This is a genomic window from Actinopolyspora xinjiangensis (genome assembly GCF_900104475.1).
Classification (GTDB): Bacteria; Actinomycetota; Actinomycetes; order Mycobacteriales; family Pseudonocardiaceae; genus Actinopolyspora; species Actinopolyspora xinjiangensis.
In genome coordinates, this window is sequence record NZ_FNJR01000002.1 from 113,055 (window position 1) to 492,447 (window position 379,393).

A 379,393-nucleotide genomic window follows, 5' to 3' on the forward strand; every position below is an offset into this window, starting at 1 on the left:
GGCCGCCGGTGCGGCGGCGCCTCGCGGGAGTCCGCGGCGGGGCCGCACCGGTCGTCCCGACGGTCGAAGTGACGACCACCAGACCGGGGCTCGGCCGGGAGGCCGCGTCCCGGGGTGCCCCCCGCCTCGGTGCCGGGCTTAACTGGCGGGGGGCGCCCCTTCCAAACGTTCGTGGCTTGCTGCCAGCCGAAGATGCGGAGCGTGTTGTGACTGGTCATGTTCTCGTCGCGCCGGACAAGTTCAAGGGCTCGCTCTCGGCGGCCGAGGTCGCCGACGCGGTCGCCGTCGGGTTGCGTGGCAGGATTCCCTCGCTCGATGTTCGTCGGGTTCCGGTCGCCGACGGTGGCGACGGCACCGTGCGCGCGGCACTGGCCACCGGCCGGTTCGAGCGGCTGCCGGTACGGGTGACCGGCCCCACCGGCAGGAGGGTGGAGGCGGAGATCGCGGTGAATCGCACCACGGCGGTGGTCGAGCTCGCCTCGGCGTCCGGACTCGCGCTGCTCGCCCCGGGGGAGTTCGATCCGCTGCGGGCCTCCAGCCACGGAACGGGTGAACTGCTCACCGCGGCCCTGGACGCCGGGGTGCGCGAGATCGTGCTGGGCGTCGGCGGCAGTGCCTGCACCGACGGTGGGGCCGGCATGTTGGCCGCACTGGGTGCCCGGCTCACCGATTCCGGTGGCCGGTCCCTGTCGCCCGGTGGTGGGGAGCTCGAACGACTGGCCGGGATCGACCTGTCGGAGCTGGATCCACGACTGGCCGATGTGGACCTGGTGTTGGCTTCCGACGTGGACAATCCGCTGACCGGCCCGTCCGGGGCCGCGCACGTCTACGGTCCCCAGAAGGGGGCGGGGCCGGAGGAGGTGCGGCGGCTCGACGCGGCGCTGTGCAACTTCGCGGAAGTCCTCGGCCGGGCCACCGGGGAGTCCGCCGCCGACCGGCCGGGAGCGGGCGCGGCGGGCGGAGTGGGCTACGGCGCCCTGACCGCGCTGTCCGCGAGATTCCGCTCCGGCAGCGACGTGGTGCTCGAACTCGTCGGTTTCGACCGCGACCTCGCGGGTGCGGCGCTGGTGGTCACCGGGGAGGGCGCGCTGGACGAGCAGACGCTGCGGGGCAAGGTCCCGGCCACCGTGGCCGCGCGGGCCGCCAAGGTCGGTGTGCCGACCGTGGCCGTGGCGGGCAAGTGCTCGCTGTCCGAACACCGGCTGCGGGGTGGTGGTTTCTCGGCCGTGTACGCGCTGGCGCACCTGCAACCCGATCCGGGGCGCTCGATCCGGGGGGCGGCCTCCCTCCTCCATCGAGTGGGCGAGCACATCGCCGACGACTTTCTGTGATTCCCCGGATCAGGCAGGGTGGTCGCGTAGCCGGCACGTGAGTCGGCGCCTTGTCGCGTTGGGCCGCTCTTGAGTGGTGACCTGCGCGGCGAGCGGCCCGGCCTCGCGATGCATCCGACTCACGCCCCTGAGGTCCCTGCGCTGCGATCCGCACGGTCGCTTCCCGGCGGCGATCTCGGGGCGCCGCGATTTCGCGAGGAATCGACGTCCCGCGCGGCGGTGTGCCCCGGCTGGTGTCGATTTCCCGGGTGGGTACTGGGAACGGGTGCGAGGGCGGTGGGACGGTACGGTGCCGAGCTCCCACCACCCTCTCACCCCGGCACTGCCGCGGGTTCTCGCGTGCGGCTCTCGCGAGGACGGTCACGACGTTGTGTAGGTCGCTTACCCGATGTCGGGGCACCCGCGCCGGGAGCCCCGTGGGAGGTTCCGCCGCGCGACCAGCTACGCCAGCCGAGTGAGTGTGGTTGGGCCGAAGGGGTTGACCGTTCGGCGGAGAGGGTTCAACATTTTGTTGAAAATCGAGTTGGGAGGTAGTCGCGGTGGTCGAACCCGCCAACTCCTCCGCCCCGGAATTCGACGTCGTGTTCCGCGCGCGGAGGCTGATCGGTCCCAGCGGGGAGGTATCCGGCAGTGTAGGCGTCAGGGAGGGACGCATCGCGGCCGTCGAGGCCCTCGACGCCCCGATGCGGGGCGCTCGCACCGTGGAGCTCGCCGAGGACGAGGTGCTGCTTCCCGGGATGGTGGACAGCCACGTGCACGTCAACGATCCCGGCCGCTCCGAGTGGGAGGGATTCCCCACCGCGACCCGCGCGGCCGCGGAGGGCGGCATCACCACGATCGTCGACATGCCGCTGAACTGCCTGCCGCCGACCATCGACTCGGAGTCGCTGGAGGTCAAGCGCAAGGTCGCCGAGAACAACGTGCACGTCGACGTCGGCTTCTGGGGCGGTGCCGTGCACGGCAACCTCGACGAACTGCGCGGGCTGCACGAGAGCGGTGTCTACGGTTTCAAGTGCTTCCTGCTGCACTCCGGCGTCGACGAGTTCCCGCCGCTGGACTCCGCCGAGCTGGAGCGGGCGCTGCGCATCGTCGCGGAACTGGACGCGACCATGATCGTGCACGCCGAGGACTCCGAGGCCATCGAACACGCTCCCAGCGCGCACGGTGAGAACTACCGCGACTTCCTGGCCTCCAGGCCGCGTGGTGCCGAGAACATGGCCATCGCCCAGGTGCTCGAACTCGCCCGCCGCACCGGCGCGCGGGTGCACATCCTGCACCTGTCCTCCTCGGACGCGCTGCCGATGATCGCCTCGGCGCGTGCCGACGGGGTGCGGGTGACCGTGGAGACCTGCCCGCACTACCTCTCCTTCGTGTCGGAGGAGATCCCGGACGGCGCTACCCAGTTCAAGTGCTGCCCGCCCGTGCGGGAGGCGGCCAACCGCGAGCTGCTGTGGCGCGGACTGGCCGACGGCACCATCGACTGCGTGGTCAGCGACCACTCGCCGTGCACTCCGGAGCTCAAGCGGCTGGACATCGGGGACTTCGGCGTCGCATGGGGCGGTGTCTCCAGCCTGCAGCTCGGGTTGTCCGCCGTGTGGAGCCAGGCCAGGCTCCGCGGCTTCGAGCTGTCCGACGTCGTCTCCTGGATGTCCTCCGGGCCGGCCAGGGTCTCCGGGCTGCGTGACAAGGGGGCGCTGGCGGTTGGTTCCGACGCGGACCTGTGCGTGTTCGCTCCGGACGACGCCTACGTCGTCGACGCGGACAAGCTCCACCACCGCAACGCGGTGAGCGCCTACCACGGGCGAGCGCTGGCCGGGACGGTGAGGTCCACCTGGTTGCGCGGCAGGCAGATCGCCGGGCCGGAGGCCGACACCACCCCAGCGGGCGAGTTGCTCAACCGAGGAGAAGCATGAGCCGGAACCAGGAGCACGCCAACGACGACCCGTACCGCTCGTCGCTGCCAGACCTCGCCTCCCGGATATACGGAGGTTCGGCCGCGTACGCCAACGACGAGTTGTTCGCCGAGCGTGAGAACCTCCTCAAGCCCGAGGAACCCACCTACCAGCCATACAGCTTCGGCCACAAGGGACAGATCTACGACGGGTGGGAGACCCGCAGGCGCCGCGAACCCGGCCACGACCACGCGATCATCCGGCTCGGTCTTCCCGGCCTGATCCGCAGGCTCGTCGTCGACACCTCGTTCTTCAAGGGCAACTACCCGCCGGAGGTGTCGGTGCAGGGCTGTGCTGTCGAGGGGTACCCGGACCCGGCCGAGCTCGAACAGGCGGATTGGGAGGAGATCCTGCCGCCCAGCCCGGTCGAGGGGCACACCCGCAACGTCTTCGACGTGGACCCGCCGCACCGCTACACCCACGTGCGGCTGTGCATGCACCCCGACGGCGGCATCGCCCGCCTCCGGGTGCACGGTGAGCCGGTCGCCGATCCGCGCTGGATCTCCGACCGGTTCGACCTGGCGGCGCTGGAGAACGGCGGACGGGTCACCGGTTGCAGCAACATGTTCTTCTCCTCGCCGTCGAACCTGTTCGCGCCGGGACTGGCCCGCGTGATGGGCGAGGGCTGGGAGACGGCGCGCCGCAGGGACGACGGCAACGACTGGGTCTCGGTTCGGCTCGCCGCCGCCGGAACCGTGGAGCGCGCCGAGGTGGACACCAGCCACTTCAAGGGCAACGCGCCCGGCTGGGCCTCGCTGTCCGGTTGCGACGCCCGCGAGGCCGACCCGGACGATCCGGCTTCCTGGCGCGAGCTGCTGCCGCGCACCAGGTTGCAGCCGGACACCTGCCACCGGTTCCGGCTGCCGGTGCGTACCGAGGTCACCCACGTGCGGCTGGACGTGTTCCCGGACGGAGGGATGGCCCGGCTGCGGTTGCACGGGCGGGCGAGCGAGGACGGGTCGCGTCATCTCGTGACGCGGTGGTTCAACCGACTGCCGCCGAGCCAGGCGCGAGCGGTGTTGACCGGTGAGGCGGGACTGGACGCGGCGGCGGCAGCGGCGTTGTCGGCGCGGCGGCCGCTCTCGGAGGAGGAGGCGTTGCCCACCGAGCTCACGGCTCTGCTCTGATCTCCGCGAGCGGGGCTTTCCGAAACCACGGGCGCCGGGGACGGACGACAATTTCTCGCGAAATCGCTGTGCTTCCGGTGTCCGTATCCCGCCGGTACTGCCCTGTTCGGGCGGTATCGGCGGGATGAAGCTTGACCTGGTCCGGCGAATCGGACAAGATCCCTCAGCAACAACACAGTGACAAACACGAAAAAACAAGATTACACACTGTGTTGTTGCTGAGGGAGGTGCTCATGAGCGCGAGACGTGGCTTACGTCCCGCGGGCTGGTTGGCCTCGACAACGGCGCTGGCCGTCATGGCCGTGCTCGCGCCCGCCACAGCGCAGGCGCGGCAACCGGACGGTCCCACCGATCCCGCCACGGTCGAGTCCTACCTGGAGGACCCGAGCCGGGTCGGGGAGAACCAGCTGCCACACCACGCTTATCTACGCCCCTACGACAACGCGGAGCAGGCGCTGCGCTCCGCGCGGCAGGACACGGCGGCCGAACAGGACCGCCCCACCCGCTGGACCAAGTCGCTGGACGGCCAGTGGCGGTTCCGCTACGCCGACCACTACCGCGAGCTCCCCGAGGGCTGGCAGCGGGGAAGACGCACCGCGCGGTGGGACGACATCTCCGTACCGGGGGTCTGGCAGCAGCAGGGCTACGGCCACCCCATCTACCGCAACGTCTCCTCCGAGATCTCGCCGTACGATCCGCCGAAGGTGCCGGACGACGTGAACCCGACCGGTGCCTATGTGCGGGAGTTCCACCTGCCCAAGAACTGGGACGGCAGGCGCCAGCTGCTGCGCTTCGAGGGCGCCACCAGCGGGAACTTCGTGTGGATCAACGGCGACTACGTCGGCTACGACCAGGGTGGCTACACCCCGGCCGAGTACGACATCAGCCGGTACCTGCACCCGGGCAAGAACACCATCGCCGTGCGGGTGCACCGCTGGAGCGCGGGCAGCTACCTGGAGAACATGGACTTCTGGCACTTCTCCGGGATCTTCCGCAGTGTGCGCCTCTACAGCGTACCGCGCACCCACATGTCCGACGTCACTATCCGCACCGACCTCGACGACTCCTACACCGACGCCACCCTGAGCCTCGGTGTGGACCTGAGTTCGCTCCGGGGCGGCACTGTCGGACAGCACCGCGTGCGCGCCGCCCTCCACGGTCCCGAGGGCGACCGGGTGGCCGGGCTCGAAGGGGCCACGGAGGTCGACGGTGGCGGTGCCCGGATCGACCTCAGCCGTGAGATCGAGGACCCCGAGTTGTGGAGCGACGAGAATCCCGCGCTCTACACCGCGGTCCTGGAGCTGCTCGGGCCCGACGGCGAAGTGCTGCAGACCACCCAGCAGCCGGTGGGCTTCCGCGAGGTCACCACGAAGGACAGGCAGATCCTGCTCAACGGCGAGCCCGTGAACCTGCGCGGCGTGAACCGGCACGAGCACGACCCCGAGACCGGGCGCACTGTCAGCCGTGAGCGGCAGCGCCAGGACGTCGCCCTGATGCGACGCAACAACATCAACGCGGTACGGACCTCGCACTACCCGAACGACCCGTACTGGTACCGGTTGGCCGACCGCAACGGGCTGCTGCTGGCCGACGAGGTCGACACCGAGACCCACTACCGTGAGAACTGCTCGGCCGCGCCCGAGCGGGACTGCCTCGCCGACCGGCCGGAGTGGCAGGCGGCCTTCGCCGACCGGTTCGACGCGATGATGGAGCGCGACAAGAACCACCCGAGCGTGATCATCTGGGACACCGGTAACGAGGCCGGTCTCGGCGAGGCGCACTACGACATGGCCGAGCACGCCAGGGCCGTCGACCCGACCAGGCTGCTCTACCACCAGGCCAACAACCACGGCGGCGACGCGCCCTACGCGGATGTGGCCGGGCCGCGCTACCCCTCACCGGGGGCGTTGAAGGAGATCGCCCGCACCGAGACCAAGCCGGTCGTGATGGGCGAGTGGCTGCACGCCATGGGTAACAGCCTCGGCCACTACGAGGACATGTGGAACACGATCCGCAGCGAGCCCGCCCTGCAGGGTGGATTCGTGTGGGACTGGGTCGATCAGGGTCTGTCGCGGAAGCTGCGGATGCTGCCCGACTCCTCCGGCAACGACATCCCGGTGCACGTCAACGGCAACCCCTCACTGGTGGAGGGGGTCGAGGGCAAGGCGCTGAAGCTGTCCGGGATGGACGACTGGGCGCAGGCCTACCGCGATCCGAAGCTCGGCATAACGGGTGAGGAGGTCTCGCTCGACATCCGCGTCAAACCGCTGTCCTGGGACGGTTCCAACACCTTCCTGGCCAAGGGCGACAAGCAGTGGGCGTTGCAGATGCCCGACCGGAACCACGTCGAGTTCTTCGTCTACGGCGAGGGCGGCTGGCACACCGCCAGGGTGGAGGTCCCCGACGACTGGTGGGGCGACTGGCACCGCCTGACCGGCACCTACGACGGTTCGAAGGTACGGCTCTTCCTGGACGGTGAGCAGGTGGCGGCCGAGTCCTACGACGGGAAGATCGCGCACAACACCATGTACACCGTCACCGTCGGCCGGAACCAGGAGAAGCACCGGGACAGCTTCGCCGGCCGAACCGCGCACGCGGTGGTGGACAACGCCCGGATCTACGACAGGGCCCTGCCGCCTGAGGACATCGCCTCCGGCGCCGATCCCGCACAGCGGGCCGTGCTCGCGCTGAACTTCGACGAGCAGCGGGACGCGGGGAAGTACGAGACCTACGGCGCCTCGCAGTTCGTGGTCAACGGCCTGATCAACGCCGATCGCACTCCACAGCCGGAGCTGAAACAGCTGGCCTACAGCCACGCCCCGATCCGGTTCGACACGGTCGAGGGGGCCGACGACGCCGCCGACGGGCGGTTCGTGGTCCGCAACCTCAACCACACGCTGAGCACCGACGCCTACGAACTGCGGTGGAAGCTGGTATCCAACGGCGAGAAGATCGCCGACGGGCCGGTGGACGTGACCGTGGGGCCGGGCGAGAGCGAGCGCGTCGACCTGGACCTGCCGAGCGCGGGCGAGACGGAGCGCTTCCTGGTGCTCACCGCCCAGCTGCGGGAGGCCTCCCGTAGCATTCCCGCGGGGCACACCATCGCCTCCGAACAGCTCGCGGCAGGCGGGAAGCGGGCCCCGGCGGCGCCGGGCGGCGACCGCGAGCGCGCTCGGGACGCGGCGGCGCCGTCGGTGCGGCGGACCTCCGAGGACGTCCGGGTACGGGGCTCCGGGTTCCAGTACTCCCTCGACCGCTCCGAGGGCACGCTGAGCTCGTTGTCCGCGGACGGCACCGAACGGCTGCTGGCCGGCCCCGAACTCGACGTGTTCCGCCCGCCGACCGGCAACGAGTGGAGCAACTGGAGCGGAGTGAACCCCGAGGCGCGGTTCCGCGAACTGGGCCTGGACCGGCTGGAGACCGAGGTTCGTTCGGTGCGGGTGAGCCGTTCCGACTCCGGGGAGGCGAAGCTGGTCGTCAATACCCGTTCCTCCGCCCCCGACGTTTCCGGTGAGGGTTTCGACAGCCGGTGGACCTACCGGATCGACGCCTCGGGAGCCGTCGAGCTCCAGCACCGGGTCGAGGCCTACGGCGAGCGGATGCGCTCGTTGCCGTGGCTGCCTCGCGTCGGGATGTCGCTGCGGGTGCCCGAATCGTTCGGGAACATGACCTGGTACGGCCGTGGCCCCGGCGAGTCCTATCCCGATCGCAAGGACGCGCAGCACATCGGCCGCTGGTCCTCGACGGTGGACGAGCAGTGGTTCGACTTCCTCCCGCCGCAGGACAACGGTGTCAAGGTGGACACCGAGTGGGTGGAGCTCTCCGACGGGAACGCGGGGCTGTCGATCTCCGGGGACTCGTTGGCGGTATCCGCCGACCGGTACTCCAACGCCGAGCGGACCGACTTCGCCCACCAGCTGCGCGAGGACCGGTTCATCACGCTGCACGTCTCCGACGCCGTCACCGGTCTCGGTGACACGCCGAACCCGGTACGGGACGAGTACCGGGTGCGGGCCGACCGCCCGCACACCTACTCGGTGGTGCTGCGCCCCACCGGCAGGTGAGTGATGACCAGGGGCCGCTGGAGCGAAGCACCGCTCCGGCGGCCCCGTCGCGCGTTCGGGGTGTGCCCGCCCCGCCCCGATGAGGGCGATGACCTGGGGCTGAAGTATTCTGAGGAACTGTGCTCGTCATCGCGTTGGATACCTCGACCCCCGCGGTAACCGCGGGACTGGTCGAGCTCGCGGATTCCCGACCGCACTCCCTGGCCGAGCGCGTGACGGTGAATCCGCGCGCCCACGGTGAACTGCTCACCCCGCAGTTGCTCGACGTCCTCGCGGAAGGCGGCCATCAGCTGGGTGAGGTGGACGCGATCGTCGTCGGCGCGGGTCCGGGGCCGTTCACCGGACTGCGGGTCGGCATGGTCACGGCCGCCGCGCTCGGACACGCCTCAGGGACTCGGGTCTACCCCGTCAGCAGCCTGGACGCCATAGCCGCGCGAACCGATGGTGACTCGCCGCTGCTGGTGCTGACCGATGCCCGACGCAGTGAGGTCTACTGGGCGACCTACGGGGGCAGGAAGGCCCACGGTGCGCGTGAACGGCTGACCGCTCCGGCCGTGGACCGGCCCGAGGAGCTTCCCGCGCGCCTGGAGGGGATGCGTCTCGAGGTGGCCGCGGGCGAACTGGCCTCCCGGCACGCCGCCGACCTGGGACTCCGGGCCGTCGAACCGGCCTATCCCACCCCGGAGGGCATCGTGGCGGTGGCGGGCGACGAGGTGCGTTCCGAGGCCGACCCCGCGCCGCTGGTGCCGATGTACCTGCGCAGGCCGGATGCCGCCACGCCGGGACCACCGAAGACGGTGACGGCCGAGCGGGGGAGGACGTGACCCGGAACCAGGACCCCGACGCCCGGGGCGGTACGACGGCGGGGCCGACCGAGCCCTTCGTCGCGAAACTCCGCAGGCGCGATCTCCCCCGGTGCGCCGAGCTGGAGCGGCTGCTGTTCCCCGACGACGACCCGTGGCCGGAGCGCGCGTTCGCGGCCGCTCTGGACGGCGGGGACTACTACGTGGGTGCCTACGACTCCTCGGACCGGCTGATCGGGTACGCCGGGTTGGCCCTCGTGGCCCGTCCGCCGCATGCCGAGGCCGAGGTGCACACCATCGCTGTGGACCCGGATTACCAGCGCAACGGGGTTGGCAGGACACTGCTGCGCAAGCTGTTGGCCCGTGCCGACGAGCAGCGGGCGCAGGTGTTCCTGGAAGTGCGTACCGACAACGATTCCGCGATCGCGCTTTACCAGGAGCACGAGTTCGAGGTGGTCGGCAAGCGCGAGCGCTACTACCGGCCGTCCGGTGCCGACGCCTACACCATGTGGCGACCGGCGCGTTCGGCCGAGCAGGAAGGTGGAGCGGTATGAGTACGGATGGTGGCCCCGGCCGGCTCGTGCTCGGTATCGAGACCTCGTGTGACGAGACCGGAGTCGGGCTGGTCCGGCTCGCCCCGGACGGGTCGGTGCGGTTGCTGGCCGACGCCGTGGCCAGCAGCGTGGAGCAGCACGCGCGGTTCGGCGGAGTGGTACCCGAGATCGCCAGCAGGGCTCACCTGGAGGCGATGGAACCCACGGTGCGGCGGGCGCTGGACGAGGCGGGCATCAAATTGTCCGAAGTGGATGCTATAGCGGTGACCGCCGGGCCGGGGCTGGCCGGTGCGCTGATGGTGGGGGTGTCGGCGGCGAAGGCCTACGCCGCCGCGCTGGGAGTGCCGCTCTACGGCGTGAACCATCTGCTCGGTCACGTCGCGGTCGACACCCTGGAACACGGCCCGCTGCCCCCACGCTGCCTGGCCATGCTCGTCTCGGGTGGGCACACTCAGCTGCTGTCGGTGGCCGGTATCGCCGACGAGGTGACCGAGATCGGTTCCACCATCGACGACGCGGCGGGTGAGGCCTACGACAAGGTGGCGCGCATCCTGGAGTTGCCGTACCCCGGTGGGCCGCCGATCGACAGGATGGCTCGCGAGGGCGACCCCAACGCCATCGCCTTCCCGCGCGGACTGACCGGTCCCCGGGACGCGAAGTTCGACTTCTCGTTCTCCGGGCTGAAAACCGCCGTCGCCCGATGGGTGGAGCAGGCGCGCGCCACGGGCAAGCAGCTGCCGATCGCCGACATCGCCGCTTCGTTCCAGGAGGCGGTGGCCGACGTCCTCACCGAGAAGGCCGTGCGGGCCGCCGTGGAGCTGGGGATGGACACGATGGTGCTCTCCGGCGGGGTGGCGGCGAACTCGCGGCTGTCCGGGTTGGCGAGAGAACGCTGCGCCGAGGCGGGTATCACCCTGCGGGTGCCGCGTCCTCGATTGTGCACCGACAACGGCGCGATGATCGCCGCGGTGGGCGCGCACGCGCTGGCCAACGGAACCGAGCCGTCCCCGCTGGGGCTGTCGGCCAATCCCGGAATGCCGGTGGACACCGTGGTGCTGCGCTGAGGACTTCGGTTGTCCGGCGGGTTCGGTCCGGGTGGTCGCGACCGTGATCGTCCGCCGGAGTCGTCCGGCCTCGAATGCGCTCCGCGCGGCCGCGAACACCTCCGGAGCCGAGAGATCACTCCGGACAACGGGAGATCCGGTTCCGGTTTCGGACCACCACGTTGTCCACATCGACGCACTCGAGCACTTTGGCGGTGGGAGACACGCGTGGCCAGCGGCCCGTCCCGTTGTTCCACGTAGCGGTGAGCTGTCGCCATATCTCCTGCGAAGACCGGCCGAACCGGAAGTGAGCCGCCGGTGGGGCTGCGGTGGGCGTTTCCGTCGGATGGCGGACTCCGCCGCCTCGAAGTCGCCTCCGTGCTTCGGAAAGCGTGGGCCGGGGCGTGGTCAAGGCGTGACCGCCCCCGGCCGCACCGTCACCGCGTCAGCACTGGCCGAGTTTCCGCCAGTCGTCGACGTAGAGCTTGTCGGCGCTCGCGTATCCCACCGAAGTGTGGGCTGTCCGTATCTTTATCCACATGTCCACGCTCAGCTCGTGATAACAGAAAGCAGTGATCGGTTCGTGTCTGACGCAGAGTCCGATCGGAGGAGATCTCCGGGTGGGGCGTTCCCAGATCAGCGTGTCCTCGAGACAGTAGCCGGTGGTGCTCTCAGCCGGAGTCGTCGTGTTCTCCACGGGCTGTGCGGCGGCGGCCGCCGGGAAGAGGGTGGCCGAGGCCGTCAGCATCGCGAACAGCATCGCGGTCTTTCGCATTCGTCGTGTTCCTTTCCGTGTTGTATGTTCCTCTTTGGTTTCACCCGGAGGAACCAGGGTCACCGGGTGCGTCTTTTTTCTGAGACGAGTGCCGAGTCGTCGTGAACTCTGCTTCGTCCCGCCCCGGAGCGCCGTGTTCCCCGTAGATCCGGCGGAAGAATTGTAGGCGCGGAGTGGTGTCTCCGTGTCGGGATGTGATGTCGGCACGATTCCGAATTCGAGCGGTGGTGTCGTTGGGATGGGACGAATTATTTTTCATGTTTTCGGTGGCTCGGGGCTGGTTCTGTTCGATATTGTTGCGGTGTTGCTCAGGGGAGCAGTGTTCCGTGGATTCCGGCAAGGGGTTTTTCTCGCTGCCACTCGGGCAGGTGAGGCGAGTCGCCCGCGCGGACTTGTGAGATTCTTTTTGTCGGAGGGGAATCCGGATGGTCCGGGATTCGTTCGCCTGTTGGTTGTTTTGTTTCATCCGGCAGGGCAAGGACTCTGCCCTGATTGGTGGAACACGTTGTTACGTGAAGTGGCCCGGTTTCCCGCTGGGACGAATTTCTCGACCCGATCGAGTTCCGACGGTCGCGTGATGACCGTTCGGGAGCGCTGGAACCGAGCGGTTCGAGGTCAGAGACGAAGGGCCCCGGACGGGAGTCGACTCTCGCGGCTGTCGCTGGTATCGGATTTCCCGAGGCAGGGGTGCGCTCGGCCGTGCCGTTTCCGGGACCGGATGTGCCGGACAGGGGCGGGCGGGACGCGGTTCCCGTGGCGGGCGCCCCGCCCGCCGTGCTCAGCGGTGCGGGCTCTTCGACGCCGGCCGCTGGTCAAGCGGTCGCGGCAGCGGGCTCACCTACGCCGGTGCAACTTCGGCTCCCCGTCGTTGACCACGAAGGTGGCCTCGGTCCGCGCGGGGGCGCCCCGTTCGGTGACGTAGTCCAGCGTGCGGTAGTCGACGCGCAACTCGTCCGCGCTGAACCTGGTGCGGACGTAGCCGCGCCGGTCCTTGTAGAACTTCACGTGCGGGTTGTCGTCCAGCACGCCCTGCTGGGTGTCCTCGCTGCCGTCACCGCCGCTGGTGATCGACGTGGTGACGAACTCGGTCCCGGCGGGAGGCGAGTCCGGGTGGTCGTGCGAGTCCCGGATCTCGGCGGCCCAGTGCCGGTGCACGTCTCCGGTGAACACCACCCCGTTGCGCACGTTGCTGTCGGCCATTCCGTGCGCGATCCGGTCGCGGTTGGCGACGTAGCCGTCCCACGCGTCCATGTTGTATCCCTCGCCGGGCCCGGAATCGAGGTCCAGCTTGGAGAAGAACACCTGCTGCCCCAGCACGTCCCAGCGCGCCCTGGTGCTGCGGAAACCGTCGAGGATCCAGCGCTCCTGCCGCTCACCGGTGATGGTCCGGTTGGGGTCGAAGCGATCCGAGCATGCCACGCCGTATCCGTCGCCGCAGGCCTGGTCGTCGCGGTACTGCCGGGTGTCGAGCATGTGGAAGTTGGCGAGCCCGCCCCACCGGATACGGCGGTAGAGCCGCATGTCGATCCCCCGCGGCCGGGAGCTCCGCCGCAGCGGCATGTTCTCGTAGTAGGCCTGGAACGCCGCCGCGCGCCGGTCGAGGAAGTCCGGGTCGGGCTGCTCCGGCACCTCGTCGGCCCAGTTGTTCTCGGTCTCGTGGTCGTCCCAGACCACCAGCCAGGGCGCCACCGAGTGGGCCAGTTGCAGGTCCTCGTCGGTCTTGTACTGCGCGTGCCGCTGCCGGTAGTTGGCCAGCGTCCTGGTCTCCGGGCCGAGCACTTTTCGCACGTCGCCGTCCGAGGCCGGGTATTCGTACTGGTAGTCGCCCAGGTGCAGGATCAGTCCAGGTTCGTCCTCGGCCATCCTGCGGTAGGCGGTGAAGTAGCCGTCACCGAAGTGTGAGCAGGAGGCGAAACACAGCGTCAGGTCGCCGAGGTGCCCGGGAGGCGGCGCGGTGCGGGTGCGCCCGGTCGGCGAGACGTCGTTGCCCACCCGGAAGCGGTAGAAGTACTCGGCACCGGGGCGCAGCCCGTCCACCTCCACGTGGACGCTGTGCGCCTCTTCCGGACTGGCCCACGCCCAGCCGCGCTGTACCGGTCGGGCGAACCGCTCGTCCTCGGATACCTCCCACTGAACGGGGTAGGGACGGTTCGGCATGCCGCCCATGCCGTCCGAGGCGGTCGGCTCCGGTGCCAGCCGGGTCCACAGCACGACGCCGGTCGGCAGTGGATCACCGGAGGCCACTCCGAGGGTGAACGGTTCCCGCAGCCTGCCGATACCGGCTCCGGGCAGGCCGCGACCGTCGGCGTAGGCGGCTCCGGCGACCGTGCCCGCCAGTGCGGCACCACCGACCGCGGCCGCCCCGCCCAGCAGTACCGAACGGCGGCCGACCGAGTTGTTCGGGCCGGACGTAGTGGAGTCGGACATCCCGCTCCTCCAGACGGTTGTTCGAGGACTATCCGGGAGACCACCTTCACCCGTGCTCGTTGTTCGAACCACCCGTGTGCGGTTGGGATCGGGTGAACTCTCGGCTACAAGATCCCTACTTTTCGGTTTTTTCGCACCTCATCGAGGTTTTCGTCGAGTGGTGGTGCTATGTCCTGTCATCGGCTGGATCGAGAATCGCGGGCGGTCGGGAGCGGCTCCCGCCGCCCGGGACGGCGGGAACCGGGCGGGCAGACCCGGCCCCGGAGTCCGCTGTGGAGCGTGGAAATCTTTCGAGGAAGCTTTTTCGGGGAACTCTTCGCCCGAGTTCTTCGGGGGAATCGAATCGTCGGCGTGTGCGTCCCGTGCGTGGGACCGCCGAGAGATCGCTTCAGGCTCGTCGGTTCGTGGGGCGTCGTGGCGGGCCGAGTGGGCCGGGGGGCCGGGACGGGCGGGGGCGACGTTTCCAGGGCTGGTTCGTCGGCCTGCTCGGTGCTGGCATACCCGGCAACCTAGAGCACACAGTCGATCACGGTGTACGCACCCACCCCTTCGATGGCCTCTCTCTCATGTCGATCTGGTTGACCACGATCCACTTCGTACCGCGCAACCGCCGGGCGGGTGATGGGATGCCTACGATGTGTACAGACGATCGAGCGGCGTCCGGGTGACACACCCGGTGGTGCTTCGGTCGCTTGCTCGAACGGGCGATTTCCACGGAGTGGACGTTCGTCCGACTCGCTCCCGGCCGGTTCGTTCCCACCGGTTCCGGTGTGGTTCCCCGGAGCGAGCGCGGGGACCGGGTTCCGAACGAGCGATCGAGTCCGGTTCAGCTCGGCGCGACCTCCCGCAGTCCAGCCACTCCGTCGTCGACCTCGAAGGACGCCTTGGTCGACGCCTCGGCGCCACGTCGCGAGACGTAGGGCAGCACGCGGAAGTCCGCCCGCAGTCGCTCGGCGTCGATCCTGGTGCGCAGGTAACCGCGCATCCCGCTGTGGAACCGGATGTGCGGGTTGTCGGGGTCACCGGTGAACTCCCCCTCCTCGGCGTCACCTCCCGAGGTGACGGAGGTGGTGACGAGTTCCGTGCCGACCACCGGGGAGTCCGGATCGGCGTAGTCGCGCTTGAGGTCGGCCGCGTAGTGCTCGTGGATGTCGCCGGTCAGCACCACCGGGTTGCGTACCCCCGCGTTCAGCCAGCCGTCGGTGATTCGGCGACGCGAGGTGGTGTAGCCGTCCCAGGTGTCCATGTTGGTCATGGTCAGCGGTCCGTCCAGTGTGTCGTGGTGGGCGAACATCACCTGCTGGCCCAGGAAGTCCCATCTGGCATGGGAGCCGCGCAGCCCGTCGAGCAGCCACTTCTCCTGCCGTTCGCCGGTGATGGAGCGTTCCGGGGCGGACTCCGCGCCGCAGGGGCCCACCAGCCCGCCGCAGGCCTGGTCGTCGCGGTACTGCCGGGTGTCGAGCATGTGGAAGTTGGCGAGCCCGCCCCACCGGATACGGCGGTAGAGCCGCATGTCCCCACCGCGGGGCCGGTTGCCGGCGCGCAACGGCATGTTCTCGTAGTACGCCCGGAACGAGTCGGCGCGGCGCCGGTCGAACTCCGGCTGGGGCAGTTCCGGGTGCTGCCCGGCCCAGTTGTTGTCGAGCTCGTGGTCGTCCCAGATCACCACCCACGGCGCGGTTCGGTGGGCCAGTCGCAGGTCGGGGTCGGTCTTGTACTCGGCATAGCGCCTGCGGTACTCGGCGAGGGTGCGCGCCTGCCAGCCGGTGACCGAGCGTGCGATTCCGGACAGCAGCGGGTACTGCAGGTGCCCCAGTTCGTAGATGTAGTCACCGAGGTGCAGCACCAGGTCGGGCTCCTCCTCGGCGATCCGCCGGTAGGCGGTGTAGAAGCCGTGCTCCCACGCGGCGCAGGAGGCGGTGCACACGGTCAACGGCTGGCGTACCGTCCCCGCGGCCGGTGCGGTGCGGGTGCGGCCGGTGGGAGTCAGGTGCCCGCAGCCGCGGAACCGGTAGAAGTACTCGCGCCCCGGGCGCAGGCCGGCGAGCTCGACGTGTACCGAGTGGCCCCACTCCGGCAGGGCACGCGCGGTCCCGCGTCGCACGATGCGGTGAAATCGTTCGTCCTCGGCGACTTCCCATTCCACGTCGATCGCCCGGTCCGGCATTCCGCCCCGGCCGTCCTCGGCGAGGGGTTCGTGGGCGAGGCGCGTCCACAGCACGAAGCCCTCCGAGTCGGGATCCCCGGAGGCGATGCCGAGGGTGAAGGGGTCGCCGCGCCCCACGGAACGGTGAGTGCGGGCGGTGGCCGCGCCGCTGCCGAGCCCCAGCGCAGTGGCGGTGGTGGCCGATGCGAGCAGTAGTTTCCGGCGATTCCAGTTGTCCGATCCGCCTGGCTGGTTCATCCGGTTCCCTCCGTCGAACGGTTCGGCTGGAGAGCGTGCCGCACAAAAGTGAGTTTTATTCGTATATCGCGCCAGCACAGCCTGAACGGAGTGTGAGCCGATGTCGACCGGCATCCGGGTGAGAGAGTTGCTCCGGGCCTGGGGAACGGGTTTTCGGCAGGGTCGTGTTGAAGGTTGGCACTCGCCCCGGTAGAGTGCTAGACGAACGGCGCCGGAGCGCCCCGGCACCCGCGACGGCGGGGAGCCACGGAGCCGTCAGGAATCCAGCCAACGCTTCGAAGACCCCAGAAGGTGGAGGTCACACCGTGGCGAGCATCAAGCCGCTTGAGGACAAGATCGTTGTCCAGGCAAGTGAGGCCGAGACGACGACGGCGTCCGGCATCGTGATCCCGGACACGGCCAAGGAAAAGCCGCAGGAGGGCAAGGTCCTGGCTGTCGGCCCCGGTCGTGTGGACGACAAGGGCAACCGCATCCCCCTCGACGTCAACGAAGGTGACGTCGTCATCTACTCCAAGTACGGCGGGACCGAGGTCAAGTACAACGGCGAGGAGTACCTGGTGCTCTCCGCCCGCGACGTGCTGGCCGTCGTCAACTGACGAGTGGTTCGTCAGACCGGCGAGTGATTCTCGCCGACCGACGGAGGACGTGAACGTCCTCGTGGGCAGTTGCCGCCCCGGCGGTCTGCGGACGCGGACTTCCGGGGCGGTTCGCCTGCGAGCGCTGTCTCGCCGGACGCAGGCAGGCGGCCGAGGGAACGGCCGCGCGCTCTCGCACGACTGCGCGCCCGTTCGGCGAACGAGACATCCCGGCACGCACGCTGAAGGGCTGTTGAATCATGGCTAAGCAAATCAGCTTCGACGAGGAGGCGCGCCGCTCCCTGGAGCGCGGCGTCAACCAGCTCGCCGACTCCGTGAAGGTCACCCTGGGGCCGCGCGGTAGGCACGTCGTACTGGACAAGCAGTTCGGCGGGCCGCAGATCACCAACGACGGTGTGACGATCGCCCGCGAGGTCGATCTGGAGGACCCGTACGAGAACCTGGGTGCCCAGCTCGTCAAGAACGTCGCGACCAAGACCAACGACGTCGCCGGTGACGGCACCACCACCGCCACCGTGCTGGCACAGGCGCTGGTCAGCGGCGGGTTGCGCAACCTCGCCGCGGGCGCCAACCCCTCCTCGCTGGGGAGTGGCATCCAGCAGGGGACCGACGCGGTGATCGAGTCCCTCAAGGAGCAGTCCACCCCGGTCAAGGGGCGCGACAACATCGCTCAGATCGCCACCGTCTCCTCGCGCGACGAGAACATCGGCTCGCTGGTCGGCGAGGCGATGGAGCGGGTCGGCGACGACGGCGTCATCACCGTCGAGGAGTCCTCGACGCTGGCCACCGAACTGGAGATCACCGAGGGTGTCCAGTTCGACAAGGGCTACGTCTCGCCGTACTTCGTCACCGACTCCGAGCGGCAGGAAGCCGTGTTGGAGGACGCCCAGGTGCTGCTGCACCAGGACAAGATCTCCAACATGCAGGAGCTGCTGCCCCTGCTGGAGCGCGTGGCCAACGACGGCAAGCCGCTGCTGATCATCGCCGAGGACGTCGAGGGCGAGGCGCTGTCCACGCTGGTGGTCAACGCCGTGCGCAAGACCTTCAAGGTCGTCGCCGTCAAGGCTCCCTACTTCGGTGACCGCAGGAAGGCCTTCCTGCAGGACCTGGCCGCCGTCACGGGCGCGCAGCTGATCTCGCCGGACGTGGGTCTCAAGCTCTCCGAGGTCGGCCCCGAGGTGCTGGGCACCGTTCGCCGCGTGACCGTCACCAAGGACAACACCACGATCGTCGACGGTGGCGGCAGCAAGGACGACGTGCAGGCCCGGGTCAAGCAGATCCGCAACGAGATCGAGGCCAGCGACTCGGACTGGGACCGCGAGAAGCTGCAGGAGCGGCTCGCCAAGCTCGCCGGTGGCGTCGCCGTGCTCAAGGTCGGTGCGGCCACCGAGACCGAGATGAAGGAACGCAAGTCCCGCATCGAGGACGCCGTGGCCGCCGCGAAGGCCGCCGCCGAGGAGGGCAGCATCCCGGGCGGTGGTTCCAGCCTGGTGCACGCGTCCAAGACGCTGGAGAACAATCTCGGCCTCTCGGGTGACGAGGCCACCGGTGTCCAGCTGGTGCGCAGTGCTCTCGAGGCCCCGCTGTTCTGGATCGCCAACAACGCGGGCGAGGAAGGCGCCGTCGTGGTCTCCAAGGTCCGCGACATGAAGTGGGGCGAGGGCTTCAACGCCGCCGACCTCACCTTCGGCGACCTCAGTGGCCCCGGTGTGGTGGACCCGCTCAAGGTGACCCGTTCCGCGGTCTCCAACGCGGCCTCCATCGCCCGCATGGTCCTGACGACCGAGAGCGCCGTGGTCGACAAGCCCGAGGAGGAGGAAGACTCCTCCGGTGGGCACAGCCACTGACGTTCACCGACCCGGACCCGCGGACCCGGTCCGACGGGGGCACCGGCACAGGAATCGGGGCGGCACCGGACGGTGCCGCCCCGATTTGTGTCGCGGTCCCGTGAACCGTCGACGTGCTCCCCCCGTTGACTCCGACACGTCGGCGGGATTCCCGCTCACCGCGACACGGCCTGGCGGGCATCGGGCGTGCCGATGCCGGTTCGGCCCCCGGCCTCCGCTCGTGGGAACCGCTGTTCGCCCCGAGGGGCTTCGGTCCGATGGGAGGTCGAGCGGTGAGTTCGCCTCACGGTGGGTACGGCCGACCTCGGCGGACTCCCGGACCTCGGGTGTCGGGCACCCCGGTCCTCGGAGCCGATGGTCCGGCCCTGCTCGTGGCATCCCCTGGGACCGCTCCCGCTCGTGGGAACGGGGGCGTTCGAATCCCCGCGTGACCTCCTCCCGGGGTTCCCCGCCGGTCGTACCGCATCCGAGCGGTGCCGCCGTGTCCTCGTGACCGGCGGGCGGACGCTCCCGTGTCGGTGTCCTCCGCTCGGCGAGTGCGTCGGACCCGCCGCCGTGGAAGGTCGGTCGTGAGCGCGTCCGTCGGAGCGTCCGGTCACACCGGCAGCGCTGCGTCCGTCTTGCGACTGTTCTTGATCATTACCTCGCGTTCCGACTCCGAGAGTCCGCCCCAGATGCCGTAGGGCTCCTGCACGGTGAGTGCGTGCCTGCGGCACTGCTCCAGGACCGGACAGCGATGGCACACTTCCTTCGCCTTGGCCTCGCGCCTGGCTCTGGCGGGTCCTCGCTCCCCGTCCGGGTGAAAGAAGTAAGCGCTGTCCATTCCCCGGCACAGACCCTGTATCTGCCAGTCCCAGATATCGGCGTTCGGCCCGGGAAGACGTCGTGTGTCCGCCATTGCGACGACCACCTCCAATTCGGTGGGTCCCCTCCCTGCCACGGTGTGTTACCGCGACCTCGCACGGATCACAGTAAAACCGAGTCAAAGCTTGTTCAACCCTTTTGGCTGGTAAAGGTGGTTCACGTTGGAGTGACATTGCGATGACCATGCCGGGTTGCCTCGACGCGTGCGCTACCACGAACATGTCCGTTGATGATGTGGTCGAGGTGACGAGGTGGTCGGCTGTGGACGCCGAATCGTCCGCGTGCGGAGCTGTGTCCGCCACCGCGAACGACTCCGGAGACGGCGGGTGCGAGCCCGACGAGCGGGTGACGGCCGAGAGCCCCGTCGCCCCGAAGCTGTCGGTCGCGGCCGTCGCGCGCAGGTTGGGGGTCGCTCCCGCTACGTTGCGTACCTGGGACCGTCGGTACGGGCTCGGGCCCACCGAGCATTCCTCCGGGCGGCACCGCCGCTACGGTCCGGAGGACGTCGCCCGGTTGGAGCTGATGCAGCACGCCCTGCTGCGCGGGGCCTCTCCCGCGGAGGCGGCTCGCTACGCGCACGCGACCGCCGTGCGACACGGCGGGGCGACGGCCGCGATGAGAGCGGGCCGGTCGGAGGAGAATCCTTCCGCCGAAGTCTCTCCGTGCGAGCCGTCCGGAGGCGATTCGGGCCAGAGCTCGGCCGCGCGCTCCGTGGTCGACGTGGGCGAGGACGGTGCGGTGCTGCTGAGCGGCGTGCTCGGTGAGGACGACGCCGCCCCCGCCGAACGGGTCGACACGGCCAACACCGGTGGCCGTGGGCTGCGGCTCGGTGGGGCGAATCCACTCGCTCGGGGGCTCGGTCGTGCCGTGCTGGCGCTGGACACGTTCTCCACGCAGCGCATCCTGCGCAGGAGCGTCGAGCGGGACGGGGTGCGGGTGACGCGCAGCGACGTGCTCCGTCCCGTGTTCCGGGCGCTGTCCGAGCTGCGGGAGCGCACCGGGGGCGGTTCCGAGCTGCCCCGGTTGCTGGAGGACTCCGCTGCCACGGCGCTGCGTTCGGTGATGGCCGATGCCCCCAGGCCGAGTACCCCGCGCCCGGTGCTGCTCGCCTCCGCCACGGGTGAGCAGCAGTCCACGGATCTGCTGGCGCTCGCCGCCGCGCTGGCACACGACGGTGTCGGTCATCGGCTGTTCGCCCCCGCGCTGCCCCGGGAAGGGCTCGAGGCGGCCATCAGGCGTACCGCCCCCCTGGCGGTGCTCGTGTGGTCCGAGCACTCGGCCTTCGCCGACCCGAGGCTGGTCACCGAACTTCCCCGGCCGCGCCAGCGGGTACGGGTGTTCGCGGCGGGTGGTGGCTGGTCACCCGAGGCGTTGCCCGAGCAGGTGGAGCACCTCGATTCCTGGGAGGGGGCACTGGATCGGATCGAGGAGTTGGTGCGGGACACCGCGGAAAGTCAATGGTGATATAGATCACAAACAGATCGTTCGCAGGTGTCTCGCGAGGGGTGATTGTCCGAAAAGGACTTTCTGTGGGGTTCGTTCGGGTGAACATCGCAGGTAGTGGGCGTGCCGTGGAATATACCCCGGAACGGGTGAAATTCTTACGGGTCGAATACTCCGTTCCGGTGAGGCCTGCTCGGCGTGTTTATCACTCGAAAGTGGCCAGTTGGCGCGACACGCGGGTCAAGCTCCGTCCGGTTGTGTCCGATGGGGGAGGTGGAACGTTCACTCGCCTGTAGGAAGGGAGTTCCCGTGACGACGGTCTTGATTTGTGATGACCGGCGGAGCGTCCGGGAGGGGCTCACCCGTGTGATGTCGGCTGTACCGGGCGTGAGCCGAATCGACTGTGTGGCACACGGTGACGAGCTGCTCTCCCGATTCGCCCGGCAGGCGGTCGACGTCGTTCTGGTGGGTACCCAGCGCGCGGTGCCCAACGGAGTGGAGGCCACCCGTAGGCTCGTTTCCGCCCACCCGCAGGCCAACGTGATCGTCTTCGGGGCTCCGGACGACGCCGGAAGCATCGCGGCCGCGATCGCGGGAGGAGCGCGCGGATATCTGCGCTGGGACGCCTCCAGGCCCGAACTCGTGGCCGCGCTGGCCCACACCCTGGCGAGTACCTCGGTTCCAGCTCCCCGGCAACCCTCCGATCCCGGAGTGCAGCTCACCGACCGCGAGCTCCAAGTGCTGCGGGGCATGGCTCAGGGCAAGAGCAACGGTCAGATCGGCCGCGAGCTGTACCTGTCCGAGGACACGGTCAAGACCCATGCGCGGAGGTTGTTCCGCAAGCTCGGTGTTCGTGACCGGGCCCAGGCGGTCGCCCACGGCTTTCGTCGTGGTCTCGTGGCCTGATCGGGTCCCCGACCCGGCCGTCGAGGGGTCGAGGTGGCGCGATCCCTCCGCCGCTTCTCGTCGTGGGTCTCTTCGGTGACGAGCGGTGAAGCCGCACCACCTCCTCGGTCTCCCGTCGAAGCGCGATCCGACGAGCCCGGTGGTACTCCTCTCACGGTGGGGTGTTTCGCCGCCCCGGCGCCGAAGGCACCCCTGACCGTCTCGGTCGGTCCCGGTCCTGGCGGACCCGTCGCCCTTTCGTGCTCCCGGCGGAGCTGGAGGGCGACCGGCGGGTGGCTCCCGCGTTCCCGCCGGAGGAGCTCAACGGTGTCGGTTGGGCCGGTTCACCGTTCGTCCGGCCCGTCTCCGGAAACGGGGTCGGTCACCTACAACCGCTCCGCGTCGGCGATAGTGGGTGACGTCACGGGCGCTCCTCGCGGGGCCGGAGGCTCCGTCCTGTCTCTCGTCCGGTGCGGCACCCGCGCTCGGGCAGTGGCGCCCACTCTCGTGCTCTGCGGCTCGTTTCAGCCGGAGGTAGCTCGTTGACCGGCGAAAAAGCGGTTCGGTGTGCTCGCTTGGCCGTCCGCCGTTCGTGGTGGCGGTCTCGTTCGTCCCGTTCGTTCGTCCGTCGCGGACCGCTGCCCACCCGGTCCAGTCGGTGTACGGAGCGCTGCACCGAAACGGTAGTGTGACCACGGGATCAGCGTGCCGAGCACGTATCCGGGCAACTTCGATCGAGTCAACGCGTAACACCGAGGCTGGCGTCTGCGATGAGCAACGTGGGGGACGGGCTGGACGCTCTTGTCAGCGCCTCCATCGACGGCGATCGCCAGTCGATCGAGCGCTTACTGGCGGAAATCCGTCCTTTGGTGGTGCGGTACTGCCGCGCCAGGGTTGGTCGAAACGAACGCACGTTCGCTTCGGCGGACGATGTCGCCCAGGAGGTGTGCCTCGCCGTGTTGACGGCGTTGCCGACCTACCGGGATCAAGGACGGCCGTTCCTGGCGTTCGTGTACGGCATCGCCGCGCACAAGGTGGCCGATGCGCACCGTGCATCGGCTCGCAACCGGTCCGAACCGGTCGCGGATCCTCCGGAGACCCCGGAGGATCAGGCCGGACCGGAGCAGCGAGCGATACAGGGTGAGCTTTCGGGCAGGATGGCACAGCTGTTGCGCGTTCTGCCCGCCAAGCAGCGGGAGATCCTGCTGCTTCGGGTGGTCGTCGGGTTGTCCGCGGAGGAAACCGCCGAAGCGGTCGGTTCGACGCCGGGAGCGGTGCGTGTGGCACAACACCGTGCGCTCGCCCGGCTGCGAAAGACGCTGTCCGCGGAGGAGGTGGTCTGATTGGCGGAACGAAGAGGCTCCGGAGCCGACGACGGGCGTGACTCCGTCGAGCCTGGCCAGCAGGACGACCGGTTCGACGTCGAAGAAGGCGAGGCCGGATCCGGCGTGCCCGGGGACGATGCCGTGACGAACGAGGGGACCCACCCGGAGGGACCGACATCGGTGGAGCACGACTCCGAGTGCGCGAACGAACCGGAACGCCCGCCGGAGACCGAGGCCGCGGCGGCCGATGTGGTCGAGTTCCCGCGCGGGCGGTCCACCGCGAACTTCGGCACGGACGGCGGGGAGCTCCCGTGGTCCGAAGAGTCCCCGCTCCCTGACGCGGACGCGACGTTGGCCGGAGGGATCGCCGAAGCGGACTCCTCCGAGGATGAGCTCGCGGAGTCGGTCGATCTGGCCCAGTTGCGGGCGGACGACGAGCTGTTGGACATGCTCGGCAGTGCGGGTGGCCACAGCGGTTCCACCGGTGCGGGGACGGATGTCGAGGAGCTGCTGCTCGCCTGGCGTCGGGACGTCGACGCGACACCGATAGACGAGCTCGTCGACGTGGACAGCGCCGCCGCTGCCGTGGAGGCGGGCAAACCCAAGCGGCGCCGCGCCGGACTGCGCCACCTGGTGCCCGTGGCCAGCGCCGCGGCCGTGTTGATGATCGCTTTCACCGGAGTCGGGCTCGCGGCGCGTGACGCCGCGCCGGGAGATGCGCTGTGGGGCGTCACACAGGTGCTCTACAGTGATCGCGCGTCTTCGGCCGCCGCGGCATCCAAGGCCCAGAGCCAACTGGAGATGGCCAGCCAGGCCTGGCAGGAAGGCCGGGAGAAGGCCGCCGAGACGGCTCTGCACCGGGCGGAGGAGCAGCTCCGCACCGTCGATCCGGGGGAGCGGCGTTCCGACCTACGGGCCGCGCACGCTTCGCTGAGCGCGAAGTTCGAGCGCCCACCGGAGCCACCCGGCAGTTCCTCCTCCGAGTCGGAGACCTCCTCCGAGCAGGGAAGCTCGGTCCAGGAGACCCCCGGGACCTCGGCGGACGATCCGCCGCCCTCTTCGGAAGGCACGACCACTCCGACGAGCCCGAGCGAGCCGAGTCCCACCTCGGACAGCGAACGGCCGCCGTCGTCCACCGGGACCACTCCGAGCGAGACCGGCTCGCCGAGCACCACGCGCGAGTCGGACTCGGGTTCGGGGAGCGACGGGACGTCCAGTTCCCGGTCCGACTGATCGGCTTCGCCGGGCGGATGCCGTCCCGAGCTGTTCGAGGCCGTGACAACCGGATACCGCTGACCGAGAACCGCGGATCAAGACGAGGCGCCGCTGCCACCGGGCAGCGGCGCCTCGTTGTCGTTGTCGTCGGGGCGGCTCCTCGCCGCTCGGAGGAGGACTCCGCGGGTGGCGGCTCCGGACGCGCTCGGATCACGGAAGAACTCGCTACGTGTCCGACGAGGGAGCGCTGTGGCCGCCGCTTCGCCCGCCGGGGCGCGCATCCGCCGGCGGGAGGCGGAGGTCTCAGCGGCTGCGCTGGTCCTCGGTCTCGATCACACCGTCGGCGAACCCCCGGCAGTACTCCCAGCTCACGTAGTGGCCGGGGTTCGGTTCGTACGCTGGTTCGTGCGGGCGCATCCGTCCGTCGTTGAGCAGCTGTTCCAGGCTGGACCGCAACAGCTCCCAGTCGTGGTAGTGCGGTTCGCCGCAGTCCGCGCAGTCCACGACGATCCCGCGGATACCGCGCGGCTCCAGCAGCGCCTGGTACACGGCCAGGTCGGCCAGGTCGGACAGCAGTTCGGCGCGTTCCTCGTCACCGAGCTGCTGGTCCTGCTCGAATTCCTGGTCGCCGAGGGCCATGCTCGGGTCTTCCGGATCGCCCGCGAACGGGTCTGGTGGCAATGGGTCATGCGGCACGACCCGCACGGTACCGGTAGTGTCCAACCCTGCCGAGCCGTGGCCGGGGAGTTCCTGGTGGGCGCCACTAGATACCATGTGGGGACACCGCCCGTGAGTCGTGTCGAGGCGTTTTCGGTGGTGGGTACTCGTACCTCCGCCCAGCCGGAACGGCTCGCCGGGTCCGCTCCCCCGCGAGGAGTGTCTCGTGGGCCCATCACCACCCGAGCGAGACAACCGCTCCCGGACGGGGAACCACACGACGCACTTCAAACAGACACCAGGAAGGCACTCCTTCGCGCTATGACCAGCGAGCTGACCGCCCCGGGGTTCCCGACCAAGTTCGCGACGCTCGGGCTGACCTTCGACGACGTGCTGTTGCTGCCCGGCGAGTCCGACATCGTTCCCAGCGCAGTGGACACCAGCACCCGGTTCTCCCGCAACATCCAGCTGCGCGCGCCGCTGAGCTCGGCGGCCATGGACACAGTCACCGAGGCGAGGATGGCCATCGCCATGGCCCGGCTCGGCGGCGTGGGAATCCTGCAGCGCAACCTCCCGGCCGATGAGCAGGCCGCCCAGGTCGAGGTGGTGAAGCGTTCCGAGGCGGGGATGGTCACCGATCCGGTGACCTGCTCGCCCGAGGACTCGTTGTCGGACGTGGACGCGCTGTGTGCCCGCTACCGCATATCCGGAGTGCCGGTGACCGACCCGGACGGCACGCTGGTGGGCATCATCACCAACCGCGACATGCGGTTCGAGACCGACCACACCAAGCGGGTGCGCGAGATCATGACCGCCGCCCCGCTGATCACGGCGCAGGTCGGGGTCACCGCCGATGCCGCGCTCGGCCTGCTGCGCAGGAACAAGGTCGAAAAGCTCCCGATCGTGGACAACGCGGGCAAGCTGCGCGGGCTGATCACGGTCAAGGACTTCGTCAAGACCGAGCAGTACCCGGACGCCACCAAGGACGCCGACGGCAGGCTGCTGTGCGGCGCCGCCGTCGGTGTCGGTGCCGACTCGCACGAGCGCGCCATGGCGCTGGTGGACGCCGGGGTGGACGTGCTGGTGGTCGACACCGCGCACGGCCACTCCAAGGCCGTGGCCGAGACCGTGGCCACGCTCAAGAGCGAGCTGGGGGACTCCGTCGACGTGGTCGGCGGCAACGTGGCGACCAAGAACGGCGCGCAGTCCCTCGTCGACGCGGGCGCCGACGGGGTAAAGGTGGGGGTCGGACCGGGGTCCATCTGCACGACCCGGGTGGTCGCGGGAGTGGGCGTGCCGCAGATCACCGCGATCTACGAGGCGGACCAGGCATGCCGACCGGCCGGGGTTCCGCTGGTGGCCGACGGCGGGATCCAGTACTCCGGTGACATCGCCAAGGCGATCGCCAGCGGTGCCAGCAGCGTGATGCTCGGCAGTTTGTTCGCGGGCACGGCGGAAGCTCCCGGCGAGCTGGTGCTGGTCAACGGCAAGCAGTTCAAGGTCTACCGGGGCATGGGATCGCTGGGAGCGATGTCCTCGCGCGAGAACGGCAAGTCCTACTCCAAGGACCGCTACTTCCAGGACGACGTGCTCTCCGAGGACAAGCTGGTGCCGGAGGGCATCGAGGGGCGGGTGCCCTACCGCGGCCCGCTCGGACAGGTGGTGCACCAGCTCATCGGAGGGCTGCGTTCGGGCATGGGCTTCACCGGCTCCGGGACCGTGCCGGAGCTCCAGCAGGCCCATCTGGTGCGCGTGACGGCCGCCGGGTTGAAGGAGAGCCACCCGCACGACATCACCATGACCGCCGAGGCGCCCAACTACACCACGCGGTAGCCTCCCCGGCCGGGTGACCCCGGTGGGAACTCCACACCCCTTCGACAGCACAGCGGCACCGCGGGAAGGAAACCAGTGCGGGATCTTGTGGAAATCGGGATGGGCCGGACGGCCATGCGCGGCTACGACCTGGACGACGTCGAGATCGTCCCGTCGCGCCGTACGCGCTCCTCCAAGGACGTCTCCCTCGCCTGGCAGATCGACGCCTACCGACTCGACATTCCGCTGGTGACGCACCCCACCGACGCGGTGGTGTCACCGGCCACGGCGATCCGGATCGGTGAGCTCGGCGGGCTGGGTGTGCTCAACGCCGAGGGGCTCTGGGCCCGGCACGAGAACGTCGAGGGAGAGCTCGCCCAGGTCGTGCGCACCGCAGAGGAGGGCGACGGGCCGGACGCCGCGATCGCGATGCTGCAGCAGCTGCACGCCGCCCCCGTCCGCACCGACCTGCTGACCGAGGCGGTCAGGCAGATCAAGGACTCCGGTGTCACGGTGGCCGCGCGCGTGAGCCCGCAGCACGCGGAGGAACTGACCCCCACGCTGCTGGCCGCGGGTGTCGAGGTGCTCATGGTGCAGGGCACCATCGTCTCCGCCGAGCACGTCTCCCGCGAGGGTGAGCCGCTGAACCTCAAGCGGTTCATCGGTGAGCTCGACGTTCCGGTGATCGCGGGTGGTGTCGGCGACTACCGCACCGCGATGCACCTGATGCGCACCGGGGCGGCCGGGGTGATCGTCGGTTTCGGGCAGTCCCGCTCCGCGACCACCACGCAGACGCTGGGCATCGGGGTGCCGATGGCCACGGCGGTGGCCGACGCGGCGGCCGCACGGCGGGACTACCTGGACGAGACCGGTGGGCGCTACGTGCACGTCATCGCCGACGGCGGGCTGTTCTACTCCGGTGACATCGCCAAGGCGATCGCCTGCGGTGCCGACGCGGTGATGCTGGGCGAGGCGCTCACCGAGACCTCGGAGGCACCGGGGCAGGGCTACTACTGGACGGCCGCGGCGGCGCATCCCAACCTGCCGCGCAGCGAGGTCGTCGGCTTCAACAGCGCCGGAGTGGATCTGGAGACGCTGCTGTTCGGGCCGAGCAGCGACCCCTACGGGACGTTGAACCTGTTCGGTGCGCTGCGCCGTTCGATGGCCAAGACCGGTTACTCGGAGCTGAAGGAGTTCCAGAAGGTCGGCCTGATGCTCTGTCGCTGAAGTGGGCGCTCTGCCTGTTCGGCCGGGTAGCCGGTGGCTGAATCGGATGCATCGCGAAGCCGGGCCGCTCGCCGCGTGGGTCGCTGCTCACCAGCCGGCCCAACGCGGCAAGACGCCGACCCGGCCACCGGGCGGCGTTTCGCGTCTGACCGGCGCCTTGCTCCGGATTCTCCCGAGACGCCGAAGGCGTAGGGTTTCGCACCGCCCGGACGGTCATCCCGCTTCCCGGGAACCACTTCGGGGACACCGCCGTCCCCGTCCGAGACTCCGTCGTGTGCGGCAGTCCACGGAGACAGAAACCATTCGAGGGGTGTCTTCCACCGTTCGGGATCGAATCCGCCCGCTCCGGGCGCCCGGTGTTCTTGACCGGTTGAGCGGTGGGGTGGTGCGCACCCGGGTGCGTGCCGTTGCCCTGCCGCGTTGTCGGGTGGGCCCGGATTCGGCCGAAAAATGTGCTCCCGAGAGGAGCTCAGCTATGGCTACTGACGAGTAATCTGTTCTACTCTCACGTTCATGAGTGATCGGGGACACCTTCGGGGGAAGACTTCAGGCGGCGACTACGACGTGGTAGTGATCGGCTCCGGCTTCGGCGGCAGCGTGGCCGCGCTGCGACTCACCGAGAAGGGCTACCGCGTGGCGGTCCTGGAAGCGGGCAGGAGATTCGCCGACGAGGAGTTTCCCAAGACGTCCTGGGACCTGCGCCGCTTCCTGTGGGCCCCGAAGCTCGGCTGCTACGGCATCCAACGCATCCACATGCTGCAGAACGTGCTGATCCTCGCGGGCGCCGGGGTCGGTGGGGGCTCCCTGGTCTACGCCAACACGCTCTACCGGCCGATGAAGCCCTTCTTCGAGGACTCCCAGTGGGCCCACATCACGGACTGGGAGGACGAGCTCGCCCCGCACTACGACCAGGCCAGCCGGATGCTCGGCGTGGTCACCAACCCCAGCGAGACCCCCTCCGACCGGGTGATCCGGCGGGTGGCCGACCGCATGGGCGTGGGCGAGAGCTATCACCCCACCCCGGTCGGGGTGTACTTCGGCAAGCCGGGGGAGAACGCGTCCGACCCCTACTTCGGCGGAGCCGGTCCGGAACGCACCGGCTGCACCGAGTGCGGCGCCTGCATGACCGGCTGCCGGGTCGGTGCCAAGAACACCTTGATGAAGAACTACCTCTACCTGGCCGAGGCGAAGGGGGCGGAGGTGTGGCCGCTGACCACGGTCAGCGGAATGCACAAGGGTTCGGACGGCCGCTGGCGGGTCCGGACCGAACGCACCGGGGCCGTGTCGCGCGGGCAGCGCGGCACCTTCACCGCCGACCAGGTCGTGGTCGCGGCGGGCACGTGGGGGACGCAGAACCTGCTGCACCGCTGCGAGCAGCGCGGCGAGCTGCCCCGGCTCTCCCGCAGGCTGGGCGAACTGACCAGGACCAACTCCGAGGCCATCATCGGTGCGCAGCGGCGCTCGGTGGACCCGGAGCGGGACTTCTCCACCGGAACGGCGATCACCTCCTCGTTCCACCCGGACGACCACACCCACATCGAGCCCGTGCGCTACGGCAGGGGCAGCAACGCCATGGGCCTGCTGCAGACCCTTCCCACCACGGGGGGAGTGGACAAGCCCCGTTGGCGGCAGTGGCTGCGTACGGCGCTGACGCGGCCACTGACGACGCTGCGGCTGCTCTCGGTGCGGCGCTGGAGCGAGCGCACGGTGATCCTGCTGGTGATGCAGAGTCTGGACAACTCGCTGCGGACCAGGCTGGGCAAGGGGCTGTTCGGCCGCCGCAAGCTCGTCTCGCGGCAGGGGCACGGTGCCCCGAACCCCACCTGGATTCCCGCGGGGGAACGCGCCAACGAGCTGGCCGCCGAGGAGATCGACGGCATCGCGGGCGGGACCTGGAGCGAGCTGTTCGACATCCCGATGACCGCGCACTTCATCGGCGGTTGCCCGATCGGCTCGGATCCCGAGCACGGCGTGATCGATCCGTACCACCGCGCGTGGGGCTATCCGGACCTGTCCGTCGTGGACGGTTCGGCGATAACCGCCAACCTCGGGGTCAATCCCTCCCTGACGATCACCGCGCAGGCCGAACGGGCCTTCTCGATGTGGCCGAACAAGGGCGAACCGGACCAGCGCCCCTCCCAGTCGGAGGAGTACCGGCGAGTGGCGCCCGTGCCGCCCAAGAATCCGGCGGTGCCCTCGCACGCACCGGCCGCCCTGCGGCGGTGAGCCGCGCCGCTCTCCTCGTCGGGGTGTTCGCGGGCGCCCTCTCCCGCTCCGCGACGCCCCGGCGGGGACCGGCCGGGGCGGGGCTCGGGCGCGACGCCCTCGTCGAGCGGCGGGAGGGGAACGATACGCTGACCGGCGTAGTGTTCTCACCTGGAGGTTCGACGTCGTGTCCGACACCGCAGGCGGTTTCGACCCCGCCGGGCAGGCTTCTGAGCAAGGACGGTCCGGCAGCGGCCCCGTCCTGGTGGTCGACTTCGGTGCGCAGTACGCGCAGCTGATCGCCCGCCGGGTGCGCGAGGCGCAGGTCTATTCCGAGGTCGTGCCGCACGACACACCCGTCGAGGAGATGCTGCGCCGCGATCCCGCCGCCATCGTGCTTTCCGGCGGGCCCGCCAGCGTCTATGCCGAGGACGCCCCGCAGGTGGACGCGGAGCTGTTCCGCGCCGGAGTGCCGGTGCTGGGGATCTGCTACGGCTTCCAGGCGATGACCAAGGCACTCGGCGGTACCGTCGAGCACACCGGCACCAGGGAGTTCGGGCGGACCGAGCTGGCGGTCTGCTCCGGTGGCGGCACGCTGCACCAGGAGCTGCCCGGTAACCACCCCGTCTGGATGAGCCACGGTGACTCGGTGAGCAAGGCTCCCGAGGGGTTCCGGGTGATCGCCGAGACCGATGACACCCCCGTCGCCGCCTTCGAGAAACCGGAGAGCGGCCTGGCCGGGGTGCAGTACCACCCCGAGGTGGCGCACTCGCCGCACGGCCAGGAGGTGCTGCGCCGCTTCCTGCACGAGATCGCCGGTATCCGCCCGAACTGGACCACCACCTCGATCGTTGACGAGACCGTCGCTGCCCTCCGCGAGCGGATCGGCGACGCCCGCGCCATCTGCGGACTCTCCGGCGGCGTGGACTCGGCCGTGGCGGGCGCTCTGGTCAACAAGGCGATCGGTGACCGGCTCACCTGCGTTTTCGTCGACCACGGGCTGCTGCGCTCCGGGGAGCGCACCCAGGTCGAACGGGACTTCGTGGCGGCCACCGGAGCTCGGCTGGTCGTGATCGACGCGGTGCGGCAGTTCACCGACGCGCTGGCGGGGGTCACCGATCCCGAGGAGAAGCGCAAGATCATCGGTCGCGAGTTCATCCGGACCTTCGAGCGCGCCGCGCGGGAACTGAAGGAGGAGGCCGGACAGGCCGGGGAGCAGGTCGAGTACCTGGTTCAGGGCACGCTCTACCCGGACGTCGTCGAGTCCGGCGGCGGCAGCGGCACGGCCAACATCAAGAGCCACCACAACGTGGGCGGGCTTCCCGATGACCTGCGGTTCGACCTGGTCGAGCCGTTGCGCTCGCTGTTCAAGGACGAGGTGCGCAGGGTCGGTCTGGAGCTGGGGCTGCCCGAGACCATCGTGCACCGCCAGCCGTTCCCCGGGCCGGGGCTGGCCATCCGCATCATCGGCGAGGTCACCCCGAGCCGCCTGGAGACGCTGCGGGCGGCCGACGCCATCGCCCGCGAGGAGCTGACGGCCTCCGGCCTCGACCGCGACATCTGGCAGTGCCCGGTCGTGCTGCTGGCCGACGTGCAGTCGGTCGGGGTGCAGGGCGACGGGCGCACCTACGGTCACCCGGTGGTGCTGCGCCCGGTGTCCAGCGAGGACGCCATGACGGCGGACTGGACGCGGTTGCCCTACGAGGTGCTGGAACGGATCTCCACCCGCATCACCAACGAGGTCGCCGACGTCAACCGGGTGACGGTGGACGTGACCTCCAAGCCGCCGGGCACGATCGAGTGGGAGTGAGGCCGGGGCGGCCCCTGCGGTGAGCCCCGACGGACGGGGCTCCGGCCCCCGGTGGGCGCGTCCCCTTCGGGGGAGCCCGAGCGGTGCCGGTCAGTTTCTGCGCAGCGCCGCGACCAGCATGATCACGCCGACGGCCGCCGCGGCGAAGGCCAGCACCCGCTGGGTGGACCAGCCCCCGCCGCTCAGGAAGTAGATCGACGCCGCCACCGTCATGATCCCCGCCGTGAGGGCGACCGGGTCCGGGACGAACCGGCGGGTCCGACCTTCCACTCCGGCGGGGTCCGGCTCGGTCCGGTGTTGTTCAGTAGCCACGGATGACCTCCACGGTTCCGGTCTTCGCCATCAGGTTCAGCCGAACGGCGCCGCCGCCCGGTCCGTCGGAGCCCAGGTCGTTCTCCGTGACCCGCACGTCCCGGCCCGAGCGCTCGCGGCCGAGGCAGTCCACCGCTCCCAGCTCGCTGGCGCAGGTGATCCGAGCGTCGGTCTCCGGTGGCAGGTAGACCCGTACGGTTCCCATGCCCAGCGTGACGTCGGTTTCCGCTTCCTCGTCCCGGGAGAACCGCGTGCTCTCCAGGTCCAGGACGACGCTGCCCACCGAACCGGAGTACTCCGGGGCCAGTTCCGCCGCGTGCTCCGGGGTCGCGACCACGTCGGTGTAGTCCCGCCAGGGGCGTTCGGGAATTACCGTGGCCAGCAGGGTCGCCAGCACAACCGGTATCGCGAAGAGGATGAGCCAGCGTCCCCGGTGCAGGAAGGACCCCACCAGCAGCCCACAGCCGATCACTCCGAGCATCAGGGCCCATACCTTCACGGCGGCCAGCCCGAAGGTGATCCCGAAACCACCCGCCAGCAGCGCTACCCCCAGCGTCGCCAGCGTGACCGAGTAGCGCGGTCGGCGGCGCCCGCCGGGAACCCCGCCCTGGGGCGGTGGTCCGGCCACCGGGGGTTCCCAGCCGGTCGGCGGTGGCTGGTGGGGCGGTTGCCCGAATCGATCGTCGGGGTGCCTGGGCGGTTCGGGAGCGGGTGGCACGTACGAGGTGGTCTCGGCGGTGGCGTCGGAACGCTCCGCCACGGGCCGCTCCGCCGTGGCCCCCGAAGCCGCGGCGGTTTCCACGGTCGCCGCCTCCGAGGGTTGCTCGGGTGCCCGCTCCCCGTGGCCCACCGGCCAGTAACCGTCCGTCCCGGAGGTCTCCGCTTCCCCCGGGGCCCGTTCCCCGGGGACGGCCGGACCGGCCTCCCCGGCCGGGTACGGTCCCTCCTCGGGACGCGTGCCCGGCTGTGCGGCGACGTTGGTCGTCGTGCCCGTCGCGCCGTACGGCAGCCGTGCCGGAACGCGGTCACCGAAGTGCCGGTGCAGCAGGTACAGCGCCAGCACCCCCAGTGCCAGCCCGAACATCCCGGACATGTCGAACGCCGCGAGCGCGGCGGGGACGAACAACACCGTTATCAGCACCAGCACCGCCAGCCGGATCGGCGTGTTCCTGTCGGTGTGGCCCTCTCGCGGCAGCGTCGCCCAGCCGAGCAGGTAGAACAGCAGACCGGCGCCGCCGTAGAAGGTTCCCACCACGAACACGACCCGAAGCAGCACCGGGTCCACTCCGTAGCGGTTGCCGAGCGCGGCGGCCACCCCGGCGATCTTGCGCCCCTCCGAGGGGCGCGCCGGACGCGTGTCCCAGAAGTCGTGGACGGTTCCCCTGATCTCCGCCCACGTTCCCCGCTCGCCGGTGTGGCCACCGGGCCGAGCGGTACCCCCCGAACCGGTACCGCTCGGACCCGCTCCCCCGGCGCCGGGGTGGTGCCCACCCCGGTAGTGCTGTCCGCCGTCGGTCGTTCCGCTGTTCATATCGCTCACTCTGCCGGGGTTCCTGGCTCCCGTCGTCAGGGTGGCCCCCTGAGGAGTCCCGGACAATCCGGCCGCCGCTCCCCGATGCGGGCGGTTCCCCGCGCGTGTGACTATCGAGGTCGTGCAGGTCCGTTCCAGACACTCGCCCAAGCAGCCCGTGACCGGGAAGGAAACCGGTGGAACGGCCGAACGACGGACCCGGCCGCTGTACGTCACCGGCACCGGCATCCCCCGGTTGTACCGGCGCCGTTCCGGACGGGTGGTGGCCGGTGTGGCCACCGGCATCTCGGACCATCTCGGGTTCCCCGTGGTGTGGGTCCGGGCCGTGTTCGCGATGCTGGCCGCCCTCGGCGGCGCGGGCATCGTGGGCTACGGGCTGTTGTGGATCTTCGTGCGGCAGCGTTCCGACATCCCCGGTACCGAGTCGGCACGGGAGCACCGACAGGGGGTGGCCCTGCTGCTGCTGGGGGTGGGGCTGGCCGTGGTCGTGGCCTCGGTCAGCGCCGTGCCGCCGTGGCTGGTCGGCGCGTTGGGGGCCACGATGGTCGGCGGGGCCGTCATCTGGCGGGAGGCCGACGAGTCGCAGCGCGGGCAGTGGCGCGAGGGCGCCAGGTCCAGCTTGCTGGGACTGCTCGGCGGCGGGGGACGCGCCGGGGTGCTGCGGCTGCTCGTCGGTGCCGTCCTGGTGTTCCTCGGGCTCTACGCCTTCGTGCTCGCCACGACGATGGGCAGCGAGGTCCCTGTGGTGTTCGCCGCCGTGGTCGCGACGCTGATCGGGGTGGCGCTGCTGACCGTGCCGTGGTGGATGCGTCTCAGCGGGGACCTCGACGCGGAGCGCGCCACCAGAATCCGTTCGCAGGAGCGCGCCGAGCTCGCGGCCCACCTGCACGACTCGGTGCTGCAGACCCTGGCGCTGATCCAGAAGCAGGCCGGTGCCGAACGCGAGGTGCGCAGGTTGGCCAGGAGCCAGGAGCGGGAGCTGCGCCGCTGGTTGTACGGCCCCGACGGTTACAGTGGCTCCTCGCGGCCCATGACCCACGCCCCCACCGCCTCCCCCTCGGCCTCTGCCGAGGAGGCGGGTACCGGTGAGCACGAGCGGGTGTCCGAGGAGACGCTGTCGGCGGAGCTGGCACGGATCTGTGGGGAGGCCGAGGACGCGTTCGCCGTCACGGTCCAGCACGTGGTCGTGGGTGACGGTCCGCTGGACGAACCGCTGCGGGCGGTGCTGGCGGCGGCCAGGGAGGCGATCGTCAACGCGGCCAAGCACGCGGGGGTGGAGGAGGTCAGCGTCTACGCCGAGCTGCAGCCGGATCGGGCGGAGCTGTTCGTCCGGGACAGGGGAGTCGGTTTCGACCCGGACGCGGTGGACCCCGACAGGCACGGGCTGTCCGAGTCGATCCGGGGCAGGATGGAACGCAACGGTGGAAGGGTGCGGTTGCGCACCTCGCCCGGTTCGGGGACGGAGATACACCTCGACCTGCCGCGAGCGGCGGAGTGAACATCGGTTAGGAGCCCGGGATGGACGAACGAGACGACGAGCCGAGGAATCCGGCCGCCGGTGGCGAGGCGGAGGACAAGGACGTGGACGCCCCGGTTGGCGTCTACATCGTCGACGATCACGCGCTCTTCCGCACGGGGGTCCGCGCCGAGCTGGCCTCGTTCGAGGAGCGGGTTCGGGTGCTTGGGGAGGCGGGCTCCGTGGCCGAGGCCGTGGCCGGTATCGAGCACCTGCGACCCGCCGTGGTGCTGCTCGACGTGCACATGCCCGACGGTGGGGGCGCGGAGGTGCTGCGACGGGTGCGCGAGCGGGGGGTCGCCGCCGTCTTCCTCGCGCTCTCGGTCTCCGACGCGGCCGAGGACGTCATCACGGTGATCCGAGGTGGTGCGAGGGGCTACGTCACCAAGACGATCTCCGGGCGCGAGCTCGCCGACGCGATCCGCAGGGTCGCGGCCGGGGACGCGGTGTTCTCCCCCCGGCTGGCCGGGTTCGTGCTGGACGCCTTCTCGCAGGGGCCGGACTCGGCGCGGGTCAGCGATCCGGAGCTGGATCAGCTCACCCGCAGGGAGCGCGACGTGCTGCGGCTGCTGGCGCGGGGCTATTCCTATCGCGAGATCGGCTCCGAGCTGTTCATCTCGGTCAAGACGGTGGAGACCCACGTCTCCAGTGTGCTGCGCAAGACCCAACTGTCCAACCGCTACGAACTGTCCAAGTGGGCCTCCGACCGACGGTTGGTGTGATCCGGGGCGAACAGCGGATTCCACGGGCTTTGGCGGTTCGCCTCGGCGGCACCTCTTCTCGTGAACGGGGCGCGCCCTCGCGCACGCCCGGCGGGCGGTCGGGCCGGAGCTCAGTCGCGCGCGTGTTCCGGGCTCTTCGTCTCGGTCTCGTCCCGGTGCTCGCGCCCGCTTCGCACGTTCGTTCGGCTCAGCGCGACTCCCAGCAGCACGATCAGCATTCCGGCGAGTACGCGCGGCCCGAGGCTCTCACCCAGCACGAGCCAGCCGAGCAGCACCGAGACCGCGGGCATCAGGTAGGTGACCGTGGACGCCGTGGTGGCTCCCTCGTCGGAGACGATCCGCAGGTGCAGCGCGAAAGCGAAGCCGGTTCCGAACACGCCGAGCACCCCGACGGCCAGCAGCGGAATCGGGGAGAGCTCGACCGGAGCCAGTCCGCCCAGCGGCAGGAGGAGCACGGAGAGGACGGCGGCGGCCGACATCTGCATCGCCCCCACGGTCAGCGGTGAGATCCTCCTGCCATCCGCGCCCGAGCCGTCCAGGCCGCGTCCCATGTAGACGAAACCGACGCCGTAGCTCATGGCGGCGCCGAGGCAGGCGAGCACGCCCCACCCCAGCAGGCCGCTCGAACCGTGCCAGGGAGCCAGGATCACCACCACTCCGGAGAACCCGACCAGTAGCCCCAGCAGCTGTAACGGCCGCACCGAGCGCTCCGTGCCGAAAGCAAGTCCGAAAAGGACTGTCCACAGCGGCGTCGTGGCGTTGAGAACCCCCGCGATTCCGGAGTCCACGGTGCGTTCGCCGATCCCGAACAGCGTCCAGGGCAGCACGTTGCCGAACACCGCGGCGCCCGCGATGACGCCCCACAGCCTCCGCTCCTCGGGTGAACCGAATCCACCGGGGCGCAGCCCGCGCAACAGGCACAGCCCCACCAGGACGACCGCGCCGAGCGCGATCCGGGAGAACGTCACCTGGGTGGGAGACATCGCCTCCAGCCCGAGCTTGATGAACAGGAAGCTCGCTCCCCACAGCAGCGCGAGCGTTACGAGCCGCACGTAGTTGGCGCGGTTGTACAAGACGTTCCTCCACAGCGGCCGACCATCGCGGTGAACCAGTTACGACCAACACGATGCGGGCCCGCTCGTATAAGTACAAGTGGTTTTTACTACACATACCTTTCAGTTCTGCTGTACTATCAGCGCCATGTTGGATGTCCGGCGCATGCAGGTGCTGCGGGCCGTGGTCAACAGTGGCTCGGTGAGCGCGGCCGCGAACAACCTCGGCTACACCCCCTCTGCCATCAGCCAGCAGCTCAGTACGCTGGAACGCGAGGCCGGGGTGTCGTTGCTGGAGAAGGTGGGCAGGGGAGTGCGGCCGACCTCGGCCGGGATGATGCTGGCCGAACGGGCCGGGGACCTCTCCGAACTGCTTTCCCGCACGGAGACCGAACTGGCGAAACTGCGCGCCGGCAACTCCGGGGTGCTGCGGCTGCGCTTCTTCCAGAGCGCCAGCGTGGCGCTGATCCCGCCCGCCGTCGCGACCTTCCGCGCCAGGTATCCGCAGGTCCGGCTGGATCTGGGGATGCAGGAGGACGGCATGCTGGAGCGACTCGCCGAAGGGGAAGCGGACCTGGCGGTGATCGTGGTCGGCAGGGAGGCCCGCAGCGTCCCCGGTGTCAGGCTGCTGCACCTGGTCGACGAGCCCTACCGGGTGGTGCTTCCGGTGGGACACCCGCTCTGTGAGGAGGACCAGATCGATCTCGCCCGGCTCTCCGAGGAATCCTGGATCCAGGAGTCCATGTCCTCGGGCCCCTGCGCGGAGTCGCTCTACGACGCCTTCGCCGCGGCGGGATTCACCCCGCACGTGGCGCTCGAATCGGACAGCGCCCAGTCTTCCCAGGGGTTCGTCGCGGCCGGGATGGGGATATCGCTGATTCCGCGTCTGGGACTGGATCCCGTCCACCCCGGGGTGGAGGTGCGACCGTTGCGCAACCCCGAACCCGTTCGCAGGATCCACGTGGCGGTGCGGGAATCGCTGGTGAATGCCCCCAACACGGTGGGGTTGCTGCAGGCGCTGCGGGAGGCCGCGCGGACCTAGCGCCCAGCGGGATGCGATGGGAAACCGGCTCCGAGCCGGGCCGGGGCGGTTCGTCCCGGACTCAGGTGGCGCCGCTGTCGGTGTTGACCAGTGCCCGCCCGTCCTCGATGATCATGCCGAAGACGTGCCGCTCGGTACTGCTGCCGCCGTCCTCCTTCCGATAGCGCAGCACGGCCTCGACCTGGTTGTCGCCGATCACGCGCGGTCCGCTGACTATCCGCACGTCCTCGATCGAGTCCCAGAAGTCCTCGTAGCTCTCCTGCCCCACCGACCTCAGTTCGGGCCCCAGCATCTCCCACGCCTCGTCGGTGTCCTCGGTCACCGTGGCGAAGTAGTCCCGAACGGTGGCGACCAGCTCCTCGTCGCCGACGGGCTCCGGGCCGGATTCGCTCTCCGGGGGTTCGGTGGAGGTCCGGGGCGCTGTGGCCGTCGAGCTCTCCGGCGTGGTGGGCCCGTCGGAAGGCGAGGAGCCGCCCCGTCCTTCGGTGGCTCCGTCCAGCGCGGTGGCGGAGGCGGCCGCGAGCGCGCCCGAGGAGGTGCTGGAGCCACCGCCGCTGCCGTTGACGGCGTTGGCGGCCAGTATCCCCAGCAGGATCGCGACCAGTACCGCCACGGTCCAACCGGCCACCCGCTTGACGGTGCCGCTCCTGACCGTCCCCGCGCTCGTACCCACCCTGGTGGGTGGATTGGCGGTCGCCTGCGGTGTCCCCACCCGGGTCGGGTTCGACGGGTGGCCTCCCGCCCGCGACGACGGTGCGGGCGCCCCACCCGGCGGCACTCCCGGGGCCGGACTCATGACGGGCGCGCCCGGACCGGCCGGAGCGCTCGGACCGGCAGGGGGTGCCGGCGCGACCTGTCCCGGTTGCCCGGCCGGGCCCGGTGCCTGTTGCTTGGCCGGTGTACTCGGTAGGGGCTTGCTGTCGCGCACCGCCTGCAGGAGGTCCCTGGCCTGCGCCATGGTCGGTCGTTCCACCGGATCGGCGCGCAACAGCTCCAGCAACGCGGGAGCCATCGGCCCGGCGTTGCGGGGCGGTTCGACCTGTCCGCGCGAGACCCGGTGCAACAGGCTGATCGCGTTGTCGTCCACCCCGAACGGTGGATGCCCCTCGATGGCGGCGTAGAGCGTCGAACCCAGTGAGAACACGTCCGAGGCGGGAGCGGGGTCCCTGCCGAGGGCCACCTCCGGGGAGAGGTAGGCCGGCGTGCCGGCGAGGATGCCGCTCTTGGTGACCGCCACGTCGCCCACGGCCCGGGAAATGCCGAAGTCAGTGATCTTGGCGGTGCCGTCCGCGCCGAGCAGGATGTTGCCCGGTTTGAGGTCGCGGTGCACGATCCCGGCGAGATGGGCGGCGGCCAGCGCCGCGGCGACCTGCGCCCCGATGCCCGCCGCTTCCAGCGGGGGCAGCAGCCCCCGTTCGGAGATCCGCGAGGCCAGGCTCTCGGAGGGGAGGTATTCCATCACCAGTACCGGCTGGCCGTCCTCCTCCGCCACGTCGAACACGGCTATGGCGTTCTGGTGCTGCAGCCGGGCCGCGATGCGCCCCTCCCGCATCGAGCGCTCGCGGGCTTCCCTGGTCTCCGCCTCGGTGTGCCCCTGCTGCAGCAGCAACTGCTTGACGGCCACGGTGCGCTGCAGGCGCTCGTCGACGGCGCGCCAAACGACTCCCATCGCACCGCTGCCGATGCTCTCGTGCAGCCGGTAGCGTCCCGCGATCAGGCGACCTTCGGCGCTCACAGTTCTCCCAGATCCTGGCGATGTCGGTGACCGGACGTGCCGACCGAACCCTGTCGGGTCAGCGCCACGCGACGGGCACAACAGTACTGCGTCCCGGGCACGAGGCTTCGGGCGGTCGGCACTCAGCGAGCGTGACCGGCCGTGCGATCAGCTCCCGTCGCCGGAAGAGCTCCCCTGGCCGCCGTTGGCACCACCGTCCTCGCCGTTTGGATCGCCACCGGCCGTTCCGTCGTTACCCGATTCACCGTCACCGGATTCGCTGCCGCCGGAGCCATCGTCCCCGGAGCCCTCCTCGTTACCGCCGCCGCTTTCGGTGCCGTCGCCCTGGTCGTCCTCCGGAGCCGAGGACTCGGTCGCCGGGGCGGAACTCCGTTCGGCGGAGCTCTCCGGTGCCGACGTGATGATCGGAGGTTCGGTCGTCTCCGTGGTCGTGCGGTTCCAGTCCGGAGCCGGGTCCTGGTACCCGTCGTCCTCGGGGTAGTCCGGCACGGTGTTCTCGGTGATGTTCGTCTCGCTGGCAGGCGGCACCAGCGGTCGCGAGGTCTCGCCACCACCCGCCGGGTTCTCCCGCTGGGCGTCGTCGCTCAACAGCGAGGTGGCCACGAGTATCCCGGCGACGGCGGCCACCACGAGCAGTACTCCGGACACCACGAGTGGTGTCCTGCCGCGCGGTTTGCCGCCCGTCGGCTCGGCGCGCGGGGCGGAGTCCGGGTAGGAGGCGGCCTCGGCGCGTCCGGTTCCGCCGTAGCGCTCGTCCTCCTCCGGCCGGGTACCCGCGACCGCGGTACCGCCGTCGCGCGGATTCGAAGGGGGATCAGTGGCCGCCGCCGTGCCCGGATGCATCGCGGGTGGGATGGGGGCGGCCTTGGTCGGTACCGAGCTGACCGCCTGGCCTTCGGCGACCGCCTGCAACATCTCGTGGACCTGCGCCATGTCCGGCCGCTCCTCCGCGTCGGGCCGGAGCATGGCCAGCAGCGGTTCGGTCATCGGCCCCGCGTTCCGCGGTGGCTCCACCTTGCCCGCCGCCACGGAGTGCAGTAGCGCCAGTGTGTTCTCGTTCTGCCCGAACGGCGGTCTGCCCTCGATGGCCGCGTAGAGCGTCGCCCCCAGCGAGAAGACGTCCGAGGCGGGGCTGGGTTCCTTGCCGCAGGCCACGTCCGGTGACAGATAGGCGGGGGTACCCGCCAGCATCCCGGTCTTGGTGACGGCGACATCGCCCTGCGCCCGGGAGATCCCGAAGTCGGTGATCTTCACCGTGCCTTCGTCACCGAGCAGCACGTTGCCCGGTTTGATGTCGCGGTGCACCACTCCGGCGGAGTGCGCGGCCCCGAGGGCCGCCGCCACCTGCGCACCTATCCGGGCCACCTCGCGGGGCGGCAGGGGACCGTGTTCGGACATCATCGAAGCGAGACTGGTGGAGGGCAGGTACTCCATCACCAGCACCGGTTCGCCGTTCTCCTCGGCCACGTCGTAGACGGAGACAGCGTGCGGATGCTGCAGTCGTGCCGCGATGCGTCCCTCACGCATCGCCCGTTGTCGCGCCTCCTCGGCCTCGGCCGGATCCAGGCCGGGCTGGGTCAGCAATTGTTTGACCGCGACCGTGCGGTGCAGGCGCTCGTCGACACACTCCCACACCACGCCCATGGCGCCGCTTCCGATGCGCCGCTGCACTCGGTAGCGTCCGGCGACCAGGCGACCTTCGTCGCTCACCGACGTCTCCCCGTACTGCTCTCGATACCGACCGACCGCGCCGCCGGTGACACCGGTTCGCCCGGTCGTCGGAATCGGTGGATGTTGCGGGCCTCGTCCGGCCCTCCGACATGTACACGTTCACGCTGCGGCCGCGCCCGGTCACGGGAACCGATCGACCGCGATACGGCAGCTTAGCCCACGAAAAGAACCGGTCAGGGGCGAAGTCTTCGACGGGTCCGGGCGCGTGTGACCGGCGCTGCGCTCGTGTCGGGGACGGAGTGGTTCGTCACGAACCACCTCGCGGTGCCCGGCGACTTGGCAGTTCGTTGCCGCATCGTTGTGAGAATACCGGCCGAGGCGGAGCAGCGGGTCGGCCGTCCCGTGGTCGCGACCGACAGAAAGTGAATTCAGTTCTTATCTATTTCCGGGGCAGGTGGAACCGAGCCGCGTCCAACCGGACGCTCAGAATGAGGGGATTCACCTCGTCGGCGACCCGGAACGAGTAGCTGAGCACGATCCGTGAGCCCGCCGCGTCGCGCGCCGCCACCGTCGACACCACTCGACCCTCCGAGGTGAGACCCACCTCCCGTGAACGTATCGACCGCAGCCCGCGCCAGCTCCGAACCACGTCCGCCCGCTGCACGTCTGTCATGCTCAGCGAGAGCAACCGCATGGCCCGTGCCGGCTCACTGCCCAGCAGTCGGCAGAAGTCGCGCACCACGCCGACCGAGGGCTCCTCGCCGTCCGGGGACGAGCGAGCGCGCAGCCCACCGGTAACCGCGCTCCTGGCGGCGGGGGAGTCCGGGACGCTCCCGGAAGCGAGGTCCGACCGCCCGGTGCCACCGTCCGGGCTCCGCCCGGAAGAGTCGGCGCGTTCCAGCAGCAGGTCCACCCGCAACGCCGCCGAGCCCGATATCGCCGCACCCGAACGGTGAGGTGTCCCCGCCGTCCCCGGTGCCCACGGGGTCGAGTCGGCCAGCACCACGCCGAAGATCGTGGTGGCGCCCAACGCGAGCAGTGTGCCCAGCGCACCGGCCGTCAACAGCACCGGACGGCCGGAGACGTCCACCTCCTGACGCGGTTGTTCGGTTCCCGTTTCGCGGGAGTCGGCCCGTGAGGGCCCCGGGGCCTGTTCGATGCGGTCCACCTCGGGCATCTCGTCGGGCCGGTACCTGCCACCTGTCGATTCCGGCATCTCGTCCCTTCCGAGAGGTCAGCGGTTTCCGGGCAGCTCTTCCACTGCTTCGTCGGCGATCACTCTTCCTCCCGGCCCGCCGAACTCCAATCGCCGGTAGCGCGTGCTCGAACGGCCGTCGGCCTCGGAGACGCGCAGCTCGCTCACGGTGCTGTCACCTCGCACAGCGCTGCTGACGAGCTCGACCGACCAGAGGTGTCCGTAGCGCCGTTCCAACCCCGCCGGGCCGGTGCCGCGCAGCACTCCGCCCGTCATGCCGTACGCCTCGTGCAGTTCGCCGGCCCCGACGGCGGCGAAGTAGTCCTCCGTGACCTCGCGCATACCGGCGAGCGGGACCGTCGTCCCGTGGGGCGTTGACGGTTCCGCCGTGGTCGATGGTGCCGCCGTGGTCTGCGGGGTCGCTTCCCAGGCGGTGACGCTCGGCGTTGCCTCGTCGGAGGGCGCGCCGCTCGGTGGTGTGTCGCTCTGGAGTGTGCCGTTCGAGGGGGGGGTGTTCGGCGGTGTGCTACCGGGATCCGCGCCGTGCGTGGACGACGTCCCACGTGTCGGTTCCGCTGGAGCGGGGGTCGTCCGCTCCACCGAGACGGGGGCCCGCTTCCCGGACGCGGCGACGACTCCGGTGTCCCGCCGCACCGATCCTCGCCGCGCCGTCCCGGTGAAGGGGGGTTTCGATGAGCCCTCCCCCGCGTCCGCGTTCTCGCTCGTGCTCCCGAGCCCCGGGGCGGGGGCGGAGGTGTGCCGGTCGGACAGCGGTGGGTACTCCCAACCACGGGGTATCTCCGGTGGTTCGGCCACGAACCGTTCCGGTGCCCGGCTCATCACGACCGCGGTGCCCAGCACGATCCCGCTCAGTGCGACCACGGCCGACAGCACCACGAACCACGCCGCTCGACGCCAGGTGCGCGGCGGTGTGATGGAGGCGGGAACCATGCCGAGGTCGAACTCGCACAGTCCGCTCATCGGTTCCGTCGGCCGTTTCCCCACCGTGGTCGCATCCGTGGCGTTCGAAGCGGCGGCGCGGTTCGGTCCCGTGACGCTGCGGCGTTCCCGACCACCTCGGGCAGCCGGTTCGTCCGCGGTCCCCCGGAACTCGTCCGACCAGCCGTTCGGGTTGCCACCGTCCATCGCGACCAGCCCTCCTGCCGTGGCCCGCCGGGATCTCCCCTCGGCGGCTCACTCGGTGTCGACCACCTGGAAAACTTCGGCCATCCGTCCTTTCGCCAAGCCGTGCCGCAGCGCGTTGCCGCGTAAGTGCTCACGCATCGCCTCCGACGACTCCGCCGAGTCCGCCCCTTGCGAGGCGTGTTCCGACAGGGCCGCCAGCTTGTCCGCGATCCGCTCGGTGACGTCCACCGCGTGGTTGACGCGTTCGGCGGCCTCGGTGATCCAGAGCTGTCGCACCGTCCACGGGTGAAGTCCCTCCCGGTCGAGCAGCTCCGGGTGCGCGAAGGGGTTCCGCGCGTCCGGGTACACCGCCGCCAGGGTGGCCTCCCCCACCGCGCGGTGGTCCGGGTGCGCCAACGCTATGCGGGACCAGTTGATCTCGGGGGAGTGCGTTGCCACGATCTCCGGGCGGACAGAGCGGATCACCCTCGTGATCTGCCGCCGCAGGGCCAGGTCCGCCGACACCCGACCGTCCTCGTGGTTCAGGAAACGCACGTCGTCCACACCGACCCGGGCCGCGGCACGGCGCTGTTCCGCGGCACGCAGTCGCCGCACCCGTTCGCGGGGGGCGTCCTCCGGAGCTCCCGCCTCGCCCGAGGTGCAGACGCAGTAGGTGACCGACGTTCCGGCGGCGGTCCAGTGCGCGACGGTTCCGGCCATGCCGAAATCGACGTCGTCGGGATGCGCCGTCACCACGAGAGCGCGTTCCGGCGCGGTGCCGGGCGAGTTCGGTGAATCGATCACGGTCACAGCCTAGGCAGCGCCACGAGGAGAACGGAACCGGGTCGCGACGACACGTTGGGTGTTCATCGCTGGGTACGGCTACGCACCACCGGGGGATGTCCCGTCCGGGAGGCCGTTGTCACCACTGAAGCACACCACCGAGCACGTGGTGCTCGACCGGAGGAGTCGGCGCCGAGGTCCGGCCGCCGCCGCTCGTGCGGACCTCGCGGCACGAACCCCCGCACGCCACTGACGTTCGTCCGGCACGAGTGAGACGGCGGCGTTTCTCAGTACCGGCCGCCGCGGAAGTCGGATCGCGTGCTCCCCAGCGCCTTCAGCGAGCCCAGTCCCACACCGCCGCCGAGCAGGATCGCGAACACGTCTGTACCCACGCCTCCCAGCGACAGCAGCATCGCCAGCAGGCCCAGACCGAGCGCGGTTCCCGCCACGGGAGCCCGGCGGCGGGCGAACCGGGCCGCGGGCTCGCCACCGGGGCGTTTGCGCGCCGCCGACGACAACAGCGCCAGATACCCCGCGTGCCCAACCGCGGCCAGCAGCGCCACCAGGGTGACCACGAACGCGATCACATCGATAACCGTGCCCATGCGCCCAGTCTCCTCCGAACCGGCCCGCCGGGGCCACACCGAATCGGCACGCCGACGGTCGGAAACTCCCACGACCATCGGATGCCGCAGCGAATTGCCCCTGTGCGGACGTTGGATAGCGACCGAAATCACCTTTAGGTTGCAGGTATGGGTGACAGTTCGGCTACCGGGGCTCGGCCGTCCGCCGAAGTCACGGTGGACCTTGTGGGCAAGCGGGCGCTCGTGACCGGAGCGGGCAGCGGTATCGGGGCGGCCGTGGCGCGGAAGCTCGCGGCGACCGGGGCCGAGATGCTGCTCGTCGACCGGGTCGCCAAGTCCGTGGAGCAGGTCGCCGAGGAGACGGGGGCGTGCCACACCGTGGCCGATCTGTCCGAACCGGACACCGTCGCCGAACTGGGCGAGAACACCGACATCGTGATCAACAACGCGGGGCTGCAGTATGTGGCGCCGGTGCACCAGTACCCGCCGGAGATGTTCCAACTGCTGCTGACGGTCATGGTCCAGGCACCCTTCCGGATCATCCGAGCGGCGCTGCCCGGGATGTACCGCAACGGGTGGGGCCGGATCGTCAACATCTCCTCGGTCCACGGTGTCCGGGCCGCACCGCTGAAGAGCGCCTACGTCACCGCCAAGCACGGCCTGGAAGGGTTGTCCAAGACCGTCGCCCTGGAGGGAGCGGGGCACGGGGTGACCTCGAACTGCGTCTGTCCGGGCTACGTGCGGACCCCGCTCGTCGAGCGCCAGGTCAGCGAGCACGCGGTGCGCCACCGGGTTCCCAGGGAGCAGGTGGTGGAGGACGTGCTGCTGTCCCGCACCCCGATCAAGCGGTTGGTGGAGCCGGAGGAGGTGGCCGAGCTCACCGCGTGGCTGTGCGGTCCCTCCGCCGTGTCGATCACCGGTTCCTCGTTCGAGCTGGACGGTGGCTGGTCGGCGCAGTGAGGGCGATGAGAGGGAGGTGGCGCGCTGTCCGACACGCGCTCCTCACCGGTCGCGGGCCACGCCCGTGTTACGGCGTCCTGGGGTCGGCACGGCCGCTCGGCCGGCCGCTCGTCGAGCCGGGAGCCCCGGCGGGAGGCCGCGTTCGACGAGCGCGGCCGGATCCGAGGACGTACCGAGGGAGGTCGGAGAATTCCGGTCAGTGCCCCAACCTGCCGCGACCGAGCCGCAGCAGGATCATCGCCAGTTCCCGCCCCTCGGCCCCCAGTTCGCGGTAGCGCGCCAGCACGTCCATCTCCCTGTTGTAGACGATGCGCGGACCACCCTCGGCCATCCGCACCGCACCCACCTGGCGGGAGACCTCGGCTCGCCGCTTGATCAGCCGCAGGATCTCTTCGTCGAGGTAGTCGATCTCGTCCCTGAGTTCCTCGACCGAAACGCCGTCGGCGGGCCACTCGGAGTCGGGGGTTTCGGCACCGGTTCGATCGCTGTCCACGGTCGCGCTCACTTCGTCCTCCGGGTCGTCGGTCCCGGAATCCGACCCGGATGCGCAACTGCCCCGGGTTCGGAACTCCGGGGCATCGTTCTTGGAGCTTACGCAGCTACGGACGCCGGAGTCCCGCGCCCGTAGAAAAACTGACAGCTTCGCGTAAGCACACGGCCAGTCTGCCACATCCGGGATGAGCGCACCACCGCGCCAGGCATGGTTCGAAGGAGTGATGTCAGCGATGTCACGGCGAGGTGCGGAGGTCGGCTGCCCGTGGTGGCCCGGTTCCGAAACGGTACTCTGAACTACCGATGAGCACCCTGTTCGACACCGCAGCCGACGGCCCCGTCCACCCCGGCGGAGCTTCCTCCTCCGGCAACGGAAGCGGCCCGACCGGGACTTCGCCCGCGGGGGAACAGCTGGTGGCGGAGCTGAACCCGCAACAGCGCCGGGCCGTGCTGCACAGCGGATCGCCGTTGCTGGTGGTGGCGGGCGCGGGGTCGGGCAAAACCAAGGTGCTCACCCATCGCATCGCCCATCTGCTGGACCAGCGCGGGGCGCACCCGGGTCAGATCATGGCGATCACGTTCACCAACAAGGCCGCCGTCGAGATGAAGGAACGGGTGTCCGAGCTCGTGGGGCGGCGGGCGAACGCGATGTGGGTTTCCACGTTCCACTCGATGTGCGTGCGCGTGCTTCGCCGTGAGGCCAGGACGCTGGGGCTGTCCACCAACTTCTCGATCTACGACGCCGACGACTCGCGGCGGCTGATCACCCTGGTGGGCCGGGACCTCGAACTGGACTCCAAGCGGTACCCGGTGCGCACACTGGCCGCCCAGATCTCGAACCTGAAGAACGAGCTCGTCGATCCGGAGACCGCGGCCGAACGCGCGGGCAACGACATGGAGCGCAAGGTCGCCGAGGTCTACGCCGCCTACCAGCGGCGGCTGGCCGACTCCAACGCGATGGACTTCGACGACCTGATCATGCGCACCGTCGAGCTGCTGCGCGACCACCCGGCGGTGGCCGAGCACTACCGTCGCCGGTTCCGGCACATCCTGGTCGACGAGTACCAGGACACCAACCACGCCCAGTACGCCCTGGTGCGCGAGCTGGTCGGCACCGAGTCCGACGAGAGCGAGGTCCCGCCCGCCGAGCTGTGCGTGGTCGGCGACGCCGACCAGTCGATCTACGCCTTCCGGGGCGCCACGATCCGCAACATCGAGGAGTTCGAGCGGGACTACCCCGAGGCGGCCACGATCGTGCTGGAGCAGAACTACCGCTCCACCCAGACGATCCTCTCGGCGGCCAACTCCGTGATCCGCTCCAACACCGGCCGCAGGGAGAAGCGGCTCTGGAGCGAGGCGGGCGAGGGGGAACCGTTGGTCGGCTACGTGGCCGACAACGAGCACGACGAGGCCGCGTTCGTGGCCGCTGAGATCGACCGGCTCGTGGACTCCGGCGAGGCCACCTTCAACGACATCGCGGTCTTCTACCGCACCAACAACCAGTCACGGGTGTTCGAGGAGGTGTTCATCCGGCTGGGACTGCCGTACCGCGTCATCGGCGGGGTGCGCTTCTACGAGCGTCGTGAGGTGCGGGACGCGCTGGCCTACCTGCGGGTGCTGGACAACCCGGACGACACCGTGAGCCTGCGCCGGATCCTCAACGTCCCCAAGCGGGGGATCGGTCAGCGTGCCGAGACCGTGCTGGCCGAGTACGCCGAGCAGGAGCGCATCTCGTTCGGTGCCGCGCTCCGGCACGCGGCGCGAGGCGGGATCGAGCGGCTCAACTCCCGCTCCGCCCGCGCCGTCGCCGGTTTCATCGAGCTGTTGGACGAGTTGCGCGAGGTGGCGGCCGACAACGACGTGGCCGAGGTGCTGCGCACCCTGCTGGAACGCACGGGTTACCGGGGCGAACTGGAAAGCAGCGAGGACCCGCAGGATGCATCCAGAGTGGACAATCTGGACGAGCTGATCAGCGTGGCCCGGGAGTTCGGTGACACGCGCGCCGCCGCCCAGGAGAACTCGGAGTACACAGCGGACGGTTCCGGCGGAGGTGCGGGCGAGGCCGAGAACCCGTTGCCGGACGACTCGATCGGGGCCTTCCTGGAGCGAGTCTCGCTGGTCGCCGACGCCGACGCGCTGCCGGAGAACGGCGACGGTCTGGTCACGCTCATGACGCTGCACACGGCGAAGGGGCTGGAGTTCCCGGTCGTGTTCGCCACCGGATGGGAGGACGGAGTCTTCCCGCACACGCGTGCGCTGGGCGACTCGCAGGAGCTGTCCGAGGAACGCCGACTGGCCTACGTCGGTATCACCCGCGCCCGGCGGAGGCTGTACCTCTCCCGCGCGCTGATGCGTTCGGCCTGGGGACAGCCCGTCACCAACCCGGCTTCGCGGTTCATCACCGAGATACCGCAGCACCTCGTGGAGTGGCGCAAGCTGGAGCCGGAACGCTCCGCACCGCGCGAGCTCGGCGGCTGGGGTGCTCGCGGCGGCTCGGACTCCGGGTCGGGAGGTCCGGCCGGTTCGGGCGAGCGCGGCTCGCGCGGCGGTGGCAGCACGTCGAACTGGAAGAACGCCGTGCCGATCAAGCTGGAGGCGGGCGACCGGGTCAACCACGACAAGTACGGGCTGGGCACGGTGATCTCCACCGAGGGCGAGGGAGCACGGGCCACGGCCAACATCGACTTCGGCGACTCGGGAACCATCCGGCTCATGCTCATCGGCAGCGTGCCGCTGGTGAAGCTGTAGTCCCCGGCGGCGGGCGCGGGGACCGTCGCTCCGGCGCGGGAGCCCGGCGTGGCCCCGGGCCCCGCTGCCGCGAGATCCCGGGGCGCGGGGTTTCAGACCACGTCGCGCCGCCGGTACGCGGCGATCCCGACCGCCGCCAGCGACACCGCCGTCGCGGTCAGCGTGAGCAGCGGTGCCGAGGCGAACTCCTCGGTGGGCAGGGTCGGTACGTGCGCGAAGGGCGAGATGTCCGAGGCCCAGTCCGGCAGCCGCAGCAGCGGTCCGAACATCCCGACGAACACGATCCCCGCCAGCGCCAGCCAGCTCAGGCCGCTGAGGGCGGGCAACACCCCGAACAGCAGGGTGGCCAGTCCCGCGAGCACCCACACCGCCGGCAGGTAGGCCAGCGCCGCGCCCAGCACCCGTGGCGCGTCGTCCGGGTCCCCGCTGATGCCCGCGTGGACCAGCCCCGCTCCGAGGCCGGCACCGCCCATCACCAGCACGCTGCCGAGCAGCGTGGCCGCCAGACTCGACAGCGCCCACCGGGAACGGCTCAGTGGTGTGCCGCCGAGCAGGGGTTCCACGCGCCCCGCCGACTCCTCGGCGCGCAGCAGCCCGGCCGACTGCAGCGCGAACCCACCGGCCACCATTCCCATCAGCGAGAGGTACGTGGCGATCATCGTCTCCGCGGAGTCCCCGGCCGCGCCCGCCTGTGAGAAGTAGCGCCGGGCCATCTCGTTCTCCGCGACGAACTCCGCCGCCTGCTCGCCTATCGCTCCCACGAACGCGCCGAACAGCACATACCCGACCGTCCAACCCGTCAGCACGCCGCGCTGGAGTCGCAGCGCCAGCGCGAACGGGCCGGAGAGCAGGGGAGAAGCGGCGACTCGTCCGCTCCGCCCCCGCATCAGTCCCGCGCCCTCGTCGCGCTTGGTTCGCAGCAGGAAGGCACCGGCGATCAGCACGGCGGTCAGCGCCACGCCGAGCGACAGCGGCCACCAGGTGTCGTCGACGTAGGCGCGGGTCCGCTGCGCCCAGCCGACCGGGGAGAACCAGGAGAGCGTGCCGTCACCCAGGTCGCCCGCACCGCGCAGCGCGTAGCTCACCGCCAGCAGACCGGCCGCCACCCCGCTCGCGGCGCGGCCGTGTTCCACGAGCTGCGCGGTCACCGCCGCCACGGCGGTGAAGACCGTGCCCACCATGGTCAGCCCCGCCGCGAACAGCAGGGATCCGGCGGTGCTCACCCGAGGTAGCACGACGGGTAGCGCGGAACCGATCACCGCCCCGAGCGCCAGGTTCACACCGAGAACGGTGACCAGCGCCGCGGTCAGCGGCGCGTGCCTGCCGACCACTCCCGCCCGCAGCAGCTCGGCCCTGCCGCTCTCCTCTTCGTGACGGCTGTGCCGGACCAGCAGCAGGATGCTCATCAGCGCGATGAGCACCGCCGTCATGCCGCCCATCTCGTTGGCCAGCATCGCCCCGTAGGTGTAGTCCTGTCGCCCGAAGCCGGGACCGGTCAACACCACTGTGGCGGGGTTGTCCATGAGGGAGGCACGGGCCTGCCTGTCGGCGGCGGAGTCGTATGCCACCGGGAAGGTGGACGCGCTGCCCAGCAGGAACACCGCCACCCCTACGATCCAGACGGGGATGCGCACCCGGTCCCTGCGCAGGATCAGCCGTACGAGCGTCCCCGTGCCGCGCAACGTGCTCATCGGGAGGCTCCTTCCCGCGTGGTGGTCTCGGGCCGCTGTTCGTAGTGCCGCAGGAACAGCTCCTCCAACGTGGGGGGCTGGCTCGTCAGGCCGCGCACTCCTCCGGTGGTGAGTCTGCGCAGCACCTCGTCCAGGGCCGGGTTGTCCACTTCGCACCGGACGTGGGTGCCGTTGATCTCCAGCTTGTGCACGCCGGGCAGCTCGGCCAGCCCCTCCGGGACGGTAGTGAGCTCCGCGCTGACCGAGGTCCGGGTCAGGTGCCGCAGTTCGGCCAGGGTCCCGGACTCCACGGCGCTGCCTTCGCGGACGATGGTCACCCGGTCGCACAGCGCCTCGACCTCGGACAGGATGTGGCTGGACAGCAGGATGGTGCGTCCCTCGCGCCGTTGCTGCCGGACGCATTCCCGGAAGGTCTCCTCCATCAGCGGGTCCAATCCCGAGGTGGGTTCGTCCAGCACGAGCAGTTCGGGTTCGGCGGCCAGCGCGGCCACCAGCCCGACCTTCTGCCGATTCCCCTTGGAGTAGGTGCGTGCCTTCTTGCGCGGATCCAGGTCGAAGCGCCGCAGCAGGTCGTCCTTGCGCCGCTGGTCGAGGCCGCCGCGCAACCGCCCCAGCAGGTCGATGACCTCGCCGCCGGAGAGGTTCGGCCACAGGGTGACGTCACCGGGTACGTAGGCGACCCTGTGGTGCAGTTCGGTGGCGTCGCGCCACGGGTCACCGCCGAGCAGGTGTGCCTCGCCGGAGTCCGCACGCAGCAGGCCGAGCAGGATTCTGATCGTGGTGGTCTTGCCCGCGCCGTTCGGGCCGAGGAAGCCGTGCACTTCACCGGTGCGCACGTTCAGGTCCAGCCCGTCCAGCGCGCGGTTCGGGCCGAAGTCCTTGGTCAGGCCGGAGGTGGTCACGGCCGAGGGCTCGGAGTTCATCCTGACTCCTTCGGATCGGAGTGGGGGGAGGTGCGTCGGTGCCGGTCACCGCCGCGGCGGATCGGAGTCCGCCGTCCGCTCTCCCGCCAGGGAGGAGTACAGCCGTTTCACACGGCGGTCCGCCCTGTCGGATCCAGTGCTGGCGATCGTGCGTACCACGTTTTATACGGTACACAACTTTCACAAATCTGTGAACAGAGTGAAGTACTCAGGGGTGACGCCGTGGCTCGCCGCGCGGTCCGCCCTCCGGCGAAGCGACCCGCTTCGAAGCGGTCGGTGGTGGGCTTCCCGGCGCGCCGAAGCGTTGCGTTAGACTGTCTTCACAAAGCTGTGAAATTTAGTAAATATATGAATCAGTCGTTCGACTGATGCGCCGAGCGAGTGCGGGAGGTTCCGGATGTCCGAGACCACACCGAGTCCCGCACCCGAACCGGGGAATCCTGGGTCCGGGAGTGCCGCGGGGCGCGACGAGCGGGAGGTGGCCCGCTTCGTCGAGCGGTTCGCGTTGAACCTGACCGAATCGGGGTTCCCCCGCATGGCGGCCCGCGTGTTCGCGCGGGTGCTCGTGGCGGACGAGGGATCGTGCACCGCTGCCGAACTCGCTCATTCGTTGCAGGTCAGCGCGGCCGCGGTTTCCGGAGCGGTGCGTTATCTGATCCGGGTCGGGCTGCTGTCACGGGAGAGGGAACCGGGCAGGCGCCGTGACCACTACCGGGTCAGCGACGACATGTGGTACGAGGCTTTCGCGCAGCGCGACAGTCAGTTCCTGCAGTGGGAGGCCACCCTCCGCGAGGGCGTGGCGACGCTGGGGCCGGACACCAGCGCCGGTGCGCGTCTCGACGAGACCCGCAGGTTCTTCGAGTTCCTCCGCGCGGAGCTGCCCCGGCTCATGGAGAAGTGGCGGGCGCACCACCGCGATGCTCCCGGGAGCGGTGCCGGGGGGTCGTGACGGCGCTCGCTCACGCGGTCGTCGCGGGGGGTTGATCGGTCGAAGGGGCGGCGATCCCGTTCGCGAGGAGCCTCCGGTGCTCCCCGCGAACGGGCCCGTGGTCCGTCCACAATGCAACGAGGTTGTCAGCTGACGTAGACCCCGCGCTCGTTGAGCCAGGGCAGCGGATTGATCTTCGTGCCGCTGGGATCCCAGATCTCGAAGTGCAGATGGGTTCCCGTGGAGAAACCGCGGTTGCCCATCGTGGCGATCTGCTCGCCGGCCTCCACGTGCTCGCCCACGTTCGCGGTGATGCTGTTGACGTGACCGTAAACGCTGATCGTGCCGTCCGAGTGCTGCACGCGCACCCACAGGCCGAAACCACTGGCCGGGCCGGCTTCGATCACGGTTCCCTCGGCCACGGACACGATCTTGGTGCCCTTGCTGTTGGCGATGTCTATTCCGTAGTGGGTGGTGCCCCAGCGGCCTCCGAAGCCGGAGGTGAACGTGCCCACGGTGGGAGCGACGTAGTCGGGCTGGCGCGCCTCGCGCAGCGCCTCCTCGCGGGCCTGCTCGACCCGCTGGCTCTTGGCGAGCTTGCGCACCTCGTCGTTGGTGTCGGTGGTGCGTGCCACCGGCAGGATCTCGGGGGCCGGTACGGCACCGCCGACGCCGGCACCGTCGGAACCCCTGGTCGTTCCGCCGACCTCGGTCGTTCCGGGCTTGGTGCCGTCGGAGACCGAACCCAGCGACGCCGCCGCGTTCTGTCCGGAGGCCAGCGGCGTGTGATCCTCCTGCGGACCCTCGGGCTTGTCCTGCTCGGAGGCCATGGCCTGGCCGGCCGCGGCGAACGCGCCTGCGGCGACGGCGGCGACCACGATCCTGCCCCGCATTACCGACGGCGGAGTCGGGGTGCGTTGTCGGCGCGGTTTATCCGATGTGGACTCTTCTTCCGAGGCGGTCTGTTGGGCGGGGGTGTTTCGTTGACCGCCGGGGGAGCGGTGTCGAGTCAATGCTTGACCTTCCGTCTCGGGGAGCCGGATCACTGGGCCGGGCGGGGGACCCGGACCGGTCGGGGTTAACCGGTAGATGTCCCTGTTCGTGATCTGACTGTGACAACGGACGTCGGGACATTAACCAAGGAACGCCCCGAGGGGCAAATCCCGATCTTCGTATCGATTCCGTTGCGCTTTCCGGGTGCCGGGAGGTGTCCTCCCGCACGTGTCGGCTCGTTCGGCTTCGTCGAGCGGGGTGCGTATCGTCGCTGCCTGCGTTTTCGGCGTGGACGCCAACGCTCCTCCCGGGCTTCGCCTTTGGGCACAGTGGATTCTCAAGGGTTGCCTCGGAAAGACGCTCGGTGTCATAAGTCACATCGAAACATGTCCGTGATCGGTGGTTGGAACCAGGTCGTTCGAGTGACGAGATCACGGGATGGACACTGTCGGTGCTCCAAAAACCACCACTCGTCCTCGCAGCGTCGCGATGCTTCCGTGGCAACATCCCTCGTTCGGAGGTTTCCGTGTTCACAGCGTCGTTCGGGGCGAGACCGGCGAGCGGGGCGCGAATTGCTAGCGTCGTCACGTGAACGCCCGTTTCGGCAGTGAGACCGGAGACGATTCCGCCACCACCACCGAGTCCGAACGCGCGGACGGAGCGATCCCGCGGGCCACATCGGACGGTTCCGGCGCGAACCAACCGTCCGGATCGCGACTCGCCTGCCTGCTGGCGCTGGTGGGAGCGGTGGTTTCCGGTGCCGCTCCCTTCCTCGGCGTCGTCACTCCCTCGACCCCGTCCGCCTACCCCTCCGGGGTGTTGCTGGTGGTGCTCGGTTCGCTGCCCGCCGCTTCGGCGGCGCTGCTCCTGCGAGCCGACCGACCGTCCGCCGCGCGTGCGGTGTTGTTGGCCACGGCCGCCGTGTTCGCCGCCGACCTCCTGGGGGCGCTGCAGCTGCTGGTCGAACCCGGGCTGTCCTCCCGCCCCGAACTGCTGATGCGAGAGGGGCTGCGGCCGTTGCGTCCGGCCGCGGGCAGCTGGCTGCTGCTGTCCGGGCACGCGGCGGTGGTGCTCGCGGGAGTGCTCGCCCTGCTCACCCCAACCGGAGAACCCTCGCACGGCGAGCGCGGAGCGAGCGGTGACAGGCAGCCGCTCTTCGTGCTCGTGCTGTGTTTCGCCGCGGCGGGAGCGTGCAGCGCGCTGCTGCCCGCGTTCCGCTCGCTGGATCCGTTCGTCGTCTCCCACGGGCTGTGGACCGCCCCGCCGCCGGTGTTCCTCGGGAAGCTGCTGCTGGCCGTCGTGATCCCGGTGGCAGCCGGTATCGCTGTAAGCTCGGCCGATCCCGAGGTCGGACGCGGCGGTCTCCTCGGGCTGGCCACGAGCCTGGCCGCCACCACCGTGCCGGTGCTGCCCGCCGTGCTGCTCGACCCCGAGCTGCTGATCGGCTGGGGACTCGGTTTCGGGCTCGTGGCGCTCCTCGGGCTGGCCGTGCTGTCCGTCCCGGTGGGCCGGACAGCGGGACCGGCCGAGTCCGCTCGGGCCGAGGTCTCGTTGCCCGCCCACACCGGGCTGTCGGTTCTCACCGGGGCGCTCGCCGCGCTCGGCGGCGTACTCGCGGTCGTCGCCTGCCTGGTGCCGCAGTTACGCACCCCCGAACGCGTGATCGGATTCGGGGCCAACCACGATCTGCTGCCACTGCTGCTGGCCGGACTCGTCCAGCTCGTGCTCGGCCTGCCGCTGCTGCGCCCCGGCGTGCTGGCCCCCAGAGCGGTGCTCGGCACCGCCTGGGTCGTCGTCCCGCTGGCCGCCGCGGCCGACCTGGACACCGTGCTGCGTTTCGCCGGGGGGAGTCGGCTGGAACTGGCTCCGACGGGCGTCTGGCTCACCGTCGCCGCCGTGGTGCTCACCTGCTGCGCGGCGGTGTGCGACGCGGTGGCGGGCGCGACCGAGCGCGACGAGGTGGACCTCAGCGAGATCTCCCCCGACCGCTCGTTGCTGCCGCCCACCGTGCTGACCGGTCTGCTGGTCGTGGCGGCCTTCGGGTTTCCCGTCTTCCGGACCGCGGACTACGACGCGCCGGGGCTGTTCACCGGCTTCGGCATCGCTTCCTGGGGGCTGCTCACCGCGTTGCTGGTGGTTCTGGGAGCTCTGGCGCTGGTTCCGGTCTCCCGAGGCGCACGGGCCGTCGCGATGCTCCTCGGGTGTGCGCTGGTGCTGGCTTTCCGGGCCTCGCTGGCGTCGTTCGCCGCGCCGGCCGGGAGCGAGGGATTCGTCCCCGGGCTCGGGTTGTGGAGCGCGTTGGGAGCCGTGGTGGCCGCCGTGGCGACGGCGGTACTGGTCGCTCGCCGCGACGGATGATGTGAGTTTGACCGCTTCCCCCCGCCGCCCCACCGGAGGGCCGGGCGGAAATCGCCAGGTTGGGGGCCGTTGCGGGTGAGCGAGTTCACCGGATGCGCTGCCCCGATCGTTCTCGCAGGTCGATATGGTTACCGGAGTCCGACACCGACGTCGCAGGAGAGTCGCGTGGACCTGTACGAGTACCAGGCGAAGGAGATCTTCGCCGCCCACGGAATACCGACACTGCCCGGTTCCGTGGCCACCGATCCCAACGGGGCCAAGGCAGTGGCGGAAGAGCTCGGCGGACCTGTGGTCGTCAAGGCGCAGGTCAAGGCCGGCGGTCGGGGCAAAGCGGGTGGCGTCAAGCTGGCCGAGAACCCCGACGAGGCCCGAACCAAGGCGGAAGCGATTCTCGGGCTCGACATCAAGGGCCACACCACCCGCCGAGTGCTGGTCACCGAGGCCTCCGACATCGCCGACGAGTACTACATGTCGTTCCTGCTGGACCGTGCCAATCGCAGCTTCCTCGCGATGGCCTCGGTCGAGGGCGGCATGGAGATCGAGGAAGTAGCGGCGACCAAGCCGGAAGCGCTGGCCAGGATCCCCATCGACCCGATCCGGGGTGTGGACGAGGCCAAGGCTCGCGAGATCGTCGAGGCCGCGAAGTTCCCGGCCGAGATCGCCGACCAGGTCACCGACATCGTGGTGCAGCTCTGGGAGGCCTTCGTCGCCGAGGACGCCACGCTGTTCGAGATCAACCCGCTGGTCAAGGACCCGCAGGGCAAGGTCATCGCGCTCGACGGCAAGGTCTCGCTCGACGACAACGCCTCGTTCCGGCAGGCCAAGCAGGCCGAATACGTCGACGAGGGCGCCGAGGACCCGCTGGAGGCCAAGGCCAAGGCCAAGGACCTCAACTACGTCAAGCTCGACGGTGAGGTCGGCATCATCGGAAACGGTGCCGGTCTCGTGATGTCCACCTTGGACGTGGTGGCCTACGCGGGCGCCGATCACGACAACGTCAAGCCCGCCAACTTCCTCGACATCGGCGGCGGCGCTTCCGCCGAGGTCATGGCGGCCGGGCTGGACGTCATCCTGGGAGACCCGGACGTGAAGTCCGTCTTCGTCAACGTCTTCGGCGGTATCACCGCGTGTGACGCCGTCGCCAACGGGATCGTCCAGGCGCTGAAGATGCTCGGCGACGAGGCCGGCAAGCCGCTGGTGGTTCGCCTCGACGGCAACAACGTCGAAGAGGGCAGGCGAATCCTGGCCGAGGCCGACCACCCGCTGGTCACGTTGGTCGACACCATGGACGGCGCGGCCGACAAGGCCGCCGAGCTGGCTGCGGGCAAATAAGGGGCGATCCGCTGTGTCAATTTTCCTCAACGAGAACAGTAAGGTCATCGTCCAGGGCATCACCGGTTCGGAAGGCACCAAGCACACCGCTCGGATGCTGCGTTCCGGGACGAACATCGTCGGCGGCGTCAACGCCCGCAAGGCGGGACAGTCCGTCGAGATCGAGGGCCACCAGCTGCCGGTGTTCGGAAGCGTCGAAGAGGCGATGAAGGAGACCGGCGCCGACGTGTCGGTCGTGTTCGTCCCGCCCAAGTTCGCCAAGGACGCCGTGGTCGAGGCCATCGACGCCGAGATCGGGCTCGCCGTGGTGATCACCGAGGGAATCCCGGTGCACGACTCGGCCTACTTCTGGGCGCACGCCAACGCCACCGGGAACCGGACCCGCATCGTCGGGCCGAACTGCCCGGGTGTGATCTCTCCCGGCAAGTCCAACTCGGGGATCATCCCGGCGGACATCACCGCCGGTGGCAAGATCGGGCTCGTGTCCAAGTCCGGCACGCTGACCTACCAGATGATGTACGAGCTGCGTGACATCGGCTTCTCCACCTGCGTGGGCATCGGCGGTGACCCGGTCATCGGCACCACCCACATCGACGCGCTGCGCGCGTTCGAGGACGACCCCGAGACCGAGGCCGTGGTGATGATCGGCGAGATCGGCGGTGACGCCGAGGAGCGCGCGGCCGAGTACATCAAGTCGAACATCAGCAAGCCGGTCGTCGGCTACGTCGCGGGCTTCACCGCTCCCGAGGGCAAGACGATGGGCCACGCCGGTGCGATCGTCTCCGGTTCCTCCGGGACCGCGCAGGCCAAGAAGGAGGCCCTCGAGGCCGCCGGGGTCAAGGTCGGCAAGACGCCGAGCGAGACCGCCAAGCTCATGCGCTCGATCATCAACGGCTGAGCGCCGGAGCACCCACAACGGCCACTCGCGCCCGGCTCCCGAGCGGAGCCGGGCGCGAGTGCGCTCCAGGCCGTTTCGGCGGGGCACGTGGTGCTCGTGACGGCCTGGTCGCGGTTCGGTAACGTCGGCCTTCGAGGCTCCGCCGCCACCCCTTTCGGTGAGCGACTCGGATGTGGAGCCGTCTCGCACGATCCCCGGTCAGGATGGAGTTCCCATGTCCGCGCCCTATCCGCCGCCCCAGCAACCGGCTCCGCCCGGCACGGCGAAGTCCCAGCTGGACACGAAGTCGATCCTCGCCCTGGTGGCGGCGGGCATCGGAGCGCTCGGCTGGCTGTTCGGTTTCTTCGCTCCCGCGATCAACTCGATACTCGGCGGGCTTCCCGGCCTCGGTTTCATGCTCGTCGCGTTGCTGGCGGCCATGCGGTTCCTGCCCAAGGGTCCGGACACGCTGTTCGTCGCGGCCCCGCTGGCGGTGTACACGGCGCTGTCGATGCTGCAGAACGTCATCGTCGCCGGACTGTCGGGTTCGGGCGGTTCCATCGCGGGCTGGGCCATCGTGCTCATGCTGCTGGCCCTGTTACAGGCGGCGGCGGTGATCGCGTTGCTGCTGCTGGAACAGGAGATCGTCACCGCCCCCGCGCTGGGCGACGGAGCGGCCCGAGCGGTTACCCAGCAGGTGCGGCCGCAGCCGGGACAGCAGACGGGCCCCTACGCGCAGCCTTACCCCGGCCAGCCGCAGCCGGGTGGCTGGAACCCGCAGAGCGGACCGCAGCAGGGGTACCCGCCCCAGCAGCCCGGCCAGCCGCAGCAGGGGCAGCCCCAGCCCGGTCAGCCCCAACCCGGTTGGACTCAGCAGTCGGGCGGGTTCGCTCCGGGACAGCCGCAGCCACCCCACCAGGCGGGGCATCCCCAGCCTCAGCCAGGGCAGGCACCGGGCAACCCTTACGAGCAGCCACCCGCGCAACCCGGACAGGGTGCTGCCGGGCAGCCCCAGCAGGAACAGCGCGCGGATCCCAGCGGTGGTCCGCAGGGGACGCAGCAGATGCCGTCCCCCAATCAGAATCCGCCCTCCTGAGGACGAGCCGGTTCCCGGGCCGACGAGGAGCTCGGGGACCGGGCCGTATCTCGAGAGAGCCGGGAGATCGGGCCGTGCGAACGTGGTTTCCCCGGCTGTGTGCCGGTTCGAGGCGCCGGAACTCCTCGCTTCACCCGTCAGAGTGAGTCGGCGGCGCGTCGTGCGTTCGATCCGTCGGGGTCGCTGTCACATTCGGCCACGTGACGGCACTCGATTCCTCCACGGTCGAGAATTCCGAGCCACCCGCTCGGCAGCGGCGCCGCGCGATCCGAGGGTCACTGCTCTCGGCGGTACTGGTGATACTCGCCTGCTACCTCCTAGTCGTCGCGCTGCTGGCGTTCGTGGTCTCCACCGCCACCGCCGCCGAGTTCGTCCCCTCGGGGGTGCTGCTGGCGGCGGTTCCCGGCTGGCTGGCCGCCTTCCAGGTGCCGCTGACGGTCACCGGCTCACCCCTCAGCGCGTTACCGCTGTTACCGACGCTGCTCTGCGTGCTGCTCGTCGCCAGGTCCTCCCGGCGAGTGGCCAGGCGCCACCGGCTGCGCAAACCGGCGCAGGCGCTTCCGGTAGTGCTGGTGATGGGAATGAGCCACGCCGTGTTCGGCACCGTGCTGGCCGTGGCCCTCGAAGAGCTGCGGGCCCCGGTGCGGGTGGTCCCCTGGCAGGCGTTCTCCTGCTGTGGCCTGCTCGCCGCCTGTGCCGCGACGGCGGGACTCGCCGACCGCTGCGGGCTGCTCTACCAGCTGTGGCAGCACGTTCCCGGGGACGCGTGGTACGCCGTGCGAAAGGGGCTGCTCGGCAGCGCCGCCGTGATCGGTACCGGCGCCGCCGTGTTCGGCGTGGCCGTCTGCCTGGCGCTGCCCAGGATGCACGAGCGATCGGTGGAGCTGGGTGGACTCGGCGACGCGGCGGGGGCCGCGCTGCTCGCGCTGTTGTACCTGCCCAACGCGGTACTGGGGGCCTGGGCGTTCGTCACGGGCGGCGGTGTCTCCTTCGGAGGCTCGGCCGTCACCCCGCTGAGTACGGCACCGGACGCGTTACCGTCGGAACTGCCGTTGTTGGCAGTGTTTCCTCCCGAACCACCCGCGAACTGGACAGCCGCGCTGTTCGCCGTGCCGGTCCCGCTGGGCGTGCTGCTCGGCTGGAGCTGCCGGAACCTGTCCGAGCGGAGCCGGGACAGGCAGCACCTGGTGCTGTTGGCTGTGTTGTTGGTGACGCTGTCCGTCTCGATACCTGCCGTGCTCTCCGGGGGGCGATTGGGCGGGGAGTACGGCCCGTTCTCGCTCCGTCCGCTGCCGCTGGCCGCCACGACCTTCGCCTGGTTGGCGCTCCCGGCGCTGCTGACGTCCCGGCTGGCCGGGCGGCGTGACGCGGACGTCGTCGAACCGGTGGACGTCGCCGCCGTGTCGGACACCGGTGTGTCCGACGTCGATCCGGTCGCGGCGGTCGTCGAAGCGACGGACGGGGAATCCGGCGGTGACGCGGCCGTCGAGCACGCCGGGCCCGCGACTGACACCGAGACTGCGATGGGCCCCGGTGAAACCCCTGATCAGGGGGAAGTTGAATCGTCCGAATCAGACGAATTCCGGGAGGGGGACCCGGCCGCGGAGTCCGAAGCGGTGGAGCCGGAAGAACCCGGTTCGGAGGCCGAACCCGTGTTCCCGCCGGAGTTCCCCGAGGACTCCGCCGGAGAGGACGAGCCGCTCGCGGAGGGGGCAGACGACGAGCACTCCGGCTCGGTTCCGGAGCTTTCCGCGACCTCCTCCCAGAACTCGGGATAGCCGAACCCGTCGAATTCTCCCGGTCCGCCGGCCCGCACGGCACCTGCCGTGGGGCGGACCGGGGAGCGGGACGGCGATCGAGGTGGGAGTTCGCCGTCCTCGCGGGGCCGTGCACCACGTGCCCGCGCCTGAGTGCTGGACCACTCGGGCGGGACCTGCTGGCGAAGATCGCGAGCGGGGCGCCTAGTCTGCGTGTGGCATTTCGTCAGCGCGACACCCACCAGGCCGTCATCAGGAGTGCACACTGAACTCCCCCCTCCCAGCCGCCGCGGAAACCGACAGTCCGAGGGAATCGGATCCGGAGGTCAGAAGGTTCCGGCCCTCCCGGCCAGTGCGCGTGGTCGTTCTGGTGTCCGGCTCCGGCAGCCTGCTGCAGGCGGTGCTGGACGCCGCCACCGACCCGAACTACCCGGTCCGGATCGTGGCCGTGGGGGCGGACCGCTCCGGTACGACGGGACTGGAGCGTGCCGACAGTGCCGGGATACCCACCTTCACCTGCCGGGTGTCGGACCACCCGAACCGGGAGGAGTGGGACCGCGCCCTGGCCGAGGAATGCGCCGCCCACCAGCCCGATCTCGTGGTCTCCGCCGGGTTCATGAAACTCGTGGGTCCCGACTTCCTGGCACGGTTCGGTGGCCGTTATCTCAACAGCCATCCGGCCCTGCTGCCGTCCTTCCCGGGGATGCACGGTGTGCGGGACGCGCTGGAGTACGGGGTCCGGGTCACCGGCTGTACCCTCTTCGTCGTCGACGAGGGGGTGGACACCGGCCCGATCCTGGCGCAGCAGGCGGTCGAGGTGCTGCCCGGTGACGACGAGGAGAGCCTGCACGAGCGGATCAAGGCCGTGGAGCGGCGAACGCTGGTGCGAACGCTGGAACGGCTGGCAACGCACGGTTGGACCGTGCGGGGACGAAAGGTGAGTATCGGGGTGACCGCGAACTCGCAGCAACAACGGCGACCCGTACATCGCGCGTTGATCGGCGTCTCGGACAAGGCCGGCTTGCTGGAGCTGGCCACGGGGCTGCACGCGGCCGGTGTGGAGATAGTCTCCACCGGCGGTACGGCACGCACCATCTCGGCCGCCGGAGTTCCGGTAACGCCGGTCGAGGAGCTCACGGGTTTTCCGGAGGCTCTGGACGGCCGGGTGAAGACGCTGCACCCCCGGGTGCACGCCGGGCTGCTGGCCGACCAGCGCAAGCCGGAGCACGTCGAACAGCTCGCCGAGCTCGACATCTCCCCGTTCGACCTGCTTGTGGTCAATCTCTACCCGTTCAACCGGGCGGTCGCCTCCGGTGCCGCGCCGGAGGAAGTGGTGGACAACATCGACATCGGTGGTCCCGCCATGGTGCGGGCGGCCGCCAAGAACCACGCGAACACGGCCGTGGTCGTCGATCCGAACAACTACGAGTGGGTGGTCGAGCGGGTTCGCGCGGGCGGCTTCAGCGAGGCCGAGCGCGCGGAACTCGCGGCCGCCGCGTTCCGGCACACCGCCTCCTACGACGTCGCGGTCGCCGGCTGGATGACCGGCCGAACCGCCGCCGAGGAGGAGACGTTCCCGGGATGGTCGGGTGAGACCTGGGAGCGCCGCAGCGCGCTCCGCTACGGTGAGAACCCCCACCAGCCCGCCGCGCTGTACGTCTCCGGCGGCGAAGCGGTGGGGCTGGCCGCCGCGGCGCAGCTGCACGGCAAGGAGATGTCCTACAACAACTACGTGGACGCCGACGCGGCCTGGCGCGCCGCCCACGATCACCGGCGGACCTGTGTGGCCGTGGTCAAGCACGCGAATCCGTGCGGGATCGCGGTCTCCGATGCCGACGACGTCGCCGAGGCGCACCGCAAGGCCCACCAGTGTGATCCGGTCAGCGCTTTCGGCGGGGTGATCGCGACCAACCGCGAGGTCTCGGTCGCCATGGCCGAGCAGATCGCCGAAGTGTTCACCGAGGTGGTGGTCGCTCCCGGCTACGCCGAGGGCGCGCTCGAGGTGCTGCAGCGCAAGAAGAACGTGCGGATCCTGACCGCGCAGCCGCCGCAGTCCGGGCGCGTCGAGATGCGGGCCATCTCGGGTGGCCTGCTGATGCAGGGGGCCGACGAGATCGACGCCGACGGCGACGACCCGTCGAACTGGACGCTCGCCTGCGGGGACCCCGTGGACGAGGCCACCCTGCGGGATCTGGAGTTCGCCTGGCGCACGTGCCGGGCGGTGAAGTCGAACGCCATCCTGCTGGCCGACGACGAGGCCACGGTCGGTGTCGGGATGGGACAGGTCAACCGGGTGGACTCGGCCCGGCTGGCGGTCTCCCGCGCCGGGGAGCGCGCCGCCGGTTCGGTGGCGGCCTCGGACGCGTTCTTCCCCTTCCCCGACGGCCTGCGGGTGCTGCTGGACGCGGGGGTGCGCGCGGTCGTGCAGCCCGGTGGTTCGGTGCGCGACGAGGAGGTCACCGAGGCCGCCCGCGCCGCCGGTGTTCCGCTGTACCTGACCGGGACCAGGCACTTCGCGCACTGATCGGAGGTCTTCGTCTCCGGCAGGGCCCTGTCGGTATCCGGTCGGACCGTTCCCGGCGGTGCCGAGAACGAAGGAGCCCGGAGCTCGTAGCCGATCCGCCCCCCGGCGGTGGTTCGGTGTGCGACCGCCACCGGGGCGGCCGGGGTGACCGTTTCCCACGGGTCCTGCCGGATTCCCACGGGTCCCGCCGAAGTCACCTCGGCGCTGGCTCGTTCCTCGACGGGAAAGTAACTGAGCCGGGTCGCCGAGCGGCGGTTCCCGGCCATCGCCCGGCCGGGCGAACAGCGGGTGTTCCTCCCGGTTCCGCCGGACACGACCGGCCGGGTCGGCCACCCGGCCGGTCGTCGGAAGGGTGGCCGACCCTCGTACTCGACGCTCTCCCGGTTCGGCCGGTCGCTCGGCGTCAGCTGCCCGAACTCGTGCACCGGTTCCGGAGCCAGGGAGGTCGAGGTCCTCGGAGCCGGGACCGCGAGAGCGCTGCCTCCGTGTGGTCTGCCGCGTCCCCTTCCGGCCAGGCCGTTCCCGGTGGCAGCGGCGCGTCACCGCCGAAGCGGGGGAGCGTCGGTGGCCGTCCCGTCCGATTCCGGAGTTCACCGCGACCCCGGTGTCCGCGTGAAACTCGTTGTCCGCTCGGCCAGCGAGGTGTCCACAGGCTCGGTCAAGTTCCTGAGCACGCGTTCGCGTCGCCGTTCCGACTCGATCATGACTCCAATCTCGCACTCACCCCCGACAGAACCGGGTTCGTCGAGCTCGTGATCCGGTAGCTCTTCGTCGGGCGGTGCGTCGCCGGTCTCTCACCGTGGCTTCGGGACAGATCCGGTTCTCGTGACCCGCCCCGTGGCCGTGAGGGCCACATGTGAGACCGCGAGTCCGTGGGAAGCGGTGGCGTCCAATCCGACAGAGCTCCGGATGCCGTAGCGGCCGGTCAGCGGAGGCTCTTTCCGAATCGGACTCCGCTGTCGCGAGCGCTGTTCCGTTCCGACGGATTCGAACGCGCTGTTCGATCACCTGTTCGAATGATCGTATTGACGTGCCCGCCGTGACGCGGTTTACTGGAGTAGTTCGAACAGGGGTTCGACCGCGGTCGGTTCGAACACGGTGACGGGGTGGCCGGCGTCGGGGGTCGGCCACCGCGACGACGCGGTGTCGCGTTTCGGCGGATGCCGTGGCGGCGTGGGGCGAGTGGTGCACCTCCGTCGCGTGCTCACCGCATCGGGCAGCGGGAGTCCGGTGCGCGCACGCGGCCACTCCTCCGCGTCGCGGTGTCACCGTTCCGGTGGACGGATCGCCACGGCTTCCGGGGTGTCCGTGGCGATCCGTCAGTCCACTATGGATCATGTCGTGGCCGTTCCGAGGGCTGTCCGAGGGACGGTGGAGGGGAGTGGACTCGAACAGGGTTCTTCCGTCGCGCGACGGTCGAGCTGTGTTCCGCTGCGAGAATGCCGCGTTCCCACACGAGGGTCGCCACACGAGGTCCGGGGCGGCGCGCGTGTTCGGGCCCTAGTGCCCGGCTGTTACGGGCAGGGCGGAACTTCGGGAGTTGATACCACGCTCACCGAGGTCAGTGGGCTCCTCTCGTTTCACCGGCGTCGTTTCCCGTGGAGACTCGCTTTTCCCCGTTTCACCGGTCACGATGGGGATACGTACTGGAGCGGTCGTAACGGGTAGCGACAGTTTTCCGGGGTGCTCCGACAGCCCCGGCGGGGAGAACTCATGACCACGCGGACACGCACCACCTGGCTGGTCACCGGGGTGGCCGTCGTCGGAGTCACGCTGATCGCGGCACTTTTCGCGGTTCCGAAACTCGTCGGCTCGGTCACGGAGAAGCGGAAAACGATCGCGCGTGGCACTCAGCCGCAGCTCACCCGGAGCCACGTTGTCCAACCGTCGCGGCACACCGACGAGTACTGGACCGAAAAGCGCATGCGCGAGGCGGAACCAGCGGGTCCGGTCGCGATCAGTCCGGTCCCGTACGGCGAACTGGCCGCCAGCGCCGGGATTCTCGTCCTCGCGGGTGGGACGATCGTGTGGCTGCTGTGGCGGCAGCGGCAGGGTTGAGATTCGGCCCGTCGATTGTGGAACCGCTGGTAGCGGCAGGACATCACCTGCCGTGGGCTCCGCTCGTCCTCGGGCGGTGGTGACTCGGTGACGAGTTCCCGGAGCGGAAAGCTGGCTGACTTCGCCCGACAGTCGCCCCTTCCTCCGCGGCAGCGAGACTTCCCCTCGAGCCACCGCGCGCAACCACGGCGTCCCGCTCCAGCGGTAGCCCGCAGTGCCCGTAGCCGTGGAGCGGTGAGCGTGCACACCCGGCTGTCGCACCGGATGCGGGACTCTCGCGGTGGACGAGGTCGTGTCTCGGCCACGCTGAGCGACTTTCCTCCTCGCGCGGGGCGCGGCCGTCCGGTGCTCAGCGGAGGAGACGGTTCGAGTGCTGACCGGAACCCCTTTTCCGGCTTTCCGGGAGAGTAGTGCGGAAGTCGACTCCGGCACCTCGGGGCGCACTTCGCTCGACCCACCGGCTCCCTACGGGTGACCCACGAGCGTGCCGGCGCCGTCGCACCGATTCGGGTGTGTTTTTCCCCACTTCGAGCGGTTCGGGAGGTCCAGCTGAGATTTCCCATCCGGTTCTCCGGCCCGGAGATCCCAGTGTTCGGGAGGAATCCTCGGCGATCCGTCACCCTCGAAGCGCCGTCGCTCCGGGGGCCGCGAAGCGCGCGGAGGTATCGTGGTGGTGGTCCCTTATGGATGAGGCAGCCGCCTGAGCTGGGAATCACGGCCGAGTCCGGCGAGCTCACCGAGGGTGCGGTGCCGTTCGGTCTCCTGCCCTCCCGGCCGCCGGGGAGGCGTCATAGCCGCGGCCGCACCCGCCGCGCGCGTGCGCGGCACCGGCCCGAACCGGACACGTCAGGCAATTACCATCCAAGCGTGGCCGAAGGCGACTCCAATGATCAGCCGGAACCGAGTTTCGAGATCGGTAAGGACGGGCTGGGCGGCATAGTCGTGGGACTCGACGGCAGCCCGGCGAGTTTTCACGCCGCCGCGTGGGCGGCCGGACTGGCACGGCGGGAGCGGGCTCGCCTGGTGCTCGTCTATGTCGAGGCCGTCGGTGGAGTCGCCTACTGGTCCCCGATGGGGGTGGCGGTGGCCAGCGAAGCCGCCGAGGGGCTCGTGGAGGATCTCAAGCAGGAGATCGTCAACCATCTGAAGTGGGTGGACATCGACTGGGACTTCGTGCACCACCGCGGTGATCCGGCGGTCGGTCTGGAACAGGTCGCCGAGCAGTACCGGGCCGATCTGATCGTGGTGGGACGCTCCCGCAGGCGTGGGGGCCTGCTCGGCACCGTGCCCGCCACGCTCGTGGTCGAAGCGGTTCGGCCCGTGGTCGTCGTTCCCTGAGCGGTTCGCCGCCGCCGATCTCCGGGGAGGGTTCGCCGAAGCTTCCCCGGCCGGGTGCCCTGCCACGGCGACCGTGGGCGGGCACCCGACCGCGACCTCGACGGCGGACCGCGTCGCGTCAGCCCTCCATCGGAGGGCGGGGCGCCTCGTCCCCGGGGAGGGCGACCAGCGTGCCGTCCCCGAGCAGTTCGTTCACCGAGGCTGGCAGTACGTAGGCCGTTCCGCCACCGGGCTGTTCGAACCACGGCACGGCCGTGCCGGACAGCACCTGCACGGGGCGCTGTACCCGGTAGGCGAAGTAGTTGCGCCCGGCCCACTGCGGTGGCAGCGAACGCTGGTTGTAGGGCGTGCGGATCGCGTACATGACGTTGCCGTCCGGATCACCGAACCGGTCCAGCTCGGCTCCCGGCTGCAGCACCGTGTTCTGCCTGTTGCGGTACAGCGTCAGCGGTGGCTCACCGCGCAACGGCTGAATGGGCTGGTCCGCACCGGTGGGACCGGCTTGGGGCTGTCCACCCGGGATCTGGCCGTTCGGAGGGGCCTGCGGTTGCCCGCCTGCCGGTTGCCCTCCCGGCGCGTACCCGCCGGGTACCTGGCCGGGCTGTTGTCCGGGCCCGGGCTGCCCCGGTGCGGGTTGGCCCATCGGTCCACCCGGGACACCCGGCTGCTGTGGTCTCGCCTGCGGGTTCGGCGCTGCGGGCGGTGGAGGAGCCCCTCCCGGAGGTACCGGGCCGGGATGCTGTCCCTCCTGACCCGGTGCGGTCTGCGGAGGCTGCGCACCGGCCGCCGGTTGCGTTCCCGGCGGTGGTCCCGTCGGTTGCTGCGGCTGTTCGGGTTGCGCGGCCGGTCCCTGTCCCGAGGTGTCCGGCTGTGGTGCCGGACCGGGCTGCTCGGGCTGGTCGGAGCTCCCGGGGCGTTTCGGCAGCGGTGGGGGCATCTGTCCGGGCGGGGGAGTGGCGCCGGGGGTGTCCTCGACGACGGGGGTCTCCCCCGTCCGGAGTGGGGAGTCCTCCGGTGCGGGTTGCGGCGGTGCCGCATCGGCCGGCCCCGGAACGGACTCGGGGGTGGGATTCTCCTCGGAAGGCGTCGAGCCGGGCTCGTCGTGCTCCGGACGTGCCTCGGTGGCGGTGAACAGGAAGTTGCCGTCCTGGCTCGGGGAACTCCCGCCCTCGGCACCCGGAGTGCGTCGAGGAAGGTCCCCGAGCGGGGACGCGTCCGCCCGCTGTGGCTCGGGCTCCGGGGCCGTGCTCGGCTCGGACGGGGCCTCCTCGGTGGGAAGCAGCTCCTCGGAGTCGGACGGAGAATCCGTGAGCCGCTGCTCCTCGCGCGGGTCCGGAGCGGTCGGCTCCGGTGTGGACCGGAGATCCGGTTGCGACGACGCGGCGACCCGCTGCTCACCGGGCTCGTTGAGCAGCAGGCTTCCCAACAGGTACGCGCAGGCCTGCTCCGGACGTGCGAAACGTATCGGCTCGCCGTCCCCGGCGGGCGGCGCCACCACCCAGTCGGCCGCCTCGTCGAACAGCGACCACACCGACTCGGAACGCTCGCCCAGCCGATAGTCGTTCGTGTCGAGTCCGAGCTCGTCGAGCCGTTGCCGGAACTGGCCGAAGATTATCGCCGGGTCCTCTTCGAGCTCGTCGCCGAGGTCGTGCCGGGTAGCGGTGACCACCTCGTCGGGGGAGCTCGTCTCCCAGCGCTGCTCCTCGTCGTCGGGTCCGGCCTCGTCGTTCCTCGGTTCCGGGGAGTCCTCGGAGTCGAGCGGCGTTCCCTCGGCGGGAGGCTCCGGCACCGGGGCGACGCTCGCCCCGTTGGTCCGCTCCTCCAGGACCGGGTGGTCGTACGGTCCCGCGCCTTCGCCGTGCACCGGCTGTCCGTCGAAGTGCGCCCCCGGCGGAACGGGATCGCTCGCGGGAGCGGCGGTCACGACCTCGGTGGTGGTGGTGGGATGGTCGTCGGCCCCCTCCCACCACTGTGCCTGTTGATCCGGTCGTTGCTCGTCGTTGTCGAGCTCCCGCTCCTCTTCGGCCTCTTCGGCGTCGCGCGCGGCTTCCTCGGCCGCTTCCCTGACGGCGGGGTCCAGATCCGCCACGTTGAAACCGTTGGAGCGGACGTGCTGGAGCAGTTCCGGTTGCGGGGGGACCCCGTACTGCGAGAGGTAGTAGGGGACGGCGGTGGGCCACACCCAGGAACCGTCGCTGTGCCAGCTGTCCGGGATCGCTTCCGAGCGGTTCGGGTCCAGCCGGTCGGGGGTGTGGTGCTCGGCGGCCAGCACGACCGGGGCGTTCTCCAGGTAGCGCCGCAGCGGCTCGGCCTCCTGCGGCGCCAGCGGCGGCCTGCCGTGCACCAGGGGACGTCCCTGTTCGTCCTCGTCGTCGAACACGCGGGCGACGATCAAGCCGGGCCGCTCGCCCGACTCCTCGCCGGGGTCCGCGGCGCTGACGGTGGGCGATGGTGGGGCGGGGTGCTCGGCGGTGTTCGGCGGTACCTGCCGCTCGTCCGGAGCGGCGCCGGTTTCCGGTGTACGGCCCAGCCGTGCGCTCATCCACTCCGGGATGTTGTCCTCGGAGCGCGGGTAGCGATTCAGCTCCTCGACGTAGGCCTCGGCGGGCAGCGGCTGCGACCACTGCGGTTCCTCGTCGAAGTTGATGTCGATGCGGTAACTCGACGGTCGCTCCACTGTGTACAGCGCGCTTAGCCAGGTGCCGACGTCGGGCCGGTACATGCCCTCGCGGAGATGTCCGAAGATCCCGTTCAGCTCCTCCGGCGGCTCCCAGGGGCGGCTGGTGCCGTCCTGCGAGGTCACTTCCGCGAGCAGGTCGTGGTACTCACCCGTGGCGCGGTACTCCACGGTTATCTGCTGCCAGTCCTCGGGGGCCTCCTGTAGCAGCAGGACCCCGATCCTGCGTGCTATCTGTTCCTGCTCTTCCGGGCTGATCGCTGTCGGGCGCGACATGGGTGTCATCCTCCCCCTCTCAACCGGGCCCTCCGACTCCACCCCACCTCGACGTTACTCGATCGTCCCCCGCCGACGTCCCCCGGTTCCGGGGTTTCGCCTGGTCGGATCGAACGGGGTGTCTTCCGGTGACCGTCGGATTTCCGCCTCCCGTGTCCGTTGTCGCGCAACGCATCCGGTGCCCCGGGGCCGCCGACGTCCCCCTTGGCCGATCCGTGAGCCCGGTGGGCGAAGAAGCGTGCGCGCACAGTCGTCGTTGGACATTCTTCCTCGGCGTGGCTCGCGGCGCGATCGTTTCGGCCGAAAACCCTCGGCCGGTGCGCGCCGGATCGGTCACAACGCCGGGTTCGGCGGCTCCACGGCCGATACGGTCACCCCCGTGAGTATCGAGACAGCCACCGTTTCCGCCGATCCCGATCGCCGGGTGCTGCCCCGCCTGCTCGGTTCGCTCGGCGCCGCGGCGGTGGGGTTTCTGCTCGCCTCGCAGTCCCGGATCAACGGAGTGCTGGGTGCCGGGCTCGACGACGCCCTGGCCGCCTCGGTGGTCTCGTTCGGCGGTGGGCTGGTGGTGTTGCTGGTGGTTACGTCGGTCAATACCAACGCGCGCCGTGGAGTGGGAAGGCTGGTCCGGACGGTGCGCTCGGACGGCGGCCTGCGCCCGTGGCAGTGCCTCGGCGGTGTGTGCGGGGCCTTCCTGGTGTTCAGTCAGAGCGTGGCCGCGAACCTGCTCGGCGTGGCGTTGTTCACCGTGGGGGCGGTGGGAGGGCAGATCGCCAGCGGCCTGGTCGTGGACCGGCTTGGGCTGGGGGCCGGTGTGGTGCGTCACTTCACGGCGCACCGGGTGGTGGGTGCCCTGCTCGCGCTGGGCGCCGTGGTCGTGGCCGTCTCGGCCCGCCTCGGAGGTGCCGACGCCGGCTGGCTGGTGCTGCTGCCCGCCGTAGCCGGTGTGGGGGTGGCGTGGCAGCAGGCGATGAACGGCCTGGTCAAGCGGACGGCAGGTTCGGCGGTCTCCGCCGCCACGCTGAACTTCGGCACCGGCACCACCGTGCTGCTCGCCGCCTTCGCGGTCGACAGCGTGCTGCACGGGCTGCCGACGGAGTGGCCCGCCGCCCCCTGGCTGTACCTCGGCGGCCCGATCGGGATCTTCGTGGTCGCGGGTTCGGCGGTGCTGGTGCACTACACCGGCGTGTTGCTACTGAGCATGGGAATCGTGTTCGGCCAGTTGTCCGGAGCGCTGCTGCTGGACCTGGTGCTGCCGGTGGCGGGTTCCCGGGTCGACCTCGCCACCGGGCTGGGCGTCTGCCTGGCACTGCTCGCCGTCGCCGTCGCCTCCATGGGCAGGGGTGGAGTACCCGCCCGCGCGCGGTCTGCGACGATAGCGAACCGTGAGCGCCACGATTCTCGACGGTAAAGCCACCAAGGACGCCATCTACGAGGAGCTGCGGCCCCGAGTGGCCGCCCTCGCGGAACAGGGTCGTACACCGGGTCTGGCCACGGTCCTGGTCGGCGACGATCCGGCTTCGCACTCCTACGTGCGCGGCAAGCACAACGACTGCGCCCGCGTCGGGATCAATTCCATCCGCAAGGAGCTGCCCGCCGACATCGGGCAGGCGGAGCTGGAGGGAGTCGTCGACGAGCTCAACGCCGATCCGGCCTGCACCGGTTACATCGTCCAGTTGCCGATCCCGAAGCACCTGGACACCGGATCACTGCTGCAACGGGTCGATGTACGCAAGGACGCCGACGGGCTCAACCCGGTCAGTCTCGGCCGACTGGTGCTCGGTGAGCCCGCGCCCCTGCCTTGCACCCCCAGGGGCATCGTCGAACTGCTGCGTCGCTACGGGGTCGAGCTCGACGGGGCCCATGTGGCCGTTCTCGGCCGGGGGATCACGGTAGGCAGGCCGCTCGGGCTGTTGCTGACCCGCCGCAGCGAGAACGCCACCGTGACGCTGTGCCACACCGGAACCAAGGACATCGCCGCGGAACTGTCCAGGGCCGATGTCGTGGTCGCCGCGGCGGGCAAGCCGGGGCTGGTCACGCCGGACATGATCAAGCCCGGTGCGGCCGTGCTCGATGTCGGAGTCACACGCGGCGACTCCGGACCGCTGGGGGACGTGCACCCCGACGTCGCCGAGGTCGCCGGTTTCCTGTCGCCGAACCCCGGCGGTGTCGGACCGATGACGCGCGCCATGCTGCTCACGAACGTCGTCGAGGCCGCAGAGAGCGCCGCGAACTGAAGTGTCGAAGGTCATGATCGATCGGTTCGGCGGCAAGTGGGGTTCCGCGCGGCTGTGCTTCGCGCTCGTACTCCTGGTCGTCCTGATCGGGGTGCTGCGGGTGGCGATGTCGCACTGGCGCGACGGGGCGACGCTGCTCGGCGGGGCGTTGCTGCTCGCCGCGACGCTGCGCGGGGCGCTCCGCACCGAACGGGTCGGTCTGCTGGCCATCCGGGGCCGGGTCGTGGACGTGCTGCTCTACGGCGGGTTGGGGCTGATGATCGTGTTCGTGGCGATAACGATCGAAGGTGGCCCCCTCGCCGGGTGAGAGCCTCGACCACCGGCGCGGCGACTCAGCGGGGGTATCGCCGTCGCCCGGCGCCGAGCGGCGGGGCTTCCCGCCGATCTCCGCTTCCGGAGAGGGAGGCGGCTGGTCAGTCCCACCAGAACGACCACTGCCGCCTGCCCCGGATCTCCTCGGCGTAGGAGGCGATGCTGCCGCTGTCCTGCATCACCCGATCGGGGGCGAAGGTCCAGTGCTCGGCCGCGACCGCCGCCGCGTGGTCCTGGCGCGCCGGTGGTGCCGCGACGCTGAGGTCCAGCCTGTCGGGCCCCAGCCGAAGCACCCGGGCGCCGAAGCGCTCCTCCCAGCTGCGCAGCATCGCCGAGAGTCCGGCGCAGCGTGAGACGTGGTTCGCGGCTCCGGACCAACCGAGCACGGTGAGGACGTCAGCCCCGCGCGGTACCGGTACCAGGCCTAGGCGGGTGTGCTCGTCGAGCAGTCGCTGGGTGAGCTGGTTGGCGAGGACGGTCGCGTCCGCCAGCAGGTCACCGGCGGGGGCGGTCCCCGGACAGGTGTGGTCGAACGGTGCCAGGCTCTCCAGGTCGTAGGCCGGGCCGAGGTCGGAGTCGACCTGGCACAACCCGTCCCAGATCCGCGTCATGACCTGGTCGACCTGCCACTTGTCGATGTGCTCGCGCGGTTCCGGCGCGACCACCCCGACGGTGCAGCGGTCGCCGTAGGTCTCGGTGTCGTCGACCAGCAGCAGCGGCCAGAGGCCGTTGTCCCGGCTCTCCGCGCGCAGCACCGCCAGCAGCTGCGCCGACGGGGGCTCCTTGCTCATCCAGCACAGCGGGCCGGGCTCCTGCTTGTCGGCGATCCTGGTCGACTGCTCGGTCAGCAGCTCGCCCGCGGGCAGTTCCCTGTTACCCGCGAACCCGATCCGAAGCATCGCCAGCGGGTCGGCAGCGGTCTCACCCTGCCGTTCTTCCCATAGCACCGCATCGCCTCCTCACCAAGCGGTCCCGCGCCGCGAGCGGCGAATCGGGATTGTCGCTGTGGCGATCAGTGTGCCATTCCGGGAAGTCCGGCGGCTCGCACACTTGGGGCGGTGCCTTCCGCTCACCCCGAATTCCGGGGAAGTCCCCCCGGGGCGTCTCACGCGCCCGCGGGGTGCCCCTCCACCTCGCAGTCCGTTCCGGGGTAGACGAGCCGCTCGTGTCCGTCGTCGAACCGCACGAGGTACGGCGGGGCACCGTTCTCCCCACGCACTTCCAGGATCACTCCGGCCCGATCCGCCTGTTCGACCGTCCTGCTGTGCACGTACAGTCGTTCTCCCGTGCTCGCCTTCATCGTCGTCACCTCCTGTGGAACGCGATGCCAGGATAGGTGATGCACGACACGACGCGCAGCGATCCGGGCCGGTGACCACCGGATATTCGCGGTGGGAGGTGGCGGGACACGGCGGGGGAGTTCCCGGGGGTCCGGGCGGAGAGCTCCGGTCAGTTGCCGGTAATGCCGGAGCAGATCTTGAGCACGCGTTCGGTCTGCTCCAGCTGGTGCTGGGTCCACTCGGCACTGTTCTCGATGGTGACCTCGCCGGACGAGACCCGTCGCATCGACTGCTGCACGTCCCGCAGCGCGTCGCTCAGCGCCTGGTCCGAGGTCTGCTCGGCCAGCTGCCCGATCTCTTCCGCCTTGGAGCGGGCCTGCTCCCGGACCTGCTGCTGGTCGGAGAAGTCCGGCACGAAGTTGACGGCCCCGGTGGCCTTCGCGCAGTTCTGGGCGGCTTCGAGCCCCTGCTGGGCGTTTTCGACGCCCTGCTGCGCGTCCTCCACGCCCTGCTGGGCCTGCTGCAGCTCGCCGCACGCCGCCACACCGGCGAACAAGGGGAGCGCGACCGCCAGTACGGCGAGTTTGCCGCGAATACGCATGTTTCCTCCGTCGTCGGCGCGGACTGTCGAGCGGTCCGCCACACACGCAGCCTACCGGCGAGAGGGCGGGTTCCGGGGGAATCGGAGCGCCGGATTCGTCCCGGTTCGCTCAGCGGGGGGTTATCCAGGCCATCACGCTGGGGGGCAGGCCGAGCTGTTCGAGCCACGGGACGGCGCCCACCCGGTAGAGCACCACCGTGGACAGCAGCACGGCCGCGATGGTCAGCCCGGGGCCGACCAACGCCAACTCCACCTTGCCGCCGGTCCGCATCCGCAGTGCTTTCGGCGGGGCGACCGGGTACCAGGTCCGGCCGCCCAGCGGGATCGGCCACAGCATCGGGCAGCCCTGCTCGGTGACGGCGTCACCGATGAAGTGCGCCACGCACCCGATCATCACGGCGGTGCCGAAGGCGGCGGCGTCGTGCGGCTGGTCGCCCGTCCAGGCCCAGCACACGATCGTCAGCGCCAGTGAGACGGCGGCGATCAGCAGCGCGTCGCTCTGTGGTGACCAGTTGTTCATCAGGCCTCGCACCGTCAGGCCCGCGAAGACGAACATCAGGATGCCCAGGGCAGTGCCGTTGCTGCTCTGCACGATCGCCGTGGTGACCAGGCCGGCCAGGATCGCGAAGACCACGGTGTGCGTGAAGCCGCGGTGAGTGCCCGACCGGTCGCTGTCATGCTGGGTGCGGGTGAGCCTGTACAGGAACCCGCTCAGCCCGCTCAGGGCGGAGGAGACGCCACGGGACATCCCGCCGAAGGTGCGCGCGACGGTGGAGGACGGGTGGTCGATGTCGGGCAGGAGCGCGGAGCCGGTGGCCAGTGTCGCCCCCACCACCCAGGTCTTGGGGGAGAGCTGGCCGATGGTGTGCGCGCCCGCCAGGGCGGTCACCGCGGCCCAGGCCGCGAGTCCGCTCATCGCGTGGGTGGGTCCGGTCGCCAAGAGGTCCCTCCAAGGTCACGGCTGAGGCGAGCTTAGCCCGTGTGATCGCCGGGATGTGCGGGACTCGCGCCGTCCCGGCCCGATGGGCGCGGTAACGCCGGTTCGGGTGTGTCGTTGCTCACTCTTTCGAGGGGTGTGCCGCCCGTCCGGGGGAGTAGCGCTGCGACGCACGCCTGTGGGGTTCGGTGCCGTGGAACCCCTCCGTGACGGGTGGGGCTCACAACCGGCCGGTTTAGCAGTACGCTTGTACCGTTTGCGTTTCTCGTGCGAGAGGAGCACCCCGCCACCATGAGCAAGATCAAAGTACAGGGGACGGTCGCCGAGCTCGACGGCGACGAGATGACCAGGATCATCTGGTCCTTCATCAAGGACAAGCTGATCCACCCCTACCTCGACATCAACCTCGACTACTACGACCTCGGGGTCGAGCACCGGGACGCCACCGACGACCAGGTGACCGTCGACGCCGCCAACGCGATCTCCAAGCACGGCGTGGGCGTCAAGTGCGCCACCATCACTCCCGACGAGGCGCGTGTCGAGGAGTTCGGGCTCAAGAAGATGTGGCGCAGCCCCAACGGCACCATCCGCAACATCCTCGGCGGCGTGATCTTCCGCGAGCCGATCGTCATCTCCAACATCCCGCGCTACGTGCCCACCTGGACCAAGCCGATCGTCATCGGCAGGCACGCGCACGCCGACCAGTACAAGGCCACCGACTTCAAGGTTCCCGGCGCGGGCACCGTGACCGTCACCTACACCCCGGCCGACGGCTCCGAGCCGATGGAGCTCGAGGTCGCGAACTTCCCGGAGCAGGGCGGCGTGGCGATGGCCATGTACAACTACCGCCGCTCCATCGAGGAGTTCGCGCGGGCGTCCTTCCGCTACGGGCTGGAGCGGGGCTACCCGGTCTACATGTCCACCAAGAACACGATCCTGAAGGCCTACGACGGCGTGTTCAAGGACGTGTTCGAGGAGGTCTACGAGAACGAGTTCAAGGCCGACTTCGAGGCCAACGGGCTCACCTACGAGCACCGGCTGATCGACGACATGGTCGCCACCGCCCTGAAGTGGGAGGGCGGCTACGTCTGGGCCTGCAAGAACTACGACGGTGACGTGCAGTCCGACACGGTCGCGCAGGGCTTCGGCTCGCTCGGTCTGATGACCTCGGTGCTGATGACCGAGAACGGCACGGTCGAGGCCGAGGCCGCCCACGGCACGGTCACCCGGCACTACCGCAGGCACCAGCAGGGCCAGGAGACCTCCACCAACCCGATCGCCTCCATCTTCGCCTGGACGCGCGGGCTGCAGCAGCGCGGCAGGCTGGACTCGACCCCCGAGGTCGTCGAGTTCGCCAGGACGCTGGAGCAGGTCGTCATCGAGACCGTCGAGAGCGGCAAGATGACCAAGGATCTCGCGCTGCTGGTCGGCGGCGACCAGCCGCACCAGAACACACAGGAGTTCCTGAACACGCTGGACGAGAACCTGCAGAAGAAGATGGCCCAGCGCTGAGGCTCACCCTCGGGTGCGATCGGGCACGCGGCGGTTTCACGAGGAATCGGCGCCGTCCGGCCGTGCCGTAGCGCCGGAGGACGGAAGTTCACGGGGTGCCGTGCCGCCGTGCGGATGACCGCGCGGTGGGGCGGCGCCCTTTTTCATGGCTCGGCCTCGCCAGGTGCGCGGTTACGGTCACGGCTCCACGGCACACCGTCCTCGGCAACCCCGACGCCGCGCGCGACCCGGTGGGAATCGGACATCCGTGTGGCGCCGAGTCCGCCCGCCACGCCGGGCGATTCCCCTGCTTCCGGGGTGCGAACCGGTCCTCGCGGAGGCTTCCGTCACGCCGATCGGCTCTGCTCCGCCCCACCGTCCGGTGGTGCGAGCAGATTCACAGACCGATCCGGTCGCTTTACCGACCGAACCGGTCGGTAACTCCGGTAGTGTCGACCACGTGACACGACCGTTCCGGGAACAAGTGGACGAGGAGATCCTCGACCGCGCCGCCGAACTGTTCGCGCAGCACGGATTCGCGCAGACGTCTCTCAAGGCGCTGGCCGAGGCGGTCGGCCTGTCCAAGGCCGGCCTGCTGCACCACTATCCGAGCAAGGAAGCGATCCACGAGGCAGCGCTCGACATGGGGCGCGCGCAGGCCCGTCGGGTGCTCGACGACGTCTCGCGACTGCCCGCCGGGCCGGGGCGGGACATGCGCGCGCTGGAGCTGCTGACCGACGTCGCGCTCGAACGGGCGGGCCTGGTGAGCCTGGCACTGCGGCCCATCACCGTCCCGGGCGAGATCGAGGAGGCGCTCGACGTCGATGACGTGCTCATCCACGAGATATTCGCCCTCGACCCGGCCGACCAGGACTCGGAACGGCTCATCCGGGTCATCGGCGCGCTGAGCACACTGGCCGTGCTCAGCCTCACGGCCAATCACCACGGCGACAAGACCACGTGGCGTCCTCGGATCATCGCGACCTGCTTCGACGCCCTCGGCCACTCCCGTACCGGCACGTCTTCGCCCGGTTCCGACCAGCTGGAGGACTGACTGCTACATGGCACGCCTGTTATACCGACTGGGGCTCGGTGCCCAACGGCACCGACTGCTCGTCGTCGTGATCTGGTTGATAGCGCTCGCGGGTGGTGGCGTGGGCGCGGCGACGCTTTCCGGGCCCACCTCGGACAGCTTCTCCATCCCCGGGCAGGAGTCCACCATCGCCCAGGACAAGCTCCAGGAGGAGTTCGACACCGGCGGTGGCGCCACCGCCCGCGTGGTGATGCGGGCCCCGGACGGTCAGCAGCTGACCGCTCCCGCCAACGCCGCCGAGGTCAAGGGCCTCGTCGCCGAACTGTCCGAACAGCCCGGGGTGGTCTCGGCCAGTAACCCGCTGAACCCGAACTCCCCCACGGTCAGTCCCGACCGGACCACGGCCTACAGCACGGTCACCTACGACGGCGGCATCGGTGAGATCACCGAGAAGCAGCGTGACGCGATGCTCGACACCGTCGAGCAGGCCGACCAGGGACCCTTCACCGTCGAGGTGAGCGGCCAGGCCGTCACCGCGACCCCCTCCGTGGGAGGCCCCGGTGAGGCGATCGGCGTCATCGCCGCGCTGGTGGTCCTGAGCCTCACCTACGGCTCGCTGGTCGCCGCCGGGATGAACCTGATCACCGCCGGTGTCGGCGTGGGGATCGGCGCGCTGGGCGTCAGCATCGCCACCGGCTTCATGGAGCTGCAGTCCACCACCTCCATCCTGGCGACGATGCTGGGACTGGCGGTCGGCATCGACTACGCCCTGTTCATCATCAACCGCCACCGACAGGAACTGCGCCAGGGCAGCGACATCAGGACCTCCATAGCCACCGCCGTGGGCACGGCGGGGTCGGCGGTGGTCACGGCCGGGCTCACCGTGTTCATCGCCCTGGTCGGGCTCTCGGTGGTCGGCATCCCCTTCCTCACCCAGATGGGTGTGGCGGCGGCGGCGACCATCGTGGTGGCCGTCCTCGTGGCCATCACCCTGGTGCCCGCCGTGCTCAGCTACCTGGGACGGCTCGTGCTGCCGCGCAAGCAGCGCAGCGCACCGGCCGATACCGACGCCAAGACCGAACGGGCCGTCTACCCCGGCTGGATCCGCGCGGTCACCCACGGTCGGATCCCGGCACTGCTGATCTCGCTGGTCGCCCTCGGCGTCGTGGCCGTCCCGGCCGCGTCCATGCAGACCACGCTGGTGCAGACCCCCTCCGAGGGGACCACGCAGGCCCGGGCGCAGCAGATGCTGGCCGACAGCTTCGGGGAGGGCGTCAACGGCCCGCTCGTTGCCTACTTCGAGGGCGGCGACGCGCCGCGGACCGCGCAGCAAGCCACCAAGGCGATCGCCGGGCTCGACGACGTCGCCACCGTCACACCGCCCACACCCAACGCCGACGGCGACGCCGCGATGGTCACCGTCATCCCGAAGTCCGGTCCCGCCAGCGCGGAGACGGAACAACTGGTCGGTGAGCTGCGTGAGGAGCTGGACGGCATCAACGGGGCCGAGAGCTACGTGACCGGCACCACCGCCGTCAGTGTCGATGTCGCGCACTCGCTGGACCAGGCCCTGCCGATCTACCTCGTGCTGGTCGTTGGGCTCGCCCTGATTCTGCTGGTGCTGGTGTTCCGCTCGATCCTGGTGCCGCTGGTCGGCGTGCTCGGCTTCCTGCTGACCCTGGGAGCCGCGCTCGGCGCGACCGTGGCGGTGTTCCAGTGGGGTTGGCTCAGCGACGTGGTCAACCTCGACGACACCGGACCGCTGATCAGCCTCACCCCGATCCTGATGATCGGCATCCTGTTCGGGCTGGCGATGGACTACCAGATCTTCCTGGTGTCCCGGATGCACGAGGCCTACCACAAGGGACACGCGCCCCGCGACGCGATAGTGAGCGGCTTCCGACAGGCCGCCCCGGTCGTGGTGGCCGCGGCGCTGATCATGTTCTCGGTGTTCGCCGGGTTCGTCCCGGCGGGCAACGCCACCATCAAGTCCATCGCCTTCGCACTGGCGGTCGGCATCCTGGTGGACGCCTTCGTGGTCCGCATGGTCCTCATGCCAGCGGCGCTGGCGCTGCTGGGCAGGGCCGCGTGGTGGCTGCCCCGCTGGCTGGGGTGGCTGCCCGCCCTCGACGTCGAGGGCAACGCGATCACCGAACAGAGCGAGACCGACGACGGGAGCGGCTCCGACGAGAAGCAGCGGGCCGGAATCGGTTCGTGAGCCGGAGACCGGCCGTGTCGTTCGGCCGGTGAGGCCGAGTCCGGCTGGTGAGTGATCGGGTGGCCCGGCGCCGTGGGATTCGGCGCCGGGCCACCTTCTTCTTGCCGGGAGTCGGAGAACGTGGGGTTTTCCCCGGTCGCCCGTCGACTTCTCGCGGGGCCTGCCGCCCGGGTGTGGTGGGTTGCGGTGTCGCTGCGGGTGCAGTGGTCCGTAGTGGTGCCGCCGTGCCCGTGCCGCCGTGGTGCCGGAAGCCCCGCGAGAGGGTCGGCCGGAAGAGCACTCCGCGAAAGCGGACAGGGGTTCGGTGAGTAGTTTCGCTCTGTCCTGGCCACTCCGTGCTCTGTTCCGGTGACGGTCATGAGTACCGACGCCGCCGCCGACTTCGCGAGACCGGGGAGCGCCCCACCGGGCCCGGTGATCACCGCCGCGTTGCTGGGTGCCTTCCTCGTGATGCTCGCCCGCTCGCTGCAACTGCTCTGGCAGCAGGACACGTTGCTCGACGTGACCACCACGTCCTCGCAGCCCGGGGTGAGTGGCGTGCTGCTCCGGGGGTTCATCTACTGCTTCATCGCGGCGGTGGTGGCGGGATACCTGTGGTTCACGACCCGTGCGATGTGGCTGTGCGGGCTCGCCCGGCCGGTCGCCACCGTGCTGGTGAGCCTCGGCGTGGCCGCGCTGCTCGTGCTGCCGGCGGCGGTGCTGCTGCGGTACGCGCTGGATTCGAACGCGGGCTGGTTGACGGAGCTCCTGTTGCTTCCGCTGCTGAGCGCGCTCGGCTACGCCTCGGTGGTGCGCTTCGAACTCGGCCTTCACGGTCGTTCCAGGGCGCCTCGACCCACTTCCAGGACAGCGACCTTCGGGGCGGAGGTGCTGGGGATCTGCTTCGTGCTGGTCTTCTGGTGGGTGTGGAGGCACTACTGGGGCGCCTGGCTCGGAATCGGCATGTCTGTACAGCAGGAACCCGCGAGCCTCATCGTCGCCATCCACTGCGTGCTCGCCGTGCTCCTGCTGGTGCAGGGGTGGTTCCTGGTCCGCATGATGCGGGTGATCTACCCGGTCGGACCGGTTTCGGTGCTGTTGCCGGCTCTCAGTGCCTCGGTGGTGCTGGCCGTGCTCGTCGGTCTGGCGTAGTGGGGGGCTGTGGGAACTGTGGCGAGCGCGTTCCGGTTACGAGGTCCACATCCCGTTGTTCGCGCTGCTGGCCGCCGCGAGCTTCGGTCTGGTGGTGCGCCGGGCGCACCGAAGGAGGACGGTGCCGGGACCGAGGACGTGAGAGCGGGGCTTCCCGAAGCCGCTCCTCGCCCTCGTGAGGGGGCGCACTCGGCGGAACCTCCCGTGCGGTTCCCGCCTCGGGAGCTCCGCCGTCGGATGGGTGGACCGACGGTCCCGATCCGTCGATTTCCCGCGAGATCGCCGCCTCGCGGGGGAGCGGCGGCGTGAATTTCGCGAGAAATCGACGATCACGGCAGGCGCGGGTCGGGAGGTTCGGCCCGGCGTCAGCCGAGTCGGTCCCGGCGGAGGTGGTGCAGGAAGTTGGTCCACTGGGTGTGGGTGAAGTGGTGGGTGGGGCCGGTGGGGTTCTTGGAGTCGCGCAGTCGCCAGCCAGTCGCGTCGTAGGCGACCTCGACGCAGTTCTCCGCTCCGCCGCTGAAGCTGCTCTTGACCCAGTGAAGCGTTTCCAACGCCATCCTGTCGTACATGCGTCGCCCTTCTAAGTCAGTTCCCCGATACGTCGTTCGATGGCTTCGAGCGTCTTCTGCGGACTCAGTGCTACGGCGCGCAGGTTGTCATAGGCGAGGTTGTAGACCCGGACGTGCTCGCGCCCGAGGTAGTCACTGCCAGTCAGGCCCTCGGTGTAAACGATACTCGGCTTGCCCTCAAGCAGCGTGATGATCGTGAAGGCCGTGCCGTGACATGCGTGTGCGCCGCCGTCGAACGGGATGATCTGCACGGTGGTGTCGGGTGTCTCAGCGAGACTTCTCATTTGTTCGAGTTGACCGCGCAACACGGCCTTTCCACCGATCTCGCGGTGCAGAGCTTCTTCACCGATTACCAGCCAGAGCCGCGTCGTCTCGCTGTTCATCAGACGTTCCGCGCGCTTGGAACGTTCTTCGGCCATGCGATCCACGTCGGCCGGGGCGACTATGACCGCGCTGCGCAGTATGGCGCGGGCGTAATCGAACGTCTGCACGGTTCCCGGGAACGAGTCGGGGAAGAACAGCTTGAGTTCGGTCGCGGCGGCGACCAGGTTGACGTACTTGGTCGCCCACTCGGGGACACGTGCGGGCGGCAGCCTGCGGCGCGCTTCCGCGGCGAGTTCCTTGAGGGCGTCCGCGCGCTCTGGCGCGATGCCGAAGACATCGATCGCCTTCGCCAGTTCCCTGTCGGTGACGCTCTTGTCGCCCTGCTCGACCTTCGAGAGTTTGCCCGCGTACCAACCGAGCCGCTTGGTGGAATCCGATGTGGACAACCCGCTGCTCTCACGGGCCTCCCGCAGCTCGGCGCCCAGCAGGATGATCCGTTGCACGATACGTGATCAAAGGGATGCGCAGCATGACCGGGACGTTCATTGGCCGGGAGTTCGACGGGCCGTCGACGGAGGATCCGTCGCACGCGGGGCGAAACGGGAGAAACGGGTCACTCGCGCATCCACTGGACGCCCACGTGGTCGATCCGACGGACATGCCGCCGCTGTGCGGCGAGAGCGAGTTCGCGGAGTTGATGAGCGGCATGGTCACCGATACCGCGCCCAGGGTGTTCGCGGTGGTGCGCGAGTACGGCGAGCGGGTGGACGCCCACGTGGCCGCCTGGGGCATGGTCTTCGAGGACCACGCCGAGGTCGTCTCGGTGGACGGGACAGTGCGGATGCGGGTCTCGGAGCCGGAGCGGGCCGCGCGCAGGTTCGGCTTCGGCAGCCACATCCGCGCTCGTGTGGTGTGGCCGAGGGCGGGCGGTGCGCCCGAGCCCTGTTGAACGCGGCTTCCGGTCACCGCCACGACGAGCGGGCGATCACAGCGAGCGCAGCGCGGCCCGGATCTCCTCGGGCACCGGAAGGGTGGTGTGGGTCTCGCGGTCCACGTAGACGTGCACGAACCGCCCCAGCGAGGCGGGTCGCTCGCTGCCGTTGCCGAACACCGCCAGCCCGTAGGTGACGCTGGAGTTGCCCAAGCGCCGCAGTCCGATGCCCACCTCGACGTCGTCGGGGAAGCTCAGCTCGGAGAGGTAGCGGCAGCCGGTCTCGGCGACCATGCCGATGGCGGGCAGCGCGCGGATGTCGGTTCCGGTGGCCCGCATCAGCCAGCCGTTCACGGCGGTGTCGAACCAGGAGTAGTGCGCCACGTTGTTCACGTGGCCGTAGGAGTCGTTGTCACTCCACCGCGTGGTGATCGGCCACAGCACGTTGAAGTCGGCGCGCTTCGGTGGTGGATCGGGAAAGTCGGACACGGCGGGCAGCCTAACCGGTCGGGGAAGGGTGGCCCCCGTGTCAAGGACGATCGTCACGACCGGTAAGATGTTTCGTGTCCGGCCACGAGGTGGCAAGGCTCCGAACGGAGCATCCACCGGCCGGGTGCGTTGGCGCGATTAGCTCAGCGGGAGAGCGCTACCTTGACACGGTAGAGGTCACTGGTTCGATCCCAGTATCGCGCACCAGCTCCGATCCGGAGTGCTTCTCCGGTCGTCCCGCCGGAACGGCACGGTTCGTTCGATTCCGTTCTCCCGCGCGCCGTCGAGGTGCGCCCCCTGCTGTTGTCGTCAGGGGATTCACCGTCCGGTTGAGATTTTCCCGCTGATTTCCTCCGCTGGTTGCCCGTGTCCCGGCCGGCGGGGACGCTCGGCCGGTCGAAGCGGGTTACGAACCGGAGTTCGTGCGTGGCGGTTCGGAGAGCCGGGATCGGTCCTGATCTCGTCGGAGATTGGTTCCCCGGCTTTCGTGGTTTTCCCCGCGGGGATCGCATCGATGGGACGTACTGCGCGCTGGAACCCTTCCGCACGGCGGCATCGGCGACCCCACCGGCCTCCCCGAGGTGGAATGCTCGCCCGTTCGGTCGCCCCCGGCCGCTGTGGACCTCTCAGGCGGAGAACGGCCGCTGCGCTGCTCCGCCCTCGTGAGAGCCCGACAGGGGCGGCTTCGCGCGAGCGCCACCGAGCGAGCTCGCCCGGTGCTACGACGCGTCACTCCCGGGCGGGGTGCGAGGGGGCGAATCGTGGGGTGCCGCCGGACGGTGGCTCAGCCCGGCTCGCTCTCCGCGCGCTCGGGACCGCTCGGCGCCCGGGAAGCGGTCGTGGGCTCCCGCCCGGGGCTCGCGCGAAATCGTCCCCGCGTCACCGCCAGCAGCGCTCCGACCAGCATGACCAGTGCTCCCACGAGCTGTGGTGTCGTGAAGGTCTCGTCCAGGAAGAGTAGCGAGCAGGTCGTGCCGAACACCGGAACGGTGAACATCATGATCGTCGAGGTCGAGGCGCTCACCGTTCGCAGCGCGCGGTAGTAGCAGAGATAGGCCACGGCCGTCGGCCCCAGTGCGAGGTAACCGATGTTCACCCAGGTGCTCGCGGAAACCTCGGCCCACGCCACCTCGGGCATCGCGGGCAGGGCGAACACCAGCAGCCCCAGCGATCCCACCAGCATCCCGCTGGTTGTGGCGCGCAGTGGTTCCATGCCGACCAAGACCCTCTTGGAGACGATGCTGTAACCGGCCCAGCAGGCGGCTCCCAACAGGAACACCAGGTCCCCACGCGGTCTGGTCCCCTCCAGCGGGGAGGCATCGCCTCCGGCGCCCAGGAGGAAGACCCCCGCCCCGCCCATGCCGAGCGCGAGTCCCGCGATCCGGGCGGCCGAGGCCGACTCTCTCCTGAACGAGAGCAGCACCAGTGTCGTGAGCACCGGACTCAGCACGGGCACGATGACGCTGCCGTCGATCGACGGGGCCAGCGACAATCCCCGGAAGAAGAGGACGTTGTAGGCGAACACCCCCAGCATTCCCACCGCACCGGCCCGTAGAAACCGTCCCCGCGACATCGCGGGTGCGGGCTCGGCCCTCCCACGTGCCACGCCCAGCAGGACCAGCAGCACCAACGTCCCGCCCCCGAACCGCAGCACCGCGGCCACTTCGTGCGGGAGCTCGCTCACCACCACCTTCGAGCTGGTGAACGCGCTGCCGAAGAAAACCATCGTGACCAGCAGGTAGAGGTGTGCTTCCACGGATTCGTGCCGTTGTCGGGTCCGCCGCGCCATGTATCGCTCCCGTCCGGACGTGTGCACTTCGGTTCACCGGTCACCTCGGAAACCCGCTTCCGGTGTGCCGCCCGCCGGGAACGCGGTGATCTTCGGCTGCCACCGGGCCGCCAGACCCAGCGCGGCGGCACTGTGCCCTCGTGTCGTGCCCGGCGCGGGCGAGGAGCCGCTGTCACGGGGAGATCATGACTCCCGGCCCACGGCCGGGTCTTGTACATTCTTCGCATGATCACCAGCTCGGGAGTGGCTGCGTGGCGTCCTCCCGTGCCCGGGATCGTGGAGGCCTACCACGCCCACCTCGTCGAGCACTCCTATCCGATGCACGCCCACGACTCGTGGACACTGCTGGTGGTGGACGAGGGGACGGTGCGCTACGACCTGCACCGCCACGAGCACGGCGCGCTGGGGAGCCTGGTCACCCTGCTGCCGCCGCACGTCCCGCACAACGGAACACCGGTCACCCCGCGAGGACTCAAGAAGCGGGTGCTCTACCTGGATCCGAGCCGGTTCGGTGACGACCTGGTGGGGCTCGCGGTGGGCGCGCCCACCATCGACGACCCGCCGCTGCGCCACCACGTTCATCAGTTGCACGAGTCCCTGATGGTTCCGGGCGAGGATCTGGAGGCGGAGAGCCGCCTCGCGCTCATCGTCGAACGGCTGCGGCGGCACTTGACCGGGCGGGCCGAAGCCGCCCGGCACGCCGGGTACTCCGAACTCGCCGTGCGGCTGCGCGAGCTGTTGGAGGAGCATCTGGTCGAGGGGATCACGCTCCGGCGGGCGGCGAAGTTGCTGTACGCACACCCGGCCCACCTCGTGCGGGTTTTCAGCGGGGAGTTCGGCACTCCCCCGCACCGGTACCTGATCGGGCGCAGGGTCGATCTCGCCCGCCGGTTGCTGCTCGACGGGATGGCGCCCCGGTTCGTGGCCACGTCGGTGGGGTTCTACGACCAGGCGCATCTGGCCAGGCACTTCAGGCGGGTGATCGGTACGAGTCCGGGGCGGTTCGGCCGTTCCCGGTGGTAGGGCCGTGGTGAGGCCGTGGTGGGGTCAGCCGCCGAAGGATTCTGGCCCGAATCGGCCCCACGCCACGAAGGCGGCCAGGGCCAGGTAGACCAGGTTCGCCACGACGGCCGTCCGCTCGTCACGCCGAAGGTGGGTGAGCATGGCCCCGATCATCAACGCCATCCAGCAGACGGCGGTCACCGGCACCATGACCGGCGCGATGTCGACGACGGCTGGAAGCGTGATGCCGAACGCGGCGAGAATCTCGACGGCTCCGAGGGTCTTGACGAAGCCGACGCCGAAGTCGGCGGTCCACCCTCCGTTGGAGGTCGCGGCCAGCTTGTCCTTCGGCACGAACAGCTTCGTGACACCGCCGACCAGCATGACGACGGCCAGCAGTCCGGCGACGATCCACAACGCCAGATTCATGGTGCTTCGCTCCGTGCGGGAGTGGGGGCACGCCTCGTTCGGGGACAACCTGTCACATCGTGCCCGCGCGGTACGAGTCGTTTTCCGGATTCGTCCCGGTTCGGGAGGAGTCCGCGGCGAATGGTCCGGTTGGGACAGTCGCCGCTCCGGCCACGGCCGCGCGAGTCGGCGAGCCGCGGCACCGGGCGGGCCGCGAGCGACGTGTCAGCGACCGCCGCTCCGACTCCCGGCCCCGTCCGGTCCTCACCGCGCTCCGACCTCCTCGCCCCGCCTGTCCCCCGAGTCGCCGGGTACGCGCCTGCCGAGCAACCGCAGTCCGACCAGCAGCACCGAGACAGAAACCAGGAAGGAAGCCCACCACGGAAAGCCGAAGCCGATCGGCAGCAGTCCGAGGACCACCGCGACGGCCCCCGCGTACATGGCGTAGGGGATCTGGGTACGCACGTGGTCGACCACGTCGCACTGCGAGGCCAGCGAGGAGATCACCGTGGTGTCCGAGATCGGTGAACAGTGATCGCCCCACACCGCTCCGGCCAGCACGGTGGCCACGCTGGCGTAGATGATCGGGTGCCCACCGGCGGTTTCGGCTTCCTGCACCCGCAGCAGTGACCAGGCCAGCGGCACGGCGAGCGGGGTCAGGATTCCCATGGTCCCCCAGCTCGTCCCGGTCGCGAACGCCACGGCGGCGGCGAGCACGAACAGGATCACCGGCAGCAGCGAGGCAGGCAGCGCCTCGCTGAGCGCCCCAGCCAGGAACTCGGCGGTCTTGAGCTTCTCGGTCAGCGAGGACAACGCCCAGGCGGCCGAGAGGATGATGACCACGTAAAGCACCGACTTGATCCCGGCGAACCACGCGTCCACGAACTGCCCCAGGGACAGAATCCGCTGTCCGAAGCTGAGCACCGCCGCGACGAGCAGCGCCACGAGCGAACCCCACACCAGCGCGGCGAACGGATCGCCGTTGCCCATGATCTCGAAGACGGTGCTGCCGCTGCCGGTTGCCAGCAGTCCCACGAAGGTGGTCACGACCAGGGCCAGGATCGGCAGCAACGCGTTCAGGAATCGGCGCGGGGTGCGCTCCTCGGGGCGCAGCTCGGCCTCGGTGTCCTCACCGGATCCCAGGTTCGATCCCGGACGCAGTACGGTTCCCGACTCCCGGGCACGCTGCTCGGCACGCGCCATCGGGCCGAAATCGCGTCGGCTCGCGGCGACCGCGAACACCAGCACCACGGCCAGCACCGGGTAGAAGGCGTAGCGCAGCGAGCTGACGAACACGGCGAAGCCGCTCTGGTCGAGTCCGATCTTGCCGACCGCGTCGTCGACCAGCCCGACCTGATAGCCGATCCAGGTGGTGAAGAGCCCGCACGCGGCCACCGGGGCCGCGGTGGAGTCCACGATGTAGGCGAGCTTCTCCCGTGAGATCCGCAGCCGGTCGGTGATGGGGCGCATCGTGTTGCCCACCACGAGACTGTTGGCGTAGTCGTCGAAGAAGATCGCCAGTCCCAGTCCGCCGGTGGCGAGCTGCCCCCGGCGGGGTGTGGCGGCCCAGCGCGTCACCAGTTTCACGATGCCGTCGGTGCCCCCGTTGCGCCGGATCACCCCCACCAGGCCGCCGATCATCAGCGTGGCCACGACGATCATCACGTGGTCCCGGTCGGCGAGCGCGTCGACGATGTGCACTCCCACCGTGTCCAGCAGCGAGGTGCCCAGGCCCGTGAGGGTGGCGCCTTCCAGCAGCCAGGCTCCCAGCCAGACTCCGGCCAGCAGCGCGGGGATGACCTGCCGGGTCAACAGCGCGAGTGCGATCGCGAGCAGCGGAGGCAGGATCGACAGCCACGTCGCGGTCATCGAGTTCCTTTCGGGCGGTGATGATTGGACCTCCGCTGCGGGAGGTCGTTGCCGGAAGGCATCGCGGAGTGGTGAGCACTTCCCGGTGCACGGTGCATGATTTATGTCACCCGGTGTGGGTTGTGGCACACAGTAGCTTTGTTTGGTCGAACATCAAATAGTCATTCGTTGCTTCAACCCACGGGGTAATCGTACTTTGTTGCGCATGGTGTGCTGATAGTTGCGTGCCGGTGACCAGCGGAAGTGTCCGATCGGGCGGAGTGTCCCCGGGGTGGTGATCTCCCGGGGTGGCTCCCTCGTAGGGGTGGTCATCCCCGCTTCGGGAGACCTCGCGTGGTTACCCCGGGTTCTCCAGGAGGGAATGGCGTGGCGGGATCCAGGGTGTGGAATATTTTTCAGTCACTTGATTGACTGGTTTCGATCAACTGATTAAATTGGTTGACTGAAAAGGTTGCCGGGGTCCTGCGGCTCACCAGGCCGGAACGGAGCGTGTGACATCGGTGAGGACTACGACGAGGAGGACCGCTCGGATCGACCGAGCCGCGGCCACCCGAGGGGCGATCCCGGGCTCCACGGGATCGTCACCGAAGACTCGATGCGCTCCGAATCGCTGCTGCTGTCCCTGAAGGGGATGGACCGGTGCCTGCCCGAGCTGCCGGACCACGTGCGAACCGAACGCTGGAACATGGCGCTGTACCTGACCAGGTACGTGTGCGTCGAACGGAACGCGCCCTCGCCGAGGTGCTCACCACCGCGCACTCCGACTGGGAGGAACTCGTCACCAGCCTGACCGAAGCGCTCACGGGCTCTGGTCGGCCCCGGTGACACGTCAGCCGTGACCGAACCCCGACCCGAGACTTCGAACCGAGCGGACGTCGATGACGACGACCGCCGGAACCGGTGCCGCGCTCCGGCGGAGAACGAGACGGGCCGGGTCCGGCCAGGCGCGCCACTCGAAGACCGGCGGGTCGGGAGGTCCTCGGCGGGAACCGAAACAGCGACTTCCGAACTACAAGGACCGGACACATGACGAACGACGAGCGGACGCTCGAAGCGGAGCTGCTGGACCCCGACAGGCTCGGCTTCGACCCGGAGGAGCTGCGCGCTCGCTACCGCATCGAGCGGGACCGGCGGCTCCGCCCGGACGGGGCCTCCCAGTACATCGCACCGACGGGTGACTTCGGCTACTACGTGGCGGACCCTTACGCCGAGTCCGAACCGGACCGCGAACCGCTCACAGACGAGGTCGAGGTGCTGATCGTCGGCGCGGGATTCGGCGGGTTGCTCGCGGGGGCGCGGCTCCGCCAGGCCGGTTTCGACTCGATCCGCCTGCTGGAGAAGGGCGGCGACGTGGGGGGAACCTGGTACTGGAACCGCTACCCCGGTGTGCGCTGCGACATCGAGTCCTACATCTATCTGCCGCTGCTGGAGGAACTCGGTTACGTACCGAGCGAGAAGTACGCGCGGGGCGAGGAGATCCGCCAGCACACCGTCAACATCGCCCGGCGGTTCGACCTCTACCGCGACGCCTGCTTCCAGACCGAGGTGACCAGTGCGAGCTGGGACGAGTCCAAGCGGCGTTGGAACGTTACCACCGACCGCGGCGACAACATGGCGGCGCGGTAGGTGATCTTCTCCAGCGGGCCGTTCAGCAGGCCGAAGCTGCCGGGTATCCCCGGCATCGACGAGTTCCGGGGCCACACCTTCCACACCAGCCGGTGGGACTACTCCTACACCGGCGGGGACCAGACGGGCGGGATGCACAAGCTCGCGGACAAGCGCGTCGCGGTCATCGGTACCGGCGCCACCGGAATCCAGTGCGTGCCCGATCTGGCCGAGGACGCGGGCCACCTATACGTCTTCCAGCGCACCCCGTCCGTGGTGGACGAGCGCGGCAACCGCCCCACCGACCCGGAGTGGGCCCGGAACCTGCCCCCGGGCTGGCACGACCGCAGGCGAAACGACTTCCTCGCGGTGCTGGGCGGCGACCGGACGGCCGAGGACTTGGTGGGCGACAGGTGGAGCGACCTCGCGCACCTCTACAACGCGGTGGCGGACGAGGCCGGAAAGGAGGAGCTCACCGCCGAGGAGCACGAGCTGGTCCGCGAGATCGCGGACTTCCACAAGATGAACCAGGTGCGGGAACGGGTGAACTCCCTCGTCGAGGACGAGGAGACCGCGCGGGCGCTGCGACCCTGGTACCGCTACGAGTGCAAGCGCCCCACCTTCAACGACGAGTACTACCCCGCCTTCAACCGCCCGAACGTGACCCTTGTGGACACCGAGGGTCGCGGTGTGGAACGCATCACCGAGACCGGGCTGGTCAGCCAGGGCGTTGAGTACGAAGTGGACTGCATCGTCCTCGCCACCGGCTTCCAGGTCGGCGGCTCGCACCCGGCCGCGTCCGGTCTACCCCTCCACGGCCGGGACGGTGTGACGCTGCCCCAGCACTTCCGGAACGGCATGCGCACCTTGCACGGGTTCACCAGCCACGGTTTCCCCAACCTGTTCTGCATGGGACCGTCGCAGAACGGTGTGGCGCCCAACTTCACCCACGTGCTCGACGACCAGGCCACCCACATCGCGGCGGTGATCACCGAGTCCGCCAAGCGCGGGGCGGCCTACGTGGAGCCCACCCGGGAGGCCGAGCAGGCCTGGGTCGACGAGATGAGCGCCAAGGCCGGGGTCGACAGGGCGTTGGACGAGTGCACCCCGGGCTACTACAACAACGAGGGGCACTCCTCGGTCGTGCGTAGCTTCTACCGGCCGGATGAGCTCGAGTTCGCCGACACACTGCGCGAGTGGCGCGAGAACGACGGATTCACCGAGCTGCTCGTCCAACCGGGGGAGAACGATGGCGACGAACCGAACTGACGGTGGGGGGCCGAACCCGGGGGCCGAGCGCCCGAAACCGGTGCGGCTGAACGAACCGAGCCCGCTGCGGGGAGCCAACGGCATCGCCTTCGGGCCCGACGGGACGCTCCACGTGGCGCAGTTCCTCACCGGCCGGATCAGCGCGGTGGACACCACCTCCGGCGAGGTCGGGGTGGTGGTCCCACCGGGGAGCCCGGTGCTCACACCGGACGACATCGCGTTCACCCCCGACGGGACGATGTACGTCGCCGACGTGGCCCCGGGGCGGGTTTGGCGGCGCTCCCCGGACGAGGAGATCCACCTGGTCACCGATGCCCTGGTGGCGCCCAACGGCATCACGTGCCTCGGTGACCGCATCTTCGTCAACGAGATGCGCGACGGCGGCGGGCTGTTCGAGCTGTTCCCGGGCGGCGGGGAGCCGGTGCCGCTCACCGAGGGGCTGGCCCACGGCAACGCGATGCAGTTCGGCCCCGACGGGCTGCTGTACTACCCGCACATGATGACCAGCGAGGTCCGGCGGATCCCACCGGAGGGAGGGGAACCCGAGCTCGTCGCGAGCGGAATGCCCGTGCCGGTCGCCGTGCGCTTCGACCTGGCCGGGAAACTGTTCGTCCTCTCCTGCGACCCGGCCGGGACCATCACGCGGGTGGACCGGGTGACGGGGCGCACGTCGAGCTTCGCCACCGGGGTACCGGGCCTGGACAACGCCGCGTTCGACGCGGACAACCGCATGTTCGTCTCCAGCTTCGTGCGAGGGAGCATCACCGAGCTCGGCGAGCGGGGCAGCGCTCGCACGGTCGTCCCGGCCGGGCTGAACGGGCCGTTCGGAACGACGGTCGACCCCACCGGCAGGGTCTACGTGGCCGATCACTTCGGTCTGTCGGGCCTGTCTGAGTCGGGAGGGCTCGACCAGGTGGACGTGGTGGGCGGGACGCTGCCCTCCCTGCCCCGGAACGTGGTCGCGACCGGCGAGGTCCTTCAGCTCGCCACCGCCGGCGGTGAGCTCCACGCCTACGACCCGGTGCGGGGGACTTCCCGCAGGCGTGTCGCCGGGCTCGGCGAACTCGTCGGGATGGCCGTGGATCCGGGCGGACGGGTCGTGCTCGCGGCACCGGGGAGCGGGCGAGTGCTGTCGGTGGACGAAACGGACGCGGTCCGGGTGCTGGCCGAGGGGCTGGAGCACCCGGTCGGGGTGGCGCTCGACGAGGACGGGCGCTGCTACGTCAGCGACGACCGGCTCGGGCGGGTGCTGCGCCTGGACGCCGAACCGGTGGTCGTGCTCGACGGGCTCGACGCGCCGCAGGGGATCGCCGTCAGCGGCGGTGAACTGTTCGTGGTCGAGGCCGGACACCGCCGGTTGCGACGGTTCGACCCCGAAACCGGGTGGAGCTCGACCGAGGTCGCGGACCTGGCCGTGGAGACGCTTCCCGGGGTGGACGGGACCGGACCGGACGGCAGCGGTCGTCCGAGCCCGTTCGCCGATCTGGTGGTGAGCGGGGACGGCTCGCTGCTGCTGGCTGCCAACGGTGAGGGAAGCGTGCTGTCGCTGCGGATCCGAGCGGAAGGGACGGGGTGACCCGTGAGCGGGGAAGTGCTGGTGGTCATCGGCAGCGGCGGGATGGGACGAGCCATCGCGCGCCGCGTGGGAAGCGGCAGGCGTGTGCTGCTCGCCGACCTCGACGAGAACACGCTGGAATCTGCGGCAGCGGTGCTGCGCTCGGACGGCCACGACGTGGTCACCCGACGAGCGGACGTCTCCTCGCGCGAGTCCGTGGCCGAACTGGCCCGCGCCGCCGCCGAACTGGGTCCGGTGACCGGGCTGGCCCACACGGCGGGACTCTCGCCGGCCCGGTCATCGGCGGCGGTGATCCTGCGGGTGAACCTGCTCGGGGCGGCACTGGTCCTGGAGGAGTTCGAGCCCGTGGTGGCCGAGGGAGGATCGGCCGTCGTGATCTCCAGCATGGCCGGGCACATGGGCGCGACGCTCGACCGGCAGCAGGAGGAAGAGCTGGCCACCGCCCCGGCCGGTGAACTGCTCGAGCTGCCGTTCACCGCACCGGAGGAGGTGACGGATCCCGGTCACGCCTACTCGCTCACCAAACGGGCCAACCAGCTCCGGGTGCAGCGGGCCAGTGTCACCTGGGGCGAGCGGGGCAGCCGGGTCAATTCGATCAGCCCCGGCGTCATCTCGACCCCCATGGTGCGGGAGGAGCTGGATTCGCGGCACCTCGGTGCGGTGCGCACGATGGTCGAGGCGTCCGCCGCCGGGCGGCTCGGCACGTCCGAGGACATCGCCGCGGCGGCGGCTTTCCTGCTCGGGCCGGAGGCCACCTTCGTCAGCGGCACCGACCTCCTCGTGGACGGCGGCGTGGTGGCAGCGGTCCGGGCCGGACGGCTGGGGACCTCGGGGCGGGGGTGATCCGAGTTCTCCGGTCGGGTTGAGGCGGTGGTGGCTCGGCGGAACCTCTCGCGGGCTCCCCGCTCCGGCGGGCCCGACATCGAGCGGGGTGCCGCACGACGTCGGGCCCGCCCCGCGAGGGCGGCGCGGGAGCCCCCGAGGCGGTGCCGTCCGCGTGGGTGGTTGTCGGCGCTGCCGCACCGAGGAGTACCGACGACCATGTCCGGCAGGGATGTTCGGTCTCGGCGAAAGTACCGTCGGTTTCGGGGGTGGCGATGCGGCTGGTCACGGTGGGGCACGGCACGAGTACCCGCGTCGAGTTCGGCCCGCTGCTGCGCGCGGCCGGGATCGAGGTCGTGCTGGACGTGCGCAGCGCCCCGGGCAGCAGGCACAACCCGGACTTCAACCGCTCCGAACTCAGGGAGTGGTTGCCCGAAGCGGGGGTGGAGTACCGCTGGGAGGAGCGGCTCGGCGGGTTCCGGAGGACCCCCGCCGGGTCGCCGGACACCGCCTGCCGGAACGAGGGGTTCCGCGCCTACGCCGCGCACATGCGTACCGAACGGTTCCGCGCGGCCGTGGCGGAGCTGCTCGACGAGGCCACGCACCGCGAGACGGCCGTGATGTGTTCCGAGAGCGTGTGGTGGCGCTGCCACCGTCGCATGATCGCGGACTACGTGACGCTGGTTCGCGGTGTGGAGGCCGTGCACCTGATGCACGACGGTCGGCTGCGCGAGCACCACGCGATGGATGGTGTGCGGCTGCGGCAGGACGGGTTGCTGGTCTACGACGGTGGGCAACTGCGGCTGTGAGGCCGCCGGGGCCGCTCGACGGTGGCGGGAGCGCGCCCGGGGAGCGCCCGCGTCCGCCCCGAGGGCCGTCCGCCTCCTGCCCGGGAAACCTCCGGTCACGGGCGGGTCGTTCGCACGGCCCCGCTCAACGCCGCTCGATCGTCTCGCGCGCACGTCCGGTCGCGTCGATCGTGGCCAGGAGGAACCGCCGGATCGTCTCCCGCTGCTCGTCGCTGAACTCGTGCCAGGCGTCGCCGAGTTCCCGCATCAGCGGCCGGTAGAAGTCACCGCCGACCCGCCGGGCGGAGTCGTGGACGTCCAGCTCCGTCCTGCGCCGGTCGGTCCTGCTGCGTTCGCGGGTGATGTGACCGAGCGACTCCAGCCGTTCCAGCAGGGCCGTGGTGGCCGAAAGGCTCAGGTCGAGCTCGGCCGCCAGCCTGCTCGGCGTCATCGGCTCCCCTCCGCCGGCCGCGTCGAGAATCGCGACGAGCGCGTTGAGGTCGGTGTGGTGCAGACCGTGGGCGTCCCCGAACAGGACGTTGAACCGGTCGAGCTCGACGTTGAGGCGTCGCAGCAGCTTGCCCAGCGCCACATCCCCCTCGGAAGCGGGGGAACCGGCTTCCTGGGGCCCTTCCGGGGATTCGCCGCCCTGGTCGTAGCTCGTGCTCATCGCTCCTCCTCCACGTCGTGCGGCACCTGCCGAGGAAGTAATTCGATAATCGAATTACTCTGGGATGGCAGCGCCAGCAGGGACGCCACCCCGACCCCTCGACCACGACGAGGAACCATCCCATGAACTCCACCGGTCATCCTCCCGACACGGACCAGCATCCCCCGAGGGCGCGTCGCCCGCGATGGCTGATCCCCGCCTCGCTGGTGATCGCCTGGCTGGTCCTGGGCGGCATCGGCGGGCCGTTCACGGGAAAGCTCGCCGAGGTCGCCGAGAACGACAGCTCCACCTTCCTGCCCGCGTCGGCGGAGGCCACCAAGGTCGAGGAACTGCGGCGGCGGTTCTCCGGAGGACAGCGGGTACCCGCGTTCGTCGTGGCCGAACGCGCCGAGGGAATCACCGACTCAGACCGTCGGTACCTGACCCGTGCCTCGGAGCGGATCGCCTCCGTCGAAGGTGTCGAGCGGGTCTCACCCCCGATCCCCTCGCCCGGGGACGACCAGGCGCTGCGGGTGGTCGTCTCGATCGACTCCGGGGCCGAACCGGCCGATTCCGTCTCGGCGATGCGCACCGTTCTGGAACGGCCGCCGCCGGGGCTCACCACGCTGGTCAGCGGCCCCGCCGCGCAAGCCGCCGACCTGTCCGAAGCCTTCAGCGGAGTCGACGGACTGCTGCTGCTCGTGGCGGGCGGCGTGGTGCTGCTGATCCTGGTGCTCGTCTACCGCAGCCCGCTGCTGCCGGTCCTGGTGCTGCTCAGCGCGGTGTTCGCCCTCGGGGCAGCCAGTCTCGCCGTGTACTTCCTGGCGGTGGGTGACGTTCTCGCCCTCAACGGCCAGAGTCAGGGCATCCTGTTCATCCTGGTGGTCGGCGCCGCCACGGACTACGCGCTGCTGCTCGTGTCCCGGTTCCGGGAGGAACTGCGTGCGGCCCCCGACAAGTACCGGGCACTCGCGCGCTCCTGGCGAGCCACGCTGGAACCGATCCTGGCCTCGGCGGGCACGGTCATCCTGGGGCTGCTGTGCCTGCTGTTCAGCGACCTGAACTCCAACAGGAGCCTCGGGCCGGTGGCCGCCATCGGCATCGCCGCCGCGCTGCTGGCCTCGACCACCTTCCTGCCCGCCGTGCTCGCGCTGTTCGGCCGCGCCGCCTTCTGGCCCTTCCCGCCGGTCTCCGCCGCGCGGGGATCGACACGGCGGGGCGGCGGCGAACCGCGAACTTCGGACAACCGCCGCACCGGTGCCTGGGAGTGTGTCGCCACGTGGGTCGGCAGAGCACCCCGGGCGATCTGGATCGGAAGCACCGTGCTTCTGCTCCTCGGCACGCTCGGGCTGCCCCAGCTACGGGCCGACGGCACCGCGCGGTCCGAGGTGTTTTTGACCCCGGTGGAATCGGTCGCCGGGCAGGAACTCCTCTCCGAACATTTCCCGGGCGGGGCGGGGGCACCCACCGTGATCATCGCCGAGGCGGACAGCGCCGAGAGGGTGACGCGGGCAGCCGAGGTGGCCGGGGTGGCCGACGTCGCCGTCACCCGGACTGAGACGGGCGAACCCAGAGTGGTCGACGGACTCGTCCGCGTCGAGGCCGTGCTCACCGACCCCGCCGACTCGGAGGCGGCCCTCACGACGGTGCGGCGGATCCGCGAGTCGGTGCACGCCGTCGAGGGTGCCGACGCACTGGTGGGCGGGACGAGCGCGATCCAGCTGGACACCCGGCTGACCGCGGAGCGCGACCGCTCGGTGATCATCCCGATCGTCCTGCTGGTCATCCTCGCTGTACTGGCACTGCTGCTGCGCGCCCTCGTCGCCCCGCTGGTGCTGCTCGCCACCGTGGTGCTGTCCTTCGCCGCGACGATGGGGGTCTCCGCGCTGGTGTTCAACCACGTGCTCGACATGCCGGGAGCCGATCCGGTCGTCCCGCTCTACGGCTTCGTGTTCCTCGTGGCGCTGGGCATCGACTACAACATCTTCCTGATGACCCGAGCCCGTGAGGAGGTCCGCCGCTCGGAGCACCGGACCGGTGTGCTGCGCGGACTGTCGGTCACCGGCGGGGTGATCACCTCCGCCGGAGTGGTGCTCGCCGCCACCTTCGCCGCGCTGGCCGTGCTGCCGATCCTGTTCCTCGCCCAACTGGCGTTCATCGTGGCGTTCGGAGTGTTGCTGGACACGCTGATCGTGCGTTCGCTGTTGGTTCCGGCGCTGTCGCTGGACATCGGCAGGGTCACGTGGTGGCCCGCGCGGTTGGGACGCCGGAAGGGGTAGCGCCCAGGTGCCGGGAACCGGTGGTTCGTCCACAGCGGACGCACCACCGGTTCCCGGCCCTCACCGCCGGAACGGTCCGGGCCTCAGAGCTTGGCCGCGTAGTAGGTCTCGAACGCGTGGAACGCCGCCTCCTGGCGCCACTGCAGCTTCGCCTTCGGACTACCCGACAACAGCTCGGCGCACGCCGCCGTGTCCGCCTTGCCGAAGCCGGGAGTGTCCGAGGCGCACACCGGTTTCATCCGTCGGGAGCCGGGCTTCGCCCAGAGGCTCTCCCCCTGGATGAAGGCGTGCTCCAGCGAGGTGCGTGCGCTCGCCTTGAGCTGCGAGTAGCTGAGACCGAATTCGGTGGCCGCACGACTGTACTGGGCCGTGATGTCACTGCGCGAAACGCCGGGGTCGTCGGTGGCCAGCGCGTAGGGAACGTCGTGGGCCATGTAGTCGGGCAGCGGGTGCTCCTCCGATCCGCAGACCCGCAGAATCTGGCAGTTGCTGGTCAGCGGTACTTCGACGGGGATGTCGCGTTCGGCCATGTGGTCGGCCAGCGCCCGCCAGTCGTCCTCGTGTCGCAGGTCGATCCCGTGACCGATCCGGTCGGCTCCGGCGATCCGTACCGCCTGGTCGATGTGGTGGGTCAGCTCCTCGGGCTTGACCAGGCCGGGAACGAGCTCGCCCGCGTGCAGGCTGACCGACACCCCGGGGTACTGCTCACTCAGGTAGTCGATCATCCGCATGTGCAGCGTGTAGTCCCGGAGCGAGACCTCGTGGTCCTCGGGTTGGACCATGTTGAGTCCCACGAAGCGGGGATCACTCTGCGCGAGCTCGAAGCCGAGCAGCAGCTGGGTGAACACGCTGGCGGGGGAGTTGGCCCGCGCCACCTGGTAGTCCAGCCGGATCTCGACGCCGCAGCCCGGGCGGGCGCTCGGCGTGCCGCAGTTCAGCAGTTCCCGGTAGCGGGCGAAGTCGCGGTCGGTCTGGCGTCGTGCCGCGCGTTCGACGTCCCGCAGGCCCTCGCGCAGCAGCACCTCCCGCAGCCGCCGGAACTCCCGTTCGGAACTCGGGTCGAAGCCGACGCGCTCCACGAGTTCGCTGCGGGCCTCGTACTGCCTGGACAGCAGCGTCTCGAGGTAGAACTGGTTCTGCTCGGCGAGGTCGCCGGCGACCTCGGCCAGCATGTCACCGTCACGTCCCTCGGTGGCGGCCCAGAACTTGCCGAAGGTCGCGAAGAAGTGGTCGTGGCCCGACTCCTCGCCGCCCGGCTCGAAGCCGGCCATCGACCACGCCCCGATCACGCGCTCGCGGAACTCCGGATCGCTCACCGCGTCCGAGGCCGGACGCTGACCTTCGGTGCACGGCGCGAGGGAGGACTGCATGGTTTCGGCGTCGATGCAGCGTCCGTCCTCGGCGGCGTAGCGGATCAACGACTCGGTGGAAACCGCACCGGAAAGGTGATTGTGCAGATCACCTCCCTTCGGCATGGTTCGCAGGAACTCGTCGAGCTTTTCCGGCCGGTCGCGTATCCGGTCCAGGTAGCGGTTCACCCGGCACTCCCGGTCCCACGGGGCGCACGCCGGAGCCCGCTCGCCCGGTGTGGTCTCCGCTTGGGCGGGCCGTGGCTGTGCGACCAGCACCGGAAGCGAAGCGGCGGTCAGCAGTGCCGCCAGCGCGATGCCGCCCGTTCCGGTAGCTCGTCGGCGTCTTCCGGCCGTTCGGGCTCGCGCGTTCCCGCCGAGCAGGTTCATGAAGCTTCTCCCTGGGGAAGTCGACTGTAGTGGCCGTGTTCGACACGCACGGCACGCTGACGATCCCCGATCATGATCACGACAACCAGGCTGGGTGACGGATTTTCACCCTTTCGGCGTAGGGATGAGCCCCCGAAAAGACGCCCATCCCGGCATCGACCGTTCGGTTCGACGGTAGCCTCGGGAAGGCTGCCGGAAGTGGTGCCCGCCAAGGCGGTGGTTATCCTCGGCGACGTGCTGACTGTCTCGACGGTGAATGTGAACGGCCTGCGTGCCGCCGCCAAGAAGGGGTTCGTCGAGTGGCTGGCCGCCACCGACGCCGACGTGGTCTGCATGCAGGAGACCAGGGCGGAGTACGAGCAGCTTCCGGAGGCCGCGCGTGCGCCACAGGGCTGGCACACGCTGCTGGCGCCGAGTTCGGACAAGGGGCGCAGCGGGGTCGCCATCTACAGTCGCACCGAACCCGAGGCCACCAGGATCGGCTTCGGCTCCGAGGAGTTCGACGACAGTGGCCGCTACGCCGAGGCGGAGCTCGACGGCCTCGTGGTCGGCAGTCTCTACCTGCCCAGCGGGGAGGCCGGTACGCCCAAGCAGGACGAGAAGGAACGCTTCATGGACGAGTTCCTGCCGTACCTGCACCGGCTGCGTGACCGGGCGCGGCAGCAGGGCAAGGAGGTGTTGGTCTGCGGTGACTGGAACATCGCGCATCAGGAGATCGACCTGAAGAACTGGAAGAACAACCGCAAGTCGGCCGGGTTCCTGCCGGAGGAGCGTTCCTGGCTGAGCAGGGTGTTCGACGAGGCCGAGTACGTGGACGTGGTGCGTCGCCTGTTCCCGGAGGGGCCCGGCCCGTACTCCTGGTGGTCGTACCGGGGCAAGGCCTTCGACAACGACTCGGGATGGCGGATCGATTACCACGTGGCCACCGAGCGGCTCGCCGAGCACGCCTCGGAGACGAGGGTCGAGAGGGCGCCGAGCTACGACAAGCGCTGGAGCGACCATGCCCCGGTGACTGTCTCCTTCGACTGGCCGAAGCCGTAGCCGTCTATGCGAGAACATGAATAGATCTTGTCTAGGTCGACCAGGTGCCCGAAGCTGTGAGCATGAAGCTACTTAAAGTGTCCGGTTGCGATGACAAGACCTGTCCGGCCGTCTACGTGTCGGACCGGGGCACAGCGGTGGTCCAGGGCGAGCACGTGCTCAACGCTGACGGGCTGGAGCTTGGCCAAGGCGAAACGGCTGTCGAGCTACCCGCTGAGACCGTCCTAAACGCTGTTTCTGCGCTGGTGGAGTCCGGAACTAGTCCGGAAACCGTGCAGCGGCTCAGGGGGCTTTGAAGTGATTCTGACCCGGGACCAGTTCAGCAAGCAGTTTGACGACTGCCAACGTTCCGCGTGGCGCTTCGAGTGCCAACCGACCTACACCATGCAGCGTGAACAAGACAGCATCGATCGCTGGCGTAAGGGTGAACCGAAGCCCAAAGATCACAACTCTGGTTGGCATGAAACGGTCCGGGAGATCGTGGAGTCCGGCCGCAGCATCGGCCGAGTCCGGACCGTCCGCCGTCCGCTGACCGAGTACCAGCGGTACCAACTCGACTGGGGTATCCCCGGCAACGTCAAAGCTGGGGAAGACATCCGGATCTTGGATCTGACGGATCTTGCCCTTGATTTGCCAGCGCATGACTTCTGGCTCTTCGATGACTCGGTGGTCGTTGATCTGAACTTCTCCCCTGACGGGACGCTGTTTAACATCGACCAGCGAGAGAACCCAGACCTTTCGCAGTACCGCAAGTGGCGAGATACTGCTCTAGCTCACGCTGTCTCGCTGAATGAGTGGGATGCTCGAACCTGATTCCGATCAGCAGCACCGCAAGAACCTTGCTGACACGCTCAAGCAGCTACGGAAAGCGGCTGGACTCTCGGGCGAGAGACTAGCCGCTCGTACTGCCATGTCCCAGCCAAAGATCAGCCGCATCGAGTCCGGCAAGGCGCTGCCCAGCGTTACCGACGTGGAAAGGATCTTGAAAGCACTAGACGTGGGCTCGGAGGTACGGGAGGAACTTCTCTCGCTCACTCGGTCGGCCAACGTCGAGTACACTTCGCTTCGCTCCGCTGCCCGGATGGGAATCTGGCGAAGCCAGGCTGAGATCAAGGCTCTAGCGGAATCATCCTCGGTGGTTCGTCAGTTCTTGCCTGCTATCCCGTCCGGGCTCATCCAGACGCGCGACTACGCGCGAGCCGTTCTGACGCCAGGGGTCGAAGGCCGACCAGCGCGGGACATCGACCGTGCCGTACAGGCTCGGTTGGAAAGCCAAGACGTCTTAAACGATGAGTCCCGCCGGTTCCACTTCCTGCTAACCGAGCAAGCCATCCGGCTAAAGCGCGCAACGGATAGCGTCATGGTTGGCCAGCTGGAGCACATGGCCGCGGTCTCGGATCGGCCGAACGTTGACCTCGCGATCCTTCCAAACTCTGAGCTGGTGAAATCCTCCCCGCTTAACGTGTTCGTCGTCTATGACGACCGACTCGTACTGGTTGAGATTTTCTCCGGAGAAGTAGTCTTGCGTGACTACCGCGATATTTCGTATCACCTGAATGTGTTCGAGCATTTTCGAGAAAGGGCCGTATCTGGTGACAATATCCGGACACTGCTGGCCTCGGTAGCCGATGAGTTTATGCGAGCACGTGACTAAAACTCGAAATGGGAGGGTCATCCGTTCTAACGTCGCTGTATGCCGACGTTGACCGGGAGGCTCGAGAAGCCCGGAGAGATCTTCTCACTCGAATTGAAAGATCTTCTGAACGAGCTTCGTAGGCGTCACTGGACACTCATTCGTTGGGGTCCGGAAGACGAGCCTTGTCTTATGGCGGCCATGTTCAAATGGCAGGCGTGCGCGGATGTGCTTATCCTGCGCGATGAACACCAAGCTACGGGCTACCGAGTGCCGACGATGGATGACAGCGGCGTATTCAACCCCGCTCGGGTCTCGTATCAGTACCACGCTTCACCGTTGTGGACGCTGCGAGCGATCCTGGGACTTCCCGAACCGGGCCAGCCCGGTTCACCTATGGCGCTCGAAACTCCGGCTTCGGCGTGCTTCGTGTCGGAAGACCTTCCGAAACCGGTACTTGTCCGCCCATTGGGAGGATAAGACAGGAGAGCTCACAAAAACCACTCTGTAACGCTCTCAGAGCCGTTTGGGGGGATGAGATCCTGCCCCTGCCGTGCCCCGATAGCGGCAGGGGCTTGCTCATCCTGCGAGTTAGCAGAGCTAGCGCTCCTCGCACGTTCGTCAGGGGGCGCTCGGTGCTCACAGAGCCATGAAACCCAAGAGATCCGGAGTTTCCGGAACTGGTACTGGATAAGGTTCCGGCGCGTTCGGATCGAACAGCTTCCAGAATTTTCCGTTCTCATCCGTCAAGCCGATCGCCTTTGCCGGATCGTTTTCTGTCGAATCCCCTTGGCTCGCATAACCCCAACGAATCCTCTTAGAACTCCTGGAAAAAATGTTGGACGCGTCGGTATTGGATGAGACAGGTGGCCAGCTGGAGCAGACTGTCGTGGATGTCGGCGCGGCGTTGTCAGCGGGTGCGGAGTCGTCGGGGCCAGTGCAACCATCCGAGGCTGCGCTCGATGACCCAGCGGCGGGTGCCGAGTCCGGCCCCGTGGGCCTGGCCTCGGTGGGCGATCACGGGAGTGATGCGGCGTTGTCGCAGCATCGCGCGCACCCGCTTTCTCACGAGCGAGCCAGGAATCCTTCCGTCAGCGCGACCAGCGCCAGTGGGACCTCCTCGGGAGCGTAGTGCCCTGCGTCGGCGAACACCTCGAGCTCGGCGTTCGGGTACCAGCGCAGCCAGGTGTCCCGCATGACCTCGGGAGGGAGTGCCTTGTCGTGCGCCCCGCCACACACCAGCACCGGTGTCTCGTTGCCCGCGATGTGCTCGTGGATGTCGGTACCCGCCCACGAGTCGAGATAACGGCGGAAGGCGTTCCGATCGCTGCATTCCACCGAACGACGCACGGTGGCCTCCAACCAGGGGCCGGGGAGCCTGTGCCCGGAGGTCATGTCGATGATGGCCCTGCGGTTCTCCGGGGTCCAGGCGGCTCCGGCGAACAGTTCCCAGCTCTCCTCGTCCAGGGGCACCCCCGAAGCGGGCACGGGTGAGATCCCGACCAGGCAACGCACCCTGTTCGGGGCCTTGAGCAGCACGTGCTGGGCGATCATCCCTCCCATCGAGTGTCCGACCACGGAGAACTCGGGCAGCTCGAGCGCGTCGGCGGTGGCCAGTAGGTCCTCGGCGGCCTCGGAGACGGTGTACTCCCCCGCGTGGCCGACGGCCTCCCCGTAGCCACGGAGGTCCACGAACACGTAGGAGAAGGTGGTGGTGTCCATCCAGGGTTGCAGCCCGGCGAAGGTGCTGCGGTCACCGAACCAGTTGTGCACCACCAGCACCGCGTGCCCGCCGCTCCCCAACCGGTCGTGGGGCAGTGCGTGCGCCATCTCGCCTCCCGGACGCGTGGGAGAGTCCCTCATTCCGAGAATGATCTCCCGGACCGGGAAGGTCAATTCCGCGTGCGAGTGATGCTGTTGGGAACGAACCGGATCGGCATGTGTTTGATGCCGTTGACGAAGTTCGACACCAGCCGCCGCGTCGGCCCGGCGAGTTCGAGCTCGGGCATCCGCCACAACGCCTCGGCGTAGAAGGCACGCAGCTGCATCCGGGCGAAGTGCGCCCCCAGGCACACGTGGGGCCCGTCTCCGAAGGCCAGGTGCCCGTTGGGGGAACGTCGAACGTCGAACTCGTACGGTCGGGGGAACGCACGCCGGTCGAAATGAGCCGAACAGTGGAAGACCACCACCTTCTCCCCGGCCCGCACGGCCCTGCCCGCCAGGTTCAGATCGGTGGTGGCGGTGCGACGGAAACTCAGCACCGGCGGGTGGTAGCGCAGGGTCTCCTCCACCGCCGAGTCGAGCAGCTCGGGCTTCGCCCACAGGGCCCGGTGTTGTTCGGGGTGCTCGGCGAAGGCACGCATGCCACCGGGTAGTGCGCTACGTACCGTGTCGTTTCCCGCCACCGACAGCAAGAAGAAGAACATCCCCAGTTCGGCCTCGGACAGCCCCCGGCCGTTCACCTCGGCGGTGGCCAGCACGCTCATCAGGTCGTCGGCCGGGTGGCGACGTTTGTGCTCGGCCAGTTCACGCGCGTAGGAGAACATGTCGCCCAGTTGCTCGGGTGAGCGAGGATCGACCGGTCGGCCGGTGGCGTCCACGGCCGTCCCGGCGTGATCCGGATCCTGGTATCCGATGACACGGTTGGTCCACTCCAGCAGCCTGCCGCGGTCGCTTTCGGGGACTCCGAGCAGATCGGCCAGGTTGAGTAGGGGGAAGTCGTCGGTGACCTCGGCGGGCAAGTCGCACTCGCCGCGCTCGGCCACCGCGTCGACGAGTTCACGGGCCCGACGCGCCACCGCTCGTCGCATCAGTGTGACCCGGCGGGGTGTGAAGGCGCGGCTGACGATCCGGCGTAGCTTGTTGTGCTCCGGGGGATCCATGTTGAGCATCATGCGGCGGAGGAAATCCAGGTCCTCCGGTGCGGGATCGCGGATCTGAGTGGCGCCCGACCACGAGGAGAACTCGGTCGGGGACCTCAGCACCCGCACCACGTCCTCGTGGCGGGTGACGGCCCAGAACCCCGGACCGCCGGGCCAGTCACCCACCGGGTGCTCGTGCTGCCAACTGACCGGATCGTGCTCACGCAGCCACGCGAAGGACTCGTGCGGAATACCGTCGACGTAGCGACGCGGGTCGAAGACATCGGGAGGGGAGGGTGCGCTGTCGGTCATCGGACCTCCGGGGGAGGCGTCACTGTCACCGAGGAACACCCTGCCACCGATCCGTGAGCACGGCACTGCTCCACGAGTGCCCAGCTGGACCGGGTGTTCTCCGGAATCGCCGCTCCATCCGTCGAGACACCGGCTCAGGCGCACTGATCACCGCCGTCCCGGTTCGCTGGCGTGTTCACGCCACGAAGATCACAGCCGGGGAAGACGTGTGATGATCGGGACATGCGAAAAAGGGTGAAGAGGTTCGTGGCCGTTCTGGGGCTTTCACGACGGCCGGGGCCATGAGCGTCACCGTCGCTCCGCCGTGGATGTAGACCGTCCCCGCTGTCGTACTCCGGACACAGCCGCAACGGATTCTCGGGGTGGGCGGTGGCGGCGGTGAAGTCCGTCCCGTAGTCCCGTGCGGTGGGTCCACTCGTCGATCCGCTGCCGGGTACGTTCCCGCTCGAGTGTCCACACCACGGATCCTTTGAAGGAGATGAGGATGCCGGGTCGGGCCGGTGACGGTTGGCGTCCACCCCGTGGGTGATGGAGCCGTGGGTGATGGAGTGACCGGAGGCGACCACCGAGCCATCACCTCCCGCTACGACAAAACCGCCTCGTCCTACCGAGGCATGATCGATCTCGCCGCGCTTCTCATCCGGTTTCGAGGATGGTCTCAGCGGCCGGGGAGTGGAAGCTCCCCGGCCGCCGGTCTCGACGATGATGTGATGTCGAGACCTTCCCCCAGGGGCAGGTTCTCGCGGCACCTGTGGCCCGGTGGCTCCGTCGGCCGGGCGGTTCGAGTGCCCCGGACGGGGCGCCCTTCGTCGTGGTCGGAGGTTCTGTCCGGTGTCGTGTTCGTCCGACACGTTGGATTCTGGGAGGTGGCGAACCGGGCGGGCAACTGTGACCGCCGGGGATATCCCTGGCGGTGATATCCTTGTCAGGAACACCGGCCACGCTGGGTGTTCGTTCCACCGTGTGGGTGAAGCGTCGGGCCTCGTGGAGGTCGGTCGACCCGTCCAGGACCGTTCCCGCGCCGTACGGACTCCGTTTTGGACACTCTTGGTAGTCAACCTGTTACCGTGAACGGAGTGTCTCGACATAGAATCGTGACGTGATCATCGAACCGCCGAGTTTCGGTAGCTATTTACGCCACCTGAGATCAGGTGCTCCCCCGGCCGCGTTCGCGCCCGACCCGGCTTACCGGACGCCGCGCCCGGCGATGAACCGGGCGGAGCTGGCGACGGCGGCGCGCACCAGCGTGGGTTACGTCCAGAAGCTGGAGCAGGGGCATGCGGACAATCCTTCCCCGACGGTGGTGGATCGACTGGCCGATGCTCTCGGGAGTGTCTCGGTGGAGCGGCAGCACCTCCACGACCTGGCCGGTGCCCAGCGGGGTGACCAAGCGGAACCGGGGCGGCGACAGGAAGTGACCTCGGTGCAGCGCGAGGCGGCCGACGGACTGCACCCGAGTTTGGCCGCCTACGTCGACGAGGGGTGGAACGTGCTGTACTCCAACGCGGAGTACCGTCGGGTGTTTCGGCGTATCACCGAGGTCGGCAATGTGTTGACCTGGTTCTTCTACATGCCGGAATCCAAGGCTGTCATGGTCGAGTGGGAGTACGAGGCGCGGTTGACGGTGGCCTGGTTACGTGCCCTCATGGCGCGCAGGCCCGGTAATCCGATGTTCGCCGAGGTCCTGGACATGCTCTCGCGATCGACGGAGTTCGTGCGGATGTGGGAGCTGCAGGAGGTGATCCTGGGGCGCCACAAGCCGCATTTCCTGGTCCACGACCTCGATCGTGGGCGGGAGGTCGAGTTGTTGGCGCAGGTCTACCCGAGCCCGGATCCGAGCCAGGAGATGCAGCTCTACCTGGGAATCCCGGCGAGGTAGGGCGTTACCAGTGATCCAGGGAGTCCAGGAAGGACAGCAGCAGCGAGGTGCTTTCCTCGGGATGCGTCACGGGGGGCGCGTGAGCCGCCCCGTCCACCTCCTGCAACGGGCTCGCTTGTGGGATGGCCGTGGCCAGGAACTCCATGCGTTCCCGGGGGATGGAAGCGTCCTTCGAACCGCGTATCAGCAGCGTGGGACACGTGATCTCACCGACACGAGTGGTGATGTCGTCGCGTTCGAACAGGCACCGTGCGGGAGAACCGAGGGGAAGAGGGCGAGTTTTCCAGCGTTGCCGCCAGTGGGCCGCTTGCGGGTGGTCTCCGATGATTTGCTGTGACAGCGGAACGAGCAGTTCGTCCACGGAACCCTGTTCGGCCAGCTCGCCGAACAGCGCGGTGTAGCCGCGGCGATCCTCGTCGGAGAGCGGGTGTGCCTCGGTGTCCAGGAGCAGGAGCCCGGTGACCCGGTTCGGTGCGATCAGCGCCGTGCGTAGCGCGGTGAACCCGCCCTGGGACAGGCCGCCGACGACCGCACGCTGAATGCCGAGGTGGTCCATCAGGCCGATCAGGTCGTTGGCCATGTCCCAGTAGGTGAACGGCGAGTCCCCCGCCGGGCTGTCGCCGTGCCCACGTGCGTCCCAGGTCACCACGCGGTAGCCGCGGGCCGAAAGGGCTTCGGCCTGTGCGGTGAACATGGTGTGGTCCAGGAAAAAGCCGTGTCCCAGCAGTACGGCGGGACGATCGTCACCCCCGGTGTCCGCGAAGTACATGTCGTGTCCGTTGACATGGGACAGTGGCATTCTCGTTCCTCCCGCGAAGTGAGTCCGCTCCGACCAGCGTCTGGGACCAGCCTGATTTTGCGATACTACGAAGTTCTGTCGGTGTGTCCGCAAGCCCGGTTGCTACGGGTGAGCGCTCGTGATCGACGAGTCACCGGACGGCCCGTGACGAACGCGGTGGCTTATCGTCGTGGTCGTGACGACACACATGCAGCCTATCTCCGAACTGTTCGATCCGGCCGTGTGGCAGCCTGTGGAGGGTTTCGAGTTCACCGACATCACCTATCACCGGTGTGTCGAGGACGGCCCGGGCAAGGGAACCGTCCGCATCGCGTTCGACCGCCCCGAGTCCCGGAACGCGTTCCGTCCGCACACCGTGGACGAGCTCTACCGAGCGCTCGACCACGCACGCATGACCAGCGACGTCGGCTGCGTGTTGCTCACGGGCAACGGCCCGTCCCCCAAGGACGGTGGTTGGGCCTTCTGCTCGGGCGGTGACCAGCGCATCAGGGGCCGTTCGGGTTATCGCTACGCCGAGGGCGAGACCGCCGAGACCGTCGATCCGGCCCGGGCCGGAAGGCTGCACATCCTGGAGGTGCAGCGGCTGATCCGGTTCATGCCCAAGGTCGTCATCGCGGTTGTTCCCGGTTGGGCGGCCGGGGGTGGGCACAGCCTGCACGTGGTCTGCGACCTCACGCTGGCCAGTGCCGAGCACGCGCGGTTCAAGCAGACCGACGCCGATGTCGGTAGCTTCGACGGCGGGTTCGGTTCCGCCTACCTGGCGCGGCAGGTGGGGCAGAAGTTCGCCCGCGAGATCTTCTTCCTGGGCCGTCCCTACGACGCCGAACAGGCCCACCGGATGGGGATGGTCAACGAGGTGGTGCCCCACGGTGAGCTGGAGGGGACGGCGTTGCAGTGGTCCCGTGAGATCAACGGCAAGTCCCCCACCGCGCAGCGCATGCTCAAGTACGCCTTCAACGCCATCGACGACGGCTTGGTCGGCCAGCAGGTCTTCGCCGGAGAGACGACCAGGCTGGCCTACATGACCGACGAGGCGGCCGAGGGGCGTGACTCGTTCCTGGAGAAACGAGCCCCGGACTGGTCGGAGTTCCCCTGGTACTACTGACCGCTTTGCCGGGTTGCCGGTGGGGCGGCACTTTCGGCGCTCGTGATGCCGCGAGTGCCGCCCGAGCGACTCGTGAAGTCGTGGGCTCGGTGTTCAGCGCCCGGCCGAACACCTCTCCGCCGGTCGTTGTCCCTCCGGCACCGTCGTGTTTCCCTCCCACCGGCTCAACGCCGCGTCGCCTGGGGCGTTCGTGAACGTAGGCGGCGGTCGCACGTCGGTTGGGCCGGGCCTGATCGACGGTCTCGCGGGAGGTCACCCGTAACGGCGGGGAGGAGGTGTATCGGGCGCGGCAGGCCGCGTGGGACCGGGCACGCCACCCCAAGTCCAGCAAGCTCACCGGGTGTCCCCGGCTGGCCGGAGTGGTTGAAGACTGGTCGTGTCTGTGGCGGCGCTCCCTTCACGGATCGCGGCCCGGCCGCGGTGGGCTTACCCGAGTGATCCGAAAGACGCGGGCCTCGCACGACACGATCCACCGCAGTCCGTATCCGCGAACCCCTCAACTGGAACAACCCCACCGAGCAACTCACTCCTCCGGCCTCGCCCGAGAAATCGTCGCCGGGCCGAAGCGTCGGCGATTCATTGCGTTTCGCTGAGGACAAGGCTCAGCCCGCCGCAGAAGGCGAGCACCAGTCCGGACACGTAGGCGATGTAGATCGGACGATCGGTCGTGCGCAGCCTGGCCCGAATCAGCGCTGCCGTGCCCAGCGAGCCGTGCGTGTAAATGGCGGCGAAAAACCCGACCTGAGTCCAGGTGATCGCTGCTCCGCCGAGCAGGTATCCGCACAGCTGACCCGCCAGCGCCGCCCCCAGGGTCGTTAACATCCCTTCGAAGTGGTCTTCGTGACCGAACAGCTGATCCACGAACCGGTTCCCTTTTCCGGTGGTCGAGGTGGTCGTTTTTCTCGCGACTGTGACCCACCAGTTCCGGACACGTGAGAAGAGCAGGAAAAACATCACCAGGACCGACCAGGCGAGGGTCACGGCGAAGGTGGTCGTGAACAATATTTAACCTCGAAAAATTATGTGGAACACCAGGCCGGACAACAGGATACACGTCCACGAGCAGTGGACGTGTATCCTGGCATGCCGCTAGTCAGCAGTTATCCTTAATATAGTTGACTCCGACCAATTCTGTTGCTAGGTGCCCGATGCCACTCCGCGATTCTTTCCAGAGGGTTTGCCAATCTTTTCTGGTGAAGGCTCGAAGTAGCTTGGTCGTCTCTTTCGCTCCCCCGAGGCCTCGGATTGCCCGTATTCCTTGTAGGGCTTTCGCGCTGGGAATGCCAAAGCTGCCCGCTATCATCCCAACTCCGATCAAACAATTCCAGGGGATATTCTTCAATAAGCTGCCGATGCTGCTACCGACGTCCTTGAAGAAGTCGCCAACATCGCTGAAGAAGCTTCCAACACCGTCCAGCCAAGAACCCTCGCTCTGCGAGGCGGTCGCGTATGTGGCGAGCTGAATTTCGGCTTCAGTCGGTTCCGGCCTGTTGTTGATTTTGGCATCGTACTCGGGTTGGTTTTTGGCGATCGCATCCCGCAGAGCTTGGTGTGCCGCTTCCGCCGCTTTGCGGGCGGCCTCGGCCGAGTCGGCGTCTTCGGCAGCCTCCAATGAGGCCTTACGGGCGTCGGCGGCGGCCGAATAGGCGAGATCGGCGAAGCTCCGGGCATCCGACACCGAGCGATACGCTTGGACCGCGTACCGGCTCGCTTCGTCGGCGGACTGTCGTGCCGATGCCGCGGCATCACGGGCGACATCGGCTGAGTTCGCTGCTTGCTCGGCCGAAGCCTGCGCGTTGTCCGCCGCGGTCTGCGCCTGCGCGGCGTAGTCAGCGGCTTGACTCGCTGAGTCGGCCGCCTGCTGCGCGTATCCATTGGCCTCAGCCGCCGCACCGCGGGCCTTCGCCGAGGATTCGGCCGCCCGGTATGCCTGCCGCTGTGCCTCGGCGGCTGCCTGCAAACCTCGGTGCACGAGGCGCTCCATCTCGGCGTGGTGCACCGCCGCCCGCAGATCAGCGGCCGCCGCGATGTGCTGGTCGTACTGCAGGAACCTACGGGGCCACGAAGCCGGACCACTCAGTGCGACCTCGGCGGCCCCCGCGGCACGTGGACCGCCTGAACTCAGGACTCGCGTGGCGTTGATACGGTTGTCGGTGGCTCTGGCGGCATACTGGCCTTCTTCCAGAAACTGACGAATGTCCTCGGGAGTACCGTCCAGTGCCTCTTGCGCGGCCTGCTCGAGGGTCGGCCCGGTCGCGTTGCTCAGCACTTGGACCGCGCGGAGCCGGTCATCGGTCTCGCGCCCCTCGTAATCCTGGTTCTTCAGGAATTCCCGCATCTCCGCGGGCGGGGCGTCCAGCGCGGCCATCGCCGCCTTCCGCAACCCGGTTCGTTCGGTCAGCTCGGCGAGCCACGCTACCCGAGCGCGGTCGTCCTGTACCGCTGCGGCTTCACGACCGGTGGCGAGCCACTCGCGTACGTCGGCCTCCGTACCCGACAACGCGTGCAGGGCCGCCTGTCGGCTCCACTGTCCGCCCGTTCGCAGTACGTTGACGGCGGCTTTCCGTCCCTTGCTCAGCACGGTTTCCGGTTCGGCATCGGGAGCGGTGGCAGCCGCGAGCAACGCCTCGGTTTCCGCGTCGATGCGGGCCTGCTCGGCCGCGTCCCACCGCAGCTCCTCCTCTTGTTCCTGTTTCGCCTGCTTGGCCTGCTTAGCGGCTTGGAGAGCCAGATATTGGTTCTCCGCTATGCGGGTGTCCTCCGCCTCGCGCGCCAGGTCGACGACCTCGCGTGCCTGCATGGCCGCTTCGGTCGAGGCGTTCGCCGCTTCGATGGCCGCGTTCGCGTGCGTGGTCGCGGCCTTGGCGGCGTCTTCGGATTCGCCCGCATGTGCGGCCGCGTCCTCCGCCGCCGCGGCGGCGTTGCGGGCGTGTTGCGCGGATGAGTTCGCTGCCGCCGCCGCGTCGTCGGCCGCCTGCGCGGATCGGTTCGCCAATTCGGTGGCCGCGTTCGCGGCCTTGGTGGCCCGCTGCGCATGAGTCCGGGCCGCTTCTCCGGCAGCGGCGGCATTGGCGGCCGCGTTCTCGGCAACGCCTGTCAACCGACCGGCCTCGCTGGCGGCCGTGCCCGCCGCTGCCGCGTTGCGTGCCGCGCTGGCCGCCTCCTGGGCCGCGGTCGAAGAGGCCCGAGCCGCGTTTCCTGCCTGCTGAGCAGCGGTTGCCGCATGCTCCGCGCCTGTGGCCGCGTTCCGCGCGGCTTGGGCCGCCTGACGGGCCGCGTCCGCCTGACTGGCGTCCATCGCGGCCGCCGAGGCCGCGGAATAAGCCCGTGAAGCCGCCTGACCGGCGGAGCTCGCCGCGCTCGCCGCACGCGATGCGGCATTGGCAGCGGAGCGGGCAGCCCGGTCCGCTGCGGCGGAAGCGGTGGTCGCCACCTGTGCTGCCTGTGCCGCCTGACGAGCGGTGTCCGCGGCGATCCTAGCGGCGGCGGTCGCCCGCTCCGTATCACCCTCTGCGGCCTCGGTTTCCCGTCGCGCTCGTTCCGCGGCTTCCCTGGCTTCGGCGGCAGCCTTCACCGCACGCTCGGTGGCCGCTTCCGCCGCTGCCGTCTGCCGTCGGGCTTCCGCACCGGCCTTTTCGGCACGTTCGACGAGCTCGGTAACGGTGGCCTTCTCCGTGTCCCGCGCCTGCGCGACTTCCAGTTCGCGGTTCAGGAACCGATTGAAGGCGGCTTCGGTGTCGGCCTGCAGCGCCCGTTCAGCGGCTTGCTTCACGTGCGGGCCGCCGTTGGCCTTGGCGCGCACCACCCGTATCCGCAAATCGTGGTACCGGGCCTCTTTCCAACCCGTTTTCAGGAACTTCTCATAGGCTTCGGTGGTGTCGGTTTGCAAGACCTCTTCGGCCGCACTCCGCATTCTGGCGCCACCGTTGGCCTTCAGCCGCACAACCGTCAACCGCAGATCGCGGTAGTGAGGATCCTTCCAGCCGGTGTCCACGAAATTCTGTAATGCTTCGAGAGTTCCTTCGTTCAATGTCGCGTTGACCGCCTGCTTCATGGCAGGACCACCGCTGGACATCAGTCGTGTAATACTGATACGCAGGTCATGGAGCTTTGCCCGCTCCTTGCCGTTGCGCAGGAACTCGCGCAGCGCATCGTCGCCTCCGGCGAGCGCCTTGGATGCGGCGTCCCGCGTCGCGGGGCCGCCTACCCGCCACAATCGCGCTACCTCGGCGCGGTCGGCGGGCGTTACTCTGGCCTCCTCTGCCAATGCGGCCTGCGCCGGGCCCGTGAGTGTTACGGTCAGAACGGTGGCCAGGCCGGCCGATACCAAACTTCGGCGAAGTGCTCGCCCGATTTTCGGCTGTCTGAATTTTCTTCGAAATAGCATGAATGTGATCCCCAGTTCGTTTTGGTTCGAACGCGCTAAAACATTGCCGTCCGACCGAGATCGCGCACTCGTTCGAGGTGGGACACCAGAGAAGAGGAGTGTTATCGGTCGAGCGGTTTCCCGCGCCCGTACGAATGCCTTTTAGGCTCGTGCTTGCCCCTACGCTGGGGCGGCAGTGGGGTTTCCCGAATTCGTGTTATCAGGTGCTTCCTTCTGCCACGACCACGAAAGGTCGTCATAGCTCCGGGGGCGAACCCGTTCATCGTCTCCGAAATGCACTCACCGCTCACATTTCTGATGCTCCGGACGACAAGTCAGACTGTCTTGTGTGTTGTCGGGAAACGACAAATTCTCGCACCGCGAAGCGCGCCCCAGGGTTCAGCTCTGGATGATACGGCAGAAATGAAGAAACTGATAACATCAGGAAATAAGTTTCGTTGTGTTACTTTGGAACGCGTAGTTCGACCAATGCGGCTGGATCCTCGTCGGCTCCGTTTCCGATTCCTATGGCTGTGGTCTTCCCGGAAGGAATCACGACTTGTTCCGATTGGCCGTTGGAAGTCACAGTTGCGTTGACGGTGTGATCGTCCCCTCGGATGGAATAGACGTTGGGTATCTCCATGGTCAACCAGCCGTGCGCGTCGATGACTTCATAGCACGACCTGTCGATGCTGGTGTTCGCGCTGTCCACGCGGATTAGTGGAGTATCCTTGTCACAGCCCACCTTGATGATGTTTCCATCGCCCTCGATGAGTTTGACCCCGGTCTCATCCTCGATCTGCGCGGCTCCGGGATAGCTGTAGTCCTCCACGATCGGTGGAGGTTTCTCAGTGTCCTGCTGTGCTGTCGCGACTTGAGTGGCTATGAATCCGCTGGATGTCAGAGCGGCAACTATGGCTCCCAATCCGGCGAGCCGAGTTCTGTGTGGCATTTCACCCTCGATTGTCTGATGCATAAATAATTGAGCGGAAAGATCGTACTTCATTCGTGGACGGGGTGCAATAAGTGATCTTCGGGGATCTTCCGTGGTCGCGCGCTGCGCGAAATTCTCTTGTGGTGCTGTGCGCAGCAAGGAAGATCATCGGTTCGTGTTGTCGACCGGCAATCGGAGTACAGTCTCTCGGTCATCCGGTGGTACCCGCGTGGGCGGTGATTATTGTCACTGATCTTGCTGTTTCCTTCGGAAGTGTCGAGCGGGTTCCGAGCTACGACAAGCGTTGGAGTGATCACGCGGCCGTGGGCGCGACCACGTCGCTCCGCCTCCACCGGTGCGTGCAACAAGTGGCTCGACCTGGGACGAGGGCATGGGCATGCAGGTCTGCCGCCCATCGGGCAGTCATGACCTGCCCGGCAAAAAGTCCGATCAGCGCCCTCACGAGGACGCCTGGTCAAGCCTTTTCCGGCTGGTGCATGCGCCCCTTGAGGTCGCTCGCGAAATCGCCGCGGCGCTCTCCGAGGTGGAACGGGTTTTTCGGCGAGAATCCCGCGTGCGCCGAGGCCCCGATAGTGGAGCCACGCCCCGCCGGTGCAACCAGCGCCGGGTCGCCCGCGTCCCAGTGGAGCAGCGAGCCGTTCCGTCATCCGGAGCACCGTGGTCGACGCCGTTCGCGAGCCGTGGCCGAAGCCCGTGGGGAGGCCGGACGGCGAACGGTACTCGTGGATGTCGAGCGGCTTGGAACACGAGCAGCGCAGTGAGGAGAGATCGGTATGCCGCAGCACCGAACGCCCCCCAGGTGCCCCGTCTGCGGGATGCACTTCTGCATCTGTCCGGACAAGAGCGTCCGAACCGGCTGTTTCCTCGTCCGAACGGGTGGTGGGGCGCCGCGACGAACTCACCGCTGAGGCCGGTCGCCCGGAGAACGCCGCGAGCTCCTCCGGGGGAGAGGCCGGCCCGGAAGTCACCCGGGCAGGAACGCGAACGGGGTCTTCCCGGAACCGGTCCGAGAAGACCCCGCGTCGTTGTTTCCCGCGTGAACTCCGCCCGTCAGCGCACCGCGTTCAGCGCGTCGACGATGCCCGCACCGTAGAAGCCGGCGCCGGTCCTGCCGCCACGGCACTTCGCGTCGTCCTCGCCGTCACCGTCGGTGTCATAGCTCTTGGGGCACGGCACGGTGTCGGCCTGCCAGCGCAGCGCCGCGTTCACCATCCGCGCGTTCCAGTGCGGGTGCTCCGCCCTGATCAGCGCGGCCACCCCGGCGACGTGCGGGGAGGCCATCGAGGTGCCCTGGTAGAAGCCGTACTCGCCGTCGGGCAGCGTGGACAGCACGGCGCCGTTGCCGGAGGGGGTGTCGGCGGTCTGCCTGCTGTCGCCACCCGGTGCGGCCACGTCCACCGAACCGATGCCGTAGTTCGAGTAGAACGACTTGCCCGATTCCGGACCCACGGCCGAGACGGTCACCGTGCCGGGCAGCTCACCGGGGAGCACCTGGCACCCGTTGCCCGTCCAGCGGTCCTCGGTGGGGCCGCCGTTGTTGGGGCTGTTGGTGTCGTGGATCCGCTTCGACAGGTTCCAGTTGCTGTTGCCCGCCGCGACGACGTTGAGCACGTCGTTGCCCCTGGCATAGGCCACCGCACGACGGACCGCCTCGGCGACGGCCGCCTGGTCGGGATCGCGCTGGCACCACAGGTACCAGGGGTCGATGAAGTAGGAGCTGTTGGTCACGTCCACGCCGTGCTCGGCGGCCCACATGAACCCGCAGATCGCCGAACCGGGGTAGATGAAGCCCTCGTCGTTGACGACCTTGATCGACACGAGTGTGGCGTTCGGGGCGACGCCGGAGATTCCCACCCCGTTGTTCGCGGCGGCGACCGTGCCCGCCACGTGCGTACCGTGTCCGCTGTTCGTCGGAGCCCAGGCCTGCCGCGAGGGGTCGGGTGTGCCGTTCTCGGTGCAGCCCACCGAACGGCCGGCGTCCAGGTTGGCCGCCAGGTCGGGGTGGTCGGGGTCGATGCCCGAGTCGAGCACGCCCACGGTCACGCCCTCACCGCTGTCGGAGTTCTCGTGGGCCTCGTCGGCGTTGATCATCCGCATGTCCCACTGCTCGGCGGCGAGCGGCTCCTCACCGTCCTCGCTGGAGCGGGTCGCGGAGTCGGCTGCCAGGGTGCCCCGACGCTTCTCCAACGTCTCTGAGCCGGATTCACCGTTGTTCTCGGGGAGCTGTTCGGCGAGGTTGCGGCTCGCTCCGGCGGCCCGCACGCCGGGATCGCCGCGCACCTCCGAGGCGAACTCGGAGTCGCGCGAGGTGGCGAGCAGCACACCGATCTCGGGCCAGCTCTGCACGACCTCACCGTTCGCGGCCCGCACCGAGGCGGCGGTGCGTTCCAGCCCGCCGTGCTCGGGGCCCACGACGACGAAGTGCGCCGGATCGCCGGTCCCGGCGGAGTTCAGCGGTCCCGCGGCGGCCACGGCCGGGGCCAGCATGGTCAGGGCCAGCGCGGAACCGATTGTCCGCAGTGGTTTGAGTCTCAGGGGTTTGGGTGACACCGAGCCTCCCGAACGAGCAAAAAGGATCACTGAGTGTGGGAGTTTGCGCCCCGAACCGGCTAGCGGATAGGTCTTAATGGAGTAATCAACCGTTCTGCCGTGTGGTTGCTGTGACTCATCGCGCGTTCGCTTCGCTGTGTCGGTGCTCGCCGCGGGGTTACGGTTGTTGGCGTGTCGGTCGATCTCGAAGTACCGCCGCCCGAACCAGCTCCCAACGCCTCCGCCATGCGTCGTGCGCTGCGCAGGGCCACCGAAGGGGTGGCGCTGGACAGCACGGAGGCGGAAGTGTTGCTGCACGCTCGCGGTGAGGACCTGCGAACGCTGCTGGAAGCAGCGGGGAAAGTCCGCGACGCGCACCTGCGAGCGGAGGGACGGCTCGGCGTCGTCAGCTACAGCCGCAAGGTTTTCGTCCCGCTGACCCGACTGTGCCGGGACCGGTGCCACTACTGCACCTTCGCCACCGTCCCGCACCGGGTCTCCGCGCCCTTCCTGGAGCAGGAGGAAGTGCTCGACATCGCCAGGCGGGGAGCGGCCGAGGGGTGTAAGGAGGCGCTGTTCACCCTCGGCGACCGGCCGGAGGAGCGCTGGTCGGCCGCTGCCGAGTGGCTGCACGAGCGCGGCTACTCCTCCACGGTGGACTACCTGCGTTCCTGCGCGATCGCGGTACTGGAGGAAACCGGCCTGCTGCCGCACCTCAACCCCGGCGTGCTCAGCTGGTCGGAACTGACCAGGTTGAAACCGGTGGCCCCCAGCATGGGCATGATGCTGGAGACCACCTCGGAGCGGTTGTGGAGCCGGCCCGGCAATCCGCACTACGCCAGTCCGGACAAGGAGCCCTCGGTGCGGCTCCGCGTGCTGGCCGACTCCGGGCGGGTGGGGGTTCCCTTCACCAGCGGCATTCTCATCGGCATCGGGGAGACCAAGGCGGAACGGGCCGACTCGCTGCTGGAGCTGCGCGCCAGCGCCAGGCAGTACGGCCACCTGCAGGAGATCATCGTGCAGAACTTCCGCGCCAAGCCGGACACGGCCATGCGCGGCATGCCGGACGCGGATCTGAACGAGCTCGCGGCCACCGTGGCCGTGGCGCGGCTGCTCATGCCCTCCGGAGTCAGCGTGCAGGCACCGCCGAACCTGGTGGGCGACGAGCACGCGCTGCTGCTGCGGGCCGGTATCGACGACTGGGGCGGGGTCTCACCCGTGACCCCGGACCACGTGAACCCGGAGCGCCCCTGGCCGAAGGTGGACGAACTGGCCGAGCAGACCGCTGCCGCCGGTTTCGAGCTGCGCCAGCGGTTGACCGCCTACCCGAAGTACGTGCGCGCCGGACTGGCGGGCGACAGCAGTGCCTGGCTCGATCCCAGGATCGCCGCCCACGTCGCGGCGCTGGCCGACTCCGAGGGTATGGCGGATCCGGACGCGTGGCCGGAGGGCCGGGAGTGGCAGGAGCCGGACGGCGGGCTCGAATCGGTCGGGCGCACCGACCTCAACAGCAGTATCGACACCGAGGGGCGCAACACCGAGCGCCGCGGTGACTTCGACAGCGTCTACGGCGACTGGGAGGAGCTGCGGGACCGGCTGCCCGCCACGGGGGCGCCGGAACGCCTGGACTCGGACGTGGCGGCGGGGCTGCGGCTGGCCGAGCAGGACCCGGCCGCCCTGCTCGATCCGGCCAACGGCGAGGCGGCGATGGCGCTGCTGACCTGTGACGGTGCGGCGCTGGACGAGATGGCGCGCCTCGCGGACGCGGTGCGGGCCGATGTGGTCGGTCAGGACGTCACCTACGTGGTCAACCGCAACATCAACTTCTCCAACGTCTGCTACGTGGGTTGCAGGTTCTGCGCCTTCGCGCAGCGGGAGCGCGACGCCGACGCCTTCCGGCTCTCGCCGGAGGACGTCGCCGATCGGGCCGAGGAGGCCCGGCGCGCCGGTGCGACCGAGGTCTGCATGCAGGGCGGCATCGACCCCCGGCTGCCGGTCGGCGCGTACGCGGACCTGGTGCGTGCGGTCAAGAATCGGGTGCCCGACATGCACGTGCACGCGTTCAGTCCGATGGAGATAGTCAGCGCCGCCGCCAAGGCGGGGGTGAGCGTCGAGGAGTGGCTGACCGAGCTGCGCGACGCCGGGCTGGACACGATCCCCGGCACGGCGGCCGAGATCCTCGACGACGACGTCCGGTGGGTGCTGACCAAGGGCAAGCTCCCCGCGTCCGAGTGGATCGACGTGATCAGCACGGCGCACCGGCTGGGCATCCGCTCCTCCTCGACCATGATGTACGGGCACGTCGACACGCCCGAGCACTGGCTGGGCCACCTGCGCACGCTGGCCGGTGTGCAGGACACCGCGCGGGAGAACGGTGCCCTCGGGTTCACCGAGTTCGTCGCGCTGCCCTTCGTGCACCGCAACGCGCCCATCTACCTCGCGGGGCTGGCCCGTCCCGGTCCGACCCGCAGGGACAACCGGGCCGTGCACGCGATGGCGCGGTTGGCGCTGCACGGCCGGGTGGACAACGTGCAGTGCTCCTGGGTCAAGCTCGGGGACGAGGGCACCGTCGAGGTGCTGCGCGGTGGTGCCAACGACCTGGGCGGCACCCTGATGGAGGAGACCATCAGCAGGATGGCCGGCTCCGAGCACGGTTCGCAGCGGACCATCGAACAGCTGCACGAGGTTTCCCGGCATGCCGGGAGGCGGGCACGGCAGCGTGGCACCGATTACGGCCCCGTCCCCGTGATGTCGCTGGGGGTCTCGGCCCACGGCTGACTCGCTCGGACCGGTTCGATCAGCTGAGGAAGTGAGCCCGGCGGAACCTCACACGGGGCGTCCGGCGAGGACCGCTCCGGTGTGGCGGGTGCCATTCGGGGTGCTGCCCTCGCGGGGTGACCCGTGAGTGGTGGTTTTCGGCACCGGGTTCACTCGCTCAGGTCGTAGACGGTGGTGCCGTTTACGGTCCGCGCCGGGTGGTTCCGCTCGACCCACTGGCCGATCCGGTCCGCCGTCCCGGTGGTGCCGCCGTCATCGCCCGTGGTCATGCCGCCCGCACCGCCCAGGATCGAGGTCTCGACGTAGTAGTGGATTCGTCCGGAGTCGACCAGTTCCCGAAACCTCGTGAGGGTGGGGTAAGGATCGGTCCCGTTGAAACCGCCGATCGCCATCACCGGTTCTCGGGTGGCCAGTTGGTATCCGGCGGCGTTGCTGGAGCCGGTGGTCGCGGCCACCCAAGTGTAGGAGTCCGCGTCCTCCAGCAGCAGTTCGCGCAGCCGCTCGCCCGGCGTGCTGATGCCGAACGCACCCCCACCGGGACCGCCACCCCCGCCGAAGCCACCGTCGCCGCCCGTCCGTCCCGGTCCGGCGGCGTTGTCACCTCCGCCGGAGCCCGGGCCGCCGGGTGCCGGGTTGTTGGCCGCGCCGTTGCCGAACGGTGCGCCGCCCCCACCGGGGGCGCCTCCGCCCCCGAAGCCGCCGGAACCACCGAGACCCGCCGCGGGCAGCACCCCGGTGTGCGGGGTGGCCGCGGTGGCCACCGAGTAGGAGGTGGGCAGCGTCAGACACGCCACCAGCGCGGCGGCCGCCGCCGACAGCGTCACGGCACGCGAGGTCCGGCTGGTCACCAGCAACAGGCAGGCGGCCGCGAACCCGAGGAGGAGCACCGCCGGGACCAGCCACTGGTGCTGGGCCGTGTTCTCCCGCAGCAACAGCACCCCGCTGATCACCGTGACGAGCACGGTTCCGGCCATGGTGACCCGCGCCCTCGGGTCCGTGCGGGCCCGCCAGAGCACGGTGCCGCCGATTCCGACGAGTGCGGCGACGGCCGGGGAGAGCGCCACGGTGTAGTAGGAGTGGATGATGCCGCTGGCGTAGCTGAAGATCGCTCCGGTCAGCACCAGCCAGCCGCCCCACAGCAGCAGGTTCACGCGGATCGCGTCGGTGCGCGGCGCACGGCGGGTCATCCGGAGTCCGGCGACCAGCAGGATCAGCGCCGCCGGGAGCAGCCAGCCGATCTGATCGCCCATCTCGGGGCCCAGCAGCCGGTTCCAGCCCATGTCCGAGTCGGTGTTGCCCAGGCCACCGGTCTCCTCCCCGGTCAGTCTTCCGAGGCCGTTGTAGCCGATGGTCAGTTCCCACAGGCTGTCGTGCCGCGAGCCCCCGACGTAGGGGCGGTTCGAGCTGGGCCAGAACTCGACGAGCGCCACGTACCAACCGGCCGAGGCCAGCACGCTCAGCCCCGCCGTCGCCAGGTGCGAGAGGCGCTTGGACCACTGGGCGGGGGCCGCGAGGAAGTACACGGCCGCGAAGACCGGCAGCACCACGAACGCCTGCAACATCTTGGTCAGGAAACCGAGACCCACGGCGACACCCGCCAGCGAGAGCCAGCGCGGACTCGCACGTTCGGTGGCGCGCACCACGCAGTAGGCGGCCGCCACCAGCAGCAGCACCAGCAGGGCGTCCGGGTTGTTGAAGCGGAACATCAGCACCACCACCGGCGTCAGCAGCTGCACCGCGCCGGCCAGCAGCCCAGCGAGCGGGCCCGCGCAGCGGCGCACGGTGGCGTGGAGCAGCCCCACCGTCAGCACTCCGGCCAGCGCCTGCGGCAACAGGACGCTCCACGGACTCAGCCCGAAGATCCTGGCCGAGAGCACCATCACCCACAGGGCGGCGGGTGGTTTGTCCACGGTGATCGCGTTGGCCGCGTCGCTGGACCCGAACAGCCACGCCTGCCAGCTCCGGGTGCCTGCCTGCACGGCGGCCGAGTAGAAGCCGTTGGCCCAGTCCGAGGCACCCAGACCGAGTGAGTAGAGCAGGGCCGCCGCCAACAGCAGGAGCAGCAGCGTCGGGCGTGCCCACACCGGGTCCGAGGATCGGCCGCGCAGCGCTCGCCGCAGCGGTGATCGCCGGGGTGTCTCGGTCCGGTGCGGAACGGGGGATCGTCCTGCCACGAGTGCGTCCATCGCGATCGAGCCTGGCACCGCGACCTTACGAGAGTGCGAGTGTTTCCTTGGTGTTCGCCGAGTATCGCCCCCCGCCTTCCCCGGTTCCCGGTGAACTCTCACTCGGCTCACGGCAGTTGCCCAGTCCCGCACGGCAGGGTGGGACCCACGGTTGCCTGACCAGTCGTCGTGAGTTGGAGCAGCGGATGACCGAGAGCGCCGAGACGGACGGACGAGATCGGGACGCGGTCCCGGAACCCCCGCGTCGTACCGAGGGGCCCGTGCGGTGGGGGCCGCGTCGCACGCTTGCCGTGGTCGCGATCGCTCTCGCGGTCGGGGTGGCGGGCAGTGTTTCGGTCACCGCGATCACTTCCGGGGCCGGTTCCGAGCGGACTGGCGGTCCCGGTGGTGGTGCTCCCGGGGTCGGCGGCGGTGGTGGGTTCGGGGGAATGGGGCAACCGGGTGGGGCGGGGAGCACCTCGGTGCTGTCCGACGCGCTGCACGGTGAGTTCACCGTCGAGACCGAGCAGGGCACCTACCGCACGAAGCGGCTGCAACGCGGCACGCTCACCGCCGTCGGGGACACGAGCGTCACGGTGCGAAGCGGTGACGACTACCGGCGTGAGTACGCCGTGAACTCCGAAACGGTCGTGGACGGTGGCCGGAGCACGCTCGACGAGCTGGATCGGGGGCTGACCGTCACGGTCGTCGCGACGTTGTTGGGCGGCGACGTGACGGCCACCACGATCAGTGCTCAGCAGTCCGGGAGCGGTTCGGGGGACAGCACCGGAAGTGACGGCTTTCCCGTTCGGGGCGGGAACAGCGGTCGGAATGGTGATTCCGGCGCTTCCGGAACCGGCAGCGGTGGCTCGGCCGACAACTGACGGTTTTCGGGGACGCTTCGTGCGAAGCGCGATTTCCGCCCATCCCGTTCCTCGGGGTGGGCGGATTTTTCGTCGATCTTCCGGCGGAGTGGTGCACTCACTCGGTAGGGTGATCAATCGACTGTCGCCGATGGGAGGTGAGTATGGGGTTGTTCGACGGGTTCACCGGTACCAAGCGGCCCGAGAAGGGGGTTCAGCCGCTTTCCTCGCAGGAGGTCTACCAGGCGCTCATGGCGGTCAACCGGCCCGAAGCCTCCTTCGTGGTGCGGGACGGGCGGCCCGATGGGGTCGATCTGGTGTGCGAGTGGCGGGTCATGAACCCGTACTGGTACGAGCACTTCAGGATATTCAGCGAGCGGGAATTCTACAGCATCCTGATGCGATTCGATCCGGAGAGGAAAGAAATGCGCTCCACCGATCACAAGTGGACGATCGACTGGGTTCGTGGGGTGCCACAGGTCGTGCACGGCGCCGAGTTCGAGCGGGGCCAGGCCAAAAACGTAAAATCCGTGTGGGCACTGAGGAAAGATGAGGACGGAAAGCGGCGATGGGAACGTCAGGCTACCTTTTCGACCTCGGAGATGAAGAATCCTCTCCGAAAAGCTGTCACCGGCTGTGGCTGGACCTGGCGCGGTGTGAGCTTCGGTAAGGTTTGAGCCGTCGTCCTCCCCGGCCTGTGGAGCCGGGGCCCGTGGCACGCAACCCCTTCGGTGCCCGGCGCGTCTCCCGAGGCGAGCCGAGGACTCGGACCGGAGCGGTGCTCAGCTTCGCGTTCGGTTTCCGTGCGGCCCCGTTGTCGCCGTCCGTGTGACACCCAATACGCTCTTCGCCGTCACCGCACGACCGGTCGAGCGTTGTCGGTACCGGACGCGGCCCGGCGGGGAAGCCGGAGGCTCGCTCCGTCGTGTGACGGCGCGGAACGTGCGGTGGTCACGTGGCGACCAGGATCGAAGTCCAACCAGAAAGGCACGACTCGTGCGTAGACGTATGGGGCGCGCAGGTGCGTGGCTGTCGATGCTCGCGATGATGCTGTTGACGACCGGGGTCCAGGCCCAGGCGGCCACCGGGGCGGCGCAGCTACGGGCGCAGGCCACGCCGCTGGACGCGTTCAGCACTCCCGTGGGAGTGGGAGCGATCGTGTTCGGGGTGCTCGGGATGATCGCCGGAACACTGCGGCGCAAGAAGGCCCCGGTGCAGCCGGAGAACCAGCGGCGGAGCTGAACGGGCTCGCCGCGACCCGCTGGGCCGGGTCCGCTCGCGGATCGCCACCCTCACCCCACCGGCCCCTCACTCCACCGGCCCCGGCGCGGCTCTGCCAGAATCGTTGGCGTGCACACCGAGAGTTCCGTTACCACTGAGTCCGGCGGGGCCGCCGCGCGCCCCCGCGTGTTCTCCGGCATTCAACCCACGGCCGGTTCCTTCCAGCTCGGTAACTACCTCGGAGCGCTGCGCAACTGGATATCGCTGCAGGAGACCCACGACGCCTTCTACTGCGTGGTGGACCTGCACTCGATCACCATCGCCAAGGACCCCGAGGAGCTGCGCGCCAACACCCGCAACGCGGCCGCCCAGCTGCTCGCGCTCGGCATCGACCCCGAGCGCAGCACGCTGTTCGTGCAGAGCCACGTCGCCGAGCACGCCCAGCTGAGCTGGGTGCTGGAGTGCCTCACCGGCTTCGGTGAGGCCTCCCGGATGACGCAGTTCAAGGACAAGTCCTCCCGGCAGGACGACGAGCACGTCAGCGTCGGGCTGTTCACCTACCCCGCGCTGATGGCCGCCGACATCCTGCTCTACGGCACCGACGTGGTCCCGGTCGGTGAGGACCAGCGCCAGCACCTGGAGCTCAGCCGCACGCTCGCGCAGCGGTTCAACTCCCGGTTCGGCTCGACCTTCGTCGTGCCGGAAGCGCACATCCCCCAGGACACCGCGCGCATCTTCGACCTGCAGGACCCGACCTCCAAGATGAGCAAGTCGATCCCCTCCGGGGTCGTGGAGTTCATGGAGGATCCCAAGCGCACCGCCAAGAAAGTGCGCTCGGCGGTCACGGACAACGAACGCGACATCCGCTACGACCCGGAGAACAAACCGGGCGTGAGCAACCTGCTGGTGATCTACTCGGGCATGACCGGCAGGTCCGTCGCCGAGCTGGAGACCGCCTACGAGGGCAGCGGCTACGGCGATCTCAAGAAGGACCTCGGCGCGGTGCTCGTCGACTTCCTGACGCCCTTCCAGCAGCGGGTGGCTGAGTACCTGGACGATCCCGCCGAGCTCGACAAGATCCTGCGACGGGGGGCCGAGCGTGCCCGGGCCGTCGCCTCGCGGACACTGCGCGAGGCCTACGACCGGGTCGGGTTCCTACCGCCGGCGGGCTGAACTGATCCTTTCGGGGTAGCCTGCTGCCACTGACGAGCGAGCGGCGGAGGTGTGAGCAGGTGGCCGACCGCAGTCAACCGGCACGCACCGCGCGCGAGCGGCCGAGCCCCGGCAGGTTCGAGCTGCTCCGGGCGCGTTATCCCCGGTTGGACCGGCTGGTTCGCGCGGCGGGGCGCTACCAGAGCAACTACGGCGACTACTACGCCGCGGCCATCACCTACTTCAGCGTGCTCGCGCTCGTGCCGCTGCTGATGATCCTGTTCGCCGCGGCCGGGTTCGTGCTCGCCAGCAACCCCGACCTGCTGCAGCGGCTCCAGTCCGCCATCGCCGAGGCCGTGCCCAGCCCGCAGCTGAGCGAGCTGATCAACGGCGTCGTGGACGAGGCCATCGAACAGGCCGGGACCGTCGGGATCATCGGGCTGTTGGCGGCGCTCTACTCCGGCCTGGGGTGGATGACCAACCTGCGCGAGGCGCTCACCGCCCAGTGGGGCCAGGGGCCGACCACGCTGTCCTTCGTCCGACGCACCTTCGCGGACCTGCTCGCGCTGGTCGGGCTCGGACTGGCGATGGCGGTCTCGTTCGGTATCAGCGCGCTCGGCGGCGGTGTCGGCAGGATGCTGTTCCGGCTGGCCGGTTTCGGCGACAACGCCGGGGCCGACGTCGCGCTGTGGCTGTTGAGCCTGCTGCTGTCGCTGGCGGCGAGCTGGCTCGTTTTCCTGTGGGTGCTGGCCCGGCTGCCCAGGCGGCCCGTGACGCCGCGCAGCGCGGTGTGGGGCGCGCTGTTCGCGGCGGTGGGGTTCGAGGTCCTCAAGCAGGTCGGTGTGGTGTACCTGAACAGTCTGAGCTCCTCACCGGCCGCGGCGGCTTTCGGGCCCATCCTGGGGTTGCTCGTCTTCGCCTACCTGACCTCCAGGTTCCTGCTGTTCGTCACCGCCTGGACGGCTTCGGCCAGCGAGAACCAGCCCGTCGCGGAGGTGGAGCCACCGCCGCCCGCCGTGATCCGCCCCGTGGTGCCCGCCCGGCGCGGGGCGGGCGCGGTGCTCGGCGTGTTCGGTCTCGGCACGCTGCTCGGGTGGTTGGTGCGCGGACGGCGCTGAGACGGGTACGCGGCGTGGGAGGGCGCGGTTCCGTCAGCCGTGCTCGCCCGGATCGTCGCGCCGACCCCCGACGGAGCCGCCGATCCTCCTGCGAGCGTGGTGCGTTCGCAGTGCGGCCAGGATCGTGACGACGGCCAACACCAGCAGCACCAGGAAACCGACGCCGAACCGCCCGAAGCGGCCGCCGTCCTCCTCGGAGCTCCGCTGTGCGGCCTCGACCGGAACACTGGTGGGAGTGGTGCTCGGTTCCGGGGCGCGCCGTGCCACCAGCTTCCCGACAGCCTGTCGTCCGTCCAGCCGGAAACCGTAGTCGAGCAGCGCGGCAGCCTGCTCGGACATGTCCACCGGGCGGTGTTCACCGCGCAGCAGGACGGCGACCAGCTCGCGCCCGTTCCGCTCCGCCGCCACCACCCTGGTGTGCCGGGCGTCGTCGGTGAAACCGGTCTTGCCGAAGACAGCCCCCGGGTAGCCGCGCATCACGTCGCTGTCGCTGGCGATGCGCAGCGGTGGTTGGCCGGGCGGGGCGGGGAGTTGGGTGCGCTTCGCGCTCGCGGGCCGTGCGAACTCCGGGTGGTCCAGCGCGGCACGCAGGATCAGAGCCATGTCGTAGGCGGAGGTGCTCATACCGGGGCCGTCCAGTCCGGACGTGGTGGCGGCCCTGGTGTCCTCGGCGCGGAGCCGTCCGGCCAGCCGGTTCATGCGCCGCACGGTCTCCTCGGCGCCCCCGAGCTCGCGCGCCAGCGCGTGAGCCGCGTCGTTGCCGGACTGCAGGATCAGTCCCGCCAACACCTGGCGGACGGTGTAGGTGACGCCGGGTTCGAGCCCCACCGAGCTGCCCTCGACCTCGGCGTCGGCGCGGGTGGCCGTGATCGTCTCGCTCGGGTCGAGCTCACGTACGGCCACGAGCGCCGTCAGGATCTTGATCACCGAGGCGGGGCGGTACCTGCCGTGGGGGTTCTTGGCGGCCAGCACCCTTCCGCTGCCCAGCTCCGCGACGATCCAGGCGGCCGAGCTGAGCTGTCCCGGAGGCGCGGGTGCCCCTGGCGGAACCACGGGGCCGCAGCTTCCCATGCCGGGGCCGCCGATCGGTTCCTCCGGCACGGGCAGCGGTTCCGGCGAGGGTTCTCCGGGGGCGGGCTCCTCCGAACTGTCCACCGGTGGGGGTGGCAGCGTCGCGTTCGGGCAGTTCGGTCGTGTCCGGCTCGTCGCCGAGCCCGTGGGCACGAACAGTGCCATGGACAGGATCGCCGCGAGGACCACCGCGGCGATGCGGGCCGGGGCGCGGTTGGCTGCTGTGGACACGCGGACCAGCCTAGGTCACGGCGGAGTGACGCGAATCCGCCGACCGTGCCCCGTGGGGCTGTGGCGGCGGGCACAGTAGATACTGGGCCCGTGCGAATTACCCGTGGTATGGCGTTGTTCCTGCTGGCCTTCGGGGTTTGGTCCTGGTTGCTGTGGCCCACCTTCCTCCGCAACATCCTCGGCGACGAGCAGTCGTGGTCGAACGGGTCGCCGACGGCGTTCCTGTGGGTGCACGTGGTGATCGCGGTGGTTTCGCTCGTGCTGGGGACCGTCATCGGCGTGCTCGGTTGGCGGGCCCACCGCGCGAACCGGAGAAGCTGACCGAGGGGGTTCCCCGGGCGGGTCCGTCCGCGACCGGACTCACCCGCTCGGGGGAGTTAAGTTTGTGACATGGGCCCGGTTGAGCGGTTCGGGCGAGACGTCGGCCACGAATCCGGATATCGTGATCCCGCGGAGCCACGAACATCACCGGGCCGGTGGCTTCCGCGTTTCCGTGCGCCGAGGCAGCCGAGGTGGTCACCCGCTGCCGAGCAGGGCCCGGGAGTGTGCGCCGTCGTCCTCCCACTCGTCGCGGCGCATACGTCCTCACGACCCCGTACAACGAGGTACGGGGTCAACCCTGTGGCGAAAGTACGGCTCGTTCCCCGCGCGCGTCACGATCCGGCCGACCGCCGATTTCGCGCGAACCGGCGGTCGGCCGGACCGTGGGGCGCCGAAACATCAGCGCCTGCGGAACATCAGCGCCCGCTTGACCTCCTGGATCGCCTTGGTCACCTGGATACCGCGCGGGCAGGCGTCGGTGCAGTTGAACGTGGTGCGGCAGCGCCACACCCCGTCGATGTCGTTGAGGATGTCCAACCGCTCCTCGGCGGCCTCGTCCCGGCTGTCGAAGATGAACCGGTGCGCGTTGACGATCGCGGCGGGCCCGAAGTAGGAGCCCTCCGACCAGTAGACCGGGCACGAGGTGGTGCAGGCGGCGCACAGGATGCACTTGGTCGTGTCGTCGAACCGCTCCCGCTCGGCCACCGACTGGATGCGCTCCCGTGTCGGGTCGTTGCCGGTGGCGACCAGGTAGGGCTTGATCGCCTTGTAGGCCTCGAAGAAGGGCTCCATGTTGACCAGCAGGTCCTTCTCGACCGGAAGTCCCTTGATCGGCTCCACCGTGATGGTGGTTTCGCCCTTCTTGGCGAACATGTCCTTCATCAGGACCTTGCACGCCAGCCGGTTCACACCGTTGATCCGCATGGCGTCCGAACCGCACACGCCGTGCGCGCAGGAACGCCGGAAGGTCAGCGTGCCGTCGATGTACCACTTGATGTAGTGCAGCAGGTTCAGCACGCGATCGCTGGGCAACGCCGGGATGCGGTACGACTCCCAGTGCAGGTCGTCGTCGACCTCCGGGTTGTAGCGCTCGATCTTGACCGTGACCATCGTCGAGCCCTCGGGGATCGGGGGCGCGTCCGAGGGCAGGTCGGCCGTCTCGGTGCTCGCGTTGGTGGTGGGGGCGGTCATCAGTACTTACGCTCCATCGGCTGGTACCGGGTTACGGTGACGGGCTTGTAGTCCAAGCGGATGTCCGAGAGGAAACCGGTCAGGCCCAGCGGCGCGTTCGGGTCCTGTTCATCGGGCAGCTGCTTGTACTGCATGCTGTGCCGCATGAAGTTGGTGTCGTCGCGGGTCGTGTAGTCCTCGCGTGCGTGTCCGCCACGTGATTCCTTGCGAGCCAACGCGGAGTTGACCAGTGCCTCGGCCAGGTCGAGCAGGAAGCCCAGCTCGACGGCCTCCAGCAGATCGTGGTTGTAGCGCTTGCCCTTGTCCTGCACCGCGACGCGCCCGTAGCGCTCCTTGAGCAGCTGCACGTCCGACAGTGCCTGCTTGAGGGTCTCCTCGGTGCGGTACACCGAGGCGTTGGCGTCCATCGTCTCCTGCAACGCGGTGCGGATGTTGGCCACCCGTTCGCCGCCTTCGGCGGTACGCAGGTGGTTGACCATTCCCTCGACCAGTCCGGCGGGGTTCTCCGGTAGTTCGAGGAAGTCGTGCCGCTGGGCGTACTCCGCGGCCGCGATGCCCGCACGACGGCCGAAGACGTTGATGTCCAGCAGCGAGTTGGTGCCGAGCCGGTTGGACCCGTGCACCGAGACGCAGGCGACCTCACCGGCCGCGTAGAGGCCGGGAACCACGTTCTCGTTGTCGGCGAGCACCTCGGCGTCGATGTTGGTGGGAACCCCGCCCATGGCGTAGTGCGCGGTCGGGTAGACCGGGACCGGTTCGTGCAGCGGTTCCACGCCCAGGTAGGTGCGGGAGAACTCCGTGATGTCCGGGAGCTTGCTCTCCAGCACGTCCTCGCCGAGGTGGGTGACGTCCAGCAGTACGTGGTCCTTGTTCGGCCCGGCGCCCCGGCCCTCCAGCACCTCCATCGCCATGGACCGCGCCACGATGTCGCGGGGCGCGAGGTCCTTGATGGTGGGGGCGTAGCGCTCCATGAAGCGTTCCCCGTCGGCGTTGCGGAGGATGCCGCCCTCGCCGCGCACCGCCTCGGAGATGAGGATGCCCAGCCCCGCGAGGCCGGTGGGGTGGAACTGGTAGAACTCCATGTCCTCCAGCGGCAGCCCCTTGCGGTAGACGATGCCCATGCCGTCGCCGGTGAGGGTGTGCGCGTTCGAGGTCGTCTTGAAGACCTTGCCGAACCCGCCGGTCGCGAAGATCACCGACTTGGCCTGGAAGACGTGGATCTCGCCGGTCGCGAGCTCGTAGGCCACCGCCCCGGTGCAGCGTTGTGTGCCGTCGGCGTCGGTGGTCATGTTGACGTCGAGCACGTAGAACTCGTTGAAGAACTCCACGCCGTGCTTGATGCACGTCTGGTAGAGCGTCTGCAGGATCATGTGCCCGGTGCGGTCGGCCGCGTAGCAGGAGCGCCGCACGGGGGCCTTGCCGTGGTCCCTGGTGTGCCCGCCGAAGCGGCGCTGGTCGATGCGCCCCTCCGGGGTGCGGTTGAACGGCAGCCCCATCTTCTCCAGGTCGAGTACCGCGTCGATGGCCTCCTTGGCCATCACCTCGGCCGCGTCCTGGTCGACCAGGTAGTCACCGCCCTTGATGGTGTCGAAGGTGTGCCACTCCCAGTTGTCCTCCTCGACGTTGGCCAGGGCGGCACACATCCCGCCCTGCGCCGCACCGGTGTGCGAGCGGGTCGGGTAGAGCTTGGTGAGTACGGCGGTGCGGGCGCGCTGGCCTGACTCGATGGCGGCGCGCATCCCCGCGCCACCCGCGCCGACGACGACCACGTCGTACTTGTGGAATTGCATGGGGTCTCCTTGGCTCGTCGCCTGCTGGGCCGCGCGTCAGCTGATGTTCGGGTCGAAGGTGAACAGCACGTACGTTCCCAGAACCACGGTCAGCACGATCGAGCAGTACAGCAGCATCTTCAGCCAGAAACGGGTACGGTCGGAACGCGAGTAGTCGTTGATGACCGTGCGCAGCCCGTTGCCGCCGTGCAGCCCCGCCAGCCACAGCATCGTCAGATCCCAGAACTGCCAGAACGGGGACGCCCAGCGGCCCGCCACGAAGGCGAAGTTGATCCGGTGCACCCCGCCGTCCAGGAAAAGCATGATCAGCAGGTGCCCCAGGACGAGGAACAGCAGCACGACGCCGGACAGCCGCATGAAGATCCAGCTGTAGAGCTCGAAGTTGCTGCGCCTGGCCGCGGGGCGAGCGGGGGAGCGCGGCTTGTCGACGGACAGTGGTGCTTCGGTAGTGGTCATGGTCGGTACTAACCCCCGAACAGTTCCGTGGCGGCACGGGCGATCATGCTGATGGCGGCCGGGATGATCAGTACCAGCCACAGCACCAGGACGGTCCACAGCATCGGCCGCTGCAGCCTCGGTCCCCTGGACCAGAAGTCGACGAGCATCACGCGGATTCCGTTGAACGCGTGGAAGAGCACCGCCGCGAGCAGGCCGAGCTCGAACACGATCATCAGCGGATGCTTGTAGGTGTTGATCACCGTGTCGTACGCGTTGGGCGAGACACGCACCAGCGCGGTGTCCAGGACGTGTACGAACAGGAAGAAGAAGGTGAGCACGCCCGTGATGCGGTGGGCGACCCACGACCACATGCCCAGGTCGCCGCGATAGAGGGTGCCCTTGGCGCGAGGGGCTTCCTCGCGGGGGCGTCCCTCCGCCGCGGTGGCGGTTGTGCTGGCCATGACGGAAGGCCTCCAACGTCGCTGGTGGACTCTGGGCCCGCTTCGGCTGCTGTGCGGAGAACGGCCCGTAACCGCAGCACCCTGCGCCCGCGCCGATTACCCGAACGGACCCTTGACCCATCGGATGCTAGACCCGTGCCCCTCGCCTGTCCTACTCGCATGTGCCCGCTGTGATCGAGCAGACAACCACCGGGGGTGGGTTGATCGATGTAGATCCGTTCCGGGCCGGTTCGGCGCGGCTCCACGCGGTGGGCGTCAACCGGCTGGTCCGAGATTAGTGTCACTCTTATCGTATTAACGCACGTACCGTCAGGTGTGTGCAGGTCCGCCATTGTTCCTCGTTGACATATTTCACTTTTGGGCAGTGAGCGGCGCCTCCGGGACCGGAATGAAGGGTGATTACGTTGAGTAGTGCCCGAACGAGTGAGCGCGGGTGGTGATCGGGGAACTTGGTCGAACCCAACTCCGTCGACTGGCCGGCGTTGCGTGCCGCCGCCACCTTCGCTGCCGAACACGCCTACTGCCCCTACTCCGGGCTCGCCGTGGGGGCGGCGGCCCGCTGCACCGACGGGCGGGTGGTCGTGGGGTGCAACGTCGAGAACGCCTCCTACGGGGTGACCCTGTGTGCCGAGTGCACGCTCGTGGGAGAGCTCCAGATGAGCGGGGGAGGTGCCCTGGTCGCCGTTTCCTGTCGGGACGGTCAGGGCAACCTGCTCATGCCCTGCGGACGGTGCAGGCAGCTGCTCCACGAGATGGGCGGACCGGAGTGTCTGGTGGACACCCAGGAGGGCATCCTCCCGATGCGGCAGCTGCTCCCGAGTCCCTTCTCCCCGCCGCCCTGACCGCGCCGCGTTCCCCGGACCCCTCACCCGAATCACCGACGAACCGGAGCTCGACGTGTCGCACAGTGCCGTGGAGGTAATCCGCGTCAAACGGGACGGCGGCAGGCTCTCCACCGAACAGATCCACTGGGTCGTGGACGCCTATGCCCGGGGCGAGGTGGCCGAGGAGCAGATGTCCGCCCTGGCCATGGCCATCCTGCTGCGCGGTATGGACGACTCCGAGACGGCCCGCTGGACCACCGCCATGGTGGAGTCGGGAGAAGCGCTCGATCTCGGTGGGCTGGACCGGCCGACGGTGGACAAACACTCCACCGGCGGGGTCGGTGACAAGATCACCCTGGTGCTGACACCGCTGGTGGCCGCCTGTGGGGCCGCCGTCCCCCAGCTGTCGGGACGCGGTCTCGGCCACACCGGCGGGACTCTGGACAAGCTGGAGTCCATCCCGGGGTGGCGTGCCCGGCTGAGCACCTCCGAGCTGCGCCGCAACCTCGACGAGGTGGGGGCGGTGATCTGCGCTCCCACGGAAGGGATCGCGCCAGCCGACCGGAGGATGTACGCGCTGCGGGACGTCACCGGCACCGTGGAGTCGGTGCCGTTGATCGCCGCTTCGATCATGAGCAAGAAGATCGCCGAGGGAACCGATTCGCTGGTGCTGGACGTCAAGTGCGGCTCCGGGGCGTTCATGACGGAGCCGGAGCGGGCACGACGGCTGGCCCGAACACTGATCGCCATCGGCACCGACAACGGGGTGCGCACCAGCGCGCTGCTGACCCCGATGTCCACGCCATTGGGCGCGACGGTCGGCAATGCCCTGGAGGTCGAGGAGGCGGTTCGGGTACTGCGCGGACGGGGCCCCTCGGACGTCACCGAACTCACGCTCGCGCTGGCCCGTGAGATGCTGGCGGCCTGCGGCCTGTCCGACGTGGATCCGGCGCGGGTGTTGGAGTCCGGGGCGGCCTACCGGCAGTGGCGTGCCCTCGTCGCCGCTCAGGGGGGAGATCCGGACGCGGAACTCCCCGAGGCCGCGCACGTGCACACCCTGTGCGCCACCAGGGGTGGGACGCTGGGCGAGCTGGACGCCCGCGCGATCGGCGAAGCCGCCTGGCTGCTGGGCGCAGGCCGTGCTCGCAAGGAGGACGAGGTGCGGCACGCGGCAGGTATACGTTGCCTGGTCAAGCCGGGTGACCGGGTTTCGGAGGGTGATCCGCTGCTGGAACTGCACACCGATGAGCCGAGCACGATCGAGGACGCGCTGCGGCGCCTGCACGGTGCCCACGAGATCACCGAGGGTGAGGTCCGGCGGCAACCGACGGTGCTGGAGCGAGTGGGTGGAGCCGACGCGGAGGTGTGACGCCCACCGGTCCTCGAACTGGTGGGCGTCACACCGGGTGGTCCCCGTTCATCCCCTTCGCGGTATGCCCTCCCGGTGGGAGACGGCGCACCGTCTCGGTTCCACCGGTGGCCCCGGCCGGTCCCGGTGAGCGGGGGGTGAGCCGTCCGGCGCTGCCGCGCCGAGCCGTCCCCCCGCTCGGAGGGGCCAACCGGAGGCGTTCACTCAGGCGCTGTCGGCCGTGTAGTCGTCGTCGAGTTCGTCCGAACCGTTCGACTTGTCCGCGTCCCGTTTGGCGCTCTTGGAGCGTCCGCGACGCTGCTGCTGTTGCCGGGGCAGCGTCGTCGGCGGGGAGACGGCGGAGTTGTTCGAGGGGGCGCCGCCGCCGAGGATCAGCTCGGCGAAGGTCGCCATGGCCTCGTCCAGCTGTCCGGCGTGCTTGCGCTCGCTCTCCTCGTTGGCATTGCGCACCAGCGAGTCCAGGGCCTCCGAGTCCGGCCGCTCCGAGAGCGTTCCGCGCAACTGCGAGAGGTCCTCGCCGAGGGTGCTGCCGACGTCGCCGATCCGCTCGGTGACACCGCTCTCGACGGAGTCCAGGCGACTGTTGACGTTCTCCTCGACCGAGTCGATCCGGCCGGACACCTGGTCCAGGCGCCCCGCCAGTGCCTCCAGCCGGTCGGCGAGCTGCTGCAGCCGCTCGGTCGGGTCCACCGCCGGGCGCTCCGCGAGCGCGTCGAGCTTGCCGTTGACCTTCTCGGCGTTCTCGGAAAGGGTCTCGCCGATGCCGTTGCGGACCTCCTGGGCCGCGTCGGTCACCGAACGCTGCAACGATTCCCTGGTGCCGTCGAGGTGCTCGTGAACGCCTTCGTCGATCTCGGCGAACCGCCCGCGCAGGCTGGTCTCCATCTGGTCGAGACGCTCCCGGAGCGGCTCCTGGACGGAGCCGGGAACCTCCTCCAGGCGGGAGTCCTGTTTGTCCAGGTGCTGACCCAGTTCCTCGAGTCGTTTGTGGACGTGGGAGAGCTTGTCCTCCAGGCCGTCCACGCGGCCGTTCACGCCGTCGAACCGCCCTGCCATGCTGTCCAGCCTGCCGTCCAGTTGGGCGAACGGTTTGGACAGTTTCTCGGCGAGGCCCTCGACCTGGCTGTTCAGGCCGGAGATCGCGTTCTCTTGGGCTTCCAGTTTGGACAGTGCCTCGTCGAGTCGTTCGGCGAGCACGCTGACTTCGGTGCGATCCGGCAGCTCGGACAGCCGTTTGCGTACGGAGCCGAGTGACTCCAGCGGCGACATCCGGGCGTTGATCTCGTCGAGAGCGTCGAAGATCTGCTGCTGTTCGCTTTCGCGGATCTCCGCTGCCCGCGTCAGCATGTTCCGCATACGGTCGAACGACACCGTGTCTTGGCTGTTCTCGTTCACGGCAAAGGTCGTCCTTCTTCGAGGGGGAGGGAGAGGACTATTGGAGCGTAGCGAGTGGGCGGTCGGTTGGGCATACGCCCCCCGGGATTTTCCACGAATACGGTGGCCGTTGTTCCCTCGAACGGAGTAATGTTTCGGAGATCATCGCAGGTGGTCGCGTTGATCACGAGCTCCTTCGTCGTGGTTCCCCGGGGTGTTCGGCGAGCCGCGGTGAGTGATCCCCCGCGAGCTGTGGTCGCGTAGAGTGATCGATTCTCGCACGAAAGTGGTCGTTGGTTCAACGGCAAGATTGAAGTTAACTGTGGTGTGCGCTGCCGCTGACCGGAGTTCCTGCCTCGAAAGTATGGCGCGAAGTCATCCGTGTGGTTGGTCGTGCGGCCGGACGGGAACCCAGTGGGAACAGCGGAGCGGACCGCCGCGACGCGAGGCCGTCGGAGTGCGCCCCGCGTCGCGCGCTCGTTCCGCTCGGTGTGCTTCGGGCCGGACGGCGAACGGGTCCACCGGTGCGGAGTCAGTGCACCCGCAGCCGCGCCTCGAAGTTCTCCACCAGCTCGCGCCACGCCGCGACCTCGTCGTCGAACGGCGGGGTCGGGGGCAGCCGGTTGGGGTCGGGTCGGAGCACGAACGACAGCATCCACCCCAGACGTTCGGAGGGAGCCAGCGCGTTCTCCACGCTCTCGTCGCCCGCCCAGGCCGCCGCGTCGGTGAGCAGCTCCTCGGCGAGATCCAGCTGGGTCGGGTCGACCGCCGACGGGCCCTCGTCCAGATCGGCGTCCAGCCCGCTCAGCACGTAGGTGTTGTCCTGTTCGACCTCGATCTCCAGTTCACCGCCCGTGGCCTTGTTCTTGACCGTGGGCCACGTCGCCACGCGCGCCAGGTCCGAACCGTCCACCTTGTCCTCGGCCAGGTACCGGGCCAGCGCCCGGGGCGAGGTGCAGACGTCGATGCTGCCCTCGGAACCGAGGAAGACCGGGTCGTCGTCGAGGTAGCAGCGCAGCGAGTAGTACTCCCGGCCACCGGTCACGATCTTGATCGGATCGATGCCGATCTCGCGCCAGAAACCCTGCTCCTCCTCGGGCTCGCCGAGCTCCTCGTACTCGGAGTCCTCCGCCGCTGCCGGAGCGGTCTCGTCGTCCTCGCCGGGCAGAGCCTCGGCGAGCTCGCTCTCCGCAGTGGCCACGGCGGCGGCGTCCACCTCCGGCGTGGCCACCACGCCGTCGATGGCGTCGAGCAGTTCGTCCCACCGCTCGGCGACCACCCGGCAGAGCCGGTTCCAGCGACGCTGACCCTCCTTGCCGCTGAACGGCAGCGTTCCCTCGCCGAGCAGGTCGAATCCCTCGGCGTCCTGCAGCACCTCGGTGACCGTGTCGAGTTCGCAGACCTCCGCCAGCGAACGCGCCATCTCCACGATCTCCGAGAGCTCGTTGATGGTCCAGGTGTCCGGCGGCTCGGCGACGAGCTCCGGAACACCGACCAGGTCGTACTGGTGGTCCTCGTCCGGGCTGAGGTCAACAGCCGACAGCGCGGGGACGACGTGCCACGCCGGGTGGTCGTCCAGGTCGTTGACCGCGCCGGACCGGACGAAAGCGGCCAGGTGGGCCGGGTCGGGGAAGGCGTACAGATTCTCTTCGTGGCCGAGGAAGGCTTCCCATTCTTCGCCGTCCTCGCGCCAGCGGGGAGCCCAGAGGGTGACCAGATCGCCCTGCGGCAGCCCGAGCTCGATCGGGACGATGTCCTGCGCCATCTTGCTACCTCCGGTCGCCGAAGCGGACGCTGCCGAAGCCTACGGGATGGGGATTCGATTGCCGATACGGTGTCGCACCGTGCGTGGCCGACTCGCACCAGGGGCCCTGCCCAATGGCTCACCCGGCGGTCGACCGCACGCTCGGCGCGCTGAGCGGCCGAGTCGCGAGGCTCATCGAAGCAAGGAACTCCAAGCTACCTCAGCGCGAGGCGGCACGACCAAGACACCGGCCGCGTCCCGTATTCCCCGGACGAGGTGGTGCGACCGCCCGGGGGAGTCGTCGTTGCCGCTCGCGCTCCTCGGAAATCCCTCCGTGCGTGGGCCGGAAAGAACCCTCATCCCCTCACGGTTGGCGGTATCGTTTCCCCGGCGCCGGGCCGATCCTGAGGTGAATGGACGTCACGCTGCTGTGGACCAAAATCACGCTTTGGCTCGCCGAGCACGCGCCGACCACCGCTTCCGAGCTCCGGCAGGCTCAGCCCCCTCCGGACATGGCCGAGTTCGAGTCCGGCTTCGAGCTGGCACTTCCCCACCAGCTCAAGGAGTGGTGGTCCTGTTGCGGCGGGACCGAGACCGGTGCGTTGACCGATGTGCTGCCGCCGTTCTACACGCCCTACGGCGCACCGGGCGCGTGGCGGGTCTGGTGCGAGCTCCGGGAGATCTGGGCGGACAAGTGGCACCGACCCGCCTGCGACTACTACGCGGGCTCGGCGGGGAGCAGCTTCCACCCGGCCTGGATTCCGATCGCGGGTGACGGTTTCGCCGACGAACTGGTGGTGGACCTGCGCCCCGGCCCGCTGCGCGGCTGCGTGCTGGAGTGGGAGCAGGAGATGAGCCGTGTCGGTCCGCCGCTGTGGGCCGATCTGGCCTCGATGTTGGCCGATGTGCACCATGCGTTGGTCGAAGGGGGCTCCGCCGGGTACAGCAGGCCTACCGTGACCGAGGACGGCAGACTGGACTGGCAGATCCGTTGAACCGCTGGGTCGTCCCCGCCGCGCGGCGGTCTTCCGGGAAGTCGCCGCGCGGGGCGGGCGGAGCGGACCCGGTTCAGCGGAACCGTCTCCCCTCGTCACGGCGGAAGGTGAACACCGCCAGTGTTCCGAGAGCCACCGTCCACCCCACGGCGATCGACAACGCGGTCAGCGGTGGTCCGCCTCCGGTCAGCGCGCCGAGCACGAGCTCGCGGGCGGCCCTGGTCGGAAGCACGTTCGAAGTCGCGTCCAGCCAGTCGGGGAACAGGCTCGGCGGCAGGAACAGGCCTCCCGCGAACGCCAGAGGGAAAAGTATCAGCTGGACAGTGGGGATGGCGGCCTTGAGCGGCATGGAGTACCCCACCGTGAGTCCGAGGAAGGCGAACGGTACTCCCGCGAGGATCAGCGCGAACAGCGTCGTGCCCAACTCGATCACCGAAGCCTCGGCTTCGGTGAGCAGCATCGCCGCCAGTCCCACCGGCACCAGCGACAGCAGCGCGAAGCACAGCGCGTTGCACACCCTGCCACCGAGCTGTGCCATCGGGCCCGCGGGCAGCGTCCGCAGGTACGCGTGCCAGGTCTTGGCGCGGTCCTCGGCCACTCCGGCTCCGAGGTTGAACACGAAAGCGCTGATCACGGCGAACAGCGACATCTGCCCCGCGGCTTCGGTGGCAGCGGCGGTGTTGCCGGAGACCGACCGGTTGGAGACGACGAAAAGCAGCATGAACAGCGTGGGGAACGCGAGCGTGCCCAGCGCGGCCATGGGGATTCGTATCGTTTCGCGGAACTGATAGCGCGTGTACAGCGGTATGGTGCTCATGCTCTTCTCCCGGCGGTTTCGTCGGTCCGGTTCCCCGTCGAGGTCAGGGCGGTGAACGCCTCCTCCAGGGAGGTTCCCGTCACGGTCAGGTCCTCGAAATCGACTCCGCTGCGCACCAGGTCCCGAACGAGTCGGTCGGAGTCGTGGGTGAGCAGCCGGTGAGCTCCGTCCCGGAGTTCGGAACGCACCACCCCCGGCAGTTCCGGCAGCTCTCCCCGCACGGTCACGGTGCTGGTGCGCACTCGTGACTTGATCTCCCGCTGTGGTCCGTCGGCCAGCACCCTGCCGCGGTCCATCACCACGATCCGTTCCGCCAGGGCCTCCACCTCGGCCAGGTAGTGGCTGGTCAGCAGCACAGTCGTCCCGCGTCGATTGTGGTGGCGCAGCGCCTCCCAGAGCGAGTCCCGCGCGGCCACGTCCAGCCCGGTGGTGGGTTCGTCGAGCACTACCAGTCCGGGGTCGCCCGCGAAGGCCAGCGCCGCGCTCAACCGTCGTTGCTGCCCACCGGACAGCGAACCGGCCTGTTCGCGCGCGAGCTCGCTGAGCCCGAACCGCTCCAGCAGTTCATCGACCGGCAGCGGCTTCGGGTAGTGCTTGGCGACGAACTCCACGATCTCGGCCACCCGCAGTGTGTCAGGCAGACCGGTTTCCTGCGGGGTGGTTCCCAGTCGTTGGCGGTTGCGCGGTTGTCGGGGATCGCCGCCGAACAGCTCGACGCGGCCCGAGTCGGGAGCGCGGAGGCCGGTCAGCAGGTTCAGGAGGGTGGTCTTGCCCGCCCCGTTGGGGCCCAGCAGCCCCAGGATCTCTCCGGCGGAGATGTCGAGGTCGATGCCGTCCAGCGCGTTCAGCGAACCGAACCGGCGTGACGCGCCGATGGCGCGTGCTTGATATCGCGTCATGAGTCCCCCTCGTCGGTGACCGGCTCCAACAGGGCCCGCAACTGCCGCATGTACTGGTCGAAGGCCGTGCGCCCGGCACTGGTGAGGCACACGTAGGTGGTTCCGCGACCGGGGCCCGTCTTGGTGCTGTCGGTGTAACCCGCCTCTTCGAGCTTGCGCAGATGAGTGATCAGGTTTCCAGGTGTCATGTCCAGCAGTTCCCGTAGCCGGCCGAAAGCGATCCGGTCCTCGGTTGGCAGCGCCGCCAGGGTGGTCATCACCCGCAGCCTCGCCTGGGCGTGGATGATCGGATCGAGTCGACCGTCGGCAGGGGTCATTCCGGTTCTCCGGGGAGGCGTTCGTGACTGGGGGAGGGCCTCGCACCCGCTCGGTCGCGCAGCGTCAGCACCGTTCCCGCCACCAGAAAACCACCGCCGCCCGCCAGCGACATGACCAGGTAGTGGTTCGGGATGCCGGTGAAGGCTCCGGCCGCGTTGATCGCCAGAATCCACAGGCCCACGCCGTACTGCGTCCAGCTGCCGGTCAGCGCGCCACCGCTGAGGTAGAGCACTCCCACCAGCAGGCCGGACCCGCTCGTCCAGAGCATGGCGTAGACGTCCTCGGGGATGCCCAGCCGTGATGTGGCGGCGATCATCGCACCCAGCGCGACGAACCCCAGCATCCAGGACCAGCCGTGCATCGCCCCCGACTTCTGCGAGGGGCCGCGCAGACCGCGCAGGCTGCTCGCCAGATGCCAGACCGTGATGACGCCCGCCACGCCCAGGCAGCCGAAGAAGATCCCCAGGGCGTACCAGAGGGAGACGGCCAACACCGGATCGTCCCCGATGGTCAGGTACAGCTCACCGAACCCCAGGCACCAGGCCGCCCCCCACACGCCGAACAGCAGCCCCGGGCTGACATCGAGGGCTCGTTCGGCGCGTTGTTGCTGCTGCTCGGTGATGGCCAGCATCTCCGCCGGTGACGGTGTCGAGTTCTCGGAGGTTTGTTCTTCGGTCATTCCGTGCCTCCCGCAGCTGAACTTTGTGACGCAAAGTCTCACTTACTTTGTGACGCAAAGTCAAGGCCGTGCGTCGTTCGCTTCGATTTACTATTTGGCGAGACAAACTAGTATGTTGTATTTTCTAGTCGTGACGGAGAAGAAGTCGGTGGAGCGGCAGACACAGTGGCTGCGCGGCGTGCTGGATCTCGCCGTGCTCGCGCTGCTGGCGGAGAGCGGGGAGGACTACGGCTACACGCTGGTCCGGCGCCTCGACGAGGCAGGGCTTCCCGGCATGAGACCGGGAACGCTGTACCCGCTGCTGAACCGCCTCGATTCGGAGGGGCTGGTGCGCAGCGAGTGGCGTGCCGGTTCCGGTGGGCCGGGCAGGAAGTTCTTCCAGCTCACCGGGCAGGGCCGTGCGGTGTTGGCCGAGCAGGGGCCGCTGTGGACCGAGTTCGCCGAGAACGCCACCGCAGTACTGGAACGGGGGATGAACTCATGACCGCGGAGTCGGCGGAGAAGTACCGCGACGAGTTGACGTTCGCGCTGCGGATGCGCGATGTGCCGGCGGACCGGATCGGCGACGTGTTGGCCGAAGTGGACACGCACGTCGCCGAAACAGGTGAGGGCCCGGTGGAAGCGTTCGGCACACCGGGGGAGTACGCGGCGCGTGTGGTCGAGGAACTCGGAACGGCCGTCGGCCACCCCCGGCGAGCCGTGCTGCGGCCGGGTGTGCTGCTGGTCGGCGCCCTTGCGTTGTGTGGAGCGAAGCTGGCGACTTCCGCCGTGACCACGAACGAGGTCGTGCTGACGACCGGCGGTCTCGTCGGGATCGTCGCCCTGCTGGCGCTGCTGGTCGTGCCGCTGCTGCTGGCGATGCGCGCGGCGACCGAACTCCACAGCACCGCCCGGCGACTGTGGTTCGGGCTGGGAGCGCTGGGGACGCTGGTGCTCACGCCGTTCGTGGCGAACCGGATCGAGCGAGTGGTCGGCGCGGAGCCGGTGCTGGTCACGATGCCGCGCTGGGCCGCCTCCGTGCTGGCGGCGGTGTTCCTGCTCGGCACGGTCGTCCTGCTGGCACGGATCATCCGTGGCAACCGGATCGTGGACCCCAGGCCTGGTGGCCTCGGGAGCTCCTGAGCGTGCCGGGCGGGCCTACCGAGCGATCGCCCGGTTCGGCCGCTCGGTCCGGGCCCCGCCGGAGCGGGAGCCCGCGGGTGGTGCCACCGGCCGAGCGCGGCGGAGAACCGAACCGACGGAACCCCGCTAGAGGGGTCACTCCCCGAGGGGGTGCCACACCGTCTTCAGGTCCGTGAAGGCCCGCAACCGCTTCGGGGTGGGGGGCTCGCTCCAGTCCTGTTCCGGGAGCGGGACGTCGAGCATCCGCTTGACGGTCGCGGCGGCCGCCTCCTCCAGCTCGCCCCGGAGGGACTCCTCGGCCCCGCTCGGGTCCAGCGCGTCCACATCGGAGTGCGAGGCGAGTCGTGGAGCCAGTTCGGTCGGTTCCCCGGTGAGCACGTTGACCACGCCACCCGGCACGTCCGAGGTCGCCAGCGCCTCGCACAGACTCACGGCGGGCACCGCCGCCTCCGGACCGACGAGCACCACCGCGCAGTTGCCCGTCGCCATCACCGGTGCGAGCACGCTGACCAGGCCCAACAGTGAGGAGCTGCGGGGCGCGACCACCCCGACCACTCCGACGGGCTCGGGGCCGCCGTGGGAAGTGTAGGGGCCCGCCACCTGGTTGACACCGCCGAGCAGCACGCCGAGCTTGTCGGTCCAGCCCGCGTACCAGAACATTCGGTCCACGGCGGTGTCCACGACCGCTTCGGCCTCGGGGAGGGGGAGCCCCTCGACGTCGGCGACCTCCCCCGCGAAGCGATCCCGGGTGCCCTCCAGCATCTCGGCGACACGGAACATCACCTGGCCCCGGTTGTGGGCGCTCGCCCCCGCCCAGCCGTCGAAGGCCTTGCGGGCCGCCGCGACCGCGTCGCGCAGGTCCTTGCGGGATGCCTGTGCCGCGTTGGCCCGGAAGTCTCCGTCCGATCCGGTGACAGGAAAGACCCGACCCGACTCGGAGCGCGCGAAGGAGCCGCCCACGTAGAGTTTGTAGGTCTTGGGCACCGCCACCCTCTTCCGCGTGTTCGCCAACGACTCCCCGTCAGACATCGAGATAGGCCTCCAGACCCGCTGCACCGCCCACGCGGCCGTCCCCGGACTCACCGCGCCCCCCGAAGGGCGCCGTCGGATCGAACCGGTGGAACGCGTTGGCCCAGACCACGCCGGTGCGCAGCCGGCGTGCCGTCCACAACGCCCGTGAACCCTTCTCGCTCCAGACCCCGGCCGCGAGCCCGTGAGGGGTGTTGTTGGCCTTGGTCACGGCCTCCTCCGGAGTACGGAAGGTCAGTACCGAGAGTACGGGCCCGAATACCTCCGCGCGTGCGACGCTCATGGACTGCTGCACGTCCGTCAGCAACGTCGGGGGCAGGAAACCGCCGTCGTGCGGTGGTGCCGCCGGGCTGGTCCAGCGAGTCGCCCCTTCCGCGACCCCGCGTTCGAGGAGTTCGGACAACCGTGCCACCTCCGCCGAACCGAGCGCCCCCACATCGGTGTTGCGATCCAGCGGATCGCCCACCCGCAGCGATTCCGTGCGTGCCCGCAGCCGCGCCACGAACTCCTCGGCCACGGATTCCTCCACCAGCAGTCGCGACCCGGCGCAGCGGACCCGTCCCTGGTTGAAGAACGCGCCCTCGACCACGCCCCGCACCGCCTCCTCCGGGGCGGCGTCGGCGAAGACGATGTTCACCCCGCTGCCGCCCAGGTCGGACGTGAGTCGCTTGCCCCTGCCCGCGAGGTCCCGCCGAACCCGTTTGCCGGTCTCGGTGGAACCGGCGAACACCGCTTTGCGCACCCCCGGGTGCGCCAGCAGCTTCGCGCCGACGCCCGGGCCGCCGGGCAGCACGTTGACCACTCCGGCCGGAAGTCCCGCCTGTTCGCAGATCTCGCCGAACACCAGGGCGGTCAACGGTGTCCGCTCGGCCGGTTTGACCACCACGGTGGCGCCGCACGCCAGGGCCGGGGCGACCCGTTGCGCCAGCAGCAGCAACGGGAGGTTCGACGGCAGCACCTGCCCGACCACGCCCTGCGGAGCGGGGGAGGGACCGAACCCCGCGTAGTCCAGCTTGTCCGCCCATCCCGCGTAGTGCAGGAACTGCGCCGCCGCGTTGGGCAGGTCGAACTCCGTGGTCTTGCGGACGGGTTCGCCGGTTTCCAGGCTCGCCAGCACGGCGAGCTCGCGGGCCCTTTCCTGCAGCAGCCTGGCGATCCGGAACAGGTACTTGGCTCGTTCGGTGCCGCCGATCGGCGTCCAGCGTTGTCGGAACGCCTCCTCGGCCGCACTCACCGCGCGGTCCACATCGGACGCATCGCTGCCGGAGACCTCGGCCAGCGGCTCGGCGGTGGCCGGATTCACGCTGGAGAACGGTTCACCGGTCCCACCGGTGAACTCCCCGTCGACGAACGGTCGGTAGTGCTCCCGAAGCCGGGCGAGCGCCGCGGACTCGAGAGCGGGCGCGTAAGCCAAGGGCCGCGGTTTCGGCTCCGTCAAAGATCCACCGCCACCTGATCGGGGCCACTGTAGTGGCCGTCGAGTTGCGTTTCACGCTGCATCAGCAGGTCGTTGAGCAGTCCGGACGCTCCGAACCGGAACGACTCCGGGGTCAGCCACTCCGGTCCGGCCACCTCCAGCACCGCGACGAGGTAACGCACCGCGTCCTTCGTGGTGCGGATTCCACCCGCCGGTTTGACACCGCGCGGTTGCCCGGTCCGGTCGCGCCACTCGCGCACCGCGCGCAACAGTACGTGGGTCACCGGGAGGGTGGCGGCGGGGGAGACCTTGCCCGTGGAGGTCTTGATGAAATCCGCTCCGGCCAGCAGGGCGAGCCAGCTGGCCCGCCACACGTTGTCGTAACCGCCCAGCTCACCCGTCTCCAGGATGACCTTCAGGTGGGCCGGAGCGCAGGCGGCCCGCACCTGTTCGATCTCGTCGAACACCCGGCCGTACTCGCCCGCCAGGAAAGCACCCCGGTCGATGACCATGTCCACCTCGTCGGCACCGGACTCCACCGCCAGTTCCACCTCGGCGAGCTTGGCGCGGATCGTGGAGCGTCCCGAGGGGAACGCGGTGGCCACCGAGGCCACCCCCACCCCGGAGCCACGCAGGGCCGCCACCGCGTCGGAGACCAGGTCCGGGTACACGCACAGCGCGGCGACCCGCGGCACGTCGGGGAACCGCGAGTCCGGCCGGCGGGCCTTCGCGGCCAGCGCCCGCACCTTGCTCGCGTTGTCGGCTCCCTCCAGGGTGGTCAGGTCCACCATGCCTATCGCGGTGTCGATGGCGCGCAGCTTGGCGTCCCCCTTGACCGCACGTCCGGCCAGGGACGCGGCCCGCTGTTCGAGGCCCACCGCGTCGATGCCGGGCAGGCCGCGCAGGAAGCGCGTCAGCGCCGCTTCGTCACGGGTGGCCTCGGCCAGGTCACCCGGCAGCCCCGCTTTCGGTGGGTTGGAGGGCGGCGAATCGACCATGCGGGCAGTCTACGGCGCTGATCCGGGGTGGCACACGTTCACCGCGCCGTCCGTCCGGTCGGTGTCGAGCCACCGGTGGGTTCTCGCGGCGCACGGCGCGGATGTCGCACTGGTGGGTGGCGTATGCCCTGCGGCGACTCCGCACCGTGTCGGGTCGGGGGCGGGCCAAACCCGCTCGATCGGGCCGAGGGGGTTTACGTAGGCTGTGAACCATGAGTACCCCCGTGCTTACCGCAGTGGCCTGGCCCTACACCAACGGGCCGCGACACATCGGTCACGTCTCCGGAATCGGTGTCCCCTCGGACGTCTTCTCGCGGTACCACCGAATGGCCGGGAACAAGGTGCTCATGGTCTCCGGCAGCGACGAGCACGGGACCCCCATCCAGGTGCAGGCCGAGAAGGAGGGCATCACCCCGCGCGAGCTGGTGGACAAGTACCACCGGGTGATCGCCGAGGACATGGGATCGCTGGGGGTCAGCTACGACCTCTACACCCGGACCACCACGGGCAACCACTACCAGGTGGTGCAGCAGATCTTCCTCGCGCTGTACCGCAACGGCTACATCGTCCCCCGGACCACCACCGGGGCGGTCAGCCCCTCCACGGGTCGGACCCTGCCCGATCGTTACATCGAGGGCACCTGCCCGATCTGCGGCCAGGACGGGGCACGTGGCGACCAGTGCGACAACTGCGGCAACCAGCTCGACGCCGCCGAACTGCGCAACCCGGTCTCCCGGATCAACGGGGAAGTACCGCGCTTCGTCGAGACCGAGCACCTCTTCCTGGACCTGCCCGCCTTCACCGAGTCGCTCGGCAAGTGGTTGGCCACGCGTACCGACTGGCGCTCCAACGTCCTGAACTTCACCCGCAACCTGGTCGAGGACATGCGTCCCAGGCCGATCACCCGCGACCTCGACTGGGGCGTGCCCGTGCCGCTCGACGGCTGGGACGAGCAGTCGATGAAGCGGCTGTACGTGTGGTTCGACGCCGTGATCGGCTATTTCTCCGCCAGCGTCGAGTGGGCCAGGCGTTCCGGGGACCCGGAGGCATGGCGTGCCTGGTGGAACGACCCGGAGGCACTGCGGGTGTACTTCATGGGCAAGGACAACATCACCTTCCACGCCCAGATCTGGCCCGCCCTGCTGATGGGGCACAACGGAGCGGGGGACCGCGGTGGAACCGCCGGTCCCTACGGGGAGCTGAACCTGCCCACGGAGATCGCCTCCAGCGAGTTCCTCACCATGACCGGATCCAAGTTCTCCACCTCCCGGGGAACCGTGATCTACGTGCGTGACTTCGTGCGCGAGTTCGGCCCGGACGCGCTGCGCTACTTCATCTCGGCGGCGGGGCCCGAGACGCAGGACGTGGACTTCACCTGGGACGAGTTCGTCCGCAGGATCAACTTCGAGCTCGCCAACGAGTGGGGGAACCTGGTCAACCGCGCGGTGTCGCTGGCGGCCAAGAACGTCGGGGCCGTGCCCGAGCCCAAGGCCCCGGAGGCGGCCGACGAGGAGCTCAGGACCATGGCCCGGCAGGCATTCGACGTGGTCGGTGGTCACCTGCGGCGTTCCCGGTTCCGGGCGGCCACCCAGGAGGCGATGCGGGTGGTCTCGGCGGCCAACAAGTACCTGTCCGAGCAGGAACCCTGGAAGCGCAAGGACGATCCGGAGCGGCGCGACACCATCCTGCACACCGCGTTGCAGCTGGTGTCGGACGCCAACACGCTGCTCACGCCCTTCCTGCCGCATTCGGCGCAGAAGGTGCACGAGCTGCTGGGCGGCACCGGCACGTGGGCGGCGCAGCCGCGACTGGAGGAGGTCGACGACCTGGACGTGTCCGACCGCTCCTACCCGGTCCTGACCGGTGATTACGCCGCCGAGCAGGCCAGCTGGCAGTCCCGCCCGATCGAGGTCGGCACACCGCTGAGCAAGCCGACGCCGCTGTTCGGCAAGCTCGACCCGGAGCTGGCCGAGACCGGTCCGGCGTGGGCTCCGATCAAGGACTGAGCCGGGGCTCGCCGCCCGGGGCGGAACTCGGGGTTGGCGGCGCGACCGCGCTCGGGGGCCGGGCACTCGTCCCGCGTGCCGAGGTCCGGCCGCGAGGCCCCGGCCCGGTCGTTCCCTCGGGAGCGACCGGGCCCTCGGTTCAGTGTGCTCCGGCGGAGTGCCGGGGGATGGAATGTGACGGCCGTCTCAACGGGAGAATGGTGGCGTGAGCAAGGGCGACAGACGAACTCCCCCGCCGGAGCCGGAAGCGTTGCCCGCCCCGGTGGTGGACGCGCACACCCATCTCGACGCCTGCGGTGCGGTGGAGGCGGCGGACGTCCGCCGCATGGTGGACCGGGCCGAGGCCGCCGGGGTCGGCCGGGTGGTGACGGTGGCCGACGACATCGAGTCGGCGAAGTGGACCGTCGCCGCGGCCGGGTGGGACGAACGGGTCTACGCGGCCGTCGCGTTGCACCCCACCAGGGCGAAGGACTTCGGTGACGCCGAGCGGGAGACGCTGGCCGAGCTGGTCGGTGATCCCAGGGTGGTGGCGGTCGGGGAGACCGGTCTGGACTACTACTGGGACTTCTCCCCGCCGGAGCCGCAGCGGGAGGCCTTCCGCTGGCACATCGATCTCGCCAAGCGGGTCGGCAAACCACTCATGATCCACGACCGCGACGCGCACGAGGACATCCTGCGCATCCTGGAGGAGGAGGGCGCGCCCGAGACGGTGATCTTCCACTGCTTCTCCGGGGACGCCGACTTCGCCCGCCGTTGCGTGACGGCGGGTTACGTTCTCTCGTTCGCGGGAACCGCCACGTTCCGCAACGCCAACGCGCGCGGTCTCCGGGAGGCGGCGGCGCTCGTGCCGGTGGAGCAGATGCTGGTCGAGACCGACGCGCCGTTCCTGACGCCCCACCCCTTCCGGGGGCGGCCCAACGAGCCGTACTGCGTAAACTACACCGTTCGTGACCTTGCCGAACTGCGCGAGACCAGCGTCGAGGAACTGGCCGTGGCCCTGACAGCCACAACCGAGCGAGTTTTTCAACTCGATCGTGTGGCCGCTTCCTGAAGTCCGGTAACTCTGCGGTTGCTCTCCCGATCAGTCGCCAGCTTGTCGGCTTGCGGCGTCCGGGCATCCTCCTACCGTCCGAAGTGGAAGCCGGGACGGGAGTCGCGCGGTGCTCACGGGTTCGCTCGACGCCGTCGCCGCTCCGCTTCGGCGGGGCGACTCCGCTGCCCGGAACCACGGCGGAGAGGTGGTCATGACAGCTCGGCACGTTCCGCGCGGCGCGATCCTGCTGACGGCGGCACTGACCGCGACCCTCGGGGTCGGTTCCCCGGCCGTGGCCGCCGAACACCCGCGGGCGGCCGACCGGGGAGTGTGGGACCGGTTGGCCGAGTGCGAGTCCGGCGGCGACTGGCACATCGACACCGGCAACGGCTACTACGGCGGACTGTAGTTCCTGCGCAGCACCTGGGCGTCCTACGGCGGTGAGCGCTACGCGCGTTACCCGCACCACGCCGCGCGCACCGAGCAGATCGAGGTCGCCGACAGGCTCCGGGAAGCCCGCGGGGGCTACGGGGCGTGGCCCGGCTGCGCCCGAAGGCTGGGGCTACCGCTCTGACGGGGGCATCCGCTGGGCTCCCGCCGAACCGACCGGGACTTTCCGTTCGTGCGAGATGGACGCCGCGTCATTGGCACGAAGGTGCCAGAAAACCGGTGCGATTGATCACGCGCGGTGTCGAGATCCGCGCGTTATGGCACGCGACGGCGAACGGTCGATCGTATTTCAGCTCGATCGTGTGAATTTCATGGATGCCTTGTGCGCTGGGAAAGTATATTTTGTGGCGGTAACTCAGATCACAGCGAAATCGTGATCCTTGGCAGCACACGGATCATCACGCTAGAGTCTCGAACTCGTAAACCGATGACCACGGTCACGGGTTACGCCCGCAGTCTTCGCCGGTGTACGTCGGGGTAGCCTGCCATCGCGCTCGGGAGCACGGGCGCGGGGGTCGGCTGGCGGCGCTGGCTACGGGAGTCGGATACGGAAACGAAGCACGAAGGTAACGTGCTCGCGCGTGCCGGACCGGAAGCCGAAGAGGCGGTTTCCCCGGCAGAGCGGGTGCGTCTTTCCGCCTTCGGGAGGTAACGGCCCTGTGAACGAACGCGGCTATTTCGGTGAGCAATTCTCGGCCGACGACCACCACGCGCCCTGGGGTGACTCGCTCGGCGGAACGAGCCGGTTCACCCCCGTCTCCGAGGAGTCGCACACCGCAGTCGGTGTGCTGGAACGCCCCGAGGAAGGGACCAGGACCGAGCGGCCCTACCCGGCGCAGGATCACCCGAGCTTCCCGCCCGGCGCCCTGAGCATCACCCCGCAGGACCTCTACGAGATCCTCGGCCCCGACGTCGAGGACCTGATGGCCGACACCGATCTCGACGTCGAGGGGCTGATCGGCCTGCTCAACGCCGAGACGACGGTGATGCCGCCGCTGCCGCTGTCCGACTCGGTCACCCGAGAGGAGCTCGAGCGGCCCTCCCCGGAGCTGTCCGAGGCGATCAGCACCTGGAAACGCCGTTTCCTGAAGAGCGCGGTGGCGGCCCTGATCCTGTCCATCACCGGTGCGGGCGGCGCCGCCGCCGCGATGGACAAGTCGGTCACCGTCGAGGTGGACGGCAAGGAACGCGAGGTAAGCACCTACGAGTCCACCGTGGGCGAGGTCCTCGAGGACGAGGGCATCGAGGTCGACAAGCACGACGCCCTCAGCCCCTCCCTGGGGTCCAAGATCGAGCACGGCGAGACCATCACGCTCGACCGGGGCAGGAAGATCGAGCTCACCGTCGACGGCAGGACCCGCGAGGAGTGGGTCCGTTCGGTGACGGTGGGGCAGGCGCTGCGCCAGCTCGGCGTCCCCACCGACGGCGCCTCGATCTCGGCCAAGCGCACCATGCCCGTCCCGGAAGAGGGCATGAGCCTGGAGGTCAAGACCGCCAAGTCGATCACGCTCGTCGACGGCGGGAACAAGCCCAGGCAGCTGACCACCACCGCCGTCACGATCGACGAGCTGCTCCGCAAGCAGGGGCTTCAGGTCGACGAGAACGACAAGGTCACTCCCGGTTCCGACCAGCGGATCAGTGACGGCGCCGAGGTGCGCATCGATCGCACCGGCATTTCGACCATCAACGTCCGGGAGGAGATCGATCCCCCGGTCAAGGAGATCGTGGACGACTCGATGCTCGTGGGCGAACGCAAGGTCGAGCAGCGGGGCGAACCCGGAGAGAAGATCGTCTTCACCCGGGTGACCACTCACAACGGTGAAGAGGTCAAGCGGGAGACCGTCGGAGAGAAGGTCGTCACCGAGGCGGAGCCCAAGGTCGTGCGGGTCGGCGGCAAGCAGCCGCCGAACAGCGGGGTCTGGGACAAGCTCGCCGAGTGCGAGTCCGGCGGCAACTGGCACATCAACACCGGCAACGGCTACTACGGTGGCGTCCAGTTCAACAAGTCGACCTGGGACGCCTACGGCGGTGATCAGTACGCCGCCTACCCGCATCAGGCCAGCAGGGAGCAGCAGATCGCCATCGCCACCAAGGTGCGCGACGCGCGAGGGGGGTACGGGGCCTGGCCCTCCTGCTCCGCCCAGCTCGGCCTTTCCTGAGTTTTCCGCAACAGAGGTACGCGTACGTTGGCCCGGTAGCCGGCACGTGAGGCGGTGCCTTGCGATGCATCCGCCTCACGCGCCGGGGACACCCGCGCTGCTCACGCCGCATGACGGATGATGCTGATTTCGTGGTGCGGTTGAGTGGGGGTACTCGCCGGAATCTCCGGCGGCGCCTCGCTCCGGGAGGCCCGACATCGGGTAGGTACTACACAACGTCGGGCCTTCCTCGCGAGGCACTCGCCGGAGAACTCGCGGCGGTGCCGAGGGCTGGGGTGGTCGGAGTTCGGCCTGCGTGAGTGGTGGCAGTTCGGCACTGCGGCGAACGGAGGCGGCTCGCATGCGATGTTCGCCTCACACACTTGGGACCTTCGTTCGCCGTGTCGGGCACGGGCGATTTCGCGGGAGCTCGACGCCGCCCGGCCTCCGGATGGGAGGAACGCGTCCCCACGCGGGGAGGGGAATTCGGCCTGCTAGTTTCGGTGACGTGGAGCAACAGCCGTCGGCAGTCCGTCTGCTCGGTCCGGCCGAGGTTCGTGGACTGGCAGAGCGGCTCGAACTACGTCCCACCAAGAAACTCGGCCAGAATTTCGTGCACGATCCCAACACCGTCCGGCGCATCGTCGAGACCGCCGGCGTCGGTTCCGACGACGTGGTGCTCGAGATCGGCCCCGGTATCGGGTCACTGACCCTGGCCCTGCTCGCCTCGGCCGGGGCGGTCACCGCCGTGGAGATCGATTCGGTGCTCGCCGAGCGGTTGTCGGCCACCGTCGCCGAGCACGCCCCGAAGCTCGCCGACAACCTGCGGGTGGTCAACGGTGACGCCCTCCGGATGAGCGCGGCCGAGTTCGGTGGTCCGGACCGCGCGCCGACCGCGCTGGTGGCGAACCTCCCCTACAACGTGGCCGTTCCGGTGGTGCTGCGGCTGCTGGCCGAACTGCCCTCGCTGCGGCACGGCCTGGTGATGGTGCAGGCGGAGGTCGCCGAGCGGATGGCCGCCGAGCCGGGCAGTCGCCGTTACGGCGCGCCCAGCGCGAAGTCGGCCTGGTTCGCCGACGTGCGACGTGCCGGTGCGGTCTCCCGCAACGTGTTCTGGCCGGTGCCGAACGTGGATTCCGGTCTGGTGGCCTTTACCCGGCACGAACCGCCCGCCGAGCTCGACCGCGAGCGGGTGTTCGCCGTGGTGGACGCGGCGTTCGCGCAGCGCCGCAAGACACTGCGCTCGGCGCTGGCGGGCTGGGCCGGTTCGGCGGGACGCGCGGAGCGCGTGCTGCGCCGAGCCGGGATCGACCCGGCGGCCCGAGGGGAACAGCTCGACATCGCCGAGTTCGCCGCGGTGGCGCGAGCCGCCGACACCGAACCCTGACCGGGAATCCGCCGCGATTTCGCTTCGAGCCGCTGGGCCCGCGTGATTCCCACGACTGTTTTCCGTATTCGGGCGCTCACCGAAAGTGGTCGCCCTGCTTTTCTTTTCGGCCGAAAGGGCTAGTGGCGAATACGACAACCAGTGGAAAGTGACTCATATCAACTTGCGTCCGGCGGAATCGGTCATGTTTACTCTTCCGCGGAGTCCATCCCGAGCGGCCGAGAGATCTGGCTCGACGACGCCGCAGCAACCACCCGGCTCGGGCAGGTGCTACAGCCAGGAACGATGGAGTTGATTTGTCTCTGAGTTCCACCGCAAGCGCAAAGACGCTTCCCGTGGCTATCCGCCTCGGCCTGACGGAGCGTCGTGTCGTCGATCTCGGGCGGCGTACCACGACCGCCTGTCGGCGCCACGTCTGATCCCGTACTGGCCCCTGGTCGTTTCCCATCCGGCCTTTTCGTGCGCCCTCGCACGTCCTGTGGCCGAGGCGAGCTGAAGCGGAGTTCGATCGTGATCACTGTCGAGAACCTGACCAAGACCTTCACCCAGAGCAACACCTCCGTGGCGGCGTTGGACGACGTGAGCCTGGAGGTGCCGGACGGTTCCGTCTGCGGCGTCGTCGGAACCAGCGGTGCGGGCAAGTCCACCCTGGCACGTTGCATCGCCCTGCTGGAGAAGCCCGACACCGGGGCCATCCGGGTGGACGGGACCGATCTCGTCTCGCTGGAGGGCAGCAAGCTCCGGGCGGCGCGCCGTCGGATCGGTGTGGTGCCCCAGGGTGACTCGCTGCTGCGGCAGCGCACCGCGGCCGGCAACGTCGCGCTGCCGCTGGAGTCGGCGAAGGTGCCCGCCGCGCAGCGCCGGAGCAGGGTGGCCGAACTGCTCGACCTCGTGGGGCTGTCCGACAAGGCCTCGGTCTACCCGGACCACCTCTCCGGGGGGCAGCGGCAGCGGGTGGCGGTCGCGCGTGCGCTGGCCGCCAAGCCCTCGGTGCTGCTGGCGGACGAGCCGACCTCGGCGCTGGACCCCGCCACCACCGACTCGGTGCTGACCGTGCTGGAGCGTGCTCGTTCCGAGCTCGGAGTGACGGTGCTGGTCGTCACGCACGACATGGCGGTGGTGCGGCGCATCGCCGACGACGTGGCCGTTCTCGAACAGGGCAGGGTGGTCGAGCACGGCAAGGTGCTGGACCTGGTCTCCGAGCCGGGCAGTCGGATCGGTTCGACGCTGCTGCCCGAGACCGACCAGGCGAGCGTGCTGCGGCCCGACTCCGGCCAGCAGCACGACGTGGTCGCCGAGGTGGTGCTGGTCGGCTTCGCGGCGGTGGGGGCGTTGCTGCCCGAGGCGTCGAGCAGGTTCGGGGTGGAACTGTCCATTCTCGGCGGTGGACTGACGCGGCTCGGGGACACGCCCGTCGCCAAATTCCGCGTCGGGTTGTCCGGTGAACGTTCCGAGTCCGCGCTGAAGTGGATGATCGAGCGCGATGCGCATGTGCGCCGCGCTCCCGTGAGCGTTGATGGAGTTGCTGCGTGAGTGACGTGACCCCCTGGTCGGAGGTCCTCGAACTGGTACGTCCCGCGACGGTCGAGACCATCTACATGGTCCTGATGTCGACCCTGGTGGGAGTGGTGGGTGGCCTGCCGCTGGGCGTCTGGCTGCACATGACCTCCCCCGTGGGACTCACCCCCAAACCGCTGTTGCACCGGGTGCTCGGCGCGATCGTGGACGTGACGCGGTCGATCCCGTTCGTGGTGCTGCTGGTGGTGGTCGGCTCGCTGACCCGGCTGCTGATGGGGCAGGCGTTCGGCAGCAGCGCGGCGATCGTGCCGCTGGCCATCGCCGCAGTGCCGTTCTTCGCGCGGTTGACCTCCAACGCCCTGCGCGAAGTGGACTCCGCGATCGTGGAGGCCGCGGTGACCACCGGGGCGAGCAAGTTCCGGATCGTGTGGACAGTGCTGCTCAGCGAGGCTCGGGCGGCTCTGGTCGGTGCGGTCGGGGTGACCATGCTCGCGCTGATCGGCTACGCCGCGATGGCGGGTGCCATCGCGGGTGGCGGGCTGGGAGCCACCGCGATCCTGGACGGCTACAACGCCTACGACGACCGAGTGCTCTACGTCTCGGTGGTGCTGCTCGGAGTGCTCGCCTGGGGGATGCAGCTGCTCACCGACTGGGTGACCAAGCTGGTCGACCGCAGGCGCGCCGTCACCAACGTCTGAGCCGCTGACCTCCGACCGTGAATCACGGCGGTCCCGCTCTCCCGGACGAGTCCCGACGGCTCGACGCGTCGAGCCGAGGGGCCGGGCGAGCACCGCCGCAGTGAACCGAGGTGGGTGGCTGCCGCCGCCCACCGAGATCCGAAAGGACCTTCGATGCGTACCAGAATCCTGGCCTCACTGCTGACCGTCAGCGCTCTCGCGTTAGCCGGGTGCGGCGGTGGTTCGGCGGCGCAGGACGACCCGGACGCGGCGATCAAGGTCGGTGCCACCGCCCAGCCGCACGGCGAGATCCTGGAGTACGTCAAGGAGAACCTCGCCCCCGAGCGGAACCTGAAGATCGAGATCGAGACCTTCAGCGACTACAATCGGCCCAACGCCGCCACCGCCAACGGCTCGCTGGACGCCAACTACTACCAGCACAAGCCGTTCCTCGAGGAGTACAAGGAGGAACGCGGCGGTGATCTGCACTGGGTCGCCCCGGTGCACCTGGAGCCACTGGGCATCTACTCCAAGAAGATCGGCTCGTTGGACGAGGTCTCCGACGGCGACACCGTGACGATCCCCAACGACCCCTCCAACCGGGGCCGGGCCCTCAAACTGCTCCAGGACAAGGGGCTGATCGAGCTCAAGGAGGGCTCGGCGGAGGAGACCAACGTCCGCGACATCGTGAGCAACCCGAAGAATCTCCAGATCGAGGAGATGAAGGCGGCCCAGATCCCGCGCACGCTGCAGGACGTGCGGTTCGCGGTCGTCAACGGCAACTACGCCCTCAAGGCCAACCTGGATGATCCGCTGGCCCTGGAATCGACCGAGAACAACCCCTACGTCAACGGGGTGGTCACCAACTCCGAGATGCGGGACGACCCGCGCGTCGACAAGCTCGTCGACCTCCTGCAGTCCCAGGAGGTCAAGGACTTCATCAACGAGGAGTACGGCGGTAAGTCCGTCATTCCGGCCAGCTGACACCAGCGCCGTCGCCCGGGACCCGAGTCACGCGTGAACGTGCGCGGTACGGACACGTACCCTGGGGGTGTGCTGTCCGTGGTACCGACCCCGATCACCGTCCGGGTCCCGGCGAAGGTGAACCTGCACCTCTCGGTCGGTGACAGTCGCCAGGACGGTTATCACGAGCTGGTGACCGTATTCCAGGCGCTGTCGCTGACCGACGAGGTCACGGTACGCAGTTCCGACGAGCCGGGCATCGAGGTGCGCGGCGAGGGTTCGGACGACGTTCCGTTGGATTCCGACAATCTGGCGTGGCGGGCGGTGACCGAACTCGCCCGCGCCAGCGGCAGAGATCCGGACGACACCGGTGTGCACGTCTCGATCAACAAGGGCATACCGGTGGCGGGCGGCATGGCCGGTGGCAGCGCCGACGCCGCCGCGACGCTGTTCGCGCTGAACGCGCTGTGGAAGCTGGAGCTCGGTCGTGACGAGCTCGCCGACATAGCGGGCCGGCTCGGCAGCGACGTGCCGTTCGCCCTGCAGGGGGGAACCGCGCTCGGCACCGGCCGGGGAGAGCGGTTGGTGCCGGTGCTGGCCCGGCACACCTATCACTGGGTGATCGCGCTGCACGGGGAGGGACTGGGAACCCCGGAGGTCTACGGCGAGCTGGACCGGTTGCGGCGCAACTCGGACAACCGGGTCGGCGAGGTGGAGCCGGTGCTGGAGGCGCTGGCTTCCGGCGATCCGCGTGAACTCGCCCTGCTGCTGGGCAACGATCTGCAGGCCGCGGCGGTCTCGCTGCGCCCGGTGCTGCGGCGCACGCTGCGAGCCGGGGTGGACGCCGGGGCGCTGGCCGGGATCGTGTCCGGATCCGGACCGACCTGCGCGTTCCTGTGCACCGACGGGGAGGACGCGGTGCGGATCGCGGCCGAGCTCTCCGGAGCCGGGGTGTGCCGGACGGTGCGGGTGGCGCAGGGCCCCGTCGCCGGTGCGCGACTCGTCGAGGAGCACTCCGACCGCCCCACCCCTCCTCAGGTGCACGCATGAGAACCGGGCGCGTGTGAATCCCGGCCGCGCAATGAAACCGACGGCTCGGCCCCGGGCCGTCCACAGCCCGTTCCGGGCATGTTCGAAGTCGACGGAGTGACCAACGCTCGATGGCCAACCTGATCAATCTGGAGTCGGTCGAGAAAAGCCACGGGGTTCGGCCCCTGCTGGACGGGGTCTCGCTCGGCGTGACCGAAACCGACCGCATCGGGGTCGTCGGCCTCAACGGTGGTGGCAAGACGACCCTGCTGGAGATACTGACCGGTATCGAAGAGCCCGACGCCGGACGGGTCAACCACACCCGTGACCTGCGCAGCGCGGTCGTCACCCAGCGGACCGAGCTTCCCCCCGACGCCACAGTGCGCAACGCGGTGCTCGACCCGCAGGGGTTCACCGCCGAGCACGAGTGGGCCGCCGACCCCAAGGTGCGTTCCGTGCTCAACGGGCTCGGCATGACCGGGCTCGGCCTGGAGACCAGGGTCGCCGAGCTGTCCGGCGGTGAACGCCGCCGCGTGGCGCTGGCCGCCGCGCTGGTGCGCGAACTCGACCTGCTGGTGCTGGACGAGCCGACCAACCACCTCGACGTCGAGGGGGTGCGTTGGTTGGCGGACCACCTGCTTTCGCGGCGCTGCGCGCTGGTGATCGTCACCCACGACCGGTGGTTCCTCGACGAGGTGTGCAACCGCACCTGGGAGGTCGTGGACGGCCGGGTGGAGCAGTACGAGGGCGGCTACGCCGACTGGGTCTACGCCAGGGCCGAGCGGGCCAGGATCGCGCAGCAGACCGAGGAGAAGCGCCGCAACCTGGCGCGCAAGGAGCTCGCCTGGCTGCAGCGGGGCGCCAAGGCCCGCACTTCCAAGCCCAAGTTCCGGGTGGAGGCGGCCGAGGCCCTGATCTCCGACGTGCCGGAGCCCAGGGACACCGTGGAGCTGGTCTCCTTCGCCAAGCGGCGGCTGGGCAACACAGTGATCGAGCTGGAGGATGTCGAGCTCCGACTGGCCGATCGCAAGCTGCTGGACAACGTGACCTGGCGGCTGGGACCGGGTGACCGGATAGGTGTGGTCGGGGTGAACGGTTCCGGCAAGACGACGCTGCTGCGGCTGCTGGCCGGGGAGCGCGAGCCCGACGGCGGCAAACGGATCGAGGGCAAGACGGTCCGGCTGGCGCACCTCACCCAGGAACTGCACGACCTGCCCGGCGAGTGGCGTGTACTGGAGGCGATCGAGGACGTCGCCAAGCAGGTCACGCTCGGCAAGTACGAGCTGACCGCCTCCCAGCTGGGCGAGCGGTTCGGCTTCGGCAAGGGCAGGCAGTGGACCAGGGTCGAGGACCTCTCCGGCGGTGAGCGGCGCAGGTTGCAGCTGGCCAGGCTGCTGATGGACGAGCCCAACGTGCTCGTGCTGGACGAGCCCACCAACGACCTCGACATCGACACCCTGCAGCAGCTGGAGGACCTGCTGGACGGCTGGCCCGGCACCCTGGTGGTCGTCTCCCACGACCGCTATCTGGTGGAGCGGGTCTGCGACAACGTGGTCGCCCTGTTCGGCGACGGCAACATCACCCACCTGCCGGGCGGGATCGACGAGTACCTGAACCGGCGCCGCTCGCTGCTGGAGGGCGGGGACCAGTCCCTCGGCAGGCAGCAGGAGAGCGGTGGAGCCGCGGCGAGCGGGAAGGCGAAGTCCGGCGGCCTGTCCGGTGCGCAGGACCGAGCCGCTCGCAAGGAGCTCTCCCGGCTGGAACGCCAGCTGGACAAGCTCGCCGATCGGGAGCGGGAGCTGCACGACCAGCTCGCCGAGGCCGCCACCGAACCGGAGCGGCTGCAGGAGTTGAACTCCCAGCTGCGGGAGCTGCACGAGCAGAAGGACGACATCGAGTCCCGCTGGATGGAGCTGGCCGACAGCCTCGATTGATCCCGTGGAGGGCGACGCGTGATCTCGGCAGGTCACCGCGCCCGCCACGACGGTGGCGAGTCCCCTCTCGCCACGAAGTAGCCTGGGAATGTGAGCCGTTTCACGGAGATGGTGGCCGCGGCGGCGGCTTCGGACCAAGGTCCGGGGACCCGTGGCCTGGTCACCGGTGAGCCCGACGCGCCCCGCTGTCGCGGTTGGGGGCAGGTGCGCGAGTGCGCGCTGCGGATCTCGGCCGCGCTGCGCTCCTCCCGAGGAGGACCGCCCGTGCGGCGGGGAGACGCGGTGGCGGTCCTCGCCGCGCGCCCGGACTCCGTGGTTCCCGCCGTGCAGGCGGTGTGGCTGGCCGGTGCCTCGGTGACGATGCTGCACCAGCCCACGCCACGCACCGATCTCGGGACCTGGGCGGAGGACACGCTGCGCGTCACCCGCATGATCGGGGCCGGGCTGGTGCTGCTCGGGGAGCCGTTCCACGAGTTCGCTCCGGTGCTGGCCGAGCACGGCATCCGGTTCCGCGACCTGGACGAGCTCTCGCGGGCGGAAACCGGCCCCGCCGAGGAGGTCCCCACCGATGAGGACGACCTCGCGCTGCTGCAGCTGACCAGTGGTTCCTCGGCGGAGCCCAAGGCGGTGCGGATCACGCACGGCAACCTCTACCACAACACCCGGGCGATCACGGCCGCCGCGCGGTTGTCCCCGGAGCGCGACGTCGCGGTCTCGTGGCTACCGCTGTTCCACGACATGGGCATGGTCGGTTGCCTGGCTGTGCCGATGGCACTGGGGATGCGACTGGTCAAGGTCACCCCGGCCGACTTCCTGGCGCGGCCCTCGCTGTGGCCGGAACTGATCGGGCGCTACGGCGGGACCGTCACCGCCGCGCCGAACTTCGCCTACGCCATCACCGCGCGGGGAATGGAACGGGCCGAGGCCGGGGCGTTCGACCTGTCCACGCTGCGGTTCGCCCTCAACGGGGCCGAGCCGGTCGATCCCGACACGGTGGGGCGGTTCCTCGCGGCCGGAGCCGGTTTCGGGTTGCGCCCGGAGTGCGTGGTGTGTGCCTTCGGCATGGCCGAGGCCACCCTGGCCGTCTCGTTCGCGCCCACGCACGGCGGCATGGAAGTGGACACGGTGGACTCCGAGGCACTGTGGAGTTCCCGGCGGGCCGTCCCCGCGCGGCCGGGGAATTCGGGTGCGCGCGGGTTCGCGCTGCTGGGGCCACCTCTGCCCGGCATGGAGATCGTGGTGGTCGACGAGTCCGGCGCGTCGTTGCCGGAGCGCGGCGTGGGCGGACTGCTGATCCGGGGCGCGGCCGTCACCCCCGGCTATCTGACGGTGCACGGGCCGCTGGCCGCCACCGACGGGAACGGCTGGCTGGACACCGGTGACGAGGGATACCTGGTGGACGGGCAGCTGGTGGTGTGCGGGCGCCGCAAGGACGTGATCGTGCTCGGCGGTCGCAACGTGCACCCCACCGACATCGAGCGGGCGGCCTGCACCGTGTCCGGGGTGCGGCCGGGAAACGCGGCGGCCGTGCGCGAGGACGCCGGTAGGCGGCGCGAGCACTTCGCGGTGATCGTGGAGTCCCGCTCGGCCGGGGACGAGACCGAGGAACGGCGGCTGCGCAAGGAGGTGGCCGCGAAGGTCTTCGGCGAGGTGGGCGCGCGTCCCTCCACCGTGCTGGTGGTCGAGCCGGGCTCGTTGCCCAAGACGCCATCGGGCAAGCTCCGGCGCGGTGCCGCTGCCGAACTGCTGTCCTGACGTGGTCGGGGTGTCGGTCGGTAGTCGGGCCGTCCTCTCCCGGCCGGGGGCGGTGCGTGAGACGGGGAGGAGCCCGGTGCCTACCGTCCGGCGGGCCGCGGTGCGCGTCGGTGGCGGTGGGCGCGGACGGCGGCGTGCACGGCGACGGCTACCGCCGCCGTGAGGAGAACCGCGGTGGTGATGTTGAGTTCCCAGGGCACCAGGGTTTTCGTGTCTCCGTCGGGCCACACGCAGCGCGTCACGACCGGGTAGTCGAACAAGGAACTGCTGTCGATGTACAGACCTGGGGTCGGTTCCCACGCGCTCGGTTCGCACACGTCTTCCGGTTGGTTGGCGATGCCCGACCACAGCGCGGCGGTGTGGGAGTCCAGCGTGACAAGCAGCAGCCAGGCCACGAGCTCACCCTTCACCCCTCGTGAGCCGCGTGGTGCGAGTGAGCTCCTTCCCGTCGCGAGCCAGTGCAGGAGCTTGCCGAGGACCAGCCAGGGAGTGCCGACCAGCAGCAGCGTGGCGAACTCGCCGGCGAGGTCTTCCACGGTTGACGGTCACTCCTCGATCGACATGTCGGTTCGCCGGTGTTTCCGTCCCGAGGCGGGAGTCGGGCCTCGCCGCGCTGCCCGGTCGCGCGTCACGGAGCGCGGGACCCGCCGTGTCGGACCCGAGTCGGACCCGAGGAGGTCTCGACACGCATGTCGGCCCGACCTCCACGGTACGCGAGGAGATCGGGCCGAGATGTGATACGAGGCTCAGCGGGAACTGATATCCCCGAGGAGACCGCGAAGTGCACCGCCTTCCACGTCTTCGTTCTGCGCCGGGACCAGGTCAACCGGTTTCCGCTGTTCGTATGTCGCGCCCTGTGGCGGGAAACTCTTGGGGTTGCCGACCAGTTCGACCGGTTCATCCGTCAGGAGGATGAGCGGTTCCTGCCGTGCTGTCCGGGGAGCCAGCTGCTCCAGCAGTCGCTGGGGCGGATTCTCGATCGAGATCCTCAGGTCGAGGGACGCGGTGTGCTCGAACCTCGGTGGGAACCGCTGGGTCATGGTCAGCGAGCTGCTCACGTCGGCGTTCTGCTCGACGCGGACCTGGCCGAGGTCCTGCTGGGCCGGGGTGCTCTGCCGGGGGGACGCGTCACCGGGGGAAACCGAGTGCGCCTTCAGGTCTCTGACATCGATGGAAGTGGTCTGGTCCGGTGTCACCGGCGGCTCCCCTTCCATGATCACCGATCCCGTCAGCGGAATCATGAAGTCCTGCTCAGCCAGTTCGAGCTCCATCTCGGACGAAGTGAGAACCAGTTCCTCGACGTCCTTCGTCTGGGAGGCCGGTTTCTCTTCCTGCTGGGCAGCCGGAGCCGTGGCCGGTGCGGCCGGTACGGCAGGTACGACGATCATGGCGAGCACCCCGGTCACGCCGACGACGGCCTGGCGAAACACACGGAGATTCCGCGACACGATTTCTCCTCCCTCACGGGTCAGCCCGCTGCTTGCGGCAGTTGAGACCGTGACGGGGACGTGGTGCTCCCACAACCAGTGGTCCACCATCGAGAACCACCATCACCCGTTCCAGCCAACAGCGATTACCCGTTGGAACAGGCACCCACCATCCGAATGACATCGCCCTCACCGAAGCGAGGTTCGTGGCGCCCGGCCGCGAGGACAGGCTGCTCGCGCGGACGGTTACGGCGGAGCCGACGAGGAGCGGGGCCCGAAGTGGTGGACGGCCTCCGGTGACAGAACAGCACCGGACGCGAAGCTCCACGGAACGACAGCGTCGTCCCACCGGCGCGAAACCCCGTCAGTGGAACTCGTTCTGCGCGGCCTCCAGGCCCTTGCCCACCAGCGCCGAGACGGCGTCCGCGCAGCGGTCGACGAAGAATCCCAGTTCGGAGCGCTCGGCGCGCGAGAAGTCGCGCAGCACGTAGTCGGCCGGATCCATCCTTCCCGGCGGGCGGTCCACCCCGAACCGCACCCGCAGGTAGTCGCGCGTGCCGAGCGACTTGCTGATCGAGCGCAGCCCGTTGTGGCCGTTCTCGCCACCGCCCCGCTTGAGCCGCACGGCACCGTAGGACAGATCCAGCTCGTCGTGGATCACGATCACCGACTCGGGGGCGACCTTGTAGAACCGGACGGCCCCAGCCACGGGGCCGCCGGAGAGGTTCATCAGCGAGCGGGACTTCGCCAGCGCGACCCGGTTGCCGTCGAGCCTGCCCTCGGCGATGTCGGCTCCGGACTTGTGCCGTTTGAACTTCCCGCCGACGCGGTCCGCCAGCTCGTCGGCGACCAGGAACCCCACGTTGTGCCGGTTGCCCGCGTAGCGCGGTCCCGGATTGCCCAGCCCGACGACCAGCGTGGGGCCGTCCGCGTCCTTGTTGCCCGGTGTTGTCACGACATCCTCGGATTCGTCTTGCCCCGAAGTGGGGTCGCGCTCACTCATCCCGTGTGGTGGCGCCCGCTGCCGAAGAGGCGCTTGCCAGTTCCTGTTCCGCCCGCTCGGGCACAGGTGATCGCTGTTTTCGGCGCGCCGGCGCCGAAACAACCACTATCGCGGCTCGCACCGCCGCGGGTTCTCCCGTACGGCTCTCGCGAGGAAGGCCCGACGTTGTGTTGACCACCCGATGTCGGGCCTGGCCGCGACGAGAGCCGTACGAGAGGTTCCGCCACGGAACCGGCTGTGGGAACCGAGCCGACGAAGCGTCACCAATAGGTGATCACTCGTTCGAGATCTGCTCCTCGGAGGCCTCCTCGACGACCCCGGCGCCGCTGGTGTCGATCTCGGACTCCATCTCGGCCTCGGTCGGGGCCTCGGAGACGTTGACGACCAGGACGTCCTCGCCGCTCTGCAGCGTGGCGCCGCGCGGCAGGGTCACGTCCGGGGCGTGGAACTGGGTGCCCGCCTCGGCTCCCTGGATCGACAGCTCCAGCTGCTCCGGGATGTGCGTGGCCTCGACCTCGAGCTGGATCTCGTTGGCGTCCTGGGCGACCAGGGTGCCGGGAGCGGCATCACCGGTGACCACGACCGGCACGTTGACGGTGACCTTCTCGCCGCGCTTGACCAGCAGCAGGTCCACGTGCTCGATGTAGTTCTTGGTCGGGTGTGTGGTGATCTCCTTGCACAGCGCGAGCTCGTTCTTGTCGCCTGTCACCTCGAGCGTCAGCACGGCGTTGCGGCCGTTCTCACGGACCAGGCGGGCGAACTCGACCGTGGGCAGCGAGAGGTGCTTCGGGTCGGAACCGTGGCCGTAGAGCACCGCGGGAATCTTGCCCGCCCGGCGGATCCTGCGGGCGGCTCCTTTGCCGAACTCGTGGCGCTGTTCCGCTGCGAGACGTAGATCGGACACGGTGACGTACTCCTTGGCGTAGGGCTGGTGTCATCAGTCGCTGTCCTGCGGCGGAGTGACGCGCGACTGGTCTGGCTGACGGGGCGCCTAACGCTCTGCCGAGTCCCTGGGAACCGGGCCGGTACACCGGCGGCTCACCGGTGACCACCAGCCGCCACGCCGATAACGCCGGGCTCGGGCGCCCGACCTCGCCGAGGCAACCATGCCATTGTATGGGGTGCCTGTTCGGCCTGGCCGACCGGCCGGGGAAATGACGGCGTGATGGGAGGCGTTGTCAATATCTTTCCTCCCCGTCCTCGGAATATTACGTTGACTCGCATGACTGCCGAGACCACCGCGAGTGAGCCCACGAGCACGGATTGGCGCAGCAGACTCCGCCGGGTGGGGCCGGGAATCATGGCCGCCGCTACCGGGGTCGGCGCGGGAGACCTGGTGGCGACCCTGGTGGCGGGGTCGCGGTTCGGCTACACCTTGTTCTGGGCGATCCTGCTCGGTGCCGTGTTCAAGATGGGCATCGGCGAGGCGGTGGGGCGCTGGCACCTCGGTTCCGGCAGCACGATCCTGGCCGGCTGGCGCTCGCTGGGGCGTTGGGCCATCGCCTTCTTCGGCGTCTACATCGTGATCTGGGGATTCGTCTACGGCGCCACCGCCATGTCGGCGACCGGGTTGCCGCTGAACGCGCTGCTGCCGTGGTTATCCGTGCGTTCCTGGGGGATGATCTGCGGGGTTCTCGGCCTGGTGCTGGTGTGGTTCGGGCGCTACCGGCTGCTGGAGCGACTGATGACGGTCCTGGTCGGCGTCATGTTCGTGGCGGTGGTGGGCACCGCTGTGCTGGTCGGACCGAACCTCGCCGAGCTGGGGGGCGGGCTCGTTCCCCGGCTGCCGCAGGGGTCGTTGGCCTACGTGCTCGGCCTGATGGGCGGAGTCGGTGGCACGATCACGATGGCCGCCTACGGGTACTGGACGCTGGCCAAGGGGTGGCGCACCCCCGCGTGGATCCCGTTCATGCGCACCGACAACGCGGTCGGCTACGTCACCACCGGCGTATTCGTGGTGGCGATGCTGATCGTCGGGGCCGAGCTGCTGCTGGGGCAGGGCATCACCGACGGCGACCGGGGCCTGCTGGAGCTCGGGCAGCGGTTGGCAGCCGACTACGGCCAGTGGGCGCGGCTGCCGTTCCTGATCGGGTTCCTCGCGGTGACGTTCACCTCGTTGCTGGGGGTGTGGAACGGTGTGAGCCTGCTGTTCGCCGACTGGTGGCGCACCTGGCGAGCGAGCGGGACCACGCCTGCCGTCACGGGTGGGCACGAGACGGGTGGGCACGAGGACGCCGCCGGGATGCGCGGTTGGCCGTTCCGCGGCTACGTGCTCTGGCTCACGGTGCCGCCGATGTCGTTGTTGTTCCTGGACAAACCCTTCCAGCTCACCATCGCCTACGGCGTGCTGGGCTCGCTGTTCATGCCGTTCCTGGCGGGGACGCTGCTGGTGCTGCTGAACTCGGGGCGGATGCCCGCCGCGCACCGCTCGCGTTGGCTGTCCAATGTCGTGCTCACGCTGTGCCTGGTGCTGTTCGCCGTGCTGGCCGTGAACAAGCTGGTCGGCTATGTCTCCTAGCGGGGGCCTGCCCGTTCGGTTCTCCGTCGCGCTCGGCCCGCGGAACCGCTCGCGGCCTCGTTCGTGCAGGCCGTACGACCTTCGCCGTGTTCGGGGCGCGGTGACTTCGCGCGAAATCGCCGCGCCCCGGCCGGGTGGGGCTCGGTGGCTCAGGCCTGGCCGTTGAACAGTCCCGTCACCGAGCCGTCCTCGAACACCTGGTGCACCGCCTTGGCGATCAGCGGGGCGATCGAGAGCACCGTGAGCTTGTCGAACCGCTTCTCGTCGGGGATCGGCAGCGTGTTGGTCAGCACCACCTGCTTGGCGCCGCTGTTGGAGAGTCGTTCCACGGCCGGGCCGGAGAGCACGCCGTGCGTGGCGGCGATGATCACGTCCTTGGCGCCCGCCTCCAGCAGCTGCTCGGTGGCCTTCACGATCGTGCCGCCGGTGTCGATCATGTCGTCGACCAGCACGCACAGCCGGTTCTCCACGTCGCCCACGACGCGGTTGGCCACCACCTCGTTGGGCTTGCTGGGATCCCGGGTCTTGTGGATGAAGGCCAGCGGGGTGCCGCCGAGGTTGTCCGCCCACTTCTCGGCCACGCGCACCCGGCCGGAGTCCGGGGAGACGACCGTGATCCGCTCCTCGGAGTAGGCGTCCCTGATGTAGTCCGAGAGCACGGTCTGCGCGAGCAGGTGGTCCACCGGCCCGTCGAAGAAGCCCTGGATCTGGTCCGTGTGCAGGTCCACCGTGAGGATGCGGTCGGCGCCCGCCGTCTTGAACAGATCGGCCATCAGCCGTGCCGAGATGGGTTCACGGCCCTTGTGCTTCTTGTCCTGCCTGGCGTAACCGTAGAACGGCATGACCACGGTGATGCGCTTGGCGCTACCGCGTTTGAGCGCGTCCACCATGATCAACTGCTCCATCACGGCCTCGTTGATCGGGCTGCTGTGCGACTGGATCACGAACGCGTCGCAACCGCGGACCGACTCGTCGTAGCGGACGAATATCTCACCGTTGGCGAACTCGTAGGCAGCCTGCGGCGTGACCGTAACGTCCAGGTGCTTGGCGACCTCCTCGGCCAGTTCCGGATGACTGCGGCCGGAGAAAAGTTTGAGGCTCTTCTTCGGTGTCGCAGACATGGCACTCACGGTCATCGTCCCCTCCCGTTGACGGCTGGAAAGCTTGGGTGTCACTCGTCGGTTTCGGTGGAGTTCTCACGGTCGGCCAACGCACGCCGGGCGGCCTCGTCGGCGGCTGTGCCGGGACGTCGTTCGGCGACCCAGCCATCGATGTTGCGCTGCCTCCCTCGGGCGATCGCCATCGCGCCGGGGGGGACGTCATCGGTGATCACCGAGCCCGCTGCGGTGTAGGCTCCGTCCGCGACTCGAACCGGTGCGACGAACATGTTGTCGGCACCGGTGCGCGCGTGGGATCCGATCACCGTGTGGTGTTTGGCCACGCCGTCGTAGTTGACGAAAACCGTGGCGGCCCCGATGTTACTGTGCGTGCCAACCGTGGCGTCCCCGACGTAACTCAGATGCGGGACCTTACTCCCCGCACCGATGTCGGCGTTCTTCACCTCGACAAAGGTACCCACCTTGCCCTCGGGGCCGAGGCGGGTGCCCGATCGGAGGTAGGCGAACGGTCCCACCGACGCGCCCGCGGCGACCTCGGCGCGATCACCGTGCGTCGACACGACCTCGGCCCCTGCCCCGATCGAGCAGTCGGTCAGCGTCGTGTCCGGGCCGACGCTCGCGCCGTCCTCGACGCTCGTTCCGCCCCGCAGCCGCACGTTCGGTTCGAGTACCACATCCCTGCCGAGCCGCACGTCGCAGTCCAGCCACACGCTGCTCGTGTCGGTGATCGTGACGCCCTCGCGCATCCAGTGCAGCAGCAGCCTGCGGTTGAGCTCGGCGCCGACCGAGGCGAGCTGGACCCGGTCGTTGACCCCCTCCACCAGCCAGTTGTCCGCGCACACCAGCGCACCGACGCCGTGCCCTTCCGCGCGGGCGATGGCTACCACGTCCGTGAGGTAGAGCTCGCCCTGTGAGTTGTCCGTGGACAACCGCTCCAGCGCGGTGTCGAGGAACCGCGCGTCGAAGGCGTACACGCCGGAGTTGATCTCGTTGATCGCGGCCTGCTCGGTGGTGGCGTCCTTCTGCTCCACGATGGAGGTGACCTCGCCCGAGGAGCCCCGCACGATCCGGCCGTAACCGAACGGATCGTCCACCACCGCGGTCAGCAGGGTCACCGCGTTGCCCGAGTCACGGTGCTCGCGCAGCAGCGCGAGCAGCGTCGCTGAGTCCAGCAGCGGAATGTCACCGTAAGTGACCAGCACGGTTCCGGCGGATGCCCGTTGCTCCCGTCCGCACCGCACCGCGTGTCCGGTCCCCAGCTGCTCCTGTTGCACCACCGTTCCGATACGGCGGTCGAGTTCGTTTTCCAGGATCGTGAGATGTTCGCCGACGGCCTGCCTGCCGTGCCCGATGACCACGCTCAACTCGTCCGGTTCCGCGCCCGCCGCGGCACGGACGGAGTGCTCGAGCAGCGATCTGCCCGCGATCCGGTGCAGTACTTTCGGTGTCGCGGATCTCATGCGAGTGCCTTCGCCCGCGGCCAGCACGAGCACACTCACGGGGTCGGAGGACATGCCGTCCGAAGGCGGCTGGGCCGAAACGCCCTCGAGCATCGATGCTCTCCCTCGGAGTCCAGCGGTTTCGACGCCGACTCACCGTGTCACCCGTGGTTACTGCCGGACTCCGCGGAACCGAGCCCGCGACAGCCTCGGGAAAGACGGTGCCTGTACGTCCAATCGGGTGAAGGGTAACTGTCTGGACGCTGTATCGGGCCGCTGCCCCGGCAGGTACGTGGGTGATGGTGTGCCGGTGGGGGAGATGTTACCGCGCGTGTCCGTTCCGTGCGCGGTTCTCACGCGGTTCCACGTGCGTTCACGTGGCTTCTACTTCGGCGGAGTCGTCGGCGCGCTCCGGGGAACGGAAACACGGCTCCGCCACGCGGCAGGGCACCGAACGGCGGGGCACGAGGGTCGGGGAAGTTCGGAGCCGGGCGGTCCCCGCGCGTTCCGGAGGACAGCGGTTCCGGGCTGCTGGTCCCGTCAGTCCGAGTCGGGCGGAATCCAGGCGGGGGGTTCGGTGGGGTCGGTGTGGTGCGCGTCGCCGGAGAGCGCCGCGACCTGGTTCCCACCCCGCCGCTTGGACTGGTACATCGCGGTGTCGGAGCGTGCCAGCACTTCGCTGCCGCTCTCGCGGGGAAGCATCGACACCACCCCGATGGACAGGGTGACGCCTCGGGACAGCGAGGCGGGAAGCCGAGCCACCGCGTTGACGGTGCGGTTCAGGGCGCTCTCGGCGGCTTCCAGCTCCACGCCGGGAAGCAGGACCACGAACTCGTCCCCGCCGTAGCGCGATACGAGGTCGTCGGCACGAAGCGTGTCGCTGAGGGTGCGTGCGATGACTCGCAGCACCTCGTCGCCCTCCGCGTGCGACAGCTGGTCGTTGACCTCCTTGAAGCCGTCCAGGTCGACCAGGGCCACCGACAGCGGCTGCGCGTCGGGCTCGCGCAGCACGCTCTCCAGCTTCGCGTCCAGCGCTCTCCGGTTGGGCAGGCCGGTGAGCGGGTCGTGCATCGCCTGCCTGGTGATCGCGTGGTGTTGACGGTTCAACCGCTGCCGGTCCAGCCGGGCCATCAGGGTGGCGCTGCGCGAGGCGCGCATGGTCCACAGCTCCGTCTCGAGCTCCTGCGCGTACTCCTCGACGGCGGTGGCGGAGTCCCGCGAATCGGGCCTGGGGCGCCGGGCGTACTCGCGTACCAGCGATATCCGCAGGCTGGGCTCGGATATGTCCTCGGCGACCCGCTGCCGGGTCTCCGAGAGCACCCTCGTGGCCTCCTCGGGTCGGCCCGCGCTGTCGTAACAGCGCGCCAGCGCGATGGCTATGATGATCGTTTCCTGGACGGGCAGTTCCAGGCCGGGGTCCGAGACCTCCTCCAGCTTGTCGATGTGCTCCCCGGACGGTTCCGCCAGCGCGCACGCCGCGGCCAGCACCGGCATCTGTTCCGCGGCCTTCCGCCCCGGAACGCGGGGGAACAACGACTCCTGCCACGGCCCGTCCACCGCGATCGCTATCTGGGCCGCCGTGCTGAACCTGCCGTCCGCGTCGTCCCGCTTGCCGACCCGTTCCAGCCGCAGCCCCCAGCCGAGCAGCATCCGGCACCGGTTGATCAGGTGGGTGGCTATCTCGTGGGGCCCGCCGCTCTCGCGAATCCGGTGGTGCGCTCGCGCCATCACCTCGTCGGCGATGTCGAACACCCCGAGCTGAGTGAGGACGAGACCGATGTCGATCAGGGAGGTGGCCAGCAGCCGTTCCCAGGAGCGCCGTCCCAGCGCGGCGTCGGGCACCAGGTCGTCCTCCAGGAGCACAAGTGCTTCCGCGGCCTGGTTGAGCGCGTTGTCCTCGTTGCCGTCCAGCAACGCCAGCCTGCCTCGCAGGGCGTGCGCGTCGGCACGCAGCACGTCGAGCCGGTGTCGTCGTGCGTGCGTGAGGAGCTCGTCCAGCAGCGGGACGGCCTGCTCGGCCATGCCGGGCGTGCACAGCCGCAGTGTCGCGCAGCAGCACAGCAGCTGTCCGAGGACTCTCGGATGCCCCCGCCTGCGGGCCTCGGTGAGCAGGTGGTCCGCTTCCTCGCGGGTGGTGTCCCGGGTCCGTGGATCGCTGTGCTGGCCGACGACCTGCAGTTCGCGCGCACGTCCGACCAACCACGCGTCGGACAGTTCACCGAGCGAGGTTGCCGCTCCCTCCCGCGCGTCAACCACGTCGTCGCGCAGCGGCACACACCCCCTGCCAAATCCGACCGGACCGGGCCGGTGCGAGTTGTCAACCGGGGTGCCGGTCGCTCCGCCGCCAGGATTCGAACCTGGACTATCGGAACCAAAATCCGAGGTGCTGCCTTTACACTACGGCGGACCGCACGACACAGCTGTCCGGTGACGTTCTGGTTCCGTCACCGATGTCGGCACCGCAGCCTACCGACTACGCGTCGCGTTGACGACGTCCGACTCGTCGCTGTCGTGTCCGACGCACATGATGTCATGTCCGGTTCCGCTTCACGTAGCCGGATGGAAGTTGTGGTCCCTCCCGGAGTGCGCTCATCCTGTCCACGGGACCGTTCACCCGCCCCGGGAAGTGCCGCGTGCGCTGCTCGGGTGGCTGCTGCGCGCCGCCGGTGTGAAGCTGGAGGCCGGAAGGGAACCGGGAACCTACGGCACCGTAGGTTACGGTGTCGTAGGCTGAACGGTACATTCCGGTCGTGCCCGTGCTCGCGCGGATCTGGCCGACGGAGTGCCTACGCGGCAGCGGGCCGCTCCGAACAACCGGTACAACCTCTGTTTCCCAACTCCAGTCGAGGTAGCGACATGACAGCACCCACCGAGAGCGTGGCCGCCGAGCAGCGGCCCCGGCGCGAGGCGCCGAAGCCGCTGACGGCGGGAACCCGCCCGTACATTGCCCAGGCCTTGGTCTACCTGTTCGTCATCGTTCCGCTGCTCGCCCTGATAGCGGCGGTCCCCTTCGCCTGGGGCTGGGGGCTCGGGGTGGTGGACATCTCGCTGGCCTTCGTCTTCTACGTGCTCAGCGGTCTGGGGGTCACCGTCGGTTTCCACCGGCTGTTCACTCACAGGTCGTTCAAGACGAACCGGACGGTCCAGGTGCTGCTGGCCATCTCGGGGATGGGCGCGGTGCAGGGGCCGGTGATCAACTGGGTCGCCGACCACCGCAGGCACCACGCCTACTCCGACCGGGAGGGCGACCCGCACTCGCCCTGGCGGTTCGGCAGTTCGGCCGCCGCCCTGGCCAAGGGGTTCTGGCACGCCCACATGGGCTGGCTTTTCGAACGCGACGTCACCAACGCCGAGCGGTTCGCCCCCGACCTGCTCAAGGACAGGGTGCTCGCCCGGATCAACAAGCTCTTCCCGGTGTGGACCCTGGCCAGCTTCGTGCTGCCCGCCGTGCTCGGCGGTCTGATCACCTGGTCCTGGTGGGGGGCTCTCACCGCGTTCTTCTGGGCCGGCTTGGTCCGCGTGTCGGTGCTGCACCACATCACCTGGTCGGTGAACTCCATCTGCCACATGATCGGTGAACGCCCGTTCAAGAGCCGCGACAAGGCGGCCAACTTCTGGCCGCTGGCGCTGGTCTCGTTCGGTGAGTCCTGGCACAACTCGCACCACGCCGATCCGACCTGCGCGCGCCACGGGGTGCTCAAGGGGCAGCTGGACATCTCCGCGCGACTGATCTGGATGCTGGAGAAGGCCGGCTGGGCCTGGAAGGTGCGCTGGCCCAACGAGCAGCGGCTCGCCCGGATCTCCGTCACCGAACAGCAGGGCTGACCATCCCGGCGCCGCCCGTGCCGCGTCCCACCGGTACCCGGTCGGTTCACCCGCCCGGCCGGGTACCGGTGGAGTTCGCCGAGCTCCGGCACCGAGTCATCCGAGAACCGGCTCCGGTGCGGCACCGAAGGCTCCGTCACGTGTCGAGGTGCGGTACGTAGGGTGAGCTGTCATGGCGGTACGTCGACGAGGACACGGCCGATCCGAGAGGTCCTCCGGGAACAGCGGTGCGTCCGGCGGCACCAGGGTGCGGATGACCGGTAAGGAACGCCGTCAGCAATTGCTGGACGTCGCCAGGGCGCTGTTCGCGGAGAAGGGGTTCGACGGTGCCTCCATCGAGGAGATGGCCCATCGCGCGGAGGTCTCCAAGCCGGTGGTCTACGAGCACTTCGGCGGCAAGGAGGGCATCTACGCCGTGGTCGTGGACCGCGAGATGCAGAGCCTGCTCGACCTGGTCGTCTCCGCGCTGTCGGCCGGTCACCCGCGAGAGCTGCTCGAACAGGCGGCCTGCGCGCTGCTGGACTACATCGACAACTCCACTGACGGTTTCCGCATCCTCGTCCGCGACTCACCGGTGGCCAGCGCGACCGGCACCTTCTCCGGGCTGCTCAACGACATAGCCAGCCAGGTCGAGCACATCTTCGGACTGCAGTTCAGCGCTCGCGGCTACGATCCCGAGCTCGCGCCGCTGTACAGCCAGGCGCTGGTGGGAATGGTCGCCCTGACCGGGCAGTGGTGGCTGGAGGTTCACCGCCCCGGACGTGACGAGGTCGCCGCCCACCTGGTCAATCTCGCCTGGAACGGTCTCTCGCACCTGGAACACGAACCCCGGCTGCGCAGCCGTGACCACAGCAGTGCGTGACATCCGACCGGCGCTTGATCTCCGACCGGCACCGGGAATCGCCGGGCTAGGCGTGACCGTTCCGGCGCACTGAACAGACGTGGATCCCACGCCGTCACGTTCGGCCCGAACGGCACGCTCCCGCTTGCGGCGAACACCGACGCGCTCCCGCTGTTGTGAACATCCGGGCGGGACGACTCCTACCGTGGTGTTCCGGGTGGAGGGGTATGCGGGTGCCGAGCCGTGGCATCCCGGTGGGATCGGCTGCCCGGCTCCGGAACCGGGCGGAGGTTCGGGCGGTCTTTCGCCGTGACTGGTCTTCGAAGCGCTGCTCTTCTGATATTGTGAAGGTGGTCGAGTCCTTGACTCGGCAGGATCAACCACGCGACAGCCTGATCGAAGTGTTCGCCTCGGTTCCCTTTCGGGATCATTGTCCCGCCGCACGTGACACACGGGGCAGGGATGTCGTCAACGAGATCGCCGATTCCCTTCGCCTGCTGCCTCGCCTTCGAGGAGGCAGTCATGACTGCTACCGACCTCTTTCCCCTCGCCGACGATTCGCACGTCCCCTTCGCCGCCGAGCCCTCCACCGTCGAGCGAGGCGTGATCCCGGGAGGTGACCGCGCTCGCCTGGAGCTGCGGATGTGGCGCCCGACCAGTACTTCGGTCGGAGTGCACATCGCGGGTGAGCTCGACATGAGTACCGCCCCGCGACTGCGTGAACTCCTCGCCTCCCGATTGTCCTCCACGGTCGAGACCATGGTTCTCGATCTGTCCGAGCTGAGCTTCCTGGGGGTGGCGGGGCTGGAGCTGCTTTCCCAGACCCACCAGCGGGCTGCCGAGAGTGCCGTGTCGGTTCGTCTCGTCGACGGGCCGGTCGGCGTCGCGCGGGCGCTGCACGCCGCGGGCATGAGCGCGATGTTTCCCACCTACCCCACCATCGTGGCGGCGAGTGCCGACCTCACCGGTTCCCCTCGGGAGAACCGGTGAGCGACGCACGCGGCGGGCTCGGTGTGGCACATGCGGTCACGTCGCGTCCCGACCGGCGGGTGGTGGGGCGGGGGCGCCTCGGAGACCGGCTCCTTCGCCGGGCGCCGGTACCGGAGAGCAGCCGTGGATTCCGTGCAGTGCCACGCCGTGCCGGGCACGGTGGTTGAACCGATGCGACCCCGGCCGAGGTGAACGGGCGGGGTGGTCGCGGCGACGGTCGCGGACCATCGCCGCGCTCCTCGGCGAGAGGTGACTACCGGTTCCCGTTCGGGGAGCGCAGCTCCTGTTCCAGCGCCGCGCTGTGCTCGTAACCGGCCTTGCTCCACTGCGCCACCCACTCCGGCAGCTCCGGCCGTTCCACCGGGCCGGGCAGCAGATTCACCACCTGCTCGGGGGTGACCCGTTCCCCGGAGCGGGAGAGGAACCTGATCTGGATCACCGCCGTGGTGGTGAGCTCGCCGCCGCTGACGATCCGGTGCTCGATGAACAGGTGCCGTTCGTCCCAGCCGATGATCCGGGTGCGCAGGGTGAACGCCCGGAAGGGCCGCAGCGGGCGGCGGAACGATCCCGTCTCGTTCGTCACCACGGCGTACCACCCTTTCGGGCGCAGTCGCCGGAGCAGGCCGGAGCGCTTCATCAGGTCGATGCGGCCCAGATCGAACACCGAGAAGTAGACCCCGTTGTTCATGTGTCCCAGCAGGTCCAGGTCGGTCGGGGACACCCGCAGGTTCGTGTGGCAGGGGCCCAGCGGGTGCACCCCGCGACCGAACACGGTCTTGGCCATGAGCACGACCAGGCGCAGCAGCATGTTCATCGGGACTGTTCCTTCCGTGACGCGCCCGGAACGCGGCGGGACTCACAACAGAAGTTACTGACGAGTAATCAACACTAGTTCCGGACGACCGCGCCCCACAACCGCCCGTGAACACCGACACACCGCACCCCCGTGAGTGTCCACCGAGACGCCCGTCACCGAGCGGAGCGGAGCGTCCGCGTCCATCGGAAGCGGCCTCCCACTCTGCGGCGAGCGCGGTCGGCGGCCCGCCGCCGAACCCGGCCCGGCGGCCCCGGCTCAGGCCGGTGCCACGCGCAGCAGTCGGTCCCCGGAACCGTTCGAAGTGGTCAGGTACAGTGCGTCGTCCGGGCCGAGCGTGGCGGCCCGCAACCTGCCGTGGGTACCGTCCAGCTCCTCCGGTGCCCACATCCTCCGCACGCTCCGTCCGTCGGCGGCCAACCGGAACAGCAGCAGCTTGCTGCCCTTCAACGTCGTCACAGCGAGCACGCCCTCCAGCGACCCCCAGCGCGAACCGCGCAGGAAGGCCGCGTCGCAGACGGCCACGGTCTCGTCCCCCGAGGTCCACACCGCCGGTACCGCGCCTGGAAACCGCTGCCGGTCGGTCATCGGTACCGACTCGTCGTAGTACGAGCTTCGCCCGCCGCGCGAGGGATCCCAGCCGTAGTTCCCGCCCGGGACCAGCCGGTTCAGCTCGTCGTCCACGTCGGGGCCGTGCTCGGCTGTGAAAACCTCACCGTCCTCGCGCACCGCCACGCCCTGCGGGTTGCGGTGCCCGAAGGTGAGGACCAGCCGGGTGGCGGGCTCGGGGGAGTCGATCATCGGGTTGTCGGGCACGGGCTCCGCCGTGTCCGGGCGGAGCCGCAGCACTTTCCCGCCCAGGGAGCCCAGGTCCTGCGCCACGCCGGGGCGGGCGGTGTCGCCGGTGGTGACCAGCAGGTTCCCGTCCGGGGCCCAGGCGGGTCTGCACCCCGAGTGCCTGCCGCTGGGATTCAGCGGCAGCCCGGTCAGCAGGGTGCCGGTGCGCTCGGCCGCCCGGCCGTCGGCGGACAGCCGCCAGTCGACCAGCCGGACGTCGGTCGCCTCGCCGGCGCGCCGGTGGGTCTGGCAGGTGACAAAGCGCCGGTTGCTGCCGAAGTCGGGATCGACCAGCAAGCCCATGAGCCCACCCTCGCCGCGGACCAGCACGTCGTCGAAGTTCGCCCGGACGGTGCGGGTTCCGGAACCGTCGACCACGGCGAGCCGACCGGGTCGCTGCGTGACCAGCGCCGAACCGTCCGGCAGGAACCCCACGTCCCAGCCGTGCTCCAACCGCTCGGACAGCACCTCCACCCGCAGCCGGGCATCGGGGGCCGGCCCGGTGGTGCGGGCGTCGTCGGTGCCGCCACCACCGCAACCGGACAGCAGCAACGTGCCCGCCACTCCGGAGAGCACTCGGCGACGGTCGATCAGCGGCGGTTCCGGACGGGGCTGGTCCGGACGGGGCTGACGCTCGGATGTGACCATGCCCACATGCTCGCACTCCCGGTCGCCCCGGTGTCCGGTTCGAGCCGCCCACTCCCGGCGGGAAGCCGCCGCCGCGACGGTTGTTCGGGCTCAACCACCGCCGGGCCGATCGGCCTCATCGGGGGATGGCGGGGATTCGGCCGGGACGGGCCGCCCGGAGATGCCCGCCCGGAAGTCGTACGCTGGTCCGGGTGCCCGTAGGCCCGGGGGTTCGGGCCCGGCTCGGGCGGATCGCCGCCTTCGCGGCGCGCCCGTTGTCCACGGGATCGAGTGTCGGCGTTTCCCTTCGTCGCGGTGCGAGGTTGTTCCATGGCCCAGGCTGGTCCCCTGTCGGGACTGTTCCAGACGCTCTCCGGCGATCCGGCCTTGCGGCGGGTCGCGGCCGCCGCCGACTCGGCACGGCTGTCGCTGGAAGGGCCCGCGGCGGCCCGGCCCCTGGTCGCCACCGCGCTGGCGGCGGGCGGCGAACTCGGTGGCAGTGACCGTCCGGTGCTGCTGGTCACCGCCACCGGTCGGGAGGCCGACGAGCTCGCGGCGGCGGTCTCCTCGTTGCTGGGGCCCGAGGGCGTCGAGGTCATGCCCTCCTGGGAGACCCTGCCGCACGAGCGGCTCTCACCCCGCGCCGACACCGTCGGGCGACGGCTCGCGGTGCTGCGCAGGCTCGCGCACCCCGAGGAGCACCCCCACGGCGCGCTGCGGGTGCTGATCACCACCGTGCGCAGCCTGATCCAGCCGGTGGCCCCCGGGCTGGGAGAACTGCCCCCGGTGCTGCTCGGCGTCGGGGAGGAGTACGAGTTCGAGGAACTGGCCACCCGGCTCACCGAGCTCGCCTACAACCGCGTGGACATGGTGGAGAAGCGCGGCGAGTTCGCCGTGCGCGGCGGGATCGTCGACGTCTTCCCGCCCACCGAGGAGCACCCGTTGCGGCTGGAGTTCTTCGGCGACGAGGTCACCGCCATCCGGCCGTTCTCCGTGGCGGACCAGCGTTCGCTCGCCGACGGCGCCGATCCGGCGGAGCGGCCCCGGCTGCACGCCCCGCCGTGCCGCGAGCTGCTGCTCACCGAGGAGGTGCGCGAGCGCGCCCGCGAGCTGTCCGAACAGCACTCGGGGGACGCCCAGCTGGGCGAGATGCTCAACAGCATCGCCGAGGGCATCTCCGTGGAGGGCATGGAGGCGTTGATACCGGCGCTGTGCGCGGGCAGGATGCAGCTGCTGAGCGACCTGTTGCCGGAGGACACCCACGTGGTGCTGGCTGATCCGGAGAAGGTGCGGGCGCGGGCCGCCGATCTGGTGCGCACCGGCGAGGAGTTCCTGGAGGCCTCCTGGATGGTCGCGGCCGACGGCGGGAAGGCCCCGGTGGATCTGGGGGCCTCCGCCTACCGCGATCTCGCCGAGGTGGGCGAGCACACCCGCGAGCTGGGGCTGCCGTGGTGGACCCTGAGCCAGTTCAGCAGCGTCGAAGAGGGGGACGAGGACGCGCTGCGGCTCGGGCTCAGACAGGTCGAGCAGTACCGGGGGGATGTGCAGCGGGCCTTCACCGACCTGCGCGCCCACACCGCCGGGGGCGGCGCGACGCTGCTGGTGGTGCCCGGCACCGGTACGGCGCAGCGAGCCGTCCAGCAGCTGGGCGAGGTGGACCTGCCCGCCAGGCACGCCGAGAACGGCCTGAGCGAGGCGCCGGAACCCGGCGTGGTCACGGTGGTGCGCGCCGATCTGGAGGACGGGTTCGCCGCGCCCGACGTGGGGCTGATCGTGCTCACCGAGACGGATCTGACCGGCGGTCGCGGGGGAACCTCCACGAAGGACATGCGCCGGATGCCCTCGCGGCGGCGCAACGCGGTGGATCCGCTCGCGCTCAAACCGGGTGACCACGTGGTGCACGAGCAGCACGGCATCGGCAAGTACGTCGAGATGGTCCAGCGCACCATCGGGGGAGCCACCCGCGAGTACCTGGTGCTGGAGTACGCCTCCAGCAAGCGCGGCCAGTCCGGCGACAGGCTGTTCGTGCCCACCGACCAGCTCGACGAGGTCTCGCGCTACGTCGGCGGCGAGGTCCCCACGCTGAACAAGCTCGGCGGCTCCGACTGGAAGAACACCAAGGCCAAGGCCCGCAAGGCGGTCAAGGAGATCGCCTCGGAGCTGGTCCAGCTCTACGCGGCCAGGCAGTCGGCCCCCGGGCACGCCTTCGGTCCCGACTCGCCGTGGCAGCGCGAGCTGGAGGACGCCTTCCCCTACACCGAGACCGGCGATCAGCTGGCCGCGATCGAGGAGGTCAAGGCCGACATGCGGAGCTCGGTCCCGATGGACCGGGTCATCTGCGGCGACGTCGGATACGGCAAGACCGAGATCGCGGTGCGCGCCGCGTTCAAGGCGGTGCAGGACGGCAAGCAGGTGGCCGTGCTGGTGCCGACCACCCTGCTGGCGCAGCAGCACCTGAACACCTTCACCGAGCGGATGCACTCCTTCCCGATCAACATCAGGGGGCTTTCGCGGTTCACCGATCCCCACGAGGCCGAGCAGACCGTCAACGGGCTGCTCACCGGCGAGGTGGACATCGTCATCGGCACCCACCGGCTGTTGCAGACCGGGGTGCGCTACAAGGACCTGGGCATGGTCATCGTCGACGAGGAGCAGCGCTTCGGTGTGGAGCACAAGGAGCACATCAAGCAGCTGCGTACCCACGTGGACGTGCTGACCATGTCGGCGACGCCCATCCCGCGCACCCTGGAGATGAGCATGGCGGGCATCCGCGAGATGTCCAACATCCTCACACCGCCGGAGGAGCGCCACCCGGTGCTGACCTACGTCGGTGTCTACGACGAGAAGCAGGTCGCCGCGGCGGTGCGCCGGGAGCTGCTGCGGGACGGGCAGGTGTTCTTCGTGCACAACCGGGTGCACGACATCGAGAAGACCGCGCGCCACCTGCGCGAGCTCGTGCCCGAGGCGCGGGTGGTCACCGCGCACGGGCAGATGAACGAGGACCGGCTGGAACGCATCATCCAGGGCTTCTGGGAGCGCGAGTACGACGTGCTGGTGTGCACCACGATCGTGGAGACCGGGCTGGACATCTCGAACGCCAACACGCTCATCGTGGACCGTTCGGACGCGCTCGGGCTGGCGCAGCTGCACCAGCTGCGCGGCAGGGTCGGCCGGGCCAGGGAGCGCGGTTACGCGTACTTCCTCTACCCGCCGGAGAAGCCGCTGACCGACACCGCGCACGACAGGCTGGCCACCATCGCGCAGAACTCGGAGCTGGGGGCGGGCATGGCCGTGGCCATGAAGGACCTGGAGATCCGGGGCGCGGGCAACATCCTCGGTTCCGAGCAGTCCGGACACATCGCCGGAGTGGGGTTCGACCTGTACATGAGGCTGGTCGGCGAGGCGGTGCAGGCCTACCGCGAGGACGCCGGGGCCGAACCGGAGGAGCAGGAGGAGCTCACCGACGTGCGGGTGGACCTGCCGGTCGACGCCCACATCCCGCACGACTACGTGCCGGGGGAGCGGTTGCGGCTGGAGGCCTACCGCAAGATCGCGGCCTCCGCCGGGCAGTCCGACCTGGACGCGGTGCGCAACGAGCTCACCGACCGGTACGGCACTCCGCCCGAGCCGGTGGAGCGGCTGCTCAGGGTCACCGCCTTCCGCCAGATCTGCAGGCAGTACGGCGTGACCGAGGTGACGCTGCAGGGGACCTCGGTGCGGTTCGCGCCGCTGGAGCTCTCGGACTCGGCGCAGGTGCGGATGAAGCGGCTCTACCCGAAGGCGGTGTACAAGGCGGCGGTGCGCACCGTCTCGGTCCCCCGGCCGACGGAGGGAGCCGCGGGAGGTCGCATCGGTGCGCCGCAGCTGCGCGACGAGGCGCTGCTGGAGTGGTGCGGCAAGCTGGTGGAGTCGCTGGCCGCCGCACCCGCGGTCGCGGGGTGATTCGGCGGCGGTGGTGGTGCTCCCGTGGCGTCACCACCGCGTCCGGTTTGGCACTTCCTCGTTCGTGAATCTCGTGCTGTCCAGTGGTGTGGTGCCTCCTGGGCGCTCATCTCATCCCAGCGCCTCCTCCGCCGCCGGCAGCGCGGCCTCGCGGTCGCGGGCCACCACGCCGAGGCGGGTTCTGCGGTCGAGCAGGTCGCCGGTGTCGAGCGCGCCCTCGTGCCGCACGGCGAACCGCAGTTCGGCGGGGGTGGTCGAGGTGTCGCCGGTGACCGGTTCGAGCGCCGCCGGGTCGCCGCCGGCCTGTTCGAGCACGGCGGGGGCCTCGGTGCCGTACCGCGCCACGAGCCGGCGCGGCGCGCGCACCCGAGCCAGGCGCGCCCGGTCGGCCGCGCCCACCAGCGGCAGCCTTCCGGTGCGGCACGGACCCGCGTGCAGTCCGGACCGCCGGATCGCCTCGTCCACCGCGTCCTCGGCCATGCGGCGGTAGGTGGTCAGCTTGCCGCCCACCACGCTGACCACGCCGTCGCCACCGGTGAGCACCGCGTGGCTCCGGGACAGGTCGGCGCTGCCCGACTCCGCGCCGCCGTCCAGCAGCGGACGCAGCCCCGAGTAGGTGTCGAGCACGTCCTCCGGGCGCAGCGGCTCGGTGAGCACGGTGTTGATCCTCTCCAGCAGGAAGTCCACCTCGTGCGCGGCCGCCTCCGGGACGTCCGGCACGGGGCCGGGGGCCTCCTCGTCGGTGAGTCCGATGTGGATTCTTCCGTCGTCCGCGGGCAGCGCGAAGACGAACCGATTGGTGGTCCCGGGGATCGGCACCGTCAGCCCCGCGTCCAGCCCCGGCAGCGAGTCGGCCGGAACCACCAGGTGCGTCCCCCTGCTGGGGCGCAGCGTGAGCTCCGGCGCGATCTCGCCCGCCCACACCCCGGCCGCGTTGACGACCGCTCTGGCCCGCACGGACACCGCTTCCCCGCCGAGCCGGTCGCGCAGCACGGCGCCCCGCCCGGTCACCTCCTCGGCGGCGCAGCGGGTCAGCACCCTGGCCCCGTGCCCGGCGGCGGTGCGCGCGATCGCGGTCACCAGCCTGGCGTCGTCGGTGAGCTGGCCGTCCCAGGCCAGCAGACCGCCGCGCAGTCCCTCGTGCCGGACCGGCGGCGCCATGCGCAGCGTCTCGGCCGCGCCGATCCGCCGCGAACCGGGCAGCGAGCTCGAACCGGTCCGTGCCGCCACGCGGAGCGCGTCCCCGGCGAGGAACCCCGCCCGCACCAGCGCGGCCTGCCGCGCGCCCGTCGTCGGCAGCAGCGGAACCAGCTGCGGCAGCGGACGTGTCAGGTGCGGCGCGGTGTGGCGCAGCAGGATTCCGCGCTCCACGGCGCTCTCGTGCGCGATGCCGACGTGACCGGAGGCCAGGTAGCGCAGCCCGCCGTGCACGAGCTTGGAGCTCCAGCGGCTGGTGCCGAACGCCAGGTCGTGCTTCTCGGCCAGCACAACCGACAACCCCCGGGAGGCCGCGTCGAGCGCCACCCCGGCGCCGGTGACCCCACCTCCGATCACCAGCAGGTCCACTCGGCCGGTTTCGGCCAGTTCGGACAGTTCCCGGCTCCTGCGGGCCGCGTTCAGCGAGGTGTCGCGCATGGGGCCTCTCCTCGTCGGTTCGCTGATCTCTGCTGAGGGGACGTTCGGAAGCGGAACTCCTCGTCCGGTTCATGGTTCGGGAGAACGTTTTCTACCGGTGTCGAGTCTTGACGCATCCGCTTCCGGTGGTCGTCTGTCCGGTCTCCTTCGGCGCGGCAGCGCCGAAACGGCCACGTGCGTCGGCCGACCACCCGCGGGTTCCCCCGGGTGCGCTCTCGCGAGTACGGCCCGGCGTGGTGTAGCTACTGCTCGGTGTCGGGCCGCGCGGGGCGAGAGCCCGCGAGAGGTTCCGCCACCCGAGCACTTGCGGGAGTCGACCAACCCCTACTCCGGGGGTTCGGGGCGCAGGTAGTTCTCCAGCATCGCGCGCAACTGCTCGTCGAGGCGTTCGGCGGGCAGCCGCTCCGCCACGACACGAGCCGAGAGCACGGCGGACTGCGTGACCAGCAGCAGCATCGCCGCCAGCTCCTCGGGATCTCCCCCGGTGATCGAACCGTCCCGCTGGCCGTCCCGGATCGCGGCGGCGAAGACCTCCAGGATCTCGCGCTGGCTGGTGCCGAGCCGGTCGAAGGTGTAGGTGACCAGCAGTTCCGGGTCGGTCTCCAGGATCTTGCGCAGCAGCGGGTGCTCGCGCACGGCCGCGACGGTGCTGACGATCCGGTCGACGCCGCGCACGCGCGCGTTCCCTTCGGTGGCGTCGTCCCCCGGCAGCAGCGAGCGCAGCTCCCTGGTCAGCAGGTCGGCCGCCAGCGAGCGCATGTCCGGCCAGTGGCGGTAGACGGTCGGCCTGCTCACCCCGGCGCGACGGGCCACTTCGGTCAGCGTCGTACGGCGCATCCCCACGGCGAGCACGCACTCGCGGGCGGCGTCCAGGATGCCGTCTTCGTTACGACTTGACGTCATGTGTAAAACTGTAGCGCATGACCGAACCGCAGCACCGCACCCCGGAACCGACGTGGAACGCCTGGGGAACGGCGGAGGACGCGGAACCGCTGCCGGAACACCTGCGTGAGCTGCTGACGGAGGGCCTCGGCGTGCCGCGCCGCGACACCCCTTCGGTGCCCCGCGAGCTGGTGCGCGTCCGCGAGTCCGAGCTGACCGAGGTGGCCCGGTCCTCGTTGGAGGACGTCGTCGGTGCCGGCAACCTCCACACCGACGAGCACACGCGGCTGCTGCACACCGGGGGCAAGAGCACTCCGGACCTGCTTCGCCGCCGCGCGGGCGACGCGGAGGGGGCGCCCGACGCGGTCGTGCGGCCCGGCGACCACGAGGAGGTGGAGCTGGTGCTGCGGGCCTGCGCCCGGCACCGGATCGCGGTGGTCGCCTTCGGTGGCGGCACCAGCGTGGTCGGTGGGGTGAGCCCGGACCGCTCGGCGCTGCCCGTCGTGGTGGCGCTGGACCTCGCGCGGCTGGACCGGCTGCTCGAACTGGACACCGAGTCGGGCACCGCCACGTTGCAGGCCGGACTGCGGGGACCGGAGGCCGAGCGCCTGCTGCGGGAGCGGGGTTTCTCGCTGGGGCACTTCCCGCAGAGCTTCGAGTACGCCACCATCGGCGGTTTCGCCGCCACCAGGTCCTCCGGGCAGGCCTCGGCGGGCTACGGCCGGTTCGACGACATGGTGCTGGGGCTGCGGGTGGCGACCCCGCGCGGCACGATCAGCCCCGGACGCGCGCCCGCCTCGGCGGCCGGTCCGGACCTTCGGCAGCTCTTCCTCGGCTCCGAGGGGGCGTTCGGAGTGGTCACCGAGGTGACCGTGCGGGTGCGTCCGGCGCCGACCGAGACGCGTCACGAGGCGTGGTCCTTCCCCGACTTCGCGACCGGGACGGCCGCGCTGCGGAAGCTGACGCGGACCGGTTCGTCGCCGACCGTGGCGCGGCTGTCCGACGAGACCGAGACCTGGCTGAACCTGGCTACCTCCGAGCTCGGCGAGAGCGCGCCGTCCGGGGGCTGCCTGGCCGTGACCGTCTACGAGGGCACGTCCGAGCACGTCGAGGCCCGCCACTCCGAGGTGGCCGAGCTGCTGCGCGCGGCGGGCGGGACGTCGCTGGGGCCCGAGCCCGCCGCCGCCTGGGATCGCGGGCGGTTCCACGCGCCGTACCTGCGCGACGCCCTGCTGGACGTCAACACGCTGGCCGAGACGCTGGAGACCGCCACCACGTGGTCCAACCTGGACCGGACCTACCGCGCGGTGCACGAGGCGCTGTCCGGCTCGCTGGAGCGGCAGGGAACCCCGCCGCTGGTCATGTGCCACGTCTCGCACGTCTACCCGACCGGCGCTTCGCTGTACTTCACCGTGGCGTGCGCTCGCGGTGAGGACCCCGTGGCGCAGTGGCGGCAGGCCAAGCGCGCGGCGTCCGAGGCGATCACCTCGGTGGGGGCCACCATCACGCACCACCACGCGGTGGGCTCCGACCACCGGGAGTGGATGCTCGAGGAGGTCGGCGAGCTCGGGCTCGACGTGCTGCGCGCCGTGAAGGAGGCGGTGGACCCCGAAGGGGTGCTCAACCCCGGGAAACTGATCCCGCCGGAGTGAGTTCCACCGGAAGCGGAGGTCTCGACGCCCGGCGACCCCAGGGGAATCACCGGGTCCGGTGGCCGGTGCGCCAGCCGGCCTCGGAGTTGTCGTTCGGACGCGGCCGAGGACCGGACAGCGGGAAACCAGGGTGCGCGGCCGGACGTCCGGGCGGCGCCACAGTGAAGCAGGGAGCGGCCGTGCGCGACATCGCCCTACTCGTCAATCCGACCTCCGGCAGGGGGAGGGCCCGCGAGGCGGCCCGCCGCGCGGCCCGGCGGCTGCGCCGCGACGGAGCGTCGGTCACCGAACTGGTGGGTACCGACGGGGCGCACGCCCTGCGGCTGGCCGAGCACGCCGTGGCGGCGGGCACGGACGCGCTGGTGGCCTGCGGCGGCGACGGCATCATGAACACCGCGCTGCGGGCGGCCGTCGGCACCACCACGCCGATCGGGCTGGTCCCGGCGGGCACCGGCAACGACTACGCGCGGATGCTGGGGCTGCACGGCAGCGAACCGGAGTCCGCCGCCAGGGTGGTGCTGGCCGGGCGGACCGGGGCGATCGACGCGGGGCGCTGCGGCGAGGACTGGTTCGGCACCGTGCTGGCGTGCGGGTTCGACGCCAAGGTCAACGAACGCACCAACCGCATGTCCTGGCCGCGCGGCAAGTGGCGCTACAACCTGGCCGTGCTCGCCGAGCTCGCCAGGCTGCGGCCGCTGGACTACACCCTCGAACTCGACGGCGAGCCGTGGCGGACCAGCGCGGTGCTGGTGGCGATCGGCAACGGTCCGAGTTACGGCGGCGGGATGCGGATCTGCCCCGGCTCGTCCCTCGTGGACGGTTGGTTCGACGTCACCGTGATCGGGCCGGTGGCGGCGCGGCGGCTGGTGCGGGTGCTGCCCACCGTCTACAGCGGCGGGCACGTGGCGTATCCGCAGGTGACCACGGTTCGGGCGCGCCGGGTGTCGGTCTCCACACCGGAGGTCACCGCCTATGGTGACGGCGAACCGCTGGCGCGGCTGCCGCTGACCGTCGAGTGCGTCCCCCGCGCGGTCAACGTGCTGGTGCCGGAGGAGCCGCGCTGAGCCCGGGGCTCGTCGGGCGTGACGGGCTCCCGAAGCCGACTCGGGTCAGTGTGGACGGGGCCGGACCGACCGCTGTTCGGGCGTGACGCACCGGGTGGGCGAGCGCGCCCGCTCAGCCGCGGCCGAACAGCACGTACGCCTCCGGGCGTCCCTTGAAGTCCTGCGCCACCGAGAAGAACTCGCAGCACCAGCCGATCCGCTCGATCGCCTCGATCTGCTTCGACCAGTCCGGGATCTCGCCGGACAGGCCGTGGTGCGTCATCGGGAAGTTGAGCCGCGCCGCGAAGCGGGCCTGGCCCTCGTCGTAAGCCCGTTGCGCCTCGGTTCCGATCTCGCTCTCTTTCGCCCTCGACAGGAAGCCCATGCGGAGGATGGTGTCACGGGGAGGCGTTCGGACGAGGGGTTTCGGTCTCACCGATCGTCGCTAACGGGGTGTTCGGTCGCGCGGGTGCGGCGGTTCTCAGCGGTGGTGGTCCGCGCGAGGGTGGGCGGTTTTCCGGCGAAGTGCGGCATCGGGGCGAGTTCTGCCGGGGCGGGATCTGCCTGGACGGGCGCCGCCGGTCAGCCCGGTGGCGCCCCCGTTATCGGTGGATCGACGTCCGCCGGGCGGGAGGCGCGAGACGCGGTTCGGGCCGTCACGATTCCTTGATCGGCTCGTTCGCGGCGGACTACGTTTTTCGAGTGGGGAAAAGACACGCTCTTCATCTCGTGATCGCTCTCGCGGGGATGGCGGCCTTCGTGCTGCTTCTGCTGGCAGATCATTTCGTCCTGTGGAAGTACTTCCCGTCCGGTTCGGCGCTGGGGCTCGTTCAAGTGGTCGTGTTCGCTTGTCTCGCGCTGATCGTCCGGAAACAGTGGAAGGAGAAGGAAAAGGAGTAGCGCCGCGGCAATGCCGTCCTGGTCGCTCGGTGCGGCAGTTCGTCGAGCTGGATGATGGGTTTCGTGCGGTGCCGCTGTGCGCGCTCCTGGGGGTGCGCCACTGGGACCGCACCACCAACGGGCGCCGCATCACCAGCGGTCGGCGGTGGGTGGTTTCCACAACGTGCTGGGGAGCTGCCGTTTCGTCCGAACCGGACGGATGAGGTGGCGCCTCCGGAGCGATCCGGAGGCGCTTTCGCCGTCTCAGTCTCCGTGTGTGCGGGGCCTACAGATCGCAAGGAATGGAATCCTTGCCTCTGCCCGGTCCATCCCCGCGTGCGCGGGGCCTACGCCTCCGACCGTGTCTCGGTCTACGACGTGGCGGGTCCATCCCCGCGTGCGCGGGGCCTACTTCGGTGCAAGCGATACCGCTAGCGCGTAGACGGGTCCATCCCCGCGTGCGCGGGGCCTACCAGCGCCCCGCCGGACTTCTCTCCCACCCAGCGGGTCCATCCCCGCATGAGCGGGGCCTACCACAACAGCAACGGCTCCACCGATCGCGGGTTGGGTCCATCCCCGCATGCGCGGGGCCTACCGGATCAACATATTCAAAAAAACAAGGGAAGTAGGTCCATCCCCGCATGAGCGGGGCCTACCTTGTTGGCCTGCGATCTTAACAGTGCTTTCCCGCTGTGGGAATCACTTTTGTTCCGGGTAGGAGGGTGGTCAGTACCACTGGCCGGGTTGCCATTCGACGCGGGTGGGGCGTTGTCCGGTCCGGCAGTACTCGGTGATGGCTTCGCGGACTTGCTCGAGGGGCAGTGCGGCCGAGTTGGGGAAGTCCGCTCCGTCCGGGTCGAGGGGCAGGATCGGCGCATTCGCTTCGGCATCGGGGTTGTAAGAATCGACCACACGTCCGTGTGGAGTGTGGGGATCTACGTAGTTCAGCGCGCCCCAACCGGTGTTCGGGGAGCTGGACACGAGCAGCCGAGCGTCCGGGAATTCCGGTTCACCGTCGAGGACGAACCGGCACGGTCGGTCCCACACGAACACTTCACAGACCGGGCGGGGTGGATTCTCGGTGATCTCGCGGACCAGCGCGTCGAGTTCGTCGTCGGTGTGGGCGTGTCGCAGGTCGCGGCGGTAGAGCACCGACACCACGGTGCCTGTTTCAACGGTGGTCACGGTCTGGCCTTTCCTCGCAGCGTGATCGTTTCGGGCGTTCCTGGGTGCCACACTTTCAGGGTGGAGCCTTTCGGCAGGATCTCCGGTACGGCCTTTTCGCACCCTCGGCAGAGTTCGTTGTTGAGTACCACGACGCCATAAGTCTGCCCTGCTTGCCGCATCATGAGCGCGTATTTCACCTCAACGTGCATCGTCACGGTCGGTTCGCCACGATCGTCGGTGGGAAACCGTTCGGAATTGTGCAGGATCAGCCGTGCTTGCTCGGACAGTTTTGGGTCTCGCCCGCTGTTGACCTGAAGTTCGGTGCCGTCTTGGTCGTAGGTGAGTCCGGTGGTTTGTCCGCCGGTGTGTTCGGGCAGTCGTTGGCGCACCTGTTCGATCCAGGAGTGGTCGTGGGAGGTGTGGGTGGGTATTCGGGGATGGGTGGAGGGGTGGGGCAGGCTCGGTGGGGGTTGGTCGTCGGTCATGCCGAGGGTGGCGAGGTAGCTCACCAGGTGTTCTCGGGTGGTCTCGCTCAGGGCGAGGACGTCGTCGGTGAGTTCGCGGGTTTGTTCGAGCAGTGTGACGGCTTCGGTCAGGTCGGGCGAGGTGCTGCCCTGGCCGATCTCGGCGAGGGTGGGTAGGGCGTATTCCTCGACCCAGGCCCGTACTCGGTGCAGTTGTTCGGGGGGTAGTCGTGTGAGCATTCCGGCGAGGGTGTTTCCCATGTCTTCCACGTGGGACATGCCGGATCCTCCTTCACAGCACGGCGGAGAACGAGCGGACGTGCTCGAGGGCATACATGAGCGCCTGGACGGCCTCGCCGGTCTTGTCGTGGGCGAGGCCGAACAGCCGGGACGCCTGGTGCACGTCGTCGTTGGTGCTGGTTCCGGCCATCTGGTGCAGCAGTGCGCGTAGCTCGTCCAGCGTGGTCCGTATGGCTTGTAACTCGCCTGCGGGCGCGGTGTCGGTGATCTGTTGGAGCTGTCCACGGATCTCGTCGAGCATCACGGGTTCTCCTACCAGGAGGGGACGACAGTCCCGGCGCAGTGAGACGGCTACCAGTGCCGGGAGTTGGAGCGCGCCCAGGCCCGCAGCCGCCCCCGTGGGGACCGTCGTGTCCGGAGGACATCACACCCGAGATGCCCTCGGCATCCACGTGCCGCCCAGGGGTCGCAGTTCAGAGTTCGATGAACGCCGGGTCTTCTCGGTGGTTGGGTGCCGCCCGGCCGGACGGGGGAGGGGAGCGGCCGGCCGGGCGGTGGACGGTCCGGCACCGGAGGTCGGGGGTTCGACGGTGCCGGGCCGTGGTTCACAAGCGGTGCAGCCCGTCGAGCACGCGGCGCAGCAGGGCCAGCTCGGAAGGCTCCGGTGCCGATGCTGATTCAGGGGAGGAAGCTGAAGCAGCGGTAGCGGTATTCATGGCGATCGGGCCGGTGGGAGTCGGCACGACCGGTGGCGACTCCGGTCTCGATACCAGTGAGGGCGCCACCGGGGCGAGTGGGGCCGGCCCGAACAGGTGCGGCTGCTCGTCCGGATCACACAACGGCCAGCCGATCAACTCGACGGTCGGGGACTCGCCCCGGGCGTAGTGCTCCAACCTGAGCGCGGCCAACCGTCTGGCGGCCGGACCACTACCCCCCGCGTGACGCGGCCGATAACCGGCCCGATAGCCCCACCCGCCCAGCACGAGCACGGCCCCCGTCAGCACCACGGCCGTGGCCAGCAGCACCGGCGGCGCACTCATCGCTGGTCCTCCCCTCCGGGTGGCTCGTCGGGATCGATCGACCCCGACCCCGGCGGCCGCCCGCCGCCGAAGGCGAGCCCGGCCGCGTAGTCCCGCAACTCATCCGACAGCCGCTGCAACACCCCGGCCAGTTCCGCACACTGCCTGGGCGTGGCCCGCCGCGCCGGAATGTCGTAGGAGGCCTGCTCCAGCTTCCACTGCTCATGGGCCAACCACATCCCCAACCTGCCCGCATAACTGGTCACCGAGCATCACCCCCAGCACACCGCACCGCCGCATCCAACACATCCCGCAACACACGAGCCTGCCCCACCGTCCACACCGTCCGGTTGAACACCGTCGGCGTCTCGATCCGAATCACCTCGGGCGTCCACTGCGACCGCCACACCACCAGCGACGACGACCCCGACTCATCCCGACACCACACCCGCACACCCGGATACGACACGTCGTATCTCTGTGGCATTCAATACACTTCCTATCGACGAACAGTACGTGTCTGACTGACTCTGCTATGTCTAATAGGACAGTATTTTGTTCCATGAGACAAACTCAATACTTCGATCGAGTGATCTCCTGGAACAGAGCCAGATTCGGAGATTAGGGTTTGTCTCATGGCACGCACCGCTAAGCATTCGCCACGGGTTCGAGCACTCGGCGCTGAACTGCGTGAAGCCCGCGAAGCAGCGGGAATGACCATGCGAGAAGTGGCGCAAAGACTCGGATGGCACCACTCGAAGTACGCGAGGTTCGAGTCCGGCGACCAACCACCCACCCCGGAACAGTCATCCGCGATCCTGGCGACCTTCGGCGCGTCGGAGGCCGAACGTGAACGACTCACGGACATGGCAGCCGACATCGCCAACGGCGACGCGAACTGGCTGAAAGCCGGAACCGGTCACGACGACCTGACTACACTGCTTGAGTTCGAGCGCACCGCGACCAACATCGTGGATGTTTCGCCGTTGCTCATCCCAGGACTGCTACAAACCTCGGACTACGCCCGAACGATCATGGCCAATGAGACCCCTGGCGACATCGAACGTCTGGTGGCCATGAGGATCGGACGCCGCGATGTACTCACACGCCCGAAACCGGTGGAGCTGACCGCGATCATCCTCGAAACCGCACTTCGGCGGCCAATGGGTGGACGCGAGGTAATGGCCGACCAACTGCGCTACATCGCCAAAATCGCATCCGACCACAACAACGTCACCGTGCACGTCCTCCCGGATACCGGTAAGTGGACTCCGGCGCACATCGGACCGTTTATCCTGTTCGACTTCGCGAAAGCAGCACCGATCGTGCACTTCGAGCACTTGAGCAGTTCCGCGTTCTTGTCCAATACCGGGGACATCAAAGTTCACCGGGAAGCGGCGGTTAACCTCCGTGAGGCAGCGATGAACCCGACCGAGTCCATCGAGTTCATCGCTCAGTGCGCTGCTGAAATGGAGGACAACCACGAATGACAGCACCCCCCGAGGGCTGGCGCAAGTCGAGCCGCTCCTCGAAAACTAGTTGCGTCGAGGTCGGCCGCATCAACGACGGCGCGGCGGTGCGCGACACCAAGGACCGCTCGGCCGGATACTTCACCACCACCGGCCAGCAGTGGGCCGCGTTCATCGATGCGGTGAAGAGCAACCGGTTCGACTGAACTCCAGCGAACAGATAAAGCGTCCCCGGAGCGATCCGGGGACGCTTTTTGTGTGCCTCCCCGCCTGCACGGGGCCTACTGCGGTGGCGCTGGCCCACACCGACGACGAGGGGGTCCATCCCCGCACGCGCGGGGCCTACGACATGGAACGTGCCCGCCGCGCGGTCGCCACGGGTCCATCCCCGCACGCGCGGGGCCTACACTCACTGCGCTGGGATTCTAGCGGCGCGAACGCGCGCTGGGAACCACTTCGTCACACCCCGTCGGACACCCCGCGTGCCAACCCGCCGGAGTCTCGACTCCCACCGCCGTCCACCGCACCGGCATCGAGTTCACCACCGACACCCAAGCATCGCTACCCCCACATCCCAGCACCCCCAACCTCCCAACACCGCCAACCCCGCGTCCACCGCCCGGGACGTCCTCGCGGCCCCACCGAACTCTCCCGAGGACGCTGTCCCGGTTCGGAGTACCGGACCGCCGATGCGCCCGGAGAGCGGTGCGCGGCCCCGGCGGGAATCCACGGCACCCCACCTCGACCTGTGGTCCGAACCTCCCTCGGACAACCGCCCCGGATGCCATACTCGTGGTGTGGGGGCGGGATCGAGAGGCCGAGAGGTGAGTGTGTCCAGTCCCCGCTTCGACCGCGTCATCACCGAACCGGTGGTGCTCAGCTACGCCGCCTACGACGTGCTGCACCACGGCGAGTTCGGCGAGCGCGCCGCCAAACCGGCCGGGTTGGAGGGCGTTTCCCCTGGCGCCACGCACCGCGAACGCGAGGCGATCGTGACGACGGCCCTGGATGGGCTGCGCGAAGCGGGGCTGGCGACGGGCGACGCCCCGAACGCCGCGCTGCGCGACACGCTCCACCTGCTGCACCACCCCCAGCGCCGCGTCTACGGCTGGTACTCGATGCGGGCGGAGGCCGGGGTGGTGCGCGGTGGCTTCCACGTGGCCGAGGCCGACGACCACGCCGTGCTGGCCGCAGTGGAGCACGACCGCGTGCTGCTCGAACCCGTCGAACCCGACGCGCTGCCATCCACAGTGGCCGGTTTACTGCCCGACGCCGAGCCGGTGGACGAACCGCCGACCACCATGCCGCCCCCACCCGCTCGCCACGCCGCGCCGGACCGCGCCCGCGACTCCCCGGCCGGACCGGACGAGCCGGAACCCCCGAAGCACCCCGACTCGCCGGGGCACCGCCTGCTGGACCGGCTGACCGCCCCGCCGCTGGACTTCGCGCTGCGCGCCGTGCGCTCCCAGTATGTCTCCAGGGAGACCGAGCGGGAGTGCGAGTTCCCGCTGAACTACTACGCGGGGCCGCTGGGTGCCCTGCTGACCGTGGTCAAACGCGACCCCGACGAGGGGGAGCCCCTGTTGCACCTCCTCCCGGCCACCGCCGAGGTCTTCCGCCGGGAACTGCGCGAGCTGGGCCGATCCCGCTGACCACCCGGCTCCGGTACCTGCCACGAACCGTGCGGAGTGTGATCGGTCATGATCACAGCGGGCTTACGGACAGCGCCGGGGGGCTCGTGAGAAAGTGATCGTGTGAGATCAGTCATCGTTCGCCCACGGTTGATCGTCGCGCTACTCGCCGCCTGCCTGCTGGCGGGGTGTGGTTCCCAGCCGTCACGGGTCGGCTCGGCCGCGCTCGTCGGCGACCAGGCCATCCCGGTGAGCACGGTGGAACAGCGGTTCGAGGCGGTGGTGCGTGACAGGCCGCGCCTGCGTGAACAGCTCGAACAGCAGGGACGCGAGGACGAGCTGGCGCGCCAGATAGCCGCGTTCACGGTCCGGCAGAAGCTCGCCGACGTGGCCGCCGGCCGGCAGAACCTGCACGTCAGCGAGCAGGAGGTAACCGAGTGGGTCCAACAGCAGGGCGGTCCGGAGGCCGCCACGGAGGGGACCATCTTTACCCCGGCTGAGGTCCGCTCGGTGGCGCGTTCGCTGTTGCTGATGCGCGAGCTCGGCAGCAAGCACCTGTCGAACACCTCGGTGGTCTTCGACTACACCAGCGCCACGAGCCGCGCCGAGGCCAAGCGCAAGGCGCAGCGCATGGCACGCGGTCCCGAACAGGCCGCCGAACTGATCCGGGAGGACAAGGCGGCCGGAGGTTCGGCCGGTTCGGGGCGTGAGCTCAGCGCCGCGAACTCCCCGAGCTTCGCCGCGCGGACCCCGCTGTTCGCGGCCGAACCGGGCACGGTGCTGGCCTTCCCCGGGCCGGGGCAGCGCAGCGCGGGGCAGTGGCTCGTCGCGCGGATCACCGAGCGTCACACCGGAAACGGTGAAGGGCAGTCCGACACCCCGTCGCTGGGGCGCCAGGGGGCGCAGCTCACCCAGGCCTTCGGGGCGCGGCTGCTCGGCCTGACCGCGCAGCGGGTGGGCGTCGAGCTCAGCCCGCGCTACGGGGTCTGGGACCCGCTCGAACTCACCGCCGCCCCCGAGAAGGGGCAGACCACCGGTTTCCGCATCCCCGAGGGATCGAGCCTGAGCTGACAACTCTCCGGAAGGGCCACGGCACCGGATCGAGCGCGACCGCGCGGATTCCGCTCGGTCCGGACCGGTCGAGCCCACGCCATGATCGGCTATGGGCTGGAACAATCGGGGCATGGACGCCCCCGGTGAATCACGATCCCTCGTCAACGGTTGCGCGGTGGTGCTGGTGGACGACCGTCTCGGCGACGTCGTCCCGGCCGAGGCGGTCCCGTGGTTGCGCGGTGCCGTGACGGTCTACGCGGACGCCGGGCTCGCCGAGTCCACCCGTGACTCGCTGGGAGCCACGACGCCGCCCGAGTGCTCGGAGACGCTGCGCCGCGCCCGGAGCGAGCCGGTGGTGCTGGTCGCCGCCGACGACCACTCGCGGACGGCACGCGAGCTGCTGGCGGCCGGGGCCGCCGAGGTGCGCGCGAGCCCACCGGCCGGTGTCGAGCTGCTGGACGCGGTGACGGTGATGGACCGGCTGCGCTCTCCGGGCGGCTGCCCGTGGGACGCGGGGCAGACGCACGAGTCGCTGCGCACCTACCTGGTCGAGGAGACCTACGAGCTGCTGGAGGCGCTGGAGCACTCCGACCGCGGTGCCATGCGGGAGGAACTCGGCGACGTGCTGCTGCAGGTGCTGTTCCACGCCCGCGTGGCGGCCGAGCACGAGACCGACCCGTTCGACGTGGACGCGGTCGCGGCCGAGCTGGTGAGCAAGCTCGTCTCGCGCCATCCGCACGTGTTCGCCACCGACGACTCCGTGCACGACGCCGAGTCGCAGCACGCGCGCTGGGAGGAGCTCAAGCAGCGTGAGAAGCAGCGCGAGTCCGTTGTGGACGGCGTGGCGCACGGCCAACCGGCCGCCGCGCTCGCGGCCAAGCTCGTGCAACGGGCCGAACGGGCCGGAGTCCCGGGGGAGCTGATCGGCGACGACTCCCAGCCGGGGGCCGAGCTGTTCGAGGCGGTGGCGCGCGCGAGGCGACGTGGGCTGGACCCGGAGGACTCGCTGCGCGCGGCGTCGCTGGCCTTCGACGGGAACGTTCGCGCCGCCGAGCGACGCGCACGCGCGGCCGGTGCGGACGCTGCCCGGCTGTCCGAATCCGACTGGCGGAAGTACTGGCCGGAACCCGGGGAAACCGGTGGAATCGACCGGCAGGGGTGAGAGCTCTTCGGCGGGGTGAACCCCCGCCGTGGGGGGACCGGTGCTCGCCGAAGGGCACCGCTGGCCGGAGAACAGTTCAGCGACCGAGGGAGGTCCGCGACCGTGCCGCGACGACGGAAGGCTTCCGATTCGCCGATCGTGTTGTTGAGCGGACTGGCGATGCTCGCAGTGCTCGTGCTGTTGGCCGGGCTGCTGGACGGCGGCGGACGTCACGAGAGCTCCCGGCTGCCCACCGCCACGGCACCACCCCGCGCCGGGGCGCAGCCGCCCGACGTGCGCCCGTTACCCGGTGCGGCCGACTTCGCGAGTACCTCCCGGCCGCAACGGCAGCTCGCGGACTGGGCCGGCAACCTCTCCGAGGAGCTCAACATCCCGCTGGCAGCCCTGGAGGCCTACGGCTACGCCGAACTCGCGCTGGAGCGGACCAGACCGGACTGCGGGCTGAGCTGGTCCGTGCTCGCCGGGATCGGCGCCGTCGAGTCCGGCCACGGCCGCTACGGCGGAGCGGACCTCGACAGCACCGCGCGCCCGGAACCGCCCATCAGGGGGGTCCCGCTGGACGGCAGCGAGGGGGTGCGGCTGATCCGTGACACCGACGGGGGGAAGTTGGACGGCGACTCGACCTACGACCGCGCGGTGGGGCCGTTGCAGTTCATCCCGAGCACCTGGCGGACCTGGGGGCGCGACGGCGACGCCGACGGCGAGGCCGATCCGGACGATCTGGACGACGCCGCGCTGGCGGCGGGCTACTACCTCTGCGACTCCGGCAACGACCTGCGGCGCGCCGAGCAGTTCCGCGACTCGGTGCTGCGCTACAACGCCAGCGGCGAGTACGTGCAGCAGGTGCTGGACCACGCCGACGACTACGGCAAGCGCAGCCGCGAGCTGCTGCGGAAGAGGTGAGCCGGACAGGGGGCCGCCGGCCGGGGCTCCGCCGCCGGAACCTCTCACGCGGCCTTCGGCCGGGAGACCGGCACCGCGTGGCGGCGAGCGACATGGCCAGGGCGCGAGCGACACAGCGAGGGCGGTCGCGGTGACCGCCGCGTCCCGTCACGAACCGCCGCCCACGGCGGAGAGGGCGATTCCCAACAGGGTTCCGGCGGTGCGGCGGCCGGTGCGGCTGGACAAGTCGCCTAACCTGTCCGAGTGACCGAATCCGCTTCCTCGAAGCGCGTACGTCTTCGTGCGGTGCTGGCCGTCCTCGGGCGCGGGGCGCTGGCGCTCGCGACCGTGGCGACCGCCCTGTGCGGTGTGGGCGCGGTGGCCGTGCTGGGCGAACCGGCCGCGGCGCCGCGGGCGTCCCCGCTGGAACGGGGAAGCGTCGAACCGGCCCCGGTGGAACCGGGTTCGAGCGCGCCGGGGCGGCGCGCGGCCGACTCCGAACCGGACACCGGAGACAGCGGCGACCCGGTGCGCGACTGGGCCGACGAGGTGGCCGCCGTCGTCGACGTTCCCGCACGCGCCTTGGTGTCCTATGTGAACGCCGATCTGGCGATGCGACGGCGGAACCCGGAGTGCGGACTGGACTGGGCGACGCTGGCGGGAATAGGGCGTGTCGAGTCCGACCACGGCCGCTACGGGGGACGCAGGTTGGGCGCGGACGCGGTTCCCTCCAGTCCCATCATCGGGGTGCCGCTGGACGGCGGCGAGGACGTCCGCGCCATCACCGACACCGACGGCGGCGCGCTCGACGGCGACGCCACGTACGACCGCGCCGTCGGCCCCATGCAGTTCATTCCCTCCACCTGGGCGAAGTGGAGCACCGACGGCAGCGGCGACGGGGTGGGCGACCCGCACAACCTGGACGACGCGGCGATGGCGGCGGCGCGCTACCTCTGCGCGGGCGGGCGCGACATGCGCAGCGGCCAGGGGTGGTGGGCCGGTGTGATGTCCTACAACAACTCGGTTTCCTACGCCAGGAAGGTCTTCAGCCTGGCGGAGCGATACGCCCAGGCGGGTAGCCGCGACGAATGACGTCGTGTCGGGAGTGCGGCTCGGTCTGCTTGGCGGTGCGGGTGGCGGAACCTCTCGCGGGCTCTCGCTGTGGGTGCCCCGACATCGGGTAGCGACCTACACAACGTCGGGGCCGTCCTCGCGAGAGCACCACGAGAGACCCCGCGGCGGTGCCGATTGCGTAAGTGGTTGGGGTTCGGCTCGGACGCGTTCGAGAAGGCCCCACGTTCGACGGACACAGCGGGATTCCTGGAGCACTGCTCGATGCGGTGTGGAGCGCTACTCGACGCGGGACTGTCGTGTTCGCGGTGGGAATCCTCACTCGGAAGCGTTGACCCGCGCGATGTGCGCCCTGATCTCTCCCAGCACTTCCTGGTAGGCGGGATCGGGGTACATGGTGGTGGCCAGCCGAACCTGGGTGTGCGCCTCGCTCAGCCTGCCCTGCCGTTGCAGGGTCCTGCCGAGCACGAGCCGGGCATAGTGGTCGGACGGGTCCAGCTCGATGACTCGCAGGAACGCCAGCTCGGCACGCTGGAACTGCGCCGAGAACAGATACGCGCGTCCCGCCAGCAACTGCACGCTCGGCTTGTCCGGTGCCTCGTCGAGCACCGGACCGAGCGCGCGCAGCGCCTCCAGCGGGCGTCGCTGCGCCACAAGGGATTCCGCTTTGCGGAACGCTTCTACGGTACCTTCAGCCCTCATTACCACACCCACGGTACGACTGGATCGACGGTTCCGCCATGGTGCTCGCGAGGACTCTGCCAGCTCGGTTCCCCAGGGCGCCAGCCCAGTGGTGCCTCCGACGTTCCCGCCGCGCGAGCGGCGACACGAGCGGTTCCCGCTTCCGGGGGTGGGGGTTGGCCCGTCCGTCGGACCGGCGTGTCCGTCGCACGTGCCGGGATCGTGACCGCGAGCCTGCGGCGGATGATCAGAGCGCCCGGTTAGGCTCGGAGGCAGTCGTCGGGCGTCCGGCCGTCCACCCCGGGCGGGGACCGCCGGTGGAAGTTACGGCGGGCCGTGACGTCTCGGATACACAAAGCTTGTTAGGAGCACACGTGGCGATCATCGAGCAGGTCGGCGCTCGCGAGATCCTGGACTCGCGGGGCAATCCCACCGTCGAGGTCGAGGTGGCCCTGGATGACGGCACGCTGACCCGCGCTGCCGTTCCCTCGGGAGCCTCGACCGGTGAGCACGAGGCCGTCGAGCTGCGCGACGGTGCGGCCGACCGCTACGGCGGCAAGGGCGTGGAGAAGGCCGTGGCGGGCGTACTGGACGAGATCGGTCCGGAACTGGTCGGCGTGGAGGCCATCGAGCAGCGGGTCGTCGACCAGAAGCTCGTCGACCTGGACGGCACCCCGACCAAGTCCCGGCTGGGGGCCAACGCGATGCTCGGCACCTCCCTCGCCGTCGCCAAGGCGGCGGCCGAGGCGACCGGGCTCGAACTGTACCGCTACGTGGGCGGGCCCAACGCCCACGTGCTCCCGGTGCCGATGATGAACATCCTCAACGGCGGGGCGCACGCCGACACCGGTGTGGACATGCAGGAGTTCATGATCGCCCCCATCGGCGCCGACTCCTTCTCGGAGGCGCTGCGCTGGGGCGCGGAGATCTACCAGACGCTGAAGTCGGTGCTCAAGAGCAAGGGCATGGGCACCGGCCTCGGCGACGAGGGGGGCTTCGCGCCGGACCTGCCGAACAACCGCGAGGCACTCGACCTGATCGCCACCGCCGTGGAGAAGGCGGGCTACAAGCTCGGCAGGGACATCGCGCTGGCGCTCGACGCCGCCGCGACCGAGTTCTTCTCCGACGGCGTGTACCAGTTCGAGGGCTCCAAGCGCAGTGCCGAGCAGATGATCGGCTACTACACCGAGCTGCTGAACTCCTACCCGCTGGTCTCGGTGGAGGACCCGCTCTCCGAGGACGACTGGGACGGCTGGTCGCGGATGACCTCGGAGATCGGTGAGAAGGTCCAGCTCGTCGGTGACGACCTCTTCGTGACCAACCCCGAGCGGCTGGAGGAGGGCATCAACCGGCGTGCCGCCAACGCGCTGCTGGTCAAGGTCAACCAGATCGGCACGCTGTCCGAGACCCTCGACGCGGTGAACCTGGCCAACTCCTGCGGCTACCGCAGCATGATGAGCCACCGCTCCGGCGAGACCGAGGACACCACCATCGCCGACCTCGCGGTGGCCACCGGATGCGGCCAGATCAAGACGGGCGCGCCCGCCCGCAGCGAGCGGGTGGCCAAGTACAACCAGCTGCTGCGCATCGAGGAGAACCTCGGCGACGCGGCGCGCTACGCCGGTGAGCTGGCCTTCCCCAGGTTTAGCGCGGAGGTGTGAGTCATGCCGACCGGGCGACCGGCTCAGCGCGACCGGAAGAACGGGGCGGACGCGGCGCGCCGCACCCGGGAACCGGCGCCTGCGCGGCGCCCGCGCGGTGACTCGGACGCCGGGTCCACGCGGCGCCGGAGGCCGGGTTCCGCCCGAACCCGGTCTCCGGCGGGCACGGGAGGCGCGTTCAAGCTCTCCTCCACGAGGCGGGCCGCCGTGCTGGCCATCCTCGTGTGCGCCATGGCGCTGAGCGTCTCGGTTCCGCTGCGCACCTACATCGGCCAGCGTGACGAGTTGGCCGAACTGGAGCGGCGGGAGCACCAGCTGAGCCAGGAGGTCCAGCGACTGGAGGAGCGCAAGGCGGAGCTGTCGGATCCGCAGCGGTTGGAGGCCGAGGCCCGCAGACGGCTCGGCTACGTCCGACCGGGTGAGACGCCCTACATCGTCGAGCTGCCCTCCCAGCAGGAGAAGGAGTCGGCGGAGAAGGCCGAGGCTTCGGAGACGAAGCCGTGGTACCAGCGGCTGTGGAACACGTTCACGGGAGAGGGGAAGTGACAGTGTCGGGCGTGGACCCGAGCGGTGAGCCCACCGCTACCGAGACCGACCGGCTGGTCGTGCGGCGCCAACTGGGGCGTCCACCCAGGGGGATGCGGGACGTGGTCACCCGCGATTCCGCCGGGGAACCCACCGTGGTGCGCACCAACCCGCGACTGCCGGACGGGACGCCGTTTCCGACGCTGTACTACCTCACCTCCCCGCGACTGGTCACTCTGGTGTCCACCCTGGAGTCGGAGGGGCTGATGCGGGAGATGACCGACCGGTTGTCCACCGACACCGAGCTCGCCGAGCGGTACCGCCGTGCGCACCACGACTACCTCGCCGAACGCGACGCCCTGGAACCGCTCGGCACCGAGGTCAGCGCGGGCGGGATGCCCGGCAGGGTCAAGTGCCTGCACGTGCACGTGGCCCACGCGTTGGCCAAGGGACGTGGGGTGAATCCGTTCGGGGACGAGACGATCGACGTGATCGCCCAGCGCTGGCCCGAGGAAGCACCGGAGCTCTTTCCCGAGTTTCGGTGAGCTCCGGCGCGGTTCGCCGGGGTGGTTGCGTGGCGGAACCTCCCGTGCGGCTCTCGCTGCGGCCAGGCCCCGACATCGGGTAGCGACCTACACAACGTCGGGCCTTGCTCGCGAGAGCCGCACGGGAGAACCCGCGGCGGCGCCGACTGCGAGGGTGGTGGGAGTTCGGCATGAGTCCGCAGCCTGGAAGCGTTCGTGTTCTCGGTGCCGACCGGTTGCGGAAACCGACGTGACCGAGAACGTCCCGGTACTGCGGTCGTTCACCGCTGTGAGTTCCCGACCGGGTGTTTCGGAACGCGGTTTCAGTCCTTCCGGGGCGTCACCCGGTCCAGCAGGACGTCGGAGCGGGTGCCGGTGGCGCCGAGGGTGTGCCCCTCACCGTCCAGCCTGGTCGTCAGGAAGGTCTCGGCCACCTCGGCCGGAGCGGTCCGCAGCAGCAGGCTCGCCTGCAGCGTGAGCACGAGCCGCTCCGACAGCGCGCGAGCTCGCTCCGGGCGTGGTTCGGTGAGTTCATCCCGCAGTCGCCGCAGCTGGTGGTCGTAGCGCTCGTCCTGTCCGGCCGCGCGGTCCAGCTCGGCCAGCAGTGGTTCGACGGTGTCGGGTCGCTTGTGCAGCGCGCGCAGGGTGTCCAGCGCGGTCACGTTGCCCGAGCCCTCCCAGATGGACAGCAGCGGTGCCTCCCGGTACAGCCGGGGCAACCCCGACTCCTCCACGTAGCCGTTTCCGCCCAGGCACTCCAGTGCCTCGGCGATCACGGTGGGGGCCCGTTTGCAGACGTAGTACTTCGTGGCGGGCAGTGCGAGTCGCAGCAGGTCCAGTTCGGCCCGGTTACCGCGTTGTCCCCGGTCGATCGCGGCGGCCAGCCGCATGGCCAGGCCGACGGCGGCCTCGGACTCCACGGCCAGGTCCGAGATCACCGCGCGCATCAGCGGGGTCCGGTTCAGGGTGTCGCCGAAGGCGGCCCGGTGCGCCACGTGGTGCGCCGCCTCGGACAGCGCGGCGCGCATGTTGGCGGCGGAGCCGAGCACGCAGTCCATCCTGGTCATCGACACCATGTCGATGATGCTGCGCACCCCGCGCCCCTCCTCGCCGACGAGCCAGCCGATCGCCCCGGTGTACTCGAGTTCGGCCGAGGCGTTGGACTTGTTGCCCAGCTTGTCCTTGAGCCGTTGCAGCCGTACCGCGTTGCGCGTGCCGTCCGGCAGCACGCGGGGGACCAGCAGGCAGCTCAACCCGCCCGGGGTGTTCGCCAGGGTGAGGAACAGGTCGTTCATCGGGGCGGAGGTGAACCACTTGTGGCCGACGATCCGGTAGCTGCCGTCCGCCAGCGGTTCGGCCGTGGTGGTGTTGGCGCGGACGTCCGAGCCGCCCTGCTTCTCGGTCATCGACATGCCCGCCAGCAGACCGCTCTTCTCACCGGGCGGCCGGAGCCCGAAGTCGTAGTCCGTGGCGCGGAGACCGGGTTCGTATGCCTCGGCGAGGTCCGGGCTGTGCCGCAGGGCCGGTACGGCGGCGAACGTCATCGAGATCGGGCAGCCGTGACCGGCCTCGGCCTGCGACCACAGGTAGAACCCGGCGGCGCGGCGCAGGTGCGCGCCCTCCGGCGCGTCCGGAGCCCACGGCGCCGCGTGCAGCCCCTCGGAGACGGCCCGGTCCATCAGCCAGTGCCAGGAGGGGTGGAACTCCACCTCGTCGATGCGGTGCCCGTAGCGGTCGTGGCTGTGCAGCACCGGCGGGTGTTCGTTGGCGAGCCTGCCGTGCTCCCGCGCCGTGGCCGAGCCCGCCTGCCGCGCCAGCGGGCGCAGCAGCTCGGTCGCCTCCGACTGCCCGTGCTCGGCCAGCGCCTCCCGCAGCGCGGGGTCGCAGTCCAGCGGATCGAAGTCGTCCAGCGGTGGCGACTGGTTGCTGACCTCGTGGGTCACCGGGCTCACGACGTCGGACTCTCCGGGCAGCGTCATGGACGCAGCGTAGGACATGAGGATTACCGAACAGTAGTGGTTGTCGCTCCCGATCGAGCGGCGCGACCGCGCGCGAGGGGAACCGGGCCGGGGCCGTCAATTTCTCGCGTTCTCGCGAAATCGCCGGGTCGCTACGACACAGTGCCGAACCCCACCACTCCAGCAGGCCGCGCTCCGACCAGCCTCGCAGCTCGCACCGCCGCGGGTTCTCCCGTATGGCTATCGCGAGGACGGTCCCGACGTGGCGTAGGTGGCTACTCGATGTCGGGGCACCCGCAGCGAGAGCCGTGCGGGAGGTTCCGCCAAGCGACGACCCCACAAGGCCGAGCCGTCGACCCTGCCTCCCTCATCGGGCGATCTGTGCGCCGATGGTGTGCAATCCGGGTGACGGCGATGCCGCGAGGAACCCCCGGGGAGGACGATCGTGCCGCGTCGGAGCAGACCCTCGCCATGGCGGCGACAGGCCCAACCGTCGTGGTGGCCGATCCCTCCATCACCCGAAGTGGATTCGCAACCAAGCGCGCGTCGTCGCGGTCCGCGCAGGTCTCCGGTCGGTTCGCTGCTGCTGCTGTTGGCGCTGCTGCTCCCCTTCGTGCTGGTCGGCGGGGCCAACGCGCTGACCTCGGCGCTGTTCGCCCCTTCGGGGGAAGGAGAGCGGGAGCGGCCGACTCCGAGAGGTCTGGGGGTCACCGGGCAGCTGCCCGAGCGGCGGGAACCCAGCGTGCGGCTGCTCCGGGACAGTCGCGCGCTGGGAAATCCCTCCGAACCGGACACCGGTGCCGGAGATGCGATCCGGGTGCCCAGTGGCCCGACCGGAATTCCGGAGCCGGTGCTGCGGGCCTACCGGGACGCGGCCGGGCGGATCTCCGGGACGGATCCGTCCTGCGGCCTGCACTGGTCGGTGCTGGCCGCGATCGGACGGGCCGAGTCCGGGCACGCGCGATCCGGCCGGGTGGACGAGTCCGGCACCACCGTGACCGCGATCCTCGGACCGAGGCTGACCGGGGGATCCGGGTTCGCGGCCGTTCCCGACACCGACTCCGGGGAGCTGGACGGTGATCCGGTCTGGGACCGCGCGGTGGGACCGATGCAGTTCCTGCCCGCCACCTGGAGCCGTTACGGCGCCGACGGCGACGACGACGGGGCGGCGAGCCCGCACAACGTGCGCGACGCGGCGCTGGCAGCCGGGAGGTACCTGTGCGAGGCGGGCGGTGACCTGGGACGCCACGATGAGCTGGCACGGGCGGTGTTCGCCTACAACCACTCGGAGCGCTACGTACGCGACGTGCTCGGCTGGGCCACCGCCTACCGCACCGGCGCTCACCCCACGCCCGCTCCGGAGATTCCCGAACTGGAAACGGCCGAGCCCGAACGATCCGGTGAGGCGGCGCACCCGCCGGCTCCCACCGACGTTCCGGAACCGAGTGGACGGCGGGAACCCGTCGAGTTCCCGCCGTTGTCACCGGCGCCCTCGGAGCCCGGCTCCTCTTTCGAACCGATCGTGCCCGACACGCGGCAACGCCCGGCGGGGCGCCCCTCCAGCGCCGGGAACGGGCCGGGGGAAACCACCGCCCCGTCGAGCGGTGTCCGGGGAGCTAAGCACTCGGAGCGGGGCGACGCGGGACGGGAACCGGAGCCGAACAACGCCCAGCGGCCCGGATCGTCGCCCGGTGGCGGGGCCGCCCCGAACGCGGAGCCCGGCGAGCCGCCGCGCCGCGGCGGCTGACGGGGGACCGCCGACCGCCGCTTACCGCGCCCGGAGCGCTCCGCGCGGGTGCGACGCGGTCAGTTCGACTCCATCTGCCTGCTCATCTCCTGCTCGAACTCGTTCTGGAACTCGGGCGACTGGAAGACCGAGAGCGTGAAGACGACCCACAGCACGCAGATGACCAGACCGACGCCGGACAGCACGGTCCCCACGATCGCGGACTTCTTGTTGGTTGCCCTGCCCTGCGAGACCTTCCGGATGCCGAGGATGCCGAGGATGATGCCGACGATGACCACCGGCCAGGCGATGATCCCGATGCCGGGGATCAGCGACAGCAGGACCCCGACGATGCCGAGCACGAGCGCGGCGGTTCCGAGTCCGTTGCTCGGCCGCTGTTCGGGGTACTGCTGGTAGTCCTGATAGGACACTGTGGATCCTTCCGTGACGTGTTCGGTGGGCTCTCCGCTGGTTGCCGGGACACCACGACCGCGGCAGTGGCCGCCGCCGTGGTCGTCACGAACCGAGCGCCGAGCGCGAAACCTTATAACGGGACAGTCCGTTCTCGAACGGTTTTGCCCGATCTGTTTCGCCTGTTCACCATTTCGTTGTAGGGGACATGATTTTCCGCACCAGGGCTTGCCGGAACGGGTGCCCCCCGTCCCGCGACAGCCGTGTCGTGACCGGTGCGGGGTGGCACCGGGAATCTCCGGACAGTCCCGGGTCGCCCGGACCGTGCGCACTGCGCTGCAATAGCGTGGGGCCGGCGGGGCGGCCGGAGATCGCCGTCCGGGGCCTCCGGCACCCGCTCACGATCCAGCGAGGGGCTCCGCGGGGCGAGCACCCCGCCGATTCGACCGAAGACCTCGATACCAGGAGGGAATCATGTCACGGGTGGCCGCGATCGACTGCGGGACGAACTCGATCCGCCTGTTGATCGCCGAAGTGACCGTACACGAGGACGGCACGCGCGAGCTGCGCGACCTGCACCGCGAGATGCGGATCGTGCGGCTGGGGCAGGGGGTGGACGCCACCGGTCGGTTGTCGGAGGAGGCGCTCGACCGGACCCGGCGGGCGCTGCACGACTACGACGAGCGCATCCGCGAGGAGTCGGTCGAGCGCATCAGGATGGTGGCCACCTCGGCGACCAGGGACGCGGCCAACCGCGAGGACTTCTTCGGCATGGTCCGCGAGACCCTCGGCGTGGACGCGGAGATCATCACCGGTGAGGAGGAGGCCAGACTCTCGTTCGTCGGTGCGGTGGGGGACCTCGATCCCGCGGACGGCCCGTTCCTGGTGGCCGACGTCGGCGGCGGTTCCACCGAGCTGGTGCTGGGGCACTGGGACGGCAAGGAGGCGGAGATCCTCGGATCCCACTCAGCGGACATCGGATGCGTGCGTCTCACGGAGCGTTGCCTGCACACCGATCCCGCTACCGCCGATGAGGTGAAAAGTGCCGGCGAACTGACCAGGGAGATCCTGGACGAGGCGTTCGCGGCGGTCGACGTCTCGACGGCGCGCCGCTGGGTGGGGGTCGCGGGCACCGTCACCACGTTGTCGGCGATCGCCCACGGGTTGTCCGAGTACGACCCCGCCGCGATCCACCTGTCCCGCGTGTCCCGGGCCGGTGTCGACGAGACCGCCCGCGAGCTGCTGGCGATGGACCACGACCGGCGCGCCGCGCTGGGGCCCATGCACCCGGGGCGGGTGGACGTCATCGGGGGCGGCGCGTTGGTCGTCAGCGTGCTCGCCGCCGAGCTGGCCGAGCGCGCCGGGATCACCGACATCACTGTCAGTGAGCATGACATCCTGGACGGTATCGCCCTTTCGATCGGTTGATTCCCAAAATGTGGGACGAATCATTCCGCCAATTGGGTGAAAATCTAGCTGAATCGAGAAAGAAAGTGACGGCTTTGTGACAGCTCATTGTCGTGAACTGTGTCTCGCTTATGTTTACGCTCGCACTCATCCGACGACCCGAGGTCGTCGGCGTGGCGACCCTCGTCCTCCCCGGCGAGGAGTCACGTAGACAGCGGGAGGAATTTGATGCGCAAGCGACGCATGGTCGCGCCGGTCGCGGCATCGCTGTCGGCGGCCCTGCTGGCAGCGGGCTGCGGCGGCGGTGGCGGCAGCGCCGTCACCGAGGCAACCGGCACCCTGGAAGACCCGATCACGGTGGACTGGACCGAGCCGGAGAACCCGCTGGTTCCCGGCAACACCACGGAGGTCGGCGGCGGAAATGTCGTCGACGCCATGTTCACCGGCCTCGTCGAGTACGACCCGAAGACCTTCGAGCCGTACAACGCCATGGCGAAGTCGATCGAGGCCTCCGACGACAAGAAGACCTACACGGTCAAGCTGAAGCAGGGCTGGAAGTTCCACAACGGTGAGGAAGTCACCGCCGACAACTTCGTGCGGGCCTGGAACTACACCGCCTACGCGCCCAACGGTCAGAAGACCGCCAGCTTCTTCGACAACATCAAGGGCTTCGACGAGGTCAACCCGCCGGACCCGGACGGGGAAACCGGCCCGAAGGAAGCCCCCGACCCGAGCGCGGAGAAGATGTCCGGGCTCAAGGTCGTCGACGACCACACCTTCGAGGTCACCCTCAAGCAGCCCTTCACCATCTTCCCGACGACCCTGGGGTACTCGGCCTTCTCCCCGCTGCCGGAGAAGTTCTTCAACGACAAGGAAGCCTTCGAGAGCGAGCCGATCGGCAACGGCCCGTACAAGTTCGAGAAGCGCACCCCCAACCGCAGCCTCACCATGACTCGCTACGAGGACTACAAGGGCGAGCACAAGGGTGAGGTCGAGGCCTTCAAGTTCAAGGTCTACCAGAAGCTCTCGACGGCCTACCGCGACCTGAAGTCGGGCAACCTCGACTTCATGCGGCAGGTGCCCACTTCCGCGCTGGTCGACAACCGCTGGAAGGAGGAGCTCGGCGACAACGCGCTCACCCGTGAGGGAGCGCTGGTCACCCCGCTGAGCTTCCCGCTCTACGACGAGAAGTTCCAGGATCCGAACCTGCGCAAGGCCATCTCGATGGCCATCGACCGCGAGAGCATCGTCAAGAACGTCTTCTCCGGGACGCGTGAGGCGCTCCGAGGATGGTCCGCCCCCGGTACCCCCGGCCGTGACGGCGAGGCCTGCGGCCAGTGGTGCGAGTACGATCCAGCCAAGGCCAAGGAGTACCTGAAGAAGGCGGGCGGCTTCGACGGCACGCTGACGATCTCCAGCAACGCCGACGGCGGCCACGAGGAGTGGATCAAGGCCGTGGCGGGCAGCATCCGCGACACCCTGGGCATCGAGGTCTCCTACAACCCGGTTCCCACGTTCAGCGAGTTCCGCTCCTCGATCGCCGCGAACCAGATGACCGGGATGTTCCGCAGCGGATGGGTCGCCGACTACCCGAGCATCCAGAACTACCTGGCCCCCATCTACACCAGGGGCGGTTCCTCCAACGACAGCGGTTACTACAACCCCGAGTTCGAGAAACTGATGAGCCGGGCGGACCAGGCCCCCACGGTCGACAAAGCCAACGAGCTCTACGCTCAGGCGGAGAAGCTGCTGGCCGAGGAGATGCCGACCGTGCCGATCTACTCCCAGAACGTGCAGTCGGGCAAGTCGGATCGCCTCGCCGAGGCACAGGTGACCAAGCGCCGTTCGTTGTCGCTGACATCGGTGAAGATCGCCCAGCCGAAGTGAGTGTGAGTCAGTAGGGCAGTCGCCCGGTTCGTCACCGCCAAAAGCGGCGGCGGGCCGGGCCTGTCCGTGTCGAAGGAGGTTCGGTGGGCCGATACATACTGCGGCGCCTGCTGCAGTTGATTCCGGTTTTCATCGGAACGACGTTCATCATCTATTCCCTCGTGTGGGCCCTGCCAGGGGATCCCTTCGCGGGCAAGTGCGGATCCCGAGCTTGCCCGGAGGCCTACGTCCAGATGATGACCGAGAAGTACAATCTCGACGAACCGTTGCCGGTGCAGTACGTGCTGTACCTGGGGCAGCTGTTCCAGGGCAACTTCGGAGAGACCTTCTCGGGACTCGAGGTCAGTACGCTGATCCAGAACGCGTACCCGGTCACCATCAAGCTCGCGGCGATCGCGCTGGTCTTCGAGGCCGTGATCGGTATCGCGGCGGGAATCCTGACCGCGCTGCGCGGCAACGGCTTCGTGGACAACCTCGTGCTGGCCGCGACCCTGTTCCTGATCGCCGTGCCGGTCTTCGTCAGCGGTTTCGTGGTGCAGATCGTCTTCGGCGTCCAGCTGGGCTGGATGAACCCCTCGGTCAGTACCGATCCGACCATCGGCGAGCTGGTGGTTCCCGGGCTGATTCTCGGCAGTCTGTCCATGGCCTACATCGCCAGGCTCACCCGCACGGCGATGTTCGAGAACAAGCGCGCGGACTACATCCGCACCGCCAACGCCAAGGGGCTCAAGCCGCGCCGGGTCGTCTCGGTGCACATGCTGCGCAACTCGCTGATCCCGGTGATCACCTTCATCGGCACCGACTTCGGTGCGCTGATGGGCGGGGCCATCGTGACCGAGGGCATCTTCAACATCCCCGGCATCGGCAACCTCGTCTTCCAGGCGATCGGCGGCCAGGAAGGAACAACCGTTACGGGCGTCGTCACCCTGCTAGTGATCGTCTACCTGCTGATGAACCTGCTGGTGGACATTCTCTACGCGGCTTTGGACCCGAGGATCCGATATGACTGAATCAATCCGAGAGCAGGCGGATTCGACGGACACCGCGAACACCGGCGACCAGGATGTCTCGCGTTCCGGCGAGCAGAAGCCCAAGCTCGAAAAGCAAGTGGGACTCTGGGGCGACGCCTGGCGCGACCTGCGCAAGCGCCCGTTGTTCATCGTGGCCAGCATCATCATCCTGCTGCTGGTGGTGATGTCGGCGTTCCCGTGGTTGTTCACCTCCGTCGATCCCAACGAACAGCTGCTCAGCAAGGCGAGGCAGGGGCCCTCGCCCGAAGCGTGGTTCGGCTACGATCACCTCGGCAGGGACGTCTACGCCCGGGTGATCTACGGCACCAGGTCCTCGATCCTCGTCGGAGTGCTCGCGACTTCCCTGACCGTGGTACTCGGTTCGATCTTCGGACTGATCTCCGGTTACTTCGGCAGGAAGACGGACGTACTGGTCTCCAGGTTCGCCGAGATATTCCTGGGGCTGCCGTTCGTGCTCGGCGCGATCGTCATCCTGTCGGTGTTCAACGCGGGGATCACCAGCCCCAGCGGAGTCCGGGTCATGAGCCAGGTGGTCCTGACCATCGGCGTGCTGGCCTGGCCTATCTCGATGCGCATCATGCGTTCGGCGGCCATCGCGGCCAAGCAGCAGGACTACGTCAACGCCGCCAAGGCGCTGGGTGCCAGCCACAGCAGGATCATCTTCAAGCACGTGCTGCCGAACTGCATCGCTCCGGTGATGGTCTACGCCACCATCGCGCTGGGCCAGATGATCGGGCTGGAGGCGACGCTGTCCTACCTGGGGCTCGGGCTCAAGGCGCCGGTCGTCTCCTGGGGAATGATGATCTCGGTCTCGCAGCAGTACATCATCAGCACGCCGCACATGCTGCTGTTCCCCGCGGGCTTCCTGGTGATCACGGTTCTGGCGTTCGTGATGCTCGGTGACGCGGTGCGCGACGCGCTGGACCCGAAACAACGGTAGTAAGGAGGGCCGCTGTGTCGGCTACCGACGAGAGCACGGGCGGCTCGACGAAGCCGCGGCTGCTCGAAGTGGAAGACCTGCACGTCGAGTTCCGCACCCGCGAGGCCACGGCCAACGTGCTCAACGGAGTGGGGTATCACGTCGACGCGGGGGAGACCCTCGCCGTGCTCGGCGAGTCCGGCTCCGGCAAGAGCGTCACGGCGCAGAGCGTGATGGGCATCCTGGACACTCCGCCGGGCTTCGTGACCAAGGGCGCCATCCGTTATCGCGGTGAGGAGCTCCTCGCCGCGACGGAGGACCGTCGCCGTGAGTTGCGGGGCGAGAACATGGCGATGATCTTCCAGGACGCGCTCTCCGCGCTCAACCCGGTTTACACCGTGGGATTCCAGATCGCCGAGCAGTTCCGATTCCGGCGGGGGATGTCGCGCAAGGACGCGATGGCCAAGGCCGCCGAGATGCTGGACATGGTCAAGATCCCCAACGCCAAGCAGCGCGTGAAGGAGTTCCCGCACCAGTTCTCCGGCGGTATGCGGCAGCGCGCCATGATCGCCATGTCGTTGGCGCTGGACCCGGACCTGCTCATCGCCGACGAGCCGACCACCGCGCTGGACGTGACGGTGCAGGCCCAGATCATGGATCTGCTCGACGAGCTGCGCCGCGAACGCGGCATGGGAATGATCCTGATCACCCACGACCTCGGTGTGGTCGCCGAGGTCGCCGACCGCATCGCGGTGATGTACGCCGGTCGGGTGGTGGAGGAATCCGACGCGGAGTCGCTGTACGAGCGCCCCGCGCACCCCTACACCGAGGGGCTGATGGAGTCCATTCCCCGGCTGGACCAGAAGGGCGAGCAGCTGGCCAGCATCAAGGGGCTCCCGCCCAACCTCGCGAACATCCCGGAGGGGTGCCCGTTCCACCCGCGCTGCCACCGCGCCACGGACGAGTGCCGCCGGAAGGTTCCGGAATTGCTCGAACTCCGCCCCGGGCGCTACAGCGCCTGCCACTTCGCCGAGGAGTTGATCAGCAGTGAGTGAGCCGATCCTGCAAGTTCGCGACCTGGTCAAGCACTTCCCGGTGCAGCAGGGGATCGTGTTCAAAAAGACCATCGGCCACGTGCGGGCGGTGGACGGGGTCTCCTTCGACCTCAACCGGGGTGAGACGCTGGGCATCGTCGGCGAGTCCGGCTGTGGCAAGTCCACACTGGCCCAGGTGCTGATGCGGCTGGAGCAGCCCACCAGCGGCAGCGCGCTGTTCGAGGGCGTGGACATGTTCGGCAAGAAGAGCGCCTCCCAGCTTCGTCAGCTGCGCAGGGACATGCAGATCGTGCTGCAGGACCCCTACACCTCGCTGAACCCCCGCAAGACGGTGGGCGACATCGTGGGGGAGCCGTTCGAGATCCATCCCGAGGTGGCGCCGAAGGGCGACCGGCAGCGGCGGGTGCAGGAGCTGCTCGACACCGTCGGGCTCAACCCGGAGCACGTGCGGCGCTATCCGCACCAGTTCTCCGGTGGGCAGCGGCAGCGGATCGGCATCGCCCGCGCGCTGGCGCTCAAGCCCAAAGTGATCGTCTGCGACGAACCGGTGTCCGCGCTGGACGTCTCCATCCAGGCACAGGTGATGAACCTGCTGGGGGACCTGCAGTCCGAGTTCGGCCTGTCCTACATCTTCATCGCCCACGACCTCGGAGTGGTGCGCCACCTCTCCGACCGGGTGGGTGTGATGTACCTGGGCAAGATGGTCGAGAACGGCACCGAGGAGCAGATCTACGAGCACCCGCAGCATCCCTACACCCAGGCGCTGCTGTCCTCGGTTCCCGTCCCCGACCCTTCGGTGCGCGACCGCAGAGAGGCCATCCGGCTCACCGGCGACGTGCCCAGTCCGGCGAACCCGCCATCCGGCTGCCGGTTCCGCACCAGGTGCTGGAAGGCGCAGGACATCTGCGCCGAGCAGGAGCCCGAGCTGGCCGTGCGGCGCGACGGCGGCCGCATCGACCTCGAACTGGCCGACGGTCACCCCAGTGCCTGCCACTTCGCCGAACGGCACGAGCACGTCGTCTCCTGAGGTGGGCGCTGCCTCCTCGAAGGTCACCTCTTCGTGGTGGTGGGGCGTCGATTTCGCGAGAAATCGACGCCCCAGTACGGCGGTACTCACCCCCTGACCCCGCCCACGAAATCGCGGCGCCGCTGTGGTTGGAACGTTGCTGAGCTCCGACCACCCTCGCAGGCCGAACCCCGACCACTCACGCGGCTCGCGCCGCCGCGGGTTCTCCGGGGAGTGCCTCGCGAGGACGCCGGAGACGTGGCGTAGTGCCTACTCGATGTCTCCGGACCCGCGGCGAGGCGCCCCGGAGGTTCCGCCGAGCGACCACTCAAGGCAGACCGGGCGGACGAACCGTTTCACCGAGAGACGAACTCCGCGAGATCGGCGGACTGCTTGATCCGCGAGGGTTCGTGCACGTACATCATGTGTCCGGCGGGGTAGTAGCGGACCTCGATGTTGTCGCGCAGTTCCCTCGGGATCTCCAGCTGGGCCAGGGTGTGCTCGGCCGCGAAGTACGGCGTGGCGCCGTCGGTGTGACCGCATCCCACGTGCACCCGCAGGTGCGGATTGGTGCGCATCGCCTTGGCCAGCTTGTCCGTGGCGGTCACCGACATCCCCTCGAAGTCCTCGTAGGACCACGGGTGGACCCGTGCCGAGAGCACCTCGTAGGGCAGGTCGCTGGCGTAGTCCAGTTCCTGCCGCAGGTAGTGGTTGATCCCCGCCGAGTAGGCCCCCATGACTCCCGAGACGCTGGGGTCGTCGGAGAGGTGCTCGCCGCCCGCGTCGGGTTCCCAGCCGGTGAAGCGGCCGTCCATCCGGCCGACGGTCAGGCGCTGGTCCCGCAGCAGCTCGGTGAAGAACCGCAGGTGCTCGATCCGCAGGTTCACCCGGTCCACGTAGTCGTGGCTCAGCCCGGTCAGCTCGGCGGTGCGCCGGACCATCTCGGCGCGGTCCTCGTCCGACAGCCGGGCACCCTTCCGCAGCGCCCAGGGGTAGTCCCGCGAGGCGAACTCCTCGGCCTCGTCCAGCACCTCGCGCAGCGGCCGTTCCCCGTGCTTGCCGTGGTGGTGCGCGATCGCCGCGTAGGTAGGCAGGTACAGGCTGTAGGGCAGATCGTTGCCCTCGGTGAAGCGTATGGTCCCCATGTCCAGCACCGCCGAGATCAGCAGCAGCCCGTTCGGGTAGAGCCCGTGCTTGCTCTGCAGGTGCTCGGCCAGCGAAGCCGCCCGCAGCGTGCCGTAGGATTCCCCGGCCAGGTACTTGGGGGACAGCCAACGGCCGTTGCGCGTGGTCCACAGCCTGATCAGCTCCGCCACCGACTCGATGTCGCGCCGGTAGCCGTGGAAGTCGCCCGGCTTGCCGCCCCGTACCGCTCGGGAGAACCCGGTGGAGACCGGGTCGATGAACACCAGGTCGCTGTGGGCCAGCAGCGTCTCCGGATTGTCCGCCAGGCCGTACGGGGGCGCGGCGAGCTGGCCGGCGTCCCCGGAGACCACCCTGCGCGGTCCGAGGAGCCCCAGGTGCAGGAAGGTGCTGGCCGCTCCCGGACCACCGTTGAACGCGAACGTGACCGGTCGGTCCCCCGAGCCGGGGGAGTCGGCGACGTAGGAGGTCACGAACATCTCCGCGCCCGCGACGTGCCCGTCGAACTTGCCGTCGGTGTAGCTCTCCTCCCGCAGCACGTACCGGCCCGCCGTGGCGGTGTAGGAGAGCTGCTTGCCGTTGGCCGTGATCGTGTGGTGCGTGCTCACGAGCTCGTCGGTCGGCTCGGCGGTGGTCGTGCTCGATTGCCGGCTCGCTTCGCCGGTGTTGTCGGTTTCCTCACTGGCTGTCATAGGGCGCAGCCTAGTAGTGCGATGTTTCGTCCCGCTGCGCTCGGCCGCACGACGTTCCCTGCCGCCTCTTTGTGCTCTCGGTTCCGGCACGCGTACTCGACAGTTGGTACTTCGCTCGCTCCAACGGAGCATCAAATCCGAAAGGGCGTTCCGAAGGGACTCCGTGAGGTTCGTCGGCGTGAGGTTCGTCGGCGCGGGGCCGAGAACCACGGCATGATGTGCGCTCTCGAGCAGGTATGCACCGACGGGGATCGAAGATCATCGAATGTGGGCTACGACCGTGGGGGTCAGGCTGCCGATCAGGAAAGTTCATCCGTCGGTGACGAAGAGGCGTCGCTACCGCCCGTTTCTGCCCAGGGGGTTCGTGTCCGTCGTGTCTGTTCTCCCGTGCCGTTGATGAATCGGACTTCGGGGTAGCACCGCGCGTTTCGTGCTGGTGCCGTGTCAACGCTGCGTAAGAGCCGTGTCAGTGAAGTGCGTCATGGTCGTTGTGACTTGCCTCGGCATGCGAAATGAGGGGGCACGGTGTTCGGACAGGTGGGTGGCGGAAGCGATATTGCTGACTACCTCCCGCGAGCTGTGAACACAGTCGCAGTACGTGCGATCGGAACAGCGATCGCACGGTCGCTGAAAACCCGATGATTACCAGGATGGATCAAGCTGACTTCGTGTGAGAGATGGACTGAAATATGGCCACGGATATGTCGGCACTCGCTTTTTTGGGAACGAACAAGGTAGGAGTGGTCAACAAGGAAATCCCCTCTGCGGGGCCGTGCGACGTCGTGGTGCGTACCACCACGTCGATGATCTGTCCCACGGACGTGCACACGGTCAGTGGTGTGTTCGCGATTCCTGAGGGGCGCACTCTCGGTCATGAGAGCGTAGGGGTGGTGCACGAGATCGGTGATCAGGTTACCGGATTCCGCGAGGGGGACAGGGTGGCGGTGTGCGCGATAACCCCTTGTGGAAAATGCGATTATTGCCAGCGAGGTCATTCGGCTCAGTGCAACGGAATGTTGGGCGGGTACAAATTTACTGCTCAAAAAGAGGGGGCGTTGGCCGAATATTTTCACGTGAGCGACGCCGACTTCAATCTCGTTCATGTTCCGGACGCGCTCTCCGATGAGCAGGCATTGTACGCCAGCGATGTTCTGACGACCGGGTTGGCCGGTGCGGAAGCCGCACAGGTCCCGCCCGGCGGCACCTTGGTCATCGTCGGCCAAGGTGCGGTGGGGCTGTGCGCGACGCTTTCCGCACGGCTCTTGGGGGCGGGGCTCGTCATCACCGTTGCCACGAAAGCCGACCGGGCGAGAATGTCCGAGAAGTTCGGTGCCGATGTTGTGCTGGATCCACGACACGGTGATCCGGTCGATCAGGTCAAGGACATCGTGGGACGGGACGGAGTCGATGCGGCGATCGAGGCGGTAGGATCGCGCTCCACTTTTGAAACATGTGTCCGGGTGACGAACGCGATGGGTACGATCGTGAATCTCGGATACCACGGGGAGGGAACCACCGCGCCGTTGACCGTCCCGGTCATTCCGTTCGGGCTCGGTATGAGCGACAAAACTATACGAGCGGTTCTCTGCCCCGGCGGGCGCGAGCGTATGCTGCGCCTTTTTCGGTTGTTGCGGAACGGTCGGGTCGACCCGACTCCCATGACTACGCATCGTTTTGGTTTCGATGATGTCGAGCGCGCCTACAAAATGATGTCGAACAAGAGTGACGGAATAATTAAGCCGCTTGTCACGTACGCCTGGTGATCAGGTCGAAGCTCTGTTGAATCGAGGAAATGCTTGATGGTTGATTATTTCGGTCGAGCTGGTGTGATAGGTTGTGGATACGATGTTCCGCGCCACGTTCGGCGCAACGACGATCCGGCCTACGATCAACTCAACAGATCCAGGAACAGGCACGGGTTGTTCGAGTCCGACATGTTCTACGGGCTGGACAGGAGACGTTTCCTCGAGGCGGATGAAACCGTTGAGGATTTGATGGAGAACGCATGTCTGAGAGCGCTCGACAGGGCGGGGGTGTCACCTGATTCCATCGACCGGCTGTACGGGTACGGAAGTGTGCCCGCCTACTACATGCCGAACGGGTTGTTCGCCGTTCACCAGCGGGTGGGGATTTCTGAGAATGCGATGGTGGTTCCGATCAACTCGGAGTACGCCAATTTTCTGCTTGGAATGATACACGCCGCTGAATTCGTTAACTCGGGAAGTGGTAGATACGCTCTCGTCGTATGCGGCTGCAACTGGACCGGGTACATGGACTATACGAGAGGCCACGCGTTCAGCATCGGTGACGGGGCCGGAGCCGCGGTCGTGGGGCCGTCCGATGATTTCGCTGTCGTCGACCATGAGGTGCGGACTTTCAGCGACCACTACCACGCGTTGACGATGGGGATGCGTACGACGAAGGTGACGGGGCGTACCCAGTTACCGGTGGATCCCCGCACCAACCTTCCGGTACCCACCTACGACATGACCGATTCCGGAGTCGAGATACTGGGAACGGTGATGCGGGACGGGATTCCGGATCTGGTTCACAGTGTGCTCGGGCGTCACGATATCGATCCGGGGAAAGTCGCGTTGATCACGCACCAGGGATCCAAGCTGCTGATGGAGCACTGGGGAGAGCGTATCCAGCCCGGAGAATACTTGGAAACGCTCGCCGAGTACGGGAACATGACGCTGGCTACCTACCCCGTCAATCTGGCGCACTTCTTCGACGAAATCAATTCGGATTACCTGGTGATCGCTGCTGTGGGGGCGGGAGTGTATCTTTCCGTTTTGCTTCTTTCCAGGAACAGCACGAAGAAGGAAGAGTAAAAATGTCCGAGCGTCGGAGTAAGTCGGACCGAGATACGGAGAACAGTTTGATTTCCGGTGCTTCCGCGCTCGTTCGGGCTCTTGAAGAGGAAGGTGTTGAGGAGATCTTCGGGATACCGGGAGGAGCGATTCTGCCCTTCTACGACGCGCTTTTCCGGTCGAGGAGAATTCGTCATGTTCTGACGCGTCACGAACAAGCGGCGGGATATGCCGCTACCGGGTATGCCGCGGTGAGTGGGCGCGTCGGGGTTTGTGTCGCCACGTCCGGGCCCGGCGCGACCAACCTGATCACGCCGATCGCCGACGCCTTCATGGATTCGGTTCCCGTGGTAGCCATAACCGGCCAAGTCCCCACCGATGCCATCGGAACCCAAGCATTCCAGGAGACGGACGTCATCGGCATAACGAAGCCGATTACGAAGTGGAATCACCAGCCGCGAACGGTGCGCGAGATACCCGAGGTCGTGCGAGACGCCTTCGACACGGCCAGGTCCGGACGTCCGGGCCCGGTGCTCATCGACATCCCCAAGGATGTCCTCCAGAAAGAGGACCGAATCGAGGGTGCTCTTCGAGCGCCCCCCGAGCCTCGTTCCTCGACGGAACCTCCGAGCACGCAAGGAATCAACCACGCGGCTGAGCTGCTACTGCGAGCGCGCAGACCTGTCCTCTACGTGGGCGGTGGTGTGGTCCGAGCCAGCGCTCAGAAGGAGCTGGAGCGCTTGGCCGAGCTGACGAACGCACCGGTGACGACCACTTTGACGGCGCGTGGGGCGTTTCCGGACTCGCAGCCACGATGCCTTGGTATGCCAGGTATGCACGGCTCGGTTGCCGCTGTGTACGCGTTGCAACGAAGCGATCTGCTGGTCGCGTTGGGAACCAGGTTCGACGACCGCGTCACGGGCGAACTCTCGAGTTTCGCTCCGAAGGCGAGAGTCGTTCATGCGGATATCGATCCCGATGAGATCGGTAGAAAGCGAGCCCCCGACGTAGGTCTGCTCGGTGATGTCGCGAACACCCTGAGGGAGCTGCTGGATGCCCTCCGGAAGTTGTGTAACCAAGGGGATGCATTTTACCTGGACTCGTGGTGGGAAGAGCTCGACGGCGTTCGTTCCCGTTTTCCGCTGGGCTGGGAAGAGCCCCTTGATGGAAAGCTCTCTCCGCAGCATGTGATCAAGCGGCTGGGCGAGCTCGCCCGGCAGGACACGATATTTACGTTGGGCGTTGGTCAGCACCAGATGTGGGCGGCACAGCTTCTGTCGCTCGACGAGCGGCGTCGTTTGATCACCTCCGGTGGCCTCGGGGCCATGGGTTATGCGATTCCGGCGGGTATAGGGGCGAAGCTCGCGAGCCCGCACAGGACAGTATGGGTTATAGACGGTGACGGGTGCCTGCAGATGACCGGTATGGAACTCATTACATGCGTGCTCGAGAAGATTCCGGTCAAGGTTGCCGTCATAGACAACGACAGCCTGGGTATGGTGCGTCAGTGGCAAAATCTTTTCTATGGAGAGCGCTACAGCGATACCGACCTGTACACGCACCAAGGTCAGGGGTTGCGCATCGCCGAGTTGGCCGAAGCCGTGGGATGCGTAGGGATCAAGTGTGAGACGCCGGCGGAAATCGACTCGGTGATAACGCGGGCCGAGGAGATCGTTGACAGGCCGGTGGTGATCGATTTTGTGGTAAGCAAGCAGGAGATGGTGTGGCCCATGGTGGAGCCCGGAAAGCCGAACGACGAAATCATGGTTTCCCGGGAATTCCGCCCGCGGTTCGACGCGGAAGAATAATTCCGTTTCCGTGTGTCGCTCAGGTGTACGGCGGTTCGCCGGGCGAGCCGGTGAATGATCCGTACCTCGCGGGTGGGGAAATCGTTGAACTTTCGTGACAGCAACGATCATCGGGGCAACCGGCCCGGCGGCCCGCGTGAGCCCGCCCGGGACTCGGCCCGCACGGATGTGCCACCGTGAACGCGGTGAACGAGACGTATTCCCGGCCGCTCGTCCCGGCGGAGGTCGAGCCGGTCGGTTCGGCGGCCGGGGCCGCGACGTTGGCCGAGCTGGACGAGGCGGTCACCCACTGCTCCGCCTGTCCGAGGCTGGTGAACTGGCGCGAGCGGGTGGCCACGGAGAAACGCGCCGCCTTCCGGGAGCAGTCGTACTGGGTCAGGCCCGTGCCGGGATTCGGACCCGCGGACGCCTCGCTGGCACTCGTGGGGTTGGCCCCGGCCGCCCACGGCGCCAACCGCACGGGGCGCATGTTCACCGGGGACCGCTCCGGAGAGGTGCTCTACCGCGCGTTGTTCGACGTGGGCCTGGCCTCGGCACCGAACTCCGAGTCGGCCGACGACGGTCTTCGACTGTACGGTACGCGGATCACCGCCCCGGTGCGGTGCGCCCCTCCGGCGAACAAGCCGACCCCAGCCGAGCGCGACACCTGTTCTCCGTGGCTGGCGCGGGAGCTGGAGCTGCTGCGTCCGACCCTGCGGGTCGTGGTGGTGCTGGGCGGTTACGGCTGGCAGGCCCTGCTCCCGGTCCTGGCTGCGGCCGGGTGGGAAGTGCCCCGCCCGAAACCGAGGTTCGGGCACGGCGCGCGGGTCAAGCTGGGCGGTGCCGGAGGTGGTGCGCTGTTGCTGCTGGGCTGCTACCACGTCAGCCAGCAGAACACCTTCACCGGCAGGCTCACCCCGGAGATGCTGCGTGCGGTGCTCACCGAGGCGAGAGACGCGGCTGGACTGGGCCCGGGCGGCTGAGAAACATCCGGTTCGGCGTCGATTCCTCGCGAAACCGCAGGGCCCGAGGCTGGTGAACCGCGCCCGGCTACAGGTGTTCGAGTCCCCCGTGGTTCGCCGATGCGGTGTGACGGGAACCTCGTTATCCGTGTGACGGGCCTCTCCGCGCCGGAGATCCGGTATGGTGGGCGGGGATGATTCGAGATCGACTTCACCCGGCGTCCGCCCGCGCGGCGGCAGACCGCTAGCCACGCCGATCGTGCCCGTGCCCTCCCGGGGTCCCGGTCGTCTTTCGAGGGCGCGCGTGCCGCACGAACGGATCTCACGGCGGATGCGTACCGTGATCGCCACGGGCGCACCGCTCACACCCGTGCACGGGCTGTTCCTGTGATCAGGAACACCCGCGAGCGGTGTCACATTTGAGGGGGCCGCCGAGGCGACGGGTCGCGTATTGGTGTGACCATAGAGGTATGGCTGGTAAATCCGATCCCACCCGGATTCTCATCCTCGGCGGCGGCTACGTCGGTATGTACACCGCGTTGCGCCTGCAGTCCAAGCTCGGCCGCCGTGAGGCTTCGGTGACGGTCGTCGACCCTCAGCCGCATATGACCTACCAGCCCTTCCTTCCGGAAGCGGCGGCGGGCAACGTTGAGCCCCGTCACGTGGTAGCGCCGTTGCGACGAGTGTTGAAGCGGTGTCACGTTCTCACCGCGCGTGTCACGGAGGTCAACCACGAGAAGCGATCGGTCACGGTGGAGGATGCCGAGGGCATCTCCAGTGACCTGGGCTATGACGTGCTCGTTGTCGCACTCGGGTCCGTCTCTCGTCTGCTGCCGATTCCGGGTCTGGCCGAACAAGGCATAGGTCTCAAGACCGTGGGCGAAGCGATCTATCTGCGCAACCACGTGTTGGCGAAGATGGACGCCGCCGCGAACACCACCGATCCCGAGTTGCGCAAGCGCCTGCTGAACTTCACCTTCGTCGGTGGTGGTTACGCGGGTACCGAGGCGCTGGCCGAGCTGGAGGACATGGCCAGGTACGCCACCCGCTACTACGAGTCCATCTCCCGCGAGGACATGAGCTGGTCGTTGATCGAGGCGGCCGGGCGGATCATGCCCGAGGTCAGCGAGAAGATGGGCGTCTACACCGTCAAAGCCCTCGAGGAGCGGGGGATCAAGGTCTACCTCAACACCTTCCTGAAGTCGGTGGAGAACGGCCACGCCGTGCTCTCGGACGGCACCGAGTTCGACACCGACACCCTGGTCTGGAACGCCGGTGTGAAGGCCAACCCCGTGCTCAAGAACAGCGATCTTCCGTTGGACGAGCGCGGCAGGGTCAAGGCGACCTCGCACCTGAGGGTCGAGGGACACCCCGAGGTCTGGGCCGCGGGTGACTGCTCGGCGGTGCCGGATCTCTCCAAGGCCGAGGAGGACCCCAACGCCACCTGCGCCCCATCGGCTCAGCACGCCGTCCGGCAGGCGAACCAGTTGGCGAAGAACCTCATCGCCGCGCTGCGTGGGCGCAAGACCGAGGCCTACCACCACCGCTACGCTGGATCGGTGGCCGGTCTGGGGCTGTACAAGGGTGTCGCCGACGTCTACGGCTTCAAGGCCAAGGGCTTCCTGGCGTGGTTCATGCACCGCACCTATCACGTGAGCAAGATGCCGACCTTCAACCGCAAGGCACGCATCGTCATCGACTGGACGCTGGCGTTCCTGTTCCGTCGGGAGGTCGTCTCGATGGGGCAGATCCAGAACCCGCGCGCCGACTTCAAGCGCGCCGCTTCCAGCTGAGCGCCCAACCGAGCCGCTCGATCGGCGATCACGTGATCGGTAACGGGCCGTGCGTCGGGAGACCGGCGCACGGCCCGCTGTGTGTGATCTTCCGTTTGTGTTGACTTTCTGTGACTTCTTCACGAGTATTACGAGAACGATCTCACCCAAAAGGGTGGCTCTGACAGTGCGTATGGCGCGTCAGTGTTGCTGTTTTTTACGCGCTGTGATCGGGTTTGCTCCAGATGGCGGTTTCGTTTCTTCTGGAACCAACGGCAGCATTGGCACGTCCTATCAAGGGGCCCAGCGTGGGTGGGCCACCGCAAGGCGGGTCGATGACCTGTCCGAAGGTGCGCCCCCGTAGCCCAATCGGCAGAGGCGGACGACTTAAAATCGTCGTAGTGTCGGTTCGAGTCCGACCGGGGGCACTGCTACTCACCTGGCGAAACTGACGGCGCGAGGGTTCACCGTCCCCCTCGTCCAACCGGTCCCCGTCAGGGTTTCGCGGCCGGTTCGAAGGTGTGCCGACGTCTCGGCGCCGCACCGAACCGCCCCACCGACTCCGCCGAGTCCACCGCGCCGCCGTCGAAGCCTCGTCATCGCGACCGGTCCCCACCGGCCGGAGCGTGCCTGACGAAGGCCGAAGCCCGTGTCGACGGAACCGGTGACCGTGGATTCGGCGAGGATTCCGCCACGCTGGTCGTGATGACGGCTCTGATGATTTCGGCGGAGGAGTCTCCCGCAGCGAGAGCGATCACAGCCTGAGCGCGGTACGAGATCGGCCCTTTACCTTCGCCGCACCGTGGCGAGCGCTCCGGGGCCGAACACGCTGATCGGTCCTGGTGGCCGAATCTGCTCGCGAGTACGTGACCGATCCCTACGGCAAAACGGACCCCCTCAGTGGGTTCGAGGGGCCACAACCGCCTGCGGCGGAGGGATCGGTTTCCCGGTTCCGGCTCATCCTCGCAACCCCTGAGGGGCTCCGGTTCGTTGTCTCACTCGCCGACGAGGTTGGCTAATCCATTATGTCTCGCGGTGCGCCGGAGTGAACCCTCCCGGGCTCCGGCGGGTGAGCCGCACCTGGTCGAGGGAGCCGATGGCCTCTCCGGCGCTGCTCGGATCGATTAGCGCTCACCCGCGGTGGCCACACGCGCCTGACTCCGAGGATCCGTGCATGACCGGAGTACCGACGAGAGCGGCAGCGGGGACGCCGGAAGCCCGGTGCTCGGCCACCGCCCAGCGGCCACGGCGACACCCGGTCCACCGGGCCCGCGACCGCCGGATCGGCCGCGAGCGGACCCGCTGTCGCTCGATCGTGTTCGGCCGATGACGTTGCGCTGCCCACACCGAGCGGAGTCGTTTCCGCCGGGATTGTTAGGTTCTCCTCCGCCAGTCGACCCGCCCCGGCAGCGCGCCGGGCGGTACAGGGAATCCGGTGCGAATCCGGAGCTGACGCGCAGCGGTGAGAGGGACGCGCGGAGCATCGGCCACTGAGACCAGCTCTCGGGAAGGCGCTCCACGCGGATGATCTCGAGCCCGAAGACCTGCTGGCAGCGGCGTCGCCCCAGGCGACGCGCGGAAACCGCCCGCACGGCTCTCGCGTACGGAGCCCCGACGGAGAAGGACTCATGAAGAGATCGTCCCGTGTCTTATCCCTGACCTGCCTGATTCCGCTCGGTGTCGGACTGCTGACCGCGTGCGGTGGCGGTTCTGAGACCTCCGCCGGTCAGGACAACGCCGCCGGATACCCCAGGACCGTCGAGAACTGCGGCAGGGAGATCACGATCGAAGCCCCGCCGGAGCGCGCGGTCTCGCTGAACCAGGGCTCGACCGAGATCCTGCTCTCTCTCGGTCTCGCCGACCGCATGGTAGGCACCGCCACCTGGACCGACCCGGTTCTGAAGGAGCTGGAGGAAGCCAATTCGAAGGTTCCCAGGCTCGCGGACAACGCCCCCTCCTACGAGCGGGTGCTGGCCGAGGAACCGGACTTCGTCTCCGCGTCCTTCGAGAGCACCTTCCAGGAGGTCTCCTCGCGCGACGACTTCGCCGAGCTGGGCGTGCCCACCTATCTTTCCCCGGCCGACTGCGTCAAGAACAACGAGGGCGACGGGGACGGTTCCCGCGACCAGCCGTTGGAGATGAGCACCGTCTACCGGGAGATCGAGGAGCTCGCGCGGGTCTTCGACGTCCCCGAACGGGGTGAGGAGCTCGTCGAGGAGCTGCGCGGCAGGCTGGATAAGGCATCCGCCGACATCGACGCCTCCGGCGTGAGCATGCTCTACTGGTTCGCCAACAAGGAGTCGCCCTACATGGCCGGCTGCTGCGGCGCCCCCGGCATCATCACCGAGGAGATCGGCGCGAAGAACGTCTTCGACGACACGAAGAAGGAATGGCCCCAGATCAACTGGGAGACCGTGGCCCAGCGCGATCCCGACGTGCTGGTCATCGGTGACCTGACCCGCGAGAGCCAGACCGCGGAGGAAGCCGCCCAGAAGATCGAGTTCCTGGAGAACAACCCGGTCACCAAGCACATGGACGCCGTGCGCGACGACCGCTACATCCGGCTCAGCGGTGCCGCCATGAACCCGTCGATCCGCACCGTAGACGGGGTGGAACGGGTCGCGGCCAAACTGCGTGAGTTCGGGCTCGCCGAGTGAGCGCTCCGCTGGTCCGGTCGCGCGGAGGTGCCGCCGCCGCTCTCTGGCTGGCCGGTCTGGTGCTGCTCGGGCTCTCCATCGCCCTCACCATCACGATCGGCCCGGCCGACATCGCCGTGACCGACGTGTGGGCGGTGGTGGGTGAGCGCCTCGGTTTCGGTGACGCCGGGCTCTCGTTGATCCGCGAAGGGATCATCTGGGACCTGCGGCTGCCTCGCACCGTGCTGGCGGCGGTGTGCGGGGCCGGGCTCGGGCTGTGCGGCGTGGTCATGCAGTCCCTGCTTCGCAACCCGCTGGCCGACCCCTACGTGCTGGGGATCTCCTCGGGGGCCTCCACCGGAGCGGTGCTGGTCGTGGTGCTGGGCATCGGCAGCGGGGTGCTCTCGTTGTCGCTCGGCGCGTTCCTCGGTTCGCTGGTCTCGTTCACGCTGGTGATGCTGCTGAGCCACTTCGTGGGCGGTACCGCCGATCGCGTGATCCTCGCCGGTGTCGCGGCCATGCAGCTGTTCTCGGCGCTGACCTCGTTCATCGTGATGTCGGTCGCCGACTCCCGGCAGACGCGCAGCGTGCTGTTCTGGCTACTCGGCTCGTTGAGCGGTACCGGCTGGTTCGAGGTGTGGTTGTGCCTGGGCGCGCTGTTGGCGGTGCTGGTGGTGTGCACCGCCAAGGCGAGTTCGCTGGACGCGTTCACCTTCGGCCAGGACGCGGCCGCCTCGCTCGGTGTCGCGGTGGCGCGCACCAGGATGCTGCTACTGGTGGTGACGGCACTGCTGACGGCCACGCTGGTCAGCTCCTCCGGGGCCATCGGTTTCGTGGGACTGGTGCTGCCGCACGCGGCCCGCGCCATCGTCGGCCCCGGACACCGCGGATTGCTGCCCACCACCGCGCTGGCGGGGGCGATCTTTCTGGTGTGGATCGACACGATCGCGCGGACGGCACTCGACCCACAGGAGATCCCGGTGGGCGTCATGACCTCGTTGGTGGGGGTGCCCGCGTTCGTGGTCATCCTCTACCGCAGCCGCAAGGTGCACTAGCTGGAATCCGTCGGCTCGGTTTCCGCGGCCGGTCGCGTGGCGGAACCTCTCGCGGGCTCTCGCTCCGGGAGGCCCGACATCGAGTAGGTACTACACGACGGGGCCTTCCTCGCGAGCGCACCACGAGAGGACCCGCGGCGGTGCCGATGGGAAGTGTGGTGGTTCGGTGCCGGGAGCGCCGAAGCAGCCGGGGAACAGGCCGACTCCACGCGCTCCGTGACTGGAGAACGACCACACAGCCGGTGTCTCTACCGGAGAAGGCAAGTTTCGTTACGAATGGCGGGGAGCGACGCTCATGAGTTTGTCGGCGGAGGAGGTCTCCTGGCGCACCGGTGGGAAGCTGATAGTCGACGGTGTCAGTATCGCCCCGGGTGAGGGGGAGACCGTCGGCCTGCTGGGCCCCAACGGGTCGGGCAAGTCGAGCCTGCTGCGACTGCTGTCGGGAGTGCGTCCGGTATCGGACGGTGTGGTCCGGCTCGACGGTTCCCCGATCGAGCGGTTCGGTCGGGGGAACGTGGCTCGCAGGGTGGCCGTGGTCGAACAGCACGCGGGAACCGAGGTGGACATGAGCGTGCTGGACGTGGTCCGCCTCGGCCGCATCCCGCACCGGCGCGCGTGGTCGGCCGCGACGGCCGAGGACGAGGCGGCGGTGCGCTCGGCCGTGGAGTACACCAGGTTGGCGGACAAGGTCGACCGGTCCTGGCACACCCTCTCCGGCGGGGAGCGCCAGCGGGTCCAGATCGCGCGGGCACTCGCCCAGCAGCCGAAGGAGCTGCTGCTGGACGAACCCACGAACCACCTGGACATCCAGCACCAGCTGGAACTGCTGGGGCTGGTGGTCCGGATTCCGGTGACCAGCGTCATCGCGCTGCACGACCTCAACCTCGCAGCCATGTTCTGCGATCACCTGATGGTGCTCGCGCGGGGGCGTGCCGTGGCGGCGGGCTCCCCGGAAGAGGTGCTCACCGAGGAACTCATAGCCGAGGTCTACAACGTTCGTGCCCGCGTGGCCCCGGAGGGGCCGGGAGGACGTCCCGCCATCCGGTTCTTCCCGGACTGAGCACGGTTCCTCCGCCTCTCCCGGCGGAGGCACCGGCTCGGTGAGGGCGCACCCCGGAGCTGGGGGTCGGGGTGCGCCCTCCGCTCAGCGCTTGTAGGGGCGCTTCTCCTTCGCCTCCTTGAGGGCCTTGGCCCACCAGGACAGGTCGTCGAGCATCATCTTGGCCGCCGCGCTGCTGCCGGCCCTGTCCTTGGGCAGCCCCTCCTCGTCGAAGGCCTGCGCGGCCCACTGGAAACTCACGGTGTCCCGGACGGTCATGGCTCGGACCTCGGCGAAGACCTGTCTGAGGTTCTCCACCGCGTGCAGTCCGCCCGCGATGCCGCCGTAGGAGACCAGCCCGACCGGTTTCGCGTACCACTCGGACTTGTGGTGGTCGATCGCGTTCTTCAGCGCGGCGGGGAAACTGCGGTTGTACTCGGCGGTGACCACCACGAACGCGTCGGCGGCTTCGAGCCGCTCGTGCACCGGGCGTTTCGACGTCGCCGTGGCGGCGCCGGTCGCGGCCGGTGCTCGGCCCATGTCGATCGGAAGTTCCACCTCGGCCAGGTCCACCAGGTCCACCTCGAAGTCCCCGTGGCGCTCGGCCTCGGCGGCCACCCACTCGCCCACGGTGGGGCCGAAGCGTCCCTCCCGGACGCTGCCGATGATCACTGCCACGCGTAGCTTCTCGTCGGTCATCTCGTTCCCTTCGGGCCTCGGAACGGGGAAGCCCCGTTCCGCCTGTCGTCGTCGAGATCGAAACTAAGAGTTCGAGATGACTCGAAGTCAACTCCCGATTTCGTGGAGTCGTGGTGATCCGCTCGGCACGGCCGGGGCGATCTCCCGTTCGGAAGCGCGAACGGGTCGGGGCGCTCCGACGGGCGGCCGGAAGGCTCCGTCGTGGCCGCCCGTTTCGCGTACAATCCGGACCTGTCATACGACACGGTTCCGTCCGTGGCTGAACGTGTTCGCCGAGTGGGTGTGTGGCGCGAGTGATCGAGTAACCGAGCGGTGGTCGATCAGCGGTCGGTCAGCGATCCCGGCTTCGACTCGCCCCGGACTCGGCTCTCGTGCCGGTCGGCTGGTTACCGGCTGTCCCGCCCTCCGTGATCGAATGCGCTCGTGGCACCCTGGCGGGGTTGAGCCCTGCGGTTCGTGTCGGGGTGCGGCTGTGCAGGTAGAGCCCGGGTAAGCGCGCCGGGCGACGACCAGGAGTGAACGCGTGGAGCAATTCTTCGGCTTTATCCTCTACCCGGTCTCCGGGCTCCTCTGGGTCTGGCACCAGATCTTCGGTGCCGTGTTCGGCCCGGACCACGGCATCAGTTGGGTGCTTTCGGTCTTCTTCCTGGTGTTCACGCTGCGCGTGCTGCTGCTCAAGCCCGCGTTGAGCCAGATCCGGGCGGGGCGCAAGATGCAGAAGTTCGCCCCGCAGATGCAGAAGATCCGGGAGAAGTACAAAAACGACCGCCAGAAGATGGCGCAGGAGATGCAGCGGATGCAGTCCGAGCAGGGGGTCAACCCGCTCGGTGGCTGCCTTCCGGCGCTCGTGCAGATCCCGGTCTTCCTGAGCCTGTTCCACGTGCTGCGCGGGTTCGACCCCACCGAGGAGAGCGAGGGCAACTTCGTCTTCGGCCCGGAGGGTGTCCGGTCCTTCGTCAACGCCGACATCTTCGGCGCCAAGCTCTCCAACTGGATCACTCAGCCCGAGCAGCGGCTGGAGCAGTTCGGCACCACCCGTCCCGATATGATCGCGGTGGGCATCCCGCTGATGATCGTCGCCTCGGTGGCCACCTACTTCACGATGCGGATGTCGATGAAGCGGCAGTCCGACGCCGCGATGGCCAATCCGCAGAGCGCGATGATGGGCAAGGTCATGATGTACCTCGCTCCGATCGGTGCCCTGGTCTCCGGCTGGTTCCTGCCGCTGGCCGTGTTGTTCTACTGGCTCGCCAACAACGTCTGGACTCTGGGCCAGCAGCACTTCCTCACCAACAAGGTCGACCGGGAGGAAGAGCGCAGGAAGGAACAGGAGATCGCGGCCAAGAAGGAGGCCCCGCGCCCCAAGCCCGGTCAGAAGCCCAAGCGCGATCGGCAGGGATCCGGAGGCACGGCGACGGACGAGACCGTCGAGGCCGAGGCGGGAACCGGCGACCCGGAGGAGGAAGGCGGTTCCGTCGGGACGAAGAGCGGGTCTTCTTCGAAGAACGGGTCCACCGGCAAGAAGACCGCCCAGGGGGCCAACGGCTCCAAGACCGGCTCCGGTGGCTCGAAGTCGGCGGCGGGCGCCAAGTCCGGCGGTGGTTCGGGCGGCGCGGCCAAGGGCGGCGCCAAGTCCTCGGGTTCGGGCGGCGGCTCCGGGAACAAGAAGGGGCAGCAGTCCAAGAACCGTTCGGGCAAGCAGACGCCCGCACAACGCAGCCAGAAGAAGCGACGCTGAAACCGTGATGTTCCCGAAAGCGTGAGGCGCTGGGGAACGCACCGCGATTACGGGTAAAGTGCGTTTTACGTGACGCGGGAACCGATCAAGGTGCCCGATCGTTGTCACGGGTGACGGCGCACGCACGCCCGGGAGGATGACTTGCGCACAAGCAGCAACCCTGCGTTCAAGAACCTGCCCAAGGGTGGGGGGTACGCGAACTTCAACTACGGCCAGCCCGCCGGTGCCTTCGGCACCCAGGGGCAGGCCCCCACCGCTCCGCAGCAGACCGGACGGCCGCTGTCGATCGACGACATCGTGACCAAGACGGCGATCACGCTGGCGATCACGATCGGCACCGCCGCGGCCACCTACATCATCGGCGGTGCCGCTTCCTGGGGTCTCGTATTCCCGGCGGCGATCGTCGGGTTCGTGCTGGCGATGGTCAACATCTTCAAGAAGAAGGTGAGTCCGGCACTGGTCATCGCCTACGCCGCCGTCGAGGGCGTGTTTCTCGGGGGAGTTAGCCACCTGTTCGCCACCATGGTGAACCCCGGGATCATCATGCAGGCCATCGTGGGAACGATGGGCGTGTTCGCGGCCATGCTGGTGGTCTACAAGACCGGGGCGATCCGGGTGACCCCGAAGCTGACCAAGTGGGTCATCGGCGCCGCGGCCGGTGCCTTCACCCTCATGCTGGTCAACCTCATCGCCGGCTTCTTCGTCGAGGGCGGGATCGGAATCCGCAGCAGCGACGGAGGTCTGCTGGCCATCGGCTTCAGCCTGCTGTGCATCGGCATCGCCGCCTTCGTGTTCCTGTTGGACTTCGACGAGGCCGATCGGGCCATCAAGAGCGGCGTGGACGCCAGGTTCTCCTGGTACATCGCGTTCAGCCTGATGGTCACGCTGGTGTGGCTGTACCTGGAGATCCTGCGACTGCTGTCCTACCTGCAGAACGACTAGTGGCAGCACGCCCGCGGTTCGCGGGAGTCCCGGAACGGGGCCTCCCGGCCGCTCGCACTCCGGTGTGAGCGGCCGAACCGGGTGACGCGGACCAATCGAAGCGGCGCCCGCCCTCCACGACGGAGAGCGGGCGCCGCTTCTGCTGCTCCGGGGGCGCCGCGTGGCGGTGCCCGGCGATCACGACCCGCCCCGCGGCGAGCCGTGACCGGCTCCGGAATTCAGCTGAGTCGCTCCAGCACCATGGCCATTCCCTGGCCACCACCGACGCACATCGTCTCCAGGCCGAACTGCTTGTCGTGGGTCCGCAGCGAGTTCAGCAGCGTGTTCGTGATCCGCGCACCGGTCATGCCGAACGGGTGACCGACCGCGATGGCGCCGCCGTTGACGTTGAGCTTCTCCAGCGGGATGCCCAGTTCCCGGTAGGAGGGGATCACCTGGGCGGCGAAGGCCTCGTTGATCTCCACCAGGTCCATGTCGCCGATGCTCATCCCGGCGCGGTCGAGCGCCTGCCGTGATGCCTCCACCGGGCCGAGCCCCATGATCTCCGGCGAGAGGGCCGTCACCCCGGTGGAGACGATCCGTGCCAGCGGGGTGAGTCCCAGCTGCTCGGCCTTGCGGTCGCTCATGATGACCAGCGCTGCCGCGCCGTCGTTGAGCGGGCACGCGTTGCCCGCTGTCACCCGCCCGTCGGGGCGGAACACCGGCTTGAGGCCGGAGACCGCCTCCTTGGTGACCCCGGCGCGGGGGCTGTCGTCGGTATCCACGACCGTGCCGGACGGGGTGGTGACCGGGGTGATCTCCCTGGCCCAGAACCCGTTCGCCGCCGCCTTCTCGGCGAGGTTCTGGGAGCGCACCCCGAACTCGTCCATCTCCTCCCTGCCGATGCCCTTGGCCAGCGCCAGGTTCTCGGCCGTCTGGCCCATCGGGATGTAGACGTCGGGGATCGCCCCTGACGCGCGCGGATCGATCCACTCGTCCGCCCCGTTCTCGGCGGCGTGCTGGGTGCGTCGTTGCGCCTCGTCGAACACCGGGTTCGCGGTGTCCGGCAGCGAGTCGGAGTTCCCCTTGGCGAAGCGGGAGACCGTCTCGACACCGGCGCTGATGAACACGTCGCCCTCGCCCGCCTTGATGGCGTGCATGGCCATGCGGGTGGTCTGCAGGCTGGAGGAGCAGTAGCGGGTGATCGTCGTGCCGGGGAGGTGGTCGTGACCGAGCAGCGTGGCGACCACGCGCCCCATGTTGTAGCCCTGCTCACCCCCGGGCAGTCCGCACCCGAGCATCAGGTCGTCGATCTCACGGGGGTCGAGCTCGGGCACCTTGTCCAGCGCGGCCCGCACGATCTGCGCGGAGAGATCGTCCGGTCGCATGTCCACCAGCGATCCCTTGCCCGCGCGTCCGATGGGGGAACGGGCGGTCGCGACGATGACTGCTTCGGTCATGTCGGGAACTCCTTCGCGGTTGCTGCGTGTTCTCGGGTGAATTCCCGCGGTCCCCCGCCGGGGGCACACACGGTGGAATGTGCTCACCCTAGGCGTCGAGCCGCTGTTGTCGCGGTGATCGTGCTCACGATAACGTCATACCGACTGGATGGTACGCCTGCACATTCCCTGAAAACAGGGAGATGAGGTTGTGTCGGTGCGGTTTGCCGGGGTGGTGCTGTGGCGGAACCTCCGGGGGCGCCTCGCCGCGGGATCCTCGACATCGAGTAGTTACTACGCCACGTCGAGGCTGTCCTCGCGAGACGACCCGTGAGAACCCGCGGCGGTGCCGACTGCGTGAGTGGTCGGGGTTCGGCCCGCGTCGATGTCCCGGTGATGTCGCGAGGAATCGACGGAGCCGGGCCCGACCGTCTCACCGACCAGCATGCCGCTCCACAGCCGAGGACACCCGCCACACCTCCACCAAAAACATTCCAGGAGTGTTGCAGCCACCCCTGAAACCACCCGAGAAATCGCCGCCGCTCGGACGGGAACAGGCCCACACCTCCGGATCCGCCGCGCGAGCCGCCTCGGAGAAGGCTTTCCGGGGGTGAGGCTCGCGAGCCGGTGAGCATCGCTCTCAGTCGTCCGCGCGGTGGCCCCATCGCAGGTTCAGTCTGGCGACGAGTCGCCGCGTCGGCCTGCGCGCCTCGACCGTCTCCGAGCGCACCGGAGCACTGGGGACCGGCGCGCCCGTCCAGGCGCCGATCGCGTCGCACAGCGTCGGCAGCAGCAGGTCCGCGGCCATCTCGTACCCCGCGGCCGAGGGGTGGAAGCGATCCGGCCCGAACAGCTCCACCGGGCGTGTCAGGAACTCGGGGGAGAGCAGGTCGGCCACCGGCACGGCGTGCCCACCGGCACGTTCCACAGCCCGGCGCTGTTCGCGCGCCAGAGTGAGACTCCGTCTGCGGGCGATCGAGCGCAACGGCTGGGGGATGGGCCGAATCACCCCGAGATCAGGGCAGGTCCCCACGACCACCGCCACTCCCGCGTCGGTCATCCGCGCCACGCCCCGTTCCAGCAGTCGTGTGCTGGTGCTCACCGGTAGCCGGGTGGTCACGTCGTTGGCACCGATCAGCACCAGTGCCAGCCTCGGGGGATCGCGAAGCACCACGTCGATCTGCGCGTCCAGCCGCCTGGTGGTCGATCCCACGACGGCGTGGGTGCTCAGCCGCACCGGACGTTCCAACTCGTCGGCCAGGCCGGTGGCCAGTCGTACCCCCGGCAGCTCCGAGGCCACCTCCACCCCGAGCCCGGCCGCGGAGGAGTCCCCCAGCACGGCGAAGTCCAGCGGGGAGTCCGTGCCGGACTCACCGCCGGTGGGCGAGTACGTGCCGTCCGCGTGCAGCGGCCCGTCGTCGGGTGCGCCGATGACGCGCCTGGCGTACCTGGACTGCTCGTTGAGCAGGCCGTAGGCCGCGCCGGAGAGTCCACCGAGCGAAGCGGTGCCGATGGCGGCCAACCGCAGCAGCCGTGCAGCGATCATCGTTGCCTCCCCGAGTCTCGCGGACGCCTCGGACACCGCTACGACGAATGGTCACGCCCCACGGGCGAAGTCGCATGTGCGGCGAGTCCCAACCGCGTTCGGTCGGACGTCCTGAACCGGTCGAAGGTCTCGTACCCGAATATCGTTTACCCGGCTCGCGTGGTTAACGGGTGTAGCGCGGGCGAACGGGTGAAAAACGCCGCTGAACAGTCGGTTCGTTTCGCTCGACAACACTCCACCCCGCCGGGAGTGTCGCGACGTCGATGGGGAGACTGCTTGGTGGGCAGTGTTTGCCCGGAGGAGTTCGTGCGGATCCGTGGCGGCCGCACGGCACACGGCCGAGACGAGGAGAGGACCCGCCGTGGACTACGTGGAGCACGTGGCCGATCTTGTCGGTGACACACCGCTGGTGAAGCTGAACGAGTTGACGCAGGGGTTGAGCCCCTCGGTGCTGGCCAAGGTCGAGTACTTCAACCCCGGCGGCAGTGTGAAGGACCGGATCGCCGAGCGCATGATCGAGGCCGCCGAGGCCTCGGGTGAACTGCCTCCCGGAGGCACCATCGTGGAGCCGACCTCGGGCAACACCGGAGTCGGACTGGCGATGATCGCCCAGCGCAAGGGTTACCGTTGCGTGTTCGTCTGCCCGGACAAGGTCAGCGAGGACAAGCGCAACGTCCTGGAGGCATACGGGGCCGAGGTCGTCGTGTGCCCCACCGCGGTCCCTCCCGAGCACGAGGACTCCTACTACAGTGTCTCCGACAGGCTGGCCGCCAAGGAGGGGCACTGGAAGCCCAACCAGTACAACAACTTCGCCAATCCGGAATCGCACTACCACTCGACCGGACCGGAGATCTGGGAGCAGACCGAGGGGCGTGTGACCCACTTCGTGGCGGGAATCGGCACCGGCGGCACGATCTCCGGCGTCGGGCGCTACCTCAAGGAGGTCTCGAACGGCCGGGTCCGCATCGTCGGCGCCGATCCGGAGGGCTCGGTCTACTCCGGTGGGCACGGGCGTCCCTACCTGGTCGAGGGTGTCGGGGAGGACTTCTGGCCGACCACCTACGACCGCGAGATCTGCGACGAGATCATCTCCGTCTCGGACGCGGACTCCTTCCGGATGACCAGGGAACTGGCGAGGCAGGAGGCACTGCTGGTCGGTGGCTCCTGCGGGATGGCCGTGGTCGCGGCGCTGCGGCTGGCAGAACGAGTCGATCCCGACGACGTGATCGTGGTGCTGCTGCCCGACAGCGGGCGCGGATACCTCACCAAGGTCTTCAACGACTCGTGGATGGCCTCGTACGGCTTCCTCTCCCCGGACCACGGCGGTGGCACGATCGGCGACGTGCTCCGTCGCAAGGACGGCACGATGCCCGAGCTGGTGCACGTCCACCCGAGCGAGACGGTCGCCGAGGCCGTGGCGATCCTGCGTGAGTTCAGCGTTTCCCAGATGCCGGTCGTCAACGCCGAGCCCCCGGTCATGGCGGCTGAGGTCGCGGGCGCGATCAACGAGCGCGATCTGCTGGACGAGCTGTTCGCGGGGAGGGCCAACTTGGCCGATCGGGTCGAGACCCACATGTCGCCGCGCCTGCCCACGATCGGTGCCGGGGAGGACATCACCTCCGCCATGCGGGCGCTCAAGAACGATGACGGGGCGCTGGTGCTGGTGGACGGCAAACCCGCCGGAGTCGTCACCCGCCAGGACGTGCTCGCCTTCATCGCGGGCCGTTGAGCGGAATCGACCGCCCCACCGCTCGGTGCCCCGTTGTACAGGGACTCCCGAGGAGCTGTTACAGGCTGGCCCCAGCGGTGGGTGTCGTCGGATACCGTAGGCCGCGTACACGCCCAGGTTCACGCCCAAGGGGGTAGGAAAACCCGATGAGCTCTCCGCAATCACCCGAAGGTGGTAACCAGGAGCAGCAGCCGGACTCGTCCGCCGAACAGTGGTCCGGCACCGCTGAGTCCGACGCGTCCACCCCGGACTCGACGCAGACGATCTCCTCGCGGATGAATCCGCCGGAGTCGGAGCAGCCGGAGAGCGGGCAGCAGGGCGATCGGAGTTCCGGCGCGGATTCGACACAGGTCGTCAACCCCGCGCAGGCCATGCGACAGATGGAGCAGTCCACACCGCAGCAGCCTCCGCAGGAGGGCGGGACCACGCAGGTCGTTCCGCCGTCGATGCAGCAGCCGCAGCCGATGTACGAACAGCCCGGGCTGAGCGGGCAGCAGTCGGGCGGTTTCGCCGCCCAACCGCCCGGAACCCCGCCGCCCCAGATGCCCGGCCAGCCGCAGCAGCCCGGCATGCAGGGACCGGGCATGCAGGGACCGGGTATGCAGGGACCGGGTATGCAGGGACCGGGTATGCAGGGCCAGCCGCCCCAGATGCCGGGACAGCCCTACGGTCAGCCCGGTACTCCCAGCGGTGGGTTCCCGGTGCAGCAACCGCCTCCGGGCCAGCCCGGCCCGTTCGGTGCGCCGCAGCAGCCGCCGCAGCAGCCGCCGCAGCAGGGCGGCCAGCAGTCCGGAGCGGTCGCCCCGGCCGGACCCCCGGTGGAGTGGGGCGCTCGCGCGAAAAGCTTTCTCATCGACGGCATCGCTCCCGGCGTGGTTTACGGCATCATCTACATGATCGCCATGGCTCTGCTGTTCGGTGGTGCCGCCAGCAGCGTTTCCAGTGGCGGGACGAGTGGCGGTGGTGCCGCCCTGTTCGGCGGGATACTGATGTTTCTGGCCGTGGTCGCCCTGATCGGCTTCCTGGTCTGGAACTACGGCTACAAGCAGGGAACCACCGGCCAGTCCCTCGGTCGCGGCTTCGCCAAGACCATGCTGATCAGCGAGACCACCGGCAGGCCGGTCGGGTTCGGCTACGCCTTCCTGCGCCACCTCTGCCACATCCTCGACGCCCTTCCGGTCTGCGTCGGCTTCCTGGCGCCGCTGTGGGACCCCAAGAAGCAGACGTGGGCCGACAAGATCATGGGAACCGTCGTCGTCCCGGCGGTCCCCGCCGGTCCCGGTGGTGGACCGGGCGGACAGCCTGGAATGCCCGGCCCTCCCGGGATGCCCGGTCAGCAGGGCCAGCCCGGCATGGCTCCGGGCCAGCAGTACGCCCAGCCCTACGGCCAGCCCCATCCCGGGCAGCCGATGCCGGGGCAACCCATGCCCGGACAGCCCATGCCCGGACAGCCCATGCCCGGGCAACCGCCCCAGATGCCGGGTCAGCCCCCGCAGGGGCCGCCGCAGCAGGGCCAGCCGGGAATGCCGGGACAGCCCTATGGTCAGCAGTCCGGGGGATACCCGCCCCAGCAGCCCGGTCAGCCACCGCAGTGGTGACCGCCACGACCGCGTCCGCGGCAGGGACGTTCCCCGGTATCCCGTGAGGCTCGCGGGCGGGCTCACTTCCAGTGAGCGAGCCCGCCCGCGAACTTCGTCCGCGTCCCGGTTTCCCGAAGGGCGAAGCCAGCACGTGTCCGGGTGGTCTTTCCGTCCGAGCTCGTTCCGAGCCCCGACCGGGGGACGAGTAGGGTTTCCGACATGACCGACGGTTTCGCCACCCGCGCCATCCACGCGGGTCAGCACCCCGACAGTTCGACCGGCTCGGTGATTCCGCCGATCCACGCGACATCGACCTACGTCCAGGACGGCGTCGGAAACCAGCGAGCCGGATACGAGTACTCCCGCACCGGCAACCCCACCCGCACCACACTCGAGGAGTGCCTGGCCGCGCTGGAGTCGGGGCACTACGGGCGGGCGTTCGCCTCGGGCATGGCCGCGACCGACGCCGTGCTGCGCAGTGTCCTTCGTCCGGGCGATCACCTGGTCATTCCCGACGACGCCTACGGCGGCACGTTCCGGCTCATCGACAAGGTGCTGACCGGCTGGGGCGTGGAGTACACCCCGGCCCGTGTCTCCGATGTGGACGAGGTGCGCGCGGCGATCCGCCACAACACCAAGGTGCTGTGGGTCGAGTCGCCCACCAACCCGCTGCTCAACATCGCCGACCTGGCGGCCCTGGCCGAGCTGGCCGCCGAGACCTCCACCCGGCTCGTGGTGGACAACACCTTCGCCTCCCCCTACCTGCAGCAACCGTTGGAGCTGGGTGCCGACGTGGTCGTGCACTCCACCACGAAGTACCTCGGTGGCCACTCCGACGTGGTCGGCGGGGCGGTGGTCACCTCCGATGAGGAGATCGCCTCCGGGGTCGCCTTCCTGCAGAACACCGCCGGTGCCGTCCCCGGCCCGTTCGACGCGTGGCTGACCCTGCGCGGCGTCAAGACCCTCGCCGCGCGGATGGAGCAGCACAGCTCCAACGCGGCCAGGATCGCCGAGGCGTTGCGGGAGCATCCCAAGGTCACGAGGGTGTTCTATCCGGGACTGCCGGAACACCCCGGGCACGAGGTGGCCGCGCGGCAGATGCGCCGGTTCGGCGGCATGGTCTCGTTCACCCATGCCGACGGGGAGCGGGCCGCCGTGGACGTCTGCGCCCGCACCCGGTTGTTCACCCTGGCCGAGTCGCTGGGTGGGGTCGAGTCGCTGATCGAGCACCCCGGCAGGATGACCCACGCGAGCACGGCGGGATCGCTGTTGCAGGTGCCGGCCGAGCTGGTCCGGGTCTCCGCCGGTATCGAGGACGTCGACGACCTGCTGGATGACCTGCTCGCGGCCCTGGAGTGACCTCTCGGGCTCCGGCCGCGGTTTCCCGAGCCACCGGGTGGTGGCCCGACGCGGTCTTCGGGTTCGCCGTGGCCGCCGGCGACTCCGCGAGAGATCACCGCGCCGGTGAACGGGGCTCGCGGCGGCTGCCGCGATGGCATGGGAAATTCGCCGCGCACCGGGTGTCCGAGACCGTCCGGACGGTTTCCGAGCTCGGTGCTCAGGGGCGCAGTCCGGGAGGGCTACCGGCTCCCTCCACCTTCCAGGAAGGGGCCGGTGCTTCGCGAGCGGGACGTTCCGCCGGGTCCACGGGCAGGTCCTCGCGGCTCACGCAGCCGCCCACCAGCCGCACCACGTCCCCTTCCGCCTCGTAGCTGCCGGGGTCCTCGCAGCCGGAGCGGACCACGGTGAACACGGCGACAGCGCACAGCACGGCCGCTGTGGCGATACCCGCGACCAGGGGAAAGGCTCCCTGGACGGTGCTAAGCCGTGGCATGGGGCCTCCAGGCGCGGTGACGGTGGGGCGGTCGACGATCCGGTTCGACGGGACGCGTCACCGAGCTTACCGAAACCGTTTTCCGCTCACGCGGTGTCGGTAACAGAACACGAAATGTCTTCTGGTGTCTGGCGCGCGGTGGGGGCTCCCACCATCCGCGGGCGGAAACCGAGTGGTGGCGTCCCGCGGGACACCACCACCTCGTGCTTCGCGGGCACCGACGGGATCACGGCTGGTTCGGGGCGTAGCTCGTTCGTCGGTAGCGCGAATCGACCTTCAGAGAGGTTCCCCGCCGGCAGGCCGGTCCAACTGACCGCTGGTCGACCGGCACGCGAAGTTACGCGGACCTCGGGGAGAGCGGAGGATGAGCCGGTCCGGGAGCGACTGTCCGGTTCGGCCCCGGACCGGCCGTCCCGTTCGGACTCGGACCGGGGCGGTCCCGGAATCACCGATGCCCGCCCCCGACTCGCCGTCGAGGACGGGCGGTTTCGGTCATCACCCGACCTGAACCGATGCTACCCACCGGTCCCCGCGCTACCGGCAGTGTCGATCTCGAAGCACTCGGTCGAGTGGAAACTTCGGCACTTCCGAGTGAAGTCGCTCGACTCGTCGTGTTCTGTTTCGAATTCCTCCGAAACGGCACCGCAGCAAGCGCGCCCGGAACGCGGCCGCGTCCCGGGCACCTCGGGTGTTCCGTGACGCGGCGGGGCACCGGATCGGCCCGAACTCCACGGACGCCCGAGGTTCCGGTGCGTTCTCCGGTCAGAGGTTCCCGCGCAGCTGCTGCTCCCGCTCGATCGCCTGGAACAGGGCCTTGAAGTTGCCGATACCGAAGCCGAGAGAGCCGTGACGCTCGATGAGCTCGAAGAACATCGTGGGGCGGTCCCCGATCGGTTTGGTGAAGATCTGCAGCAGGTAGCCGTCCTCGTCCCGGTCGACGAGAATCCCGTGCTCCTTGAGGGTCTCGATGGGTAGACGCACCTCGCCGATCCTGGCCCGCAGCTCGGGGTCGTCGTAGTAGGAGTCGGGAACGCCGAGGAACTCCACCCCCGACGCGCGCATCGCCGACACGCTGGAGATGATGTCATTGGTGGCAAGTGCGATGTGCTGGCACCCCGAGCCGCCGTAGAACTCCAGGAACTCGTCTATCTGCGACTTCTTCTTGCCGACGGCGGGCTCGTTGAGCGGGAACTTGACCCGGTGGTTGCCATTGGCCACGACCTTGCTCATCAGCGCCGAGTACTCGGTCGCGATGTCGTCGCCGACGAACTCGGTCATATTCACGAAGCCCATGACCCGGTTGTAGAAGGCGACCCACTGGTCCATCTCCCCCATCGGCACGTTGCCGACGCAGTGGTCGATCGCCTGGAAGATCCGCTTCGGAGCCCCCGCCGGCTTGCGGTACCCGCTGTCCTTGGCGACGTAGCCGGGGAAATAGGGGCCGGAGTAGTCCGAGCGGTCGATGAGGCTGTGCCGGGTCTGCCCGTAGGTCGCTATCGAGGCGAAGCGCACCGTGCCGTGCTCGTCGGAGACGTCCCTCGGCTCCTCCAGCACCGTGGCTCCCTGCGCACGGGCGTGCTCCACGCACTTGTCGACGTCGGCGACCTCCAGCGACAGATCACCGACGCCGTCCCCGTGCTCGCGGTGGTGGTCGGCCAGCGAGCTGCTCGGATCGACCGCGCCCTTGAGCACGAACCGCGCCGAACCGGACTTGAGCACGTAAGCCCGGTGGTCCCGGAAACCGGTCTCCGGGCCCCGGTAGGCGATCAGCTCCATCCCCAGCGCGCTCTGGTAGAACACCGCGCTCTGGGTCGCGTTGCCGCAGACGAACACCACCGCGTCCATGGCCTTGACCGGGAACGGGTCTCTGCTCGGGTCGTGGGGGACGAGGCCGACGAGTTGCTTCATCTGGTCGAACGTGACGTCGTCTCGCTCCGCTGTCGTGCTGCCGTGGTTGGCGGTCTCGGTCACGATGTCCTCCGGCTGGATGGGAACTCGATGCACCGCAAGCCTGCGAGCACCGCACATCCTGCGCAACAGGTGGATTCACCGCTGTACAACCTGCTCGGTTCGTGGTCGATTGGGGCGGGCACGGTTGCCCATCCTGTATCGCCCCGAAACGTTTGGAGCGTGTCTTGAACACTACAAGGGGTGACGATCCCCTCGACGAGTTGGACGCGCGGCTGCTGCTGTTGCTCTCCGACGAACCTCGCCTGCCCGTGCTGGAGTGCTCCCGCAGGCTCGGAGTGGCGCGCGGCACCGTGCAGGCACGCATGGACCGGATGATCCGCCACGGCATACTGCGCGGTTTTCCCCCGGAGCTCGACCTCGCCGCCGTGGGATACGGGCTGACCGCCTTCGCGGTGCTGGAGATCGCCCAGGGGCAGCGGGGCGTCGTGGCCGATCAGCTCGCCGCGATAGACGAAGTTTGCGAGGTGCACGCCACCACCGGTCAGGGCGATCTGTTCGTGCGGATGGTCGCGCGCTCCAACGATGACCTGCAGCGCGTCATCGACCGAGTGGTGGCGGTCCCCGGCGTGCGGCGCACTTCCACTTCCATCGCACTGTCCACACCGGTGCCTCCCCGGGTACGTCCACTGCTGGAGCGGCTGGCCGCCGAATGAGGTTCCGAACTCCGTAAGGTGGGAAGCGGGCCGGGGCTTCGCGGCGGGCCCCGGCGAACCGCTCCGGGGGTCTCGGGCCGCTCACGAGCTCGAACGGTGTCGGAGCCGTACGGCCGCGGACGCGCTGATTCCGGTGGGAAACGCGTGAGCCGGGAGAACTCCCTCGGGCCGGAGCCGGACGACTCCGGGTGACCGGATCGGGAGGGCGGTCCCGACGGGAAACACCGGCGGTGTGGGACGCACCGCCGGGCTGGGGCCTCAGCCTTGGAACGGCTCCGCTTTGAGCAGGGTCACCTGCATCTTGCCGCCGTTCGGGAGGTCGTACTCGCACACGTCGCCCTCGGCGGCGTCCAGCAGGGCCTTGCCGAGCGGCGAGCTGGGGGAGTAGACCTCCAGGTCGCCGTGGGCGCCTTCCTCGCGGTTGGCGAGCAGGAACTTCTCCTCCTCGTCCTCACCCTCGAACCGGACGGTGAGCACCGAGCCGGGGCGCGCCACTCCGGACTCCGTGGGAACGTCACCGACCTTGGCGTTGCGCAGCAACTCCTGCAGTTGGCGGATTCGCCCCTCCAACTGGCCCTGCTCCTCGCGCGCGGCGTGGTATCCGCCGTTCTCCTTGAGATCGCCCTCTTCACGAGCTTCGTTGATCTTCGCAGCGATCACCGGGCGCTCGGCCACGAGCTCGTCCAGCTCACCCTTGAGCCGGTCGTAAGCGTCTTGGGTCAGCCAGGTCGCCTGGGTATCGCTCACGGTCACCACTCCTCGTCGACTGCGGTTCCGCGCTCCGCGGACCGATAGCTTTCGCACTCCGAAGAGCTCGGAATGGAAAAACACGGCCCGTGCGGGGCCGTGCTGGTAACGACAATAACACGAGTAAAGGGGTGCTGTGGGGGATTTGATCGGTACCACCGGAGTGCTGTGGCGAGTTCACCCGGATGGCCGTGTTCGATCACGGAGATAATTCGGCACATCGTAGGAACAGCCGAAAACCTCACCGGTTACCGGAGACTCGGAAGTGGTCAGTACCGTTTCGCGGTAGGTGGTCGTCTCGCCCGGTGGGATGTAGACCTCCTTGCGGCCGGCCTCCTTGCCGGAGACCCCGCGCGAGCGGACCACGCACTCGGCGGGCCTGGCGGGCTCGTCGCGTCGGACCTCCAGGGTGATGTGCACGGAGTTCTCGCCGCGGATGTCGAACCGGGAGGCCTTGCCCTCGATGGGAGCGCTGCCGAAGTTGCGGTAGGCGAGGACCGAGAGCGCGACTCCGAGCACGATCACCAGCGCGATGGCCGGCCACGCCGGCCACCGTCCGCCGCGTCCGGAACCGCGCGCGCCGTACCTGCCTTCGGGGATTCCGGATCCCCTTCCGGGGGAACCTCCCTCGGGTGAACTCGTCAAGGTCTCCGCCTCCCGACACCTCCGGTGGCTCGTTCCACCCACATCGGGGGCTGCCGCCGGTCGGCATCGACGTTCGGGAACAATGGAAAGCGACCTGCGGTTGAGTATCCCTGGGGTGTGCCGCCCGGAGTCGGCGGGGGCGGTACAGGTGTCGACAGCCAGACGGGAAGGATTACCGGACATGGCGGAGAAACTTCGCCTGATGACTGTGCACGCTCATCCGGACGACGAGTCCAGCAAAGGAGCGGCCAGCACGGCTCGTTATGTGGCGGAAGGCCACGACGTGATGGTCGTCACCTGCACCGGAGGTGAGGCGGGCAGTATCCTGAACCCGGCCATGGACCGGCCGGGAGTGGTCGAGAACATGCCGGAGATCAGGCGGCGGGAGATGGCCGAGGCGGCGGAGATCCTCGGCGTGCGTCACCGGTGGATGGGATTCGTCGACTCCGGGCTCCCCGAGGGAGACCCGCCACCGCCGTTGCCCGAGGGGTGCTTCGCCAAGCAACCTCTCGAGGTGCCCACCGAGGAGCTGGTGCGGATCGTGCGCGAGTTCCGGCCGCACGTACTGGTGACCTACGACGAGAACGGCGGTTATCCGCATCCGGACCACGTGAAGTGCCACGAGGTCTCTATGGCGGCCTTCGACGCGGCCGGGGATCCGGACAGATTCCCCGGGGCGGGTGAACCCTGGCAGCCGCTCAAGCTGTACTACGGCCACGGGTTCTCCCGGAAGCGGATGCAGCTGTTCCACGACGCGCTGCTGGAACGTGGCATGGAGTCGCCCTACGGCGAGTGGCTGCGCAAGTGGGACAGCTCACGGCCGGACCCCTACGAACGGGTGACCACCCAGGTCGAGTGCGCCGACTACTTCGAGGTGCGCGACGACGCGCTGCGGGCCCACGCCACGCAGATCGACCCGAACAGCCGGTGGTTCGCCGTTCCGCTGGAGATCCAGCGTGCGATCTGGCCCACCGAGGAGTACGAACTGGTGCGATCGTTGGTGGACACGACGCTTCCGGAAGACGACCTGTTCACCGGGGTGCAGGAGCGGGTGCACGCATGACAGTGCTCGGTTGCGCGGGGGTGCTCGCGGCGGAGTCACACCCGTTGACCACGGTGGTCGCGCAGGATTCGGGACCGGGGGTGCAGGACGAGGGGTTCGGCAAGTCCACCCCGCTGGCGCTGTTCCTGATCCTGGTGCTGCTGATCGCGGTGGTCCTGCTGGCCCGCTCCATGAGCAGGCACCTCGGCAAGGTCACCAGCCGGTTCGACGAGGAACGGGCCGCTGCCGCCGCGCCGAAGCGCGTCAAACGCGCCGAGGCCGCCCGGCGGCGGGCCGAGGCCGACTCCGCCGGAGCCGACACCTCCGCCGAGCGCGCCGGCGCTTCCGAGGACCCGCCCGGGGCCGATGAGGCCGCCGAGCCCACCGGCACCGGCGATTCCGGTGCCGAGGGAGCGGAGAGCACTCCCGGCGGGGAGGACGAGTCGCGGGAACGCGAGGAGCGGCCCCGCCGAGAGTGAGTACGCCGCACCTCCGGACGCTCTCCACGACGGGACCGACGCGGGGCTCGGACGGTCGTTCCGGCGCTGCCCTCGGGCCTCGTGGTCGAGGGCGCTCGTCCCCCTCTTCCCGGAAGAGGACTCCCGGGAAGAGGGTGGGGAGCCGGTCTCACAGTCGGGGATCGACCGGGTCCGACTCCAGCGCCAGCACGGCCGAGACGCATTCGTGCAGCCGCCACAGCGGCTCCCCCTCGGCGAGCCGGTCGAGCGCTTCCAGGCCGAGGCCGTGCTCCCGCAGCGCGAGCGACCGCTTCCGCCCCAGCGAGCGCTTCCGAAGCCGTTCGAGGTTGTCCGGCTCGGTGTACTCGGGTCCGTAGACCAGCCGCAGGTACTCCCGTCCCCGCACCTTGACACCGGGCTGGACCAGGCCGTCGCGGCCGCGCGAGGCCGCCGTGCGCGGTTTGACGACCATACCCTCGCCACCTTCGGCGGTCAGCTCTTCCCACCACCGGGTGGCCGCCGCCACTGATTCGGCGTCATCGAGGTCGACCGAGCGGCGACGGGTCACCCGGAAGAGGGTCGGATCGGCCTCGGCGAGCCGGTCGGCCGTGGTCAGGTGCCACTCGTGGTCGGTGCCGTGATACGTCCTCCCTTCACTGGCCAGGAGCTGGAACGGCGCGAACCGCATCCCCTCGGTGCCGCTGATGGGGTGGCAGTGCTCGCGGTAGGCCGAGCGGAAGCGTTCGACATCGGTGTGCTTGGCGCCGAAGCGATTCTCCAGCTCGGCGACGTCGAGGCCGCGCCGTCCCGCCTCCCGCAGGCTGTGCAGCGCTCCGGCCAGCGAGCTCTCGGCGGCCGTGGCGGTGGCTGCGTAGTGATCCCCGATCAGTCCGGCGGCCTTGGCGTTCCAGGGCAGCAACTCGGTGTCCAGCAGCAGCCAGTCGGTGTCGAGCTCGTCCCACAGCCCGATCCGCTCCACCGCCCCACGCAGCCCGGTCAGCAGGGTGTTCGAGGTCGCGGCGTCGAAGAACGCGCGACCGGTGCGCGTGTACACGGTGCCGGGCGTTCCCACCGGATCGGTGGCCGTGCCGAATCGCTCCCGAGCGGTGCGGGCGTCCCGGCAGAGCAGCACCACGGCGCGCGAGCCCATGTGTTTCTCCTGGCACACCAATTCCCGCACGCCCTGGCGCCGGTAGTCGGCGAACGCCCGCTCGGGGTGCTCCAGCAGCTGCCCCTCGGGCACCGTGCCGCAGGGAGCCATCGTCGGCGGCAGGTAGGGCAGCACGCGCGGGTCCACCGCGAACCTGCTGAGTACTTCGAGGGCGGCGGCGGACTGCTCGGCTCCGATCGTCACCCGGCCGTGGTGTCTGGTGCGCACCACCCGGCGGCCGGTCACGTCGCCCAGGTCGAGGGTGCCGGGCTCGCGCCGCGGCGTCCGCTCGGGTGAGTTCTCCCGAGCCTCCCCGCCCCGCTCGTCCTGAGGGGCCGGGCGCAGCGGGTGGGCGGGTTCGCTGTACGTCCGTTCCGCCGGTACGGACACCGTCTCGCGCTCCGGATAGCGCAACGCCGTGAGTTCACCGCCGAACACGCATCCGGTGTCCAGGCACATGGTGTTGTTGACCCACTCCGCCTCGGGGACGGGTGTGTGCCCGTACAGCACCATCGCCCTGCCCCGGTAGTCCTTCGCCCAGGGGTAGCGCACCGGCAGCCCCCGCTCGTCGGTCTCGCCGGTGGTGTCGCCGTACATCGCGAAGGCGCGCACCCGGCCGGACGCCCTGCCGTGGTAGCGCTCCGGCAGCCCGGCGTGCGCCACCACGAGGTCGCCCCCGTCGAGCACGTAGTGGGCCGTCAACCCGTCGCAGAAGTCACGGGCGCGCCGCCGGAACCCCTCGCCCTGCTCGGCGAGCTGGTCCAGCGTCTCCCGCAGTTCCTCCGAGACCCGTACCTTGCGGCCGTTCAGCGCCCTGACGAGCTTGTGCTCGTGGTTGCCGATCACCGCCAGCGCGTTGCCCGACTCCGCCATACCCATCGCCAGCCGGAGCACGCCCGCGCTGTCCGGTCCTCGGTCCACCAGGTCCCCGAGCAGGATCGCGCGTCTGCCCGCCGGGTGCTCGGCGTCGACCGCGCGCCCGGCCTCGTCGCGGCGCAGCCGGTAACCGAGCTTGTCCAGCAGCGCCTCCAGCTCGGCGCGGCAACCGTGCACGTCCCCGATCACGTCGAACGGGCCGGTGTCGGCGCGGCGGTTGTTGAACAACCGGGTCCACCGCGGCGTCGCGGAATCCACTTCGGACTCCTGTCGCAGCACGTGCACCCGGCGGAAGCCCTCCTTGCGTAGTCCTTTCAGCGACCTGCGCAGTTCCCGGTGCTGGCTCCGCACCACACCGGGATCGGGGGCCCCGACACGTTCGGCGTTGCGCCGCAGGCAAACCCCTTCGGGCAGGTCGAGCACCACCGCCACCGGCAGCACGTCGTGCTCGCGGGCGAGCCGGATCAGCGACTGCCTGGCATGCGCGCGCACGTTCGTGGCGTCCACCACCGTCACCCGTCCCGCGGCCAGTCGCTTGCCCGCGATGTAGTGCAGCACGTCGAAGGCGTCGGCGGTAGCGTCCTGGTCGCCCGGATCGTCTGCCACCATCGCCCGGCACCGGTCGCTCGACAGCACCTGGGTCGGCGAGAAGTGCCTGGCAGCGAAAGTGGACTTGCCGGAGCCGGAGGCGCCGATGAGCACGACCAGCGCCAGCTCCGGCAGGTCCAGTTCGACCCCGCCCGTGTCGGTGGTCCCGTCCTCGGTCTCGGTCATCACGCTGTGTCCTTGTCGGTGAGGGTGTTGGGGAGTCCTCGGAGCGCGGCTCCGACCCGGTGGCCGGTCCGCCGCTCGGCGGTGTCAGGGCTCCGCGGTGGGGCTCGGGGCGTCGGAACGGGTGAACACCGCCAGCTGGGTGGGCTGGCCGAGGCGCCGGTCGTGCTCGCCGATACCGCTCGACGTCACGGTGTAGCCGTGCTCTTCAGCGACCCGGCTGATCCATTCCTCGAACCCGGCGCGGTCGAACTCGAACCGGTGATCGGGGTGGCGCACCGTTCCCGCGAGGTCCGGGTAGCGCTCGTTGTACTCCGAGTTCGGTGTGGTGAGCACGACCTGGGCGGGGCGGGCGTGCCCGAACACCGCGTGTTCCAGCGCGGGAAGCCGCTCCCGGTCGAGGTGCTCGACCACCTCCATGAGCACGACCGCCTCGTAGCCGAGCAGGCCGGAGTCGGTGTAGGTCAGCGCGGACTGCCGCAACCGGATCCGTTGCCGCTCCCGTTCCGAACGCCGCTCCAGTCCCAGGGTGCGCTCGGCCGCGCGCAGCGCTCGGCTGGAGACGTCGACCCCCAGCACGTCGGTGAACTCCGGGTCGTCCAGCAGGTCCCGCAGCAACCTGCCGTCGCCGCAGCCCAGATCGGCCACCGTCCGAACTCCCCGGGAGCGCAGCACTTCCAGCACGGTGGCCCGGCGTTGCGCCGCCAACGGCCGCGTTCCGCCGGTTCGCTCCTCGGGTTCGGCCCCGTCACCGGTCAGTCGACGCAGCGCCTCGTCCACCAGCGGCCGCGCGTGCACCAGGTAGCGCCCGCTGATCAGCTCCCGCTCGGGGTGACCGGCCAGCCAGGCGCCGCCCGCCCGCAGCAGCTTGTCGATCTCCTCCTGGCCGACCCAGTAGTGTTTGGCGTCGTCGAGCACGGGAAGCAGCACGTAGAGCTGGTTCAGTGTCTCGGAGACGGTGTGCTCGCCGCGCAGGAGCAAGCGTCCGTGGCGGGTCCCGCCCCAGTCGGGGTCGCGCAGCACCTCGTACTCGACCTCCCAGCCCAGCGGCTCGAACAGGCGGCGCGGCAGTTCCGGCTCACCGCCGTGCGGCACGGCGGGCAGCTCGATGCGCAGCGGCACCGCTCGAGTGACCAGGTCGGGGCGTGCCTCGCAGCGTGCGGCCAGCGCGGTTCGGAACACCCTGCCCAGCGCCACCGCCAGCAGTGAGGAGGCCACGTAGGGGCGGTCGTTGACGTAGGGCCCCAGCGCCCACGAACCTCCTTGGCGGGCCTGCCGCGCCAGTTCGATCGGGTCGGTCTCCAGCAGCAACGCCACGGTGCACTCGTGCTCGTCGGCGCGCGGGTAGAACACGTGCGCCTCACCGGCGGTCACGCCGAACGACCGCACCCGGTCCGGGTGCTTGTGCAGCAGGAACCCCAGGTCGCTGGCCGGTCGCTCCCCCATGGTGGTGCTCAACGTCAACAACACGGGTACCAGCATGCCTCGCGGCGCGTGTCGCACGCAGCCGATTTCCGACGCGAACCGGCCGTTGTCCCCGGCCGGCAAGGGGCCGCCGGAAGCCGGAGCGAAGAGGCCCGATCCGCCGGAACTCGGTGCCGGTCCCGAGCTCCGGGTTTTACTGTGGGGCCGTTGAAGATCGAACACCTCTCCGGTCCCGGTGACAGGCTCGGTATGTGGGGGCGACGGCTGCGAACGGCGCTCTACCTGTGCGGGGTCGCCGGGGTGGCTTCGGTGCTGTGGGCGGGCAGCCTCGGGATCGACCTGTTAACCCCGTGGGCGCAGCTGTCGGCGTTGCGGCCGCAGTTGAACGTGCTGGTCCTGCTGTTCGCCGTGGTGCCGTTGTGGCGGCGACGCTTCGTGATCTCGGCGCTGACGCTGGTCACCGCGCTGATTTCCACGATCGGGATGCTGCCCCCGACCTGGGGGACGAGCGGTTCGGTTTCCTCCGGTTCCGGCTCGGTCGGGATAGCCGTCTTCAACGTTTCCGCCGACGGTGCCGACCCGGCCGAGATCGCCCGGGAGATCCGGCGCGCCGATCCGGAGGTGGTCTCACTGCCCGAGGCCTCCAGGGACTATGCGGGAAAGCTGGTCCTACTGCTCGCCCGCACCGGGGACGAGTACGTATACGAGACACACGCTCCCCTGGTTGGCGACGTCGAGCACCCGACGCGCAGGCGGACCGGTCCTTACCCCACCTCGTTGCTGGTGAAACCGGAGCTGCGGCCGGAGTTCGGCACCGAAAAAGTCACGGGCTTGCTGGGCACCATCGACGCGAAGATCAGGGGTTCGGCGGTGACCTGGCACGTGGCCGCCGTGCACCCCCCCCGCCGCCGCTTCCGGGAGGAACGTCGGGATGGCGGGTCGGTCACGATCTGCTCGAGGAGTACTGTGATTTCGAGCGGCCGTTCGTGCTCGCCGGGGACTTCAACTCCACGCTGAACCAGGGGCCGATGCGGCGACTGACCTCCAACGGATGCACGGACGTCGGCCGCACCGCGGGTACCGGGTTGAGCACGACCTGGCCGTCCTCCCTGCCCGAGTTCCTCGGGATCACGATCGACCACGTGCTCGTCGGCGGCAGCGAGGTCGGCGCCGCCGACTACCGGACGGTCGACATCAGCGGAACCGACCACAGGGGACTGATCACCGAGGTGGAACTGCCCGGAGTGGACTGATCCGGTTCCGGTGACCGCCTTCGGCCGTTCCGAGGGGAGAGCGACGTCACGTCGCAGCCGCTCAGGAGCGCTCCGGCTACCCGGCGTCGCCCCGGCCGCTCACGAGCTCGTGAGAGGTTCCGCCACCCGCACGACCCTGCGGATCGAGCCGATGAAGTCCCAGTGACTACGGGGCTTCTCGGCGCCGGGACCGTCGGCGTGGGACGCTGCGGGTATGGCACAGCGGCTAGCCCAGGCGACGAGTCCGTACCTGCTCCAGCACGCCGACAATCCGGTGGACTGGTGGCCCTGGTGCGCCGAGGCGTTCGAGGAGGCACGGCGGCGCGACGTGCCGGTGCTGTTGTCGATCGGCTACGCCGCCTGCCACTGGTGCCACGTGATGGCGCACGAGTCGTTCGAGGACCCCGAAACGGCGGGGGCCATGAACGAGAACTTCGTCAACATCAAGGTGGACCGGGAGGAACGCCCGGACATCGACGCCGTCTACATCCAGGCCACCCAGGCGATGACCGGCCAGGCGGGCTGGCCGCTGACCTGCTTTCTGACCCCGGACGGTGAGCCGTTCCACTGCGGCACCTACTACCCGGCCGCGCCGATGCACGGCATGCCCTCCTTCCGGCAACTGCTCGACGCGGTGACCAGCGCCTGGCAGGAACGCACCCAGGAGGTGCGGCAGAGCGCGAGCAAGATCGTCGAGCAGCTGGCGAGCCAGCGTGCCGCGTTGCCGGAGTCCGCCGTGGACGACGAGGCGCTGACCGCCGCGGTGAGCGGGCTGGTCGAGGAGTTCGACGCCGACAACGGCGGGTTCGGCGACGCGCCCAAGTTCCCGCCGTCGATGGTGCTGGAATTCCTGCTGCGCCACCACGAGCGCGAGGGCGACACCGGAACCGGTGCGCGTGCGTGGCAGCTGGCCGAGAGCGTGGCCGTGTCCATGGCGCGCGGCGGTATCAACGACCAGCTGGCGGGCGGCTTCGCCCGCTACAGCGTGGACGCGTCCTGGATCGTGCCGCACTTCGAGAAGATGCTCTACGACAACGCGCTGCTGTTGCGGGCCTACACCCACCTGGCGCGGCGTCACGCCGCGGGTGTGCCCGGTACCGAAGCCGAGCTGCTGCGCCGGGTCGCGGGGGAGACCGCGGAGTTCGTGGTGCGTGACCTCGGCACCCCGGAGGGCGGCTTCGCGGCCTCGCTGGACGCCGACACCGAGCAGGGCGAGGGGGTCACCTACGTGTGGAGCCCGGAGCAGCTGCGCGAGGTGCTCGGCGAGGACGACGGTGCCTGGGCGGCCGGGGTGTTCGGTGTGACCCCGGAGGGCACTTTCGAGCACGGCACCTCCACGTTGCGCCTGCCGCACGATCCCGACGACCCCGAGCGGTGGCGGGACGTGCGTGAGCGGCTGCTGCGCGCCCGAGCCGAGCGTCCGCAACCGGCCCGGGACGACAAGGTCGTGACCGCCTGGAACGGACTCGCGATCACCGCGCTGACCGAGGCCGCCACCGCGCTGGACCGCCCCGACTGGCTGCGGGCCGCGGAGACGGCCGCGCGGCTGCTGCTGGACACCCAGCTGCGGGACGGTAGGTTGCTGCGCACCTCCCGCTCCGGGGCTCCGGGCACGGCAGCGGGGGTGCTGGAGGACTACGGCTGTCTGGCGGAGGGACTGCTGAGCCTGCACCAGGCCACCGGGGCCGCCGAGTGGCTGGACACGGCGTGCGAACTGCTGGACACCGCCCTGGAACTGTTCGCCGACACCGAGAACCCGGGGGCGTTCCACGACACCGCCTCCGACGCCGAGCCCCTGGTCAACCGACCCTCGGACCCCACGGACAACGCGAGCCCGTGCGGTGCCTCCTCGCTCACCTCGGCGCTGGTGACGGCCGGAGCGCTGGCGGGCTCGGAGCGTTCCACCCGTTACCGGGAGGCCGCCGAACAGTCCCTGAACCGAGCGGGACTGCTCGCCCGGCGCGCGCCCAGGTTCGCGGGGCACTGGCTGGCCGCCGCCGAGGCGAGGCGGCACGGGCCGCTGCAGATCGCCGTGGTCGGCCCGGACGACAACGGCCGGGCGGAGCTGATCGGGACCGCCCGACGCCACGCCCCGGGCGGTGCGGTCGCCGTGGCCGGTGAGCCGGAGAGCGCGGAGATTCCGCTGCTGGCCGACCGGGGTGTGCTGGAGGGTTCGGCCGCGGCCTACGTCTGTCGTGGCTACGTGTGCGACCGGCCGGTCACCACGGTGGACGAGTTGCTGGCGACGCTGCGCGGCTGAGCGCGCCCGGCCGACGTGGGGTTTCTCCCGAGGTGAGGGCTCCGGGAGGCGATTCCGGTGGACTCGCCTCCCGTGGTCCGCGGGCTCGGCAGGCCCTTCGGAAGTACCGGGCTCCTCAGGAGTACAGCGCCAGCCAGATGGCGATGTGGTGGCAGATCGCCGCCGCCGAGACCGCCGCGTGGAAGAACTCGTGGTAACCGAACACCTTCGGCCACGGGTCGGGACGGCGCAGCGCGTAGCAGATCGCACCGCCGGTATAGAGCACGCCGCCGACCAGCAGCAGTACCAGCGCCGCGACGCCCGCGTTGCTCAGCAGGTCGGGCAGCACGAAGACCGCGACCCAGCCGAGGGCGATGTAGACGGGCACCCCCACCCAGCGCGGGGCGTGCGGCCAGGCCAGTTTGAGCACCACACCACCCAGCGCGCCGCCCCACACCACCGCCAGCACCACGGTGGCGGTGGTGGGACGCATCGCCAGCATCGCCAGCGGCGTGTAGGTACCGGCGATGAACAGGAAGATCATCGAGTGGTCGAGGCGGCGCATCGTGGTTCGCGCGCCGTCGGTTCGCCAGGTCCTGCGGTGGTAGAGCGCGCTGACCCCGAACAGCCCGAGCACCGTCACGACGTAGACGGAGGTCCCCAGCGCGGCCCGCGCGGACACGGTGGCGCCCGCCAGCGCTATCAGGGCCGCTCCCGAGGCCAGGGCGCCGAGCGCGGACCACAGGTGGATCCAGCCGCGCAGCTTGGGTTTGGTCTGGGCCGAGGGCTCTCGTTTGGTGAGGCTCGCTGGTGGCACGGTTCGAGCGTACTGGAAGGAGGTTTCGCGCTCGGTCCGAGAGGTCTTCGTCCTCACCTCGGTCGGGGCGGTTCGTGCCGGGCCGGACGAGCACGGGAGTCGGGTCGGATGGATGCTGTGGTCGCTTGTCGGCGTTGTCGAGCCTCCGCGTAGTCTCGTGGAACGTGGCGTTGAGACTTCGGCTGCGGGAACTCGTCTACGATCTCTACGAGCGGCGGTTGCGTCGTCAGCTGGCGGGGGCGCAGCGCCCCAGACATGTCGGCGTGATCCTGGACGGCAATCGTCGGTGGGCGAGAGAGGCCGGTTTCGACGCCGATTACGGTCACCGCGCCGGAGCGCGCAAGATCTCGGACTTCCTCGGTTGGTGCAGGGAGAGCGAGGTGGAGGTGGTCACGCTGTGGCTGCTGTCCACCGACAACCTCCGGCGTGCCAGCAAGGAGGTCGACTCGCTGCTGGAGATCATCGCCGGTGTGGTGGAGGAGATCACCCAGCCCGGCACGCCGTGGCGAGTGCGCATCGTGGGGGCGATGGAGCTGTTGCCGACCGAGATCGCCGCCAGGATCTCGGCGGCCGCGCTGCGGACCGAGAACCGGGGCGGGATGCAGGTCAATGTGGCGGTCGGTTACGGCGGCAGGCAGGAGATCGCCGACGCGGTGCGCAAGATGCTGCAACGGCACGCCGAGGCGGGAACCACCATCGAGGAGTTGGCCGAGGTGCTCGATGTCGACCACATCGCCGAACACCTCTACACTTCCGGCCAGCCCGATCCGGAGCTGTTGATCCGCACCTCGGGCGAGCAGCGGTTGTCCGGTTTCATGCTCTGGCAGTCGGCCCACTCGGAGTTCTGGTTCTGCGAGACCTACTGGCCCGCTTTCCGGCGGGTGGACTTCCTCCGCGCCTTGCGGAACTTCGCGGCTCGGCACCGCCGGTTCGGTAACTGACGCGTTGGTCTCCGGGCGAGTGCGCCGGGCTTCGACTCGCGTTGTGTCGATGTCCGAGCACCTAAGGCGATCCCGCCGAACGCGAAGAGCGGGGCCGGACCGCGGTGTCCGACCCCGCTCCTGTCATCCCGTGACTTCGGGACCAACCGGGTTCACCCGAGTTCAGCTGTGGTGACCGGCCTTGGGGTGGTCCACGACCGGGGCGTTGACGCACTGGGAGGGCTGCGCGTGCAGCAGGTTGACGACCGCGCCCAGCACGGCGACGTTGTTGCCGCACAGCTGGACCGGCAGCACGCTCAGGTTGTTGTCGTTGAGCACGTTGATGCCGTCGTTGTCCTTGGAGTCGGCACTGGCGACGGGGGCCATGGCCATCATTCCGGCGGCGGCGATGCCAGTGGCCGCGACGGTCTTCTTCAGCATGGGAGGTTCTCCTTCGATTCGCACGTCGTTTTCCGACGATTCCCACCGGATCGGGCGGCGAGCGCCTCTACCGTAGGGGAGTGTTTCGTTGTGGCGTGAACCGGAACGAATCCGCCGATTCGTTCGTCGGATTCGCCTTCGCGTCCACGTGAAAGAAACGCAACCGGTACTACCCGGAATGTTTGCGTTCGGGTCGCCGCCGAATCCGCAATGGACGGCTTCCCGTCCGGGGCCGTCCATTCCGGATCATCCGCTTCGCGACTGAGAGGTGATCAGCTGCCCGCCTTGGGGTGGTCCACGACCGGGGCGTTGACGCACTGGGAGGGCTGTGCGGCCAGGATGTTGGCGACCACGCCGAGCACGGCGATGTTGTTGCCGCACGCCTGGATCGGAACGGCGCTGATGTTGTTGTCGTTCAGGAGGTTGATGCCGTCGTTGTCCTTGGAGTCGGCACTGGCGACGGGGGCCATGGCCATCATTCCGGCGGCGGCGATGCCGGTGGCCGCGACGGTCTTCTTCAGCACTTTACTCGCTCCTTGTCGGTACGGGTGATTCGTGGAACGCGATCCACGCGACGGAACCCCAGCAAATTCCGCCGTGGGCGCGCACACGAGAGAAACCTATCGAGTGCATGATCGCGAGGAAAGCTCCGTAACACCATCGTGTAAATATCTAATCGGGGGTATAAAGGTATCTTTCGGGTGATACAAGAAAAGGGAACCCGTTGCCGAGCATTGTTCGTCCAGCCGCTTCCTCGGCGACACCGCCGTTCGAAGGACACACCGCCGGAGTCTCCCGCTCCACGGGGCGCGCCGCGCGGAAGTCCGCCCCCGGAGCCGTTGTGTCCGCTATCCTGCGACTGTGGTCGGGGAAGCCTTGATCGCCGAGTACCTCAGGATCGGCCTGCGCTTCGGGCGGGTGTCCCCGGGCCTCGTGCAGAGTTACACCGGTGACCCGAGGCTGCGCGACCAGGTCAACCGGGAACCCCCACCGGCTCCCGAGGAGCTGGCGTCGCAGGCCCGCCGGCTGCGCCGCGCCGTGCGGCACGCCGAACTGGACAATGACCGGGGAGAGTTCCTGCTCGGGCAGCTCACCGCGCTGGACTGCGTCGCCCGGCGGCTCGCGGGATCGCCGATGCCCTTCGCCGAGCGGCTGCGTCGCTGCTTCCAGGTCGAGGTGGAACGGGGCCACCCCGAGGTGTACGCCGCCGCGCACGCCGAACTGGCCCACTGGTTGCCCAACGGCGGGACGCTGGCCGAACGGATGGCGGAGTTCCGGCGGTGGGAGCTGGTGCCGGTGGAATCACTGCCCGGCCGCGTCCACGCGCTCTCCGAGGCCCTGCGGCGGCGGACCCGCGAGACCTTCCGGCTTCCCTCCCACGAGGGAGTCACCTACCGCTTCGACGATGATCCCTCCTTCGGAGGACTGCAGCACTTCCTCGGCGTCGGCCGCTCCCGCGTGACCATCAGTACCGCCACCCCGCACCGGCTCAGTGAGCTCCCCCGGCTGCTGGCACACGAGACCTACCCCGGCCACCACACCCAGCACTGCCGCAGCACCCTTCCCGAGCACGACATCGCGCTGGCCGAGACCCCGCAGTGCGTGGTCTCGGAAGGGATGGCCGAGCGGGCGCTGGACGTGCTGGTCGGTCCGGGTTGGGGAGAGTGGACGCTGGGGGTGTTGGGCGGGCCGCCGTCCGTCCCGGAGGGAGCGGAACTGGAGCTGATGGACGCGGCACGGCGCGTGCTGACCGGGGTCCGGCGCGACGCGGCCCTGATGCTGCACGAGCACGGCACCGACCCCCGGCAGGTGCGGCAGTACCTGCGGCGCTGGTTGCTGCTGGACGACTCGCGCGCCGGGGTGCTGCTCGACCTGCTCTCCGATCCCTCGGCGGCCGCTCACGCCGCCGTCCATCCCGCCGGGTACGAGCTGCTGGGGGGCTGGGTGGGCTGCCGGGGCGCGGTGGAGAGCTCCCGCCGCTACGGGCTGCTGCTGGACCGGCCGCTGCCGCCGCGAACTCTGCGGTCCGAGCTCTCCGGCAGAATCGCCGCATGAGCGGACGCGCCGTGCTGTGTGCCGGAATGGCCACCCTCGACCTGCTGCAGCGGGTGGCCGAGTTCCCCGGGCCGAACGAGAAGGTGACCGCCGAGCGGGCCGAGCTCGACGCGGGTGGGCCCGCCACCGGCGCCGCCGTCACCGCCGCCGCGCTCGGTTCCACGACCAGCCTGTTGACGGCCCTGGGAGCCCACCCGATGGCGGGGCTCGTCGCGGCCGAGCTGTCGCGGTGCGGTGTCGAACTGCTCGACGTCACCCCGGACGATCCCACCCCGCCGGTCGTCTCCGCCGTGACGATCCACAGCGCTACCGGCAGCCGCAGCGTGGTTTCGCGGGCGGCGGCGGGTGACGACCCCGATCCGGGTGAGTTGCCGCGTGGTGATCACGACGCGGTGCTCGTGGACGGTCACCGTCCCGCGCTGGCCCGGGCGGCGGTGGCGCACGCCGAACGGATCGGCGCGCCCGTGGTACTCGATGGCGGCAGCTGGAAACCCGTGCTCAGCGAGATCCTGTCCAGGGTGGACCTCGCGGTCTGCTCCGCCGACTTCCGGGTGCCGGGCACCGCCGGGGCCGACGAGCAGCCAGCGGCGCTGTTCGAGCGCGGAGTAGGGGCGGTGGCCGTCACCCGGGGGCCCGAGGACGTGCTCTGGTGGCTCCCGGACGGGCAGTGGGGCAGCGTCGCGGTCCCGGAGGTCGAGGCGGTCGACACGCTCGGCGCGGGCGACGTGTTCCACGGCGCGGTGCTGCACGCCGTGGCCGGTGGCTACGAGCCGTCCGAACTGTCGGGGACGCTGGCGTTCGCGGCCGAGGTCGCCGCCGACCGGGTGCGCCATCCCGGCCGTTCCGTCTGGCTGCGGGAGTCGCGGCGCCGCTGAACCCGCCCCGGAGCCGTCCTCCGAACGGGGTCACCGAGTGTGCACGTTCTGGCTTTCGGGTGACGATTCGTTTAATCACCTGTGTGGCTGCCTGCCAACGGCCGATCACACGGGTAGCGTCCGCGGTGACGGGCCGTGTAATTGCGGTCCGTCCGGGGAGGCCCCTCACCCGCGGCGAAGGTCGGATCGGGCTCCACCGGGTGGCGCCCACGGCCTTGCCTCGGTGCGGGGCGGCCCGGCCCGCCGACGAACGGGTGCGAGGCATCGTGCCCGTTAGGGAGTAGCCGTGATGACACGACGTTCCCAGCAAGCGGAGCCCCTGTCCGGTTCCGAAAGCGTGAATCCCTCGGATCCTGCGCGGCGTCTCGCGGACGCGTCCGAAGGAAGGGGAGTGCGTAGCTACGTCCTGGACACTTCTGTGCTGCTGTCGGACCCCTGGGCGTTCACCAGGTTCGCCGAGCACAGCGTCGTCCTGCCGCTGGTCGTGATCAGCGAGTTGGAAGGCAAGCGCCACCACCCCGAGCTGGGCTGGTTCGCGCGGGAGGCCTTGCGCGGGCTCGACGACCTGCGGCTGCGGCACGGCAAGCTGGACGAGCCGGTACCGGTCGGCGACTCGGGTGGGCAGCTGCACGTCGAGCTGAACCACTCCGACCCGCAGGTGCTGCCTCCGGGTTTCCGCACCGAGTCCAACGACGCCCGCATCCTGGCGTGCGCGTTGAACCTCGCGGCCGAGGGCAACCGCGTGACGTTGATCAGCAAGGACATGCCGCTGCGGGTGAAGGCGGCGGCGGTCGCGCTGGACGCCGACGAGTACCGGGCGCAGGACGTGATCTCCACCGGATGGTCCGGCATGGCGGATCTGGACGTGCCGCCGGGTGAGGTGGACACGCTGTTCAAGACCGGTTCTGTGGAGCTGGACGGGGCCGCCGAGCTGCCGGTCAACACCGGGTTGCGGCTGCTCGCGGGAACGAAGAACGCGCTGGGTCGGGTCACCCCGGACAAGACGGTGCGCCTGGTGCGCGGCGAGCGCGAGGCCTTCGGCCTGCACGGTCGCTCCGCGGAGCAACGGATCGCGCTGGACCTGCTGATGGACCCCGAGGTCGGCATCGTCTCGTTGGGTGGTCGCGCCGGGACCGGCAAGTCGGCGCTGGCGCTGTGCGCCGGGCTGGAGTCGGTGATGGAGCAGCACAGGCACCGCAAGGTGATGGTGTTCCGCCCGCTGTACGCGGTGGGCGGTCAGCAGCTCGGCTACCTGCCCGGCAGCGAGGACGACAAGATGCAGCCCTGGGGCCAGGCGGTCTACGACACGCTGGGTGCGCTCGCGGGGCAGAACGTCATCGACGAGGTCATCGACCGGGAGATGCTGGAGGTGCTGCCGCTGACCCACATCAGGGGGCGTTCGCTGCACGACTCCTTCGTGATCGTCGACGAGGCGCAGTCGTTGGAGCGCAACGTGCTGCTGACGGTGCTGTCGCGGTTGGGCACCAATTCGCGGGTGGTGCTGACCCACGACGTGGCGCAGCGGGACAACCTGCGGGTCGGCAGGCACGACGGCGTGGCGGCCGTGATCGAGAAGCTCAAGGGGCATCCACTGTTCGCGCACGTCACGCTGACCCGGTCCGAGCGTTCCCCGGTGGCCGCCCTGGTCACCGAGATGCTGGAGGGTGAGTTCATGAGCTGACGCCTCCGGCACCCGCCCGCGTGCGCCGTGGCGGGCGCGCCGGGAAGATGCCGCCGGTCGTGCCCTCCGGCGTGGTCGGAGGGCACGACCGGGTCGGAAACGGTGTCGAGGAGACTTCAGTAGTAGACGCAGGTGCCGTACAGCGGCTCGGTCGGTGCCGGTGAGGGGTGTTGCTCCGGCGCGCCGCAACCGGTCCGCACGAACTCGCCCTCGAACTCCAGGTAGGTCTCCCAGTATTGGGGAGCGTCCGCGTAGTTCGGGTCGAAGGTGCTCTGCCGGATCGCCACGTCAGGACGACCGTTGCCGTCCAACCGGCGCAGCGTCGCCCCCGGGGCCGCGCCCACCACGTCGTCGGTCCGCTCGATGCCCCGGTCGGCGGTTAGCAGCACCGACAGTGCTCCGCTGCTGTGCGCCCCGGTGTAGTAGGTCACCGCGCACCGCTGGGCGTCGCCCTCCCAACCGCAACCGGCGTCCAGCACGCCCCTGTCGGACAGTTCGGTGCTGTCGTGCAGCTCGTCGCCGATGTAGTAGGCGAGTACGCTGCGGCCACCGGGAACCGAGTCGTCCCGCCAGCCGGTGAAGCGGACGTCGTAGGGCAACGACAGGTCGAAGACCCGCTCACACCCCGTCCCGCAGCCGGGCGGTTGTTGTCGAGCCGGTTCCGCCGTTGCCGTGGCGGGCAGCATCGCTCCGGAAACCGCCGCGGCCAGCGCCGCCGCGCCGATCCCGGCCGCCGCCGTGCGGGTTCGCCGAAAACGCAATGTGGACCTCCTCGAAGCCGTGGTTCCCTCCGTTCCCGCGGTCTCGCGGGAACGCGTCCGGGAGAGCGAGGCGATCACTCTCCGCGCTCGGTTGTACTACAACCGGCAACGAAGGGTCGGCCTCGGTGTGTGGGAGGCGGGTTCACTCGAACCGATCGTGTCACTTCGTCCGCTTCGACGGTGTTAACGCTTTCCGGCGGTGCTCAGTGCTCGTCGGTGGTGAGGGTGTGGCGGAAGGCGCGCCAGGCGTGGTGGGTGAAGGTGTGGACGGGGCCGTGGGGGTTCTTGGAGTCGCGGACTCCCACGGTGGTGTCGGTGATGCGCACCTCCACGCAGTTGTCGCTACCTCCCGAACTGCGAGCGCTCTTGATCCAGCCGGTGTCGTACATCAGACCTCCTTGAGGGTTCGTTCCAGGAAAGCCCGAGATTCGTCGGAAGTGAGCGTCAGCTCGCGCACCCGGTCGAAAATTCTGGTGAGCACTCCCACGTCTTCCGTGTCGTCGAGGTAGACGGACGGGCCATGTACAACCGAGGAGAAAGCTATCGGTGAACCTCGGTCACCGAAACCGAATATCGTGAATCCGCCGCCACAAGCGGGATTCGACACCGATCCCACCGGGAGCACTCGAACCGTCAGGTTTTCACACTGGTCCAGCAAGGACAGTACGTGTTCGAGTTGGTCTCGTAGCAGGGAGCCGGTGCTTTTCATGTCCAGGATCGCGTGTTCCGCGAGCACGATGTCGAGTTCCTTGGAGCGCTCGCCGTGCAGTGTTCTGGACTGGCGATTCATCCGGTAGTCGATGCGCTGTTCGATCTCCGCCGGTGCCGAGTTCGTGAAGATGCCTTCCCAGGAGCTTATGACGGAGCGTAGGTAGGAAGGCGATTGCAGCAGCCCTGGAACGATGCTCGGTTCGAACGCCCTGATCTCGCTCGCGTTGCTCTCCAGGTCGGCGAACCGCTGGTAGGCGTCGGGCAGCGTGTCCACGTAAGCCCTGCGCTTCTGGCGTTTCCGGGCCGAGTTGGCGAGCGCTCGGACTGTTTCCCGCTCCGGGGCGTCCACCTCGTAGAGGTCGAGCAGCAGTTCGAGGCTCTCGGGTGGCAGCGTTCCCTCGCCGTCCTCGATCTGGACCACGCGCGAGCGCGCCTTGTCGATCGCCGCAGCGGCGGCGTGCTGTGACCTGCCCGCTTGTTCCCGGAGCCGACGCAGGGTGAGCCCCAACTGCCGTCGCTCGAATGTCTGGCGGGCTCGGCCCATGCGCTTCCCCTCGTAACTCACCCGATCAGATGGCTGTCAAAGACTGACAGTCAGTCTTATTTTGGTTCTGGTGGCCACCATCCCTGTCAACTCGGACAACCATCGTATCGACCAGCGAGGAGCGTGGATCATGAGTCTTTGCGGGCACACCGGGGTTTCGGTCGAGTCCTACGTGGAGATGGGCAGCGGGGTGGCGGTGCGCTGTGAGGTGGACCGGCTCAACGAGCAGGCCAGTCTGGCCTTCGGTTCCTCGGAGACCTTCGTGCTGAGCCTGGACCGGCAGGCGCTGGAGCGGGTGGTCTCGCTGGGCAGTCGTGCCATCGCCGAACTCGACGTCGAGGGCGAGCCGCTGACGGTGATGTGAGCGCGGTAGCAGCCGCGATCGGTCGGGCGTGGATTCCTCGCGGGATCCATGCCCGACCGATGATGTCGCCTCCCGACGGTGCTCAGTGCTCGTCGGTGACGATCGGTGGACCCACCGCACGGCGAGCGCACCGCCTCCCGACCCCGGCGCCCGTGAACCGGACGAACGAGCGGTGTGGAAACGTCACCAGCCGCTGGGCAGCGGCCTGCCCTCGGCGAAGCCCGCCGCCGACTGGATGCCCACCACGGCCCGGTCGTGGAACTCCGAGAGCGTCCTGGCGCCCGCGTAGGTGCAGGAGGAGCGCAGCCCCGAGCTGATCTCGTCGAGCAGGTCCTCCACGCCGGGGGCGTTGGGGTCCAGCCGCATCCGGGAGCTGGAGATCCCCTCCTCGAACAGCGCCTTGCGGGCCTGGTCGAAACCGCTGTCCGAACGGGTGCGCGCGGTCACGGCGCGCTTGGAGGCCATCCCGAAGGACTCCTTGTAGGCGTTGCCGTGCTCGTCACGCTGCAGGTCACCGGGAGACTCGTAAGTGCCCGCGAACCAGGAACCGACCATCACCGAGGCGGCTCCCGCCGCCAGCGCCAGCGCCACGTCCCTGGGGTGGCGGATGCCGCCGTCGGCCCAGATTCGCTTGCCCAGCTCGGCGGCGGCCTCGGCGCACTCGGCCACGGCCGAGAACTGCGGCCTGCCCACTCCGGTCATCATCCTGGTGGTGCACATCGCGCCGGGCCCCACACCGACCTTGACCACGTCGGCGCCCGCCTCGACCAGGTCGCGCACCCCTTCGGCGGTGACCACGTTGCCCGCGACCACCGGCACCTCCGGGGAAACCGAGCGGATCGCGCGCAGCGCGGCGATCATCTTCTCCTGGTGGCCGTGCGCGGTGTCGGCGACCAGCATGTCCACCCCGGCCTCCAGCAGCGCCGAGGTCTTGCCCGCCACGTCGCCGCTGACCCCCACGGCGGCCGCCACCCGCAGCCTGCCCGAGGAGTCCACGGCCGGAGTGTAGATCTCGGAGCGCAGCGCACCGCGCCGCGTCATGATGCCGCTGAGCTCGCCGGAACCGTTCACGGCCAGCGCCACGTCACTGCCCCGCTGGTGCAGCGTCTCGAACACCTCGCGCGGCTTGGTCTCCAGCGGCAGCACCACCGGGTCGCGGTCGGCGACCTCGCCGAGCCGGGCGAACCGGTCCACGCCGGTGCAGCAGCGTTCGTCGACCACCCCCAGCGGACGTTCCCGGTCGTCGACGATCACCACCGCGCCGTGGGCCCGCTTCGGCAGCAGGTTGAGCGCGTCGGCGACCGCGTCCCCCTCGTGCAGCACGAGCGGGGTGTCCCACACGACGTGCCGGGACTTCACCCAGGAGACGATCTCCGCCACGGCTTCCGGAGCCACGTCCTGCGGCAGCACCACGAGACCACCCCGCCGGGCGACCGTCTCGGCCATCCGCCGTCCCGCGACGGCGGTCATGTTGGCGACCACGATCGGCAGCGTCGTGCCGGAGCCGTCGCTGGTCGACAGATCCACGTCGAACCGCGATTCCACCCCCGAACGCACCGGGGCGAGGAACACGTCGTCGTAGGTAAGGTCCGTGGTGGGCCGTTGTTCGTTCAAGAACCGCACAACCCGGCAGGATACCCCTTCGGCGGTACCCGCTCACCGCTCCGGTGACCGAGCTCGCCCGCGTTGTGCGCGACCGCCAACCGCGTGAACGCACCGCCGGTCGCCGTTCGTGCGAAGACACCACCCACGGCCCCCGCCTCGCGCCGCCGCGCTCGTCGCGGAACGGCCCCCGCGGTCAGGGCTCCTCGCCCTCCAGGGTCGGCTCGAAGGAGCGGTAACGCGCGTAGTCGCGGAAGAACCTGCTGTAGAGCTCGGAACCGTCGTCGAAGGTCGCGTCCTCGACCTGCTTGACCTCCACGACGTGCTTGAGCCGCCAGGTGACCAGCTGCTGGTGCTCGTTGTGATAGCTGATCTCCTGCTGCTTGCCGTACTCGCGCGCCTTCTCGAGGGCTTCCTCCTCCGAGTGGGCCGTCAGCAGCACGAACGACTCCTCGTACAGCGGCTGGAAGTCGGGAGAATCCGAGGTCGATTCCGTCACCAGTACCGCGACGTAGGCGTCCGGCTCCTCCGAGGCGAAAGCGGACGCTCGGCCCCCCGGCGTCGGATCGCCGCCGATGTTGATCGAACGGTCGGCCCCCTCCACCAGCTCGTCGGGAAGCTCCACCGGGGGTGGCATCTCACGAGGCTGTTCGGGCTCCGGCTCGCTGCCGCGATTGCTCATGACTCCACTTTCTCACTGGCGGTGCCCGCGCCGTTCGCCGGTACGCGCTCCCGAACCGGGGCGTGGCCCGCGTGTCGGGGGCGAGCACGCCCGACCCGCCGCGGCGCGATCCCGCGGCGCGGGGCGGATCGCGACTCAGCCACGGGTGCTTCCCGCCAGCCTCTTCCGGCTCAGCATGGCGCGGTCGGCCGACTCGAGGGTGCCGGGCAGGCCGAGCGGGTCCGTCAGATCGGCCCAGCCGATCGTGACCGAGACCGGGGTCCCCGCCACCAGCGCGTCCCAGTCCCCGTCGGCGACCGCGCTCGCTATCCGGGACCCGATGCGGTGGGCGTCCGGGATTTCGGTCCGGGGCAGCACCGCGACGAACTCGTCACCGCCGTAACGCGCGACGAAATCACCCTGCCGCAGTGTTCTGGCGAGAATGGCCGCCACCCGCTGCAGCACCAGGTCGCCCGAGAGGTGGCCGTAGACGGTGTTGACGGTCTTGAAACCGTCCAGGTCGATGACCCCTATCGCGGCATCGACGCCGTCCTCGGCCAGTCGTGCCACGTAGCGGTCGAAGTGCCTGCGGTTGGGCAGCCCGGTGAGCGGGTCCGTGAGCGCTTCCGAGGCGTACTGCTCCACGGTGCGACGCAGCGCCTCGTGGTCGAGTTGGGTCCTGGTGCCGTCGACCAGCCGGTCGTGCAACCGGCCGGTGTCGCTGGTGGCCGCCCGCGTGGCCTCCCGGTCCGCCTCGCGGGCGGAGCGGTGGTCACCGGCGGCCGCATGCGCCAGGGCGCGCACGCGGTGCGGTTCGGCCGTTCCCAGCGTGTAGGGGTGGGTGGGGCGGTCGAGCAGGCGCAGCGCCCCGGTGGGATCGCCCGCCGCGATCGACTCGCAGGCCCCGGCCAGCATCCGCAGGTCGCTCATCTCCCAGCCTTGCTCCTCTACGCTGAACAGGCCCGGGTCCACCTCGGCGGGCTCACCGAGCGCCCGCAGCCGCATCGCGGCGTAGCCGTAGTAGTACTGCTCGGCGGGCCAGAGCCGACGCGGATCGGTGCGCTCGCCCCAGGTCTCCAGCACCCAGCGCAGCATGTCGGCGCAGCCCTCGGCGTCGCCCAGGTGATCCAGCGAAACCGCCCAGCGCACCGCGACCTCGGGCAGCGCGTGGTCCCCGCTGGGCAGCCCGAGCGCCTGGCCCGCGCGGTAGCAGCGTTCGGCCAACGGCGCCGCCTGGGCGTGGAAGCCCAGGTAGGAGTAGGTCACCGCCAGGTCGTGCCGGGCCACGACGGTGTCCTCCGTCGGCCCCCGTTCGTTGTCCAGCTCGCGTTCCGCCTGCACGAGGTGCCGCACGCAGCGCTCCAGCGAGTCGGCGGCGGCGATGATTCCGGCCAGCGCGTGCAGATGGCCCCGCAGGGCGGGAGCCCGGCGGTCCGCCAACACCTCGAAGGCCCGGTCCAGCACCGCCGGGCACTGCTGCGTGCGCCCCAGGTTGAACAGCCTGCCGAGCTTGAGCACCAGCGCTCGGCAGATCACGAGCGGATCAGTCGCGGTGGCGGCTATCCGGTCGGCCACCTCGATGGCGCCCGCGTTGTCACCGTCGCGAGCCAGCGACCGGATTCTGTCGAAGTGCTCCGCGAAGTCCTCGACGGGCCCGACCTCCGTCTCCGGAATATGCATACCCCTGTCCCCGCAGCGTCCGACCAGCGGCACCCGGGTGCCGCTACGCGTCACGATAGTGCCACGGCCCTGTGAACGGAGTCACGAGCCGATGCCGTGCGAATTCACCGCCGCGCTGGTCGTCGGTGCCGGAGTGGTACCGGATGTGGGAGGGCGGCCCGGAGCGCCTTCGCGGGGGCGTGGCGCCCCGGGCACGGGGTCTCCGCGCGGTGCGGAGGGAGGACCCGGCCGATTCCAGGGGCACCGGCCGGGGCCGCGAGCCGGTCGCTCAGCGATCCGCTCGCGCCATGCTCAGCACGTCCAGGGCCTCGTCGAGCTGTTGCCGGGTGAGCTTGCCCTCCTCGACGTAACCGCGTTCCAGCACGACCTCACGGATGGTCTTGCGTTCCTTCAGCGCCTGCTTGGCTACGGCGGCCGCCTCCTCGTAACCGATGTAGCGGTTGAGCGGGGTGACGATGGAGGGGGAGCCCTCGGCGTACTCGCGGGCGCGTTCGGCGTCGGCCTCGACACCGGCGAACACTTTGTCGGCCAGCAGCCTGGACACCGCCGCCAGCAGCCGCGCCGATTCGAGCACGTTCCGCGCGATCACCGGCAGGTTGACGTTCAGCTGGAAGTTGCCCTGCGAACCGGCGAACGAGACCGTCGCGTCGTTGCCGACCACCTGGGCGACCACCTGCATCGTGGCCTCGGGGATCACCGGGTTGACCTTGCCCGGCATGATCGACGAGCCCGGCTGCAGGTCCGGCAGCGCCAGTTCGGCCAGCCCGGTGCGTGGGCCGGAGCCGAGCCAGCGCAGGTCGTTGGCGATCTTGTTCAGGCTCACGGCGACGGTGCGCAGGTTGCCCGAGGTCTCCACCACACCGTCCTGTGTGGCCTGTGCCTCGAAGTGGTCGCGGGCCTCGGTCAACGGAAGACCGGTCACCCGGGCCAGTTCGGACGAGACAGCAGCCCCGAACCCCTCGGGGGCGTTGAGCCCGGACCCCACGGCCGTACCACCGATGGGCAGCTCGCCGAGTCGGTCCAGCCCGGCACGCAGCCGCTCCACGCCGTAGCGGGCCTGGGCGGCCCAGGCGCCCGCCTCCTGCCCGAGCGTGATCGGCACCGCGTCCATCAGGTGGGTGCGACCGGACTTGACCACCTCGCTCCACTGCGCGGCCCGGTCCTCGATGACGGCGGCGAGCCGTTCCAGCGCGGGGATCGTGTCGGTCAGCACCGCTTCGGTGGCCGCGACGTGGATCGTGGTGGGGAAGGTGTCGTTGGAGGACTGCGAGGCGTTGACGTGGTCGTTCGGGTGGACGTCACGTCCGAGCGAGCGGGTGGCGAGGGTGGCGATCACCTCGTTGGCGTTCATGTTCGAGGAGGTGCCCGACCCCGTCTGGAACACGTCGATGGGGAAGTGGTCGTCGTGCCTGCCCTCGGCCACCTCGTCGGCCGCGGCCGCGATCGCCTCGGCCATGTCCGCCTCCAGCACGCCCAACCTGCCGTTGACCCGTGCGGTCGCGGCCTTGAGCAGTCCCAGCGCGCGGATCTGCGCCCGTTCCAGGCCCTGTCCGGAGACGGGGAAGTTGTCCACGGCACGCTGCGTCTGCGCCCGGTACAGCGCCTCGGCTGGCACCTGTACCTCGCCCATGGTGTCGTGCTCGGTGCGGTATCGCTGTTCGCTCATGCGAAAAGTGTGAACCGTGCCCGCGGCGCGGGTCAGTATGGGTTCGCCCACTCGACCTTCGGCGCACCGGTGGGAAGAATTCCGATCGCGTTCGTCCCCCACTCACGGGCGTCGGGACGATAGCCTGGAACCGGGTGCTGCCGTCGCCGCGCGAGGTGGACATGGGTCGCGACACGCTATCGCGGGATACGGTCTCCGCCGAGGTCGACGTGCTGATCGTCGGGGCGGGACCGACCGGACTCTACGCCGCCTACTACGCCGGGTTCCGCGGGCTGTCGGCCGCGCTGGTGGACTCGCTGCCCGAACCGGGCGGACAGGTGACTGCCATGTACCCGGAGAAGCGGATCTTCGACGTGGCTGGGTTCCCCGAGATCCGAGGGCGGGATCTGATCAGCGGACTGGTCGAGCAGGCGGACCGCTACGAACCCACCTACCTGCTGGGCCGCTACGCCACCGAACTCTCCGTCGGTTCGGAGGGGCTGCTGGTGGGAACAGGGGACGGCGCCACCGTCCGCGCCGGGGCGATGCTGATCACGGCCGGTATCGGCGAGTTCACCCCCAGGCCCTTACCCGCCGGAGACGGTTGGCTGGACCGGGGTGTGGTCCACTTCGTTCCCGAGATCGCCGAGCACCACGGTCGCGACGTCGTCGTTGTGGGCGGTGGGGACTCGGCGTTCGACTGGGCGCTGGCGCTGCATCCCGTCGCCAACAGCGTCACGCTGGTGCACCGCAGGGCCAGGTTCCGCGCGCAGGCCGGACTCGTCCATGAGGCGGAACGGCTCGGAGTGCCGCTGATCACCAGCGCCGAGGTGGCCGAGATCAGAGGTGACGAGCACCGCGTCCGGGAGGTCGAACTCGAACTGTCCGAAGGCGACACCCAGGTGCTGAGCGCCCAGACCGTGGTCGCGGCGCTGGGGTTCACCGCTGCGCTGGGGCCGATCGAGGAATGGGGGCTCGACCTGGACAAGCGTTCCATCAAAGTTGACACCACGATGCGGACCAATCGCGAGCGGATCTACGCGGCCGGGGACGTGGCCTCCTACCCGGGCAAGGTCAAACTCATCGCCACCGGGTTCGGGGAGGCGGCCACGGCCGTGAACAACATCGCGGTGGAGCTCGACCCGTCGGCGCGGCTCTTCCCCGGACACTCCACCAACGCCGACTGAATGCGAAAGCGTGGCACGGCTCGTTCCTCGTGGCGGTGCGGGTGGCGGAACCTCCGGCGGCGCCTCGCTCCGGGGAGGCCCGACATCGGGTAGGTACTACACAACGTCGGGCCTTCCTCGCGAGGCACTCGCCGGAGAACCCGCGGCGGTGCCTGTCGTGAGGGTGGCCGGAGCTCGACCCGCCAGGGTGGTCGGAGTTCGGCTCCGCGTCACAGCGGCGCGGCGATTTCGCGAGAAATCGCCGCCGCACTGCTCGTCAAAGCGTCACCACACTGCCTCGTGTGCCGGTTACCCGGCACCCGCGCCGGCCCCTCGGGCTCGGCCGTGCCCTCAGGGTAGGAGGCCGTAGCGGGCGGTGGGCTCGCCGTGCTTGAAGTCGAGTTCGGAGTACTCGTTTAGCTTGCTCAGCTTGTGCGAGCCCTCGATCAGCCGAACCGTGCCCGACTTGGAACGCATCATCAACGACTGGGTGGTGCAGCGCTGCGCCCGGTAGTGCACCCCGCGCAGCAGCGCCCCGTCGGTGATGCCGGTGGCGCAGAAGAACACGTTGTCACCGCGCACCAGGTCCGATGTGGTCAGAATCCGCTCCGTGTCGTGCCCGGCGGCGCGCACCTGCTCCCGCTCGGTGTCGTCCTTCGGCCAGAGGCGGGCCTGCAGCTCGCCCTCCATGCACTTCAACGCGCACGCGGTGATGATGCCCTCGGGGGTGCCGCCGATGCCCATGAGCATGTCCACCCCGCTGTCGGGACGTGCGGCGGCGATCGCGCCCGCCACGTCGCCGTCCGAGATGAACTGGATCCTGGCACCCGCCTCGCGCACCTCGGAGACCAGCTGGTCGTGCCGTGACCGGTCCAGAACGCACACGGTGACGTCGGAGACCTCGATCTGCTTGGCCTTGGCCACCCGTCGGATGTTCTCGGCGACGGGGGCGCTGATGTCGACCACGTCCGCGGCCTCGGGGCCCACGGCCAGCTTCTCCATGTAGAACACGGCGGAGGGGTCGAACATCGCGTTGCGCTCGGCGACGGCCAGCACCGCGAGCGCGTTCGGCATCCCCTTGCTCAGCAGGGTGGTCCCGTCGATCGGGTCGACGGCCACGTCGCACTCGGGCCCGTGGTGGTTGCCCACCTCCTCGCCGTTGAACAGCATCGGGGCCTCGTCCTTCTCGCCCTCGCCGATCACGACGACTCCCCGCATCGCCACGGTGCTGATCAGCTTGCGCATGGCCTCCACGGCCGCCCCGTCACCGGAGTTCTTGTCACCTCGCCCCACCCAGCGGCCCGCCGACATGGCGGCGGCCTCGGTGACCCGCACCAGATCCATCGCCAGGTTGCGGTCGGGGGCTTCGGGACGGCGAGTGGCCTCGTGCGAATCGGTGCTGGAAGTGTTCATGGCGCCTCCCGCTGGCGAGTTGAACTCGCTGCCTCGGTTGATGTCCGCTGCCTTGCTCGTCCTCGGTCGGCCGGGGTCCCCACCGGCTCCCCGGCGGGGCGGATCGTCCACCGCCCGTGATCGTGTGGTTGGGCGAATCCTCGCAGATCCGGCCCACGGTCGTTCCGGTGAAGTGGCGCAGGCCACGCGGCCGCTCGCCCCCGTGGGCTCTTCGGCGCGCGCGACCGGGTAGGTGAGAGCATGCGAGGCGTGGCTGAACGGCGCAACCAGGGTTCGGAGGACAATCGATCCAGCACTCCGGCGGGCGCACCCCGGGGCCCCCGGGCCATGCTGTTCGCGCTGCTGCCGCTGATCCTCGTGGTACTGGGAGTGGCCGGGCTCATGGGGCGCTGCTCGTTCAGTCCGCTGGGGCCCTCGGTGGACCCCGAAACCGCTCCTACGGTGGAAGTCGGCCGGGAACTCGACTCGGCCGCCCGCCGGGTGGACTTCCCGGTGCTGCGTCCTCGCCTGCCCGAGGGGTGGCGGGCGAACTCGACCGACGTGCGACGGGTCGCGCCGGACCACGAGGTCGTACAGGTCGGTTGGTTGACCGGCCGTACCCACTACCTGCGGCTGTCGCAGTCACCGGCCTCCGAGGCCGAGTTGGTGTCCTTCGAGACCGAACAGCGCCCCAGGGCGCTGGGCACCGTCGAGGCGGCGGGCCACAAGTGGGTGGTCTACCGCAGCATCCGATCGGAACGGGCGTGGGTGAGCGAACGCGATGGTGTGCGGCTGCTGATCACCGGAAACGGGGACGAGCGCGAGTTCCGCACGATGGCCCGCGCCGTGTCCCGCGCCTCCGTCGTGCGGCCGGGACCGTGATGTCGGTCTCGCCATCGGACGGCACGGCGAGTTCTCTTGGGCAGACCCCGGGTGTGGGGGCGTGTCCGAAGGGACACGGGGGGATGTGGCTCCCGCGCGTCAGAATTCGTCCCGGAGCTTTCTGAGGTAACGAACGAGGATCCCGAGATCTGACGCGCGAGAGAATCACATTATGCCCGGTTCCGGGAGTGGTTACCTCTCTTCGAACACCTCCGCTTCGTCCGTTTCGAGCAGGAGACCGCTGGCCTGTCGGCTGTCACAACCCACCGTTGCCTCGCGCGGCAAGTCTCGGGGGAGTCGTGATGATGAACAGGTGTACGACGGCGGCGTCCCGTTCGACGTGTACGGAGTTCGGGGTGTGATCATGCTTGTTTTCCGTAGTAGGCGGTACGCATCAGGTTCTCGATTTCGGTGAACATGGGAAGTCTTGGATTGGCGGGAGCACACTGGTCGTTGTAGGCGTTGATCGCCTGTTGTGGCAGTGCGTTCAGGAATTCGGTTGGACTGATCCCCATGGCCTGGAAAGAGGGTTCGATACCGGAGCGGTCGCGGAGGTCCTCGACGGCGAGGGCGAGTTGTTCGACGGCGACGTCGGGGGTGTTCGCGGGCAGACCGAGGAATCGGGCGATCTCTTGGAACCGTTCCGGTGCCGTGTAGCGGTCGTACTTGGGCCAGCCGGTGAACTTTCCCGGGGTGGTGCCGTTGTAGCGGATCACGTGGGGGAGGAGGACGGCATTGGTGCGTCCGTGGGCGATGTGGAACGTCGCCCCGAGTGTGTGCGCCATGGCGTGCACGACCCCGAGGAACGCGTTTCCGAAGGACATTCCCGCGATGGTGCCCGCGTTGTGCATGGCTTCGCGTGCGGCCGGGTCGTGAGCTCCGTTGGTGACGGCGCGTTCCAGGTGGTCGAAGATGAGTCGTATCGCTTTGAGGCACAGTCCGTCGGTGAAGTCGTTCGCGTAGACCGACACGTACGCCTCGATGGCGTGGGTGAGGGCATCGAAGCCGGTGTCCGCGGTTACAGACGGAGGCAGATCGGTGGTGAAGGTCGGGTCGCAAATCGCGACGCTGGGGGTCAGCGCGTAGTCGGTGAGCGGGTATTTGCGGCCGGTTTCGGGGTCAGTGATCACCGAAAACGGCGAAACTTCGGCGCCGGTTCCCGCCGTGGTGGGCACGCATACGAGTTTGGCGCGTTTTCCCGGTTCAGGAAACCTGAAGACACGTTTGCGGATGTCGAAGAATTTTTCGCGCATATCGCCGAAATCGACGTCGGGATGTTCGTAGAGCAGCCAGATCACCTTGGCGGCGTCGATCGGTGAGCCACCGCCCAAGGCTATTATGGTGTCGGGTTCGAAGGTGCGCATGCGCTGTGCGTGCCTCCGGACGGTGTCGATGCTCGGATTGGGTTCGATGTCGTCGATGATGTCGATGTCGACCGGTTCCGAGCGCTTCGCCAAGGCGTCGCGAACGCGTTTGACATGTCCCGCTCGTCGCACATTCGGACCGGTTATGATCGCTACTCTCTTCAGCCCGGCCATTTCCGAAAGGTATCGGATGCTGTAGGGTTCGAAATAGATTTTGGGTGGAACCTTGAACCACTGCATGTTGGTGTTTCGGCGTCCGATGCGCTTGATGTCCACCAGGTGGATCGCATGAACGTTTCCTGATACTGAATTACCGCCGGACGCTCCCGCGCCGAGTGTCAGGGAGGGGAGAAAGGCGTTGTAGATGTCGCCGATACCACCGTGGGAGCTGGGCGAGTTCCATACGATGCGGGCGGCCTTGACCCGATGGCCGAATCGTTCGGCCAGGTGCGAGTCATCGGTGTGGATCACGGCTGTGTGACCGTTGCCGCCGTTGGCGAGGATCTGCTCGGCGCGTCGAAGCCCGTGCTCACTGTCGGAGACGCGGATCACGCTGAGCACCGGGCACAACTTCTCTTGAGCCAGGGGCTCGGACGGGCCGGTCTCGGACACCTCAGCGAGGATGACCGAAGTGTCGGCTGGCACCTCGAAACCCGCTCGTTTCGCGATGTGCCGGGCCGACTGCCCCGCCGCCTCCGCGTTGAAGGTTCCCCGTGCCGTACACGATCCATTTTGGTCGCCTCCGCTGAACAGGTACCGTTCGAGCAGGAGTTTTTCCGACGGGGTCGCGACATACGCGTGCAGCTTGCGAAGTTCCTCCAACGCCGAATCGGCGATCTCCTCGTCAAGGATGAGCGTTTGTTCGGAAGAGCAAATCAAACCGTTGTCGAAGCTTTTCGACAGGACGAGGTCGTGCGTCGCGCGCGCCAGGTCCGCGCCGGCGTTCACATATACCGGGACATTCGCCGCCCCTACTCCCAGTGCGGGCTTTCCCGAAGAGTACGCCGCCCGGACGAGCCCGTGGCTTCCGGTGGTAAGATTGATCGCGATTCCGTCGTGGCGCATCAGGTGCGTCGTCGCGGCACGCGACGGTGTCTCGATCCACGAGATGCAGTTCTCCGGGGCTCCCGCGGCGACGGCGGCATCGCGTACCGACCGCGCGGCTTCCGTGCAGCACTCCTGCGCTCGTCTGTTGAAGGCGAACACGATCGGATTGCGTGTTTTCAACGCGATGAGCGACTTGAAGATCACAGTGGAAGTCGGATTCGTCACCGGTGTGACAGCGGCGATTACACCGACAGGGTCCGCGATCTCCACCACGCCATCCATCTCGTCACGCCGAATGACGCCCGCCGTCTTCAACCCGGCCATGCGGTGGGTGACATGTTCACAGGCGTACATGTTCTTTATGGCTTTGTCCTCGGCGATACCGCGGCCGGTCTCCGAAACCGCCAACCGTGCCAACTCCGTGTGCCTACGCAGTGCTCCGAGAGAAGCCTTCTTTACGATGTGGTCTACTTCTTCCTGCTCGTAACGCGCGAATTCTGATTGCGCCTCCATCGCTTTTGAAACCAGCTCATCCACTACTTTTTCCGGTTCGGTTCCCGTGGAGCTCCGGTCGATTACCGAGTTGAACTTTTCGACTGTTTGTGTCTTCATTTCTGATGCTTTCGGAGTGGTGTGGGAGTGTTGTTGAATACTTTGCGATGATTGTGCCGCGGCATCGGTCACTGGTGTTTTTTCGCGGCTACCGGTCTTGCTCGTTCAATTTTTCTCGGGGTGTTCAACCGTGTTGGGTCGGCATTGTTTTTACTCCTTCGGAACTCGGTGGTGGTGGAGTTTTTCGTTGTACTGCGGAAACGTTTGTAATTCTCGGAGTCGATGCTGCTGAGAATCACTGTCAGCGTAGGAAGGCGCGCTGACACGGCGCTGACACGGCGCTGACGCTGATGCCGCGCCGATGATGATTCGACTGGTTCGGTGCCTGCCGTGGTGAGGATGAGATTCGTGTGAAAACAGCGGGAATCACCGTTGCGAACGGAGCAGGATTCGGTGGGGATTTTCGTCCCGTTCTCTCCGGTGCCGATCAGGCACGTTCCGCGGATCTTGTGAGAAGTGTTCGGTGATGGTGGTCGATGTGGTGAGGTGATCGATGGTGCGTTGTCATGGCGAGCCTTCGTTGCCGTGGCCGTAGGGGCGAGACGACTGGAGGTGTAGTCATCCACCGCTGATCGACGTGGTCCTGTGGCGGTAAGGTACCGGCGCTTCGTAGCGCGGCCCGGCGAAACCGCATGGGCGTGGAAGCCGGCCCGTCAGCGAGGTCGGGTACTGAGCAAGGATTCCAGTGCCGTGCGCGCGCACCAGGATGCCGCCGGAAGTCCGGACGAAGGAGCAGGCACGGCGATCCGGTATCGAAGAACCGGTATCGAAGAAACAGCGGTGACAGCGACTTCTCGGGTGATCGCGAGGGGGAGCGACGAGCGAAGATCCGAGCGGCTGTCGATCAGGAGAAATTTCCGCTACGTGGTCGTGCTCTCCCCAGGTCAGGGTCAGTCCACGATTGCTCACACCGCCTTACGGGCAGGCAGCGGCGGTACTGATCACGGCGGTCTTCGAGCCGCTGTTCACCGACGAGGTGTATCAGTCTTCGGCGTCAGACAAGCACCGCGAACGCGCCGCACCCGCCACATCCCCCCGAACGATCCGACCGGAACGCGGGGTACGGAAACCTCACGACGGACGCCCCGGATCTCGGACGTCGAGTACCACGAGCATCGCGATGTCGCCGAACGCTGCTTCGGCAGGCCGACGTGACTCCGCGGCCCGGCCACCCGATACACCGGACACACCGTTCACCACCGCGCTGTCCCGTACTCGCCAGCGCCGTCCTCTGACGCCGATCACGAGAAAGGAGTCCGGCCGAGATCGGTGGATCTCACTGCCCCGTTCCGTCCGGGGACTCCGGTTCCTCCCGCTGCTCGACGCTGGCCAGGGCCCGGTCCACCCGTTGGCGGGCGCCCGCCAGATGCCGTTCGCACACGGCGACCAGCGCCTCGCCGCGTTCCCACAGCGCCAGGGAGTCCTCCAACGAGAGCCCGCCCGCTTCCAGCCGCTTCACCACTTCGGCCAGCTCGTCGCGGGCCCGCTCGTACCCGAACCCGGCGACGTCCGGGTGGTCGGTCTCGGGATCGATTCCGTGCTCGTCGGGGGCCGCGCCCGCACGTTCCTCGGGCCGTTCCGGTTCACTGCTGGTCACTGACTGGCTCTTTCCAAGTTCTGCTGTACCGACACCACGGCGGCGGCGATGGCCTGGTCGTAACCGACGAAGGCCTCGGCGAACTCCTCCCCGTCGCCCTCGCGCACCGCGTCGTTGATGCGCAGTTGCGCCGAGGCGACCCTACGCCGGTATCCGACTCCTCGCTCGGACCACCACCGGTCGCCCACATAGCGCGAGGTCGCCTCGGCCAGCGCGCTCAGCTGCGTCGGCAACGCGCGTCGTTCCGGAGGGTTGCAGCCGCCGAGCAACGCCGCCCAGCACCCCGTCGCCACCGTGTCCGCTTCCTCCGCCCGACTCCGGACCACGCGGGCGTCGCCCACGGCGCGGGTTCCGGGAGCCGTGGCCGCCGAGGTGGTCACGGCGATGGTGAGCGGGAGGAACGTGGGTTCTCGCCCGTGATTCAGCACCACAGCCTCCATGTGCGCTTCAACTGCCGGGAAACGCCGTCGTAGCCGGCCGCGCCGCACGGCCGACCGCACACGTGTCGTCCCGGCACGGGGACCGCCGGATTCGGCTCGCGAGCTATTCGTCCTCGGTCACGACGGCGTGAACGGAGCCGTCCTCCAGACGGATCCGCAGGGGCGTTCCGGGACGAACCTGCTCCGCCGAGCGCAGGACGGACGAATCCGTGGCGTCGGCGCGTTGCACGATCGCGTAGCCGCGAGCAAGCGTGGCTGCCGGACCCAGCGCCGTCAAGCGAGACCTCGTGGCGGCGAGCTCCTGCCGCTCTCCGGTGAGCACGGTCAGCACCGCGCGCCGGGAGCGCTGCCGCAACGCCTCCACCTCTTCGGCGCGACGCCGCAGCGGGCCGACCGGGTCCGCCAGCGAGGGCCTGCTGCGCAGCGAGTTCAGCAGACCCTGCTCCCGTTCCACCCAACCGCGAAGCGCCCGCCGCGCGCGGTCGGTGAGCTGTTCGATCCGCCGGATCTCCTCGGAGACGTCCGGCACCACCCGCTTGCCCGCACCGGTCGGTGTGGAGCTGCGCACATCCGCGACGTGGTCCAGCAGTGGTGAGTCCGGCTCGTGGCCTATCGCGCTCACCACGGGGGTGGTGCACGCGGCCACCGCGCGGCAGAGCGTCTCGTCCGAGAACGGCAGCAGGTCCTCCACGCTGCCACCGCCCCGGGCCAGGACGATCACCTCCACCTCGGGGTCCCGGTCCAGCTCGGAGAGCGCCTCCAGGATCTGGGGGACCGCGGTGGAGCCCTGCACGGCCACGTTGCGCACCTCGAAGTCCACGGCGGGCCAGCGCAGCCTGGCGTTGCTGATCACGTCGTGCTCGGCGGCCGAGCCGCGCCCGGTGATCAGCCCGACCCGCCCCGGAAGCAGCGGTGGGGAGCGCTTCAGGGCCGGATCGAACAGTCCTTCCGCCGCCAGCAGCTTGCGCAGCCGCTCGATGCGCGCCAGCAGTTCACCGACGCCCACCGAGCGGATCTCGTCAACCCGCAGGCTCAGGGTCCCCCTGCCCACGTAGAACGACGGCCTGCCGTGCACCACCACCCGACTGCCGTCGGTCAGCGGCGGGTCCATGCTCCGCAGCAGCGTGGTCGGGCAGGTCAGCGTCAGCGACACGTCGGCGGAGGGGTCGCGCAGCGTCAGGAACGCGGTGTTGGCCTTGGGGCGGGCCGAGATCTGGGTGAGTTGTCCCTCGACCCAGATGGTGCCCAACCGGTTGATCCACTCCGCTATCTTGCGGGAGACGGTGCGTACCGGCCAGGGATCCTCGGCGCTGGTGGCGGGGCTCAGCGGAATCTCTCCTCAATGCGGTCGGCCCGCGGAGAACGGTGTTCTCACCCGTCCGGGCTGGGCCGCTCGGGTGAGCGTCCTGGGACGGGTGCCGCTCCGGGGGCGGGGTGATTCGGGGGTCACGGCGGGCGGAGCCGCCGTGACCTCGGGGGCCCGTTCGTGAACGCTCACTCGTCCCGTTCGGCGGCGCGCACGTTGTTGAGCCGATTGAACAGCATCTGCAGGAAGTCCGGGCGTCGCGCGTGGGCGCGTTCGTGCTCCAGCAGCCGTACCAGATCGGACTCGGAGAGCCTCCGCAACTTCCCCCGCAGCTGCGGCAGCGTCATCTCCTCGTAGCCGGGGAGCAGGTCCGAGACGTCCTCGGGGGCCTCCTCGCCCGACCACTCCCGCCTGGCGGGTGGGTGAGCCACGAAGTGATCCCCTCCGCCGCGGTTCGTCCGTTCCCCGGCGGTGGCGCCGGCCTGCTCGTCCTCGTCGAATCTCGCCCACTCGGGGTGCTGCTCGGGCTGCTGGAAACCGGCGAGCAGGTCGTCGCCCTTGATCGCCAGTTCCGTGATGTGTTGTTGCACTCGCATGCTCAGCTGCAGCGCCTGACTGGTAACCGTGACAGGGAGGCCGATCAGGTGGTCGGGCAGCCTGCGGGTCTGCTCGACCGCCGTACCCGCCAGGCCCGCCGCAACCCGAATCGGCAAGGGGAACGATCGCATACCGTCAAGCTTGCCCCACCGATGTACCCGCCGTCACCACGTCCGGCGGTGGCGGCGGACACCGGTGCCGGAGCGCGCCCGTTCGGGTGCACCCCCGCGCGGCGGTCGCGGTGTTCGGATCACCGGGTTGCCCGGATCGGCTGATTGTCGTCAGCGGTGCTGGTTACTGACCGTTCCGCGCGGTATCCGTACCCTGTGCGGTATGAGCACCTCTCCGCAGGCTTCCGAGTCCGGACAGCGTACGACAGCCGCCGACTCCAACTCCTCGAACAAACGGGTTCTGCTGGCCAAACCGCGTGGTTACTGCGCGGGCGTCGATCGTGCCGTGGACACCGTGGAACGCGTGCTGGACAAGTACGGCGCACCTGTCTACGTGCGTAAGGAGATCGTGCACAACCAGCACGTGGTGCGGAACCTGCGCGAGCGGGGCGTCGTGTTCGTCGAGGACACCGAGGAGGTCCCCGAGGGGGCGCTGCTGGTGTTCTCCGCGCACGGTGTCTCCCCCGCCGTGCGCGAGGCCGCCGCGCGGCGCAACCTGCGCACCATAGACGCCACCTGTCCGCTGGTGACGAAGGTCCACAAGGAGGTCAACCGGTTCGCCAGGCAGGACTACGACATCCTGCTGATCGGCCACGAGGGCCACGAGGAGGTCGAGGGGACCTCGGGCGAGGCCCCGGAGAACGTTCAGCTGGTGGACAAGCCGGAGGATGTCGACAAGGTCGAGGTGCGCGACCCGTCGAGGGTGGTCTGGCTGTCCCAGACCACGCTGAGCGTGGACGAGACCATGGAGCGGGTGAACCAGCTGCAGGAGAAGTACCCCGAGATGCAGGCCCCGCCGAGCGACGACATCTGCTACGCCACCTCGAACCGCCAGGTCGCGGTCAAGGCGATGGCCGAGGAGTGCGACCTCGTGCTGGTGGTCGGTTCGCGGAACTCATCGAACTCCAAGCGGCTGGTCGAGGTGGCGCTGCAGGCGGGAGCGACCTCCTCCCACCTGATCGACTACGCCAGTGACATCGACGAGTCCTGGCTGGAGGGCGTCGAGACCGTCGGCGTCACCAGTGGCGCCTCGGTGCCCGACGTGCTGGTCTTCCAGGTACTGGACTACCTGAGCGAGCGCGGGTGGGGTGACGTCGAGGAGGTCACCACCGCCAACGAGAAGGTCTCGTTCGCGCTGCCGAGGGAGCTGCGCAAGGACCTCGACGAGAATCCCGACAGCCCGCAGGGCGTGCGCTGAGGCCCTACCGGTGAGCGATCCCCGCGTGCCGTCGTGGAAGCGGCTGGACCGTCGGGTGGAGTCGCGGTGGCCGGGCGGGAGCTCCGAGCTGTCGCCGACGGGCGAGTGGCAGGTGCGGGAACGACCGCTTCAGCTCTCGTCGCGGCGGGGGCGGCGCGGACGGCCCGGAGGCTCGGTGCGCCCGCGCCGCTGCCCGGACCTGTCCGGGGACTCGCCCTGCCGAGGTGAGCGTTTCGCGTTCCCCCGTCCCGGCGGACCCGGACTCCTGCCCTGGCTCGGGGAGGGGCGCTCCGCCGGGCTCTCCCCGGCGGAACCGCGACCCGGCGACCGCTCGTCCCGAGCGTCCGAGGAGCTACTGGAGCGCCCGCCGCGGCCCCGCTCCTCGGCGCTGCCGGGGCGTTCCCGAGAGACTTCGGACCGTGTTCTCGGTCCGGAGCCACGCTCGGCCGCTGCCCCGCGCCGCGCGGGCGGTTCCGACGAGCTTTCCGAGTGTCCGGTGCGCCCTCCGGGGCGTCGTTGCCGCGGCCGGTCCGGACGGTCGTCCGCCGTGGAGTCCGTGGCGGGCCGGCTTCCCCGGCGGGGGGAGGAGTCGGAGGCGCGTATCGAACCGCCGGTCTCGCGCTCGCTGCGTTCCTCCTGGGGAGTTGCCGCTTCCGCCGCCTCCCCGCGCCGTTTGAGGGGCTGCAGCACGAACGCCCGCAGCAGTCCCCCCGCCAGCACCAGCGCGGTGGCCGAGGCCATGGCCGGAAAACTGTTGATCAGTGGCGTGGCCAGGGAAAGCATGATCTGCCGTTGGTTGTCCCCCGCGTCGAAACCGATCCCCATGGCCAGCACGAGGCAGGGAACGACTATCGCCACGATCAGCGGCGGCTGCACCATCGGTCCGAACAGGCTGCCGCGCCGGACCAGCATGACCGCGAGCAGGGTGCTCACGAGGTAGCCCGACGTGAACACGACACCGGGTCCCGACCAGACCAGGATGTCGATCACGGCACACACGGTGGCCACCACCAGTGGAAGCAGGAAGGCCCCCCACCACGGGATGCCGCGGGTGGTCCCGAAAGCCGACCGTTGGGACAGGTGTCCGGAACGGCTTCCGGAGCTGTGGATGCTGCGCTCGGATGTCGCGGTCACGGTTGTCACCGTAACGGTCTAGTGCGGTCGGAACGACACGTCCACTGTTACCGGGCCCACGTCGTTCGGAGTGAAGCGTCCTCCGCCGTCGGCGGGAGCAACGCCGTGACCTGTCCGTTATCACCACCGATTCGTGTGAGAGCGACGGGTGAAGCGCGCGGAACCCGGTCACATCGTGTGATGCTTGACACAATACGGGGGAGCGTGCGGGGTAGAGCGATCGTTTGCCTCCTCGCGATCCACATGAGGGGGGACGTCATGGACGCCGCGCCACCGCTGGTGGAGCTACGGGGGATCACGAAACGGTTCGGTGGCGTGTTGGCCTGTTCGGACGTGAACCTGACCGTGCGGGCCGGTGAGGTGCACGCGCTGCTGGGGGAGAACGGCGCGGGCAAATCGACCCTCATGCGGGTGCTGTCCGGCGACGTCACCGACCACTCGGGTGAGATCCGCGTCCGCGGGGAACCGGTCGCGTTCCGCAAACCGCTGGACGCCCAGCGTGCCGGGATCGCCATGATCCAGCAGGAGCTGGATCTGGTCCCGGCCCTGTCGGTAGCCGAGAACCTCCACCTCGGACGCGAACCACGCACCGCGCGCGGCACTGTGGACCGGCGCCGGATGAACGCCCGGACCCGCGAGCTGCTCCGACACATCGGGGTGGACCTCGATCCGCGCCGTCAGGTGGGGCTGCTCCGCATCGGGGAGCAGCAGCTCGTGACCGTGGCCCGCGCCCTCGCGCTGCGGGCCAGGGTGCTGATCATGGACGAGCCGACCTCGGCGCTGTCCGGGACCGAGGTCGACAGGCTGTTCTCCGTGATCTCCGAACTGCGCGGCGCCGGGACCGGAGTCGTCTACATATCGCACCGGATGGACGAGATCGGCGAGGTGGCCGACCGCGCCACCGTGCTGCGCAACGGCGGTGTGGCCGCCGAGTTCGACGCCCGCAGCGTCACCGCCGAACAGGCGGCCGCCGCCATGGTCGGCGAGGAGGTCGATACGACGAGCGCGCGGCGGCACCGGCCCCCTGGTGAGGAACTGCTCTCGGTCTCCGGTCTGGGGCTGCGATCGGGGGGATGTGACGACGGCAGACGGGAGCCCGCCGGGATCGATCTGTCCGTGCGCGGGGGAGAGGTGGTGGGGCTGTGCGGCCTGCTGGGCTCGGGGCGCACCGAGCTGCTCGAAGCGCTGTTCGGCAGCGGGCCGAGCGCCCGGTGGTACGGACAGGTGCGGTTGAACGGTCGTGCGTACTGCCCGCGAAGCCCCGGGGAGGCGCTTCGCGCGGGGGTCGCGTTCGTTCCGGAGGACCGGAGGGGCAGCGGACTGACCCCGGAGCACTCCGTGACCGCCAACACGGTGCTGTCCGTGCTGCCCCGGCTCGGCCCGCTCGGGCTGGTCTCCCGGCGGAGGGAGCGCTCGGTGGCCCGGCGGAGCTCCCGACGCCTCGGCATCAAACTGGGCTCGATCGCCGATCCGGTGGGCACCTTGTCCGGTGGCAACCAGCAGAAGGTCGTCTTCGGGCGGATGCTGCTCACCGAGCCCCGGCTGCTGTTGCTGGACGATCCGACCAGGGGGGTGGACATAGCCGCCAAGGCCGAGCTCTACCGGCTGTTGGACGAGGTGGCCGAACAGGGCATCGGGGTGCTGCTGGCCTCCTCGGAACTGGCCGAGCTCGTCGGCGTGTGCTCCAGGATCGTGGTTCTGCGGGGCGGTGCGTCCGTGGCCGAGTTCGACGCTTCGCGGACCACCCAGGCCGAACTGCTGACGGCCGCGATGGGAAGTGACCCCGACCAGCGGGACTCGCCGACCACTTCCGTCGGAGGTGGGAGATGAGCTCGCGCACCACCGACGACGACCCGGCCGGGGACGGAAGCGCCCCCACGGGCTCCCCTCCCGCCGGTTCCGCGCCCCCGGCGGGCACCGGTCGAAGCGGTGAGCGGTTCGGCGGCCTGGACACCCTGCTGCGGTTCCAGAGCTTCTTCGGGCTCGTCCTCGTCTTCCTGGCCTCGGTGGTGTTCTCCCCGCGCGGGGACCACGGTGAGATCATCTTTCTCACCAGCGAGAACCTGTTCAACCTGGTGCGGGCGATCTCCGAGATAGGGATCATCGCGATCGGGTTGACCTTCGTGATCCTCATCGGCGGGATAGACCTGTCGGTGGGCTCACTGCTCGGGTTGGCCGCGGTGGGCTCGGCCGTGCTGCTGACCGCCGACGACTACGGGGTGCTCGCCGCGATCGCGGTGGTGCTGCTCGCGGGGCTGGTGTTCGGCCTGCTGCAGGGACTGGCGGTGGCCCTGCTGCGGGTGCAGGCCTTCATAGTCACGCTCGCCGGGTTGCAGATGGCCAGGGGGCTGGCTCGGCTGTGGTCCGGCGGCGAGACCGTGCCGATCATCTACGGCTCCGGGCCGGGCGAGGCTCCGCTGGCGTTCTCGCTGCTGGGGGAGCGGACCTTCAACGGGATCGTCCCCGTGCCCGCGCTGATGTTCGCGGTGCTGGCCGTGGTGGCGGTGGCGTTCCTGCGGGGAAGCGCCTTCTCCCGGCACCTCTACGCCGTCGGGGGGAACGAGAAGGCCGCCAGGTTATCGGGCGTCCCGGTCAACAGGGTCAAGGTCGTGGCGTTCGGTGTGTGCGGGCTGTGCGCGGCGCTGGCGGGCATCGTGCACGCCGGCCAGCTCAACACCGGCAGCCCCAACGCCGGGATCTCCTACGAACTGGACGGTATCGCCGCCGTGGTCGTCGGTGGGACAAGCCTCGCGGGCGGCCGCGGGTCCATGGTGGGCACGATCGCCGGTGCGCTGCTGCTGGGGGTGCTCAACAACATTCTCGCGCTCAACACCGTGGACACCGACCTGCAGCTGATCATCAAGGGGCTCGTGATCGTCGCGGCCGCCGCGCTGCAACGGCTGCGGCCGAACCGGTAGCGGGAGGGGAAGACCGGATGCGATTCCAGGCGAGATCGACGTTGGCGGCGGTTTGTGCCGTCGCGCTGCTGGGCACCGGCTGCGGAACCACGAGCATCAACGCGGGCTCGGCGGGTGGGCCGGACCCCGAGGAAATCTGCGAGGGACCCACCGAGGACTACACCATCGGCGTCAGCCAGGCCAACGTGGCCGAGCCCTACCGGGTGCGGATGAACACCGACATCCGGCGCGCGGCCGCCGAGGTCGAGCAGTTCGACGAGGTGCAGTTCCTCGACGCCGCGCAGGACAACTCCAGACAGGTCAGTCAGATCCGGACGCTGATCACCAAACAGGTGGACCTGCTGATCGTCAGCCCGAACGAGGCTGCCCCGCTGACCGGCGTGGTCAGCAGGGCCTACAACAGCGGTATCCCGGTGGTCGTGCTGGACCGTGAGATCAACGGTGATTCCTACAGCACGTTCATCGGCGCCGACAACGAGAAGATCGGCCGTAAGGCGGGCGAGCATTTCGCCGATCGGCTGCTCCCGGACGGCGGGAAGGTCGTCGAACTGCGCGGCCTGTCGGGGTCCACGCCCGCCGCCGAACGGGGCAAGGGGTTCCGTGCCGGTATCCGCGGCTCGGGGATCGAGATCATCGCCTCGGCGGACGGACAGTGGCTGCGTGCCGAGGCACAGTCCAAGATGGACGCGATACTCAAGGCGCATCCCCGCGTCGACGCGGTCTACGGGCACAACGACCCCATGGCCGAGGGGGCTCATCTGGCCGCCCGGTCGGCGGGCCGGGCCTCCGGGACGGAGTTCGTGGGCATCGACGGACTGCCGATCCCCTCGGGCGGCATCAAGGCCGTACAGCGGGGGAGGCTCTCGGCGACCTTCGTCTACCCCACCGGTGGCGAGGAGGCGATCACCGCCGCCAAGAAGATGTTGATCGACTGCGAACCGGTCCCCGCCAAGCAGACCCTGCCCACTCGGCTCGTCACCCCGGAGAACGCCGCGAAGGTCTACCGGAGGCTGAACTCGCGGTGACTCGTCGTCGAGCGGGGCGTTGTCGGTTCGGTTCTCCGTCGCGCCCGGTTGGCGGTGCTTCCCGCGGCCTCGTGAGCGACCAGGCCCGGAATCGGGCAGGCGCTCACGCCACGTCGGGTCTCGCGCGCGGGAGCACCACGGGAGAACCGGTGAGTGCGGTGGGTGGTTCTGGCCAGGGCAGACAGGATCTTGGCTGGTGAGGCCGGGACGACCCGGGAGAATCACGGTGGTGCCGGTGGCGTGCCCGGGCGTTTCGGCGCTCATCGCCGAGGACCGGCGTCGGACACCACCTCTGGGTGGGCATCCCGCCCCGGCGAATCGCTACCGGGCACCGCCACCGGTGGAGGTGCTCCTCCGGGCGACGGGGAAGCCGAAACCGCTTCTGGTCACTGCCTCTCCGACCGGCTGATTCCCCCGGACGAACGACGTGGATATCGGTGCGAAACCGGCGATCCTAGTACGAAAATCCCCGGGAAGCGGATCGACCCCGGTGCGCCCGCGCGCGTCGTGGTCGCACGTTCCTACCCGGGAGGCGAGCACGATGGCGAGGACAGCGGGCACCGCGAGACCCACCGGATCCGCCGCGGGCGGACAGGCTCGTCGTGCTCTCGCGGTGTTCGTGCTGGTCCTCGGTACCGTCCTCGCCACGACCACGGCCGACGGCTCCCGTGAGCCGGCCAGTGCCGAACCGGGTGGCACCGGCACCGGCGGCGGGGAACGCACGGTGGGCTGGGAAACCTACCGGGAACTGGATGAGCTGGGTGCTTCCCGGCGCGGTGGGAACAGTCGGCAGTTCTCCAGCTTCGCCAGGAGCGGGAGCAACGACGACGGTTTCAACGGGACCTACTCGTGCCTGCGCACCACGCCGGGCGGCTGCGTCGTCGCCGAAGACACCGGAGCCGGTGAGGTGACCTCCGTCTGGTTCACCCGCGACCCCTGGGGCGATGTCACCGCCACCGGTGACATCCGCGTCGAACTGGACGGTCGGACCGTGCTCGACGCCCCGCTGGCCGACGTCGTCGCCGGCGAACTCGGGGCACCGTTCGTCTGGCCCCTGGTCGGCGACGCGCGCGACACCTCGGGTGGGGTGGTGATCAAGGTGCCCATGCCCTACCGGGAGTCCATGCGGATCACGGTGGACGAGAATCCGTACTTCTACCACGTCAGCTACCGCTCGTTTGCCGACGCGGACGGGGTCACCACCTTCGACCCGCACGACCCGGCCCGGGACGTGGTCCGGCGGCTGCGCCGGTTCGGCGTGGCCGACCCCAAACCGGACGCGCCCACCGTCGCGCAACGACGTTCCCGCTTCTCGTTGCGCCCCGGCGAGTCCGCCGCACTGGAGCCGATCCAGGGACCGGCGATGATCGGTGAACTGCGGCTCAAACTCCCCGGGGTCACGGCCGCTCCGAGGGTCATCGACGACGGGCGCGCTTTCGGGGCGGGCGGTTCCAGCTCGTTCGATGCCCGCATCGCACCGGACAACGAGGGGGTCCGGATAACCCGCCGCTACGACGCGAACGTGGGCGGTCAGGTGGCTCGGCTACTGGTGGACGGCGAGGCCGTCGGGACCTGGCGCAGCGGTGCGGCCAGACCGGGCGAGTGGGGGCGCGAGCGGATCAGGGTTCCCGCCTCGCTCACGCGGGGCAGGAGCCGGGTTCGCGTCACCAACGAGTTCCTGGCCGCCGAGGTGGACGTCAACGAGTTCCGCTACGAGGTCCACAGCAGAGTGGACGGCGACTGGGTCCGCACCGACGTGCTCGACCTCGGCCCGGCTCACCCCGGTGAGGAGTCGGCGCACGACTACCGCATCGACGACCAGGTGTTCGAGCGCCGCAAGCTGGTGGCAGACCTGCCGCACGAGCGCGGCACGGTGGAGAGGTCCGACTCGGTGCTGCGCGACACGCGGTTGCGGATCACGTTCGACGGCCGTACCACCGTCGACGCCCCCGTCGGGGAGTTCTTCGGTTCCGGGCTCGGCGAGTACGACGTGCGCAGGCTGCTGAGCTCGATCGACGCCGGGGACGGCTGGTACACCTCGTGGTGGCCCATGCCCTTCGGGGAGCGTGCCGAGGTGGAACTGGTCAACGAGGGATCGGTGCCCGTCCGCCGGGCGGTGCTGGAGGTCTCCGCCGTGCCGTCCGACGGGGTCGGGCCGGGGAGCGGTTCGGACTACTTCCACGCCACGCACCGTCAAGGGCTCACCGAACCCGGTGAGGACTGGAAGTTCCTGTCCACCTCGGGGAGTGGGACGTTCTACGGCGTGACGCACACCATGCGGGGCAGGATCCCTCCCGGCGTCCCGCGCTCGGCGGAACAGCCGCGTTCGCTGGCATCGCCCCGGGCCAACCAGCGCAACTACCTGGAGGGCGACGAGCGGTTCTACGTGGACGGTTCAGCCAGCCCCGCCTGGTACGGAACCGGAACGGAGGACTTCTACGAGTCGGGCTGGTACTTCCGGGGCGGCACGACCTTCGCCATGCCGTTGGCGGGCAACCCGGCCTACGAGTACGCGGGGGACGGCTGCCGCTACGACTGCACCGGCGCCTACCGGCTGCTCCTGTCGGACGCCGTTCCGTTCGACAGCGAGCTGGTCGCCGGTATCGAGCACGGCCCGGCCAACAACGAACCCGCCCACTACAGCTCCACGGCCTACTGGTACGGCAGTCCGTTGCCACGGATGCGGAGCACCGACCGGGTCGACCTCGGCGAGCCGTTCAGCAGGGCGGCCCACGACTACCACGCGGTCGGTGAATCCCGGCGGGAGCTGACCGCCACCTTCGAGGGAGGGCGGGACGCCGGGCCGTACCGGCACACCACCACTTCCACCACCGGCGAGATCGGGTTCCGGGTGAGCGTCGATCCGAACAACTCCGGGGTGCGGCTGCGCAGGCTCTCCGACCAGGCGGCGAGCCATCAGGCGGTGCGCGTGCGGGTCAACGGTCGAGAAGTCGGCATCTGGTCGCAGCCGCTGGGCAACCGCAGCCACCGCTGGCTGGAGGACGGTTTCGACATCCCGGCCGAGTTCACGCGAGGGAGGAGTTCGCTTCGGGTGCGGCTGTCGCCGGTGGAGGGGGCGCCGCCCTGGTCGGCGGTGCGGTACACGGCGTTCTCCTACACGGGCGGGAGGTAGCGTCCGTGGCGCCCACGGGTGGTTCCGCCTCCGGGGCTTCCCCGCCGGGGGCTTCCTGACGCGGTCGTGGGGAGCTGCTGCCGCGTTCGACCAGGTGGGCGGACAGGGTGGTGGTCGCTTCGAGCCGTTCGCCGCCGATGCTCCCCAGCAGCAGTTGCGTTCCCACCGTCCCCGTGTCGTGGACGGGCTGGGCCACCACCGACAGCGGCGGGTCCAGCGGCTTGGCTCAGGGGCGTCGTCGGAGTTGCACAGCACCATCGAGTACCCTGCGGCGTGGGCCACGTCCTCCACACCGCGCGAGATCGCGGTGAAGAACGGGTTCTCCACATCGGAGATGATCGGCGCCGGCACCGTGGTTTCCTGTCTTCGCAGGTCGCGGGCCGGGGCCGTTCGGCCGGTAGTCGAGTTCCGCCGCGGCGGCCACCACACGCGCCACCAGCTCCGAGTCCACCGTGCCCTTGCCGTTCAGCGCTCTCGACACCGTCGCCGTGGACACACCCGCCCGATCGGCCAGCTCGTTGATTCCGGCCGAAGTCGCCCCTTCTCACCCGCGAGCCGCATTGACACCAGTCAGGCACGAGAATAACTTTTCGGAAAACGATTACCCGATTGTTTCGACACGTTCGACAGGCGACAGTGCGCCGCAGCGATTTCCTGCGGGGCGGCCGGAGTTCGGGGGTTTCCGTGGCTCGTATCGGTGTGCTCGGTATTTCGGACGGCCGGGAACACGTGCACGAACGCAATTCGGATTTCATCCGGAAAAAGCAGAATCTTCTCGTGGAATCGCTGCGCGGAGCGGGTCACGAGGTCGTCGAGGGCGGCGAACCGGTGGCATCCAACACCTCGGCCACCGCGCAGGCGCGACGACTCGCCGCGTCCGGTGTGGACGCCACCGTGCTCTACTACGCCGTCTGGGCCTTCCCGCACTTCACCATGCTCGCCGCGGACGCGCTGGACACTCCGCTCGTGCTGGCCGCCAGCACCGATCCGACCGAGCCCGGCCTGGTGGGCATGCTGGCGGCGGGCGGCGCCCTCGACCAGATCGGACGCGGGCACACCCGGACCTGGGGCGCCCCCGACGACCCCGAGCTGCTGGCCGACATCGGCGCACGGGCCACCGCCGCCGCTGCCGCCTCGGGACTGCGCGGGTGCACCTTCGGCCGCTTCGGCGGCCGCCCCATGGGCATGAACACGGCCGTGGCCAACACCGACCAGTGGCAGCGCTCGTTCGGCATCGACGTGGAGGAGATCGACCAGTACGAACTGGTGCTGCGCGCCGAACGCGCCGACACCGGCGAGGTGCGCGAGGCGCGGGAGTGGTTCGAGCAGTACGCGGCCGAGGTGCGCTACGACGGCGACAAGCTCACCCCGGAACTGCTGGAACGCCAGATCGCCTCCTACCTGGCGGTGCGCGAGGTCATCGCCGAGCGGGGGCTGGACTTCTCCGGGATCAAGGCGCAACCGGAGCTGACCGAGAACTTCGCGACCATGGACATCACCGAGGCGCTGCTCAACGACCCATACGACTGGAACGGGCCGAAGCGGCCCCACGTCTGCGCCACCGAGGCCGACATGGACGGCGCGCTGACCATGAAACTGCTCTCCGACGTCGCGGGGACTCCGGCGCTGTTCGCCGACGTGCGTCACTACCACCCCGACCGCGACGTGTGGGACCTGTGCAACTCCGGGCAGCACGCCACCTGGTTCGCCGCGCGCAGCGACGATCCCGCCGTGAACCTCTCCCGCGTGCGGCTGTGCCCCGAGGTGTTCTTCTTCCCGGCGGGCGGTGCTTCGGTGCGGCACATCGCCGCCCCCGGCGAGATGACACTGGCCAGGCTGACGCGTCGGGACGGTCACTACCGCATGCAACTGGTGCTCGGTGAGTTCCTCGACTTCGACGACACCACCACCGAGGAGCTCGTCCGGTGCTCCACCCCGGAGTGGCCGCACGCCTTCGCCCGGCTGGACGTCTCCCCCGATACGTTCCTGTCCCGCTTCGGCGCCAACCACATCCACGCGGTGCCGGGTGACCACCGCGCCGAGCTGCGCGCGGTGGCCGAACTGCTCGGTGTGGAGCTGGAGGAGTGGAGCCGGTGAGTTCTCCCGCTCGGTTCACGTAGCTGGATGAAGTGGCGGGATCTCTCGCCTGCCTCGTGAGCGGGTGCCTCCTGGGACCTCGAGTGGGTACCGACAAGGCTTCGACCGTCCTCTCGGGAGCGGACGGGAGACTCCGCGGCGGTGCCGACCGCAGGAGTGGTGGAGTCCGGGGCGCGGGGGTGGTGGAACTTCGATACCGCGACGTCGAGGGCGCGGCGATTTCGCGAGAAATCGAGGTCGAACACGGACGGGAACCCGGACAGCTTAGGGTCTGCCGTGGTTTCGCGACGGCTGCGGGAAGTGGGAGCGATGTCCGAAGAGGTACTGCTGGGGATCGACATCGGCACGTCCAGTTCCAAGGGGGTGCTGACCACCACCACCGGCGAGATCATCGCCAGGGCCGACCGCGCCCACCGCACGAGCTACCCGCTGCCGGGCAGGGTGGAGCACGACGCGGTGGCGGTGTGGTGGCGCGACTTCCGCGAGCTGGTCGCCGAGTTGCTGCCCGCCGCGGCGGGACGCCGGCTCGCCGGACTCGGGGTCAGCGGTATCGGCCCGGTGCTGCTGCCCGCCGACGAGACGGGGGAGCCGCTCCGCCCCGCGATCCTGTACGGAGTGGACACCAGGGCCACCGCCGAGATCGCCGAGCTGGAGGCCGAGCTCGGTGCCGAGAGGATTCTGCGGCACAGCGGCTCGGCGTTGAGCAGCCAGGCGGTGGGGCCCAAGATCCGCTGGTTGGCCAACCACGAGCCCGAGACCTACCGGCGCACCGCGAAGCTGCTGATGTGCGGTTCCTACCTGGTGCACCGGCTCACCGGTCGTTACGTGCTGGACCACCACTCGGCCAGCCAGTGCGACCCGATCTACGACCCCTACGGGCAGCGCTGGGCGCCGGAGTGGTCCCGCGCGGTCGCGCCCGGGCTCGAACTGCCCGAGCTGGCCTGGCCGACCGAGACGGCGGGGCGGGTCCACGCCGAGGCGGCCGTCGAGACCGGACTTCCCGAGGGGCTGCCGGTCACGGTGGGGACCGTGGATGCCTGGGCCGAGGCGTGCAGCGTCGGCGTCCGCGATCCGGGCGACGTGATGCTGATGTACGGCACCACCATGTTCTTCGTGCGGGTCGTGGAGCAGCTCCGGCCTCATCCCGCGCTGTGGGGCACGCGCGGCGTCCACCCGGACACTTACACCCAGGCCGCCGGGATGGCCACCTCCGGCGCGGTGACCGACTGGCTGCGCGGCCTGTTCGGCGGGGAGTTCTCCGAGCTGGTCGCCGCCGCCTCCGAGGTCCCCGCGGGCAGCCGGGGGCTGCTGCTGTTGCCCTACTTCGCCGGGGAGCGCACGCCCGTGTTCGACCCGGACGCGCGCGGCATGCTGTTCGGGCTGACCACCGAGCACGGGCGGGCCGAGATCTATCGCGCCGCCCTGGAGGGGATCGCCTACGGGGTGCGACACAACCTGGCGGAGATGAGCGGTGCCGAGTCCACCGAGGAGCGGATCGTGGCGGTGGGCGGTGGCACCACGGGTGGGCTGTGGACCCGGATCGTCTCCGACGTGACCGGTCGCCCGCAGTTGCTCCCCGCCGAAACGGTCGGTGCCTGCTACGGCGACGCGCTGCTGGCGGGGCTGGCCACCGGTACCGCCGTGGCTCCGAACGAGTGGAACCCGGTGGTCGATCGGGTCGAGCCGGACCCGACCAACACCGAGCGCTACGACGAGTTCTACCGGCACTACCGGCGGCTCTACGAGAGCACCGCCGACACCGCGCACTTCCTGGCACGGCAGCAGCGTCTCGCCACCGGCTGGTCGCGCTGAGCCCCGGAACGCCGTCGGTGGGGTTCCGGGGAGCGGAAGGCTCACACCGGGAGCTGCCCCGGTGGCCTCCGGAGCCCGGCGCGCCGTGGCTCGCGCGTTCGCTCATTCCCGCTCGGCGCCGCCCGCACCGTCCCTGGCGGCCACCCCGTCGAGAGGGTCGGGCCCCTCGGAGGGCTCGGGGCCGTTCTCGGAACCGACCATTCCTTCGGGGGTCCGGCGAACCTCGGCCAGCCCGGTGGTGTCGGCCAGCTCCGCCAGCGGCCCGACAGCCGCCCGGAACCGCTCCAGCGAGTCGAGCTCCCTGCGGCGCGCCGAGACGAACCGCTGCAGGTGGGTCCCGGAGAGGTTGACCGCCTCCACGGCCGACGCGGCGGCCCGCTGCGCCTCCACCGCCTGGGCTCGGATCCGCTCTATGTCGGCCGCGATGGTGCGTTCGGTCGCCGCGAACAGCGCGGCCGAGGCCAGCACCCCGAAACCGGTGGGCCCGCACAGGAACACGCGCCTGTCCAACAGCCACCCCAGCAGCGTCGGATCGCTGTCCAGGGCGGAGACCACGGCCGCGTCGGAGGGGACGAACATGATCGCGCCGTAGATGGCGTCCGCCCAGCGCTGATAGTCCCTGCCCGCCAGCTCCTTGGCCCGGGCGCGGATGTTGCGGGCGTGCACCCGCAGCGCCTCCTCGCGCTCATCGGGGTCGTCGGTCTCCATCGCCTCGGCCCACGCGGCGAAGCTGGCCTTGGCGTCCACCGGTACGCGTCTGTCGCCGCCCACGTGGAGCACCAGGTCCGGGCGGGCCGCACCCCCGCCGGCCAGGTCGGTCTGCTGGGTGAAGTGGACTCCCTCCCGCAGCCCCAGCGCCCTGGTGGTCCGCACCAGGCTCCGCTCGCCGAGCTCGCCCCGGCCGGTGCTGGAGGCGAAGGTCACCTCGTAGCGGCGCAGCGCGGCCTCGTTCCGCGAGGTGCGCTCCCGCTCCGCCTCCAGCATCCGCATCGCCTCGTCGGCCCGCCGTGCCGAGTCCTCCGCCCTGCGCGCGCTGTCCTCGTACAACCGCCAGATCACAAGCAGCGCCCCGGCGAACAGCAGCACCACCACGACCAGCAGGCCGACGATCACCGGTCCCACGAGCGCTCCTCACGTCGTTCGTCCGCTTCCGGGGAATCATCGCCGATGAGATCACTTCGTGTCCCGTACCGTCCGCGACACGCCGCCTCCGACGGGGTGATCGATCGGGTCCGGTGTGCCGATAGCGTGCGGCCATGCGTCTGCTGCACACCTCGGACTGGCACATCGGCCGTACGTTCCACGGCCACGACCTGCTCGACGACCAGCGGTGGGTGCTCTCCGAGTTGGCCGGGATCGTGCGTGCCGAGGGCGTGGACGTCGTGCTGGTTTCCGGCGACCTCTACGACCGTTCGGTTCCTTCCGGGGAGGCCGTGCAGACCTGCGTCGACGTCCTCGAGGAGATCCGGCGGGCAGGGGCGGAGCTCGTCGTCACGCCGGGCAACCACGACTCCCCGCAGCGGATCGGCGCGTTCTCCGGGTTCGCCGCCGCCGGTGGGCTGCATCTGCACACCAGGATCTCGACCCTGCACGAACCCACCGTGCTCTCCGACGAGCACGGGCCGGTGGTCTTCTACGGCCTTCCCTACCTCGAACCCGACCCGGCCCGGCAGGTGCTGCGGTCCAGCGCGGCGCCGGGCGCGGCGCCCGGCGCCGTCGAGCGCGGCCACCCTGCGGTGCTCGGCGAGGCGATGAACCGGGTGCGGGCCGAGCTGGGGGCGCGCGATCCCCTCCCCAGGTCGGTGGTGCTGGCCCACGCCTTCGTGACGGGTGGGGGCAGCAGCGACTCCGAGCGCGACATCAGCGTCGGCGGGGTGGACCAGGTACCGGCCGAGGTGTTCGAGGGGGTGGACTACGTGGCGCTGGGGCACCTGCACGGTTGCCAGCGGATCACCGAGCGGATCCGCTACTCGGGCAGCCCGATGGCCTACTCGTTCTCCGAGCGGCGGCAGCGCAAGTCGGCCTGGCTGGTCGAGCTGGACGCCGAGGGGCTGGCCGGGACGCGTCGGATCGAGCTGCCCGTGCCCAGGGAATTGGCCACACTGGAGGGCACGCTCGAACAGCTGCTGCACGCCCCCGAGTACGAGTACGCCACGGACCACTACGTCTCGGCCACCGTCACCGACGAGGTCCGGCCGATGGACGGGATGCGCCGGTTGCAGCAGCGATTCCCCAACGCCGTGCACATGGTGTGGGAACCCGCCGAGGGCGGGGCGCGCGCTCCGCTCCGCTATTCGGAGGCGGTGCGCGGTCGCGACGAGCGGCAGCTGCTGCGGGACTTCGTCTCCAACTGCCGGGGCCGGGAACCCTCCGACTCGGAGGGGGAACTGCTGGATAGGGCGCTGACCGAGGCGAACCTCGCGGAGGTGCGGCGATGAGGCTGCATCACCTGGAGCTGTCGGCCTTCGGGCCTTTCCGGGACCGGCAGCGGGTCGATTTCGACGAGCTCGGCGCGGACGGGTTGTTCCTGCTGCACGGCGACACCGGGGCGGGAAAGACCACGGTGCTCGACGCCGTCACCTTCGCGCTGTACGGCCACGTGCCGGGCGCCCGTGACCAGGCCAAGGCGCTGCGCTGCGACACAGCTCCGCCGGAGACGCCCACCTGGGTGGAGCTCGAGCTGACCGTGCAGGGCTGCCGGATGCGCGTGCGACGCAACCCGGAGTACGAGCGCCCCAAGAAGACCGGCAGCGGCACGACCAAGGAGAAGCCGAAGGCCTCGCTCACCTGGCTGAACGAGCCGCCGGCGGGCGAGCCCACCGAGGGGATCACCCGCCCCAACGACGTGGGCCCCACCGTGGAGCGACTGCTGGGACTGGACGTCCGGCAGTTCTGCCACGTCGCGCTGCTGCCGCAGGGCGACTTCGCCCGCTTCCTGCGCGCGGACGCCAAGGAGCGCGCCGATCTGCTGGAGAAGCTCTTCGACACCCGGCAGTTCTCGCGGATCGAGCAGTGGTTCACCGAGCTGCGCAGGAAGCGCGGGGACGAACTGGACGGCGCACGCCGGCACGGCGAGAAGCTGCTGGCTAGGTTCTGCCAGGTGGCGGGCGAGGAACCCGGCGAGGAGCAGGACCGCGCCGAGTGGCTGGACGGTCTGGAGCGAAGCTTCGCCCGGCAGTACGAGCGGGCCCGCGCCGAGCACGAACGGCTCAGTGGGCAGCGCCGGCGCGCCGACGAAGCGCTGGCGGCACAGCGCGAACTCGCCGACAGGGTGAGCAGGGTTCGCGCCGCCAGGGCGGAACTCGACGAACTCGACTCCCGGACGGAGGAGTACCGCGCCGCCGCCGCGGAACTCGACGCGGCACGGCGCGCCGAACCGGTGGACAACACCGCCGGGGAACTGGAGAGCGGCGTCGCCCGGTTGCGCGCGGCCGAACGGGAGCTGCACGACGCCCTCGCCGACTGCCCCGAGGCGGAGCCGGGTGAAGCGGAGGGGACCGACATCGAGACGCTGCGCGCCCGGTCGTCGCGCTACCGCGAGACGGCGGCCGTGCTGGCCGAACGGGTGGGGGAGGCCGAACAGCAGCGGCGGGACCGGGAGCGGATCGCGGAGCTGGACCGGTCCCTCGCCGCCGACCTCGCCACCGACGAGGACCTGGCGGAGCAGGAACGACGACTTCCCGAAGCCATCGAACAGGCCCTCACGGCGGTGCGGGAGGCCGAGCGGGCTCCCGAGCGGCTGGAAGTGGTGACCAGCCGGTGCGACGAACTGGATACCGCGTTGCGGGCCGCGGGCGAGCTGCCGGAGGCCGAGGCGCGCCTGGCCGCCGCGAGGGAGCGCGCACAGCGGGCGGTGGACGAACACCAGGCCGCGCGCGAACACCTGCAGGACGTGCGGGAGCGCAGGCTCGCGGGGATGGCGGCAGAACTCGCCACCCGATTGAGCGAGGGAGCCGCCTGCCCGGTGTGCGGTTCGCCTCGGCACCCGGAGCCAGCCGAGCCGCACGACTCCTCGGTCGGCGCCGAGGAGGAGCGCACGGCCCGCGAGGCCGAGGCCGAGTGCCAGCGTCGCCGGGACCGCGAACACGAGTACGTGGCGGAGGCGGAACGGGAGTGCGCCCGGCTCCGCGAACAGCTCGGCGACCGTGCCGAACACCAGCTTCGCGAGGAGTTCGACCGGCTCACGGCCGAACGCGAGGCGCTCGGCGAACTGGTCGAGCAGCAGCGCGCCCGGGCCGACCGGTTGGCCGAGTTGCGGGGACGCTCCGAGGAGCTCGGCAACAGGCGTGCCGAGCTCGACAGGCGGGTCAACGCCGCGCGCTCCACCCGTGACTCGCTCGCGGAGGCAGTGGAGGAGCGGCAGCAGCGGCTGAGTGAGGCGCGCGGCGGGTTCGACACGGTCGCCGCGCGCCGGGATCACCTGCTCGAACTGGCACGGCGCCTCGACCGGGCGGTCACCGCCCGAGGCGAGTACGACCGGGCTTCGGCCCACGAGACCGAGCGGCGCGAGGCGTTGGCGCGTGTGGCCACCGAGAACGGCTTCGAGACACCGGAGGCCGCGCTGCGGGCCCGGCGGGAGCGGTCCCGCCTCGACGAGCTCGCGGAGTGGCTGCGGGAGATGGACCGCCGGGACGCCGCGGCCAGGGCCACCCTTCGTGAGCTGCCGGACGTCTCACCCGACACCGAGGCGGACGTGGCCGGCGCGGCCGAGGCGGCCGAGCGGGCGCGGCGGCTGACCGACGAGGCGACCGGCGTGCTCGGTGACCTGGACAGGCGCAGTGCCCAGCTCGCGGAACTGGGACGGGAGCTGCGGCAGTCCTGGAAGGAGTTGGAACCCGCCGAGCGGGAGTTCGCCGAGCTCGACGCCCTGACCGACGTGATCAACGGGCAGGGCCAGAACGCCCGCAGGATGACGCTGCGCTCCTACGTGCTCGCCGCCCGCCTGGAGGAGGTGGCCGAGGCCGCCACGGTGAGGCTGCGGCACATGAGCGACGGACGCTACGCGTTCGTGCACTCCGACGAGCAGGGGGCGCACGGCAAACGCGGCGGGCTGGACCTGCGCGTGGTCGACGACTACTCGGGGCTGACCCGTTCCACCAGGACGCTGTCGGGCGGTGAGTCGTTCCTCGCCTCGCTGTCCCTGGCGCTCGGGCTCGCGGACGTGGTCAGCGCCGAAGCCGGTGGTGCGATGCTCGACACGTTGTTCATCGACGAGGGGTTCGGCACCCTCGACGGGGATACACTGGACCTGGTGATGGACGCGCTGGACGAGCTGCGCGCCGGCGGCCGCATGGTGGGACTGGTCTCGCACGTCGACGAACTGCGGCAGCGTGTTCCGATACGCCTGCGGGTGCGCAAGTCGCGCGGCGGTTCGTCACTGGCGATCGAGTCCTGAGTGCCCGTACCGAGGCTCCCGAACCGGCTGGGGGACCGAGCCGGAACGGGTATCGGTACGCGAGTTCAACCGAGCAGCGTCGATACCGAGGCCCGGTTCCACCGGGCCGGGAAAGGTCGGTCCATGTCCGAGCTGTCCAGCATGCTGGAGACCCACGATCCGGATGCCCGCCGCGAGTACATCGTGAAGACCCTGGTGGGCACCTTCTCCGACCTGATGGAGCACAAGCCCGCCGCGTTCCGCACCAAGTTCCGCAAGATGGCGGCCTCGCCGTTCGCCTTCTACCGCGGCACGGCCTGTCTGTTCTACTCCGACGTCGCCCGCCTCAAGGACCCCTGGGCCGACGAACGCACCAGCAGGGTATGGATCCAGGGCGACCTGCACGCCGAGAACTTCGGCACCTACATGGACGGCGAGGGCGTGCTGATCTTCGATGTCAACGACTTCGACGAGGCCTACCTCGGGCACTTCACCTGGGACCTGCAGCGGTTCGCCGCCAGCATCGCGCTGCTCGGCTGGAGCAAGGCGTTGCCGGACGACGACATCGACGACTTCATCCGCCGCGCCACCCGCTCCTACATCGACCAGGTGCGGCGGTTCGTGGCGGGAGACAACGACTCCGCCTTCTCGCTGAACCTCGGCAACACCGACGGGCCGATCCACGAGGTGCTGCAGCAGGCCCGCCTCCGCAGCAGGGGCGGACTGCTCGACCGGGAGACCGAGACCGAGGGCTACGACCGCAGGTTCCGCGAGGGGGTCGGGGTACGCAGGCTCGGCGACGCCGAGTACCAGCGCGTCATCGAGGCGTTCCAGCGCTACCTGACCACGATTCCGCAGGACAAGAAGATGCGCGAGATCGCCTACACCGTCAAGGACGTGGTGGGACGCAGCGGTTTCGGTATCGGCAGTGCCGGGCTGCCCGCCTACAGCGTGCTCATCGAGGGCGAGAACGAGGCGCTGGAGAACGACCTGATCCTGTCGATGAAGCAGGGCAACGTGGCCGCGCCCGCCGCGGTGGTCCCCGACGAGCGGATCCGGGACTACTTTCTGCACCACGGGCAGCGCACCGCGCTGTCCCAGCGGGCGCTGCAGGCGCACGCCGACGCGCTGCTGGGCTACACCGAGATCGACGGCACCGGCTACGTCGTCTCCGAGGTCTCGCCCTACGTGTCCGACCTGGACTGGGGCGAACTGACCGAACCGGCCGACATCCGGCCGGTGGTCGACTACCTGGGGCGGGCCATAGCCAAGGTCCACTGCGTCTCGGACTCGGACTCGGACCAGACCCTGGTGCCGTTCCAGACCGAGAACGCCATCTCCGAGGTGCTGGACGGCCGGGAGGAGGAGTTCGCCGACTGGCTCAGCGACTTCGCGATGAACTACGCCGACGTGGTGCGCGACGACTACCGGCTGTTCGTGGACGCGTTCCGCAACGGCGAGATCGGTGGAGTCACCTCCACCCGCACCTGATCGTGATCGTGCTCCGCTCGGTCCGCACAGCGGTGCGGGTGGCGGAACCTCCGGCGGCGGTGCCGACTGCGAGGATGGTCGGGGTTCGGCCTGCGGGAGTGGGGGACACCGTGCGTCCTACGGCCCGGCGATTTCGCGAGAAATCGAAGCCCCTTCGGTGCTGCGGTGCCGCACTCCGACCACCCTCGCAGCAGGAGTGGCTGCGAGAGGTTCCGCCACAGGAACCCCCTGGCGGACCAGACGGTTAACGTTGACCACCTTCGTGGTCGAGGAGCTGTCGCTTGAGTTCCAGCCCCCAGCGGAATCCGCCGAGCGAGCCGTCCCCGCGCAGCACCCGGTGGCACGGTACGAACAGCCCCGCCGCGTTGTGCGAGCACGCGGTCGCGGCGGCTCGCACCGCCTCGGGGCGTCCGATCAGCGCCGCGTAGTCGCGGTAGCTGACCGTCTTGCCCGCCGGTATCTCGCGCAGCACCCGCCAGGCGTGTTCCCGGAACGGTCCGGACCGTTGGGCGACCGGCACCTCGGCCGTCGCGTCCAGTTCTCCGTCGTGGTAGCGGTGCACGGCCCGGCTCACCTCGCCCAGGTCGGCCGCCTTGCGGATCTCGTGGGGGCGCAGCGACTCCGCTATGAGCGCCAGCAGTTCGTCGGCCGCGGCGGTCCAGCCGGAGGCGAGTACTGCCCCCTGGCTGTCGACCACGACGGTGAACGGACCGAAAATTGTGTCTATTGTGGACCATTTGGCTGTCATTGCGTCTCCTCGGGAGTGTGGTCGATGGATCGTTCCGGTTCGGGACGGGGCCGTTCGGCACGAGCCGCCCGCCACAGGTGGACGGCGGCGTAGGAGCGCCACGGGCTCCACCGCTTCGCGTGCTCGCGCAGCGCGGTCTCGTCGTTGGGCAGCCCCAGCCGTGCGGCGCCGCGCCGTGACTCCTCGTCCGACGGCGGCAGCGCGTCCGGATCGCCGAGCACCCGTATGCCCACGTGTTCGGCGGCCCCGTGGCCGAGTCCTCCGATCCGGCGCAGTTCCTCGCGCAGCTCCGCGCCGTCACGTCCCTCGTCGATCCGGAGGTCTCCGCTCGCGATGGCGCGTGCCAGCGCGCGGAGCGCGCCGGACCGCTCGGCCGGGCCGGGCAGCTCCCCTCCGGTGGCCTCGGCGATGACCTCGGCGGTCGGGAACAGGAGAGCCTCGGTGCCCTCGGCGAAGCCGGGTATCCGTTCCCCGAGCCGGGCGGCCAGCAGCGAGAGCTCGGCGCGACCCTTCGTGACCGGGTCCCACTGCCCCAGCAGTGCCCGCACCGCCGTCTCGGTGCCGTCCACGCTGCCGGGCAGCCGGACTCCCGGGGTCTTCGCCACCGCCGTGGTCAGCGCCGGGTCGGACCCCAGGGTCCCGTCGACGGCAACCGGGTCGCAGTCCAGGTCGAACAGCCTGCGCAGCCGCGCCACGGCGCTACCGAGGTCCCGGAGTTCGGTCAGCCGCAGCGTGGCGACCAGGTGGTCGTCCTCCGGCACGAGTTCCGCGAGCCCGTGCCCGTGCGGCAGCCGCAGCGTCCGCCCGTAACCGGCGTCGGTTCTCCACTCGACCCCCTCGACGGCTGGGGTGAGCCGGAGGTCCGGCGTGCCCGTGGCGTCGAACGGTAGTCGGGTCGGCAACCGCAGCCGCAGCGTTCCCGCCGGTAACCGCCGCGGGCTCGTGCGCCGCGTGGTCCGGGTGCGCAGTTCCGTGGGGTTGGTGGCGAACACCTCGCGAACGGTCTCGTTGAACTGGCGCAGGCTGGCGAACCCGGCCGCGTGGGCGATGTCGGTGAAGTTCAGCTCGGTGGTCGCGATCAGCAGCCGGGCGGTGTGGGCCCGGTGGGCCCGTGCCAGCGCGAGCGGCCCCGCCCCGAGCTCCTCGGTGAGCACCCGGGTCAGCTGTCGGGTGGAGTAACCGAGTCGGGCGGCCAGGCCGGGAACGCCTTCCCGCTCGACGAGTCCGTCGGTGATCAGCCGCATGGCGCGTCCGGCGAGATCCGCACGCAGGTTCCACTCCGGTGAGCCCGGCACGGCGTCCGGCAGGCAGCGACGGCACGCGCGGTAACCGGCCTGCTGCGCGGCGGCGGAGGTGGGGAAGAACTCGACATTGCCCGGCTTCGGGGTGCGCGCCGGGCAGGAGGGCCTGCAGTAGATGCCGGTGCTGCGCACACCGGTCACGAAGCACCCGTCGAAGCGGGTGTCCCGTGACGTGACGGCTCGGTAGGCCTGCTGCGGTGTGACCAGCATGGGACGAGCGTGCCACTGTCCCCGATGTGCCCACCAGCGGAAATCGGACACGGTGGTTCGGGTGCGCCGGGTGCTCCGAGAGCGGGTGACGAAGCGGAGAAGGGCGTGGTTCCGCCTGGCGAGCGCGGTGGAGTTCCGGGGTTCCCGGTCCGCGCACCGGACCGGGAACGTGTTCAGCCGGACGTCACGTCAGAGCGACGCGAAAAGCCCGTCCGCTCAGCACAGTATGATCCGCTTCAGGTACGGGCTGAGTCCTCTGGATTCGTTCATTCTGGTCTGGCCTGGGCGTATCGAGAAGCATCGACTGTCCGCGCCACGAGCCATTATGAGTTTTATTCGGTAGTAGCGTTTGCACTCGTTGGTCACCCACACCGTGGTGTAGAACCTGCCCTTGTCCTCCCGGTCGGTGATGCAGTTCGGAGCGTGGATGTCTCGACTCGCGCTCGTGGGTTCGGTGGATTCTCCGGTCGTGGCGGTGGCCGGTAGTGCTCCCAGTGCAGTGAGCCCCGCCAGGGCCATCGCGGCGGTGAGCACGGTGGTTCGGCGCATCCGGTTGGTGAGCATGAAACCTCCTCGTGATTCTGGTCGCTCACGACCACCCGTGTCGGAAGGGATCTCCGTCTGTTTCCGGGTGGTCGTCGAGGATTCTGTGCGGCGGGGTATCGTTGTTGTCCGGAAAATCCCCGAAATCACTCGATTCGGTGGTCATCGGTGAATTTTCGGGTGAGGCTTGAGTTCGTTCCCGGAAAGGGTTGACCGGCTATTGGAGCGGTTTTCCGGATGCGCGCGGAGCCGTGCGGGTGGTGGCGGCGTAGCGGTCGCGATCCTGCGAGGGTGGGGCGCGGCACCTACCTTGGGGGCATGACTCGGGGACGTGACTTCGCGCGCTGGTTCGCCGCCGTGCTGGCCGCGCTCGCGCTGTTGACGGCTGGTTCCTGCGAGGACACCGAGCAGGGCCCCGGTGGTGGCGAGCGGCAGGAGCAGGAGGACGGCGGCAACGGTGGTGAGCAGGACGGCGATCAGGAGGACGGCGGCTACTGAGGATGTCCGTCCGTGCGACCTCCGACGACCTCCGGTCGGCCGTTCGCCCACCTCCGGCCCCGCGTGGCCGGTACGGGTGAGCTCGCCCGCCTGACCGTGATCCGAATCGGGCTCCTAGACTTGGGCAGCTGTGACCCTCACTCTCGGAATCGTCGGCCTGCCCAACGTGGGCAAGTCCACGCTGTTCAACGCGCTGACCCGCAACGAAGCGGTCGCGGCCAACTACCCGTTCGCGACCATCGAGCCCAACGTCGGTGTGGTTCCGCTGCCGGACCAGCGGCTGGACAGGCTCGCCGAGATGTTCGACTCGGCACGCACCGTGCCCGCGACCGTCTCGTTCGTCGACATCGCCGGGATCGTGCAGGGCGCCTCCGAGGGGCAGGGGCTGGGCAACCAGTTCCTCGCCAACATCCGCGAGGCGGACGCCATCTGCCAGGTCATCCGCGTGTTCGACGATTCGAACGTGGTTCACGTCGATGGCCAGGTGAACCCCTCCAGCGACATCGAGACGATCAACACCGAGCTGATCCTCGCGGACCTGCAGACCATCGAGAAGGCGCTGCCCCGGCTGGAGAAGGAAGCGCGCACCAAGAAGGAGCGCAGGCCGGCCGTGGAGGCCGTCCAGGCGGCCAAGGAAGTGCTGGAGGAGGGCAGGACCCTGTTCTCGGCCGGTCGCGGCACCGAGGTGCCCGAGCTCGCCGAGCTGAACCTGCTGACCACCAAGCCGTTCCTCTACGTCTTCAACTGCGACGAGGGCGTGCTGGCCGACGACGCCAAGCTCAAGGAGCTGCGTGAGCTCGTGGCGCCCGGCGACGCGGTGTTCCTGGACGCCAAGGTCGAGTCGGAACTGCTGGAGCTCGACGAGGAGTCGGCCCGCGAGCTGCTGTCCTCGGTGGGGCAGGAGGAACCCGGGCTGAACGCGCTGGCCAGGGCCGGTTTCCACACGCTGGGGTTGCAGACCTACCTCACGGCCGGGCCGAAGGAGGCCCGCGCCTGGACGATCCGCAAGGGCGCCACCGCTCCCGAGGCCGCCGGTGCCATCCACACCGACTTCCAGCGCGGCTTCATCAAGGCCGAGATCATCTCCTACGAGGACCTGGTCGAGGCCGGTTCGATGAACGCGGCCCGCTCGGCGGGCAAGGTTCGCCTGGAGGGCAAGGAGTACGTGATGCAGGACGGCGACGTGGTCGAGTTCCGCTTCAACGTCTGAGGCAGTAGCCCGGGGGCTTGTGCCGCCTCCGCTCGGGGGCGGACTTGCTAGCGATGGTGCGAAACCGTCTGGCGGGCCGGTTCGTCGCTTCGGTTTCCCGTCGTCGCTCGCCCCCGTGCTGACGTGGTGCTGGCCGAACCTCGGGGAGACGATGCTCTTTCCGGCAGAGACTCAATGATAATGCTGTTTCGATCAATGCGCCAATGACCAGCGATTATCACTGTTCGGTGTGTCGAGCCACACCATGTGTGTACCGTCTGGCGCCACGGTCAATCCGTATCGGTCCGGTGCAGGGCTGTCCGCATGAAGCCACCACGAGTAGGCCGCGTCCACTTCATCCCACAGTCGGCGAGGGCCGAGTTGGCGAACCTCGAACGAGTCGGCACCACGAACCATCGCGACCTGCGCCCATGAGCCCGAACGCACGTCGTGCAGTTCGATCATCCTGTGATCGTCGTCCAGGTCCTCGGTAGTGAGGTAGCAGTGCGGTACCCGCAGCCCGATCGTGAACGCAGCACGGGGGAAGGCGGTCATGTCGAACAGCTCCGCGCCACTGCGTACGGTCGTTGTCCTGTCCGCTTGGAGCTGCTCTACCTCGTCCGGATCAAGGAAGTACCGACGTTGCCCGCGCACACGCATGAAAGCGACGTTCATCCCGCATCGGCCGGACGCCGAACCATTCTCGTGGACTTCCAGTCCAACAAGAGCACCGTTGCAGTAATCCGTTCCCCATGGGGCCACTATCAGCCCACACGGGCGTGTCTGTTCGATCCACGCCCGTGGAACTGTGTGGATGGACGCGGTGGCGATCACGCGATCATAGGGAGCTTCCGGTGGATACCCCTCGGTTCCCTCCGCTGTCACTACCAACGGGGTGTATCCAGCAGCTTTCAAGGCTTGGCGCGCGGAATCAGCCAGGTGCGGATCGACTTCTACCGAGACGACTCGTTCAGCTTGACCGGCACGATCACTCAGCAGGGCCGCGTTCCAGCCGGTTCCGGTGCCGATCTCCAGTACACGGTGTCCCTGGCGTATATCGAGTGCGTCGAGCATATTCGCCACAAGCGATGGTTGGCTGCATGAACTGGACGGTTGTAGCCCCACACCGCCGGATGTGGTTCTGCCATCGTCCACCTGCGTGATGATTGGTTCATCCGCGTTGACCAGCTCACGCCACCGAGGTCCCTCGGTTTCGCGAGACACGGCGGCGAATCCACCCGTAGCGGGATCATCGACCCACACCACAGGCGGGATGAACGGCTCACGTGGCACGGATAGCCGTTCGTTCCATTCAGTCATGATCAGAGCCGCCTTCATTCCTCGTCGTCCTCGTGTTTGTTGCCGTCGTCCTTACTGCCCCAGTTCTCCCATTTATCCGGCTGCGGATTGCCCTGTCCGTCCCGGTCCGAGTCACGCTTTCCCATTTCGAACCTCCTGTTTTGGAATCAGTCCCTTTCAGGCTGCCGGAAGTGGGACTGTCACGGAACGCACTGAGTTCGACGGAGTTATGCGAGATCGTGACTAAGCCTTGCCATGATCGCATCGGTGCTCGAACCTGTGTCCATGAAGCTTCGGAGGGTGTCCGGCTGTGAGAACGGCACGTGCCCGGCCGTGTACGTCTCGGACCGGCAAACAGCGGTAGTGCAAGGCGACCACGTGCCTACGGCGGACGGGCTGACGTTGGGGGAGGGGGAGACGGCCGTGGAGCTTCCCCCTGACATCGTTCTCGGCGCAGTGACCGCGCTCGCCGAGTCAGGCGGCGCGGAGACGGTCCAGCGGCTCAGGGAGGCACTGAATGCTCCTAGACGGTGAACAGTTCGGCCAGTACCTTACCGACTACAAGCGGACGGCGTGGCGGTTCGAGACGCAACCGGCCTACGCCATGCCGAACGAGCAAGACAACCTCGACCGGTGGCGCGCCGGGAAGCCGAAGCCGGAGGGGCATAACGCCACCTGGCACGAAACCGTGCGGAAGGCGGTCAACGCCGGCAAGACCATCGGCCGTGTCCGTACCGTCCGGCAGCCGCTCACGGAGTACCAGCGGTTCCAACTGGATTGGGCCGTTCCCGGCAACATCGAAGCCGGGGAAGACATCCGCATCCTCGACCTGACGGACCTTGAGCTTTCCCTGCCGTCGCAGGACTTTTGGGTCTTCGACGATGAGACGGTGGTTGATCTCAATTTCCGTTCGGATGGGACGCTGATCAACGTGGACAAGTTGGAAGATCCGGACCTGGACCAGTACCTGAAGTGGCGAGACACCGCACTCGCGCACGCGGTGTCACTGACCGACTGGAATGCTCGAACCTGACGCCGAAGGGCAGGGGAGCGAGCACCTTGCCGAGACGCTACGAGAGTTGCGGAAGGCGGCCGGACTCTCCGGGGAGAGGCTAGCCGCCCGAGCGGCTATGTCTCAGTCCAAGGTCAGCCGGATTGAGTCCGGTAAAGTGCTGCCCACCGTCGTGGATGTGGAGCGTGTCGTGAACGCGCTCGAAGTCCCCTCCGAAGTGGCGAGCGAACTCCTTTCCCTCGCTCGCGCGGCGAACGTGGATTACGCGTCCTGGCGCTCGTACGCCCGAGTCGGTCTCTGGCGCAAGCAAGCCGAGATCAAGGCGCTCGCCGAAACATCCTCGACGGTCCGGCAGTTCCTACCTGCCATTCCCTCCGGTCTCATCCAAGCGCCCGATTACGCCCGTGCCGTCCTGACACCGGCGATCGAGGGCAACCCTTCCCGGAACGTGGAACGAGCCGTGCAGGCTCGGTTGGAGAGTCAGGAAGTCCTCAACGATGAGTCCCGGCGATTCCACTTCCTACTGACCGAGCAGGCGATCCGGTGGCAGCGTGCGGAACCGGACATCATGGTGACTCAGTTACGGCACATGGCCGGACTGACCGACCGGCCGAACACGGAGATTGCCATCATCCCGCACGGCGTCACCATCAGCGCGGCCCCGCTGAACATCTTCGTCGTCTACGACGATCGTCTGGTGATGGTCGAACTGTTCTCCGGGGAGGTCGCGCTCCGCGACCCTCAGGACGTCTCGTACCACCTGAACGTGTTCGAGTACTTCCGAGAGCGAGCGGTGACAGGAGAAGCCGCCCGGCAGCTTCTCGAAGCGGTGGCCGACGGTTTCATGCGATCACACGGCTAAAGCTCGCTTCGCTGAGCCGCATCATTCTGACGTCGGTGTATGCCGACGATGACGGGAAAGCCGGACAAGCCCGCAGAGAGGTTCTCGCTCGAACTTGAGGACTTGCTCACCGAGCTACGGCGGCGACAGTGGACGCGCTCATCCGCTGGGGGGCTGAACGTCAGCCTCAGCTCATGGCAGCGATGTTCAAACGCCAGTCGTGCGCGGATGTGCTCATCCTGCGCGATGTGAGCCGGGCTACTGGTTACCTCGTCTCCACGATGGACGAAAGCGGGATGTTTAACCCCGAACGGATCTCGTATCAGTACCACGCCTCGCCGCTGTGTGCACTGCGAGCGACCCTCGGATTTCCCGAGCCCGGACAGCCAGGCGCACCAATGGCGCTCGAAGCTCCGGACACTCCGTGCTTCCTGCCGGAAGACCTTTCACGGTCGGTACTCATCCGGCCGTTGGGGCTGTCCTGATCCCGACTTGCGAGGCACTAAAATCGCTGTGCGAGGTTCGCAGAGACTTTTAGGGGGCGTTCTAATTCCCTCCACCTACGGAGGCGGAGGGGTACGTGTGTGTTCGCTCTGCGAATTTTTGAGTTCCGCTTCAACGTCTGAGGCGGTAGCCCGGGGGCTTGTGCCGCCTCCGCTCGGGGGCGGACTTGCTAGCGATGGTGCGAAACCGCCTGGCGGGCCGGTTCGTCGCTTCGGTTTCCCGTCGTCGCTCGCCCCCGTGCTGACGTGGTGCTGGCCGAACCTCGGAGGCTTTTCCGCGAAGTCGCACCGCACCGGCTCCCCGTGAGGTCCAGTGACCTCCCCTGCGTTCGGGGCTGTTGCCGGTCTCGGACCGCGGCCCCCGACAGTCTCACCCGGCCCCGGGGCCAGGCCGTCGTCCGTCTTTGCTCGCGAGCCGGAGGCGATGCCGGGCTCGGGAACCGCGTGGACCCGTAAGGCTGCGAGCCCCCCTCGATCTCGGGTAAGGCGTGAAACGGGCACGGTTCTCCCGGGATCGAGGGGGAGGTGAAGGTCTCGGTCTACCGGAATTGTGACTTCGGAGCTTCACCCCGCGAGCCGGATTAAGGGCTCGCCGAGCCGGGGGTTACGGGCAGAGCGGCGATGACGGGCCGATAGTGCCCGAACATGAGCGCCAGGGCTTACCAAGGACACGGCCGGGTTCGCCTGGATCGTGCGTTGCCTGACGCGCGAGCTGCACGCCCTCTGACGGCGGCCCGCACGGCTGTGAACCGTGGCCAGGACTTGTAACCCTACCCACACGCTGCCTGGACCGCATGTGGCGGGAAGCGTATTCCGTGCTAGACGCAGCACTGCTATTTTGTCTTCTTGGCGGAATCAAGATAGCACGAGTCCCCTGGTCACGATCAGGGGACTCTTCTTTGTTCGTGACCGATCGTGCACGCGATAGAAGCACCCCCGGAACGGATCCGAGGGTGCGAAACAGTTCAGCTGTTGGTCAGTCGAACCGGAGTTCAATCGAGTTCATGAATCCGTTGTGTGGCAGCGTCGTCCTCCCACCCGACGAGGGCACGGTGGTCCGCCGCCCACTCGGCGCGGGTCCAGGATTCCGGCATGGCTTCCAGGGATTCTCTCGCGGCCTGGCGGGCTTGCTCGGCGTCTCCGAGCGCGTAGAGCACGAACCCTTTGTGCCCGTTAAGAACAGGCGGTGTGTGCCAGTACGAACCGTCCGGTAATTCTTGGGGATCGGGAGCATTCTCGATCAGGCGATCGGCTTGAGTGAGCATCCGCGTGGCGGTATGGGCATCCCCTTCGTAGGCCGCGATCTCGGCACCTTGCAAGTGCCCGTACGCGCGAAGTCCCGGATCGACCCGGCTGTCACGCATCGCCGCTCGGTTGAGGTTGGCCGCCTGGCCGTAGTCGCCGAGCAGTAGGGCGCGATACGCGGCGAAGCTCAGCGCGGTGGCGAGCCGTTGCGGATCGTCGGCTTCCAGCGCCAGCCGCGCCGCGCGGTCCAAGAGGGCTTGCGCGTCGCCGTACTCGTCCCGTGCGATCTTGAGCCAGCCGAGGTACTGGCTGATCTCCGAGGCCAGTCCCACCGCTTCGGGGGTGTGCTTGGTCTCCTCGGCCAGGTGGTTCACGAGCTCGGCGTGGGCCGCGACGCTGGGCAGGACGGCGCTCGCGGACGTTTCGTCTTCGAGCCTGCGCACGGCCGAGAGCATGTCGGCTGCTTGGGACAGGGCCGTGGTATCGGCCCCGCGGGGGTGCTGTGCGGCCCAGTGGAGCCGCTCGGCTCGTGGGTCGGGTGCGAATCCGAGGTCGCGATCGGATGCCCGCAGGATCGCGCGGAAGGCCGCCCGGTAGTCCCGCCCCGGCCGTTGGATCTGCCCGCGCTCAAGCCTGCCGAGATAATGCCGGTCCAGCGCTCCCGACCTGCCGGTGTTGTCGAGTAGCCACGCGTTGACCCGTTCGGCCAACTCGGCGCGGCTCATGTGCTCACCGGGCACGCGAACCGACTCCGCCGCGTGTCGTGCGGCCTTGAGGTGATCGTTACCGACCATAGTTCTTCAGTCTGCCACCGAGCTGGAAGGGGTTACCGTGGAAACCACCGAACGACAGCACTACTGGCCGCCCGTGCCAGACCGGACCGGGTTCACATGGCACCGACACTCCTTGAGCTGTCCATCAGCGGGAAACGTTCCGAGCGTGTGAGCCGGCAACGGTTCGACGGGTTGTGAGCCGACCGTGCCTGTCGTACCCGCTCGCTACCTTGCGCGCATGGGGCAAGCACAGGAGGTTCTGGCCGAGATGCTCCGCGACGACGTCGCCCCGGCGCTTCGCGAGCTCGGCCTCAAGGGATCGGGCAAGCGGTACAGGTTGCCCTCGCGCGAGTACCTCGCCGAGATCGGCATCCAGTCCTCGCTCTCCGGTTCCAGCGAGTGGCTCAAGTTCACGGTCAACCTGAGCGTCATCCACCGAGCCGGGTACGAGGAATTACGCGAATCGAGGACTCATCTGCCCGAGAGACCGAGTCCCAACATGATGTACAGCACCAGCTGTCAGTGGCGGCAGCGCCTCGGAAAACTGGTCGACGGGCAGGATCGATGGTGGGTACTCGACGCGGAGGGTGAAAGCAGGCAGGAGGTTGCCAGGGATATCGTGGCGGCTGTGCGGGATGCCGGTTTACCCGAGCTGCGTGCGCGCATCGAGAATACGTCTTAGCCCCTTCCTCGGTCTGCGCTGCTGCCCCACGGAGAATCCCCCGAAGGGGTCACCTCGGATGGTCGGTTGTTCGGGAAGCGTTTGTCGGGGGACAAGTATCGGTGTTGATCGGTCCGAGTACCGGGTCGAACACCGTGATCCGCTCGGCGCGTTTCCCGGAATCGGCTTTCTGCCGACGACTTTGCCACAGGTCGAGCTGTGAGTTCTTCGTGCGCGTCTTTCCGTGGTGTTCGCACCGTCCGCCGCCGGTGGCGACCGTGCAACGGGTGCCCTTCCGGGTGGTCCCGCCGCACTGCACCGCCGGATCGTGAATGTGGCACAACCCGGAGGGACGCGCCCCGTTCGGGCAAGGCTTACCCGTCTTCGTGGTCGTTCGACAGCGCATGATCTGATCATGCCACTTTCCAGGGTCGATCGGACGCACAAGGTTCGCTGTTCGCGGTGTTGCCGAGACCCCAGAAGCGAATGTTCCAGGAGAGCACATCGTCCGCTGTGCCCACTCGGCCGTGTGTGCTCCGCCCTGATTCACGGTGAGTCCGTACTGCTCCGGTTCTGGTCGTCCCGCACCGGACCACCGGTCGTAGACCCGTGGCCGAATGAAATACCGCCACCTGAAGAAGGTTCGTGGCGGTCACCCGCATTGGAACGTGGTCGCTGTTTCGGCGGCGACCACGTCCCCTTCTCACCTCACCCGTGTCCTGATTCCAGCGGCACGCTCCGGGGGCCGGATCGCGCGGTACGGGGTGCGTTCCTCAGTAGGTGTAGGGCCGGGTCATGGCTTCCAGGAAGTGCCCGGCCGGATCGGTGAAGTACACACCCCGCCCGCCGTGATTGTTGTTGTGCTGCTCGGGCAGCTTTCGTCGTGGATCGGCCCAGTGCGGTACTCCCTCGTGCCGCAGCCGACCGTACAACCCGTCGAAGTCCTCCTCGGTTATCAGAAAAGCGTAGTGCTGCGGCGGGAATTCGATGCCGGGTTCGGCGAACTGCAGCATAGTGCCGCCGTCCAGGTGCACCACGAGAAAGTAACCATCGGGTTCGGCCGGAGGAAGCGCGAAGACGCGAGTGAAAAAGGCCGCCGAATCGTGCTTGTCGCGCGCGGCGATGATCGTGTGGTTGAACAGAACGGTCAACGGGTCGTCTCCCGTGGAACGTGGCGCCTCCATGCCTGACGCTGTCCGCCACCGGCACGCGACGCGAGACCCGATCCTCGGATATGTCCGCAACTTTCGCAAGCCCTTCAACCGGGTCCGCGAAGTGGCCTGCCGTACTCTTCCGAGGTCGCCGGTCGAGACGCGGCTACGGCCGATCCCGTGGGAATCAGCCCTTGCGGCGCCGCTCGTTGAGTTCGCGGAGCTGGCGCTTCACGTCGTCGAGCTCCCAGCGGTAGTGACCACCCGGGGTGGTCAGGGTGGGTTCCAGCTGGCCCGTCCGCGCGTAGTTGGTGATCGACCGGTGTGAGATCCCGAGAGCTCGCGCCAGCTCCCCGCTCGTCAGCAGTCGATCGGACATGCCTCGAAGATAGTTCGCTCGATCGGTTGACCGCTTGTCGATTTAGCAGATTTAGCGGTTCTGTTGGGTTCGACGAGTTAGCGGATTTAGCAGGTTAAGCGTCTTGAGGAGTCACGATGACGAGTGAACGTCAGCACTTCTGGATGCCGATCCCGGCCCCCGAATCGAAGCGGCACGCCTTCCGGGGCAGGCAGTGGGACGGGTCTCCGGTGGCCGAGAGCCTGTGCGGCTCGGCGCTGCCGATGGCACGCCCCAGCGAGATGGACTGGATCCAGTGCCCCACCTGTTGGCACTGCTGGCAGGAGTTGCTGGAACGGGCTCCCGAGCCGGAGTCCACCTGTCAGGGCTGCCCCTACCGCTCCGGAAGACGCGATCCGGAGACCATGCGCGCGGAACTGGAGCGAACCGAATCCCCTCGACCCCGCTGAAGCCCTGGAGAATCCGAGAGGCCGAAAGGAGCACTTCCGCGTCGAGTGGAAAACATGCGCATGAGATTCCACGTCGTGTGGCGGCTTGCTCGCCTCTGAAACCTGTTGACGACAGCGGTTCGATGACTTCATGGGTAGGGCCCAGCACAGCAAGACCATCGAACAGGAACTCGCCGGTTCACGACGCGACGCCTACAAGCGCAAGAAGCCGAGGAAAACCGGGAAAAGCCAGGACGTCCGAGGTCCGGTCAAGGCGAAACTGAAACGCCCCCTGGAACAGGACGCCGCCGACCGAGCGGCTGAGAAGTACGGCGACTCGGTGAGAACCGGATCAGCGGGACTGCCTACCACTGGTAAACGTCGCTGATTCCTCCTGCCAGGGAGTCCCCGCACTGCTCCGATGCCGACCGAACGATCGTCGCCGCGTCCGGATGAATTCTCCGCTGAGCTCGAATCCGGTCGCCGTGCTCGCTCCACCGCGCCACTCGCACCTTCCGGCACAGCTGCTGTCGGGCTCCGCCGAGACATTCCGAAAGCCATGTGCGACCTCCCACGCACCGACACCGCGGATCACACGTGCGGTTCCAGCACAATCGGCTCGTCCGAGCGGTTACCCGGCGTTTGGTCGGTCGAGAACGACTTCGACCCGGACTGGGCGCGGAGCTCCGGGAAGTGGTGATGCGGAACTGGGGGAGCCAGGGCGTGAGATGCCCCGGCCCTCGTCGCGGCGCGTGGTCGTGGCGCGGACGAACCAGGAGGCCATCGGCTTCGGAGGCCGCCGCACCACGACCACGCGGGCAACGACCGTGTCGTTACGCCCTGCTCATGTCACGCTGCCGCAGTTCGCCGGCCAGCTCCAGGTTGTGCTGCTTGACCCAGCCGGGAATGAGGAAAGCGTCCACGAGCGCCCACACGGCACTGATGGGGCTGGTGATGACGAGCACCGTGCACACCAGCTGCGCCACGGCCGTCCCGACCCGGTCGCCCGCGTAGAACCGGTGGGCACCGAACAGGCCGAGGAAGAACCACAGCACGTAGCTGACCACCAGCGACTTCTGTCGAGCCTGGTATTCCATCATGTCGTATTCAGCGTTCAACCGGCTGTCTCCTCATTGGGCGCTTTGGCGGAGCCGCCTCATCCTATGTTCCGGCCGAACGGTGGCTCGTTCCGGTCGTCCTGGGGTATGACAGCGGTGGACACAGCGCACGAGCCGTCGCTGGGGACGTTCTCGTTACCGCGTGCTACGGTCACGAGTGGTTTCCGCGCGGAATTTACGAGCCCGTGCAGCCGTCACTCCGGCACCCGAGTCGGTCCGGTGTGGATGCCGCCGGGGCCGGCGGCTCCGTGATCTCGCCGTGGTTCCAGTCCTGGGTGGTCCACGGTTTCACCACCGCGTTCCGCCGCGCCGGGCAGCGGTGGTTCCTCGACGTGGCGAAGCGGGTGGCCGACCACCTGGTGCGGAGCCTGCCGTCCGATCACGTTCCGCTGTGGGACCACCGCTCGTCGTCGACCACGTCGTCGATGGTGAAAAACCGTAGTGCGATGTCCACGGGGCGTCCGTCCAGCACCACCCGGCCCCTTCGATGCCCGGGTTCATCGGCTTCGACGATCCGAACCGGAAGGTCGATTCCTTCCCACATCTCGGCTAAGGCATCCGACAGGTGTCGGAACCGGAGCGGCTTCACCGGGGGCGCACACGGCTGCTGTGGAAGGAGTGCGCCCATCGGTGATCGATTCGGACATCGAAAGCAGGTGCCGCGCCAAACGTCGTCCGGTACGGACGAAGTCCAGGTCCGCCTGTTCCGCGACTTCCCGGAAGGAAGGGACTTCTAGCTGCGATTCCTGGGAAACACAGTGGTCCGCTCCGCCGAGATCGCCGGCGATGTTGAACTCCAGCGGACGCGGTGATTCGCCACCGTGGTGGAAGCCGGCACGGCCGTAGCGGTTCCGTCCGGAGATCGGGAACCGCTACGACGACTCGATTCGCCCGGGGGCGATACCCGGCGTGGTCCCGTAACGACGCAGGTCACCACTCTTCCGGAGAAGTCACAGTTGGAGTTCCCGCATCGCGGTGTACCAGGGTTCGGCTTCCATGTGTGTCAGGTCCGGGCTGGCTCCGCGGGCCGCGGCGGCTGCCGAGACCAGTCGTTGGAAGGGCAGGATCGTCACGAAAGGTCGTACGTGGAGCGGAACCGGTTCGAACGTCAGAGTCGCGTCGCTGCCACGCTCACCCGCGAACAGTACTGTCGCGCCGATCCGGTCCAGCAGTGCGGCTAGCTCCTCGGTGCGCCCTCCGTCCTCGTTGGCGGGCCGTAGCAGGTACGCCGTGGTTCGATCGCTGTAGACGGCCGGCGTGCCGTGCAGCGCGAACTCGGTGTGCAGCCCTTCCACCCACCGGTAGGTGCCTTCCTTGAGCTTGAGGGCGGCTTCCTGCGCGGTGATCTGGTCCAGCCCCGTTCCGGCGATGAATGCCGGGGCGGGGTGATTCTCGACGAGTGCGTCCACCGCGGCCTGGTTCAGGGGCAGTTCCAGTGTCCGCAGCAGCGCGTCCGGCACCGTGGTCAGCGCGTGCCGTAGGGGCTCCGCGTCCGTTCCGAGCATTCCGCGGATCAAGCGGGCCAGCACGGTCAGCGAGGCGAGGTAGGAGATGGTGTGGGTACTGGCCTTTTCCTGCGGCACGGTGGGGATCACCGTCTCGGCCTCGGGGAGCGCACCCTCGCCGGAGATCGCCACGGTACGAGCGCCTGCGGCGGCTGCTCGGGCCAGCACTTCGTTGGGGCGCTGCTTGGTTCCCCGGTGGCTGACCACGACGATCTGGTCCTGGGAGGTGATTTCCTCGCTGAGCGCGAGATCGTGGGCGTCCACGGCGTGCGCGCGAACCCTGCCGCCGCTGAGCATTCGGGTCCATGCGGCCGCGATCCGGCACGCGTGCAGCGAAGTGCCGATTCCGGTCAGCACCACGGGCCGCCGCGCGTCCAGCACCGCGAGATCACCCTCATCGGACAGTCGGCGAACCGCCTCGGCCTGCCCGGCGACATAGCCGTCGAACGCTTCACTCGTCATCTGCGGTTCCTCCCGCGTTGTCGGCGGTGGCGGGGGTGCCGTCACCGAAATGGAGCAGATTGGCTCGGGAACTCTCCGCTGCAGAATACAAATGTCGATCGGTCTTTTCCGAGTTTGTACCCGACGCTTCGCATCACTCCGATCCGCTCGTACCCGGCGGTGCGGAACAGGCGAAGCGACGCGCTGTTGGCGGAGGTGACCAGTGTTGGCCCGTGTCCTCGAAGCCGGATGAGCAGGGTGGTGAGGTCGATCATGGCTTGGTAGGACGGGGCGGTCTTGTCGTGGTGGGTGGCGATGGCTCGGTATCGCTTGAGCCGGTCGAGGCAGTGGTCGGGAACCGTGGCGGGAATGCTTCGCCTGCGCGGGGAAGAGCGGTTGGTCCGGCTGGAGCGGCCCGTGGCGGCGGGCACGGGCCCGGGCCACCAGCATCGGCCGGCGTCCCATCACGCGGCCGGCACCGGAAGCGGTGACAGACGGGGCTTGCGCGGGCCGCACCTGGCCGGAAGATCCCGCCACGCCACCTCGGTGTTGGCCTTGAACAACATCCCGTTGATCACCGGACGATCATCCACCTGAGGACGCCCCCCCGCCGACACCGGCAGCAGGGGCGCGATGATCTGCCAACGCTCATCCGTCGACTCATCTCCACGCACCACGATCCACGATCAAACCAGACCGTCAACACCCCCTCGAGGACAAGATCTGGTGGTTCTTCGGTGGTGGCGTGAACGGTGGTGGTTGGGGGCGGGGCGTTCCGAACGGGTCGGGGGGTCGTCGAGCCGTTTTCGTCGACGGAGCGGACACGCTCCACTGGAGACCGTGCGTTCTCCGGAACCGCCGAAGCGGGACACGTGGTACGAAAAGCGCGGCGAACGTTACCTCGCCAGGGGTTGTTCAGGAGGGCACCCGGGCCAGCCCGGCGTAGATACCGCTGGGTTCGGCGGGGTGGGTGGCCTCTTCGTTGTGCCAGTGCTGGGCGTAGCGGATGCCCGGTTCGACGAGTTCGGTGCCCTCGAACAGACTGAGCAGCTGCTCGTGAGTGCGCGGGTAGGCTTTGTGGCTGGCCCTGCTGCGTTGGATGCGCTCGGCCGCCTCCCGCATGTTCACCTCCTCGTCGTCGGCGGTCACGTGCGAGATCGCGATGTAGCTGCCGGGGACGAGCGCCGCGCGGTACTTCGCCAGCGTCTCGCGGAGCAGGTCGGTGTCCGGAAAGTACTGCAGCACACAGAGCAGCAGCACCGCCACCGGCCGGTCGAGGTCCAACATCCCGCGTGTGACCGGTGAGTTCAGCACCTCGCCCGGCTCGGTGAGATCACCCCGCAGGATCGCCGCGTTGCTCACCCCCTCGAGCAGGAACTCGCTGTGCGAGACCGCCACCGGCTCGTTGTCCACGTAGACCACCCGCGCCCCCGGATCGTGCCGGTGCGCGATCTCGTGCACGTTGCCTATGGTGGGGACCCCGGATCCCAGGTCGAGGAACTGGTCCACCCCCTGTAGGCAGCAGTGGGTCACCACGCGGCGCAGCAGCGACCTGTTCTCGCGTGCCATGCCCGCGATCCGGGGCTCGGCCTCGGCGATGTGGTCGCCGAGTTCGCGGTCCACGGCGAAGTTCGCGGAACCGCCGAGCCAGTAGTCGTAGACACGTGCGGGGTTGGGACGACTGACATCGACGTCTTCGGGGAGCCGATGCGCGTGTTCGGGTGATCCACCGAGGCCGGTCATGTTCAACTCTCCCGTACGCGGGTTTCGCGACGAACACAGCCTACGCCTCGATCCGGATCGCCACACCGTACGGAAATGAACACTTTTTGGAGTCGTGCGGCGGTGCCGCGAGTTCCCGGCCGCGCCCGCCGGGCAGGGGGCGACCGCCCCTCGACGGTGTCACGCGGGCACCGACCGAAACGGGCACGAGATGTCGGGTCGGCGCGACGGCCGAGGCCCTAGTTTCGAATCCGGAGAGGAGGTCGCCGTGCTCGACCGGCTCAACGAGGCCATGGACCACATCGAACGGCACGTCGCCGCCGACATCGACGTCGAGGAACTCGCGCGGATCGCGCGCACCTCGCCGTACCACTTCCGCCGGATGTTCTCGACGCTGGCTGGGATTCCGCTGTCGGAGTACGTGCGCAGGCGCAGGTTGACGCTGGCCGCGGCGGAGGTGTTGGCCGAGCGGCGCTCGCTGCTCGACATCGCCGTGACCTACGGCTACGGCTCGGGCGAGGCCTTCGCTCGGGCGTTCCGCGCCGTGCACGGTGTCGGTCCCGCCGAGGCGAGGCGTTCCGGCGCGGTGTTGACCTCCCAACCACGGATGACGTTTCACCTCACCGTCGAAGGGAGCACACCGATGGAGTATCGCATCGTCGAGAAGCCGGAGTTCCGACTGCTCGGCTACCGCACCGAGGTGCCGATCGTGCACGAGGGGCACAACGAGGCCATCGCCGAGTTCACCGCGAGCGTCGGCACCGAGCGGCTGGCGCGGTTGAAGCCGCTCTCGGACCAGGAGCCGGGCGGCATCGTCTCCGTAGTGGAACCGCTCGACGACTCGTCACGCGCCGAGGGCAGCCCGGTCGACTTCCTGCGGGGGGTGGTTTCCTCGGCCGCCCTCCCGCCGGAACTCGCGGAGCAGGGGGTCGCGGAGCGCTCCGTGCCCGCCGGGACGTGGGCGGTGTTCCGGGCGGAGGGCGAACCGCCGGAAACCGCGCAGCACATCTGGCGGGACGTCTACACCCAGTGGTTCCCGTCCAACCCCTACCGCAGTGTTCCCGGCCCGGAGATCCTGAGCGCTCAGCCGTCCGGGGAGGACAGCCGGATGAGCTACGAGTTGTGGCTGCCCGTGGTACCCACCGGTTGAGCCGGGTTCGCAGCGTCCGGACGGGGCCGTGCCGCGACGCACGGCCCTGACGGGTTACCGCAGGCGCCGGAATCTCGCGACGCCGAACAGGGGGACGTCCTGTTCCGAACGGGGCGAGTTCGACGTGAGCTCGCCCCGGCGGCCGGGTTCGCGCGTACGATGATCACGGAACCCCGAACTGACACGGGTGTCATTCGAGATCACCGCCCTACCCGACGAAGAGGCGCTTTTCCGCATGGACTCGGAGATAACCCTGTGGGTGGACGGACGGCGGGAAACGCTGTCCGTGGACACCCGGACGACGCTGTTGGACGCACTACGCGAGCGATTGGGGGTGACCTCGCCGAAGAAGGGATGCGACCACGGGCAGTGCGGTGCCTGCACAGTGCTGCTGGACGGCAGGCGTGCCACCAGTTGCCTGACTTTCGCCGTCGCCAACGACGAGAGTGAGGTCGTCACCGCCGAAGGGCTGGCCGAGGGGGACGAACCCCACCCGGTGCAGCGGGCGCTGCTGGAAAACGACGGTTTCCAGTGCGGCTACTGCACACCGGGGCAGGTCTGCTCGGCGGTGGGCATGCTGGACGAGGTCAAGTCGGGCTGGCCCAGCTACGTCACCGAGGATCTCGACGAGTCGGTCGAGCTCGACGAGGACGAGATCCGTGAACGCATGAGCGGCAACCTCTGCCGCTGCGGTGCCTACGCCAACATCGTCACAGCCATCCGAGAGGCCGCCGAGTGAAACCGTTCGACTACCAGCGCGCCACCGACGCCGACAGCGCGATATCGCTCGTCAGCGGCGATCCCGAAGCACGCTACATCGGTGGCGGAACCAACCTCGTGGACCACATGAAGCTGGGGATCGCCGAACCCGGGAAACTGGTCGACATCACCCGACTGCCCTACGACTCGGTGGAGTCGCTGCCAGACGGCCGGGTCCGCATCGGCGCCACGGTGCGCAACAGCGACCTGGCGGCGGAACCGGTGATCCGGCAGCGCTACCCCGTGCTCGCGCAGGCGCTGCTTTCCGGCGCCTCCGGGCAGTTGCGCAACCTCGCCACCACCGGAGGGAACCTGCTGCAGCGCACCCGCTGCTCCTACTTCCAGGACGTCACCACCCCGTGCAACAAGCGCGAACCCGGTTCGGGGTGCTCGGCCCTGGAGGGGTGGAACCGCCACCACGCGGTGCTCGGCGCCTCCGAGCGCTGCGTGGCCACGCACCCCTCGGACATGGCGGTCGCGTTGGCCGCTCTCGACGCCGACGTGCTCGTCGAGGGGCCGGACGGGCAGCGCACCGTTCCGGTGACCGAGCTGCACCGGCTGCCGGGCGACGAGCCGGAACGTGACACCGTGCTGCGGCACGGCGAACTCGTCACCGCCGTGGAGCTGCCGTCACTGCCCTTCGCCTCCCGCTCGCGCTACCGCAAGGTGCGGGACAGGGCCTCCTTCGCCTTCGCTCTCGTGTCGGTGGCGGCGGCGGTCGAGCTCGTCGAGGGCACGATCACCGACGTTCGGATCGCCCTCGGCGGGCTCGCGCACAAGCCCTGGCGCGCCACCGAGGCGGAACGGGTGCTGCGCGGTGCCCCGGCCACCGAGGAGACGTTCCGGGCGGCGGCCGACGCCGAGCTCGCCGCGGCGCGAACCCTGCGCGACAACGAGTTCAAAGTCCCCATGACCCGCAACACCCTGGCATCGGTGCTGCGCGAGCTCACCCGACAGGAGGGATCATGACCGGAGCGACGCGGGCCACCTCGCCCGGCCCGGAACGGATCGAGGGCCACGCCAAGGTGACCGGCACCGCACGGTACGCCTTCGAACATCCCGTGGCGGACCCGCTCTACCTGCACCCGCTGCGGGCGACGATCGCCCGGGGACGCGTCACGAGCGTCGACACCACCGCCGCCGAGCGGGTAGACGGGGTACGTCTCGTGCTGACCCACCACAACGCGGAGGCCCTGGTCCCCATCGGCGATCCCGAACTGGCCGTGCTGCAGTCCGACGAGATCGCTTTCCGCGGCCAGCTCATCGGAGCGGTGGTAGCGGAGACGCAGGAGTCGGCCGCCCACGCCGCCGACCTGGTCGAGATCCGCTACGAGCGGATGGCCCACGACAGCGACTTCCGCGACGACGCGGACATCGTCTACACCCCGGATGCCGACGCGAGCCCGATGCTCTCGCCCGACCTGGAGGAGGGGGACGTGGACGCCGCGCTGGCGGATGCGGCCTTCACGGTGGACGCCACCTACACCACTCCGACCGAGCACCACAATCCGCTGGAACCGCACGCCGTCATCGCGGCGTGGGACGACGACGGGCTCACCCTCCACGACTCGAACCAGGGTTCGCACCTGGTGCGGGACCTGATCGCTCCGCTGTTCGGCGTCGACAAGGAGCGGGTGAGCGTGATCTCGCCGCATGTCGGAGGTGCCTTCGGTTCCAAGGGAATGCCGCACGGCCACGTGGCACTGACCGCCCTGGCCGCGCGCCACACGGCGGGCAGGCCGGTCAAGTACGCGCTTTCGCGCACCCAGATGTTCGAGCTGGTGGGCTACCGGCCACCCACCCGGCAGCGGGTGCGGCTGGGCGCCGACCGGGAGGGGAGGCTGGTCGCCACCGAGCACGACTCGCTGGAGCAGACCTCGCGGTTCAAGCAGTACGCGGAGCAGAGCGCCAGCGCCTCCCGCGAGATGTACACCTCGCCCAACAGGCGCGTCACCAACCGGCTCGCCGCGCTGGACGTGCCCGCTCCCACCTGGATGCGCGCGCCCGGTGAGGCGGGCGGGATGTACGCGCTGGAGAGCGCGATGGACGAGCTGGCGGTCAGTGCCGGGATCGACCCGGTCGAGCTCCGGCTGCGCAACGAACCGGAGGTCGCTCCGGTTTCCGGGCTGCCGTTCTCCAGCCGCAACCTTCCCGCCTGCCTGCGGGAAGGGGCGGAGCGTTTCGGGTGGCACGAGCGCGATCCCCGTCCCGGCGTCCGGCGGGAGGGCGACTGGCTCGTGGGAACCGGGGTGGCGGCCTCCAGCTTCCCGAGCCTGTTCTTCCCGGGATCACTGGCCACGATCCGCCACGAGTCCGGCGGGAAGTACCGAGTGGAGATCGGCGCGGTCGACATCGGTACGGGATCCCGCACGGCGCTGACCCAGCTCGCGGCCGAGGCGCTGGAGGTGCCGGTCGAGGCCGTGGAGCTGTGGCTGGGCAGTACAGAGCAGCCGCATGCCAGCCTGGCCGGCGGCTCGGCGGGTACCGCTTCGTGGGGGTCGACGGTCGTGGAGGCGGTGCGCGCGTTCCGTACCGAGCACGGCCATGATCCGGTGTCGGGGGCCGAGACCACGGCGGGCGCCGGGAAGAACCCGGACGCGGGCGAGTACGCGATGCACTCCTACGGCGCGCAGTTCGCCGAGGTGCGGGTGAACGCCGACACCGGCGAGGTGCGGGTTCCCCGGATGCTGGGGGTGTTCGCGGCGGGCCGGATCGTCAATCCGCGCACCGCGCGCTCGCAGTTCCTCGGCGGGATGACGATGGGGATCTCGATGGCGCTGCACGAGCACAGCGTCGTCGACGAGCGGTTCGGCCACGTCGTCAACCACGACCTCGCCGGTTACCACATCGCGGGCAACGCGGACGTGGGTTCGGTCGAGGTGGACTGGATCGACGAGCACGATCCGCACGTCAATCCGGTGGGGGTCAAGGGGATCGGTGAGATCGGCATCGTCGGCACGGCGGCCGCCATCGGCAACGCCGCTCACCACGCGACCGGTGTCCGGGTACGGGACCTGCCGCTGACCCCCGAGAAGTTCCTGCGCTGATCCCCACCCGCTGTTCCCCACCCGCGGCGCGGCACCGGTTTCGGCGGGGGCCGGTGCCGGGCGATGCCCGGCCGAGTGGGCGGCCGAAGCGGGTCGTGGAGCTCACCGGCGGCCCGCGGTGGGGCGCCCGCCGCCGGAAGTGGTCCTGCCGCTGGAGGGGTTTCTGCCGGTTGAGGTGCTCCTGCCGCCTGACGTCGGCCTGCCGGAGCGTGACGAACCGCGCGCGGTTTCCCGCCGCTCCCAGGTGGTGTGCCAGCGCCAGTTGATCCAACCGTCCAGCCCCAGCACGACGAGCCCCAGCACGGCCAGGATCAACCCCAACACCGGCATGATCGCCACACCGGTGAAAACCGCCGCCGCCAGCAGCGGTATGACCGCTATCCAACAGAAGGGGTCGATGCTGCCGAAGAACGTCGGATTGCGCTCGGCTCTGCTCGGTTCACGCGCCAACGGTGTGCTCGCTTTCCAGCGGGTCGGGGTCAGCGGCGATTATCGGCGGTTCCCGCGTGCCCGCCGACCGCAGGGGTGCCGTCGTGCTTTCACCTCGCGTTAACTCCCGTGATGTCGGTGGAGTTTCACCCGGTGATGTGCGATCGGTCACTTCCGGTTCGGGAGCGAGGGGAGTTCATGGCCGAGAGATCGTTCCGTAGGGTGAGCTCCGGAAGATCTTGTCGAGTGTTCGTGGTTCCGCCGTGTCAGCCCGGAGGACGGTCGGCGGCGGTCGGTCGCACCGGAGGTGGAGTCGTGGTCCGGGAGCGGTCGCGCGTCTCCCGCTGGAGCGCGTTGGTGGTCGTCGTCGTGTGGAGCTTCGTCACACTGATCAATTTCGTGGTGCTGCTGTTGGTGCTGCGAGAGGTGCCGAGCTTCGACTACTGGATGCTGCTGACCAATCTCCTCAGCGTCCTGGTGGGGGGTCCCATGGCGGTGTTGTACGGGGTGGTCCTCTTCCGTGCGCGGCAGCGGGAGGGGTGAGCCGAGCGGGGCGCTCGCCGGATCGGGGTGTCGGAACAGCCCGTGACCGGGTCGTCAGCGGGGACGGACCTCGACACCCGCTACGTCGGCACCATCAGCCCTCGCAGCCGATCCCGTCGCCGTCGCGGTCGAACCGGTGCGGATCATCCGGTCGCACCCGGAAGTCCTGGGCCGAGATCTCCGAGCAGTCCAGGTCCGGTGGTGGCGGCGGGAACCGGTAACCTCCGGAATCGTTCTCCTCGTTGTCGGGGCGCGGCCGTGGATTCGGGTCGGGGTTCGGCTCCGGTTCCGGCTGTGGCTGTGGCTCCGGTTCGGGGGACGGGCTCGGTGTGGTCACGGGCGCGCCGAACCGCTCGCAGGCGCCCCACAGGCCGGTTCCGGCCTCGCGCGCGCCCGGCTGTGCGCCGCTGATCGTGTTCCAGTGCTCGTCGTTCGGCTGGTGCAGCACCGCCTTGGCGAAACCACCCCGCACCAGTTCCAGGTTCACGAAGATCCCGTCGGCGTTCCACAGGTAGAGCAGGTGGCGGTCGTAGCGGTCGCGCGGCCGCTCGTCGCGCTGGACCCAGACGGTGCCGCCCACCGGAAGCAGCTCACGCAGCCGGGCCTCGGCCTCGTCGCCGTAGCACTGCTCCCTCGGGCCCACCTCCGGAGCGTCGACCTCCAGCAGCCGCACCTCGACCCGCTCCGCCTCCGGCAGCGGGCCAGCCCCGGCGCGACCGGTGAGCTTCACGGTGTCGCCGTCGACGATCCCGGCCACCTCGGCCCGGGTCACGCCGTCCGGAGCCACCGGGGGAGGTGTGGGGCCGGTGGGGGTGGCGGTGGTGTTCGACGCGGCCGCCGGGGTGGAGGTGGCCGTCGTGCCACTTCCGCTGTCGGCGGTGTTCTCCCGCGTGGGCGCGGTGCCCGCGACTGTCGTGACGAAACCCACCAGCAGCGCGAGGACACCACCGCTCAGTCCGAGCCAGAACCTCCTGGTGGTGGTCGTGCTCCACCGCTCGTACCGGCGCAGGGCGAACACGACCGACCACGTGATCACGCCCAGTCCGAGCAGAACCAGCAGTGTCCCCAGAACAGTCATATCCGATTCCCACGCACGGTCGATCTCTTGTGTCCGGAACGTAACCGATCTTCGCGTGGTGTGAACAGCTCTCTTATCGAGCCGTTATCGAGCCGGCGCGGTTCCCGGCGGCGTCCCGCTCGGCCTCCGCACTCCGCTCGAACCGCTTGAGCTGGCGGTGGCGCAGCAGTTTCGCCGACAGCTGGCAGCCGAACACGAGCAACATGCAACCGAGCCGTGGCCAGGGCGACTTGACCCGCCAGGTGACGTAGCAGAACACCAGCAGCATCAGTACCGAGAGCGCGTACAGCGCCAGCTGGAGCTTGGTGTGCTTCGGTTCGGACACGTGATCTCCGGTTCGGTCGGGAGATGGGAGCCCCGTCAGATCCCGTCCCCGGTCCGGCCGGAGCGGTACTTGCCCGGCCGCAGCGTCGAGCGGTCGGGGAACCCGAACCGCCACTTCTCGGGCCTCATCGGCCCAGTGGCGGCCGATTCCATGGTCGTGAAGCGCCGCAGCAAGAATACCGATCCGGCCAGCACGACCGACGCTGTCGACAGTTCCAACCAGATCGGGAAATTCAACAGGTTCATGGCGAGGACCCCCGCCGGTCCCGGCATGGCGCCCACTATCCGCCAGAAGTGCTCCCGCCGGGAAAGCGACTGGAACACCTTGTTGTCTCGTCCCATGAGCGACTCCGATGCGTAACCCCTTCGAGGAGGACATCACCTCTCGAAAGCGGTGGTCAACTTCGACAGTGGTGCGTCCGATCACAACGGTCGGCACCGACGGCTGGGTGCGCGTGCTACCAGCTGTCGGAGCGCTGGAGGCCGCACCGGGATGTGCGGCAGTAGAGGAGAGCGAAGGCGGAAGGCCCGTCAGCCGTACAGCTTTCTCGCGTACTCCGCGCCGTAGTAGTGCTCCAGCTCGGCCAGGCTCTTGTCCGGGCTCTCCAGCGTCTTGGCGATGTTGGGGCGCGAGTCCACCGCCCGAGGGTTCCAGCTCTCCGGGTTCCAGAGGTCGGAACGCATGAACGCCTTGGCGCAGTGGTGGAAGACCTGCTCCGTTTCCACGACCAGCGCCAGCGTCGGACGGTGCCCCTTGACCTCCATGCGTTCGAAGAACGGCGCCTGTCGCACGATCCGCGCGCGTCCGTTGATCCGCAGCGTGTCGCCTCGCCCGGGCAGCATGTAGAGCAGTCCCACGTGCGGATTGCGCAGCACGTTGTGGAATCCGTCCGCGCGACGGTTGCCGGGTCGTTCCGGCAGCGCGATCGTGGAGTCGTCCAGCACCAGGGTGAATCCCGGCGGGTCCCCTTTGGGGGAGACGTCGCAGCGACCCTGTTCGTCCGAGGTGGCGACCAGGCAGAACGGTGAGTGGGCCAGCCATCGCTTGTCCAGCTCGTGCAGCCGGTCGCGCTCCTTGTCCAGGGTGCGGCGCTGCGGCTCGCCGACGAGTTCCCGCAGTTCCGCCTCGTCGGTGACCTCGACGTAGGCCGTGTCGGGGGCGTTCTCCTCGGAGTCCTCCCGTGAACCGTTCATTCCGCTCCTTCCGACGAGATCCGCCCGCCCCGGCAACGGTAGTCGTGTACCGCGGGGCGGGCAGTGATCCCGGTCATGATGGGACGGAACTTCCGGGCCGGAGACCGGCGGCGCGGTTTCGGAAGAGTTTCCGTCGATAAGGGAGGTAGTGCTACCGGGGTTTTTCGATGAAGCGTGTCCGGGATTCCTTCCCGGCTTCTTCCACCGAGTGTTCTTCCGACGTGGTGAGCAGGGGGCTTCTCGGCGCGGGAAGCACCGGTCGGTCACTCACGCGACCCGGCGTTCCGTCCGGAGAGGACGGAGTGGCCGGAGCACTAGATTCCCGCCAGCAGGAGCAGGGAACCGGGGGTGTGGTCGTCGGGGAGTTCGAGGAGCTCGTCCAGCACCTCGCACACCGGACCGCTGGAATGCCACCAGGTGGTGTTCGGCGCGAAGACGTTCTCCTCCCAGCTCGGCATCCTGGTCGCCGTCACGTGGTCCTCGGACTCGAGGCGCACCACGTCGATGACGTTGTCGTGTCCGCGCACACCGACCAGCGCGAGCAGCTCCCCGCGGGAATCGGTGGACTGCATGAACTGGAACCCTCGTGCCATCAGCTCACGCAGCCGCGTGTCCGAATCGCACTCGGTGTCAGTTGATGAAGTCATCGAATTCCCCGTCCTTCGCTCCGGCCACGAACGCGGCTATCTCGGCGCGGGTGTACACGAGCGCGGTGCCCTGGGGGTCGCGGGAATTGCGCATGGCGACCTGATCACCGTCGAGCGCGGCGACTTCCACGCAGTTCCCGATGGCACCGCTGTGCCTGCTCTTGCGCCACCGCACCCCGGGCAGCTCGGCCGCTGAGGTGCTGGTGCGGGGCATGTCGTTCATAAGGTCACCTTTTCTGTGCGGTGTGCATCTGCACGTGCACAAGATCGTGCCAACCGAACCCCGGGAAGGCAATGCAGTTGCACGTGCAGCTGCACGAATACACACGATCGTGCGAGACTGTTCAGGGGTACCGGGCGGGGAGTCGTCACGGTACGCTGTGGCGGAACTGTGTCGTCACGACAGTCCGGCAAACCGGATCGTCCTTCTGTCTGTCGCACCGTGCGGTTTTGCTGGGCGATCGCGCGAGCCGACCGACTCGGTCGAACCGGAGGCGATCGCCGGAATCGGAGCCCCGAACGGGCCAATCGAGTAACATTGTGTGATCGGCGGCCCGGTGTTTCCACCGAGCCGCCGCGAAGCCGGATCCGCCGCCTCACCACACGAACCGCTTCCCCGGACCGACGCTCGCGGTGCCGGGCCCGGGCGCCCGACCGGTGTCCGTTCCGGGAACGGAAAGCCCTCCGGCGCCTCCACCGGTGCGGGCGACAGTCCCGTCAGATTTCCGCTCGCACCTTGTGCAGCAGTTTCCTGGAGGTCTCCGGAGTTTCCGCGTCCACCGTGAGATGGTCGAAAACCCTGCTGTACTGCTCGATCTCCTCCGGTTTGTCCAGGTGCAGCGCTCCCGCGAGGTGTTCGACGTAGACCAGGTTCGGAAGTTCCGGTTCGGCGAACCGCAACATGCTGAACGACCCCTCGGCGGCGTAGCCGCTGAGCCGGTAGGGCACCACCTGGAGGGTGATGGTCGGACGCTTGGTCATTTCCAGCAGATGGTCCAGCTGCTGCCGCATCACATCGAGCCCACCTATGGGCCGGTGTAACACGGACTCGTCGATCACGACCCACAACCGGGGAGCGTTGGGGCCGCTGAGCAGTTTCTGCCGCTGCATGCGCAGCGCCACCCTGCGCCGGACGTGCTCGTCCGCCATCTCGGGTCTGCCGTGACTGGCGATCGCCTTGGCGTAGGGCTCGATCTGCAGCAGTCCCGGAACGAACTGCAGCTCGTAACTCTGGATACGTGAGGCCGACTCCTCCAGCCCCACGTAGTCCTGGAACCAGTCGGGCATCAGATCGCTGTAGCGGTTCCACCAGCCGGGCTGTTTGGACTCGCGAACCATTTTCAGGAACGGTCGCTGCTGCTGTTCGTCGGTGACGCCGTAGCACTTGAGCAGATCGCGGACGTCGCGTTCCTTCAGGCTGACCTTGGCGAGCTCGATCCGACTGATCTTGGACTCGGAACCACGAATCTCGTCGGCCGCCTGCGCGCGCGTGATGTCGGCGGCCTCCCGCAGCCTGCGCAGCTGTGCACCCAGCACGATTCGCCTGGCGGTCGGTTTCGGACGTTCCTCGAGGCGTTCGTCATCCGGGTCGCCGGAATCGACGGTGGTCATCGCCACTCCTGTTCGTCGGTGTACACACCGGATTCACGCTTGCTCGCGGCAGTCGCCGGTGAACTCGTTCGGGGGCATTCGATCCCGCATTCGCTCCAACCGAAGTTCTGCCGCACGGTTTCGTGAGATTACCTCCCTGTGCTTGCATTTACCGCGTGCGTTGGCGCTCCTACGCCGAGTGCACCGTCCGACCCTGTACCCGACCCCTGACACGAGGTTGAGATGACCGAAGCAGGCTCCCCGCCGGAGAGCGCCACTCCGATCCACATCGACACGAACAAGGCGAGTATCGCCAGGGTCTACGACGCTTTCCTCGGTGGCAAGGACAACTACGAGGTCGACCGGCGGGTCTTCGAGGGAGTCAAGCAGGCTGCCCCCGAGGCGGCCGATCTCGCCTGGGACAACCGCGAATTCCTGATCCGGACCATCCGCTTCCTGGCGAGCCAGACCAACGTCAGGCAGTTCCTCGACTGCGGCTCCGGGTTACCGACCGCCGAGAACACCCACCAGGTGGCGCAACGACTCAACCCCGAGGCGAGGGTCGTCTACGTCGACAACGACCCGGTGGTGCTGGCGCACGGCCGCGCGCTGCTGGAGGAGAACGAGCAGACCCACTTCAGCCCCGCCGACATCTTCGACCCCCGGAGCGTCCTGGAAGACCCGGTGGTCAACGCGCACCTCGACTTCTCCGAACCGCTCGCGCTGCTGCAGGTGGGAACGCTGCACCACTACATCGGTGACCGCGACCCCGGCGAGATCATGCGGGAGTACGTCGATGCCCTGCCGTCCGGTTCGTTCGTCGTGCTGAGCCATTTCTACGACCCCGAGGACGGTGGCTACTACAGCGAGTTGGCCCAGCGGATGGACGACCGCTTCACCCACAGCCCGATGGGCAGCGGGAAGTTCCGCACGCAGGAGCAGATCCGCGGCATGTTCCCGGGGTTGGAGCTCGTGGACCCGGGACTGGTGCTGTGCTGCGACTGGTGGCCGGACGGCCCCCGGTTCAAGAAGCAGCCCGAAGTGTCCAACTGCATCGTCGGAGCCGTGGGCCGCAAGCCCTGACCGGAACCCCGGCGTTCGGTGCGGGATCTCGCCGGTCTCCCGGCAAGGCCCGACCTCCGGCGGACTCCGGCGCCGAGTCGGGCCTTCTCCCGGTAGTGCGGAGGAAACCGACAAGACCGACGGACTCGGTGGCCGGTTCGCGTGGCACGCCGTCCGGGGTGGAGCGCGGGGCGCTCGGTGCTCGGCGGTACGGCCTCTCAGCCGAGGACCTCTTCCGGTGCGCTTGCGGCGAGCACGGCAGCGACCTCGGTGATCCGTCCCGGGGGCAGATCGGCCCGCGCCGTCAGGCGCAGCCGCGCCGAACCGTCGGGAACGGAGGGAGGACGGAAGCAGCCCACTCGCACGCCGCGGCGCAGGCACTCCGCCGCCCAATCCACCGCGGTGTTCGCCTCCCCCACTGGAATGCCCAGCACCGCCGCCCCGGGGCGTGTCGCCGGTACTCCGCGTCGTACCAGCTCCCGGTACAGTCCTTCCGCCACCTCGCGGACCCGTGAGCAGCGCCGGGGATCGCCCCACAACACCCGCAGCGCCGCCAGCGCCCCCGCGGCCGCCGCCGGAGCCAGGCCGGTGTCGAACACGAAGGTGCGGGCGGACTGCCGCAGGTGCTCGATCACGCGGCGCGGTCCCAGCACCGCCCCGCCCTGCGCGCCGAGTGCTTTGGACAGTGTCACCGTGGCCACCACGTCCGGGGCGGTTCGCATGTCGAAGGCCGCCAGCGCGCCCGCTCCGCCCTCGCCGAGCACCCCCAGGCCGTGCGCGTCGTCGATCAGCAGCGCGGCGCCGTTCGCGCGGCACACTCGCAACGCCTCCCGCAGCGGAGCCGTGTCGCCGTCCACCGAGAACACCGACTCGGTCAGCAGCAGCCCCTCGTGCGGACGCCGGACCAGCTCCGCTTCGGCGGCTCTCGTGTCCAGGTGGGCGACGACGCGCACCTCTGCCCGCGAGAGCCTGCAGCCGTCTATCAGCGAGGCGTGGTTGTGGCTGTCCGAAACGAGCAGCGAATTCCTCCCCGACAGTGCGGTGATTACCGCCAGGTTGGCCGTGTAGCCCGAGGAGAACACCAGCGCCGACTCCGTGCCGCAGAACTCGGCGAGTTCGTCCTCCAGTTCGGTGTGCAGCTCGGTGGTGCCGGTGACCAGCCGGGAACCTCCCGCTCCGGCGCCCCAGCGCCGCGCCGCGCTCGCGGCGGCGTCGGTGACGGCGCGGTGGTTCGTCAGGCCCAGGTAGTCGTTCCCGGCGAGGTCCAACACGTCCTCCTCCGCCGACCTCACCGGCGGTCTCCTGGTCAGCCCATCGGCCTCACGGCGTTCGGCCTCCCGGTCCAGCCGGTCGAAGACCGTTCGCGGGTCGGGGGGCTCGGTAGGGAAGGTCGAAGGGGCCATGCCGCCGAGCCTGCGCGAACGGCGGAGCGGTGGACAGTGGTCACCGCGCACAACCTCGCGTGCCCGGATTTGTCCCTCCCGCCAATGGGAGACCCGCTCCACTCGGCGGCAGCATTCCCGTGTGCTCAAAGCTCTGTCGGACACGCCGCTGACCGCCGAAGAAATGTCCAATTTGGACAGAAATCACGTCTGGCACCCCTACTCCGGGATGCCCACCTCCCCGGAACCGCTGCCGGTGGCCTCCGCCGAGGGAGTAAGGCTGCGGCTGCGCTCCGACGACGATGAGGAACGGGAGCTGATCGACGGCATGTCCTCCTGGTGGGCGGCCATCCACGGCTACCGCCACCCCGAGCTCGACAACGCCGTTCGCGAGCAGCTCGACCGGATGAGCCACGTGATGTTCGGCGGTCTCACCCACGAACCCGCCGTGCGGCTCGCAGCGAGCCTGGCGGAGATCACCCCCGAACCGCTGCGGCACGTCTTCCTGGCCGACTCCGGCTCGGTCTCGATCGAGGTCGCCGTCAAGATGTGCCTGCAGTACTGGCGCGCTTGCGGCCGCCCCGGGAAGCGACGGCTGCTCACCTGGCGAGGCGGTTACCACGGGGACACCTGGCACCCGATGTCGGTGTGCGACCCGGAAGGCGGGATGCACCACCTGTGGCGCGGCAGGCTGCCCGAGCAGCTGTTCGCGGCGGCCCCGCCCGCGGGGTTCGACGCCGGGGCCGAGCCCGACTACCTCGAGCACCTCGACGACGTACTGCGACGGCACCACGACGAGCTGGCCGCGATCGTGGTCGAGCCGATCGTGCAGGGGGCGGGCGGAATGCGGTTCCACTCGCCCGAGTACCCGCGCCGGTTGCGTGAACTGGCCGACCGCTACGACGTGCTGCTCGTCTTCGACGAGATCGCCACCGGGTTCGGACGTACCGGTGAGCTGTTCGCCGCCGACCACTCCGGTGTGGCCCCGGACGTGATGTGCCTGGGCAAGGCGCTCACCGGTGGTTACCTGAGCCTGGCGGCCACGGTGTGCTCCGAGCGGGTCGCCACCGGCATATCCCGGGGGGACGTGCCCGTGCTGGCCCACGGCCCGACCTTCATGGGAAACCCGCTCGCCACGGCGGTCGCCCTCGCCTCGCTGCGGGTGCTGCTCGACGGGGACTGGCGGCGCGATGTCGACGCGATCGAGGCGGGGCTTCGCCGTGGGCTGGAACCCGCCCGCCGAACGCCGGGGGTGCGCGATGTTCGGGTTCTCGGCGCGATCGGCGTGGTGGAACTCGACCACGAGGTGGACACCGCCGCCGCGAGCCGCGCCGCGATCGAGCACGGCGTGTGGCTGCGCCCGTTCCGGGAGCTGATCTACACCATGCCGCCGTACGTGATCGGGCAGGACGACCTGGCCCGCGTGACCGAGGCCGTCCGCGCGGCCGCCCAGGTGGGATGAGGATGTCCGGCGACACGTTGTTCGTCACCGGAACCGGAACCGACGTGGGCAAGACGGTGGTCACCGCCGCCCTGGCCGCCACCGCGCGCGGTTCGGTGGCCGTGCTCAAACCGGCCCAGACCGGTTCGGGGGAGGACGGCGACCTCGTCGAGGTCGAACGGATGACCGGGGGCGGGATCACCACGCTCGAACTGGCACGTCACCGCGACCCGCTGGCACCCGCCGTCGCGGCGAGGCGGGAGGCGGTGCCACCGGTCACCCCGGCGCGGATCGTGTCGGCCGCCGAGGAACTGGCGGCGGCGCACGATCTCGTGCTGGTGGAGGGAGCCGGTGGTCTGCTGGTGCCCTACGACGATTCCGGCGGCACCCTGCCGGACGCGGCGGTCCCCCTGGGCGCTCCGGTGCTCGTGGTGTGCCCGGCGGGGCTGGGCGCGCTGAACACCGCCGCGCTGACCGTGCGCGAACTGCGGCATCGGAAGCTGGACTGCCCCGGTCTCGTGGTCGGGAGCTGGCCGACCGCTCCCGACCTCGCGGCGCGGTGCAACGTGGTCGACCTCCCCTCGGTGACCGGCGTCCCACTGCTCGGGGCGCTGCCGGAGGGAGCCGGTCGGCTGCGGGACGAGGAGTTCCGCACCGTCGCCCGGGCGGGGCTGGCTCCCTCGCTCGGCGGGGAGTGGGACGCGGCCGCCCTCGGCGCCCCGTCGTGACGCCTCCGGGCGTCGGGCGTCTCGCGGGCATCTCCGCGTCATGGAACGGGCCCGGTTGGGGGCGTGGTCGGCGCGCGGAAGTGTGTGCCGGTGACCTCCTGGGTGTTACCTTCGTCACGTGGATGGGAGATCCCCGAGGATTCTGGTCATCGGCGCGGGCGTTTCGGGCCTGACCACCGCGGTGGTGCTCGCCGAGCGCGGTCACCGCGTGCGGATCAGAACGACCGAGCACCCCGCCGACACCACCTCGGCGGTGGCCGGGGCGATATGGGGACTGAGTCGGCTTCGTCCCAGGGAGCGCGCCGTCCGGTGGGAGTGGCGTTCCCACGAGGTCTTCCTGGAACTCGCACACGATCCGAGCACGGGGGTGCACCTGACCCCCGGAACGGTGGCGAGCCGTGAACCACTGACCACCTCGTGGCTGGAGGAGACCCGGTCGAGGACCGACCTTCGCGAGTGCGGGCCGGACGAACTCCCGCCCGCGTTCACGGCCGGGGTGCGTGCCACCCTGCCGCTGATCGACATGCCCCGCTACCTGGAGTACCTGCTCGGGCGGTTCCACGATGCCGGCGGTGAGCTGGTCCGCAGCCCGGTCCCCAGCCTGGCGGACGCCGCCGAGGAGAGCCCGGTCGTGGTCAACTGCACCGGGGTGGGCGCTCGGGAGCTGGTCGGCGACGCCGGTGTGCTGCCCGTGCTCGGCCAGCACGTGGTCGTGACGAACCCCGGGGTGGCGGAGTACTTCGTGGAACTCTCCGACACCGGGTACTGGGCCAGCTACATGCCGCACGGTGACCGGCTCGTGTTGGGAGGCGTCGCCGTCCCCCACGCCTGGGACCGTGTCCCGAACCGTGAGGTCACGGCGGGAATCCTGCGTCGCTGTGCCGAGATCCGGGCCGAGCTGCGCGACGCCGCGGTCCGAGACGAGATCGTCGGTCTGCGGCCGAGGAGCGAGACCGTGCGGCTGCACGTTGAACACTACGAAGGCGCCCGCATCGTGCACAACTACGGTCACGGGGGCGACGGGGTGGCGGTGTCCTGGGGGTGCGCCCAGGAGGCGGCCGAGCTGGCGCTGGCCGAACCGGGGGCCTCGCCTACCGGGTGACGCACGAGCGGTACCGGGCTCCACCGTGCTCCCACCGGGGCTGCCCACCGGAGAACGGCACCGACCGAGGAGGATACCGGTCGCGGGGCCGACCGCGACCGTGCGATGCAGTAGACTCCCGCCCCGCCACGGGAGTCCAGTGCGCTGGGCTGAGAGGAGGACACGGGGTCCTCGACCGTCCTACCCGAACCGGGTAATGCCGGCGCGGGGAGGCGTGCGATCAGCTCGGTGTCGCACTCGTGGTGTGACCACGGGAGGATCGTTGAGACGCAGTACCGCACGTCGAACGCGTGCCGCGCTGGCAGTGGCCGTCACCCTGCTGATCGCGGGATGCTCGCTCACGGGCACCGGCCGGGACCGGGAAACCCGAACCGTGACGCTGGTCACGCACGATTCGTTCGCCATGAGCGACGAGCTCCGGCAGCGGTTCGAGCGGGACTCGGGATTCGAACTCCGAATCCTGCGCAAGGGGGACGCCGGGGAGCTCACCAACGAACTGGTGCTCACCAGGGATGCCCCGATCGGCGATGTCGCCTTCGGAGTCGACTCCACCTACCTCTCGCGCGCACTCGACGAGGACGTGTTCGCGAGCTACCGGCCCGAAGGGGCGGCCCACATCCCGATCAAGTACGCCCTCGGCGCCAACGAGCGCCCCACTCCCATCGATGCGGGCGACGTGTGCCTCAACATCGATCTGCGCTGGTTCGAGCGGCACGACGTCCCGCCGCCCGAGAAGCTCGCCGACCTGGTCGAGCCCCGTTACCGCGGCCTGTTCGCGGTGCCCAACCCGGCGACCTCCTCTCCCGGGCTGGCCTTCCTGCTCAACACCGTCGACACCTTCGGCGATCCGGGGTGGCGGAACTACTGGCGGCAGCTGCTGGACAACGACGCGCGGATCTCCTCCGGCTGGCAGGAGGCCTACAACCAGGACTTCTCCGGCTCGTCAGGGGAAGGCCCCCGACCCATCGTGCTCTCCTACGCCTCCTCCCCCGCGGCGGAGATCGGTCCCGACGGTCAACCGCGCACCAGGGCACTGCTGGACACGTGCTACCGCCAGGTGGAGTACGCCGGGGTCCTCAACGGAACCGACACCCCGAAAGGGGCGCGGGAACTGATGGACTTCATGCTGTCCTGGCAGTTCCAGTCCCGCATCCCCGAGCAGATGTACGTCTACCCCGTGGTGATGGGGGTCGAGCTCCCGGAGAGCTGGCAGCGGGCGGCTCCGCTGCCGGAGTCCCCCAACCAGATGAAACCGGAGCGGGTGGAGCGTAACCGCGCCGAGTGGATACGCCAGTGGCGTTCCCTGGCGACGGGATGACGCGCGAGCGCGGAACCCACGCGGGGCCACGCCCGCGCGGCCACGGCGCGACCACGACCGCGGGCGCTGTCCTGGTGCTGGGATTCCTCGGCGTCTTCTTCGCGTGGCCCGTGGTCGCGATCCTGCGCCTCGGGCTGCGCTCCGGGATCGACGAGGTACTCACCCGGCCGGACACCTGGCGGATCGTCGCCTTCACCCTCGGCCAGGCGGCGGCCTCCACGGTCGTGGCGCTGCTGGCGGGGATGCCGCTGGCCTACGTGCTGGCACGGGTCCCCGTGCCGGCCAAGGCCGTGCTGCGTGCGCTGATCACCGTCCCGTTCGTACTTCCCACCCTCGTGGTGGGGATGGCCTTCCGAGCGTTGCTCGGGGTGTCCGAACCCAGCGCCTGGGCGATCGTGCTGGCCAACGCGTTCTTCAACATCGCGGTCGTCGCCCGCACCGTCGGCGGGCTGTGGGCGCAGCTGGATCCCAGGGCCACCGACGCCGCTCGCGGCCTCGGTGCCGGTCCGTTCCGCGCTTTCCGCACCGTGACGCTGCCCGCGTTACGCCCGGCCCTGTGGTCGGCAGCGGCGGTGGTCTTCCTGTTCTGCTCCACCAGCTTCGGGGTGGTGCTGGTGCTGGGAGGTGGGCGCTACCGGACGCTGGAGACGGAGATATACCTGCGCACCGTGCGACTGCTCGATCTGCCCGGTGCGGCGGTGCTGTCCCTGCTGCAGTTCGCCGCCGTGCTGGCCGCCCTGGCGGTGGCCGCCTTCGCCCGGCGGCGACGCGAATCCGCGCTCACCCTGCGCCGCGCCAGGGGGGCCACGCGACGCCCCAGCGGTGTCGAGTGGGTGACGGTGGCGGCGGCGGGCGCCGTGCTCCTCGCGCTGGCGGCTCCGATCCTCGCCCTGCTGGTGCGCTCGGTTAGCTCCCGCACCGGTTGGACACTGGCCGGATACCGCGCGCTCTCGGGAACCGGGGGAGTGCTCGACGTGTCGGGCTGGCAGGCCGCCTGGAACTCGCTGCGCGCGGCGACCGACGCCACCTGGATGGCGCTGCTGCTGGGGATCCTGGCCTGCCTGGTGCTGACGAGCCTGCGCAACCGCTGGGCGACCGAGCTCATGGACGCGGCCCTGATGCTTCCGCTGGGCGTCTCGGCCGTCACGGTGGGATTCGGCTATCTGGTCACCCTGCACGTGCTGCCCGGTGATCTGCGGACCTCTCCGCTGCTGGTGCCGTTCGCGCAGGCCCTGGTGATCACACCCCTCGTCATCCGGACGATACTGCCGGTCCTCCGCTCGGTGGACCAGCGCGTTCGCTCCGCCGCCGCGACCCTGGGGGCGGGGCCCTGGCGGATCCGTCGCGAGGTGGACCTCCCGTTGGCGGGACGCGCGGTGGTGACCGCCGCGGGCTTCGGCTTCGTCGTCGCCCTGGGCGAGTTCGGCGCCACCGGATTCCTGGCCCGCCCCGAGGCGCCGACCCTGCCGGTGGCGATCAGCGCGCTGATCGGTCGCCCCGGCGAGTTGAACACGCAGATGGCCTACGCCGCCTGCGTGCTGCTGATGCTGGTCACGGCGGGAGCCGTGCTGGTGATCGAAACCCTGCGTTCCGACCTCTCCGGGGAGTTCTGATGCGCGCCGCACTGGGAGACGCCGAGACCGGTCCGGTCCCGCCGCCAACCTCTCGGGAACGGGAGGAGGGGCTGCGGCTGGAGGGACTCACGGTGCGCTACGGCAGTACGACCGCGCTGTCCGGTGTGGACCTGGTGGTCCCCCGGAACGAGGTGCTGGCCGTGCTGGGGCCCTCGGGGTGCGGCAAGACCACCCTGCTGCGCACCGTGGCCGGACTGGAGCGCCACTCCCAGGGCGGGATCAGCTTCGACGGCGTCGACCTGTCGCGGGTGCCGGTGCACCGGCGCGGTTTCGGCATGGTCTTCCAGGACGGCCAGCTCTTCGGGCACCGCGACGTGGCGGGGAACGTGGACTTCGCGTTGCGGATGCGCTCGGTCGGCAGGCGTGAGCGCCGCGAGACCGTGGCGCGGCTGCTCGAATCGGTGGGACTGGCGGGGTACCAGCGACGACGGGTCGCCGAGCTGTCCGGCGGGCAGGCCCAGCGAGTCGCCCTCGCCCGTGCGCTGGCGGCCGAACCGCGGCTGCTGCTGCTGGACGAACCGCTCTCCGGGCTGGACCGCATTCTGCGGGAGCGGCTGGCCGTGGATCTGGCACGCGTCTTCGACCGCGCTTCCATGACCGGTGTGCTGGTCACGCACGACCACGACGAGGCGTTCACCCTCGCCGACCGCGTGGCGGTGCTCATGGGGGGACGCGTCGAACAGCTCGACACCCCGTGGCGGCTCTGGCACCGGCCCGCCACCGAGGAGGTGGCCCGCTTCCTGGGGTGCGGCACCGTACTGACCGCGTACGCCGACGACGAGGCGATCTCGTGCGCGCTGGGTTCGATCCCCCGTCCCGAGGACTGTCCGACCGGGCCGGTCCGGTTCGGACTGCGCGCCGCCGGGCTCCGCGCCGTCCGGTCAACGGGGCGATCCGGTACGGGAGAGCCGCGCGCCGTGGTGCGGGAACGGCTGCACCGGCACGATCACGTGCGGCTGACGGTCGATGTCCCGGAGGACCCCGGTCTCGGGGAACTGGAGGCGGTCACCGCCCACGGTGACCTCGCCGAGCTCGGAGAGGAGGTCACGCTGACGCTCGACTCGACCGGGGTGGCCGTGATCCCCGAGAAGTCCCGAAGCCGGGATTCGGTCGGTTGAACACGGGAGGAACAGGCTCTCGGAAAACGCTTCGCCCGGACGCCCGGTTCGCTCGTACGGTTCCGGTATGCGCGAGGACGACCGCACCGCCGAGCTGGTCGAGGACAACCGACGGCACTGGGACGAACGGGTACCGATCCACACCGCGAGCCCGTTCTACGATCTGAACGGGTTCCGAGCGGGAGAGGAGGTCCTCGACCGGTTCCAGCTCGACGAACTCGGCGACGTGACCGGGCTCGACCTGGTCCACCTGCAGTGCCACATCGGACTGGACACGCTGGGCTGGGCGCGCCACGGCGCCAGGGTCGCCGGGCTGGACTTCTCCGCCCCTGCCGTACGCACCGCCACCGAGCTCGCCGCCGAGGTGGGGCTCTCCCACCGCGCGCGTTTCGTCGCCGCCGACGTCCGCGACGCGGTCGACGAACTCGGCGCGGACGGGTTCGACGTCGTCTACACCGGCGGCGGCGCGCTGATGTGGCTGCCCGACATCGTCGAATGGGCGCGCACCGTGGCCGCTCTGCTCCGCCCCGGCGGGCGGCTGTACCTGGTCGAGTTCCACCCGCTGACCGAGGTCCTGGACGACGAGCACGGGGCCACCGTCGATCGCGACTACTTCACCCGGCGGCCGCGCACCTACGACGCGCCGGGTTCCTACGCCGACTGGGAGGCGGAGACCACGCACAACACCGCGACCGAGTGGCACCACACCGTCGGTGACGTCGTCAGCGCCATCGCGGGGGCGGGGTTGCGGATCGAGTTCCTGCACGAGCACGACACGATTCCGTTCCGGCGCTACGCGGCGCTGGCCACCGACGGGGCGTACTTCCACTACCCCGAGGGGAGGCCGCGCCTGCCGCTGATGTACTCGCTGACCGCCGCCAAACCGCGCCGGTAGCTCGCCTCCACCCGGCGGAGCGCGGCGGAATCGCCGCCCCGACGCCGGGAGACGGCGGGGCGGTGTGATGGCGGGGCAGCGTGCCGCTCAAGCGATCCGCGCGGCGGCGGTTCCCAGCCCGGTCGGTCCGAAGCTGAAGCCGCCGGGGTTGGCCACTCGTCGTAGTTCGGCCTCGGTGTAGCGCACACAGCGGCGGTGCCACTCGTGGATGCCCGACATCCAGTCCTTGAGCTCGTCCACGTGGCGTTCGAGCTGTCGCCGCACGTGCTCGTCGAGGTCGAACTGCTCGTACAGCCCGGGCAGCTCGTTGGAGACGATGTGCTGGAACTGGGCCATCCGCGAATTGGCCAGCTCTCCCACGACGTCGCGTGCCCGCTCCTGGTGCACGCCCAGGAAGTTGCGCACCACCAGCACCATGTTGTGCAGCTCGCCCTCGAACTCGACCTCCTTGCGGTAGGAGAACAGGTCGTTGACGAAGCACGCGTAGTCCTGTGCGGCGGTGTCCAGCTCCCGCAGTGTGCGCGTGCGGTAGACCTCCGGCGGTACCGTGTTCTTCGCCGAGAGCCGGGAGAGGCTCATGGTCATGTCCGAGCCGAAGGTCCTGCGGCGCATCTCGATGTAGTCCACCGGGTCCGGTACCCGGTTGCCGGCCTGGTTGTCCAGCTCCCAGACCCAGCTGGAGGTCATCTCCAGCACGGACTTCCGGAACTGGCCCCGTGCGTCTTCCGACATCGGTTCCGCGGTTCGCCACCACAGGTCGGCCAGTCCGCGTTCGATCGGGTTGCTCGGTTCCGGCGTCGCGCTCATGTCCAGCGGCATGAAGGTGGCCAGTCGCTCGTGCAGGTGCTTGGCGGCCGCCACGTTGCGGGTGGTCCCGAAGACGACCGGGAAGTAGTCGTCACCGTAGGTTCCCCAGGCCAACCAGTCCGAGGACAGCTTGAGCTGGTCCAGGTCCGCGTCGGCGTGGATCATCGAGGCGCAGTGTGGCAGGTCCAGGTTGACGAACCGCTGTTCGTCCCACACGCCTCCCAGCTCCACACCGGGCACGGAGTCGAACATCCCCATATCGCGCGCCCAACCGACCGCGTAGACCCGGGCCGTGTCGATGTGCGGACTGGTGCGGAAGGCGTACGGCATGTCCAGTTCGGGCAGGGGCAGTTCCCCCACCTTTTCGAACGGCCGGTGAGAGTGCTGTCGCGTGCGGTGCGTCATGCCCGTCGCCAGGGACGAGACGTGCACCCTGCTCGCGGAGGTTCCCAGCCCGTTCGGCCCTCCCAGCACCGGGCTCTCCCGGGAGCCGAGCTGTTCGTTGTTGTAGCGGCTGGACTTGGCGTGCCACTCGTGACCACCGGATTGCCAGTCCTGCAGCCCCTTGACGTAGGCGGCCACCCTCGCCTGTTCGTCGAGGGTGAGCGCGTTGTCGGCGAACAGGACGGGCACCTCGTGCAGCGCCGCGTTCTCGAACCGCTGCGACCGGGAGGTCAACAGGTCGTTGACCAGCTCGGCGGCCTGTTGGGTGGAGCAGTCCAGGAAGCGCTCGAACACCAGCACCGCGTTGGAGTTCTCGCCTTCCTCGGCCACCTCTCGCTGGTGGGAGAACAGGTCGTTGCGCAGGTGCACCGCGTCCGCGAAGGTGTCCGAGAGGACCTCTATCGGGCGAAGTTCGGTGATGTGCTCCGGCAGTTCCGCGTTGACGGCGCACTCCACGAGGTTGGCCGACCACGGCGCACCCCCCACTCTGCGCCGCATCTGCATGTACTCGATCGGATTGGCGATCCTGCCCCGGTTGATGTTGTCCAGCTCCCACATCGACTCGACCATCAGGTTGTGGGTGCTGCGGGTGAACCGCCTCCGCCAGTCGGGGGACATCGACGGGGCGGTGCGCTGCCAGAGGTCGTGCAGTCCCGCTTCCGCGGCGTTGGCGGGCTCCGGGGCGTGTTGGTCTCCCTCGGGCATGAACAGGTCCAGCCGGTCCAGGTACTCCTGCGCGCCACGCAGGTCGCGGGAGTACTTGAACTGTTCGAGGAAGTCGTCGTCGAAGAAGAACACCCAGACGTACCAGTCGGTGATCAGGTCCAGCATCGGCCCGTCACAGTCGGGATGGGTGTAGGCGCACATCAGTGCGTAGTCCATCCTTTCCAACGCTTCCCGGTCCCAGATCACACCACCTCCCGGACTGGGAGCGTCCAACATGCCCATTCGCTCCGCCCACTCGGTGCTGTGTCTGCGGGAGCGCTCCAGATGGGGATTCAGTCGAGCGGGATGGGGCAGGTAGAACTCCGGATAGGTGAAAGCGACCATCGGTCCGCCTACTCTGTCGACTCCGGGATGCCGAAGAGCAGGTTGGCAATTCGGAGTAGTGCGTTGCTACGGCCATCCGAGCGATGCTCATGTTCTATCGGGTGAAATCCAGCCGCCGATCGGATCGACCGAGCTGGTGTCCGTCGGCGACCGTGCCGCCACGGTCGCCGACTCACGGCGTCGTCGATCCCGCTCTGCCGGCTCGGTTTCCACGAGACCGCCCAGGCCACTTCGACGCGGTGCCGAACTCCTACCACCCTCGTGATCGGTGCCGCCGCGGGTTCTCGCGTGCGGTTCTCGTGAGGATGCCGGAGACGTTGACCCGATGCCTCCGGCCCCGTAGCGAGAGACGTGCGAGATATTCCGCCAAGCGAACACCCGCGGAAACCGAGCTGAGAAAGTCTTACCGGGAGTGGATCAGGTGTCCTTGGTGGCCATCCGTGCCACCGCCGCGGAGAAGCCCAACAGGATGTAGCACCCGGCGCGCCACAATCCGCTCAACAGGTCGGTCGTGCGGATCGGATCACTCAGTACGTCGCTGATGGAGTACCAGTCGGTGGTGATGAGGACCGGTTTCAGCCAATCGAGCGAGGGAATCGCCTCCAGCACGCCGAACACCACCAAGGCTCCCACCGTGGCGATGAGTACCAGCAGTGAGTGCTCGGTCGTCGAGGAGATCGCCAGGGCCACCGCCCCGACAGCCGCCATCTGCACCGCGCACCATCCGGCGGCCAGCGCGACCCTGCCCAGGGCTTCTCCCAGTGGGAGAGTGGTTCCGGACAGAGTGACCAGACCGTCGCCGCCCACGATCAGCAGACCGGTGAGCACGCCGCTCAACACCACCACACCGATGGCGAGCAGCACCATCATCAGCACGCCGAGGGCCTTGACCACCACCAGTCGGACTCTTCCGACGGGTGCCAGCAGCAGGCCGCGCAGCGTGCCGTTGGCCGCTTCACCCGCCAGCCCGTCGGCGGCCACCATCGCGATGATCAGCGGAAGCAGCAGGTTCTGCGTCAGCATCAGACTGAGCACGGGGAGTACCATCCCGTTCCCCACTACCGCGGCGAACAGCCCCGAGCCGCCGCCAGGACCACCGGTGATGGTGATCACCGTTCCGATGAGAACGGGAAGCGCCGCCAGCCCGAGCAACGCGAGCAGATTGCGCGGTCTGCGCAGTACCCATCCCAGCTCCGATCCCACCACCCGTCCGAACGGAGCGGAGTGGTGCTGTCTGATCCCGCTGGGAAGTTCGACCCGCGAGGCCGTCCCCGTCATGTTTCCCCCTCGGTGAGTCGAGCGAAGATCTCCTCCAACCCGGCTCGGTCGCGCCGCGCCTCGTACACGCCGACCCCGGCCCGTACCAGTGCCGCGATCACCTCGGGGGAGTCGGTCCCGGAGAGCTCCACCCGCAGCTCTCCTCCCTCCACACGAGCGGGAACACCGAGCTGCCGGAGCGCTTCCAGCCCTGATTCGTTGTCGGAGACACTGACCAGCAGGTTCGGTCCGCCGGACTCCAGCAGGGTCTTCAATTCCCCCTGGGCGATCAGCGTTCCGCCCTGCAGCACGGCCGCGTGGGTACAGGTGGCTTCCACCTCGGACAACAGGTGCGAGGAGACCACCACCGTCGTTCCGTTGGCGTGCAGCTCCGCGATGATCCGGCGCACTTCCCTGGTTCCGGCGGGGTCCAGCCCGTTCGTGGGCTCGTCGAGCACCACGAGTTCACGCGGGACGAGCAGGGCCGCGGCCAGGCCGAGCCGTTGTTTCATCCCCAGCGAGTAGGAGCGGTACCTGCGTTCCGCCGCCCCGGCGAGCCCCACCCGTTCGAGAGCCTGCTGTACCGCGCCGCGCACGTCCGCGCCGAACAGCGCCGGCTCCATGGCGGCGCAGCGCAGCAGGTTCCGGCGGCCGGACAGAAACGGGTGAAAGCCCGGTCCCTCCACCAGGGCTCCCACGAACGGGAGTGCCCGGCCCGTCTGTTCCGGGACGCGGTGCCCGAGCAGCTCGACGGAACCGGCGGTCGGTTCGGTCAGCCCGAGCAGCATCCGGATCGTGGTGGTCTTGCCCGAACCGTTCGGGCCGAGCATGCCGAGCACCGCGCCGCGTGGAACCGACAGGTCCACATCGGCGACCGCCACGGTGCCGCCGTAGGTCTTGCGCAGCGCACTGGTACACAGTGCGGGTTCCGGTTCGTCCCACCCGGAGGCGGGGACCGTCGCGGTCCCCGCCTCGGTGGCGTCAGCGGTGCCACTCATCAGGAATCCCGCAGCGCCTCGATCAGTACCTGTTGGGGAACCGCACCGGCCGCCACTCGGCCGTCCGAGGTCAGCACCGCCGAACCGACGGAGCTGTTGATCACCCAACCGTGGCCCCACGAGCCACTGATCGGGGAGCCGACGCGTTCGGCCATGGCGCGGGGGCCGGTGGAACCGGTTCCGCGCTGTTCGTCGTCGTCCGTCTTCCGGCCGGACGGCGAGCTCATCGTGCCCTCCGGCAGTCGGCTCAGCACCACGGTGTCCCAGCCGTCACCCTCGATGCGGGGAGACGTTATCCCGCTCCTGCCGGAACGCGGGGTATCGGGCTTCGTGGTGTCGGGCTTCTCGGCTGTGCGGACCCGAGCGTTCTCGGGTGGGGTGAACTGGAACAGCTCCGCGTCCTGCGGTCCGGTGCTCAGTTCGGAGAACCCGGCCCGCAGCGCGGGCTCGCTCGAACCGTTCGCGTTGACCTCCACGCGCAGTGGAATCCGGTCCTCGGCGTCGACGGCGATCCGGACCTCGCGCAACTTGGTGCGCTCGTCCGGTTTCGGGGTCAGTACCAGCTCGTAGGCGTCCCGTCCCGCGACGCTCGCGGTGCCGTCCACCCGTACGGCGCTGGTCTCCCGCAGTTTCCCGACGAGTCGCTGGGCGATCTCGCCGGGCTCGGCCCCGGTGCTCGGCTCCGGCCGTTCCACCTCCGTCTCCTCGGAGTTGGGGTGCTTGACCACGGTGCGCTGCGCGGAGTCCCACTTCCACACCGTGTTGCCGTCGTCGACCACGGTGGTCTCGCCGTTGCCCGAGGGGATCGAGAGCCGCTGCCGCTGCTGCCCGTCGTACCAGACCCGCAGCGACTTGTCGCCGCCGGACAACAGCTCCCCCGTCTCACCGGTTCCGGGAAGCGCGGGCAGACCGAGCTCGTTGTGCACGGTAACTCTGCCCGCGAGCGCGGGCGGGTCCGACTCCATCACCGAGGCGACCAGTTCGTCGGCGGAGACTTGCGGAAGCCGAGGATTCTGCGCGCCCGCGGGCAGGGCGAGCGAGGTGAGCCCGAGCGCCCCAGCGGCGATCCCGGCCGACGCGGTAAGCGCGATGTTTCTGCGTCTCATCCGGTTCCCTTCGAGTTCCTTCGGGTGTGATCGACACCCACCCTGCACCCCTGTCGCTGAGATGATCCTGAGAATCGGTCCCGGTCCCGGCGGCCAGGGGATACGTGCGGAGGTGCTCCGCGCCGCCGTCCGGCCGGTCCGGGAAACGAAAGCCGAGAGTGCGATGCGTTACCCGCGATGTTACGGGCATGCTGAAAGCCGTGAACCATGAGAGCACTCCCGTCCGGGTACTGGTGGTCGACGACGAAGTGGGGGTTCGGACCGCTCTCCGCCGTGGTCTGTCCGCCGAGGGGATGGAGGTCACCGTCTGCGCCGAGGGCCACGAGGCGCTCCAGCTTGCAGCTACGGGCGCGTTCGACGTCGTGCTGCTGGACGTGCTGCTTCCCGGCCTGTCCGGGTACCGGGTGCTGGAACGCTTACGGGAGCGGGGGGTACACACACCGGTCCTGCTGGTCTCGGCCAAGGACGGGGAGTTCGACCAGGCGGACGGCCTCGACCTGGGAGCCGACGGCTACGTGGTCAAACCCTTCTCGTTCGTGGTGCTGGCTGCTCAGGTGCGGGCGCTGGTTCGCAGGGTGGGGGATTCCGGCCCCGGGGGACAGGACACCCTCAGGGTCGGCGAACTGGAGATCGACCGCTCCGGGCGCAAGGTCAGTTGGGCGGGAGACCCGATCGCGCTCTCCCCACGGGAGTACAAACTGCTCGTGGCACTGGCGAGCCGGCCCGGCACCGTGCTGACCAAGGAGGACCTGCTGCGGGCTGTGTGGGGCAACGACCAGGAGGTCACCCGCAACGTGGTTGAGGTCTACGTCGGTTACCTGCGACGCAAGCTCGACGCCGTCGGTGCGGGGGAACTGGTGGAGACGGTGCGGGGCCACGGCTACCGGGTGGTCCTCGACTGAGGGACCCGGTTCGTTCGTTTCCGGTCACACGAACCGTCGCGCCGTCACCCGGCTCGGCGGACGCGAAGGGCACGGTGTGTCATGACCACGCGATTCCGCCTCGGGACGAGGTGGAGCCCGAAGTCCTGGTGGAGACGCCGGACCGTGCAGTTCCGCACCGGCTTCGTGGCCGTGTTCGCCTCGCTGCTCGGCCTGTCCGTGATCGTCGCGATCAGCGTCGGGTTCATCGGGCTGCTCTCGTTGGAGTCCGTGGACGCGAGACTCCGGTCGGAGGCGGGGGTCGCGGCGGACGGCGTGACGGCGGGCACCGCGCCCGCTCGGGTAGCCGGGGACGGCGTGCGGGTGCTCGACACCGCCGGTGAGCCGGTGGACGGCATGGGCGAGACCGCGCTTCGCCCCTGGGAGATCAACCGTCTGAAGGCGGGCAGGGGCGTCACCCGTGCCGCGGGTGGGGGCTCACAGGGGTCGGGGGTTCGCTGGGTGGGCCGTGTGGTGGCCGACCCGAGCGGCAAACCCCTGTTGGTGTTGGCTCGGACGGACCTGTCCGCTTATCGCGACGTTCGCGTCACCGCCAATCGGGTTCTCGGGATCGGCTCCCTGGGGGTCGCCCTACTGGTGGGGACGGCTACCTGGTTGGCGGTACGCGGCGCGCTGCGTCCGGTGCGCCGGATGCGCCTGGCCGCGGCGGAGTTGCCGATCGGGGAGCGGTTGCCGGTTCCGGAGGCCGACGACGAGCTGCGTTCGTTGGCGCTGGCGACCAACGACATGTTGGCCCGGCGTGACGCCGACACCGAGCGGATCCGCAGGTTCACGGGGGACGCGGCGCACGAGTTGCGCAATCCGGTGAGTTCGATCCGGGCGCAGGCCGAGGTCGCCGTGGTGCACCCCGACCCGGAGCTGGCCCAGGAGACCCTACGGCAGATCGAGGAGGAGGCCCGGAGGCTCTCCGAGTTGGTGGAGAGCCTGCTGGCCCTGGCCCGCTCGGACACCGCCGCTCCGCCCGAGGCCCGGCCGGTGGAGCTCGTGGCGGCCGCCCGCCTGGTCGTGGACCGGATGAACACGGCCGGGGTCGAGCCCCGGGTGCGGCTGAACGCGCCGCTGTCCACCGTGACCGTGCTTTCCACTCCCACCGAGATCGCCACCGTCCTGGACAACCTGGTGGCGAACGCGCTGCGTCACGCGCGGGCGCTCGTCCGTGTATCCGTGCTTCCCACATCCAGGGGAGCGCGGTTGCTCGTGGACGACGACGGACCGGGAGTTCCGCCGCGGCACCGGCCCCACGTCTTCGACAGGTTCTACCGCGCCGAACCCGATCGCACCCGTGGCGGTGGAGGTTCGGGGCTGGGGTTGGCGCTGGTGGCCGAGCTGGTCGGACGACGCGGTGGAACTGTACGGGTGGGGACCTCCCCCGAGGGGGGAGCCCGTTTCGAGGTGCGGCTGCCCGTCCGGTGAAGTTCCGGCGACCGAATGGGCGACGGCCCTGGTTCTTCCCACCTCGCGTGGTGGGCGGACACCGGCGATCACGCCGTTTCCGAACCGTCCCGTTGGGGGCAGCGGCGAGGTGAGCCGGTGGCCGGTCCGCCCGGCGACGTTCTTTCGAACCCGGGTGGCCCGTGTCGTCGCGGTGCGGGGCAGGATGCCCGTCGTGCTGGAACGTACTTTCGCGATGGCTGCGCCGCTCCGAACGGTGGCCGCGGCGCTGCGGCACACTCGCACGGTGACCACCAACCTCGGTGCGGTCGCGGAGGACCCGGCCGTGCCGGTGGGTGAACTCCTGCTGGCGGGCGACCGATTCCCCGTCGCCACCGGGGCGGCCGGTGACGCCCCCGCGCTCGAGGGAACGGTCTGCCGGGCGGATGAGACCGCCGTGGAACTGCGGTTCGACTCCTCCGCCGGGCGTTCGGGACGGGTGCGGTTCGAACCGAGAGAGCCGGAGTCGGGGGCACGGAGCCGCTGTGAGGTACACCTCATCCTCTCGGAGGCTCCCGAGTGGTTGCTTCCCAGGCTCGACGGCTACCTGGAAGCGGTGCGGGAACTCGCCTCGAAGTGGTCCATGAGGCAGATCGTGGTGGGAGCGGCGCTCGTCGAGGACGGGATGCTGTTGGCCCAACAGCGGCACTATCCGGCCGTTCACGCGGGCAGGTGGGAACTTCCCGGCGGCAGGGTCGAGCCGGGTGAGAGCGAGTCGGAGGCGGTGGTGCGGGAGTGCCGTGAGGAGCTGGGCACCGAGGTCCGAGCCCTGGAACGGCTCGGGACCGATGTCCCGCTGCTCGGTGGTTCCGGAATGTCGTTGCGAGTTCTGGCGGTGTGCCGTGTCGCGGGGGCGCGGCTCCCCCTACCGCTGGAGCACCGGGCGCTGCGCTGGGTGGGCGGTTCCGAGCTGGCCGGGTTGCCGTGGCTGGAGGCGGACCGGTTGCTGCTCGATTCGCTGCGCGCGCTGTTGAGTTCCGGTTCCGAGCCTCAAGATCCGAAATAGTACGAATCAGATTCATGATTGTATTTCGGATTTGCCTGAAATGTTCTTCGGGGTTGGTCGAATGGTGTGGCGTTGTACTCCATTGCTCGTCACGGTTGTCGATCGGCGCTATCGTGAAAGAATGTACGTAGTTCTGGTGCATTACACGGCCCCGTTGGCGGATGTGGACGCGCTGTTGGCGGATCACTCCGAGTGGTTGTCCCATCATCAAGACGCCGGTGACTTCATCGCGGCGGGAAGGCGCCACCCCCGGACGGGTGGGGTCATCATCGCCCGGTCGATGTCGCGTGGACAGCTGGACGCCGTCCTGGCGACCGATCCGTTCGTCGTGCACAAGGTGGCCACGCAGGAGGTGATCGAGTTCCAGGCGCTCCGAACCATCCCCGAACTGGCAGACTACGCCGACCATCTGACCCCGGCGGAGTGACCGGTGGGCCTCCTCGGTGCGCGGCTCCGCCCGCGGTGGTGCCGGGTTCCGAGGTGGCCACGAAGCGGGTCAGGGCGACGCCGGTGGTTCCGGTGGTTCGGGCTTCGCGGCGCGCGACGACTGTGAGGCCGGATCACCAGGGGCGGTTAGGTGTCGTTCGCCGCTTCGGACGGGGTTCCGGAGGTGGCGTCGTTCGCGGAGCTTCCGCGGGCCGCATCCGTGCGAAGACCGGCGACCGCGGGTGAGGATGTCCCGCGGCGGGTCATTCTGCGGACGTTTCGGCCGCCTTTTTCGTTTCCTTCTTTTTGTTCTTCTTCCGGGCCTTTTCGGCTTCTTCCGCCTTGGACTCCCGCAGGGCCTCGCGGAGTACCACGATCGGACAGCGTTTGCACGCCGGCTTCGAGTGGCAACACTTTCGTTTCACCTTGATGGTGTCTTTTTTCTTTCCCACGTGGTCCTCCTGCCGGGGCGACGGTCAAGAGTGAGGATAGGCGAACCTAACCCCGCTGGGTCAACAGTGGCCCCGGGGTGTTGAGCCACACGACCGGACGATCACCGTGGTGCACTACGCTGGGGGTGGGAAGAAACAGGCCGTCGGAGCGAGCACTCCGCCAGCGTGTGATCACGAGTTCGAATCAGCGGCGGCCACGCCCGCCGGTTCCGTCGCAGGCGAACCGCCGGGGCGGTTTCCGAAACGACGCCGTTACCACGACCCGTACGACAGCCAGGAGTTCCTGCGTGTCCGCCACCAGTGTCGCCAGCCCGAACCAGCGCACCCGTACCGATCTGCGCAACATCGCGCTCGTCGCGCACGTCGACCACGGCAAGACCACCCTGGTGGATGCCATGCTCCGGCAGTCCGGCGCGTTCTCCGAGCGCACCGAGCCCGTCGATCGCGTGATGGACTCCAACGACCTGGAGCGCGAGAAGGGCATCACGATCCTGTCCAAGAACACCGCGATCCGGCGGGTGACCCCGGAAGGGGCGGTGACCATCAACGTCATCGACACGCCCGGCCACGCCGACTTCGGTGGCGAGGTGGAACGCGGCCTGTCGATGGTCGACGGCGTGATGCTGCTGGTCGACGCCAGCGAGGGGCCGCTGCCCCAGACCAGGTTCGTGCTGCGCAAGACCCTCGCGGCCGAACTCCCGGTGATCCTGGTCGTCAACAAGGTGGACCGCCCGGACTCCAGGGTCGCCGAGGTGGTCGACGAGACCCACGAGCTGCTGCTGGAGCTGGCCGCCGAGGTCGGCGCCGACGAGTCGGTGCTGGACATCCCGGTCGTCTACGCCTCGGCGAGGTCGGGGCGTTCCGACCTGACCGCACCCGCGCTGGGCGAGGTCCCCGACAACGACCTCACCCCGCTGTTCGACACGTTGCTCGAACACGTTCCCGCGCCGAAGGGCGATCCGCGGGCCCCGCTGCGCGCGCTGGTCACCAACCTCGACGCCTCCTCCTTCCTCGGCCGGATCGGCATGTGCCGGATTCACGCCGGTGAGCTGCGTAAGGGTCAGACCGTCGGGCTGTGCCGCGAGGACGGCACCGTGGAGAAGGTGCGCCTCACCGAGCTCATGGTCACCGAGAACCTGGAACGGGTGAACGCCGAGCACGCCTCCGCCGGTGATCTGGTCGCCATCGCGGGGATTCCCGACATCAACATCGGTGACACCCTGGCGGACCCGGAGAACCCGGACCCGTTGCCCCGGATCACGGTCGATGCCCCGGCCATCTCGTTGACCATCGGCACCAACACCTCCCCCACCGCCGGGCGCAACGGTGGCACCAAGGTCACCGCGCGGCTGGTCAAGAACAGGCTGGACTCCGAACTCGTCGGTAACGTCAGCCTGCGCGTGGTGGACACCGAGCGCCCGGACACCTGGGAGGTGCAGGGACGTGGCGAGCTCGCCCTGGCCGTACTGGTGGAGACCATGCGCAGGGAAGGGTTCGAACTCACCGTCGGCAAGCCCGAGGTGGTGACCAAGACCATCGACGGCAGGCTGCACGAGCCTTTCGAACGGTTGTCGCTGGACATTCCGGAGGAGAACCTCGGCGCGGTGACCCAGCTGCTGGCCACCCGCAAGGGCAGGATGGAAACCATGGACGGGCACGGCACCGGCCGGATCAAGCTCGACTACGTCGTCCCCGCGCGCGGCCTGATCGGTTTCCGCACCGAGTTCCTCACCGAGACCAGGGGCGCGGGGATCGCCAACCACGTCTTCGAGGGCTACCACCCGTGGGTGGGTGAGCTGCGTACCCGCAACAGCGGATCGCTCGTCGCCGACCGTGCCGGGCAGGTCACCACCTACGCCCTGATGCAGCTGTCCGACCGGGGGACGTTCTTCGTGGAGCCGGGTGACGAGGTCTACGAGGGAATGGTGGTGGGGGAGAACCCCAGGCCCGAGGACCTGGACCTCAACATCACCAAGGAGAAGAAGCTCACGAACATGCGTTCGGCGGGCTCCGAGGAACTGGAACGGCTCGCCCGGCCTCGCAAGCTGGGGCTGGAGGAGGCCCTCGAGTTCTGCTCGGCCGACGAGTGCGTCGAGGTGGGCCCCAAGGCGCTGCGGATACGCAAGGTCACCCTGGACGGCACCCAGCGCGGTCGCGAGCGTTCCCGCGCCAAGTCCAGGGACTCGCAGGGCTGAGCTCTCGCGGGGGCGGTCGTGCCCGGTGAGGGGGACCACGGCGACGGTCGGTCCTCCCCCCGGAAAACCCGTCCGCGGATGACGGGCGGCGCCGCCCGTTCCCGGGCGGCGTCCCGGCCTCGTCCGACGGTCCCGGCCGGGGTGTGGCATGGTCGTGGTCGTTCGGAACCACGTGACTTCCGGGCGGCGCGACCGTCGCCCGGGCCTGGGGGCGCGGCGCGGGCCGTGGTTCCGGCCGCATCCGCAACGGAGGTTCGTGCAGCGTGTACCGAGGTCGGCGTCGTGTGAGTCCCGCAGTGGCCCTGCTGTTGGCGTCGTTGGGCGTGCTCTCGGGGTGCACGAACGCACCCCCGCCGCCGGTGGTGGAGTCGACCTCCTCGACTCCCACCTCCGAGCCTCCCACCGAGCCCCCGAAGCCCAAGGTGGTCGTGGCGGGCATCGACGAGTTGCGGGGTGGTTTCAACCCGCACGTGCTGGCGGACCAGTCCCCGGTCACCGACGCCCTCTCCGAGATCATGCTGCCCTCGGTGTTCGTTCCCGGCGAGGACGGCGAACGGGTGCTCAACAGCACGCTGATGGAATCGGCCGAGGTGCTCGAGGACACCGACGAGTTCACCGTGCGGTATCGAATCCGTACCGGGGCCAGCTGGTCGGACGGTCCCCCGATCGCGGCCGAGGACTTCGTCTACCTCTGGGAACAGCTGCGCCGTCAACCGGGCGTTATCAATCCGGTGGGCTACCGGTTGATCTCCGACGTGGAGTCCCGTCAGGGCGGCAAGACCGTGCGGGTCACCTTCGAAAAGCCGTATCCGGGCTGGAAGTCGCTGTTCGACCACCTGTTGCCCGCCCACCTGCTCAAGGACGCTCCCGGCGGGTGGAGCGACACGCTGGACTACGGTTATCCCGCTTCCGGCGGGCCGTTCGCCATCCGCGCGTTCGACCTGGACCGTGGTGAGGTCGTGCTGATGCGCAACGAACGGTACTGGGGTCCCCCTGCCGAGTCCGACCGGATCGTGCTGCGCGCGGCCGACCGTTCGGAGAACCTGAACGCGTTGCGCAGCGGAAACGTGCAGCTCGGAATGTTCACGGCCGATGCCTCCACCATGGAGGCACTGCGCGGTCTGGGGGAGGACATCCAGCTCACCACCATGCCCCGCCCCGTCACCAGCACGTTGCTGCTGCGGCCGAACAGCCCGCAGCTCAGCGATGTCCGAGTCCGCCGCGCCGTGCTGGCGGCGTTGGACCGGCAGGCCCTGGTCGAGGCCGGAACCGGCGGTGGGCCCGCCGCGAACCTCCCCGCTCACGCCCAGGTGCTGGCCCCCTCCCAGCCCGGTTACGTGCCCACCGAGCCCTCCGGAGAGTTCGCCGACGGTCCCGATCCCGAGCGGGTGGCGCGGTTGCTCACCGAGGCGGGCTACGAACACAGTGGGGGAAAATGGATACGGGACGGAGCGCCGTTGAATCTGGTCATCGCGGCCCAGTTCCGCGAGACCTCCTACGAGGCCGTCGCCAACAGCGTGGCGGACCAGCTCAACGCGCAGGACATCAGCACTACCGTCGTCACCCCCAAGGGCGATGAGCTCTACCGCACCATGCTCGCCACCGATCCCGGAGTGCAGGATCCCCCGCGCTCCGCTGGTATCGACCTGGCGGTCGCCGCCCGACCGGTCAGCGCCGACTCCGCCGCGACCATGGCGGCGCAGTGGGGGTGCCCGGCGGTCGATCCCGACACGGGGCGGACCTCCGAGTTCAACATGGCCGGCTTCTGCGACCAGCTGCTGCAACCCACGATCGAGGCGGCCGTCACCGGCGAGGTCCCTTTCCGCAGAGCCTCCGAGCGGGTCGAACCGACCCTGTGGTCCGGCGCGGTCGCGTTGCCCCTCTACCAGGAGGCGCAGGTACTGGCCGTGAGCCGGGAGGTCAGTGGAGTCCGCGACGGTGCCGGATTCGCCGGGCCGTTCAGCAGTGTGGGGGAGTGGGTGGGCGCCCCGGGCGAAAGCTACGACTGGTGAGCCGTGAAAACCGGTGGTCCCGCCGGGCGGAGTCGGATAGGTTCCCCCACGACGCCGTCGAGTCGTAAGGAGCGGGCCGTCTTGTCCTCGCAGACCGCCGGAGCACAACCGCACGAGTCCGCCGGGAGATCGGAGTCGGGGAACGCCGAACTCCGTGGCCTGCGCTGTGTCAGGTGCGGGCGGCTCACACCTCCTCTGGAGGGCACCGAGGGCTGCGCCGACTGCCGTGCCGAGGGAGTGCCCGCCGCGCTGCTGGCGGAACACGACCTCACCGGCGTGGACGGTGCGGAGCTGGTGGCCCGCTGGTCGCGGCGACGTGACGGCATGTGGTCCTACCGCGAGCTGTTGCCGGTGCCCCACGAGCACGCGGTGACCCTGCGCGAAGGGGCCACCCCGCTCGTGCCGCTGGCTTCGAAGGCGTACGAGGGGCAGCACCGGGTGCTGTTCAAGGACGAGCGCCGCAACCCCACCGGCAGCTTCAAGGACCGGTTCTACAGCGCCGCCGTCTCCTGGGCCGCGCGTCGCGGTTTCGGGACCGTCGCGCTGGCCTCCAGTGGTAACGCCGGTGTCTCCGCGGCCGCCTACGCCGCGTTGGCGGGGTTGGACTGCGTGGTGGTGACCGCTCCCGACATCGCCGACACGTGGCGCGGGCTCATCGAGCTGCACGGCGGGCGCCCGGTGCGCGCCGCCGACGTCGACGACAGGTGGAACCTGCTCCGCAGCAGGGCCGAGGCCGAGGGCTGGGCGGTCCTGACCAACACCTCGACCGTCCCGGTGAGTAGCCTCTGGGTCGGCATCGAGGGCTACAAGACGATGGCTTACGAGATCGTGGAAGAGCTCGGCGACGCACCCGAGGCGGTGGTCGTGCCCGTCTCGCGCGGGGACGGTTTCGCGGGGCTGTGGGCGGGTTTCCGCGAGCTGTGCGCGCTCGGCATCGTCGGGAAGCCACCCCGCATGATCGCCGCCGAGCGCTACCCCTCGTTGTCCACGGCGCTGCGGCGGGACCTGGCGCTGCCTCCCGAACAATCGGTTGACCCGGACTCGCTGGCTTCCTCGATCGGCAACCCGCAGGGCACGGTCATGTCCCTGCGGGTGCTGCGCGAGTCGGGTGGTACCGCGATCCCGTGCTCCGAGGAGGAGCTGCGCGCCGCCGCCGACCGGCTCGCCCGCGCCGGAGTCGCGGCCGAACTCAGCTCCGCGGCGCCGCTGGTGGCCGCCGACCGGCTGTGGCGCGACGGCGAGCTCACCGCCGGGGACCGCGTCGTGACCGTGATCACCTCGCAGGCCTCCCACCAGCCCGCCGGGTTGCCCTGAGCCGTGCGGCGTTCCGCGAAGCGGTCGGCGCGACCGGTGGAGCGGGTACGGCGATCGGGCGTCGGATGGGACCGCGCGGCTGAGCATCCAGGCGGTCGTCCCCCGGGACGGTGGCACGGAGTCCTAACCTGGACCGGTGACGTTGACGACTGCACCGAGTCTGCTGCTGGTACACGCCCATCCGGACGACGAGACCCTCTGGACCGGCGGCACCATCGCCCGCTACGCGGCCGCCGGAGCACGCGTGACCCTGGTCACCTGCACGCTGGGGGAGGAGGGCGAGGTGATTCCCGGCGAACTGCGCGGGCTGGCCTCCGACCGGGCCGATCAACTCGGGGGTTACCGCATCGGCGAACTGAGTCGTGCGTGCGCCGCGCTCGGGGTCACCGAGCAGCGTTTCCTCGGCGGCATCGGGCGTTGGCGTGATTCCGGGATGGTCTGGCAGGAACACGGCAAGACGGCCACCGCCGCCCCCCGTACTCACCCACGTGCCCTGGTGGCGGGTGATCCCGCCGAGCAGTCCGCCCAGTTGGAAGCCGTGCTGCGCGAGGTGCGTCCCCAAGTGGTGGTCACCTACGCCTCGGACGGTGGTTACGGTCATCCGGACCACGTCCGGGCGCACGAGCTGACCGTGGCCGCCGTTCGGCGGGTCCCGGAGGTTCGCAGGCTGTTCTACGCCACCCCCTCCGCCGCGGACCTCCACGAGGGGCTGCGACGGCTCGCCGGTGTCGCCGAGCTGCCGTTCCCTCTCCCCACCGCCGACCAGCTGCCCGCCGTGGATCCGGCCGGGATCACCACGGCGGTGGACATCGCAGACCGGCTTCCCGCCAAACTGGCCGCGCTGCGAGCGCACCGCACCCAGGTCCGGGTCTGGAGCGACGGTGCAGCGGACGGTAGCGGGACCGCCGCCTACGCGCTGTCCAACGGGATCGGTCAGCCGGTGTCGTCCACCGAGTACTACACGCTCGGGTACGGGGACGGGACGGCTCCGACCACTGATCTGTTCGGCGGACTGGAGACGACTTCGGAGCGGACGGGAAGCGGCGATGAGTGAGTCCACGACCAAGGGGACGGATCACGGGCTGGTCGCGCTGCTGTCGCTGGACGCGTTTCTGCTGGCGGTGCTCGAACTGTTCTTCCTGCCCTCCTACCTGGGGAGCGTGCAGTTCCCGATCACGGCGGCGGTGGCGGCGGTGACCAATCCGCTGTTGGTCGCGGTGTCGGCACGGGTCTCCGCCAACGGTCCGTCCTCCTGGGCTCCCGTCCTGGTGTGGTTCCTCACCGTGTTCGTGCTGGGAGTGTTCGGGCCGGGAGGGGACGTACTGCTGCCAGCCCAGGACTGGCGCAGCTACCTGCTGATCGCGGCCGGGGTGTTGCCCGCCGCCGCGATGATCGGCATCGTCAGGAACGATCCGCCCCGGTCGAGGTGAGCGGCGATGGCCGAGGTGATCACCGACGAACGACTCGCCGAGATGCTGCGACCGTTCGTGCGCGCCTGCGATCCGGTGCTGAGCGCGTTGCGGGAGTCCGACCCCTTCCGCCTGCGCGGCGGGTTCGATCGGCGACCCGGCGGGGACGCCGTCGGCGCGGGCGGGGAGACGTTCGGCGAGCTCGAACCGGTAGGGGACGGCCGGAATGGCGCGGACGCGGTGAGCGGCGCCCGGCGGGGGAGCGTCGCCGGGCCGCTGCGTCGGCTCGACGGGATGCGGCTGCCCGGCAGTTCGGCGTGGGACGCGATGACCGTGGCACAGCGCTGCGACTGGTGGTCGGTGCGGGTCGGCGGGTTCCTCGCCGCGATCGTGGGGCTGCCCCGGTTCGGCGGTGTCGTCACCTCCAAGCTGCCGCTGCGCGACGCGTTGGGAACGGTGGCGCAGGGCCTCGTGATCGTGGCGGTGGCCGGTGAGCACGGGCTGCACGACCGGGCGGAGCAGGTCAGGCTGATCGCCCACGTGCTGCTCGACCGCGACATCCCTCGGGAGGCCGCCGAGGGTGGTGACCGACAGCGTCGGGAGGACGAACGGCGGGCGGCAGAGCTCAGCGGTGAGCTGCGGCGAGCCGCGCGGCCCCGCGCCGGGGCGCTCGTCAGGGCGGTGTGGCGAATGGCACGCGCGCTCCGGGAGGTCCATGCCGCCCTGGACGCCCGCCCGCAGGGCGCGCTGCGCCACGAGGTGCTCGGATCGCTGCCCGTAGTCGGTGTCGTCGGTGGCTACCTGGGAGAACGTGCCGCGTTCCGAACCATCGCGAGGAAGGCGAGCGGATGGATCAGCGAGCGCGGTAAGCTGTCAACCGGCTGAGCGTCGACGACTCCAGCGTGAGCTCGCGGCCGTTTACCGGTACGCGCGGGGCCGAGTACCCTGATCGGGGCTCCCGCGCTGTGGAACCGCCTATGTGTACGGGACGCTTCCGAGGGATACTGGCGGCATCCGCGCGGTGTCCGGCGCGGGACGAGAAAACGTACCAGGCAGGAGAGCAATCGTGACCTACGTGATCGCCGAGCCGTGCGTCGACGTGCTCGACAAGGGGTGCATCGAGGAATGCCCCGTCGACTGCATCTACGAGGGCGGGCGGATGCTCTACATCCACCCGGACGAGTGCGTCGACTGCGGTGCCTGTGAGCCGGTCTGCCCGGTCGAGGCCATCTACTACGAGGACGACGTTCCCGAGGAGTGGGCCTCCTACACCCAGGCCAACGTGGACTTCTTCGACGACCTGGGCTCGCCGGGCGGCGCGGCCAAGGTCGGGAAGATCAACAAGGACGTCGAGCCCGTGTCCAGCCTGCCCCCACAGGGCGAATGAGCGTCGACGGCACGTCGGGCGGGGTCGCGGTCACCGGGCAACAGCCGTCCGAACCCCGTGGGGTCCGGCTGCCCGAGTTCCCGTGGGACTCGCTCGCGTCGGCCGGTGAACTGGCGCGTTCCCACCCCGACGGGGTGGTCAACCTGTCGGTGGGGACTCCCGTCGACCCGGTGCCGCCGCCGCTGCGCGACGCCCTGGCGGCGGGGTCGGACTCGCCCGGCTACCCGGCCACGCACGGCACGCCGGAACTGCGCTCCGCCGCCGTCGAGGCGCTGCGGCGGCGGCACGGGGTGACCGGGCTCGACCCGGAGGCCGTGCTGCCCACGATCGGTTCCAAGGAGTTCGTCGCCTGGCTGCCCACCCTGCTGGGAGTGCGCCCCGGTGACGTCGTCGCGATCCCCGAACTGGCCTACCCCACCTACGAGGTCGGAGCGCGGCTGGCCGGTGCGGAGATCGCGCGGCTGGCCCCCGGAGAGGCACCACCGCCGGGGACCGCCCTGGTGTGGTTGAACTCGCCGTCCAATCCCACCGGACGGGTCGACGGCGCCGCGACGCTGGCCGAGTCGGTGCGCGCGGCGCGCGAGGTCGGCGCTGTGGTGGCCTCCGACGAGTGCTACCTGGACCTGGGCTGGCGGACCGAGCCCGTGTCCGTGCTGGACCCGAGGGTGGCCGGAGAACGGCCTGACGGGGTGCTGGCGGTGCACTCGTTGTCGAAGACCTCCAACTTCGCGGGCTACCGCGCGGGCTTCGTCACCGGTGATCCGCGACTGGTCGCCGACCTGCTGGAGGTTCGCAAGCACGCCGGGATGATCATGCCTCGCCCAGTGCAGGAGGCCATGACCGTCGCGCTCGGCGACGATGGGCACGTGCGAGAGCAGTACGAGCGCTACCGCGCGCGGCGCGAGCGGTTGTGGGGCGCGCTCGAAACCGCCGGGTTCCGGATCGATTACTCCGAGGCGGGGCTCTACCTGTGGGCGAGCGGCGGTGCGGACGCCTGGAGCACTGTGGACTGGCTGGCCCGGCGCGGGATTCTGGCCGCGCCCGGCACGTTCTACGGACCCGCCGGTCAGCAGCACGTCCGGGTGGCGCTGACCGCCTCCGACGAGCGGGTCGAGGCCGCGGTGCGGCGCCTCACCGGCTAACGGCCGTCGCGGTACCGCGCGTGACCGGTTCCGCTCGGGGCCGGTCGGCCGGGTCGTGGTGTCGTGGCGTGAAGGACCGTGCGGCCGAGCGCTTCGCCGTTGCCGGTCGACGGTGGACGGTCCTCGTCGACATGGCCAGCGGCGGCGGGTTCGTTCGAGACTGCCCGGCGAGCGTCGCGGCGCCTCCGGCTGTGCCCTGACCGGGACCTACCCACACCGGTGATCTTCACTAGAGCTCCAACCGCCGCAGCGTTCGCCACACCGGCCACCAGGCCTCGCGCTGTCGCACCCTCCGGGCACGTGCCCGTTCGGCCAGGCGCCCCGCCACGAACACCGCTTCGGGGTCCGAAGCCATCGTGGGTTCCGAACCGTGCTCATCGTGGTGGGTCAGATACCGCAGCCACTCCTCGGTCACCACGGCGTCCTGGTGCGCTCCGAGCACGTCCTGCAACTTCTCGGCGGCGTCGAGCACCTCCCGAACCGCTCCGTCGAACACCGGCACCGCCAGTTCCGCGCAGTAGCGAAGCCGCTTGGTCTCGATCCGCAGCGCGTGCAGCCCCTCGTCCCGAGGCGGGTCGTCGAGCCGCCGGACGGCGCGTTCGACCTTGCCGAGCCGGTTCCGAACCAGTTCGTACAGCGCCTCGTTCCCCGAGGGCGGATCGGCGGAGGATGGCAAACCGTCGGCGACCGCTTCGCCCAGCGAGCGCAGCAACCGTTGGTAACGATCGCCGCGCATCATCTCCAGCAGCTCGGCACGGGCCGACTCGCGCCGCCGCGCCAACTCGTCGAGCAGCCGGGCGGCCGGTTCCCGTTCGGCCCTGTCGAGTTCCTCGTGCCGCTCGCGCAACTCGGCCAGCTGGACGTCCAGGTCCCGAACCGGTCCCAGGCCGCGCCCCAGCCACCCGAGCTCGGATCGCAGCTCTCGGCACCAGCCCGGTTGCAGCCAGGAACGCCCGGCCTTGAGCACGGCGCGCATCCTGCGAACCGACACCCGCATCCGGTGCAGGTCCTCGGGATCCGCCCCGGAACGCGTCCCGGCCTCGTGCGCCAGCAGCACCCGCGTCCGGGCGTCCAGTGCCGCGCGGACGTGCTCGACGACCGACGCGCCGTGCGCGGCGCGCACCGGCTCGGCGGGCAGACCGATGTCGACCGGATCGGCCCCCGGCGAGGTCCGGTCGCGCGCCGCGTCCCGAGCGTCGGTCGAGGACATGCCGCCATGATAGTGCCGACCAGAGCTTTCCGGCCCGGTTTCCGGGGCGTGTTCGCCGCGATCTCCGGACCGGTGTGCGGCCCGGCTGCGGGTCAGTCGTTGGCGTGCAGCGCGGCGTTCAGCTCCACCTTGCCGCCGGTCCGGGCCACCACCTCGACGGCACCGGTGTTGGAGTTCCGCCGGAACAGCAGCCCGTTCGCGCCGGACAGCTCGGCGGCCTTGGTCAGCTTGCCGTCCTCCAGGGTGACCTTCGTGCCCGCCGTGAGGTACAGGCCGGCCTCCACGACGCAGTCGTCGCCCAGCGAGATGCCGCAGCCGCCGTTGGCGCCGATCAGGCAGCGCTCGCCGACGGAGATCACCTCACGACCACCGCCGGACAGCGTGCCCATGATCGAGGCGCCGCCTCCGATGTCCGAGCCGTCACCGACGACCACGCCAGCCGAGATGCGCCCCTCCACCATGGAGGCCCCCAGCGTGCCGGCGTTGAAGTTCACGAACCCCTCGTGCATCACGGTGGTGCCGCTGGCCAGGTGCGCCCCCAGTCGAACCCGGTCGGCATCGCCGATACGCACTCCCGAAGGGATGACGTAGTCCACCATCCGGGGGAACTTGTCGATGCTGTAGACCGTCACCTCGCCGCGCGAGCGCAGCCGCAGCCTGGCGGCCTCGAAGCCCTCCACCGGGCAGGGGCCGTGGTTGGTCCAGACCGTGTTGGACAGCAGGCCGAACATGCCCTCCAGGCTCTGCCCGTGCGGACGTACCAGTCGGTGGGAGAGCAGGTGCAGCCGCAGGTAGAGGTCGTGAGTGTCGGCCGGTGCGTCCGCGAGTTTCGCGATGCCGGTGCGCACGGCGACCACCTCCACGCCGCGTGCGTCGTCGCGGCCGAGCAGTTCCGCGCCGGACTCCCCCAGCGCCTCGGTGGCCTCGGCGGCGGTCAACCGGCTGCTGCCGACCTGATCGGGCTCACCCAGACGGACCGTCGGGAACCAGGTGTCGAGCACGGTCCCGTCGTCGGTGATCGTGGCGATTCCCACTCCGTGGGCGCCGGTGACCTGCGGATCGGGAGCGGTTGGGCTGCTCATCGTTCTCCAATCGGCTTTGAACTCGGCATTCGAGCCGAGCGAAGAGACTTCCCGGCGTTCGTACGGGCCGCGGCCGGGCCGTGAAAAACGGTAGTCGCCGCGGCCGCACCGGTGTGCGCCGGGCGGTAGGCTGCGTGGCGTGACGCCGCGATTGGATCTCACAGCCGACCCGGTCGAACTCACCGCCGCGCTGGTGGACGTCCCGAGCGTTTCCGGCTCGGAGGCCGAGCTGGCCGACGCCGTCGAAGGGGCGCTGCGTTCGCAGACGCCCGGGTTGGAAGTGGTGCGCAGCGGAAACGCCGTGCTGGCCCGCACCGGTCTCGGGTTGGCGTCCCGGGTGGTGCTGGCGGGCCACCTGGACACCGTTCCCGTCAACGACAACCTCCCGCTGCGCCGTTCCGGCAGCGGGGACGGGGAAGTGCTGCACGGCTGCGGAACGGTGGACATGAAGGGCGGGGACGCGGTGATGCTGCACCTCGCCGCCACACTCGACCGGCCACGACACGACCTGACCTTCGTGTTCTACGACTGCGAGGAGGTCTCCGCCGACCGCAACGGCCTCAACCGCGTCGAGAGCGAGCTTCCCGAATGGATGGACGGTCAGCTCGCCGTGGTGTGCGAACCCTCCGACGCGGCCGTCGAGGCGGGGTGTCAGGGCACCCTCCGTGTCGAGGTGCGTACCCGCGGCGTCCGGGCTCACTCGGCGCGTGCCTGGATGGGCGACAACGCGATCCACGCGGCCGAGCCCGTGCTGCGCAGGCTCGCCGAGTACACCCCGCGTCGGCCCGAGGTCGACGGACTGCGTTTCCACGAGGGGCTGCAGGCGGTCGGCATCAGCGGTGGTGTCGCGGGCAACGTCGTACCGGACGAGTGCGTGGTCACCGTGAACCACCGCTTCGCCCCGGACACCTCGCTGGACGAGGCCGAGCGGCGGGTGCGGGAGCTCTTCGACGGCTTCGAGGTGACCGTGGTCGACGCGGCGCGGGCCGCGCACCCGGGGCTGGCCGAGGAGACGACGAGCGAACTCGTGCGGGCCTCGGGGACTTCCCCGGTCGCCAAGTTGGGGTGGACCGACGTGGCGCGGTTCGCCGCTCGGGGGATGCCCGCGGTGAACTTCGGCCCCGGCTCGCCGACGCTGGCCCACACCCAGCAGGAGAACGTGGCGGCCGCCGACATCCGGCACTGCGCCGAGGTGCTGCGGCGGGCGCTGGGCGCCGACGAGCGGGGCTGAATCGGCGGGCGCTCAGGTGGGGCCGGAACGCGCCGTCTCCGGTCGCTCCCCGTGCCGCTGGGACTGCTCCGGGACGGGCGAGGGGGCGGCCTCCGATCCGGGGGCCTCGCCCCGGCCGACGGCGCCCGCTCCGGTTTCCTCCGGCAGTTCGTGAGGCCCGGTGGCGGCCGGGGTCGGTTGTTCGGCGCTCTCGGAGAGGTCGGCTCCGGCGCCTTCTTCCGCCGAGGTGTCCGTGGCCGCTTCGCCCTCCCCGGCCGAGCCCTCGCCGGTGTGGTCCACGAAGCGCAGCAGCTCGACCGGGAAGGGAAGCACGAGGGTGGAGTTCTTCTCGGCGGCGACCTCGACGACGGTCTCCAGCAGTCGCAGTTGCAGCGCCGCCGGGGTCCGCTCCATCACCGAAGCGGCCTCCGAGAGCTTCCGGGACGCCCGGAACTCGCCGTCGGCGGAGATGATCCGCGAACGCCGCTCCCGTTCCGCCTCGGCCTGGCGCGCGATCGAACGCTTCATCGCCTCGGGCAGCGAGACGTCCTTGATCTCCACCCTGTCGATGTGCACTCCCCAGTTCAACGCGGGACTGTCGATCATCACCTCCAGTCCCTGGTTGAGCTTCTCCCGGTCCGACAGCAGGTCGTCCAGGTCGCTCTTGCCGATGATCGAACGCAGTGACGCCTGGGCCACCTGCCCCATGGCGAACAGGTAGTCCTCCACGTTGATGACCGCTCGGGTCGGGTCGGTGACGTTGAAGTAGACGACCGCGTCCACCCGCACCGTCACGTTGTCCCTGGTTATGCCCTCCTGAGCTGGTACCGGCATCGTGATGATCTGCATGTTGACCTTGCGCAGCCGATCGACCGCGGGAACTATCGCCGTCAGTCCCGGCTGCCTGACGTCGCGTCGCAGCCGGCCGAAGCGCAGCACCACACCTCGTTCGTACTGCCTGATGATCCGCACACTGGAGGCCGCGAGGAGCGCGAGAACGACCAGCACGCCGATGAGTACTTCGATGATCATGTCCGACTCCCGCAGAGGCGGTTCTGGTTCCCCGCTCCGGCCGGTGCGCACGGTCGGCGAGTCGGCCCGCCCACGTGAACGGGGACCGGCCGCCGGGAGCGGGGGGCGGTCTCGGAGTCCTCCCCTACCGGTTCGTGCCGAGCCGTGACGGCGGCCCCTCGTTCGGGGCATTCGAGCCGGTGATCGCTGGGGCGGTGCTCCGCCGCGAGCGAACTCGTGGGAACCGCACCCGTGCGGTGGGGCCACGGCTCGCCTGCCATGGATGTTACCCCGGTCACGTCCTCGTGGTGGGGTGACTTTCGGTCGGGCGGCCCAGTGGGTTGGGCCGATCGACCGTCATCCGTCCCGGGGACATCATCTCGGGTTCACGGGGAGTGCATAAGCTCGGTGCCATGACGATCGACGGTCAGCGACACCACGGCCCGGAAGGCAACGGAGCCCAGCACGCCGACGACGGCGAGCAGCAACCGGTGGGGGAGGTCCTCGGGGGTGACGGGGAGTACCCGCACGAGAAGCAGCGTGGTCCGGTGGTGCTGCGTCGATCCCGGATGGGGGAGCCGACCACCACCGACCAGCGACTGCTCGACTCCCGGGGACCGGCCGACTGGGTGCACACCGATCCGTGGCGGGTGATGCGGATCCAGGCCGAGTTCGTCGAGGGGTTCGGCGCGTTGGCGGAGGTGCCCCGCGCCACGACCGTGTTCGGCTCCGCCCGTACCCCCAGGGAGCACGAGGAGTACCAGCAGGGCGTCCGGTTGGGATCGGCCCTGGCGGGCACCGGATCGGCGGTGATCACCGGTGGCGGTCCCGGCACCATGGAGGCGGTCAACCGAGGGGCCTCCGAGGCGGGTGGGCTGTCCATCGGGCTGGGGATCGAGCTCCCCTTCGAACAGGGACTGAACCCGTGGGTCGACCTCGGGGTCAACTTTCGGTACTTCTTCACGCGCAAGACCATGTTCGTCAAGTACGCCCAGGCCTTTGTGTGCCTGCCCGGCGGATTCGGGACCATGGACGAGCTCTTCGAGTCGTTGACCCTGGTGCAGACCAAGAAGGTCACCAAGTTCCCCGTGGTGATGTTCGGACGTTCCTACTGGCAGGGCCTCTACGACTGGATCCGCGACACCATGCGTTCCAGCGGTAAGATCGGTGATCAGGAATTGGGGTTGTTGCACCTGACCGACGACGTCGAGGACGCGGTACGGGTGGTCGAGGAGGCCTACGCGGCCTGGGACGCGACCCACTGACCCGGCTCCTCACCGGGCGCTCGTCGGCCGCTCACCGGGCGGGACCGCGCGCAGGTTCCCGTCCCGGCCGCGGCACCGGGTGGTGACCACGTCGAGTCGGAGTCCCGGCGGGGCTCCCCGAAGAGCTCGCCGTGCCGGAGTTCGCGGCGGTACGAGTTGTGCGGAGGCAGGATGACAAAGCATGACGAGGAGCAGTGGGAAGCCGGACGGGTCACCGTGTGCGTCTACTGCGCGTCGCGTCCGGTTCCGGAACGGTACGTCCGGCTCGCCGGAGAGGTGGGCGCGGGGATCGCCGAACGCGGTTGGCGACTGGTCTCCGGTGGTGGCCGGGTGTCGATGATGGGTGAGGTCGCCCGGGCCGCCCGCGCGGGCGGGGCCCGTACCGTCGGTGTGATCCCCCGCGAACTGGTCGACCGGGAGGTGGCCGACACCGAGGCCGACGAGCTGTTGGTGGTGGACACGATGCGGGAGCGCAAGGGCCTCATGGACGCGCACGCCACGGCCTTCCTCGCGTTGCCGGGCGGGATAGGTACCTGCGAGGAGCTGTTCGAGGTGTGGACCTCGCGCTACATCGGCATGCACACCAAGCCCGTGGTGCTGTTGGACCCCGACGGGCACTACCGCCCGCTGCTCGACTGGAGCCGCGACCTCGTGGCGTCCGGATTCGCCTCCCAGGGGTCGTTGGACGCGCTGACGGTGGTCGAGGACGTGGAGTCGGCGCTGCGGGCCTGCGTGCCGGGGTGACGTTCTCCCCGGCCGGGAGCGGAAACCCGCCGAGCATCGCCCGGTCGATCTCGTCCGCGCGCCGGGACCGGGGCGGACCCCGGCCCCCCGGCGCTCGTCATCGGCCTGGGTTCGTGCGGATGCGGCGCCGGATCAGAACAGGTTGCCGAGCAGTCCCGCGATCGAGGCCACCGAACCGACGGTTCCCAGCGTCTCCAGCAGTGGGCGCAGTCTGGACCATTTCCTCCGGACGCTCTCCCCGTCGGGGGAGGTCTCCTCCAACAGCTCGGCCATCTCGCTGGCCTGGTCGTACGCCCGCGCGCTGTTGACGTCGCCGTCGGAGTACCGCGACAGCGACTCGACCAACTCCGCTACGAGCTCGCGCAGCCGGTCGAGTTCTCCCCGCTGCCCGTCACCCTGGGTTGTGTAGGCGCTCCCACCGGGAGCGAAGTTCTGCGGCCCGTGGAACGAGTTCCCCTCGAAGTTGAACGTCTGTCCACTCTCGGTCAATTGCTCTCCTTACGAACGCCGCCGGACGTAGCGTGGCGGTGAGGTGCGGAAACCGCCGAACCTCCCTCACCGAAGTTCTGCGGTCCGAGGAACTGCGAGTTGTTGAAGCTGTTGCTGGTGTTGTTGATGATCTGGGTGGTGTGCTGTTCCAGCCCCTCGGTGTCGAAACCGCGCTCGGAGAGGTGGTTGCGCACCGCGGAGAGGGTGCGTTCCTCCAGCAGGGTCATGTGACGCTGTCCGTCCAGGTCCTGGAACTCGTTGGCGCAGTGCTCCTCGGCGACCAGTTCCCGGATGCTTCGCACGTTCCGGTCGCGGCCGGGCAACGACTTCCCCGTAGTCGGATCGGTCGCCCTGTTCAGGTTCTTCGCCCGCCATACCAGGCTGCCCAGCAACTGGAGGAACTCCAGCAGCGTCGCCGCGACGACCTGCTTCCCGGACGGCCGCAGGAAACCCGCCAGCCGGTAGCGCTGTGCCATCGGGTACAGGCAGTAGGCGTTCCACTCCAGGTAGAGCGTGCGGTTGTCGCACCCGATGTTGAACATCGTGGAGATCAGCTGGTCGGAGTTCCAGCTCATCACGGAACTGTGCTGGAAGTGCCGGACCCATTCGAAATCCTCGTCTATCAGTTGGTTCAACGTCTCCGCGTCGGTCCGGTCCACCGGCTGCCCGGTTTCGCTCGACAGCAGCGCCCGGGCGGTGTGCGTGTTCAGGTTCTCGCGCAGTCCCCTGGTGTTGACGACCACGAGCGGTCCCACGGTCAGCCCGCGCAGTCTCCTGCCCGGAGCGAGCAGGTCAGAGTCCCACATCGACCGCAGCTCCTCGGTCACCGCGCTGTAGACCTCCCTGGGGCGCAGTACCGGTGGATCGGTTTCCTCCGAGCGGGTGCGCAGCACCAGCGGCAACGTCCAGGCGTTGACCTTCTCGCCGTACCCGACGAAGGCGTCCCATCCCGCGTGCGCCAGCACCGTGCGCTCGTCGCCTCGTTGGGCGACCGCCGCCAGCAGTCCCCCGTAGCGGTGCCGGACACCGCTGATCAGCGAGTTCGCCGTTCCCGCGACCAGCGGGTTGGTTCCGAGGGGAATACTGCCGCCGTGACTGGCCACCAGGTGCCTGGTGACCCACTTGTCCAGTAGCAGGATCGCGAGGATCGCCACGAGGCAGAGCACGAACAGCAGGACGGGGGCGAGCAGCGTGGTCCCGATGGACGGGTGTGGGAACGTGTCGGGTTCCGAGTAGTAGGTGCTTCGCTCGGAGCTCAGTGATGCGGAGACTCGCGTGGTGAAGGACAGTGCCGCGAACGCGCCGCTGAGGAAGACACTGGTGATCAGCACTCCCAACGGGTGGGCTTGTTCCTCGTCGGTGCGCGCTTTCGGGGCTGGTCCGAGGAGTTGTCGACGTGCTCCGAAGGTCAGGGACCAGAACAGCCACAACGTGGCCAGACCGAGCAGGAACATCACCGTGTAGGGGAAGAGAGCGAGGCCGGCCAGTGCTGTCAGCACCAGCAACAGGACGTCACGTATCCGGCGCTTGCGGCGGGCGGTGAGCGCCTGGGTGAGCACGTTCACCGCGTCGGTGCCCTGCGGTGGGGGGAGAGCCTCGCGCGGGGCGCTCGTGTAGTTGTCGATGAGGCGGTCGGCCAGCTCCGGTTTGAGGTGCACGGCGGCCACGAGGTGGCTGTCCACCTCTTGGTGGCGAGCCGGGTGTGACCGCTCGTCGGTTCCTTCGCCGGGACCTTGCGGGGGTGGTTGCATCGATCACCTCATCGCGAGGGGAGTCCGTACCTACGGGTTGATCTTCCACGTCGGTTCTCCCCGCCGGTGGCGGATCGCGTGTGACTCACTCGAACGGAGCAGAGTCGGGGGCGGTGCTCGGGCCGTGCCGGACGACGGACGAGTCCTTCTCCGGTGAGTGGGAGCAATGCCCCGGTGCGGTCACGGGACCTAAGTCTCTTGCGGGAAAGGCGGTGACAGTGTCCACCCGGGAACGTAGAGTGGCTACCCGTGAAAGCTGATGCCCTCCGCGGTCACTTGGACGGACTGCTACTGGCCACACTGGACGGCAAGCGGCTGCACGGCTACGCGATCATCGAGGCACTGCAACAACGCAGTGGTGGGGCCGTGTCGCTGCCCACCGGAACCGTGTACCCGGCGCTGCGGCGGCTCGAACGAGCGGGCTACGTCCGCAGCGAGTGGAGCACGGTCGGGGGCAGACAGCGGCGAACGTACAGTCTGACGCAGTCCGGGATGCGCACCCTCAACGACGAGCGGCGAGCCTGGCGCGAGTTCACGGCGGCCATAGACGGCGTGCTCGGGTCGCGCACCGCCTCCGTCGGTTAGCGGCGCTTCGGCCGGGGCCGGGCCGCTCGGACGAGGGCGGTGTGCTCCGGCTCGGGGAGCCCACGGGGATGGTGGCGCGGGGGCGCGCACCGGTCTCCGCGCTCGGAGGGGAGCGGCGTGCCACGATCTGTGCTGTGGCAAGTGCACTCATCTACGTCGTGATCGTGCTCGCGGTGGCGGCGGTGGTCTACCTGCTGGCCGTTCTCGTGTTCGGGCGCGGTGAGGAACTGGAGCCGTTGCGCCCGGGGGCCACACCGACCCGGTTACCACCGCCACCCGTGACTGGCCACGACGTGCGTTCACTACGCTTCCAGCAGGTCTTCCGCGGTTACAAGGCCTCCGAGGTGGACTGGGCGCTGGATCGGCTGGCCGACGAGCTCGACGACGCGCGGCAGCGCGTGGCCTCGCTCGAACAGTCGCTCCGGGAGGTCGAGAGTTCCGGGCGTTCGCGGGACGGGGACGGTTCCACCGGGCGGGAGTGACGGAACGGCGGGGACTCGCCGGGGACGGACGTCGCCGAACGGAGACCGCGCCCGATGCCTCGGAGGGCCCGATGCCTCGGAGGGGAGGTGGAAACGATGATCGAACGTCTGCTGCGGGTCGAGGTGTCCGTACCGCGCGAGCCGGAGGTGGTATGGGCCGCCGCGACCGACTGGGCCAGGCAGGGTGAGTGGATGACGGGAACCCGGGTGTGGGTGACCGGCGGCGGGGGAGACGGCCCGGGTTCGGAACTGGCAGCCTTCACCGGTCTCGGGTCACTGGGGGTGCTCGACACGATGCGGATCGAGCTGTGGCAGCCTCCTTCGGAGTGTGCCGTGCGGCACACCGGAAACCTGATTCGGGGAACGGGTGGCTTCACCGTGGAACCCCTCGGGGCGGGGCGCAGCCGGTTCGCGTGGTGGGAGAGGTTCGAGTTTCCCGCCGTGCTCGCGATCGCCTGGCCGTTGGCGGCCCCCGCTGTCGCGTGGGGACTGCGACGTTCGCTGCGTTCCTTCGCCGTGTTCTGTCGGGACCACGAGGGAGGTCGGGAGGCGCGGTGAGCGCGATCACCGGTGACGACGGCAGGAAGCGGTGCCACTGGGGCGCCGAACCGGCGGACTATCGGCAGTACCACGACACCGAGTGGGGAAAGCCGGTGCACGGGCAGCGGGCGATGTTCGAACGCCTGTGCCTGGAGTCCTTCCAGTCGGGCCTGTCCTGGCTGACCATCCTGCGCAAGCGTCCGGCGTTCCGGGCGGCCTTCGCCGATTTCGAACCCCGGCGGGTGGCGGAGTTCGACGACCACGACAGGCAGCGGTTGCTCGCCGACCGGGGCATCGTGCGGAACCGGGCCAAGATCGACGCGATCGTCGGCAACGCCCGGGCCGTGCTCGAACTGGACCGCCCGCTGGACGAGCTGCTGTGGTCCTTCGCCCCGGAGCCGGGTGCGCGGACACGTCCGGGCACCTCGGCCGAGGTGCCCGCCAACACCCCGGAGTCCAGCGCGATGTCGGCCCGGCTGCGTGGGTGCGGTTTCCGCTTCGTCGGCCCAACCACCTGCTACGCGTTGATGCAGGCGACGGGGATGGTCGACGACCACGTCGCCGAGTGCTGGCTCGCCGAGTGAGTCACCGGGCGGTCCGCTCCCCCGAGCCGCCCGGCCTGTTCCGGGATAGGAGGGACAGGTGATGGGCGTGGCCCCGTCTCTCCGGCGGGGTGTTCGACGGACCCTTCAGTGACCGGTGAATTCCGGGGAGCGCTTCGCGACGAAGGCGTCCACGGCCTCCCGGTGGTCGTGCGTGTTTCCGCACTGGTTCTGAGCCCCCGCCTCCACGTCGAGGGTCTCGTCCAGTCCCTCGGCCGCCGCGGCGAGCATCGTCTCCTTGATCCTGGCGTAGGCGCTGGTCGGGCCGGTGGCCATGCGCCGCGCCAGTTCGGTGGCGTTGTCGGCGGCCTCTCCCGCGGCCACCACGCGGTTGACCATGCCCATCCGCTCGGCCGCCTCCGCCGTCACGGTCTCGCCCAGCAGCAGCAGTTCCATCGCGCGGCCGTAGCCGACCAGGCGCGGCAGGGTCCAGGAGGCTCCCGAGTCGGTGGACAGCCCGACGTCGGCGAACGACATCACGAACTTGGCGTTCGCCGCGGCGACGCGGAGGTCGCAGGCGTAGGCCAACGAGGCGCCCGCTCCGGCCGCGACACCGTTGATCGCGGCGATCACCGGTTTGGGCAGCGTGGTCACCGCGCGGATCAGCGGATTGTAGTGCTCCTCCACGGTGCGCATCGGAGTGTCGTCACCGGAGTCCAGCTGACTGATGTGCTCCTTGAGGTCCTGACCGGCGCAGAACGCCTTGCCCGAGCCGGTGACGACCACCGCCCGCACCGAATCGTCGGCGGCGGCCCCGCGGAACGCCTCGATCAACCGCTCCTTGAGTTCCACGGTGAGCGAGTTGTACGAATCCGGCCGGTTGAGTGTGATTCGACGGACGCCGTCGATGTTCTCGGTCAGCAGTACCTCGGTCACGTCAAGTCTCCCTCGTTCTCGGCTCGGGTGGTCGTCCCACCCGTGTTCGATGTGATGCTCACCACGGTCGAACCAGTTCGCTCCGGCTCCACAGTAGAGCCCCTCTCGGGTGAGGGGTAGCGGTGCGCCCGTGGTGGTCGGACTCCGGTGGTTTCTCGTGCTGACCGGGGCGGAGGCCGCGATTCGTCACCTGTGATGGGATGTCCGGTGTGCTGTTTCCCACTTCTCGCCGGGGAGTCGTCCGGCTCGGCGGCTCTGCCCGCGAGGGGTTCGACTCGCCCACTGGTGGGACATGCTGACGGGGCCCGTCGTCCGGTCGCGTTGTTCGAGCAGCGCAACACGGACGGAAGTTGATCGGTTCGGTTTCGCGGGTGCGTCCGGATGGGGGAGAATGTAGGGCAAAGGCTGGTCCGGTGACCAGTCGGTGGGATGAGTTCACGGAGGGAGCACGCTATGGCGGCCATGAAGCCCCGGACCGGTGACGGTCCCCTCGAGGTGACTAAGGAGGGGCGCGGAGTCGTGATGCGCATCCCGCTCGAGGGTGGTGGGCGTCTTGTCGTCGAGATGACGATGGAGGAGGCCACGAATCTGAGCGAGGCTCTAAACTCGGTCACCGGTTGAGGCCGCCGTGAGGTGACCGGCGGGTCACGCCTCGCCCCTCCGAAGATCGATCCCGGCGCCCCCGGTGCCGGGTTCATTCCGCCGGTGCACCGGCTCGGTGCGGGGGCGACCGCCGGTGACGGCCTCCACCGCGTGATCCTCACAGCTGGGGAACCAGCGCGAATCAACCGAACAACCAGATCAGGAAGGTGCCGCAGTGTCCGGTTCCGCTCCCGCGGCTTCCAGTGCGGAAGCCGTTCTTCCCGTGATTCCGACCGCCCTGGTCGAAGTAGACGTCGTCGAGCGGTGGGGTGAGGGAATCCCGGCCGCGGTCCCGGTGGCCGACGTCGACGGGGAACCGGATCTCGGTACCGCGGCGGAGTCGCTCGACCTCGACACCGCGACGCTGCGGGCGCTGGGCACCAGCGGCAAGGTGGGCGAGGTTCGCACGCTGCCGCTGTCGGACGGGCGCCTCGGCTGGGCGGTCGGTGTCGGTGACGGGGAACCGGCCCGCTGGCGCACGGCGGGCGGTGCGTTGGCCAGGACCATCCGCGCCCGCATCGGGGACTCCGGTGGCGAGGGCGACGACCCCGAGGATCTCGGCGAGGCACTGGACGTGGAGTACGTGCAGTTCCGGCTGCCGGCGTCGGCCACTCCGGAACTGGTGAGCGCGCTCACCCTGGGGCTGGCGCTGGGGGAGTACCACTTCAAGGTGAGCAGGCGTCCGGCGCCGCCCAGGTTGCGCAAGGTGCTCCTGGTGGCCCGCCAGGGTGAGGACACGGCACGGCTGCGCAACGCCGCGCGGCGCGCGCGGGAGTGGGCCTCGGCCACCGCCGTCGCTCGCGATCTCGCCAACGCGCCGTCCAACATCAAGGATCCGGCTTGGTTGGCGAGCACCGCCGCCGCCATGGCCGCTCCGGTGACCGGGCTCGACGCCACGGTGCGGGACGAGAAGTGGCTGGCCGAGCACGGGTTCGGCGGTGTGCTCGCCGTCGGTGGCGGTTCGGCCAGGCCGCCACGGCTGTTGGAGCTGACCTGGGGCGGTGCCGGAGGCAACGGCGCCGAGGCCCGGCACGTCGTGCTCGTGGGCAAGGGGATCACCTTCGACACCGGGGGCATCTCGCTGAAGCCGGCCGAGGGCATGGAGATGATGCGCACCGACATGGCGGGAGGCGGTGCCGTTATCGGCGCCATGCTCGCCATCGCCAGGATGGAGCTCCCCGTACGGGTGACGGCGTTGGTGCCGATGGCCGAGAATCACGTCTCGGGCTCGGCCTACCGTCCCGGTGACGTCGTCCGTCACTACGACGGGACCACCACCGAGGTCGCCAACACCGACGCCGAGGGGCGCATGGTGATGGCCGATGCTCTCGGCTACGCGGTGCGCGACCACCAGCCCGACCTGCTCGTCGACGTCGCCACGCTGACCGGTGCGATGAAGGTCGCCCTGGGACTGCGCACCGGCGGCGTGTTCAGCAGCGACGAGTGGCTCGGTGAGCGGGTGCGCGAAGCCGGGCAGCGCACCGGGGAGAGCTGGTGGCCGATGCCGCTCTCCGAGGACCACGCGGCCGACGTTCGCGGCACCACCGCCGATGTCAAGCAGGCGGGGCAGGGGCCCGGCGGGCTGATGGCGGCCCTCTTCCTGCGGGAGTTCACCGGGAACCTGGCGTGGGCCCATCTGGACATCGCCGGTCCGGCGCGGGCCGACAAGGCCTACGACGAGGTCGTGGCGGGGGCCACCGGGTTCGCCGCGCGGACCCTCGTCGAATTCGTCGCCGGCCTGGAGGATTGAGCGGCGGCTCGGGTCCGTAGCCGGCCGCTCGGCGGAACCTCCGGCGGCGCCCCGCCGCGGGTGCCGGAGACGTCGGGTAGGTGTACACAACGTCTCCGGCCGTCTTCGTGAGGTACTCGCCGGAGAACCCGCGGCGGTGCCGGTCGCGAGGGCGGCCGGAGTTCGTTCCGCGCCGAAGCGGCCCGGCGATTTCGCGGGAGATCGACATCGGGAGCGCCGAAGGCGCGGCGCTCTCTCGTGAAACCGCCTCCACCGAGACCGTCGTCGGGAGGCGACCTCGCGAGCGAGGCAGCGTGTTCGGCCCCGGTGTGTGAGTCGAATGCGTCGCGAGGCAGCGGTGCGCGTGTAGGCGCTGTTACTCGGGGTACCTCGCGACGCGGCGAGGCGGCGACTCACGTGCCGGAAACCGGCCACCCGCGCGAGTTCCGCTACGTCCTCTCGGGCGCTGGGCCGTCCGCGCCGCTCAGGTGGCGTCGGAGTCGAACGGGGGGCGTTCGCCCGGTTCGAGGGGCTGCTGCTGTCGATGGTTCGAGGGGCGCGGCGCGTCCGAGTGCGGCTTGTGCCCGTTCGCGCCCGTCCCGTTGCCGTTGGTGAACCCGTCGAGCGGGTTCTCGTCGTCGAACAGGTGTTTGCTCACCGCGCGCCGGGGGTCGAAGTCGCGTATGCCGCGCAGATCCTCCAAGGGTTTGCGCAGGTCGTCGAACTCCGGCCCCAGTTCGGAACGCAGCTGGTCCCGCGCTCCGGTCGCGTACTCGCGGACCTGACGAACCGTCTTACCCAGCCAGGCCGCCGCGGAAGGCAGCCGTTCGGGTCCGAGGATGAACAGACCGGCGACGATGAGAACGAGTATCTCACCCCAGCCGATGCTATCGAACACCTCGACTCCTTCCGGGGCGTCGCGTAGTCCCCCGCCCAGCGGGGCGGGAACTGCTGTCCTGGCTAAGCCTATCCAAACTCTGCCCGCTACTGGAGGGTGACGTCCAGGACGAGTTCGTTGCCGTCACGCACCACCGTCACCGCGACGACCGCTCCGACGTCGTGCTCGCCCACGGCGACCTCCAGCTCGTCGGCGCCGTCGATCTCACGGTCGCCCACCTTGGTGATCACGTCGCCCTCGGCGAGCCCGGCGGCCTCCGCCGCGCTGCCCTGCCGCACGTTCTGCACCTGAGCCCCGTCGGCCGTGCCGTCGGTGACCGACTTGGCGTCCACGCCCAGCTCGGCGTGCTCGACCTCTCCGGTGCGGATCAACTGCTGGGCCACCTGGCGGACCTTGTCGATCGGGACGGCGAATCCCAGGCCGATCGAGCCGCCGGAGCCGCCCGTGCCCAGCGTCCTGATCGCCGTGTTGATGCCGACCACAGCGCCGTTGCCTGCCACCAGCGCACCACCCGAGTTACCGGGGTTCACGGCCGCGTCCGTCTGGATGGCGTCGATCACCGCGTTGGTGTCGGTGCCCTCACCGGCCAGCCGAACCGGCCTGTCCAATGAGCTGACGATCCCGCGCGTCACGGTGCTGTCCAGTCCCAGCGGGGAACCGATCGCCAGCACGCTGTCCCCGACGCGCAGCTCCTCGGAGGAGCCCAGCTGGGCGACGGTCGGGTTGCTGACCTCAACCTTGAGTACCGCGAGGTCGGTCTGCGGATCGCGTCCGACGATGCGAGCGGGGGTGCGGGTGCCGTCCGAGAACACTGTGAATATCTTCGCGTTCGGCGTGTCCGCCGCCATCGAGACCACGTGGTTGTTCGTCACCACGTAGCCCTTGCCGTCGATGACCACACCCGAACCGGTTCCGCCTTCGGAACCCAGCCTCACCTCGACCGAGACCACGGCGGGAAGCACACGTGAGGCGACGCCCGAGACCGAGCCCGCTGGACGCTCGGTGCCGGGTTGCACGCTGGCCAGCGTCACGCTCGGGTCGGTGAGCGGATTGCCCTCCTCGGCGGTCAGCCGCCCCACGAATCCCCCCACGGCTCCGACCAGCAGCACCACGAGCCCCAGCGTCAGCAGGGCGCGGGGTCGGACCCTGCGTCCGAACAGCACTTCGCGCGCGCTCAGCAGCGGGCCGTTCTCGGGAGTCGTGGTCGGCTCGGTCCGGTCCCTCTCCTGGGCGGGGTCGCCGAGCACGGCTCCGGCGGTCGGATCGCGCCAGGGGTCCTGCTCGCCCCGCTCGCTCCAGAACACCGGTTCGGAGGGGTCGCTCTCACCGGGCTGGTGTGGGCCCGGATCCCAGGGCGCGCGTTGCAGCGGTTCGGGGGCGTCGGCCGGGCGGCCGAACGCCTTCGCCAGTGACTCCGGAGCGGGTGGGGCGTGCGAAACACGTGCGGTGGGGGCGGGGTTTCCCCTGGGGGCGAAGCTACCCCTGACGCCTTCGGGCCTGCCGAAGACGGCCGCTTCGGCCGAGTGACCGGCTGACTCGCCGCCCGCGGCGGAATGCTGTGGCCCGGACGCGTCGCGCTCCGCGGGATCTTCTCGCTGGAGGTCCGTGGTGGGGCCGTCCGCGCCCGAATGTCCTCGCGGCTCCCCCTGGTTCGCGGATGTCCTCGGCTGCTCGCTCATCGCTCCCCGGTCGTAAGCACATGTCGGTTCGGCCGCCGCCCATGAGTGCATCACACGAAGGAGACCTCGCGCTCACCGGAGTGGGATCTCGCCGCTCGACGGGAGCCCTCCGACTCCTTCCGCGTTCGACACTTCGGCGCGCGTTCCATCGTGGGCCACGGGAAGTGAAGTCCTCGTTGGATCGAGTCTCTCGGAAGTGGTGGGGAGAGCTCAGGAAGCGGGACCGGGGACAGGGGCCGAGGTTCTGACCGGCGCTTTCGGTGAAGAGGAGACGCTCGTCGTCGGAGTCTCCGTCGTCGGTCCCGCGGTGGGCACCGCCGCGGCTGTCTCGGAGACTCCCGCGTTCGATCCGGCCGAGCTTGCCGCGTCCTCCACCGCGCCTTCCTGGGGAGCGGGATCGGGTACGGCGGGGGACGGGTCACGCACTCCGTCCATCGGGGTGTTCATGAAGGCCAGCGCCCCCAGCACGAGGCCGGAGAACACCACCCCAGCGCTTTGTTTGGCGCGTCGTCCGCCGGTCTTCGAGTGCTGCGTTCCACTACCGAGAGGTACCGATCCGCCTTCCGGAACGGAGCCGAATCGGCCGGAACCTTTTCCCAACGGGGTACTCGTTCCCAGCGGAGCCGACTTCGAGTCGCCGGTACGCCGGTTGAGCGTGACCAGCTGACCGTCCTCGCTGAGTGCCAGGTTGTCCGGTTGTTCCGGCAGCTCGGCGGTGGTGGGGATCGACTGCAGCGTCCGCAGCAGCTGCGGTGAGATCGAAGGTGTCTCTGCCGTTCGCACGGCCGAACGCGCCTGCCGTTGCGCGTCCGCCTCCGTGGCGCAGCTCGGGCAGGTGGCCAGGTGCGCGGCGGCCCGGTCGTGCGCACTCGGGCTGAGCTCGCCGTCCACGAAAGCGACCAGTGCGTCCAGCGCCAGGTGCTGCTCGGACAGCCCCCACCCTCGAAGACCGGTCATACTGTTTCCTCCCGGCTACGTTCCCGATGGGCCTCCAGCGCCGACTTCAGCAACTGTCGGCCCCGATGGATTCTGCTGCGCACCGTCCCGAGCTTGACGCCGAGTGTAGCTCCGATCTCCTCGTAGGAGAGACCTTCGACGTCGCACAACACGATGGCCGCGCGGAACTCGGGGGAGAGCTCTTCCAGCGCCGCCTGCAGGTCCGGGTCGAGGTGGGTGTCCTGGAACACCTGCTCGGGGCTCGGGCCGCGTCCCGGGATGCGATCGGTGTCCTCCGGCAGCCCCTCCATGCGGAGCCTGGAGCGCCTGCGCGCCATGTCCAGGAAGAGGTTGGTCGTGATGCGGTGCAGCCAGCCCTCGAAGGTGCCGGGACGGTACGAGGCCAGCGAGCGGAAGACCCGGATGAAGGTCTCCTGCGTCAGGTCCTCGGCGTCGTGCTTGTTGCCGGACAGTCGGAAGGCGAGTCGATACACCCGATCCGCGTGTTCCCGGACCACCTCTTCCCACGACGGGGGTGTCCAGTTGGCGGCGGTCTCGTCCGGAGAGACCACCGGCTGTTCGCCGTGCTCCTCCGAAGCCACCGGGCGGGGGATCGTGGTTTCGCTGTCGGACCGTGCCGTCCCCGTGGCGTGCGGTGGAGTCGGGCTCGGTGCTGCCGTGTGGGTGGCCATGTGGCGAGAAGGCACCTCCTGCGGGCGGTTGCGCCCGGTAGAACGATCGCCTCGGCCGGTTTGTTCCCGACATCGCGGCCGTGTGCCGGGCACCGCGGCCGCGTGTTCGGGAAACCCGCCGACTATGACTCCCCCACTGTGCGTTCCCGGGATTAGGTGACCGTTATAAGAGCCTGAGAAGATTCTGAGAACTTGTTCCCGTCGGGCACGGGAGAGAGTTCCGGGGCGGCTCCACCTTCCGGGTGAGGGCAGGTGTCCGGGGCCGGTGGTCCGGAACGGGGCGAACCCGTCTCACCGATCCCGGAGCGGAAGCCCGGAGCGCGCGGCCGGACCGCGCCGTCGGGGATCACGCCGCACGTAAGGTGCCGCCGGGCTTCCACGGTGGTCGGCAGAGGTTACGTGATCGTTGTACCCCACCTCGCCGGGTAGCCACTCCCACGACGATAACCTGTGCAATTGTGCAACCCGAGATCTCCTCCCCCGTGCCGATGGGTAGTGGCGCTCCGCCACCCCGCGACCGCGGCGGGGGTTTCCCCGGCCGCATGCCGAACACCGGCCGACCCCCGGTGGAACTGGTCGGTGATCCGCCGATGACCGACGACGTCGCCGACGAACGGTTCGGTTCGCCCGAGGCGATGCTGCGCTTTCTGGCGTCGGTGCTGCGTGCCAAGGCGGTGGTGGAGGTCGCGGGGTCGGCGTCCACCGCACTGGCCCTGTGCGGGGGGATGGTCCCGGAGGGCACCCTGACGTTTATCACACTCGACACCGAGGCACAGCGGGCGACCCGCGAGGCGGTGACCGGAGCCGGGCTGTCGGCCAGCCGCCTTCGGATGATCACCGGAGTGGGCTCGGAAGTGCTTCCCCGGCTCGCCGAGGACAGCTACGACCTCGTGCACATCGTGGTCGGTACCTCGCGGCTGGCCGAACTGCTCGAACTGGCCGCTCCGCTGCTGCGACCGGGGGCCACGTTGATCCTCAACGGCGCGTTCACCCACCAGCCCGGTGACGGGCGATTCGAGGCGCCGGGAGAACCGCGGATACCCCGCGACATCCTGCACGCCGTTCACGAGGACCCCAGGCTGGTTCCCGTGGCCCTGCCCATAGGCAGCGGTCTGCTGGCCATAGCCCGCACCTGATCCGGCGGCGGAAGCCCCGGCGAACCGGTCCGGGAACGGTCCGGCGAATCGTGGAGCAGGCCCTGGCACCGGGGCAGCGTGAACCCTCGCGAAATCGTCGCCCGCTCCACGCCCGGTCGCGACACCGGCCAGGAGAGCCGGCCGATCTCGGCTCGCTCAGGGACCTTCTCAGGCGGGCGAGACGGACAGCAGCTGTCCCGCCAGTCCTCGTGCCCTGGTGGAGAGCTTTCTGGCGACCTCGGCCAGCACCTGGCTCGCTGGTGACTCCGGATCCTCCAGCACCAGTGGGGAACCGCTGTCGCCGGCCTCCCGGAGGCGGGTGTCCAGCGGCACCTGCCCCAGCAGTGGGACGTCCGAGCCGACCGAACGCGTCAACGAGTCGGACACGATCTGACCGCCCCCGCTGCCGAACACCTCCACGCGCTGGCCGTCGGCCAGCTCCATCCACGACATGTTCTCCACCACACCCGCGATGCGCTGCCGCGTCTGCATCGCGATGGCGCCCGCCCGCTCGGCGACCTCGGCGGCGGCCTGCTGCGGGGTGGTCACCACCAGGATCTCCGCGTTCGGGATCAGCTGGGCGGTGGAGAGCGCGACGTCACCCGTGCCCGGGGGCAGATCCAGCAGCAGCACGTCCAGATCGCCCCAGAAGACGTCCGAGAGGAACTGCTGCAACGCGCGGTGCAGCATCGGGCCGCGCCAGACCACCGGGGTGTTGCCGGGCGTGAACATGCCGATCGAGATCAGCTTGACGCCGTGGGCCTGCGGCGGCATGATCATGTTCTCGACCTGGGTCGGCTTGCTCTCCGTGCCCAGCATGCGCGGCACGGAGTGGCCGTAGATGTCGGCGTCGACCACCCCGACGGAGAGCCCGCGTTCGGCCATCGAGGCCGCCAGGTTGACCGTCACGCTGGACTTGCCGACGCCGCCCTTGCCGGAGGCGACGCAGTAGACCCTGGTGAGCGAGCCGGGCTCCGCGAACGGGATGCGGGGTTCCTCGGAGTCGCCGCGCAGTTGCTTGCGGAGTTCGGTGCGTTGCTCGTCGCTCATCACGTCGAGCTCCACCTCGACCGAGCTGACCCCGGTGACCTCGGAGACGGCCGAGTCGACCCGTTGCGTGATGGTCTCCCGCATCGGGCAACCCTGCACCGTCAGGTACACGCCGACCTTGACGTCACCCTCGGAGCCGACGGTGACGTCCTTGACCATGCCGAGCTCGGTGATCGGCTTGTGGATCTCCGGGTCCTCCACCTTGGTGAGGGCCTGCCGCACCGCGTCCTCGGTGGGAGTGGGCTGCGTAGTGGTCACGGTTACGCGACACCGACCTTTCCTGAGCTGGTGTGCCACCACACATGTTACGGGCGAGTACCCGCGGCTTCACAGCCCGACCGGTGGCTGTCGGGATTATCACCGCTCGGGGTGCCCGCCGTCCTCACCGCCCCGTTCGCCGTCACCCTGCCCACCGCTTCGTCGGCGCCTGCTCTCGGCGCTCTCCGTGCCGGGCAGCTCGTCGCGCAGCCGGTCCAGCTCGCCGCGCAGGTAATCGCGGGTCGCCACCTCGCCGACGGCCAGCCGCAGGGCGGCCAGTTCGCGCGCGAGGTACTCGGTATCGGCCTTGGTCCGTTCGGCCCGCGCCCGGTCCTCCTCCAGCGACACCCGGTCGCGGTCGTCCTGCCGGTTCTGCGCGAGCAGGATCAGCGGTGCCGCGTAGGCCGCCTGCGTGGAGAACGCCAGGTTCAGCAGGATGAACGGATAGGGGTCCCAGGCCAGCCGCACCGCCGTCAGGTTGACGGCTATCCAGCCGCTGACGAACACGGTCTGCCAGAACAGGAACTTGCCGGTGCCCAGGAAGCGCGCGAACCGCTCGGAGAGCTTGCCGACCAGCTCCGGGTCCACCTCCAGGGCGGGGCGGTGGCGTCTGCGCGGCTGGTCGATCCGCCTGCGCGGGAACAGTTCAGGCATCCTCGCCGTCCGTTTCGGGTTCGACGACCGGCGTGTCGGTGTCGGGGAGGCCGCCCTCCCGCCAGTTCTCCGGCAGCAGGTGGTCCAGCACGTCGTCGACGGTTACGGCGCCGAGCAGGTGTTCCTGGTCGTCCAGCACGGGGCCGCAGACGAGGTTGTAGGCGGCGAAGTAGCGGGTCACCTCGGCGAGCTTGGCCCCGGGCGCCAGGCTGGCCAGATCGGTGTCCACCGCCCCGGCCACCAGGTTGGCGGGCGGCTCGCGCAGCAGCCGCTGGATGTGGACGCAGCCGAGGTAGGGGCCGGTCGGGGTTTCCGACGGCGGGCGGCAGACGAAGACCATGCTGGCCAGCGCCACGGGCAGTTCCACGTTGCGGACCCGGGCGAGCGCCTCGGCGACGGTGGCGTCCGGTGCCAGGATCACCGGATCGGAGGTCATCAGTCCCCCGGCCGTGTCGGCCGAGTACTTCATCAGCCGCTTGACCGGTTCGGACTCCTCCGGGGCCATCAGCGTGAGCAGTCGTTCCTTGTCCGGCTCGGCCAGCTCGGCCAGCAGGTCGGCGGCGTCGTCCGGGTTCATGGCCTCCAGCAGGTCGGCCACCCGGTCCTCGCCGAGGTGAGCCACCAGGTCCTTCTGGTCCTCCTCGGGCAGCTCCTCGACCACGTCGGCCAGCCGTTCGTCGTCCAGCGCCTCCGCCACCTCGTACCTGCGCTTCTCCGGCAGGTCGTGCAGCGCGCTGGCCACGTCGACCGCGCGCATCTCGTCGAAGACGCTGAGCAGCTCGTTGACCTCCTGGGGCTGTTCCGTCAGCTGCGCGGCGGCCGGTCCGGCCACCTGGTCCCAGGCCAGCACCTGCACCGGCCCCCGCCGTCCCAGCGGCCCCGTCCGGGCGTGCACGGCGACCTTGCCGAGCTGCCACTCCCGGTTGCGCTGCTGTTCGAGGGCCGCGTCGATGAGCACGGCCGGCTTCTGCGAGGGAAGCAGCGTGACCCGCGCGTCCAGCAGCTGGCCGAGCACGAGCACCTCGTTGGGCCGCTGGTGGAACCGCCGCATGTTCACACTGCCGGTGGAAAGCAGCACCGCGTTGGACTCGATGTTGGTCACCCGCAACATCGGCACGAAGATGCGGCGGTGCGTGGCGACCTCGACCACCAGCCCGAGCACGCGCGGCGGTTGCCGGTCCTTGCGCAGCCCCGCCACCACGTCCCGGACCTTGCCGATGGACTGTCCGTCGGGGCCGAACACCACAAGGCCGGACATGCGCGCCGCGAACACCCTGCTGCTGCCAGCCACGTCGATCAGGCTAGTTGCTTTTCCGGGGGTGAGCAGTGGCGAAACGCGGGGCGTGGACCAGGAGGCGGTTCGTGCCGCCGCCAGCCACCCCGAGCCGCCGGGAAGCGCCGGGAGGCGGGCGGTATCGGGTGGGGTGAGCGGGGTCTGCTAGGGATGCTCATCGGCGTCCCCGAACGAAGGAGTACCCGAGGTGGTCGTTCCGCAGCGTTCCCGCCGCAGCTGTCTGGCGGTGCCCGGTTCCAGCACGAAGATGATCGACAAGGCGCGGGGGCTGGCGACCGACCAGTTCTTCCTGGACCTGGAGGACGCGGTGGCGCCGCTGGCCAAGGAGCAGGCGCGCGAGACGGTCGTGGCCGCGCTCAACGAGGGAGGCTGGGGCGACCGGATCCGCACGGTCCGGATCAACGACCTGGAGAGCCGGTGGGCCTACCGCGACGTGGTGGACGTGCTGGAGGGGGCGGGCGGCTCGCTGGACACCGTCATGCTCCCCAAGGTCACGGGCGCCGACCAGGTGCACTGGCTCGATCTCACGGTCACCCAGATCGAACGGGCGTTGGGGCTGCCCGCCGGGAGCATCGGCATCGAGGTTCAGATCGAGGACGCGCGGGGGCTGACGGCGGTGGACTCGATAGCCGCCGCCTCGGACAGGCTGGAGGCGCTGATATTCGGCCCCGCCGACTTCATGGCCTCGATCAACATGCCCTCCCTCGTGGTGGGGGAGCAGCCTCCCGGCTACGACGTGGGCGATGCCTACCACCACGTGCTGATGCGGCTGCTGACCGCGGCCCGCGCCAACGGGCTGCAGGCGGTCGACGGCCCCTACCTGCAGATCAGGGATGTCGAGGGGCTCCGTCGGGTCGCCGGTCGCACGGCGGCGCTCGGCCTGGACGGCAAGTGGGTGCTGCACCCCGACCAGGTGGACGCGGTCAACGAGGTGTTCTCGCCGAGGCAGCGGGACTACGACAGGGCGGAGAACATCCTCGACGCCTACGCCTGGTACACCTCGGAGGCCGGGGGCAAGCGCGGGGCCGCCATGCTCGGTGACGAGATGATCGACGAGGCATCGCGCAAGATGGCGCTGGTGGTGGCCGCGAAGGGGCGGGCCGCCGGACTCACCAGACAGGACCCCTGGCGCCCTCCCGTGGAGCGGTGAACCGGGCCCGTTCGTCGGGGTTGTCGGGTGCGGAGCCCTCGGCTTCTCGTGAGCCGGTGCCGGACGTGTTCCGGTCGGGGGCGGTACCGCGGAGCGACGGGGCGAGCGGTACGCGCCGTGGCCACCGCCGCCGGGATCGGACGGCGTCCCACGCGCCCGCGACGCGTGCCGCTGGTCGCGTTCTCGCGAACCACCGGCGTGAGGCGTGGTCGCCCTCGTGCCGGGTCGGTGCTGGTTCGCCGGGAGTGGTTGTCGGTTATGCGGGGTGCTCGGTGTCGGCCGCTTCTCGTGGAGCCGAGGTCCAGGTGCGTGTCTCGTTGGCGCGTTCCTTGGCCCGTAGGGCTTGATCGAGGTCGGTGTCGAGGCGGTTGGCGATGGCGCAGAGGTAGATGAGGATGTCGGCGAGTTCGCCGCCGACGTCGCCCGTCGCCGAACCGGTCTCGACCGCGAGGCCGGATCGCTCGCGGATGGCCTTGCACAGCTCGCCGTACTCCTCGCCGAGTTTGAGGGACTGCTCCAGCACGGTGCTGTCGGCGAAGCCGCGTTCGAGTTCCATCTCGGCGACGTAGCGCTGGATCTCGGCCAGTGTCGCCTTGGCAGGGAGTGGTCGCATCGTGGTCCTTCGAGTCGGTAGGGCCGGATGAGGCGGCACTGTATCGGCCCGTGCCGCTGGGGTGAGGAGGGGCTGGAGCAGCGTCAATCGAGCGTCGGTCATCCTGTGCGGGGTGCTGGATCACCCAGCCGAGAGCCTCGGTGGTGGTCGTGGTGGTCAGCGATGGTTTCGCGCTGTCGCGGGGTGGTTCGACCGTGTGCCGGGGAGCAGGTCACGGTCTTGTTGTGCGCCATGACCTTTGTCGGCGAGGAAATCGAGTCCGGTGTGGTGTGCGAGCGTCCGTGATGGACAGCTAGGTGAGGCGGGTTGAGCGGTTTTCCCGAGCTACGAACCTCGCGTACGAGTTGCTCCATGACGTTCATCCTGTGTTCGGGGTTCAGCAACGAAAAAGGAATCGTCGAATTCCGGCGTTTTCAAGCATGACGACGTGCCACCGAGGTGCGGCACGAATTCGGTGTTCGGTGTGGGTGGAATGCCACCGTTGGAGGCGGCGGCGTTCCGGGCGGTGTTCCTGTCAGGCGTAGTGGCCTGTCAGCCCCACGGCGACCACCTTGATCGCGGAGACGGCGGTGAGTGCCAGGCCGACGGCCACGGGCCAGGTCGCTCGCCATCCGGCGAGGCGCAGTCCGCCCACCCCTGCCCACCAGGTGAGGCAGTCCAGAGCGGCGAAGAGGGCGTGGAGTTCGACCTGGAGTTGCTCGGGGTGGGTCAGGTGGGTGAGGAGGTCGGCGATGGTGACGGCGGTGATCCATCCGCTGTAGGCGAAGGCGGCTGTGGCCAGTCCGGTTCCGGCGCATTCGCGGAGCAGGATGGTGGTGGTCGGGGAGATTCTGGGCATGATGACGGGTCCTGCTCGGTTTGACCTGCCCTGCGTGACCCCCGGCTGGGGATCACGCGGGGCGTTGTTTCAGGGGATGAGGCGTTCGACCACGACGGGGGTTGTGATGTCCGGCTGCCACGGCGGGGAGTCGAACGATCCGTTCCCTGCGCGGTAGCCGAGGTAGAAGACCGCTCCGAAAGCGGCCAGCATCAACAGCGTCGTTAATTTCCTGAACATGCGGTCCTCGGTGGAAGGTGTTTGCGGTGGGGGAGGGCCCGGCCGGGTGGCGCGGGGTCCTGTTTCGAGCACCCGGCCGGG

General features: G+C 69.3%; 323 protein-coding genes, 3 tRNA genes, 5 pseudogenes, 1 CRISPR repeat array and 3 riboswitches. Of the genes and pseudogenes, 184 read left to right on the forward strand and 147 right to left on the reverse strand.

Translation table 11 applies throughout. From position 1 onward, the window contains the following. Positions 1–206: 206 nt before the first annotated feature. The 7 genes from BLQ75_RS03265 to tsaD all read left to right on the forward strand — a co-directional run bounded on the left by BLQ75_RS03265 (position 207) and on the right by tsaD (position 10,895). A complete protein-coding gene (locus BLQ75_RS03265) occupies positions 207–1,331 on the forward strand; it encodes a glycerate kinase (protein WP_092597556.1) in 1,125 nt (374 codons plus the stop codon). A gap of 539 nt (positions 1,332–1,870) precedes the next feature. Beyond that, positions 1,871–3,244, forward strand: coding sequence for an allantoinase AllB (gene allB, locus BLQ75_RS03270; protein WP_092597559.1), 1,374 nt, complete (start codon positions 1,871–1,873; stop codon positions 3,242–3,244). Further along, entirely contained in the window at positions 3,241–4,410 is a 1,170-nt protein-coding gene (gene alc, locus BLQ75_RS03275) for an allantoicase (protein ID WP_092597562.1), read from the forward strand. Before allB ends, alc begins: the two co-directional genes overlap by 4 nt. Before the next feature lie 233 nt (positions 4,411–4,643). Beyond that, positions 4,644–8,474 (forward strand): glycoside hydrolase family 2 TIM barrel-domain containing protein, encoded by a 3,831-nt coding sequence (locus BLQ75_RS03280; protein WP_092598341.1) that lies wholly within the window; start codon positions 4,644–4,646, stop codon positions 8,472–8,474. 119 nt (positions 8,475–8,593) lie between these two features. Beyond that, positions 8,594–9,298 carry a tRNA (adenosine(37)-N6)-threonylcarbamoyltransferase complex dimerization subunit type 1 TsaB gene (gene tsaB / locus BLQ75_RS03285; RefSeq protein ID WP_092597565.1) on the forward strand — a complete coding sequence of 235 codons (705 nt, stop codon included), beginning with the start codon at positions 8,594–8,596 and terminating at the stop codon, positions 9,296–9,298. Next, complete coding sequence (rimI, locus tag BLQ75_RS03290; RefSeq protein WP_092597568.1) at positions 9,295–9,831, forward strand: ribosomal protein S18-alanine N-acetyltransferase; 537 nt, start codon at positions 9,295–9,297, stop codon at positions 9,829–9,831. Before tsaB ends, rimI begins: the two co-directional genes overlap by 4 nt. Next, positions 9,828–10,895: a tRNA (adenosine(37)-N6)-threonylcarbamoyltransferase complex transferase subunit TsaD gene (gene tsaD / locus BLQ75_RS03295; RefSeq protein WP_092597571.1), complete on the forward strand. Its 1,068-nt coding sequence runs from the start codon at positions 9,828–9,830 to the stop codon at positions 10,893–10,895. The genes rimI and tsaD overlap by 4 nt, the downstream gene beginning before the upstream one ends. A 424-nt stretch (positions 10,896–11,319) precedes the next feature. On the opposite strand, the gene BLQ75_RS03300 is transcribed toward tsaD, so the two are convergent. The 3 genes from BLQ75_RS03300 to BLQ75_RS03310 all read right to left on the reverse strand — a co-directional run bounded on the left by BLQ75_RS03300 (position 11,320) and on the right by BLQ75_RS03310 (position 16,480). Beyond that, the gene (locus BLQ75_RS03300) at positions 11,320–11,649 is read right to left on the reverse strand and encodes a hypothetical protein (protein WP_092597574.1); all 330 of its coding nucleotides are present in this window, start codon (positions 11,647–11,649) and stop codon (positions 11,320–11,322) included. 834 nt (positions 11,650–12,483) lie between these two features. After that, positions 12,484–14,076: an alkaline phosphatase D family protein gene (locus tag BLQ75_RS03305; RefSeq protein WP_092597577.1), complete on the reverse strand. Its 1,593-nt coding sequence runs from the start codon at positions 14,074–14,076 to the stop codon at positions 12,484–12,486. Positions 14,077–14,902: 826 nt separating this feature from the next. Then, complete coding sequence (locus BLQ75_RS03310; RefSeq protein WP_092597580.1) at positions 14,903–16,480, reverse strand: alkaline phosphatase D family protein; 1,578 nt, start codon at positions 16,478–16,480, stop codon at positions 14,903–14,905. A 305-nt stretch (positions 16,481–16,785) separates the two neighbouring features. Here BLQ75_RS03310 and groES point away from each other — a divergent pair, with 305 nt between their 5' ends. Both groES and groL read left to right on the forward strand, forming a co-directional pair. After that, positions 16,786–17,076: a co-chaperone GroES gene (gene groES / locus BLQ75_RS03315; RefSeq protein WP_043570581.1), complete on the forward strand. Its 291-nt coding sequence runs from the start codon at positions 16,786–16,788 to the stop codon at positions 17,074–17,076. A gap of 239 nt (positions 17,077–17,315) precedes the next feature. Beyond that, positions 17,316–18,923 (forward strand): chaperonin GroEL, encoded by a 1,608-nt coding sequence (gene groL, locus BLQ75_RS03320; RefSeq protein WP_092597583.1) that lies wholly within the window; start codon positions 17,316–17,318, stop codon positions 18,921–18,923. 595 nt (positions 18,924–19,518) lie between these two features. Here groL and BLQ75_RS03325 read toward each other — a convergent pair. Next, positions 19,519–19,821 (reverse strand): WhiB family transcriptional regulator, encoded by a 303-nt coding sequence (locus BLQ75_RS03325; protein WP_092597586.1) that lies wholly within the window; start codon positions 19,819–19,821, stop codon positions 19,519–19,521. A 257-nt stretch (positions 19,822–20,078) separates the two neighbouring features. Between BLQ75_RS03325 and BLQ75_RS03330 the strand changes: the two genes are divergently transcribed. The 4 genes from BLQ75_RS03330 to BLQ75_RS03345 all read left to right on the forward strand — a co-directional run bounded on the left by BLQ75_RS03330 (position 20,079) and on the right by BLQ75_RS03345 (position 24,673). Next, positions 20,079–21,251, forward strand: a complete 1,173-nt coding sequence (locus BLQ75_RS03330) for a MerR family transcriptional regulator (protein ID WP_244515207.1) — start codon at positions 20,079–20,081, stop codon at positions 21,249–21,251. Between the two features lie 288 nt (positions 21,252–21,539). Beyond that, a complete protein-coding gene (locus tag BLQ75_RS03335) occupies positions 21,540–22,136 on the forward strand; it encodes a response regulator transcription factor (RefSeq protein ID WP_026152733.1) in 597 nt (198 codons plus the stop codon). A 749-nt stretch (positions 22,137–22,885) separates the two neighbouring features. Next, entirely contained in the window at positions 22,886–23,458 is a 573-nt protein-coding gene (locus BLQ75_RS03340; RefSeq protein WP_043570589.1) for a sigma-70 family RNA polymerase sigma factor, read from the forward strand. Then, on the forward strand, positions 23,459–24,673 hold the full coding sequence (locus BLQ75_RS03345) for an anti-sigma-D factor RsdA (RefSeq protein WP_092597589.1): 1,215 nt from the start codon (positions 23,459–23,461) through the stop codon (positions 24,671–24,673). A gap of 285 nt (positions 24,674–24,958) precedes the next feature. Here BLQ75_RS03345 and BLQ75_RS03350 read toward each other — a convergent pair whose 3' ends face one another. Then, on the reverse strand, positions 24,959–25,360 hold the full coding sequence (locus BLQ75_RS03350) for a DUF5319 domain-containing protein (protein ID WP_084133911.1): 402 nt from the start codon (positions 25,358–25,360) through the stop codon (positions 24,959–24,961). A gap of 273 nt (positions 25,361–25,633) precedes the next feature. Here BLQ75_RS03350 and guaB point away from each other — a divergent pair, with 273 nt between their 5' ends. The 4 genes from guaB to guaA all read left to right on the forward strand — a co-directional run bounded on the left by guaB (position 25,634) and on the right by guaA (position 32,366). After that, a complete protein-coding gene (guaB, locus tag BLQ75_RS03355; protein WP_092597595.1) occupies positions 25,634–27,145 on the forward strand; it encodes an IMP dehydrogenase in 1,512 nt (503 codons plus the stop codon). Positions 27,146–27,220: 75 nt separating this feature from the next. Further along, positions 27,221–28,351 (forward strand): GuaB3 family IMP dehydrogenase-related protein, encoded by a 1,131-nt coding sequence (locus BLQ75_RS03360; protein WP_092597598.1) that lies wholly within the window; start codon positions 27,221–27,223, stop codon positions 28,349–28,351. A gap of 513 nt (positions 28,352–28,864) precedes the next feature. Next, the gene (locus BLQ75_RS03365; protein WP_092597601.1) at positions 28,865–30,577 is read left to right on the forward strand and encodes an FAD-dependent oxidoreductase; all 1,713 of its coding nucleotides are present in this window, start codon (positions 28,865–28,867) and stop codon (positions 30,575–30,577) included. A gap of 244 nt (positions 30,578–30,821) precedes the next feature. After that, the gene (guaA, locus tag BLQ75_RS03370) at positions 30,822–32,366 is read left to right on the forward strand and encodes a glutamine-hydrolyzing GMP synthase (RefSeq protein WP_425286433.1); all 1,545 of its coding nucleotides are present in this window, start codon (positions 30,822–30,824) and stop codon (positions 32,364–32,366) included. A gap of 90 nt (positions 32,367–32,456) precedes the next feature. Here guaA and BLQ75_RS03375 read toward each other — a convergent pair whose 3' ends face one another. Beyond that, positions 32,457–32,678: a hypothetical protein gene (locus BLQ75_RS03375; RefSeq protein WP_092597607.1), complete on the reverse strand. Its 222-nt coding sequence runs from the start codon at positions 32,676–32,678 to the stop codon at positions 32,457–32,459. Beyond that, positions 32,668–34,209, reverse strand: a complete 1,542-nt coding sequence (locus tag BLQ75_RS23730; protein ID WP_092597610.1) for a PspC domain-containing protein — start codon at positions 34,207–34,209, stop codon at positions 32,668–32,670. Before BLQ75_RS23730 ends, BLQ75_RS03375 begins: the two co-directional genes overlap by 11 nt. A 157-nt stretch (positions 34,210–34,366) precedes the next feature. Between BLQ75_RS23730 and BLQ75_RS03385 the strand changes: the two genes are divergently transcribed. Both BLQ75_RS03385 and BLQ75_RS03390 read left to right on the forward strand, forming a co-directional pair. Further along, positions 34,367–35,707, forward strand: a complete 1,341-nt coding sequence (locus tag BLQ75_RS03385) for an ATP-binding protein (protein ID WP_092598347.1) — start codon at positions 34,367–34,369, stop codon at positions 35,705–35,707. A gap of 20 nt (positions 35,708–35,727) precedes the next feature. Next, the gene (locus BLQ75_RS03390) at positions 35,728–36,447 is read left to right on the forward strand and encodes a response regulator (protein WP_092597613.1); all 720 of its coding nucleotides are present in this window, start codon (positions 35,728–35,730) and stop codon (positions 36,445–36,447) included. A 110-nt stretch (positions 36,448–36,557) separates the two neighbouring features. Here the strand turns inward: BLQ75_RS03390 and BLQ75_RS03395 are convergent, their stop codons facing one another. Beyond that, on the reverse strand, positions 36,558–37,520 hold the full coding sequence (locus BLQ75_RS03395; protein ID WP_092597616.1) for a DMT family transporter: 963 nt from the start codon (positions 37,518–37,520) through the stop codon (positions 36,558–36,560). Positions 37,521–37,647: 127 nt separating this feature from the next. On the opposite strand from BLQ75_RS03395, the gene BLQ75_RS03400 reads away from it, so the two are divergent. Continuing rightward, entirely contained in the window at positions 37,648–38,541 is an 894-nt protein-coding gene (locus BLQ75_RS03400; protein WP_092597619.1) for a LysR family transcriptional regulator, read from the forward strand. Between the two features lie 61 nt (positions 38,542–38,602). On the opposite strand, the gene BLQ75_RS03405 is transcribed toward BLQ75_RS03400, so the two are convergent. From BLQ75_RS03405 to BLQ75_RS03430, 6 genes are all read right to left on the reverse strand, one after another. Continuing rightward, positions 38,603–40,276 carry a serine/threonine-protein kinase gene (locus BLQ75_RS03405; RefSeq protein ID WP_092597622.1) on the reverse strand — a complete coding sequence of 558 codons (1,674 nt, stop codon included), beginning with the start codon at positions 40,274–40,276 and terminating at the stop codon, positions 38,603–38,605. A 147-nt stretch (positions 40,277–40,423) separates the two neighbouring features. Then, complete coding sequence (locus BLQ75_RS03410; RefSeq protein WP_092597625.1) at positions 40,424–41,986, reverse strand: serine/threonine-protein kinase; 1,563 nt, start codon at positions 41,984–41,986, stop codon at positions 40,424–40,426. Positions 41,987–42,386: 400 nt separating this feature from the next. Continuing rightward, complete coding sequence (locus tag BLQ75_RS03415; protein WP_092597628.1) at positions 42,387–43,163, reverse strand: hypothetical protein; 777 nt, start codon at positions 43,161–43,163, stop codon at positions 42,387–42,389. A gap of 18 nt (positions 43,164–43,181) precedes the next feature. Further along, a complete protein-coding gene (locus BLQ75_RS03420) occupies positions 43,182–44,288 on the reverse strand; it encodes a RodZ family helix-turn-helix domain-containing protein (protein ID WP_092597631.1) in 1,107 nt (368 codons plus the stop codon). A 48-nt stretch (positions 44,289–44,336) separates the two neighbouring features. Continuing rightward, a complete protein-coding gene (locus tag BLQ75_RS03425; RefSeq protein WP_092598350.1) occupies positions 44,337–45,071 on the reverse strand; it encodes a PIG-L deacetylase family protein in 735 nt (244 codons plus the stop codon). 266 nt (positions 45,072–45,337) lie between these two features. Further along, the gene (locus BLQ75_RS03430; protein WP_092597634.1) at positions 45,338–45,655 is read right to left on the reverse strand and encodes a hypothetical protein; all 318 of its coding nucleotides are present in this window, start codon (positions 45,653–45,655) and stop codon (positions 45,338–45,340) included. 147 nt (positions 45,656–45,802) lie between these two features. Here BLQ75_RS03430 and BLQ75_RS03435 point away from each other — a divergent pair, with 147 nt between their 5' ends. Continuing rightward, positions 45,803–46,594 carry a 3-hydroxybutyrate dehydrogenase gene (locus tag BLQ75_RS03435; RefSeq protein ID WP_092597637.1) on the forward strand — a complete coding sequence of 264 codons (792 nt, stop codon included), beginning with the start codon at positions 45,803–45,805 and terminating at the stop codon, positions 46,592–46,594. 196 nt (positions 46,595–46,790) lie between these two features. Here BLQ75_RS03435 and BLQ75_RS03440 read toward each other — a convergent pair whose 3' ends face one another. Then, complete coding sequence (locus BLQ75_RS03440; protein WP_170837299.1) at positions 46,791–47,099, reverse strand: chorismate mutase; 309 nt, start codon at positions 47,097–47,099, stop codon at positions 46,791–46,793. A gap of 290 nt (positions 47,100–47,389) precedes the next feature. On the opposite strand from BLQ75_RS03440, the gene pcrA reads away from it, so the two are divergent. Continuing rightward, positions 47,390–49,834, forward strand: coding sequence for a DNA helicase PcrA (pcrA, locus tag BLQ75_RS03445; RefSeq protein WP_092597640.1), 2,445 nt, complete (start codon positions 47,390–47,392; stop codon positions 49,832–49,834). A 92-nt stretch (positions 49,835–49,926) separates the two neighbouring features. Here pcrA and BLQ75_RS03450 read toward each other — a convergent pair whose 3' ends face one another. Beyond that, positions 49,927–51,525 (reverse strand): ABC transporter permease, encoded by a 1,599-nt coding sequence (locus BLQ75_RS03450; RefSeq protein ID WP_092597643.1) that lies wholly within the window; start codon positions 51,523–51,525, stop codon positions 49,927–49,929. Next, positions 51,522–52,448, reverse strand: coding sequence for an ABC transporter ATP-binding protein (locus tag BLQ75_RS03455; protein WP_092597646.1), 927 nt, complete (start codon positions 52,446–52,448; stop codon positions 51,522–51,524). The genes BLQ75_RS03450 and BLQ75_RS03455 overlap by 4 nt, the downstream gene beginning before the upstream one ends. A gap of 397 nt (positions 52,449–52,845) precedes the next feature. Here BLQ75_RS03455 and BLQ75_RS03460 point away from each other — a divergent pair, with 397 nt between their 5' ends. Beyond that, positions 52,846–53,397, forward strand: coding sequence for a GbsR/MarR family transcriptional regulator (locus BLQ75_RS03460; RefSeq protein WP_092597649.1), 552 nt, complete (start codon positions 52,846–52,848; stop codon positions 53,395–53,397). Between the two features lie 125 nt (positions 53,398–53,522). On the opposite strand, the gene BLQ75_RS03465 is transcribed toward BLQ75_RS03460, so the two are convergent. Further along, positions 53,523–54,269, reverse strand: coding sequence for a M23 family metallopeptidase (locus BLQ75_RS03465; protein WP_092597652.1), 747 nt, complete (start codon positions 54,267–54,269; stop codon positions 53,523–53,525). A gap of 688 nt (positions 54,270–54,957) precedes the next feature. On the opposite strand from BLQ75_RS03465, the gene BLQ75_RS03470 reads away from it, so the two are divergent. The 9 genes and pseudogenes from BLQ75_RS03470 to BLQ75_RS03505 all read left to right on the forward strand — a co-directional run bounded on the left by BLQ75_RS03470 (position 54,958) and on the right by BLQ75_RS03505 (position 67,709). Continuing rightward, positions 54,958–56,727, forward strand: coding sequence for a hypothetical protein (locus tag BLQ75_RS03470; RefSeq protein ID WP_092597655.1), 1,770 nt, complete (start codon positions 54,958–54,960; stop codon positions 56,725–56,727). A gap of 165 nt (positions 56,728–56,892) precedes the next feature. Next, complete coding sequence (sucC, locus tag BLQ75_RS03475; RefSeq protein WP_092597658.1) at positions 56,893–58,059, forward strand: ADP-forming succinate--CoA ligase subunit beta; 1,167 nt, start codon at positions 56,893–56,895, stop codon at positions 58,057–58,059. A gap of 13 nt (positions 58,060–58,072) precedes the next feature. Further along, entirely contained in the window at positions 58,073–58,957 is an 885-nt protein-coding gene (gene sucD, locus BLQ75_RS03480; RefSeq protein ID WP_092597661.1) for a succinate--CoA ligase subunit alpha, read from the forward strand. Between the two features lie 214 nt (positions 58,958–59,171). After that, positions 59,172–60,032: a DUF5336 domain-containing protein gene (locus tag BLQ75_RS03485; protein ID WP_170837300.1), complete on the forward strand. Its 861-nt coding sequence runs from the start codon at positions 59,172–59,174 to the stop codon at positions 60,030–60,032. A 200-nt stretch (positions 60,033–60,232) separates the two neighbouring features. Next, positions 60,233–61,810, forward strand: a complete 1,578-nt coding sequence (locus BLQ75_RS03490) for a cell division protein PerM (protein ID WP_092597664.1) — start codon at positions 60,233–60,235, stop codon at positions 61,808–61,810. Positions 61,811–62,147: 337 nt separating this feature from the next. Then, a pseudogene (gene purN, locus BLQ75_RS24640) lies at positions 62,148–62,693 on the forward strand (phosphoribosylglycinamide formyltransferase); the annotation flags it as partial. A gap of 45 nt (positions 62,694–62,738) precedes the next feature. Then, on the forward strand, positions 62,739–64,313 hold the full coding sequence (gene purH, locus BLQ75_RS03495; RefSeq protein ID WP_211481161.1) for a bifunctional phosphoribosylaminoimidazolecarboxamide formyltransferase/IMP cyclohydrolase: 1,575 nt from the start codon (positions 62,739–62,741) through the stop codon (positions 64,311–64,313). 1,713 nt (positions 64,314–66,026) lie between these two features. Continuing rightward, complete coding sequence (locus tag BLQ75_RS03500) at positions 66,027–66,371, forward strand: hypothetical protein (protein ID WP_092597669.1); 345 nt, start codon at positions 66,027–66,029, stop codon at positions 66,369–66,371. Positions 66,372–67,238: 867 nt separating this feature from the next. Continuing rightward, complete coding sequence (locus BLQ75_RS03505) at positions 67,239–67,709, forward strand: universal stress protein (RefSeq protein ID WP_092597672.1); 471 nt, start codon at positions 67,239–67,241, stop codon at positions 67,707–67,709. A gap of 118 nt (positions 67,710–67,827) precedes the next feature. Here the strand turns inward: BLQ75_RS03505 and BLQ75_RS03510 are convergent, their stop codons facing one another. Beyond that, complete coding sequence (locus tag BLQ75_RS03510) at positions 67,828–70,662, reverse strand: glycohydrolase toxin TNT-related protein (RefSeq protein ID WP_092597675.1); 2,835 nt, start codon at positions 70,660–70,662, stop codon at positions 67,828–67,830. Positions 70,663–71,041: 379 nt separating this feature from the next. Here BLQ75_RS03510 and BLQ75_RS03515 point away from each other — a divergent pair, with 379 nt between their 5' ends. The 3 genes from BLQ75_RS03515 to BLQ75_RS03525 are packed head-to-tail and all read left to right on the forward strand — an operon-like array spanning position 71,042 to position 73,206. Further along, complete coding sequence (locus BLQ75_RS03515) at positions 71,042–72,073, forward strand: DMT family transporter (RefSeq protein WP_244515208.1); 1,032 nt, start codon at positions 71,042–71,044, stop codon at positions 72,071–72,073. After that, positions 72,048–72,899: a bifunctional methylenetetrahydrofolate dehydrogenase/methenyltetrahydrofolate cyclohydrolase gene (locus BLQ75_RS03520; RefSeq protein WP_092597678.1), complete on the forward strand. Its 852-nt coding sequence runs from the start codon at positions 72,048–72,050 to the stop codon at positions 72,897–72,899. The genes BLQ75_RS03515 and BLQ75_RS03520 overlap by 26 nt, the downstream gene beginning before the upstream one ends. Positions 72,900–72,912: 13 nt before the next feature. Then, entirely contained in the window at positions 72,913–73,206 is a 294-nt protein-coding gene (locus tag BLQ75_RS03525; protein WP_092598359.1) for a DUF3017 domain-containing protein, read from the forward strand. Between the two features lie 106 nt (positions 73,207–73,312). On the opposite strand, the gene BLQ75_RS03530 is transcribed toward BLQ75_RS03525, so the two are convergent. From BLQ75_RS03530 to BLQ75_RS03545, 4 genes are all read right to left on the reverse strand, one after another. Beyond that, a complete protein-coding gene (locus BLQ75_RS03530) occupies positions 73,313–74,158 on the reverse strand; it encodes a DUF4253 domain-containing protein (protein ID WP_092597681.1) in 846 nt (281 codons plus the stop codon). Positions 74,159–74,316: 158 nt separating this feature from the next. Then, positions 74,317–74,511 (reverse strand): DUF1918 domain-containing protein, encoded by a 195-nt coding sequence (locus tag BLQ75_RS03535; protein WP_092597684.1) that lies wholly within the window; start codon positions 74,509–74,511, stop codon positions 74,317–74,319. Positions 74,512–74,660: 149 nt separating this feature from the next. Then, entirely contained in the window at positions 74,661–75,092 is a 432-nt protein-coding gene (locus BLQ75_RS03540) for a hypothetical protein (protein WP_092597687.1), read from the reverse strand. Between the two features lie 109 nt (positions 75,093–75,201). After that, positions 75,202–76,032: a metal-dependent hydrolase gene (locus tag BLQ75_RS03545; protein WP_092597690.1), complete on the reverse strand. Its 831-nt coding sequence runs from the start codon at positions 76,030–76,032 to the stop codon at positions 75,202–75,204. Positions 76,033–76,320: 288 nt separating this feature from the next. Between BLQ75_RS03545 and BLQ75_RS03550 the strand changes: the two genes are divergently transcribed. From BLQ75_RS03550 to BLQ75_RS03565, 4 genes are all read left to right on the forward strand, one after another. Next, entirely contained in the window at positions 76,321–77,541 is a 1,221-nt protein-coding gene (locus BLQ75_RS03550; protein ID WP_092597693.1) for an NADP-dependent isocitrate dehydrogenase, read from the forward strand. A 439-nt stretch (positions 77,542–77,980) separates the two neighbouring features. Further along, positions 77,981–78,574 (forward strand): TetR/AcrR family transcriptional regulator, encoded by a 594-nt coding sequence (locus tag BLQ75_RS03555; protein WP_244515209.1) that lies wholly within the window; start codon positions 77,981–77,983, stop codon positions 78,572–78,574. 7 nt (positions 78,575–78,581) lie between these two features. Then, positions 78,582–80,771, forward strand: coding sequence for an MMPL family transporter (locus tag BLQ75_RS03560; protein ID WP_092597696.1), 2,190 nt, complete (start codon positions 78,582–78,584; stop codon positions 80,769–80,771). A 357-nt stretch (positions 80,772–81,128) separates the two neighbouring features. After that, positions 81,129–81,902 (forward strand): hypothetical protein, encoded by a 774-nt coding sequence (locus BLQ75_RS03565; protein ID WP_092597699.1) that lies wholly within the window; start codon positions 81,129–81,131, stop codon positions 81,900–81,902. Between the two features lie 365 nt (positions 81,903–82,267). Here the strand turns inward: BLQ75_RS03565 and BLQ75_RS03570 are convergent, their stop codons facing one another. Together BLQ75_RS03570 and BLQ75_RS03575 are read right to left on the reverse strand one after the other, a co-directional pair. Next, positions 82,268–82,471 carry a DUF397 domain-containing protein gene (locus tag BLQ75_RS03570; protein WP_244515210.1) on the reverse strand — a complete coding sequence of 68 codons (204 nt, stop codon included), beginning with the start codon at positions 82,469–82,471 and terminating at the stop codon, positions 82,268–82,270. A gap of 11 nt (positions 82,472–82,482) precedes the next feature. Next, positions 82,483–83,298, reverse strand: a complete 816-nt coding sequence (locus BLQ75_RS03575) for a helix-turn-helix domain-containing protein (RefSeq protein ID WP_170837302.1) — start codon at positions 83,296–83,298, stop codon at positions 82,483–82,485. A 137-nt stretch (positions 83,299–83,435) separates the two neighbouring features. On the opposite strand from BLQ75_RS03575, the gene BLQ75_RS03580 reads away from it, so the two are divergent. Continuing rightward, positions 83,436–83,744, forward strand: coding sequence for a hypothetical protein (locus tag BLQ75_RS03580; protein WP_244515211.1), 309 nt, complete (start codon positions 83,436–83,438; stop codon positions 83,742–83,744). Between the two features lie 36 nt (positions 83,745–83,780). On the opposite strand, the gene BLQ75_RS03585 is transcribed toward BLQ75_RS03580, so the two are convergent. Continuing rightward, positions 83,781–84,215, reverse strand: coding sequence for an acyl-CoA thioesterase (locus BLQ75_RS03585; RefSeq protein ID WP_092597706.1), 435 nt, complete (start codon positions 84,213–84,215; stop codon positions 83,781–83,783). Positions 84,216–84,347: 132 nt separating this feature from the next. Between BLQ75_RS03585 and BLQ75_RS03590 the strand changes: the two genes are divergently transcribed. After that, a tRNA-Val gene (locus tag BLQ75_RS03590) sits at positions 84,348–84,422 on the forward strand. A gap of 577 nt (positions 84,423–84,999) precedes the next feature. On the opposite strand, the gene BLQ75_RS03595 is transcribed toward BLQ75_RS03590, so the two are convergent. Beyond that, positions 85,000–86,004 carry a DMT family transporter gene (locus BLQ75_RS03595; RefSeq protein ID WP_092597709.1) on the reverse strand — a complete coding sequence of 335 codons (1,005 nt, stop codon included), beginning with the start codon at positions 86,002–86,004 and terminating at the stop codon, positions 85,000–85,002. Between the two features lie 225 nt (positions 86,005–86,229). On the opposite strand from BLQ75_RS03595, the gene BLQ75_RS03600 reads away from it, so the two are divergent. Next, positions 86,230–87,027, forward strand: a complete 798-nt coding sequence (locus BLQ75_RS03600) for a helix-turn-helix domain-containing protein (RefSeq protein WP_092598371.1) — start codon at positions 86,230–86,232, stop codon at positions 87,025–87,027. 24 nt (positions 87,028–87,051) lie between these two features. Here the strand turns inward: BLQ75_RS03600 and BLQ75_RS03605 are convergent, their stop codons facing one another. Together BLQ75_RS03605 and BLQ75_RS03610 are read right to left on the reverse strand one after the other, a co-directional pair. Further along, complete coding sequence (locus BLQ75_RS03605) at positions 87,052–87,435, reverse strand: DoxX family protein (protein ID WP_092597712.1); 384 nt, start codon at positions 87,433–87,435, stop codon at positions 87,052–87,054. A 243-nt stretch (positions 87,436–87,678) separates the two neighbouring features. Next, entirely contained in the window at positions 87,679–89,283 is a 1,605-nt protein-coding gene (locus BLQ75_RS03610) for a Na+/H+ antiporter NhaC family protein (protein ID WP_092597715.1), read from the reverse strand. 595 nt (positions 89,284–89,878) lie between these two features. Between BLQ75_RS03610 and BLQ75_RS22930 the strand changes: the two genes are divergently transcribed. The 5 genes and pseudogenes from BLQ75_RS22930 to BLQ75_RS03635 all read left to right on the forward strand — a co-directional run bounded on the left by BLQ75_RS22930 (position 89,879) and on the right by BLQ75_RS03635 (position 95,364). Next, positions 89,879–90,073: a hypothetical protein gene (locus tag BLQ75_RS22930; RefSeq protein ID WP_139182897.1), complete on the forward strand. Its 195-nt coding sequence runs from the start codon at positions 89,879–89,881 to the stop codon at positions 90,071–90,073. A 236-nt stretch (positions 90,074–90,309) separates the two neighbouring features. Next, positions 90,310–92,157 (forward strand): annotated as a pseudogene (locus tag BLQ75_RS03620) (flavin-containing monooxygenase). Beyond that, positions 92,138–93,733 carry a Vgb family protein gene (locus BLQ75_RS03625; RefSeq protein ID WP_244515213.1) on the forward strand — a complete coding sequence of 532 codons (1,596 nt, stop codon included), beginning with the start codon at positions 92,138–92,140 and terminating at the stop codon, positions 93,731–93,733. The pseudogene BLQ75_RS03620 and the gene BLQ75_RS03625 overlap by 20 nt, the downstream one beginning before the upstream one ends. Before the next feature lie 3 nt (positions 93,734–93,736). Further along, entirely contained in the window at positions 93,737–94,576 is an 840-nt protein-coding gene (locus BLQ75_RS03630; RefSeq protein WP_092597721.1) for an SDR family oxidoreductase, read from the forward strand. A 254-nt stretch (positions 94,577–94,830) separates the two neighbouring features. Further along, positions 94,831–95,364: a DUF488 domain-containing protein gene (locus BLQ75_RS03635; RefSeq protein ID WP_092598377.1), complete on the forward strand. Its 534-nt coding sequence runs from the start codon at positions 94,831–94,833 to the stop codon at positions 95,362–95,364. A 124-nt stretch (positions 95,365–95,488) separates the two neighbouring features. On the opposite strand, the gene BLQ75_RS03640 is transcribed toward BLQ75_RS03635, so the two are convergent. Then, a complete protein-coding gene (locus BLQ75_RS03640; protein WP_092597724.1) occupies positions 95,489–96,013 on the reverse strand; it encodes a MarR family transcriptional regulator in 525 nt (174 codons plus the stop codon). A gap of 122 nt (positions 96,014–96,135) precedes the next feature. On the opposite strand from BLQ75_RS03640, the gene BLQ75_RS03645 reads away from it, so the two are divergent. Then, the gene (locus BLQ75_RS03645; protein WP_092597727.1) at positions 96,136–98,271 is read left to right on the forward strand and encodes an MMPL family transporter; all 2,136 of its coding nucleotides are present in this window, start codon (positions 96,136–96,138) and stop codon (positions 98,269–98,271) included. Between the two features lie 83 nt (positions 98,272–98,354). Here the strand turns inward: BLQ75_RS03645 and BLQ75_RS03650 are convergent, their stop codons facing one another. Next, positions 98,355–100,010: an adenosine deaminase family protein gene (locus tag BLQ75_RS03650; RefSeq protein ID WP_092597730.1), complete on the reverse strand. Its 1,656-nt coding sequence runs from the start codon at positions 100,008–100,010 to the stop codon at positions 98,355–98,357. A 234-nt stretch (positions 100,011–100,244) separates the two neighbouring features. Here BLQ75_RS03650 and BLQ75_RS03655 point away from each other — a divergent pair, with 234 nt between their 5' ends. The 5 genes from BLQ75_RS03655 to BLQ75_RS03675 all read left to right on the forward strand — a co-directional run bounded on the left by BLQ75_RS03655 (position 100,245) and on the right by BLQ75_RS03675 (position 103,164). Further along, positions 100,245–101,051, forward strand: a complete 807-nt coding sequence (locus BLQ75_RS03655) for an exodeoxyribonuclease III (protein WP_092598380.1) — start codon at positions 100,245–100,247, stop codon at positions 101,049–101,051. A gap of 62 nt (positions 101,052–101,113) precedes the next feature. After that, the gene (locus BLQ75_RS03660) at positions 101,114–101,347 is read left to right on the forward strand and encodes a hypothetical protein (RefSeq protein WP_170837303.1); all 234 of its coding nucleotides are present in this window, start codon (positions 101,114–101,116) and stop codon (positions 101,345–101,347) included. Between the two features lies 1 nt (position 101,348). Further along, entirely contained in the window at positions 101,349–101,864 is a 516-nt protein-coding gene (locus tag BLQ75_RS03665; protein ID WP_092597733.1) for a DUF6879 family protein, read from the forward strand. Beyond that, positions 101,851–102,705: a helix-turn-helix domain-containing protein gene (locus BLQ75_RS03670; protein ID WP_092598385.1), complete on the forward strand. Its 855-nt coding sequence runs from the start codon at positions 101,851–101,853 to the stop codon at positions 102,703–102,705. The genes BLQ75_RS03665 and BLQ75_RS03670 overlap by 14 nt, the downstream gene beginning before the upstream one ends. Positions 102,706–102,744: 39 nt before the next feature. Further along, complete coding sequence (locus BLQ75_RS03675) at positions 102,745–103,164, forward strand: hypothetical protein (protein ID WP_092597736.1); 420 nt, start codon at positions 102,745–102,747, stop codon at positions 103,162–103,164. 337 nt (positions 103,165–103,501) lie between these two features. Here BLQ75_RS03675 and BLQ75_RS24110 read toward each other — a convergent pair. The 3 genes and pseudogenes from BLQ75_RS24110 to BLQ75_RS03685 form a co-directional block, all read right to left on the reverse strand. After that, positions 103,502–103,738: pseudogene (locus BLQ75_RS24110) on the reverse strand (IS5/IS1182 family transposase); the annotation flags it as partial. An 11-nt stretch (positions 103,739–103,749) separates the two neighbouring features. Continuing rightward, positions 103,750–104,514 (reverse strand): alpha/beta fold hydrolase, encoded by a 765-nt coding sequence (locus BLQ75_RS03680; protein ID WP_092597739.1) that lies wholly within the window; start codon positions 104,512–104,514, stop codon positions 103,750–103,752. A 62-nt stretch (positions 104,515–104,576) separates the two neighbouring features. Beyond that, entirely contained in the window at positions 104,577–105,857 is a 1,281-nt protein-coding gene (locus tag BLQ75_RS03685; RefSeq protein WP_092598388.1) for a cytochrome P450, read from the reverse strand. 1,099 nt (positions 105,858–106,956) lie between these two features. Here BLQ75_RS03685 and BLQ75_RS03690 point away from each other — a divergent pair. Next, the gene (locus tag BLQ75_RS03690; RefSeq protein WP_092597742.1) at positions 106,957–107,736 is read left to right on the forward strand and encodes a helix-turn-helix domain-containing protein; all 780 of its coding nucleotides are present in this window, start codon (positions 106,957–106,959) and stop codon (positions 107,734–107,736) included. Between the two features lie 4 nt (positions 107,737–107,740). Here the strand turns inward: BLQ75_RS03690 and BLQ75_RS03695 are convergent, their stop codons facing one another. Further along, the gene (locus BLQ75_RS03695) at positions 107,741–108,535 is read right to left on the reverse strand and encodes an alpha/beta fold hydrolase (protein WP_092597745.1); all 795 of its coding nucleotides are present in this window, start codon (positions 108,533–108,535) and stop codon (positions 107,741–107,743) included. Between the two features lie 187 nt (positions 108,536–108,722). Here BLQ75_RS03695 and BLQ75_RS03700 point away from each other — a divergent pair, with 187 nt between their 5' ends. Further along, positions 108,723–109,640 carry a 1,4-dihydroxy-2-naphthoyl-CoA synthase gene (locus BLQ75_RS03700; protein WP_092598391.1) on the forward strand — a complete coding sequence of 306 codons (918 nt, stop codon included), beginning with the start codon at positions 108,723–108,725 and terminating at the stop codon, positions 109,638–109,640. Between the two features lie 576 nt (positions 109,641–110,216). On the opposite strand, the gene BLQ75_RS03705 is transcribed toward BLQ75_RS03700, so the two are convergent. The 4 genes from BLQ75_RS03705 to BLQ75_RS03720 form a co-directional block, all read right to left on the reverse strand. Then, positions 110,217–110,501 carry a hypothetical protein gene (locus BLQ75_RS03705; protein WP_139182898.1) on the reverse strand — a complete coding sequence of 95 codons (285 nt, stop codon included), beginning with the start codon at positions 110,499–110,501 and terminating at the stop codon, positions 110,217–110,219. Between the two features lie 232 nt (positions 110,502–110,733). Further along, positions 110,734–114,027, reverse strand: coding sequence for an ALF repeat-containing protein (locus tag BLQ75_RS03710; protein ID WP_092597750.1), 3,294 nt, complete (start codon positions 114,025–114,027; stop codon positions 110,734–110,736). 442 nt (positions 114,028–114,469) lie between these two features. After that, a complete protein-coding gene (locus BLQ75_RS22940) occupies positions 114,470–115,012 on the reverse strand; it encodes a hypothetical protein (RefSeq protein ID WP_170837305.1) in 543 nt (180 codons plus the stop codon). 999 nt (positions 115,013–116,011) lie between these two features. Further along, positions 116,012–117,448, reverse strand: coding sequence for a S8 family serine peptidase (locus tag BLQ75_RS03720; RefSeq protein ID WP_170837331.1), 1,437 nt, complete (start codon positions 117,446–117,448; stop codon positions 116,012–116,014). A gap of 234 nt (positions 117,449–117,682) precedes the next feature. Between BLQ75_RS03720 and BLQ75_RS03725 the strand changes: the two genes are divergently transcribed. Continuing rightward, entirely contained in the window at positions 117,683–120,268 is a 2,586-nt protein-coding gene (locus BLQ75_RS03725; RefSeq protein WP_092597756.1) for a bifunctional FO biosynthesis protein CofGH, read from the forward strand. Positions 120,269–120,417: 149 nt separating this feature from the next. Here BLQ75_RS03725 and BLQ75_RS03730 read toward each other — a convergent pair whose 3' ends face one another. After that, positions 120,418–122,454 (reverse strand): ArnT family glycosyltransferase, encoded by a 2,037-nt coding sequence (locus BLQ75_RS03730; protein ID WP_092598397.1) that lies wholly within the window; start codon positions 122,452–122,454, stop codon positions 120,418–120,420. 116 nt (positions 122,455–122,570) lie between these two features. Between BLQ75_RS03730 and BLQ75_RS03735 the strand changes: the two genes are divergently transcribed. From BLQ75_RS03735 to BLQ75_RS03755, 5 genes are all read left to right on the forward strand, one after another. After that, positions 122,571–123,317, forward strand: coding sequence for a hypothetical protein (locus BLQ75_RS03735; RefSeq protein ID WP_170837288.1), 747 nt, complete (start codon positions 122,571–122,573; stop codon positions 123,315–123,317). Between the two features lie 143 nt (positions 123,318–123,460). Next, positions 123,461–123,973: a hypothetical protein gene (locus BLQ75_RS03740; protein WP_092597762.1), complete on the forward strand. Its 513-nt coding sequence runs from the start codon at positions 123,461–123,463 to the stop codon at positions 123,971–123,973. A 331-nt stretch (positions 123,974–124,304) separates the two neighbouring features. Continuing rightward, complete coding sequence (locus tag BLQ75_RS03745) at positions 124,305–124,538, forward strand: hypothetical protein (protein WP_170837306.1); 234 nt, start codon at positions 124,305–124,307, stop codon at positions 124,536–124,538. A 108-nt stretch (positions 124,539–124,646) separates the two neighbouring features. Next, entirely contained in the window at positions 124,647–125,690 is a 1,044-nt protein-coding gene (gene trpS, locus BLQ75_RS03750) for a tryptophan--tRNA ligase (protein WP_043570701.1), read from the forward strand. Positions 125,691–125,749: 59 nt separating this feature from the next. Beyond that, complete coding sequence (locus BLQ75_RS03755) at positions 125,750–126,787, forward strand: YhjD/YihY/BrkB family envelope integrity protein (RefSeq protein WP_092597765.1); 1,038 nt, start codon at positions 125,750–125,752, stop codon at positions 126,785–126,787. Between the two features lie 33 nt (positions 126,788–126,820). Here BLQ75_RS03755 and BLQ75_RS03760 read toward each other — a convergent pair whose 3' ends face one another. Then, on the reverse strand, positions 126,821–128,089 hold the full coding sequence (locus BLQ75_RS03760) for a D-alanyl-D-alanine carboxypeptidase family protein (RefSeq protein ID WP_244515217.1): 1,269 nt from the start codon (positions 128,087–128,089) through the stop codon (positions 126,821–126,823). A 90-nt stretch (positions 128,090–128,179) separates the two neighbouring features. Between BLQ75_RS03760 and BLQ75_RS03765 the strand changes: the two genes are divergently transcribed. Next, the gene (locus BLQ75_RS03765; RefSeq protein WP_092597768.1) at positions 128,180–128,410 is read left to right on the forward strand and encodes an SCO4848 family membrane protein; all 231 of its coding nucleotides are present in this window, start codon (positions 128,180–128,182) and stop codon (positions 128,408–128,410) included. A gap of 399 nt (positions 128,411–128,809) precedes the next feature. Here BLQ75_RS03765 and BLQ75_RS03770 read toward each other — a convergent pair whose 3' ends face one another. The 4 genes from BLQ75_RS03770 to sdhC are packed head-to-tail and all read right to left on the reverse strand — an operon-like array spanning position 128,810 to position 132,290. Continuing rightward, the gene (locus BLQ75_RS03770; protein ID WP_092597771.1) at positions 128,810–129,601 is read right to left on the reverse strand and encodes a succinate dehydrogenase iron-sulfur subunit; all 792 of its coding nucleotides are present in this window, start codon (positions 129,599–129,601) and stop codon (positions 128,810–128,812) included. Continuing rightward, on the reverse strand, positions 129,601–131,391 hold the full coding sequence (sdhA, locus tag BLQ75_RS03775) for a succinate dehydrogenase flavoprotein subunit (RefSeq protein WP_092597774.1): 1,791 nt from the start codon (positions 131,389–131,391) through the stop codon (positions 129,601–129,603). Before sdhA ends, BLQ75_RS03770 begins: the two co-directional genes overlap by 1 nt. Positions 131,392–131,427: 36 nt before the next feature. Beyond that, complete coding sequence (locus tag BLQ75_RS03780) at positions 131,428–131,847, reverse strand: succinate dehydrogenase hydrophobic membrane anchor subunit (RefSeq protein WP_092597777.1); 420 nt, start codon at positions 131,845–131,847, stop codon at positions 131,428–131,430. Between the two features lie 8 nt (positions 131,848–131,855). Next, positions 131,856–132,290, reverse strand: a complete 435-nt coding sequence (sdhC, locus tag BLQ75_RS03785) for a succinate dehydrogenase, cytochrome b556 subunit (RefSeq protein WP_092597780.1) — start codon at positions 132,288–132,290, stop codon at positions 131,856–131,858. A gap of 449 nt (positions 132,291–132,739) precedes the next feature. Between sdhC and BLQ75_RS03790 the strand changes: the two genes are divergently transcribed. Then, positions 132,740–133,132 (forward strand): cytidine deaminase, encoded by a 393-nt coding sequence (locus BLQ75_RS03790; protein ID WP_092597783.1) that lies wholly within the window; start codon positions 132,740–132,742, stop codon positions 133,130–133,132. A gap of 55 nt (positions 133,133–133,187) precedes the next feature. Continuing rightward, complete coding sequence (locus BLQ75_RS03795) at positions 133,188–134,483, forward strand: thymidine phosphorylase (protein ID WP_092597786.1); 1,296 nt, start codon at positions 133,188–133,190, stop codon at positions 134,481–134,483. A 204-nt stretch (positions 134,484–134,687) separates the two neighbouring features. Here BLQ75_RS03795 and BLQ75_RS03800 read toward each other — a convergent pair whose 3' ends face one another. Then, a complete protein-coding gene (locus BLQ75_RS03800) occupies positions 134,688–135,878 on the reverse strand; it encodes a coiled-coil domain-containing protein (protein WP_211481142.1) in 1,191 nt (396 codons plus the stop codon). Positions 135,879–136,389: 511 nt separating this feature from the next. Then, complete coding sequence (locus BLQ75_RS03805; protein ID WP_092597789.1) at positions 136,390–137,622, reverse strand: primosomal protein; 1,233 nt, start codon at positions 137,620–137,622, stop codon at positions 136,390–136,392. A gap of 392 nt (positions 137,623–138,014) precedes the next feature. Between BLQ75_RS03805 and BLQ75_RS03810 the strand changes: the two genes are divergently transcribed. After that, positions 138,015–138,596, forward strand: coding sequence for an SMI1/KNR4 family protein (locus BLQ75_RS03810; protein WP_092597792.1), 582 nt, complete (start codon positions 138,015–138,017; stop codon positions 138,594–138,596). Between the two features lie 73 nt (positions 138,597–138,669). Here the strand turns inward: BLQ75_RS03810 and BLQ75_RS03815 are convergent, their stop codons facing one another. Genes BLQ75_RS03815 through BLQ75_RS03830 form a run of 4 tightly spaced genes read right to left on the reverse strand, consistent with a single transcriptional unit; the run spans position 138,670 to position 141,309 of the window. Next, on the reverse strand, positions 138,670–139,413 hold the full coding sequence (locus BLQ75_RS03815) for an ABC transporter permease (protein WP_092597795.1): 744 nt from the start codon (positions 139,411–139,413) through the stop codon (positions 138,670–138,672). After that, entirely contained in the window at positions 139,410–140,312 is a 903-nt protein-coding gene (locus tag BLQ75_RS03820) for an ABC transporter ATP-binding protein (protein WP_092597798.1), read from the reverse strand. Before BLQ75_RS03820 ends, BLQ75_RS03815 begins: the two co-directional genes overlap by 4 nt. Next, the gene (locus tag BLQ75_RS03825) at positions 140,309–140,629 is read right to left on the reverse strand and encodes a transcriptional regulator (RefSeq protein WP_092597801.1); all 321 of its coding nucleotides are present in this window, start codon (positions 140,627–140,629) and stop codon (positions 140,309–140,311) included. Before BLQ75_RS03825 ends, BLQ75_RS03820 begins: the two co-directional genes overlap by 4 nt. After that, positions 140,626–141,309: a hypothetical protein gene (locus tag BLQ75_RS03830; RefSeq protein ID WP_092597804.1), complete on the reverse strand. Its 684-nt coding sequence runs from the start codon at positions 141,307–141,309 to the stop codon at positions 140,626–140,628. Before BLQ75_RS03830 ends, BLQ75_RS03825 begins: the two co-directional genes overlap by 4 nt. A 130-nt stretch (positions 141,310–141,439) precedes the next feature. On the opposite strand from BLQ75_RS03830, the gene BLQ75_RS03835 reads away from it, so the two are divergent. Together BLQ75_RS03835 and BLQ75_RS03840 are read left to right on the forward strand one after the other, a co-directional pair. Continuing rightward, positions 141,440–141,793, forward strand: coding sequence for a PadR family transcriptional regulator (locus BLQ75_RS03835; RefSeq protein WP_092597807.1), 354 nt, complete (start codon positions 141,440–141,442; stop codon positions 141,791–141,793). Next, entirely contained in the window at positions 141,790–142,431 is a 642-nt protein-coding gene (locus BLQ75_RS03840; protein ID WP_092597810.1) for an HAAS signaling domain-containing protein, read from the forward strand. Before BLQ75_RS03835 ends, BLQ75_RS03840 begins: the two co-directional genes overlap by 4 nt. Positions 142,432–142,566: 135 nt before the next feature. Here BLQ75_RS03840 and BLQ75_RS03845 read toward each other — a convergent pair whose 3' ends face one another. The 3 genes from BLQ75_RS03845 to deoC are packed head-to-tail and all read right to left on the reverse strand — an operon-like array spanning position 142,567 to position 145,875. Beyond that, a complete protein-coding gene (locus tag BLQ75_RS03845) occupies positions 142,567–143,460 on the reverse strand; it encodes an aldehyde dehydrogenase family protein (protein WP_092597813.1) in 894 nt (297 codons plus the stop codon). After that, positions 143,453–144,874 (reverse strand): aldehyde dehydrogenase family protein, encoded by a 1,422-nt coding sequence (locus tag BLQ75_RS03850; RefSeq protein WP_244515218.1) that lies wholly within the window; start codon positions 144,872–144,874, stop codon positions 143,453–143,455. Before BLQ75_RS03850 ends, BLQ75_RS03845 begins: the two co-directional genes overlap by 8 nt. 20 nt (positions 144,875–144,894) lie before the next feature. Further along, positions 144,895–145,875: a deoxyribose-phosphate aldolase gene (gene deoC / locus BLQ75_RS03855; protein ID WP_092597818.1), complete on the reverse strand. Its 981-nt coding sequence runs from the start codon at positions 145,873–145,875 to the stop codon at positions 144,895–144,897. A gap of 212 nt (positions 145,876–146,087) precedes the next feature. Here deoC and metG point away from each other — a divergent pair, with 212 nt between their 5' ends. From metG to BLQ75_RS03910, 11 genes and pseudogenes are all read left to right on the forward strand, one after another. Further along, positions 146,088–147,881: a methionine--tRNA ligase gene (gene metG, locus BLQ75_RS03860; protein ID WP_092597821.1), complete on the forward strand. Its 1,794-nt coding sequence runs from the start codon at positions 146,088–146,090 to the stop codon at positions 147,879–147,881. Between the two features lie 205 nt (positions 147,882–148,086). Then, a complete protein-coding gene (locus tag BLQ75_RS03865; RefSeq protein ID WP_092597824.1) occupies positions 148,087–148,932 on the forward strand; it encodes a TatD family hydrolase in 846 nt (281 codons plus the stop codon). A gap of 193 nt (positions 148,933–149,125) precedes the next feature. Further along, positions 149,126–149,488 (forward strand): annotated as a pseudogene (locus tag BLQ75_RS03870) (transglycosylase family protein). Between the two features lie 535 nt (positions 149,489–150,023). Then, positions 150,024–151,523 carry a resuscitation-promoting factor gene (locus BLQ75_RS24410; protein ID WP_092597827.1) on the forward strand — a complete coding sequence of 500 codons (1,500 nt, stop codon included), beginning with the start codon at positions 150,024–150,026 and terminating at the stop codon, positions 151,521–151,523. Between the two features lie 487 nt (positions 151,524–152,010). Next, on the forward strand, positions 152,011–152,889 hold the full coding sequence (gene rsmA / locus BLQ75_RS03880; protein ID WP_211481143.1) for a 16S rRNA (adenine(1518)-N(6)/adenine(1519)-N(6))-dimethyltransferase RsmA: 879 nt from the start codon (positions 152,011–152,013) through the stop codon (positions 152,887–152,889). 202 nt (positions 152,890–153,091) lie between these two features. Beyond that, a riboswitch (SAM riboswitch) is annotated at positions 153,092–153,181 on the forward strand. A gap of 218 nt (positions 153,182–153,399) precedes the next feature. Further along, complete coding sequence (locus BLQ75_RS03885; protein ID WP_092597833.1) at positions 153,400–154,422, forward strand: methionine ABC transporter ATP-binding protein; 1,023 nt, start codon at positions 153,400–153,402, stop codon at positions 154,420–154,422. Then, positions 154,419–155,105 (forward strand): methionine ABC transporter permease, encoded by a 687-nt coding sequence (locus BLQ75_RS03890; protein ID WP_092597836.1) that lies wholly within the window; start codon positions 154,419–154,421, stop codon positions 155,103–155,105. The genes BLQ75_RS03885 and BLQ75_RS03890 overlap by 4 nt, the downstream gene beginning before the upstream one ends. A gap of 153 nt (positions 155,106–155,258) precedes the next feature. Continuing rightward, positions 155,259–156,068, forward strand: coding sequence for a MetQ/NlpA family ABC transporter substrate-binding protein (locus BLQ75_RS03895; RefSeq protein WP_092597839.1), 810 nt, complete (start codon positions 155,259–155,261; stop codon positions 156,066–156,068). Positions 156,069–156,146: 78 nt separating this feature from the next. Further along, positions 156,147–157,097, forward strand: a complete 951-nt coding sequence (locus tag BLQ75_RS03900; RefSeq protein ID WP_170837334.1) for a 4-(cytidine 5'-diphospho)-2-C-methyl-D-erythritol kinase — start codon at positions 156,147–156,149, stop codon at positions 157,095–157,097. A gap of 110 nt (positions 157,098–157,207) precedes the next feature. Continuing rightward, the gene (locus BLQ75_RS03905; RefSeq protein ID WP_092597842.1) at positions 157,208–159,010 is read left to right on the forward strand and encodes an ABC-F family ATP-binding cassette domain-containing protein; all 1,803 of its coding nucleotides are present in this window, start codon (positions 157,208–157,210) and stop codon (positions 159,008–159,010) included. Between the two features lie 90 nt (positions 159,011–159,100). Continuing rightward, positions 159,101–160,765, forward strand: a complete 1,665-nt coding sequence (locus BLQ75_RS03910) for a fatty acyl-AMP ligase (protein WP_211481144.1) — start codon at positions 159,101–159,103, stop codon at positions 160,763–160,765. Positions 160,766–160,845: 80 nt separating this feature from the next. Here the strand turns inward: BLQ75_RS03910 and BLQ75_RS03915 are convergent, their stop codons facing one another. From BLQ75_RS03915 to BLQ75_RS03930, 4 genes are all read right to left on the reverse strand, one after another. Beyond that, complete coding sequence (locus BLQ75_RS03915; RefSeq protein WP_092597845.1) at positions 160,846–161,301, reverse strand: hypothetical protein; 456 nt, start codon at positions 161,299–161,301, stop codon at positions 160,846–160,848. 210 nt (positions 161,302–161,511) lie between these two features. Continuing rightward, positions 161,512–162,213, reverse strand: a complete 702-nt coding sequence (locus BLQ75_RS03920; RefSeq protein WP_092597848.1) for a hypothetical protein — start codon at positions 162,211–162,213, stop codon at positions 161,512–161,514. Positions 162,214–162,556: 343 nt separating this feature from the next. Further along, on the reverse strand, positions 162,557–163,147 hold the full coding sequence (gene pth, locus BLQ75_RS03925) for an aminoacyl-tRNA hydrolase (protein ID WP_092597851.1): 591 nt from the start codon (positions 163,145–163,147) through the stop codon (positions 162,557–162,559). A 322-nt stretch (positions 163,148–163,469) separates the two neighbouring features. Then, positions 163,470–164,099, reverse strand: coding sequence for a 50S ribosomal protein L25/general stress protein Ctc (locus BLQ75_RS03930; protein ID WP_092597854.1), 630 nt, complete (start codon positions 164,097–164,099; stop codon positions 163,470–163,472). A gap of 318 nt (positions 164,100–164,417) precedes the next feature. On the opposite strand from BLQ75_RS03930, the gene BLQ75_RS03935 reads away from it, so the two are divergent. Further along, positions 164,418–165,713 carry an Nramp family divalent metal transporter gene (locus BLQ75_RS03935; RefSeq protein ID WP_092597857.1) on the forward strand — a complete coding sequence of 432 codons (1,296 nt, stop codon included), beginning with the start codon at positions 164,418–164,420 and terminating at the stop codon, positions 165,711–165,713. Positions 165,714–165,862: 149 nt separating this feature from the next. On the opposite strand, the gene BLQ75_RS03940 is transcribed toward BLQ75_RS03935, so the two are convergent. The 4 genes from BLQ75_RS03940 to BLQ75_RS03955 form a co-directional block, all read right to left on the reverse strand. Then, a complete protein-coding gene (locus tag BLQ75_RS03940) occupies positions 165,863–166,834 on the reverse strand; it encodes a ribose-phosphate diphosphokinase (RefSeq protein WP_244515219.1) in 972 nt (323 codons plus the stop codon). Between the two features lie 50 nt (positions 166,835–166,884). Beyond that, a complete protein-coding gene (gene glmU, locus BLQ75_RS03945) occupies positions 166,885–168,384 on the reverse strand; it encodes a bifunctional UDP-N-acetylglucosamine diphosphorylase/glucosamine-1-phosphate N-acetyltransferase GlmU (protein WP_092597863.1) in 1,500 nt (499 codons plus the stop codon). A gap of 426 nt (positions 168,385–168,810) precedes the next feature. Then, entirely contained in the window at positions 168,811–170,544 is a 1,734-nt protein-coding gene (locus BLQ75_RS03950) for a GGDEF domain-containing protein (RefSeq protein WP_092597866.1), read from the reverse strand. Positions 170,545–170,606: 62 nt separating this feature from the next. Beyond that, positions 170,607–170,677: transfer RNA gene (locus BLQ75_RS03955), tRNA-Gln, on the reverse strand. A gap of 449 nt (positions 170,678–171,126) precedes the next feature. Between BLQ75_RS03955 and BLQ75_RS03960 the strand changes: the two genes are divergently transcribed. From BLQ75_RS03960 to BLQ75_RS03970, 3 genes are all read left to right on the forward strand, one after another. After that, positions 171,127–172,095, forward strand: coding sequence for an acyl-CoA desaturase (locus BLQ75_RS03960; protein WP_092597869.1), 969 nt, complete (start codon positions 171,127–171,129; stop codon positions 172,093–172,095). Positions 172,096–172,348: 253 nt separating this feature from the next. After that, on the forward strand, positions 172,349–172,957 hold the full coding sequence (locus tag BLQ75_RS03965; protein WP_092597871.1) for a TetR/AcrR family transcriptional regulator: 609 nt from the start codon (positions 172,349–172,351) through the stop codon (positions 172,955–172,957). 501 nt (positions 172,958–173,458) lie between these two features. Further along, on the forward strand, positions 173,459–173,926 hold the full coding sequence (locus BLQ75_RS03970; protein ID WP_170837307.1) for an STAS domain-containing protein: 468 nt from the start codon (positions 173,459–173,461) through the stop codon (positions 173,924–173,926). A gap of 253 nt (positions 173,927–174,179) precedes the next feature. Here the strand turns inward: BLQ75_RS03970 and BLQ75_RS03975 are convergent, their stop codons facing one another. Both BLQ75_RS03975 and BLQ75_RS03980 read right to left on the reverse strand, forming a co-directional pair. After that, positions 174,180–174,740 carry a thioesterase family protein gene (locus BLQ75_RS03975; protein ID WP_092597877.1) on the reverse strand — a complete coding sequence of 187 codons (561 nt, stop codon included), beginning with the start codon at positions 174,738–174,740 and terminating at the stop codon, positions 174,180–174,182. A 258-nt stretch (positions 174,741–174,998) separates the two neighbouring features. Continuing rightward, positions 174,999–176,225 carry a PQQ-dependent sugar dehydrogenase gene (locus BLQ75_RS03980; protein ID WP_092597880.1) on the reverse strand — a complete coding sequence of 409 codons (1,227 nt, stop codon included), beginning with the start codon at positions 176,223–176,225 and terminating at the stop codon, positions 174,999–175,001. A gap of 309 nt (positions 176,226–176,534) precedes the next feature. Between BLQ75_RS03980 and mfd the strand changes: the two genes are divergently transcribed. Next, on the forward strand, positions 176,535–180,146 hold the full coding sequence (mfd, locus tag BLQ75_RS03985; protein WP_092597883.1) for a transcription-repair coupling factor: 3,612 nt from the start codon (positions 176,535–176,537) through the stop codon (positions 180,144–180,146). A gap of 111 nt (positions 180,147–180,257) precedes the next feature. Here mfd and BLQ75_RS03990 read toward each other — a convergent pair whose 3' ends face one another. Further along, on the reverse strand, positions 180,258–181,781 hold the full coding sequence (locus tag BLQ75_RS03990) for a glycerol-3-phosphate dehydrogenase/oxidase (RefSeq protein ID WP_092597886.1): 1,524 nt from the start codon (positions 181,779–181,781) through the stop codon (positions 180,258–180,260). A gap of 324 nt (positions 181,782–182,105) precedes the next feature. Then, positions 182,106–182,684 carry a TetR/AcrR family transcriptional regulator gene (locus BLQ75_RS03995; protein ID WP_092597889.1) on the reverse strand — a complete coding sequence of 193 codons (579 nt, stop codon included), beginning with the start codon at positions 182,682–182,684 and terminating at the stop codon, positions 182,106–182,108. Between the two features lie 17 nt (positions 182,685–182,701). Here BLQ75_RS03995 and BLQ75_RS04000 point away from each other — a divergent pair, with 17 nt between their 5' ends. Both BLQ75_RS04000 and BLQ75_RS04005 read left to right on the forward strand, forming a co-directional pair. Next, on the forward strand, positions 182,702–184,315 hold the full coding sequence (locus tag BLQ75_RS04000; protein WP_092597891.1) for an FAD-binding oxidoreductase: 1,614 nt from the start codon (positions 182,702–182,704) through the stop codon (positions 184,313–184,315). A gap of 179 nt (positions 184,316–184,494) precedes the next feature. Further along, complete coding sequence (locus tag BLQ75_RS04005) at positions 184,495–185,379, forward strand: diacylglycerol kinase (protein WP_092598414.1); 885 nt, start codon at positions 184,495–184,497, stop codon at positions 185,377–185,379. A gap of 112 nt (positions 185,380–185,491) precedes the next feature. Here BLQ75_RS04005 and BLQ75_RS04010 read toward each other — a convergent pair whose 3' ends face one another. After that, the gene (locus BLQ75_RS04010) at positions 185,492–185,743 is read right to left on the reverse strand and encodes a hypothetical protein (RefSeq protein ID WP_092597894.1); all 252 of its coding nucleotides are present in this window, start codon (positions 185,741–185,743) and stop codon (positions 185,492–185,494) included. 317 nt (positions 185,744–186,060) lie between these two features. Here BLQ75_RS04010 and BLQ75_RS22945 point away from each other — a divergent pair, with 317 nt between their 5' ends. Then, positions 186,061–186,258, forward strand: a complete 198-nt coding sequence (locus BLQ75_RS22945) for a hypothetical protein (RefSeq protein WP_170837308.1) — start codon at positions 186,061–186,063, stop codon at positions 186,256–186,258. 302 nt (positions 186,259–186,560) lie between these two features. Then, positions 186,561–186,893: a CRISPR direct-repeat array (repeat unit 28 nt; unit sequence GGTCCATCCCCGCGTGCGCGGGGCCTAC). Positions 186,894–186,963: 70 nt separating this feature from the next. On the opposite strand, the gene BLQ75_RS04015 is transcribed toward BLQ75_RS22945, so the two are convergent. From BLQ75_RS04015 to BLQ75_RS04035, 5 genes are all read right to left on the reverse strand, one after another. Continuing rightward, positions 186,964–187,422, reverse strand: a complete 459-nt coding sequence (locus BLQ75_RS04015) for an Imm1 family immunity protein (RefSeq protein WP_092597897.1) — start codon at positions 187,420–187,422, stop codon at positions 186,964–186,966. Then, positions 187,419–188,147: a DddA-like double-stranded DNA deaminase toxin gene (locus BLQ75_RS04020; protein ID WP_092597900.1), complete on the reverse strand. Its 729-nt coding sequence runs from the start codon at positions 188,145–188,147 to the stop codon at positions 187,419–187,421. The genes BLQ75_RS04015 and BLQ75_RS04020 overlap by 4 nt, the downstream gene beginning before the upstream one ends. Positions 188,148–188,160: 13 nt before the next feature. Continuing rightward, positions 188,161–188,409 carry a hypothetical protein gene (locus BLQ75_RS04025; RefSeq protein WP_092597903.1) on the reverse strand — a complete coding sequence of 83 codons (249 nt, stop codon included), beginning with the start codon at positions 188,407–188,409 and terminating at the stop codon, positions 188,161–188,163. A 304-nt stretch (positions 188,410–188,713) separates the two neighbouring features. After that, positions 188,714–189,148, reverse strand: coding sequence for a hypothetical protein (locus tag BLQ75_RS04030; protein WP_092597906.1), 435 nt, complete (start codon positions 189,146–189,148; stop codon positions 188,714–188,716). Further along, complete coding sequence (locus BLQ75_RS04035) at positions 189,145–189,393, reverse strand: hypothetical protein (protein WP_092596399.1); 249 nt, start codon at positions 189,391–189,393, stop codon at positions 189,145–189,147. Before BLQ75_RS04035 ends, BLQ75_RS04030 begins: the two co-directional genes overlap by 4 nt. Before the next feature lie 369 nt (positions 189,394–189,762). On the opposite strand from BLQ75_RS04035, the gene BLQ75_RS04045 reads away from it, so the two are divergent. The 7 genes from BLQ75_RS04045 to BLQ75_RS04075 all read left to right on the forward strand — a co-directional run bounded on the left by BLQ75_RS04045 (position 189,763) and on the right by BLQ75_RS04075 (position 196,416). Next, a complete protein-coding gene (locus tag BLQ75_RS04045; protein ID WP_092597912.1) occupies positions 189,763–190,617 on the forward strand; it encodes a helix-turn-helix domain-containing protein in 855 nt (284 codons plus the stop codon). Next, a complete protein-coding gene (locus tag BLQ75_RS04050) occupies positions 190,614–190,802 on the forward strand; it encodes a DUF397 domain-containing protein (protein WP_092597915.1) in 189 nt (62 codons plus the stop codon). The genes BLQ75_RS04045 and BLQ75_RS04050 overlap by 4 nt, the downstream gene beginning before the upstream one ends. Before the next feature lie 624 nt (positions 190,803–191,426). Next, entirely contained in the window at positions 191,427–192,248 is an 822-nt protein-coding gene (locus BLQ75_RS04055; protein ID WP_170837309.1) for an ESX secretion-associated protein EspG, read from the forward strand. A 102-nt stretch (positions 192,249–192,350) separates the two neighbouring features. Then, positions 192,351–193,298 (forward strand): SurA N-terminal domain-containing protein, encoded by a 948-nt coding sequence (locus tag BLQ75_RS04060; protein ID WP_092597921.1) that lies wholly within the window; start codon positions 192,351–192,353, stop codon positions 193,296–193,298. 112 nt (positions 193,299–193,410) lie between these two features. Continuing rightward, the gene (locus BLQ75_RS04065) at positions 193,411–194,442 is read left to right on the forward strand and encodes a nucleoside triphosphate pyrophosphohydrolase (protein WP_092597924.1); all 1,032 of its coding nucleotides are present in this window, start codon (positions 193,411–193,413) and stop codon (positions 194,440–194,442) included. Between the two features lie 159 nt (positions 194,443–194,601). After that, a complete protein-coding gene (locus BLQ75_RS04070) occupies positions 194,602–195,345 on the forward strand; it encodes a lytic murein transglycosylase (protein ID WP_092598417.1) in 744 nt (247 codons plus the stop codon). A 243-nt stretch (positions 195,346–195,588) separates the two neighbouring features. After that, positions 195,589–196,416: a lytic transglycosylase domain-containing protein gene (locus BLQ75_RS04075; protein ID WP_092597926.1), complete on the forward strand. Its 828-nt coding sequence runs from the start codon at positions 195,589–195,591 to the stop codon at positions 196,414–196,416. 297 nt (positions 196,417–196,713) lie between these two features. Here BLQ75_RS04075 and BLQ75_RS04080 read toward each other — a convergent pair whose 3' ends face one another. Beyond that, entirely contained in the window at positions 196,714–197,097 is a 384-nt protein-coding gene (locus tag BLQ75_RS04080) for a tetratricopeptide repeat protein (protein ID WP_043570822.1), read from the reverse strand. Positions 197,098–197,450: 353 nt separating this feature from the next. Between BLQ75_RS04080 and eno the strand changes: the two genes are divergently transcribed. Genes eno through BLQ75_RS04095 form a run of 3 tightly spaced genes read left to right on the forward strand, consistent with a single transcriptional unit; the run spans position 197,451 to position 199,807 of the window. Continuing rightward, the gene (gene eno, locus BLQ75_RS04085; RefSeq protein ID WP_092597929.1) at positions 197,451–198,737 is read left to right on the forward strand and encodes a phosphopyruvate hydratase; all 1,287 of its coding nucleotides are present in this window, start codon (positions 197,451–197,453) and stop codon (positions 198,735–198,737) included. Between the two features lie 3 nt (positions 198,738–198,740). Further along, positions 198,741–199,283, forward strand: a complete 543-nt coding sequence (locus BLQ75_RS04090; RefSeq protein WP_092597932.1) for an FtsB family cell division protein — start codon at positions 198,741–198,743, stop codon at positions 199,281–199,283. Continuing rightward, positions 199,280–199,807, forward strand: coding sequence for a DUF501 domain-containing protein (locus BLQ75_RS04095; RefSeq protein ID WP_170837310.1), 528 nt, complete (start codon positions 199,280–199,282; stop codon positions 199,805–199,807). The genes BLQ75_RS04090 and BLQ75_RS04095 overlap by 4 nt, the downstream gene beginning before the upstream one ends. Before the next feature lie 302 nt (positions 199,808–200,109). Here BLQ75_RS04095 and BLQ75_RS04100 read toward each other — a convergent pair whose 3' ends face one another. Next, positions 200,110–201,765 carry an isovaleryl-CoA dehydrogenase gene (locus BLQ75_RS04100; protein WP_244515222.1) on the reverse strand — a complete coding sequence of 552 codons (1,656 nt, stop codon included), beginning with the start codon at positions 201,763–201,765 and terminating at the stop codon, positions 200,110–200,112. Positions 201,766–202,267: 502 nt separating this feature from the next. Here BLQ75_RS04100 and BLQ75_RS04105 point away from each other — a divergent pair. Continuing rightward, positions 202,268–203,491, forward strand: coding sequence for a lytic transglycosylase domain-containing protein (locus tag BLQ75_RS04105; protein WP_092597941.1), 1,224 nt, complete (start codon positions 202,268–202,270; stop codon positions 203,489–203,491). Positions 203,492–203,550: 59 nt separating this feature from the next. Here BLQ75_RS04105 and BLQ75_RS04110 read toward each other — a convergent pair whose 3' ends face one another. Next, positions 203,551–203,901: a DUF4190 domain-containing protein gene (locus BLQ75_RS04110; RefSeq protein ID WP_092597944.1), complete on the reverse strand. Its 351-nt coding sequence runs from the start codon at positions 203,899–203,901 to the stop codon at positions 203,551–203,553. A gap of 454 nt (positions 203,902–204,355) precedes the next feature. On the opposite strand from BLQ75_RS04110, the gene BLQ75_RS04115 reads away from it, so the two are divergent. The 6 genes from BLQ75_RS04115 to BLQ75_RS04140 all read left to right on the forward strand — a co-directional run bounded on the left by BLQ75_RS04115 (position 204,356) and on the right by BLQ75_RS04140 (position 211,207). After that, the gene (locus BLQ75_RS04115; RefSeq protein ID WP_092597947.1) at positions 204,356–205,309 is read left to right on the forward strand and encodes a Ppx/GppA phosphatase family protein; all 954 of its coding nucleotides are present in this window, start codon (positions 204,356–204,358) and stop codon (positions 205,307–205,309) included. Between the two features lie 207 nt (positions 205,310–205,516). Continuing rightward, the gene (locus tag BLQ75_RS04120; protein WP_170837311.1) at positions 205,517–207,175 is read left to right on the forward strand and encodes a peptide ABC transporter substrate-binding protein; all 1,659 of its coding nucleotides are present in this window, start codon (positions 205,517–205,519) and stop codon (positions 207,173–207,175) included. Positions 207,176–207,258: 83 nt separating this feature from the next. Further along, positions 207,259–208,185 carry an ABC transporter permease gene (locus tag BLQ75_RS04125; protein ID WP_092597950.1) on the forward strand — a complete coding sequence of 309 codons (927 nt, stop codon included), beginning with the start codon at positions 207,259–207,261 and terminating at the stop codon, positions 208,183–208,185. Continuing rightward, entirely contained in the window at positions 208,178–209,146 is a 969-nt protein-coding gene (locus BLQ75_RS04130) for an ABC transporter permease (RefSeq protein WP_092597953.1), read from the forward strand. Before BLQ75_RS04125 ends, BLQ75_RS04130 begins: the two co-directional genes overlap by 8 nt. Positions 209,147–209,160: 14 nt before the next feature. Next, positions 209,161–210,180, forward strand: coding sequence for an ABC transporter ATP-binding protein (locus BLQ75_RS04135; RefSeq protein WP_092597956.1), 1,020 nt, complete (start codon positions 209,161–209,163; stop codon positions 210,178–210,180). Continuing rightward, positions 210,173–211,207 carry an ABC transporter ATP-binding protein gene (locus BLQ75_RS04140; protein ID WP_092597959.1) on the forward strand — a complete coding sequence of 345 codons (1,035 nt, stop codon included), beginning with the start codon at positions 210,173–210,175 and terminating at the stop codon, positions 211,205–211,207. The genes BLQ75_RS04135 and BLQ75_RS04140 overlap by 8 nt, the downstream gene beginning before the upstream one ends. A 335-nt stretch (positions 211,208–211,542) precedes the next feature. On the opposite strand, the gene BLQ75_RS04145 is transcribed toward BLQ75_RS04140, so the two are convergent. Further along, complete coding sequence (locus tag BLQ75_RS04145) at positions 211,543–213,021, reverse strand: S10 family peptidase (protein WP_092597962.1); 1,479 nt, start codon at positions 213,019–213,021, stop codon at positions 211,543–211,545. Positions 213,022–213,710: 689 nt separating this feature from the next. On the opposite strand from BLQ75_RS04145, the gene BLQ75_RS04150 reads away from it, so the two are divergent. The 9 genes from BLQ75_RS04150 to BLQ75_RS04190 all read left to right on the forward strand — a co-directional run bounded on the left by BLQ75_RS04150 (position 213,711) and on the right by BLQ75_RS04190 (position 225,106). After that, positions 213,711–214,784, forward strand: coding sequence for an alcohol dehydrogenase catalytic domain-containing protein (locus BLQ75_RS04150; protein ID WP_092597965.1), 1,074 nt, complete (start codon positions 213,711–213,713; stop codon positions 214,782–214,784). A gap of 36 nt (positions 214,785–214,820) precedes the next feature. Next, entirely contained in the window at positions 214,821–215,855 is a 1,035-nt protein-coding gene (locus BLQ75_RS04155) for a 3-oxoacyl-ACP synthase III family protein (RefSeq protein WP_092597968.1), read from the forward strand. A 2-nt stretch (positions 215,856–215,857) separates the two neighbouring features. Further along, on the forward strand, positions 215,858–217,642 hold the full coding sequence (gene ilvB / locus BLQ75_RS04160; protein ID WP_092597971.1) for a biosynthetic-type acetolactate synthase large subunit: 1,785 nt from the start codon (positions 215,858–215,860) through the stop codon (positions 217,640–217,642). A 185-nt stretch (positions 217,643–217,827) separates the two neighbouring features. Then, complete coding sequence (locus tag BLQ75_RS04165) at positions 217,828–218,604, forward strand: uracil-DNA glycosylase (RefSeq protein ID WP_092598423.1); 777 nt, start codon at positions 217,828–217,830, stop codon at positions 218,602–218,604. A 449-nt stretch (positions 218,605–219,053) separates the two neighbouring features. Further along, positions 219,054–220,376 (forward strand): NAD(P)/FAD-dependent oxidoreductase, encoded by a 1,323-nt coding sequence (locus tag BLQ75_RS04170; RefSeq protein ID WP_092597974.1) that lies wholly within the window; start codon positions 219,054–219,056, stop codon positions 220,374–220,376. 333 nt (positions 220,377–220,709) lie between these two features. Next, positions 220,710–220,783: transfer RNA gene (locus tag BLQ75_RS04175), tRNA-Leu, on the forward strand. A gap of 945 nt (positions 220,784–221,728) precedes the next feature. Then, a riboswitch (cobalamin riboswitch) is annotated at positions 221,729–221,921 on the forward strand. Positions 221,922–221,983: 62 nt separating this feature from the next. Continuing rightward, positions 221,984–223,012 carry an ABC transporter substrate-binding protein gene (locus BLQ75_RS04180; protein ID WP_092597977.1) on the forward strand — a complete coding sequence of 343 codons (1,029 nt, stop codon included), beginning with the start codon at positions 221,984–221,986 and terminating at the stop codon, positions 223,010–223,012. Then, on the forward strand, positions 223,009–224,046 hold the full coding sequence (locus BLQ75_RS04185; RefSeq protein WP_092597980.1) for a FecCD family ABC transporter permease: 1,038 nt from the start codon (positions 223,009–223,011) through the stop codon (positions 224,044–224,046). The genes BLQ75_RS04180 and BLQ75_RS04185 overlap by 4 nt, the downstream gene beginning before the upstream one ends. Positions 224,047–224,341: 295 nt before the next feature. Next, entirely contained in the window at positions 224,342–225,106 is a 765-nt protein-coding gene (locus BLQ75_RS04190) for an ABC transporter ATP-binding protein (protein ID WP_092597983.1), read from the forward strand. 84 nt (positions 225,107–225,190) lie between these two features. Here BLQ75_RS04190 and BLQ75_RS04195 read toward each other — a convergent pair whose 3' ends face one another. After that, complete coding sequence (locus tag BLQ75_RS04195) at positions 225,191–225,784, reverse strand: NADPH-dependent FMN reductase (RefSeq protein WP_092597986.1); 594 nt, start codon at positions 225,782–225,784, stop codon at positions 225,191–225,193. 523 nt (positions 225,785–226,307) lie between these two features. Between BLQ75_RS04195 and yidC the strand changes: the two genes are divergently transcribed. Together yidC and BLQ75_RS04205 are read left to right on the forward strand one after the other, a co-directional pair. Next, positions 226,308–227,522 (forward strand): membrane protein insertase YidC, encoded by a 1,215-nt coding sequence (gene yidC / locus BLQ75_RS04200; RefSeq protein WP_092597989.1) that lies wholly within the window; start codon positions 226,308–226,310, stop codon positions 227,520–227,522. 141 nt (positions 227,523–227,663) lie between these two features. After that, positions 227,664–228,464 carry a Bax inhibitor-1/YccA family protein gene (locus BLQ75_RS04205; protein ID WP_092597991.1) on the forward strand — a complete coding sequence of 267 codons (801 nt, stop codon included), beginning with the start codon at positions 227,664–227,666 and terminating at the stop codon, positions 228,462–228,464. A 218-nt stretch (positions 228,465–228,682) separates the two neighbouring features. On the opposite strand, the gene BLQ75_RS04210 is transcribed toward BLQ75_RS04205, so the two are convergent. Further along, on the reverse strand, positions 228,683–229,903 hold the full coding sequence (locus tag BLQ75_RS04210; protein ID WP_092597993.1) for an acetyl-CoA C-acetyltransferase: 1,221 nt from the start codon (positions 229,901–229,903) through the stop codon (positions 228,683–228,685). A gap of 619 nt (positions 229,904–230,522) precedes the next feature. Then, the gene (locus tag BLQ75_RS04215; RefSeq protein ID WP_092597996.1) at positions 230,523–231,428 is read right to left on the reverse strand and encodes an SGNH/GDSL hydrolase family protein; all 906 of its coding nucleotides are present in this window, start codon (positions 231,426–231,428) and stop codon (positions 230,523–230,525) included. Between the two features lie 361 nt (positions 231,429–231,789). On the opposite strand from BLQ75_RS04215, the gene BLQ75_RS04220 reads away from it, so the two are divergent. From BLQ75_RS04220 to BLQ75_RS04230, 3 genes are all read left to right on the forward strand, one after another. Continuing rightward, the gene (locus tag BLQ75_RS04220; protein WP_092597999.1) at positions 231,790–233,157 is read left to right on the forward strand and encodes a cystathionine beta-synthase; all 1,368 of its coding nucleotides are present in this window, start codon (positions 231,790–231,792) and stop codon (positions 233,155–233,157) included. Between the two features lie 146 nt (positions 233,158–233,303). Then, entirely contained in the window at positions 233,304–234,755 is a 1,452-nt protein-coding gene (locus BLQ75_RS04225) for an RDD family protein (protein ID WP_092598002.1), read from the forward strand. A gap of 201 nt (positions 234,756–234,956) precedes the next feature. After that, the gene (locus BLQ75_RS04230; protein ID WP_092598005.1) at positions 234,957–236,096 is read left to right on the forward strand and encodes a cystathionine gamma-synthase; all 1,140 of its coding nucleotides are present in this window, start codon (positions 234,957–234,959) and stop codon (positions 236,094–236,096) included. Positions 236,097–236,295: 199 nt separating this feature from the next. Here the strand turns inward: BLQ75_RS04230 and BLQ75_RS04235 are convergent, their stop codons facing one another. Both BLQ75_RS04235 and hppD read right to left on the reverse strand, forming a co-directional pair. Beyond that, positions 236,296–236,571, reverse strand: coding sequence for a hypothetical protein (locus tag BLQ75_RS04235; RefSeq protein WP_211481145.1), 276 nt, complete (start codon positions 236,569–236,571; stop codon positions 236,296–236,298). A gap of 762 nt (positions 236,572–237,333) precedes the next feature. Next, a complete protein-coding gene (gene hppD / locus BLQ75_RS04240) occupies positions 237,334–238,479 on the reverse strand; it encodes a 4-hydroxyphenylpyruvate dioxygenase (protein WP_425286434.1) in 1,146 nt (381 codons plus the stop codon). A 227-nt stretch (positions 238,480–238,706) separates the two neighbouring features. On the opposite strand from hppD, the gene BLQ75_RS04245 reads away from it, so the two are divergent. Next, positions 238,707–239,195 (forward strand): Lrp/AsnC family transcriptional regulator, encoded by a 489-nt coding sequence (locus BLQ75_RS04245; RefSeq protein ID WP_092598427.1) that lies wholly within the window; start codon positions 238,707–238,709, stop codon positions 239,193–239,195. Positions 239,196–239,453: 258 nt separating this feature from the next. Here BLQ75_RS04245 and greA read toward each other — a convergent pair whose 3' ends face one another. After that, positions 239,454–239,942 (reverse strand): transcription elongation factor GreA, encoded by a 489-nt coding sequence (greA, locus tag BLQ75_RS04250; RefSeq protein ID WP_170837312.1) that lies wholly within the window; start codon positions 239,940–239,942, stop codon positions 239,454–239,456. A 177-nt stretch (positions 239,943–240,119) separates the two neighbouring features. Next, positions 240,120–240,587: a DUF4307 domain-containing protein gene (locus BLQ75_RS04255; RefSeq protein WP_244515223.1), complete on the reverse strand. Its 468-nt coding sequence runs from the start codon at positions 240,585–240,587 to the stop codon at positions 240,120–240,122. 181 nt (positions 240,588–240,768) lie between these two features. On the opposite strand from BLQ75_RS04255, the gene mca reads away from it, so the two are divergent. Both mca and BLQ75_RS04265 read left to right on the forward strand, forming a co-directional pair. Next, a complete protein-coding gene (gene mca / locus BLQ75_RS04260; protein ID WP_092598016.1) occupies positions 240,769–241,650 on the forward strand; it encodes a mycothiol conjugate amidase Mca in 882 nt (293 codons plus the stop codon). Further along, a complete protein-coding gene (locus BLQ75_RS04265; RefSeq protein ID WP_211481147.1) occupies positions 241,647–242,108 on the forward strand; it encodes a hypothetical protein in 462 nt (153 codons plus the stop codon). Before mca ends, BLQ75_RS04265 begins: the two co-directional genes overlap by 4 nt. Positions 242,109–242,256: 148 nt before the next feature. Here BLQ75_RS04265 and BLQ75_RS04270 read toward each other — a convergent pair whose 3' ends face one another. Together BLQ75_RS04270 and BLQ75_RS04275 are read right to left on the reverse strand one after the other, a co-directional pair. Then, complete coding sequence (locus BLQ75_RS04270; RefSeq protein ID WP_092598429.1) at positions 242,257–244,887, reverse strand: polynucleotide kinase-phosphatase; 2,631 nt, start codon at positions 244,885–244,887, stop codon at positions 242,257–242,259. A gap of 84 nt (positions 244,888–244,971) precedes the next feature. Next, on the reverse strand, positions 244,972–246,366 hold the full coding sequence (locus BLQ75_RS04275) for a 3' terminal RNA ribose 2'-O-methyltransferase Hen1 (protein ID WP_211481148.1): 1,395 nt from the start codon (positions 246,364–246,366) through the stop codon (positions 244,972–244,974). A 362-nt stretch (positions 246,367–246,728) separates the two neighbouring features. On the opposite strand from BLQ75_RS04275, the gene BLQ75_RS23335 reads away from it, so the two are divergent. Together BLQ75_RS23335 and BLQ75_RS04290 are read left to right on the forward strand one after the other, a co-directional pair. Further along, positions 246,729–247,562: an endonuclease/exonuclease/phosphatase family protein gene (locus tag BLQ75_RS23335; RefSeq protein ID WP_170837313.1), complete on the forward strand. Its 834-nt coding sequence runs from the start codon at positions 246,729–246,731 to the stop codon at positions 247,560–247,562. 214 nt (positions 247,563–247,776) lie between these two features. Further along, on the forward strand, positions 247,777–249,822 hold the full coding sequence (locus BLQ75_RS04290) for a thioredoxin domain-containing protein (protein ID WP_092598024.1): 2,046 nt from the start codon (positions 247,777–247,779) through the stop codon (positions 249,820–249,822). A 115-nt stretch (positions 249,823–249,937) separates the two neighbouring features. Here BLQ75_RS04290 and trhA read toward each other — a convergent pair whose 3' ends face one another. Next, positions 249,938–250,618, reverse strand: a complete 681-nt coding sequence (trhA, locus tag BLQ75_RS04295) for a PAQR family membrane homeostasis protein TrhA (protein WP_092598435.1) — start codon at positions 250,616–250,618, stop codon at positions 249,938–249,940. Between the two features lie 164 nt (positions 250,619–250,782). Between trhA and BLQ75_RS04300 the strand changes: the two genes are divergently transcribed. Beyond that, on the forward strand, positions 250,783–251,559 hold the full coding sequence (locus BLQ75_RS04300) for an isoprenyl transferase (RefSeq protein WP_092598027.1): 777 nt from the start codon (positions 250,783–250,785) through the stop codon (positions 251,557–251,559). Positions 251,560–251,721: 162 nt separating this feature from the next. Here BLQ75_RS04300 and BLQ75_RS04305 read toward each other — a convergent pair whose 3' ends face one another. Both BLQ75_RS04305 and BLQ75_RS04310 read right to left on the reverse strand, forming a co-directional pair. Continuing rightward, positions 251,722–251,979, reverse strand: coding sequence for a hypothetical protein (locus tag BLQ75_RS04305; RefSeq protein ID WP_170837314.1), 258 nt, complete (start codon positions 251,977–251,979; stop codon positions 251,722–251,724). A gap of 272 nt (positions 251,980–252,251) precedes the next feature. Next, positions 252,252–252,503 carry a hypothetical protein gene (locus BLQ75_RS04310; protein ID WP_244515224.1) on the reverse strand — a complete coding sequence of 84 codons (252 nt, stop codon included), beginning with the start codon at positions 252,501–252,503 and terminating at the stop codon, positions 252,252–252,254. A 337-nt stretch (positions 252,504–252,840) separates the two neighbouring features. On the opposite strand from BLQ75_RS04310, the gene BLQ75_RS04315 reads away from it, so the two are divergent. From BLQ75_RS04315 to phoH2, 3 genes are all read left to right on the forward strand, one after another. Further along, a complete protein-coding gene (locus tag BLQ75_RS04315) occupies positions 252,841–254,034 on the forward strand; it encodes a hypothetical protein (protein WP_092598030.1) in 1,194 nt (397 codons plus the stop codon). Then, positions 254,031–254,909: a PfkB family carbohydrate kinase gene (locus BLQ75_RS04320; protein WP_092598033.1), complete on the forward strand. Its 879-nt coding sequence runs from the start codon at positions 254,031–254,033 to the stop codon at positions 254,907–254,909. The genes BLQ75_RS04315 and BLQ75_RS04320 overlap by 4 nt, the downstream gene beginning before the upstream one ends. A gap of 289 nt (positions 254,910–255,198) precedes the next feature. Further along, the gene (gene phoH2, locus BLQ75_RS04325) at positions 255,199–256,590 is read left to right on the forward strand and encodes an RNA 5'-3' helicase PhoH2 (protein WP_092598036.1); all 1,392 of its coding nucleotides are present in this window, start codon (positions 255,199–255,201) and stop codon (positions 256,588–256,590) included. Between the two features lie 116 nt (positions 256,591–256,706). Here the strand turns inward: phoH2 and BLQ75_RS04330 are convergent, their stop codons facing one another. The 3 genes from BLQ75_RS04330 to BLQ75_RS04345 all read right to left on the reverse strand — a co-directional run bounded on the left by BLQ75_RS04330 (position 256,707) and on the right by BLQ75_RS04345 (position 258,627). Next, a complete protein-coding gene (locus BLQ75_RS04330) occupies positions 256,707–257,351 on the reverse strand; it encodes a hypothetical protein (protein ID WP_092598039.1) in 645 nt (214 codons plus the stop codon). A 203-nt stretch (positions 257,352–257,554) separates the two neighbouring features. Next, complete coding sequence (locus tag BLQ75_RS04340; protein WP_092598045.1) at positions 257,555–257,740, reverse strand: DUF397 domain-containing protein; 186 nt, start codon at positions 257,738–257,740, stop codon at positions 257,555–257,557. Continuing rightward, positions 257,740–258,627, reverse strand: a complete 888-nt coding sequence (locus tag BLQ75_RS04345; protein WP_170837315.1) for a DUF5753 domain-containing protein — start codon at positions 258,625–258,627, stop codon at positions 257,740–257,742. The genes BLQ75_RS04340 and BLQ75_RS04345 overlap by 1 nt, the downstream gene beginning before the upstream one ends. A 109-nt stretch (positions 258,628–258,736) precedes the next feature. Between BLQ75_RS04345 and BLQ75_RS04350 the strand changes: the two genes are divergently transcribed. Beyond that, positions 258,737–258,970, forward strand: coding sequence for a hypothetical protein (locus BLQ75_RS04350; RefSeq protein WP_139182903.1), 234 nt, complete (start codon positions 258,737–258,739; stop codon positions 258,968–258,970). Between the two features lie 183 nt (positions 258,971–259,153). Here the strand turns inward: BLQ75_RS04350 and BLQ75_RS04355 are convergent, their stop codons facing one another. From BLQ75_RS04355 to BLQ75_RS04370, 4 genes are all read right to left on the reverse strand, one after another. After that, complete coding sequence (locus BLQ75_RS04355; RefSeq protein ID WP_092598054.1) at positions 259,154–260,593, reverse strand: GuaB1 family IMP dehydrogenase-related protein; 1,440 nt, start codon at positions 260,591–260,593, stop codon at positions 259,154–259,156. Between the two features lie 175 nt (positions 260,594–260,768). Further along, complete coding sequence (locus BLQ75_RS04360) at positions 260,769–261,254, reverse strand: DUF4288 domain-containing protein (protein WP_092598057.1); 486 nt, start codon at positions 261,252–261,254, stop codon at positions 260,769–260,771. Positions 261,255–261,389: 135 nt separating this feature from the next. Next, positions 261,390–262,913 (reverse strand): tetratricopeptide repeat-containing diguanylate cyclase, encoded by a 1,524-nt coding sequence (locus BLQ75_RS04365; protein WP_092598060.1) that lies wholly within the window; start codon positions 262,911–262,913, stop codon positions 261,390–261,392. A gap of 268 nt (positions 262,914–263,181) precedes the next feature. Continuing rightward, positions 263,182–264,579 (reverse strand): class II fumarate hydratase, encoded by a 1,398-nt coding sequence (locus tag BLQ75_RS04370; RefSeq protein WP_092598444.1) that lies wholly within the window; start codon positions 264,577–264,579, stop codon positions 263,182–263,184. Positions 264,580–264,740: 161 nt separating this feature from the next. Here BLQ75_RS04370 and BLQ75_RS04375 point away from each other — a divergent pair, with 161 nt between their 5' ends. After that, on the forward strand, positions 264,741–265,745 hold the full coding sequence (locus BLQ75_RS04375) for an NAD(P)/FAD-dependent oxidoreductase (protein ID WP_092598447.1): 1,005 nt from the start codon (positions 264,741–264,743) through the stop codon (positions 265,743–265,745). A gap of 330 nt (positions 265,746–266,075) precedes the next feature. Here the strand turns inward: BLQ75_RS04375 and glpX are convergent, their stop codons facing one another. Further along, a complete protein-coding gene (gene glpX, locus BLQ75_RS04380; protein ID WP_092598450.1) occupies positions 266,076–267,137 on the reverse strand; it encodes a class II fructose-bisphosphatase in 1,062 nt (353 codons plus the stop codon). A gap of 240 nt (positions 267,138–267,377) precedes the next feature. Between glpX and BLQ75_RS04385 the strand changes: the two genes are divergently transcribed. Next, positions 267,378–267,998 (forward strand): DUF4245 domain-containing protein, encoded by a 621-nt coding sequence (locus BLQ75_RS04385; RefSeq protein ID WP_092598063.1) that lies wholly within the window; start codon positions 267,378–267,380, stop codon positions 267,996–267,998. Positions 267,999–268,360: 362 nt separating this feature from the next. Here the strand turns inward: BLQ75_RS04385 and adhE are convergent, their stop codons facing one another. The 6 genes from adhE to BLQ75_RS04415 form a co-directional block, all read right to left on the reverse strand. Continuing rightward, the gene (adhE, locus tag BLQ75_RS04390; protein WP_092598066.1) at positions 268,361–271,021 is read right to left on the reverse strand and encodes a bifunctional acetaldehyde-CoA/alcohol dehydrogenase; all 2,661 of its coding nucleotides are present in this window, start codon (positions 271,019–271,021) and stop codon (positions 268,361–268,363) included. 68 nt (positions 271,022–271,089) lie between these two features. Further along, entirely contained in the window at positions 271,090–271,587 is a 498-nt protein-coding gene (locus BLQ75_RS22955; protein WP_139182904.1) for a hypothetical protein, read from the reverse strand. 710 nt (positions 271,588–272,297) lie between these two features. Beyond that, positions 272,298–272,618 (reverse strand): exodeoxyribonuclease VII small subunit, encoded by a 321-nt coding sequence (locus BLQ75_RS04395; RefSeq protein WP_244515227.1) that lies wholly within the window; start codon positions 272,616–272,618, stop codon positions 272,298–272,300. Then, on the reverse strand, positions 272,615–273,046 hold the full coding sequence (locus BLQ75_RS04400) for a hypothetical protein (protein ID WP_092598456.1): 432 nt from the start codon (positions 273,044–273,046) through the stop codon (positions 272,615–272,617). The genes BLQ75_RS04395 and BLQ75_RS04400 overlap by 4 nt, the downstream gene beginning before the upstream one ends. 115 nt (positions 273,047–273,161) lie before the next feature. Next, positions 273,162–274,385 carry an exodeoxyribonuclease VII large subunit gene (xseA, locus tag BLQ75_RS04405; RefSeq protein ID WP_092598069.1) on the reverse strand — a complete coding sequence of 408 codons (1,224 nt, stop codon included), beginning with the start codon at positions 274,383–274,385 and terminating at the stop codon, positions 273,162–273,164. A 167-nt stretch (positions 274,386–274,552) separates the two neighbouring features. Next, positions 274,553–275,092, reverse strand: coding sequence for a lipid droplet-associated protein (locus tag BLQ75_RS04415; RefSeq protein WP_092598074.1), 540 nt, complete (start codon positions 275,090–275,092; stop codon positions 274,553–274,555). A gap of 202 nt (positions 275,093–275,294) precedes the next feature. Between BLQ75_RS04415 and BLQ75_RS04420 the strand changes: the two genes are divergently transcribed. Next, on the forward strand, positions 275,295–276,329 hold the full coding sequence (locus tag BLQ75_RS04420; RefSeq protein WP_092598077.1) for a 4-hydroxy-3-methylbut-2-enyl diphosphate reductase: 1,035 nt from the start codon (positions 275,295–275,297) through the stop codon (positions 276,327–276,329). Positions 276,330–276,458: 129 nt separating this feature from the next. Here the strand turns inward: BLQ75_RS04420 and BLQ75_RS04425 are convergent, their stop codons facing one another. Beyond that, positions 276,459–277,463, reverse strand: a complete 1,005-nt coding sequence (locus tag BLQ75_RS04425; protein ID WP_092598080.1) for a DUF6542 domain-containing protein — start codon at positions 277,461–277,463, stop codon at positions 276,459–276,461. 258 nt (positions 277,464–277,721) lie between these two features. Between BLQ75_RS04425 and BLQ75_RS04430 the strand changes: the two genes are divergently transcribed. The 4 genes from BLQ75_RS04430 (at position 277,722) to BLQ75_RS04445 (ending at position 284,539) form a co-directional block, all read left to right on the forward strand. Continuing rightward, on the forward strand, positions 277,722–279,293 hold the full coding sequence (locus tag BLQ75_RS04430) for a sugar ABC transporter ATP-binding protein (protein WP_092598458.1): 1,572 nt from the start codon (positions 277,722–277,724) through the stop codon (positions 279,291–279,293). Beyond that, complete coding sequence (locus BLQ75_RS04435) at positions 279,290–280,381, forward strand: ABC transporter permease (RefSeq protein WP_092598083.1); 1,092 nt, start codon at positions 279,290–279,292, stop codon at positions 280,379–280,381. Before BLQ75_RS04430 ends, BLQ75_RS04435 begins: the two co-directional genes overlap by 4 nt. Before the next feature lie 17 nt (positions 280,382–280,398). Next, a complete protein-coding gene (locus BLQ75_RS04440) occupies positions 280,399–281,406 on the forward strand; it encodes a substrate-binding domain-containing protein (RefSeq protein ID WP_092598086.1) in 1,008 nt (335 codons plus the stop codon). A gap of 541 nt (positions 281,407–281,947) precedes the next feature. Next, entirely contained in the window at positions 281,948–284,539 is a 2,592-nt protein-coding gene (locus BLQ75_RS04445; RefSeq protein ID WP_092598089.1) for a glycoside hydrolase family 172 protein, read from the forward strand. Positions 284,540–284,755: 216 nt separating this feature from the next. Here BLQ75_RS04445 and BLQ75_RS23745 read toward each other — a convergent pair. Beyond that, a pseudogene (locus BLQ75_RS23745) lies at positions 284,756–285,062 on the reverse strand (LacI family DNA-binding transcriptional regulator); the annotation flags it as partial. 161 nt (positions 285,063–285,223) lie between these two features. On the opposite strand from BLQ75_RS23745, the gene BLQ75_RS04455 reads away from it, so the two are divergent. After that, positions 285,224–286,636: an L-fucose/L-arabinose isomerase family protein gene (locus tag BLQ75_RS04455; protein WP_092598092.1), complete on the forward strand. Its 1,413-nt coding sequence runs from the start codon at positions 285,224–285,226 to the stop codon at positions 286,634–286,636. Positions 286,637–286,945: 309 nt separating this feature from the next. Further along, positions 286,946–288,448 (forward strand): FGGY-family carbohydrate kinase, encoded by a 1,503-nt coding sequence (locus tag BLQ75_RS04460; RefSeq protein ID WP_092598095.1) that lies wholly within the window; start codon positions 286,946–286,948, stop codon positions 288,446–288,448. A 102-nt stretch (positions 288,449–288,550) separates the two neighbouring features. Here the strand turns inward: BLQ75_RS04460 and BLQ75_RS04465 are convergent, their stop codons facing one another. Further along, positions 288,551–289,570 carry a DNA recombination protein RmuC gene (locus tag BLQ75_RS04465; RefSeq protein WP_092598098.1) on the reverse strand — a complete coding sequence of 340 codons (1,020 nt, stop codon included), beginning with the start codon at positions 289,568–289,570 and terminating at the stop codon, positions 288,551–288,553. Between the two features lie 134 nt (positions 289,571–289,704). Between BLQ75_RS04465 and BLQ75_RS04470 the strand changes: the two genes are divergently transcribed. From BLQ75_RS04470 to BLQ75_RS04480, 3 genes are all read left to right on the forward strand, one after another. After that, positions 289,705–290,886 (forward strand): exonuclease SbcCD subunit D, encoded by a 1,182-nt coding sequence (locus BLQ75_RS04470; protein ID WP_092598100.1) that lies wholly within the window; start codon positions 289,705–289,707, stop codon positions 290,884–290,886. Then, positions 290,883–293,843 carry an AAA family ATPase gene (locus BLQ75_RS24415; RefSeq protein WP_092598103.1) on the forward strand — a complete coding sequence of 987 codons (2,961 nt, stop codon included), beginning with the start codon at positions 290,883–290,885 and terminating at the stop codon, positions 293,841–293,843. Before BLQ75_RS04470 ends, BLQ75_RS24415 begins: the two co-directional genes overlap by 4 nt. A 123-nt stretch (positions 293,844–293,966) precedes the next feature. Further along, on the forward strand, positions 293,967–295,313 hold the full coding sequence (locus BLQ75_RS04480) for a DUF2252 domain-containing protein (RefSeq protein ID WP_092598106.1): 1,347 nt from the start codon (positions 293,967–293,969) through the stop codon (positions 295,311–295,313). Positions 295,314–295,557: 244 nt separating this feature from the next. Here the strand turns inward: BLQ75_RS04480 and BLQ75_RS04485 are convergent, their stop codons facing one another. The 3 genes from BLQ75_RS04485 to BLQ75_RS04495 all read right to left on the reverse strand — a co-directional run bounded on the left by BLQ75_RS04485 (position 295,558) and on the right by BLQ75_RS04495 (position 298,136). Then, positions 295,558–296,061 (reverse strand): methylated-DNA--[protein]-cysteine S-methyltransferase, encoded by a 504-nt coding sequence (locus BLQ75_RS04485; RefSeq protein WP_092598109.1) that lies wholly within the window; start codon positions 296,059–296,061, stop codon positions 295,558–295,560. Continuing rightward, entirely contained in the window at positions 296,058–297,572 is a 1,515-nt protein-coding gene (locus tag BLQ75_RS04490) for an Ada metal-binding domain-containing protein (protein WP_092598112.1), read from the reverse strand. Before BLQ75_RS04490 ends, BLQ75_RS04485 begins: the two co-directional genes overlap by 4 nt. A 216-nt stretch (positions 297,573–297,788) precedes the next feature. Next, the gene (locus BLQ75_RS04495; RefSeq protein WP_092598115.1) at positions 297,789–298,136 is read right to left on the reverse strand and encodes a hypothetical protein; all 348 of its coding nucleotides are present in this window, start codon (positions 298,134–298,136) and stop codon (positions 297,789–297,791) included. A 297-nt stretch (positions 298,137–298,433) separates the two neighbouring features. Here BLQ75_RS04495 and BLQ75_RS04500 point away from each other — a divergent pair, with 297 nt between their 5' ends. Together BLQ75_RS04500 and ychF are read left to right on the forward strand one after the other, a co-directional pair. Next, positions 298,434–298,613, forward strand: coding sequence for a hypothetical protein (locus tag BLQ75_RS04500; RefSeq protein ID WP_092598118.1), 180 nt, complete (start codon positions 298,434–298,436; stop codon positions 298,611–298,613). Between the two features lie 130 nt (positions 298,614–298,743). Next, on the forward strand, positions 298,744–299,823 hold the full coding sequence (ychF, locus tag BLQ75_RS04505; protein ID WP_092598121.1) for a redox-regulated ATPase YchF: 1,080 nt from the start codon (positions 298,744–298,746) through the stop codon (positions 299,821–299,823). 192 nt (positions 299,824–300,015) lie between these two features. Here ychF and BLQ75_RS04510 read toward each other — a convergent pair whose 3' ends face one another. Then, a complete protein-coding gene (locus BLQ75_RS04510) occupies positions 300,016–301,140 on the reverse strand; it encodes a methyltransferase domain-containing protein (RefSeq protein WP_211481151.1) in 1,125 nt (374 codons plus the stop codon). A 216-nt stretch (positions 301,141–301,356) separates the two neighbouring features. Between BLQ75_RS04510 and BLQ75_RS04515 the strand changes: the two genes are divergently transcribed. The 4 genes from BLQ75_RS04515 (at position 301,357) to BLQ75_RS04530 (ending at position 303,439) form a co-directional block, all read left to right on the forward strand. Continuing rightward, positions 301,357–301,635: a hypothetical protein gene (locus BLQ75_RS04515; protein WP_092598124.1), complete on the forward strand. Its 279-nt coding sequence runs from the start codon at positions 301,357–301,359 to the stop codon at positions 301,633–301,635. Next, positions 301,619–302,134: a DUF6879 family protein gene (locus BLQ75_RS04520; RefSeq protein WP_092598127.1), complete on the forward strand. Its 516-nt coding sequence runs from the start codon at positions 301,619–301,621 to the stop codon at positions 302,132–302,134. Before BLQ75_RS04515 ends, BLQ75_RS04520 begins: the two co-directional genes overlap by 17 nt. Continuing rightward, on the forward strand, positions 302,121–302,975 hold the full coding sequence (locus BLQ75_RS04525; protein ID WP_092598130.1) for a helix-turn-helix domain-containing protein: 855 nt from the start codon (positions 302,121–302,123) through the stop codon (positions 302,973–302,975). The genes BLQ75_RS04520 and BLQ75_RS04525 overlap by 14 nt, the downstream gene beginning before the upstream one ends. Before the next feature lie 173 nt (positions 302,976–303,148). Further along, on the forward strand, positions 303,149–303,439 hold the full coding sequence (locus BLQ75_RS04530; RefSeq protein ID WP_170837317.1) for a hypothetical protein: 291 nt from the start codon (positions 303,149–303,151) through the stop codon (positions 303,437–303,439). 1,010 nt (positions 303,440–304,449) lie between these two features. Here the strand turns inward: BLQ75_RS04530 and BLQ75_RS04535 are convergent. Continuing rightward, a complete protein-coding gene (locus tag BLQ75_RS04535) occupies positions 304,450–305,496 on the reverse strand; it encodes an NsdA family TPR-like regulatory protein (RefSeq protein WP_092598137.1) in 1,047 nt (348 codons plus the stop codon). A 217-nt stretch (positions 305,497–305,713) separates the two neighbouring features. Here BLQ75_RS04535 and BLQ75_RS04540 point away from each other — a divergent pair, with 217 nt between their 5' ends. Beyond that, on the forward strand, positions 305,714–306,157 hold the full coding sequence (locus BLQ75_RS04540) for a DUF4304 domain-containing protein (RefSeq protein WP_092598139.1): 444 nt from the start codon (positions 305,714–305,716) through the stop codon (positions 306,155–306,157). Between the two features lie 752 nt (positions 306,158–306,909). Here BLQ75_RS04540 and BLQ75_RS04545 read toward each other — a convergent pair. Continuing rightward, on the reverse strand, positions 306,910–307,287 hold the full coding sequence (locus tag BLQ75_RS04545; protein WP_092598464.1) for a VOC family protein: 378 nt from the start codon (positions 307,285–307,287) through the stop codon (positions 306,910–306,912). Positions 307,288–307,474: 187 nt separating this feature from the next. Beyond that, positions 307,475–307,666 carry a helix-turn-helix domain-containing protein gene (locus tag BLQ75_RS04550; RefSeq protein WP_092598142.1) on the reverse strand — a complete coding sequence of 64 codons (192 nt, stop codon included), beginning with the start codon at positions 307,664–307,666 and terminating at the stop codon, positions 307,475–307,477. Between the two features lie 116 nt (positions 307,667–307,782). Between BLQ75_RS04550 and BLQ75_RS04555 the strand changes: the two genes are divergently transcribed. Further along, positions 307,783–308,094 (forward strand): hypothetical protein, encoded by a 312-nt coding sequence (locus BLQ75_RS04555; RefSeq protein ID WP_092598145.1) that lies wholly within the window; start codon positions 307,783–307,785, stop codon positions 308,092–308,094. Positions 308,095–308,224: 130 nt separating this feature from the next. Then, the gene (locus BLQ75_RS04560) at positions 308,225–308,461 is read left to right on the forward strand and encodes a hypothetical protein (RefSeq protein WP_092598148.1); all 237 of its coding nucleotides are present in this window, start codon (positions 308,225–308,227) and stop codon (positions 308,459–308,461) included. A 445-nt stretch (positions 308,462–308,906) separates the two neighbouring features. Here the strand turns inward: BLQ75_RS04560 and BLQ75_RS04565 are convergent, their stop codons facing one another. The 5 genes from BLQ75_RS04565 to BLQ75_RS04585 all read right to left on the reverse strand — a co-directional run bounded on the left by BLQ75_RS04565 (position 308,907) and on the right by BLQ75_RS04585 (position 312,880). Then, entirely contained in the window at positions 308,907–309,191 is a 285-nt protein-coding gene (locus BLQ75_RS04565) for a TM2 domain-containing protein (RefSeq protein ID WP_092598151.1), read from the reverse strand. A 379-nt stretch (positions 309,192–309,570) separates the two neighbouring features. Beyond that, positions 309,571–309,735 (reverse strand): hypothetical protein, encoded by a 165-nt coding sequence (locus BLQ75_RS23340; RefSeq protein ID WP_170837318.1) that lies wholly within the window; start codon positions 309,733–309,735, stop codon positions 309,571–309,573. A gap of 406 nt (positions 309,736–310,141) precedes the next feature. Beyond that, a complete protein-coding gene (locus BLQ75_RS04575) occupies positions 310,142–311,158 on the reverse strand; it encodes an SIS domain-containing protein (RefSeq protein WP_170837319.1) in 1,017 nt (338 codons plus the stop codon). A 443-nt stretch (positions 311,159–311,601) separates the two neighbouring features. Then, positions 311,602–311,811, reverse strand: a complete 210-nt coding sequence (locus BLQ75_RS04580; RefSeq protein ID WP_170837320.1) for a transposase — start codon at positions 311,809–311,811, stop codon at positions 311,602–311,604. Positions 311,812–312,052: 241 nt separating this feature from the next. Next, on the reverse strand, positions 312,053–312,880 hold the full coding sequence (locus tag BLQ75_RS04585) for an SAM-dependent methyltransferase (protein WP_092598163.1): 828 nt from the start codon (positions 312,878–312,880) through the stop codon (positions 312,053–312,055). 247 nt (positions 312,881–313,127) lie between these two features. Here BLQ75_RS04585 and BLQ75_RS04590 point away from each other — a divergent pair, with 247 nt between their 5' ends. The 4 genes from BLQ75_RS04590 to BLQ75_RS04605 all read left to right on the forward strand — a co-directional run bounded on the left by BLQ75_RS04590 (position 313,128) and on the right by BLQ75_RS04605 (position 317,815). After that, positions 313,128–314,009 carry an AraC family transcriptional regulator gene (locus tag BLQ75_RS04590; RefSeq protein WP_092598166.1) on the forward strand — a complete coding sequence of 294 codons (882 nt, stop codon included), beginning with the start codon at positions 313,128–313,130 and terminating at the stop codon, positions 314,007–314,009. Positions 314,010–314,244: 235 nt separating this feature from the next. Next, positions 314,245–314,748, forward strand: a complete 504-nt coding sequence (locus BLQ75_RS04595) for a 2Fe-2S iron-sulfur cluster-binding protein (RefSeq protein ID WP_092598169.1) — start codon at positions 314,245–314,247, stop codon at positions 314,746–314,748. After that, entirely contained in the window at positions 314,745–315,737 is a 993-nt protein-coding gene (locus BLQ75_RS04600) for an FAD binding domain-containing protein (protein WP_092598172.1), read from the forward strand. Before BLQ75_RS04595 ends, BLQ75_RS04600 begins: the two co-directional genes overlap by 4 nt. Next, a complete protein-coding gene (locus BLQ75_RS04605; RefSeq protein ID WP_092598175.1) occupies positions 315,734–317,815 on the forward strand; it encodes a xanthine dehydrogenase family protein molybdopterin-binding subunit in 2,082 nt (693 codons plus the stop codon). The genes BLQ75_RS04600 and BLQ75_RS04605 overlap by 4 nt, the downstream gene beginning before the upstream one ends. Positions 317,816–317,917: 102 nt before the next feature. On the opposite strand, the gene BLQ75_RS23750 is transcribed toward BLQ75_RS04605, so the two are convergent. Continuing rightward, on the reverse strand, positions 317,918–318,265 hold the full coding sequence (locus tag BLQ75_RS23750; protein ID WP_211481152.1) for a hypothetical protein: 348 nt from the start codon (positions 318,263–318,265) through the stop codon (positions 317,918–317,920). Positions 318,266–318,559: 294 nt separating this feature from the next. Between BLQ75_RS23750 and BLQ75_RS04615 the strand changes: the two genes are divergently transcribed. After that, positions 318,560–318,787, forward strand: a complete 228-nt coding sequence (locus BLQ75_RS04615; protein ID WP_139182905.1) for a hypothetical protein — start codon at positions 318,560–318,562, stop codon at positions 318,785–318,787. A gap of 94 nt (positions 318,788–318,881) precedes the next feature. Here BLQ75_RS04615 and BLQ75_RS04620 read toward each other — a convergent pair whose 3' ends face one another. The 7 genes from BLQ75_RS04620 to BLQ75_RS04650 form a co-directional block, all read right to left on the reverse strand. Continuing rightward, entirely contained in the window at positions 318,882–319,865 is a 984-nt protein-coding gene (locus BLQ75_RS04620; RefSeq protein ID WP_092598181.1) for a thermonuclease family protein, read from the reverse strand. Between the two features lie 73 nt (positions 319,866–319,938). Next, on the reverse strand, positions 319,939–320,190 hold the full coding sequence (locus tag BLQ75_RS04625; protein ID WP_092598184.1) for a hypothetical protein: 252 nt from the start codon (positions 320,188–320,190) through the stop codon (positions 319,939–319,941). 35 nt (positions 320,191–320,225) lie between these two features. Then, positions 320,226–320,531 (reverse strand): hypothetical protein, encoded by a 306-nt coding sequence (locus tag BLQ75_RS04630; protein ID WP_092598187.1) that lies wholly within the window; start codon positions 320,529–320,531, stop codon positions 320,226–320,228. A gap of 189 nt (positions 320,532–320,720) precedes the next feature. Next, positions 320,721–321,383 carry a pyridoxamine 5'-phosphate oxidase family protein gene (locus BLQ75_RS04635; protein ID WP_092598190.1) on the reverse strand — a complete coding sequence of 221 codons (663 nt, stop codon included), beginning with the start codon at positions 321,381–321,383 and terminating at the stop codon, positions 320,721–320,723. A gap of 314 nt (positions 321,384–321,697) precedes the next feature. Continuing rightward, positions 321,698–322,030: a hypothetical protein gene (locus BLQ75_RS04640; RefSeq protein WP_092598193.1), complete on the reverse strand. Its 333-nt coding sequence runs from the start codon at positions 322,028–322,030 to the stop codon at positions 321,698–321,700. Beyond that, a complete protein-coding gene (locus BLQ75_RS04645; RefSeq protein ID WP_092598196.1) occupies positions 322,014–322,253 on the reverse strand; it encodes a DUF397 domain-containing protein in 240 nt (79 codons plus the stop codon). The genes BLQ75_RS04640 and BLQ75_RS04645 overlap by 17 nt, the downstream gene beginning before the upstream one ends. A 494-nt stretch (positions 322,254–322,747) precedes the next feature. Continuing rightward, positions 322,748–323,641: a helix-turn-helix domain-containing protein gene (locus BLQ75_RS04650; RefSeq protein ID WP_092598199.1), complete on the reverse strand. Its 894-nt coding sequence runs from the start codon at positions 323,639–323,641 to the stop codon at positions 322,748–322,750. 222 nt (positions 323,642–323,863) lie between these two features. On the opposite strand from BLQ75_RS04650, the gene BLQ75_RS04655 reads away from it, so the two are divergent. Further along, positions 323,864–324,703, forward strand: coding sequence for an SAM-dependent methyltransferase (locus BLQ75_RS04655; protein WP_092598202.1), 840 nt, complete (start codon positions 323,864–323,866; stop codon positions 324,701–324,703). A gap of 197 nt (positions 324,704–324,900) precedes the next feature. Here BLQ75_RS04655 and BLQ75_RS04660 read toward each other — a convergent pair whose 3' ends face one another. Beyond that, the gene (locus BLQ75_RS04660) at positions 324,901–326,085 is read right to left on the reverse strand and encodes an 8-amino-7-oxononanoate synthase (RefSeq protein ID WP_092598467.1); all 1,185 of its coding nucleotides are present in this window, start codon (positions 326,083–326,085) and stop codon (positions 324,901–324,903) included. Between the two features lie 163 nt (positions 326,086–326,248). On the opposite strand from BLQ75_RS04660, the gene BLQ75_RS04665 reads away from it, so the two are divergent. The 7 genes from BLQ75_RS04665 (at position 326,249) to BLQ75_RS04695 (ending at position 334,300) form a co-directional block, all read left to right on the forward strand. Continuing rightward, a complete protein-coding gene (locus BLQ75_RS04665; protein ID WP_092598470.1) occupies positions 326,249–327,526 on the forward strand; it encodes an adenosylmethionine--8-amino-7-oxononanoate transaminase in 1,278 nt (425 codons plus the stop codon). Positions 327,527–327,528: 2 nt separating this feature from the next. Beyond that, positions 327,529–328,233 carry a dethiobiotin synthase gene (bioD, locus tag BLQ75_RS04670; protein WP_092598205.1) on the forward strand — a complete coding sequence of 235 codons (705 nt, stop codon included), beginning with the start codon at positions 327,529–327,531 and terminating at the stop codon, positions 328,231–328,233. A gap of 118 nt (positions 328,234–328,351) precedes the next feature. Continuing rightward, a complete protein-coding gene (locus BLQ75_RS04675; RefSeq protein ID WP_211481153.1) occupies positions 328,352–329,335 on the forward strand; it encodes an FAD-dependent oxidoreductase in 984 nt (327 codons plus the stop codon). 118 nt (positions 329,336–329,453) lie between these two features. Further along, positions 329,454–329,563: riboswitch (TPP riboswitch) on the forward strand. A 34-nt stretch (positions 329,564–329,597) separates the two neighbouring features. Further along, positions 329,598–330,653, forward strand: coding sequence for a thiamine ABC transporter substrate-binding protein (locus tag BLQ75_RS04680; protein ID WP_092598207.1), 1,056 nt, complete (start codon positions 329,598–329,600; stop codon positions 330,651–330,653). Then, positions 330,650–332,266: an ABC transporter permease gene (locus tag BLQ75_RS04685; protein ID WP_092598476.1), complete on the forward strand. Its 1,617-nt coding sequence runs from the start codon at positions 330,650–330,652 to the stop codon at positions 332,264–332,266. Before BLQ75_RS04680 ends, BLQ75_RS04685 begins: the two co-directional genes overlap by 4 nt. Next, a complete protein-coding gene (locus tag BLQ75_RS04690) occupies positions 332,266–333,405 on the forward strand; it encodes an ABC transporter ATP-binding protein (RefSeq protein ID WP_092598210.1) in 1,140 nt (379 codons plus the stop codon). Before BLQ75_RS04685 ends, BLQ75_RS04690 begins: the two co-directional genes overlap by 1 nt. Before the next feature lie 67 nt (positions 333,406–333,472). Then, entirely contained in the window at positions 333,473–334,300 is an 828-nt protein-coding gene (locus tag BLQ75_RS04695; protein ID WP_092598213.1) for a class I SAM-dependent methyltransferase, read from the forward strand. Between the two features lie 87 nt (positions 334,301–334,387). Here BLQ75_RS04695 and BLQ75_RS04700 read toward each other — a convergent pair whose 3' ends face one another. From BLQ75_RS04700 to BLQ75_RS04715, 4 genes are all read right to left on the reverse strand, one after another. Further along, entirely contained in the window at positions 334,388–336,601 is a 2,214-nt protein-coding gene (locus BLQ75_RS04700; RefSeq protein ID WP_092598216.1) for a terpene synthase family protein, read from the reverse strand. A 417-nt stretch (positions 336,602–337,018) separates the two neighbouring features. Further along, on the reverse strand, positions 337,019–337,879 hold the full coding sequence (locus BLQ75_RS04705; RefSeq protein WP_092598219.1) for an ABC transporter permease: 861 nt from the start codon (positions 337,877–337,879) through the stop codon (positions 337,019–337,021). Beyond that, the gene (locus BLQ75_RS04710; RefSeq protein ID WP_092598222.1) at positions 337,876–338,856 is read right to left on the reverse strand and encodes an ABC transporter ATP-binding protein; all 981 of its coding nucleotides are present in this window, start codon (positions 338,854–338,856) and stop codon (positions 337,876–337,878) included. Before BLQ75_RS04710 ends, BLQ75_RS04705 begins: the two co-directional genes overlap by 4 nt. After that, positions 338,856–339,962 carry a LolA family protein gene (locus tag BLQ75_RS04715; protein ID WP_092598225.1) on the reverse strand — a complete coding sequence of 369 codons (1,107 nt, stop codon included), beginning with the start codon at positions 339,960–339,962 and terminating at the stop codon, positions 338,856–338,858. Before BLQ75_RS04715 ends, BLQ75_RS04710 begins: the two co-directional genes overlap by 1 nt. Before the next feature lie 188 nt (positions 339,963–340,150). Here BLQ75_RS04715 and BLQ75_RS04720 point away from each other — a divergent pair, with 188 nt between their 5' ends. The 4 genes from BLQ75_RS04720 to BLQ75_RS04735 all read left to right on the forward strand — a co-directional run bounded on the left by BLQ75_RS04720 (position 340,151) and on the right by BLQ75_RS04735 (position 343,767). Beyond that, the gene (locus BLQ75_RS04720) at positions 340,151–340,864 is read left to right on the forward strand and encodes a response regulator transcription factor (protein ID WP_092598227.1); all 714 of its coding nucleotides are present in this window, start codon (positions 340,151–340,153) and stop codon (positions 340,862–340,864) included. A 144-nt stretch (positions 340,865–341,008) separates the two neighbouring features. Beyond that, positions 341,009–342,316 (forward strand): sensor histidine kinase, encoded by a 1,308-nt coding sequence (locus BLQ75_RS04725; protein ID WP_244515235.1) that lies wholly within the window; start codon positions 341,009–341,011, stop codon positions 342,314–342,316. Positions 342,317–342,470: 154 nt separating this feature from the next. Further along, positions 342,471–343,340, forward strand: coding sequence for a (deoxy)nucleoside triphosphate pyrophosphohydrolase (locus tag BLQ75_RS23755; protein ID WP_211481154.1), 870 nt, complete (start codon positions 342,471–342,473; stop codon positions 343,338–343,340). A 121-nt stretch (positions 343,341–343,461) separates the two neighbouring features. After that, positions 343,462–343,767 (forward strand): YciI family protein, encoded by a 306-nt coding sequence (locus BLQ75_RS04735; RefSeq protein ID WP_092598233.1) that lies wholly within the window; start codon positions 343,462–343,464, stop codon positions 343,765–343,767. A gap of 262 nt (positions 343,768–344,029) precedes the next feature. On the opposite strand, the gene BLQ75_RS04740 is transcribed toward BLQ75_RS04735, so the two are convergent. Next, positions 344,030–344,218 carry a hypothetical protein gene (locus tag BLQ75_RS04740; RefSeq protein ID WP_092598236.1) on the reverse strand — a complete coding sequence of 63 codons (189 nt, stop codon included), beginning with the start codon at positions 344,216–344,218 and terminating at the stop codon, positions 344,030–344,032. A gap of 287 nt (positions 344,219–344,505) precedes the next feature. Between BLQ75_RS04740 and typA the strand changes: the two genes are divergently transcribed. The 8 genes from typA to dapC all read left to right on the forward strand — a co-directional run bounded on the left by typA (position 344,506) and on the right by dapC (position 353,677). Continuing rightward, on the forward strand, positions 344,506–346,413 hold the full coding sequence (gene typA, locus BLQ75_RS04745; RefSeq protein ID WP_092598238.1) for a translational GTPase TypA: 1,908 nt from the start codon (positions 344,506–344,508) through the stop codon (positions 346,411–346,413). A gap of 284 nt (positions 346,414–346,697) precedes the next feature. Continuing rightward, on the forward strand, positions 346,698–348,425 hold the full coding sequence (locus tag BLQ75_RS04750; RefSeq protein ID WP_244515236.1) for an ABC transporter family substrate-binding protein: 1,728 nt from the start codon (positions 346,698–346,700) through the stop codon (positions 348,423–348,425). A gap of 81 nt (positions 348,426–348,506) precedes the next feature. Further along, on the forward strand, positions 348,507–349,739 hold the full coding sequence (locus BLQ75_RS04755) for a threonine synthase (RefSeq protein WP_092598244.1): 1,233 nt from the start codon (positions 348,507–348,509) through the stop codon (positions 349,737–349,739). A gap of 136 nt (positions 349,740–349,875) precedes the next feature. After that, positions 349,876–350,793 (forward strand): N-acetyl-1-D-myo-inositol-2-amino-2-deoxy-alpha-D-glucopyranoside deacetylase, encoded by a 918-nt coding sequence (gene mshB, locus BLQ75_RS04760; protein ID WP_092598246.1) that lies wholly within the window; start codon positions 349,876–349,878, stop codon positions 350,791–350,793. Beyond that, positions 350,786–351,169 (forward strand): hypothetical protein, encoded by a 384-nt coding sequence (locus BLQ75_RS04765; protein WP_092598249.1) that lies wholly within the window; start codon positions 350,786–350,788, stop codon positions 351,167–351,169. The genes mshB and BLQ75_RS04765 overlap by 8 nt, the downstream gene beginning before the upstream one ends. A 6-nt stretch (positions 351,170–351,175) precedes the next feature. Continuing rightward, the gene (locus BLQ75_RS04770) at positions 351,176–352,033 is read left to right on the forward strand and encodes a hypothetical protein (protein ID WP_092598252.1); all 858 of its coding nucleotides are present in this window, start codon (positions 351,176–351,178) and stop codon (positions 352,031–352,033) included. Between the two features lie 181 nt (positions 352,034–352,214). Further along, positions 352,215–352,535 (forward strand): ferredoxin, encoded by a 321-nt coding sequence (gene fdxA / locus BLQ75_RS04775; RefSeq protein ID WP_043577974.1) that lies wholly within the window; start codon positions 352,215–352,217, stop codon positions 352,533–352,535. Continuing rightward, the gene (gene dapC / locus BLQ75_RS04780; RefSeq protein WP_092598255.1) at positions 352,532–353,677 is read left to right on the forward strand and encodes a succinyldiaminopimelate transaminase; all 1,146 of its coding nucleotides are present in this window, start codon (positions 352,532–352,534) and stop codon (positions 353,675–353,677) included. The genes fdxA and dapC overlap by 4 nt, the downstream gene beginning before the upstream one ends. A 229-nt stretch (positions 353,678–353,906) precedes the next feature. Here the strand turns inward: dapC and BLQ75_RS04785 are convergent, their stop codons facing one another. Then, positions 353,907–354,887 carry a CHAD domain-containing protein gene (locus BLQ75_RS04785; RefSeq protein WP_092598258.1) on the reverse strand — a complete coding sequence of 327 codons (981 nt, stop codon included), beginning with the start codon at positions 354,885–354,887 and terminating at the stop codon, positions 353,907–353,909. A gap of 92 nt (positions 354,888–354,979) precedes the next feature. Further along, positions 354,980–355,969, reverse strand: a complete 990-nt coding sequence (dapD, locus tag BLQ75_RS04790) for a 2,3,4,5-tetrahydropyridine-2,6-dicarboxylate N-succinyltransferase (protein WP_092598260.1) — start codon at positions 355,967–355,969, stop codon at positions 354,980–354,982. A 139-nt stretch (positions 355,970–356,108) separates the two neighbouring features. Here dapD and dapE point away from each other — a divergent pair, with 139 nt between their 5' ends. Continuing rightward, on the forward strand, positions 356,109–357,200 hold the full coding sequence (gene dapE / locus BLQ75_RS04795) for a succinyl-diaminopimelate desuccinylase (protein WP_092598263.1): 1,092 nt from the start codon (positions 356,109–356,111) through the stop codon (positions 357,198–357,200). 12 nt (positions 357,201–357,212) lie between these two features. Here the strand turns inward: dapE and BLQ75_RS04800 are convergent, their stop codons facing one another. Further along, on the reverse strand, positions 357,213–358,211 hold the full coding sequence (locus tag BLQ75_RS04800; RefSeq protein WP_244515237.1) for a slipin family protein: 999 nt from the start codon (positions 358,209–358,211) through the stop codon (positions 357,213–357,215). Positions 358,212–358,603: 392 nt separating this feature from the next. Here BLQ75_RS04800 and BLQ75_RS04805 point away from each other — a divergent pair, with 392 nt between their 5' ends. Beyond that, positions 358,604–359,455, forward strand: a complete 852-nt coding sequence (locus tag BLQ75_RS04805) for an LOG family protein (protein WP_211481155.1) — start codon at positions 358,604–358,606, stop codon at positions 359,453–359,455. 171 nt (positions 359,456–359,626) lie between these two features. Further along, positions 359,627–360,199 carry an LOG family protein gene (locus BLQ75_RS04810; RefSeq protein ID WP_092598266.1) on the forward strand — a complete coding sequence of 191 codons (573 nt, stop codon included), beginning with the start codon at positions 359,627–359,629 and terminating at the stop codon, positions 360,197–360,199. A gap of 132 nt (positions 360,200–360,331) precedes the next feature. Here the strand turns inward: BLQ75_RS04810 and BLQ75_RS04815 are convergent, their stop codons facing one another. Next, positions 360,332–360,688, reverse strand: coding sequence for a hypothetical protein (locus tag BLQ75_RS04815; protein WP_092598269.1), 357 nt, complete (start codon positions 360,686–360,688; stop codon positions 360,332–360,334). Continuing rightward, positions 360,685–362,439 carry a hypothetical protein gene (locus tag BLQ75_RS04820; protein ID WP_139182906.1) on the reverse strand — a complete coding sequence of 585 codons (1,755 nt, stop codon included), beginning with the start codon at positions 362,437–362,439 and terminating at the stop codon, positions 360,685–360,687. Before BLQ75_RS04820 ends, BLQ75_RS04815 begins: the two co-directional genes overlap by 4 nt. A 249-nt stretch (positions 362,440–362,688) precedes the next feature. On the opposite strand from BLQ75_RS04820, the gene BLQ75_RS04825 reads away from it, so the two are divergent. From BLQ75_RS04825 to BLQ75_RS04840, 4 genes are all read left to right on the forward strand, one after another. Next, complete coding sequence (locus BLQ75_RS04825; RefSeq protein ID WP_092598275.1) at positions 362,689–363,024, forward strand: PadR family transcriptional regulator; 336 nt, start codon at positions 362,689–362,691, stop codon at positions 363,022–363,024. Between the two features lie 134 nt (positions 363,025–363,158). Continuing rightward, complete coding sequence (locus BLQ75_RS04830) at positions 363,159–363,506, forward strand: DivIVA domain-containing protein (RefSeq protein ID WP_092598484.1); 348 nt, start codon at positions 363,159–363,161, stop codon at positions 363,504–363,506. Positions 363,507–363,602: 96 nt separating this feature from the next. Beyond that, positions 363,603–364,064 carry an SRPBCC family protein gene (locus BLQ75_RS04835; protein ID WP_244515238.1) on the forward strand — a complete coding sequence of 154 codons (462 nt, stop codon included), beginning with the start codon at positions 363,603–363,605 and terminating at the stop codon, positions 364,062–364,064. Then, complete coding sequence (locus BLQ75_RS04840; RefSeq protein WP_092598281.1) at positions 364,061–364,630, forward strand: DNA-3-methyladenine glycosylase I; 570 nt, start codon at positions 364,061–364,063, stop codon at positions 364,628–364,630. The genes BLQ75_RS04835 and BLQ75_RS04840 overlap by 4 nt, the downstream gene beginning before the upstream one ends. Positions 364,631–364,735: 105 nt before the next feature. On the opposite strand, the gene BLQ75_RS04845 is transcribed toward BLQ75_RS04840, so the two are convergent. Beyond that, positions 364,736–365,524 (reverse strand): enoyl-CoA hydratase-related protein, encoded by a 789-nt coding sequence (locus tag BLQ75_RS04845; RefSeq protein ID WP_092598283.1) that lies wholly within the window; start codon positions 365,522–365,524, stop codon positions 364,736–364,738. Between the two features lie 453 nt (positions 365,525–365,977). On the opposite strand from BLQ75_RS04845, the gene BLQ75_RS04850 reads away from it, so the two are divergent. Then, complete coding sequence (locus BLQ75_RS04850; protein ID WP_019853228.1) at positions 365,978–366,145, forward strand: DUF3117 domain-containing protein; 168 nt, start codon at positions 365,978–365,980, stop codon at positions 366,143–366,145. 244 nt (positions 366,146–366,389) lie between these two features. Further along, a complete protein-coding gene (locus BLQ75_RS04855; RefSeq protein ID WP_092598487.1) occupies positions 366,390–367,916 on the forward strand; it encodes a leucyl aminopeptidase in 1,527 nt (508 codons plus the stop codon). 463 nt (positions 367,917–368,379) lie between these two features. Here the strand turns inward: BLQ75_RS04855 and BLQ75_RS04860 are convergent, their stop codons facing one another. The 4 genes from BLQ75_RS04860 to sigE form a co-directional block, all read right to left on the reverse strand. Beyond that, positions 368,380–368,793, reverse strand: a complete 414-nt coding sequence (locus tag BLQ75_RS04860) for a sec-independent translocase (protein ID WP_092598286.1) — start codon at positions 368,791–368,793, stop codon at positions 368,380–368,382. An 86-nt stretch (positions 368,794–368,879) separates the two neighbouring features. Next, on the reverse strand, positions 368,880–370,472 hold the full coding sequence (locus BLQ75_RS04865; RefSeq protein ID WP_092598289.1) for a trypsin-like peptidase domain-containing protein: 1,593 nt from the start codon (positions 370,470–370,472) through the stop codon (positions 368,880–368,882). A 210-nt stretch (positions 370,473–370,682) separates the two neighbouring features. Continuing rightward, the gene (locus tag BLQ75_RS04870) at positions 370,683–371,429 is read right to left on the reverse strand and encodes an anti-sigma factor family protein (RefSeq protein ID WP_170837323.1); all 747 of its coding nucleotides are present in this window, start codon (positions 371,427–371,429) and stop codon (positions 370,683–370,685) included. After that, positions 371,426–372,100 (reverse strand): RNA polymerase sigma factor SigE, encoded by a 675-nt coding sequence (sigE, locus tag BLQ75_RS04875; RefSeq protein WP_244515239.1) that lies wholly within the window; start codon positions 372,098–372,100, stop codon positions 371,426–371,428. The genes BLQ75_RS04870 and sigE overlap by 4 nt, the downstream gene beginning before the upstream one ends. Positions 372,101–372,642: 542 nt before the next feature. Between sigE and BLQ75_RS04880 the strand changes: the two genes are divergently transcribed. After that, positions 372,643–373,236, forward strand: a complete 594-nt coding sequence (locus BLQ75_RS04880; protein WP_244515240.1) for an O-methyltransferase — start codon at positions 372,643–372,645, stop codon at positions 373,234–373,236. 168 nt (positions 373,237–373,404) lie between these two features. On the opposite strand, the gene BLQ75_RS04885 is transcribed toward BLQ75_RS04880, so the two are convergent. From BLQ75_RS04885 to BLQ75_RS04895, 3 genes are all read right to left on the reverse strand, one after another. Beyond that, positions 373,405–374,544: an Mrp/NBP35 family ATP-binding protein gene (locus BLQ75_RS04885; RefSeq protein ID WP_092598292.1), complete on the reverse strand. Its 1,140-nt coding sequence runs from the start codon at positions 374,542–374,544 to the stop codon at positions 373,405–373,407. Positions 374,545–374,643: 99 nt separating this feature from the next. Continuing rightward, positions 374,644–375,198, reverse strand: coding sequence for a DUF1003 domain-containing protein (locus BLQ75_RS04890; protein WP_092598295.1), 555 nt, complete (start codon positions 375,196–375,198; stop codon positions 374,644–374,646). After that, a complete protein-coding gene (locus BLQ75_RS04895; protein WP_170837324.1) occupies positions 375,191–376,489 on the reverse strand; it encodes a magnesium transporter MgtE N-terminal domain-containing protein in 1,299 nt (432 codons plus the stop codon). The genes BLQ75_RS04890 and BLQ75_RS04895 overlap by 8 nt, the downstream gene beginning before the upstream one ends. A gap of 190 nt (positions 376,490–376,679) precedes the next feature. On the opposite strand from BLQ75_RS04895, the gene BLQ75_RS04900 reads away from it, so the two are divergent. Further along, positions 376,680–377,642, forward strand: coding sequence for an HpcH/HpaI aldolase/citrate lyase family protein (locus BLQ75_RS04900; protein WP_092598298.1), 963 nt, complete (start codon positions 376,680–376,682; stop codon positions 377,640–377,642). A 256-nt stretch (positions 377,643–377,898) separates the two neighbouring features. Here BLQ75_RS04900 and BLQ75_RS04905 read toward each other — a convergent pair whose 3' ends face one another. The 3 genes from BLQ75_RS04905 to BLQ75_RS23345 form a co-directional block, all read right to left on the reverse strand. Further along, positions 377,899–378,255 carry a nucleoside triphosphate pyrophosphohydrolase family protein gene (locus BLQ75_RS04905; RefSeq protein ID WP_092598301.1) on the reverse strand — a complete coding sequence of 119 codons (357 nt, stop codon included), beginning with the start codon at positions 378,253–378,255 and terminating at the stop codon, positions 377,899–377,901. Between the two features lie 514 nt (positions 378,256–378,769). Continuing rightward, entirely contained in the window at positions 378,770–379,093 is a 324-nt protein-coding gene (locus tag BLQ75_RS04910; RefSeq protein ID WP_092598304.1) for a hypothetical protein, read from the reverse strand. A 69-nt stretch (positions 379,094–379,162) separates the two neighbouring features. Next, a complete protein-coding gene (locus BLQ75_RS23345) occupies positions 379,163–379,312 on the reverse strand; it encodes a hypothetical protein (RefSeq protein WP_170837325.1) in 150 nt (49 codons plus the stop codon). Positions 379,313–379,393: the final 81 nt, after the last annotated feature.

What these genes read in the sequence shown, in the direction of transcription:
- BLQ75_RS03695 (WP_092597745.1), bottom strand. Translation starts at nt 108,535, where the DNA reads ATGCCACTGTCCCATGTCAACGGACACGACATGTACTTCGCGGACACC.
- BLQ75_RS04525 (WP_092598130.1), top strand. Translation starts at nt 302,121, where the DNA reads ATGCTCGAACCTGACGCCGAAGGGCAGGGGAGCGAGCACCTTGCCGAG.
- BLQ75_RS04910 (WP_092598304.1), bottom strand. Translation starts at nt 379,093, where the DNA reads ATGCCCAGAATCTCCCCGACCACCACCATCCTGCTCCGCGAATGCGCC.
- BLQ75_RS03980 (WP_092597880.1), bottom strand. Translation starts at nt 176,225, where the DNA reads ATGGTCACATCCGAGCGTCAGCCCCGTCCGGACCAGCCCCGTCCGGAA.
- BLQ75_RS04230 (WP_092598005.1), top strand. Translation starts at nt 234,957, where the DNA reads ATGACCGACGGTTTCGCCACCCGCGCCATCCACGCGGGTCAGCACCCC.
- BLQ75_RS04665 (WP_092598470.1), top strand. Translation starts at nt 326,249, where the DNA reads ATGTCCAATTTGGACAGAAATCACGTCTGGCACCCCTACTCCGGGATG.
- BLQ75_RS04605 (WP_092598175.1), top strand. Translation starts at nt 315,734, where the DNA reads ATGACCGGAGCGACGCGGGCCACCTCGCCCGGCCCGGAACGGATCGAG.
- BLQ75_RS04485 (WP_092598109.1), bottom strand. Translation starts at nt 296,061, where the DNA reads ATGACAGCCAAATGGTCCACAATAGACACAATTTTCGGTCCGTTCACC.
- BLQ75_RS03700 (WP_092598391.1), top strand. Translation starts at nt 108,723, where the DNA reads ATGCAGCCTATCTCCGAACTGTTCGATCCGGCCGTGTGGCAGCCTGTG.
- BLQ75_RS04050 (WP_092597915.1), top strand. Translation starts at nt 190,614, where the DNA reads ATGACAGCACCCCCCGAGGGCTGGCGCAAGTCGAGCCGCTCCTCGAAA.
- BLQ75_RS04500 (WP_092598118.1), top strand. Translation starts at nt 298,434, where the DNA reads ATGACTCGGGGACGTGACTTCGCGCGCTGGTTCGCCGCCGTGCTGGCC.
- mfd (WP_092597883.1), top strand. Translation starts at nt 176,535, where the DNA reads ATGGCCCAGGCTGGTCCCCTGTCGGGACTGTTCCAGACGCTCTCCGGC.
- BLQ75_RS03770 (WP_092597771.1), bottom strand. Translation starts at nt 129,601, where the DNA reads ATGACCGCCCCCACCACCAACGCGAGCACCGAGACGGCCGACCTGCCC.
- BLQ75_RS04645 (WP_092598196.1), bottom strand. Translation starts at nt 322,253, where the DNA reads ATGAACGACATGCCCCGCACCAGCACCTCAGCGGCCGAGCTGCCCGGG.
- BLQ75_RS04235 (WP_211481145.1), bottom strand. Translation starts at nt 236,571, where the DNA reads ATGCCACGGCTTAGCACCGTCCAGGGAGCCTTTCCCCTGGTCGCGGGT.
- BLQ75_RS04370 (WP_092598444.1), bottom strand. Translation starts at nt 264,579, where the DNA reads ATGAGCGAACAGCGATACCGCACCGAGCACGACACCATGGGCGAGGTA.
- BLQ75_RS04025 (WP_092597903.1), bottom strand. Translation starts at nt 188,409, where the DNA reads ATGCTCGACGAGATCCGTGGACAGCTCCAACAGATCACCGACACCGCG.
- BLQ75_RS04520 (WP_092598127.1), top strand. Translation starts at nt 301,619, where the DNA reads ATGCTCCTAGACGGTGAACAGTTCGGCCAGTACCTTACCGACTACAAG.
- deoC (WP_092597818.1), bottom strand. Translation starts at nt 145,875, where the DNA reads ATGGTCGATTCGCCGCCCTCCAACCCACCGAAAGCGGGGCTGCCGGGT.
- BLQ75_RS04210 (WP_092597993.1), bottom strand. Translation starts at nt 229,903, where the DNA reads ATGACCGAAGCAGTCATCGTCGCGACCGCCCGTTCCCCCATCGGACGC.
- BLQ75_RS04385 (WP_092598063.1), top strand. Translation starts at nt 267,378, where the DNA reads ATGCGAGGCGTGGCTGAACGGCGCAACCAGGGTTCGGAGGACAATCGA.
- BLQ75_RS03820 (WP_092597798.1), bottom strand. Translation starts at nt 140,312, where the DNA reads ATGACGCGATATCAAGCACGCGCCATCGGCGCGTCACGCCGGTTCGGT.
- BLQ75_RS04190 (WP_092597983.1), top strand. Translation starts at nt 224,342, where the DNA reads ATGAGTTTGTCGGCGGAGGAGGTCTCCTGGCGCACCGGTGGGAAGCTG.
- sdhC (WP_092597780.1), bottom strand. Translation starts at nt 132,290, where the DNA reads ATGGCCAGCACAACCGCCACCGCGGCGGAGGGACGCCCCCGCGAGGAA.
- BLQ75_RS03745 (WP_170837306.1), top strand. Translation starts at nt 124,305, where the DNA reads ATGGGGCGCGCAGGTGCGTGGCTGTCGATGCTCGCGATGATGCTGTTG.
- BLQ75_RS03610 (WP_092597715.1), bottom strand. Translation starts at nt 89,283, where the DNA reads ATGACCGCGACGTGGCTGTCGATCCTGCCTCCGCTGCTCGCGATCGCA.
- BLQ75_RS03540 (WP_092597687.1), bottom strand. Translation starts at nt 75,092, where the DNA reads ATGCGTATTCGCGGCAAACTCGCCGTACTGGCGGTCGCGCTCCCCTTG.
- BLQ75_RS04000 (WP_092597891.1), top strand. Translation starts at nt 182,702, where the DNA reads ATGACCGAACCGCAGCACCGCACCCCGGAACCGACGTGGAACGCCTGG.
- alc (WP_092597562.1), top strand. Translation starts at nt 3,241, where the DNA reads ATGAGCCGGAACCAGGAGCACGCCAACGACGACCCGTACCGCTCGTCG.
- sigE (WP_244515239.1), bottom strand. Translation starts at nt 372,100, where the DNA reads ATGGCCACCCACACGGCAGCACCGAGCCCGACTCCACCGCACGCCACG.
- BLQ75_RS04720 (WP_092598227.1), top strand. Translation starts at nt 340,151, where the DNA reads ATGCTGAAAGCCGTGAACCATGAGAGCACTCCCGTCCGGGTACTGGTG.
- BLQ75_RS04495 (WP_092598115.1), bottom strand. Translation starts at nt 298,136, where the DNA reads ATGCTCACCAACCGGATGCGCCGAACCACCGTGCTCACCGCCGCGATG.
- BLQ75_RS04535 (WP_092598137.1), bottom strand. Translation starts at nt 305,496, where the DNA reads ATGGTCGGTAACGATCACCTCAAGGCCGCACGACACGCGGCGGAGTCG.
- BLQ75_RS03710 (WP_092597750.1), bottom strand. Translation starts at nt 114,027, where the DNA reads ATGCTATTTCGAAGAAAATTCAGACAGCCGAAAATCGGGCGAGCACTT.
- BLQ75_RS03660 (WP_170837303.1), top strand. Translation starts at nt 101,114, where the DNA reads ATGAAGCTACTTAAAGTGTCCGGTTGCGATGACAAGACCTGTCCGGCC.
- BLQ75_RS03895 (WP_092597839.1), top strand. Translation starts at nt 155,259, where the DNA reads ATGCGTACCAGAATCCTGGCCTCACTGCTGACCGTCAGCGCTCTCGCG.
- BLQ75_RS03965 (WP_092597871.1), top strand. Translation starts at nt 172,349, where the DNA reads ATGACCGGTAAGGAACGCCGTCAGCAATTGCTGGACGTCGCCAGGGCG.
- BLQ75_RS03280 (WP_092598341.1), top strand. Translation starts at nt 4,644, where the DNA reads ATGAGCGCGAGACGTGGCTTACGTCCCGCGGGCTGGTTGGCCTCGACA.
- glmU (WP_092597863.1), bottom strand. Translation starts at nt 168,384, where the DNA reads ATGCTCGAGGGCGTTTCGGCCCAGCCGCCTTCGGACGGCATGTCCTCC.
- BLQ75_RS03595 (WP_092597709.1), bottom strand. Translation starts at nt 86,004, where the DNA reads ATGGCGCGGCGGACCCGACAACGGCACGAATCCGTGGAAGCACACCTC.
- BLQ75_RS03650 (WP_092597730.1), bottom strand. Translation starts at nt 100,010, where the DNA reads ATGAACCTGCTCGGCGGGAACGCGCGAGCCCGAACGGCCGGAAGACGC.
- BLQ75_RS03970 (WP_170837307.1), top strand. Translation starts at nt 173,459, where the DNA reads ATGACTGCTACCGACCTCTTTCCCCTCGCCGACGATTCGCACGTCCCC.
- BLQ75_RS04695 (WP_092598213.1), top strand. Translation starts at nt 333,473, where the DNA reads ATGCGCGAGGACGACCGCACCGCCGAGCTGGTCGAGGACAACCGACGG.
- BLQ75_RS04835 (WP_244515238.1), top strand. Translation starts at nt 363,603, where the DNA reads ATGATCGAACGTCTGCTGCGGGTCGAGGTGTCCGTACCGCGCGAGCCG.
- BLQ75_RS04655 (WP_092598202.1), top strand. Translation starts at nt 323,864, where the DNA reads ATGACCGAAGCAGGCTCCCCGCCGGAGAGCGCCACTCCGATCCACATC.
- mca (WP_092598016.1), top strand. Translation starts at nt 240,769, where the DNA reads ATGGCGGAGAAACTTCGCCTGATGACTGTGCACGCTCATCCGGACGAC.
- BLQ75_RS04620 (WP_092598181.1), bottom strand. Translation starts at nt 319,865, where the DNA reads ATGACTGTTCTGGGGACACTGCTGGTTCTGCTCGGACTGGGCGTGATC.
- BLQ75_RS04785 (WP_092598258.1), bottom strand. Translation starts at nt 354,887, where the DNA reads ATGTCCTCGACCGACGCTCGGGACGCGGCGCGCGACCGGACCTCGCCG.
- BLQ75_RS04690 (WP_092598210.1), top strand. Translation starts at nt 332,266, where the DNA reads ATGCGCGCCGCACTGGGAGACGCCGAGACCGGTCCGGTCCCGCCGCCA.
- BLQ75_RS04640 (WP_092598193.1), bottom strand. Translation starts at nt 322,030, where the DNA reads ATGACTTCATCAACTGACACCGAGTGCGATTCGGACACGCGGCTGCGT.
- BLQ75_RS03340 (WP_043570589.1), top strand. Translation starts at nt 22,886, where the DNA reads ATGAGCAACGTGGGGGACGGGCTGGACGCTCTTGTCAGCGCCTCCATC.
- BLQ75_RS03940 (WP_244515219.1), bottom strand. Translation starts at nt 166,834, where the DNA reads ATGTCTGCGACACCGAAGAAGAGCCTCAAACTTTTCTCCGGCCGCAGT.
- BLQ75_RS04415 (WP_092598074.1), bottom strand. Translation starts at nt 275,092, where the DNA reads ATGCGATCGTTCCCCTTGCCGATTCGGGTTGCGGCGGGCCTGGCGGGT.
- BLQ75_RS04585 (WP_092598163.1), bottom strand. Translation starts at nt 312,880, where the DNA reads ATGACCGGCCTCGGTGGATCACCCGAACACGCGCATCGGCTCCCCGAA.
- BLQ75_RS03685 (WP_092598388.1), bottom strand. Translation starts at nt 105,857, where the DNA reads ATGACCGACAGCGCACCCTCCCCTCCCGATGTCTTCGACCCGCGTCGC.
- BLQ75_RS04660 (WP_092598467.1), bottom strand. Translation starts at nt 326,085, where the DNA reads ATGGCCCCTTCGACCTTCCCTACCGAGCCCCCCGACCCGCGAACGGTC.
- BLQ75_RS04445 (WP_092598089.1), top strand. Translation starts at nt 281,948, where the DNA reads ATGGCGAGGACAGCGGGCACCGCGAGACCCACCGGATCCGCCGCGGGC.
- BLQ75_RS04710 (WP_092598222.1), bottom strand. Translation starts at nt 338,856, where the DNA reads ATGAGTGGCACCGCTGACGCCACCGAGGCGGGGACCGCGACGGTCCCC.
- BLQ75_RS04460 (WP_092598095.1), top strand. Translation starts at nt 286,946, where the DNA reads ATGTCCGAAGAGGTACTGCTGGGGATCGACATCGGCACGTCCAGTTCC.
- BLQ75_RS04685 (WP_092598476.1), top strand. Translation starts at nt 330,650, where the DNA reads ATGACGCGCGAGCGCGGAACCCACGCGGGGCCACGCCCGCGCGGCCAC.
- BLQ75_RS04045 (WP_092597912.1), top strand. Translation starts at nt 189,763, where the DNA reads ATGGCACGCACCGCTAAGCATTCGCCACGGGTTCGAGCACTCGGCGCT.
- BLQ75_RS04435 (WP_092598083.1), top strand. Translation starts at nt 279,290, where the DNA reads ATGAGCTCGCGCACCACCGACGACGACCCGGCCGGGGACGGAAGCGCC.
- BLQ75_RS04375 (WP_092598447.1), top strand. Translation starts at nt 264,741, where the DNA reads ATGGGTCGCGACACGCTATCGCGGGATACGGTCTCCGCCGAGGTCGAC.
- BLQ75_RS04070 (WP_092598417.1), top strand. Translation starts at nt 194,602, where the DNA reads ATGCTCGCAGTGCTCGTGCTGTTGGCCGGGCTGCTGGACGGCGGCGGA.
- BLQ75_RS03680 (WP_092597739.1), bottom strand. Translation starts at nt 104,514, where the DNA reads ATGGCGCACGCACTGCCCCACGACCGGTTGGGGAGCGGCGGGCACGCG.
- BLQ75_RS04735 (WP_092598233.1), top strand. Translation starts at nt 343,462, where the DNA reads ATGTACGTAGTTCTGGTGCATTACACGGCCCCGTTGGCGGATGTGGAC.
- pcrA (WP_092597640.1), top strand. Translation starts at nt 47,390, where the DNA reads ATGAGCACCCTGTTCGACACCGCAGCCGACGGCCCCGTCCACCCCGGC.
- BLQ75_RS03500 (WP_092597669.1), top strand. Translation starts at nt 66,027, where the DNA reads ATGACCACGCGGACACGCACCACCTGGCTGGTCACCGGGGTGGCCGTC.
- hppD (WP_425286434.1), bottom strand. Translation starts at nt 238,479, where the DNA reads ATGAAGCAACTCGTCGGCCTCGTCCCCCACGACCCGAGCAGAGACCCG.
- BLQ75_RS03415 (WP_092597628.1), bottom strand. Translation starts at nt 43,163, where the DNA reads ATGCCGGAATCGACAGGTGGCAGGTACCGGCCCGACGAGATGCCCGAG.
- BLQ75_RS04270 (WP_092598429.1), bottom strand. Translation starts at nt 244,887, where the DNA reads ATGACCGAGACCGAGGACGGGACCACCGACACGGGCGGGGTCGAACTG.
- BLQ75_RS04030 (WP_092597906.1), bottom strand. Translation starts at nt 189,148, where the DNA reads ATGAGTGCGCCGCCGGTGCTGCTGGCCACGGCCGTGGTGCTGACGGGG.
- BLQ75_RS04130 (WP_092597953.1), top strand. Translation starts at nt 208,178, where the DNA reads ATGACTGAATCAATCCGAGAGCAGGCGGATTCGACGGACACCGCGAAC.
- groL (WP_092597583.1), top strand. Translation starts at nt 17,316, where the DNA reads ATGGCTAAGCAAATCAGCTTCGACGAGGAGGCGCGCCGCTCCCTGGAG.
- phoH2 (WP_092598036.1), top strand. Translation starts at nt 255,199, where the DNA reads ATGACACGACGTTCCCAGCAAGCGGAGCCCCTGTCCGGTTCCGAAAGC.
- bioD (WP_092598205.1), top strand. Translation starts at nt 327,529, where the DNA reads ATGTCCGGCGACACGTTGTTCGTCACCGGAACCGGAACCGACGTGGGC.
- BLQ75_RS03510 (WP_092597675.1), bottom strand. Translation starts at nt 70,662, where the DNA reads ATGTCGCGCCCGACAGCGATCAGCCCGGAAGAGCAGGAACAGATAGCA.
- BLQ75_RS04320 (WP_092598033.1), top strand. Translation starts at nt 254,031, where the DNA reads ATGAGCGGACGCGCCGTGCTGTGTGCCGGAATGGCCACCCTCGACCTG.
- BLQ75_RS04890 (WP_092598295.1), bottom strand. Translation starts at nt 375,198, where the DNA reads ATGCCTGAACTGTTCCCGCGCAGGCGGATCGACCAGCCGCGCAGACGC.
- BLQ75_RS03430 (WP_092597634.1), bottom strand. Translation starts at nt 45,655, where the DNA reads ATGGGCACGGTTATCGATGTGATCGCGTTCGTGGTCACCCTGGTGGCG.
- BLQ75_RS04020 (WP_092597900.1), bottom strand. Translation starts at nt 188,147, where the DNA reads ATGTCCCACGTGGAAGACATGGGAAACACCCTCGCCGGAATGCTCACA.
- BLQ75_RS04225 (WP_092598002.1), top strand. Translation starts at nt 233,304, where the DNA reads ATGAGCTCTCCGCAATCACCCGAAGGTGGTAACCAGGAGCAGCAGCCG.
- BLQ75_RS04810 (WP_092598266.1), top strand. Translation starts at nt 359,627, where the DNA reads ATGACAAAGCATGACGAGGAGCAGTGGGAAGCCGGACGGGTCACCGTG.
- BLQ75_RS04305 (WP_170837314.1), bottom strand. Translation starts at nt 251,979, where the DNA reads ATGCTGAAGAAGACCGTCGCGGCCACTGGCATCGCCGCCGCCGGAATG.
- BLQ75_RS04080 (WP_043570822.1), bottom strand. Translation starts at nt 197,097, where the DNA reads ATGAGGGCTGAAGGTACCGTAGAAGCGTTCCGCAAAGCGGAATCCCTT.
- BLQ75_RS03570 (WP_244515210.1), bottom strand. Translation starts at nt 82,471, where the DNA reads ATGTACGACAGGATGGCGTTGGAAACGCTTCACTGGGTCAAGAGCAGC.
- glpX (WP_092598450.1), bottom strand. Translation starts at nt 267,137, where the DNA reads ATGAACACTTCCAGCACCGATTCGCACGAGGCCACTCGCCGTCCCGAA.
- BLQ75_RS03645 (WP_092597727.1), top strand. Translation starts at nt 96,136, where the DNA reads ATGAACTCCACCGGTCATCCTCCCGACACGGACCAGCATCCCCCGAGG.
- BLQ75_RS04100 (WP_244515222.1), bottom strand. Translation starts at nt 201,765, where the DNA reads ATGACGCTGCCCGGAGAGTCCGACGTCGTGAGCCCGGTGACCCACGAG.
- BLQ75_RS04420 (WP_092598077.1), top strand. Translation starts at nt 275,295, where the DNA reads ATGAGCACCTCTCCGCAGGCTTCCGAGTCCGGACAGCGTACGACAGCC.
- BLQ75_RS04145 (WP_092597962.1), bottom strand. Translation starts at nt 213,021, where the DNA reads ATGACAGCCAGTGAGGAAACCGACAACACCGGCGAAGCGAGCCGGCAA.
- BLQ75_RS04170 (WP_092597974.1), top strand. Translation starts at nt 219,054, where the DNA reads ATGGCTGGTAAATCCGATCCCACCCGGATTCTCATCCTCGGCGGCGGC.
- BLQ75_RS03740 (WP_092597762.1), top strand. Translation starts at nt 123,461, where the DNA reads ATGGGGTTGTTCGACGGGTTCACCGGTACCAAGCGGCCCGAGAAGGGG.
- BLQ75_RS03905 (WP_092597842.1), top strand. Translation starts at nt 157,208, where the DNA reads ATGGCCAACCTGATCAATCTGGAGTCGGTCGAGAAAAGCCACGGGGTT.
- BLQ75_RS03995 (WP_092597889.1), bottom strand. Translation starts at nt 182,684, where the DNA reads ATGACGTCAAGTCGTAACGAAGACGGCATCCTGGACGCCGCCCGCGAG.
- BLQ75_RS04340 (WP_092598045.1), bottom strand. Translation starts at nt 257,740, where the DNA reads ATGTACGACACCGGCTGGATCAAGAGCGCTCGCAGTTCGGGAGGTAGC.
- BLQ75_RS04560 (WP_092598148.1), top strand. Translation starts at nt 308,225, where the DNA reads ATGGGTAGGGCCCAGCACAGCAAGACCATCGAACAGGAACTCGCCGGT.
- BLQ75_RS04120 (WP_170837311.1), top strand. Translation starts at nt 205,517, where the DNA reads ATGCGCAAGCGACGCATGGTCGCGCCGGTCGCGGCATCGCTGTCGGCG.
- BLQ75_RS04360 (WP_092598057.1), bottom strand. Translation starts at nt 261,254, where the DNA reads ATGAGCAATCGCGGCAGCGAGCCGGAGCCCGAACAGCCTCGTGAGATG.
- BLQ75_RS03825 (WP_092597801.1), bottom strand. Translation starts at nt 140,629, where the DNA reads ATGACCCCTGCCGACGGTCGACTCGATCCGATCATCCACGCCCAGGCG.
- BLQ75_RS04870 (WP_170837323.1), bottom strand. Translation starts at nt 371,429, where the DNA reads ATGACCGGTCTTCGAGGGTGGGGGCTGTCCGAGCAGCACCTGGCGCTG.
- BLQ75_RS22940 (WP_170837305.1), bottom strand. Translation starts at nt 115,012, where the DNA reads ATGAAGTACGATCTTTCCGCTCAATTATTTATGCATCAGACAATCGAG.
- BLQ75_RS04290 (WP_092598024.1), top strand. Translation starts at nt 247,777, where the DNA reads ATGGCACAGCGGCTAGCCCAGGCGACGAGTCCGTACCTGCTCCAGCAC.
- guaB (WP_092597595.1), top strand. Translation starts at nt 25,634, where the DNA reads ATGACCAGCGAGCTGACCGCCCCGGGGTTCCCGACCAAGTTCGCGACG.
- BLQ75_RS03730 (WP_092598397.1), bottom strand. Translation starts at nt 122,454, where the DNA reads ATGGACGCACTCGTGGCAGGACGATCCCCCGTTCCGCACCGGACCGAG.
- BLQ75_RS03810 (WP_092597792.1), top strand. Translation starts at nt 138,015, where the DNA reads ATGGACGTCACGCTGCTGTGGACCAAAATCACGCTTTGGCTCGCCGAG.
- BLQ75_RS04905 (WP_092598301.1), bottom strand. Translation starts at nt 378,255, where the DNA reads ATGCGACCACTCCCTGCCAAGGCGACACTGGCCGAGATCCAGCGCTAC.
- BLQ75_RS03670 (WP_092598385.1), top strand. Translation starts at nt 101,851, where the DNA reads ATGCTCGAACCTGATTCCGATCAGCAGCACCGCAAGAACCTTGCTGAC.
- BLQ75_RS03305 (WP_092597577.1), bottom strand. Translation starts at nt 14,076, where the DNA reads ATGTCCGACTCCACTACGTCCGGCCCGAACAACTCGGTCGGCCGCCGT.
- BLQ75_RS24415 (WP_092598103.1), top strand. Translation starts at nt 290,883, where the DNA reads ATGAGGCTGCATCACCTGGAGCTGTCGGCCTTCGGGCCTTTCCGGGAC.
- BLQ75_RS04595 (WP_092598169.1), top strand. Translation starts at nt 314,245, where the DNA reads ATGGACTCGGAGATAACCCTGTGGGTGGACGGACGGCGGGAAACGCTG.
- BLQ75_RS03390 (WP_092597613.1), top strand. Translation starts at nt 35,728, where the DNA reads ATGGACGAACGAGACGACGAGCCGAGGAATCCGGCCGCCGGTGGCGAG.
- BLQ75_RS03325 (WP_092597586.1), bottom strand. Translation starts at nt 19,821, where the DNA reads ATGGCGGACACACGACGTCTTCCCGGGCCGAACGCCGATATCTGGGAC.
- BLQ75_RS04350 (WP_139182903.1), top strand. Translation starts at nt 258,737, where the DNA reads ATGAGTCTTTGCGGGCACACCGGGGTTTCGGTCGAGTCCTACGTGGAG.
- BLQ75_RS04800 (WP_244515237.1), bottom strand. Translation starts at nt 358,211, where the DNA reads ATGATCATCGAAGTACTCATCGGCGTGCTGGTCGTTCTCGCGCTCCTC.
- BLQ75_RS04820 (WP_139182906.1), bottom strand. Translation starts at nt 362,439, where the DNA reads ATGCAACCACCCCCGCAAGGTCCCGGCGAAGGAACCGACGAGCGGTCA.
- BLQ75_RS04715 (WP_092598225.1), bottom strand. Translation starts at nt 339,962, where the DNA reads ATGAGACGCAGAAACATCGCGCTTACCGCGTCGGCCGGGATCGCCGCT.
- BLQ75_RS04430 (WP_092598458.1), top strand. Translation starts at nt 277,722, where the DNA reads ATGGACGCCGCGCCACCGCTGGTGGAGCTACGGGGGATCACGAAACGG.
- BLQ75_RS04575 (WP_170837319.1), bottom strand. Translation starts at nt 311,158, where the DNA reads ATGACGAGTGAAGCGTTCGACGGCTATGTCGCCGGGCAGGCCGAGGCG.
- BLQ75_RS03815 (WP_092597795.1), bottom strand. Translation starts at nt 139,413, where the DNA reads ATGAGCACCATACCGCTGTACACGCGCTATCAGTTCCGCGAAACGATA.
- dapD (WP_092598260.1), bottom strand. Translation starts at nt 355,969, where the DNA reads ATGAGCAGCCCAACCGCTCCCGATCCGCAGGTCACCGGCGCCCACGGA.
- BLQ75_RS03845 (WP_092597813.1), bottom strand. Translation starts at nt 143,460, where the DNA reads ATGTCTGACGGGGAGTCGTTGGCGAACACGCGGAAGAGGGTGGCGGTG.
- BLQ75_RS04265 (WP_211481147.1), top strand. Translation starts at nt 241,647, where the DNA reads ATGACAGTGCTCGGTTGCGCGGGGGTGCTCGCGGCGGAGTCACACCCG.
- BLQ75_RS03640 (WP_092597724.1), bottom strand. Translation starts at nt 96,013, where the DNA reads ATGAGCACGAGCTACGACCAGGGCGGCGAATCCCCGGAAGGGCCCCAG.
- BLQ75_RS03960 (WP_092597869.1), top strand. Translation starts at nt 171,127, where the DNA reads ATGACAGCACCCACCGAGAGCGTGGCCGCCGAGCAGCGGCCCCGGCGC.
- BLQ75_RS03465 (WP_092597652.1), bottom strand. Translation starts at nt 54,269, where the DNA reads ATGCGGGGCAGGATCGTGGTCGCCGCCGTCGCCGCAGGCGCGTTCGCC.
- BLQ75_RS04705 (WP_092598219.1), bottom strand. Translation starts at nt 337,879, where the DNA reads ATGACGGGGACGGCCTCGCGGGTCGAACTTCCCAGCGGGATCAGACAG.
- BLQ75_RS03365 (WP_092597601.1), top strand. Translation starts at nt 28,865, where the DNA reads ATGAGTGATCGGGGACACCTTCGGGGGAAGACTTCAGGCGGCGACTAC.
- BLQ75_RS04470 (WP_092598100.1), top strand. Translation starts at nt 289,705, where the DNA reads ATGCGTCTGCTGCACACCTCGGACTGGCACATCGGCCGTACGTTCCAC.
- BLQ75_RS03450 (WP_092597643.1), bottom strand. Translation starts at nt 51,525, where the DNA reads ATGAGCACGTTGCGCGGCACGGGGACGCTCGTACGGCTGATCCTGCGC.
- BLQ75_RS03600 (WP_092598371.1), top strand. Translation starts at nt 86,230, where the DNA reads ATGATCACCAGCTCGGGAGTGGCTGCGTGGCGTCCTCCCGTGCCCGGG.
- BLQ75_RS04770 (WP_092598252.1), top strand. Translation starts at nt 351,176, where the DNA reads ATGGCCGAGGTGATCACCGACGAACGACTCGCCGAGATGCTGCGACCG.
- BLQ75_RS03935 (WP_092597857.1), top strand. Translation starts at nt 164,418, where the DNA reads ATGACTGCCGAGACCACCGCGAGTGAGCCCACGAGCACGGATTGGCGC.
- sdhA (WP_092597774.1), bottom strand. Translation starts at nt 131,391, where the DNA reads ATGCAATTCCACAAGTACGACGTGGTCGTCGTCGGCGCGGGTGGCGCG.
- BLQ75_RS03840 (WP_092597810.1), top strand. Translation starts at nt 141,790, where the DNA reads ATGACCGCGGAGTCGGCGGAGAAGTACCGCGACGAGTTGACGTTCGCG.
- BLQ75_RS03400 (WP_092597619.1), top strand. Translation starts at nt 37,648, where the DNA reads ATGTTGGATGTCCGGCGCATGCAGGTGCTGCGGGCCGTGGTCAACAGT.
- BLQ75_RS23730 (WP_092597610.1), bottom strand. Translation starts at nt 34,209, where the DNA reads ATGAACAGCGGAACGACCGACGGCGGACAGCACTACCGGGGTGGGCAC.
- BLQ75_RS04010 (WP_092597894.1), bottom strand. Translation starts at nt 185,743, where the DNA reads ATGGGCTTCCTGTCGAGGGCGAAAGAGAGCGAGATCGGAACCGAGGCG.
- BLQ75_RS04515 (WP_092598124.1), top strand. Translation starts at nt 301,357, where the DNA reads ATGATCGCATCGGTGCTCGAACCTGTGTCCATGAAGCTTCGGAGGGTG.
- BLQ75_RS04540 (WP_092598139.1), top strand. Translation starts at nt 305,714, where the DNA reads ATGGGGCAAGCACAGGAGGTTCTGGCCGAGATGCTCCGCGACGACGTC.
- BLQ75_RS03565 (WP_092597699.1), top strand. Translation starts at nt 81,129, where the DNA reads ATGAGTACCGACGCCGCCGCCGACTTCGCGAGACCGGGGAGCGCCCCA.
- BLQ75_RS03625 (WP_244515213.1), top strand. Translation starts at nt 92,138, where the DNA reads ATGGCGACGAACCGAACTGACGGTGGGGGGCCGAACCCGGGGGCCGAG.
- BLQ75_RS04530 (WP_170837317.1), top strand. Translation starts at nt 303,149, where the DNA reads ATGGCAGCGATGTTCAAACGCCAGTCGTGCGCGGATGTGCTCATCCTG.
- BLQ75_RS03635 (WP_092598377.1), top strand. Translation starts at nt 94,831, where the DNA reads ATGCGGCTGGTCACGGTGGGGCACGGCACGAGTACCCGCGTCGAGTTC.
- BLQ75_RS03720 (WP_170837331.1), bottom strand. Translation starts at nt 117,448, where the DNA reads ATGCTGGCCCCGGCCGTGGCCGCCGCGGGACCGCTGAACTCCGCCGGG.
- BLQ75_RS03525 (WP_092598359.1), top strand. Translation starts at nt 72,913, where the DNA reads ATGATCGATCGGTTCGGCGGCAAGTGGGGTTCCGCGCGGCTGTGCTTC.
- BLQ75_RS04115 (WP_092597947.1), top strand. Translation starts at nt 204,356, where the DNA reads ATGTCACGGGTGGCCGCGATCGACTGCGGGACGAACTCGATCCGCCTG.
- BLQ75_RS04065 (WP_092597924.1), top strand. Translation starts at nt 193,411, where the DNA reads ATGGACGCCCCCGGTGAATCACGATCCCTCGTCAACGGTTGCGCGGTG.
- BLQ75_RS03560 (WP_092597696.1), top strand. Translation starts at nt 78,582, where the DNA reads ATGGCACGCCTGTTATACCGACTGGGGCTCGGTGCCCAACGGCACCGA.
- BLQ75_RS03300 (WP_092597574.1), bottom strand. Translation starts at nt 11,649, where the DNA reads ATGCGAAAGACCGCGATGCTGTTCGCGATGCTGACGGCCTCGGCCACC.
- BLQ75_RS03990 (WP_092597886.1), bottom strand. Translation starts at nt 181,781, where the DNA reads ATGCGCGACACCTCGCTGAACGCGGCCCGCAGGAGCCGGGAACTGTCC.
- BLQ75_RS03550 (WP_092597693.1), top strand. Translation starts at nt 76,321, where the DNA reads ATGAGCAAGATCAAAGTACAGGGGACGGTCGCCGAGCTCGACGGCGAC.
- BLQ75_RS04195 (WP_092597986.1), bottom strand. Translation starts at nt 225,784, where the DNA reads ATGACCGACGAGAAGCTACGCGTGGCAGTGATCATCGGCAGCGTCCGG.
- BLQ75_RS04550 (WP_092598142.1), bottom strand. Translation starts at nt 307,666, where the DNA reads ATGTCCGATCGACTGCTGACGAGCGGGGAGCTGGCGCGAGCTCTCGGG.
- BLQ75_RS03460 (WP_092597649.1), top strand. Translation starts at nt 52,846, where the DNA reads ATGTCCGAGACCACACCGAGTCCCGCACCCGAACCGGGGAATCCTGGG.
- BLQ75_RS03975 (WP_092597877.1), bottom strand. Translation starts at nt 174,740, where the DNA reads ATGAACATGCTGCTGCGCCTGGTCGTGCTCATGGCCAAGACCGTGTTC.
- BLQ75_RS23345 (WP_170837325.1), bottom strand. Translation starts at nt 379,312, where the DNA reads ATGTTCAGGAAATTAACGACGCTGTTGATGCTGGCCGCTTTCGGAGCG.
- BLQ75_RS04480 (WP_092598106.1), top strand. Translation starts at nt 293,967, where the DNA reads ATGTCCGAGCTGTCCAGCATGCTGGAGACCCACGATCCGGATGCCCGC.
- BLQ75_RS03310 (WP_092597580.1), bottom strand. Translation starts at nt 16,480, where the DNA reads ATGAACCAGCCAGGCGGATCGGACAACTGGAATCGCCGGAAACTACTG.
- BLQ75_RS03675 (WP_092597736.1), top strand. Translation starts at nt 102,745, where the DNA reads ATGCCGACGTTGACCGGGAGGCTCGAGAAGCCCGGAGAGATCTTCTCA.
- BLQ75_RS03435 (WP_092597637.1), top strand. Translation starts at nt 45,803, where the DNA reads ATGGGTGACAGTTCGGCTACCGGGGCTCGGCCGTCCGCCGAAGTCACG.
- BLQ75_RS04765 (WP_092598249.1), top strand. Translation starts at nt 350,786, where the DNA reads ATGAGTGAGTCCACGACCAAGGGGACGGATCACGGGCTGGTCGCGCTG.
- BLQ75_RS04700 (WP_092598216.1), bottom strand. Translation starts at nt 336,601, where the DNA reads ATGGTCGCTTTCACCTATCCGGAGTTCTACCTGCCCCATCCCGCTCGA.
- dapC (WP_092598255.1), top strand. Translation starts at nt 352,532, where the DNA reads ATGAGCGTCGACGGCACGTCGGGCGGGGTCGCGGTCACCGGGCAACAG.
- BLQ75_RS03485 (WP_170837300.1), top strand. Translation starts at nt 59,172, where the DNA reads ATGTCCGCGCCCTATCCGCCGCCCCAGCAACCGGCTCCGCCCGGCACG.
- BLQ75_RS03805 (WP_092597789.1), bottom strand. Translation starts at nt 137,622, where the DNA reads ATGGCGCAGGACATCGTCCCGATCGAGCTCGGGCTGCCGCAGGGCGAT.
- ilvB (WP_092597971.1), top strand. Translation starts at nt 215,858, where the DNA reads ATGTCCGAGCGTCGGAGTAAGTCGGACCGAGATACGGAGAACAGTTTG.
- BLQ75_RS04215 (WP_092597996.1), bottom strand. Translation starts at nt 231,428, where the DNA reads ATGATCGCTGCACGGCTGCTGCGGTTGGCCGCCATCGGCACCGCTTCG.
- BLQ75_RS04880 (WP_244515240.1), top strand. Translation starts at nt 372,643, where the DNA reads ATGCCGAACACCGGCCGACCCCCGGTGGAACTGGTCGGTGATCCGCCG.
- BLQ75_RS03420 (WP_092597631.1), bottom strand. Translation starts at nt 44,288, where the DNA reads ATGGACGGTGGCAACCCGAACGGCTGGTCGGACGAGTTCCGGGGGACC.
- adhE (WP_092598066.1), bottom strand. Translation starts at nt 271,021, where the DNA reads ATGAAGACACAAACAGTCGAAAAGTTCAACTCGGTAATCGACCGGAGC.
- BLQ75_RS04865 (WP_092598289.1), bottom strand. Translation starts at nt 370,472, where the DNA reads ATGAGCGAGCAGCCGAGGACATCCGCGAACCAGGGGGAGCCGCGAGGA.
- BLQ75_RS23340 (WP_170837318.1), bottom strand. Translation starts at nt 309,735, where the DNA reads ATGTGGGAAGGAATCGACCTTCCGGTTCGGATCGTCGAAGCCGATGAA.
- BLQ75_RS04650 (WP_092598199.1), bottom strand. Translation starts at nt 323,641, where the DNA reads ATGACCACCGTCGATTCCGGCGACCCGGATGACGAACGCCTCGAGGAA.
- BLQ75_RS03830 (WP_092597804.1), bottom strand. Translation starts at nt 141,309, where the DNA reads ATGACCGAAGAACAAACCTCCGAGAACTCGACACCGTCACCGGCGGAG.
- BLQ75_RS04510 (WP_211481151.1), bottom strand. Translation starts at nt 301,140, where the DNA reads ATGAAGGCGGCTCTGATCATGACTGAATGGAACGAACGGCTATCCGTG.
- BLQ75_RS04490 (WP_092598112.1), bottom strand. Translation starts at nt 297,572, where the DNA reads ATGCTGGTCACACCGCAGCAGGCCTACCGAGCCGTCACGTCACGGGAC.
- BLQ75_RS04805 (WP_211481155.1), top strand. Translation starts at nt 358,604, where the DNA reads ATGACGATCGACGGTCAGCGACACCACGGCCCGGAAGGCAACGGAGCC.
- BLQ75_RS04850 (WP_019853228.1), top strand. Translation starts at nt 365,978, where the DNA reads ATGGCGGCCATGAAGCCCCGGACCGGTGACGGTCCCCTCGAGGTGACT.
- BLQ75_RS04440 (WP_092598086.1), top strand. Translation starts at nt 280,399, where the DNA reads ATGCGATTCCAGGCGAGATCGACGTTGGCGGCGGTTTGTGCCGTCGCG.
- BLQ75_RS04155 (WP_092597968.1), top strand. Translation starts at nt 214,821, where the DNA reads ATGGTTGATTATTTCGGTCGAGCTGGTGTGATAGGTTGTGGATACGAT.
- BLQ75_RS04555 (WP_092598145.1), top strand. Translation starts at nt 307,783, where the DNA reads ATGACGAGTGAACGTCAGCACTTCTGGATGCCGATCCCGGCCCCCGAA.
- BLQ75_RS03535 (WP_092597684.1), bottom strand. Translation starts at nt 74,511, where the DNA reads ATGAAGGCGAGCACGGGAGAACGACTGTACGTGCACAGCAGGACGGTC.
- tsaD (WP_092597571.1), top strand. Translation starts at nt 9,828, where the DNA reads ATGAGTACGGATGGTGGCCCCGGCCGGCTCGTGCTCGGTATCGAGACC.
- BLQ75_RS04150 (WP_092597965.1), top strand. Translation starts at nt 213,711, where the DNA reads ATGGCCACGGATATGTCGGCACTCGCTTTTTTGGGAACGAACAAGGTA.
- BLQ75_RS04630 (WP_092598187.1), bottom strand. Translation starts at nt 320,531, where the DNA reads ATGGGACGAGACAACAAGGTGTTCCAGTCGCTTTCCCGGCGGGAGCAC.
- BLQ75_RS04180 (WP_092597977.1), top strand. Translation starts at nt 221,984, where the DNA reads ATGAAGAGATCGTCCCGTGTCTTATCCCTGACCTGCCTGATTCCGCTC.
- BLQ75_RS22930 (WP_139182897.1), top strand. Translation starts at nt 89,879, where the DNA reads ATGCGCTCCGAATCGCTGCTGCTGTCCCTGAAGGGGATGGACCGGTGC.
- BLQ75_RS03605 (WP_092597712.1), bottom strand. Translation starts at nt 87,435, where the DNA reads ATGAATCTGGCGTTGTGGATCGTCGCCGGACTGCTGGCCGTCGTCATG.
- BLQ75_RS04090 (WP_092597932.1), top strand. Translation starts at nt 198,741, where the DNA reads ATGCCGACCGGGCGACCGGCTCAGCGCGACCGGAAGAACGGGGCGGAC.
- BLQ75_RS03780 (WP_092597777.1), bottom strand. Translation starts at nt 131,847, where the DNA reads ATGACCACTACCGAAGCACCACTGTCCGTCGACAAGCCGCGCTCCCCC.
- BLQ75_RS03455 (WP_092597646.1), bottom strand. Translation starts at nt 52,448, where the DNA reads ATGAACTCCGAGCCCTCGGCCGTGACCACCTCCGGCCTGACCAAGGAC.
- BLQ75_RS04275 (WP_211481148.1), bottom strand. Translation starts at nt 246,366, where the DNA reads ATGCTGGTACCCGTGTTGTTGACGTTGAGCACCACCATGGGGGAGCGA.
- metG (WP_092597821.1), top strand. Translation starts at nt 146,088, where the DNA reads ATGAGTACCCCCGTGCTTACCGCAGTGGCCTGGCCCTACACCAACGGG.
- BLQ75_RS04635 (WP_092598190.1), bottom strand. Translation starts at nt 321,383, where the DNA reads ATGAACGGTTCACGGGAGGACTCCGAGGAGAACGCCCCCGACACGGCC.
- BLQ75_RS04365 (WP_092598060.1), bottom strand. Translation starts at nt 262,913, where the DNA reads ATGCATATTCCGGAGACGGAGGTCGGGCCCGTCGAGGACTTCGCGGAG.